366 protein-coding genes and 1 tRNA gene (1 of these 367 only partly in view) are annotated in these 461,373 nt (G+C 38.4%); 205 read left to right on the top strand and 162 right to left on the bottom strand.

All coding sequences use genetic code 11. The features are described from left to right. From BCL90_RS09650 to BCL90_RS09640, 3 genes are all read right to left on the bottom strand, one after another. Window positions 1-1,803 carry the 5' portion of a bifunctional aconitate hydratase 2/2-methylisocitrate dehydratase gene (locus BCL90_RS09650; RefSeq protein WP_121284582.1) on the bottom strand. The gene continues 963 nt to the left of window position 1, outside the view, so the window shows 1,803 of its 2,766 coding nt (coding positions 1-1,803); the start codon lies at window positions 1,801-1,803; the stop codon falls past the left edge of the window. 333 nt (window positions 1,804-2,136) lie between these two features. Continuing rightward, the gene (locus BCL90_RS09645) at window positions 2,137-2,766 is read right to left on the bottom strand and encodes a hypothetical protein (protein ID WP_121283803.1); all 630 of its coding nucleotides are present in this window, start codon (window positions 2,764-2,766) and stop codon (window positions 2,137-2,139) included. A gap of 165 nt (window positions 2,767-2,931) precedes the next feature. After that, complete coding sequence (locus BCL90_RS09640) at window positions 2,932-3,609, bottom strand: polysaccharide deacetylase family protein (RefSeq protein WP_121283802.1); 678 nt, start codon at window positions 3,607-3,609, stop codon at window positions 2,932-2,934. A 19-nt stretch (window positions 3,610-3,628) separates the two neighbouring features. Between BCL90_RS09640 and BCL90_RS09635 the strand changes: the two genes are divergently transcribed. The 4 genes from BCL90_RS09635 to BCL90_RS09615 all read left to right on the top strand — a co-directional run bounded on the left by BCL90_RS09635 (window position 3,629) and on the right by BCL90_RS09615 (window position 8,665). Next, a complete protein-coding gene (locus BCL90_RS09635; protein ID WP_121283801.1) occupies window positions 3,629-5,029 on the top strand; it encodes a TolC family protein in 1,401 nt (466 codons plus the stop codon). A 101-nt stretch (window positions 5,030-5,130) separates the two neighbouring features. Next, on the top strand, window positions 5,131-6,471 hold the full coding sequence (locus BCL90_RS09630; protein ID WP_121283800.1) for an efflux RND transporter periplasmic adaptor subunit: 1,341 nt from the start codon (window positions 5,131-5,133) through the stop codon (window positions 6,469-6,471). A 174-nt stretch (window positions 6,472-6,645) separates the two neighbouring features. Further along, window positions 6,646-7,644 (top strand): NAD(P)H-dependent glycerol-3-phosphate dehydrogenase, encoded by a 999-nt coding sequence (locus tag BCL90_RS09625; RefSeq protein WP_244095002.1) that lies wholly within the window; start codon window positions 6,646-6,648, stop codon window positions 7,642-7,644. A gap of 676 nt (window positions 7,645-8,320) precedes the next feature. Further along, a complete protein-coding gene (locus BCL90_RS09615; RefSeq protein WP_121283797.1) occupies window positions 8,321-8,665 on the top strand; it encodes a hypothetical protein in 345 nt (114 codons plus the stop codon). Between the two features lie 198 nt (window positions 8,666-8,863). Here BCL90_RS09615 and rimO read toward each other — a convergent pair whose 3' ends face one another. From rimO to rpmB, 8 genes are all read right to left on the bottom strand, one after another. Continuing rightward, window positions 8,864-10,195 (bottom strand): 30S ribosomal protein S12 methylthiotransferase RimO, encoded by a 1,332-nt coding sequence (gene rimO / locus BCL90_RS09610; RefSeq protein WP_121283796.1) that lies wholly within the window; start codon window positions 10,193-10,195, stop codon window positions 8,864-8,866. A gap of 90 nt (window positions 10,196-10,285) precedes the next feature. Continuing rightward, window positions 10,286-10,660 (bottom strand): GxxExxY protein, encoded by a 375-nt coding sequence (locus tag BCL90_RS09605; protein ID WP_121283795.1) that lies wholly within the window; start codon window positions 10,658-10,660, stop codon window positions 10,286-10,288. A gap of 76 nt (window positions 10,661-10,736) precedes the next feature. Next, window positions 10,737-11,699, bottom strand: coding sequence for a signal recognition particle-docking protein FtsY (gene ftsY, locus BCL90_RS09600; protein ID WP_121283794.1), 963 nt, complete (start codon window positions 11,697-11,699; stop codon window positions 10,737-10,739). Window positions 11,700-11,702: 3 nt separating this feature from the next. Continuing rightward, window positions 11,703-12,116: a type II toxin-antitoxin system VapC family toxin gene (locus BCL90_RS09595; protein WP_121283793.1), complete on the bottom strand. Its 414-nt coding sequence runs from the start codon at window positions 12,114-12,116 to the stop codon at window positions 11,703-11,705. Then, on the bottom strand, window positions 12,117-12,344 hold the full coding sequence (locus BCL90_RS09590) for a hypothetical protein (RefSeq protein WP_121283792.1): 228 nt from the start codon (window positions 12,342-12,344) through the stop codon (window positions 12,117-12,119). Between the two features lie 119 nt (window positions 12,345-12,463). Further along, window positions 12,464-12,619 carry a DUF4295 domain-containing protein gene (locus BCL90_RS09585; protein ID WP_010599808.1) on the bottom strand — a complete coding sequence of 52 codons (156 nt, stop codon included), beginning with the start codon at window positions 12,617-12,619 and terminating at the stop codon, window positions 12,464-12,466. 97 nt (window positions 12,620-12,716) lie between these two features. Then, window positions 12,717-12,899: a 50S ribosomal protein L33 gene (gene rpmG, locus BCL90_RS09580; protein ID WP_010599807.1), complete on the bottom strand. Its 183-nt coding sequence runs from the start codon at window positions 12,897-12,899 to the stop codon at window positions 12,717-12,719. Window positions 12,900-12,943: 44 nt separating this feature from the next. Further along, window positions 12,944-13,177, bottom strand: a complete 234-nt coding sequence (gene rpmB, locus BCL90_RS09575; protein WP_025145121.1) for a 50S ribosomal protein L28 — start codon at window positions 13,175-13,177, stop codon at window positions 12,944-12,946. A gap of 301 nt (window positions 13,178-13,478) precedes the next feature. On the opposite strand from rpmB, the gene acs reads away from it, so the two are divergent. Together acs and BCL90_RS09565 are read left to right on the top strand one after the other, a co-directional pair. Beyond that, complete coding sequence (gene acs, locus BCL90_RS09570; RefSeq protein ID WP_121283791.1) at window positions 13,479-15,374, top strand: acetate--CoA ligase; 1,896 nt, start codon at window positions 13,479-13,481, stop codon at window positions 15,372-15,374. Between the two features lie 369 nt (window positions 15,375-15,743). Next, on the top strand, window positions 15,744-16,940 hold the full coding sequence (locus tag BCL90_RS09565) for a M10 family metallopeptidase domain-containing protein (RefSeq protein WP_121283790.1): 1,197 nt from the start codon (window positions 15,744-15,746) through the stop codon (window positions 16,938-16,940). Window positions 16,941-17,111: 171 nt separating this feature from the next. On the opposite strand, the gene BCL90_RS09560 is transcribed toward BCL90_RS09565, so the two are convergent. Continuing rightward, window positions 17,112-18,491 (bottom strand): RagB/SusD family nutrient uptake outer membrane protein, encoded by a 1,380-nt coding sequence (locus tag BCL90_RS09560; protein WP_208529791.1) that lies wholly within the window; start codon window positions 18,489-18,491, stop codon window positions 17,112-17,114. A 16-nt stretch (window positions 18,492-18,507) separates the two neighbouring features. Continuing rightward, window positions 18,508-21,594: a SusC/RagA family TonB-linked outer membrane protein gene (locus BCL90_RS09555; protein ID WP_121283789.1), complete on the bottom strand. Its 3,087-nt coding sequence runs from the start codon at window positions 21,592-21,594 to the stop codon at window positions 18,508-18,510. Window positions 21,595-21,792: 198 nt separating this feature from the next. On the opposite strand from BCL90_RS09555, the gene BCL90_RS09550 reads away from it, so the two are divergent. Then, window positions 21,793-21,978 (top strand): CsbD family protein, encoded by a 186-nt coding sequence (locus BCL90_RS09550; RefSeq protein ID WP_121283788.1) that lies wholly within the window; start codon window positions 21,793-21,795, stop codon window positions 21,976-21,978. 66 nt (window positions 21,979-22,044) lie between these two features. After that, window positions 22,045-23,094: a glycoside hydrolase family 130 protein gene (locus BCL90_RS09545; RefSeq protein ID WP_121283787.1), complete on the top strand. Its 1,050-nt coding sequence runs from the start codon at window positions 22,045-22,047 to the stop codon at window positions 23,092-23,094. 370 nt (window positions 23,095-23,464) lie between these two features. Here BCL90_RS09545 and BCL90_RS09535 read toward each other — a convergent pair whose 3' ends face one another. Then, the gene (locus BCL90_RS09535; protein WP_121284580.1) at window positions 23,465-26,398 is read right to left on the bottom strand and encodes a M16 family metallopeptidase; all 2,934 of its coding nucleotides are present in this window, start codon (window positions 26,396-26,398) and stop codon (window positions 23,465-23,467) included. A gap of 221 nt (window positions 26,399-26,619) precedes the next feature. On the opposite strand from BCL90_RS09535, the gene surE reads away from it, so the two are divergent. The 21 genes from surE to BCL90_RS09430 all read left to right on the top strand — a co-directional run bounded on the left by surE (window position 26,620) and on the right by BCL90_RS09430 (window position 60,571). Further along, window positions 26,620-27,459, top strand: coding sequence for a 5'/3'-nucleotidase SurE (surE, locus tag BCL90_RS09530; protein WP_121283785.1), 840 nt, complete (start codon window positions 26,620-26,622; stop codon window positions 27,457-27,459). Between the two features lie 12 nt (window positions 27,460-27,471). Further along, window positions 27,472-27,744: a stationary phase survival protein SurE gene (locus BCL90_RS09525; RefSeq protein WP_121283784.1), complete on the top strand. Its 273-nt coding sequence runs from the start codon at window positions 27,472-27,474 to the stop codon at window positions 27,742-27,744. A gap of 148 nt (window positions 27,745-27,892) precedes the next feature. Then, complete coding sequence (gene lpxB, locus BCL90_RS09520) at window positions 27,893-28,999, top strand: lipid-A-disaccharide synthase (protein WP_121283783.1); 1,107 nt, start codon at window positions 27,893-27,895, stop codon at window positions 28,997-28,999. A gap of 82 nt (window positions 29,000-29,081) precedes the next feature. Then, entirely contained in the window at window positions 29,082-30,251 is a 1,170-nt protein-coding gene (locus BCL90_RS09515; RefSeq protein WP_121283782.1) for a hypothetical protein, read from the top strand. Window positions 30,252-30,514: 263 nt separating this feature from the next. Beyond that, complete coding sequence (locus BCL90_RS09510; protein ID WP_121283781.1) at window positions 30,515-33,739, top strand: SusC/RagA family TonB-linked outer membrane protein; 3,225 nt, start codon at window positions 30,515-30,517, stop codon at window positions 33,737-33,739. 11 nt (window positions 33,740-33,750) lie between these two features. Then, window positions 33,751-35,403: a RagB/SusD family nutrient uptake outer membrane protein gene (locus BCL90_RS09505; RefSeq protein WP_121283780.1), complete on the top strand. Its 1,653-nt coding sequence runs from the start codon at window positions 33,751-33,753 to the stop codon at window positions 35,401-35,403. A gap of 198 nt (window positions 35,404-35,601) precedes the next feature. After that, window positions 35,602-36,606 (top strand): LacI family DNA-binding transcriptional regulator, encoded by a 1,005-nt coding sequence (locus BCL90_RS09500; protein WP_121283779.1) that lies wholly within the window; start codon window positions 35,602-35,604, stop codon window positions 36,604-36,606. A gap of 198 nt (window positions 36,607-36,804) precedes the next feature. Then, window positions 36,805-39,249: a glutaminase family protein gene (locus BCL90_RS09495; RefSeq protein WP_121283778.1), complete on the top strand. Its 2,445-nt coding sequence runs from the start codon at window positions 36,805-36,807 to the stop codon at window positions 39,247-39,249. Window positions 39,250-39,353: 104 nt separating this feature from the next. Beyond that, window positions 39,354-41,621, top strand: a complete 2,268-nt coding sequence (locus BCL90_RS09490) for a GH92 family glycosyl hydrolase (RefSeq protein WP_121283777.1) — start codon at window positions 39,354-39,356, stop codon at window positions 41,619-41,621. A gap of 69 nt (window positions 41,622-41,690) precedes the next feature. After that, window positions 41,691-42,566, top strand: coding sequence for an ROK family protein (locus tag BCL90_RS09485; RefSeq protein ID WP_121283776.1), 876 nt, complete (start codon window positions 41,691-41,693; stop codon window positions 42,564-42,566). Between the two features lie 680 nt (window positions 42,567-43,246). Then, window positions 43,247-43,807: a discoidin domain-containing protein gene (locus BCL90_RS09480; protein WP_121283775.1), complete on the top strand. Its 561-nt coding sequence runs from the start codon at window positions 43,247-43,249 to the stop codon at window positions 43,805-43,807. Window positions 43,808-43,934: 127 nt separating this feature from the next. Then, window positions 43,935-47,138, top strand: coding sequence for a SusC/RagA family TonB-linked outer membrane protein (locus BCL90_RS09475; RefSeq protein ID WP_244095003.1), 3,204 nt, complete (start codon window positions 43,935-43,937; stop codon window positions 47,136-47,138). A gap of 10 nt (window positions 47,139-47,148) precedes the next feature. Then, a complete protein-coding gene (locus BCL90_RS09470; protein ID WP_121283773.1) occupies window positions 47,149-48,981 on the top strand; it encodes a RagB/SusD family nutrient uptake outer membrane protein in 1,833 nt (610 codons plus the stop codon). A 58-nt stretch (window positions 48,982-49,039) separates the two neighbouring features. Further along, entirely contained in the window at window positions 49,040-50,011 is a 972-nt protein-coding gene (locus tag BCL90_RS09465; protein ID WP_121283772.1) for a hypothetical protein, read from the top strand. Between the two features lie 72 nt (window positions 50,012-50,083). Beyond that, window positions 50,084-51,064, top strand: a complete 981-nt coding sequence (locus tag BCL90_RS09460) for a basic secretory protein-like protein (RefSeq protein WP_121284579.1) — start codon at window positions 50,084-50,086, stop codon at window positions 51,062-51,064. A 477-nt stretch (window positions 51,065-51,541) separates the two neighbouring features. After that, the gene (locus tag BCL90_RS09455; RefSeq protein WP_121283771.1) at window positions 51,542-52,213 is read left to right on the top strand and encodes a basic secretory protein-like protein; all 672 of its coding nucleotides are present in this window, start codon (window positions 51,542-51,544) and stop codon (window positions 52,211-52,213) included. A gap of 40 nt (window positions 52,214-52,253) precedes the next feature. Then, the gene (locus BCL90_RS09450) at window positions 52,254-54,542 is read left to right on the top strand and encodes a GH92 family glycosyl hydrolase (protein WP_121283770.1); all 2,289 of its coding nucleotides are present in this window, start codon (window positions 52,254-52,256) and stop codon (window positions 54,540-54,542) included. A 141-nt stretch (window positions 54,543-54,683) separates the two neighbouring features. Next, window positions 54,684-56,093, top strand: coding sequence for a 3-keto-disaccharide hydrolase (locus tag BCL90_RS09445; RefSeq protein ID WP_121283769.1), 1,410 nt, complete (start codon window positions 54,684-54,686; stop codon window positions 56,091-56,093). Window positions 56,094-56,104: 11 nt separating this feature from the next. Further along, window positions 56,105-58,066, top strand: a complete 1,962-nt coding sequence (locus tag BCL90_RS09440; protein ID WP_121283768.1) for a c-type cytochrome — start codon at window positions 56,105-56,107, stop codon at window positions 58,064-58,066. A 976-nt stretch (window positions 58,067-59,042) separates the two neighbouring features. Beyond that, entirely contained in the window at window positions 59,043-59,732 is a 690-nt protein-coding gene (rpiA, locus tag BCL90_RS09435) for a ribose-5-phosphate isomerase RpiA (RefSeq protein ID WP_121283767.1), read from the top strand. Between the two features lie 449 nt (window positions 59,733-60,181). Next, window positions 60,182-60,571 carry a LiaF transmembrane domain-containing protein gene (locus BCL90_RS09430; RefSeq protein WP_121283766.1) on the top strand — a complete coding sequence of 130 codons (390 nt, stop codon included), beginning with the start codon at window positions 60,182-60,184 and terminating at the stop codon, window positions 60,569-60,571. 287 nt (window positions 60,572-60,858) lie between these two features. Here BCL90_RS09430 and BCL90_RS26230 read toward each other — a convergent pair whose 3' ends face one another. Then, on the bottom strand, window positions 60,859-61,164 hold the full coding sequence (locus BCL90_RS26230) for a hypothetical protein (RefSeq protein WP_208529792.1): 306 nt from the start codon (window positions 61,162-61,164) through the stop codon (window positions 60,859-60,861). On the opposite strand from BCL90_RS26230, the gene BCL90_RS26225 reads away from it, so the two are divergent. From BCL90_RS26225 to BCL90_RS09410, 3 genes are all read left to right on the top strand, one after another. Continuing rightward, on the top strand, window positions 61,124-61,360 hold the full coding sequence (locus BCL90_RS26225) for a DoxX family protein (protein ID WP_121283765.1): 237 nt from the start codon (window positions 61,124-61,126) through the stop codon (window positions 61,358-61,360). The two genes, BCL90_RS26230 and BCL90_RS26225, sit on opposite strands and share 41 nt — an antisense overlap. Window positions 61,361-61,514: 154 nt before the next feature. Continuing rightward, the gene (locus BCL90_RS09415; protein WP_121283764.1) at window positions 61,515-62,834 is read left to right on the top strand and encodes an alpha/beta hydrolase; all 1,320 of its coding nucleotides are present in this window, start codon (window positions 61,515-61,517) and stop codon (window positions 62,832-62,834) included. Window positions 62,835-62,994: 160 nt separating this feature from the next. Beyond that, window positions 62,995-63,963 carry a YihY/virulence factor BrkB family protein gene (locus BCL90_RS09410; protein WP_121283763.1) on the top strand — a complete coding sequence of 323 codons (969 nt, stop codon included), beginning with the start codon at window positions 62,995-62,997 and terminating at the stop codon, window positions 63,961-63,963. Window position 63,964: 1 nt separating this feature from the next. Here the strand turns inward: BCL90_RS09410 and BCL90_RS09405 are convergent, their stop codons facing one another. From BCL90_RS09405 to BCL90_RS09350, 11 genes are all read right to left on the bottom strand, one after another. Further along, window positions 63,965-64,387, bottom strand: a complete 423-nt coding sequence (locus BCL90_RS09405) for a secondary thiamine-phosphate synthase enzyme YjbQ (RefSeq protein ID WP_121283762.1) — start codon at window positions 64,385-64,387, stop codon at window positions 63,965-63,967. 146 nt (window positions 64,388-64,533) lie between these two features. Next, on the bottom strand, window positions 64,534-65,568 hold the full coding sequence (locus BCL90_RS09400) for a DUF2157 domain-containing protein (protein ID WP_121283761.1): 1,035 nt from the start codon (window positions 65,566-65,568) through the stop codon (window positions 64,534-64,536). Window positions 65,569-65,705: 137 nt separating this feature from the next. Further along, window positions 65,706-67,919 carry a cation:proton antiporter domain-containing protein gene (locus tag BCL90_RS09395; RefSeq protein ID WP_121283760.1) on the bottom strand — a complete coding sequence of 738 codons (2,214 nt, stop codon included), beginning with the start codon at window positions 67,917-67,919 and terminating at the stop codon, window positions 65,706-65,708. Between the two features lie 688 nt (window positions 67,920-68,607). Further along, the gene (locus BCL90_RS09385) at window positions 68,608-69,594 is read right to left on the bottom strand and encodes a bifunctional riboflavin kinase/FAD synthetase (RefSeq protein WP_121283758.1); all 987 of its coding nucleotides are present in this window, start codon (window positions 69,592-69,594) and stop codon (window positions 68,608-68,610) included. Window positions 69,595-69,741: 147 nt separating this feature from the next. Beyond that, a complete protein-coding gene (locus BCL90_RS09380; RefSeq protein ID WP_121283757.1) occupies window positions 69,742-70,602 on the bottom strand; it encodes a YitT family protein in 861 nt (286 codons plus the stop codon). Then, window positions 70,599-71,330 (bottom strand): tRNA pseudouridine(55) synthase TruB, encoded by a 732-nt coding sequence (gene truB, locus BCL90_RS09375; protein WP_121283756.1) that lies wholly within the window; start codon window positions 71,328-71,330, stop codon window positions 70,599-70,601. Before truB ends, BCL90_RS09380 begins: the two co-directional genes overlap by 4 nt. Before the next feature lie 26 nt (window positions 71,331-71,356). Continuing rightward, window positions 71,357-72,151 (bottom strand): undecaprenyl-diphosphate phosphatase, encoded by a 795-nt coding sequence (locus tag BCL90_RS09370; protein WP_121283755.1) that lies wholly within the window; start codon window positions 72,149-72,151, stop codon window positions 71,357-71,359. 18 nt (window positions 72,152-72,169) lie between these two features. After that, the gene (locus BCL90_RS09365; RefSeq protein ID WP_121283754.1) at window positions 72,170-72,556 is read right to left on the bottom strand and encodes a type II toxin-antitoxin system VapC family toxin; all 387 of its coding nucleotides are present in this window, start codon (window positions 72,554-72,556) and stop codon (window positions 72,170-72,172) included. Beyond that, window positions 72,556-72,759, bottom strand: coding sequence for a type II toxin-antitoxin system VapB family antitoxin (gene vapB / locus BCL90_RS09360; protein ID WP_029275802.1), 204 nt, complete (start codon window positions 72,757-72,759; stop codon window positions 72,556-72,558). The genes BCL90_RS09365 and vapB (BCL90_RS09360) overlap by 1 nt, the downstream gene beginning before the upstream one ends. 39 nt (window positions 72,760-72,798) lie before the next feature. Beyond that, on the bottom strand, window positions 72,799-73,026 hold the full coding sequence (locus tag BCL90_RS09355) for a DUF3098 domain-containing protein (RefSeq protein WP_121283753.1): 228 nt from the start codon (window positions 73,024-73,026) through the stop codon (window positions 72,799-72,801). After that, complete coding sequence (locus BCL90_RS09350) at window positions 73,026-73,904, bottom strand: cell division protein FtsX (protein WP_121284578.1); 879 nt, start codon at window positions 73,902-73,904, stop codon at window positions 73,026-73,028. The genes BCL90_RS09355 and BCL90_RS09350 overlap by 1 nt, the downstream gene beginning before the upstream one ends. Window positions 73,905-74,104: 200 nt before the next feature. Here BCL90_RS09350 and BCL90_RS09345 point away from each other — a divergent pair, with 200 nt between their 5' ends. Further along, complete coding sequence (locus BCL90_RS09345) at window positions 74,105-74,512, top strand: hypothetical protein (RefSeq protein WP_134380468.1); 408 nt, start codon at window positions 74,105-74,107, stop codon at window positions 74,510-74,512. A gap of 221 nt (window positions 74,513-74,733) precedes the next feature. On the opposite strand, the gene BCL90_RS25645 is transcribed toward BCL90_RS09345, so the two are convergent. Next, entirely contained in the window at window positions 74,734-74,904 is a 171-nt protein-coding gene (locus tag BCL90_RS25645; protein WP_165902650.1) for a hypothetical protein, read from the bottom strand. Window positions 74,905-75,133: 229 nt separating this feature from the next. Between BCL90_RS25645 and BCL90_RS09335 the strand changes: the two genes are divergently transcribed. Then, the gene (locus BCL90_RS09335) at window positions 75,134-78,037 is read left to right on the top strand and encodes a leucine--tRNA ligase (protein WP_121283750.1); all 2,904 of its coding nucleotides are present in this window, start codon (window positions 75,134-75,136) and stop codon (window positions 78,035-78,037) included. 202 nt (window positions 78,038-78,239) lie between these two features. On the opposite strand, the gene BCL90_RS09330 is transcribed toward BCL90_RS09335, so the two are convergent. Further along, window positions 78,240-79,544: a DEAD/DEAH box helicase gene (locus BCL90_RS09330; protein WP_121283749.1), complete on the bottom strand. Its 1,305-nt coding sequence runs from the start codon at window positions 79,542-79,544 to the stop codon at window positions 78,240-78,242. A 638-nt stretch (window positions 79,545-80,182) separates the two neighbouring features. On the opposite strand from BCL90_RS09330, the gene BCL90_RS09325 reads away from it, so the two are divergent. Further along, complete coding sequence (locus BCL90_RS09325) at window positions 80,183-83,338, top strand: SusC/RagA family TonB-linked outer membrane protein (protein ID WP_244214190.1); 3,156 nt, start codon at window positions 80,183-80,185, stop codon at window positions 83,336-83,338. 15 nt (window positions 83,339-83,353) lie between these two features. After that, a complete protein-coding gene (locus BCL90_RS09320; protein WP_121283747.1) occupies window positions 83,354-85,066 on the top strand; it encodes a RagB/SusD family nutrient uptake outer membrane protein in 1,713 nt (570 codons plus the stop codon). Window positions 85,067-85,536: 470 nt separating this feature from the next. On the opposite strand, the gene BCL90_RS09315 is transcribed toward BCL90_RS09320, so the two are convergent. Both BCL90_RS09315 and BCL90_RS09310 read right to left on the bottom strand, forming a co-directional pair. After that, on the bottom strand, window positions 85,537-86,871 hold the full coding sequence (locus BCL90_RS09315) for an MFS transporter (RefSeq protein ID WP_121283746.1): 1,335 nt from the start codon (window positions 86,869-86,871) through the stop codon (window positions 85,537-85,539). A gap of 189 nt (window positions 86,872-87,060) precedes the next feature. After that, window positions 87,061-88,398: an APC family permease gene (locus tag BCL90_RS09310; protein WP_121283745.1), complete on the bottom strand. Its 1,338-nt coding sequence runs from the start codon at window positions 88,396-88,398 to the stop codon at window positions 87,061-87,063. A gap of 404 nt (window positions 88,399-88,802) precedes the next feature. On the opposite strand from BCL90_RS09310, the gene BCL90_RS09305 reads away from it, so the two are divergent. Then, window positions 88,803-90,674, top strand: coding sequence for a DNA topoisomerase IV subunit B (locus BCL90_RS09305; RefSeq protein WP_121283744.1), 1,872 nt, complete (start codon window positions 88,803-88,805; stop codon window positions 90,672-90,674). A gap of 190 nt (window positions 90,675-90,864) precedes the next feature. Here BCL90_RS09305 and BCL90_RS09300 read toward each other — a convergent pair whose 3' ends face one another. From BCL90_RS09300 to BCL90_RS09290, 3 genes are read right to left on the bottom strand one after another with little or no spacing between them, the layout of a single operon-like run. Next, window positions 90,865-91,887 (bottom strand): YihY/virulence factor BrkB family protein, encoded by a 1,023-nt coding sequence (locus BCL90_RS09300; protein ID WP_121283743.1) that lies wholly within the window; start codon window positions 91,885-91,887, stop codon window positions 90,865-90,867. Between the two features lie 7 nt (window positions 91,888-91,894). Beyond that, window positions 91,895-94,210 carry a translocation and assembly module lipoprotein TamL gene (tamL, locus tag BCL90_RS09295; protein WP_121283742.1) on the bottom strand — a complete coding sequence of 772 codons (2,316 nt, stop codon included), beginning with the start codon at window positions 94,208-94,210 and terminating at the stop codon, window positions 91,895-91,897. Next, window positions 94,194-99,185: a translocation/assembly module TamB domain-containing protein gene (locus BCL90_RS09290; RefSeq protein ID WP_121284577.1), complete on the bottom strand. Its 4,992-nt coding sequence runs from the start codon at window positions 99,183-99,185 to the stop codon at window positions 94,194-94,196. Before BCL90_RS09290 ends, tamL begins: the two co-directional genes overlap by 17 nt. Window positions 99,186-99,333: 148 nt before the next feature. On the opposite strand from BCL90_RS09290, the gene BCL90_RS09285 reads away from it, so the two are divergent. From BCL90_RS09285 to BCL90_RS09265, 5 genes are all read left to right on the top strand, one after another. Next, window positions 99,334-99,822: a cytidine deaminase gene (locus tag BCL90_RS09285; RefSeq protein WP_121283741.1), complete on the top strand. Its 489-nt coding sequence runs from the start codon at window positions 99,334-99,336 to the stop codon at window positions 99,820-99,822. A 212-nt stretch (window positions 99,823-100,034) separates the two neighbouring features. After that, complete coding sequence (locus BCL90_RS09280; RefSeq protein WP_121283740.1) at window positions 100,035-101,720, top strand: PNGase F N-terminal domain-containing protein; 1,686 nt, start codon at window positions 100,035-100,037, stop codon at window positions 101,718-101,720. Between the two features lie 448 nt (window positions 101,721-102,168). Continuing rightward, window positions 102,169-105,066, top strand: coding sequence for a DNA gyrase/topoisomerase IV subunit A (locus tag BCL90_RS09275; protein ID WP_121283739.1), 2,898 nt, complete (start codon window positions 102,169-102,171; stop codon window positions 105,064-105,066). Between the two features lie 356 nt (window positions 105,067-105,422). After that, window positions 105,423-106,082, top strand: coding sequence for a nicotinamide riboside transporter PnuC (pnuC, locus tag BCL90_RS09270; RefSeq protein ID WP_121283738.1), 660 nt, complete (start codon window positions 105,423-105,425; stop codon window positions 106,080-106,082). Between the two features lie 22 nt (window positions 106,083-106,104). After that, a complete protein-coding gene (locus BCL90_RS09265) occupies window positions 106,105-107,193 on the top strand; it encodes an acyl-CoA dehydrogenase family protein (protein WP_121283737.1) in 1,089 nt (362 codons plus the stop codon). Here the strand turns inward: BCL90_RS09265 and msrA are convergent, their stop codons facing one another. The 7 genes from msrA to BCL90_RS09230 form a co-directional block, all read right to left on the bottom strand. After that, window positions 107,194-107,736: a peptide-methionine (S)-S-oxide reductase MsrA gene (msrA, locus tag BCL90_RS09260; protein WP_121283736.1), complete on the bottom strand. Its 543-nt coding sequence runs from the start codon at window positions 107,734-107,736 to the stop codon at window positions 107,194-107,196. It lies immediately after the preceding gene. Between the two features lie 207 nt (window positions 107,737-107,943). After that, on the bottom strand, window positions 107,944-108,993 hold the full coding sequence (locus BCL90_RS09255; RefSeq protein ID WP_121283735.1) for a hypothetical protein: 1,050 nt from the start codon (window positions 108,991-108,993) through the stop codon (window positions 107,944-107,946). 90 nt (window positions 108,994-109,083) lie between these two features. Continuing rightward, entirely contained in the window at window positions 109,084-109,965 is an 882-nt protein-coding gene (locus tag BCL90_RS09250; protein ID WP_121283734.1) for a class I SAM-dependent methyltransferase, read from the bottom strand. After that, entirely contained in the window at window positions 109,962-110,351 is a 390-nt protein-coding gene (locus BCL90_RS09245) for a type II toxin-antitoxin system VapC family toxin (protein ID WP_121283733.1), read from the bottom strand. Before BCL90_RS09245 ends, BCL90_RS09250 begins: the two co-directional genes overlap by 4 nt. Next, window positions 110,351-110,596 carry a type II toxin-antitoxin system VapB family antitoxin gene (gene vapB, locus BCL90_RS09240; RefSeq protein WP_121283732.1) on the bottom strand — a complete coding sequence of 82 codons (246 nt, stop codon included), beginning with the start codon at window positions 110,594-110,596 and terminating at the stop codon, window positions 110,351-110,353. Before vapB (BCL90_RS09240) ends, BCL90_RS09245 begins: the two co-directional genes overlap by 1 nt. A gap of 24 nt (window positions 110,597-110,620) precedes the next feature. Then, window positions 110,621-111,373 (bottom strand): ABC transporter ATP-binding protein, encoded by a 753-nt coding sequence (locus BCL90_RS09235; RefSeq protein WP_086547603.1) that lies wholly within the window; start codon window positions 111,371-111,373, stop codon window positions 110,621-110,623. Continuing rightward, window positions 111,373-112,107 carry an MlaE family ABC transporter permease gene (locus BCL90_RS09230; protein WP_121283731.1) on the bottom strand — a complete coding sequence of 245 codons (735 nt, stop codon included), beginning with the start codon at window positions 112,105-112,107 and terminating at the stop codon, window positions 111,373-111,375. The genes BCL90_RS09235 and BCL90_RS09230 overlap by 1 nt, the downstream gene beginning before the upstream one ends. Before the next feature lie 146 nt (window positions 112,108-112,253). Between BCL90_RS09230 and BCL90_RS09225 the strand changes: the two genes are divergently transcribed. From BCL90_RS09225 to BCL90_RS09195, 7 genes are all read left to right on the top strand, one after another. Beyond that, window positions 112,254-112,943 carry an SDR family oxidoreductase gene (locus BCL90_RS09225; protein WP_121283730.1) on the top strand — a complete coding sequence of 230 codons (690 nt, stop codon included), beginning with the start codon at window positions 112,254-112,256 and terminating at the stop codon, window positions 112,941-112,943. 20 nt (window positions 112,944-112,963) lie between these two features. Then, window positions 112,964-113,659 carry a PspC domain-containing protein gene (locus BCL90_RS09220; protein WP_166792121.1) on the top strand — a complete coding sequence of 232 codons (696 nt, stop codon included), beginning with the start codon at window positions 112,964-112,966 and terminating at the stop codon, window positions 113,657-113,659. 5 nt (window positions 113,660-113,664) lie between these two features. Then, on the top strand, window positions 113,665-114,639 hold the full coding sequence (locus BCL90_RS09215) for a LiaF transmembrane domain-containing protein (RefSeq protein ID WP_121283728.1): 975 nt from the start codon (window positions 113,665-113,667) through the stop codon (window positions 114,637-114,639). A 212-nt stretch (window positions 114,640-114,851) separates the two neighbouring features. Next, the gene (locus BCL90_RS09210) at window positions 114,852-115,472 is read left to right on the top strand and encodes an RDD family protein (protein WP_121283727.1); all 621 of its coding nucleotides are present in this window, start codon (window positions 114,852-114,854) and stop codon (window positions 115,470-115,472) included. A 277-nt stretch (window positions 115,473-115,749) separates the two neighbouring features. Then, window positions 115,750-117,099 carry an alpha/beta fold hydrolase gene (locus tag BCL90_RS09205; protein ID WP_121283726.1) on the top strand — a complete coding sequence of 450 codons (1,350 nt, stop codon included), beginning with the start codon at window positions 115,750-115,752 and terminating at the stop codon, window positions 117,097-117,099. 97 nt (window positions 117,100-117,196) lie between these two features. Next, the gene (ispG, locus tag BCL90_RS09200; RefSeq protein ID WP_121283725.1) at window positions 117,197-119,155 is read left to right on the top strand and encodes a (E)-4-hydroxy-3-methylbut-2-enyl-diphosphate synthase; all 1,959 of its coding nucleotides are present in this window, start codon (window positions 117,197-117,199) and stop codon (window positions 119,153-119,155) included. A gap of 313 nt (window positions 119,156-119,468) precedes the next feature. Further along, window positions 119,469-120,743, top strand: coding sequence for a mechanosensitive ion channel family protein (locus BCL90_RS09195; protein ID WP_121283724.1), 1,275 nt, complete (start codon window positions 119,469-119,471; stop codon window positions 120,741-120,743). A gap of 12 nt (window positions 120,744-120,755) precedes the next feature. On the opposite strand, the gene BCL90_RS09190 is transcribed toward BCL90_RS09195, so the two are convergent. The 3 genes from BCL90_RS09190 to BCL90_RS09180 form a co-directional block, all read right to left on the bottom strand. Then, entirely contained in the window at window positions 120,756-121,097 is a 342-nt protein-coding gene (locus BCL90_RS09190) for a UPF0158 family protein (RefSeq protein WP_262707551.1), read from the bottom strand. 108 nt (window positions 121,098-121,205) lie between these two features. Beyond that, window positions 121,206-122,033, bottom strand: a complete 828-nt coding sequence (locus BCL90_RS09185; protein ID WP_121283722.1) for an alpha/beta hydrolase family protein — start codon at window positions 122,031-122,033, stop codon at window positions 121,206-121,208. Between the two features lie 270 nt (window positions 122,034-122,303). Next, the gene (locus tag BCL90_RS09180; RefSeq protein WP_121283721.1) at window positions 122,304-122,690 is read right to left on the bottom strand and encodes a DoxX family protein; all 387 of its coding nucleotides are present in this window, start codon (window positions 122,688-122,690) and stop codon (window positions 122,304-122,306) included. Window positions 122,691-122,825: 135 nt separating this feature from the next. Here BCL90_RS09180 and hemA point away from each other — a divergent pair, with 135 nt between their 5' ends. The 15 genes from hemA to BCL90_RS09110 all read left to right on the top strand — a co-directional run bounded on the left by hemA (window position 122,826) and on the right by BCL90_RS09110 (window position 138,069). Continuing rightward, window positions 122,826-124,052 carry a glutamyl-tRNA reductase gene (gene hemA / locus BCL90_RS09175; RefSeq protein ID WP_121283720.1) on the top strand — a complete coding sequence of 409 codons (1,227 nt, stop codon included), beginning with the start codon at window positions 122,826-122,828 and terminating at the stop codon, window positions 124,050-124,052. 359 nt (window positions 124,053-124,411) lie between these two features. After that, on the top strand, window positions 124,412-125,992 hold the full coding sequence (hemC, locus tag BCL90_RS09170) for a hydroxymethylbilane synthase (protein WP_208529793.1): 1,581 nt from the start codon (window positions 124,412-124,414) through the stop codon (window positions 125,990-125,992). Between the two features lie 209 nt (window positions 125,993-126,201). Continuing rightward, complete coding sequence (hemB, locus tag BCL90_RS09165; protein ID WP_121283718.1) at window positions 126,202-127,170, top strand: porphobilinogen synthase; 969 nt, start codon at window positions 126,202-126,204, stop codon at window positions 127,168-127,170. Between the two features lie 97 nt (window positions 127,171-127,267). Continuing rightward, window positions 127,268-128,638, top strand: a complete 1,371-nt coding sequence (gene hemL / locus BCL90_RS09160) for a glutamate-1-semialdehyde 2,1-aminomutase (protein ID WP_121283717.1) — start codon at window positions 127,268-127,270, stop codon at window positions 128,636-128,638. A gap of 114 nt (window positions 128,639-128,752) precedes the next feature. Then, window positions 128,753-129,619, top strand: coding sequence for a sensor histidine kinase (locus BCL90_RS09155; protein ID WP_121283716.1), 867 nt, complete (start codon window positions 128,753-128,755; stop codon window positions 129,617-129,619). Between the two features lie 8 nt (window positions 129,620-129,627). Next, window positions 129,628-130,332 carry a response regulator transcription factor gene (locus tag BCL90_RS09150; protein WP_025146905.1) on the top strand — a complete coding sequence of 235 codons (705 nt, stop codon included), beginning with the start codon at window positions 129,628-129,630 and terminating at the stop codon, window positions 130,330-130,332. Beyond that, window positions 130,332-130,847, top strand: coding sequence for a hypothetical protein (locus BCL90_RS09145; RefSeq protein ID WP_121283715.1), 516 nt, complete (start codon window positions 130,332-130,334; stop codon window positions 130,845-130,847). The genes BCL90_RS09150 and BCL90_RS09145 overlap by 1 nt, the downstream gene beginning before the upstream one ends. A 204-nt stretch (window positions 130,848-131,051) precedes the next feature. After that, the gene (hemE, locus tag BCL90_RS09140) at window positions 131,052-132,077 is read left to right on the top strand and encodes a uroporphyrinogen decarboxylase (protein ID WP_121283714.1); all 1,026 of its coding nucleotides are present in this window, start codon (window positions 131,052-131,054) and stop codon (window positions 132,075-132,077) included. An 89-nt stretch (window positions 132,078-132,166) separates the two neighbouring features. Then, on the top strand, window positions 132,167-132,313 hold the full coding sequence (locus BCL90_RS25635; RefSeq protein WP_165902760.1) for a hypothetical protein: 147 nt from the start codon (window positions 132,167-132,169) through the stop codon (window positions 132,311-132,313). A 14-nt stretch (window positions 132,314-132,327) separates the two neighbouring features. Then, window positions 132,328-132,888: a CopD family protein gene (locus BCL90_RS09135; protein ID WP_121283713.1), complete on the top strand. Its 561-nt coding sequence runs from the start codon at window positions 132,328-132,330 to the stop codon at window positions 132,886-132,888. 190 nt (window positions 132,889-133,078) lie between these two features. After that, on the top strand, window positions 133,079-134,236 hold the full coding sequence (locus BCL90_RS09130; protein ID WP_121283712.1) for a hypothetical protein: 1,158 nt from the start codon (window positions 133,079-133,081) through the stop codon (window positions 134,234-134,236). 477 nt (window positions 134,237-134,713) lie between these two features. Continuing rightward, the gene (locus tag BCL90_RS09125; protein ID WP_121283711.1) at window positions 134,714-135,283 is read left to right on the top strand and encodes an RNA polymerase sigma factor; all 570 of its coding nucleotides are present in this window, start codon (window positions 134,714-134,716) and stop codon (window positions 135,281-135,283) included. Beyond that, entirely contained in the window at window positions 135,264-136,019 is a 756-nt protein-coding gene (locus BCL90_RS09120) for a hypothetical protein (protein ID WP_121283710.1), read from the top strand. Before BCL90_RS09125 ends, BCL90_RS09120 begins: the two co-directional genes overlap by 20 nt. Before the next feature lie 84 nt (window positions 136,020-136,103). After that, a complete protein-coding gene (locus tag BCL90_RS09115) occupies window positions 136,104-136,901 on the top strand; it encodes an outer membrane beta-barrel protein (protein ID WP_121283709.1) in 798 nt (265 codons plus the stop codon). A gap of 175 nt (window positions 136,902-137,076) precedes the next feature. After that, window positions 137,077-138,069: an ABC transporter ATP-binding protein gene (locus BCL90_RS09110; protein ID WP_121283708.1), complete on the top strand. Its 993-nt coding sequence runs from the start codon at window positions 137,077-137,079 to the stop codon at window positions 138,067-138,069. Between the two features lie 13 nt (window positions 138,070-138,082). Here BCL90_RS09110 and BCL90_RS09105 read toward each other — a convergent pair whose 3' ends face one another. Next, entirely contained in the window at window positions 138,083-138,496 is a 414-nt protein-coding gene (locus BCL90_RS09105) for a hypothetical protein (RefSeq protein WP_121283707.1), read from the bottom strand. A gap of 136 nt (window positions 138,497-138,632) precedes the next feature. Between BCL90_RS09105 and BCL90_RS09100 the strand changes: the two genes are divergently transcribed. After that, window positions 138,633-139,193 (top strand): DUF4230 domain-containing protein, encoded by a 561-nt coding sequence (locus BCL90_RS09100; RefSeq protein ID WP_121283706.1) that lies wholly within the window; start codon window positions 138,633-138,635, stop codon window positions 139,191-139,193. 177 nt (window positions 139,194-139,370) lie between these two features. Here the strand turns inward: BCL90_RS09100 and BCL90_RS09095 are convergent, their stop codons facing one another. The 19 genes from BCL90_RS09095 to atpD all read right to left on the bottom strand — a co-directional run bounded on the left by BCL90_RS09095 (window position 139,371) and on the right by atpD (window position 159,894). Continuing rightward, window positions 139,371-139,721, bottom strand: coding sequence for a cupin domain-containing protein (locus tag BCL90_RS09095; RefSeq protein WP_121283705.1), 351 nt, complete (start codon window positions 139,719-139,721; stop codon window positions 139,371-139,373). A gap of 137 nt (window positions 139,722-139,858) precedes the next feature. Then, the gene (ilvA, locus tag BCL90_RS09090) at window positions 139,859-141,109 is read right to left on the bottom strand and encodes a threonine ammonia-lyase IlvA (RefSeq protein WP_121283704.1); all 1,251 of its coding nucleotides are present in this window, start codon (window positions 141,107-141,109) and stop codon (window positions 139,859-139,861) included. Window positions 141,110-141,465: 356 nt separating this feature from the next. After that, window positions 141,466-142,626, bottom strand: coding sequence for a 2-isopropylmalate synthase (locus BCL90_RS09085; protein WP_121283703.1), 1,161 nt, complete (start codon window positions 142,624-142,626; stop codon window positions 141,466-141,468). 10 nt (window positions 142,627-142,636) lie between these two features. Then, entirely contained in the window at window positions 142,637-143,728 is a 1,092-nt protein-coding gene (gene leuB, locus BCL90_RS09080) for a 3-isopropylmalate dehydrogenase (RefSeq protein WP_121284576.1), read from the bottom strand. Between the two features lie 141 nt (window positions 143,729-143,869). Then, a complete protein-coding gene (locus BCL90_RS09075) occupies window positions 143,870-145,333 on the bottom strand; it encodes an ATP-binding cassette domain-containing protein (RefSeq protein ID WP_121283702.1) in 1,464 nt (487 codons plus the stop codon). Between the two features lie 112 nt (window positions 145,334-145,445). Next, entirely contained in the window at window positions 145,446-146,033 is a 588-nt protein-coding gene (gene leuD, locus BCL90_RS09070) for a 3-isopropylmalate dehydratase small subunit (RefSeq protein ID WP_121283701.1), read from the bottom strand. Window positions 146,034-146,111: 78 nt separating this feature from the next. Beyond that, a complete protein-coding gene (locus tag BCL90_RS09065; protein ID WP_121283700.1) occupies window positions 146,112-146,405 on the bottom strand; it encodes an antibiotic biosynthesis monooxygenase family protein in 294 nt (97 codons plus the stop codon). Window positions 146,406-146,488: 83 nt separating this feature from the next. Then, complete coding sequence (gene leuC, locus BCL90_RS09060; RefSeq protein WP_121283699.1) at window positions 146,489-147,895, bottom strand: 3-isopropylmalate dehydratase large subunit; 1,407 nt, start codon at window positions 147,893-147,895, stop codon at window positions 146,489-146,491. 60 nt (window positions 147,896-147,955) lie between these two features. Then, window positions 147,956-149,437, bottom strand: a complete 1,482-nt coding sequence (ilvC, locus tag BCL90_RS09055) for a ketol-acid reductoisomerase (protein ID WP_121283698.1) — start codon at window positions 149,435-149,437, stop codon at window positions 147,956-147,958. A 196-nt stretch (window positions 149,438-149,633) separates the two neighbouring features. Then, window positions 149,634-150,095 (bottom strand): DinB family protein, encoded by a 462-nt coding sequence (locus BCL90_RS09050; RefSeq protein WP_121283697.1) that lies wholly within the window; start codon window positions 150,093-150,095, stop codon window positions 149,634-149,636. Continuing rightward, a complete protein-coding gene (locus BCL90_RS09045; protein WP_090499005.1) occupies window positions 150,092-150,490 on the bottom strand; it encodes a glyoxalase superfamily protein in 399 nt (132 codons plus the stop codon). The genes BCL90_RS09050 and BCL90_RS09045 overlap by 4 nt, the downstream gene beginning before the upstream one ends. 98 nt (window positions 150,491-150,588) lie before the next feature. Further along, entirely contained in the window at window positions 150,589-151,227 is a 639-nt protein-coding gene (gene ilvN / locus BCL90_RS09040; protein ID WP_121283696.1) for an acetolactate synthase small subunit, read from the bottom strand. 128 nt (window positions 151,228-151,355) lie between these two features. Continuing rightward, a complete protein-coding gene (gene ilvB, locus BCL90_RS09035) occupies window positions 151,356-153,107 on the bottom strand; it encodes a biosynthetic-type acetolactate synthase large subunit (RefSeq protein ID WP_121283695.1) in 1,752 nt (583 codons plus the stop codon). Between the two features lie 21 nt (window positions 153,108-153,128). Then, window positions 153,129-153,719: an ORF6N domain-containing protein gene (locus BCL90_RS09030; protein ID WP_121283694.1), complete on the bottom strand. Its 591-nt coding sequence runs from the start codon at window positions 153,717-153,719 to the stop codon at window positions 153,129-153,131. A 46-nt stretch (window positions 153,720-153,765) separates the two neighbouring features. Then, complete coding sequence (gene ilvD / locus BCL90_RS09025) at window positions 153,766-155,448, bottom strand: dihydroxy-acid dehydratase (RefSeq protein WP_121283693.1); 1,683 nt, start codon at window positions 155,446-155,448, stop codon at window positions 153,766-153,768. Window positions 155,449-155,680: 232 nt separating this feature from the next. After that, window positions 155,681-156,259, bottom strand: coding sequence for an O-methyltransferase (locus BCL90_RS09020; protein ID WP_121283692.1), 579 nt, complete (start codon window positions 156,257-156,259; stop codon window positions 155,681-155,683). A 117-nt stretch (window positions 156,260-156,376) separates the two neighbouring features. After that, window positions 156,377-157,267: a branched-chain-amino-acid transaminase gene (gene ilvE, locus BCL90_RS09015; RefSeq protein WP_121283691.1), complete on the bottom strand. Its 891-nt coding sequence runs from the start codon at window positions 157,265-157,267 to the stop codon at window positions 156,377-156,379. Between the two features lie 793 nt (window positions 157,268-158,060). Further along, window positions 158,061-158,306 carry an ATP synthase F1 subunit epsilon gene (gene atpC / locus BCL90_RS09010; RefSeq protein ID WP_025145830.1) on the bottom strand — a complete coding sequence of 82 codons (246 nt, stop codon included), beginning with the start codon at window positions 158,304-158,306 and terminating at the stop codon, window positions 158,061-158,063. An 85-nt stretch (window positions 158,307-158,391) separates the two neighbouring features. Further along, complete coding sequence (gene atpD / locus BCL90_RS09005) at window positions 158,392-159,894, bottom strand: F0F1 ATP synthase subunit beta (RefSeq protein WP_116251722.1); 1,503 nt, start codon at window positions 159,892-159,894, stop codon at window positions 158,392-158,394. Window positions 159,895-160,055: 161 nt separating this feature from the next. Between atpD and BCL90_RS09000 the strand changes: the two genes are divergently transcribed. The 3 genes from BCL90_RS09000 (at window position 160,056) to BCL90_RS08990 (ending at window position 161,704) form a co-directional block, all read left to right on the top strand. Beyond that, a complete protein-coding gene (locus BCL90_RS09000) occupies window positions 160,056-160,964 on the top strand; it encodes an SDR family oxidoreductase (RefSeq protein ID WP_121283690.1) in 909 nt (302 codons plus the stop codon). 102 nt (window positions 160,965-161,066) lie between these two features. Then, window positions 161,067-161,531, top strand: a complete 465-nt coding sequence (locus BCL90_RS08995) for a redoxin domain-containing protein (RefSeq protein ID WP_121283689.1) — start codon at window positions 161,067-161,069, stop codon at window positions 161,529-161,531. A gap of 99 nt (window positions 161,532-161,630) precedes the next feature. Then, a tRNA-Arg gene (locus tag BCL90_RS08990) sits at window positions 161,631-161,704 on the top strand. 424 nt (window positions 161,705-162,128) lie between these two features. On the opposite strand, the gene BCL90_RS08985 is transcribed toward BCL90_RS08990, so the two are convergent. Continuing rightward, window positions 162,129-162,503, bottom strand: a complete 375-nt coding sequence (locus BCL90_RS08985) for a chorismate mutase (protein ID WP_121283688.1) — start codon at window positions 162,501-162,503, stop codon at window positions 162,129-162,131. Window positions 162,504-163,279: 776 nt separating this feature from the next. Between BCL90_RS08985 and BCL90_RS08980 the strand changes: the two genes are divergently transcribed. From BCL90_RS08980 to BCL90_RS08940, 9 genes are all read left to right on the top strand, one after another. Next, the gene (locus tag BCL90_RS08980; protein WP_121283687.1) at window positions 163,280-164,572 is read left to right on the top strand and encodes a C10 family peptidase; all 1,293 of its coding nucleotides are present in this window, start codon (window positions 163,280-163,282) and stop codon (window positions 164,570-164,572) included. A 22-nt stretch (window positions 164,573-164,594) separates the two neighbouring features. Further along, a complete protein-coding gene (locus BCL90_RS08975) occupies window positions 164,595-165,134 on the top strand; it encodes a hypothetical protein (protein WP_121283686.1) in 540 nt (179 codons plus the stop codon). A 361-nt stretch (window positions 165,135-165,495) separates the two neighbouring features. Next, window positions 165,496-166,074 (top strand): RNA polymerase sigma factor, encoded by a 579-nt coding sequence (locus tag BCL90_RS08970; RefSeq protein WP_121283685.1) that lies wholly within the window; start codon window positions 165,496-165,498, stop codon window positions 166,072-166,074. Window positions 166,075-166,175: 101 nt separating this feature from the next. Continuing rightward, window positions 166,176-167,360, top strand: a complete 1,185-nt coding sequence (locus tag BCL90_RS08965; protein WP_121283684.1) for a FecR family protein — start codon at window positions 166,176-166,178, stop codon at window positions 167,358-167,360. 238 nt (window positions 167,361-167,598) lie between these two features. After that, entirely contained in the window at window positions 167,599-171,105 is a 3,507-nt protein-coding gene (locus BCL90_RS08960; RefSeq protein WP_208647483.1) for a SusC/RagA family TonB-linked outer membrane protein, read from the top strand. Window positions 171,106-171,110: 5 nt separating this feature from the next. Then, entirely contained in the window at window positions 171,111-172,481 is a 1,371-nt protein-coding gene (locus tag BCL90_RS08955) for a RagB/SusD family nutrient uptake outer membrane protein (protein WP_121283682.1), read from the top strand. 11 nt (window positions 172,482-172,492) lie between these two features. Next, window positions 172,493-174,484, top strand: a complete 1,992-nt coding sequence (locus tag BCL90_RS08950; protein ID WP_121283681.1) for a TlpA family protein disulfide reductase — start codon at window positions 172,493-172,495, stop codon at window positions 174,482-174,484. Window positions 174,485-174,488: 4 nt separating this feature from the next. After that, a complete protein-coding gene (locus tag BCL90_RS08945; protein WP_121283680.1) occupies window positions 174,489-176,120 on the top strand; it encodes a S41 family peptidase in 1,632 nt (543 codons plus the stop codon). A gap of 10 nt (window positions 176,121-176,130) precedes the next feature. Continuing rightward, window positions 176,131-177,279: an AhpC/TSA family protein gene (locus BCL90_RS08940; protein WP_121283679.1), complete on the top strand. Its 1,149-nt coding sequence runs from the start codon at window positions 176,131-176,133 to the stop codon at window positions 177,277-177,279. Window positions 177,280-177,408: 129 nt separating this feature from the next. Here BCL90_RS08940 and BCL90_RS08935 read toward each other — a convergent pair whose 3' ends face one another. The 6 genes from BCL90_RS08935 to BCL90_RS08910 all read right to left on the bottom strand — a co-directional run bounded on the left by BCL90_RS08935 (window position 177,409) and on the right by BCL90_RS08910 (window position 183,766). Then, window positions 177,409-178,653: an arsenic transporter gene (locus tag BCL90_RS08935; RefSeq protein WP_121283678.1), complete on the bottom strand. Its 1,245-nt coding sequence runs from the start codon at window positions 178,651-178,653 to the stop codon at window positions 177,409-177,411. 128 nt (window positions 178,654-178,781) lie between these two features. Further along, window positions 178,782-179,999, bottom strand: a complete 1,218-nt coding sequence (locus BCL90_RS08930) for an MFS transporter (RefSeq protein WP_121283677.1) — start codon at window positions 179,997-179,999, stop codon at window positions 178,782-178,784. A gap of 163 nt (window positions 180,000-180,162) precedes the next feature. Further along, entirely contained in the window at window positions 180,163-181,497 is a 1,335-nt protein-coding gene (locus BCL90_RS08925) for a sensor histidine kinase (RefSeq protein ID WP_121283676.1), read from the bottom strand. After that, window positions 181,498-182,181, bottom strand: coding sequence for a response regulator transcription factor (locus BCL90_RS08920; RefSeq protein WP_121283675.1), 684 nt, complete (start codon window positions 182,179-182,181; stop codon window positions 181,498-181,500). Beyond that, window positions 182,178-182,906, bottom strand: coding sequence for a hypothetical protein (locus BCL90_RS08915; RefSeq protein WP_147438312.1), 729 nt, complete (start codon window positions 182,904-182,906; stop codon window positions 182,178-182,180). The genes BCL90_RS08920 and BCL90_RS08915 overlap by 4 nt, the downstream gene beginning before the upstream one ends. A gap of 125 nt (window positions 182,907-183,031) precedes the next feature. Then, window positions 183,032-183,766, bottom strand: coding sequence for an OB-fold nucleic acid binding domain-containing protein (locus BCL90_RS08910; RefSeq protein WP_134380474.1), 735 nt, complete (start codon window positions 183,764-183,766; stop codon window positions 183,032-183,034). A gap of 567 nt (window positions 183,767-184,333) precedes the next feature. Between BCL90_RS08910 and BCL90_RS08905 the strand changes: the two genes are divergently transcribed. The 12 genes from BCL90_RS08905 (at window position 184,334) to BCL90_RS08850 (ending at window position 204,220) form a co-directional block, all read left to right on the top strand. After that, window positions 184,334-187,321 carry a SusC/RagA family TonB-linked outer membrane protein gene (locus BCL90_RS08905; RefSeq protein ID WP_121284575.1) on the top strand — a complete coding sequence of 996 codons (2,988 nt, stop codon included), beginning with the start codon at window positions 184,334-184,336 and terminating at the stop codon, window positions 187,319-187,321. 11 nt (window positions 187,322-187,332) lie between these two features. Beyond that, window positions 187,333-188,922 carry a RagB/SusD family nutrient uptake outer membrane protein gene (locus BCL90_RS08900; RefSeq protein WP_121283672.1) on the top strand — a complete coding sequence of 530 codons (1,590 nt, stop codon included), beginning with the start codon at window positions 187,333-187,335 and terminating at the stop codon, window positions 188,920-188,922. A gap of 10 nt (window positions 188,923-188,932) precedes the next feature. Continuing rightward, window positions 188,933-189,997 (top strand): phosphatidylinositol-specific phospholipase C1-like protein, encoded by a 1,065-nt coding sequence (locus BCL90_RS08895; protein ID WP_121283671.1) that lies wholly within the window; start codon window positions 188,933-188,935, stop codon window positions 189,995-189,997. Window positions 189,998-190,004: 7 nt separating this feature from the next. Then, a complete protein-coding gene (locus BCL90_RS08890) occupies window positions 190,005-191,408 on the top strand; it encodes an alkaline phosphatase (protein ID WP_121284574.1) in 1,404 nt (467 codons plus the stop codon). Between the two features lie 176 nt (window positions 191,409-191,584). Further along, a complete protein-coding gene (locus BCL90_RS08885) occupies window positions 191,585-192,757 on the top strand; it encodes a CehA/McbA family metallohydrolase (protein ID WP_121283670.1) in 1,173 nt (390 codons plus the stop codon). Between the two features lie 536 nt (window positions 192,758-193,293). Further along, window positions 193,294-193,878, top strand: a complete 585-nt coding sequence (locus BCL90_RS08880) for an RNA polymerase sigma-70 factor (protein WP_166792123.1) — start codon at window positions 193,294-193,296, stop codon at window positions 193,876-193,878. A 115-nt stretch (window positions 193,879-193,993) separates the two neighbouring features. Beyond that, complete coding sequence (locus tag BCL90_RS08875) at window positions 193,994-195,157, top strand: FecR family protein (RefSeq protein ID WP_121283668.1); 1,164 nt, start codon at window positions 193,994-193,996, stop codon at window positions 195,155-195,157. A gap of 202 nt (window positions 195,158-195,359) precedes the next feature. Further along, the gene (locus BCL90_RS08870) at window positions 195,360-198,833 is read left to right on the top strand and encodes a SusC/RagA family TonB-linked outer membrane protein (protein WP_244095005.1); all 3,474 of its coding nucleotides are present in this window, start codon (window positions 195,360-195,362) and stop codon (window positions 198,831-198,833) included. Window positions 198,834-198,856: 23 nt separating this feature from the next. Beyond that, a complete protein-coding gene (locus tag BCL90_RS08865; protein ID WP_121283667.1) occupies window positions 198,857-200,434 on the top strand; it encodes a RagB/SusD family nutrient uptake outer membrane protein in 1,578 nt (525 codons plus the stop codon). A gap of 6 nt (window positions 200,435-200,440) precedes the next feature. Then, the gene (locus BCL90_RS08860) at window positions 200,441-201,553 is read left to right on the top strand and encodes an IPT/TIG domain-containing protein (protein ID WP_121283666.1); all 1,113 of its coding nucleotides are present in this window, start codon (window positions 200,441-200,443) and stop codon (window positions 201,551-201,553) included. A 356-nt stretch (window positions 201,554-201,909) separates the two neighbouring features. Then, a complete protein-coding gene (locus tag BCL90_RS08855; RefSeq protein WP_121283665.1) occupies window positions 201,910-202,458 on the top strand; it encodes a carbohydrate binding domain-containing protein in 549 nt (182 codons plus the stop codon). After that, the gene (locus tag BCL90_RS08850) at window positions 202,442-204,220 is read left to right on the top strand and encodes a glycoside hydrolase family 9 protein (protein ID WP_208529794.1); all 1,779 of its coding nucleotides are present in this window, start codon (window positions 202,442-202,444) and stop codon (window positions 204,218-204,220) included. Before BCL90_RS08855 ends, BCL90_RS08850 begins: the two co-directional genes overlap by 17 nt. A 291-nt stretch (window positions 204,221-204,511) precedes the next feature. On the opposite strand, the gene BCL90_RS08845 is transcribed toward BCL90_RS08850, so the two are convergent. Together BCL90_RS08845 and BCL90_RS08840 are read right to left on the bottom strand one after the other, a co-directional pair. After that, window positions 204,512-205,861, bottom strand: a complete 1,350-nt coding sequence (locus tag BCL90_RS08845) for a paraquat-inducible protein A (RefSeq protein ID WP_121283664.1) — start codon at window positions 205,859-205,861, stop codon at window positions 204,512-204,514. A 12-nt stretch (window positions 205,862-205,873) separates the two neighbouring features. Further along, on the bottom strand, window positions 205,874-207,196 hold the full coding sequence (locus BCL90_RS08840; protein WP_244095006.1) for a paraquat-inducible protein A: 1,323 nt from the start codon (window positions 207,194-207,196) through the stop codon (window positions 205,874-205,876). Between the two features lie 593 nt (window positions 207,197-207,789). Here BCL90_RS08840 and BCL90_RS08835 point away from each other — a divergent pair. From BCL90_RS08835 to BCL90_RS08825, 3 genes are all read left to right on the top strand, one after another. After that, window positions 207,790-209,343, top strand: coding sequence for a PAS domain-containing sensor histidine kinase (locus BCL90_RS08835; RefSeq protein WP_244095007.1), 1,554 nt, complete (start codon window positions 207,790-207,792; stop codon window positions 209,341-209,343). After that, on the top strand, window positions 209,336-209,698 hold the full coding sequence (locus BCL90_RS08830) for a response regulator (protein WP_121283663.1): 363 nt from the start codon (window positions 209,336-209,338) through the stop codon (window positions 209,696-209,698). The genes BCL90_RS08835 and BCL90_RS08830 overlap by 8 nt, the downstream gene beginning before the upstream one ends. Before the next feature lie 610 nt (window positions 209,699-210,308). Continuing rightward, on the top strand, window positions 210,309-210,917 hold the full coding sequence (locus tag BCL90_RS08825) for a hypothetical protein (protein WP_121283662.1): 609 nt from the start codon (window positions 210,309-210,311) through the stop codon (window positions 210,915-210,917). Here BCL90_RS08825 and BCL90_RS08820 read toward each other — a convergent pair. Both BCL90_RS08820 and BCL90_RS08815 read right to left on the bottom strand, forming a co-directional pair. Further along, window positions 210,914-211,387: an ankyrin repeat domain-containing protein gene (locus BCL90_RS08820; RefSeq protein ID WP_121283661.1), complete on the bottom strand. Its 474-nt coding sequence runs from the start codon at window positions 211,385-211,387 to the stop codon at window positions 210,914-210,916. The genes BCL90_RS08825 and BCL90_RS08820 overlap by 4 nt on opposite strands. A 365-nt stretch (window positions 211,388-211,752) precedes the next feature. After that, window positions 211,753-212,310 carry a YciE/YciF ferroxidase family protein gene (locus BCL90_RS08815; protein WP_121283660.1) on the bottom strand — a complete coding sequence of 186 codons (558 nt, stop codon included), beginning with the start codon at window positions 212,308-212,310 and terminating at the stop codon, window positions 211,753-211,755. Between the two features lie 351 nt (window positions 212,311-212,661). On the opposite strand from BCL90_RS08815, the gene BCL90_RS08810 reads away from it, so the two are divergent. The 9 genes from BCL90_RS08810 (at window position 212,662) to obgE (ending at window position 226,493) form a co-directional block, all read left to right on the top strand. Then, window positions 212,662-213,216: a YciE/YciF ferroxidase family protein gene (locus tag BCL90_RS08810; RefSeq protein ID WP_121283659.1), complete on the top strand. Its 555-nt coding sequence runs from the start codon at window positions 212,662-212,664 to the stop codon at window positions 213,214-213,216. Between the two features lie 13 nt (window positions 213,217-213,229). After that, complete coding sequence (locus BCL90_RS08805) at window positions 213,230-215,422, top strand: catalase (protein WP_121284569.1); 2,193 nt, start codon at window positions 213,230-213,232, stop codon at window positions 215,420-215,422. A 259-nt stretch (window positions 215,423-215,681) separates the two neighbouring features. After that, on the top strand, window positions 215,682-215,873 hold the full coding sequence (locus BCL90_RS08800) for a hypothetical protein (protein WP_121283658.1): 192 nt from the start codon (window positions 215,682-215,684) through the stop codon (window positions 215,871-215,873). A 194-nt stretch (window positions 215,874-216,067) separates the two neighbouring features. Continuing rightward, window positions 216,068-217,927, top strand: coding sequence for a malto-oligosyltrehalose trehalohydrolase (gene treZ / locus BCL90_RS08795; protein WP_121283657.1), 1,860 nt, complete (start codon window positions 216,068-216,070; stop codon window positions 217,925-217,927). Then, on the top strand, window positions 217,920-221,972 hold the full coding sequence (gene treY, locus BCL90_RS08790) for a malto-oligosyltrehalose synthase (protein WP_121283656.1): 4,053 nt from the start codon (window positions 217,920-217,922) through the stop codon (window positions 221,970-221,972). Before treZ ends, treY begins: the two co-directional genes overlap by 8 nt. Window positions 221,973-222,228: 256 nt before the next feature. Next, complete coding sequence (locus BCL90_RS08785) at window positions 222,229-223,386, top strand: zinc-dependent alcohol dehydrogenase (protein ID WP_121283655.1); 1,158 nt, start codon at window positions 222,229-222,231, stop codon at window positions 223,384-223,386. A 279-nt stretch (window positions 223,387-223,665) separates the two neighbouring features. Continuing rightward, window positions 223,666-224,217: a DUF4142 domain-containing protein gene (locus BCL90_RS08780; RefSeq protein ID WP_121283654.1), complete on the top strand. Its 552-nt coding sequence runs from the start codon at window positions 223,666-223,668 to the stop codon at window positions 224,215-224,217. A 549-nt stretch (window positions 224,218-224,766) separates the two neighbouring features. After that, on the top strand, window positions 224,767-225,342 hold the full coding sequence (locus BCL90_RS08775; protein WP_121283653.1) for an adenylate kinase: 576 nt from the start codon (window positions 224,767-224,769) through the stop codon (window positions 225,340-225,342). 155 nt (window positions 225,343-225,497) lie between these two features. Continuing rightward, window positions 225,498-226,493 carry a GTPase ObgE gene (gene obgE, locus BCL90_RS08770; RefSeq protein ID WP_029277724.1) on the top strand — a complete coding sequence of 332 codons (996 nt, stop codon included), beginning with the start codon at window positions 225,498-225,500 and terminating at the stop codon, window positions 226,491-226,493. A gap of 73 nt (window positions 226,494-226,566) precedes the next feature. Here the strand turns inward: obgE and BCL90_RS08765 are convergent, their stop codons facing one another. Both BCL90_RS08765 and BCL90_RS08760 read right to left on the bottom strand, forming a co-directional pair. After that, window positions 226,567-227,316 carry a YdcF family protein gene (locus tag BCL90_RS08765; protein ID WP_121283652.1) on the bottom strand — a complete coding sequence of 250 codons (750 nt, stop codon included), beginning with the start codon at window positions 227,314-227,316 and terminating at the stop codon, window positions 226,567-226,569. Window positions 227,317-227,417: 101 nt separating this feature from the next. Then, window positions 227,418-227,783 (bottom strand): YtxH domain-containing protein, encoded by a 366-nt coding sequence (locus tag BCL90_RS08760; RefSeq protein WP_121284568.1) that lies wholly within the window; start codon window positions 227,781-227,783, stop codon window positions 227,418-227,420. Between the two features lie 239 nt (window positions 227,784-228,022). On the opposite strand from BCL90_RS08760, the gene BCL90_RS08755 reads away from it, so the two are divergent. Further along, window positions 228,023-228,403 carry an OsmC family protein gene (locus tag BCL90_RS08755; protein ID WP_121283651.1) on the top strand — a complete coding sequence of 127 codons (381 nt, stop codon included), beginning with the start codon at window positions 228,023-228,025 and terminating at the stop codon, window positions 228,401-228,403. 454 nt (window positions 228,404-228,857) lie between these two features. Further along, window positions 228,858-229,334, top strand: a complete 477-nt coding sequence (locus BCL90_RS08750; protein WP_121283650.1) for an acyl-CoA thioesterase — start codon at window positions 228,858-228,860, stop codon at window positions 229,332-229,334. Between the two features lie 124 nt (window positions 229,335-229,458). On the opposite strand, the gene BCL90_RS08745 is transcribed toward BCL90_RS08750, so the two are convergent. The 3 genes from BCL90_RS08745 to BCL90_RS08740 all read right to left on the bottom strand — a co-directional run bounded on the left by BCL90_RS08745 (window position 229,459) and on the right by BCL90_RS08740 (window position 232,691). Continuing rightward, a complete protein-coding gene (locus tag BCL90_RS08745; protein WP_121283649.1) occupies window positions 229,459-231,210 on the bottom strand; it encodes a HAMP domain-containing sensor histidine kinase in 1,752 nt (583 codons plus the stop codon). A gap of 577 nt (window positions 231,211-231,787) precedes the next feature. Then, complete coding sequence (locus BCL90_RS25405) at window positions 231,788-232,012, bottom strand: hypothetical protein (RefSeq protein ID WP_134380477.1); 225 nt, start codon at window positions 232,010-232,012, stop codon at window positions 231,788-231,790. A gap of 157 nt (window positions 232,013-232,169) precedes the next feature. Next, on the bottom strand, window positions 232,170-232,691 hold the full coding sequence (locus BCL90_RS08740; RefSeq protein WP_121283648.1) for an NADPH-dependent FMN reductase: 522 nt from the start codon (window positions 232,689-232,691) through the stop codon (window positions 232,170-232,172). A gap of 180 nt (window positions 232,692-232,871) precedes the next feature. On the opposite strand from BCL90_RS08740, the gene BCL90_RS08735 reads away from it, so the two are divergent. From BCL90_RS08735 to BCL90_RS08680, 12 genes are all read left to right on the top strand, one after another. Beyond that, complete coding sequence (locus BCL90_RS08735) at window positions 232,872-233,675, top strand: ParA family protein (protein WP_055912555.1); 804 nt, start codon at window positions 232,872-232,874, stop codon at window positions 233,673-233,675. 7 nt (window positions 233,676-233,682) lie between these two features. Next, window positions 233,683-234,591, top strand: a complete 909-nt coding sequence (locus BCL90_RS08730; protein WP_121283647.1) for a ParB/RepB/Spo0J family partition protein — start codon at window positions 233,683-233,685, stop codon at window positions 234,589-234,591. Next, on the top strand, window positions 234,591-235,316 hold the full coding sequence (locus BCL90_RS08725; protein ID WP_121283646.1) for a DUF5683 domain-containing protein: 726 nt from the start codon (window positions 234,591-234,593) through the stop codon (window positions 235,314-235,316). The genes BCL90_RS08730 and BCL90_RS08725 overlap by 1 nt, the downstream gene beginning before the upstream one ends. A gap of 119 nt (window positions 235,317-235,435) precedes the next feature. Beyond that, complete coding sequence (dapB, locus tag BCL90_RS08720; protein ID WP_121283645.1) at window positions 235,436-236,170, top strand: 4-hydroxy-tetrahydrodipicolinate reductase; 735 nt, start codon at window positions 235,436-235,438, stop codon at window positions 236,168-236,170. A 132-nt stretch (window positions 236,171-236,302) separates the two neighbouring features. Beyond that, entirely contained in the window at window positions 236,303-237,496 is a 1,194-nt protein-coding gene (gene lepB / locus BCL90_RS08715) for a signal peptidase I (RefSeq protein WP_121283644.1), read from the top strand. 350 nt (window positions 237,497-237,846) lie between these two features. Next, window positions 237,847-241,161: a SusC/RagA family TonB-linked outer membrane protein gene (locus tag BCL90_RS08710; RefSeq protein ID WP_208529795.1), complete on the top strand. Its 3,315-nt coding sequence runs from the start codon at window positions 237,847-237,849 to the stop codon at window positions 241,159-241,161. A 26-nt stretch (window positions 241,162-241,187) separates the two neighbouring features. Then, window positions 241,188-242,906: a SusD/RagB family nutrient-binding outer membrane lipoprotein gene (locus BCL90_RS08705; protein ID WP_121283643.1), complete on the top strand. Its 1,719-nt coding sequence runs from the start codon at window positions 241,188-241,190 to the stop codon at window positions 242,904-242,906. Between the two features lie 59 nt (window positions 242,907-242,965). Then, window positions 242,966-243,544, top strand: coding sequence for a redoxin domain-containing protein (locus BCL90_RS08700; protein ID WP_121283642.1), 579 nt, complete (start codon window positions 242,966-242,968; stop codon window positions 243,542-243,544). Window positions 243,545-243,875: 331 nt separating this feature from the next. Continuing rightward, window positions 243,876-244,877, top strand: a complete 1,002-nt coding sequence (locus BCL90_RS08695) for a cytochrome c (RefSeq protein ID WP_208529796.1) — start codon at window positions 243,876-243,878, stop codon at window positions 244,875-244,877. 336 nt (window positions 244,878-245,213) lie between these two features. Further along, window positions 245,214-246,401: an ROK family protein gene (locus BCL90_RS08690; protein ID WP_121283640.1), complete on the top strand. Its 1,188-nt coding sequence runs from the start codon at window positions 245,214-245,216 to the stop codon at window positions 246,399-246,401. Between the two features lie 356 nt (window positions 246,402-246,757). Beyond that, window positions 246,758-248,182, top strand: coding sequence for an alpha-L-fucosidase (locus BCL90_RS08685; protein WP_121284566.1), 1,425 nt, complete (start codon window positions 246,758-246,760; stop codon window positions 248,180-248,182). Between the two features lie 2 nt (window positions 248,183-248,184). After that, complete coding sequence (locus BCL90_RS08680) at window positions 248,185-250,857, top strand: glycoside hydrolase family 3 C-terminal domain-containing protein (RefSeq protein ID WP_121283639.1); 2,673 nt, start codon at window positions 248,185-248,187, stop codon at window positions 250,855-250,857. A gap of 807 nt (window positions 250,858-251,664) precedes the next feature. On the opposite strand, the gene BCL90_RS08675 is transcribed toward BCL90_RS08680, so the two are convergent. From BCL90_RS08675 to BCL90_RS08645, 8 genes are all read right to left on the bottom strand, one after another. Further along, entirely contained in the window at window positions 251,665-252,750 is a 1,086-nt protein-coding gene (locus BCL90_RS08675) for an Ldh family oxidoreductase (RefSeq protein ID WP_121283638.1), read from the bottom strand. Window positions 252,751-252,810: 60 nt separating this feature from the next. Beyond that, window positions 252,811-254,397, bottom strand: coding sequence for a bacillithiol biosynthesis cysteine-adding enzyme BshC (gene bshC / locus BCL90_RS08670; RefSeq protein ID WP_121283637.1), 1,587 nt, complete (start codon window positions 254,395-254,397; stop codon window positions 252,811-252,813). Window positions 254,398-254,783: 386 nt separating this feature from the next. Further along, window positions 254,784-255,560: a restriction endonuclease gene (locus BCL90_RS08665; protein WP_121283636.1), complete on the bottom strand. Its 777-nt coding sequence runs from the start codon at window positions 255,558-255,560 to the stop codon at window positions 254,784-254,786. Between the two features lie 159 nt (window positions 255,561-255,719). Continuing rightward, the gene (locus BCL90_RS25630; RefSeq protein ID WP_166792124.1) at window positions 255,720-255,875 is read right to left on the bottom strand and encodes a hypothetical protein; all 156 of its coding nucleotides are present in this window, start codon (window positions 255,873-255,875) and stop codon (window positions 255,720-255,722) included. Between the two features lie 167 nt (window positions 255,876-256,042). Further along, on the bottom strand, window positions 256,043-256,423 hold the full coding sequence (locus tag BCL90_RS08660; protein WP_208529797.1) for a hypothetical protein: 381 nt from the start codon (window positions 256,421-256,423) through the stop codon (window positions 256,043-256,045). A gap of 285 nt (window positions 256,424-256,708) precedes the next feature. Then, on the bottom strand, window positions 256,709-258,619 hold the full coding sequence (locus tag BCL90_RS08655; protein ID WP_121283635.1) for a DEAD/DEAH box helicase: 1,911 nt from the start codon (window positions 258,617-258,619) through the stop codon (window positions 256,709-256,711). 325 nt (window positions 258,620-258,944) lie between these two features. After that, window positions 258,945-259,799: a carboxylesterase family protein gene (locus tag BCL90_RS08650; protein WP_121283634.1), complete on the bottom strand. Its 855-nt coding sequence runs from the start codon at window positions 259,797-259,799 to the stop codon at window positions 258,945-258,947. 35 nt (window positions 259,800-259,834) lie between these two features. Continuing rightward, window positions 259,835-260,302 carry a DUF4293 domain-containing protein gene (locus tag BCL90_RS08645; protein ID WP_121283633.1) on the bottom strand — a complete coding sequence of 156 codons (468 nt, stop codon included), beginning with the start codon at window positions 260,300-260,302 and terminating at the stop codon, window positions 259,835-259,837. A gap of 172 nt (window positions 260,303-260,474) precedes the next feature. Here BCL90_RS08645 and truA point away from each other — a divergent pair, with 172 nt between their 5' ends. The 5 genes from truA (at window position 260,475) to rlmF (ending at window position 266,898) form a co-directional block, all read left to right on the top strand. Further along, window positions 260,475-261,257: a tRNA pseudouridine(38-40) synthase TruA gene (truA, locus tag BCL90_RS08640; RefSeq protein WP_244095008.1), complete on the top strand. Its 783-nt coding sequence runs from the start codon at window positions 260,475-260,477 to the stop codon at window positions 261,255-261,257. A gap of 122 nt (window positions 261,258-261,379) precedes the next feature. After that, window positions 261,380-263,149: an ABC transporter ATP-binding protein gene (locus BCL90_RS08635; RefSeq protein ID WP_121283631.1), complete on the top strand. Its 1,770-nt coding sequence runs from the start codon at window positions 261,380-261,382 to the stop codon at window positions 263,147-263,149. A 57-nt stretch (window positions 263,150-263,206) separates the two neighbouring features. Further along, window positions 263,207-264,232, top strand: coding sequence for an isoaspartyl peptidase/L-asparaginase family protein (locus BCL90_RS08630; protein ID WP_121283630.1), 1,026 nt, complete (start codon window positions 263,207-263,209; stop codon window positions 264,230-264,232). Window positions 264,233-264,295: 63 nt separating this feature from the next. Continuing rightward, window positions 264,296-265,582 carry a C4-dicarboxylate transporter DctA gene (gene dctA, locus BCL90_RS08625; protein WP_121283629.1) on the top strand — a complete coding sequence of 429 codons (1,287 nt, stop codon included), beginning with the start codon at window positions 264,296-264,298 and terminating at the stop codon, window positions 265,580-265,582. A gap of 299 nt (window positions 265,583-265,881) precedes the next feature. Next, on the top strand, window positions 265,882-266,898 hold the full coding sequence (gene rlmF, locus BCL90_RS08615) for a 23S rRNA (adenine(1618)-N(6))-methyltransferase RlmF (RefSeq protein ID WP_121283627.1): 1,017 nt from the start codon (window positions 265,882-265,884) through the stop codon (window positions 266,896-266,898). Between the two features lie 385 nt (window positions 266,899-267,283). Here rlmF and BCL90_RS08610 read toward each other — a convergent pair whose 3' ends face one another. Next, a complete protein-coding gene (locus tag BCL90_RS08610) occupies window positions 267,284-267,709 on the bottom strand; it encodes a cupin domain-containing protein (RefSeq protein WP_121283626.1) in 426 nt (141 codons plus the stop codon). 533 nt (window positions 267,710-268,242) lie between these two features. Here BCL90_RS08610 and sucD point away from each other — a divergent pair. From sucD to fabG, 11 genes are all read left to right on the top strand, one after another. Then, a complete protein-coding gene (gene sucD / locus BCL90_RS08605) occupies window positions 268,243-269,115 on the top strand; it encodes a succinate--CoA ligase subunit alpha (protein WP_121283625.1) in 873 nt (290 codons plus the stop codon). Window positions 269,116-269,463: 348 nt separating this feature from the next. Beyond that, window positions 269,464-269,967 (top strand): methionine-R-sulfoxide reductase, encoded by a 504-nt coding sequence (locus BCL90_RS08600; RefSeq protein WP_121283624.1) that lies wholly within the window; start codon window positions 269,464-269,466, stop codon window positions 269,965-269,967. 144 nt (window positions 269,968-270,111) lie between these two features. Then, complete coding sequence (locus BCL90_RS08595; protein ID WP_121283623.1) at window positions 270,112-270,492, top strand: septal ring lytic transglycosylase RlpA family protein; 381 nt, start codon at window positions 270,112-270,114, stop codon at window positions 270,490-270,492. A 1,278-nt stretch (window positions 270,493-271,770) separates the two neighbouring features. Beyond that, the gene (locus BCL90_RS08590; protein WP_121283622.1) at window positions 271,771-272,742 is read left to right on the top strand and encodes a ribonucleoside-diphosphate reductase small subunit; all 972 of its coding nucleotides are present in this window, start codon (window positions 271,771-271,773) and stop codon (window positions 272,740-272,742) included. A 146-nt stretch (window positions 272,743-272,888) separates the two neighbouring features. Beyond that, window positions 272,889-275,273: a ribonucleoside-diphosphate reductase subunit alpha gene (locus BCL90_RS08585; RefSeq protein WP_121283621.1), complete on the top strand. Its 2,385-nt coding sequence runs from the start codon at window positions 272,889-272,891 to the stop codon at window positions 275,271-275,273. Between the two features lie 174 nt (window positions 275,274-275,447). Continuing rightward, complete coding sequence (locus BCL90_RS08580; RefSeq protein ID WP_083505315.1) at window positions 275,448-275,669, top strand: cysteine-rich CWC family protein; 222 nt, start codon at window positions 275,448-275,450, stop codon at window positions 275,667-275,669. Window positions 275,670-276,217: 548 nt separating this feature from the next. Then, the gene (locus BCL90_RS08575) at window positions 276,218-278,176 is read left to right on the top strand and encodes an SPFH domain-containing protein (protein WP_121283620.1); all 1,959 of its coding nucleotides are present in this window, start codon (window positions 276,218-276,220) and stop codon (window positions 278,174-278,176) included. A gap of 417 nt (window positions 278,177-278,593) precedes the next feature. After that, window positions 278,594-279,469 (top strand): carbon-nitrogen hydrolase, encoded by an 876-nt coding sequence (locus BCL90_RS08570; RefSeq protein ID WP_121283619.1) that lies wholly within the window; start codon window positions 278,594-278,596, stop codon window positions 279,467-279,469. Window positions 279,470-279,644: 175 nt separating this feature from the next. After that, window positions 279,645-280,721 carry an agmatine deiminase family protein gene (locus BCL90_RS08565; protein WP_121283618.1) on the top strand — a complete coding sequence of 359 codons (1,077 nt, stop codon included), beginning with the start codon at window positions 279,645-279,647 and terminating at the stop codon, window positions 280,719-280,721. Between the two features lie 9 nt (window positions 280,722-280,730). Then, the gene (locus BCL90_RS08560) at window positions 280,731-281,099 is read left to right on the top strand and encodes a VOC family protein (protein WP_121283617.1); all 369 of its coding nucleotides are present in this window, start codon (window positions 280,731-280,733) and stop codon (window positions 281,097-281,099) included. Between the two features lie 64 nt (window positions 281,100-281,163). Next, window positions 281,164-281,907, top strand: coding sequence for a 3-oxoacyl-[acyl-carrier-protein] reductase (fabG, locus tag BCL90_RS08555; RefSeq protein ID WP_121283616.1), 744 nt, complete (start codon window positions 281,164-281,166; stop codon window positions 281,905-281,907). A 110-nt stretch (window positions 281,908-282,017) separates the two neighbouring features. Here fabG and BCL90_RS08550 read toward each other — a convergent pair whose 3' ends face one another. Further along, window positions 282,018-282,752, bottom strand: a complete 735-nt coding sequence (locus tag BCL90_RS08550; protein WP_121283615.1) for a L,D-transpeptidase family protein — start codon at window positions 282,750-282,752, stop codon at window positions 282,018-282,020. Between the two features lie 205 nt (window positions 282,753-282,957). Here BCL90_RS08550 and BCL90_RS08545 point away from each other — a divergent pair, with 205 nt between their 5' ends. Continuing rightward, window positions 282,958-285,042 (top strand): hypothetical protein, encoded by a 2,085-nt coding sequence (locus tag BCL90_RS08545; protein ID WP_121283614.1) that lies wholly within the window; start codon window positions 282,958-282,960, stop codon window positions 285,040-285,042. A 127-nt stretch (window positions 285,043-285,169) separates the two neighbouring features. Continuing rightward, complete coding sequence (locus BCL90_RS08540; protein ID WP_121283613.1) at window positions 285,170-285,718, top strand: REP-associated tyrosine transposase; 549 nt, start codon at window positions 285,170-285,172, stop codon at window positions 285,716-285,718. 129 nt (window positions 285,719-285,847) lie between these two features. On the opposite strand, the gene BCL90_RS08535 is transcribed toward BCL90_RS08540, so the two are convergent. The 5 genes from BCL90_RS08535 to BCL90_RS08510 form a co-directional block, all read right to left on the bottom strand. Next, window positions 285,848-286,462, bottom strand: coding sequence for a trimeric intracellular cation channel family protein (locus BCL90_RS08535; RefSeq protein ID WP_121283612.1), 615 nt, complete (start codon window positions 286,460-286,462; stop codon window positions 285,848-285,850). Between the two features lie 94 nt (window positions 286,463-286,556). Then, window positions 286,557-286,856: an FtsB family cell division protein gene (locus tag BCL90_RS08530; protein ID WP_029286805.1), complete on the bottom strand. Its 300-nt coding sequence runs from the start codon at window positions 286,854-286,856 to the stop codon at window positions 286,557-286,559. Window positions 286,857-287,077: 221 nt separating this feature from the next. Continuing rightward, entirely contained in the window at window positions 287,078-288,373 is a 1,296-nt protein-coding gene (eno, locus tag BCL90_RS08525) for a phosphopyruvate hydratase (protein WP_025145766.1), read from the bottom strand. Between the two features lie 707 nt (window positions 288,374-289,080). Continuing rightward, complete coding sequence (locus tag BCL90_RS08515; protein ID WP_121284565.1) at window positions 289,081-289,929, bottom strand: DUF2911 domain-containing protein; 849 nt, start codon at window positions 289,927-289,929, stop codon at window positions 289,081-289,083. Window positions 289,930-290,001: 72 nt separating this feature from the next. Next, complete coding sequence (locus BCL90_RS08510) at window positions 290,002-290,511, bottom strand: GNAT family N-acetyltransferase (protein ID WP_121283610.1); 510 nt, start codon at window positions 290,509-290,511, stop codon at window positions 290,002-290,004. Between the two features lie 75 nt (window positions 290,512-290,586). Here BCL90_RS08510 and BCL90_RS08505 point away from each other — a divergent pair, with 75 nt between their 5' ends. Both BCL90_RS08505 and BCL90_RS08500 read left to right on the top strand, forming a co-directional pair. Then, on the top strand, window positions 290,587-291,219 hold the full coding sequence (locus BCL90_RS08505; protein WP_121283609.1) for an ABC transporter ATP-binding protein: 633 nt from the start codon (window positions 290,587-290,589) through the stop codon (window positions 291,217-291,219). Then, on the top strand, window positions 291,219-292,349 hold the full coding sequence (locus tag BCL90_RS08500) for a hypothetical protein (RefSeq protein ID WP_121283608.1): 1,131 nt from the start codon (window positions 291,219-291,221) through the stop codon (window positions 292,347-292,349). The genes BCL90_RS08505 and BCL90_RS08500 overlap by 1 nt, the downstream gene beginning before the upstream one ends. A gap of 160 nt (window positions 292,350-292,509) precedes the next feature. Here the strand turns inward: BCL90_RS08500 and BCL90_RS08495 are convergent, their stop codons facing one another. The 20 genes from BCL90_RS08495 to BCL90_RS08400 form a co-directional block, all read right to left on the bottom strand. Then, complete coding sequence (locus BCL90_RS08495; protein ID WP_121283607.1) at window positions 292,510-292,869, bottom strand: hypothetical protein; 360 nt, start codon at window positions 292,867-292,869, stop codon at window positions 292,510-292,512. A gap of 16 nt (window positions 292,870-292,885) precedes the next feature. Continuing rightward, on the bottom strand, window positions 292,886-294,292 hold the full coding sequence (gene dacB / locus BCL90_RS08490; RefSeq protein ID WP_121283606.1) for a D-alanyl-D-alanine carboxypeptidase/D-alanyl-D-alanine endopeptidase: 1,407 nt from the start codon (window positions 294,290-294,292) through the stop codon (window positions 292,886-292,888). A 19-nt stretch (window positions 294,293-294,311) separates the two neighbouring features. After that, entirely contained in the window at window positions 294,312-295,436 is a 1,125-nt protein-coding gene (locus BCL90_RS08485) for an ATP-binding protein (RefSeq protein WP_121283605.1), read from the bottom strand. A gap of 142 nt (window positions 295,437-295,578) precedes the next feature. Continuing rightward, window positions 295,579-296,181 (bottom strand): CDP-alcohol phosphatidyltransferase family protein, encoded by a 603-nt coding sequence (locus BCL90_RS08480; RefSeq protein ID WP_121283604.1) that lies wholly within the window; start codon window positions 296,179-296,181, stop codon window positions 295,579-295,581. A gap of 59 nt (window positions 296,182-296,240) precedes the next feature. Further along, entirely contained in the window at window positions 296,241-297,230 is a 990-nt protein-coding gene (locus tag BCL90_RS08475) for an aspartate-semialdehyde dehydrogenase (protein ID WP_121283603.1), read from the bottom strand. 710 nt (window positions 297,231-297,940) lie between these two features. Continuing rightward, on the bottom strand, window positions 297,941-298,810 hold the full coding sequence (locus tag BCL90_RS08470) for a sugar phosphate isomerase/epimerase family protein (RefSeq protein ID WP_121283602.1): 870 nt from the start codon (window positions 298,808-298,810) through the stop codon (window positions 297,941-297,943). A gap of 11 nt (window positions 298,811-298,821) precedes the next feature. Further along, window positions 298,822-299,694, bottom strand: coding sequence for a sugar phosphate isomerase/epimerase family protein (locus BCL90_RS08465; protein WP_121283601.1), 873 nt, complete (start codon window positions 299,692-299,694; stop codon window positions 298,822-298,824). Between the two features lie 10 nt (window positions 299,695-299,704). Then, window positions 299,705-300,595 carry a hydroxypyruvate isomerase family protein gene (locus BCL90_RS08460; RefSeq protein WP_121284564.1) on the bottom strand — a complete coding sequence of 297 codons (891 nt, stop codon included), beginning with the start codon at window positions 300,593-300,595 and terminating at the stop codon, window positions 299,705-299,707. A 1-nt stretch (window position 300,596) separates the two neighbouring features. Next, the gene (locus tag BCL90_RS08455; protein ID WP_121283600.1) at window positions 300,597-301,835 is read right to left on the bottom strand and encodes a nucleoside permease; all 1,239 of its coding nucleotides are present in this window, start codon (window positions 301,833-301,835) and stop codon (window positions 300,597-300,599) included. Between the two features lie 153 nt (window positions 301,836-301,988). Further along, window positions 301,989-302,669, bottom strand: coding sequence for a 3-keto-disaccharide hydrolase (locus BCL90_RS08450; RefSeq protein ID WP_121283599.1), 681 nt, complete (start codon window positions 302,667-302,669; stop codon window positions 301,989-301,991). A 51-nt stretch (window positions 302,670-302,720) separates the two neighbouring features. Then, complete coding sequence (locus BCL90_RS08445) at window positions 302,721-304,178, bottom strand: Gfo/Idh/MocA family protein (RefSeq protein ID WP_121283598.1); 1,458 nt, start codon at window positions 304,176-304,178, stop codon at window positions 302,721-302,723. Window positions 304,179-304,210: 32 nt separating this feature from the next. Beyond that, the gene (locus tag BCL90_RS08440; RefSeq protein WP_121283597.1) at window positions 304,211-304,597 is read right to left on the bottom strand and encodes a c-type cytochrome; all 387 of its coding nucleotides are present in this window, start codon (window positions 304,595-304,597) and stop codon (window positions 304,211-304,213) included. 94 nt (window positions 304,598-304,691) lie between these two features. Continuing rightward, window positions 304,692-305,744 (bottom strand): sugar phosphate isomerase/epimerase family protein, encoded by a 1,053-nt coding sequence (locus tag BCL90_RS08435; protein WP_121283596.1) that lies wholly within the window; start codon window positions 305,742-305,744, stop codon window positions 304,692-304,694. A 9-nt stretch (window positions 305,745-305,753) separates the two neighbouring features. Next, complete coding sequence (locus BCL90_RS08430) at window positions 305,754-306,911, bottom strand: Gfo/Idh/MocA family protein (RefSeq protein WP_121283595.1); 1,158 nt, start codon at window positions 306,909-306,911, stop codon at window positions 305,754-305,756. A gap of 84 nt (window positions 306,912-306,995) precedes the next feature. Then, the gene (locus BCL90_RS08425; RefSeq protein WP_208529798.1) at window positions 306,996-308,696 is read right to left on the bottom strand and encodes a GMC oxidoreductase; all 1,701 of its coding nucleotides are present in this window, start codon (window positions 308,694-308,696) and stop codon (window positions 306,996-306,998) included. Between the two features lie 25 nt (window positions 308,697-308,721). After that, entirely contained in the window at window positions 308,722-309,306 is a 585-nt protein-coding gene (locus BCL90_RS08420; protein ID WP_121283593.1) for a gluconate 2-dehydrogenase subunit 3 family protein, read from the bottom strand. Window positions 309,307-309,583: 277 nt separating this feature from the next. Next, a complete protein-coding gene (locus tag BCL90_RS08415) occupies window positions 309,584-310,489 on the bottom strand; it encodes a sugar phosphate isomerase/epimerase family protein (RefSeq protein ID WP_121283592.1) in 906 nt (301 codons plus the stop codon). A gap of 47 nt (window positions 310,490-310,536) precedes the next feature. Continuing rightward, window positions 310,537-313,467 carry a TonB-dependent receptor domain-containing protein gene (locus BCL90_RS08410; RefSeq protein WP_121283591.1) on the bottom strand — a complete coding sequence of 977 codons (2,931 nt, stop codon included), beginning with the start codon at window positions 313,465-313,467 and terminating at the stop codon, window positions 310,537-310,539. Window positions 313,468-313,662: 195 nt separating this feature from the next. Next, a complete protein-coding gene (locus tag BCL90_RS08405; RefSeq protein WP_121283590.1) occupies window positions 313,663-314,685 on the bottom strand; it encodes a FecR family protein in 1,023 nt (340 codons plus the stop codon). A 105-nt stretch (window positions 314,686-314,790) separates the two neighbouring features. Then, window positions 314,791-315,351, bottom strand: a complete 561-nt coding sequence (locus BCL90_RS08400) for an RNA polymerase sigma-70 factor (protein ID WP_121283589.1) — start codon at window positions 315,349-315,351, stop codon at window positions 314,791-314,793. Between the two features lie 294 nt (window positions 315,352-315,645). Between BCL90_RS08400 and BCL90_RS08395 the strand changes: the two genes are divergently transcribed. Both BCL90_RS08395 and BCL90_RS08390 read left to right on the top strand, forming a co-directional pair. Further along, a complete protein-coding gene (locus BCL90_RS08395; RefSeq protein WP_121283588.1) occupies window positions 315,646-316,590 on the top strand; it encodes an NAD-dependent epimerase/dehydratase family protein in 945 nt (314 codons plus the stop codon). A 101-nt stretch (window positions 316,591-316,691) separates the two neighbouring features. Then, window positions 316,692-317,420, top strand: coding sequence for a YebC/PmpR family DNA-binding transcriptional regulator (locus tag BCL90_RS08390; RefSeq protein WP_029274031.1), 729 nt, complete (start codon window positions 316,692-316,694; stop codon window positions 317,418-317,420). 110 nt (window positions 317,421-317,530) lie between these two features. Here BCL90_RS08390 and BCL90_RS08385 read toward each other — a convergent pair whose 3' ends face one another. The 10 genes from BCL90_RS08385 to BCL90_RS08340 form a co-directional block, all read right to left on the bottom strand. Next, complete coding sequence (locus tag BCL90_RS08385) at window positions 317,531-318,313, bottom strand: carboxylesterase family protein (protein WP_121283587.1); 783 nt, start codon at window positions 318,311-318,313, stop codon at window positions 317,531-317,533. Between the two features lie 204 nt (window positions 318,314-318,517). Continuing rightward, the gene (bglX, locus tag BCL90_RS08380) at window positions 318,518-320,815 is read right to left on the bottom strand and encodes a beta-glucosidase BglX (RefSeq protein ID WP_121283586.1); all 2,298 of its coding nucleotides are present in this window, start codon (window positions 320,813-320,815) and stop codon (window positions 318,518-318,520) included. Window positions 320,816-320,969: 154 nt separating this feature from the next. Continuing rightward, window positions 320,970-322,724 (bottom strand): discoidin domain-containing protein, encoded by a 1,755-nt coding sequence (locus BCL90_RS08375; RefSeq protein WP_208529799.1) that lies wholly within the window; start codon window positions 322,722-322,724, stop codon window positions 320,970-320,972. A gap of 15 nt (window positions 322,725-322,739) precedes the next feature. Then, on the bottom strand, window positions 322,740-323,150 hold the full coding sequence (locus BCL90_RS08370; protein ID WP_134380480.1) for a hypothetical protein: 411 nt from the start codon (window positions 323,148-323,150) through the stop codon (window positions 322,740-322,742). A 58-nt stretch (window positions 323,151-323,208) separates the two neighbouring features. Then, window positions 323,209-324,582 carry a glucoamylase family protein gene (locus BCL90_RS08365; RefSeq protein ID WP_121283584.1) on the bottom strand — a complete coding sequence of 458 codons (1,374 nt, stop codon included), beginning with the start codon at window positions 324,580-324,582 and terminating at the stop codon, window positions 323,209-323,211. Window positions 324,583-324,644: 62 nt separating this feature from the next. Beyond that, window positions 324,645-326,117 (bottom strand): RagB/SusD family nutrient uptake outer membrane protein, encoded by a 1,473-nt coding sequence (locus tag BCL90_RS08360; RefSeq protein ID WP_244095010.1) that lies wholly within the window; start codon window positions 326,115-326,117, stop codon window positions 324,645-324,647. Window positions 326,118-326,128: 11 nt separating this feature from the next. Then, window positions 326,129-329,140 (bottom strand): SusC/RagA family TonB-linked outer membrane protein, encoded by a 3,012-nt coding sequence (locus BCL90_RS08355; protein ID WP_121283583.1) that lies wholly within the window; start codon window positions 329,138-329,140, stop codon window positions 326,129-326,131. A 364-nt stretch (window positions 329,141-329,504) separates the two neighbouring features. Beyond that, window positions 329,505-332,384, bottom strand: coding sequence for a ligand-binding sensor domain-containing protein (locus BCL90_RS08350; RefSeq protein ID WP_121284561.1), 2,880 nt, complete (start codon window positions 332,382-332,384; stop codon window positions 329,505-329,507). 247 nt (window positions 332,385-332,631) lie between these two features. Beyond that, window positions 332,632-333,567, bottom strand: a complete 936-nt coding sequence (trhO, locus tag BCL90_RS08345) for an oxygen-dependent tRNA uridine(34) hydroxylase TrhO (RefSeq protein WP_121283582.1) — start codon at window positions 333,565-333,567, stop codon at window positions 332,632-332,634. 136 nt (window positions 333,568-333,703) lie between these two features. Continuing rightward, the gene (locus BCL90_RS08340; RefSeq protein ID WP_121283581.1) at window positions 333,704-336,151 is read right to left on the bottom strand and encodes a DUF5686 and carboxypeptidase regulatory-like domain-containing protein; all 2,448 of its coding nucleotides are present in this window, start codon (window positions 336,149-336,151) and stop codon (window positions 333,704-333,706) included. 251 nt (window positions 336,152-336,402) lie between these two features. On the opposite strand from BCL90_RS08340, the gene kbl reads away from it, so the two are divergent. The 4 genes from kbl to BCL90_RS08320 all read left to right on the top strand — a co-directional run bounded on the left by kbl (window position 336,403) and on the right by BCL90_RS08320 (window position 339,766). Further along, window positions 336,403-337,590 (top strand): glycine C-acetyltransferase, encoded by a 1,188-nt coding sequence (kbl, locus tag BCL90_RS08335; protein WP_121284560.1) that lies wholly within the window; start codon window positions 336,403-336,405, stop codon window positions 337,588-337,590. A 148-nt stretch (window positions 337,591-337,738) separates the two neighbouring features. Further along, window positions 337,739-338,779 (top strand): phenylalanine--tRNA ligase subunit alpha, encoded by a 1,041-nt coding sequence (gene pheS / locus BCL90_RS08330; protein ID WP_121283580.1) that lies wholly within the window; start codon window positions 337,739-337,741, stop codon window positions 338,777-338,779. Beyond that, window positions 338,779-339,189 (top strand): Rieske (2Fe-2S) protein, encoded by a 411-nt coding sequence (locus tag BCL90_RS08325; RefSeq protein ID WP_121283579.1) that lies wholly within the window; start codon window positions 338,779-338,781, stop codon window positions 339,187-339,189. The genes pheS and BCL90_RS08325 overlap by 1 nt, the downstream gene beginning before the upstream one ends. A gap of 1 nt (window position 339,190) precedes the next feature. Next, window positions 339,191-339,766, top strand: coding sequence for a TetR/AcrR family transcriptional regulator (locus tag BCL90_RS08320; protein ID WP_121283578.1), 576 nt, complete (start codon window positions 339,191-339,193; stop codon window positions 339,764-339,766). Window positions 339,767-340,048: 282 nt separating this feature from the next. Here the strand turns inward: BCL90_RS08320 and BCL90_RS08315 are convergent, their stop codons facing one another. The 5 genes from BCL90_RS08315 to carA form a co-directional block, all read right to left on the bottom strand. Continuing rightward, entirely contained in the window at window positions 340,049-340,732 is a 684-nt protein-coding gene (locus BCL90_RS08315; RefSeq protein WP_121283577.1) for an XAC2610-related protein, read from the bottom strand. 55 nt (window positions 340,733-340,787) lie between these two features. Further along, window positions 340,788-341,744: a Fic family protein gene (locus tag BCL90_RS08310; protein ID WP_121283576.1), complete on the bottom strand. Its 957-nt coding sequence runs from the start codon at window positions 341,742-341,744 to the stop codon at window positions 340,788-340,790. Between the two features lie 114 nt (window positions 341,745-341,858). After that, complete coding sequence (locus BCL90_RS08305) at window positions 341,859-342,935, bottom strand: ABC transporter permease (RefSeq protein ID WP_121283575.1); 1,077 nt, start codon at window positions 342,933-342,935, stop codon at window positions 341,859-341,861. A gap of 177 nt (window positions 342,936-343,112) precedes the next feature. Then, entirely contained in the window at window positions 343,113-343,877 is a 765-nt protein-coding gene (locus tag BCL90_RS08300; RefSeq protein WP_121283574.1) for an ABC transporter ATP-binding protein, read from the bottom strand. A 213-nt stretch (window positions 343,878-344,090) separates the two neighbouring features. Further along, window positions 344,091-345,203, bottom strand: a complete 1,113-nt coding sequence (carA, locus tag BCL90_RS08295; RefSeq protein WP_121283573.1) for a glutamine-hydrolyzing carbamoyl-phosphate synthase small subunit — start codon at window positions 345,201-345,203, stop codon at window positions 344,091-344,093. Window positions 345,204-345,516: 313 nt separating this feature from the next. Between carA and panB the strand changes: the two genes are divergently transcribed. The 3 genes from panB to BCL90_RS08280 all read left to right on the top strand — a co-directional run bounded on the left by panB (window position 345,517) and on the right by BCL90_RS08280 (window position 347,708). Beyond that, entirely contained in the window at window positions 345,517-346,332 is an 816-nt protein-coding gene (panB, locus tag BCL90_RS08290) for a 3-methyl-2-oxobutanoate hydroxymethyltransferase (RefSeq protein ID WP_121283572.1), read from the top strand. Between the two features lie 149 nt (window positions 346,333-346,481). Beyond that, the gene (locus BCL90_RS08285; RefSeq protein WP_086547465.1) at window positions 346,482-347,168 is read left to right on the top strand and encodes an RluA family pseudouridine synthase; all 687 of its coding nucleotides are present in this window, start codon (window positions 346,482-346,484) and stop codon (window positions 347,166-347,168) included. Between the two features lie 111 nt (window positions 347,169-347,279). Beyond that, window positions 347,280-347,708 (top strand): hypothetical protein, encoded by a 429-nt coding sequence (locus BCL90_RS08280; protein ID WP_121283571.1) that lies wholly within the window; start codon window positions 347,280-347,282, stop codon window positions 347,706-347,708. Window positions 347,709-347,832: 124 nt separating this feature from the next. Here the strand turns inward: BCL90_RS08280 and BCL90_RS08275 are convergent, their stop codons facing one another. The 13 genes from BCL90_RS08275 to BCL90_RS08215 form a co-directional block, all read right to left on the bottom strand. Continuing rightward, complete coding sequence (locus BCL90_RS08275) at window positions 347,833-348,306, bottom strand: hypothetical protein (protein ID WP_134380483.1); 474 nt, start codon at window positions 348,304-348,306, stop codon at window positions 347,833-347,835. A gap of 144 nt (window positions 348,307-348,450) precedes the next feature. After that, a complete protein-coding gene (locus tag BCL90_RS08270) occupies window positions 348,451-349,761 on the bottom strand; it encodes a sensor histidine kinase (RefSeq protein ID WP_121283569.1) in 1,311 nt (436 codons plus the stop codon). Between the two features lie 109 nt (window positions 349,762-349,870). Next, window positions 349,871-350,548: a response regulator transcription factor gene (locus BCL90_RS08265; protein WP_121283568.1), complete on the bottom strand. Its 678-nt coding sequence runs from the start codon at window positions 350,546-350,548 to the stop codon at window positions 349,871-349,873. A gap of 53 nt (window positions 350,549-350,601) precedes the next feature. Then, window positions 350,602-351,792 (bottom strand): aspartate aminotransferase family protein, encoded by a 1,191-nt coding sequence (locus BCL90_RS08260; RefSeq protein ID WP_166792125.1) that lies wholly within the window; start codon window positions 351,790-351,792, stop codon window positions 350,602-350,604. Window positions 351,793-351,861: 69 nt separating this feature from the next. After that, on the bottom strand, window positions 351,862-352,302 hold the full coding sequence (locus BCL90_RS08255; RefSeq protein ID WP_121283567.1) for a hypothetical protein: 441 nt from the start codon (window positions 352,300-352,302) through the stop codon (window positions 351,862-351,864). 7 nt (window positions 352,303-352,309) lie between these two features. Next, on the bottom strand, window positions 352,310-352,963 hold the full coding sequence (locus tag BCL90_RS08250; protein ID WP_121283566.1) for a hypothetical protein: 654 nt from the start codon (window positions 352,961-352,963) through the stop codon (window positions 352,310-352,312). A 33-nt stretch (window positions 352,964-352,996) separates the two neighbouring features. Next, entirely contained in the window at window positions 352,997-353,557 is a 561-nt protein-coding gene (locus tag BCL90_RS08245; protein ID WP_121283565.1) for an RNA polymerase sigma factor, read from the bottom strand. 86 nt (window positions 353,558-353,643) lie between these two features. Then, window positions 353,644-354,600: a transketolase family protein gene (locus BCL90_RS08240; protein ID WP_029274068.1), complete on the bottom strand. Its 957-nt coding sequence runs from the start codon at window positions 354,598-354,600 to the stop codon at window positions 353,644-353,646. A 72-nt stretch (window positions 354,601-354,672) separates the two neighbouring features. Beyond that, window positions 354,673-355,518 (bottom strand): transketolase, encoded by an 846-nt coding sequence (locus tag BCL90_RS08235; protein ID WP_121283564.1) that lies wholly within the window; start codon window positions 355,516-355,518, stop codon window positions 354,673-354,675. Between the two features lie 57 nt (window positions 355,519-355,575). After that, window positions 355,576-356,040: a thioredoxin-dependent thiol peroxidase gene (gene bcp, locus BCL90_RS08230; RefSeq protein WP_121283563.1), complete on the bottom strand. Its 465-nt coding sequence runs from the start codon at window positions 356,038-356,040 to the stop codon at window positions 355,576-355,578. Window positions 356,041-356,244: 204 nt separating this feature from the next. Continuing rightward, complete coding sequence (locus BCL90_RS08225; protein WP_121283562.1) at window positions 356,245-357,978, bottom strand: M23 family metallopeptidase; 1,734 nt, start codon at window positions 357,976-357,978, stop codon at window positions 356,245-356,247. Window positions 357,979-357,981: 3 nt separating this feature from the next. Beyond that, the gene (locus BCL90_RS08220; protein WP_121283561.1) at window positions 357,982-358,593 is read right to left on the bottom strand and encodes a fumarylacetoacetate hydrolase family protein; all 612 of its coding nucleotides are present in this window, start codon (window positions 358,591-358,593) and stop codon (window positions 357,982-357,984) included. A 75-nt stretch (window positions 358,594-358,668) separates the two neighbouring features. Continuing rightward, window positions 358,669-359,199 (bottom strand): T9SS type A sorting domain-containing protein, encoded by a 531-nt coding sequence (locus BCL90_RS08215; protein WP_121283560.1) that lies wholly within the window; start codon window positions 359,197-359,199, stop codon window positions 358,669-358,671. Window positions 359,200-359,379: 180 nt separating this feature from the next. On the opposite strand from BCL90_RS08215, the gene BCL90_RS08210 reads away from it, so the two are divergent. After that, window positions 359,380-361,338 carry a KUP/HAK/KT family potassium transporter gene (locus BCL90_RS08210; RefSeq protein ID WP_121283559.1) on the top strand — a complete coding sequence of 653 codons (1,959 nt, stop codon included), beginning with the start codon at window positions 359,380-359,382 and terminating at the stop codon, window positions 361,336-361,338. 4 nt (window positions 361,339-361,342) lie between these two features. Beyond that, the gene (locus BCL90_RS25625; protein ID WP_165902738.1) at window positions 361,343-361,495 is read left to right on the top strand and encodes a hypothetical protein; all 153 of its coding nucleotides are present in this window, start codon (window positions 361,343-361,345) and stop codon (window positions 361,493-361,495) included. Window positions 361,496-361,533: 38 nt separating this feature from the next. Here BCL90_RS25625 and BCL90_RS08205 read toward each other — a convergent pair whose 3' ends face one another. Next, the gene (locus BCL90_RS08205) at window positions 361,534-362,088 is read right to left on the bottom strand and encodes a transposase (RefSeq protein ID WP_121283558.1); all 555 of its coding nucleotides are present in this window, start codon (window positions 362,086-362,088) and stop codon (window positions 361,534-361,536) included. Window positions 362,089-362,091: 3 nt separating this feature from the next. Further along, complete coding sequence (locus BCL90_RS08200; protein ID WP_121283557.1) at window positions 362,092-364,041, bottom strand: amino acid permease; 1,950 nt, start codon at window positions 364,039-364,041, stop codon at window positions 362,092-362,094. 291 nt (window positions 364,042-364,332) lie between these two features. Between BCL90_RS08200 and BCL90_RS08195 the strand changes: the two genes are divergently transcribed. Then, window positions 364,333-365,550 (top strand): MFS transporter, encoded by a 1,218-nt coding sequence (locus tag BCL90_RS08195; protein ID WP_121283556.1) that lies wholly within the window; start codon window positions 364,333-364,335, stop codon window positions 365,548-365,550. A 4-nt stretch (window positions 365,551-365,554) separates the two neighbouring features. Here BCL90_RS08195 and BCL90_RS08190 read toward each other — a convergent pair whose 3' ends face one another. From BCL90_RS08190 to yihA, 4 genes are all read right to left on the bottom strand, one after another. After that, window positions 365,555-367,981: an outer membrane beta-barrel family protein gene (locus BCL90_RS08190; RefSeq protein WP_121283555.1), complete on the bottom strand. Its 2,427-nt coding sequence runs from the start codon at window positions 367,979-367,981 to the stop codon at window positions 365,555-365,557. A gap of 980 nt (window positions 367,982-368,961) precedes the next feature. Continuing rightward, on the bottom strand, window positions 368,962-370,668 hold the full coding sequence (locus BCL90_RS08185) for a M3 family oligoendopeptidase (protein ID WP_121283554.1): 1,707 nt from the start codon (window positions 370,666-370,668) through the stop codon (window positions 368,962-368,964). 92 nt (window positions 370,669-370,760) lie between these two features. Then, window positions 370,761-371,618 (bottom strand): UbiA-like polyprenyltransferase, encoded by an 858-nt coding sequence (locus BCL90_RS08180; RefSeq protein WP_121283553.1) that lies wholly within the window; start codon window positions 371,616-371,618, stop codon window positions 370,761-370,763. Between the two features lie 235 nt (window positions 371,619-371,853). Beyond that, window positions 371,854-372,477, bottom strand: a complete 624-nt coding sequence (yihA, locus tag BCL90_RS08175; protein WP_121283552.1) for a ribosome biogenesis GTP-binding protein YihA/YsxC — start codon at window positions 372,475-372,477, stop codon at window positions 371,854-371,856. Between the two features lie 165 nt (window positions 372,478-372,642). Between yihA and ubiE the strand changes: the two genes are divergently transcribed. The 14 genes from ubiE to BCL90_RS08100 all read left to right on the top strand — a co-directional run bounded on the left by ubiE (window position 372,643) and on the right by BCL90_RS08100 (window position 387,244). Next, the gene (ubiE, locus tag BCL90_RS08170) at window positions 372,643-373,374 is read left to right on the top strand and encodes a bifunctional demethylmenaquinone methyltransferase/2-methoxy-6-polyprenyl-1,4-benzoquinol methylase UbiE (RefSeq protein WP_208529801.1); all 732 of its coding nucleotides are present in this window, start codon (window positions 372,643-372,645) and stop codon (window positions 373,372-373,374) included. Continuing rightward, window positions 373,371-374,138: a type IX secretion/gliding motility protein PorT/SprT gene (gene porT / locus BCL90_RS08165; RefSeq protein WP_121283551.1), complete on the top strand. Its 768-nt coding sequence runs from the start codon at window positions 373,371-373,373 to the stop codon at window positions 374,136-374,138. The genes ubiE and porT overlap by 4 nt, the downstream gene beginning before the upstream one ends. A gap of 89 nt (window positions 374,139-374,227) precedes the next feature. Then, window positions 374,228-374,986 carry an SDR family oxidoreductase gene (locus tag BCL90_RS08160; RefSeq protein WP_121283550.1) on the top strand — a complete coding sequence of 253 codons (759 nt, stop codon included), beginning with the start codon at window positions 374,228-374,230 and terminating at the stop codon, window positions 374,984-374,986. A 62-nt stretch (window positions 374,987-375,048) separates the two neighbouring features. Continuing rightward, the gene (locus BCL90_RS08155; protein WP_121283549.1) at window positions 375,049-375,495 is read left to right on the top strand and encodes a GatB/YqeY domain-containing protein; all 447 of its coding nucleotides are present in this window, start codon (window positions 375,049-375,051) and stop codon (window positions 375,493-375,495) included. Between the two features lie 210 nt (window positions 375,496-375,705). After that, window positions 375,706-376,470 carry an alpha/beta fold hydrolase gene (locus tag BCL90_RS08150; protein ID WP_121283548.1) on the top strand — a complete coding sequence of 255 codons (765 nt, stop codon included), beginning with the start codon at window positions 375,706-375,708 and terminating at the stop codon, window positions 376,468-376,470. After that, window positions 376,471-377,133: a CBS domain-containing protein gene (locus BCL90_RS08145; protein ID WP_121283547.1), complete on the top strand. Its 663-nt coding sequence runs from the start codon at window positions 376,471-376,473 to the stop codon at window positions 377,131-377,133. Window positions 377,134-377,142: 9 nt separating this feature from the next. After that, entirely contained in the window at window positions 377,143-378,024 is an 882-nt protein-coding gene (locus BCL90_RS08140; RefSeq protein ID WP_121283546.1) for an NAD kinase, read from the top strand. Window positions 378,025-378,026: 2 nt separating this feature from the next. Beyond that, window positions 378,027-378,839 carry a type IX secretion system protein PorG gene (porG, locus tag BCL90_RS08135; protein ID WP_121283545.1) on the top strand — a complete coding sequence of 271 codons (813 nt, stop codon included), beginning with the start codon at window positions 378,027-378,029 and terminating at the stop codon, window positions 378,837-378,839. Window positions 378,840-378,858: 19 nt separating this feature from the next. Further along, window positions 378,859-379,599 (top strand): isoprenyl transferase, encoded by a 741-nt coding sequence (locus tag BCL90_RS08130; protein WP_121283544.1) that lies wholly within the window; start codon window positions 378,859-378,861, stop codon window positions 379,597-379,599. Between the two features lie 149 nt (window positions 379,600-379,748). Next, on the top strand, window positions 379,749-382,292 hold the full coding sequence (bamA, locus tag BCL90_RS08125; RefSeq protein WP_121283543.1) for an outer membrane protein assembly factor BamA: 2,544 nt from the start codon (window positions 379,749-379,751) through the stop codon (window positions 382,290-382,292). A 99-nt stretch (window positions 382,293-382,391) separates the two neighbouring features. Continuing rightward, entirely contained in the window at window positions 382,392-382,922 is a 531-nt protein-coding gene (locus BCL90_RS08120) for an OmpH family outer membrane protein (RefSeq protein ID WP_121283542.1), read from the top strand. A 63-nt stretch (window positions 382,923-382,985) separates the two neighbouring features. Beyond that, window positions 382,986-383,564, top strand: a complete 579-nt coding sequence (locus BCL90_RS08115) for an OmpH family outer membrane protein (RefSeq protein ID WP_121283541.1) — start codon at window positions 382,986-382,988, stop codon at window positions 383,562-383,564. A gap of 243 nt (window positions 383,565-383,807) precedes the next feature. Continuing rightward, entirely contained in the window at window positions 383,808-384,623 is an 816-nt protein-coding gene (gene murI, locus BCL90_RS08110; protein ID WP_121283540.1) for a glutamate racemase, read from the top strand. Between the two features lie 719 nt (window positions 384,624-385,342). Then, window positions 385,343-387,244, top strand: coding sequence for an amidophosphoribosyltransferase (locus tag BCL90_RS08100; protein WP_121283539.1), 1,902 nt, complete (start codon window positions 385,343-385,345; stop codon window positions 387,242-387,244). A gap of 866 nt (window positions 387,245-388,110) precedes the next feature. Here the strand turns inward: BCL90_RS08100 and BCL90_RS08095 are convergent. Next, window positions 388,111-388,737 carry a LysE family translocator gene (locus tag BCL90_RS08095; RefSeq protein ID WP_121283538.1) on the bottom strand — a complete coding sequence of 209 codons (627 nt, stop codon included), beginning with the start codon at window positions 388,735-388,737 and terminating at the stop codon, window positions 388,111-388,113. A 143-nt stretch (window positions 388,738-388,880) separates the two neighbouring features. On the opposite strand from BCL90_RS08095, the gene BCL90_RS08090 reads away from it, so the two are divergent. The 7 genes from BCL90_RS08090 to BCL90_RS08060 all read left to right on the top strand — a co-directional run bounded on the left by BCL90_RS08090 (window position 388,881) and on the right by BCL90_RS08060 (window position 395,844). Then, window positions 388,881-390,317, top strand: coding sequence for an MFS transporter (locus tag BCL90_RS08090; RefSeq protein WP_121283537.1), 1,437 nt, complete (start codon window positions 388,881-388,883; stop codon window positions 390,315-390,317). Window positions 390,318-390,380: 63 nt separating this feature from the next. After that, the gene (locus tag BCL90_RS08085; protein WP_121283536.1) at window positions 390,381-390,839 is read left to right on the top strand and encodes a deoxycytidylate deaminase; all 459 of its coding nucleotides are present in this window, start codon (window positions 390,381-390,383) and stop codon (window positions 390,837-390,839) included. Window positions 390,840-390,982: 143 nt separating this feature from the next. Continuing rightward, the gene (locus BCL90_RS08080; RefSeq protein WP_166792126.1) at window positions 390,983-391,219 is read left to right on the top strand and encodes a type II toxin-antitoxin system Phd/YefM family antitoxin; all 237 of its coding nucleotides are present in this window, start codon (window positions 390,983-390,985) and stop codon (window positions 391,217-391,219) included. Beyond that, window positions 391,216-391,614 (top strand): type II toxin-antitoxin system VapC family toxin, encoded by a 399-nt coding sequence (locus BCL90_RS08075; protein ID WP_121283535.1) that lies wholly within the window; start codon window positions 391,216-391,218, stop codon window positions 391,612-391,614. Before BCL90_RS08080 ends, BCL90_RS08075 begins: the two co-directional genes overlap by 4 nt. 184 nt (window positions 391,615-391,798) lie before the next feature. Continuing rightward, entirely contained in the window at window positions 391,799-393,328 is a 1,530-nt protein-coding gene (gene guaA, locus BCL90_RS08070; RefSeq protein WP_121283534.1) for a glutamine-hydrolyzing GMP synthase, read from the top strand. 104 nt (window positions 393,329-393,432) lie between these two features. Beyond that, window positions 393,433-394,644 carry a type 1 periplasmic-binding domain-containing protein gene (locus tag BCL90_RS08065; RefSeq protein WP_121283533.1) on the top strand — a complete coding sequence of 404 codons (1,212 nt, stop codon included), beginning with the start codon at window positions 393,433-393,435 and terminating at the stop codon, window positions 394,642-394,644. 30 nt (window positions 394,645-394,674) lie between these two features. Further along, window positions 394,675-395,844 (top strand): RsmB/NOP family class I SAM-dependent RNA methyltransferase, encoded by a 1,170-nt coding sequence (locus BCL90_RS08060; protein WP_121283532.1) that lies wholly within the window; start codon window positions 394,675-394,677, stop codon window positions 395,842-395,844. A 657-nt stretch (window positions 395,845-396,501) separates the two neighbouring features. On the opposite strand, the gene BCL90_RS25400 is transcribed toward BCL90_RS08060, so the two are convergent. From BCL90_RS25400 to BCL90_RS08040, 5 genes are all read right to left on the bottom strand, one after another. Then, on the bottom strand, window positions 396,502-396,747 hold the full coding sequence (locus tag BCL90_RS25400) for a hypothetical protein (RefSeq protein ID WP_134380486.1): 246 nt from the start codon (window positions 396,745-396,747) through the stop codon (window positions 396,502-396,504). 58 nt (window positions 396,748-396,805) lie between these two features. Continuing rightward, a complete protein-coding gene (locus BCL90_RS08055) occupies window positions 396,806-397,372 on the bottom strand; it encodes a MarC family protein (RefSeq protein ID WP_121284556.1) in 567 nt (188 codons plus the stop codon). Between the two features lie 79 nt (window positions 397,373-397,451). After that, window positions 397,452-398,801: a porin gene (locus BCL90_RS08050; RefSeq protein WP_244095012.1), complete on the bottom strand. Its 1,350-nt coding sequence runs from the start codon at window positions 398,799-398,801 to the stop codon at window positions 397,452-397,454. 80 nt (window positions 398,802-398,881) lie between these two features. Further along, window positions 398,882-400,357 (bottom strand): amino acid permease, encoded by a 1,476-nt coding sequence (locus BCL90_RS08045; protein ID WP_121283530.1) that lies wholly within the window; start codon window positions 400,355-400,357, stop codon window positions 398,882-398,884. Between the two features lie 115 nt (window positions 400,358-400,472). Further along, on the bottom strand, window positions 400,473-402,719 hold the full coding sequence (locus BCL90_RS08040; protein WP_121283529.1) for a sodium-translocating pyrophosphatase: 2,247 nt from the start codon (window positions 402,717-402,719) through the stop codon (window positions 400,473-400,475). A 390-nt stretch (window positions 402,720-403,109) separates the two neighbouring features. On the opposite strand from BCL90_RS08040, the gene BCL90_RS08035 reads away from it, so the two are divergent. The 14 genes from BCL90_RS08035 to BCL90_RS07970 all read left to right on the top strand — a co-directional run bounded on the left by BCL90_RS08035 (window position 403,110) and on the right by BCL90_RS07970 (window position 418,520). Further along, the gene (locus tag BCL90_RS08035) at window positions 403,110-404,552 is read left to right on the top strand and encodes an APC family permease (RefSeq protein ID WP_121283528.1); all 1,443 of its coding nucleotides are present in this window, start codon (window positions 403,110-403,112) and stop codon (window positions 404,550-404,552) included. A 1,732-nt stretch (window positions 404,553-406,284) separates the two neighbouring features. Continuing rightward, on the top strand, window positions 406,285-406,680 hold the full coding sequence (gene tssD / locus BCL90_RS08030) for a type VI secretion system tube protein TssD (protein WP_121283527.1): 396 nt from the start codon (window positions 406,285-406,287) through the stop codon (window positions 406,678-406,680). A gap of 281 nt (window positions 406,681-406,961) precedes the next feature. Then, window positions 406,962-407,357, top strand: coding sequence for a type VI secretion system tube protein TssD (tssD, locus tag BCL90_RS08025; RefSeq protein WP_025145659.1), 396 nt, complete (start codon window positions 406,962-406,964; stop codon window positions 407,355-407,357). Window positions 407,358-407,485: 128 nt separating this feature from the next. After that, a complete protein-coding gene (locus tag BCL90_RS08020) occupies window positions 407,486-408,031 on the top strand; it encodes a hypothetical protein (RefSeq protein ID WP_121283526.1) in 546 nt (181 codons plus the stop codon). A gap of 1 nt (window position 408,032) precedes the next feature. Further along, window positions 408,033-408,617 carry a T6SS effector amidase Tae4 family protein gene (locus BCL90_RS08015; RefSeq protein ID WP_121283525.1) on the top strand — a complete coding sequence of 195 codons (585 nt, stop codon included), beginning with the start codon at window positions 408,033-408,035 and terminating at the stop codon, window positions 408,615-408,617. A 21-nt stretch (window positions 408,618-408,638) separates the two neighbouring features. Continuing rightward, on the top strand, window positions 408,639-410,432 hold the full coding sequence (locus tag BCL90_RS08010; RefSeq protein ID WP_121283524.1) for a type VI secretion system Vgr family protein: 1,794 nt from the start codon (window positions 408,639-408,641) through the stop codon (window positions 410,430-410,432). A gap of 5 nt (window positions 410,433-410,437) precedes the next feature. Continuing rightward, on the top strand, window positions 410,438-411,433 hold the full coding sequence (locus BCL90_RS08005) for a hypothetical protein (RefSeq protein ID WP_121283523.1): 996 nt from the start codon (window positions 410,438-410,440) through the stop codon (window positions 411,431-411,433). Beyond that, window positions 411,408-412,622: a PAAR-like protein gene (locus BCL90_RS08000; protein WP_121283522.1), complete on the top strand. Its 1,215-nt coding sequence runs from the start codon at window positions 411,408-411,410 to the stop codon at window positions 412,620-412,622. Before BCL90_RS08005 ends, BCL90_RS08000 begins: the two co-directional genes overlap by 26 nt. A 94-nt stretch (window positions 412,623-412,716) precedes the next feature. Then, a complete protein-coding gene (locus BCL90_RS07995) occupies window positions 412,717-413,187 on the top strand; it encodes a hypothetical protein (RefSeq protein ID WP_134380489.1) in 471 nt (156 codons plus the stop codon). 261 nt (window positions 413,188-413,448) lie between these two features. Next, entirely contained in the window at window positions 413,449-413,952 is a 504-nt protein-coding gene (locus BCL90_RS07990; RefSeq protein WP_121283520.1) for a tetratricopeptide repeat protein, read from the top strand. A 129-nt stretch (window positions 413,953-414,081) separates the two neighbouring features. Continuing rightward, window positions 414,082-415,029 carry a TIGR01212 family radical SAM protein gene (locus BCL90_RS07985; protein WP_121283519.1) on the top strand — a complete coding sequence of 316 codons (948 nt, stop codon included), beginning with the start codon at window positions 414,082-414,084 and terminating at the stop codon, window positions 415,027-415,029. Window positions 415,030-415,375: 346 nt separating this feature from the next. Beyond that, window positions 415,376-416,782, top strand: a complete 1,407-nt coding sequence (locus BCL90_RS07980) for an ammonium transporter (RefSeq protein WP_121283518.1) — start codon at window positions 415,376-415,378, stop codon at window positions 416,780-416,782. Window positions 416,783-416,818: 36 nt separating this feature from the next. Next, on the top strand, window positions 416,819-417,844 hold the full coding sequence (locus tag BCL90_RS07975; protein WP_121283517.1) for a porin: 1,026 nt from the start codon (window positions 416,819-416,821) through the stop codon (window positions 417,842-417,844). 97 nt (window positions 417,845-417,941) lie between these two features. Further along, entirely contained in the window at window positions 417,942-418,520 is a 579-nt protein-coding gene (locus tag BCL90_RS07970; RefSeq protein WP_121283516.1) for a DUF4468 domain-containing protein, read from the top strand. Window positions 418,521-418,530: 10 nt separating this feature from the next. Here BCL90_RS07970 and BCL90_RS07965 read toward each other — a convergent pair whose 3' ends face one another. Next, a complete protein-coding gene (locus BCL90_RS07965) occupies window positions 418,531-418,998 on the bottom strand; it encodes an SRPBCC family protein (protein WP_121283515.1) in 468 nt (155 codons plus the stop codon). Between the two features lie 640 nt (window positions 418,999-419,638). Then, window positions 419,639-420,112, bottom strand: coding sequence for a ribonuclease H-like YkuK family protein (locus tag BCL90_RS07955; protein ID WP_121283513.1), 474 nt, complete (start codon window positions 420,110-420,112; stop codon window positions 419,639-419,641). A gap of 213 nt (window positions 420,113-420,325) precedes the next feature. On the opposite strand from BCL90_RS07955, the gene BCL90_RS07950 reads away from it, so the two are divergent. The 7 genes from BCL90_RS07950 to BCL90_RS07920 all read left to right on the top strand — a co-directional run bounded on the left by BCL90_RS07950 (window position 420,326) and on the right by BCL90_RS07920 (window position 427,017). Next, the gene (locus BCL90_RS07950) at window positions 420,326-420,544 is read left to right on the top strand and encodes a hypothetical protein (protein ID WP_121283512.1); all 219 of its coding nucleotides are present in this window, start codon (window positions 420,326-420,328) and stop codon (window positions 420,542-420,544) included. 50 nt (window positions 420,545-420,594) lie between these two features. Next, window positions 420,595-421,899, top strand: a complete 1,305-nt coding sequence (locus BCL90_RS07945; protein WP_121283511.1) for a DEAD/DEAH box helicase — start codon at window positions 420,595-420,597, stop codon at window positions 421,897-421,899. 100 nt (window positions 421,900-421,999) lie between these two features. Beyond that, window positions 422,000-422,233, top strand: coding sequence for a DUF1456 family protein (locus BCL90_RS07940; RefSeq protein ID WP_029274124.1), 234 nt, complete (start codon window positions 422,000-422,002; stop codon window positions 422,231-422,233). Then, on the top strand, window positions 422,217-424,907 hold the full coding sequence (locus tag BCL90_RS07935; protein WP_121283510.1) for a TonB-dependent receptor: 2,691 nt from the start codon (window positions 422,217-422,219) through the stop codon (window positions 424,905-424,907). Before BCL90_RS07940 ends, BCL90_RS07935 begins: the two co-directional genes overlap by 17 nt. A gap of 56 nt (window positions 424,908-424,963) precedes the next feature. Next, window positions 424,964-425,698 (top strand): GDSL-type esterase/lipase family protein, encoded by a 735-nt coding sequence (locus BCL90_RS07930; protein ID WP_121283509.1) that lies wholly within the window; start codon window positions 424,964-424,966, stop codon window positions 425,696-425,698. 566 nt (window positions 425,699-426,264) lie between these two features. Continuing rightward, a complete protein-coding gene (locus BCL90_RS07925) occupies window positions 426,265-426,612 on the top strand; it encodes a hypothetical protein (RefSeq protein WP_121283508.1) in 348 nt (115 codons plus the stop codon). An 18-nt stretch (window positions 426,613-426,630) separates the two neighbouring features. Further along, the gene (locus BCL90_RS07920; protein ID WP_121283507.1) at window positions 426,631-427,017 is read left to right on the top strand and encodes a hypothetical protein; all 387 of its coding nucleotides are present in this window, start codon (window positions 426,631-426,633) and stop codon (window positions 427,015-427,017) included. Window positions 427,018-427,228: 211 nt separating this feature from the next. Here the strand turns inward: BCL90_RS07920 and ettA are convergent, their stop codons facing one another. Beyond that, the gene (gene ettA, locus BCL90_RS07915; protein WP_121283506.1) at window positions 427,229-428,908 is read right to left on the bottom strand and encodes an energy-dependent translational throttle protein EttA; all 1,680 of its coding nucleotides are present in this window, start codon (window positions 428,906-428,908) and stop codon (window positions 427,229-427,231) included. 772 nt (window positions 428,909-429,680) lie between these two features. On the opposite strand from ettA, the gene BCL90_RS07910 reads away from it, so the two are divergent. The 9 genes from BCL90_RS07910 to BCL90_RS07870 all read left to right on the top strand — a co-directional run bounded on the left by BCL90_RS07910 (window position 429,681) and on the right by BCL90_RS07870 (window position 446,162). Next, entirely contained in the window at window positions 429,681-432,932 is a 3,252-nt protein-coding gene (locus BCL90_RS07910; protein WP_166792127.1) for a SusC/RagA family TonB-linked outer membrane protein, read from the top strand. Between the two features lie 16 nt (window positions 432,933-432,948). After that, window positions 432,949-434,922, top strand: coding sequence for a RagB/SusD family nutrient uptake outer membrane protein (locus tag BCL90_RS07905; protein ID WP_121283505.1), 1,974 nt, complete (start codon window positions 432,949-432,951; stop codon window positions 434,920-434,922). A 24-nt stretch (window positions 434,923-434,946) separates the two neighbouring features. Next, window positions 434,947-436,149, top strand: coding sequence for a DUF5000 domain-containing lipoprotein (locus BCL90_RS07900; RefSeq protein ID WP_121283504.1), 1,203 nt, complete (start codon window positions 434,947-434,949; stop codon window positions 436,147-436,149). A 29-nt stretch (window positions 436,150-436,178) separates the two neighbouring features. After that, window positions 436,179-437,390: a DUF4998 domain-containing protein gene (locus BCL90_RS07895; RefSeq protein ID WP_166792128.1), complete on the top strand. Its 1,212-nt coding sequence runs from the start codon at window positions 436,179-436,181 to the stop codon at window positions 437,388-437,390. Window positions 437,391-437,641: 251 nt separating this feature from the next. Further along, window positions 437,642-438,880, top strand: coding sequence for a hypothetical protein (locus BCL90_RS07890; RefSeq protein WP_134380492.1), 1,239 nt, complete (start codon window positions 437,642-437,644; stop codon window positions 438,878-438,880). Between the two features lie 598 nt (window positions 438,881-439,478). After that, window positions 439,479-439,988, top strand: a complete 510-nt coding sequence (locus BCL90_RS07885; RefSeq protein WP_121283501.1) for a hypothetical protein — start codon at window positions 439,479-439,481, stop codon at window positions 439,986-439,988. Between the two features lie 76 nt (window positions 439,989-440,064). Further along, window positions 440,065-443,220, top strand: a complete 3,156-nt coding sequence (locus BCL90_RS07880; protein WP_121283500.1) for a hypothetical protein — start codon at window positions 440,065-440,067, stop codon at window positions 443,218-443,220. Between the two features lie 38 nt (window positions 443,221-443,258). Then, window positions 443,259-445,079, top strand: coding sequence for a clostripain-related cysteine peptidase (locus BCL90_RS07875; RefSeq protein WP_166792129.1), 1,821 nt, complete (start codon window positions 443,259-443,261; stop codon window positions 445,077-445,079). 105 nt (window positions 445,080-445,184) lie between these two features. Beyond that, window positions 445,185-446,162: a methyltransferase domain-containing protein gene (locus BCL90_RS07870; protein WP_121283498.1), complete on the top strand. Its 978-nt coding sequence runs from the start codon at window positions 445,185-445,187 to the stop codon at window positions 446,160-446,162. Between the two features lie 70 nt (window positions 446,163-446,232). On the opposite strand, the gene BCL90_RS07865 is transcribed toward BCL90_RS07870, so the two are convergent. From BCL90_RS07865 to BCL90_RS07845, 5 genes are all read right to left on the bottom strand, one after another. After that, the gene (locus BCL90_RS07865; protein WP_121283497.1) at window positions 446,233-447,129 is read right to left on the bottom strand and encodes a hypothetical protein; all 897 of its coding nucleotides are present in this window, start codon (window positions 447,127-447,129) and stop codon (window positions 446,233-446,235) included. 15 nt (window positions 447,130-447,144) lie between these two features. Beyond that, window positions 447,145-447,714, bottom strand: coding sequence for a glycoside hydrolase family 108 protein (locus BCL90_RS07860; protein WP_121283496.1), 570 nt, complete (start codon window positions 447,712-447,714; stop codon window positions 447,145-447,147). Window positions 447,715-448,009: 295 nt separating this feature from the next. Further along, window positions 448,010-449,023 (bottom strand): phytanoyl-CoA dioxygenase family protein, encoded by a 1,014-nt coding sequence (locus BCL90_RS07855; RefSeq protein ID WP_121283495.1) that lies wholly within the window; start codon window positions 449,021-449,023, stop codon window positions 448,010-448,012. Window positions 449,024-449,025: 2 nt separating this feature from the next. Continuing rightward, a complete protein-coding gene (locus BCL90_RS07850) occupies window positions 449,026-450,222 on the bottom strand; it encodes an aspartyl/asparaginyl beta-hydroxylase domain-containing protein (RefSeq protein WP_121283494.1) in 1,197 nt (398 codons plus the stop codon). Beyond that, a complete protein-coding gene (locus BCL90_RS07845) occupies window positions 450,206-451,909 on the bottom strand; it encodes a carbamoyltransferase family protein (RefSeq protein WP_121283493.1) in 1,704 nt (567 codons plus the stop codon). The genes BCL90_RS07850 and BCL90_RS07845 overlap by 17 nt, the downstream gene beginning before the upstream one ends. Before the next feature lie 199 nt (window positions 451,910-452,108). Between BCL90_RS07845 and BCL90_RS07840 the strand changes: the two genes are divergently transcribed. The 7 genes from BCL90_RS07840 to BCL90_RS25620 all read left to right on the top strand — a co-directional run. Further along, complete coding sequence (locus tag BCL90_RS07840; RefSeq protein ID WP_121283492.1) at window positions 452,109-452,825, top strand: Fe2+-dependent dioxygenase; 717 nt, start codon at window positions 452,109-452,111, stop codon at window positions 452,823-452,825. A 9-nt stretch (window positions 452,826-452,834) separates the two neighbouring features. Continuing rightward, window positions 452,835-453,959 (top strand): ABC transporter substrate-binding protein, encoded by a 1,125-nt coding sequence (locus BCL90_RS07835; RefSeq protein ID WP_121283491.1) that lies wholly within the window; start codon window positions 452,835-452,837, stop codon window positions 453,957-453,959. A gap of 1 nt (window position 453,960) precedes the next feature. Continuing rightward, on the top strand, window positions 453,961-454,899 hold the full coding sequence (locus BCL90_RS07830; protein ID WP_121283490.1) for a formyltransferase family protein: 939 nt from the start codon (window positions 453,961-453,963) through the stop codon (window positions 454,897-454,899). A gap of 6 nt (window positions 454,900-454,905) precedes the next feature. Further along, window positions 454,906-455,517, top strand: a complete 612-nt coding sequence (locus BCL90_RS07825) for a phage tail protein (protein ID WP_121283489.1) — start codon at window positions 454,906-454,908, stop codon at window positions 455,515-455,517. 24 nt (window positions 455,518-455,541) lie between these two features. Continuing rightward, entirely contained in the window at window positions 455,542-456,159 is a 618-nt protein-coding gene (locus tag BCL90_RS07820; RefSeq protein WP_208529803.1) for a phage tail protein, read from the top strand. Between the two features lie 31 nt (window positions 456,160-456,190). Continuing rightward, complete coding sequence (locus BCL90_RS07815) at window positions 456,191-456,811, top strand: phage tail protein (protein WP_121283487.1); 621 nt, start codon at window positions 456,191-456,193, stop codon at window positions 456,809-456,811. A 105-nt stretch (window positions 456,812-456,916) separates the two neighbouring features. Next, window positions 456,917-461,373: beta strand repeat-containing protein (locus BCL90_RS25620; protein WP_167467748.1), on the top strand; the 4,457-nt coding region annotated here is incomplete at its 3' end.

Here is a 461,373-nt window from a genome sequence, read left to right as displayed (position 1 = left end):
TTCACCATCAAACTGCTGCAGCATTTGTAATTGCGTCGCATGAACTACATCACGGAAATCCATGTGTTGTTTCATTTCACCTTTGAAGGTTACTTTTACTGACTCCGGAATTGGCATAGAAGCCTCACCTGTTGCCAATGCTAATGCTACTGTACCAGAATCTGCGCCGAATGCCACACCTTTAGACATACGGGTATGCGAGTCGCCACCGATGATGATTGCCCACTCATCAATGGTAATATCGTTTAATACTTTGTGAATAACATCGGTCATCGAATGATATTCCCCTTTAGGGTCGCGGGCAGTAATTACCCCGAAATCATTCATAAACTTCATCAGTTTAGGGATATTTGCCTGTGCTTTTTTGTCCCAAACAGATGCCGTATGGCAACCCGATTGATATGCGCCATCAACAATTGGAGAAATCACTGTAGCAGCCATTGCCTCTAATTCCTGAGCCGTCATTAAACCGGTAGTATCTTGCGAACCTACGATGTTTACTTCAACACGAACATCAGAACCGGCATGTAAAACTTTGCCTTGTGTTAAACCTACAGCATTTCTGTTAAATATTTTCTCTACAGCAGTTAAACCTTGCCCTTCTACAGATACCTCTTTCGCCGGAGCAAATACTGCTGAAACTTCAATGCCTAATGTTTTAGCTGCAAAAGTTTGGATTTTTTTACCAAAAACAATGGCATAAGAACCGCCAGCTTTGATAAATTCCATCTTTTGTGGTGTCAGCGCTTTTGAAATGTCGATCAACTCCTGATCTCCATTATATAATTTTTTGGTTCTGGTATTAATGGTAAGTACCGTGCCCGTTTCTATGGAGTAAACCTGCTCTAAAATTGGCTCGTCATTTTCGTTACGGATAACATTGCCATTCTCATCGGTTTTCTTTACCCAGTTTTTAAGGTCGATACCAATACCACCAGTTACATCAACTGTGGTTAAAAAAATTGGAGAAATACCATTGGTACCACCTACAATTGGCGCGATATTTACAAATGGGATATAAGGGCTGGATCTTTTGCCCGTCCACAGTGCCACATTGTTTACACCCGACATCCGCGAGGAACCTACACCCATGGTGCCTTTTTCAGCTACCAGCATTACACTTTTATCAGGGTGTTCTGCCTGCAATGCTTTAATTTCCTCTTGTGCCTCTGGCGTAATCATACATTTACCATGCAATTCACGATCTGAGCGGGAGTGTGCCTGGTTACCTGGTGACAATAAATCTGTAGAAATATCGCCAATACCAGCAATAAAAGTAACCACTTTAATTTCTTCTGCTACTTCAGGAAGTTTAGTGAAGAATTCAGCCCTGGCATAACTTTCTAATATTTCTTTAGCAATGGCATTGCCATTGTTGTAAGCTTCTTTTAAACGATCGGTATCGGCATCGTACAAGTAAACTTGTGTTTTAAGTACATCAGCGGCTTTATGGGCTTTATCACCATTGTCGGCTAAAGCAATGTCTAATAGTACTTTGATAGAAGATCCACCCTTCATGTGCGATAACAATTCGAAAGCAAAGTCAGGTGTTATTTCTGCAACGATAGTTCCGCCTAAAATAATTTCTTTTAAAAACTCTGCTTTTACACCAGCTGCTCCGGTAGTGCCCGGCAAGGTGTTGTATATGAAAAAATTAACAGCATCTGCCCTGTTAAAATTATTTACATTTTTGATTTGATCAATGATTTCACTTAATAATTCAGCGCCATCAATAGGTTTAGGGTGAAGACCTTGTGCTTTTCTCTCTTCAATCTCCTGGATATAATCGTTATAAATACTCATCTTGGATAGTTTATTCTTTTTGTGATCAGGTTGTGCAATAAAATGTACACCCACTTTTTACAAAAAAAAAGAATACTGCTTTTGTATATTAATTTGCGTTTATTGAGCCAATAGGGCACAATTTTTTGGTTAAAACAAAAATAGCAAAAAACAACCCTTAAATGTAATTTAGGCAGGCGATTGAGTAATTTGGAATTATTCTAAACAACTGCCAAAGGTGTAAATGATAGGCTTTAAAAGCATATTAAATATGAAAACAGAACGTGGATTGATGCTTTTGAATCGCCTGATATTTCCGATAAAAGTAAAGGTTTATCACAGAGCGCTGAATCATTAATCTAAACAGATATTGTTATCAATGTTATAATAAAAACCTAAACTTTTAGCTTTTATATCCCCTGCAATATCAATACTTACCCGATATGGTTCTGTTTTTACCGGGCATTTGTAAAATTTTGTCAAATAAAATTCAAATCCTTTTTTGGTTTTTTTGTAAGATCCACCAATATCCCGGGTGTAGTCAACCTCTAAATTATCGAGTTCGGCGAGTAATAAAGCTTCTTCGAGATTATCTATTTTTCCGATAAATCTGATCAACTGCGTTTTGTTTGTAACCAATTTCACGCTATCGTTTTCAATGTAGGCGATATAAAAATAACCTTCCCACATTTTGAATAAAAATCCTGAATTTGGTTGGTCAAACTTTATATTCATAAAATAAGAAATGTTTCCATGCCCTGTTATAATCTCAGTTTCTGGATGAATTTTGCCACTAAAATCCTGCCGGATGCAGGCCCAGTATTGATAATCTTTGTCCGGTCGTATCCCCTTGATCAGGTTCTCTGTCGAATTTAAACCGGGAGGGATTATTTCAAAACCCTGTTCAATACGAGTATTGCAGGCTATCAGAACCAGGGAAAAAATCAGTAGATAATATTTTATCTTCAGGAGGCCGTTTAGCATATCAGTTTTCAACTGATGATGAAAAAGAACTGATTATTCCATAAGCGTTCATTAACGGACATATTTGTACGATTTTGAACACTTATTTATTTTATAATATGTTAATTCGTTAATATTCAGTTTGTTGATGTGTGTTGTGGGCCTTGGCATAAGATTAGCTTAAGGCTAAAGCGTTGAAAACGTAAAACCTTTTTCAGTAAAATAAGCCAATACTTTGGGAAGTGCGTAAGATAAACGGTCAAATGCTTTTAAACTATCATGAAATACAATTATAGAACCATTTTCGGTATGTTTAATCACATTTTGATAACATTTTTCGGGTGAGAGTTTAGTGTCGAAATCGCCGCTAAGTACATCCCACATTACGATTTTGAGATTTGAGATTTGAGATTTGAGATTTGAGTCAGCTTGTGGATTTTGGGATATTGACTCCGGACTCCGGACTTTGGACTTCAGGCTCAGAATCTGACTTTTCTTGATCCTCCCGTAAGGTGGGCGGAAAAGCTCAGTTTTCGTAAGTTCCTGGCATTTTATTGTGTTTTGAAGGTAGGTTTCATCATCGGTTTTCCAGCCTTTTAAATGATTGAAAGTATGGTTGCCAATGGCATGTCCGTCGGTTTTGACGCGTTCAAAAACTTCGGGGTGTTTAACAATATTATCACCGATGCAAAAAAATGTAGCTTTAGCATTGAAGACTTTTAAAGTTTTTAATACAAAATCTGTAACATTGGCTATGGGTCCATCGTCAAAGGTCAGATAAATAACTTTTTCGGTGCGGGATTTATTCCATAACAGTGATGGATAATACCATTTTAGCAGAAGCGGTGATTTGATCAGGTACATTTAAGTTCAAAGTTAGTAAATGCCTGAACAGATTGAAATTATTAAAGTTGTTTATATAGATTTGAAACAAATTATGAAGATGTTTACCAAGAATAAGTTAATTACCGGATCTGCGTTATTAGTGGCATTAAGTTTTAATCAGCAAATTAAGGCTCAGGAAGTGATCAGCATTCAACAAGCGGTCGAAAACACATTAAAAAACAATCTAAACATCAAACAAGCCGCATTTAATGCCGCGCTTAGCGAAGAAAATGTACGCCAGTCTAAAAATGCTTTATTGCCTACTGTAAATGGTTCTGTTAACCAATCTATGCAGTGGGGAAGGAGCCAGGTAACATCAGGGTTATTTCTAAATACACAAAATTATACCTTAAACCCTAATGTATCTGCGAATGTGCAGGTATTTGGAGGTGGTGCTCAACTGAATCAGATCAGACAGAATAAGTTATTGCTGGCCGTAGATCAAACCAATGTAGACAAAGTAAAAAATGATCTTATTCTGCAGGTGGTAACCGCTTATCTGCAGGTTTTAAATAACCAGGACCAGGTTAAAGCTACGCAGCAACAATTAGACGTAGCTAATTCTACTTTAAAAAGAGAACAGGCCCTTTTGGATGTTGGTAATAAAACTTTAGCCGATATTTCGCAGGCCAAATCGCAGGCTGCAACCGCTGAACTTAATCTAACCAATGCGCAGAATCAGTTGACAATATCCTATTTAACTTTAGGACAATTAATGGAAATTCAGCCGCCAATGACATTTAAGGTACAGCCGCCATTGGTTAACGAATTGAATAACATTCAGAATAATTATGTGCCAAGTGATATTTACAGCCAGGCTTTAAATACTTTTCCCGATATCAAATTGGCAAGTTTAAATACAAAAGCAGCTGAAAAAGCAATTGATGTAGCCAAAGGTAGTTATTACCCTAAAGTTACTTTTGGAGGAGGTTTAGGATCTTTCTATCAGTACCAGTTTGCTTTCCCTGGAAACAGTCCATTTTTTAGTCAACTGTCTGACAACTTCGGTAAATCAATTAATATGGGTATTTCAATTCCTATTTTTAATGGTTTTACCACCAGGTCGACCGTAAGAAAGGCTAAAATAGTATTCGAGCAGCGCAAAACAGATGAGCAAATCTCTAAAAACAACCTGATCAAAGTAATCAATCAGGCTGTTGCCGATTTAAATGCCGCACAAAGCAGGTATTCTTCTACCCAAAATGCTTTTCAGGCACAAAAAGATGCCTTTTATGTTATCGAGCAACGTTATGCTGTTGGTTTAGTAAACTCTTTAGATTACAGTACAGCACAAACCAATAAAAATAAAGCAGAAATAGATTTTATCTTAGCAAAATACGATTTATTGTTCCGTGCCAAAGTAATTGATTACTATTTGGGCAAACAAATTGTTTTTTAAGAAAAAAACTAAAGCTGGAAGTACTAATGCAGTTCAACATTAATAGCTTTTAACTTTCAAACATTACAACTTTAATACAAACAAACGAAATACAATAAATTATGAAACTGAAGCATGTTATTATTACCATAGTTGCTATTGTAGCTTTTCTAGCTATACTTGCGCTAACTGGAGTTATCGGGGGTAATAAAACCGAAAAAGTAACTACAGAAAAAGCATCAGATAAAACTGTTGTGGAAACCGTAACCGCAAGTGGTAAAATACAGCCAGAAACAGAAGTCAAATTAAGTTCTGAGGTATCGGGAGAGGTGGTAGAATTAAAAGTGAAAGAGGGCGATATTGTTAAAGCCGGTCAATTACTTTGTAAAGTGCGTCCGGATGTTTTACAATCGGGATACGAAAGAACAGTAGCTAGTTTTAATGCACAAAAAGCAAGTGTAGCTGCAGCGCAACAACAGCTTGCCCAAAATCAGGCTAATTTTGTGAATGCTGAAGCTACCTACAAACGTAATGTTGAGCTTTTTAATAAAAAAGTAATTTCAGCTTCAGAGTTCGATTCGGCTAAAGCGGCGTTTTTAACCGCTAAAGCAAATTTGGCCAGTGCAAAAGAAAATGTTACCGGCGCCAAATTTACTTTAGAGCAAACTGGTGCAAATGTTAAAGAAGCGGGTGCTAACTTAGCTAAAACCACTATATATGCACCCGTTGATGGTGTGGTTTCTAAATTATCAATTGAGCTTGGCGACCGTATTTTGGGAACTTCGCAAATGGCAGGTACCGAGATTATGCGTATTTCTAATCTTTCATCTATGGAAGTTAATGTTGATGTAAACGAGAACGACATTACCCGCGTTAAAGTTGGCGATAAAGCTTCGATTGAGGTTGACGCATTTTCTGATAAGAAATTCAGAGGTGTGGTTACCGAAATTGCTAGTTCATCAACAGCAGTGGGTACTGCAGTATCAACCTCAGTAGATCAGGTAACCAATTTTTCTGTAAAAATCAGGATTACCGAAGAAATGGAAGGCAAACAACAATCTATTTTCCGTCCGGGCATGTCGGCAACGGTTGATATTGAAAGCGAATCGTTAACCGGATTGGCTATTCCAATCCAGGCGGTGTTTACTGATAATGCAAAATCGGGTGGTAGCAACAATACCCAGGGCAACCAGGAAAATACCGATAAACAGAAATCGAAACTTACCGACAAAAAGGTAAAGCAATATGTTTACACTTACGATGCTAAAAGTAAAAAAGTTAAAAAAACAGAGGTGACAACGGGTATCCAGAACGATCAGTTCATTATTGTAAAATCGGGTGTTAAAGCCGCAGATGAAGTTGTAACTGGTCCTTATTCTGCCATTCAGAACAAATTGAAAGACGGTATGGTTGTAGAAAAAACAGCTAAAGACCAATTGTTTAGCAAAGACGGAAAGAAGTAGTTTATAAATAATAGCAAGAAATAGTAACTTGCGTTGTTTAAGGTGTATTCCTAAGGTTTAGGGTGTAAGATTTAAGGTATAGTGCATTAAGCCTAACCTTAAGCCTTACACCTTTTGCCTTATATCTTTTGAAAAAGAGTTTTACACCTTTTACCTTAAACCTTTTATATAATCATGGTACCTAAAATAGCAATGATAGGGGGCGGAAGCTGGGCTACTGCCATCGTAAAAATGCTTGCAGATAATTTGTCTGAGAAAGAGATTTTTTGGTGGATGCGTAACGAAACAGCCATTGAACACATTAAAAAATTTAAACACAATCCTCACTACCTCAGTTCTGTTGAGCTAAAGCTCAATCAGGACAATATCTCGTCTGATATCAGTTCGATTATAAAATCAGCTGATTTTGTTATTTTAAATGTTCCTGCAGCTTTTTTAAAGGAAACACTGTCTGCTATAACTCCTGAAGATTTAAGAGGTAAGAAAATAGTATCTGCCATTAAGGGAATCGTACCCGAAGATAACCTGATTATCGGCGAATTTTTGAACGAAAAATACAACATCCCTTATCACGATATTCTTGTGGTAAGTGGCCCCTGCCATGCCGAAGAAGTAGCTTTCGAGAAACTTTCTTACCTAACCATTGCCTGTACCGATGTTGATAAAGCGTCCGCATTTGCCTCGATTTTAAATACACGCTACATTAAAACTAATGTTTCTGACGATATTTTCGGTACAGAATACGCTGCGGTTTTAAAGAATATTTACGCCGTAGCAAGTGGCATTTGCCATGGCATAGGTTATGGCGATAACTTTCAGGCCGTGCTCATTAGCAACGCCATACGGGAAATCGAACGTTTTGTAGATTTGGTTCATCCCATTGATCGAGATATTAAAGAATCAGCCTATCTGGGCGATTTGCTCGTAACGGCCTATTCACAGTTCAGCCGCAACCGTACTTTTGGGAACATGGTGGGCAAGGGATATACCGTAAAATCGGCACAGTTAGAAATGAATATGGTAGCCGAAGGTTATTATGCCGCAAAATGTATGCACATCAAAAACCAGGAGTATAATGTAGACATGCCTATCTGTAAGGCTGTGTATAGCATTATTTATGAGAAACGATCGCCACAGATAGAAATGAAGCTATTGGCGGAGAAATTAAACTAAAATTAGCGTAGGTCAATAATTATAGTGATTTTGATTCTTTTGTAAAGCAGGTTTTGTACCCGTCGGTTAGGGCAGTCCTTCTTTCCGCTATTATCTTTTTGTGAGAGCTTAGTGGAAACATTCTTGTTTGTGTGCCAAAAAGGATAACCGCTGCAATAAGGTTTATTTAACAGAGGACAGTGTAAGGAACAATTAACGCTTTGCCTGTTATAGACGTTTCGTATTTTCTTCTTTGCAGTAAAAGTGTTTTATAGCCCCGGGCGCAGCGGCATCCCTGAAGCGAAGCGGAGGGATATAGCGAAGCACGGGAACAAACCTTAATAAATGCCACTGCACTTGCGCTTCAAAAACAAATCTTTATTTTTTATTGAAAAGCAGGCTCATTGCTTTTCGGTTAGTGCAGTCCTTCTTTTCGCTACTATCTTTTTGTGAGGGTTTAGTGGAAACATTCTTGTTTGTGCACCAAAAAGTATAGCCGCTGCAATAAGGTTTATTTAACAAGACGTAGTATAAGGAACAACCAAACTGATTACCCTGCACTTTAAAAAACATCCTGAAAATTACGTTTCCTAATCTCAAAAAATCCTGTAATAACATTTATTAATAAATACTTTGCTATCAAACAAAAGAGGTGGCGAACTGTTATCATTATCAGTTAAATAAAAATATAGCTGTCATGAAAAAGAAATTAGTAATGGGTTTATTATCAATGGCCTTAATTGGCGGTGTAACCCTTAGTGTGAGCGCACAGGAAAAGAAAAAAACTGAGGTAGGTAAAGCAATAGATCATACCGGAAAAGCAATCGGTAAAGGTGCTAAATCGGTAGGGAATAAAACTGCTGAAGTAGCGGTAAAAGGTAGTTCGAAAGTTGCTGATAAAACCTGGAAAGGCAAAATGGCACCAGATGGTTCTGATGTTTATATCAATGCAAAAAATGAGAAATACTATGTAAACTCAAAAGGAGCTAAAATCTGGTTAAAACCTAGTCAGATTAAGACCAGACCAGCATCAAAAAACTAAGTAAAATGCACTATATCATAAAATAAGTTTTCCTAAAAGTTTGTCAACCTTAGGCTCAATTTGTATTGAGCTTGGATAGGGGAAACATCGAAATGCCTTAAATAATATATGGCACTTCCTAAAAGGTATGATTATAGTCTTAAAACAAAAAATCCCAAGAGGCTTACTCTTGGGATTTTTAATTGATTAAGTTTTTTATTAAACGATTTTTCCGTATAAATCGAAATCTTCTGCTCTGTCAACTTTTACATTAACAAAACTTCCATTAGCAGCGTAACCTGTTGCAGCGTCGATTAAAACTTCATTGTCAACTTCAGGCGAATCAAACTCAGTTCTACCTACAAAAAAATCACCTTCTTTTTTATCAATTAGCACTTTGAAGGTTTTGCCTACTTTTTCCTGGTTGATATCAAACGAAATGCCTTGTTGTATTTCCATGATATCATCAACACGTTGTTGTTTAACTTCATCAGGGATATCATCAACCAAACTATGGGCATGTGTTTTTTCTTCATGCGAGTAGGTAAAGCAGCCTAAACGATCGAATTTGGTTTCGGCAACCCATTCCTTCATTTCTTCAAAATCATATTCAGTTTCGCCAGGATAACCACAGATTAAAGTGGTACGCATAGCAATATTCGGAACTTTATCTCTAATCTGGTTAACAAGATCGATGGTTTTCTGTTTAGTGGTACCGCGACGCATCGATTTTAGCATGTTATCGGTAATGTGCTGTAGTGGCATATCCAGATAGTTGCAGATGTTGTCGCGCTCATTCATGGCGTCTAAAATTTCCATTGGGAAACCAGAAGGGTAGGCGTATTGCAAACGGATCCATTCGATTCCGGGAACATCCGACAGGCGACGCATCAGCTCGTCTAATTTACGTACGCCGTAAAGGTCTAATCCGTAATAAGTAAGGTCCTGAGCAATTAAAATCAGTTCTTTGGTGCCGTTTTTGGCCAGTATTTTAGCTTCGTTAACCAGTTCTTCCATCGGCTTGCTCATGTGCTTGCCACGCATTAAAGGAATGGCGCAGAAAGAGCAGGGACGGTTACAGCCTTCGGCAATTTTGAAATAAGCAAAATGAGAAGGAGTGGTTAATAAACGCTCGCCAATCAGCTCGTGTTTATAGTTAGCGCCTAACTCATGTAATATATTCTGCAGGTCGTTAGTGCCGAAAAAGGCATCCACGTTGGTAATTTCCGATTCCAGTTCGGGTTTATAACGCTCAGAAAGGCAGCCTGTAACTACAACCTTACCAATTTTACCAGCTTCTTTAAGTTCGCTGAACTGAAGGATGGTATCAATTGATTCCTGTTTAGCATTGTCGATAAAACCGCAGGTATTAATTACAACGATATCATCTTTACCCATCTTGTCTGATTCGTGTACAACATTTAAGTTGTTGCCACGCAACTGTCCCATCAACACTTCCGAATCGTATATGTTTTTAGAACAACCTAATGTAATTACATTAATTTTAGGCTGTTTAACTGCGCTTTTACTTCTTACTATTTTGGTATTCATATTGTGTATGATTCCACCGATTATTAACGATTTCGGTGATTAATCTTATGATTGGATTAATAGATTAAGGTTTTTATGCCTATTGTGCTGCTAAATAGATAAGCGTTTTACCTCACAGCTTGTGTTTCCAAAGTTAATCAATAATCCGGTTTTAATTTTGCTCGCTTTTAAGTATGATATAAGTTGACTTTGAAATAACTTAGGTTGATATCCTGTAACCGATTTTAATTCTACAATTACTTTATTTTCAACAAAAAGATCACATCTGAATTTTCCTATTACAATGTTTTCAAATACAACACTGAATTCTTTTTCTGCCGTGTAATTTAAACCTGCCTGTTGAAGTTTAATTTTTAGCGCATTAACGTATATTTTCTCCAGAAATCCCGGACCTAACTGATTATGAACTTCATAACAACAGCCTATAATGGTTTGTGTTAAGGTGTCTTTTTCATATTCGATCATATATAAATCTATATAAAATCTGTGAAATCCACTAATCGGCGTAATCACTTAAATCGGTGAAATCAACCACGAAGTGTTATTTAAATAAACTATTCACAAACTCTTTCTTATCAAAAAGCTGTAAATCGCCTATTTTTTCTCCTACACCGATATATTTAACAGGAATTCTGAATTGATCAGAAATTCCGATTACTACACCGCCTTTTGCCGTTCCGTCTAATTTTGTAATGGCTAATGCATTCACATCAGTAGCTTCGGTAAACTGTTTGCATTGTTCAAAGGCATTTTGTCCGGTCGAGGCATCTAATACCAGTAAAATTTCGTGCGGTGCACCTGGTACTACCTTTTGCATTACCTGTTTAATTTTACCCAGCTCGTTCATTAAGCCGATTTTATTGTGTAAACGGCCAGCGGTATCGATAATTACGACATCTTCGTTACTGGCAACGGCCGATTGTAAAGTGTCAAAAGCCACTGAAGCAGGATCAGATCCCATAGCCTGTGCCACCACCCTTACGCCAACGCGTTCGCCCCAAAGTTTAATCTGTTCAACGGCCGCAGCCCTAAAGGTATCGGCAGCACCTAATACTACTTTTAGCCCCGATTCTTTAAGTTTATGCGACAGCTTCCCAATGGTGGTGGTTTTGCCCACACCATTTACGCCAACCACCATAATTACATAAGGTTTATGGTCGCCATATTCGAACTGACGGAAATCGTTACTGTTGTTTTCAGATAAAAGCAACTGGATCTCATCACGTAGAATAAAGTTGAGTTCAGAGGTGTTAAGATATTTATCTTTGGCAACACGCTCTTCGATCCGTTTGATAATTTTTAAGGTGGTACTTACGCCTACATCAGAAGTTACCAGAACTTCTTCCAGATTATCGAGCACTTCATCATCAACAGAAGATTTTCCTGCTACAGCTTTGGTAATTTTATTAAAGAAACCGTCTTTAGTTTTCTCTAAACCTTTATCCAGTGCTTCCTGAGCTTCAGGTGCAGTTTCTTTCTTTTTGAAAAAATCGAATAAACCCATTAGTTATTTGTATGTTTTTTTTAGGAAATCGGTAGGTGTTTGTGCAGGTATTTTACCGCCTTTGAAATCTTTTGTATTTCTGGTTATAATAAGATCAATCTGATTTAGTTCTGCAGCAGCATTTTGTACTGCATCCTCAAAATCTGAAAAATTAGAATGGATTGCGAAGATGATTGTATCTTTATTAATGCCAAGAATATTTATCGTACTTATAAGCGTAAGAAGAATATCTATTGTTTTAGCGTGACCTATGTTTTTTTTGCAGATGTAATATATATCAGTAAAAGTTGAAGCCAAAATGAATCCATTTATATTTGTGTCATCAATTTTGGTCAGAGCCTTGAAAGAATCATCAAAAAAAGGATGCCTTTTAAGACTTATATCTATAAAAATATTAGTGTCAAATAGAATATTCATTTACTTATGCTTGTCCATAAGATAGTCGTATTTAGCTGTATCCGGATCAATCCCTTCCAAGACTCCGGAAAATTTTTCAAGAAAATCTTTCATCTTCTTTTTTGGTGCATTTTGAATTACTTCATCCAAAATAATCACCTCAACTTCTTTGTTTTTTATATCAAATCCGTCAGGAACAACAATAGTTCCGTTTTCAGAAACTTTTGCTTTAAACTTATACGCTTCCATGGTTATGCTTTTTTCAAAGATAATCAATTATTTCCTAAGGTAAATTTCACTAACAAAAAAAGCCCTTCCGGTTAAAACGGAACGGCCTTTAATATTTTTAATATTAAAAAATATTAACCTTATTTAGATGCAATAGCATCTTTTACGTGGTCGTTGTGTACGATAAGTTCTTTGAATGAGTAAGCACCAGTTTTTGGTGATTTTACCATTGTAATTACTTTCGAATATTCTTTACCTGTACCTGTTTTAAGGGTTGCAACTACTTTCTTTGCCATGTTCTTATAATTTTAATTATTAGATTTGAGATATCAGACATTAGATTTGAGACTTGCAAATGCATTAGTCTTTAAGCTTTGGTCTTTTATTCTTAACCTATTTAATTTCTTTATGTACGGTTACTTTTCTCAATACCGGATTGAATTTTTTCAATTCTAATCTTTCAGTAGTGTTTTTACGGTTTTTGGTAGAAATATATCTAGACATACCTGGCATGCCACTTTCTTTATGTTCAGTACATTCTAAAATAACCTGAACTCTGTTACCTTTTTTTGCCATTTTAATATAAATTGAAAACTGTTAATCTCAACAGTTAATGTTTTTTACAAAAATCCTTTTTTTACGAAACGGTTAATTGCTTCGCTAATGCCCACTTTATTGATGGTTTTAATCGCTGAAGTAGAAACTTTCAACGTAATCCAACGGTTTTCTTCAGGAATATAAAATTTCTGAAGTTGTAGGTTTGGGTAAAATTTGCGTTTGGTTTTAACGTTTGAGTGAGAAACGTTGTTACCTACCATTGCTTTTTTTCCTGTTAAATCACAAACTCTTGACATGACTTGTAAATATAGTTGTTAATATCGTCCGCTTAATTTTTTTAAGAGTGTGCAAATATCTGAATAATAATTGTAAACAGCAATAGCCTAGCTAATTATTTTTATAATTATTCTTCAATAAGTGGAGAAGGTTTGTGTAATGGTTGTTAATGCCCGATATTAAAATCTTCAGATCTTACCTGGATTAAAAATAAATATTGCAAATCAAACGTTCGATATTCATTTTGATACGATTAGACTATTTCTCCTTATTATTATTTATTTAAATTAGCCCCACTAATACAATACATAAGAACGAGCAATGCAAATTACATCTTTCAAGCAATACGAAGAAGATTATAAGAAAAGCGTAGAAAACCCTGAGCAGTTTTGGGGCGAAGTGGCGCAGAACTTTCAATGGCGCAAGCCATGGTTCAAGGTATTATCCTGGAACTTTAACGAACCAAATATCAAGTGGTTTGAAGGTGCTAAACTTAATATCACCGAAAATTGTTTAGACCGGCATTTGGCTACCAATGGAGATAAACCAGCCATTGTTTGGGAACCCAATAACCCGGAAGAAGAAAGTGTTACTTATACTTATAAAATGTTGCATGAGCGTGTTTGCCGTTTTGCCAACGTTTTAAAACGTAATGGTGCCAAAAAGGGCGACCGTATTTGTATTTACATGCCAATGGTGCCGGAACTGGCTATTGCTGTTTTGGCCTGTGCCCGGATTGGTGCTGTTCACTCGGTAATTTTTGGCGGATTTTCTGCTAAATCTATCGCCGACAGGATTAACGATTCGCAGTGTAAGGTGGTTATTACGGCCGATGGTTCTTATCGTGGCAACAAGCAGATTCCTTTAAAAGATGTAATTGACGATGCCTTAATTGGTTGCCCAACCGTAGAAAAATGTATTGTATTAACCCACGTTCGTACACCTGTTTCCATGCTGAAAGGCAGGGATGTATGGTGGGAAGATGAAGTTAAACACGTAAATGATATCTGTGAAGCGGAAGAAATGGATGCAGAAGATATGTTATTCATTCTCTACACATCTGGTTCTACAGGCAAACCCAAAGGTGTGGTGCATACCTGTGGAGGTTATATGGTTTATGCGGGTTATACCTTCTCTAATGTGTTTAATTACCAGCCTGGTGAGGTTTATTTTTGTACAGCCGATATTGGCTGGATTACCGGTCACTCTTATATCATTTACGGACCGCTTTCACAAGGTGCAACTTCTGTGCTTTTCGAAGGGATCCCGACTTACCCAAGCCCATCTCGCTTTTGGGATATTGTAGAAAAACACAAAGTAAATACCTTATATACCGCGCCTACAGCCATCCGTTCTTTAATGAGTTTTGGTGAAGATCCCTTAAACGGCAAAGATCTAAGCTCAATCCGCGTTTTAGGCTCGGTAGGAGAACCCATTAATGAAGAGGCATGGCATTGGTTCGATGAGAAAATCGGTCATGGCAAAGCGCCTATTGTTGATACCTGGTGGCAGACAGAAACCGGAGGGATTATGATTTCGCCTATTGCTACCGTCACACCTACCAAACCTAGCTTTGCCACATTGCCTTTACCGGGTATTCAACCGATTTTGGTAGATGAAAACGGAAATGAAATTGAAGGAAATGGCGTAATGGGAAATCTGTGTATTAAATTCCCCTGGCCGGGCATGTTACGTACTACTTACGGCGACCACGAGCGTTGTAAACAGACTTATTTTTCTACTTACGAGAATTTATACTTTACTGGTGATGGCTGTTTGCGTGATGAAGATGGTTATTATCGGATTACCGGTCGTGTTGATGATGTATTAAACGTTTCGGGGCATAGGATTGGCACCGCTGAAGTAGAAAATGCCATTAACATGCATGCCGGGGTGGTAGAAAGTGCAGTTGTGGGTTATCCGCACGATGTAAAAGGGCAGGGGATTTATGCTTTTGTAATCTACCCGGAAATGCATAGTGAAGCAGAATTATCTAAAAAAGATATATTACAAACGGTTACCCGCGTAATTGGCGCGATTGCCAAGCCTGATAAAATATTGTTTGTTTCTGGTTTACCCAAAACACGTTCGGGAAAAATTATGCGTAGGATTCTGCGTAAAATTGCTGAAGGAGATACAGCTAATTTAGGCGATACTTCTACCTTGCTTGATCCGGGAGTGGTAGAAGAAATTATTGAAGCTGCTAAGAAGCTTTAATAATAGTTTTTATAATGAAGAAGAGGCTTCTCATAAATATAGAATTGTCATCCTGAGCTTGTCGAAGGACCTGTTTTAATGTCTTACAAGGCGTTTCGACAGGCTCAACATGACAAATTCAATTGAATTACAATTTATGAGACAGCCTCTTTCTTGTTTACATGAATTGAGGGTTTTTAATTGATACTTGAAAAGCGAAATATAGATTTGCGATGAAATCGGAATTCTGGTTTATGGTATTAGATCTTTGGTGTTATTTTTTTAATGACTTTTTTTATTTGCTGTTATGATTTTTTTTGTGTTGTAAGTTCTTGATTTGTAGTTATTTGTGTTTATATTTGTTTGGTAACACGCTAGTCTAAATTAACTATGAAGAAAAAATCTTTCTTGCTGCTTATATGCGCGGCAATTCTTTTGTATGGTTCCTGTCAAAAAGATAAAACAATTGAAAAAAAAGCAACTGAAAATGGAACTGGTGTAAAAATCGATAACGGCCCTATCATTGTGGGTGAAACTTCTCCACGATATGTTGTGTTTCCGGGTAGTAAATGGAATAAATCAAATCTTACCTATTCATTTGATAATGGCACAGCAGATATTCCAAATAACGACGAATTTCAGGCTATACGCGATGCTTTTGGTCTAATTTCTAATGTTACAAACTTGTCTTTTACAGAAGTATCAAGTGGGGGAGATATCAGAATAGGATGGTATGTGGGCAATCACGGAGACGGAGCAGGTAATGCTTTCGATGGTGCTAGTGGTGTTTTGGCACATGCCTCATACTACACTTCTAATGCTAGTCACGTTATTTTACATTTTGACGATGATGAGAATTGGTCTTTATCTCCGCTATTTGGAATTGATTTAATGAGCGTTGCTATACATGAAATTGGCCATACCTTAGGATTAGACCATAGCAACGAATCTTGTGCAACCATGAATGCTTTTTACAGTGGAACTAAAAGAAATCTAGCACAGGATGATTTGAATGGTATCAGAGCTATTTATGGAATTAAAGCCATAATAAATCGAGTAAGCTCAAATTGTAATAATTCAATATTTTCTTTAGCATCACTTGGAGACGCTACTATCAACTGGACTATTTCTAATCCAAGTATAGCGTCTGTTATTAATAACTCGAATACAAGTGCGGAAATTGCTTATAACGGTACCAATGGTCGGGCGTTTCTGATTGCAAATATTTCTCTCTCGTGTGGACAACTAATTAGAGATTCTATTGACGTTTCATATGGAGTTGTTAACACTGAAAACAGGAGTGTCTATCTTAACGATGACTGTTATTTTCCCCAAAACAGGCATACTATTATAGGGGCATATAATACAACAGACTTTAAATGGTACAGGCGTGTTTTGCCAAATGGTAGTTTTAGTTTACAACAAACTGGAGGACGTACTTATATAATAAACGGATTTGCAACGCCTAATACCTGCAAAGATTATGAAATAAAAATTGAATATACAAATCCTTGTTCAACGGTAACGCAAACCTATCTGTTCTCGGATTATATCTGTAAATGTGGTAAATTCGATACCGAAAAATAGGCTTTTACAGGTTTTAAGGTGCTGTTTTTCAGTGTATTTATTCAAATAATGATTGGAATCTCATATCGGGGGCACTGTATTGATTTTGAAGACTAAATTTAAAACTGCTGTAAATAAAAGTTTCCCAAAAAGCTTCTGGCTTTTTGGGAAACTACAAAATCAGTATATTTTTCAATAACCTGGGTTTTGAACCAGATTTTTGTTGGCATCAATCTCCCTTTGTGGAATCGGGAATACTAAGCTGGTAGAATTCCATGGTATGTTTCCAATATTTGTTTGTGTTCTTTTAGCATCGTGTAGCGAAAATCCCTCAAAAGCAAATTCAAGTTTCCTTTCATTAAGGATATCTGCTAAAGTAGCAGTAGTTGTGGTTAAGCCAACCCTATCTCTAACTGTAGTTAGATCTTGTAGTGGTGTTATACTGCCAATTGGTGCTGCAGGAGCTAAGCGTGCATTAGATTCTGCCCTGATTAAATACATTTCTGCCAGCCTAATAACCGGAACATTCCCGAATTGATTCCCGAATTTTGCCGTAAACATGTCGTCATCGTCATAAAAAGCATTAATCCTGTCATCATCTGGAGCATAAGTCTCATCAATCCAATCTTGTGATATCACGGCATCTCCACGTCCACCAAAAGTTGATGAACCATAAAACTCATTAAAACCATTAAATCCGGTAAGCGTTGTTACTTGCACAGCAAAAACATCTTCAGTAGAATTGTCTCCAGGTCTTGCGGGCCTTCCACTTTCTGGCATTTTAGGGAAAGCAGCAAGGTATGTACCTGTTAGTTGATAATTTCCAGAAGCAATTACCCGGTTTGCGGCTGACCCGGCCGCGCTGTAATTACCCATTTGTAAATAAAGTCTCGCTAGCATTGCAGCTGCTGCAGATTTAGTTGCGAAAAAACCATTAGTAGCCGGAAGTTTAGCTTCTGCATCTGTTAAATCGGTTATCGCCTGATTGTAAACGGCAGCTACAGTAGCCCTACTTACATAATTCGCTTCGCTTATGAGGTTAGTTGGAGTTAACACAATTGGTACTCCCAAATTCGTGCCTGGAGAACCATCATTGTAGGCTTTTGCAAATACCCTAACGAGTTCGAAATATGCTGACCCCCGGATAAATTTAGCTTCTCCTTCTACTCTACTCTTTTTTTCAGGTTCTACTTTATCAAGGGCAGCAATTACATTATTGGCATCATTAATTGCGGTATATCCTGCAGCCCATACGTTATCAACATAGCTATTTGTTTTTAAAAGCTTTTTATTGATGGCCTGGGTCAGTTCCTCGTAGGTTCCAAACCATTCAATAGCGTCAGTATTTGCTAAGAAATCAGTCATCAAGAGTGGACGTCCACCAAAAAAATTACGGCTACCAAGATCTGAATATGCACCAACCAGTGCACCCTCAACGTCTTTTGAAGTGATCAAAGCATTTTTTTGATCAACGGTATCAATAGGATTTATATCAAGCGGTTTTTTGCACGAAGATAAAGCCATCAAAAACATGCAAGCAAATATGATATTATTTATATATGTCTTTTTCATTTTGATTTTTTTTTAATTATAGGCCGATGTTAATACCAAATGAAATTACACGTGGTTGTGGTGCTGAGTAAAAATCTACACCTTGATTAATGTTTGTGGATTGATAATCGGCATTAACCTCTGGATCCCAGCCTTTATATCCTGTTATGGTAAGCAGATTTTGAGCCGTAGCATATAACCTTAATTTGCTTAATTTAATTTTAGTTAATATTGAAGTAGGGAAATTATAACCAAGTGTTAACGTTTTTAGCCTGACATAAGAGCCATCAGATAAATACCTGGTCGAGTTTCCAATGCCATTACCAGCAAACAAACGTGGCTCTGGAACAGATGTAATATCACCTGGTTTGTTCCAATAGCTCATTTGGTCTACAGTTTGATTATCATAGCCGTTTGAGCCATTAGCGCTCATGTACTGACCACCAGCATTAAAGATTTTATTGCCTTTTACACCTTGAAAAAATATACCTAAATCGAAATTCTTGTATGAAAAAGTGTTGTTTAAGCCGAACGTATATTTTGGATTTGGGTTGCCTGCAAAAATCCGTTGTGCATCGTTAATGTTATTTGTTGTACTTCTGTCTACATTGCCATCAACTACTGTGTTTTTATAATAAATTGCATCGCCATTAGCTGGGTTAACTCCTGCATATTCTGGGATGTAAAAAACACCAATCGGTTGCCCCGCAATCGCCGCATTTATTTCATTGCTATTTAAAATCTGTCCCCCTAAATCTGTAATCTTATTGTTGTTAATTGCTCCTGTTATTGCTGTTGACCATTTAAATGCACCTACAAAATTTTCGGTGTTAATGCCCAATTCAAATCCTGTATTTTTTAATGAACCTAAATTTTGGGTTTTGACAGAAAAACCTGTGGTTTGTGGGATCGGAACGTCCAATAATAAATCGGTAGTATTTTTTTGGTAAAAATCAAAAACTCCTGTTATTCTGTTTTTTAAGATGCCGAAGTCGAAACCAATATCGAGTTGTTTGGTTTTTTCCCATGTTAAATCCGGATTGGCTATTTGCGAAGGAATCTGCCCAGGCAAACCACCATATGCCCCTGTTCCAGCGAATAAACCACGGGCAGAATAATTACCAATTTCGGCATTACCTGTTAAACCGTAACTTGCCCTAAATTTTAATAAACTGATGGTCTCACTTTGTTTTAAGAAATCTTCTTCAGATGCAATCCAGGCCAATGAACCTGCCGGGAAATATCCATATCTATTGTTGGCTCCAAAACGTGATGAACCATCAGCCCTTACACTAAAGCCCACTAAATAACGGTCGTTGTATTTATAATTGGCCCTAAAGAAATAAGACAGAAAGCTAAAAGCACCTTCATTACTGGTTGCAATCACTTTAGTTGCAGCAGAACCTAATTTAATGTAAGAATCACTTGGGAAATCCTGTCCTTCAATGGTGCTGTATTTGGTGGTCGATTTTTGATAACTTGTACCTAAAATAACATCAAAAGCACTTTTCCCGATAGTTGTATTATAACTTAAGAAATTATTAGTATTGGCATTAATTACAAAAGTTGAAATATTTTGCCCGTATCCATTTGATGTGCCTGTATTTCTAAAAGTTAATGAACCATAATAACTTTCTTCGTTTTGATTTAAGTTGTCAATAGAAAAATCAGTGCTGAATTTTAATCCCTTAGCAAGATTTATATTCGCAAAAGCTTTGCCAATTGTTCGGTATACTGTTGCTTTATAAAAAGCATTATCTATACTGATAAATGGATTGTAGTATACCGGATAGTTTGAAGCTGCTCCAGGCAAACTTCCACTTATTAAGCCCGATCTTGGATCGATAAATGGAGTAATCGGCGAAAGTGCTACCGATTGTAGTGGACTTGAAAAGGCATTATCATTTGATAACCTGTTATTAATGCTGTTCGAGAAATTAAGGTTAACACCTACTTCTAAAAAGTCGGTTACTTTATTAGTCAGGTTTAATCGGCCGCTGTAGCGTTTATAACTGTTTCCAATCACAATTCCTTGCTGATCTAGTGCCTGCCCGCCGATGTAGAACTTAGTTTTTTCATTGCCACCTGTTAAATTAAGGTCGTATTGTTGCGTAACAGGTTTGTCTTGAAAAGAAGCAGCTTCCCAGTTCGTGTTCACCTTATAAGTTTGATAATCATTGTTGCCAGCCGAATATCGGTTCAAACGGGCTTCTACACTTTCACTGTAATCATCTAATGCTTCTTGCAACGTTGCATAATCTCCGTTAAGGAAATCCTGGTTGGCAGCGCCTTGCCCAGCTCTACGTTCTAGCTGAACATATTGCTCTGCGTTTAAAAAATCCCTATGGTTAGAAGGGGAGCTTACTCCGCCTAATGCATTAAACTGGACAAGTGTTTTGCCTGCCTTACCTTGTTTTGTTGTAATCAATACTACGCCATTTGAAGCCCTTGCACCATAAATTGCTGATGCCGATGCATCTTTTAAAACTTCAATTGATTCGATGTCATTGGTATTTATATCTGCCAAAGCACTCGTTGATGCAGTAGTACTGGAAAAATCACCAGAAGTAATCGGGATTCCGTCAACAATGTAAAGCGGCTCGCTACCTGCAGTTACTGATGCAGCACCCCTTACCCTAACGGTAATCCCCTGACCTAATTTTCCATTTTGTGCTGCAATTTGCACGCCTGCTGCCTTTCCTTGTAAGGCTTGCTCAAAACTCGTAACTGGTAAGTTCTCCAGATCTTTAGATTTAACAGAGGCTACCGATCCCGTCACATCCCGTTTATTCTGCGTACCGTATCCCACCACAACCACATCTGATAAAGTGTTGTTTTCTTCATCCAGATTTACGTTAATTTTTTGCCCGGTAATAGGCACCTCTTTGGTTTTGTAACCAATAAAGCTAAAAACAAGTGTTTTAGCATCCTCTGCTACGGTTATTTTAAAGGCTCCCGAGGCATCACTCTGCGTGCCGTTAGCTGGTGAGCCTTTTACAAATACGCTAACGCCTGGAATTGGTCCGGAGGCTGACGTAACTTTCCCGGTAATTACCTTGCCTTGTGCGAAAGCAAACGAAATTACACTGAGAGACAAAAGCATACTTAAGAGTAGTTTTTTCATCAAATTAAGGAGTTTAGTTAATAATATGAATAGTTTGTTGAAATGATTTTTTAATATACTTAAAAATATCTGTAAAACCCTGTGGAGTAAAGCAAAATCAGGCCGTTATTTGGTTTTATCAGCTCAAAGCAAAACAAAAAGAGGCGATAACTGTTCTATATTTAGAAATTAGAATATTTTATCATAAAAAATACGAGCATGGATAAGTTAGAATTAAAAGGAAAGTGGAACGAAATAAAAGGTAAGGTTAAACAAGCGTATGGAGATTTAACCGATGATGATTTAAAACATGAAGAAGGCCAGGACGATGAATTGTTAGGCAAGTTGCAACAAAAAACCGGCAAGGGAAGAGATGAACTTGTGAAATGGATTAACTCATTATAGTCACAATTCTATAAGATAAACAGGCGGTCAATTTGGCCGCCTGTTTTGCTTTAAAAAACATTTTTTATGCCCGATATTGCAAGAAGATTTTCCGAAAACCCAATTTTATGTCCAAAAGATCTAAATTCCAGTAGGGAAGGACTGGAAATCGTTTGTCTTTTAAATCCAGGGGTTTTTACATTCGGGGGTAAAACATGGCTGTTAATACGGGTTGCCGAAAGACCTGAGCAAAAACAAGGTATTATTTCTTTCCCTGTATTGAAAGATAATGGAATTGAAATTATAGCCATAGCAGAAAATCATCACGATCTGGATGCTGGCGATCCGAGGGTGATCAATTATCAGGGCGCTGATTATTTAACCACACTATCACATTTAAGGCTGGTTTGCAGTGATGATGGTGTGCATTTTTATCAACCAGCCGGTTATCCTTTATTACAAGGTGAGGGAGAAGAAGAAACTTTTGGCATTGAAGATTGCCGTGTATCCTTAATCGATAACACCTACTATTTAACCTTTACTTCGGTATCTGCGCATGGGGTAGGCGTTGGATTAAGAACCACAAAAGATTGGAAGCGTTTTGAGAAACACGGCATGATTATCCCACCTCATAATAAAGACTGCGCCATATTTGAAGAATGCGTTAACGGTAAATTTTATGCTTTACACCGGCCTAGTAGTGTGGCGCTGGGTGGTAATTATATCTGGCTGGCCGAATCTCCCGATGGAATGCATTGGGGCAAACACAGGTGTATTGTTAAAACCAGGCCTAACCACTGGGATAGTGCCCGTGTAGGCGCCGGTGCAGCACCCCTAAAAACCGCAGAAGGCTGGCTCGAAATCTACCACGGTGCAAACGATAAACATCAATATTGCCTGGGTGCTTTTTTAATGGATTTAAATGATCCATCGAAAGTACTGGCCAGAACTGAAGAACCGATTATGGTACCAACAGCAGATTACGAACTCCATGGTTTTTTTGGCGAGGTGGTGTTTACCAACGGCCACATCGTTGATGGAGATGAACTGACTATTTACTACGGAGCCGCTGATGAATTTGTTTGCGGCGCTAAATTTTCGATAAAGGAGATTTTGAGTGAGTTGAAATATGCTTAGCTGTAATTATGGATGGGGGGTATATGCTTTACAGCCCTAATAGTACCACAAATCTCGTTTTTAAACCGGATTGAAGGGAAGAACCTTTTTTGCGGCCTGGCCGTTTAGGTATTGGGCAAAAAGATCGGATCGGAAAGCCTGAAGAAATGCGAACAAACCTACGGAACACTGCTTTCCCCAACCTTTATTGATAATTAAATATTCATAGCGAAACATCTTTGAACTAGCGTTGGTATTTGGCATTTCAATTTATTTGAACGATTATCCTCTATAAAAGAACTATTTTACCTAAATAAAAAAAGCGATCCCGTTTCCGGGAATCGCTTTGATCTTTCAGCTTTAGACTTTTAGCTTTGGTCTTTCAGCTTAACTAGTATCCAAAAATCTGCTCCAGGCTCAATTTAGTTACCGGACCAAATTTGGCTAAATCGGCCATGTTGATTTTTTTCTCTGACGCAACAACACAATAGTTGTATGGCTTGCCCGAGAGGTTGCTTTGATGGAATGATTTTACATCATTAAACGTTAATGGCTTTAAGTTGGCATATTCATCAATCCTTGAGTCGTGATCGAAACCTAATTTTTTATCTGCCAGGTAGCTGTAGATAATGCCATCTTTAGTAATACGGCTGGTTTCAATACCGTTTAAGGTATTGGCTTTAGATAAGGCAAATGATTTATCAGACTCAGGTAAAGTGGTTAATAACTCATTCATACCCGCTACAGCTTCATTCATTTTGTCGGCCTGTGTGCCTACATAAGCAATAATTGTATTCTCTTTCTCTTTGGTGTTTGGAGAAGAATATACCGCAAAAGTAGAATAAGCCAATGCTTTAGATTCGCGGATGGTTTGGAATACAACCGAACCCATGCCACCACCGAAATAGTTGTTAAATAAATCAATTTTTGCAGCATTAGCCGGATCGTATAAGCCGCCATTGCGTACCCAACGGATTTCTGCCTGTACCATATCGTAATCGGCAAAGTAAACTTTGTTCGAATCGGTTTTGGTATAAACAAATTTCTTAAGCGGTGCCGCATCAGTAAATTCTTTTGCCAATGGATGTGCTTTTACAATATCAGCAGAAAATGCAGGCAATGTTTTAGGCCCGTAATACGTAATGGTGTGTTTGTAATTGGTAAGGTTGTGTAAGATGTAAATCAAATCTGCCGATTTCATGTTTTTGATCTCATCATTAGTTAATCCGTAATTAAAAGGATTATCTGTACCATACTGTGCATAACTCATTAAACCACTTAGAATTGACGATTTATTTAATTTATTGTTTTCCCTTGATTTTAACAAGCGGCCTTTTAAATCTTCTAAAGCTTTTTCGTTTGGTTTACAATGTGCTAAAAGATCTTCAAGTAAAGCCACCGCCTTATCAAAATTCTCTTGTAAACCGGTGATAGAAACGGTAGTTACATCGGTACCTACATTGATGTTATAGCTACAGGCAATATTATAGAATGCTTTGCTGATATCTTCTGCAGAATATTTATCAGTACTTAAAAAAGATAGGTATTGTGCAGCATAAGGCAGCAATTTGTAGTTATAAGAACCCATATCAAAACGGTAACCCATACGGAAAATGCCATTTTCGGTATTTTGTATGGCAATTACATCGGCAATACCTGCTTTACCAAAATTAAGGTCTTTGGTATAATCTAAAAACTTAGGTGCGATCGGTTTTACCGGAGCATCAATAATGGTTTTGGTAAATGCCGAAACTTCGTTAGCATTGGTTTTTACTGCTGTAATTGTAGGTTTTTCTACTTTAACAATGCTTTTGTCTTCGCCTTTGTGTTTTAAGATAACGGCATAGTTATTAATGAAAAACTTGTTGGCAAAATCTACAATTTCCTTTTTGGTTACTTTGGCCATTGCATCGGTTGATGCTAAGGTTTTATCCCATTCTGTGCCACGGTTCTGGATAAAGGCATTCATTGCAAAATCTGCGCGAACGTCGTTATTGTCAAAACTTTGTAGTTCGGCCAATTTAATGTTGGCAACGGTTGCTTTAATCAGGCTTTCGTCGAACTCGCCTTTTTTAAGCAATTCTACCTGCTCTAATAATAATTTTTGGGCATCTTGTAAACTTTGTCCGGCTTTCGGAGAACCAGATAAAATAAAGATTCCATAATCTTTCATGGAGTTATACCCGGCACCTGCACGCAACATTTTTTGTTGCTGGTTAATGTTGATGTCCATTAAACCCGCTTTGCCATTAGATAAAATGCTTCCAATTAAATCTAAAAGTAAACTTTGATGGGTATTTTGGGCAAAGCCCCTGTAGGCAACGTATATATTTTCGGCACTTGGACCGTAAATATCAACCGTTTGCACCTGCGTTAATGGTTTTTCTGGCGCAGGGTTGTAAAGTGCAAATGGTTTAGGAACCATGTAAGCAAAATCTTTGTCGATTTTTTTAATTAAATCATCATAATTAATATCGCCACTCATAATTAAGGCCATATTATTAGGCACATAATATTTGTTGTAATATTTTCTGATTTCGACTAAGGATGGGTTTTTCAAATGTTCAACAGTACCAATGGTGGTCTGTTGGCCGTAGTTATGTGTTGGAAACAATGCATATAACATTTTCTCATACATTTTACGACCATCGTTATCCATGCCAATGTTTTTCTCTTCGTAAACAGCTTCTAATTCGGTATGGAAGATACGGAATACAGGATTTCGGAAACGCTCAGCCTGCACAGCCAGGAATTTATCGATAGCATTTGATGGAAGGTCTTCTTCGTAAACGGTTTCTTCTACAGCGGTATGCGCGTTGGTAGCGTTACTTCCGATCGATTTCATCATTTTATCGTATTCGTTTGCGATAGAATAGTTAGAAGCTTCGCCCGATGTTTTGTCTATTTCTTTATAAATCTCCTTACGTTTGGCAGGATCGGTAGTTTTGATGTACGTTTCGTAAAGTGCTTCGATCTTGTCTAAAAGTGGTTTCTCTTTGGCATAATTTAGTGTTCCAAATTTATCTGTTCCTTTAAATAAAAGGTGTTCTAAGTAATGTGCCAAACCGGTATTGGTGCGCGGATCGGTATTACTGCCCGCTCTTACCGCCATTTTGTAGGTAATATTTGGCTCCTTGTTGTTTTGAGATAAAATTACAGTCAAACCGTTTTTTAACGTATAAAAACGTGTTTTGGTTGGATCGTTAGTTACATATCTGTAGGTAAAGCCTCCAGAAGTTCCTGTTTTCCATTGGTAGATTGTTTGCGCCTTAGCTAAAGAACCTGTAATTAGAAAACAAGCTAAAGTAAATAGTTTGAATTTCATTGTTTGGTTTTGTTTTATGATCATGAGTGCGTACCTGGTAGTTTAAGTATGATCTCAAATACAGCCTTCATTTTTAATAAGTTATTTGTTCAAATATAGATGCTTTCCGGCAGGGAAAGAAATAATTTTAATTTCTAAACTAAAAAGCCAGTAATAAATGGTTTTAGTATAAAGATGATGGTTTATTGTGCCTTGAATTTATAATCTGTATTTTTACGGGCATGACAAAGCAGGGCACAAAACCAAATATTTTAGTTGTAAATGATGATGGGATTACAGCTACGGGGATAAAAAATTTAATGCAAGTAATGCAAGAGCTCGGCAATGTGGTGGTGGTGGCACCAGATAGCCCTCAAAGTGGGATGGGCCATGCCATTACGATAGGTAAACCGATCCGTTTTGATAAGGTTGATCTTTATGCAGGCGTAGAAATGTATAAATGCAGCGGTACCCCGGTTGATTGTGTTAAAATTGCCGTAAATAAGATTTTTAAAGGTAAAAAACCTGATTTATGTGTGTCAGGAATTAACCATGGATTAAATAATTCGATTAATGTACTGTACTCGGGTACCATGTCTGCTGCGGTAGAGGGTGCGATAGAAAGAATTCCATCTATTGGTTTCTCTCTCGATGATTTTGCTGCCGATGCCAATTTCAGTTATACCAAAAAATACATTAAAAATATCTGTGAGCAGGTTTTAGCGAATGGTTTACCTGAAGGTACGCTCTTAAATGTGAATTTCCCGAAAGGCGACAACCTAAAAGGGGTTAAGATTTGCCGCCAGGCCAATGCCAAGTGGATGGAAGAATTTGATGAAAGAACAGATCCTTACAAACGCCCATATTATTGGCTAACGGGTGTTTTCGAAAATTTCGACAAGGGAGAAGATACCGATGTTTGGGCATTGGAGAACAATTATGTTTCTATTGTTCCGGTTCAGTTTGATTTAACAGCGCACCACGCCATACAAACTTTAAACAGCTGGAGTTTTATAGGTAATAACGATCCGAAAACTGCAGGCACTAAAGTTTCGGCACCCGATGGCATTAATTTAGGTTAAGCGCTTGCCATTATGATTGATCGGTTAAAAAGATTAAATAATTCGGTGTGGATAGGTTTGGGCATTGGTTTGCTTGTACCGGTAATATTTTGCTCAATTGCCTGGTACATCATTCACCATCTGGCTTCCCTGGCAAAAGCAGATTTGTTATACATTGGAGGCATTGCCATAAATGCTTATACCATGCAATACTTTTTTAAATACAACAAAGAAAATATAGGCAGGGGTATATTGGCCGCAACGTTTTTGTGTGCTTTTGTATTTTTTGCATACAAAGTTTTTTGACTAAACGCAGAAACGGAATAGATCGGTTCGTCATCCTGAATTTATTTCAGGATCCTAATGTTAGTTGCTTTAAGATTCCCGCCTGCGCGGGAATGACGATCACTTTTTATCTTGCCGTTAATGACAGATTTGCTGTAAAATTATAATTATGAAGTACTACCTCGTAGCCGGAGAAGCCTCAGGCGATTTACATGGCACCAACTTAATGAAAGCCTTAAAAGCTGAGGATAGCGAAGCGGTGTTCAGGTATTTCGGAGGCGATAAAATGCAAGCCGAAGGAGGTGAACTGGTTAAACATTATGCTGATATGGCCTTTATGGGTTTTACTGAGGTGATTTTAAATTTGCGTACCATTTTCAGAAACCTCAAAGCCTGCAAGGAAGATATCATAAAATGGAAGCCCGATGTTTTGATTTTGATCGATTTTCCGGGTTTTAACTTAAAAATTGCTGAATTTGCAAAGGCCAATGGCATAAAAGTATGTTATTACATCTCACCCAAGGTTTGGGCCTGGAACCAGAAACGGGTGCTGAAAATTAAAAAGGTTGTGGATCAGATGTTCTGTATCTTGCCCTTCGAAGTAGATTTTTACCAGGAGTGGGGAATGCAGGTAGATTACGTTGGCAACCCACTGTTAGATGAAATTGCACAGTTTACCCCGGATGTAAACTTTCGCGAAAAGCATCAATTGGGAGACCAAAAAGTTATTGCCTTGTTGCCCGGCAGTAGAAAACAGGAAATAGAACGTTTACTCCCGGTGATGTTAAGCATTACTGAAAGTTATCCCGATTGTGTATTTGCCATTGCTGCTGCACCAACCTTTACAGAAAGTTATTATCAGCAGTTTACGGGCGACAAAAAAGTTCAATTACTTTTTAACAATACCTATAATTTATTGCACCATGCCCATGCTGCAATTGTTGCTTCAGGAACGGCCACGTTAGAAACTGCTTTGTTTAAAGTGCCGCAGGTGGTGGTTTATAAAGGAGGCACAATATCAATTGCCATTGCACGGATGCTGGTGAAAATTAAGTTTATTTCACTGGTTAACCTGATCGTAAACAAAAAGATTGTTACCGAACTTATCCAGGAAGATTGTAACACTCAAAAAGTTGATGAAGAGCTTAAAATTATCATGGCAGGAGCTGGCAGGAGCGGGATGTTAAAAAATTACGATGAGTTGCTTTTACTCATGGGTAAACCTGGTGCTTCTGCAAAAACGGCCAGATTGATTGTCGGAAAGTTGAAAAAATAAGGTTTTAAGAATAAAATATACCCAATGATAGGTATTGGCTATGTTTTAAACGGGGGTTATTTTTAAATAAAAAATTAACATCATGATTAAAGCCTCAACGATTGCCCTCTTAATTGCCATTTTTTTTATTTCCAATAAATCAATTGCACAGGATAAGCCTGGATATAAGACTGTAGAATTAGATTCCGTTTTATATGATAGCCTTAGCGGAAAGATTAAATATTTTGTAGATAGAAACCGGAATAATTTCAGTTTCAATGAAGATATTGCCTCTTCTGTTTTTTTATCAAAAGCTTCGTTTATTGCGAATAAGCGATGGATGACTAAAAGTGATTTTTCTGACAGGAAAAGCTTAATTTTAGATGCTAAAATAAGCCCATACATTAATATTTCTCCGTTTAACTGGACCATAGGTTTAAATAAAAAGAAGGGCAGTTACCTCATGTTTGCGCTTTATTTCAATCCTGAATTTGAAGTCCGGATTTTTAATAATGACAAATCGGTTGGAGATAGTTCATTACCTGTGCGTACGGCATCATCCCGGCCCGGAGGTGAGTTATTCATCAGTCATAATAAACTTTACAAACAAGGCCGGAAGTATAATTTTGGCTTTTCTGTTAAAGGTTATCACCATTCTAACGGGCAGGATGGAGAAGAGTTTAATAGCACCGATAAAGCTTGGGGGAAAAAAGGATATTTTAATACCTACAACGGTAATTTTAGTGATGATTTTGTAGTCGAATTGAATGGACTCATGTTTATTAAAAATGCAGGTAATACCATCAACCAGTATTTAAAATTTGGTTATGGACAATCATCAGGATTGGCACCTGGAATGGAAAAGTATCATGTTTATGGTACTAATAAGTTTAATTTATTCTATTCTCTCAAAAGTTCGAAGAATTATAAACGCACCATTGTTGATCATGAACAAAAAAAGATATATGACATTACACGATATAATCCGATAGAAAGCTTTAGAATAGAATTTTTTGCAAGTTTTATCACCAACCAGATGAATGTTGGTCCAATTTATAATTTATCCAAAGCAACATTCCAGGATCGGATAAATTTTCATTCTACTGTGCACTACAGGGTGCGTGGCTTTAGTGCAGCCGGATTGTTTATAGAGGGTGGTTACTATGGACAAGATACATACAATGCCTATTTTCAGCGGTCAGCCTGGTTTGCAAAAGCCGGTCTTAGTTTTGGATTATTTAACTACCACAAGCGCGCTGATGATCTTAAATAATGAAAAATTTTAATTTAGTATTTAACCCAGTTTTTTAAATATTTATAAATTCCTGCACTTGTTTATTAGTAAAGTTTAGTTTTACCTGTAGCGTAACATTTTAATGTGTTTTCAATTTTTTTTAAAACAAAACCGCATTTAAGTCGTTACTAAATCGTTTTGCGGAAAACTTAATCATAACTAATTAATCTCATAGCTCTTATTAATTTGGTGAAATTTGGCCGCATTGCGTAACTAATTATAAACTAAACTAGTGAGTGCCAATGAAAAACATTTTACTCAGGACGACAGGATTTCTATGCCTTGTCCTATTGTCATGCCCCCAGTTGTTTGCGAAAATTAAGAGCGAAAAAAAGAATTTTAACCGCTATTATTTTCAGCAGGATACAACTAAAAAACAAGACACAACAAAAAAAGCCCCGGTGGCTAAACCTGCTGATTCGGTAAAGGTACCACCAAATCCGCTGGGTGGCTCACGTCCGGTTACTACGCCGGCACCAGTACCAGCTGCAACAGCGCCTGCTACACCGGCAAGCACAGCTCCTGCAGCATCAGCAGGGCAAAAAACAATCACCGGTACCGTTGTAGACGAGCAGAAAATCGGTTTACCTGGCGTTGGAATTAAGATCCAGGGCAAAACAGGTGGTACCGTAACACAGGAGAATGGCAAATTCAGTATCAATGTTACTGCCCCAACCGATGTGCTCGTATTTAGCTATATCGGTTATCAATCTAAATCTGTTCCTGCAGGGAATGGCGCCGCCCCATTAACGATCAATCTTGCACCATCAGGTGCTCAGAATTTAAGTGATGTTGTTGTGGTTGGCTATGGTACTATGAAATCTAAAGAAGTTACTTCAGCAGTAGCTCACATAGATACTGCCCAGTTTCGGCAGAGTGGCGCCCGGAGCCCACTTGATTTGATACAAGGTAAAGTTGCAGGTTTGAACATCACCCGGGCTGGGAGTTCGAACCCAAACTCAGGACCAAGTGTGCAGCTCCGTGGTGTGGTTTCAGTTGCGGGTAGTGCCAGTCCGCTTTATGTAATTGATGGGATTCCGGGCGGTAATCCGGATTTGCTTCAACAGGATGATATTTTATCTGTTGATGTATTAAAAGATGGGTCTGGAGCAGCCATTTATGGTACAAGCGCAAACGCGGGGGTAATCTTAATCACAACAAAAAAAGGCAAACCCGGACCGCCAACCTTTAATTACTCGAGCTACATTCGTAAAGAATTTATTCAAAACAGATTAGATTTTTTATCAGCAGAAGAATTTAGGGCAAAAATCAATTCAGGAGAGATTAATGCCCGTGATTACGGTGCAAGTGAAGACTTATATGGTTCACTGATCAACCGCGATAATTTATCGCAAAATCATAATCTTGCGCTATCAGGTGGTACTGATAAAACGAGCTATCGCGCGAGTTTAAACTACCGCGATTTACAAGGTATTGCTTTAGAAAACGGAAGGAAAGAATATACGGGCAGATTGAATATCAATCAAAAAGGCTTTGATGATAAATTGAATATCCAGCTAAACTTAGCTACAAATATTAATAATGCGAATTTGCTATCTAATGGAGCAACATCAGAATTTTTTAATAACGAGCTAAACAGAAGTGGTTGGGAGGAAGAGTTAGGTAAAAATCCGACTAAGCCAATTTACAATCCGGATGGTTCATATTACTACGATAATCAAAGTACAAACCAATATGCCAGATTATTTAATAACACCAGTTACCGCAAGCAGCAAACAACATCAGCAGATTTAAAAGCTGATTTTGACATTACTAAAGGATTAAAAGCAAGTGTTTTCGGATCTATGCAGCGTGACAATTATTTAGATGGTGGATATGCAACCTTAGCAAGTGAAGATTCTTTCGAGAATAGTGATTACCCTAGTGGCGGTTATGCTTTCAAAAATAATTTCCTTTCTCAGGCCTATGCCTTTGAGCCCACTTTACAATATAATACAGTTGTTGCAGATAAACATTCTTTTACTGCATTGGCAGGTTATAGTTATCGTTACAATATAGAAGAAGGTGCTAGAATGAGTACCCGAGGTTTTCTAAACGATCAGTTCAATGAAGATAACATGGGTGTTGGACAGGCATTAGCAGATGGAAAAGCGTCAATGGGCAGTTATAAAAACGACAATACGCTAATTGCATTTTTCGGAAGAGTTAACTACGCGTTTGATAATAAATATTTGTTGCAATTAATTTTGAGGCGTGAAGGTTCTTCCCGTTTCGGTGATAATAACAAATGGGGAAATTTTCCAGCAGTATCATTAGGTTGGAATGTTACCGAAGAAAAATTCATGGAAAACGTAAAGTGGGTTAATTATTTGAAATTAAGAGCAGGTTATGGTGTAACGGGTAATTCCGGTTTTGCAAATAATGCATCAAGGGTAACACTCGGTCCGGGTGGAAAATATTTATATCCTGATGGCAGTTATCGCGAAACTTATGGGCCAACACGTAACCCAAATCCATTTTTGAAATGGGAATCGAAACGTGAAACCAACATCGGGGCCGATTTTACATTGTTCAATAGCAAGTTAACAGGTTCATTGGATTTGTTTGATAGAACAACTAAGGATTTATTAGATCTTTACACTACACCTCAACCACCATATATCCAAAGCCAGATTTATGCCAACGTGGGTAATATTTCTTCAAGAGGTATCGAACTTGCTTTAAGTTATCAAGCGATCAAAACCAAGGATTTTACCTTCAGCATGGATTTTACAGGAAGTACCATTAAAAACACTTTGAATTCTTATTCGAATGATGCTTTTGCAGTTAAGTTTAAAACATTTGGTGGTATTGGTGGTGCAGGAGATTTGGGTGATGCCATTACCACTTATGAAGGGGAAGATGTAGGTATATTTTATGGAAAGCGTTTTGCCGGTTTTGATGCTGATGGAAAATGGCTTTTCTTTAATAGAAATGGACAAGCCGTTCGCAATGATCAGATCAACAATTCTAAAGATAAAAACTTAACAGATCTTGCTCCTCTGGGAAATGCCATACCTAAATATTACGCTTCATATACAGCGAATTTTACTTATAAAAACTTTGATTTTAGGGTTTTTCTAAGAGGTAAGTTTGATTATAAAATTTTAAATACTACCGCATTAACATACGGAAACCCTTTTGTTACGGGTTCTAACTATTTAAGAGATGCTTTTGGGAAGTATAGTGAAATCAACGATACTTTTATGTATTCTGACTATTACCTTGAAAACGGAACCAATGTTAAGATTGATGAGGTGACTTTAGGCTATAACTTTAAGTTAAAAACGAAGTTCATCCGTAATCTTCGGGTATATGCTACAGGTCAAAATTTAGCTACAATAACTGGTTACTCAGGTAACGATCCTGATTTCGTACAAGATACCGGCTTAGGTCCGGGTATTGATAGTCGTGGTGCTTATCCGAGTACAAGATCATTCCTTTTTGGTGTTAATGTAGGATTTTAATAAATAATAAAATGAAAAATAAATCAATCATATATACAGCCCTTGCACTAGTGGTAAGTATGGGTTCTGCCTGTACTAAATTAGATGAAAATGCATACGATGTTATCCCGGCTGATAAATTCTACTCTAATAAAAACGAAGTTGTTTCTGCTGTTTTAAGGCCATATACTCATGCGAACGCCTGGGTTACGCCATCTGGACAAGATGGATGGTGGCGATTGGCCGAACTTTCAGCTGATCAGTTGGCATGGCCAACAAAGGGGCCACATGGTGAAGACGGTGGTAAATGGAAAAGATTACATTACCATACCTGGACGGTTGATGAAGGAGGTATCAATAATGCATGGTCTCTGATGTACGGAGGGGTTGGTTTTTGTAATGATGCCATTGGAAACATCGAGAAGAGAGATATTGCGCAGATGGGCATTACCCAAGAGGAAAAGAATGGCTATGTTGCAGAACTGAAACTACTTAGGGCATTTCACTATTTAAAGTTGATGGACTTGTTCGGTAATATTCCAATTGCGACAGATCTGGTTGATCCATCAAATCCTGTATTGCCAAATACTACTGCAAGGAAAGATGTCTTTATCTTCATTGAAAAGGAAATTAAAGATAATATCAATAACGTACCTAAGCTGGCAAAATCGCAACTTGGCAGAATGAGCCAGGCAAGCGGTTACGCCATGTTGGTAGAATTGTACTTAAACGCAGAAGTATGGACAGGCACGCAACGTTGGGATGATTGCATCATGGCAGCTGATAAATTAATTAATAATGAGGCGGGTGGTCAAAATGGTAACATGGCGCTTGATCCAAATATTACAGATCAATTTAAAAACACAAATGATCAATCAAAAGAAGTTATTTTCTCAATTGCTTATGATTTTACCAGAGCTAAATTTGAACCATCGTGGACAGGCGAATTTTATCATTTTGCACAACGTGACATCTATGGCGGCGGCAGGAATGGTAACGATGGCATAGTTTTAATCCCGGGAGTTTATGAAAAATTTGAAGCTGATGATTTACGTAAAACTAGCTGGTTACTGTTTGGACCTCAGAAAAAGTTCTCTGATGGATCCGATGTTCAAGGTACAGTAGAGTATGCAGGCAAACCACTTGTATTTGTCGATAACATTCAAAGAAATTCGAAAAATTCTACCGTTAGCAATATGAGTGAGGGAGAAGAAAATAGTGGAGTACGTTTTAATAAATATAAACTGGGCAATTCTATTCCAGGAATTGTAAATGGTGTAAGAGTAGAACCTGATCCAAATTATAACAATACCGACTGGAATGTTTACCGGTTAACATGGATCTATTTTGCAAAAGCTGAAGCCATTATGCGTAAAAATGGTGGTGTTGCCAATGCAGATGCGCTTAAGCTCATCAATGATTGTAAATCTAGAGCTTATACGTCGGCAGTTTGGGCTAACAAAGCTTATACCGCAACTACCCTAACGCTTGATGAGTTATTGGAAGAACGTGGTAGAGAATTTATATTCGAAGGTTTTAGAAGGGACGATTTGATTAGGTTTGGAAAGCTTACAGCTGGAAGCTGGTGGGATCATAATCCATCCTCATCATTTAAAACATTATATCCTATACCGCAAAGGCAAAGAGATTTAAATGTTAAACTGACTCAAAACCCTGGTTATTAATTTCAATACAAAAGGCGCTTTAAACAGCGCCTTTTGTTGTTTTAAGCCTTATCATTCAGGTTGTGCCAACCATTAATAACTGTTTCTAAAACGATTAATATAAAAAATGTTAAATTGCGCTTTTAAAATTGGCAAAAATTTAAAAGCTGCAATTTTTATTTAGCTTTGAATTGATTAACACAAAAGAAATCCAACCAAATGAAATCGCTTTCTATCAAAGATATAGCCGTAAAAGCCAATGTATCCATTACCACAGTTTCATTCATTATTAACGGTAAAGCAAAAGAGAAATCGATAAGCGAAGCAGTTATAGAGAAAGTAGAAAAAATTATCGAAGAAAGTGGTTATAAACCCAATCAGATTGCAAGAAGTTTAAGAACCGGTAACTCCAATATCATCGGCCTGATTATCGAAGATATTTCCAATTCATTCTTCTCCAGGATTGCCAGGCTAATCGAAGATAAAGCTTATAAAAGAGGATATAAAATTATTTATTCCAGTACAGAAAACAGTATTGAGAAAGCGAAAGAACTGATCAACATGTTCAAATCGCGAAAAGTTGATGCTTATATCATCTCCCCTATAAAAGGAATAGAAGAAGATGTAAAAATGCTGTTAGAAGATGGCAATCCGGTAATCTTTTTTGATAGGAAACTGACTGATATCAATACCAGTTATGTAGGGGCCGATCATTTTAATGCCTCATACCAGTCAATACAGCATTTTATCGATCAAGGTAAAAAGAACATCGCCCTGGTAACTACTGATATTAACGTGGAGCAGATCATAGAACGTTATGATGGCTATAAAAAAGCATTAGAAGATCACGGAATCAAGTATGACGAGAACCTTGTTTTAAAGATCCATTTTAACCAGGAAGAAAGCGAAACCATTACTCAGATTAAGGAACTTTTCGATAATAAAAAAATTGATGCAGTATTATTTGCGACCAACTATCTGGCAATTAGTGGCTTAAAAGTATTGAAAAAGATCAATAAGACCATTGGCGACGACTTTGCTGTTATTGCATACGATGACCATGAAGCTTTCGAACTGCACACACCTGGTATTTCAGCAATTCAGCAACCCCTTGAAGAAATTGCAGAGAATGTAATTAAGCTGATTCTTAAACAATTGTCGACCAAAGCCAAACCCGAAAACCAGGAGATCATTATTCCGGCTAAATTAATTATCAGGGACTAATTTTGGTAGCTTAAATGTTACATTAAGCTATTTTAATATGACTTTTATTTCTCTAATATTGAATTAGTAAAACGTTTTACTTTAATCACTACTGAATAGTATCAATCCAGCAGTCATTTAATTTTTTTATTTCCAGAATAAGAAATTGTCTGAAAGAATTTGGTAAAACGATTTATTAATGAAACCAAATATTTAATTATGAGAAAACTTTCCTTAGTAGCACTTTGTCTTTTTTTTAATTTAATTTCAAAAGCTCAGGATAAGGCACCCGCTTATCCATTAATTACGCATGATGCCTATTTCAGCATCTGGTCTTTCGGCGATGGACTTAACCAATCGGTTACCAAACATTGGACAGGGAAGGAACAGTCTTTATTAGGTGTAATAAATGTTGATGGTAAATATTACCGGTTTCTGGGTGAAAAAAGTAAAACTTTTAAGGATATACTTCCGGCGGCTGATGCATTAAAATATCAGGCCAGTTATAGCTTTGATAAAGTTGAAGCCGGTTGGGAAAGCAGTACATACAATGATCATGACTGGAAAAAAGCCGAAGCTCCTTTTGGAGACGATAATTCTGCCAGAACAAAATGGAAGAGTGATGATCTTTACTTCAGAAGAACCTTCAATGTGGCCAAAGTATCGGCCGCAAAAAAATACCTTAAACTCAATCACGATGATAATGTAATTGTTTATTTAAATGGGAAAGTAATTTACAAAAAGAACGGATGGGTTTCTGATTATAGCTATTTACCGATTGAAGATGGCATTTTAAAAACAGGAAAAAATGTACTCGCTATCCATTGCAAAAATACGGCTGGTGGCAGGCACCTGGATGCAGGGATAGTTGAAGAAGAGGAAGATCATTTAAACATTGCTCCAGCCACTCAAACCAATGCATCCATTCAGGCAACTACAACCAAATACACTTTTAGCTGTGGCCCGGTAGAATTACAGGTCGCTTTTACCTCCCCATTATTGCTGAATGATATTAAATTAACCGCAAGGCCAATCAGTTATATTAATTACACCGTAAAATCTACTGATGCCAGGCAGCACAGCGTAGATATTTTCTTTGGGGCATCATCAAACCTGGCTGTAAATACACCAAACCAAAGCGTTTCGGCTTGGAAGAGTTCTAAAAACAAGCTCTCTATCCTAAAAACAGGAACCGTAGAGCAGCCAGTACTAAAGAAAAGGGGAGATGACCTGCGCATTGATTGGGGTTATTTGTACGTGGCCGTTCCAGCCAGGTTTAATGCTACTCAATTTATTGCTACAGAGAACGAAAGCTTAAAAAGTTTCGTTGATTCCAGATATCCAAAACAAGCACAGCTTTTAAATGCTAAAACGTTAAATTTAAGTAGCGTTATTCCTTTCGGTTCGGTTTCTGCCACACCCGTAGAAAAATATATGATGTTGGGATATGACGACCTGAAATCGGTTGAATATTTTGGCGAAAAGCTGAAGCCAGTTTGGAGACTTTCGGGTAGTCAACAATTTGAAGATCAATTGGCCGAAGCCGATGCCCAATACACTTCGTTAAAAACCAAGTGTGCCACTTTTGATGCTAAATTATACGCCGACGCAGAAAAGGCCGGTGGCAAAGCGTATGCAGATCTATGTAAACTGGCTTATCGACAGGCTATTGCAGCACACAAAATTGTATATGCACCAAATGGCGACATCCTTTTTCTATCCAAAGAAAATTTCAGTAATGGTTCTATCAATACGGTTGATGTGACTTATCCTTCAGCACCGCAATTTTTAGTGTACAATCCCGAATTGTTAAAAGGCATGCTGAATGGTATTTTTTATTATTCTGAAAGTGGAAAATGGAAGAAACCATTTGCTGCACACGATTTAGGCACTTACCCTTTAGCCAATGGCCAAACCTATGGTGAAGATATGCCGGTAGAAGAAGCAGGGAACATGATCATTTTAACCGCTGCCATTACCAGGGCAGAGGGCAATGCAAAATATGCCGAAAAACACTGGGAGGTAATGTCTGTATGGGCAAACTATCTGCTGAGAGAGGGTTTCGATCCGGCCAATCAATTATGTACTGATGATTTTGCCGGTCATCTGGCCAGAAATTCGAATTTATCGGTAAAAGCCATTGTAGCTTTAGGCGCTTATGCACAAATGGCGCAATTGTCTGGTAAAACGGATGTAGCTAATAAATACAGAACAGCTGCCTTACAAATGGCGCAAAACTGGATGAAAATGGCCGATGATGGCGATCATTATGCTTTAACCTTTAATGATAAAAATACCTGGAGCCAGAAATACAACCTCGTTTGGGATAAATTGTTAAAACTTGATCTCTTTCCTAAAGAAGTGTACAAAAAGGAGATTAACTTTTATTTAACCAAACAAAAAGAGTACGGATTACCATTAGATAGCCGCAGGACTTACACTAAATCGGATTGGATTATGTGGACTGCGACTTTGGCCGATAACGAAGCCGATTTCCAAAAATTTATAAATCCAATATATCGTTATGCTGCTGAAACAGAAAGTAAAGTGCCATTGAGCGACTGGCATGAAACTACTAATGGCCAAATGACAGGTTTCCAGGCGCGGAGTGTTGTTGGCGGTTACTTTATCAAAATGCTGGCCGACAAATGGAATATTAAATAATAACATCAATCAGCTTTTCTTGCAACCACTTACTTAAGCAGGCAAAAGCTGATTTTAAATATACAGTTGATTTGTATCGACTGAAAAGAACCAACAAACACACAATGAAACTTAAATTAATAGCATCCATTTTATGCTGCCTTGCTGCCAAAGGGTTATTGGCGCAGCACAAAGATTGGGTTCACTATGTGAACACGCTGCAAGGCACCAACTCTAAACACGAACTTACCAGAGGAAATACTTATCCAACAACAGCACTACCGTTTGGTATGCACACCTGGACTCCACAAACGGGTAGAAATGGCGATGGCTGGAAATATCAATATTTTAAAGATAAAATAAGAGGCTTTCAGCAAGCGCACCAATGCAGTTCGTGGACAAGAGATTATGCTGTATTTTCTTTAATGCCTGTGGTAGATGAACTGATTGTAAGTGAAGACAAACGCGAAACCAAATTCAGTCATCAGAACGAGATTGCTAAGCCAAACTATTATAAGGTAACATTCGAAAATGATATCACGACCGAAATTTCGCCGTCAGAACGTGGTGCACACCTCAGGTTCAGCTATCCAAAAGGCAAAAGAAGCTTTTTAATTTTAGACGGATACAACAGGTTAAGTGGTGTACAGATCTATCCCAAAGAAAATAAAATAACGGGCTGGGTAAACAATGGCGAAGGTTTTAAAAGAGGTTGGAAAAGTTATTTTGTAATTCAGTTCGATCAACCGATTAAATCTTACGGCACCTGGGAGAACAAACGTAATACCATTGCGAAAGATTCGATTTCAGCTGAAGGATTGGGTAAAGGCGCATTTGTACAGTTCGAATCGGGTACAAAGGTGCAGGTAAAAACTGCTTCATCTTACATCAGTTTGCAACAAGCCGAACTTAATTTAAAAAGAGAGTTAGGCAACGATAAGACTTTAGAAGATACCAAAGCCAATGCTGCTGCGGTATGGAATAAATCGCTGGGTAAGATCGAAGTAGAAGGCGGATCAAAAGCAGATATGCAAACTTTTTATTCCTGCTTTTTTAGGGCAAGTTTATTCTCCAGAAAGTTTTATGAAATAAACAAAGCGGGTAAACCATATTACTTTAGTCCGTATGATGGTAAAGTGCACGACGGCTATATGTTTACCGATACGGGTTTTTGGGATACCTTCCGGGCGCAGTTTCCACTAAATACACTGTTACAGCCAGAAATGCATGGTCGTTACATGCAAGCCATGCTCGATGCCTACGAACAATGCGGTTGGTTGCCCTCATGGTCATTTCCCAGTGAGGCCGGAAGTATGATTGGTAACCATGCTATTTCTTTGTTAGCCGATGCCTGGGCAAAAGGAATCAGGACATTCGATCCGAAAAAGGCTTTGGATGCCTATTACCATGAAGCAATGAACAAAGGTCCCTGGGGGGCGGCAAATGGTAGGGATGGGGTAACCGAGTATAACCAGTTAGGTTACGTTCCTTATCCAAAATATAGAGAAGCTACCGCAAAAACATTGGAATATGCTTACGATGATTATTGCGCTTACACTTTAGCCAAAATGATAGGCGATAAACATTATATGGAGGTTTTCGAGAAGCCAATGTTCAATTATAAAAATGTTTACGATCCGGCTACCCGTTTTATGAGGGGAAGGAATGCGGAAGGTAAGTGGTCGCCAAATTTCGATCCAACCGAATGGGGAGGCCCATTTACTGAAGGAAATGCCTGGCATTGGCAATGGTCGGTTTTTCAGGATACCAAAGGTTTAATTAATTTGATGGGCGGAAACAGCAATTTTATCTCAAAACTAGATTCTATTTTTAGCGAACCTAATAAAGTAAATGTAGGTTCGTACGGCGGCATGATTCATGAAATGACAGAGATGGTGATGGCCAACATGGGGCAATATGCACATGGAAATCAGCCTATCCAGCACATGGTTTATTTATACAATTATGCCAACCAACCATGGAAAGCACAATTTTATGCCCGTGAGGTGATGCATAAACTGTATGATGCAACAGAAAATGGTTATCCGGGAGACGAAGACCAGGGGCAAACCTCTTCGTGGTATGTATTAAGTGCTCTGGGCTTTTACAGCGTAACGCCAGGTACTGGTGAATATGTTTTAGGGAGCCCGATGTTTAAAAAAACAACCATCAACCTGGAAAATGGCAAAAAATTCGTTATTGAGGCACCCGCCAATAATGTTGCCCATGTTTATATAAAATCGGCAAGCTTAAATGGTAAAAATTATACTAAAAATTTTATAAACCATAGCGATTTGTTAAAAGGAGGGGTGTTAAAATTGGAGATGAATGTTAAACCTTCGTTAAATAGAGGGGTATTGGAAGAAGATAAGCCATTTTCACTCAGTAAATAGATATTGAATTACTACTTTTGGCGAATTGGTTCAGATTAATAAAGAATAGATAACAGAAATATATATAGAATGGAAAAGCCTGTTGCATTAGGTGTAGATATTGGCGGCTCGCATATTACGGCCGCATTGGTGGATTTGGAAACAAGAACTTTAGTGAAGGATTCCATCAAGCGTAGCCCTGTGGATTCGCAGGAGAGTAAAGAAGTGATTTTATCCGCATGGTGCGATATCATCAATAAGGCTTTTAAAAATATTAAAAACGGCAATAGGAATGTGGGAATAGCCATGCCAGGCCCCTTTAATTATAGTGACGGCATTTCACTAATTAAAGATCAGGATAAGTTTAAATCACTTTACCAGATCAATGTAAAAGAAGAATTGTCTGAAAGATTGGATATTCCTGCCGAGAATATCCACTTTATAAACGATGCAGCAGGTTTTTTACAAGGTGAGGTTTTTGCTGGTGCTGCCAAAGGAAATGTGAGTGTTTTGGGCTTAACGCTTGGTACCGGACTGGGCTCATCACTTTGTCTCAATTATAAAGCTTTTGATGCTGACCTCTGGAACTCCGAATTTTTAGACGGAATTGCGGAAGATTACCTTTCTACACGCTGGTTCGTAAAACGTTTTAATCAGCTTAGCGGTAAAACGGTAAATGGAGTGAAAGAACTGGTGGAAATAGTAGAAACCAATCATTTTGCAACCATGGTTTTTATGGAATTTGGTTATAACCTGGCACAGTTCCTGATTCCTATTATCAAGAAGCACAAAATAGATACTGTAATAGTTGGCGGTAATATTGCGCAATCCTTTAATGCATTTGCTCCCGAATTAATAGCAACATTAAAAGGCAATGGAATAGATACTGATATTAAGATTTCAGAATTAAAAGAACATGCGGCATTGATTGGTGCTGCAAGTTGCTGCGATTTGAGCTTAACTTAACCTGTTCTGCCAGAATATCCTAAAATTATTCTAATATAACCGCAGAATTGCAATTTTCATAATGTAATTCTGCGGTATATCTCCTCTTTTTCTTTTTTCTTAAAAAAAACAGCGCTTTTCACAAGTTTTTCTAATTATAATAGAGTCTGCTTAGGTTAATGTTTACGATTTCAAGAAGTTAACATTGATAAAAAAATAAAATAATTTTTAATTTATTAATAATATACTTATTATTGTTTAATAAAACGTTTTAGTATTTAATTTATTAGACATTTGCTTTCTTACATGAAGTGTTGATGACCAGATCAGGACTTTTTTTTATCAGGCAACACTAAAACGTTTTAGTGTTTCTTTAAACTAATTAACTATTCACATAAAAATAAAAGGAGAATCTCAATGAAGTAAAATTTACATTTTAACATTTCTCTTCCGTCTCCAACGGAAACCAAACCAAACTAAAACCCATTTTATGAAAAAAAAAATACCCGACCAGAATTGGCCATGTCTTTGGCAATACCAATGTTTTTTCTCGGTTTAAGAAGCCGGCGCATAAGGTAGGTATATGAGCTTCGGTATAATCTAACCGCTCCCTGAAATCAATTTTATACTCCTGATCATTTATTGATCTGCGATTAACTATTGCACATTTTAATAACCACCAAACTATAAATTAATCAATTATGAATCTTTTAAAAATTACCAGGAGCACTTTCGGACTCTGTATTGCCCTGGTTTTACTTTTTGGATGCGGTAAAGAAGAATACCCTTCGGTAGAGCTTTTTACCTGGAAAGCCAAAGTTGATGTAACGGCAAAAGCCGCACTTTCTGTTAACATTGAGAGTTCTGGAGGATCAGCGGGTGCAGAAGGATCTGCAAAGGTGGTTGATAACGATCCAGCCACAAAATTCCTGATCAACCCTTATCAGTCGAGCCTTTATCTCCAGTTATCTTTTGCTGCTCCTCAACAGGTTGCGTCTTACACCTTAACATCAGGTAACGATGCTCCGGGCAGAGACCCGAAAAACTGGAAATTAAGTGGTTCTTTGGATGGCACCAATTGGGTAGATCTGGATACTAGAAATGACGAAACATTTTCAGGTCGTAACATGCTGAAAACCTATAGCTTCAAAAACAAAGTTTTGTATAAGCATTACAGGTTGAGCATTACAGCAATTGGTAGCGGTTCATTATTCCAGTTGTCAGAATGGCGTGTAATCGAAGTGCCAGAGGAGCAACAGTAGCCTTCAACCTAACTTCTGTAAATAAGACACAAAGATTTATTCAGCCGGTTCAAGCGGTTAGGCAATAAATCTATTTCAACTGATCAATAGACCTATAACAGTAATCTGTTAACAACAAATGAATTTTATGATGAAAAAAAATACAAATTTAACTGGAGGCAGGCTCAGGCTTAAAGATTGTGCTTTTAAGGCTATCGCTTTTACTTTAGCTTTAAGCAGTAGTTTTTACGCAACAGCTCATGCTTCAGCGATTAATATAAACAGTTCGGTTTCAGTTAATCAAGCCAAGGCCGATATTGTGATACGTGGTATCATTAAAGATGAAACTGGTGCACCATTACCAGGCGCAGGTGTTAAAGTAAAAGGTAGTTCTACCAGTGCCGCTGCAGATGTAAACGGAGCGTTTAGCATTACCGTTCCTGATCAAAATACAGTCTTAATTATAACTTATGTTGGTTATGATACAAAAGAAATTACAGTTGGCACGCAAACCACACTGGATATCCGTTTAAAGGAAACAACTGGTTCTGACTTACAGGAAGTTGCCATTGTAGGTTTCGGTGTGCAGAAAAAGGAAAGTTTAGTAGGTGCACAGTCATCGGTAAACGTTGCAGATTTGAAACAACCGGTTTCCAGTATGAGTCAATTATTGGCAGGTCGTATCCCGGGTGTAATTAACGTATCAAGAAATGGTGAGCCAGGTGCCACCGGATCAGATATTTTCATCCGCGGTATCTCTTCATTATCATCTGGCGATAGAAGCCCACTAGTGATTATTGATGGTGTGCCTAACCGTAACTTAAACGATATCAGTGTTTACGACGTAGAAAACTTCACGGTACTAAAAGATGCGGCTGCAACAGCAGTATATGGTATCCGCGGTGCAAACGGTGTAATCTTAATCAACACCAAGCAAGGGAAAACCGGTTCACCAAGAATTAACGTAGAATACTACGAAGGGATAAGCCGTTTCACCAAAAGACCGCAATTGATTGATGGCGTAGATTACATGAACTTAGCTAACGAGGCTAAATACTCTGATTATTTGAGAGGAGGCGCTGCGGGTGCATTTACGCCGGCATATTCGATAGATGCGGTTCAAAAAACTGCTGCCGGAACCGACCCAATACTTTATCCGAATGTAAACTGGTTTGATGCCATTTATAACGATTTTGGTAGAAACAGATCAGCAACAGCCAATCTGTCCGGTGGGGTAAGCAATGCAAAATATTATGTGTCATTAGGTTATTATGGTGAAAATGGTTTGTTCAAAACAGATGAAGCTGTAAATTCTGCAGTTAAACAAAACTACAACCGCTATAACGTTAGTGCAAATTTAAACTGGGATATTACCGGTACCACCAAGTTGGATTTAGGGATCAAGGGTATTTTGGGGCAAAATAATTACCCAAGTAACTTGTTTGCACAGGACATTTTCAGTCAGGCCTTTTTAATTAACCCTACCTCTTTTCCAGTACTTTATCCAAACGGCAGTTTACCTGGTATCAGCCCGCAAGCCGATCAGCGTAACCCTTATGGTGATATTACGAGAAATGGATATAGAACCAGTTACACCAACCAGTTGTATTCAAATATCCGTTTAACACAGGACTTAAAAGAAATAACACCCGGTTTATCGGTTACAACGATGTTTTCTTTTGATGTGAATAATACCAATGGAATTAACAGGACTAAAAGAGAGAGCTTGTACAGAATTAACCCTAGCGACCCTTACCTTACTCCTGGAGATCCGAATTCAGGTTATAAATATGGTTTAATTTTACAGGGACAAGACTTTTTAAATTACAACTATGACAATGGTGGCGATAAGAAAATGTACTTTGAAGGGGCTGTTAATTATAACCGTACCTTTGGTAAACATGCTGTAAGCGGCTTATTGTTGTATAATCAAAATGATAATACCAAAGCTTCTGCACCTAACCTAACCCTTTCACTTCCTTACCGCTTACAAGGTTTAGTAAGTCGCGCTACCTATGCTTATGATAATAAGTATTTCTTTGAATTTAACATGGGCTATAATGGTTCAGAAAACTTTGCGCCAAATAAACGTTATGGATTTTTTCCGGCTGTTGGTCTGGGATGGTTGCTTTCGAGTGAGAAATTTTTTGAACCGCTTAAAAATGCTATTCAAATGGTTAAATTCCGTTATTCTGACGGTATAGTGGGTAGTGGAGGTAGTGGCAATAGTTATGCAGATAACGAAGGGCAACGTTTCTACTATTTAACTAAAGTTGGTGATGCGGGTGATTATTTTTTCGGCCAAAATGGAAATCTTGGAACAAACGGTTTAGGTGTAACGGCTTATGGTGTTGATGTAACCTGGGCTGAAACCCGTAAACAGGATTTAGGATTTGAATTAAAAACGTTGAATAACAACTTATCGTTAATCGTCGATTTTTATAAAGAAAGAAGAAAGAACCAGTTTATCAGTAGAGGTACGGTACCCAATTATATCGGTTTGGCCAATACACCAATTGGTAACCTGGGTATTGTTGATAACAAAGGTATTGATGGAACCATCCAATATGATACACAATTCGGTAAAGATTGGTCGCTTAATTTAAGGGCTAACTTTACTTACAATAAAGATAAAGTAATCGAGAACGATCAGGCACCGAAACCTTATCCTTGGATGGAGCAACGCGGTTATAATGTTTTAGCTGCAACACGTGTTGGTTATATTGCCGAAAAGTTATTCGACAGCCAGGCAGAGATCAATGCGAGTCCGACACAATTTGGTACGCTGATGCCTGGAGATATTAAGTATAAAGATTTAAATGGTGACGGTAAAATCGATTCATTTGACCAGACGATAATCGGCAGGGGTGATATTCCGAGCACAACCTATGGTTTCGGTTTCTCGTTAACTTACAAAAACTTCGATTTTGGTTTGTTCTTCCAGGGACAGGACAACGCTGATGTTATTTTAAACATTCCTTCATTTGCCAATTCGGGTGGTTTGGGTAATATGCTCGCTGTAGCCGCAGATCGCTGGACACCAACAAATCCTCGTCAGGATGCAGTTTATCCTCGTTTATCTTATGGTGGTACAAATAACAATAACTATCAATCAAGTACCTGGTGGAAACGCGATATCAGCTTCCTGAGGTTAAAAAATGCAGATTTGGGTTACACACTTAAAGATGGTATAAAATCTATTGGTGTTAAACGCTTAAGAATCTATGCAACAGGTTATAATGTGTTCACCATCAGCAAATTTAAGCTTTGGGATCCTGAGCTTGGTACTAATAACGGTACACGGTACCCATTAACCTCTAATTATTCTTTAGGTCTTACCGCTAATTTTTAAAATAAAAAGAATGAAAAAAATATTGATATATACAGTTGGCGCATTACTGATCGTTGGTAATTATGGCTGTAAGAAATTTTTAAATCAAGTACCTGATGATAGGCTAACCTTCGATCAGATGTACGAAAAAAAGTCTACTGTCGATCAGGCATTGGCAAACGTTTATTCTACACTCCCGGATCAGGATCAGGACCGCTCACCGTCAGCAATTGGAAACATAGGCCCATGGACAGCTGCTTCTGATGAGGCGGATTATACCTTGCCAAACTTTAGCGAAAACGTAAATTCGGGTGCATGGGATGCAACCAGTGGAGCAGTAAACTACCACTGGCAAAGGTTTTATCAAGGAATACAATCTGCCAGTTCTTTTATGGCGAATATTAACAGGTGTACTGATTGTAACCTTGGTGGAATTGATATTGTTAACCGTTACTACAGCGAAGCCAGGGCTTTAAGGGCCATTTATTACTATTATTTAGTGAGGCAGTATGGCCCAGTAATTCTATTGGGCAATGATCCAGTCGCATCTGATGCTCCGCTACCGGAAATCAGTAAGCCACGTAATTCAATGGATGAATGTATCGATTATATTGTAAGCGAATTAGATGCAGCAAGCTCGCGTTTACCTGCAACACCACAAGCGAGCCAGGATTATGGACATATTACTGCTTCAGTTGCTGATGCCTACAAAATAAAAGCATTATTAACCGCTGCACGTCCATTATTTAATGGAAACACCGATTATGCCAGTCTTAAAAACCAGGATGGTAAACAATTAATCAGCCAAACTGCTGATGTTGCAAAATGGACAAAAGTGGCAACTGCTGCAAAAGCATTTTTAACGAACTCGCGTTATGCAAATTATGCACTTTATAATGTTGCTGCTACCCCTGCCGGTTTGCCGGATAATGCTTTTAACAGGGCTTTCATTGCTACAAGAGATGTATTTTTGAACGGTTGGAACTCAGAAATTATTTTTGGTAGGGGAGGTGATGTTACGCTTTATCAATATTCATTGGCACCAAATCACAACGGTGCTTCCGATGGCGATAAAGGCGGATCTTTTCTGTCTCCTTCGCAACAATTGGTAGATGCTTATTTTACAGCAAATGGGTTACCAATTGAAAATGATCCGGCTTATACTGCAAATGGTACCTCGGCCTATCAGGCGCCAGATCCGAATGATCAGGACGGACCAAGGACAATCAGCAATATGTATGTTAACCGCGAGCCTCGTTTTTATGCAAATATTACCTATAGCGGCCGTAAGTGGATCAATCCATCATCAAATATTATCACAAGTTTTGAATTTAACGGTAATGCCGGCAAAAATGCTATTGCCAACAACGATTATACTAAAACAGGCTATACTTCAAGAAAGCACTTAACTGTTGCAGGTTGGACAGAGGGCAGACCTATTTTTACCATGATCAGATTAGCAGAGATTTATTTAGATTATATCGAGGCATTACAGGAGTCGAATCCTTCAGATCCTGATATCTTGATTTATTTGAACAAGATCCGTGTTAGAGCAGGTATAGCACCTTACGGAAGTGGCGCTGGTGCATTACCTGTACCAACCGATATGAGAGATGCGATCCGCAGGGAAAGACGTGTTGAATTGGCTTTCGAACTAGACCGCTATTTCTATACCAGGGAGTGGAAAATTGCAGAAACTACCGATACGCAGATCAAGGGCTTAAATATTACCCAAAATGCACCAGGATTTTTTACACCAGTGGTAACCGAAAATCGGGTTTTCCAAAAGAAACACTATTTATGGCCTATACCAAATGGCGAAATTCAAAAAGTTCCTGTAATTGTACAAAATACAGGCTGGTAAATACATATAGCACCGGGTGTTTCACCCGGTGCTTTTTTTTAACATTAATACTAGCGCTATGAAAAATATTTTATCGTTATCGGCAATTGTACTATTTGCTGTATTGGCTTGCAACAGTAAAAAAGCACCACTAGAAACCGTAAAGCCCGCGCCGTCGTTGGTAGAAAGTGTAGATCCACCAGATGCGCCACCTAAAACATGGAAGGAGCATTGGTTTGAGCATCTGCAATTGTTAAGCCGGGTTTATTATGATACCAGCGTAGTGGTTTATTACGATGGAGATGTTAAACCAACTATCGCATGGCCAAAAACATACATGGCAGAAGCCTGGAACTATACCAAAAAAACTTACGGCAAGTTTGGAGATGATAGCCGCTTATTTGTAATTTATCATGCAGGTAAATATAGCGGAGGTCATCCAGATACTTATCTAAGTGCAAATCATGATTACAGAAACGTAACCGATTGCGGTGCCAGTAGTCTCGATGCCTGGACTACCGGCATTGATAATGATATTGATTTGTCTACCCACGAAATCGGTCACATCGTTGAAGGAGCATCAAAAGGAGTAAAAGAATCGCCGGCTTTCGATATCTGGCATGATAGTAAGTGGATGGAGATTTATCAATACGATGTGTATTTAGGTTTAAACAGAACTGCCGATGCACAACGTTGGTATAATAAAATGATGACTGTTACTGACAGTTACCCTAAGGCAGGAACACAATGGTTCAAAAATTGGTTTCTTCCGATTTATGATAACTATGGTAAAGCAAAGGTTTTAAATGGCTTCTTTACCTTATTGTCTCAACAATTTCCTAAACAACAACTCACTGTACAAGATAAAAGCTATCAACAATATACCCGGAAAATGAATTTTGGTGAATTTATTCACTTTTGGAGCGGTGCAGCGCAAGCAGATTTGGCACCACTGGCATTAACGGCTTTTGGACCGAAGGACGAAAAAGGAGCAGACTGGGCCCCTATGCTGACAAAGGCTAAAACCGATTTTCCAGCCATCACATATTAAATACAATATACTATAGAAATGATTTTGCCAACAGCAAAATCATTTCTACTTTCAAAACCCACACAAAAGATCATGATTAAGAAGTTATTAATTTTCGCGTTTATATCTTTTATAAGTGCTAATACTTTCGCTCAAAATAGAGAAAGAGAGTACAAGGTCACCATTAACGATAAAGATAGCGCAACCAATGCCATTGTAGATGCTAAACTTAAGGCAGCTTTTTTTCAGGTTTACCCAGAATTTGCCCAGGCAGATGGATACCGGACCACAAGAAATGTAGTGTTAGATTTAGTAACAGAAGGAACTACAACAATACAGGCTAAAGCCGGAGAAATTAAAGTAAACAGTAAATGGGTTAAAAACAAATCACAAAAGAAAATCCAAAAGGAATTATTTACAGCACTTTCAAAAAACTGGTTTTCTTACAGTAAAGAAAAACATAAAGGTTATGAATTAACATTTATTAGTAAAGACCCGAATTTAGATCCAACAGTAAGGAAGAAGTTAATTGATACTTATTTCGAAATCTATCCAACCTTGGTTAAAACATTTAACGATAAATCTACACACGATGTGCTTTTTGTGGTAGATACAGCGTATAAAGCAGTTGCAGAAGCAAGCGGAAATAGAATTTTATTTAGTGCTGGTTACATGAAAGCACACCCAACCGATATTGATGTGGTAACACACGAAACCATGCATATTGTGCAGGGTTATGGCTATAGTGCCGGTCCGGTTTGGTTAACTGAAGGAATCGCCGATTATGTGCGCTATAAATATGGCGTAGATAATGTAGGGTCGAAATGGAGTTTGCCAGACTATAATGCAAAACAGAGTTATACCAATAGTTACCGGATTACCGCGCGCTTTTTTGCCTGGTTGGAGCAAAATGTAAAACCTGGTTTAGTCGCTGCTTTAGACCAGCAATTAAGGGCACACCAGTACAGCGAACAATCGTGGACTTCCTTAACCGGAAAAACACTAGATCAGCTTTGGGAAGATTATAGTAAAGAACCTCAAAAAGTAAGCCTTACTTATAGCAGCAAAAAGTAATTATAGAGAAGTCAAGTTTTGAATAGCACACTTGCCATAAAACTTGACTTCTCTTTAGGAGGAACATTACAAAAAAGATTTGCATAGAACGGTCGTCATCTCGATAGCTATCGGATGAAAAGCAGAAGAATGGAGATCCTTCGACTCCGCTCAGGATGACTACTTAACAAAACGATCGTCATCTCGACTGGAACGCAGTGGAATGGAGAGATCTACATAGAAAGATTTAGCTTCGCTGAGTACTCCGTGGTTTTTGACTGCGTTGCACTCCGTTCGAAATGACGACCGCTTAAAAGAAATTTACAAAGAAGCTAAGCTTTACAAGGTATGTGCAAATAAACTGACCTCCTCCAGTGCGCGTTTGTAAAAATAATCATCACTAAAGTAAAATTTTTGATCATTTACTAAAACGTTTTACATATTATATTTATTTTGCAGAACTAAACACGCTAACCAAAATAATAATAACACAGATAAATGAAAAAAACAGCTATTCTTTCGATTTTTATAATGCTTGTTTCGGCATTTTCATTTCAACTAAAGGCACAGGAAATTACTAAAAAGAACGGTTATACCTTATCGTTCGATAGTAATTTTGCGGCGCTGGATCCACAACTGAAAAAGCGCTTAATTAAGACCTTTTTTGATGTTTATCCAAAACTGGCAAAAGAATACAATCCATCAACCATAAAATTAGTAAAATTTTTTGTTGATACTGCTTATGATGGCGTTGCCGCAACCGCTGATGGAAAAGTAACCTTCAGTTCCATCTGGATGATTAAACATCCCGAAGATATTGACGTGGTTACCCACGAAGTAATGCACATTGTGCAGGATTATGGCAGGAGCGTTGGGCCAGGTTGGTTAACAGAAGGTATTGCAGATTATGCCCGCTATAAATTTGGTGTAGACAATGCAGGTGCTAAATGGTCACTTCCTGCGCTGAAACCAGATCATAGCTATACAAATAGTTACCGCATTACTGCAGGTTTTTTCGCCTGGATGGAAAAAAGCGTAAAACCAGGAATTATCAAAACCGTTGATGCTTCTTTAAGAGACCATACCTATACCAAAGATATCTGGACAAAATTAACAGGTAAAGATTTGGATGCACTTTGGGCAGATTACGTTAAAAATTCTCAAGTTTAGGAAAATAAATACAAGCATATAAAAAACACAAACACAACAAATGAAAAGATTATTTATCGCCTTATTGAGTGTCGCGGCATCAACCAGTTTCGCGCAAACAATTGGCAAAATCACAGATCCGGTAGATTGGATTAACCCATTGATGGGAACAGCTTCAAAACCAGATCTATCAAATGGAAATACTTACCCGGCAATCGGATTGCCATGGGGAATGAACATGTGGTCTCCACAAACCGGTAAAAACGGAGATGGATGGGCCTATGTTTACGATGCCGACAAAATCCGCGGCTTTAAACAAACACATCAGCCTTCGCCCTGGATGAACGATTACGGCGCTTTTTCTATCATGCCAGTTACTGGCAAATTAAGATTTACTGATGATGACCGTGCAAGTTGGTTTAGCCATAAAGCAGAGGTTTCTAAACCATATTATTACAGTGTTTATTTAGCAGATGCCGATGTAACCACCGAAATTACCCCAACAGAACGTGCTGCCCAGTTTAGGTTTACTTTCCCTAAAACCGATAGTGCTTATGTGGTAGTAGATGCGCAGAATAAAGGTTCTTACATTAAAATTATTCCTGCAGAAAGAAAAATTATCGGTTATACCACTAAATATGCCCGTGGTCCACTGCCTAAAAATTTCAAAAATTACTTCGTAATTTATTTCAATAAAGATTTCAAATTGGCTAAAACCTGGAATGATAAAAAACTTAACGATAAAGATTTAGAGTTAACTGTCGATCATGCCGGTGCCGTTATTGGTTTTGCTACACAAAAAGGCGAGCAGGTAATTGCTAAAGTAGCTTCTTCATTTATCAGTTTTGAGCAGGCCGATTTAAATCTAAAAAGAGAACTGGCTAACGATGGCTTCGATGCCACTAAAGCAAAAGGCAGAGCAATCTGGAACAAAACCTTAAGCAAAATTGCAGTTGAAGGTGGTACGATTGATCAAACCCGTACTTTCTATTCGGCAATGTACCGTACCTTATTTTTCCCGAATAAATTATACGAAATTGATGCACAAAACCAGATCGTTCACTGGAGTCCTTACAACGGTCAGGTTTTACCAGGATACATGTTCGCTGGAACAGGTTTTTGGGATACTTTTAGGGCATTATATCCTTTCTTAAACCTGGTTTATCCTTCAATTAACAAGGAAATGCAACAAGGATTAATCAACGATTACAAAGAAGGTGGTTGGTTGCCAGAGTGGAGCAGTCCGGGTTATGCAAACATTATGGTGGGTAATAACTCTGCTTCGGTAGTTTCTGATGCTTATATTAAAGGTATGCGTGGTTACGACATCGAAACGTTATGGCAGGCATTAAAACATGGTGCAAACAACGAAGGTCCGATGGAAGCCGTAGGTCGCGATGGTGTTAAATATTACAACGAATTGGGTTATGTACCTTTCGACGTGAAAAAGAATGAAAATGCAGCTAAAACCCTGGAATATTCTTATGACGATTTTACCATTTATCAACTGGGAAGAGCTTTGGGTAAACCAGCATCAGAAATCGATATTTATAAGAAAAGAGCGATGAACTACAAGAATCTTTTCGATCCGGCTTCAGGTTTAATGCGTGGCAAAAATCAGGATGGAACTTTCCAAAGCCCTTTCAGTCCATTTAAATGGGGCGGTGCGTTTACCGAAGGCAATAGCTGGCACTATACCTGGTCTGTTTTTCAGGATATAGATGGTTTGGCCAAATTAATGGGTGGACATAGTAAATTTGTAACCAAACTGGATTCAGTTTTCTCTATGCCTCCGGTATTTGATGAGAGTGCTTACGGTGGTGTAATTCACGAAATCCGCGAAATGCAGATTGCAAACATGGGCCAGTACGCACATGGTAACCAACCCATCCAGCACATGATTTACCTGTATAACTACGGTGGCGCGCCTTATAAAACGCAGTATTGGGTGAGAGAAACCATGAACAGGATGTACAAAGCTACTCCGGATGGATATTGCGGTGACGAAGATAACGGACAAACTTCAGCCTGGTATGTTTTCTCGGCAATGGGTTTTTACCCGGTAACACCAGCAGTTGATCAGTATGTTTTAGGTGCTCCTTTGTTTAAAAAGGTAACCATTACTTTAGAAAATGGTAAAACGGTTGTAATTAATGCAGCAGCCAATAGCGATAACAACCGTTATGTTCAGTCATTGCAAATGAATGGTAAACCATATTCTAAAAACTGGATCAGCCACAGTGGTTTACAAAAAGGTGCAGTATTAAATTTTAATATGACCGCAATGCCGAATAAAACCAGAGGTTCAAATCCAGCCGATTTCCCTTATTCATTATCAACAGAAAAATAGAGAAAGATAAAGACTGTATCATAAAAATAGAATTGTCATCCTGAGCCTGTCAAAAGACAGATTAGTTTACACTTTATGATACAGTCTGATTTTTAAAGTAATAATTGGCCTTAATATGGCTAAAACTAACAAACCAAATATATGAACATCAACGTCTTAAAGACGGGTTTTACAGCCATTTGCTGGCTTTTCGGAACCCTGTTGGCCTTTGGCCAGCGTATTGATCTCAAAGATCTTTCAGCCTTTAAAAATCCTTTAAATTCATGGTCATTGGGCCAAAATGTAGTGGCCGATCTAAATGCCGAAAATGTTTTAAAAACAACTAAAGGTGAAGGGATTTTGGTTAATCAATCTACCGCGAAAAAAGCCGGGTCTGATTTATACACCATAAATGAATATGGTGATGTAGCGGTAGAATTAGATTATTTAACAGCAAAAGGAACAAATTCTGGCATTTATCTTCAAGGTAATTATGAAATCCAGATTGACGATGCATGGGGATTGAAAAATGTCACATCATCAAACAATGGCGGTATTTATCAACGCTGGGACGATAGCAAACCGGAAGCCGATAAAGGATTTGGTGGTGTTGCTCCCCGTCAGAATGTAAGTAAAGCGCCAGGTTTATGGCAGCACATTAAAATTATCTTCCAGGCACCAAAATTTGATGCTTCAGGAAAAAAAACGCAAAATGCTAAAATCGTCAGTGCAGAACTAAATGGTGTACTGATTCATGAAAATGTTGAATTATTTGGTGCAACCAGAGGAGCTGCAGGACCTGAAAAAGCAAAAGGACCTTTACGCTTGCAAGGCGATCACGGTTCTGTAGCATTCAGAAATATCCAGATCAGCGAACTATCAGAAATTCCAAAACCCAGCCAGAATGGTGGGGCAGATCCAATTTACATTGAAGCAGGAAGCAACAACATGATCAGAAGTTTTGTTGATGTAGCCCCTGGAGTACGCTCTGTGCACGCTATTTCGGTAGGTGGGCCAGAGAAAGTTGCCTATAGCTACGATTTAGATAATGGTACATTATTGCAGGGATGGCACGGCGATTTTATCGATGCTACGCCAATGTGGGATGGCCGTGGAAATGGTACCTCACGTGCTTTGGGCAGTGTTACCCGTTTTACTAAAAAGCCAATTTTAGCCATTGCAAAATTAGCGGGCGATCAGGATAAATGGATTGTTGATACTACTGGTACTGGTTTCAGAACCAAGGGTTATGTAATGGATAAACAGGATCGGCCGGAGTTTAAATATATCATTAACGGAACAAATGTTACTGACGCCGTTAAAGTGATGGAAAATGGACAAGGTTTAACGAGAGAGATTGCTGTTGATAAGCCATCAAAAGACCTATATTTTTTGTTGGCAACCGCTTCCAATATTGAAGAAGTAGCCAAAGGTTTATATCTGATCGATGATAAATCTTATTATATACAACTCGCTGATGGGGCTGCTAAACCAGTAATCAGAACGGTTGATGGTTATAAAGAAATGATCGTAGCTATTGGAACTAAGTTAAATTATACCATTTTGTTTTAATTGGAATAACAATGAGAAATACATTTAAAAAATTAGCAATACTGGCATTAAGTTTTAGCTTTACTACAGTTTTTGCACAAGAAACACCTAAAGAAGAAGATTTTTTCAGGATAAATAAAGTACGTGTACCAGAAGGCCCCATTTTAGAAGTTGGTGGTCTGGTTACCTTACCAAATGGTGATTTAGGCATTTCAACCCGTAGGGGAGAAGTGTACATCGTAGAAAACCCTACAAGTGCCAAGCCTTACTGGCGCAGATTTGCTTATGGTTTGCACGAAATTTTGGGCATTGCCTATAAAAATGGTGCATTATATGTGGCACAGCGCGGCGAGTTGACCAAATTGATAGATAAAGACCAGGATGGCAAAGCCGATGTGTACGAAACCATTTATGCATGGCCTTTAAGCGGGCACTACCACGAATATAGTTTTGGACCGAAGTTAATGCCTGATGGTACTTTTATGGTTACCGGAAACGTGGCCTTTGGCGATGAAGAATGGTGGCGTGCAGAAAGCCGTGTACCCATGCGTGGTTGGGCCATGAACATTACCGAAGATGGTAAAATGAGCCCTTATGCTGCGGGTTTCCGTTCGCCAGCTGGTATTGGCAGTATTGATGGTCAGTTTTATTATACCGAAAACCAGGGCGACTGGGTAGGTTCAGGTGGTTTATGGAAAGTAAAAAAAGGTGATTTTATGGGGCACCCGGCCAGTTTAAGGTGGACAAATCTGCCTAACTCTCCAGTTAAACTGCAGTCAGATTTCTTTTACTCGCAAATAGACGAGCGTAGAACCAAAAACGAACAAGGAAGATACATTAAACCAGAGAATAGGGTAAACGAAACGTTTAAAACCTTATTCGAAATGAAGAAAGTATTCCCTGAATTACGTTTGCCATCAGTTTGGCTACCTTATGGTATTTTGGGTATCTCTTCTGCCGAACCTGTTAAGATTCCTGCAAATACATTTGGCCCGTTCGCTGGTCAGATTTTAGTTGGCGATCAGGGAATGAGTATTATTTCAAGAATTTTTATGGAGACAGTGAAGGGTGAAGAACAAGGTGCTGCTTTCCTTTTCCGTAAAGGTTTCCGTTCAGGAGTATTGAGGTTAGAGTGGGGCACTGATGGCTCACTATTTGTTGGAGAAACCAACCGTGGCTGGGGATCGGCGGGTGATGCCAACGAAGGTTTAGAAAGATTGGTGTATAACAATAAAACCCCTTTCGAAATGAAAGCTGTTAGGGCAATGCCGGATGGTTTTGAAGTGGAGTTTACTATGCCGGTTGATCGTAAATCTGCCGAAGATTTAGCTTCGTATGACGCAGAAAGCTTTATTTACAAATATCACCCTGTGTATGGTTCGCCTCCGGTAAACACCGAAAAATTAAAAATCTCTGGGGTTAAAGTTTCAGCAGATGGTTTAAAAGCCAGAATTATTGTGCAAAACCTTCGCCAATATTATATCCATACCTTAACGTTAGATGGTTTAAGGTCTCAAGATGGTTTTTATTCTTTAGTTCATCCGGTAGCTTATTATACCTTGAACCAGATTCCTGATGGAAATAAACTATCTGCGAATGAAGTAAGCACTAAAAACTCAGCAACACCGGTAAATGTTCCTGCTAAGAAAACAGCTGCACCAAAGGCAACAACTGGAAAAGCACCTGAAGCAAAAGGAACGCGTACTCCGGCTAAGCCTGTAACTGCTGCTAAGGCACCTACCTTTAAAGAGGTTGAGGGCTTGTTAACTAAAAACACTTGCCTGGCCTGCCATAATCAAACCAAAAGGCAGATAGGCCCACCCTTTGTAGAAATTGCAAAACGTAAATATTCACCGGAGAAAATATTTCAGTTGATCCACAATCCACAACCACAAAACTGGCCGGGTTATTCAACAGAAATGCCTCCAATGCCGCAGGTAACCAAAGCTGAAGCTTTAAAAATTGCAGCTTGGATAAACTCTTTAAATAAATAAGATACTTTAGTTCTTAGGAAACGGTTGGTAGAAATACCAACCGTTTTTTGTTTTATAAGAAAATGAAGTGTGTTGGTGTGGGGAGATGAGCAGAAATTTTTAATTGAAGCGTCACCCTGATCCGATAGCTATCGGATTTATTTCAGGGTCTATTAAATGAAAAGATCCTTCGACTACGCTCAGGATGACAAAATGCTTAGAAAAAGAAATGGGGATCCTATCATCGTCCTCGTTTGTAACGAGGATGTATGAGAGTGGCGATTTTATCGCCATAAAAATAGGTTTTGATCATTGTCTCCACATTACAAATGTGATTTTCGTTAATCCTTGTTACAAACGAGGACCATATAAATGAAAGTATGGGATGGACTTAAAAAAGAAATGGGGATTCCACTATTGCAGAATCCCCATCATCTAAATTAACGCTCTCATATACATAAACGCTATAAAAACGATTTATTGCATTAGCAGTAAAATTTTTTTCGTTTTTGGGATGGTTTTCATAAATCCTATTCTTACTTTATGCTATTACAGATAGGACCAACAGTATAGATAGGTATCCTGGGTACCTGCTGGCAGGTAGCATCGGCCCTGGCTTACCACAGAAAGCCCCAAAAAAGACGCTGGCTTTACCTTTTAGGTAACCAAAAGGTAACGGATAGGTAAGCCAGGGGTAACCGTGGGGTTAACCTGGTGCCTAGAAAGGGTAAATAAAGGGTAAAGAATAGGTAAACAAAAAATCTTTTGTTTTTTTAAATTATTCCTCTTTGTTGCATCGCATCGGGATTGCCATTAACGACCTTTACGATCTTTCTATATATCATCTAAAAGAAATGGGGATTCCACTATTGCAGAATCCCCATCATCTAAATTAACGCTCTCATATACATAAACGCTATTAAAACGATTTATTGCATCGAGAGTAATTTTTTTTTTCGTTTTTGCGATGTTTATCATTTAAACCTATTTTTACTTTATGGCTACTATAGATAAAATCCAACAAGATGCAGAAAAACTGGCGGCCGCCCAGGCTGCAGTAAAATTTGTTAAAGATGGCGATGTAGTAGGCCTGGGTACTGGTTCTACTACAACTTTTGCCATTAAAGAATTAGGTAAACGAGTAAAAGAAGGGCTTAAGATAAAGGCTGCTGCAAGTTCTATTCGGACACAGGAGCTTGCAGAGTCGCTAGGGATCGAAATTCTTGACCTTGGGCACTTAAGCAAAATTGATATCAGTATTGATGGAGCAGATGAATTTACAGAATCACTCGATCTGATTAAAGGCGGAGGCGGGGCACTGTTTAGAGAGAAGATAATTGCTTCACTTAGTGAAAATGCCATCATCATTACAGATGCTTCTAAAAAAGTAAAAAAGCTGGGTGCTTTTACGGTACCAGTCGAAGTAATACCATTAGCCTATCAATATGTATCCGATCAGATTAATAAACTTGGTGGAAAGGGAATATTGAGAACTATAGAAAGCCAGACATTTATTACCGACAATGGAAACCTGATTATCGATGCCGATTTTGGCCTTATTGATGATCCTGCAAAACTATCTTCTGATCTCAATCAGATTAATGGATTATTGGCACATGGCTTATTCATTAACATTACTTCAAAAGTAATCATGAGCGAAGGGGCAGATATCGTCATTTTCGAATGATAGTTGGTTCACTGGTTCATTAGGCATTGGTTTATTTGTAGATTATTAACCTGAGTTCGATTAATAATGTGCTTTAATTTGGGTTATTTGGCACCTTACATGAACGGTCGTCACCCTGAACTTGTTTCAGGGTCTTTATAGCATGGCGGTTTAATAGGAAAGATGCTGAAATAAATTCAGCATGACGAAACGGCTAGCTAATTCGTCCTAATAAATTACATTAATTTTTAAACATTAATCGAACTCTGGTTATTAAGTTTTAATTCCGTCTTCTTGGTACTCACTTGGCAAAACTGATAATTTCACCGATAATTTCTTCTTTTCTTAAATCGCCGTAAATTTTTACCGACAGTTTTATTTCACTCACCGATAAAACAAGACAACTAAGGGAAAAGCCATTCTCCAGCATTGCTATTCGTGATACATTTGAATCATAAAAACAGACAGTCATGGAAAATTTAATCAAAAAAAATCACGCAGATAAACAATTTGGTCTAGGCATTTTAATTATCGCTATTGGTTCGGTATTCTTATTAAGAAACTGGGGAATTGATGTTCCACACTGGATCTTGAAATGGCATACCATTATGTTAGGTGTCGGTTTGTGGATGGGTTATCGTAAAGATTTTAAGGGAAGCAGCTGGTTGGCATTGACGATTATTGGGGGCTTATTCACTTTTAGAGCGATAAACATATTTGATTTTGATCTGTTTAGGATTAGTATTCCAATGGCATTAATCGGATTAGGACTGTATGTAATTTTAAAACCTAAAAAAGCACAAAACTTCGATCAGTATTTTGAAAAGAAACCAGTTGATTTTACTGATAAGCAAAGCTAAAATTCTTAACTCCATCATATATCTTAAAAAGGGACATTTTTTAACAATGTCCCTTTTTTATTTGAACAAATGGGACTAAAAATGAATGATAGATTATTTAGCTTCTTTACCGTCATTTCTACTGAAGTGAAGCGGAACGGAGAAATCTGTTTCAAGAGATCCTTCGACTACGCTCAGGATGACAAACAAAAAAGAAACGGGGATTCCACCCTTAGGCAGTATCCCCGTCATCTAAATTAACGCTCTCACATACATAAACGCTGTAAATAGAATATATTGTGTACAGCTTAAATTTTTTTATTTTTTCTGTAAGTACAGTTAAACCTGCAAACAGGTACGGCTTTATGGTATTTGTTCCGGTACTCAATCGGTGTTAAACCAGTAATTTCTTGAAAACATCCTTTTAGCCCATGAAACATCATAAAAGCCAGCTGACTTTCACGGTTGATATCAATAGCGAAATATTTAGCGGCTAAAATGGCAGTATCTCTATCTGTAAGTTTTTCAACCAGATATAAAAGTAAATTCCAGTAGGAGTTTGCACCACCGCTCATCATTGTTGGCATTGCAAAACTGCTTGGGGCGGCATCCATCCTTCAAAATAAATTTAAAACTATTAAAGAATGGGTCTATGCAGGTTTTGCCATTAATTTTATTGGTGCCTTTGCTTTGGGGGCATTTGTTGGCGATGGCGTATCGCTGCTGATCCCACCACTTGTTGCTTTGGTTACTATGTTTACTCCTTACATTTTATGGAAAAAACTTGCAGCAAATGTTAAAAATAGTTAAAACTAAATGGTTAGTTTAGTTAAAGACTTTTCAGAACCAAATATTGTTAACTTTGGGTATTGCAAACAACCAAACACAACAATAAAACGATCATGATTCCAGATTTAATGTGGAATCATAATGGTTTAATCACCCTAAAAACAATATTACACGAATGAAAAAGAGCCTTTTATTCATAATCGCTTTATTATTTACCACTTCAGCATTTTCTCAAAATGTGATCCAGCTTTTCAATGGCGCAAACGACTTTTTTAAACTGTTACAGGAAGAGAAATTTAAAGATGCCCACGCTTTCTTTGATGATACTTTGAAAACGAAATTAACAGAAGAAAACTTAAAGAAACTTTGGGGAGATATCGGAACAAAATATGGAAAGGCAGAGGCTTTAGATGCCGTTCAAAGTAAAGCCCAGGGCGAGTTTTTCGCGGTAACGGTTGAAGGTAAATTTGCTAACGGCGATCAGAACTTTATTTTAGGTTTTAATAAACAACAGAAAATAGTCGGAATCTTCCTTGCCCCATCTCGAAGAGCGGTCGCCTATTTAAAACCCACTTACGTTGATACCAGTTTATACCAGGAAAAATCAGTATATATTGGACCGGCAGGAAAACAATTGGCCGCCATTATTACCACGCCAAAAAATGTCAAAAATTTCCCTGTAGTGGTTTTTGTACATGGCTCCGGCCCGGCCGATATGGATGGGACGGTTGGTGTGAATAAACCCTTTAAAGATTTAGCTGGCGGTTTAGCCTCCAAAGGCATTGCTTCTGTTCGTTATGTAAAACGGACATTAGTCTATCCGAATGAATTTAACAAGGCTTTCACTGTAAAAGAAGAGGTGCTGGATGATGCAAGCGCAGCCATTGCTTTAGCGAAAACGGTTGTTGGCGCTAATCCTAAAGCGGTTTATGTATTCGGTCATAGTTTAGGCGGAATGCTGGCACCTAAAATTGCAACACTTACACCTGATTTAGCAGGAATTGTTTTAGCAGCAGCACCTGCCAGAAAATTAACCGATATTATTGTTGATCAGAATAAATATATGTTCGATCAGGCTAATGATACAACAGCTGCCTTTAAAAAACAATTGGCAGATGCTGATGTGGAAATTAATAAAAGTAGAATTTCGCAGCTGGGAACTACCATAAAACCTGATTCTGTAATTTTAGGATTGCCTGCTAAATATTGGACAGATTTAAATACCTACAATCAGGTTGCTGTAGCTAAAAGTCTTTCGAAACCTAAAATCTACGTATTGCAAGGTGGAAATGACTTTCAGGTAGGTAAAGTAGATTTTGATTTATGGAGCGCTGCTTTGAATAAAAAGAAAAACGTGGTTCTTAAATTTTACCCTGATTTAAATCACCTGTTAAGTTCACAAACCGAAAAAGGTACCATGGCTCAATATCAGGCAGCCGTAAGCGTATCCGAAACCTTGGTTAATGATTTAGCTTCATGGATTAAGGCCAAATAAAACTAAAATGACTTATCGATAAAGAAAAAGCTCCGACTAAAACCGGAGCTTTTTTGTTGCATTTGATTTCCTGATATCCTTGCCTTCGTTAATTAATTAACAAACAATTCAAAAAATAAGCGGTTTAAGTTTAGGGCGTCTCATCTTAAATAGGTTATTTATGGCAAAGAATAAAATTACTTTAAAAGGAATATGGAGCATTTTAAAAGCATCGTTTACTGGCTTTAATGATCATAAAGTAACCAAGCTCAGCGGCTCATTAGCTTACTACACGGTGTTTTCCATGGCTCCACTACTTGTGGTTATTATTTCCTTATGCGGTATATTTTTAGGGCGGGAAATGGCTGAAGGACAGGTTTATGCCCAGCTTGAAGGGTTTTTAGGTAGAGAATCGGCCATTTCTTTACAACAATTAATTAAGAATGCGTATCTGGATGGGAAAAGCACCATCGCTTTAATTATTGGTATCATCACCCTGCTCATTGGAGCAACTACCGTTTTTGGCGATATTCAGGATTCAATTAATACCATTTGGGGCTTAAAACCAAAACCTAAAAGAGGCTGGGTAAAGATGTTACAGAACAGGTTTTTGTCTTTTTCGGTAATTATCAGTTTGGGCTTTGTACTTTTGGTTTCGCTTGCTGTAACTTCAGTCTTAGATGCTTTTAACAGCCGTTTACAGGCTCGCTTTGCCGAAGTATCTGTTATCGTATTTTACATCGTTAACCAAATTGTTACCCTGGCTGTTATTTCATTAATATTTGGCGTAATATTTAAGGTATTACCCGATGCAATTATAAAATGGCGTGATGTAATTGCCGGAGCAATAGTAACTGCTGTCCTGTTTATGATCGGCAAATTTGCCATCTCAATTTATATTGGGCAAAGCAATGTGGGAAGTACTTATGGTGCAACGGGCTCATTGGTTGTGGTGCTTTTATGGACTTATTATTCTTCTATTATTTTATATTTCGGGGCTGAGTTTACGAAGGCTTATGCTGTTGCTTTTGGCTCAGAAATTTACCCTTCTCATTATGCGGTTACCACTAAAGAAATTGAGGTAGAAATGGATGGAAAATCTATACAGGATAATCATCCTGAAATTATGGAAGAAGTGAAAAAAGAATAATTTATTCTCCCCAGGCAGTAATAATTAATCTTCTTTGTCCTCCATGGTTGCGGTGTTCGCAAAGATAAATTCCCTGCCAGGTACCAAGCGCCAATCTGCCATTTCTTATCGGGATGGTTACAGAACTACCCAAAAGTGCCGATTTTAAATGGGCAGGCATATCGTCAGATCCTTCATAGTCATGCTCATAATCGGGATCGTTTTCCTTAACCGTTTTATTAAAGAACATTTCAAAATCTATCCTAACTGTAGGATCAGCATTTTCGTTAATCGTTAGTGAAGCTGAGGTGTGCTGTATAAAAACCTGGCAAATACCAATGTTAATCTCGTCAATTTGGGGCAAGGCATCCTCAACCTCATCGGTAATGATATGGAACCCCCTTTTTCTTTCTCTCAGTGCTAAGGATTGTTGATATATTTTCATTGATTTTAATTCATTTTAAATTTTTGAAACAGATCTGAAATTTTGAAATTTTCAAATTCGTCAGACAGTGTCTGACTTTTTCAATTCATAGATCTCTCCACTACGGTCGAGATGACGATTAGTGTATTTTAATTAATCTCAGGATTCTATTTCAAAAACTCTACATTCCATATTTTCTCCGCTTTTCTGCCTATCAACCAAAACGAGGCTGCCAGGACCGAAAAAAACAAAGCTTTATGCCAACTGTCCCAGAAGTATTCAAAATAGCGTGTGTAGAGGTTAATAAAGAGAAAGGTAATGCCGAATTCGCGGGCAATTTCATCCCGGTGTTTTAAACCAAATAAAGTACTTGCTACACAAACAGCTCCTGAAATTAATGCCCAATAAAACAAGTTCAGCTGCCTAACCTTATACCATTCTTCTAAACTGGCAAAGTTGCCAAATACAGATAAGGCCCAAAGTGATACAAACAAGTAAACCATTCCTGCAATATAGGTGACCTGAAAGAAGTTTTGTGTTTTGGGGAAAGCTTTCATAATAAACGATGCTGCGGTTAATGCTGCTCCGAAAACCACGAAACGCAAAGGGTAATTCATACCAAGGAAGTAATAATTCCAACGGCTTAAATACCCAGTTTCTGTGCCAAACCAGGCACCTAAAGATATTAAAGCAAAAATCCAGATTAAACGCGAATTGAAGATATAACCTAAAGCACCATAAATAAAAACAGATATTAAAATGAGGATGGAGAAATTGCCAGATCCATTATCCAGCGCTTTTCCGAAATAAGCAATTGCATTCGCCGTGAGTAAAATTGCAGAAAACACAATCGCTTCATTGCTAAACTTTAAATGAGCCAGTTTCTTCTTACGCCTGAAACCCAAAATATAAAGCCACGCGGCCAAGCCGCCAGAAACTAAGGCAATTACAATGTTTGGTGTATTATAAACTCGTTTTAGGTAGTTTAAAATTGAATTATCAATTAATAAAGATCCAAGAGCAATAAAACCACAAGCTAAGGCTACCCAAAATGCATATTGTGCTAAACGGAGCCAATCAAAATTTTTAGCCTCATAACTTTTGCGGAGTTTATTTCCTGTTTCTTCGTTAATGATCCCATCACTTTGCCACTGCTCGATCATATCATCAAGAAATTCACTCTTTTCTCTATCGACTTTCATAGGTTAGGTTATACACGAAGATATAAAATTAGATCGTCATTGCGAGGAGGTACGACGAAGCAATCTTTTCGATTATGAGCGATCGTTGTAAGATTGCTTCGTCGGCTGAAAAAGCCTTCTCGCAATGACGATCAAAACTATATAACCTCCTTAATCTTCTTATTGTTCCCAACAATCCAAATTACATCGCCGTTGTCGAACACAAAGTCTGATGAAGGATTCAATATTCTATCAGCACCACGTTCAATACCCACAATTAGTGCCTGTGCTTTTTCGCGGATCCCTGCATTTCTGATACTCATGCCATAAACAGGCGATTCGGTATGAACAACAACCTTTTGCAAGGTCATTTCTTTATTCGGAAAATTACTTTCTTCAGCTATTTCCGGAGCATCAACTTCTAAAAGTGCTTTAACAGCTGCCAGCTGATCATCCGCTCCGATTACCAACAATTTATCGTTTGGATAAAGCCGCTCATCTCTGCCTGGTGTTGGAATGTTATTTCTTCCCCGTTCGATTAGGGCAATATTTACACCATATTTTTCCCTGATCATTAATTCGGTAAGCGTTTTTCCTACCACTTCCGATTCAGGAGAAACAGTGAGTTCTGTTAAGTGGGTATCCCAGGGTAAAATATCAGGTTTTTGATGCTCGCGGGCATTTAAATTCAACATGAAACGTCTTTCCAGTTTATCATAAAAAGACTGCAGTTTCCTGGAGAAGATAACCATGCCTAAAATAATCAGGCCTAATGCGATTACAGCTGCAATCCAGGTGTCAAAGAATTCATACATTAAAAATCCTACAAAGAAGATCCCTAAGGCTATTCTGAAAAATTCAATGGCAATTAATGGTCCCCGGGTATACTTTTTGTTTAGCCAGAGATGAGAATAGGCTGTTCGTTGGATTCTTCTGATTGATAAAGCCCATAAAAACGGCGACATTAAAATAAAGGAAACGACTACGCTGATAATAATTGAGGTTAAACTATTGGCAATATTGCTCACGATAAATGGCTGGACATATCGGTAAGCCAGAAATATGATAGCTATGATGATTACCGAGTGGATAATCGTATTAAAGATATAAGACCTTAATAAAACTTTCCAGTCGCTTAATGTGGTAATTCCTTCGGTACTGGAGCTGTACCTTTCTATACCATCTAGCCATTTTTTTGGTAAAACGCGGTTTAAATACTGGTAAAAAGGTTCAGATAGTTTAATCAGATATGGTGTGGTAAAGGTTGTAATAGCTGCCGCTGCCACAGCAATTGGGTAAAGGAAATCGCTGGTTACTTTAAGGGTTAAGCCTAATGAGGCAATGATGAATGAAAACTCACCGATTTGGGCCAAACTCATGCCTGACTGTACCGAAGTTTTTAGCGGCTGGCCAGACAATAACGCACCTAAAATGGTAAATATGATTTTCCCAAAGATAATAACCACGGTGGCCACTAAAATTGGAACCCAGTACTTAACCAGCATAGCAGGATCAATCAGCATACCAACCGAAACAAAGAAAACCGCGGCAAATAAGTCTTTTACCGATTTGGTTAAGTGTTCTATCCTTTCTGCCTGTGTAGTTTCGGCTAAGATGGAACCCATTATAAACGCACCTAAAGCAGGAGAGAAGCCAACCTTATCGGCCAATAATACCATCACCAAACACAAACCTAAAGATACCACCAACATGGTTTCATCATTCATTAATTTTTTGGTTGCTTTAAGGAATGAAGGAATCAAAAATATTCCGCCCAAAAACCAAAGCACCAAAAAGAATGCTAGTTTTAAGATAGAATACAGCATTTCTGTACCTGCCGATTGCTGACTTACCGCTAAAGTAGAAAACAACACCAATAACAAGATAGCCACCAGATCTTCAACAATTAAAACCCCGAAAACCAGACCGGCAAACTTTTTATGCTTTAGGCCAAGTTCTTCGAAGGCTTTTATGGTAATCATGGTTGAGGATATGGATAAGATTCCACCTAAAAACAGGCTATCCATATCTTTCCATCCCATTGCTTTACCAACTAAGTAACCCGCCAGAATGATAAAAAGGACTTTTACAATTGCGGTGATGGAAGCGGAACCGCCAACTTTAACCAGTTTTTTAAAGCTGAATTCTAAACCAAGGCTGAATAAAAGGAAAATTACACCAATTTCGCCCCAAATGTTAATACTCTTGGTATCGGTAACAGAGGGAAAAAAATCTAAATGAGAACCAACCAACAGGCCAGCCAATATATAGCCCAAAACGAGGGGCTGCTTAATTTTTTTAAATATAAGGGTGGTTATTCCTGCGGCAGCAAGGATTAATCCTAAATCGGCTATTAAATCGGGTAAATGCATCTATATAAAAAGATAATGGTGTTTAAATAATTTATTTCCAGATATAATTGATACCTGGCATTTTATTGAAAACCCACATTGAAGTGGTTAAAAATGAAATTACTTACCAAAAAACATGTTTTGGATAGAGCATCTTAAACAGGCACCAATAATTATGCTTTAATCTTTTGATTACAACTTTTGTACTGATGGTTTTGTTCTTGAAAAAAAGAAATAGCCAAAAAGTGATCAGAACAAAAGCACTGGAAGATATTTTTACAACAGAACTGTTAATAAAATCTTTTTGCAGGCTTTCATTATCCTGATTGAAACCAAGATTAAGGTTGATGTTTTTTTTACAGGAAAAGAAACTGATTTTAGTGTTTTTTAATGCGGCATCATTTCCTTGTTCTTGCGATGCGAAGACCGCAAAATTAATGGAGATAGATAGAAAGAAAATGATGTAAAAAAGCCTCATTGCTGCTAATATAACCAAAATAAGGCTTTTTTGAAAGGGAAATCTGATTTAAACAGACTTAAATACCCTTTTGACTTAGATTATTAAAATTGAGTTTATAAAATCACTCTCGTCCCTAGTTACCGTCATTTCGAGCGGAGTGCAACGAAGTCGAGAAATCTGTTTAGATAGATCTCTCCATTCCACTGCGTTTCAGTCGAGATGACGATCGTGTTTGATAAGCTAAAATATTTACCTGTTAAAATAATCCAGCGTCGCTTCTTTATCTTTTTGCAATTGAACGGTCAGCGCTTCTAATCCGGTAAATTTTACATCGTGACGTAAGAATTTCAAGAAATTCATCTTGATGTCCTGTCCATAAATTTCCTGGTTAAAATCGAAAATATTTACCTCAATGTTTCTGGTCATCCCATTAATGGTTGGACGCTGCCCGATGTAGGCCATGCCTTTGTAAGTCCGAAGTCCGGAGTCCGTAGTCTGAAGTCTGTTTGTTGATTCTGAATCTTCTTTAAATTCGGCACTCATTTCTACAGTAACTGCATAAATGCCATCGCCCGGAATCAGTTTATAAGTTTCTTCTACAAAGATATTAGCAGTTGGAAAACCGATTGTTCTGCCTATTTTATCGCCTTTAATTACCCTTCCAAAAATAGAAAAAGAGTAGCCGAGGTAATCATTAGCTAAACTTACATCTCCAACCAAAAGTGCCTGGCGGATTTTAGTTGAGCTTACCGCAACGTCATGGATATCCTGCTCCATAATTTCCTCCACAGTAAAGCCGTAGTGTATGCCAGCAGCTTTCAAATCGTTTAGGTTGCCCGAACGGTCTTTACCAAACCGATGGTCGTAACCAATAATAATATGTCTGGTGCCAATGTTGTTCACCAATGTGTTCTTTATATAATCTTCAGGCAGCTGATTGGAGAAATCTCTGGTAAAAGGTGTGATGATTAAATGATCTACCCCCAAACCTTTTAAAATTTCTGCTTTTTCATTAATGGTATTGATCATTTTTAGATCCTGGTTTTCAGGATCAATAATCATTCTCGGGTGTGGAAAAAAAGTTAATATTACGCTTTCTCCTTTATCGGACTTTGCTTTTTCTACCAGTTGTTTAATGATTTTTTGGTGTCCGAAATGTACACCATCAAAAGTGCCAATGGTTACAATGGCATTATCTAATTTTTTAAAATCCGAAAGGTTATGGTATATTTTCAATGGTAAAATCTATTTTATTGGTATGGGTTTGCATGAGGGATGGAAGCGGTATCCTCGTCCCGATAACTATCGGAATTTCTCGGGGATTTAGCATACAGCCCGACCCTTTGCGTAGCTTAGGGGCATGCCCAAATTCCTATTTATTTATTAATGTAAAGCATGGCGTTTCACTACCCCGCCTTTTAAGTCGGCAATTTGTTGTTGTATCACAAATGCATCCGGATCAATCTGACGAATAGCAGTTTGTAATTTGCTCATTTCTAGTTTGGTCACCACGGTAAAAATAATATCGATATCTTTCTTTTCTCCATATCCCCCCTCACCTTTATAAATGGTAACACCACGTTTCATATCGCTAATAATGAATCCTTTTATGGCTTCCTGATGTTCTGAAATAATGGTCACACCGGTGTATTGCTCTATGCCATTTACGATGAAATCGATAGTGCTGGATGCCGATAAGTATGTTAGAATGGCATAAAGCGCAGTTTCGATGTTTAAGAAATAAGCTGCGAAAGCAAAAATAATGATATTTAAAATCAGGATGATATTTCCAACAGTTAAAATGCTGTTTTTACTGATGTAAAGTGCTAAAACTTCTGTACCATCAATTACGCAGCCCCCACGCATGGCCAATCCAATTCCTCCACCTAAAAACAAACCGCCAAAAAATGCAATAAGCAATTTATCGTGTGTAATGGGCTGAAAGGGTAGGATAATTAGTGCCAGTGAAAGCGCAGCAATGGCAATAGCAGTTTTGATGGCAAAGCTTTTGCCAATTTGCCTGTAACCTAAAATTACAAATGGGATATTGATGATGGCAATGAGGTATGATAAATTCCAGCCAGTTAAGGTGCTTAACAAAAGGGAAATACCGGTAACACCACCGTCAATAAAATGGCTTGGCATTAAAAAGCTTTTTAGGCCAAAACACGCCGAAGTTACACCTGCAATAATTAAAAGAATTTCTTTTATAAGTCTGGTGTGCCTGTTTTTGATTCGGTTCATGCTTCTGTTTCAGTTTTAGCTTCTTCTTTCTTACTGCGAATATAATTAACAAGTTCTAATACCTCAAATGCATCTTTTAGTAAAAAGTTTCCGCTTCGGGTACGGGTAAGTTTAGAAAGATAAGCGCCGTTATTTAAAGTTTTACCAAAATCGGATATTAAGGAGCGGATGTAAGTGCCTTTGCTACACACAATCCTGAAATCTATTTCTGGCAGTTCGATCCGTGTTATATCAAATTCCGGAACGCTTACAAAACGTTTACGTAATTCAACTTCTTCACCTAATCTTGCTTTTACATATAAACGTTCGCCGTTTACCTTCACTGCTGAATGTGCAGGTGGATATTGTTCAATATCGCCTATAAATGGTTTGCAGGCAGCATAAATTTCTTGTTCATTAATGCGGCTGATCTCGAAAGTTTGATCAACCTCCGTTTCCATATCGAATGATGGGGTAGTAGCGCCCAAAATCATGGTACCGGTATATTCTTTCTCTTCAGCCTGAAAAGTGTCTATCTGTTTCGTTAGCTTGCCGGTGCAGATAATTAACAAACCTGTAGCAAGGGGATCTAAAGTGCCGGCATGACCAACCTTTAGTTTTAGTGGTTTTAAAGAATTACGGATTTTGCCCACCACATCAAATGAAGTCCATTTGTATGGTTTATTAATTAAAAGCAATTCGCCTTCAGCAAAATTGAAGTCTTTGAATTTAGAATTTTCGGTACTCACAAATCTTTTTTGCGCAAAGATACGGATTAGTTTATATCAATATGATATCCTGATAAGAACAATGCTAAGATGATAATTCCCAAAGCAATACGGTACCAGCCAAAAACTTTAAATCCGTGTTTGGTTAAAAAGCCGATAAATGATTTTATAGCGATTATGGCAACAATAAAGGCGACAATATTGCCAACTAATAACAGCTTAATATTTTCTGTATTTAACAAATGATATCCTTTTAAAATCTTGTATCCTGTTGCTGCACACATTGTAGGCACTGCTAAAAAGAATGAGAATTCTGCGGCCGCACTTTTTGTCAATTTTTGACTCATTCCGCCCAAAATTGTCGCGGCACTTCTACTCAGGCCAGGGAAAGCAATAGCAAGTACCTGAAAAAAACCGATCTTTAGCGCAGTTGCGTTTGTGATTTCTTTTTCACTATCAATTGTAGCGTTTTTAAACCACTTATCAACCAATAGGAGTATTATACCTCCAATTAATAAAACTGCAGAGATAAATATAGGATTACCTAAAGTATTATCGATAAAATCATTCAATAGAAAACCAAAAACTAAAGCAGGTATAACAGCAATAATTAATTTCAGATAAAACTTCCAATCAGAAAAGTTGAAGAATTTTTTCCAGTAAATTACGACTACTGCCAAGATTGCACCTAATTGAATAGCAACTTCAAAAAGTTTCACAAAGTCATCTTTACCGATTCCCATTAGTGCAGATGTTATGGCCATGTGACCTGTGCTCGATACAGGTAAAAATTCAGTTAAACCTTCAATAATTGCCAGGATAATGGCTTCAAAATAGTTCATATATCATTGATTAATGGGTTAGTCCCATTGTAATTTTACTTTATAGTTTTTTAATTTTTTGTCTCTCGATATCAGGGTTAAATTTTCTGAAATTGCTTGTGACACAATAATCCGGTCAAAAGGATCATTGTTAATAAATTCGAGGTTTAGTAATGTCGTAAGATGGGTTTCATTAATGGAGACAATCTCAATCTGGTTTCTTTCTGCAAATCTAAAAAGCTCTTCAAAACCAATTTTTAAATCGAGTTTTCCAATTTGTTTTTTGATGGCAATTTCCCAAAGAGAGGCAATGCTCAAGAAACAGGATTGATTTATGTCAGATAATTTTTTATTTATTGAAATTGGCAGTTGACTATCTCCTGCTACAAACCACAAGAAGGTATGAGTATCTAATAGATATGCCATTAAATATAATCAGCAAACATTTCTAACGGTTCATCAAAATCATCAGATAATTTGATTTTACCTTTTGCATACCCGAACTCACGTGATTTTAATTTCGGCTTGTTCTTGTGTTTTGTTTTTAAGAATTCAACAAAATCTGCAACTTCCTGCCTAAGGTTTAGGGGAAGCGAATTAATTTCGATCTGCAAATTTGTTGTTGTCATACTATAAAGTTAAAAAACACTTTACTGAATACAAAACATTTATTTTTTTAAGATGGCATAAATACCAAAAGCAAAACCTGCCAATACCACAATAGGTGCCAGTAAAGTTCTTCTGAAATCATAAATATCTCCAGTAGTACCCATCATTAATATAAAACCAACCGCTACAATTGCTATGCTGATTAACAATAATTGATAGTTTTGTTTGGTAAAAACCAATTCGCTTTTAACGTCCTTTACAACCGGACCTGTTTTTTTTTCTGCCATTATCTATAAAGATGATAAGATTTTAAACGTAAATATCTGCTTACCGCAAACCATGTACTAATGCCTGTTATAAAAATACCCACAATTAAGAGGCCTATAAATACGAAGCTAAATTCCTGATAGTTATTTAAAATAATAATTTCAGGTACCTCTTTGCGGGCATAAATTAAAGTTGCCAATAAAATTATAATGGCAATAAATGCGGCAATCAGGCCGTGCAAAGCAGCGTATAATAAGAAAGGACGTCGAATAAAATTTTTCGTTGCACCAACCAGTTGCATACTTTTAATTAAAAAGCGCTGTGAGTAGATTGCTAATCTTATCGTATTGTTAATCAAGGCGATAGAAATGATGAGTAATAATGCTGCAAAAGCTAAAATAATCAAACCGATAGTATTGATATTTTTATTTACCATATCTATTAAAGAACTTTGATAAACCACTTCTTTAACTACAGGATTTTTAGAAATACTTGTTTTTAAGGCATCTATGCTTTTATTATTCGCATACTCTGCCTTTAAATACACATCGAAGGTAGAAGTTAATGGGTTGTACCCTAAAAAGTTAACAAAATCCTCACCTAAATCCTGGGTTAAATTTCTGGCCGCAAGCTCTTTATTTACATATTGGGTTTGCTTTACGGCAGGGTTCGCATTGAGCTCTTTCTGGAAAGCCAAAACATCCGCTTCTTTTGCACCTTCATCAACAATAATGTTTAAAACGATGTTTTCTTTTACATAGTTAGATAGGTTTTTGGCATGCACAAGTACCAAACCAAGTAGCCCCAGCATTAATAAAACCAAGGCAATACTGATTATAGTGGAAATATAAACGGTTTTGGTTTTTTTAGATGCATCACTCACTTCGAATTCTTCCATGTATTTCATTTTTGTTTCTGCGAAAATATAAATTATACCTGATAAACACCAATTAATGATGGCTAAATGAATAATAACGTATGCGATTAGCTTTTAGTTTGAGGATTAAATTCCTCAGTAAATATGATTCTTTTTCGAAAGTCGGTACGAAATTTGTTAAAACGGCGTTAATTATGGATATCTTAAAACTAAATTTAACTATGAAAAGACAAATTACGATTCTAAGTTTGTTAATGCTCCTCACCTCAACCATTATTTCATGCAAAAAGGATACTACTTCTTTAAAAGCTCAAATGATGGGACGTTGGACGTTAAATAAGATTGTAACCACAGGTTATACTGACGAAAAACTTAATGGAGAGGTTGATTACGGCAAAACTACTGATTATATTGATTATAAATCAAATAATGATGACCAGGTGGAGATAAGTTTATCTGGAAACAGGACAATTGGTGAATATGTGATCATTTATTCGGATCAGTTTAGTATGAGTATTAATGATGGACTTAATTATTGTAAAATAAACAGTATTACTGCAAACAAATTAGAGTTTACTGCTAAAATTGATAAAACAAACGTGACTAAAGTATATTCTTTATCAAGATAAGATCTTAATTCCCGATTATTTGCTGCGCCATTGGTTTTAAATCAATGGCGCATTTTTTTTGTAGAGGTATATTATTGCCGTGGTGTCGGTTGTTACCAACTGACACTAAATCGCATATAAGATTCATTTTGATAGCAAGTCAGATGGTAACATCTGACTTCACCGGGATTCTAAATACAAAGAAACTTCTGCAATACTTTCTGCAACAGATTCCTTAATTGTTATTTTTCTGTTGCCCATTTCCTGATTAACTTTTTACTATGAGCACGCGCCTCATTAATAGAAAATGTTTTTTCAGGATGATGTTTTAAAGCTGCATTTTTTTGTAATTCTTGATAACTTTCTTCTGGGATGAGTACATATTTCTTATTTTCAATTGTAAGATGTGTCATAACAGTGATTTTTTGATATACGAAGATACTAAATAATAAATTATGCATTTACTTGAATTTAATTTCTTTGACGGTCAGATGGTAACATCTGACTGTACAAAAGTTGCCTGGGTTTTACCCTTAACCTCTTCTTATTCTGCATTTCTGCTGGCAAAATATTATCATGAATCTACTTTTTAAAGCCCCTTAATTTCCGTATTTTCGCCCCTTTAAAAATTTAAAACTTGCAATGGATTACCAATTCAAAGAAATAGAACAAAAGTGGCAGAAATTCTGGGCAGATCATCAAACATTTAAAGCCGAAAGTAATTCTGAAAAACCAAAATATTATGTGTTAGATATGTTTCCTTATCCATCAGGAGCAGGTCTGCACGTTGGTCACCCGCTGGGTTACATTGCATCAGATATTTTTTCGAGATACAAACGCCTTAAAGGTTTTAACGTATTGCACCCAATGGGATACGATTCTTTCGGATTGCCAGCAGAGCAATATGCAATACAGACCGGACAACGTCCGGCCATTACTACTGAAGCAAATATTGCAACTTACCGCCGTCAGTTAGATCAGATTGGTTTTTCTTTTGATTGGAGTAGAGAAGTGCGCACAAGCGAGCCTTCATATTACAAGTGGACGCAATGGATTTTTATGCAGTTGTTCAACTCCTGGTACAATATCGAAAACGACAGGGCAGAAGATATTACTACCCTGATCGAAAAATTCAATGCATCTGGTACAGCTGATGTAAAAGCCGTTTCTGATGAAGATACAAAAGAATTTTTGCCGAGCGACTGGGCAACTTTTACCGATGAAGAGAAACAGGTTGAATTGTTAAAATACCGCTTAACTTATCTTCGCGAGAGTACCGTAAACTGGTGCCCGGCTTTAGGAACCGTTTTAGCGAATGATGAAGTTAAAGATGGTTTCTCTGAGCGTGGTGGTTTTCCGGTTGAGCAAAAGAAAATGATGCAGTGGAGTATGCGGATTACAGCCTATTCAGACCGGCTTTTGCAGGGTTTAGATACGATTGATTGGCCTGAACCGATTAAAGAAATGCAACGCAACTGGATCGGTAAAAGTGTTGGGGCATCCGTTAAATTTCAGGTAGAAGGAAATGACAAACAGATTGAAGTGTTTACCACTCGTGTAGATACCATTTTTGGTGTTTCTTATCTTGTTTTGGCTCCGGAGCATGATTGGGTAGCCGAATTGACTACTCCTGGACAAAAAGAGGACATTGCAAATTATATCTCTTTAACGAAAAAGAAATCAGAATTAGACCGCATGGCGGATACTAAAACGGTATCAGGTGCTTTTACAGGGACGTATGTAATTAATCCGGTAAGTGGTGAGCGTGTGCAATTGTGGATTGCTGATTATGTATTGGCAGGTTATGGAACAGGTGCGGTAATGGGTGTGCCAAGTGGCGATCAACGCGATTGGTTATTTGCTAAACACTTTAATTTACCAATTATCCAGATTCTGGACGGACAAAAAGATATTGATGTGCAGGCTGATCCAACCAAAGAAGGAAAATACATCAACTCTGGTTTTATTAACGGTTTGACTTATAAAGAAGCAGTAGCATTCTTGAATAATTGGTTAGAGGTTGAAAAAGTTGGAAAAGCCAAAGTGAATTTCCGTCAACGCGATGCAATTTTTGGTCGCCAGCGTTATTGGGGTGAGCCAATTCCGGTTTACTTTAAAGATGGATTGCCTTATTTGGTAAAGGAAGAAGAATTGCCTTTGTTGCTTCCTGAAATTGATAAATATTTGCCTACCGAAACAGGTGAGCCGCCATTAGCCAGGGCCGAGAACTGGTTGCCAAAAGATGGCGGACATTATGAATTAAGCACCATGCCGGGTTGGGCAGGAAGCAGCTGGTACTGGTACCGTTATATGGATGCCAATAACAATAATGATTTTGCTTCAAAAGAAGCTGTCGAATACTGGAAAGATGTTGATTTATACATTGGTGGTTCTGAACATGCAACCGGTCACTTATTGTACAGCCGTTTCTGGAATAAATTTTTGAAAGATTTAGGGTATACTAAAGAAGAAGAGCCTTTCAAAAAACTGATTAACCAAGGGATGATCCAGGGGAGAAGTAATTTTGTTTATCGTGTAACAACATTCGATGAGAATGAGACCCCAAGCCATTATTATCTATCAAAAAAACAATGGAACAGATATAATGACCCTAACGAAAGTGCAGGAATGCTCTTTGAAGAGTGGGGACTTCCTATAAATAGCACTTACGCCACTTATAGCTCACCAATACATGTTGATGTAAATTTTGTGAATAACGATATTCTTGATATCAAAAAATTTAGAGAATGGAGAGCAGAGTTTAAAGAAGCTGTTTTAATTCTTGAAGATGGTTCTATCTCATATCCAACAACGGGGGAGCTGAAAGTCGCTGATTACATCTGCGGTGTTGAAGTAGAGAAAATGTCGAAAAGTTATTATAATGTGGTTAATCCCGATAATTTGATTGAACGTTACGGTGCCGATACTTTGCGGATGTACGAAATGTTCTTAGGTCCGTTAGAGCAGAGTAAGCCCTGGAACACGAATGGCATTGAAGGCGTATTTAAGTTCTTGCGTAAATTCTGGCGTTTGTTTCATAACGAAGACTGGACTTTCCATGTAAACGATAACGTACCTACAAAAGCAGAGCTGAAATCGCTGCATAAAATCATTAAAAAGGTACAGGACGATATCGAGCGTTTCTCTTTCAATACTTCTGTATCAAGTTTCATGATTGCGGTGAATGAGTTAACCGATCTTAAATGCAAAAACCGTCAGATTCTGGAAGATATGGTGATTATCCTTTCGCCTTATGCGCCACATATCTGCGAAGAACTTTGGGTACAACTGGGTAACGAAGCTGGGACTTTATCCTATACTGCTTTCCCGACATTTAAGCCTGAGTACCTGGTCGAAGATGAGTTTGCTTACCCGGTTTCTATCAATGGTAAAATGAAAATGAACCTGAATCTGAGTTTAACATTAGCTCAGCCAGAGGTAGAAAGCATTTTATTGGCCGATGAGCAATTCCTGAAATTCTTAGATGGAAAACCAACTAAAAAGATCATTTTCGTTAAAGGGAAGATTATTAATGTAGTTGTTTAGGGAGGTAGAAGGCGGAAGGTAATAGGGTGGAGGGTTTTCCTTGCGCTTGCCTAAGCTAGAAATATAAAAACCCGGGTTACGTTTTGTAATCCGGGTTTTTTGTTTGATAAAAGTATCGTCATTCTCGCAATACGTCATGCTGAATTTATTTCAGCATCTTTGCAAAATGGATTCTGAAACAAGTTCATAATGACGATCGGGATTATCTTTCTCCTCTTTTTCTGTTTCCACCAAACCTTCTGTTGTTGCTGGCATTACGTGGTTTGCCACTCATATTGCCATCGGCACTTTTTTTAGCACCGCCGCCACCACCTTTAGATTGGGCTTGTGGTTTACGTTTAACCTGGTTTTTGGCCAGCATACTTTCCCAGCTTAACGGATAAGGGTGCTCATCTACTACTGGCAACGTAATTTTAATCAGTTTCTGAATATCCAATAGGTATTCGTTTTCTTCTGCATCACAGAAAGAAATTGCAATACCGTTTGCACCAGCACGGCCGGTACGGCCAATTCTGTGAACATAAGATTCAGGAATATTCGGCAATTCGAAATTGAAAACATGTGAGAGCTGATCAATATCAATACCACGTGCAGCAATATCAGTCGCTACCAGAACGCGGATTTTACGGTCTTTAAAATCAGTTAACGCCCTCTGTCTGGCATTTTGCGATTTATTGCCATGGATCGCAGCAGCCTTAATTCCGGCATGGGCTAAGTCCTTAACAATGCGGTCTGCACCATGTTTGGTACGGGTAAAAACCAAAGCAGTTTCGATCTTTTTATCTTCTAAAAGATGGATCAATAATTTCTTTTTATCAGGCTTATCAACAAAATACACCGACTGAACGATCGTTTCAGCAGTAGAAGAAATAGGGGTAACCTCTACTTTTGTCGGACTAGATAAAATGGTATTCGCCAACTTCTGGATTTCATCTGGCATGGTTGCCGAGAAAAATAAAGTCTGACGTTTAGCTGGTAATTTAGCTACTACTTTTTTCACGTCGTGAATAAAGCCCATATCCAGCATACGATCGGCCTCATCCAGTACGAAAAGTTCAATGGTATTTAAGCTAATGAAACCCTGGTTCATTAAGTCTAATAAACGACCAGGTGTTGCCACTAAAATATCAACGCCTTTTCTTAAGGCTTCTACCTGCGAGTGTTGGTTTACACCCCCGAAAATTACAAGATGGCGTAAGTTTAAGTGACGGCCATAAGCTTTAAAACTTTCTTCAATCTGAATGGCAAGCTCGCGTGTAGGCGTTAAAATTAAAGCCTTTATGTTTTTTGTTGCTTTGGTATTGACGTGTTTTTCGTGCAGTAACTGCAACATCGGGATGGCAAAGGCGGCGGTTTTTCCGGTACCTGTTTGTGCGCAGCCTAGTAAATCTTTGCCTTTTAAGATCGTTGGAATAGATTGCTCCTGTATTGGTGTTGGTTGTGTATAACCTTCGGTCTCAAGTGCCTTTAAAATGGGCTCAATGAGGTTTAATTCTTTGAATAACATGTATTTTTCTGTGTAATATTTATCGAAGAAGCTAGAACAATCATTTGTTGAAGGACTAACTTGCGGAGAGAATATGCCATTCAGAATGGCAAGCCCTTATTCCTGCTTCAGCGGCAAAGATACAAAAAATGTATAAAGAATGTGTTTTTGATAATGTAAATCTCAATCATCACCACATCACGCATTTTTGCTTATATGACAATCTGTTTAATTGGTATTTTATAAATATATAATTGTAGTATAATTATTTTTTATATGTATATTTATTTTTATTAAAGTGTATATATTACACTAATTTATTTTTGTTTTAAAAATACCAGTATGTAGATTATAAATAAAAACAACTAATAAAACTTATCTAACCAAACTACTTATGAGAAAAAAACTACTCCCTAACGGAAGAAATCCATTCTTCCTGCATTCCTTCGTTTTTTTTAACGGCGGTAAATCCTGTGGCAAATTACTTAAATACGACTTCTTAGCAGAGACAAAAAACTGATGTTGTCTGTTTATCAGGCGTCAGAAGTATGAGTACGCATTATTAATCTAATCATTATAAACCTATGAAACAAAATCTTTTTTGTATCAAGAGGAGTTTTCTTCTCTTGTGTTTGGGGATGCTATTTGCCCTCGGTGCAATGGCCCAATCAAAAATTACTGGTAAAGTTATTGCCAGTGATGATAAACTGCCTGTGGTTGGCGCCACAATTAAAATTAAGGATGGCAGTGGTGGTACTGCTACAGATGCAAATGGTGCTTTCTCGCTAAGTGTAAAACCTACCGATGTGTTGGTTATTTCTTTTGTTGGTTATGGCAGTAAAGAAGTAACAGTGGGTACCCAAACCAACATTTCAATTGTATTACAAGCCAACAATAATAACCTTACAGAGGTTGTAGTAACTGGCTATTCTTCTCAGCGAAAGAAAGATTTAACGGGAGCTGTGGCTGTAGTAAGTATGGAACTATTAAAGGCCCAGCCGGCCGCAAGTGCTGTGGAAGCATTGCAAGGAAAAGCAACAGGAGTACAAATTGTAAATGACGGGGCTCCAGGTTCAACACCACAGATCAGAATCCGGGGTTTTAGTACCATTAATAACAACGACCCGCTCTACGTAATTGATGGCGTTCCATTTGAGGGAAAACTATCATGGCTTAACCAGAATGATATCGAAAGTATGCAAGTATTGAAAGATGCTTCTGCAGCCTCTATATACGGTTCAAGAGCAAATAATGGTGTGGTAATCATTACCACTAAAAAAGGTTTGACTGGTACTCCAAAAATTACGCTTGATTCTTATTATGGTACACAGCTGCCAAGAAAAGATAGTTTTCCAAAAATGATGAACCCCCAACAATATGCACAATATGTATTTGATGGGTATACTAATGCCGGAAAACCTATTGCAGCAGGAGATAACTATGGTTCGGGCACAGTACCGGTATTGCCTGAATATTTGGTGGCAGGTTTAAAACTTGGTCAGAATGTTACTGCTGCAGATGCAGATCCTTCCAAGTATAATTATAGCCGTGATCCAAATCTGTTTTATCAAATTACAAAAGCAAATAAGGAAGGTACCAATTGGTTTGATGAGATTACCGAAGCTGCACCTGTTCAGAATTATAATATTAGTGCGCTGGGTGGTTCAGACAATGCAACCTATTCCGTTAGTGCCGGATACTTAAACCAAAAAGGAACAATTAAATACACAGGTTTTAAACGTTACAGTTTTAGATCCAATACTGGGATATCTGCTTTTAATAAAAGGGTCCGTTTCGGAGAAAATGCACAATATAGTTACTCTGAAGGTGTCGGATTTGGCGTTAATCCGAATACTGCCGGTGGCTATCAGGATCAGGGAAGTGCTCTGGGATGGGCATACCGAATCCCAACCATTATTCCGGTTTACGACATTGCCGGAAACTTTGCCGGTAGCCGCGGCAGTCAGTTGGGAAATGCAGAGAACCCACTTGCATTTCTATTCAGGGCAAAGGATAATGTTAATAAAAACAACTTCTTTTTTGGAAATATCTTCGGTGAAGGTGATATTATTCCGGGATTGATATTAAAAACCAATTTTGGGATACGTTACGAGAACTACAATAGCTTATCTATGCGTTATCCAAATTTGGAATTCTCTGAAGGCAATAATTCAAATAATTTAAGTGAAACCCAGGGATATAATACGGAATGGACCTGGACTAATACTTTAAATTATAACAAAAAATTTGCTGAAAAACACAGTTTAAATGCGTTAATCGGTACTGAGGCAATCAGATCCAGAACCAGACAATTAACTGCAGGAAGAAATGATTTCTTTCTTTTGGGTAATCCTGACTATTATTATTTAAATACAGGTTCTTCAAACATCAGCAATGCCAGTACCGGAGGAATAGGATCACTATTTTCCGTGTTCGCAAAGCTTGATTACTCTTTTAATGATCGTTATCTCGCCAGTTTTACGATCCGTAGAGATGGTTCATCTAACTTCGGCTCTGCCAATAAGTATGGTAATTTTCCGGCAGCAAGTGCTGCTTGGAGGTTGTCTGAAGAAGAGTTTATGAAAAGTATCAAATGGATTAGCGATTTGAAACTTCGTGTTGGATACGGACAAACCGGAAACCAACGGATACCGGGATATCAATATGTCAATAGATTTCAAAGTTCTATTATTAATTCGGCTTATGCGCTTGGTGGCGGCAATGGTCTTACAACCGGAGTGCGACAAAATGCTTATCAAAACCTGGATATAAAATGGGAAACTGTAAATTCTTTAAATATTGGTCTTGATTTTACTTTATTAGGCGGAGCTGTTGACGGATCAGTAGATTGGTATAACAAGAAAACGACAGATATGCTTTACCCTGTACCTCTACCAGCTAGCATTGTAGGAATGGGAAGTTCACCTTTTGTAAATATTGGCGATATGAGTAATAAAGGGATCGAATTTAACGTCGCTTATCACTATGGAAGAAGCGATGATAGGCCTTTTAAATTTGATATCGGTGCAAATTTTTCAAAAAATAATAATAAAATTGTAAGGTTGGCACCAGGTATTCTAAATCAGGTTTATGGTAATTATAGGAGCCTACAAACCAGTATTTTACAAGAAGGCGCGCCGCTGGGTTCATTTTATGGATATCAAACTGCAGGAATTTATCAGAGTACTGCCGATATTCAGAATAATCCTTCTTATTCGGGCGCCAGGGTTGGTGGATTACGTTATCAGGATATTAATGGTGATGGTATTATTGATCCAAAAGATCGGACAATTATCGGAAGTCCACATCCAGATTTCACCTATGGGATAAATTTGAACGCATCTTACAAGAATTTTGATATTTCAGCTTTCTTATATGGTGTACAAGGAAATGATATATTTGAAGCTACGCGCTATTTTACAGATTTCCCTTCCTTTGATGGAGCAAAAAGTGTTAGATTACTTGATGCCTGGAGTCCAACCAATACATCAAGTCTGATTCCTTCTGCTTATGCAGGAGCTTCAGATCTGGAGTTTGCTTCTTCAAGTTATTACATTCAAGATGGAAGTTTTCTTAGGTTGAAAAATTTGCAAATTGGCTACTCCATCCCAACAGTTAAAGCTTTTGGGCCAAATTCAGGCATCAATAAGATTAGGCTGTATGTTAGTGCAACCAATGTATTTACCATTACTAAATACACAGGATTGGATCCTGAAATCAGTCAAATTGTAGATGGCTTCTCTGCGCCCGGAGTAGACCAGGGTGTTTATCCATCACCACGTCAGTTTTTAATCGGTATTAATGTTGGATTTTAATTAAAAGTTATCAAAATGAAACATATAAAATATATTCTTCTTTCCTTATTAATTTGCAGTACTTTTTCCTGCAAGAAAGAATTTCTAGCATTGCAACCGCAGGGTGAACTAACCGAGGAACAGTTAATGAGCCAAGAGGGGGTTGAAGGCCTTTTAATAGGTGCCTATAGCTTACTTAATGGCAATTTGGATGGAACATGGGGTAATTATGGTGCAGCACCAAGCCAGTGGTTATTTGGCGAGGTGGCATCAGATAATGCCCATAAAGGGAGTAGCACAGGAGATCAGCCACCTATGAATGCCATTGAGCAACATGCGCCAACCAGTACAAATGATAATTTATCGAATATCTGGAACAGGTGTTTCGAAGGAATTCAACGCTGTAACCGTACGCTAAAAGTCCTTGCCAGCTTACAGGCAGGTTCGGGATCGATTAAATTTGATGATGCCCGTGCAAAAGAAATTCAAGGAGAAGCCAGATTGTTACGCGGACATTATTATTTCTTTTTGGTTCGCATATTTAAAATGGTACCTTATATTACCGAGGCCAATAGTGGTACTTTTGTTCCGAATGATAAAGACATTTATCCAAATATTGTAGATGATCTTCAGTTTGCCGTTGCCAATTTAAGCACAACTAAGCCCAAAAATCAGAAGGGTAGGGTAGATAAATATGCGGCTCAGGCTTATCTTGGAAAGGTGTTTTTATATCAAAAGAAATATCCTGAAGCTTACGATTTATTGAATGCTGTAATTTTGGCAAAACCAAGCTTGGTTGATATGCCTTATACCGATAACTTTGACATTACCAAAGAAGACGGTCCAGAAACGATTATGTCTGTTCAACATTCCGTTGGAACCGACGGAACAGGCGGTGATAATGGTAATGTGGGCGATATGCTTAACTTTCCGTACGGTAATGCGCCGATTAACTGTTGTGGTTTCTTCCAGCCGACTATAGATCTGGCCAACTCGTTTAAGGTAGATGCCCTTGGTTTACCGCTATTGGATGGCAGCTATCGTACTAATCCATATAAATCTGATTATGGATTAACCGGAACGGATAAAACAAATTATGCAGTAGACAAGACCTTACCATTAGACCCGAGAATTGAATCGACAATTGGAAGACGCGGTGTTCCATATCGCGATTGGGGTTTAATGCCCGGTGATACCTGGATTCGCGACGCCAGTAACGGTGGCCCTTTTCTGGCTGTTAAGAATACCATTGATGCTGCTCAGATCTCAAGTGGAACCGCTCCCGGCACTACCAATGTAACCGGATTAAACGTAAACCTGATCCGGTTAGGTGATGTTTATTTAATGGCTGCAGAATGTGCGGTAGAAAAAGGCGATTTAGCCAGAGCTTTAATATTGGTTAATATAGTTAGAGCCCGTGCTGCTAAAATAACTCCCCGGGATATAAATGGGATTCCGGCGGCTGCCTACAAAGTTAGCCAGTACATCTCATTTCCAAATGATACCTATGCCAGAAATGCGGTACGTTTCGAACGCAGATTGGAATTGGCATTAGAAGGTCACCGTTTCTTTGATTTGGTACGTTGGGGGGTAGCCAAACAAACACTGGAAAGTTATTTTTCTTTTGAAGGTGGCTACTTTAACTACTTAAAAGGCATCACCATCGAAGCCAGGGACGATTATTTTCCTTTACCTCAGGATCAGATTGATAGAAGTAATGGTACATTAAAACAAAGCCCGGGATATTAGGATTTAGGTTATAAATGAGATACATTGGCGGAGCGATGAGCATTAGCATTGCTCTGCTCATGTATTTTAGCTATGAACATACAAAGCTTGGATGTTCATAGAGTTTCTCGTGTGGTCAAAAAACAACAAATCACTGCATTTCATTGCACTTTAGTTGGGATGACGGCACTTTAAGTAATCTTCTTGTTTTTTGGAAAGCAATTGTAGCATATCGAGTTGATATTGATTTAGGCGGATGAAACTGCTACTATCAGTAGTAAAATAAACCCGACCGCCAGCGTTATCCCGATAAGAATGGTTTAATTTACACGTTTCTTTTATCGGGATTAAGCAAAGGGCGGGGCTAAAGGAACCGAAGCACCACAGAAATTGCTTTCCATAAAAAAACTGGAAATTAGAGCAGCCATTTTTATTAAGAAACTTAAGTTATTAGATGGTTCCGATTCCCACTCAAAACGCTCAATGCCAAATTATTTCTCCTCTTTAAACCTGCTAAAAAACAATAACGCAATTAAACAGAGACCGAAACCTACAATTCCGTTCAATCGTAACCCGAAATCATTTCCCGGATCTTTGCCGTAAATGGTGAGCATGGCAAAAATAGCAATGCCTAAGGTTTGACCAAGTTTTACAAAAAGGTATTTCACTGCGAAGAACATGCCCTCATGGTTTTCTCCGGTTTCTAAGGTATCTCTTTGGGCAATGTCGGCTAAAATGGCTGTCGGTAAAATGCCAAGTGCCGCTAAAGGAAACGAAGCGGATAGTACCAGGATGTAAATCTGTGTATGTGGACCAAATGGTAATTTGCCTAAAAAGAAAATGGTGACAAAGATTAAGCACAACACGCCAAAGGCAAGCAATACAAAAGGTTTTTTGCCAATTTTAGCAGAACCAAAATTAACCAGCGGGTAAAATAGCAGGGAAGCCAAAACCATGGCGCCCATAAATTTTCCACCTTCTGATTCTGGCAGGCCCAATAAAACGGTACAGAAAAATAATAAACCGCTAGAAATAATGCTCAATGCCGTATAAAAAGCGAAATCAGATATCAGGTAATATTTAAAATTACTGTTTTTAAAGGTGCTCTTAATCGCCGGCCATAAAGGCACGTGAGTGGGTTTTGCAACCGTGAATTCTTTTTCGTTAATAAAAAAAATAGGCAATAACATCACCAATCCGGATAAAATACACAAACCCCATATCGCGATCTGGATGGCCTCGCTGCGGTTGGCTACATGAAAATGAGGCTCAACCAGATCGGCAAAATTATTGGTGCAGGCCGATAAAATGATGCCGATTACAAAACCGACCTGCTGATAACTTGATAATTTAACTTTTTGTCTTGGCGTGTTGGTTACTTCAGCCAGTAGCGCGTTATAAGGGATTATATAAGTGGTAACCGATACAAAAAACAAACAAAGTGTTATGGTTAACCACCAGGCATTGTGCAGGCTTTCTGTTTTCTGGAGCGGGTAGAATACCAGGCCACAAAATATCATTGACGGAATAATCGCCCATTTCATAAAAGGCATCCTTCGACCGTTTTTATTGGTGCTGGCATCACTTTTTGAGGCAATAAACGGATCGTAAAGGGCATCGACCAATCTTCCTGAAGCAGCAATAATAGAAAGAATATTAAACGCGCCCAATAAAACCAGTTGTGGTACCAAAGGAGGTAAGCCAGCGTTGCTTGGGGGCAGATAGAAAAAGGGGAGCATTACGATGATAATATTTGTCATCGTGCTCCAACCAATCATACCGGCCGCGTAAGCAATTTCTTGTTTTAAGGAGAGTGTTTTGTTCATTAAAATTTTATAATTAAATTTTTATTTTTTTGAAAGCAGGTTTCTGTGTTAATCGGTTAGATCAGTCTTGCTTTCCATTTTATCCCAATGAAAAATCGGGATGTTCATTCTAATCAGTTTATTTACTTTGGTTGGTCTCATGAAACCTAGCAGGTTTTTAAAAACTGCGAGGTTTGAATCATGAATAAACTATTTCTTGTTAAACCATCTGCTCACAAAATAAACTACCAGAAAGCCAACAAAAATATATAAGCCATTAAGTGCTGCATTCGGATCGTCGGCATAAATGCTAAAGGCCACGAAAGTATAAGCCGCAATAAAAATAATAGGCAATATAGGATATAAAGGAACAGTATAGATGGATTTTTTATCAAGATGTGCTGTTCTCTTTCGAAGGATGAAAATTGTGGCTGCCGAACTGGCCATACTGATGCATTCTAAGAAAATGGTATAGTTTAAAATCTTGTCGAAAGTTTTCGCAAAGAAAATAATCACCACGGCAATTAATGTAAAAACTGTTAAGCTAATGGTCATTACCTCTGTTTTTTTATTCATCCTGCTGAATATTTTTGGCAGGGCACCTTCTTCGCCCATAGCAAACATTGCCCTTGGGTTACTCAACAGGTTTACATTTATATAACCCATTACAGAAAAAAAGATAATTACAGAAAGTGCTTTAAATCCGGCAGGACCAAATATCTTCGAAGCTAATATCGCTGCTATACTTTCTGCTGATTTTAATTCTTCAAAACCAATCACCTTTACATACACATAGTTGATGGCCAGATAAAGAATTACAATAATGTTTAAGCCAATAATGATAGCACGTGGAATCACTTTTTTGGCTTCTTTAATTTCGCCACCAAAGTTGATGGTTTGTGCATAACCTGCATAAGAAAAAGAAACGGCAATTAAGCATAAACCCAAAGCTTTTCCATAATCAGACCAGGTTGGTAAAGCACCTGTTGCTGTTTTAAAAACAGGAGTTATGGTTTCGGTTTGTCCGCCAAAAAATACCGCGCAAATCAGCGTTAAAATCATTCCGATTTTAATTACAGTTAGTACATTTTGCGTTTTAGAACTCGCTTTCAAACCTAAAAGGTTAATGAAATAGAATGTTAAAATAGTAATAATGGCTATGGCGACCCGATAGGTTTCTGTTTGTTTACCAACAGGCAAAATAATTTTACTCAGGTATTCTGCACCAATAATTGAAATTGCCGCTACAGATGCTGCGCTGGAAATAATAACAATACAATTAATTGCAAAAGCGATAGAGGGATGATAGGCTGCAGAAAATATTTTATAATATCCACCTGTTACCGGAAAACGGGAACCAATTTCGGCATAGGTTAAGGCACCGCAAAAAGCCACGAAGCCACCAATAAACCAGGCCAGGTAAAATAACTCTGGAATTTGCGCTTTCGCCGCTACATTTACAGGCGTACGAAATACACCCATTCCAATAACCAGACTCACCACAATCATGGATAAATCGAATAGCGAAAGCTGCTTTTTTTGTTGCATTAAATAGGATTTTGAATAATCGGATGAAGATAGGGAAAATTGAATGATTGAGGGAGGGAATGATTGAATGAGAGAATGATTGGAGGATGGCAGAGGTAAGATGGAAAAGGGATGATGGAGAGAGCTGGTGATCGTTAATCAATGATAGCCTAAAGACCACCGACTATGGACATCTAACTTATATATAATGCCTATCATCCACCTTACCTATTCCATCACCCATGTTTATATGTGGATATTTTCTTTTGCGAGCCTCACAGAATAAATCTATTATTGTATAATAATTCTGAAGAGCGTATTTAAAAATATTTTTATTTCAATCGTCAGGGTTATTTCTACAAATTCTTCATCGCTTTGCAGACCAATAAATGCAAAGTTTTCATTGAAGAACAGATAAACACAGTATGGCAGAAGTAATTTATAACGACGACAGTATTCGTTCATTAGACTGGAAAGAGCACATCAGGCTTCGCCCGGGTATGTACATTGGTAAACTTGGCGATGGTTCTGCCCAGGATGACGGTATTTACGTTTTGCTTAAAGAAATTGTAGATAATTCTATCGATGAGTTTGTAATGGGTACCGGAAAAACCATCGAAATTACCCTTTCTGAGCAAAAGGTGAATGTGCGCGATTATGGTCGTGGTATTCCATTGGGTAAGGTAATCGATTGTGTAAGTAAAATTAATACCGGCGGTAAATACGATAGTAATGCCTTCCAAAAATCGGTAGGTTTAAATGGCGTAGGTACCAAGGCGGTTAATGCACTTTCTACCAGTTTTACTGTACAATCTTATCGTGATGGAAAAACGAAAAAGGTAGAATTTTCTAAAGGAGAAATTGTAACTGAACAACCTATTATTGATACCACTCAGCGTAATGGTACCGCCATTACTTTTTATCCGGATGAAACCATTTTCAGGAACTACCATTACATTCCTGATTTTGTAGAGAGCATGGTTTGGAACTATGTTTTCTTGAACACGGGTTTAACTGTAAATTTTAACAACCAGAAATATTTTTCGGAAAGAGGTCTGTACGATTTGCTTTCTAAGTTTAATAAGCCAGAAGAGATTCGCTACCCGATTATCCACATGATTGGACCAGATATCGAAATTGCCATGACCCACGGTCAGCAATATGGTGAAGATTACCACTCATTTGTAAACGGACAACACACTACGCAAGGTGGTACCCACCAGGCAGCGTTTAGGGCTGCTGTGGTGAAAACCGTTCGGGAGTTTTTCAAAAAAGAGTTTGATGCGGCCGATGTGCGTTCTTCTATCATCGCGGCAATTTCTGTGCGTGTACAGGAGCCGGTTTTCGAATCGCAGACCAAAACAAAACTGGGTTCGCAGAACATGGGACCAGAAGGCCCATCGGTAGCTACTTTTATTAACGATTTTGTTAAAAAAGAGCTTGATGATTATTTGCATAAAAACCCCGACGTTGCCGATGCGTTACTGAAAAGAATTATGCAGTCGGAGCGCGAACGTAAGGATATTGCAGGTATCAAGAAACTGGCAAACGACAGGGCAAAAAAAGCATCCTTACACAATAAAAAACTGCGTGATTGCAAGGTGCATTTTAATACTACGCACGAGAAACGGTATGAAACTACCTTATTCATTACTGAGGGAGATTCTGCATCGGGTTCGATCACAAAATCGCGTGATGTTGATTGCCAGGCCGTATTTAGCTTAAAGGGTAAGCCGCTTAACTGTTATGAACTTACCAAAAAAGTAGTTTACGAAAATGAAGAATTTAATCTGCTACAACACGCTTTAAATATCGAAGATGGTTTAGAAGGATTACATTATAATAATATTGTAATTGCAACTGACGCCGATGTAGATGGCATGCACATCCGTTTGTTAATGATGACTTTCTTCCTTCAGTTTTTTCCTGATCTGGTAAAAGCTGGGCATGTTTATATTTTACAAACGCCGCTTTTCAGGGTGAGGAATAAAAAGGAAACCATTTATTGTTATAGTGACGAAGAACGTAGAAACGCAATCGAAAAACTGGGTAATAAACCAGAAATTACGCGATTTAAAGGTTTGGGAGAGATTTCACCAGATGAATTTGGTTTATTTATCGGGAAAGATATCAGGTTAGATCCTGTTATTTTGAAAGACCAAACAATTAAAAGTTTGCTTGAATATTACATGGGTAAAAATACACCTGACAGGCAACAGCACATTATCCGTAACCTAAGGGTAGAGAAGGATGAAGTAACTGAAGAACCTAAAGTGATTACTGAAGAGGTAGCTTAGCAATATCCCTGGTTCGTGTCTTCACGAACCACGTTTACATTATCTAAAAAGGAAGTCAAGCTTTTAAAGCTTGACTTCCTTGGTTATAACTGTTTTCTCACCTTAAATTTCCGCATGCGCAGGAATGACGACCACATTTGGTAAGATCCTGAAACAAGTTCAGGATGACGGCTATGATCTCAAATGGTAATTATTCTTTAGGGGCATTCACCGTATCTTCCGGATGTTGCGGTGGCAATACATCTACCTTTTTCTCTATGATAGTGATTTTTGTAAATACAGCATATTTACTAGGGGAGATGCCGTTATCATATTTTTCGGCATAAGCCTGGGTAAATTCTGCCCCGAAATACAAAATGATAGAAGTGTAATAAATCCACAATAAAATAACAATGATGGAACTCGCGGCTCCAAAAGCAGAACCTGGATTACCTTTTTCGATATAAATCCCGATCAGGTATTTACCTAAACTAAAGAGAACTGCCGTAAATAAAGCACCGATTATTGCCGATTTCCAACGGATGACAACATCTGGCAATACTTTAAAAATAACGGCAAATACAGCGGTTACGGCCGCTAGTGTAATTACATTGTTTAAAATATAAATCAGAATGGCCATTGTATCGTTTGCAACGGGGATTACTTCATCTATCTTACTTTGCGAAAGTAGGTGGCCTAATTTAGAACCCAAACCTACTACTACAGTGTTAACCACTAGTGAAACAAGCAAGAGAAAGCCCATCGAAACAATTAAAGAGAAAGACAATAATCTGTTAGAAAGCATTTTTATCCAACCTTTTTTGGGCACAGCCTTTACTTTCCAGATCATATTGATGCTATCTTGTATCTCTATAAAAATAGCAGTTGAACCAATAATCAATGTACCAATCCCAATAATTAAACCAATGGTAGATTGCCCAGATTTATTGGCATGTTCTACAAAACCCTGGATTTGTGTAGCTGCCTCTTTACCAACCATCTCGGTAACCTGCCCATAAAACTGACCTCTTGTTTTTTCGTTTCTTTCGTCGCCAAAAAATAGGGTAGCGGCGGATAACATGATAATAATAAGCGGTGTAAGGGAAAAAATAGTGTAATAGGCAAGCGAAGCACTTAATTTAGTTACCCTGTCTTCTACAAAGCCTTTTCCTGCCGCAATAAAAAGATGGTAAAGCGCAATAAAGAAATTTTTGATCTTATGGAATACTTTCATTGAAGAATTAAAACGGATATCCTATCCCAATGTTATAAATTATATTCTGTTTTCGCCAATCTTTGTTTCCAAAGGCAATATCATCTAATACCCATCTTTGTCCTTCAGGTAAATACGGTTTGCGAATTGGGAAAGCTACATCTAAGCGGATCACAAAAATGCTGACATCTACACGTAAGCCTGCACCAGTACCCACAGCTAGCTCGTTAAAAGTATTTTTCAGCTTAAAGCCAGATCCAAGTCTTGCCGTTTCCGGTTTGCCAGGTTCTCCAAGATCTTCTTTCCTTAACCAGACATTTCCCGCATCTACAAACAAAGCGCCATAAAGTACACTTACTATTTTAAATCGTAGCTCTGAGTTAAGCATCAACTTAATATCACCACCCTGATCGGCAAAAATTGCATCATCTTTAACCTTAAAAGTTCCCGGACCTAAAGTTCTGGCTGGAAAAGCCCTGATGTCATTGCTACCACCAGCAAAAAACTGCCTAACAAATGGTAATGAGGTAGAGTTTCCATAGGCATAACCATAACCGAGGTTTAACCTGTTTGCCCAGATTAAATTTCTGGTAATTTTATAATAATCCCTCAAATCGGCTTCTACTCTGATAAACTGGGTTAGTGGCACATTAAAAAGTGTACGTTTCCCTTCTTCATCTTTTGGTACAAAAGTTCCCCAAACATTGCCTCCGGTTTCTAATCCTCCAAAGAAGTAGGTATTATTTCTCCGGCTATCTTCCATCTGGTTGGTATAAGTGAAGTTATAGTTACTGCCAATGATAAACTGCTTTTCTAAAGTAGTCCTCAATAAAGGATTTTGTGCATATATTCTCTCCGCAGTTGTGTCAGATGGAAAAGAAGTAGAAACATAACTGATTGATATCGGGTTGAAATTATGCTCTTTGTACAAGTTTTCTTTAAAGTTGTAACCATATTGCCCCTTAACTGCATGTAAGGTATATTCAGAGCCACGGTTGAGGATTTGATAAGAAAGCGACGTAATCGTTTTCGGGATGAAAGCGTTGGTGCTATTCGGTTTGTAAAAAGGAACAATAAACCTGGGGAAGGTTAGTTTTCCTTCAGCAGTTAACGATAAGGAGTTTTTGCCTAAAGAAGTACCTTTGGTTTGGGTTTCAAAACCACCACTAACACTCAAATCCAATTGTTCTGCATTTCTAAACAAGTTTCTGGTGGTTTGTGTTACTTTCACTTCCGAACCAACGAAGTTGTTCGATTTACTGGTTCCTACAACCGAAAAGGTCAGTGAGTTTTTCTTTAAAGGAGTTAAATAGATATTCAAATCGAGTTGATTGTTTTTGAAACTATCAACGGGTAAAAATTCAGCTCTTACGTCCTGAAAGGCACCCACATTAACCATACGGTTTAAAGATTGGTTATGGTCTTTACGGTTATAAAGTTCATTTTTTTGAAAGAATACTAAACGGTCAAAAAGTCTTGGTTTAAAGGTGTTCCGGTCATCGTATATATTGAAATCGTTATACTGAAGCGGTTTTAGTTTTCTTAATGTACTATCTCTCCTTAACGAATAATTGGGATAAATGTTAATATTTTTAATGGTATAAGGTTTTAATCCGGCATCAGGAGCAATGTCTTTAACTTTAACCGAAACATTAACCAGGTTTTTACCTATGGTACTATCTACCTGCATAATTAAATAATCGGGGCTGAAATAGAAATAACCACTTTCCTTTAAGTCGTTATCAATCCTGATCCGTTCATTTTTGTAAGTGTCGATATCGTAATAGTCGCCAACTTTTAGCAAGGTTTTGTCTTTATTGGCGTTGATGATTTTTGTGAGTGCCCCGGTATCGGGAGGGAAATTAATCTTGTTAATTTTATATCGTTGCCCGGTAACGGCAGTATAAATTGCCTTACCTTTTTTTCCTTTTACAACGGTATCGCCGGTAACGGTTGCCTGTAAATAGCCTTCACTAATAAGATAACTGGATAATACATCATTGTTGTATTTTAGCTTTACCTCGCTTAATAACACAGGAGCTTCACCTTGTCTGCGTAGCCAGTTTCTAAAACCTTTTGGCTTTTTAGGCTCACCAGCAAGATTGTAAATGCCTAGTTTAAATTTTATACCCAAAAACGACTTATTAGGGCGTGGTCTAGTTTTAGCTTCCAGGTCAGTTTTAACCTGTTTTTCATTGTCAATTTTCCCTGATGAGTCTGGATTGATTTTTACTTCAGCACCGGTATACAAAATCTGTCCTGGTTTTAACGATTTGGTACTGCTGCAAGCCGCCCAAACTAAACAGGCCAGTATAAATAAAAGCGGTCTAATTAGTTTTCTCATCTTGTGCTTTCTGTTCAATGTTTCTTATTCTTCTTATTCTTTTCTTTTGAAAAATCTCTCTAAACTTATTGTAATCTACAACCAGGGTAAAGCCTAGGCCTGTTTCAACAATCTGTCCCTGTACAATCATATCGTTCTGATTTCTGCGGTAAGCCCTTAAACGGTACCGTCCATCAGCAGAAAGCGCATATTCTACGTTTACGTTTCCGGCAATATTGGTCGATTTTTCTCCTGGCGCCTGAGGCCCCTCTAAAGCAAAAGAACTTCCTACGCTAACCGTTAATCTATCGTTTAGCAGTTTTTTAGATAGTCCAACCTCCAGATCTGTTTTTTGCTGCATCGAACCGGTTGAATAATCTTCAGATGAATTTACGCCGAAATTAAGATCAACACCCTGAATTAAATCGGAAGTTAAATTATTCAATTGCTCGGTTAACAGTCTGCTTACGCTCGAACGTGCAAGGGTAGAAACACCACCACCGCCGCCTGCCAGACTTTGAAAAGGATTATTCGCAATAAACCTGTTTAAGGCAAGTAAAGCAAGAACCTGTTTGTTTAATTCACTTTCATCGCGGTTTACATTAATTAATTTGGTATAAACCTGACCATTTAAAGCACCACGTTCATTTTCTGGCAAGTCGAGTTTAAATGAAATGGCTGGCTTTAATAATTCGCCTTTTATCATCAGATAAACCTGGAAAGGTAATTTTGTTCTGGCTTCATAAAGATCTGGCTGATTTAACAGGTCGATAGGAGCAGCATTAACTTCGTATAATGCAGTAATGTTTGCAGTTGCAGAAGTAGGTTCGCCTGTCCAGACAATGGTACTGCCTTTAACCAGTTTAAATTCCTTTTTTACAACAGCCAATGTTAAGTTATACGAACCGTCAACGATCTCGTAGCGGCCAGTCATGCTGATTTTACCACTTGGATCCATCGTTACATTTAAGTCTGCGTCGCCCCTAACTTTTAAATTATCGCCGGTAGATGCGTCTACAACCACATTAAGTTCTGCTTCAGGATCTACTTTTACAGCTGCTACAAGGTTTAAACCTTTAATAGGGGATTTACTAATGCTATCAACCTTTAAGGCTTTTTGTCCGTTAAAGGGAGGTGCATCGGCATCAATAAACTGTACTATACCCTCCTGGTCAATAATTGCCGGATCACTTGAAGGCAAAGCGAAGAAGAATTTTGTGCCCTTATTCACATTGATATTCATGTTTACATCCGGCTGGTTCAAATCTCCGCGTACTTTGATATTGCTGGTTAAAAATACTGTTCCATAAATCATATCATTATCGGCAGCGGTAGAATTGATTGCCCTGAAATTGTTCATCCGGATATCTAAACCGAATCGATAATTTTTAAAATCGGTAGTATAAACTTTTCCGTTGATAGTTGCTTTTTGATTTAATGAATCGATCAGTGTAAAGTTGTTAAAACTGATGCCCTCATCGGTAAACGATATTTTCTCATTTGGCAAACGGAAATAAGAGTTTACATAAGCCACTCTGATCCCTGCATTATTGAAAGTTAAATCACCGAGTATTTTAGGGGCCGTTAATGCGCCTTTAACAGTAAGGGCACCGGTTAAGGTACCTGTACCATTTTTAAGCTGACCTGCAGATAAACTTTCAATATTTTTCATTTCAATCTTATCGATGTTGACGGTAAGATCTAAGGCGCTTTGAGGTGCAGTATAATAAAATCCATTTACCCTCAGTTCATGTACGCCAGTTAAGGCCATATTTACCTCGAAGGCATTTTTGGTATCGTTGTTTACCGCTAAACGTAAAGTACCCAACTGATCTTTCTGATAGCGCAACTGATCGATGGTTAAATTCGCTTCAAATTTTGGTGTGCTGGCCAAATCTTTAACATTTGCGGTTCCGTTTAAACGGCCACCAACCAAAGTGGTATCGGTTTCTGCAAATTTGGTTAAGGTTTCCAATTGGAAATCTTTAAATGCTACGGTTAAAGGTGCATTTGGTTGGGTAGGGTTGCTGTTAATGGAAAGCGACTGACCGCTGTTGCTGATCTGAAACTGATTAACCAATATGCCTGAAGCGCCAAATTGAATGTAATTATCTTGCGAAACCACCCATTTTTGATAATCAAGCAATAATTTTTGAGGATCTAAAGCGAATTTAAAATCCTTATTAATCGATTTGAAAGTACCGCCGATTACATATTTGTCTTTAAGTTGCCTGTCGCGAAGGAAAATATTAACGCCTAAATTATTATTTAACGCCTCACCGCTTACTTCTGTATTAAATAGTGCGACAGACGGGCTTTGAAGGCTTTTAACCGTTAAACTATAGGCCAGTTTATTATTCTCGTTATTGATGTTTAAAACCGTGGTATCTATTTTGAAATCGCCATAAACTACCTGCGGGAAATTACCCTTGATTTGTAGGCTGTCTTTTTGTGTATCAATCAATCCGTAAAATTGAGATTGTTTAAAAACCGTTAATTCAGGCACAAAGTTCTTTAATAGTTTAGAATCATAAATCTGAACAAAAAAGCGCAAACGCTGATCCGGAACCTTTGTAACGGTTCCAAAAGCATAATATTTATTGATTTCGTTAATTATTGCACTACCCACTTTGGTCAGTTGGTATTTTCCATCAATTTTTGCTGAGAGTATTTCAGATTTGAGTGTAAGTTCGTTTTCTGTTGCGGTAGATTTTGCACGGATCGAAATCGTATCAACATTAATTCTTTGTTTATCTTTTACCAGTTGTAAACCCGTAACATCAACGGATCCATTTAAATAATCGGCATCGGCAGTGGTCAGATTTACTTTAACCACTCCTGCGGCACTTAAAACCGTAGGATTAAAGTTTAGTGCCTGAAGGTTTACCTGTTTTAAATTTAAATCGGCTTTTACTGCCGGATATTTCCCCGCCAGATTCACTTTAGCGGCTAAGTTAAAGTTGGCATTGCTATCGGGCATGCTGCTTTTAATGCTAATGTTCTGGTTGTTATAATTGCCGGCGAGGCTTAAATTGCGGTATGTATATTTATTGTAATAAGCACTTAACACTTTGGCATTAAACTTCGCATTGATTTTTTTAGGATCAAGGCCTGTACCCGCAACATTGGCCTTAACCGAAACACGGCCAAGTTTTGGCTGCATTTTTAACAGCCTGCCTACGTTGAAGTTGTTTAAACTGATATCTGCCTTGTAACTTTCTTTTCCTTTAGGGCCATTCATGCCTGCAACTATCACTGCACCACCCATATCGGTGTTGATGTTCAGATTGGTATTGAAATCAGTCATTGAGCCTTTAAAATTACCTTTCGCACCGATTACGTTAGGCAGTTCAATTGAAGGAGGAATTGATTTTTTTGGTACGGCTACCAAAATATCACCTTTGGTAACATGAAGTTTTTTAATGTTTAAATCGAGAAAGGTTTTTTTAATATCGGGCAAGCCTTTGGCATTTCCGCTGATATCAATCTGTGTATTTTTTAAGCCGCTGATCTGCAGTTTGGTGATATTCAGGTTGTTTAAATAGCCGTTAACATCGGCATTGATTTTTATTTTTTCGTTGCGGTAATTGGCGGGTATGGCAGTGCTGAAAAAGCCAGCATCTTTCAAACCAATGGTGGTGTTTTTAAGGGCAATATTCAGTTTCACGCGTTCAGGATGTTTGGTTAAATCCTCAATCGAGGTGAAATTTAACTCAGTTGCATTCTCAATTGAAGTATTTGGTGTTTTCAGTATGAAATTGCTCAGCTTGATCTGTTTATCATTATAGGCTGCGTCGCCACGTAATTCATCCAGAACAAAGCCGCTTTTCTCTTTTAGTGATCCGTTTTTAACATTTGCTTTTATACCTGCGGCGCTATAACTTACATCACTAGCCCCCAAATTAAGCTGGTTAATTTTCAGGTGGTTAAAATCCATTCCTTTAGGAGCAGGTTTAGCAGCCAGATTATCAAACTGTACATCGTTATCGGCTAAACTGATGTTTTTGATAATGAGGCCTAAAGCCGATTTTTGGGGCGCTACAGTATCTTTAACTTTCTTTAAATCGTTGCTCGGCGCTGGTTTAAATGCAAAAAGAATATTCGATTTGTTTAAATGTGCATCATCAACTGAATATTTACTATTGGTTAAATCTACTTTCAGGTTTGCCAGGCCAAGGTCGTTTACAGTGGCAATGGCTTTGGTTGTCGAGATCTGGTCGTCGTAATTTACCTTTACATTGTTAAAAACGAAGTTCTGTACCTCGATTAATGGCAATTTACCCTGTTCTTTCTCTGCACTATCTACACTATTGGTAATATGCTGAACCAATTTGACAAGAGGTTTTTGCTGTAAATAACGAAGCGAAGTATTCACCAGGCTTAACTCTTTAATTACATAATGCTGATTGGCCAGATCGAAATCTTTAATTTTTGTTTTAAAGGCACCTAAATATAATTTCACATCATTACCTGCAACATCATCGCGGTAATTGATGCCAATATCTTCAAAAGAAACTTTATCAACAGAGAATTTTAGGGTAGAAGTGGTATCTTTTTTTACTTTCTCTTCTGGTTTTTTCTGGTCGCTTGCAAAAGCATCCACCAGGAAAGAAAAGTTAAAAGTGGTGTCGGGAGTGATGCGCTTCACATTGGCGCGTACATTTTTTAGTTCAATATTATTGATCTCAACTGTGTTCTTTAACAGCTTAAATAAACTGATATCAACCGCTAGTTTTTCGGCATATAATAAAGTATCACCTTTACGGTCTTCGATGTAAAATTTGTTTAGAACCACATCTTTTGGCAATGCGATTTTAATGCTTTCTAAACTTACCTCTGTTTTGGTTTTGTTTTTCAGGTAATTTATGGCTTTGCCTTTAACAAAATTTTGAACAGCTGGAATATTTAAGGATAGCGCTATACCGACTACCAGAATGATGATGGAAGCAATTACCCACAATAGAATTTTTAGACTTTTGCGTACGTATTTATTCAATGCTAAGTGTGTTTGGTGTTTGATAAATGCTAAAAGCACGCCATTAAAATTAATTTTAAGGCCTGTTTTACTAAATAATACAAAAAATAACTTAAATTGTTCGCCCGCTATAAAAATTTAATATTGGCGGTTTACTAATTAGTTACAAATGAATTCATTAAATTTAAATATATCTTTTGAACAATACGAAAGTATTACAGAATTAACATTGGCGGATAGAACCCTTTGCGAACTTTCAGAACAGGCTTTAAATACTTCTTATTCTCCCTATTCTAAATTTAGGGTGGGTACAGCAATCCGCCTGGCCTCAGGCGAAACCGTTCTGGGCAGCAACCAGGAAAATTTAGCTTATCCATCTGGTCTTTGTGCAGAACGTGTAGCTCTTTTTACCATCGGCGCTACATACCCAAATGCAGTGATTGAAAGTATGGCTATTACTGCCCAGACTGATCATTTTGAGATTTTAAAACCTGTTACATCTTGTGGCGGCTGTTTGCAGGTGATGGCAGAGTTTGAACGTAAGCAAAATGCACCAATCGAGGTGATTTTTTATTGCTTAAACGGAGAGGTTTTAAAAGTACCGAGTGTAAAAAGTTTACTGCCTTTTTCATTTGTGGAAGATCGGTTGGAGCGATAGGCGGGGAAGTATCTCTCGGCAGGTCGTCATTGCGAGAAGGCTTTTTCAGCCGCCAAAGCAATCTTAATGCACTCGCTATAACCCATAGTTGTAAGATTGCTTCGTCGTTCCTCCTTATAATGACGGCTTTTCTATCAGAATGTAATTCTTCCTTCCAGCTCTCGACCTCCGGACCTCCGACTTTTATCCTTATATTTGGTTTTTTAACCATAATGAAACAACTCTACATCCTTATTTTCTCTGCTTTTATTTCTTTTAGTGCAAATGCGCAGGCCGTACTTAAAAATAATGCGGTTTATAAATTAGTTTACTTCCGTTCGGCTGATGGGAAGCCAAAAGAAGACCGGAATGCAACCGTAGTAGTGGCTTCAGTAAATCAGAATTTAATCAGCAATGTTGGTATTCTCGGTCATAAGGCAAAGTATCCTTACGAACAGAGTATTGTAACCAAACCTGCGCAAATTTTGTTTCAGGTTGCTGATTTAGGTATAGATAAACAGATTGCAACTGCTGATAGCCTTGCAATTGGTAAGCAAACTTTTGAGTTGAGCAATGAAACCAAAATGATTTTGGGTTATAACTGCAAAAAGGCAACTACAGTTGTTAACTCCAATCGGATAGACTTATGGTATACAACTGATGCTGGAATAAAAGCTGCGCCAACCAATTTAGGCCAGAACCTTGGTTTGGTTTTAGAGCAGGTGCGTAATGGCAATAGCTTCATAACTGCTGTAAAAATAGAAGAAGTTAAAAATTCGAAAACGGTCGATCTCCAAAAAATAAGTGCTAAGCTAACAGATGGATTAACGTATAAAGATTTGCTTTGGAAAAGCCGGTTTACCACGCTAAGTGTTTTTAATAATGAAACGATTAATTTTATAGATAAACCACAATCGAACGATTCTGTATTCCGCTTTGCAGGAGGAACAGTAATTGCAAGAAAAGTTAAATTTCCCGAATACCAGTCTAATCCTAATGTTTTTGTCGATTTAACCGAGCAATCTAACGGCGATGCTTACGATAGAACAGGGTCTGTATTTATTATCCCGACTGATAAACAAATCAGTTTAATGGATGCGCTTAAAAATTCTGTTAAAGACCTGCCTGTTTATGATAATGGCAATGGAAAGAAATACCAGGGTGTTGTAGCCACAGCAAATTATAATCCCGTTATAGAGTTAATGCGCTTTTTTACCCCTTTTGGTGTTGGTAAATACAATACTTTAAAATTAAAGGATAAAAATTGGGCGGATAAAGTTTACTACAGACAGGATGTTTCAGAATTGTTTCCGCTGGTAAATGGCAAAGAGGTCTGGATTGCAGTTTTTATTGGTAACTATGATAAAGGCGGACATAAAGTTTCTTTAAATATAACACTGCATAATGGTGGAAGACCAAAAGAAGCCAAAGAAGTGATTTTGCCTTTATTTAATTCGACCAATGTAATGGAAATGGCCGGACAAGAATATGCAACCATGTTTAGCAGCGATAAAGGATTGGAAGTTTCTTTTACCTTAACCAAAGACCTAAAAGATGCCAAACTGCGTTACATTACAACCGGCCATGGTGGCTGGGGAAATGGCGATGAGTTTGTGCCACGGAAAAACACCATCTGGCTGGATGAGAAAGAAGCATTCGCCTTTACACCATGGCGCCAGGACTGCGGTTCTTACCGCTTATCGAATCCTGCATCCGGAAATTTTGAAACAGGCCTTTCCTCGTCGGATTTAAGCCGCTCTAACTGGTGCCCGGGAACGGTTACCAATCCGGAGTGGATTAGTTTAGGAGATTTAAAGGCAGGTGTGCATACCATAAAAGTAACCATCCCGATGGGTAAGCCGGAAGGCGGCAGCTCTAGTGCCTGGAATGTTTCGGGCGTGTTGTTGGGGGGGGAGTAGTCAAATTATTTGTCATCCTGAACGCAGTGAAGGATCTTTTTCTTACTCTTATTTACCATATAAGACATTTAATATAATATAAGCTCAAATGGCCACATTTTTTGTTGCTCGGTCCTAAAAGCGCGTGGCTTGATCTTATGCATCCTGCCGCCCTAAATAGCAGCACAAAACTATTTTTCTAAACCGGATTGCAGGGGAGATCCTTTTTTGAGGCCATGAGCAGTGGGGCAGGAGGACAAAAAAGATCGCATCGAAAAGCCGGAGTAACACTTAACAAAACTTAAGGAACCTGCTTTCCAAATCAACACAAACAAATTTAGATTTCGGCAGGTGAGACACCAGCCGATAGGATGGAAAAACGAATTTTCCATCTGGAAATGTGAATAACCTCTCTTCATTCTATGCAATCATTTTTATTATATTTACGGCTGCCAATTTTTGTAGATAAATGAGTGAAGAATTAGATCAAAACGTAAACGAAGAGCACAAACATACCATAACCCCAATCAACGGTTTATACGAAAACTGGTTTCTCGATTATGCGTCTTATGTAATTCTCGACAGGGCAGTTCCACACATTAATGATGGATTAAAGCCCGTTCAACGACGCATTATGCACTCTTTGAAAGAGATGGATGATGGGCGTTTCAACAAAGCAGCCAACGTAATCGGTAACACCATGAAATATCACCCGCATGGTGATGCCTCTATTGGCGATGCGATGGTGCAGATTGGGCAAAAAGATTTATTGATTGATATGCAGGGTAACTGGGGCGATCCGGTTACCGGCGATAGTGCTGCTGCACCACGTTATATCGAGGCACGTTTATCAAAATTTGCCAACGATGTGGTGTTTAACCCAGATACTACCGAATGGCAGTTAAGTTATGATGGGCGTAACAACGAACCAATCACTTTACCGGTAAAATTCCCTTTGTTATTGGCACAAGGGGCTGAGGGTATTGCCGTGGGTTTGGCTACCAAGGTAATGCCACACAATTTTATCGAATTGCTGGATGCCTCGATAGAAGCGCTTAAAGGGGTGCGACCGAATATATTGCCCGATTTCTTTACGGGCGGTATGGCCGATTTCTCGAATTACAATGAAGGACAACGTGGAGGTAAAATCCGGGTACGTGCAAAAATAACCGAGAAGGATAAAAAAACTTTGGTGATTACCGAAGTTCCGTTCAGTACCACAACGGGTTCTGTTATCGATAGTATTTTATCGGCCAATGATAAAGGCAAAATCAAGATTAAAAAAATTGAAGATAATACGGCGGCCAATGTAGAAATTGTAGTGCACCTTGCACCAGGCATTTCGCCTGATGTTACCATTGATGCATTGTATGCCTTTACGGCTTGTGAGGTGTCGATTTCACCAAATACCTGTATTATCCAGGGTGATAAGCCACTCTTTTTGAGTGTGAACGATATCCTGATTGAAAATACCAAACACACTAAAAATTTATTAAAGAGAGAGCTGGAGATTCGCTTGCACGAGTTGCAGGAGAAAATTTTCTTTAGTTCTTTGCTTAAAATATTTATTCAGGAGGGGATGTACAAAAATCCTGAATATGAAAACTCAACCAATTTTGAAAAGGTTGTAGAAGTATTACATCTTTTATTTGAGCCATTTAAACCATCGCTTTACCGCGAAATTTTACCTGAGGATTTTAAGAAGCTGATTGATAAGCCAATGAGTAGCATCACGCGTTTTGATGTAAAAAAGGCCGATGAGCAGATGAAAAACCTGGAAGATGAGATTAAAGTAGTTAAAAACCACTTAAAACATCTTACCGATTACGCCATTGCCTGGTACCAGAAATTATTGAGTAAATATGGAAAAGGAAGGGAGCGTAAAACCGAAATCCGTTTATTCGATCGGGTAGAAGCATCGAAAGTAGCATTGGCGAACGTTAAACTGTACATGAACCGTGAGGACGGATTTATTGGATCAGGTTTGCGTAAGGATGAATTTGTGGCCGATTGTTCGGATATAGACGAGGTAATTGTTTTTCGTGAAGATGGTAAATGTATCATCACCAAGGTGGCCGATAAAACCTTTGTAGGTAAAGGTATTATTCATGCCCAGGTGTTTAAGAAAAACGACGAGCGTACTATTTACAACATGGTTTATAAAGATGGTGCCAGCGGTACATCTTATATTAAGAGGTTTGCCGTAGTTGGGGTAACACGCGATAAGGAATACGATTTAACCAAAGGATCGAAAGGTTCAAAGGTTTTATATTTTACCGCCAACCCGAATGGTGAAGCGGAAATTGTGAATGTTGCCTTGAAACCGCATTCTAAATTGCGTAAACTTCAGTTCGATCAGGATTTTGCAGAAGTGGCCATTAAAGGACGTGGATCGCAGGGGAATATCATTTCAAAATACCCGGTTAAGAAGATCACTTTGAAGAGTAAAGGCGTTTCTACCTTATCGGGTCTTAAAATCTGGTACGATGATTTATTAAAGCGCTTAAATGTTGATGGCCGTGGAAAATACCTGGGCGAATTTGATGGCGATGACCGCATTTTACAGGTACATAAAGATGGTTACTACGAGTTAAGTTCTTTCGAACTGAGCAATCACTTTGATGATGGATTAATCTTGATTCAGAAGTTTGATCCTGAACAGATTTTTGCCGCTGTTCATTTTGAAGGCAAAGCGCAGAACTATTTTATCAAACGTTTTGCATTCGAACTGCAAGCTAACGGGAGGAAAACCATTTTTATAAGCGAGGAGCAGAAATCGAAGTTGCTGTACCTTACTTCAAATCCGGCAGCGAAAATTATCGTCGATGTTTTAAAGGGCAAAACCCAGATTCCGGAAACATTGGATTTAACCTTGGCTGAATTGATTGATGTTAAAGGGTTAAAAGCAAATGGCAATCGATTATCGCCACATGATGTACAGAAAGTGGTATTAGAAGAACCTGAAGTGGCTGTTGAAGAACCTGAAGAAACCAGTGTTGAGGAAAATGAGGATGATGGCATAACGGCTAATGAGGCGGTTAGTAATGAAGAAACGGCAACTGATACTGAAGCCAATGATGCTACAATTACAGATGAAGCTGTTGCAACGCAGCCAAAGCCTAAATTTGAACGTGCAGAAACACCTGTAGTTAAAGCGGATAAGCCAGAGGTAAAAGAAAAACCTGTTGCAGTAGAAAAGCCAGTGGTAGAAAAAACAAAGCCAGCAGCCGAACCTGTTAAAAAGGAAGAAGTTAAAACCGAAGAGAAACCTGAGTTAGAAGAAAAATCTGCTAAAAAGATAGATTTCGAAATTACCAATCCGGATGATATCGATATTGATGATAAGGGGCAGTTGGGCTTGTTTTAAATAGGCTTAAGAGTTGTCAACTTTAATGGCCTGGTGGCAAGAAAGTTGACAACTCTTCGTATTTCAATCAAAACATTTCATTTTTAAAGCTATATTTGCCATGCTCAAAGGGGTGCTTTTTGATGTTGCAATTTCTGTTGCCATCAATTTGCTGAGATTATACCCATTTAGAGGTTTAAACCAAAAGGTTTAAGGTATAGGGTTTAACCTTACCCCCTATACCTCAAACCTTACACCTTCTAATGAACCTGATGCGGGTAATGCCGCCGTAGGAAGAGGTTAAAATTTACAAAACTGTTTCGCCCCGAAAACAGTAGCTAATTGTTTTTTACGGGCTGCAAAGCAAATTATTGTAAATGAATTTTCAAGATTGGTTTAAGCTTTTTCAGGAGCAGATTTTACACACCTCATTAATCGAATGGCTGGCTGTTGGTTTTGGCGTATCTGAAGTTTTATTAGCGAAGAAAAATAGTATCTGGCTTTATCCAACAGGGATCATTTCTATTTTATTGGTGATGAGCTTACTATATAAAGCGAATTTATATGCAGAAATTGTACTGAATGTTTATTATTTGGTAATGAGCGTGTATGGTTGGCTAATTTGGAAAAATCAGGAAAATCATCACCATAAGGAGGTTCTATGGTCAACAAAAAAAGAATTACTTATAGCTGTTTTAATTTCTGTAATAGGATTTGGAATTTTCTACACCGCTCTAATCAATTTGCCTGAACATTTTGTAATTGCTAAAATAGATATTTTCTTTACCAAATCGGATGTTCCAATCGCAGATGCCTTTGTTTCTGCATTTGCATGGGCAGGCATGTGGCTGTTGGCCAAACGTAAAATAGAAAACTGGATATTCCTGAATATTTCGAATATTGTTGCCATTCCGTTGCTGTTTCATAAAAAGCTTCCGCTTATGGCCTGTTTAACTACGTTTTTGTTCGTCGTAGCTATATTTGGGTTTTTTGACTGGAACAAAATCATTAAAAAAAGCAAGCTCAAGTTGGCTTAATTAGATTCTACACAAAAAAAACATGAGTGAAACATTAGCAACTACCTGGCAGGAAAAAGTAAAAGCTTATGCCGCACTTTCTGAAAAAATGGGTAAACTTCATCCCGAAATTTTAGAACTGGCTTATCAGGAAAATTGGTTTAAACTTTTTGTGCCTGAAATTTATGGAGGATCAAACAAAAAACTCCCTGAAATTTTAAGACTGGAAGAAGAATTAGCAGAAGCCGACGGAAGTTTAGGCTGGACCATTACACTTTGTGCAGGTGCAGGCTGGTTTGCAGGGTTCTTAAATCCCGAATTGGCTGCAGAGATTTTTGCTAATCCCGAAGTTTGTTTTGCCGGAAGTGGTGCTGTTGGTGGTGTGGCCATTAAAATGCAAACTGGTTATCTGCTCAATGGAAAATGGAGTTATGCCAGTGGCGCATTACACGCTACTATATTTACCGCTAACTGTATTATTAAAAACGAAAATGGTGATGACATTTTGGATGAAAACGGAGAACCAGAAATTAAGTCATTCATCCTTAAAAAAGAGGAAGTAAATATTTTACCTGGTTGGTCTTACTTTGGCTTAATAGCCACAGGGAGCCATGCTTTTGAAGTTTGCGATTTAAAAGTTGAAGAAAATCGTGCCTTTAAAATTAACCAGCAAATTGAAGTGGCCGATTCTGGCTTTGACTATCCCTTTTTGCAACTCGCAGAAACCACGTTAACGGTAAATAGTTTAGGAATGACTAATCATTTTATTAAGCTGGTAGAGCAATCATTTTATTCCCGTTCCGGGTTAGGAAGATATAGCGAAGCGCAAATTTTGTTTTTTAATAATGAACTTAACCGCTGCAAAGAAGAAGTGTTAAGCCTTCGTGCAAAATTCTATCATACTTTTGAGGAGTCCTGGAATCAGTTAATGAGTAATGGAGAAGTTACTGATGACAAACTAAGCGAGGTAAGTTCAATCAGCCGTAAATTGGCCCATGCCTGTTGGAAATCGGCAGCTACTTTATTTCCATACTGTGGCCTAGAGGCTGCAAAGAAGGAGTCAGAAATTAACAGGGTTTGGAGAGATATTCATACGGCAAGCCAACATGCTTTACTTACTTTCGAAATTTAATTATTCCAAAAGCTCTGTTTTAATTTTATCTCTAAAATCAGTAGCAAACTTATTCAGTTTTGGTTGTATTACAAATGCGCAATAAGGTTTTCCCTGGTTGTTGCTAAAATAGTTCTGATGGTAGTCTTCAGCCTCATAAAATTCGGTTGCAGGAGAAACTTCTGTGGTAATGGGCTTGTCGAAAATGTGCTGTTTGGTTAAATCTTCGATCATTTTCTCCGTCAGTTTTCTCTGATCTTCATTTTTGTAAAACACTACCGATCTGTATTGCGTACCCACATCATTACCCTGTCTATTCAGGGTTGTTGGGTTGTGGGTTTTAAAGAATACCAATAACAACTCACTAAACGAAATAACGCTTTCGTCAAACGTAATTTGAATTACTTCTGCGTGTCCGGTATTGCCATTACAAATTTCCATATAAGTAGGATGCTTTAAATCTCCCCCCATATAACCAGATGTAACCTTGCTTACGCCATTCAGTGTCTGAAAAACGGCTTCTGTACACCAAAAACAGCCTCCGCCAAATGTTGCTATTTGCATATTCTACATGTATAAAATCTGTTCCAATTTTTAGGTCGATCAAAAAAAGACATTTTTTTGAAATTAAGGATTGATCATATATCGATTATTCCTATAAGTTTTAATTAGATGGCGTCTGGACAGCACATTTATATAAATACACAACCAAATTTATCTATTTAGCGGTAAAATAAAAAAGCCTGTAATCGTAATTACAGGCTTCAATTTTTATTGATATTGGATATATATCGGTTTTGGTTTAAGCTTTAACAACTCTTCCGGAGTCATCAAACGCTTCGGGTCTTTCTTTAAATCATTTTTGTAAAATAATTTAAAGCCTGTAAACTGTACCGGCTCGCCCTGTATAAAGTGGCGATAGGTGCCTATTTTCAAATCGGGTTCGCCCCATCCATCCATATGCATTACCACCTGTACTTCTGGGCGTAATTTAATGTTAGCTGAATTGGTTACCATTTTCTTTGTAAAGCGGTGCAATACAAATACTTTTGGAGGCAAATTGTGTTTTTTAACAATATCGGCTAAGTACTGCGTTACATAATTTACATCGGCAGCATCATAAGTGCCGATTTTTCTGCCAGGTAATGAACCATCCTTCATTGAAAATTCCGGGTCGATACCTAAATGTACATAAGGCAGTTCAAGATATTTTTCGATGTGCGGTAATTCTGCTTTTATGGTACTTAAAGCCACCTGAAGATCTAAAAATACAATTGTGTTAGGTTGCATTTTGGCAATTTTTAAAACAGAATCGATCTGTTTATTACCCATCCTGTTGATATATTTTCCATCTTTCCCTGGTGTTCCACTTGCTACTGCGGCAATGTAGTGTAACCCTGGTTGTACAGGGGTAGTAGGATCAGCTTTTTCCCAATGTTTAACTTCAGCATTTAACCGTTTCCACATTTCTTTAGGCGCATACTCGCCAAGTGCCCCCATTTTTTTCGAATGCAGGTTTCCATAATAAACAACAATGCGTTTAAACGGTAAAATAGCCCCAGCTAAAGGATATGGTTGTTTTTTTACCGGCCATCTTCCGGTAGTATCTCCATTTGCCAGTTTTTTTACCAACGAATCGTAAAGCTTTGGATCAACCGGTTTCATTACGTTTACAGTTGAGTCGGTTTTCTTTTTAGTGGTATCAGATGAGAAGATTTTACCAACGCCGCCACTGCTCTTACCATCTGAATTACAGTTGGCGAATAAGCTGATTGCGGCAAAACCAAGTATTATGGTGCCTGCTAATTGAGGGAATTTCATAGAATATATTAGATAATTAAAATTTAGTCTTTTTCCGAACCGATGAAAGTAGGTCGGAAATCTGATAGTTTAAAATAAAGTAATCAACATTTACACATTACAGAATTTACCGAAAACGCCTAATGGCAATTTAATGCCTGATGTAGCCTGTAAATAAAGTTCTCCCGTCTCAAGATTTTTCACCGCAGGAAAAGAAGTACGGATTAAATTTTCAACAATTACCGAAGAAAAACCAAGGGAGTAGGTATTTAAAATTAAGAAATGTTCTTTTTCATCTAATAATTGTACTACATCCTGCATCATTTCCTGGATATGGTCTTCGAGTTTCCACTTTTCGCCATTAGGACCGTGGCCATAAGCTGGTGGATCCAGAATAATACCATTATATTTTTTGCCCCTTTTTAATTCTTTCTTTACAAATTTTAGTGCATCCTCAACCATCCAACGGGTATCTTTCAATCCTGAAAGCTCCTGGTTTTCATTTGCCCAGGTAACAACCTGTTTAATCGAATCAACATGGGTAGTTTCTGCACCTGCTGCATTGGCAATTAGTGATGCGGCACCTGTGTAGGCGAAAAGATTTAAAACTTTAGGCTGTGGTGTTTTAAATTTTTTAATAGACGAAGAGATGAAATCCCAGTTTACAGCCTGCTCAGGGAATACGCCCACGTGTTTAAAAGACGTTAAACCTAAGCGAAGTTTAATGGCCACTTCATCATTTTTATATTCTACATGCCAGCGATCAGGAATAGATTGATTTTTCTTTACCCATTCGCCCGATGTAGCCGAACGGCCTCTGAAAGTGATGTTGGCCGTTTTTTTCCAATCCTGTTCTGAGTATGTTTTTTTCCATACCGCCTGAGGTTCAGGACGGATAAGGGTTACATTTCCAAAACGTTCTAATTTTTCAAAATCCCCGCAATCAATCAGTTCATAATCTTTCCAATGGGTTGGGGCAAGTAATTGTATCATGTATTAAATAACTTTAAATTTGGGTAGCTTTTGATATATTGATCATCAGTTATCAGCGTTAAATCATTAGCTATTGCTTGTGAAATAATAAGCCTATCAAAAGGGTCTTTATGTATTAATGGTAATTTAGAATAAGTTGTAAAATCGTATTTAGATGGCTGAAGAATTTTTACCTGATACTGGTCGAGCAATTGATAAATGGAGTTTATATCATCTTTTAACTTCAGTTTTCCAATATTTAGCTTAATTGTGATTTCCCAAATGCTAACAATACTGATATGTTTCTCAGTATCAATATTGTTTATGATCTCTATAACCTTTTTTGAAATAGCATTATCTCCATTAATAAAAAATAGAAATATGTGTGTGTCTAATAAAAAACGCATTACATATAATCCTTTAGCTCATCTAATGGCTCGTTAAAGTCATCAGAAATATAAAGAATTGTACCTTTTGCAGCACCATATAAGCTTTTTGGTTCTTCGACAATATTTGTTTTTTCACTTTCCGATTTAGGAAAGCTCTTTGAATGTTTAGCTTTTAAAAAATCAATAAAATCTTCTACCTCGCTTACCATGCTTTCTGGTAAGGTTTCCAACTTATGAATGATGTTTTTCGTAGCCGCTGTCATAACTAAACAAATATAAGAATTTTCTTAAAACTTATCTTTTGCAGCTTTCATGAAGCGGCTGGCGAATACAAAATCATTTAGTTCCTTAATGTCGGTATGTGCAATTTCTTTATTACTACCTTCCCAGAATTTCTTTCCTTCGTGTAAGAATAAAATATAATCGCCGATACCCATAACCGAGTTCATATCATGTGTTACCACAATGGTTGTGGTTTTGTATTCCTCGGTAATTTCCTGGATCAATTCATCAATTACGATCGAAGTTTTTGGATCTAAACCCGAGTTAGGCTCATCACAGAACAAATATTTCGGATTCATGGAGATAGCACGTGCAATACCCACACGTTTTTTCATTCCACCAGATAATTCTGCCGGGAATAATTTGTTTTTACCTGCAAGGTTTACCCGTTCTAAACAAAAATCAACTCTTTCCAGCTTTTCTTTTCTGCTTTGATCAGTAAACATATTTAATGGAAACATGATGTTTTCTTCAACGGTCATACTATCGAACAGGGCAGAGCCTTGAAATAACATACCGATTTCTTTACGCACTTCAATACGCTGCTCGTAAGTCATTGGTGTAAAATCGCGGCCATCGTATAATACAGAGCCCGAATCTGGCTGATGTAAACCTACCATGCATTTCAGTAAGGTTGTTTTTCCTGATCCGGAACCACCAATAATTAAATTGGTTACACCTTCTTCAAACTTTCCGGAAATACCTTGCAATACATCATTTCCGGAGAAAGATTTATAAATATCTTTAATTTCGATCATTACAATAAAAGTTGAGTAACTAAATAATCGCAAACAAGAATAGAGATACAGCTAATTACAACTGCTCTGGTACTGGCCTGCGAAACTTCTAAAGCACCGCCACGAACATAAAAACCTTCATACGCCGGAACTGATGTAATGATGAATCCAAATACGAAAGCTTTTACCAGTGCTACTACGATGGTATAAGGATTAAAATCAGTGGTAATACCCTGAATGTATTCGGCAGGTGTTACCGCGCCTGACAGTGAGCCGCCCAGATAACCGCCTGTAATGCTTAGGAACATTGAAATAATAACCAGCATCGGCACCATAGTTATGCCCGAAATAATTTTAGGAAGGATAAGGTAGCCAGGTGCGTTTATACCCATGATTTCTAAAGCGTCAATCTGTTCAGTAACACGCATCGAACCAATTTCTGATGAAATGGCTGATCCTATTTTTCCTGCCAGAACAATTGCACTAATAGTTGGGCTTAACTCTAAGATACTGGAGTCACGGTTTACAGAACCGATAATGGTTTTTGGAATAAAATCACTAACCAATTGGAAAGCAATTTGTAAAGTCATTACTGCACCGATAAAAGTAGAGATAATAGCAATTAAACCTAAAGAGCCTACACCAACATAATCCATTTGTTTGGCGATTTCTTTCAGGTATATTTTCAGTTTTTCCGGCTTTCTGAATACAGACTTGAGTAGCAGGATGTATCTGCCGAAATTGGTAAAATTCATTCCGTATGTATTTGCTTAATTTAAATGATCATTTATAATACTACAAAGAAACGATAAAAAAGTTGGAGCGCTTTGCTAATTGCAAAAATATTCGTGGTTTTGAATATAAATATGGTTTTTTGTTAACAAAAATTAAACCATAAATAATGAAAGCTGTAATAACCGGAGCAACTAAAGGAATTGGTAGAGCCATTGCGACTAAATTTGCCCAGAACGGGTACGACTTAGTTTTGGTAGCAAGGGGTTTAGATGAACTATCAAGGCTTCGGGAAGACCTAACCCCTTATGGGAATGCTGTTTTTACCCATGTGGCAGATTGTTCGGTTAAAGAAGAAGTGTATGCTTTTTTTAATTCGAAAGCTATAAATTTTGATCACGTAACTGTTTTAGTAAACAACGTGGGAATCTTTTTGCCTGGCAGCATGCTTGATGAAGATGACGAAACCTTTGAAAGGCAACAGCACTTAAATACAAATGCCTGTTATTACATCAGTAAATTTTTTGGAAAAAAAATGCGTTCAGCCAAGCGAGGCCATATATTCAACATCTGTTCGGTGGCCAGTACAGTACCTGTAAAAAATGGAGGCAGTTATAGTGTAACAAAAGCAGCGATGTTAAGTCTTAATCATGTATTGCGGCAAGAGTTAGCACCTCACAAGGTTAAAGTAACTGCATTTTTGCCAGGCTCAACTAAAACTTCATCCTGGGAAGGAACAACAATTCCGGATGAAAAATTTGTTCAGCCAGAAGATATTGCAGAAACTTTGTTTACCATTTTAAACTTAAGTAAAGGGGTAAATGTAGATGAGGTTTTGATTACTCCGATTGATTTTTAAACACAAAAATGAACAACGTTATGGAAAAGAAGCTTTTTAGAAACGAACACGATAAGATGATTGCCGGTGTAGCTTCGGGACTTGCAGATTATATGCAGGTGGAGGTTACCATAATTAGGTTATTGTTTGCATTATCGGCTATATTTATGGCTGGAGGTGGCTTGGTTGCCTATATTATAATGTGGATTATTGTCCCGGTTAATAACGATCCGGCGGCAAGATTCTCGAAATTTAATGATTACTTCGGTAATAAAAACCCAAATCCACAACCATTCGGAAGTGCCGATCCCTTTGCCGGACCTGCTAATCAGGGGAATCAGAATTGGACACAACCTGTGGACGGTACACAGAAAACACCTTTCGAAACACAGCCAAATTTCGACAAATTCAATAAATCTAATGATACTGGTCGTACCATAGGCGGATTGGTGCTGCTCGTAGTAGGATGTTTTTTCCTGATGCGGGAAATGGATTTTATCCCTGATTGGTTTAGTATCCGCAACTTATTCAGGTACATGTGGCCGTTAATATTTATTGCTTTAGGTATAAGTATCATAGCCAAATCAAAAAGAAAGAACGATTGGGCGGCTTTTCAGCACCAACAGGAAGCTGAGCAACAAAAAGCAGCTGATTTTTCTGAAACCATTGTAGAAAATGAACCTGCAACACCAGTTAACAAAGATGATAATTCAACATCCGCTAACCCTCAAGTATAATTAAAATGAAATTAGATAGATTAATCTGGGGTATTATCCTGCTTTTTATTGGCGGTGTACTTCTACTCGAAAACTTTGGCGTAATCACTTTTTATTGGCGCAACGTTTGGAGCTTTTGGCCGGTATTCTTAATTATAGCAGGTTTAAATATCCTGTTTAATAAAAACAATTCGCAAACAGGCAGCATCATTTCTATTGGTGTTTTAGTGGTGGCTTTATCGTTCCTTTTTTATAAAGGACAACAGGTGCCAGAACATGGGAATTGGTGGGGACGCCATTTCAAAAAAGATATTGATGTAAATATCGATCACAATGATGATGACAACGACGATGATCAGGACACAACATCCTATCACTCCAGTTTATCTGAGCCATTTGTAGCTGCAGATAATGCCAAAAAAACGGTATTAAATATTTCAGGAGGTGGCATCTCTTTTAATCTTGATGGTGAAACAGCTGAGTTGATCAATGCAGATGTAAAGAAAAAACATGGCAACTTTTCTTTAAAGAAAGTCCTTACTGATAGTGCTACCGTGCTTACTTTCCAAATGGACGATAAAAAGAATAAATGGAATTTTGGTGATGGTGGTAACGATGTTGACTTCAAATTAAATAAAGAAGCCAACTGGGATATTTTAATGAAACTTGGTGCAGGCGAAGCAAATTTCGATTTTACTGATTATAAAGTACGTACTTTCCGTTTTGACGGTGGGGCAGCAGCTCTTGATATTACGTTTGGAGATTTGTTGCCAATAACTGATGTGATTGTAAAATCGGGTGTGGCCGATGTTAAAATCAAAGTACCTACCAACTCGGGCTGCAGGATTAAAACCAAAACAGGTTTATCGGCAAAGGACTTTGATGGATTCGAAAAACTGAGTGAGGGTGTTTATGAAACTTCGAATTACAAAACTTCCACTAAAAAAATCTTTATCAATTTAGATGGGGGATTGAGTAACTTTGAAGTAAGCAGATATTAGAAAGGTAGAAGGTTTTAAGGTAGATGGCGTAAGGCTTATACTTCGCTAACTGAAGTCTTAATAGCGCTTTGATCCTGCAATCCTAAAATCCAAACAATCTTGATCCAATCTAATGAATTCTGATATAAAGGCAGAAGGTTTTAAGGTAGAGGGTTTAAGGCTTTAGTCGGTCTAACTTTTATAAAACGCTGATCTTTAAATCTTATAATCCAATGAATCCTGATAAAGAAAAAGTATATATAGTTGTAATTAATGGTAAGCCACAAGGGCCGTATAGTTTAAACGAACTGAAAGATTTAAACATCACAGCGAATACTTTTATACGTAAACCCGGAATGGACGATTATAAAGAAGCTCATGCAATTTCCGAATTGCGTGAGCTTTTAGGTTTTAGCTATCAAAAAACTGCACCTCAATATTTCGCCGCTTTTGATCAAAGGTTATTGGCGTCAGTAATTGATCATTTTATTATTTTTGGAATATATAGCATCGTTATTTTAACGAGTTATATTTTTATTGAAGGTAAAGATCAGCGGATTATGGCTTTTCTAATCCCATTTCCATCCATATTTGTTATTAAACTCATTTATGGCAGTATTGCAGAGGCGTCAGCCAGTCAGGCCACCATTGGTAAAAAAATCCTGAATATTAAAGTAACTGATTTAGAAGGAAGCCAGATTTCTTTTGGCATTTCGCTGGTTAGAAACTTCTCTAAAATTTTATCTGTAATTCCTGTTTTTTTTGGCTATCTATATAGCTTTTTGAATAAGAAAAACCAGTGCTGGCATGATATTGCTGCCAATACTTTAGTGATAAAAGACAGGCTAATCTAAAGCCTGGCAGACTATTGCCTTAATTAAGATCATAGACCTGATGGTCGTGGAAATCCCTTTTGGGTGAGAGGATTTGTTTTTATTATCTTTTGCTGTCCTTCGACTCCGCTCTGGCTGACAGGAAAAGGATGCCGCTTCCATCCCGTTTATGAAACTTAGGTCAGTGCAATGATGCCAAACCCACCCACCGTTAAAAAATAGCCCAATTTCAATTAAAAGATGTTAAATATGAATTAAACTATTATTCTATTGATTAGTTTAGTAAAAATAATCTAATATGCTACGTATATTTCTCACCGCTGTTTTTGCTTTTTATCAATTTAGCTCTTTTTGCCAAACATCATCAGATTCGTTAAAACCTGTTAAGGATGAATATAATCTTGGGTTTGAAAAAATAATTCCTAATCCAAAGTCTTTTGTTGGGTGGAATACGGGTACAACCAAAAGTGGATATAAGGTAGAAGTCGATTCAACCCAAAAATATACGGGCAAATACTCCTTGTTGATAGAAAATATCGCCCAAGATGTAGAATCAAATTATGCCATGTCTAGCTTAATTATTCCTGCAAAATTTGATGGGAAAGAAGTAGAAATCAGATTTTATCTAAAATTAGAGCATGTTACCGGCCATGCAGATTTTCCATTTAGAATTGACAACGAGGATAATGACAAGTTACAATTTACCAATCTACTGGCGAAGAGGATATACGGAACGCAAGACTGGAAGCAATATAGCCTTAAATTGCCGCTTCAAAAAGAGGCCACAACAATTAATCTTTTTCCTTTGTTATATGGGCCAGGTAAAATGTGGATTGATGATGTTCAGGTTTTGATTGATGGTGTGGATATTAGTCAGGCTAAGATTAAGACAGATTACAACCTCAATCCGCCAAAACCCATTAATTATGGTGCCAATATTATCGCATCGGGTAGGGTGAAAGTGAAAGATGCTGAGTTATATTATGAAACTTACGGAAAAGGCGAGCCCCTATTGTTATTGCATGGAAACAGCCAATCCATCAGTGTTTTTAAAAAACAGATTAAAGCGTTCTCAAAAAAATATAAAGTTATTGCAGTAGATACCCGCGGACAAGGGAAAAGTGCCGATTTTAGTACTGGTTCGCTTTCGTACGATCTGTATGCTGAAGACATGAAAATATTACTTGATTCTCTTCATATCAATAAAACGAATATTTTAGGTTGGAGCGATGGTGGAAATACGGGATTGATTATGGCTGCTAAATACCCTAAATATGTAGATAAACTTGCTATTACTGGTGCCTGTACAAATCCAAATGATGCCGTTTCAACCAGCACATTAGAAGAAGTTCGCAAGGCTATTGAAAGCTTAAAAACGAAATTAGATGCTCAGTCAAAGTATCAGGTTAAATTATTTACCATGTTATTAACGGAACCACATCTTACGGCTTTAGATCTAAAGAAGATTAAAGCTCCGGTGTTGGTAATGGCGGGCGAAAAAGATATGATTTTAGAAAAGCACACCAGGTTTATAGCCGCTAATATTCCTAAATCGCAACTTTTTATTTTTAAGGGCGCTTCACACTATGTACCAGTAGAAAAGGTTTCCGAATTTAATACTGAGGTACTCAATTTTTTAAACCAGTAATACCTGTTACAGGTAAGAGTTTTTGACGTTGCTAACCAGCATCTTTTACAACATTCCCATATTAAAACATTCCAACAATCCTTATCTTTGCAAACAGATGGAAAATATATTGGCAAAACATGATCTGGCTGGCGGATATTGCAACAGTTTAACAGCTTATTCGAGATACTTAACCCGCGAGGTGAATATTGGTGATATTGCATTGGGTGGACATAATCCAATCCGTATCCAATCGATGACCACTACCGATACCATGGATACTCTGGGTACGGTAGAACAGACCATCCGCATGGTAGAATCGGGTTGCGAATATGTGCGTATTACTGCTCCAAGCATTAAGGAAGCCGAAAATCTTGCCAATATTAAAAAGGAACTGCGTTTCCGAGGATATAATGTTCCGCTAATTGCCGATATCCACTTTACCCCAAATGCTGCCGAAATGGCCGCCCGAATTGTAGAAAAGGTGCGTGTTAACCCTGGCAATTACGCGGACAAAAAGAAATTCGAGAATTTAGAATACACACAGGATGCTTATAATGCAGAGCTAGCCAGGATTTACAAAAAGTTTATCCCTTTAGTAAAAATCTGTAAAGAGTATGGTACGGCCATGCGCATCGGTACCAATCATGGTTCACTATCTGACAGGATTATGAGCCATTACGGTGATACCCCGAGGGGAATGGTAGAATCGGCAATGGAATTTATCCGCATGTGCGAAGACCAGAATTACTTTAACCTGGTGATCTCGATGAAAGCCAGTAATACCCAGGTGATGGTGCAGGCATACCGTTTATTGGTAGAAACCATGGCTAAGGAAGGCATGAATTATCCTTTGCATTTAGGTGTTACTGAAGCTGGTGATGGAGAAGATGGTCGCATTAAATCAGCCGTTGGTATTGGAACCTTATTGGAAGATGGATTAGGCGATACTATCCGTGTTTCCCTAACCGAAGATCCTGAATTTGAAGCACCGGTGGCTAAAGCTTTGGCAGACCGCTATGCTTTAAGGAGTCCGAAGTCTGAAGTCGGAAGTCTTGAGTCGATCACACTACGCTCAACTTACAACCCTTACGAATACAATCGCCGCATTACCACTCCGGTTCAGCACATTGGTGGTCATCACCATCCGGTTGTAATGATTGATGTTTCGAAAGAAAATTTAAAAGATCCTTACTTTTTAAGTTCGGTTGGTTATAACTATAGTGCAGGTTTAGATAAATATAACTTGGCCGATCAGGCATGCGATTTAGCTTATTTAGGAGATAATTTACCTTCTTTCTCTTTTCCGGGAAATTTAAAACAGGTTTATAATTATCAAACCTGGTTAAAATTAAAGGATAAGAACAACTGTCATCCGTTATTCTCTTTAGAAGAATTTACCAAAGCTGATCACAAAGATGATCTGTTAAGCTTTGTTGAGGTTGATGCACAACAATTTAACAATGAAATACTTGCGCAATTGGATAGCACGGTTGTTTTAATTCTAGATACTTCTGCAACACATGGCATGGCCGAGCAAAGGGCCTTTTTTGTAGCCTTGCAAGAACAAAAAAATCAGGTTCCGATAATTATTAAAAGGACTTACCAAGGTGCAGATGCTGATCATTTAATGCTTTATGCCGCTACCGATATTGGTGCTTTATTTACTGATGGTTTTGGCGACGGCATATGGATTGACGCAGAAGGACAAAATCTTTCGTTGATCAACTCGACCAGTTTCGGGATTTTACAGGCTACCCGTACAAGGATCAGTAAAACAGAATATATTTCTTGCCCAAGTTGTGGAAGAACACTTTTCGATCTACAAGAAACCACACAACTCATCCGATCGCGTACCGATCATTTAAAAGGTATCAAAATTGGTATCATGGGCTGTATTGTTAATGGCCCAGGCGAAATGGCCGATGCCGATTACGGTTATGTTGGCACCGGACCTGATAAAATTACCTTATACCGCGGTAAAGAAGTGGTAAAGAAAAATGTAACTACGGCTTATGCACTTGATGAACTGATCGATATCATCAAAGATGATGGCAACTGGGTAGAGAAGGTTTAATAATTAATACAGCGCGCCGTGGTCTGTTTCCCACAGACCACTATACTGTCATTCTGAGCGAAGCGAAGAATCTATATCCTGGTAGCACCGACTGACTTACAAACTACTGCCATTATTAATACTAGCACGGTTTAACAGCAGCAATATTCTTATTCCGTGGTCTGTGTCCCCACAGATCACAATTATAATTACTCGTTTATTTTTGGCCTGTGGGGACACAGACCGAAGATTTAGCAGATTCTTCATTGTATTCAGAATGACAAAAACCAGATCAGCATTAAATTTTATGACCAATAAATACTAAATTGCCTTGATGAATATCCCCGAGTTTCAATACCTGTTTAGTGAACTTAGAAACTTGCTCGCTGGCAAAGGCCTTGCTGGTAGCGAACTCATGTATTCTTACTTTTTTATTGGGCTGCTTGGTGTTATTTTATTTCTATACATTACTATATTTTTAACCCGACAGCTTTTTATCGGGGTGGTAAAAAGTGCAAAAACCAAATCCGATTGGCAAAATGCATTGTTCGAGTTTAGGGTTTTTAGGGCATTTGCCCTAATATTTGGCGCATACATTATTCACAATGTTGTTCCTTATCTTTTTATCGATTTTAAAAACGGGTTATTTTATGCTTTAATATTTGCTAAAATCTACATGGTTTTAGCCGTAATGTTTGCTGTAAATGCATTTCTGAATGCTTTGGTGTCCATTATGGAATCATCAAAGAAATATGCCGATAAACCCATAAGAAGTTACAAACAGGTAGCGAAAATTGTGTTTTACATTGTTGGTTTCGTGTTGATTCTAGCGATTATTCTTGGCGAATCCCCCCTGTATGTTTTTGGTGGTTTCGGTGCTGTTACCGCTGTTTTTATTCTGGTTTTCAGAGATCCTATTTTAGGTTTCGTAGCGTCTGTACAAATGAGTGCCATTGATCTGGTAAGGGTAGGCGATTGGATAACTGTAGAAAAATATGGCGCCGACGGTGAAGTAACTGAAATTAATTTAACCACTATTAAGGTGCGAAATTGGGATAAAACGGTAACCATAGTGCCGAGTTATGCCATTGTAAGTGAATCTTTTAAGAATTGGCGTGCCATGGAAGAAAGTGAGGGCAGGAGGATCAAACGACACATTAACATTAAAATTTCGAGTATTAAATTCTGCGATGAGGAACTGATCGGGAGGCTACAGAGCATCGATTTTTTAAAGGATTATCTGAAAGAAACTCAAACTTTTATTGAACGTTATAACGCCGAAAACACGGTAAATCCAAATAACTTGGTTAACGGTCGCCACATGACAAATATTGGCACTTTTAGAATTTATGCAGAAAAATATCTGGAAAGTAATCCACACATTAATACCGATTTAACCTTTATGGTACGCCAACTGCAGGCAACAGAAAACGGATTGCCTATCGAGATTTATGTTTTCTCGAAAGAAAAAGGTTTAAAACGTTTCGAAGAAGTAGCAGCCGATATCTTCGATCATTTACTGGCTGCAGTACCCTATTTTGATCTCGAAATTTTCCAAAGCCCTAGTGGTAGCGACATGCGTAATTTTGTGAGGAGAGGTGATGATTAAGTCCTCAAGTTGTTAATTACTTTCGTACTTAATGATGTAATCTACCCTGTCCTTTACATACTCAATCATTTTTTGATTTTTAAAATCAAACCACAGTTGTCGGTAATCTCCTGAATTATCTATTTCATATTTAAATTCTCTGAAAGGCTTTCTTTTATTAAGTGCCTCGATTAGTGTAACTTTTATCCGTGTATTATCAGGTAACCCGTCTGTGAAATCTTCCATAAATCTAAAAGACTCAGTCGAATCTGGTTTTTCAATTTCCTTATACTCACTTGAATTTGTTTTTAACTCTTTTATATCCTCATCCCATGCATCATTGTCGGCAGGATCAAAGCCTTCGTCGTTTGGTATAAAAATCAGTCTATTATTTTTAATGTTCCAGTGGCATACGAAACCTCAATCGATTGTATCTGCAATTTCTTTAATTTGTTCTGAGGTTAAAGCAGTCATAACATTTAATTATTCTTCCCCCAAAAATACCAAAACCTTTTCACAAACCTTAAACAAAAGCGGTGGTAAAGTTTCGCTGGTATAAGGCTGTGTTGCTCCATACACATGGTTGGCGCCTTCAATTTTGACTAGCCTGCTGCCCGGATTGGCTTCTGCCAAGGTTTGTGCGGTTTCAAAAGGAACATTTACATCATCATCGCCATGGATAATTAACCAGGGGATATTTACCCGTTTTGCTGCATCTGTAATATTTAATGCCGCTGCGTTTTCTTCCAGATCTTCTAATAAGGTTACGTTTAAAGGCATTTGCTCTTTGGTACGGGCATTGGTGACGAATATTTTGCCATTCTTTTTCCATTCTGCCTCTTGTTCCTTTTTCCAAAGGCTACTAAAATCTGCAATGGCACTCCAGGTAATCAGTTTTTTGATCCTTAAGTCGTTAGCAGCTTCGATAATTGATAGGCCACCGCCGCGGCTATGGCCGATCAGGTTTACCTTGGTGTCTTTACCGTAGGCTTTTTCGATAAAATCGAGTACCGCATTTACATCAAAAAGCTCTTTTGATACCGTATTGCTGGCAAAGGCATCCATATCGGTTACATCTTTAGGATCATCAACCAGCACACCGCTATGTGATAAATTGAACTTGATGTAACGGTAACCATTGCTGGCAAAATACTGGGCTACCAAATTATGTGCACCCCAATCTTTAAAACCTTTAAAGCCGTGTACAAAAAGTATGATGGGCGTGTTTGGGTTTTTTTCGTCAAAAGTGATATCGCCGATAATTAATTTTCCGTCTGCACCGCTAAGGCTAAAATTGCTTTGTGTAATCATAATTTAAAGGAGTTGATATAAAATATAAACTTACGAAATCTGATTTTGTTGTGTGTTTTGTATTGGCTTGATGATATTGTTGTTGTGCAGGCACTATGAAAACCGTTCATGGAATCAGAGGACAATGTTCTCTAAACCTGATAGGCGTGAAAATACTTTTTGATGTGGGTCTTCGACAGGCTTAGACTAACATTCACAAAAAGATTGTAACGAATAGCGGGACTAACACTGAAAATGAAATACAGGTTTTGCTTTTCAAAAAAGGCATAGTCAGGTTGTTTTCTTATGATAATACCATGCCCAGCCAATAAGCAACAGCTGAAAAGGCAACCTCGCCCATGCTATAAACGGCGTTATCAATATTTTACCCAACATAAAAGGTGCTTTCTGGATCATGTAGATGTGCGCAGGTATAAAGGCAATTAACATCAGGATAATCAGCACAGCGGCAAACTTTCTAGTCTTCTTAATCAATAATAAAATCCCAAAAACGATTTCTAATACTCCAGAAAAATAAATTAAAAATCCATGCGCAGGCAACCATTTTGGCATAATTACGTAATATACTGCAGTGGATAAAAAGTGATTACATCCTGCCAGAACGTAGAAAAGGGCATAAACCCAGAGAAAAATTTTATAGATTGGTCTGTTTATCATGATTGATATATGGTTTAATCTTAGGGGGTTGTTATTTAAAACCGTTCTAAATTGATGTAAATTACAGGTTAATGACAGTCACATGCCTTCACCATGTTACTTTTGTATCCCGATAATAGTTAATAACGGAAGCACTTGGAATATTTAAAAGTAATAGCTTTTACGCATCACCACATCGACCTGAAATCTTTAGGGAAATTAGTTATTTGTGATCAGAGTTTAGATAGCAGGTTGAAGAATGTTCAAGCAGAACTTCCCGTTAGTGAAATTTTCTATATCGGAACCTGTAACCGTGTGGAGTTTGTTTTTCTTACCAAAGAGAAAACTGACAAGGAATTTGTAACCAGGTTTCTTACTGTTTTAGACATGGGATTGCCTCCTGAATTTATGGAGCGTTTCCTGGATAATGTTACGGTGTACGAAAACGAAGAAGCTTTTAACCATTTGCTCAGAACATCATGTTCTTTAGAGAGTTTGGTAGTTGGCGAAAAGGAAATCCTTGCACAAATCCGTAAAGCTTACGAAAACTGCCGTGATGCTGGTTTTACCGGCGATTACATGCGTATGATTATGGATCGTGTGGTTAAAACGGCAAAGGAAGTGTATACCCATACCAATATTTCAAAAAATCCGGTTTCTGTTGTTTCATTGGCCTACCGCAAACTAAAAGAGTTAAATATGTGTGGCAACTCGCGGATCTTAATTATTGGAGCGGGCGAAACCAATCAGAATATTGCAAAATACCTCAACAAACATAAATACTCCAATTTTTCAATTTTCAACCGTACGTTTTCAAAGGCCGAATCTTTGGCCGTAGAATTAGGTGGTAAAGCTTATCCTTTGGCAGCGCTTGAAGATTTTAATGAAGGATTTGATGTGATCATTACCTGTACCGGTTCAACGGAGGCGATTATTAACGAAGCGTTGTACGCTAAGCTATTAAATGGCGATCAAGGCAAAAAGGTAATAGTAGATTTAGCCATTCCAAACGATGTTACACCTGCAGTAATCCATAACAATCCTGTACATTATATTGAGGTCGAATCGCTGAAAGAGGTGGCACGCAAAAATATCCAGGAACGTTATAATGAACTGGTGCATGCCGAAGAAATTATCAGCAATAACATTACCGAATTTTTCTCTGTTTTAAAACAGCGCCGAATCGAACTGGCAATGCAAGAAGTGCCAAGGAAGATTAAAGAAATCAAAAATACAGCCATAAATGGTGTGTTTGCAGATGAAATTGGTCAAATGGATGAAGCCTCGCGCGAAGTTTTAGAACGTGTAATGAACTACATGGAGAAAAAATACATCAGCGTTCCGATGGTAATGGCTAAAGAAATTTTGGTTAATCAATCTTAAGTTTAACCGCAAAGGTCGCTTAGGTTAGGCGCAAAGAACACCAATCTTAGTTTTTATCATTCTTCGGTTGTGTCATCCTGAATGAAATGAAGGATCTTTCTTTTACCAGGCATTTCCCGCAACGAATTTCTTATCATTATACTGGAGGATAGTGAATTCGGGTATTGTCACCTGACTTAGTCTATATAAAGAGATTAGTGTAAGATGGTAACATCTTACACCACGAATATACTGTCAATCGCGTAATGTCATAGAAATCCTTTAAATTATCTCTTCTGTAACCTCACTGTCTCATTTTTAAACAATTCATGGTATAAACCACTAATTAAATTAAATTTGCAACTCATTTAACCTTTATAGTGAAGAAATTAACCATTGGAACACGCGGTAGCGACCTGGCTTTATGGCAGGCAAATCATATAAAAAATGAATTGTCTGTAATTGGAATAGAAGCAGAAATAAAAATCATTAAAACTCAGGGCGACAAAATCCTGAATTTAAGATTAGATAAACTGGAAGGGAAAGGCTTTTTTACCAAAGAATTGGAAGAAGAGCTTTTGGGTGGAACAATTGATCTGGCTGTACATTGCCTTAAAGATTTACCAACTACACATCCCGAAGGATTAATTATTGCGGCTTTACCACCAAGAGAGGAAGCAAGTGAATATCTGTTGATTTTAAAAGATTGTGTAGATGTTTCGCAGAAGCTGTCGTTAAAAAAAGGTGCTATGGTTGGTACTTCATCTAACCGTCGCAAAGCCCAGCTACTGGGCTTACGGCCCGATTTAGAGGTTGAAGATCTCCGTGGAAATGTGCCTACCCGTATCCAAAAACTTCGTGACGAGGATTACGATGCCATTCTGATTGCAAAAGCTGGCGTTAAGCGCTTAAATCTTGATGTTACTGATTTACATGTAGAAGAATTGGAAACCACTGAGTTTATTCCTGCTCCCGCACAAGGCGCTTTGGCTATTCAGATCAGGGAAAACGATACTGAACTTTTTGATGCACTGCAAAAATTGCATGATCCGGAGACCGCGGAAACGGTAACTGTAGAACGTAAGGTTTTAAATCTTTTTGAAGGTGGCTGCCACATGCCTTTAGGCTGTTATTGCAGAAAGGAAAACGGAAAATTCGAAATTTGGACTTCAAAAGCCGAAACCGCCGACCATTTTCCTGAACGTTTGTTTTTGCGTGCAGAAAGTACCGAAGGTTTAGCCGAAAAAATTGTAAGCAAATTTAATGCAGAAAGAAAGAAGCCGGAAAAGGTTTTCATTTCACGGGAAATCGGCGAGCACAGTTATTTCCGTAGGGCATTAGAAAATAATAATATTGAAATAGAAGGACGTTCATTAATTCGGACGTTCCCGATAGTAACTGTTTTAGATCAGTTTATTTTGAAGCATGTAGACTGGGTTTTCTTCAGTAGCCGCAACAGCGTTGAATATTTTTTCAACTTAAAACCGGTACTGCCAAAGAAAACAAAGTTTGGTGTGGTGGGAAGAGGTTCAGAAGATGCCTTACGTAAATTTAATCACGTTGCTGATTTTGTTGGTGAAAGTGGCGATATTACTGAAGTAGCTGAAGATTTTGCAAAATTGGTTAGTGGTCAGCAAATATTGTTTCCAAGAGCACAGGATTCTTTGCAGTCTATTCAGAAATCATTACCAGCTGATGCTAAAATAATCGATCTGCCGATTTACGAAACAGTAATCGAAGAAGATATAGATCAGAGTTATGCCGATGTGCTGATTTTTACCAGCCCTTCAAATGTTGATGCCTATTTCGCAGATAATTTATTAGAACCAGGCCAGCAGGTAATTGCAATAGGAAACTCTACAGGTAAGAAGTTTGATGAAATGGGCGTGAAATATACTTTGCCATACTCGCCTGATGAAATTGGATTGGCTGAAGCGGTTTTTGGAATAGAAGTAAGGTAGAGGGTGGAAAGGTAGAAGGTTTTAAGATTTAAGGTAAAAGGCAGAAAGACTAAAGCGCAAAGCTGATTATCTCAGCGGAAAATCATCTGTGAAATCCAAAAATCTGTGTAATCACCCCATAAGGGAAAAATTAAAAGATATTCAGGCCTTGATACTCGATACTAAAATCTCGATACTTCAAATCCTTATACTAAATACTTGAAAAAAAAATGTTAAATCGTCCGCGAAGATTACGGAAAAATCCGTTAGTGAGAGAGATGGTAGCCGAAACAAGGTTATCGAAAGATATGTTTGTGTACCCTTATTTCGTTGTGCCGGGCAATAATGTTATTCATGCCATTGATGCAATGCCAGGTGTAAACCATTATTCGGTTGATACTTTGGTAAAAGATGTGGAAGTAGGATTGAAAAAAGGACTCAACAAAATCATGCTTTTTGGTGTTGGCGACGAAAAATCTGAAGATGCAAAATCTGCTTATCATGATCATTCTTTAGTGCCAACGGCGGTGCGCGAGTTGAAAAAACAATTCGGTGACGATTTATATGTAATTACTGATGTTTGCGTTTGTTCTTATACCAGCCATGGCCATTGTGGTATTTTAGAAAACGACTATGTTCAAAATGATAAAACAGTTGAGGTAATCGCTAAAATGGCTTTAACTCATGCCGAAGCTGGTGCTGATATGTTTGCACCATCGGATATGATGGATGGCCGGATTGAAGCTATGCGTAATCTTTTAGATGAAAACGGTTTTGTAAATGCGGCTATTATGAGTCATGCTACCAAGTTTGCTTCAGCATATTATGGCCCGTTTAGGGAGGCAGCAGATTGTGCACCAAGCAAAGGCGATAGAAAAGCTTATCAGATGGACTTCAGAAACCCGCTGGAAGCTTTAAGAGAAGCGCAGCTGGACGAACAGGAAGGCGCTGATGTGTTAATGGTGAAACCGGGTTTAGCTTATTTGGATATCATCCAAAGGTTAAAACAAGACACCAATTTACCAATTGCTGTTTACAATGTATCTGGCGAATACTCAATGGTAAAAGCAGCTGCGGAACGCGGTTGGATAGACGAACAAAAAGTAGTAATGGAAACCATGCATGCCTTTGCCCGTGCAGGTGCAAGCATTATTACCACTTACCATATTAAAGATATTTTAAATAACAATTGGATGTAATTTGAGCTGAAAGCTTAAAGCCAAAAGACCAAAGCTATTTTATAGCGCTTCACTTTTCGCTTTAAGCTTTAGTCTTTCAGCTTTTAGCTTAATAAAAATGTTAGATTCATTAAAGAAAATGTTTTCAGGCAACGAAGCCGATATTCCGGTAAATACAGGGAGTAAACCTGATATTTCTAGAGTAAAATCTGCGGAATTGTACGAGAAATCAAAAACGTATTTCCCTGGTGGGGTAAACTCTCCGGTAAGAGCTTTTAAATCTGTTTATGGTACGCCACTTTTTATCGAAAAAGGTGATGGCTGCTTTATCTGGGATGCCGACGGTAATCAGTTTATCGATTTCTGTGGTAGCTGGGGTCCACTAATTTTAGGACATAACAATCCTAAAATCCGGGAAAAAGTTACCGAGGTGATGCAGAATGGAATGAGCTTTGGTGCGCCAACGGCTTTAGAAAATGAATTGGCTGAGCTGATTATTAAAAACAACCGTTTTGTTGAAAAGATCCGCTTCACCAGTTCAGGTACCGAAGCGGTAATGTCGGCAATTCGTTTGGCACGTGGATTTACCAGTCGGGATAAGATTTTAAAATTTGAAGGTTGTTACCATGGCCATAGCGATTCGCTTTTAGTTAAAGCAGGTTCTGGTCTGGTTACTTTTGGAGAAACTTCTTCAGCAGGTGTACCAAAATCTTTTGCAGAGGAAACCATTGTGATTCCTTTAAATGATAAAACAGCTATCGAACAAGCTTTTGCGCAGTTTAAAGATCAGATTGCTGCAGTAATTATCGAAGGTATTCCGGCGAATAACGGTTTAATCATGCAAGATGAAGAATACATTCATTTTTTGCGTAAAATTTGTACCGATAATGGTTCGCTTTTAATTTTTGACGAAGTAATTACTGGTTTCAGGGTAGGTTTTGAAGGAGCAGCAGCACATTATGGTGTTACGCCTGATATTGTTACTTATGGCAAAATCATTGGAGGTGGATTACCCGTTGGGATGTATGGTGCGCGCGCTGAAATTATGGCGCATATTTCTCCTGACGGTGGTGTATACCAGGCAGGAACTTTATCTGGGAATCCTGTGGCTATGGCAGCTGGAATTGCCACTTTAACAGAATTAAATAAGTCGGGTTTTTACAAAGATCTGAATAATAAGGCACAAGAATTTGTAGCCAGTATTCAGCGATTTGCCACCGCGCGTAACTATAAATTTAAAGTATTCACCATTGGATCTATTTTCTGGTTTGCTTTTACCGATAAGGATAAAATCCAATCGGCTGATGACATCGATGCTGGAAGCATGGAGAAATTCAAAGTGATGCACCGGGAGTTATTGAATAGAGGGATTTATTTAGGTCCATCGGGATACGAAGTTGGTTTCGTATCTTCAGCACATACAAAGGTTGAATTGGAGAAAGCGAAAAGAGCTATTTTTGAAGCATTAGATTTGGTATTTAAGAAGTAGCTTTTAACCCATTATATGATACTGTGCGATGGTTAGTGGAGACACGAACCATGGAGAAAAATAATCTGTGTAATCACCCAATCTGTGTAATCAAACCGCAGGAAAAATCGATAAATGAAGAAATCTATAATTATATTTTACGCATTATTGCTTTATGCGATGATTCAACTCATTTCGTGGGGAACATTGGTGGTGCGTTTGCAACCCAGTCGCATGACGATGATTATGGGTGAAGGATCGGTATTTGTATTTTTGCTTTGTATTGGTGGCTACTTTCTCCATCAATCCTTAAAACGTGAAGATAAATTAAGAGAACAGCAACAGAACTTTTTAATGTCGATTACACACGAACTTAAATCACCTTTAGCGGCAATAAAACTTTCAATCCAAACTATTGTTAAAAGAGATTTAGATAAGGCAAGGCAAACTTCATTATTAAATAATTCGTTAAAAGATATAGAGCGTTTGGATGATCTGGTCGAAAACATGTTGTTGGCCACCAAAATCGAAAACCGATCTTACACTTTTCCGAAAGAAGAATTTAACTTTTCGGAGTTGGTATATAAAATTACCGATCGGTTACAAGTTCACTCTTGTGGCAACGAACAATTAATAAGTGCTCAAATTCAGCCAAATTTGCAGATAATGGGTGACAAATTTGCCTTATCGTCAGTTGTAACCAATTTGATCGAAAATGCAGTTAAGTATTCAAGTCCATGTGATGAGATAAATGTGCATTTAAACGAAGTTGATGGCCATATTCACTTAAGTGTTATAGATAAAGGGCCTGGTATTTCAGATGCCGAAAAAATGTTGATATTTGATAAGTTTTACCGCGTTGGTAACGAGAATGTCAGAAAAGCGAAAGGAACAGGTTTAGGCTTGTTTATTGTGAAAGAGGTTTTACAATACCATGATGCAGATATTACAGTAAAAGACAATTTGCCTCGAGGAAGTATTTTTGAAGTAACATTTAGTTAATCTCAATTATGTCACAAAAATTAAGAATTCTATTGGTAGAAGACGAGGATCACTTGTTAGATGCTATCAAATTAAACCTCGAACTTGAGGGTTATAAAGTTCACGCCGTTAAAGATGGCAAAACCGCTCTTAAAATTTTTAAAGAAGAACGCTTTAATCTAATTATTTTAGATGTAATGTTGCCTGAAATGGATGGCTTCCAGGTTTGCGAAACAATCCGTTTAGAGAATGCAGAAGTTCCGATTATGTTTTTAACAGCTAAAAACACTTCAGAAGACCGTGTTTTAGGTTTGAAAAAAGGAGCTGACGATTATTTGGTTAAACCATTTAACTTAGAAGAATTAATTCTTCGTGTGGGTATTTTGGTTAAACGCAGTTTAAAATCTGACGATTTAAAAGAATTGAATTCTTACAAAATTGGTGATAAAACGATCTATTTTAACTCTTTCGAATTGAAACATGATGATGGTACCATCACACCATTAACCAAAAAAGAAACGATGTTGTTGAAACTGTTGATCGAGCGTAAAAACGATGCAGTTTCGAGAGAGCAGATTTTAGAAACCGTTTGGAATTATGATGTTTACCCGTCAACCAGAACGATTGATAACTTCATTTTAACGTTCCGTAAGTATTTCGAACCAGATCAAAAAAATCCTGTTTATTTCCACTCTATTCGTGGTGTAGGCTATAAATTTACTGATAGTCATTAATGTACAATAATAAAGGCAGATATGCTTTAATGGCAGTTTTTGTGCTGGCTGCGTTGGTTTGTATTTTTTACAATCAATACCAGTTAGCCGCTGTCTCAGGGCTTTTATTTGCTTTTGTTGTTTGGAGCCATTTTAAGCATAGTTCAGTTTTGATGGCATCGAAACATTTCAAAAATAACGAATTCGGTAAAACCAAAGCCTTATTGGCAGAGGTGGTTAAGCCAGAGCGCTTAGCTAAAAATCGAAGGGGTTATTACGAATTTATGCAAGGCAATATGGCTTTGAAGGAAGAAGACTACGATAAGGCTGAATATCACTTTCAGTTGGCGAGTCGTTTTCCGGTGGGCGGAAAAAACGAGAAATCGTATGTGCTGATTCATTTGGCTAATCTCGCTTTGCGGAAGAAAGACAGAGAAAGGGCCGAAGCTTATACTAAATTGGCTAAGGAACTTGCCGAATCGCAACGCTCGAAAGACATTATCGTTAAGATTGAAAAAGAAATAAGCAAAATATAATAGGACTATTGTCGTTTTGAATAAACGAAGCACCAGTTTTTGATAAAAAGGTACTTCGTTTTTTTTTTATTTAATACCTTTGCCCAATTAAATTTTAAGCCATTCGTCATCCTGAATTCAGTTCAGGATCTAAAAAAAGATGCTGAAATAAATCCGATAGCTATCGGATCAGCATGACGCGTAGTGCGACACCAGATACAAATCATGAAGAATAACTTATTTTTAGACGCTGCATTTTCAAAACAAACCGAACGCCCGCCAGTGTGGATGATGCGTCAGGCAGGCCGTTTTATGCCACAATATTGGGAAATTAAAAACAAATACTCTTTTTTAGAGATGTGTAAGACTCCCGAAATTGCAGCCGACGTAACGATGTTACCTGTTGATTTATTGGGAATTGATGCCGCAATTTTATTCTGTGATATTCTGGTAACCGGAGAGGCCATGGGAGGTGATTTAAGTTTCACACAAGGTGTTGGTCCAAAGTTTGCAAACCCTGTACGTACCGCGCAGGATATCGAAAATCTAAATGTTGATTGTCTTGACGAATTGCAGTATGTAGCTGATGCCATTAAAGTGATTCAACAACGCTTAAATGGAGACATTCCTTTAATTGGCTTTGCTGGTGCACCATTTACGGTAATGAGTTATTTAATTGAAGGAGGTTCATCTAAAGATTTTAAATTAACCAAACTCTTTATACACAACCAACCAGAACTGGCGCATAAACTTTTGGCTAAAATTGCTAAAGTAACGGCCGATTATCTGAACCTTCAGATTGCTGCTGGAGTTAATGCAGTTCAGATTTTCGATAGTTGGGCGCTTGCTTTATCATGGAATGATTATCAGGAGTTTTCTCACCGTTATATCCAGGAAATTATTGCCAACTTGAATAGGAAAGATATTCCGGTAATTTCTTTTTGTAAAGGAAGTTCGGTTTTTGCACCAATTATGGCAGAGGCTAAACCAGACGTAATTTCAGTTGACTGGAATGCAGATTTATTGAACATTAAAAATGCTTTGCCAGCTGGTATTGCTGTTCAGGGAAATTTAGATCCACATATTTTATACGCAGATAAAGCAGTAATTAAAGCACAAATCCACAAGTTATTCGAACGCATGCGTGGTACTGAAGGATTTATCTTCAATTTAGGTCATGGTATTATGCCAGATATTCCTTTCGATAATGTGAAGTATGCCATTGAGGTAGTGAAGGAGTTTAGGTATTAACCCCTAAATCCCCTAAAGGGGACTTTGAACAGCGAACCCGAATTGTTATATTTGGATATATAGGGCTACTTATTCTAAAAATTTTTCTAATGAAGAAGATCGAAGTTATAGATATGTTGAAAGAGATGCCAGATGAATTTTCTGCAGATGAATTGATTGAGCGGATACTGTTGCTTCAAGAAGATGATTCTGGATTACAAAAGATTTCTGAAGAGCAGGCTGCACAGAAATTATAACTCTTTTATATTAAATGATCGAAAGCTTATTGCCATTTTACCAATATTTTAAAGCTGTACACATTGTGTTTGTAATTAGCTGGATGGCTGGTTTATTTTATATTTTAAGTCTTTTTATTTACCACACAGAAGCAAACGATAAACCTGAGCCTGAAAAAAGTATCCTCCAAAAACAGTTTGTTAAAATGGAAGCTACTTTATGGAAGATTATTGCTACCCCGGCCATGATTATTTCCGTTTTAGCGGGTGTATTTATGCTTACTTTAAATCCAGACTTGCTTCAAGCCAATTGGATGTGGGTAAAGCTAGGTTTTGTTGTTGGATTGCTCATTTATCATTTCATTTGTCAAAACATCGTTAAACAGCTTAAAAACGATCATTACAAACTAACCAGCTTTCAGTTGAGGTTGTGGCGTGAGCTGGCCACTATTTTTATGATCGCCATTGTATTTGTAGTGATCTTAAAAAGTGCAATCAACTGGATTTACGGTTTAATTGGCATTATGGGGGTTGCCATGGTCATTATGATCGCCGTTAAATTGTATAAAAACTATCGGAAAAAGCGCGGTGAATAGTCTTTTACCACAAAGACATTAGTCACAATAATGCTATCTGGTAATTATAGACGTTGTAAAAAAACTTTGTGTTCTTTGTGCCTTGGTTGTCAACCAGCCAGCAATTTTGTTTCCTTTTCGTAAACTTCATAAACTCTTCATTTAAATAAACCAAAAACTATTCTAAATTTGGGCGATAAAATCCAAGCGCATGTTTACAACCCCGGACCTGAAAAAGTCCTTACTACTGATAACTTTTCTTTTTAGTTCTTATTTTGCTTCGGCACAGTTTAATCAATCGGCCTTCGAAAACAGGATCCGTCCTGATAGCAGCTTAACCAATGAGGTTCACTTCAATTTCTACAATTTAAATTACGTCCGTAATTACGAGTATACCAACGATTTTCATGATGGCTATACTTTGTACGGAACGCAATTGCAGCCGCAGATCGTTTATTATGCACATCCAAACCTCGCCATTACTGCTGGTGCTTTTATCAGAAAAGATTTCGGGCGGAACGGAATTTCTGATGCCAAACCATTATTTAGCGTAAAATACCATAAGCGTAACCTCACCTTAATTTTTGGGAGTTTAGAAGGAAACATTCAGCATAAATATATTGAACCTTTATACGATTTCGAAAGAACATTAACTACGCCGATTGAATATGGAACACAATTATTGGTAGAACGCAAGAAATTTACTTTAGATGCCTGGATTGCCTGGCAAAAAATGATCTACAAAGGTGATCCGGCTAAAGAAGAAATTATTGGTGGTTTATCAACCGAAAGTTTTTTAATCAAAAATGATGATTGGAAGTTAAGTATTCCTGCACAGTTTTTGGCTTTCCATCAGGGCGGGCAAATTGATGTTTTAAAAGAAATCCCGATTACCACCATGTTTAATGGCGCAACAGGTATAAAGCTGCATAAAGACATTAATGCTAATATTAAACAGGTATATACCGATAACTATATTGCCGTTTACAAAGATTTCTCTCCAGATAAAAGAAGGGCTTACCAAGGTGGTTTTGGTTTATGGTTAAATGCTGGTGTAGAAAGTAAATGGGGAAGTTTGGTGGCCTCTTACTGGAAGGGCAATAATTTTATTTCAATTAAAGGTATGCCACTTTATGAATCGGTTTCAGATAACCTGTACAGTCCGGGCTTGAGACAAAGTTCAAGAAACATTGTTTCATTGCGTTATGCTTACCAAAAAGAGTTAATCCCACATTTATACCTTGATGTGCGTTTCGAACCGCATATCGATCTTGATCATACCGATAAACAACTTCAGTTTAACCACTCCTTCTTTTTGACCTATAAACAGGATTTCAAGTTGTTTAAAATGAAAAAGGATGGAATGTAAAAGGTGGGAAGGTTTAAGTTGATTAAATTCATGTCATTTCAAACCCCGTAGGTATATAAACCTGCGGGGTTTATTGTTTATAGACTTCCGAAGTTACCCCTGCGCCCAACACCTTTGAAACTTCCGAAGTTCGTGCCAACTAAACCCGATAACAGTGGAAATCCTTTTTTCTGTAGCAACCTTGAATATAACTATCATGCTGAGGCACGAAGCATCTGCAGCCGATGAAACAGATGCTTCGTGCCTCAGCATGACAGAAGTATAAAAAAGATTGCAGCGGATAGCGGGACTAACACCTCAAAAATGCTTCTGTCTTTGCTTTTCAAATCAAAAAACTATATCTTTCTTGGAAATTATTATAATCATATCTATCTGATAATCAATAACTATATTTCTGAATTTAACTTTATTTAACTTTTTTTCTCTCCTCATGCAACCATTGTTTGTAATCTGCCATCTTCTATATACAAACACACAATGAAATTGACGCGAAGCTATACGATAAACGATTTGATGGAAGGCTGCAAAGCTGGCGACCGGAAGATGCAGGAGCTGCTTTACAAGCAAACTGCATCTAAGATGTTGGCCGTTTGTATGCGCTACGCCAAAGATAAGATGGAGGCAGAAGATGTGCTGCAGATGGGATACATTAAAATTTTCCAAAAAATAAAAGAGTATAGGGGTGATGGTTCTTTTGAAGGCTGGATTAGAAGGGTGATGGTGAACACTGCGATTGAAAGTTACCGTAAAAATTTACGCAGCTTAAATGTTGTTGAAATAGATGAAGCTTATGAGCAACCGTCAACGGGATTTGATTTTGGCACTTTGGGAATGCAGGATTTGATGAAGGTGATACAAAAATTAGCTGATGGTTACCGCATGGTTTTTAACATGTACGTAATAGAAGGTTATTCGCACAAGGAAATTGGAGAAACGCTTGGGATCTCTGAAGGCGCGAGTAAATCGCAATTATCGAGAGCAAGGGCAATATTAAAAGAAGAAATTATAAAAATGGAGGGATTTGGTTATGCAACCTATACGGGATAAAGATTTTGATCAGTTATTTAAAGATGCTTTTGCTGATGCGGAAGTTACATCTTCGAGAGATTTATGGAGCAGCATTGAAAGCGAAATAACACCGAAGAAAAAAAGAATCATACCAGTTTATTGGTTATCGGCTGCAGCGGTTTTGCTTATCGCTACAATTGGAATTTTGGTTTATCAACAGCAGAATAATACTAGTGAGGGTAAACAATTAGCCAATAATACAATTGAAAAGCCTAAGCCAGTAGTGGAAACACCAGTTGTAAAAGATCAGCCACCTGTAGTAGTTGAACCGGTTAAAGATGTTGCACCAATTTTACCAGTTGAGGCTAAACCAGCAAGGGCTATTGCCAAAACAAAGGTGAAACAAGATAAACCTGCTTTAGAGCAACCGCGGATAATTACGGCCCCTGAAATGCAAAAGCAAGAAACCATTGTGGCTAAAGTTGAAGAGCCTAAAAAAGATATTAGAACTAAGATAGAAGAGGCGATTCTGCAACCCAAAGAGGAAACTGTAATAGTTGCTAATCCTACAGCCATTAAAACGGATGATCCCATTAACGAAAACGAACAGAACAATAAAGGTATCCGCAATGTTGGCGATGTGGTAAACCTGATTGTTAACAAAATGGATAAAAGAAAAGATAAGCTAATTCAGTTCCGTACTGATGATGATGACTCTTCTTTATCATCAATCAATATCGGTCCGTTTAAAATAGGTAAACGCAATAAGAAGTAAACAGTTTTTAGTTAGCAGTATCAAACATTTAAACTTTACAACATTCAATAATTCACTCATTTAATAACTCAACAACACACAGATATGAAACGTCTAATATTTACAACACTTCTGGTAAGCGGACTTGCCGGTGTTATGGCTCCAGGTGCTTTTGCACAACAAGATTCGACAAAAAGGAATAGAAGAGATTTGGATTATGGTATTGTAAAAATAACCAGGGACGACAAAGATAGCGTAAATAAACAACCAAAAAACGGACGTTTTGTAGGTGGAATTACTTTTACCAGGGTTGATTGGGGATTTTCCAGATTGATAGATAATGGAAGTTTTAATTTATCACCTAATAATGATTTTTTAGATTACAAAGGTGGAAAAACCAGCACATTCTCTTTTGATGTTTTACAGTTTGGCTACCGCTTTAATTCTAACTTTAAAGTTTATGTAGCAGGAGGATTTGATTGGACCTTAATCCGTTTAAGAAAAGATATTACTATTGCTAAAAACGCTAACGAGTTTGCTTATACCGATCAATCACCAGTACATTTCTCTAAAAACCGTTTCTCCAGCAGTTATGTACATATTCCATTAAACTTCGAATTCCGTACCAGCGAAAACAAAAACGGCAAAAGATTTTACTTGGTGTTAGGTCCTGAGGTTAGCTTTTTGCTAAATGGAAAAATTAAACAGATAAGCGAGGAACGTGGTAAAGAAAAACAATATGATAGCTACCACTTTCAATCGGTTCGTTACGGAGGTACAGTTAGATTTGGCTACGGCGGTATAGGTTTATTTACCAAATATTACTTTAACGATATGTTTACTACCTCTCAACAAGCTGGCTTAAAGAATATGAGTTTCGGGGTTACATTCGGGCTAAACTAACCCCTAAATCCCCTAAAGGCGACCAATTAATCTATTTAGATGAGATAACCTAAAAAACATAAAGTTAACACACAAATGAACAGATCCTGTTTCGGTTAGGCGAGACAGGATTTTTTGCGTAAAAACATTTCGCTTTAAGCTTTAGTCTTTCTGCTTTAAGCTTTATATTTACCGCGTGAGCAATACCCTAATCAGCGTTAAAAATTTAACCAAACAATATCAGGCAGAGCAGGCCGGTGGAATCAAAAATGTAAGTTTTGACATTAAAAGAGGTGATGTGGTTGCCATTATCGGCGAGAGCGGTAGCGGAAAGTCAACTTTATTAAAATCCATTTACGGATTGCTGAAAACCGATGAGGGTGAAATCTTTTTCGAAGATCAAAGGGTTAAAGGTCCGGATGAACAACTGATTCCCGGCCACAAGCAGATGAAAATGGTTACGCAGGATTTTTCGCTGAATATTTATGCGAAAGTTTACGATAATATTGCCTCACAGCTATCGAATACCAATCTGAAAACCAAGGCCGAAAAAACTTTGGCTATCATGGAACATCTGCGGATTCTTCCATTACAGAACAAAAAAATAATAGAGCTTAGTGGCGGCGAGCAGCAGCGCGTGGCCATTGCAAAGGCAATGGTTGCCGATACGCAGGTTTTACTATTAGACGAACCCTTTAGCCAGGTTGATGCCTTGCTTAAAAACCAGCTAAGGGCTGATATAAAACGCGTTGCAGCAGAAACTGGCGTAACAGTTATTCTTGTCTCTCACGACCCTGCTGATGGTTTATTTCTTGCCGACCAATTACTCATTTTGCGAAACGGCGAACTTTTGCAAACAGGTAGGCCTATAGATATTTATCAAAATCCAAAACACATTTACACTGCTCAGATTTTAGGTAATGCAGTTGTTTTGTCTCGTGGGGATGCAGAGAAAATAGGCTTAAAAACTTTTGCAGGAAATGTGGTTTTTTATCCTGAATGGGCAGAAATTAGCAATAATTGGAGCAGCAGACGTTTTGAAGTAAAAGATGTTTACTATAAAGGATTTTATGACGAATTGCTCTTAGAAAGAAATGGCGTTAGCGTTCGGGCCTTACAGTTGAACAGGGGAGAGCATAAAAAAAACGACCACGTTCAGTTGAACATCAGTCGTTTTTTGGAGTTTTAAGGGCTTTTAGAATTTAATTTCCAGCGTAATCTGATGGAATGATCACAACTTTTACTAGAGTATTATAATTCGGTGGCACTGTGGCTGTTAAATTATTGGTATCCTGAACATCAAACCTTAAGCCTCCATTAGAAACTTTATAGCTAAAAGCATTATAGTTGAATGTATAAGGTAATTGAATATCACCATTTGGATCACTAGGGTGCTCAAAATAGACTAGAACACCTTCGTCATCTAAGGTTACGCCATCAATGGCGGCTAACGGCTTACTTACAGAATAACTCCCATTGGCGTTGCGCACCCATTCATTTGAGTTAATAGTGAAATTATAAGTTTTAGCTCTTAATTCTTGATAGACAGTTTCTTTTTTGCAAGAAGCCAGACCTAGTGTGGCAATGCAAAGCATTAAGATGGTAAATTTTTTCATGTTGATTAGTTTTTATTTGTGTGTGTGATATTGGTATTACAAATCTGCTGCCAAAAAAATAGAATTGAAGATTTATGGATTAATTATTGTGCAACAGATTAAATACACAAATGTTAGTACCCTATTTTTTTAAAATATGAAGCTCTTTTTTCGCCTCTTACCCTGGTTAATTTTAATTGTTGCAGGATACTTATTTATCTCCAAAAAGTTTAGTATCAATACCTCTGTAGAAAGCAAACACCAGCTTCTGGTAGAGAAAATTGAGGCTATTGGTAAATTAGAGCTGGTAAGGTATCAGATCAGCGATGTTCTTGAACATAAGAATAAAACAGATTTTTTACCCGAAGCCAGTGTTTTATTGATCGTTAAAGCCGAAGCAGTAGGCTGTATCGACCTTACCAAAATTACCCGCGAAGATATTGATATTGATGCGGACACTGCTGTAGTAAATTTACCACAGCCCGAAATCTGTTATGTAAAAATCGACCATAAAAACTCCCGTGTTTATGATACGAAAATGGCTTTCTTCCGCGAAGCTGGTTTAGTAGATGAAGCGTATAAAGCAGCCGAAAGACAAATTACTGCAGAAGTTAAAAAATCGAGCATTTTAGCACAAACTAAAACCAATGCGACAACCGTGCTTAAGCCAATTATTGAAGGATTGGGTTATAAAAATGTGAGGTTTACTTTTGAGTAGGGTTTAAGGTGTAAGGTTGAGGGTGTAAGGTTCCTAGCGATCTTCACACCTAATGTCGTCATCTCGACCGGAACGCAGTAGAGCGGAGAGATCTACCTCGAGATGGGTTTAGCTTTTGCTGAGCACTCCGTGGTTCTCAATTTCGTTGTACTCCACTCGAAATGACGATCACCGGTCTTACTTCAAAAAATCTTCCCGATGCGGATTAAAAATATCAACCAATAACCCAGCTTCTAAACAAACTACACCATGAAAAATATTTGATGGGGCAAAGAAAACATCCCCTTCATTTAAGATCTTCTTATCATCCCCCATACTAACTTCAAAACTTCCTTTGGCAACATAACTCATTTGAAGATGAGGATGATTGTGAATGGTACCAATGGCATCTTTTTCAAATTCTACTTTAACCAACATCAGGTTGTCATCGTAAGCCATAATTTTGCGTTTAACGCCTGCTCCTAAATCTTCCCAATTGATATCGCTATCCGAAATTAATGCTTTGTTGCTTAAGTCGTTGAAGTTCATTTTTTCTATTTTTTGCGTTAAAAAAAAATCGTCATCTCGACTGGAACGCAGTAGAATGGAGAGATCTATGCTTGATAGATTTCTCGACTTCGTTGCACTCCGCTCGAAATGACGGAAATATCTATACGGTAAAAGCTTTAAACCAAATACTCAAACAAAGTCTGGTCCTGGTTTAGCTCAATAATTTCAAATTTAAAATCTTTCATACGCTGCAACAAGCTGGCATAATCGTTTTTGTTAGAAAGTTCGATGCCCACCAATGCAGGACCGTTTTCCTTATTCGTTTTTTTAATAAACTCGAAACGGGTAATATCATCCTGCGGACCCAAAACCTCGTTTACAAATAATTTTAAAGCGCCTGGTCTTTGTGGGAAACGTACAATGAAATAATGTTTTAGCCCTTCGAAAAGTAAAGATTTCTCTTTAATCTCCTGCATGCGCTCTATGTCGTTGTTTCCGCCACTAACAATACAAACTACTGTTTTGCCAGCAATCTGATCTCTCAGTTGATCTAATGCTGCTATAGATAGTGCGCCAGCCGGTTCTACCACAATGGCGTCTTCGTTATACAGCTTTAAAATGGTTGTGCAGATTTTCCCCTCAGGGATTAAATGCATCTGATCAAGAAGTTCCTTGCAATACTCGTAAGTAATGTGGCCAATTCTTTTTACAGCGGCACCATCCACAAAGCGGTCTATTTCGTCTAAAGTATAAGGGCCGCCGTGTTCCATGGCGGTAACCATTGATGGTGCACCCAGTGGCTCAACGCCAACCAGTTTTACATCAGGTTTTACGGTTTTCATGTAGGCACTCACGCCAGAGGCCAAACCGCCACCGCCAACAGGCATCACCAAAATGTCTAAATCTGGCAGGTCTTCATAAATTTCTACACCAACCGTTGCCTGTCCTTCAATTACTTTTTCATCATCGAAAGGTGGAATAAAAGTGGCCGATTTATCGGCACTATAGGCCAATGCTTCTTTTAAACAATCGTCGAAAGTATCGCCAACTAAAATGACTTCTACGCTGTCGCCACCAAACATATAAGTCTGTTTAACTTTTTGTTTCGGGGTAATTTCTGGCATAAAAATAACGCCTTTGATACCGAGTTTTTTGCATGAATAAGCTACGCCCTGTGCATGATTGCCCGCACTTGCACAAACAACACCGTTAACTAACGATTCTTGAGGTAGTGAACTGATTTTATTGTAAGCACCGCGCAATTTATAAGAACGCACGATCTGCAAATCTTCTCTTTTTAAATAAATGTTTGCGTTGTAGTGAGAAGAAAGGCCGGCATTAAACTCAAGTGGGGTACGTTTTACCACGCCTTTGAGCCTTTCTGATGCAGATTTAAAATCCAGTGTATGTGGTGTTGTAGTATTCATTGTTGTAGTATCAGGTATAGAGAGAATCAAGTATCAAGACCAATATTCTCTTGTGTTTTTTGTAAAGCAGGGTTTGGTGCTTTTCGGTTATTGCAGTCCTGCTATTCGTTCCAATCTTTTTAAAACTACTGTAATGCTGAGGAACGAAGAATCTGTTTCATCGGTTGCAGATGCTTCGTGCCTCAGCATGACATTGTATCCAGGGTTGCTGCAATTAAAAAGTATTTCCACTACTATCAGGTTTAGGGAAGCGGAGTCGGTGCGTCAAACTGGAACGCCACCCGCTTAACGCTAAACCCTGAGCCTTTAGGCCGTTCGCTAGTCGCTTTTAGCTTTAGTCTTTAACCTTTCAGCTTTTACGCTAAATGCAAAGCAACCAATTGATTCAGATCGTAATCGTTAATGCCCTGTTTGCTATCAGCCAAAACTAAAAACTGTTTGTAAACAATATCTAAATGATCTTTTTCTAATTTATGACCTAAACGGTCTAAATGATGTTTTAAAGCATGGCGACCACTTCTTGCCGTTAATACAATGGTAGCATCAGGGAAACCAACATCTTCAGGTTTAATAATTTCGTAGTTCTCGCGGTTTTTCAAGAAACCATCCTGGTGGATACCCGAACTGTGCGAAAATGCGTTTCCACCAACAATTGCTTTGTTCGGTTGTACCGGCATGTTCATTTGGTTTCTTATCATGTGGCTCATTTCGTAGAAACGTGTCGCATCAATCTGGGTATTTAAACCTAAAATTTTGTGCGTTTTCAAAATCATCACGACTTCTTCCATAGAAGTATTGCCTGCACGCTCTCCGATGCCGTTGATAGTACATTCTACCTGGCGGGCACCATTCTGTAAGCCTGCGATAGAATTGGCTGTAGCTAAGCCTAAATCGTTGTGGCAATGCACAGAGATAATGGCTTTATCTATATTTTTTACGTTTTCTTTTAAATAAAGGATTTTAGAACCGTATTGGTCTGGCAAGCAATAACCGTTGGTATCCGGAATATTAACCACAGTTGCACCCGCAGCAATAACTGCTTCAACCATTTTGGCTAAAAATTCAATGTCGGCACGGCCGGCATCCTCTGCGTAGAATTCAACATCCTCCACAAATTTTTTCGAATACCTTACAGCTTCCACGGCGCGTTCTAAAATTTCTTCGCGGGTACTGTTAAATTTATGCTTAATGTGGAAATCAGATGAACCGATCCCAGTGTGGATCCGCGGTCTTTTTGCATAACGCAAAGCATCTGCGGCAACATCAATATCGTTTTTGTTTGCACGGGTTAAGGCACAGATAATCGGGTTGGTAACCGCTTTTGATAATTCGATTACGCTGTTAAAATCTCCTGGACTAGATACCGGAAAACCTGCTTCAATTACATCAACTCCTAAAAGCTCAAGTGATTTTGCGATTTCTACTTTTTGGTTTGTATCTAACTGGCAGCCTGGAACCTGCTCTCCGTCACGCAATGTCGTGTCGAAAATATAAACTTTGTTTGGGTCGTGAATCATAATATTAAGGTTAGGAGGTGATTAATTTTTGTGATAAGAATTTAATAACCAATTTGCCCATTTCGGCTGTGCCCAAAACTTTGAAACGGTTTGTGTTTTGATCGGCAATATCATGGGTTCTGAAACCTTCTTTCAATACCTGATCGATGGTATCAACCAATAATTTGGCTTCTTCCTTAAGTCCGAAACCAATTTCCAACATTAAGGCTGCCGATAGGATAGAGGCCAACGGATTAGCTAAATCTTTACCTGCAATATCATGCGCCGAACCGTGGATCGGCTCAAAGAAACCTGTACTTTCGCCAACAGATGCCGAAGCCAGCATACCCATTGAGCCCGCAATCTGTGAAGCTTCATCTGTTAAAATATCCCCAAATAAATTAGCCGTTAAAACCACGTCGAATTTTTTAGGATTTTTGATTAACTGCATGGCTGCATTGTCGATAAACATGTGCTCAGTTTCTACATCAGGGTATTGTTTTGCAATTTCCTGAACGGTTTCGCGCCATAAGCGTGAGCTTTCTAAAACGTTTGCTTTATCCACCGAACACAATCTTTTGTTGCGTTGTTGCGCAGCCTGGTAAGCTTTATGTGCAATCCGTTCTACTTCATAACGGTGATAAATCATAAGGTCAGAAGCCGTATTGCGATCTTCAGATCGTGTTTTTTCTCCGAAATAAACATCTCCTGTCAATTCGCGGAAGAACAAAATATCTGTTCCTCTTAAAATTTCTGGTTTAATGCTCGATGCCTGAAGAAGTTCGTCAAATAGTAATATCGGGCGGAGGTTGGCAAATAAACCAAGTTCTTTACGGATTTTTAAAAGGCCTTGTTCAGGTCTAACTTTTAAACTTGGGTCATTATCATATTTGGCGTGACCAATTGCTCCGAAAAGGATCGCATCGCTTTTTCTTGCTTTTTCTAAAGTTTCATCCGGCAAAGGCTCGCCAGTAACTTCAATAGCCGCATGGCCCATTAAAGCTTCGTCAAACGTAAATTCGTGGCCAAAAATCTCAGCAATTTTTTCTAATGCTGTTTTTCCCCAAGTGGTTACTTCGGGTCCGATACCGTCTCCAGGTATTACTAAAATGTTCTTCTTCATTATTGACTCCTCTTTTGCTGTTGCCGTTTTTACCACAGATTTTTACCGATAAATACAGAATTATTTCTGCTACGCTTCGTGGCTTCACGAATCATTAGATTTTATCTGTGTTCATCCTTTTTATCTGTGGTTAATTTTGCATCAGCTTAATATTTCTGTGTTTAAACTTTCGACGACTTTTACTTCGCCTTTTTCTAACAATATTCTTTTTTCTATGCAGGTTGGCAGCTGCGATTCAAAATGGCCAACATAAATTAAGGTCATCCCGTTGCTGCATAATTCATCAACCAATTGGTTAAAATGTTTCGTTTGCTGTTGGTCTAAGCCCTGGCAAGGTTCATCCAGAATTAATAATTCCGGATTTTTTATAATTGTCCGTGCTAGCAACACTAATCGCTGTTTACCGAGTGGAAGCGCGGTTAATAATTCATTTTTATTTTCGGTAAGTCCAAAGTATTCTACCAGTTCATCAACCTGTATGCTTTTGGTATAGGGCAATTGTTGGAACAAACCTACGGTATCATAAAAACCAGAAGCGATACTTTGCCAAACGGTGGCGGTTGGATCGAAATACCAGTGAAACTCGGGTGATATTAAGCCGATATGCTGTTTAATATCCCATATACTTTCGCCGCTTCCACGCCTGTTGCCAAATAAATAAAGCTCGTTGGCATAAGATTGTGGATGATCACCATTCACTAAACTCAGTAATGTCGATTTTCCTGAACCGTTATGTCCTTGCAAAAGCCATTTTTCTCCGGCCTTAACTTCCCAGTTGATATTTTTTAAAACCTGCTTTTCACCATAGCTAATGTTTACATTAACCATTTTTACAATATCTTCAGAACTGTAAACAGGAGATTCTTTTAAGAAATCTGGAATTTCTCTTAAATGGATTTCGGTAGCTGAACTTTCTAAAGCATCTACTTTAACTAATTGGCCATCTCTTATTTCGGCAAATGAAGTTATACAGGTTGGTAATTCAATATCGTTGCAAATTAAAATCAGTTGCGTACCTTCTTCGGCAACCTGATCCAGTAAAATGTTCAGGTTTTTGCGCGAAGCAGAATCTAAACCAGTATAGGGCTGATCGATAATCAACAACTGGGGTTTTAACCAGAGCGCCTTTACCAGTTGCAATTTTTTGTGTTCGCCGCTGGATAATTCTATTAATTGTGAACTGGCAAATGTTGCAAAAGCCAAAGCTTCTAATATCGGTTCAACCTGATCGAAATGAAGTCCTTTTTCTTTACCATAACCAACCAGTTCGGCATGAACAGTTAAGGTTTCTTTAGCCTGCTGACTAGTGTAACGTTGTTGGTAATAAAAATTGGCAACACCTTCTAAGTTTTTAAACTGATACCAGCTTTCTACAAATAAGGTTTCAGCAGGTAATAGACTTTCGCGGTCAAAATAAATTTTTACATCTCCAGGTGCACTTTGTAAGCCAGCAATGATTTTAGCTAAAGAGGTTTTTCCGCTTCCACTAATTCCACCCAATACCCAATTTTCGCCTGGATTAATGGTCCAATTCAAATCCCTTAGCACAGCTTTTTGCTGAAACTTTAAGCTTAAATTTTGGACGTCGACGAAATGCTCTGTCATGTTTTTTATTTTTCACCACCTGAAACACCTAAGCGGATCCTAGTGTAGTAAATGTTAGTGTTTTTTTAGTCTTTCTACTTTAGTCTTTTAGCTTTTCAAGCCTTCTGCTTTTCTACCCTCGGCCTTCTTCAAATTCTTTAATTAATTGTTTTTGGTTTAAGATGAAATCAATATCGTCATAACCGTTGATCAGGCATGATTTTTTGTAAGGATTGATCTCAAAAGATTCCTGAGCTCCGGTTTCTACAATGGTCACGGTTTGATTTTCTAAATCAACTGCTAAAGCTGATTTTGGATTGCTGTCAACCGCTTTGAAAATCTGCGCCAAAAATTCTTCACTTACCTGAATAGGCAATAAACCGTTGTTTAATGCATTACCTTTAAAAATATCGGCAAAGAAACTGCTGATTACTACATCAAAACCTGCATCCTGAATGGCCCAGGCGGCGTGCTCGCGACTGCTGCCACAACCGAAATTTTTTCCGGCAACTAAAACCTGACCACTATAGGTTGGGTTGTTCATTACAAATTCTGGCTTTGGTGTATTATCGCCGTTATAACGCCAATCGCGGAATAGGTTCTCACCGAAACCTTCGCGTGTAGTTGCTTTTAGAAACCTTGCCGGGATAATCTGATCGGTATCAATGTTCTCTATGTTTAAAGGCACTACTGCCGATGTTAATTTTGTGAATTTTTTCATTTTTTAATGATGATTACACAGATTTAAATGATTTCACCGATTGGGGTGATTTCATTGATTTAATATTTATTATAACCTTCAGTCTTCCACCTTGGTAAAGTGTTCAACTGTTGGGAAAGGATTATAAAAGTGATGTAATAACTTTTTCCAATCCTGGTATTCTGCCGATCCTCTGAAACCTTCGGTATGCGCCTCCAGTGTTTTCCAGTTTACCAGCAGGATATATTTATCTTCTACCTCTACACATTTTTGAAGCTGGTGCGAAATGTAACCTTCCATTGAGGAAATGATTTTTTGCGCTTCGCTAAAAGCTTTTTCAAAATCAGCCGATAATCCGGCTTTTACATTTAATATGGCAACTTCTAGTATCATATATTTTGAAAGTTGTCATTCTGAGGAACGAAGAATCTGTTTCTTAGCTTGCAGATGCTTCCTTCGTCAGCATGACAGTTATTTTACGCCTTCTCCAACAAATTCCTTACATCAGTAATTTTTCCGGTTACAGCTGCTGCTGCTGCGGTAAGTGGACTGGCCAATAAGGTTCGTGCATTTTGTCCTTGTCTACCCTCAAAGTTTCTGTTCGATGTAGATACACAGTATTTACCTGCCGGGATTTTATCTTCGTTCATCCCTAAGCATGCACTACAACCTGGTTCGCGTAACTGGAAACCAGCGGCTTCGAAAATCCTATCTAAACCTTCGTTTTTAGCTTGTTGTTCTACTTGTTTTGAACCTGGAACAATCCAAACCGTAACATTATCAGCTTTGCGTTTATCTTTAACAAAATCAGCAACTTCACGTAAATCTTCAATGCGGGAGTTAGTACAGCTTCCGATGAATACATAATCAACCGGTTTTCCGATCAAAGAAGAGTCGTCATCAAAACCCATATAATCCAGTGCTTTCTGGTACGAAAGTTTTTCTTTTTCTGGCTGTGCACCAGTTGCTGGAATATGTTCCTGAATACCCATGCCCATTCCAGGGTTTGTACCGTAGGTAATCATAGGTGCAATATCTGCTGCATCGAAAGTTAAAACACTATCGAATTTTGCATCAGCATCGCTATATAGTGTCTCCCAATATGCTAAAGCTTTATCCCACTCTTCGCCGGCAGGAGCAAACTCTCTTCCTTTAATGTAATCGAAAGTGGTTTGGTCGGGTGCAATTAATCCACCACGTGCCCCCATTTCAATACTCATATTACAGATGGTCATTCGGGCTTCCATACTTAAAGCCTCGATTGCCGAACCTGCATATTCAATAAAATAACCTGTACCGCCCGCTGCAGAGATTTTGGCGATAATGTATAAGATAATATCTTTTGCGCCAACACCATTTCCAAGTTCGCCGTTTACCTCAATTTTCATGGTTTTAGGTTTCGACTGCAGTAAACATTGCGTTGCAAAAACCTGCTCTACCTGCGAAGTGCCTATGCCAAATGCAATAGCGCCAAAAGCACCATGGGTAGAGGTATGGCTATCGCCGCAAACCATCGTTTTACCCGGTAAAGTAATACCCAACTCAGGCCCGATAACATGCACAATGCCTTGAAAAGGATGACCTAAACCATATAGTTCTACACCGAATTCTGCACAGTTTTTGGTTAACATATCTACCTGATAGCGCGAAAGCTCTTCTTTGATTGGTAATAACTGATTTAAGGTAGGTACATTATGATCGGCAGTTGCTACCGTCTGCTTTGGCCGGAAAACAGGTAAGCCTCTTTTGCGTAAGCCATCAAATGCCTGCGGAGAGGTTACCTCGTGTATTAAGTGTGTATCAATGTATAAAATATCAGGAAATCCTTCTTCACTTTTTACAACGTGAGCATCCCAAATTTTTTCTACTAATGTTTTTGACATCTTTTTATATAATTATTTAAACCTCGCAGGTTTTTAAAACCTGCGAGGTTTGTAAGTTTACTATGCTGTTTTAATCGCCTTCATTGCAGTCATTGCTTTACGCAACGTTGCGCCAATCTGCTCTACTTCGTGTGAACGGATAGCTTCGTTAACATCAATTAATTTTCTGTTATCAACCGCGCCATCTTTACCTTCGTTAAAGTTTTTACCAACTAAATCAGTATCTACTTTTTTCATGAAATCGCCTAAAAGTGGTTTACAAGCCTGATCGAACAAATAACAACCGTATTCGGCAGTATCAGAAATTACACGATTCATTTCGAACAACTTTTTACGTGCAATGGTATTTGCGATTAATGGTGTTTCGTGCAATGACTCATAGTAAGCAGATTCTGGTTTGATACCTGCCTGTACCATAGTTTCGAAAGCCAATTCAACCCCGGCACGTACGAAAGCAACCATTAAAGTATAGTTATCAAAATATTCCTGCTCACCGATTTTAACATCGCCAGCAGGAGTTTTTTCAAAAGCTGTTTCGCCGGTTTCAGCTCTCCATTTTAATAGATTTTTATCACCATTTGCCCAATCTTCCATCATGGTGCGGCTAAATTCGCCACTCATAATATCATCTTGATGTTTTTGGAACAATGGACGCATAATGTCTTTCAATTCTTCCGAAATTTCGAAAGCTTTGATTTTGGCTACATTGCTTAACCTGTCCATCATGGCAGTAATACCACCTTGTTTTAAGGCTTCAGTAATAACCTCAACACCATATTGCACCAATTTAGAGGCATAACCTGCATCGATTCCTTTTTCAACCATTTTATCAAATGATAAGATAGAGCCAGTTTGCAATAAACCACAAAGGATAGTTTGCTCGCCCATTAAATCTGATTTTACTTCAGCCACGAAAGATGATTTTAATACACCAGCCCTGTGACCGCCTGTACCTACGCAATAAGCTTTAGCCTGTGCCAATCCTTTACCTTGAGGGTCGTTTTCAGGGTGAACAGCAATTAAGGTAGGAACACCAAAACCACGAACATACTCTGCTCTAACTTCACTACCCGGGCATTTAGGTGCAACCATAATTACGGTTAAATCTTTACGGATCTGCATACCTTCTTCCACGATATTGAAACCGTGAGAATATAATAAAGTAGCACCTTCTTTCATTAAAGGCATAATTGCATTTACAACAGTAGTATGTTGTTTGTCTGGAGTAAGGTTAATTACTATATCTGCATTTGGAATCAGTTCTTCATAAGTGCCAACGGTGAAATTATTTTCAGTTGCATTTTTCCACGAATCGCGTTTGCCTTCAATTGCTTCCTTACGTAAAGTGTAGCTTACATCTAAACCACTATCTCTTAAATTTAAACCTTGGTTTAAGCCTTGTGCGCCACAACCAACAATTACCAGTTTTTTTCCTTTTAATGCGCTAACTCCATCTAAAAATTCAGAACTGTCCATGAAGTCGCAAACACCTAATTGGTTTAATTTTTCTCTAAGAGGTAATGTGTTAAAATAATTTGCCATTGTTTTTATTGGTTAATTTCTATTTAATTATCGTTATATATTCTTTTTTTCCTTCGGGTTGATTACACAGATACAGTGATTTCACCGATTTTTATCCATTTTCCATCTCACCTTCCAATTTTTTCCTTCGGATTGATTACACAGATGGTTTGATTACACAGATTTTTTATCCATTTTCCATCTGACATCTTCCATTTTACATATACTTTTTCAGTGCCGATGCGTAACCGCAATGCATGTTATCATGACCAATGGTTGTAATCAATACCTCTTCTATACTGTTCAATTGCACGCCATAAGTTGCAGTTATAAAAGGAGTGATGCTTGAAAATTTTCCATTTGAATAATCTTCTTTTATTTTTTCAATGCTCTCTATTGCGATGACCTTCAATTCTGCTACTTCTTCTTCTGTTACGGTGTAAGATGGCTTTGTATCCTTTTTGTAATACTCGTTAAATTTTACCGATGTAGCATCTTGCAATACACCTGTACGAACATAACAAAGCGTTTGTGTACTCACTACAATATGACCAAAGTTCCAGATGATGTTGTTGCTAAAACCATCGGGAATTTTATTCAATTCTTCGATTGTTAAGCCATCTATTAACTTAATAAATGCCTTACGTGAGTTTATTATGAAATCAAATACTTCGTTCATATTTTTTCTTTAATCTCTGTATTTTCAGCTTCGTTTCGCTCTTCGTTAAAAGTAATCTGGTTAAAGAACGGGTCGTTTACGGTTACTGCCCAGGTTCCATGAAAAGTTTCCTCTAAGCCTGGTCTGTTATATTTGTAATTCTTTGCTGTTATTTCTTTATGGAATTCCTTTAAACCTACACAATCAACATAAACGTGCGCACCAGGGGCGCTATCTCCATGGTGTTCGCTTAAATGAAGTTCAAGACCGTTCAATGAAACCTGGATATAAACCGGGGAATTCTTTTCCAAGGGGTATTCCCAGTCTATTTTAAATCCAAGCCAGTTTACATAAAACTCGATTGCTTTATCGTAATCGAATATTCTTAAAATCGGTATGGTTTTATTGCATTTCATATTAAAGTTGTTTTAACCGCAAAGGGCACTAAGGTTTTCGCAGTGATCATTAAGCATGATGCTTTTTACCTTCAACCTTTCTGCCCTCTGCCTTTATACTACATCGTAAAAATTTTCTCTCCTTTTTCTAAAAATTCATTTTCTACCAATTCTTCACCAGGTTCGAAAGCTTCAAATTCCTTTAGTTTTTCGTGGAAACCGGCACTATCTTTAATAATGGCTACTCTTGCAGATCTAACAAATTCAATTAATTCGTAAGGTTCTAAAGCTTTCACCAAAGCATCAGTTTCTTCACGGTGACCGGTTACTGCAAAAACAGTATAATCTTTACGGATTACTACTGCACTTGCCCCGTATTGACGTAATAAACGCTCTACAGTTACTTTTTCTGCAATTTCATCTGTAGAAACCTTGTAAAGTGCCAGTTCTTGCCAGATAATTTCGTCGTTGGTATTAAAGTAAACTTTTAACACCTCGATCTGCTTTTCTATTTGTCGGGCCAGCTTTCTCACTACTTCGTAACCTTCCTGGATAACGATATTGAAACGGTGTATTCCTTCAATTTCTGATGCGGAACTGTTTAAACTTTCGATATTGATTTTTCTTTTTGAGAAGATAATCGCAATCCTGTTTAATAAACCAATGCGGTTCTCGGCATAAACCGTGATGGTGTATTCCTGCTTTCCGTCTAAATCGGCTTTATCTATTTTATGTTCTATTGTATTTTCAGTACTCATGATAATTTCTTATTTACCTATTCGTCATTCGACCTTGTAGAGAAATCTTTAAATGTTGTTAAAGAAAGATCTCTCCGTTTCGCTGCGCTACAGTCGAGATGACGATTACGCTAGCTTTACCTTTATGCTTATTTCAATCTGATTTCGCTTACACTCATTCCTTGCGGAACCATTGGGAACACGTTGTTTTCTCTACCAACCATTACTTCCAATAGGTAAGAACCTTCATGGTTGATCATGGTTTCTAATGCCTGTCTTAAGTTTGCACGTTCATCAACTTTGCTTGCTTCGATATAATACGATTTTGCTAAAGCAACAAAGTCAGGGCTGGTGATATTAACAAAAGAATAACGTTTATCATGAAATAACTGTTGCCATTGGCGAACCATACCTAAAAAGCGGTTGTTCAGAATCAGGATTTTTACGGCTGCACCAAACTGCATAATGGTACCCAGTTCCTGAGGCGTCATCTGGAAACCTCCATCACCAATAATGGCAATAACGGTTTTATCAGGAGCACCATATTTAGCACCAATTGCGGCCGGTAAACCAAAGCCCATCGTACCTAAACCACCAGAAGTAATATTGCTGCGGGTATTGTTGAATTTAGCATAGCGACAAGCTACCATTTGATGCTGACCAACATCGGTAACGATAACAGCATCTCCACCACAGATTTCGTTAATATTGCGCAATACTTCGCCCATGGTCATATCATCACTTGTTGGATAAAGCTCTGGAGTAATGACCTGGTCTATTTCCTGTTGATTATAATCTCTGAACTTCGCCAACCAATCTTCGTGTTTATTTTCGTTAACCAAATTGGTTAATAGTGGCAAAGTTTCTTTACAATCGCCCCAAACACCAACTTCAGCTTTAACATTTTTATCGATTTCAGCAGGGTCGATATCCAAATGTACTACTTTGGCTTGTTTGGCATATTTATCTAAACGGCCAGTCACGCGGTCATCAAAACGCATACCGATGGCAATTAGCACATCACATTCGTTCGTTAACACGTTTGGTCCATAATTGCCGTGCATGCCCAACATACCTACATTTAGTGGATGTGAAGTTGGGATAGCACCTTCGCCCATGATGGTCCATGCAGCAGGAATTCCTGATTTATTGATAAAAGCCTTGAATTCTTCTTCGGCTCTACCTAAAATAACACCTTGTCCAAAAAGGATGAACGGTTTTTTTGCTGAATTGATTAATTCGGCTGCTTGTTCTATATATTCAACCCTAACTTTTGGTTTCGGGCGATAAGAGCGGATGTGGTTGCATTTTACATATTCAGGAAATTCCTCCAGTTGTAACTGCGCATTTTTGGTAATGTCGATTAAAACAGGACCCGGTCTGCCACTTTTAGCAATGTAAAAAGCTTTGGCTAATACCTCCTGAATTTCTTTTGCATCGGTAACCTGGTAATTCCATTTGGTAACCGGAGTAGTAATGTTAATTACATCCGTTTCCTGGAAAGCATCCGTTCCCAATAGGTGAGCGAAAACCTGCCCGGTAATACAAACTAATGGCGTACTGTCAATTTGTGCATCTGCTAAACCAGTAACCAGGTTGGTTGCGCCTGGTCCGCTGGTTGCGAAACAAACCCCAACTTTGCCACTTGCTCTGGCAAAACCCTGAGCAGCATGGATACCACCTTGCTCATGGCGGACTAAGATATGTTCTAATTTATCGGCATAATCATAAAGAGCATCATAAATCGGCATGATAGCTCCTCCCGGATATCCGAAAATGGTGGTAACACCTTCTTCAATTAATCCATTCAACAAAACTTGCGAGCCTGTTCCTTTAAATAAGGTTTTTGAGGTTTCTGCTTTTGCCTCGGTTTGTTGTATTGTATCTTGTGCAGTTTCCATAGTTATGTTTTTGCGGTTCTACTATTCTTTAATTTTAAACCCAATTCTTTGTCTGTCGTTCCATTTTAATTGAGCAATTTTCTCGTCTATTAAATTTTCCATGGCATCATAAAGCTCGTTGAGCTGAACATCATGTTCACCAATCCGTTCTTTAATTTCTGTTAGCTGTTCATTAAGGTTACTTTGCTTCAGTAAAATTTTCCTAACATCAATAAAAGCCCTCATAATGGCAATGTTCATGTTAATGGCTTTGTCGCTATTTACAACGCCGCTTAACATGGCCACACCCTGCTCGGTAAAAGCGTATGGCAGCTTTCTTGTACCGCCCCAACTTGAAGTCACAAATTGTGACATCAAGTTGGGCTGATCCTTTATCACAATTTGTGATGAAGCAACCTCATTAATCGCTTCAGTCTGAAATTTTATATTTTCAAACTCTGCAGAAGTTAACTGAAACATAAAATCTTCGGGAAAACGCTTTATATTTCGTTTAACCGCTTGATTTAATACCCTTGTTTCAACTTCATAAAGCGATGCCAAATCAAAATCGAGCATAACTCTTTCTCCCCGGATTTCATAAATCCTATTCTGAATACTTTTAATTATTTGCATAATCTGTTTTTTAGTAATCAATTAATCCAGGGATGATTTTTTGATTTTAATATTCATCAGTTACGCAACCACTCGCTGCGTCTGAAACTGTTTTAGCATATTTATATAAAACACCTTTTGTTACTTTTAATGCTGGCTGAACGTAGTTTTTTCTCCGCTCGGCAATCACTTCTTCACTGACTTGCAGGCTGATGATATTGTTTACCGCATCAATCAAAATCCTGTCTTCGTCTTCTACCAGACCGATTAAACCACCTTTGTAAGATTCTGGAGTGATGTGACCAACCACGAAACCATGTGTACCACCAGAGAAGCGACCATCGGTAATTAAAGCTACCGATTTGCCTAAGCCGGCACCGATAATAGCTGAAGTTGGTTTTAACATCTCTGGCATACCAGGTGCACCAACAGGACCTGAGTTCTTAATCACGATAACATCACCCGGTTGAACACGGCCGCTCGAAATGCCGGCGATTAAATCGTGTTCACCATCAAATACACGTGCAGGACCTTCAAATTTTTCGCCTTCTTTACCGCTGATTTTTGCTACAGAACCCTTTTCAGCAAGGTTTCCATAAAGAATCTGTAAGTGACCAGTTGCTTTTATAGGTTCGCTTAATTTTTGAACAATTTTCTGATCGTAATCCATAATCGATTTCACATCAGCTAAATTCTCAGCCATCGTTTTCCCGGTTACGGTTAAGCAATCTCCATGCAACAAGCCTTCATTTAATAAATATTTTAGTACGGCAGGGATACCACCATATTGGTGTAAATCCTGCATTAAATATTTTCCACTAGGTTTAAAATCGGCAAGTACCGGAGTTACATCACTCATTTTCTGGAAATCATCCTGCGTAATTTCTACGCCGATGGCTTTACCCATAGCGATAAAGTGCAAAACAGCATTGGTACTACCACCTAATACAATGATGGAACGGATTGCATTTTCGAATGCTTTTCGCGTCATGATATCTGATGGTTTAATATCTTTTTCCAGTAAAACCTTAATGTATTTACCGGCATCTAAACATTCTTGTTTTTTCTCCGGGCTAATGGCTGGATTCGAAGATGAATAAGGTAAACTCATACCCAAAGCTTCAATTGCTGATGCCATAGTATTTGCGGTATACATACCGCCACATGCCCCGGCACCAGGACAAGTGTGTTTAATAATGCCCTGATAATCTTCTTCTGAAAGATTACCGCAGATTTTTTGACCTAACGCCTCGAATGCAGAAACAATATTCAATTCTTCTCCTTTATAATGGCCTGGGGCAATTGTGCCACCATAAACCATAATCGAAGGACGGTCTAAACGTGCCATAGCCATGATGGCACCAGGCATATTTTTATCACAGCCGGGAATGGAGATAATGCCATCATAATATTGGCCGCCGCAAATGGTTTCGATACTATCAGCAATTACGTCACGGCTAACCAATGAGTAACGCATACCATCTGTACCGTTGCTCATCCCATCACTTACGCCAATGGTATTAAAAACCAAGCCCACTAAATCATTTTTCCAGACCCCAGCTTTGACATCTTTTGCAAGGTCGTTTAAGTGCATGTTGCAGGTGTTACCATCGTAGCCCATACTTGCAATACCGACCTGTGCTTTAGCCATATCAGCATCGGTTAAACCGATTCCGTAAAGCATTGCCTGTGCAGCAGGTTGTGTTGGATCTTGTGTAAATGTTTTACTGTACTTGTTTAATTCGCTCATTGTTTAAAATGTATATTCTGGTTCTGTTAGTTATAATATTTTGAGGCAAAAAAAAACCGCCTCTTTTTGGAGGCGGTTTCGATAGGGTATATTTTATATTATACGCAACGATTTCCACCTCTCTTTTGAGAAATGACAATAATTAGGTTGCTAATAATGTTTGTGCTTAAATTCATGAATCACAAACATACTAACTTATTATAAATGCAAAGAACTATTTTAATGTATTTCTCTATTTTTTTACTCCGATTACAATTCCTGTAGCCCAAACCTGTTTGGTTAAATGCAAATCATCACGCGATTCTAAATCTTTAACCAATTTAATCGCTTTATCCTGATGACCTTCAGGCCAATTAGCTTGAGGCAGCATATCATCAATGATGTAAAGTCCGCCGGTGTTAAGCATGGATAGTGCCTCGTCTAAAAGCAAATATTTTCCATGCCAGGTATCAGCAAATATGTAATCGAATTTTTTGTTTTTATTCTTTTCAATCCACTCCGCGCCGTCAGTTTCAACTAATGTTAAGCGTTCATCTCCGCTAAGAAAATCTTTCGCAATCGCTAAAAATTTAGCATCATTATCGATCGAAGTCAAAGTACTGTGTTCATCCAGGCCATCCAATATCCACGAGGTCGATAAACCAGTTCCGGTTCCAAGCTCCAGAAATTTGCCTGAAGGTTTAGTTGCAGCAAGTGTTTTAAGCAAAGAGCAGGTTAACACGTCCGATGCCATATCAAAACCCGAAGCCTTTGTAGCCGTATCTATTTGCTGGTAAGCTTTTGGATAATTTTGATTGATTTCTTCAGTCATCTGTTTAATTGCTCGTTGTTATTTCAATTTCTTTTGGCTCATAGTTAATGGTCTTTTGGTTAATAGCATGTATGCTAATCTGCTATGATCCATTTTACTATAGACTATCAACCCATTTTAAATGATCACTTCGTAATTCACTTTTTCAAGCACCAGGTTTTTATAGGCACGTTGTATGGTATAACCAATAGATTCCCGCCATAGTGGGCGATAAACAATATCATCGATGGAGGCAATGCCGGCTATCTCGGTGGCTGTTCCGCATAAGAAAGCGCCATCGGCATTTTTAAGGTCTTCTATGGTTAGTTTTTTCTCAGTACATTCTATATCCAAAACATTACAAAGTTCCTTTACAGTTGCACGTGTAATGCCTGGTAAAATGTTCCCTACAGATGGGGTATATAATTTTCCATCTTTTTCCAGAAAGATATTTGCTCCAGATGCTTCGGCAACAAAGCCATGCATATCTAAAAGTAAAGCTTCGTCGTAACCTTTAATGTTTGCTGCTGTAGTTGCTAAAATAGAATTGACATAGTTTCCACTCAATTTCGCTTCCATTGGAGTCGATTTTGGGTTTGGCCTCTCGTAATCAGAAATAGTTAAATTTAACAATTTGTTGCCCGAATAAGCATCCCATTCCCATGCACATATTAAGATCGAGACTCCGCTTGGCTCGTTTAATTTCATGTTCGGGTGGCAAAATACCAAGGGGCGGATATAAGCATCTTTCAGTTTGTTCAGCTGAAGTAGTTTATAGGTTGCAGCAATTAATTCTTGTTTATCCCATGGGAAAGGAATGTTTGCCAACTGGCAAGAACGCTCTAAGCGGTCGAAATGGGCAGCAGCTTTGAAAATGCGGTTACCATTATGTGTTTTATAGGCTCTAATACCCTCGAAAGCAGCATAGCCATAGTGTAGCGACTGTCCGTAAAGGTCAGTACTGCTATTTACAGCCTTTTCAAACTGTCCGTCAAGGTAAATAATCGTATTAGAATTATAGTATTTCATCTGTTTATTCCTATTGTTTTTTTAACCTATTGCATGAATGGGTCATGATACTGTGTTTTGTTATTTAAAAAAAGCGTCCCGTTTGTATCGGGACGCTTTAGGTATATTTAGTTTTTTTAAATCTATTTAAAAGCTGCCCATTTTCTTACTCCATAAAATGTTTAGGAGTAGGAGGTTAAGTAAAATGACAGGTAACAACGCTACATTACCAGCTGCTTTTGCTGTAATAGAGGTAGAAAATATGTTGTGCTGAATTGCCATTATTATCTTATTATTTATAAAAACCAATTTAGTTTTTGGTTCATTAATATGCAAGAGAAATCAGAAAAAAGTTAAATAGGAATATTATTCTGTTTTTTTGTTAAAAATCAGAATAATATTTTTAATGAGGGTTGAATTAGTTATTTAATGCCGATAGCTATAGACCATATATCAAAACGGTATATGGTCTATTTGTTATGCTTGCATTATAAATATTCTATTTTTCTGCCTAAAATGCCTAGACACGCGCTAAAAATTGAAAATTTGAACAGATTTTTTGTGAGAAAATGTAAAGAAAAATTAGTGTTTAAACATAGACCCTGAAATAAATTACCTTCGGTGAGCTCGCTTAAGGCTCGGTTTACTTCGTGGCTTCCGCTTCGCTACAGTTCAGGGTGAAGGATCGATTTAAACAATCTTTAAATATTTTTAAAGTTTAATTCTGGTTATAATTGTTTTGAAATACCAAATTAAACAAAAAGCCTTCTGATTTTAAAATCAGAAGGCCTTATAAATGAGTTAATTATTTTGCTTAAGCGATACCTTCAGCTAAAACCACAATTTTGTTGTGAATAGCTTCAACTACGCCACCTTTAATAAAAAAGCGCTGTTCATCAGCTTTGTTTGCTTTTATAATAACTTCTCCATCTTCTAAAGTAGAGATGATGGCTGCATGGTCTTTTAAAATCTGAAAAGAACCTAAAGTACCAGGAACCGTAACTGCTGTTACTTCACCTTCGAAAACTTTTTTATCTGGAGTTAATATTTCTAAATTCATGTTTTTGGATTTGAGTATCAAGTAAGTAGAACCAAGTATCAAGACTGTGTTTGCTATCTTGATACTTGATGCTCAAATCTCAATACTAGTTCGCTTCTGCTAATAATTTTTTACCTTTTTCGATTGCATCTTCAATGCTACCAACCAAGTTAAATGCAGCTTCAGGGTACTCATCAACTTCACCATCCATGATCATGTTAAATCCTTTGATGGTGTCTTTAATGTCAACCAATACACCTTTTAAGCCTGTAAATTGCTCAGCTACGTGGAAAGGTTGAGATAAGAAACGCTGAACACGACGTGCTCTTGATACGACTAATTTATCTTCTTCAGATAATTCGTCCATACCTAAGATCGCGATGATATCCTGTAATTCTTTATAACGTTGTAAAGTTTCTTTAACACGTTGTGCAGTGTTATAGTGCTCATCACCTAAAACTGCTGGTGAAAGGATACGTGAAGTAGAATCCAATGGATCTACCGCTGGGTAAATACCTAACTCGGCAATTTTACGCGAAAGTACTGTAGTAGCATCTAAGTGGGCAAAAGTAGTTGCCGGAGCCGGGTCAGTTAAATCATCTGCAGGTACATATACCGCTTGTACTGATGTAATTGATCCACGTTTTGTTGAAGTAATACGCTCTTGCATTAAACCCATCTCAGTTGCCAATGTTGGTTGGTAACCTACGGCTGATGGCATACGACCTAATAAAGCCGATACCTCTGAACCTGCCTGTGTAAAACGGAAGATATTATCAACGAAGAAAAGGATATCTTTTCCAGCGCCTTCGCCGTCACCATCACGGAAATATTCTGCAACAGTTAATCCTGATAATGCTACACGTGCACGTGCACCAGGAGGCTCGTTCATCTGACCGAAAACCAATGTCGCTTTAGATTCTTTTAATTTTTCAGTATCAACAGCTTTCAAATCCCATCCACCTTTTTCCATTGAGTGTAAGAATTCGTCACCATAGTTGATTACACCTGATTCGATAAACTCACGAAGTAAATCGTTACCCTCACGAGTACGCTCACCAACACCTGCGAATACTGATAAACCAGCATAAGCTTTCGCGATGTTGTTAACCAACTCCATAATCAATACTGTTTTACCTACACCAGCACCACCGAACAAACCGATTTTACCGCCTTTAGCATAAGGCTCTAATAAATCGATTACTTTGATACCTGTAAAAAGTACTTCAGTTTCAGTAGATAAATCTTCGAACTTAGGAGGGGTAGCGTGGATAGGACGACCATCAGTTTTATCAACAGCTGTAATACCGTCAATCGCTTCACCAACTACATTAAATAAACGACCTTTAATTTGATCGCCTACTGGCATCTTAATTGCTGAACCAGTATCAAGAACCTTCATTCCACGAACTAAACCATCTGTAGAGTCCATTGAAATTGCACGTACACGGTCTTCACCTAAGTGCTGTTGAACTTCTAAAACAATTTTTTGTCCATTTTCTTTCGTTATCTCTAACGCATCAAAAATTTTAGGTAGATGGGCATCATCAGCAAAGCTAACGTCAACCACTGGGCCGATAATTTGTGCTATTTTTCCTAAGTTAGGCATATCTGTTGTGAGTAAATTTATTACAGTCAATGAATTAAAGCTGTTTATAGGGGCTCCAATTCGGTTGGCAAAGTTAAGTTATTCTTGCTGAATTTTAAATATATATTATAAAATTTTTTAACATGACTTTAATAGATAATTTAGAGGTCTAAATAGGGGATATGAAAACCATTTTAACAACCGGTAGCAATGGTCTTTTGGGACAGAAAATTACAGAAAAAGTGTTGCTTGAGGGGCGGGTAAATCTGATAGCTACATCGGTAGGGGTAAACCGTTATCCTGTTAAAGAAGGATATGAGTATGCAGAAATGGATATCTTAAATCCTGAACAGGTGAAAGAGGTTATTGAAAAATATCGTCCTGACGCAGTTATACATACTGCTGCAATGACTAATGTAGATACCTGTGAGGCAAATAAAGAGCTTTGCCATCGGTTAAATGTTGATGCAGTTGGAACCTTGTTATCTATGTGTGAGGAAAAAAATATCCAGTTGATTCATTTGAGTACCGATTTTGTTTTTGACGGACTAGACGGGCCTTATAAAGAGCAAGATGCTGTAAATCCAGTCAGTTATTATGGCAAATCAAAGGTGCTGGCTGAAGAACTCATCAAAAATTCAAATGCAAATTGCGCTATTTTAAGAACAATATTAGTATACGGAATCAGCAATGATATGAGCCGGAGTAATATTGTGCTTTGGGCTAAGGGAGCCTTAGAAAAAGCATCACCCATAAATGTGGTGAACGACCAATGGCGTATGCCAACCTTGGCTGAAGATCTGGCCGAGGCCTGCCTGTTGGCTGTTGAACAAGATGCTAAGGGGATTTACCACATATCGGGTAAAGATTACATGAGCATTGCCGATTTAGTGCGGAAAGTTGCCGACTATTGGAAACTGGATGACTCGTTTATTAATGAAATAAGTTCGGCAAGTTTAAACCAAGCCGCTAAACGGCCTGTAAAAACAGGATTTGTGCTGGATAAGGCTATTAAAGATTTAGGATACAATCCGCATTCTTTTGAAGAAGGATTGTTAATTTTGGAGCAGCAAATGGATAAAGCAAATTAGTTCATTTGTCATTTGTTCATTAGGCTGATGTAACACGAATGAACAAATGTCTAATGAACAACTGAACCAATTAATATATTTAACCTATAAAAAAAAGTACAAATGGCATTACAAGTTGGCGATACCGCCCCTGATTTTAAATTATACAGTTCTGATTTAACAGAGATTTCTCTTTCTGGCTTTAAAGGCAAAAAAGTAATTATTCACTTTTTTCCAATGGCCTTTACCGGAACATGTACTGAGCAATTATGTACCATGCGCGATAATTTCAGTTATTATGAAGGAATAGATGCACAGGTAATCGGAATATCTGTTGATTCTCCTTTCTCTTTGAGTAAATTTAAAGAAGTACAAAGTTACCAGTTTCCATTATTGTCTGATTTTAACAAGGAAGTATCGGCAGCGTATGGTGCATTTTACGATGAATTTGTCTTCGGATTAAAAGGTGTTTCGAAAAGAGCGGCATTTGTGATCGATGAAGAAGGAAAAATTGCTTATGCTGAAGTTTTGGAAAATGCAAAGGATTTGCCTGATTTTAAAGCAATTAGTGGCGTATTAGGAGCATAGCACAAATTTTGCAAAGAATTATTTTAAGTTTTTTTTAAATTTTAATTGGAAATTAAAATATCAAATTATACCTTTGCAGTCCGTTAACGATACGGAAACGCATTTGTAGCTCAATTGGATAGAGCATCTCACTACGGATGAGAAGGTTTGGGGTTCGAATCCCTACAAGTGCACTAAAAGGGAGAATTGAAAAATTCTCCCTTTTTTTGTTTATATTTTTTTTATAAACACTTCATTTTCAATTAATTAAAGAATTAAAGTCTAGTGTTACAGGTGTTGGATAAATGACATTTCATAGTAGAGATTTGAGTCGAACAGATCTATAAACTCTCTTTTTTCCATGGTGTCCGATTTATTGTAAATGTACTTAACTTCTGAAAGAAGTTCCATTCGTCGATACGGGATACTGAATGCTTAGTTAGAGGTATTGCGAAGCCTTAGCACAGCGGTTTCTAATACATAGTTTTTTTTGTAACCGTTAAACCATCAGCGGTAGTGTCTGAATGTAGGATGGTTTAAACTGGGAACTCCTGAGGTACAAACTATGATATTCAATAAAATCATTGATTTTATTGAATATCATGAAGCTGAATGAGCTTATTGTCCGGAATGGCTTGATTTTATTTCCTCTTCTTTTCTTAAACTTTCTTTATGAATGGCATTGAAAACTTCAGTTACAAAATCCGGCGATAAATCACGCTTTTTACCCGCTGCTATATTTTTATCCAGCACCTGCTGAAAACGTGCGGCCTGTAGGGGTGGGATGTGGTTCTTTGCTTTATAAATCCCTATTTCTTTCACTACAAGTTCGCGCTGCCCTAATAATTCAATGAGTTGCTGATCTAAGGAATCTATTTTCTTTCTATTACTTTCCAATGGGTTCATGGTAGAGGATGGAGAAGTTGATTGTGCAAACAAGCGGTCGCTGCCAATGATGAGTAAGGTAACGAGTAAAAATTTTTGAAGTTTCATAACCCATTAACGTCAATTGAAATGTAATTGATATTAAAAGTGTCTTTATTATTTATAGAAAACTGATTAATAATGCATTTTAATATTAAATAAAGAATGGCTTTACAATGATTTAACGTTAACGATAAATTTTCATTTGTTAAGGTACTTATATCAATAGTATATCTATATTCTTATTTTACTGTCCTGGGAGGTAGTATGTTTGCATAACAGTTCTCTAATGCCGAATAAACCCTAAACAAAATTGATTGCCGTTTCGCATAAATGCACTAAATGTAAGAATCCTTAAACTTATAGGCTGAAAAGAGGATTTCTTTTCAGTATTCACTTTTATTCCGGTAAGGCGGTTTAAATGTTTACTGTTGCTTCAATAAGTTATATAGCTATGAAGCTTTTTTGACGGACTTAAGCAATCTGGACATCGGCAGATTCTTTGCCTGCTCTGTAAATAGATATTAACAAAGTCGACCTGGTTATCTACCGAAGCGACTCTAAAAGGATCAATTGATGAGAAAATCAGTTTGGAAAGATTCATAATTTCCTAAAGAATCACAGCCAGATTTATCATGAAAAACCACCGAAAGTGGGGAAGAACTACTTTTAGCGAAATCCGCAAATAGCAATGCGTTTTTCTTTTTAGAGAATTTAACGGCAATGATCTATAGATATGTAGATAAGTTTTCTGAGAAATTACTATTTCTCAAATTAATAACCGTATACTTAGGGTACTTAAATCTAACGATTTAATTTACTATCAACTCTAAATTAATTTATCAATGAAAAAAAAATCCGAATCATTTCGTATAACACGAAAATTTAAGCTTTTCAGTTATTCGCTGCTTGTTGGCTCAGCAACTTTTTTATTTTCCTGCTCCAAGGATGGTAGTGAACTATCAAATCACGATGTGCCTGATACAAATTTTGTTAGTAAGACAGATGCTAAAGACTTTGCTATCAATAGGGTTGTATTCAATAAATCCAACTCTGCAAAACTGATGAGTAAATCTACTGATCGCAATTCAGATTCTCATCAAACTCTGGATATTGTGGAAGTTGGTGATCAAAAACCTTCCTACTACATCATTAACTACTCGAATGGAGGCTTTGTAATTATCTCTGGCGATAAACGTTTAGACCCTGTTCTTGCATTTTCTGAAACGAGTAATTTCAATTTGAATTCATCGGCTACTCCCTCAGGTTTAATTGCCTGGCTTAGCAATATGGATGAGAGGATCAAGAATCTGAGAAAAGGTATAACTACAATAGATAAAAAAGTGGCCAAAATGGGCCAGCTGATGTGGAAAAAAAATGAAGTAATGGGTTTTAATCCAGATCCTGATCCGAGTCAGTTTGCAAATTGCACGCAAGAAGGAATGTATAGTTCTGAATCAACCTACAAAGGACCTTACCTCAGCACAACTTGGGGCCAAACTGGTGGGTATAATGATAACTCTCCAAATATAGGTTGTGGCAACGGTCAGCTTCCTCCAACAGGGTGTGTAGCAACTTCAATGGCTCAAATAATGCGTTATTATCAAAAACCGAGTACTTACAATTGGTCAAGCATGGCAAATAACTTCCCGACTTCTGAAACGGCAAGACTTATGAGGGATGCTGGTAACTCTGTTAATATGGATTACGGTTGTTTGGGATCAAGCGCAGTAACATCAAAAACAGCTAATGCCTTTATAAATACTTTTGGTTATGCTTCAGCACAATTTCAAGATTATAATTATAATGTGGTAGTAGCCGAAATTAATGGTCAACACCCTGTTATTTTAAGTGGGGGCAAAAACGATGGCTGGTGGATTTTTGGAAGTTATGCCGATGGACATGCATGGGTTTGTGATGGATTATTAGAAATGAAAAATTACCAGTGTACTAAAACCTATACTCCTTTCTCATCAACTCCAATACTGATGAAACAAGAACGTTCAACATATTTATATTTACATATGAATTGGGGATGGCAAGGTCAATATGATGGATATTATGCCTTTAATAATTTTAATCCTGATTCATACACATTTAACTATAAGCGTGGAATGGTTACAAACATACGTCCATGAATTAAATTTAAATCACATTAATATGATGCAGCAAAATCTATTATTTGCAGTTATGATTTTATGCACAATAGGTTGTAAGAAATCTAATCCAAGTGGGGGCGTGCTAGTGGATTTAACTAATATTATTCGTATAGTAAACAAGAACGGACAAAATTTACTTGACCCCTCTACCCCAGGCAGTTTTAAAAAAGATGATATTAAAATATACTATTTGGTAAACGGACAAAAAACCGAAATTTTTGACAGTAAATTAGACGCTCCAAGACAATTTACTACCTTTCGTGTTAAGGAAGATTACAAGATGTATCCAAATGAATATATGATGCAAATTTATTCAAATAGTAAGGGAGTTATTGATCAAAATGGCAATGAAATTGCAACAACTTATATTGAATGGAATAATGCGAATACGGATGTTATAATTACTCAATTAAGACGATCTGGGGCATCTGTCTCTATTGATAAGGTTTGGTGCAACGGTGTTGTTAAATGGGATATAGCGTCAACGCCAATAATTGAAGATACCAGCTTTCCAGGCAGATTTTTTCAAATCATAAAATAATTATTAAAAGCATATATTAAGAAGTCCTACCAATGATAATTGGTGGGCTTGTTTTTTTTTGATGTATCTGAATGACACCCTTTGCTTAGAAAAGTAAGCATAACCTTCTGTCGTTATCGAACTATGCAAATGTCCTTTCAACCACCCACCTTTTGTGGGTAGGCTTAAATCCTGTTTTTTTATCACCAGAACGCATCACTACCTAATAACAATTTTATTTATCTATTTTTAACAGGCTCTTAAAAATTATTGGAAAATACTGCTAAAAGCAGTATCCTTTTTTATTTGATCTGGGGATTATTCTAAATGTGCTTTTTACCCATTTCTGTTTACAATAAATAAGTTCTATTTTTACTCATCAATGGACCAGGACTATGCCACATATGATGACGACAAGTTACTTTCGCTATTAATAGATCGGGATAACAGGGCTTTTTCAGAAATTTATAACAGATACTGGCCGTTATTGTACAAACACGCTCTGCGGATGCTCAAAGAAGGGAACGAAAGTGAGGATGTAGTCCAGGAGGTATTTACAAAGTTGTGGCAAAAAGCACCTCAATTGCCATCCGATACTTCAATTGGTGCCTATCTTTATGTTTCCACCAGGAATGCAATTTTGAATTTTTTTAGTAAAAATCAAGTGCATCATGCTTATTTAACAGACCTTGGTCAATTTTTGGATCAGGCGCAGGAAATCACCGATCATCTCATTAGAGGACGCATTTTAACCAAACTAATTGAAGAGGAAATTGAAAAACTGCCTCCACGAATGCGCGAGGTTTTTGAGCTAAAACGAAAACAAAATCTTTCCTATAAAGAAATTGCGGGCATTATGGATATTTCTGAGCTTACTGTTAAAACGCAAATGAACAAAGCTATTTCTACATTGCGAACCAAATTTGGTAGTCATTTACCCTCTTTCTTTATCTCATTATAGCGCTGTTTTCAATAAATTAATAAAAAAGTAACTTTTTTTTAATATTGGATACAACATTGCCTTGAGCTAGCTGTCATACTATTATACTACCTGTAATAAACATGAACAAACAAACTATAAGTGGATTTATCAGAGACTATCTTGATAATAAACTTACAGCAAAACAAAATGCCCGGCTTGAAACCTGGTATTTGTTAAAAGCTGAAGAAAATAAATCTGTTGATCCACCACCAATAGAATATGAAAAGTTACAAGCCAAAATCTGGGCCAAAATTCTTTCCGATGTTTCACAAGCTGCACCGGAATTGCCAAAGGTTCAAAAGTTAAACCGTTCATATAAAAGAATAATTTCAATAGGAATTGCCGCAAGCATATTATTGATCGCTGGAATAGGTTACCTGATGCTTAAGAATAACAGTACCAATCATGATCGGTTTGTTATTGCAAAAAAATATGACCTGCCTGCTGGTACTGATAAGGCAATATTAACTTTATCTGATGGTAGGGTAATTGATTTAAATAAGGATGCTGTTGGCAAAATTGCAACCGAAGCTGGAATTGAAATTACAAAATCTTCAGATGGAACTTTGGTTTACAAGGCTTTAAATACAAAAGATAAAAGTGTTGGGTTTAATACCATTACTACACCCATTGGCGGACAATATACTATTATCCTGCCTGATGGGTCAAAAGTTTGGCTAAATTCAGGATCATCTTTGAAATATCCGACAACTTTTGCGGCAAGTGGAAGAAATGTAATCTTAACTGGCGAGGGATATTTTGAAGTTACGCATATAGAGGGAACTAATGGGAGAGTGCCTTTCTCGGTATCAGTGATTAAAAACAATGCTCAATCAGAAAAGGTACAAGTGCTGGGAACGCATTTCAATATCAATGCCTATGCGGATGAGCCTTTTATTAAAACTACTTTACTTAAAGGAAGCGTAAGTGTTGCTTTAAATGATAATAAAACGACATTGCTCAAACCGGGTCAACTGGCAAAGCTGAGTAATCAAAATATACAGGTACAAGAGGCCGATACTGAAATGGCGGTTGCCTGGAAAAATGGAGCGTTTGTATTTAGAGAAGATTTACGCAGCGCTATGAGAAAGATAGCCCGATGGTATGATGTAGAAATAGTTTATGAAGAAACTGCACCAGAAAATTTAATGCTGGGCGGTTGGATGTCCAGAGGCACAAATATTTCAGAAGTGCTCAACCATATTCAGTTAACAGGAAAAGTACACTTTAAACTTGAAGGAAGGAGGGTAATCGTTTCTAAATAAATTAAAAACGATTCCAAAAAAACCAGAAGTGCTTGGCGGCACCCCTGGATAATTGGTAGTCGACAATAATTAATCAACTAATAATCGCATAAGGTCCTGATTTCGAAGCCCGGGCCGAATGCAATAACCAAACAAACAAATGTATAAAAATTTTACTTCACTCGGATTGCTTAACCGGCAGTTCCGAAAACTGCTACTCGTTATGCGACTAACTGCTGCGATTCTTCTTTTAACGTTGATGCAAATCAGTGCATCAACAATGGCACAAAAAGTTTCCATTGTTGAAAAAAATGCGCCATTGGAACGCGTGCTGAAAGAGATACGTAAACAGAGTGGTTACGACATTATTTATGACCTCAATATTATTCTGGATGCTAAGCCTGTTTCCATCAATGTAAATCAGGTTAATGTATTCGAGGCTATTCAAAAATCATTAAATAACCAGGCCCTTTCTTTTTCGCTGGATGGTAAAACCATTGTAATTAAAGAAAAAAGTGTAACTGATAAGCTGGTTGATATTATAAAGGTCATTGATGTAAAGGTTTCGGTAAGGGATTCTTCAGGCAGACCACTTCCGGGAGCCAATGTGTACAACAAAACAATCAATAAGATGTACACTACCGACAAAAACGGAGACTTAGTGATTAATGATGTGCCTGCCAATGGTTATGTTCTGCAAATTAGTTATCTGGGCTTTAAGGGCGAGGAGATTTTCGTTGACCGGAAGACGATTACTTATTATATCACACTCAGACAGTCTACAGCTGCGCTGGAAGAAGTATCGGTGGTTTCAAACGGTTATCAAAAAATAAGCAAGGAGCGTGCTGCAGGCGCTTATGCAGTTATTACCGGTAAAGAATTGGCAGCCAACCCGGCAGTAAACATTCTTGAGCGGTTAGAGGGGCAGGTAGCGGGCGTGAAGTTCGATATCAAAGGCAATAGTGTACAAATTAGGGGGGTAAATAATTATGCAGGTGGCGGTGGCCTTCCGCTCATCGTAGTGGATGGATTTCCTTTAATGAATTCCAGTGATGCCGCAACCCTCACCAAACAGGTAGCCGGCAATACTTTTGGTAATTCAGTGATCAGTAGTATCAATATGGCTGATATTGAGCAGATCACCTTCCTTAAAGATGCTTCAGCTTCATCTATATGGGGTTCAAGAGCTGCAAATGGTGTAATTGTTATAGAAACTAAGAAAGGAAAAAAAATAGCCCCTTCGCTGAACGTTGGTTATGTTTTCGGCATTTCAAAAAATCCATCTATTGCTGATTTACACTGGATGAACAGCGCACAATACATCAATTTAGAGCAGGAAATGGTGGATAAAGGACTACTTGTAGACCCTGCTTCGGCAGCACCAGGCAATGAATTTTTTACCCCTAATAGTAGTGAAGCAACGGAATGGATGTTCAGGGTAAAAAGGGGGACAGCGACTGTAGCACAGCGCGATGCTGCATTGGCCCAAATTGCATCGAGAGATGGTATGAAACAGATCGAAGATAACTTACTGCAAAATGCAGTTAATCATCAGTATAATCTATCTTATTCAGGCGGATCGGAATCGAGTACCTACTACATATCCGGAAACTATACTAAAGATGTACCGGTTTTTAAAAGCAATTATGGCGAAAATGCCTTTGTAAATGCAAATACCTCAACCGATTTGTTTAACAAAAAAGTAACCCTGAGGGCTTTATTTAATTATCAGTACTCTAAATCGCAATATAATGCAGCTGCAACAAATGCGCTATCAGTAAGTACTACAGCATTACGCCCGTATGATTTATTGCAGGACGCAAATGGCAATAGTATTGGCAGAAATATCATCTTTACCGATGCTTTTGCAAATAAATTGGTGGGGCAGGGTTATTTGCCATTTACTTACAACACATTAGATGAGTTAAATTATTCAAATTCCATTTCAAAAAATAACGTGCTGAGGTTGAGTGCCGGGCTGAACGGAAAGATTGCTAAATGGTTAAATGCAGATGTTTCCATTATCAATCAACGCCAGTTTGGTAGTAGTTATACACTTGATGATTTGAATGGTTATGCAGGCAGGATACTTACAAATACTTATACCGTGCTTACCAATGGTCGGGCAATAGCGCCGTCATTTGCAGGCGGGCGCTACATCACCTATGGAACCACATCATCAGAAACTACAGTCAGGGGTCAGTTAAATTCGGATTTTAATATTGCTGGTAAGCATCAGTTTAATATTATTGCCGGAGCTGAAATCCGGGAAACCAATTCGGATAATACCTCTGAAACCAGGTACGGATTTAATTCGGATACGCGTACAATTGCAACCATTAACCCTACCCAACAGTATCCGACCATGTTTGGCTACACCCAATCCCTGGGTGCTAATTTAAGTAATCTGATTGCTTACCGTAAGCGATATTTATCGTATTATAGTAATGCATCATACAGTTATCAGGATAAATATTTTGTTACAGGTAGTGTGCGGCTTGATGATGCTACATTGCTCGGAATTGACAGACGTAAAAGAGCAGTGCCATTTTGGTCAGTTGGTTTAAGGTGGAATGCAAACAAAGAAGAATTTTTACAGAATACAGAATGGCTGAACGCCTTTAGCATTCGCGCAACCCTGGGAACGGCTGGTGTAGCGCCTCTAACTGGTACAAATGTACCGCTGATAAGCATATCAGGTAGTGATGGCAGAACCAACCAGCCAATAGCCAGTATCGATAATCCGGCCAATTCTAATCTGGGTTGGGAAACCACCAAAATGGCCAACCTTGGTATTGATTTTGGGTTTTTTAAAGGCAGGTTAAATGGAAGTTTTGATGTGTACGGTAAAAGAACAAAAGATATTGCAATAGCCTTTGCCTTCAACCCGACATACGGCTGGTCGAGCCTCAATTTCAATAGCGGAACGTTAACTGGCGGCGGCTATGAATTTACTTTGAACGGTGAGATCATCAGATCCGGAAAATTCAGCTGGAAATCAATATTGAATTTTGGCTATAACACCAATAAGGTTACTGATCAACGACTTGTTAATAATGCAAGTAATATCGCAGGTACAGCAGCAATAATTGAAGGAATGCCTTTAGGGGCAACATACGTTTACCGCTGGGCAGGACTTGACAGTAAAGGACAATCTCAGATCTATGATCGCAACAATAGCATCATCAGCAATACCACCAACCTGACCAATGCATTTACGAAAGATGATTTAGTTTATGCCGGTAGACGCTATGCGCCTTATACGGCCGGTTTCAATCATAACTTCAGTTACGGACAGTTGGAGTTGGGCGTGAGGTTTACAGGCTATTTCGGACACATTTTCTTGAAAAATGCGGTAACGAACTATCCAACAAGTGCAGATTTTGCCTATAACGGCGTTTTGGGAAGACAGGGCGAACTGGATAATCGATGGAGAAAACCAGGTGATGAATCCAATCCTGATGCTATTCCAGGGATAACAGGCGTGAACTTTAACAGCATCAACCGCTACCGTTTTTCAGATGCATTGGTACGAAATGCGGATAACATCCGTTTACAACAGATTTCTCTTGCTTATATTGTTCCGCAGCGCTTTCTGCCCCGTAACTTTGTGAAATCTTTGTCACTATCGGCAAATGTGCGGAACCTGGGAATTGTCTGGCGCGCAAACAAAGATGGTATCGATCCTGAATTTATCAATACAGGAAATTTTGGTAGCGTAACACCTACGCCAAGTTATGTTTTTGGAATTAACGCAACGCTATAATCAACATGAAAAATAGATATTCAATTATATTGTTTGCCTTAGCAATTACTTTGGCAAGCTGCAGAAAATATGTGGAGATTGATCAGCTTTCAATCAGAACATTGAAATATACCTCCGATTTCAGGAGTACCATGAACAATAATGGTGTTCTGGAAGGAACTTATTCTTATCAAATTCTATCAGGGGATGACATAGACATCACGGATGCAACAAGGCAGAATTCGCTTGGGGACATTTTAGGCAATGTATACACCTGGGCACCTAAATATACCTCCGAAAGCCAAAGCGATGCCGATTGGGATAAGCAGTATAGAACCATTTATGTATGCAACCAGGTATTAGATGGTGTTTTAACATCGCAGGATGGAACGGAGGCAGAAAAGCAGCGGATTTATGCAGAGGCCCTGGTACACCGGGCTTATGCCTATCTGGTATTGGTGAATACGTACGGCAAGCAGTATAACGCGGCCACCGCATCAACTGACTTAGGCGTTCCGCTGCTTACGACACCAAATTTATACACGAAACTCAACAGAGCCCCTGTCGCCGATGTTTATAAGCAAATATTAAATGATTTGAGGACTTCCATAAGTCGTTTGCCTTCGGTTGCGGAGTATAATGTACGCCCGGCAAAAGTATCAAGCTATGCTATATTTGCCAAAACGTATCTAAACATGCGCGATTTTAACAATGCAGCATTGTATGCAGATAGCGCCCTGACTTTGCAAAGTGGCTTGCTCGACTTGAAAACCTACGAAAATGCACCCGGAACCATTCCGGTAAGATTGTTAAACCCTGAGATCCTATTTTCCAAAATTTCAGGCGTGGTCTATACCGCTACTTCCCTAAGTAGTGATTTACTGACTTCATTAGGAACAACAGACCTGCGTTATAAGTTGTTTTCAGATGTTAGAAGCAAGTTCGGCAACCAGTTTAGCGCTTCTTTCACCGGAAGGGCATCCACCAAATACCTGATTAATGAATTTGTAATTAACAATGGCCCGACTGTGCCTGAGATGATGCTGATTAAAGCAGAGTGTCTGGCCAGGGGCGGAAAAACTGACGATGCAATGCAAATCGTAAACAATCTAAGGATCAAACGATTTACAACTGCCAATTATGTTCCGTTAACTGCAGCAAATGCGAGTGATGCACTTCGCATAGTTGTTGAAGAGAAAAGAAGAGAGTTTTTTGGAACAGGTATGCGCTGGTTTGACCAGAAACGTTTGAATCTTGACAATGATTTCGCCGTAACAAAAAATCGCAGTTTCAAAGGTGTTAATTATACTTTACAACCCAACAGTAACCTTTACTTATATCCTATCGGAGATAAATACATTCTTCTGAACCCCGAATTGCAACAAAATCCTAGATAGAAAATAAATCCATGAAAAAACATTTTTTTAGAAAATGTATGCTACTGCTTTGCCCGTTTTTCGGGCAGCAGTTAGCTGCACAAACGGTAACCTGGCAGCCCGAAATACTAAAGCAAAACCAGAAAATCAGCTTTCAATACCAGCCGAAAGGTGGCGATCTCGAATTTAGTGACGGGCCTAAAGCACTCGCGGCAGTATACAGCGGTAGCAAATGGAATACTGTCCCGGTTCAGTTAGAGAAAAAGAACGACGTATGGAACGGGAGTTATCAACTTCCGGAAAATGCCGTATTAATTGCTTTAAAATTTTATCAGGGTGATGACCTTCAGAATCCTGAAGCGCTTGACAATCAAAATGGCAAAGGTTATTACCACCAGGTTGTGGATGCTAAGGGGAAAATAGTTTCGGGTAGCTACCTGGTAGAGGCCAGTTTCAAGGCAGGTGCAACCGGCGATTGGACAATGAACAGCTTTGTTAGTCCTTCCAAGGCTCAAAAGATGATTGATTCTTTGCTTCAAAAGGAAGAAAAGCTTTCTAAGCGTATACCAAGAACACTTTTGTTCAATTATCTTGACCTTAAGCAGCTCACCATGCCTGCTTCTGAGTTCAGCGCAATGGCTGATAATCTGTTAAAAAGCGAGCTGAAAAATGGAAATCTTAACGAGCAGTTTTTGGCGCAGGCACAACGCTATTACGAAAAGTTAAAAAATAAAAGTGGTTCGGCTACAGTAGAATCAATTATTTTCAAAGATTATCCTAAAAGCAGCACAGCCAGGTTTTTAGCTTTCAGAAAATATACGGAGGGAAAATACGGAAAGGATTTCGAAACAGGTGCCGAAGAATTTATCAAGGCCTTTCCATATTTGGAATGGAAGAAATCATCGAACAATCAGGCATTTGTTTACTATACAATATACAGAAATTTGGCAACACAATACTTTGAAGACGGGCAAAATGAAAAATTTTTAGGACTCTTTAAGGATATTGATTTTAAAACTGCCAACGAAATCTACCGCTGGAATATAACGCGAAATCAAATGGCGGGAAAAAGCGATCGGAAATTACTTTATAAAGATAGCCAGATAATTATCCCCTACCTGCTGGAAAGACAAAAGGATAAATCCTATTTAGCCGATTTTGATAACGATGCAGAAAAGGCTCAGCAAAATGCAGATAATCAGACGGATGATCGCCTTTTTACGCACATCTCCCTTGCAAATTCGGAGGGTGACTATGCCGGGGCAAACCAGTATTTCAAATATTTATCGAAAAAAGGAGCTTTCGGAAATGCTGACTTAAATGAAATGCATGTTAATGTTTTGGAAAAATTGAACGATACCAAAGCAATTAAACCACTACTGGAATCTAGTGTTGCCGCTAATGCAGTAACGCCGGTTATGTTTACCAAACTTAAGGAACTCTATAAAAGCGAACATGGCGGTAAGGAAGAGGGTTATGAACAGTACCTTGCTGGTTTAACCCCATCAGACAAGAAAAATGAAATGAGGACGCATGTAATGGCGAATATGGTTAACTACCCGCTTACGCCATTTAGTTTAGAAAATGCCGACGGTAAAATGGTTAATTCTAAAGATTGGGCAGACCAGATTGTGGTGATCGACTTCTGGGCAACATGGTGCAGACCATGCATTGAGGCTTTCCCGGGTATGCAACTTCTGGTTGACCAGTATGCTAAAGATCCGAAGGTTGCCGTATATATGATTGGTACCATGCAGTTTGGCGATTACAAAACAAAATCCGTGAAGTATGTACTGGATAATCATTACCGTTTTAATCTTTTACATGATGCTGTGGGGCCAAAAGGAGAGCAGGATCAGGTTTTTAGAAGCCTGACACCATTGTTTAAGTCATCGGCGATTCCACGTAAAATCATTATCAAAAATGGCGTTGTTCGATACAGTTCAGAGGGTTATTCAGGTAGTCCGAGCCAGTTAAGAGATGAGTTATCAATGGCTATAGAAATATTAAGAGCAGAGAAATAATAAAATGAAGAGAGCGAAAATATTATGGAGCATACTTGTGCTATTGATTAGCTATAGTGCCCACGCGCAAATGAATCCGAAAATTAAATTGCAGGATGCACTTAAACTTATTCAGGATAATTATGTAGATCCCGTAAATGATGAGCAGGTTGTTGATGCGGCCATTAAAGCGATGTTAAGCAGCCTTGATCCGCATTCCAGTTATATTAGCCGCGAAGAAATCGAAGCCATGAATGAGCAAATGACCGGCAGTTTTGCAGGCATCGGTATCTCATTTGCAATGGTGGCTGACAGTACCTTTATAACGGGTATCAATCCTGACGGGCCGGCAGCAAGGGCAGGTTTGCAGGTAGGCGACCGGATTAGTACGGTTGATGGAGCATCTATTTTTGGTAAAGGTTTAAAAAACCAGGATGTGATGCGACTACTGCGGGGCGAAAAAGGGAAGGCTGTTAAGTTAGGCATTATGCGCAAGTTGCAAACCGCACCGCTCGAATTTAATGTGATGAGGGAACTGATCGCTGATCTCTCCATCAATACCAGTTACATGGTAAGCAAAAATGTAGGCTACATTTCGTTAGCTATTTTCAGCCAGTCAACCAGAAGGGAAATGGATGCAGCACTGAAGAAGTTAAAAGCTTTGGGCATGACTAAATTAATCCTGGATTTACAATCCAATGGCGGCGGACTTGTTGAAGCTGCTATCGGCGTAGCTGATGAATTCCTTCCGAAGGAGAAACTGGTTTTCTATTCAGTAACCAACTCCGGTGTAAAAGATAATTATATGACTGGTGGTTTTGGCCAGTTTATGACAGGCGATTTAGTGGTGTTGATCGATGAGTCAACTGCTTCATCAAGCGAAATATTAACAGGTGCTCTACAGGATTGGGATAGGGCAGTGGTCATTGGCAGAAGAAGCTTTGGTAAAGGCATCATGCAAAAAGGTCTTGAATTGAGCGATGGTTCAGTAATCAAATTGACAGCAGCACGCTACTACACGCCATCTGGCAGATCGATTCAAAAACCCTATGCAAAAGGTAAAACGGATTACTTTGAAGATTTTAACCGGCGCATGGCTTCTGGTGAACTTACAGAAGGAGGACATGTGAACTTTCCGGATTCTTTAAAACACACAACCCTCCTGAATAAAAGAACGGTTTATGGCGGTGGCGGGATTATGCCAGATAAGTTCATACCAATTGATACGGCAATTTACAGCGCATGGTTAAATAAATTGATGAACAGTGGGCGTGTAACCCAGGCGGCTTTCAATTATGTACAACAAAACCGAAAAAGCTTAACAGACAAATATGCTGACTTTGATGCTTTTGATCATTCCTTTAGCATAGATGAGCAAATGATTGATCAGATCATGACCAGCGCGATTAAGCAGGGACTTAAACTGCCACCGGTAAAGGATAAGGTAGCGAGAAAAACCATTGCTGTAGAATTAAAGGCAGAAATGGCCGATATGCTCTACTTAGGTAAAGGCTATGCACTTCGCGTTCGAAATGCAGCGAGTACGGCTTTTAGTACAGCATTAGATATCCTAAATAACCAAAAGATTTATAACCAGTTCCTGGAAGCTAAACCTTCTAAAAATACAACCGCTCCATCCAAAATCACGAAAAAATAATCTATAAACCATGAAAAAAACATTATTGGCAGCAACATTAGTGATCAGTGCTTTAGTTGCCTCTGCACAAACAGGCTATGTGATCAAAGGCCAGATCGGCAAACTGGGCAAACCAGCAAAAGCCTTTCTCTTAACTAAACTGGAAGGGAAGGAAAAACTTGATTCAGTAGAACTGGTTAACGGAGCTTTCACATTTAAAGGTTCAGTTCCATCACCAATGGAGGCTACGCTTCGTTTGAAACACGACAAATCCATCGATACACCCGGACGACGCATTAAAATTGATGGCATGGCAATCATTCTAGGAAACGAGAATATCACCATTACCGGAAAAGATTCCATTAAAACCGCTACAATCAAAGGTTCTACTTTAACTGATGAAAGCAACAGAGTGGATGCCTTTTTAGGCCCTATTTATGGGAAACTGAAAGCTCTTGATAAAGAATTTGCTGATCAACCAGAAGCTAAAAAACAGGATAAAACCTATATCATGGACCTGGAAAAAAGAGCAAAAGTGATAGAGAAAGAGATTTTTGATGCCAAAATTAATTATGTGAAGCAAAATCCTAATAAGTATATGGCTTTGATGGCGCTTAATTCAACCTTAGGTCCGGGTTTCGATGCCATAGAGATGGAGAAAATCTTTGCCAATATTTCTCCGGAACTGAAGTCTTCTTTTTTTGGAAAGCAAGTTGCTGAGCGTATTGCTCACTTTAAAAAAACACAGGAAGGCGTAGACGCGCAAGATTTTACCCAGCCCGATGTAGACGGTAAAATGGTTAAACTTTCTGATTATAAAGGAAAATATGTGCTGGTCGACTTCTGGGCATCATGGTGTGCACCATGCCGGAGAGAAAATCCAAATCTTGTTAAGATTTACGAACAATATAAATCAAAAGGATTTGAAATTTTAGGCGTATCAATGGATAAGGCTGCTGATAAAGCAAAATGGCTTAAAGCCATCGCTGATGATAAACTGACCTGGAAACAGGTTGGAGATTTAAAAGGCTGGGAAAACGATGCGGCGGCTAAATATGATGTTAAAGCTATCCCTATGAATTTTTTAATCGATCCAAAAGGAAAAATTATTGCCAAAGATCTTCGCGGCCCTGTACTGGAAGCGAAAATAAAAGAGATTTATGAAAATAAGTCTAAGTAGTACAAGTTTTTTTAGTTAATGATGACTAATGCAGGTTGATGGATGTCGCCTGCATTTTTTGTATCGTTTGTTTTGGGCATATCAATTGACTATAGGATTAAAGTCATATAGTGGCAAATACCTAACAGATCAAATCCATAAGGATAGTATAGCAACTATCAAGGCTGCAGTCATAATTACGCTTCCTAATTTTAAAAATGTCCAGGCACTTACTTCTTGCCCCTCCCGTCTTAAAGCCACCAGCCATAATATAGTAGCTAGTGAACCTGTTATGGAGAGGTTGGGGCCGAGGTCTATGCCAATCAGCACCGCGCTTTTAACCATATCTGGTGTATGTGTACTTTGCAGCACATTTCCTGCTATTAAACCGGCCGGCAAATTATTCATTAAATTGCAGGCTACAGCGGTCACAGTACCACTAAGCCACACAGCTGCCGTCTCAGATCGTGCTATCGCATCATTTAACATTGCACTTAAATGTTGGGTCATCCCGGTTTTATTTAACGCTTCTACTACAACAAATAAACCTGCTACCAACGGAAGTACTGCCCAGGATATCCCCTTAATAACATTGACCGGGTTTTTTCTTGCTCTGGCCAATACAATTGCGCTGGTGGTGATGCCGGTGATTAATGTAGGCAATCCAAGTTGAATGTTCCAGGCAGAAGCAGCCAGCAAAACAGCAGCAGTTCCACAGATTCCAATTAAAGCCGTTTTACCACCAGGGCTTAGTTGAGGCAGGCTAATATCAATTCTGATTTTCTGTTTAAAACAGTCGCGCTGAGAGAATCGGAGCATAAAATAGGTAACGGTAATGGCGCATATAGAGGGGATCAGGAACAAACTTAGCCAATGCATTAAGGATGGCATCTGTTTGCCATAAATGACCAGATTTGCAGGATTTGAAATGGGCAGCATAAAAGAAGCTGCATTAGCAATAAAAGCACAGATCAATAAATACGGCAGTGGTTTTTCTACTTTAGCTGCTTTAACTGCAGCGGCCACAGCTGGCGTTAGTACAACAGCTGTGGCATCATTGGAAAGAAATGTGGTTACAATAACACCAACAAGATAAATCAGCAAAAACAACTTTCCAGAAGATCCCCTGGCCCTTAATGTGGCATGGGCAGCCAGCCAATCGAACAGTTTTTCCTCCCGGGCTGTTTCTGCCAGCAACATCATGCCCGTCAGGAATAAATAAACATCTAAACCTTTTGCTACCCCATAAAAGGCATCAGAAGGGGTAATCAGCTGAAATAATAATAATAAGGCAGCGCCACTTATGGCGTATACTGCTTCTGTAACTTTAAAAGGCCTGATGATCACACCTGCTATTGCCAGGAAGGAAATGATCCAGATTAGGATGTTAGTCATATTTTTTTATAGCGCTAAGATATTGGTTTTTGCATTGCAGTTAGGGTCAAGCTGTGTATTCATGATTCCATTTTTTGGCCAGGTGCCGGGTTATTTATTATTCGCTATCTAGTGAGAATTAATATGGGTTAGCAGGCATCCTTAATTGTTTTTGCAAATATGATCCACAATAGAATGGAACCATTGGCAAACGCACCAAGGATGATAAAGGTAGTATTATAACCTATTCCCTGTGCTATCCAGCCTCCAATTGCCGGGCTAAATGAAGCACCTAATCCCTGTATGGTCATCACTGCGCCCTGTCCAATATTTACACGCCCCGTGCCATTCAATATATGAGCAACCAATCCGGGAACGGCAACACTTTGCAGGCCGGCTCCAATTCCGTCTAAAATTTGTACAGGATAGATTCCTACATGACTGTGCATATAAGCGGCAAATAAACCACGGATAGGTAAAGACAGGAAAGAGATGAATAACACCAGCCAGTAGCCTTTTTTATCTGCCATCTTTATGGCTAGTAACGAGGTACCGATCATAACCAGTTGCGCGATAATAATCGTCATAGCCACAAACATAGAAGCATTACCATGCCCATTAGCGGCAGCGGCGAGACCATAAAGTGGCAGCATAGCGCCGTTCCCCAAATGAAAAAATGCTAATGCGCCTGCAAGGACTAATAATGATTTGCACTGAAATAATACTTTAAATCCACTCGCCTTCTCATTTTTATCTCCCTCTTTCATGCCTCTTGCTACATGATCATCAATGGATTTGGCAGGAATCAATAACACTGAAATAATAGACAGTACGCCAAAAAAAGCAGCCAGAAGAAATATTGCAGTTATGCCGAATTTATAACCCAGGTAACCAGAAAGCGCAGAACCGACCACATTGCCTGCATGATTAAATGCCTGGTTATACCCGTTTTGCTTGTTAAAGCCTTTTTGCTTCATTATGCCCAGCGTGATTCCGATTATAGCCGGACCAATAGCCGATCCGGCAATAGCTGTTGCCACCTGCGAAATGCTAACCAGCCAAAACTCCTGGGTGAATAAGATTATCGCCGAGGCCAATATGGTGAAGATGGCTGAGATAACCACATAAAACCGCTTCCTTTTGGTGGCATCGATTAGTGCACCCGCCGGAATAGTCATAATCATTCCAGCCACTCCTCCAATGGTCATAACTGAACCAATCAATCCGCTTTTCCAGCCATGCGCTAAAAGAAATATTCCTAAAAATGGCCCGATTCCAGCCTGGAGATCAGCCATGAAAAAATTAAGAGATTGTAATGGCCAGATTACCCTCTTATCTGCTGCACCTGTTGATACTTGTTTGCTCATACGGTTTCCTTAACATTTTGGGCATCATTATGTTTAAACCATTAACAGGAATGATTTACAGTAATCTATTGTAATTCAGTATATTGTGTTCTTGTTTGATGAGATTAATTTTTCTTCATATTAAAAAGTGGTGCGAGATCACGTTTTAGATCAATACTGAGTGCTATGCGCTAATTGGCAAGTTTACTATGGCTTCAAAGGAAAAGTTGCTGCTTTCCAGGTGGAAATTTCCATGATGTAATTGCGTGATCTCATTAACCAGCCAAAGACCAATGCCTGCACCATTTGAGTCTATAGCTTCTCTATGGAAGGCATTTTGGAGATTTTCAGTCGGGAAACTTTCTTCGTTAATCGTATTTTTAAAGCTTATGGCGATATGATCCTTTAATGTAGACTGCTGAACAGAACATCTGATGGTGGTACCTGGGACAGCATATTTAACTGCATTTTCCACGAGGTTCATCAGTAAGATATTCAGTTTATCATCATCGGCAGCGATTAAAAATGTCTCTGCATCTTTATCAAAGTCAATCGTTGAGTTTAATCCTTTTTGTTGCAGAAATGGTTGGAACCTGTGAAATAATCGAAGTATAACCAACGAAAGATCTATTTGTTGCTTATGTAAGGTAATACCACTACTTTTTAACTGACTTACCAGCAAGAATTCCTGTACCACCTGTTGCAGCCTGTTAATTTCAGCAAGCTGACTTTTCATCAGGTTTGATAACTCGGGCGCTAATACCGGTTTAGATAGGTGGACTTCTATTTCGGCACGCATAATGGCCAGCGGTGTCTTTAATTCATGTGAAGCAGAGGCAAAAAAGTTTTGTTGTTGCTGTAACGATTCATCGATCCTCACTAACATCATATTTATGGTTTCTGTTAATTCCTGCAATTCATCATTCGTTTTCTTAACCGGAATTACATCCCTGAGTTTATGCGCATTGATAAGCTTGGCGGCTTTAATGATACGCTGCACGGGCTGTAATAAATAAAAAGATAAAATATAGGCAATTAAACCTGCAAGCAAAACACTCAACAGGCTACAGGCAAAAAGCAGTAAAAGCAAGTATTGTAAATTATTATTTAATTGCTCTGCACTGCGTACAAGCATTAATTCGGCGGGGTTATCTTCATTACTGCTGATTACGTAGGCAACCCTCATTCCCAAGGTATCGGTTACGCCCGTCTTTGTAGGTGTGCGGATATTTTTAATGATCCCCGGCGACTGAAAAACTGTTATGGGCTTTCCTGCTGAATGGTATAATACCCTGATGGAAGTATTGTTATCAGGCAGAGGAATAATTGCCGGTAATACTTCGGTTTTATCCAAAAGTGTTTGGGCCCTGGCTATTAAATAGGCATCATTATCGGATATCATCAGCATACTGATCTTCCGGTAACAGTAAAGGTTGAAGGAGAAACTCAACAAAATAAAGATCAGGCTAAATGCTGCCGTTATTTTTAATTTGATACCGAACTGAAGCTTTCCTGTCATTTAGCCTTGTTTTACATCGCCTTTCAGTACATAACCCCGCCCAACAACCGTGTGGATCAATTCTTCATCATAACCTCTATCCATTTTTTTCCGAAGCTGATAAAGGTGTACTTCTATTACATTGCTGCCGGGATCGAAGTTTATGTCCCATACTTTTTCGAGAATCTGTGATTTTGTTACTACGTTGTTCTGATTGGCGAGCAGGAACTCCAGCAAAGCAAATTCACGATTACTTAATATTACTGGCTTACCGGCCCGGCTAACTTCTCTTGTTAGCAGGTCTACCTTGAGATCCGAAACCTGTAATTTGAGTGAACCCTGTGCTAAAGACCGGCGTTGTACTGAACGTACCCTGGCTAACAATTCATCAAGCTCAAATGGCTTTTTAAGGTAATCAATAGCGCCATGATCAAGCCCGTTTATCACGTGCTCTGTATCGTTTAATGCACTTATTATAATCACCTGCGTTTGGTTATTAAAACTGCGCAGGTTTTTTAAAACTTCCAACCCATTAAGTGTGGGTAACATCATATCCAATAAGATAAGATCATAATTGCCAACCATAGCCGTTTCCAAGCCTTTATTACCATCGGCAACCTGATCACAGATGTGACCGGCCTGCGTAAGGGCGTCAGCAATAAATCCTGCTAACTTTAACTCATCTTCTATTAATAATATTTTCATCTTACCAGGAATGTTTTGTTATCTATCGTAATGCTAAGCACAATGTATACTTTATCATGATTTATATTAATAAAACCCTGGTCATCCTGACGCCTCACCGCTACAAGATGAAATATGTCGCTTTCTTTGATGAGGTGTGCGATATCATCAACCAGCCCTGGCTTAAAGTGAAATAAAAGGTTATTCTTTCTCAGGGCCACAATACCACCATATTGATCTGTGATCAAAACAGGTTTCTCCAGTTTAAATTTTTCTGTTTGCTGATTTGGAACATCCGGAGGCGGGGGTAAATCCTCAAGGGTCTGACTAATGCCCGTTCTATTATTTTTAATGGCTATTAATTGGTAACCAACTACTTTATCGCTCGGGTTTAAACCATAAGTTACCGTAACCAATTCTCCTATGGTACCAATCCTGGTTACCCATGCTGCTGTATGTGGCCGAAAATCAATAGTGATTGAACCAGCCTTTTCGGTTTTTAGTTCCAGTGAATTGATATCTAAATGAGGATTGTTTTTATACCTGGTAACGATTCCGGTAATTATCCGTTGTTTTTGTAGGCGTTCCATCGGTGGCCTGTCAAGTTGTATTGGAGCTTTCGGTAATAAAGGCACAGGAGGTTTTATTAATAACCAGATAATAACCAATAGTAAAATAATGATCACGACCAGCAGGGGGCGGTAATTTTTCATCGTTAATGGCTCTACGTCATTATCTTGCTCCATTTTCATACAATCTGCAAAATACCATTATATTTTATCAGTTAACAGCGAAGCAGCCAATTAGTTCATACGCATCAACAATTAATTTAAGATTGGGAGAGCGAAATAGCTCTCCCAATCTAACCAGATTATCTCAACAAATAAGTCTGTCCATTGATCTCAATGGTTTCCGGGTGAATGATGGTTGGGGCACCGGTTTCTAATGCTACCCCTGACGGTGGTATTTCTTTAATGCCGGTTACCTTTACTTTATCTCCAGCTTTTAGTAAAGATTGTAACTGTTCAATTGCAGGCGGAGGTAAATCTACCTGGATCTTATTATCCAGATTAAGTCCGCGGATTGCACCTCCCTGGTCACGCTTAAAATCACTGATTTTTCCTGTAAAGGTTCCAGGCTGTGCATTAACCGGTATAACAGGAGCAGTTGGCGGGGTATCTACTATTTGCGTTCCATCAACCAGCAAACTTGCCATTTGGAATACATTTACACCATCTGGTCCATTATCTGTAAAGCCTTTTACAGTTACTGATTTACCTTTCGCTGCTGCACTCATCAATTGTTTACCTAGTTGTTCGGGAAATCTGACTGTAATTACCTGACTGCCATTTTGCAAGGTGAAACTATTATAGATATACCTGTCATTCGTTTGATAGGCAATAACCTTTCCGTTCAGCGAAGTTAAAACTTTTAAAGCACCGCCTTCCAAACCGCCTCTGTTTCGTCCGGGACGAGGAAGCATTTCTCCAGGCCCTCCTGCCGGTGGTGTCGGAGGGTTATCATTTGGGCGTACCTGCGCTAGTGTTACTATACTCATCAGCGCGAAACAAGCAGTTATTGCTGTTTTTTTGATTTGACTTTTCATATGCTCTTTTTTTTGATTTTCAATAATTTTATGATTCAAAACTACGCTTGCGATCTGAAGAGGGTATGAAAAGCGAATTAAATTTAATTCATTTGATTGTTTGATTATCCTCACAGTTTTAAAATGCGATCGTTGCCCTGAACTGTAGCGAAGCGGAAAACTATTGAATAAACCGAGCCTTAAGCGAACTCACCGAAGGTAATTTATTTCAGGGCTTAATAGTAGATCCACAACGTTAAGTTCTCCGGGAGTACAAACTTAGGAAGAACGATATTAGTGTCAGATGGAAACATCTGACACCACGAATAATCTTAATCAAAATGACCTCAATATTTTGATTTGCAAATGATTGTTAAGCTTCATGTTAAATTAAAAAGTTTAACATGAAGTTTGACGGCTGTTTTCTTAACATTCCAATGCTTTTCCTTCCCGAATTTAACAATTCAGTATTTTTTACATCATAAATTCCTAACCAACCAAGCTCATCTTTGTAGCAAATTAGTCATTGGGTTTTGGCCAAATGAGTTGCCGTTCTGGCTAATGCAAACAAACTATAAAATATCATTCATGAAAAAAATTTACAAACTGATTTACTTTACTGAAGTACGCAGGCTGCAGGGTGTATTAATTATGCTAATGCTTTTCTCCATAAATGTAATGGCGCAAAATACCCGGAGCATCAGCGGTAGAGTTGTTGATGAAACAAACCAGCCGATTCCTGGTGTAACAGTAAGAATAAAAGGTTCAACAGGCGGAACTTCTACAGATCCTGATGGAAACTATACCCTATCGGTAAAATCATCAAACGTTTTAGTTTTTTCCATGTTGGGTAGCATCTCAAAGGAAGTGCCTGTTGACAATCAAACGCGGATTAATGTAACGCTTATGCCAGACAATCAAACTTTGAAAGATGTTGTGGTAATCGGTTATGGTACAGCGAATAAAAAAGATGTAACCGGTTCAGTAACCTCCATTAAGTCTGAAGAATTTAATCAGGGGGTTATGGTAAACCCTGCACAACTTTTACAAGGTAAAGTTGCTGGTTTAAATGTAACCAAAAGTGGCGATCCAAACGCTAAGCCTTCAACAATATTACGCGGCCCATCTACTTTAAGAGAAGGTGCTGCGCAGGAACCATTTTATGTTATTGATGGTGTGCCGGGTGCTTCTATTGATTTGCTTGCACCTTCTGATATTGAGAATATCGATATCCTTAAAGATGCTTCTTCCACGGCTATTTATGGCTCAAGGGCTGCAAATGGTGTTATCATCGTAACAACTAAAAGATCTAAAAGCGGGCAAGCCCGTTTATCATACAGCGGATATGCTGCAGTAGAAAAGGTATCGAAAAAGTATGATATGCTTTCGGCACCTGAGTTAAGACAATATCTTGTTGATAATAAGCAGACTTTAAATCCTGTTGATGATGACGGTTCTGACACTAACTGGCAATCGTTGCTTGAGAGAACAGGTTATTCGCAGAACCATAACCTTTCTTACGGCGGTGCAGCCCAATCTGCAGATTATGGTGCAAGTGTAAATTACTTAGACAATAAAGGGATTTTAAAAAATACATCACTTAAAAGAACCATAGTAAGAGGTTATCTTAACCAAAAATTTTTTAATGATCGTTTAAAACTTGGTTTAACCATCACCAATAGCAATTCAAAAAGCTCAGATATTAATCAATCACAGGCTTTACCAAATATGCTTTTCTTTTTACCAACAGTTAGTCCCTTTAATACAGACGGTACTTACAAAGAAAACTATAACCGTATAGGAAGTGGTACAAGAAATCCTTTATCGATTGTAGACAATAACATTTTTGACAACCTAAACAATAAAACCCTAATTAACGGGATGGCGCAGGTGAATATTCTTGATGGCTTGCGGTTTACAGCCAGTATCTCTTCGCAACGGGACCAGAACAGTTACAGCAGTTACCTAAATAGCCAATCTGGTTTAGCCAGAGGCGTTAACGGACAAGCGCAAAAAATTGATATTTTAAATAAAAGCCAGGTATTGGAAAGCTATTTTAACTATGATAAAACCTTTGGCAAACACAGTTTAAAATTACTTGGCGGTTATTCATGGCAGGAAGACAGAACCAATGATGGTTTTGGTATAAGAACGCAAAATTTTTCAAATGATAATTTAAGTTATAATAATCTATTTCTTTCTAACCCGAGCTTATTATCACAAATAGCCTTCAATGATGCGCCTATATCAACTTTAAGGTTGATTTCATATTACGGTAGGGTTCAGTACAACTATAATGAAAAGTATCTTTTTCAAGCATCATTGAGAAATGATGGTTCTTCAGCTTTTGGTAAGAATAACCGTTGGGGTTTATTCCCTGCAGTATCTGCCGGATGGAGAATTATTGGTGAAGATTTTATGCAGGCAGTTCCTGTAATCAGCGACTTAAAACTACGTGCAGGTTATGGTGTTTCGGGTAACAGTTTAGGCTTTGATGCTTTCTCTTCATTATTAATTTATGGAACACTTTCGGGAAGCAACAAGTTTTTAAACAATGGTAACATCAGCAATGCAATTGGTCCGGTAAGAAATCCAAACCCAGATTTGAAATGGGAAAGTACTGCAACCACCAACATCGGTTTAGATTTTGGTTTATTTAAAGACAGAATTACAGGTTCAGTTGATTTTTATGTGAAGAAAACTTCTGATTTAATTTACGATCGTTACGAAGTTTCTACAACACAATTTTTCTTGCCAACCATTACAGCCAATGTAGGTAAAATCAAAAATACTGGTGTTGAGTTTTCATTAAATGCTGTAGCGGTTAAAACTAATAATTTTAAGTGGACAACTTCTCCAAATATCGCACACAACAAAAACGTAGTTGAAACCTTATCTGATGATTTCTATAAAATCGACTTGATCAGAACAGCATCGCTGGGTGGTCAAGGTCAGTCTGGAAATTTCAGTCAAATCATACAACCAGGTTATGCTTTGGGTACTTTTAACTTATGGAATTATGCAGGTAAAAATGCGGCTGGTGTAAGTACTTTTATTAATGCTGCTGGCCAAACCATTGCCACGCAACCATTAACAACCGATGCCAAAATTGCAGGCGATGCACAACCAAAATTAATTTACGGCTGGGCAAATAGTTTCAATTACAAAAACTGGGATTTGAACTTCCTTGTTCGAGGCGTATTGGGCAATAAAATTTTAAATGCAACCAAAGCATCACTAAATAATCCTGCTGGCGCTAAGAACCAGAACATTCCTCGTTTTACTTTGGGCGAATCTTTTAACGACAATATTGCCTATTTAATATCTGATCGTTTTATAGAAAGTGGTTCTTACCTACGTTTAGACAATGCAACGCTAGGTTACACCATCAGACCAAAAACGACATCTATTAAGGCCATCAGGTTATATGTAACCGCAAACAATTTATTTGTGATTACAAACTACACTGGTATCGACCCTGAAATCAACATTGGAGGTTTAACGCCAGGTATCGATAACAATAATTATTATCCAAAAACAAGAACATTCAGCTTTGGTGTAACTGCATCATTCTAAAAAACACAAAAATGAAAAAGTTTATAATCTTATTTAATATTCTGGCTTGTCTGATGGTATTGGAATCATGTAGCAAGTTAGATGTCGATGTAGAATCTCAGTATGTAAAGGAAAATTTTCCCGTTACAAATGCGGATTATTCGGCACTTTTCGGTACCATGTATTCTAACTTATCATCACAGTACGGTGTGCCATACTGGAGAATGCAGGAGCTTTCTACTGATGCAGCTATCCTGCCTGCACGTGATGGGAATTTTGATGATGGGGGCCAGTACCGCCAGTTGCATTACCATACCTGGACTATTGATCACCCAAATGTTAGAGATATCTGGCAGTGGGGCTTCGGCGGCATTAACAATTGCAACCGCTTAATTAATCTTACAACCGAATCAGTTGCATCTGATGCTTCAAAAGCAAGCAGTCTGGCGGAAGTCAGGGCAATGCGGGCCTTGTATTACTACTTTATGATGGATTTGTATGGTAATGTGCCAATTATTGATACATTCCCTGTAAGCACCCTTCCTGGAAACCAGACCAGGGATAAGGTATTTGAATTTATAGAAAAAGAACTTTTAGCTGTTGTTGCGCAATTACCGGTAAAAGATAACACCAACCGGATTTTGGTTTATGGCAGGCCAACACAGGCCATGGCTTACGCCTTACTGGAAAAAATGTATTTAAACGCAGAAGTATATACCGGCAAGCCAAGGTATGCAGATGCGGTTACCATGGCCGATAACATTTTGAAAAACAGCAATTATAGTCTGGATGCAAAATATAGCGATATTTTCGATGTAAATAACGGCCCGCAGATTAACGAAACCATTTTTGCAATTCCTTATGATCAGCAAATTCCTGGTAATCAAATTACAAGGTTTGGTTTTTACCCTGCTTTAGCAGCATCTTACGGAATAAATGTTGGTTTTAGTATTTCAATGAGTACTACGCCAGAATATTACAACCGCTTCAATTTAACAAACGATATTCGCAACAGCTTCTGGTTAATTGGTAAACAATATGCACCAGATGCCAACCGTAAGCCAGATTTAACCAAGCCAATTTTTGTTGCAGGAACAACAACGCAAATTGAGATTACCCCTGACCTTATTTTAAAACCAGGTAAGCCAATGGATTTAGGTAATACGGTTGCTGATCAGGCAAAAGGTGTCCGCTCAGTAAAATACTGGCCAGATCCAAATGCCATTCAGGCCACCAGGTTAAACGGAAACGATATGCCGGTTTTACGTCTTGCCGATGTAATGTTAATGAAAGCCGAAGCCATATTAAGAGGCGCAACAGCAACTACCGTTAATAGTGAGTTACAAACGCCTTTAGTTTTAATTAACAAAATAAGAAGCCGTGCCGGCGCAGAAAGCGCAACAACGGTTACTTTGAGTACTTTACTCGATGAACGCGCACGTGAATTTAGCTGGGAGGCCTGGAGAAGAAACGATCTGATCCGTTTTGGCCAGTTCGAAACAGAATACCCTTTACCAAATGATGTTTTAAAAATGAATAAAGATATTACCAGGAGAATCTATCCGATCCCGGTAAATGAGCTAAAGCTGAACGCAAATTTAAAACAGAACCCTGGTTACTAAAATTAAAAATATGAGACTGATTACCTGTTTTGGTTTATTGCTGGTGCTACCTGCAATCGCCTTAGTTACTAAAAAGGAAGATTTACCGATAAATCAAATACAGGTTATCGGCTCGCATAATAGTTATAAGCAGGCCATTAATCCCGCGCTGTTCAATGTTATAAAATCACAGGATTCGGCAGCTGCCAACAGTCTGGATTATGAACATATCCCTATGCCCGAGCAATTGGATATGGGTTTAAGAAATCTCGAAATTGATGTTTACGCTGATGAGAAAGGTGGTAAATATGCCCATCCCAGAGGTTTTGAACAGGTAAAGGGGCAACCTGCATTCGATAAAGACGGTGAAATGAATAAACCCGGATTCAAGGTATTCCATGTTCCGGATTTAGATTTCAGGTCGTCGGCACTAACTTTTGTGATTGCATTACAGCAATTAAAGAAATGGTCGGATGCTAATCCAAACCACACACCGGTTTTTATCACTTTAGAAGCTAAAGATGACTCGATAAAGCGTAAAGGATTTACGCAACCTGAGGCTTTTACAAGTAAAACTTTTGATGAACTGGATGCTGTGATTATTCAAAATTTAGGGAAAGAGCATATTTTAAGTCCGGATGATGTGAGAGGCAAGTATAAAACTTTGGAAGAGGCTGTGCTGGCCAAAAACTGGCCGAAGCTTAGTCAGGCGAAAGGTAAATTCCTTTTCGTTCTGGATGCAAAAGACAGAAAACGCACTACCTACATTCAAGGTCATCCTTCACTTAAAGGCCGTGTATTATTTGCAAATGCAGAACCGGGAACGCCTGAGGCGGGCTTTATGATTCGAAATAATCCTAAAGATGAGCAAATTCCTGAATTGGTAAAGAAAGGTTACCTCATCAGAACAAGGGCAGATGCAGATACCAAGGAAGCCAGAAAAAACGATTGGAGCGATTTCGAAGCTGCCTGTAAATCTGGCGCTCAGATTATTACAACAGATTATTACAAAAAGAGTACGCACTTTAAATCAGATTATGCCATCAGTTTTGCTGATGGAAAATACTTTAGAGCGAACCCTTTATTTAAAAAGTAAGTTAGATATGAACAGAAGATCGTTATTAAAAGGAGGTTTATTAACCGGTTTAGGTTTGCCTTTTGTGGGTATGAAAGATGTAATAGCTTCGCCGGTAGTTGGGCGTAAAAAGGCGAAAAACATCATTATGATGGTGAGTGATGGGATGAGTATCGGAACGTTGAATATGGCAGATATCTATTCCAACCGCATATTTGGCAAAAGCAGTAAGTGGTTGGGACTTTATAGAGATAATAAGGCCGTAAGAGCACTAATGGATACCGCTTCTGCGAGTTCTTTGGTTACCGATTCTGCTGCGGCAAGTTCATCCTGGGGTGGAGGCATGCGTGTTAGAAACGGATCACTAAACGTTGGCATGAAAGGAGAAAAGCCTCAGCCGATTCTTCAAAAGTTTAAAGAAAAAGGTAAAAAGGTAGGTTGTGTAACCACTGTGCCGATTACGCATGCAACTCCTGCAGGTTTTTGTGTAAATATTGATAACCGCGGCGGGCAGGATATTATTGCAGAAATGTATTTAGGCCTGAAATTCGATGTGATGATGGGTGGCGGGCATAAATATTTCGGGGAAAAAAGGGCAGGCGGAAACCTGATTCCTAAATATTTAACGCAGGGTTATAAAGTTGCTGAAAACAGAACGGAAATGTTAGCCCTGGATAAATCAAAACCTGTATTGGGCTTGTTTGCAGAAGATGGCATGCCTTACGAGGTCGACCGTTTGCACGACCAGGAACTCATAAAATCGACACCAACACTGGCAGAGATGACCATGAAAGCAATCGAACTGATGAAAGACCATAAAGATGGTTTTGCATTACAGGTTGAAGGTGGTAAAGTGGATTGGGCTGCACATTCAAATGATTTGAGCGGTTTAATTTTCGATCAGCTTGCTTTTGATGAAGCTGTTGGAAAAGTAATAGAATTTGCCGAAAAAGATGGTGAAACCTTAGTGATCATCACCACAGATCATGGCAATTCGAACCCTGGTTTATTTTATGCTGATGAAGCCAACAAAAAGTTCGATAGCCTGCAAAACTTCAAACGCAGTAATACCTGGCTTTTGGCTCAGCTTAATCAATCATTTAGCGAACAAAAAATAATTGATCTGATCAAAGAAAATCAAGGTTTTGAAATGAAATCAGAAGATGTTAAATCTTTATTGGTGCACTTTAAGGATATTGTTCCGGGGCAGCTTTACAACGAATCAAACCTGCCGTTTTACGAGTATGGCAAAATTTTAGGCAAATACACCGATGTCCAATGGGCGGGTATGAACCATACCGGAGATTATGTTGAGCTAACGATGTTTGGTCCGGGATCTGAAAATTTAAAACCTTTTGTTAAAAATTACGAGCTGCATAATTTCATGCTTAAAGCTGCAGAAATGCCTGAAGCATTTTTAGTAAAAGCTTAATCACACGGCAAACAAATAATCAGGAGGCTGTCTCCTAAATACGAAATGTCATCCTGAGCCTGTCGAAGGACTTTAAAAAAATTGTTTAACGCGTTTCGACGGGCTCAACGTGACAAAACTAAAACCAGTTGATTTATGATACAGCCTCTTTTTTAATTCTATCTTTAAAGCACATTATGACTATTCAATCAAAATATTTTCGTTTTTTAATTTGCCTTATTTTAACGCTCAATGCTGGCTATCTCCAGGCACAGGAAACTGCTAATCCTCCGGCAATAATAAACACATCCGGAGTTTGGTTAAAGGGCGATTTGCATGTGCATTCGAGGCATAGTACAGAATCATCTAACAATTCGATAGCGAAAATTATTAATTTTTCAAAGTCAGTTGGTATGGATTATCTGGCCATAACCGACCATGATAATCATGTTAATGGCGATGTTGCGCACCATACCTGGGCCGATCCGGAATTTAAATCAGATACATTGCTTTTGCTTTATGGTGCCGAATGGACAACAACCAGGGGACATGGGAATGTGTTTTCTGATAAGCCGTATGACCATAAGAGATTGTATGATATCAGGGATGCCCGGGACATCAATATTGAAAAAGTGAAGAAATCATTAGGGATCCATTTGTCGGCAAATCATCCCAGTGGAAAAGATAATTTTGGCTTTTCTTACGATTTGGTTAAATCTATCGAGGTTTGGAATTCGGCTGTTTGGCCTAAGAATGCCAATGCAATAATGATTTGGGATGACATGCTTTCTTCGGGCAGGATGATGACAGGCAGAGGTGGAAGCGATACCCATCATGGTGTGCCTACTGCAACTGAAAAACCTAGTGCAAATACATATCAGGCGGAATTTAATTATGTAGGTACACCAACAACCTGGGTTTTTGCAAAACAACGTAGCCTTACAGCAATTATAGATGCTTTAGATCATGGAAAAGCTGCTGTAAGTTCCAATCCTTTCGCGCCAAGAGTTGAGTTTTATGCTGATTATAAAGGCAATGGTAAGTTTGAAATGATGATGGGCGATAATGCGGTTTCAAAGGGTAAACCTATAAAGTTTCAGGTGCAATTGATTGGCAATAAATTACCTAAAGAGCAATATACTGTTACTGTAATCAAGAATGGAGCAAAGCTGAACAGCTTTCAGGTTAGCGGTGAAGTTCCTGCTTTTCAGTTTACCGATACACCAGATTTAAAGGGTCGCACCTATTACCGTGTTACACTAGAAGGTAAAAATACTGATTACCCACAAGTACCAAAGTCTGCCGGGTTAAGCGAAAAAATGGTGGCGCTATCCAATCCAATCTACTTTAATTTTGATCCTAAATTTTAATTAGCGCCAGTGTCAGATACCTAATAAATTTCGTCATTGCGAGGAGGAACGACGAAGCAATCTTTCATGCTAGCGATCCTTGTGCTAAAGATTGCTTCCTGAAATCAGGGCAGACTTTCTGCTGAAAAGTATTCTCGCAATTGACGATTTCTCAAGGATATCCATAACGTTAAGTTCTCCAGCAGTACAAATTGCGGGAGAATTATCCCATTGTCAGATGGAAACATCTGACACCACGAATAATTGACAGAGTCTGGAATTCCATCCAGTCTATAAAATGATCGTCATCTCCTGTAGCGCAGCGAAATGGAGAGATCTATCAGGACAGATTTAGCTATGCTGAGACAAACGTGGTTCTCAGGATTAAAATTCTATATTTATAACACAGCCTCCATTTTTTTTAGCATCAGAATTATAGATTAGATTTTTAGAATCATCAAAGCAAAATGCCATAAATATCAGCATTTTAATATATCGCCAGGTCTGGCTTTATGTTCGTAGTTTTGGATTCAATTTTTTTTATAATTTTACTGGCTATGAGCAACCAACATAATCATACTGATGAAGAACTGATCGTAATGTTGAGGGAGAACGAAGTGGTTGCTTTCAAGAAAATTTATACTAAGTATTGGTATGAATTATATTTAATTACCAATAAAAGATTAAGGTCTAAAGAAGCTGCAGAAGAGATTATCCAGAATTTCTTCACAACATTCTGGATCAATCGGGAAAAAATAAAAATCACAGGGTCTTTAAAGGCTTATCTCCATTCGGCTATCCGCTATTCAATTATTGATTATCTGGCTAAGGAGGCTACCCGGAACAATTACCTCGAACTGCTTTCATTTAGTTATCAGGAGGCTACGAATACCACCGAAGAAACCATATTTATAAAAGAGTTGGAAAACGGAATCAACGGAGTGATTTCGAAGTTACCTGCAAAATGCAGAAAGGTGTTTGAACTCAGCAGGAAGGAGCATAAATCTAATAAGGAAATTGCCGAATTACTGGGACTGTCTGAAAAGACTGTTGAAAACCATATTACCAATGCCTTAAAGCACTTTAGGGTACATTATAAGGTGATTTTGATTGCTTCTGGTTTTGCCTGGTTACTCCGTTAAATACAGTCGCCCGTACATCAGGGATGCATTTTAAATTTTTTTTATTTTTTTTTGGGGGCTAGGGGCAGGCTATCCGACTATACTATTAACGAACCAAATATAACTACGTATCAACATGGGCAGATCAATAGCCGTTTCCCTACTTAAAAAATATCTTTCTGGTGATTGTACTGTTAGTGAGATAAAAGAAGTAGATCAATGGTTTGATAGTATGGATGAGGTGCCTGAAGATCTTGCAGGCCTTTCTGATGATCAGCGTAAGTTCGTGGAAGATAAAATTTTTGAACGCATTCTGCTCAATATCGAAGCTAAAAGTCAGCAAAAGATCATATCAGTTCCTAAAAAATCAATACGTATTAATACAGTATTTTGGGCGGCGGCATCACTTGTTGTGGTTCTGGGTGCGGTGCTGACCTGGAGATATAGTTCGCAGCTGCACCTGCAAAATCAAACTGCGAAATTACATCAATCCATTCATATAAAACCAGGTGGCAATAGGGCGGTTTTGACATTAGACGATGGATCATCAGTGGTATTAACCGAAGCCAAAATAGGTGCACTGGCCGACCAGCAAAATGTTAGTGTTGTAAAAACAGCTGAAGGCGAACTCAGCTATAAAATGCATACCGGATCTGCATCTTCAAAAATAAGCTTTAATAAGATTGCTACGCCGCTTGGTGGGAAATATAGTGTGGTTTTGCCTGATGGAAGTAAAGCCTGGTTAAACGCGAAATCAAGCTTACGGTTCCCAACTGCTTTTACTGGCGCTGAAAGGGTTGTACAGATGACAGGCGAAGTATATTTCGAAGTAGCTAAGAATCCCAAACAACCGTTTAAGGTACAATCGGGTGGAACAGAAATTAGGGTACTGGGTACTCATTTTAACGTAATGGCTTATGGCGATGAGGCCGGGCAGAAAACAACGTTAATTGAAGGCAGCATCCATTTATCATCTGGTAAATTTTCACAGCTGTTGAAGCCCGGACAACAAGCCCTGGTAAATCCCTTTGGCATAAACGTGAATAACAATTGCGATCTGGAAGCTGTAATGGCCTGGAGAAACGATCTTTTCATCTTTAAGGATATGGAGATCAAAGAAATTGCCAGGCAGTTGGTTCGATGGTATGATATTCAGGTTGTATTTAGAGGAACACCTTCCAAAATATCTTATACGGGAACAATATCTAAAGATGTAGAACTTTCAGAGTTGTTAAATATGCTTCAATTCACAGGATTAAAATATGAATTGAACGGACGCGTGCTAACTATAATCGATTAAAGAGATTTAATCGGCAGAAAATAGATTTTAACCAAATAAATATTCAAACATGAGAAACTACTACAACACTGTATAATGTAAAGGCGTAACCATGCTTTTTAAGAAAAAACCGGATAGTGTTCGCAGCACATCCGGTTATTGTAAAGGTTACTTACAATCCGATTTAGACAACATTATAATTTAACCAAAACTCCATAAAGATATGAATTTATTTTTTAGGATCAGGCAGGTATTGCGCCGTGATTCTTACCAAATCTTGTTAACAATGAGACTCGTAGTGCTTTTTTTTACGCTTACCCTTATGCAGGTTAGCGCTAGCAGCTTCAGTCAGAATCTAACGCTTAAACAGAATAATTCTGACATCATTTCCATCTTAAAGCAAATCGAAAAACAGAGTGGTTACCACTTGCTTTTCAGACGTGCTGATATAGATGATAAGTATAAAATAAACCTTAACGTAACCGACATGCCTATTGAGCAGGTAATGGGCGTAGTGTTGAAAAATACCAACCTCGATTTCAAAATCATCAAAAAAACAATTATTCTTAAAAAGAATAGCTATTCGCCATTTACAACTATCTCCGTTCGGGATATAGAGATTTCTGGTACTGTGAGTGATGAAAAGGGAGTAACACTTCCCGGGGTAGCCGTTAATGTGAAGGGTACCAAACAATCAACCATGACAGATATTAATGGTAAATACAAGATTTCGCTGCCTGCCGGATCAACCACCCTCGTATTTTCTTTTGTTGGGATGGAATCCCAGGAGATTAGTCCGGGCAATAGTCGCGTACTGAATGTGGTACTTAAGGCACAGACTACATCACTTTCTGATGTAGTGGTAATTGGTTACGGAGATCAAAAACGTACCGATCTTAATGGATCTATTTCGTCTGTAAAAGCTGCCGATATTGCCAATGTGCCTCAAGTCAGTATCGATCAGATGCTGCAAGGCAGGGCTTCAGGACTTACCATTACGCAAAACTCTGGTGCACCCGGTAGCAATACATCTGTACGTGTACGTGGAGTAACCTCTTTAAGTGGTAGTAATGAGCCTTTATATGTGATAGATGGTGTGCCAATTTCAGGCGATGCGGGCAATCAGAGTACCAGCGGAAGATCTCCTTTACAGGCTTCATCTTCTAATGCCAATTCGCAGACTACTGTAAGTCCGTTATCTTTGATCAATCCAAATGACATTGAGTCGATTGATGTACTAAAAGATGCATCTGCAACAGCAATATACGGAAACCGGGCTTCGAACGGGGTAATTATCATCACTACCAAAAGGGGGAGGAACGGTAATTCTTCGATAAATTATGATGGTTATTACGGTTTCCAGCGTGTGGCAAGGTATCTGGATGTAATGAATCTTCGCCAGTATGCAGCACTTCAAAACTCACTAGGTGATATTTACGGTACCGGAAGAAGAGTTGAGTTTGCAGATCCTTCAGTATTGGGAGAGGGTACCAACTGGCAAAAGGAAATATTTACAACTGCTCCACAGCAGAGTCATCAGGTAGCTGTTTCTGGCGGTAAAGAAGGATTAAACTACTACATTTCTGGTGGATACCTTGGACAAGACGGTACAGTTATCGGTTCGGATTTTAGACGCTATAGTCTTCGGATAAATGCTGATGCCCAGGTGAAGGAATGGTTTAAACTTGGAATTACCTTAACCGGAAGCCGGTCTGCAGAAAATGTAGTGACCAGTGATAATAACGGGGTTATTTACAATGCTTTACTGCAGGCTCCTGATTTAGCTGTAACTAACCTTGATGGTTCGTATACTGGTCCTTCTGTATTTGACCCACTTGCTGCCGCTGCTGCATTAAATCCGGTGGCCCAGGCCCAGCAAATCAAAAATAAATTGAACAGGAGTAACATTAATACCAATATTTATAATGAAATTAAGTTTATCAAATCATTATCCCTGAGATCAGAACTTGGAGGTGATTTTAATTTCTCCGATAATAATGTCTTTACGCCAAGCTATTCTTGGGGCCGTTTTACCAATCCTACTGCATCTTTGAAGGAAAGGTATCAGCAAAGTACCTTTTTGATCTGGAAAGAATATTTTAATTATAACCAGACTTTTGGTCAAAAGCATAACATTAGTGCAATTCTGGGTTACGAGGTTCAACAGTCAAACTGGAGAGGGATTGAGGGAACACGCCAGGGGTTTTATAGTAACGACGTGCAATCGTTGAATTTAGGTCAGGCCATAACGGCTACCAATGATGAATATATTGGTACGCAACGCCAGGAATCAATTTATGCGCGTGCCATTTATACCTATAACTCCAGATATAACCTTACTTCTACAATCAGGAGAGACAAGACTTCTAAGTTTGCCGAAGGTTCTCAGTCAGGTTATTTCCCATCATTTGCTGCTTCATGGAAATTGTCTGAAGAACCATTTATGCAGGGGATTAATAAGGTAGTAAGCGGGCTTAAGATCCGTTTGGGTTACGGACAGGTGGGTAACCAGGATGTTCCCAATTATTTATACAGTTCTTTGTTAAGGTCTTCACAAACAGGTTTAGGTACAGGTTTTCTTGCCGGACGGATTGATAACAAATTATTGAAATGGCAAACCTCTATCCAATACAATGCTGGAGTGGATATGCGCTTTTTAAATGGTAAGATTAGTACGAGTATAGATGTTTATAAGAAAACATCAAAAGATTTCTTATTTCAGCTTACCCTTCCTGCCTATTTGGTAGGTGGTCCTGATTATTTAGGAGGTATTAACCCTCCGTATGTAAATCTTGGAAAGATTGAAAATGTAGGCTTTGATTTGAGCATTAACTCACACAATATTGATAACACAAATTTTAAGTGGAATACAAGTGTAGTTCTTTCGCATTATAATAATGAGGTTAAAGAGCTTGGTAATGGCCTTACCGAACTCTTCGGAACGGTAACCAATGCTTATCTGCAATCTCCGGTTACCCGTACAGTAGTGGGAGGATCTGTAGGTGAATTTTATGGTTATAAAGTAAAGGGAATATTTAAAACAGCAGCGCAACTTCAATCTGCTCCGGTTCAATTCGGGCGTACTATTGCCAATAACAGCAGTAGCACCTGGCTGGGCGATGTGCAATATGAAGATGTAAATGGCGATGGCGTAATTAATGAGAAAGACCGTACAGCTATCGGAAATCCAAATCCTAAATTCACCTATGGCATTACCAATACTTTTAGTTATAAAGCTTTTGATTTTACCTTATTCCTGAACGGATCTTACGGTTCAAAAATTATGAATTTGTTAAACAATACCATGGGTAACCTGGCGGCTGTATATCAAAATCAATACGCGGCATATAGTGATTTCTGGTCACCGCAAAATCCTGATTCGAATATTCCTGCACCTAAAATCGGTATTGATAATCCCAATCTGTTTGTATCTGACCGTTATGTGGAAAGTGGATCTTTTTTACGCATACAGAACGTGAGTCTTGGTTATAGGGTACCTGCTTCATGGATTAGAAAATATAAGTTCTCTAATTTAAAAGTTTACTCAAGCGTACAAAACCTTTACACATTTACAAAATATAAGGGCTACGATCCGGAAATCGGAGCGATGAATCAGAGTGCCATTTTAAATAATATCGACCTGGGAAGATATCCAATTGCCAGGACCATCACTTTTGGAATAAATGCACAATTTTAGTGACCTACAATTATTTAAACAAAATGAAATCATATTTAATATACAGCTTTATTTTTATAGCCATTGTTAGCACTGGCTGTAAAAAAGACTTTTTTAATATTCCTCCACAAGATGCACTTAGTGCTGATAATTTTTATCAAAACACCGAACAGGTTCAGGCCAGTACCATTGCCTTGTACAACTCTCCGTGGTTTGATTGGAATGCCAAAGCTTCCTGGTGTATTTCTGAATTATTAAGTGGCAATGCACACACTTATTCTCCTGATGTGATCAATTTTGGAAATTTTTCTGTAACAGGAGATAATACTCAATTGGCATCTGCCTGGAATTCTCTATACAGTGTAGTTGCCCAATCTAATGCCTTGATTAATAATTTGAAAGCAAAAGTACCAGCCAGTGTGCCGGCGCCAATAGTGAATAATGCAATTGGCGAAGCCAGATTTATGCGGGCTATGGCCTATTTTTATCTGGTAAGAACATGGGGAAATGTGCCGATTATAGAAAATAGCCTGGATCATGTGAGCAATTATCAGATTAATACCAATCCTGTGACTGATGTTTATAAGTTCATTATAAATGATCTCAAATTTGCTGAAGAGAATTGTGATAAAATGATCAGAACAGGTTCTGTTTCTCAGGGTAAAGTATCCAGCGGATCAGCGTCTGCATTATTATCTAAGGTTTATTTATACATGCGTGACTATTCGAATGCCCGGATAAAAGCTGAACAGGTGATCAACAGTGGCGAATTTAAATTGTATGGAGTAGATATTTCCGGCAAAACTTACGCCGACTTGTTTAAAACTGCCAATAATAATAACGAAGAGAGTATTGCCGCTATTCAATGGTTGGGTGGATCTTCGTATGGCCATGGTAATGCACTCCAATCTTTTCTTGCATATAACTCTGAAATTACGGGTACAGGAGACGGTTACGGAAGCGTTACGCCTTCTATCGATTTGCTTACCGCTTTCGAGGCAGGCGATTTAAGGAAAAAGCCAACGGTAATGACGCAGGGAGATGTTTATCCTGAGATTAACCAGGCCAAAGGTGGCTACACTTTACCTGCCGGAGCGGTAGCTCAAGGCATGCCAGCTTTTATTAAAAAATATGTAGTAGGAACACCTGCAGATAATGGCGGTAAAGGTGCATCATTTTCGGCAGGCAATAATACTTACCTGATGCGTTATGCTGATGTATTGTTAATCGAAGCAGAGGCAGTTCTTGCAGGTGCTGACCGTACTGCTGATGATGCGGCGCTGATACCTTTTAACAAAATCAGAAAAAGGGCCGGACTCATTCCTAAAACCTCCATCACTATCCAGGATATTTACCAGGAACGTCGTATGGAATTTGTATTTGAGGCTGATTATTGGTTTGACCTGGGGCGGTTAGATGGTTTTAATGTTACTTCGCATCCTAAAGCAATTGCAATTATTGCCAATCAGGAAAGAGGAATTTACAGCAACACTACACCCGTTGTAATCTGGGGGCAAAAATATACCCCAGCTGATGCAAATTTTCGTTTGCCTTATCCTACAACAGAAACCATCCTAAATCCAAAATTATTATTGGCTCCGGTGCCTTACAATTTTAAATAAGCTATTATGAAAACGTTATATAAAAATACTATAGCCCTTTATCTGATTGGCATCTGCTGCATGCTGATTTTTGCTACCTCCTGCAAAAAAGACAAAGAAGGACAGGGCGCACCAAGCATTACCAGGATTCGTACTTTAGTAAGACCGGGAGATAGTAACCTTACCCCGCTGGATTCAACAGTTACTTCCGGCGATGTTGGTGTTACTTATGTTATAGAAGGGGCAAATTTGAAATCGACCAACAAAGTCGATTTCAATGGGACATCAGCCGATCTTAATACCGCCCTTTTCAGTGATAACAGCATTGTGGTGACGATTCCGACAACCGCTACATGGATCAATCAAACAGGGAAATTAACACTAAGCAATTCGTTCGGTACCACTTCCTTTAATTTTAGTATTAAACAACCTGCCCCGGCGATTAGTGATTTGAGTCAATTTGCGGGTAATCCCGGCGACGTAATTACCATTACAGGCTTGCGTTTTGATCAGGTATCAAGTGTTAAGTTTGGTGCAACAGAAGCTAAGGTAATCTCTTCAACCAGCATTGAGCTGAAGGTAACAGTACCAACAGGGGCACTGGGTGCAGTAAGTGTTACTACTCCAGGGGGTACGGGCACTGGTCCATACGTATCCTACGATGGCGTTGTGGTTCCAATATTACTGCCATTTGGATTCAGCCATTTATTTTATGATGATCAAATAACAGCTGGTTACGATTTCAACTTCGGAGGTGCTAACGCTGACGTAAATAGTACCGAGATGGTAAAACGTGGTACCCATTCAATCAAACTTACCTATACCGGAAATTACGCAGGATATGCAGTAGGCAGTAATAACGCTGTTGATCTAAGTGACAAAACCTATCTTAAGTTTTCTATTTATGGCACAGCGGGTACTGAAGGTAAAGTTGTAAAGGTTGCCTTAAATGATTTTGACAACCGTAATGTAAGTGTTGTACTGCATGCTGGCAAGTGGACAAATTATGTGGTTCCATTGGATCGTTTTCAGAATGCCAGTCAGCCAGGCAAACCTGCAAGTCTAAGTTGGATCGGGTTTCAGGAATTGAGTGGCAACGCACCGGAAACGATTTACCTGGATGATATTGGAGTGTACTAATTGAAGGAATATTTTAGTTTAATGAGGTTGTATCATAAATAAGTTGCTATAATTTCGTCTAAAAATTTAAGGAAATAGCTCCCTTAAGTTATCGTCATTTCGAGCGGAGTGCAACGCAGCCGAGAAATCTGCTTGGATAGATCTCTCCATTTCGCTGCGCTTCAGTCGAGATGACGACACTTTTTATTTGAAGTCTGTCAATGGTAGCGGAGTGCAGCGCAGCCGAGAAATCTGCTTGGATAGATCTCTCCATTTCGCTGCGCTTCAGTCGAGATGACGATCCTTTTTATTTGAAATCTGTCAATGGTAAGGGGATACAACCTCTTCCAGATTTATAATTTTAAAATAATTGATTAATGAAATTGATAAAATATATGCTAGCAGGCATGATGATGCTGGCAGCCAGTACTCATGCTTTGGCACAAAAAAACCAGGTGGTTAATGGTGGCTTCGAAAATGAGTTGGATGGGTGGGTTGATTACTCGGCAAAAGTAACTCCTTACATGTATAGCTCTGGGAAAATGAGTAGTGCTATATTTTCTTCAGATTCTTCTAAATGGACTGGTATGCATCAGGTTGTTCCTTTGCCTAAAAATACCCAGTATATACTCATGAGTGCGAAGATTAAAGCAGATGCAGTAAGTACCGGAACAAAATCCTGGAATGGGGCATTATTTCTTTTCGAAACCCTTAACAAACAGGGTGCTAAAATAGGCGAAGGAATCAACATTGCTTCAGTTACAGGAGATCAAGATTGGAAGTTATATGAAAAAGCATATATTATTCCATCGGGTGTTACGCAAATAAAATTGTTATTTGCACTGGGTTATGTAACCGGCACCATGTTCATCGATGAGGTAAGTTTGAAAGTGATTACGCAATCTGAGTTTGAAAAATATTTGTAATATGATGAATGGCATGGTATACAGGCGGTTTTTAATGTTGTTATTGCTGGTTACAACTGCGGCTACTGCTCAACAAACAGCGCTCCCGGAGATTGTTCTAAACCAGTCTGGTTATTATCCAAAGCTGGAGAAAAGTGCAGTTGTACTCCAGGCGGTTTCAGGGAATAGTTTCGAGTTGTTGTCTATGCCAGACCGAAAGTCTGTGTACACAGGTGTATTATCTGAACCAAAAGCTACCGGCTACTCGAAAATTAAAACCAGAATAGCAGATTTTAGTGCTTTCGACCAACCTGGCCAATATATAATCCGTATTCCCGGAGTTTCTGACTCTCCTGTTTTTAAGATTGGAGATGGTGTGCACCACGATTTGGCTGTGGCTGCATTAAAAGCATTCTATTATCAGCGTGCTTCATCTGCGCTGGATGTGAGCTATGCAGGGAAATGGAATCGCGTTGCCGGGCATCCTGATACTTCAGTCTATATTCATCCCTCGGCCGCTTCTAAAAACCGGAAGGCCGATAGCAAAATTAATGTTACTGGCGGATGGTATGATGCCGGAGATTACAATAAATATGTTGTTAATAGTGGGATCTCTACCTCAACCTTGTTTTCTGCTTATGAAGATTTTACTGCATATTTTCTTGGCCAGGAGGTAAATATTCCCCATGCGAAAAACAAAGTTCCGGATATATTAACAGAGGCCGTTTACAATTTGCGATGGATGCTCAAAATGCAGGATCCTGCTGATGGTGGAGTTTATCATAAATGTACCAACCTGGATTTCGACGCAATGGTGATGCCAGATAAGGCCATATCAAAACGATATGTGGTGGCAAAAGGTACTGCTGCCACATTAAATTTAGTCGCTGTTGCCGCACAAGCTTATCGCATTTTTAAACACTTTCCCGAACAATATCCCGGGCTGGCAGATAGTTGCCTGTTAGCCGCTAAGAAGGCCTGGAGCTGGTCATTAAATAATCCGAACGTGGTTTACGATCAGGATCTGCTCAATAAGATGTCAGACTTAAAAGTAAGCACGGGCACCTATGGCGATAAGGACTTAGAAGATGAATGGACCTGGGCCTCAGCAGAACTATTAGCCTCAACCGGAGAACAGGCCTATTTTGATGCTTTTTTTGCCCGTTTAAATGCTCCGGTAAGCCTACCCAGCTGGAGTAATGTAGGCATACTGGGATATTATACATTGATTAGATGCGAGGGGCAGCTTCCAGAGCGTTATAAAAGTGTAACCAGTATTTTGAAGAAGAAAATACTTACACTTGCTGATCGCTACTTAGCTGCTTTTAACACAGGCCCATATCATACCGTAATTGGCGCCTCGCTTTACGACTTTGCATGGGGGAGTAATTCTTCAGCTATGAATCAAAGCATACTACTGATTAATACCTATTTATTTTCCAAAAAGGATGCTTATCTCAATGCTGCGGTTAGTAATCTGGATTATATACTGGGTAAAAACGCAACTAGTTATTCTTTTGTAACGGGTATAGGGTACAAATCACCGCTGCACCCGCATCATCGCCTTTCATTTGCAGATGGTATTGCCGAACCTATTCCGGGCATGCTGGTTGGAGGGCCTAACCGGGAAAAACAAGATGGAATAAAATATGATTCCGAACCGGAAACGTCATACCTGGATGATGCCAACTCTTATGCAAGTAATGAAATTGCCATCAATTGGAATGCCCCATTGGTATATGTAGCAAATGCAATGGAGTATCTTGAAAAAGGAAAAAAATAAGAATCAGAAGACTGCTAAGTAAAAATCGGGCGTCATTTCGATCCGATGGCTATCGGATGAAGCATAGCGAAACGGAGAAATCTTTGAATGATGTAAAAAGATTTCTCCACTGCGGTCGAAATGACGATTTATCTTAATCTGTAAGCGATTTGGTATTTTTGACTAGATCAGTTTGAGGGTAGTTAGCTGGCGGTAATCAGTGGAATACTGAATGAAATGTGCTTTCCGAAATTCACTAATATCGGTCAAAAAATTTTTGTTATGCCTATTCATTTTACCTTAAAATCTCTGCTAATTGCAGGGGCCATTTTGCTCATCTATGCGTTTGAGAATGGAAGATAAGATGATATTATAAGCTACATAAGCAACAAATATGAAGAAGCCCAACTGTAGTGCTGAGTTGTTTATGGTAACTACTTTTAAGGCCTCAGTATCGATATTAAGCCCTGATAACTGGCTTTTTAATATCCCGTTGAGACCAATATAGGTCATTGCTATCCCGACTACCATAACGTCAGCCATATCCCATTTGCCGAGATCAAATGCCAGAAAACGGATGAATTTCGAGTTGCCCAGTAATTCAGTACAAGATACCTGCAGCCCACGGGCAATAAGACGTAACAGCGGCAATATCACCACAAAGAGCATCAGCAGTATGCCAACCAATACCGCATCTGGTTTAGGCTGTTCTATCAATGTACCAATAATACCCAGTATACTCTGACTTTGGAAAAAGAGCACCTGGTTGGTGAAAACAAGTTTTTCTCCAAGCAGTGCAAATTCAAGGGTATGAATTCTGGCATCTACTTCAATAATAGGTGAAGATACACCTACAGCAAGTAAAATAAAGGCAAAAAGCAATGAGATCACAAAAAGGGTAACCTCACTATCTACCCGCCTGCGTAACATTAGCCAGAGCAGTAGGGCAATAATGATGCAAGCGGTCATACCTATTGCATATTGATAGCTTAACCCTTTAATCTGCTTAAGTTTAGAATTTACAACTTTGTCAAAAGCAGTTGCATTGTTTACTTTATATTTTTGATAAATGTTATGTTCTACCGACGAGATGGTTTGATCGCTCAGGTCGTAAGTTTGTGCTTCCAGTTCATTAAGTTTTCCCACTGCTACAGATTTTAACTTTTTCAGGCTTTTAGGACTGGTTACTTTGGTAACGATGGTACGGGAGAAAGATGGGACCAGCGCATGAATCTCTTTTACATCTACAAAAGTATTGAAAGCAAGTTTTTTGAGTTTCGCTCCAAGCCCTTTCTGAGGCCTAGTAAATTCTGCCACAGCTTTATTAACCATACCGTGCAACTGTTTTTCAACTTCTTGCTGCATATCAGCTTTCTGGCTTTTATTGAGGTTAAAGCCCTTTACCCGGCGATCAACCACTGCTGATATTTTATCTCCCCAACGGTCAACCGAAAATATACCAAAAGTGATATTGTTCGAAAGACTATAATCTTCCTTAATGTGTTTCCGCTCGTAGGCAAGTGCACGGAAGCGGTATCCACAGTATGCTGCTGCCACTAACAACAGCGAAAGCGCCGCAATCAGGATAAAAGATGCTGATCCGGATCGATTTTGCTTAACCTGCTGAGGAGTACTGATGTTATCTTTTTGCAATTCGCTCATTTATTTTCGGATTTAATGCACGTCGTGCGGAGTAATTGATTTAAGAATTGTCGAAAGGATCAATCCGTAAAGTACAAAACAGATAAAAATAATGTAGCCCGGTTGCAGGGCAGTGTTATTGGTTGTAAGGATAGTAAGCGAATCATTATTGATATTTAATGCACGCAACTGGTTTTCAAGAAGTCCGTTAAGGCCAATGTATGCCATTAAAATAGCAATTACAATCACATCTGCCATGCTCCATTTTCCTGATTGAAAAGCAAAATACCGGATGATCCCGTTTTCTGCCCATCGCTTGCCACCAAGTAGGTGCACACCTGTTGAAGTTAGCTTAACTACCGGGAACAGGATACTGAAAGCCAGGATCAATACACCAACCAGAACAGAATCTATAGCCGATTGGCTGATCAGTACCCGAACGACATCCAAAATACTCTTGCTCTGGAAAAAGAGTACCTGGTCGCTAAAAACTACGTGTTCTCCAAGTAAAACAAAATCTAGAGAGCGGATCCTGGCATCAACCTCAATCATAGATGCAGTTAGGCCTACAGCTAAAAGGATGAAGGCGAAAAGTAACGACATAATGAAAAGCGTGGTATGTAAATCCCTGCGTTTGCGTAAGAACCACCAGAATGCAAGGACTACAATTACACAGCTTAACATGCCAAAACAGTAGTAGTAGGTTTGTTGCCGAATGCTGCTTAATGTACTGATGAGCTTTTGGTTTAGCTGTTGATTAGAAGACACGTTATACTGGTGGTAAATTTTTTTCAGTATGGCATTATTGGCAACAAATGCTGTATCCTGACTTTCCTCTCTGGCTATTTCATTAAACTCGCCCAAAGCCATTCGGCCAAGTTGCTTTTTATTTTTTGGATTATCTATTTCCGCAATAATTTTTCTGGCAAATGCAGGTACCTGCGCACGAATGCTATCTGAATTGACAAAATTTTTGATGGCAAATTTTTGGATCTTGCCACTGATGGTTTTCTTTGGTTTGTTTACCAGGGCTTCTGCTTTATCAATAAGTGCCAGTAATACCTGCTCAACTTCACCCTGTAGTATCTTTTTTTGTTTGCTGGTTATTTTAAGACTGGAAACCTGGTGGTGAACAATGTCGGCTACCTTATCTTTCCACTGTTGTACAGAAAACAGCCCATAGGTAATGTTATTTACCCTGGAATAATCATGTTTAATCTGTTCCTGTTTTTTCGATAATTCATGCAGCCTGAAACCGAAAAAGCCTTCTGCCACAAGCAGTACGGCTAATGCAAGGATCAGCAAAATGCGGTAAATAAGCTTTCCTTTTGCAGGTTTGTTGATTATTTTTTCCAATCTGTGCGTTAAAATAGTGATTACATCTCCCCGAAAGGAACTATTTGCAGATAAACATTAATTTTTGGAAAAATGTTTTAGCCCTTTTTAAGCCAGCATAAAAAGATTATTTATGGCTAACTATATGGATTTCAGTTTTGCAGGGCAGGCTACCAGGTCAATGTCATTAAGGAAGGGATAAATCATAAAAAGATGTCCGCGGTGTTTAACTTAGGCTGCCGGGATTACCGGCAGCCGGATCGATTTTCAACTAACCGATTTTATAGTCATTTTTAGGTAGATGTGGCTTTTTAACAGATGTAGTTTTTGAATTGTTTTGAAAAAGTTATTTTAGCAGGGAGTTTAGAATTAATTGCATTTCAGATTGCTGCAAAACCAAGCGGTTACAGCAGAAAATATCTTGTTTTGTCTATTTTATCCCACAGAGATTAAATTAAATAGTCGTCCATGTTTTAGCAATATCACCGCATTTTAGTTGTGAAGAAAAAAACAAAATATCGCTTAATGGGTTATAAGATGAATTTAATTCATTAAGCGTGATTAAATCACTATTTAAAATATAAGTCAGATACTCACATTTTTATACTGATCAATTGGAAACATCAAATAATAGAAAATTCGAACTTTCAGGAAATGCAGGCGCATCTAATTTCCAGCTGATGACCATGGCATTAGATGCCTCTATTTCTGGCATTATTATAACCGATCATACCCAGCCAGACAACCCAATTATCTATTGCAATAAAGCCTTTGAAAATATTACAGGATATTCCAGGAAGGAGATTATAGGTCATAACTGCAGGTTTCTGCAGGCGCAAGACCGAAACCAAAAAGAAAGGGCGATTTTAGCCAAGAGTATTATTGAGGGTGAAGAATGCCGGGTAGAAATCAGGAACTATAAAAAGAATGGCGACCTGTTCTGGAACGAACTCTATATGTCGCCGGTTAAAAATCAGGAAGGCGAGGTTACCCATTTTATAGGTGTTCAGAATGATATAACTTCGAGAAAGAATTCGGAGGAAGATCTGAGACAGCAGAAATTGGTAATGGAAAAGAGGATCAAGGAACGCACAAAGGAACTTCATGAAAGTGAAGCATTCCTTTCGAGTATTATTGAAACAGTACGCGAGGGGCTTTTAGTGCTCGATCCTGATTTTAATGTATTGAGTGCAAACTATCATTTTCTGAGAACTTTTAAGGTAAGTAAGGAAGAAACGGTAGGTCGTCAGTTATATGATTTAGGTAACCATCAGTGGGATATTCCAAAACTCCGCGATTTGCTCGTTAAAATCCTGCCAACCAACAATCCTGTTGTTGATTTTGAGGTTGAGCATGATTTTCCACACATTGGGAGGAAATTAATGCTCCTGAATGCATACCGGGTAGAATTTGAGGGACAATTTAAAGACCAGATCCTGCTGGCTATTGAAGATATTACCGAAAGGCGTGAGGTAGAAATCAGGAAAGATGATTTTTTATCTATCGCCAGTCACGAACTTCGCACACCGCTAACGACTATTAAAGGTTATGTGCAGCTGCTGGAACGCGCTATGCCAGAAAATGCCGGTGAAAAATTTTTGTCGACTTTTCGGAAAGTATCTGTGTATGTAGAACGGTTAAACTCGCTAATTAGTGAGCTGCTCGATGTTTCGCGTATTCAAAGTGGTAATATGGAACTGCACATGGCAAAATTCGATTTTGACAGCATGATTGCAGAAGCCGTTGACGGTATGCGTGCTACGGTTCCCAGGCATCAAATTGTACTGAATGGCCAGACTGGTGCGGAGGTAATGGCTGATGAGTCGCACATAGCTCAGGTAGTAAGCAACCTTTTGTCAAATGCTATTAAATATGCGCCTGATTCTGATAAAATTGAAGTGAATATCGCCAATGTAAGTGATTATGTAAAGGTATCAGTAAGGGATTTTGGCCTGGGAATGAGTCCTGAAGACAGGAAAAAGGTTTTTGATCGGTTTTACCGCGGAGTAGAAATCCAAAAGAAATTTCCAGGGATGGGAATAGGTCTCTATATCTGCGACCAGATCATCAAAAACCATAACGGCACCCTGTGGGTAGAGAGCGAAATAGGCAAAGGCTCTATATTTAGTTTTACATTACCTAAGGCAGGAAAGGAACCGAATGGATAAAAAGAAAATCATAATCTGCGATGATGATGAAGGGATTATTGATGTGTTGGAAATGATTCTGGAGGAAGTAGGACATACGGTCATTTCGGTTAACGATAGTTTAAAAGTGCAGTCGGTTATAGATAAGGAACAACCAGATTTATTGATCCTTGACTTGTGGATGCCCAGACTTTCAGGGCAGGAGGTACTGAGGCAATTAAGAAACCATTCAGGTCATGATAACCTGCAGGTTATTGTAATTTCAGCCAGCAGGGATGGAGAACAGATTGCAAATGATGCAGGTGCAAATCAATTTATTGCCAAGCCTTTCGATTTAAACAATATTTTAGATTCGGTTAATGCCCTGCTAAATTAGAAGAGATTAGCATTGTTTTGGTTTTATATTATTCTGGTTTGCAAAGTAAATTCTGCGGTATTTATAGGATGATAATAGAATTAATCTTTTCACAAGTATATATAAAGTGAGGAGCTTGAAATCCTCAACTATTGTTTAACATAATCCGGAGTACGTTTTCCCTTTTTTTATTTGAATGATTCTCTCCCCGATCATCATATTCAATTTATTTCAGCTGTGAGGTTTCGTCATTGCGAGAAGGCTTTTCAGCCGACGAAGCAATCTTAATGCGTACGCTGTTAGCGATCGTTGTAAGATTGCTTCGTGCCTTGCAATGAGGACTTTTCTATTAAAATCAGCCAGTGAAAACGGAATTATATGCCCCTGGTTCGTTTTTCCACGAACCAATAGCTTTTCCTATAAACTTTAAGAACTCCGGACTAATTATTCCGGCTCTTATCACCATCAAAGATCTGCTGCATTAGCTTACCCCAGGCGAAAGGATTAAGTAGCGGATTGGTTTGAACCATGTTTCTTGTAATTTTTTGGCTATTACACACCTGGGTTTATCATGTTTTTAATAAATAATCAAACTATGCGCAAGAACGCATGGTTCTAAAGAGAAAAGACAATGAAAAAGCTAAAGAACAATCTGGTACCCGAACAGGTTATCGGAAGCCAGATGGATGTGGTTGAAGAACGTAAATTGAACAGCCTTATTCAGGCTCAGGAATTTTTCTCAGCAGCTGCAAAACGATTACTCTTAGTGAATGAATGGGGGAAAATCTCTGGGCTTTCAGACTTTAAAATTTTTGCGCCTGATGGAACAGAAGCTATTCGATCAGCCCAGAAAGGGGATTTTATCAGAATAGATATCCCTGGACCCGGGCCATTATCGGGAGGTGGGTTTGATTGGGTGAAGATTGAAGAAATCGGAAACGAACATGACGGTGATCAGGAGATGATCAGTATGCGTGTCAGGCCATGTCCTTCGCCATTTAATCAAGAAGAACAGACTGCTCATTTTTTAAAAGACCATGCCACTTCTACCTTTACTATCCGCAGAGATAGAATTACGGTATGGGCAGAAGAACATGGCAGGAACGAGCAGGCGAATACCGATGAGGGAAATTTGATCGATAGGGCACGAAACCTCATTGTTGGTTTTAGTGCCAAATTGGGTTTGTCCTATCCTCAATGGAAACTGTTGGTAAAAGGACTGCTTGATGGCAGACCTTAATGTTGTAAAATTGCGAGTCCTTCTTCATTGCCCTGCATGGCTGCAAGCTCTGCGGCACGCTGTCCGCGGATATCGGTAAGCGAAGGATCTGCACCATTTTCAAGTAAGAGTTTCAGCAGGTCGTTCCTGCCAAACATGGCTGCAAACATAAGCGCGGTTCCGCCATTTCCATGTTGGAGATCTAATTTTGCACCCCTTGTAATCAGGAGTTCTGCAATCGGCAGGTAACCTTTAAAGCAAACACCCATCAGCGCGGTATTGCCGCCATAATCTGCAGCATCTATATCTGCTCCTGCATCTAAGAGGATCTCTGCACTTGATAAACGATTATTATAACAGGCGATGATTAACGGGGTATAACCTTTCTCATCTCTGGCATTAACGTTGGCTCCCCTTTTGATCAGCTCTTTTAATACTTCGGTTTCTCCCTGTCTTGCTGCGGGTATAATCAATAAGTCTAAATTTTCCATGTAAACATAACTGTACTTGTAGAAAAAAGGTTTTTATACTTACAGTTTAAATCACGCCAAGATGAAGATTTTGAAATAAATCCCAACACAAGGATCGTCCTCTCGACTGGAGTGCAACGAAATGGAGAGATCTTGAAGCAAATTATTGAAAAGAAGTTTAAAATATTTCTCCAATGATTTTTATGGAATAACTAAAATTCAGGATAATACGGTGTAGAAATACGCTGTCATTCTGAATGTAATGAAGATCTTTCTCTTGTTGGTTGTAATTTCAATCGGCTATTTTGAACAGCATTTTGAATGCTGTATTTCTTTGTTATTGATTTGAATAAAGTACAAAAAAAAAGCTCCGAAGAGCCTTTTTTTTATTCTGTTACCGCTTCCGCATTGACTGCATTAACCGCTATTTCCGTCAGGGCTACATCTGTTGCCTTTTCATTTTCGAGCGTTTGCGTAAGGAGTTCAGCTACATCGTTGTGGCCAATATTCTCAGCAAATACCCTTAAAGTTCCGTAGGTTGCAATTTCATAATGCTCAACTTTTTGAGCAGCCAGGATAAGCCCTGCATCGCGGATCATGGTACCTTTATCAGTATCAGCGATAATTCCGTCAGCTTCTTCCAGTAAACCAGCCATGGCATCACATTTTTTTGCAGTCGCTTTTTCTCCTAAAAGACTAAATACTTCTTCGAGGGTACTGATATGTTGCTCTGTTTCCTGGGTATGCTTTTCAAAAGCGGCTGCCAGTTCCGGACTTGTAGCGGCCTTCTTCATTTTAGGCAATGCTTTAGCAAGATGCTTTTCTGCCCAATAAATATCTTTTAACTCATCTACAAAAAAATCATGGAATTCTGAATTCTCAATTTTTCCTGTTTTACCTGTAGGTTTCGCGGTTTTCTTTGCCGGTGTTTTTGTAGTTGCCATAATTATATTTTTAATAGGTTCTTTATTATAGAACAGGATAAAATTGTGGAAGGTTTTGAGTTTTTTACTTGTTTGTATTTTTCGATACTAAAACCTTTTATTATTTCTTTCTGACCAACGGAGTTCCTCTAAAATTTTTCATTAAAATTGGACTCATCACTAAATTTTAATGAAGCTCACGGTATCAGCTCGGTAGGTATTTCCCAGTTTTTGAAGTGAAGGTTAGGCGGGTAGCTATCTTTTATTAAAACACGTATTAAAACGCGGATAAATTTCGGAAACTAAATAGCAAAATATAGGGTTCTAATAGATAATGGTCAACGACGAAACATCTTAAACATAAAATATACCATGAAAAAACAAGACAGCGGCAGTAAACCAAAACTTAGCGCTAAAGATACGGTAGCGGCTTCTCCGGCCTTGAAAGAGCTCTTTAAAGATGGAATAAGTGATCTTTATTGGGCTGAGAATCATTTGGTTAAGAATTTACCTAAAATGATTTCTAGTGCAACATCACCAGTGCTCAAAGGCGCAATTGAATCACATCTCACTGAAACTAAAGGGCATGTGGCCAGACTTGAAAAGGTATTTGAACTCCTTGGCGAAAAACCCATAGCAAAAAAATGTGATGCGATGGAAGGATTGAGTAAAGAGGGGGAAAGTATCATTGAAGAAACAGAGGCTGGAACAGCGACCCGGGATGTGGGCATTATATTAGCCAGCCAAAAAGTAGAGCATTATGAAATTGCGTCTTACAGCGGGCTTTTCCAATTGGCAACAACATTGGGTTTAACAGAAATTGCAGATTTACTTGAACAGACACTTGCAGAAGAAAAACTTGCCGATGTAAAGCTTAATGATATTGCTCAGAATGAAATTAACTATAAAGCAGCTGAAGAGGCTTAAGAAAGGGGAAAAAATGGCAAAAAAAACAACAGTAAAAGATACCAGTCCGATAAAACAGGACAATGATAAAACAGCAAAACTTGAGGTCTTTGTTGCAGATTCTACCGGTAAAAAACTCACCACCAATCATGGTGTCAAAATAAACGACGACCAGAATTCGCTTAAAGCCGGCGATCGTGGTGCAACATTGTTAGAAGATTTTATATTACGGGAAAAGATTACCCATTTCGACCATGAGCGGATACCCGAGCGTGTTGTACATGCCAGGGGTTCCGGAGCGCATGGCGTATTCAAGGTTTATGAGGATATGTCTGACATTACAAGGGCAGCTTTCCTTTGTGATCCGGGTGTGGAGACGCCTGTTTTTGTTAGGTTTTCAACTGTAGCAGGATCAAGAGGTTCTACCGATCTTGCCCGTGATGTTCGTGGTTTTGCGGTAAAGTTTTATACTCAGGAAGGTAATTTTGACCTTGTAGGTAACAATATGCCTGTATTTTTTATTCAGGATGCAGTTAAATTCCCTGATTTAGTGCATGCTGTAAAACCCGAGCCAGACAATGAAATGCCCCAGGCTGCATCAGCACATGATACTTTTTGGGATTTCATTTCCTTTATGCCCGAATCTGCCCACATGATTATGTGGCTGATGAGCGATAGGGCCATTCCTAGGAGTTACCGGATGATGGAAGGTTTTGGGGTACATACTTTCCGCTTTGTTAATGCATCGGGGGTGGCAAGTTTTGTGAAATTTCACTGGAAACCACTGCTGGGCGTACATTCTGTTGCATGGGATGAAGCGCAGAATATTTCTGGAAAGGATCCTGACTTTCACAGAAGGGATCTTTGGGATGCGATAGAAGCAGGTGCTTTTCCGGAGTGGGAACTTGGTGTTCAGATTGTTGCAGAAGAAGATGAATTTAAGTTTGGCTTTGATTTATTAGACCCAACTAAATTAATCCCTGAAGAGCTGGTTCCGGTGCAACGCATTGGTAAAATGACTTTAAACCGCAATCCAGATAATTTTTTTGCAGAAACTGAACAGGTTGCTTTTCATGTTGGGCATGTTGTTCCGGGAATAGATTTTACCAACGACCCGCTTTTACAGGGAAGGCTGTTTTCTTATACCGATACGCAACTGATTAGACTAGGCGGACCAAATTTTCACGAGATTCCGATTAACAGACCTGTTGTGCCTGTAAATAATAACCAGCGCGACGGCTATATGCGCCAAACCATAAACCGCGGGAAGACCAGTTATGGTCCTAATGGAATAGCTGCAAATGATCCACAACAGGCTACAGCTGCAGATGGCGGTTTTGTAAGTTATAACGAACGTATTGATGCGAAGAAGATCCGTGCAAGAAGCAGGAGTTTTTTCGATCACTTTTCGCAGGCGAGGTTATTTTTTAACAGTCAGTCTGATGCCGAAAAAAACCACCTTACAGATGCCTTAAGCTTTGAGCTGGGCAAGGTAAAAACGGTTGCGGTAAGGGAACGCATGCTTGGCTTACTCAACCATGTTGATAAAGGGCTTGCAGCAGCAGTAGCTTATGCCCTTGGGCTTCACGTTCCTGTTATTCCTTTGGAAGAATTAAATGGCAGTGTGCCGGCAGATGCTGATCCTGCTGATTATAGTCCCGAACAGAAAGAAGGGGAGCTTGCAAAATCGGAGGCATTAAGTATGTCTGGAACGCTTAAGGATAGCATTGCTACCAGAAAAATAGCCATCCTTGCAGCAGATGGGGTAGATGGTAAGTCGCTCAGTCAAGTAAAGGATGCGCTTATTGCTCAAGGTGCAGTTGTGCACATTATAGCGCCAAAACTAGGTGCTATTCTTTCACAGGAAGATCAGCAGATCAATGTAGATGAGAGTTTCTTTACGGCTGCCTCGGTACTTTACGATGCTGTTTATCTTCCGGGAGGAACGAACAGTTCTGCTACATTAGAAGCAGAAGCTAATGCGGTACATTTTCTGAACGAGGCCTTTAAGCATTGTAAGGCAATAGCTGCCGATGCAACAGCAATACAAGTTTTGGAGGCTACCTATTTCTATAAAAAACTTCCGGATGAATATTCGCAGGAAACTGTTCTGCGTGAAGGGATAATGGTTTCAGACGATCTTTCTTCCTTAGTAGAACTGTTTATCAGGATGATTGCCCAGCACAGATTTTGGGACCGGGAAGTGCCGAGAAAAATTCCGGCATAGTATGCCGTTTAATTTTAGGACAATATAATTTAAACATCATTTCAACCAGGTAATTATTCAGCCTGGTTGTTTTTTTTAAAATAAAACCAAACTGCAAAAGGTTTTACTGGTTCTATAATAGCGAGGCATTTTATTCCTGTCCCGTGATGATGCAGCGCGTTTGCAGAGTACTTATACCCTTTGCGGGTAAGTACATAACATATTACATATAAGGGTAGAATTCATCTGCCCGCTAATATCATTTAACAACTTTAAAACTATGGAAAATAAAAAAACAGATATCGAAACGCAGAATGAGGATAAAATAGGGGTTATCCCGGTTTCGCAGATAGAGGGGAGTGATGCCGATACTACTCAACAGGATGATAATGCTGCAGATAAACTGGCTGAACAGGCCGCGAAGTCTGATTCGGATATTGATGAGCAGACTGGTAAAAGCAATACTGACTAAACAGACTATTAATTTATAATGGCTTAATTAACCTGGAAAATTCGTCGTCATCGACCGGAGCAACGCGGAGTGGAGAGATCTTTGGACCTGCAGATGAAGTTTTAGATGGTTTAGTTTTCTTGAACTTTGGGAATGAGCTTGCTGCCTCCAAAACTATTGGCTTATGTTTTTTGTTTTTTTTCTAAAGTGCTTTAATGGAAATCGATATACGAAAGAGAAATATTGGATTAAATTTTAATGAAAACGGGGAAGCTGAAATCAGGCTTTGGGCGCCGTTAGCCGCACAGGTTTCTGTTTTAAAAGTAAATGACAAACTTACTTTAGCGCTGGTTGATGAGGGTTATGGTTACTGGCATTTGCAAACAGACCAGCTCAGAGCACATGATCAATATGCCTTTAAAATTAATCCTTTAACCGGTGGAGAAACACTTGATCGGGCAGACCCAGCTTCTTTATTTCAGAAAGAAGGATCTCAAGGGTGCTCTACGGCATTTGATGTAAATGCTTTTCAATGGACGGATGCTGACTGGAAAGGAGTAGACCTGAATGATCTCGTTATCTATGAGCTCCACACCGGAACCTTTACACCAGACGGAGATTTTGCCTCAATTGAAACTAAACTCGATTATCTGATTGAGCTTGGCATTACAGGTATAGAGATTATGCCGGTTGCACAATTTTCGGGCAACAGAAACTGGGGGTACGATGGCGTATTTCCCTTTGCTGTGCAAAATAGTTATGGCGGACCACTGGCCCTACAGCATTTGGTTAATGCCTGTCATGCTAAAGGTTTGGCCGTAATTTTAGACGTTGTTTATAACCACGTAGGACCTGAAGGGAACTACTTTTCCGATTTTGGTGAATATTTTACCGATAAATACCATACCCCCTGGGGAAAGGCCATTAATTTTGATGATGCAGGCTGCGATGCGGTGCGTAATTTCTTTATTGAAAATGCCTTAATGTGGTTCAGGGATTTTCATATCGATGCCCTTAGATTGGATGCGGTACATGCAATTAAAGATTTCAGCACCGTTCATATTCTGGCGGAGATTAAAACGCATACCGAAAAACTTTCTCAATTTACAGGCAGGGCATACCGATTGATCGTTGAACTTGATTTAAATGATGAATGTTATATCCGGCATCAAAGCCAATATGGCTATGGAATGGATGCCCAGTGGGTCGATGAGTTTCATCATGCACTCCGGGTTTGTGCCGGGCAGACAAAAGACGGATATTATTCAGATTTTAATGGCGTAATAGATCTCGCCAAATCCTATCGGGATGCTTATGTGTACACCGGACAGTATTCTACACATCGGCAGTGCAAATTTGGAATGCCTGTACAACAGGCTTCAGGTGCTAAATTTGTTGTTTTTTCACAAAACCACGATCAGGTGGGTAACCGTATGCTGGGCGAAAGAAGTAGTACCCTGGTTAGTTTTGAAATGTTAAAGGTGATGGCTGCGGCAGTCTTTTGCAGTCCGTTTTTACCCCTAATATTTATGGGCGAAGAATGGGCAGAAACCAATCCTTTCCAGTTTTTTGTGAGCCATAGTGATGAGGAGCTGGTAGAGGCAGTAAGGAAAGGAAGAAAGTCAGAATTTGCAGCTTTCCACAATAATGGAGATACACCTGACCCCCAGGCAGTCTCTACTTTCGAACGTTCTAAACTCGACTGGGAAAAAATAACTGAATCAAACCACCAGATCATGCTCAGTTATTATAAAACTTTGATCGCATTGCGGAAACAACACACCGTAATCGCTAACCTGGATCGGAAAAGTGTACATGCGGAAGCCTTTTCTGAAAAAAACTGCCTGGTGGTAAAACGCTGGAAAGGTAGCGAAGAAATCATTGCCTTTTTCAATTTTTCTAAACAAACACAAACCCTATCCATTGATCCGGCATTTCAACATGCCCCGGTGCTGTTAGATTCTGCTTTAATAAAGTGGAACGGTCCAAGCCAGGAATCAAACAATATATCTGCTGAAGGCCAGATTACTTTATTTTCCGAATCAATTCTTATTCTTTACAAAACAGATGTATAAACCAACTTCTACCTATCGGATCCAGTTTCATAAAAATTTTAACCTCAAATCTCTGGATCAGATCATTCCTTATCTGATAGAGCTGGGGATCGGCACAATATACGCTTCACCAATTTTTGAGGCTATGCCCGGAAGCACACACGGTTATGACGTGGTAAATCCCCTGAAGATAAATCCAAAGATCGGTACCGAGGCCGAATTGATTAAAGTTTCTAAAAAGTTAAAAGCTGCTGGCATCAGCTGGCTCCAGGATATTGTTCCCAACCATATGGCTTTTCATCCAGATAATATGTGGTTAATGGATATACTGGAAAAAGGAAATGAATCTGATTTTGTACATTTTTTTGATATTGATCTGCAAAAAGGAGATGGACGTTTGATGGTTCCTTTTTTAGGTGAGGATCTTGAAGTAGCAATTGCAGAGCAGAAATTAAAGGTACTCGAGATTAAAGGCAAATACTACTTAAGTTACGGCGATTCCAATTGGCCGGTAAATGCGGAAACAGCCAGTACCATTTCAAAACAGAACCTTAATAAAATAAATACCGATCCTACTGCTTTAACAAGGATCGCCCAAAGTCAGCATTATCGCTTGTGCAACTGGCAGGAAACCGATTATAATATTAACTACCGCAGGTTTTTTACTGTCAACGCTCTGGTCTGCCTCAATATGCAACATCAGGAAACATTCGATCTTTATCACCGTTACATTTTTGAATTGATTGATAAAGGCATTTTCCAGGGTTTGCGGATTGATCATGTTGATGGCTTATCTGATCCTAAGGAATATTTGCAACGGCTTAGAAAAGCTGTAGGCAAAGACATTTATATCGTTGTAGAAAAAATCCTCGAAAACGGTGAAGAATTACCTAAAAACTGGAAAGTGCAGGGAAGTACCGGCTACGATTTTTTGGCAATGGTAAACAACCTTTTTACAAATAAAGAAGCAGAAAAGCCCTTTAATAAACTTTATCAGGAAGTAACGGGTAAAAAACTCGATCCATCCAGTCTGATTTACGAAAAGAAAAGTAACATCTTGTTTAAGCACATGCAGGGCGAACTTGATAATTTGTTTGAACTCTTTTTGGCACTTCAACTGGCAGATTTTTCGATCGTTAAGCAAGCTGATCTTAAAAGGGCGCTTGCTGAAATGCTTATCGCCATGCCTGTGTACCGGTATTATAACTATCGCTTCCCACTTACGGAGGCCCAAGCGCTTCATATTCAAGAACTGCTTACACCCATTCTCCATCATAAAAAGCTGGCTAAAGCAGGAGAATTCTTGAACAAAGTCTTTCTTGAAACTCCAAAGCAGGCAAACGCCTCCTACAACAAAAAGTTGAGTCATTTTTTTCAGCGTTGTATGCAGTTTACAGGTCCGCTAATGGCCAAAGGGGTAGAGGATACTGCCATGTTTACCTATAACCGTTTTATAGGCCATGCCGAAGTAGGCGATGCGCCTGATGCTTTTGGAATGGCAGTGCCTGAATTTCATAATGAAATGCATAAACGCCAACAAGACTGGCCATTTAGCATCAATGGAAGTTCCACCCACGATACCAAAAAAGGGGAAGATGTTAGGGCAAGATTAAATGTCCTTAGCGATCTTCCTGATGAGTGGTCTCAATTGGTGCAGCAACTAAAAAAAACTTTCGAATCCTTAAAAAAACAGCATGCGTCTTTTAAGCTATTACATGATAATGATGTTTATTTAGTCCTGCAGACCATTATTGGCGCTTTGCCCTTTCGTGAAGATGATGATCATGAAATCGAAAACCGTTTGGCACAGTTTATTGTAAAAGCGTTACGGGAATCGAAAAAGCGATCAGACTGGGCAAATCCAGATGAAAATTACGAGGAAAAACTCACCAAATTTTCGCAGGCTATTTTAACTGAAAAGCAGGAGAGCAATAGTTTAATCAGAAATTTTTTAAAACACATCTCCGATTTTGCAGTCATCAATAGTTTAGCCCAGCTTGCCCTGAAATTCACTTGTCCGGGCATTCCGGATATCTATCAGGGAACTGAATTATGGGATTTAAGTCTTGTTGACCCCGATAACAGAAGGCCCGTTAATTATGAGGATAGGACGGATCTGATGGCAGCATTTGATGTGCCTGCTAATTTTAAAAAGCTTTGGGAAGACAGGTTTTCGGGAAAGATTAAAATGTGGCTAACTAAAACTTTGCTAAAGATCAGAAAATCTGAGGCCGAAGTTTTTGAACGTGGAGCCTACCTTCCTTTGCAGGTTCAGGGTAAATATAGCCAGCATATTTGTGCTTTTGCAAGGCAATATAAACAACAATGGCTAATTACCGTCGTTCCTTTGGGTTTTGCTAAATGCTGTAAAAATCAAAATGTAGCAGCTGATAATTTTGATTGGAAAGATACCCAGGTATTGTTGCCAAATGAGGCACCTCTTGGGTGGCAAAACCTGCTGACGGGGAAAAAAGAGTACAAAGATCCCCTAAACGAAGGTATCCTGATCAGCCAATTGTTTAACCACATTCAGTTGGCGGTAATTAAGTTAATTCCAGATAATAATCCGCGTTCTGCTGGTGTACTTATGCACATCAGTGCTTTGCCATCCCGTTTTGGCATTGGCGATTTAGGCCCCGGCGCCTATAATTTTGTAGATTTTCTTGCTGCATCACGTCAGCGATACTGGCAGGTTTTACCGATTAATCCAACTAAAAAAGAAACTGGGTATTCGCCCTATTCCAGCAACTCTTCCATGGCCGGAAATATGATGCTGATCAGTCCTGAATGCTTATTTGAACAATCGCTTTTAAGCGAAAGCGATCTCAATGCCTGTATGTTACCAGAAGAAGGGCCTGTAGATTTCGAAAAAGTAGAAGAAATGAAACAGCGAATTTTAAATAAGGCCTATCAATCGTTTAAAATTAGTGGTGACGAAAGCCTGGTAAATAAATTTAATCTGTTTTGCGAAAATGAGCAAAGTTGGTTAGCTGATTTTTCGCTTTATACTTGCATAAAGCAATATTTTAAGGGTAAAGAATGGTTTAACTGGCCAGAAAAATTTAAATTAAAGGATGCCGAAACCATCATTGAATTTGAAAAAAGCAATCAGTCTGAAATTGAAGAAATAAAATGGAACCAGTTTGTTTTTTATCACCAATGGTACAGGTTAAAAGAATATGCAAATGCGAAAGGCATAGGCCTGATTGGGGATCTCCCATTTTACCTCGATTATGATTCCGTTGAAATATGGGCGCAGCGTGAAAATTTTCTACTGGATAAAAACGGAAACAGAACGGAGGTTGCTGCGGTTCCTCCTGATTATTTTAATGAAAAAGGGCAACTCTGGGGCATGCCGATATACAACTGGGAAAAGATGAAAGCGGATGATTTTAAATGGTGGGAAAACCGGTTAAAGAAAAACCAACAGTTGTACAATCTCCTCCGTTTAGATCATTTTAGGGCCTTTTCTAATTATTGGCAGGTTAAGGCCAGTAATGAAGATGCCGTAGATGGTACATGGAAGCCTGGAGCTGGTGCCATATTTTTTAAAACAATGGAAAGGAAATTGGGCAAACTCCCTTTTATTGCCGAAGACCTCGGTGAAATTTCAGCGGATGTGGAACAGTTGAGAAGACAGTTTCGATTGCCGGGCATGAAAGTATTGCAATTTGCTTTTGGCGACGATTTAGCCGGATCGGTGCATATTCCACATCTATTCGATTCGGCAAATTTTATTGTTTATACCGGAACGCATGATAATAATACAACCCTGGGCTGGTTTAAAAATGAAACAGATGCAAACCTTAGAAAACGGCTTTCGAAGTATGTAGGTGCAGCGGTTAATGAAAAAAATATCAATGTCATCCTGATCAGGCTCTGTTATGCTTCAATTGCCAAAATTGCCATTATCCCCATGCAGGATATTCTGCAATTAGACGAAACTGCGAGGATGAATATACCTGGTAAGGCAACAGGGAATTGGACCTGGAGGGCAAATAAGCAATTTATAGATAAGAAAACCATAGACTGGCTGAAAGCAGAAGCCGAACTTTATGGGCGCTAAAAGCTTCAGAAAAAGTTGATCCATTCAGTTAGTGTGATCAATTTATTGCGTAAAAGCATTCTTAGTAACTACTATTTAATTTGTTACTTATAGCCAATCAAACCAGAATAAGCATGGTGAGGGTGATTTATTAAACCAGATTGAATGTTTTTAAAAATGAAAATTACCTAAACCATAGCTGATTTTTCATTGTTGATTATTTAACACCACCGGTGATTTACCAAGGTTTAAACATCAATATCTTAAAATCAATACTATGAAAGCAGCAGTATTTCACAAACCTGGCGATATCCGGGTAGACAATGTTCCCGATCCGGAAATTCTGGATCCAAGGGATGTAATTCTGAAAGTCACCTCAACTGCCATTTGCGGTTCCGATCTCCACATCTTAAGCGGTGCAGTTCCACAAAAAGAACCGTTGGTTATGGGGCATGAATTTATGGGGATTGTAGAAGAAGTTGGTGCTTCCATTACCAATCTTAAGCGGGGCGACCGTGTAGTGGTTCCTTTTCCCATTTCTTGCGGTAAATGTTTTTTTTGTACACATGAGGCATCTCCGGCATGCGAAAATTCGAATTTTAAAAACTATGGCCCTAATGGGGATCTGATGAGCCAAAAAGGCGGCGCATTATTTGGCTATACCGATCTGTATGGCGGATATTCGGGCGGCCAGGCACAATATGTACGGGTACCTTATGCAGATATTAGTCCGCGGATTGTTCCGGCACATTTAAGTGATGAGCAGGCACTTTTTCTGACCGATATTTTTCCTACAGGCTGGTCGGCTATTGACTGGGCACAGCTTAAAGGAGGAGAGGTGGTGGCCATTTTTGGATCAGGGCCTGTGGGTTTAATGGCCCAGAAAGCAGCGTGGATTAATGGAGCGAGCCGGGTAATTGCGATCGATCCGCTTGACTACAGATTGGAAAAGGCAAAAGCTGTAAACAATGTCGACATCCTCAATCCACATAAAGTTGATGTTGTAGCAGCCATCAGGGAAATGACTGGTGGACGGGGAGCCGATGTATGTGTTGATGCAGTTGGCTTTGAACCTGAACGCAGCTTTATAGATAAGGTTAAGGCAACGATAAATTTTGAAAAAGGATCAATCAAAGTCCTTGAGATGTGTTTTGAGGCTGTCCGAAGGATGGGAACCGTATCTATTATGGGCGTTTATGGATCTCCTTATGATAATTTTCCGCTTTTTAGGATATTCGATAAAGGTATTACCATTAAGCAGGGGCAGGCACCGGTACTCAACTATATTGATAAGCTGATCGGGCTTGTAGATGAGGGTAAAGTAGTGCTGGATGATATTATAACCCATACACTTCCCCTTGAAGATGCCGCACGTGGCTATAAAATTTTTGATGAGAAGGAAGAAGACTGCGTTAAGGTCGTTCTAAAGCCCTAATTTATAATGAAACCTGAAGCTGTATCATAAAATAGAATTATTACCCTGAGTGAACTTGTACTGAGCGTAGTCGAAGTGAAAGGACCTGTTTTAGGTGACTTACAAGGCGTTTTGACAGGCTCAATATGACAAATTAGATTGAATTACAATTTATGATACAGCCTCATTTTTTATCCTCTTTTAAACCATTCCTTTTTTATTCTGCTGCTGTTGTTAACTGCTCTTCTCAGTATACTGCAAATCAGCTAATAAAAAGGCTTTTCGAACAAATAGAGAACCATGGAGATTCGACTTGCTTTTTGTACCCATCTTTTTTTTTCGCGACACTTCAAGCCGATAGGGTATGGATTTGTTTTTTGCTGGTTGTTGTGTACATCCTGTCATAAGGAAGATACAGGAGCATATATGGTCACATCGGAAGACTTCTATGAAGTGGCTGTGCCTGAGCACAACTATCAGGAGCTTCTGAATGTGGAACTTTTGAAAGTAACAGCTGATCCGCGTTTTCCTGCACTTGCAAAAAAGAGGGTAGAGCTTTTAAAAAAATACATTCTGGAGTTGAATTTACTGTTAGGAATAACTGGATCTGATTATTCCATTGCTATCAGTGATCAAAACCGTGAAAGGCTTTTAGAATTAAAAAAACTGACAGGAGATAGCTTTAAGAAGGAACTGGTTCGGCTAACTGTTGAATCGGATCAGCAGCTTATCGGATTTCACGTAAATGCGATTTCTTCAGAAGGGGCAAAAGATCCTGCATTAAGGGAGTGGGCCAGACAAAAACTTCCGGTGCTCACCGGGAACCTCTCAGAGGTTCAGGCACTCCATTAGATTGGATAGTTACTCATTGAACTGTAATAGGCAACGAGGCAGAGATTGATCAAAAATTGAATTTATGACCAATTGTTTAAATGAAATCGGTTAAATTTTGCCTTAAAAAAATATCTTAAATGATGTTATTGGCTATTTGGTTTCTACTATTTATAAGCCCTGTAAGTTCACTTAAATTTAGGATGCATTGATTGGGATTGTCTTTTTTATATTGATGGGTTCATATAACTGCGAAATTGTTTCAAACATTTAAATTCTTTATGGAAATTTAAAAAGAATCTTTTGGTTATGTGACTTAGTATTTGAGGGAAATTCGGTCAAATATAAAAATGGTATAAGATTCTTCTTAGAATAAGGTAAATGTCATTAAAATAGCGCTTTTCTAAATAAATTATCAATTTTAAATGGCATCTAAATTAATAATTATATATTTGCAGCCTTGAAAGTAAGCAATGTCTAGGCCTATTATTTAGTGATTTGAATATTACTTATAACTGAGCCATAGGAATAAGGCTTTTTTAATTTTTGAAGATAACCTAAACAACTTGAATGCTTAATTTAGTTCTCTTTGGCCCTCCAGGGGCGGGTAAAGGCACCCAATCTGAAAAACTGATTGCAAAATATCAGTTGGTACACGTTTCAACAGGCGATCTTTTTAGAGCACACGTTAAAGGAGAAACCGAATTAGGAAAAAAAGTGAGTCAATTGTTAGCTGACGGAGAATTGGTTCCTGATGCCATTACAATTGCCATGCTTGAAGAAGAGGTAGATAAAAATCCTGATGCTAAGGGATTTGTGTTTGATGGATTTCCGCGTACCGTTCCGCAAGCAATTGAGCTTGATTTATTTTTAGAGCGTAAAGGCAGTAAAATTGCTGGTGTTATTGCTTTAGATGTTGATCAGGACGAGTTAACAAAACGTATTGCTGAGCGTCATAAAACCAGTGGTCGTCCAGATGATGATGCTGAAAAACTGAAAAAGCGAATTTCAGAATACTTTGACAAAACGATCCATGTATTGCCTTATTACGAGGAGCAGGGAAAGTTGAATAAAGTAAATGGAATTGGTGAAATAGAAACAGTTTATAATGATCTTTGCGCTGTAATTGATCAGTATAAAGTATAAAGTTCAGATAGCAGTATAAAGGAAAGGCGTTAATTAATTCCCGATCCGTTATTCAAAACATAAAAGGAGTTATAATGTTAAAACGTTATAACTCTTTAATTTTAAAGACGTTGTCATTTCAACGTTTCAATAATAAAACATTTCAATATTAAAATATGTCACAGGGTTCGAATTTCGTAGATTATGTAAAAATTTGTTGCCGTTCTGGTAAAGGTGGGGCAGGTTCGGCACATTTACATCGTGATATTTTAACGTCAATGGGTGGCCCTGACGGTGGTGATGGCGGTCGTGGCGGCCACATTATCGTTAAAGGCAGTATTCATATCTGGACATTGTTGCATCTTAAATACCGTAAGCATATCATCGCAGAAGATGGTGGTGCTGGTGGTAGTTCCCATAAATTCGGTAAACAAGGTAAGGATGAAATCTTAGAGGTTCCGCTTGGTACCATTGCCAAAGATGCTGAAACCGGAGAAATCCTTTTCGAAATAACCAAAGATGGCGAAACTAAGATTTTAACAGCTGGTGGCCGTGGAGGTTTGGGTAATGCGCATTTTAAAAATTCTGTTCAGCAAACACCACGTTTTGCACAACCAGGTGAGCAGGGACAGGAGGTTTGGAACATTTTAGAATTAAAAGTTTTAGCCGATGTTGGCCTGGTTGGTTTTCCAAATGCAGGAAAATCAACTTTACTTTCTGTGGTTTCGGCGGCTAAGCCAGAAATAGCCGATTATCCTTTTACTACCATTGTTCCTAATTTAGGTATTGTAAGTTACAGAGGTGGAAAATCTTTTGTAATGGCCGATATTCCTGGAATTATCGAAGGTGCATCAAAGGGTAAAGGTTTAGGATACCGTTTCCTGCGTCATATAGAACGAAATTCGGTGCTGTTGTTCATGGTTCCGGCTGATACAAGCCGTTCTATCAAAGAAGAATATGAAATCCTTAAAAGTGAGCTGGAGTCTTACAATCCTGAATTAATGCAAAAGCCACACGTTTTAGCCATTACCAAATCGGATATGTTAGATGAAGAACTGATGGAAGAAATGAAACAGGATTTGCCAAATATCCCATCGATATTTATCTCATCAGTAGCTGAAAAGAATATTTTAGAGCTGAAAGATATGCTTTGGAAAGCGATTGAAGGATAAGGCAGTTCATTAGTTCAATGGTCAGTTGTTCATTAATTTCTACTGCTGACTAATGACTTTACTATTAACAAAACTAGGCTCTAAAACTGTCTACCGCTAATCCAATCCATTCTTTAAATAACAACTCCCATGTTGTTAAAGCAGTAGCGTTTGGAATAATTAAATTGTCCAATTCAAATTCGGTATTTCCCATAAAATTGGTCGGATAATATTCAATATTACGCTTGGCTTGTTTATCAAAAATTAGTTTTGCCCTTGGGATGTGCCATGCACTGGTAATTACCAGAATTTTAGCATTTGGGTTGTTTTTAGTAATGAGCGCCATGCTGTACCTGGCATTTTCGACGGTATTTCTGCTTCGCTTTTCAATCAGGATTGCAGTATCGGGAATGCCGATCAGTTTTAAGTATTTAAAGGCTAAATCAGCTTCTTTTACTTGTGAGTCTATTATATTGGCGTTTCCGCCACTAATTAATATCTGCTTAATATATCCTTTTTTATAAAGTGCAATTGCCTGGAACAATCTATCTCCTGCCCCATTAAAAGCAATTTCATTATTTCGCTTATTTAAACCCGAGAAACCTCCCAGTACGATGCCAACATCGTATTTTTGGGATTTTGGATAGTCGCCTGATACGTAAGCGTTTACTATTTTGCCAGCAATAAAACCATTGGAGAAAAAGAAAAAGATAATCAAGGTATATAATAAATACCTTTTCCTTTGTTTAGGTTGCTTAGATGCAACTGCAAAAATCAAAAGCACAAAAATCCAAACTATCGGTTTAATGAGGAAAAGCAGAATCTTCGAGAGGATAAAAATCATATGGAGATATTATCCCGTAAAACTAAGAAATTGTTTATAGGTAAAAAGGATTGCATGGATTAATTAATCCATGCAAATGATACATTGATCTCTTTATATTGTTATCCTTGTCCTTCCTCTACCTGACCATTTTCATGGGCATTTTCCAGAATCTCTTTCACATCTGATTTACGTTTTTTAGCAACAGTGTGCTTAAAATGAGGCACTTCATGCTCAACAATGTCTTCTTCAATGGCTTCTACACCAAAAACTTTCTCTTTTAACAGGTTATATTTGTCTTGGAAGCCATAACGCAGGTTTTTGGCCCCGCCAACAATTTTTCCACGCGTGCCTGCACCGCTATCCGGAGCAAATAAAATACTAATTACTGCGCCAGCTGCTAAACCAGCCACTAAGGCAAGGGCTATTTTTGCACTGTTATCCGTTTCGTGCTTTAAATATTTTCCGATTAACTTTCTGTATTTCATATAGTAGTGTTTTTTAAAAGCAACAATTAGCACGTTATAATGTTTCATGTTTTTTGAATTGGAATTAGCATCTTTCTTAACATACAACAACAAGGAGTAACTCCTGATTGAAATTAAGAATTATTGCGAATGACGGGATTGCCCCTGCTGTAAATTCCAACATCTGTTAAAAAAAAGACCAGACTTTTACTTAAGTTTAAAGTTAAAGCACAATATTTGAAATACTAAAATCAATTTACATGGTAAAAGCAACAATAAATCAAGAACATTATGCCTGTTCGGTAACCAATGGTTCTCATGATATTATAGTAGACGAACCTTTAGAGTTAGGAGGAACACACAAAGGTTTTGCCCCGAAAGGATTATTAATGGCCTCTTTAGCTTCGTGTGTAGCCATCACCTTAAGGATGTATGCCGATAGAAAAGAATGGCCAATTGATAAAATCGAGGTGGAAGTAAACATTGATACCGAAAACGGCGAAACGATATTTCTGGAAGAAATTACCTGTACCGGTGTGCTTAACGAAGAACAGAAAATCAGACTGGAAGAAATTGCAACAAAATGCCCCGTCAGTAAAATCCTTGCCGCTGGTCATGAAATCAGATCGAAAGTGCTTTAAGGTACGATGGTGCAAAACTCCTTTACACATTCATAAAAAGCTTTAATACCTTTGTAATCCACAGTGCTCGCTGCGGTAAATAATGTATGCCTACCGAAATAAAATGTTCCAATTGTGCCCATTTTTTTTAGATGGATGAAGCCATGGCCGAAGATTATAAGAAAGAGTTACGTGAGGAGGCGGCTGTGGTGTCAGCTGTTACCAACTGACACTTAAGGATTCCGACCTTCAGGATGGTGGCTGCCAGTAGGATTATTACACGTAGATTTTACTGATAACCAAAAAACAATCAATTTGCGGTAATCATCTTAATCTGCGGGACTATTTTTTGTATTTTGCAGTTTATTGTGCCGGGTCACCTTAACAGATCATAACAGCTGACCGCAGAAAAATATCTTATTTTATAATATCTTAGCAAATACATTAAAAAAGCAAATTTAACAGCATTATTACCATGGCCAGAACCAAAAACCACATCGAACTTCAATTTTTAAGCGAACCCTCTGATGTTAACTATGGAGGTAAAGTGCATGGTGGGATGATGATGAAGTGGATTGATCAGGCTGCTTTTGCCTGTGCCTTGCAGTGGAGCCAAACCTATTGTGTAACGGTTTATGTTGGCGGAATCAGGTTTTTTCACCCGGTTCATATCGGGCATTTGGTTAAAATGGAGGCACGCATTATTTATACCGGTAAAACCAGTATGCATATTGCCGTTGATGCTTTTTCTAAACCAGTAGGTCAAACCGATTTTGTGAAGAATACCCACTGTATTATTGTTTTTGTTGCAGTAGATGACAATGGGCAGCCGAAGGCAATTCCGGCTTTTAAACCCAAAACCGAGAAAGAAATTGCCATGCATGGTTATGCCATTAAATTAATGGAATTGCGTAAAAGTATTGATAAGGAAATGGAGCCGTATATTGTGTAGCGCAGGGCGTGTTGCGTTCAGCGATGCCGTTTTCCACTATCCATTTTTTATCTTATTTCTTCCATTTTGCCTCTGCGACACTTTGCGTAAACTTAGCGCCCTTTGCGGTTAAAAAGAACAGAATCTACTCTACAACCGGTAAACTAAAACAAAACTTGCTGCCCTCACCAATGGCACTTATCACCCATATTTTTCCGTTTTCGGCTTCGATAAAATCTTTAGAAATGGCAAGCCCCAATCCGGAACCCGATTTATTCTGACCATCTGTTGGTACCTGGAAATACCTGTCGAATAGTCTTTTTTGGTATTTTTCGTCAATGCCTTTTCCAAAATCACGGACAGAGAATTCAATAAAATTGTCTTTTTGAAACACATCAATAATTACCTTCGATTTTTCTGAACTGTATCGCAATGCATTAGATAAAAAGTTAACCATTACCCAGGCCGTTTTCTGAATATCGGCATTTACATTTGGTAAGTTTTGGTCGCAGTTAAGCACCAGTTGAATCAATTTCTGTTCAGCCTGGAATTTAACAGCATCAATAGCATAACTCACAATTTCTTCAGGTTTGGTTACGGCAAATGTGAGTTTTAAATTACCTGTTTCTACCTGCGAGAGGTCCAGCAGTTCGCTGGTAATTTTTAACAATCTGTCGCTATCCTCTTTAATGTGGTTAAGTAACTCGTGCTGCTCTTCGTTCATCATGCCCACGCGCTCATCGTTGAGCAATTTCAAACTCATTTTAATCGATGAAAGCGGTGTTTTCAGCTCATGCGAAACGGTTGCAATAAAATTTGTCTTGGCTTCATCAAGCTCTTTAAACTGCGTAATATTTTTTAAGGTGTAAACGCTTCCTGCAGATTTAGATGAAGCAATTAATGTGCTATTGTCTTGCTCTTCATAATTTGGGATGATGATTTCGCGATTTTCCAGCAGGAAATAAGATTCTTTATCATCAGTATAAATTTTTAAGGTATTATCGTTGGTCTCAGGTTTAATAATCCGTTTAAGCAACTCATTTTTTTGTATCAGTTCGGCTACATTTTGACCAATAACCTTGTCTTCATCCAGACTCATCAGTTTTGCGGCCAGATGGTTTAAAAAAAGCACTTCACCCTTCTCATTTAAGCCGATAATGGCATCCTGCATTTGTGCAATAATGGCTTCGATGCGCGACTTTTCGGATTTGATTTTAGATAAGTTACTGTTTTCCCATTCATTTAATTTAACCACCATTCCGTTAAAGGAGTTTGCCAGTTCTGTAAATTCATCTTCGTTTTCGAAATGCAAACGCTGTTTATAATTTTTACGACTGATTTGCTTAATTGCTGCACTAAACTCGGCAAGTGGATTGGCTACAAAACCCGGGAAATTGACAATAAATGTAAAGAGGATGATAAAACTCAGCGTCGCGGCGATCATAATATAGAGGTTTGCCCTTGATGCGGTTTCGTTAGCCAACTCATTTTTATCGTAAATGGCCTTCAAATTTACCTGTTCAATATTTTGTAGTGCAACGCGTAAATTTTTAATGCTATTTTCTTTGATGGTTAACGATTGCGGACTGGTTAATAAGTTAAAAGCCGCTTCTAATTTCTGGAAAGCCACTTTTTCGCCATGTTCGGTAATGTTTAATCCTTCGTTTTGCAAGTTTTCCTTAAATACAGCCAGTTGAGTGCTGCTTAATGGAAGTCGGTTCTGATCGATTACATTCCGCATAGCGGCAACATATTTCAACGATTTATAGTTGTCTTTAAGAATTACCTTCGATTTATTGGAAAGCTCGTTTAAGAAAAAGAGCGCAATTAATCCGAATGATAAAACGATTATAAAGAGAAACCCGAATCCGAGGCGAAGCTTGGTTTTTATTTTCATCTGTTTTTATTTTTTAAATGGTGATCAAGCTATCATGATTTACTTATTTATTGTGAAATTTTGCAAATCATTGATGGTTTCATTGTGTTGTAGTTAACCGCAAAGGGCTAAGAAATTTTCGCTATTAACGTAAGGCAATTTCACTCTTTTTTGTGTAAAAATAGGTTATAATTAAATCTGTTTCCTGATTAACTAAGTTATATAACAAATGTTAAATAAATAGCATCTGTTTAGCCTGTAGTCAATAGCTATGCCAGTATATTGTCTTGTTGTTTAAGTTGTTGTATTTTAGGTTTATAGGGCGTTTTTGTGGTTGTTTAAAGCAAAAAAACCTTTTCATTTTGGAAGGGTTTTTATCAAAATGAAATTTTACTTTTGAAAGTTCAAAGTACTGTTTTTTGTTCCTAAACCTGATTAAAGTGGTAGCTGGCGGCTTCACGCCGACACTACAAACGGAGCAGGACTGACACTCCTATGAAAATGCAGGCTGGGCTTTCCGAAAGAAGATTAAACTATTGTTTTTTGGAAAGCAGGTTAAGTAGCATTTAGGTTGGTGTAGTTCCCGCTGTCCGCTTTACTACGTGCCGCTTTCATCGGGTTTAGGTGGTATGGCGAGTAATAATATTTGGAGTTGCATGGTGCTGAAATAATGCGCCATTACATTATTCTTTGGGTCTTCCAGCACTGTTCTTTGTTTATAAACCTGATCGTAGCGAACACGGAGTGCAACGGAGTAAAGCGAAGAGCAGGGAGAAATGTTCCTATGAAACACAGGTTTGGCTTTCCAAAAGCAAAAAAACATTAGATCTGAATTTTGTTTTTTAGGAAAGCAGGTTTGGAAGCATTTAGGTTGGTGTAGTTCCCGCTGTCCGCTTTACTGCGTGCCGCTTCCATCAGGTTTAGGTGGCACGGCTGGTAATAAGATTTAAGGCTGCAAGGCGCATAAAAATGAATAAAGACTAGAATTTGATAAACTTCTCTATCTGCTCGTTGGTAAACTTAATCGTATCTGGTTGGCTTAAGTTGCCTTCTGTATCTAATTCGGTTTTTATATTCGGAATGTGTAAACGTAAGGGTAAAACATGCAGGTTAATATAGTGGCAAACGCCTGTAAAATGATCTACACCACGTATATTGCCATATTTGCCCGATGAAATGCCCACTAATGCTGCTTTTTTATCGTAAAAACTATCAGGGAAATTAGAGGCATCTATTAATACTTTTAATACTCCCGGGTAACTGCCATTATACTCTGGCATGATGAACAAAAACTTTTCGGTTTGGTAAATCATGTTCTGGATTTCCTGAAAAGCTTCCGATCGTTTGCCATACATATCCGTGTTCAAAACATCTATAGGCAAGTGCTCCAGGCTGAACAGATTGGCATCGGCACCTTTTTCTTTTAGTTGCTTCTGGTAATATTTGGCAACTTTTAGCGTATTGCTATTGGGCCTGTTGGTAGCGGCTATAATTGTGATCATGGATAATTGTTAATAAGATGTGTAAAACCCAAACAAGCTTCTTGCTAAAATTGCCATATAGTTTGTATCTTAGCTGATTGTGAAAAAGGCCGTAAACAACGCAAAAATAGAACTTTTTGCCAATTAAAACGCATAAATAACACAGCCCAAATAAACGTTAAGTAAATTTCGGATACATAGATGAGCAAAATTATTGCATTAGCAAATCAAAAAGGTGGCGTTGGTAAAACAACTTCATCTATAAACCTGGCTGCGAGTTTAGCCGTACTAGAATATAAAACTTTACTGGTAGATGCTGATCCTCAGGCAAATTCAACTTCAGGTATCGGTTTCGATCCCCGGAATATTAAAGACAGTATTTATGAGTGTATCATTAATGATATTGACCCGTTACAGGCCATCCAAAAAACAGATACACCAAATTTAGATTTACTGCCTGCCCACATTGATCTGGTTGGTGCGGAAATCGAGATGATTAACCTCAACAACCGCGAGTATAAAATGAAAGCGGTTTTGGAGAAAATCAAAGATCAGTATGATTTCATTATCATCGATTGTTCTCCATCCTTAGGTTTAATTACCATCAATGCTTTAACAGCAGCTGATTCGGTTATTATTCCTGTTCAGTGCGAGTATTTTGCGTTAGAAGGATTGGGGAAATTACTAAATACCATAAAAATCGTTCAGAACCGTTTAAACCCTGATCTGGAGATTGAGGGTATTTTATTAACCATGTACGATGTGCGTTTGCGTTTATCGAACCAGGTGGTAGAAGAGGTGAGAACGCATTTTCATGAATTGGTTTTCGATACCATTATTCAGCGCAATACACGTTTAAGTGAAGCACCTAGTTATGGCGTTTCGGTCATTATGCACGATGCAAATTGCAAAGGTGCCATTAACTACCTTAACCTTGCCCGCGAAATTGTGAAGAAAAACGGTCTTTTAAAGGAAGAAGAAAACATAGGAACAGCAACTTTATAAATTATAGATGACATCTTTTCAGCGAAAAACAGGTTTAGGAAGAGGGTTAAGTGCGCTTTTAGATGATAGCGAATCTGCTCATCCGCCGAAACAGCAGGTAAATGCTGTGAGCGAAACCGAGCAGATTGGTAATATCAGTCATGTAAGTTTAACTGAAGTTGAAACCAATCCATACCAGCCCCGTACCGAATTTGACCAGGTAGCATTAAATGAGCTTGCCGATTCGATCAAGATACAGGGTTTAATACAACCCATTACGGTTAGAAAACTTGGCGCAAACAAATACCAGCTCATTTCAGGTGAGCGTAGGTTCAGGGCGTCAAAACTAGCTGGTTTAACACAGATTCCTGCTTACATCCGCAGTGCCAACGATCAACAGATGTTGGAAATGGCCCTGATCGAAAATATTCAGCGCGAAAATTTAAATGCCATTGAAGTAGCATTAAGTTTTCAACGGATGATAGATGAGGTGGGGTTAAAACAAGAACAATTAGGCGAACGTGTAGGTAAAAACCGTACCACGGTGACTAATTACCTGCGTTTGTTAAAACTTCCTCCTGCTATTCAGGCTTCCATCCGCGATCAGAAAATTAGCATGGGGCATGCAAGGGCCTTAATTAATGTTGATGGTGTGGACAAACAGTTGTTTATTCACCAGGAAATTTTAGAAAAAGGCTTATCCGTACGTAAAGTAGAAGAGCTTGTACGTAATCTGCAGCACATACCTTTAAAAGCCGGCGAAAAATCGAAAGAAAAAGCTGTTTCTTTTCAATATCAAAAATTACAGGACGATCTCGCTTCTAAATTTGCTACCCGAGTAAAGTTAAAAGTAACTCAGAATGGTAAAGGAGCGATAGAAATTCCTTTTATGAGCGATGATGACTTAAACCGAATTCTAGAGTTATTAGACTGGTAATGCAAAAGACTAAACTTTTCATACTGGTTGCTGCATTTACATTTTTCCTTGTAAACTTAGCCTCGGCACAGGTTAAGGATACGTTGTTAAAACCTGCAGATACCTCGAAAATTAAATTATCTAAGTCTTTAGATACTGCGGCTAAAAAACCGATGACGAGAAAGGATTCGATGAAAGCCAAGTATGTTAATCCGGGTAAAGTTGCCGGTAGAAAAGCTGTTTTCAGATCGATGATTATACCAGGTTGGGGGCAATTGTATAATATGCAATTGCTAAACGATGGTTATGGTACAAGAGCAGGAAAAAGTCAGTTTTTTCAAAAGCTGTATACCGGCGGCAAAATTGCGGCTATTTATGGTGGGATAACCGTGCTTACCATGTCGTACATCGAAAGTAGCAAACAATATGATTTATCGCTAACAGAATTACAATATCGCGACGCGAATAACGGTCAGCCTGATCCTAACGGTCCTTTTGGTAGCCGTTATTCTACAACAGGCATCACCCAGCGTAAAGATACGTATAGGAGGAATAAACAGATTGTCTTGTTCTCTTACGGTTTGGTTTATTTTGCCAATATAGTAGATGCCTATGTTGCAGCCCGTTTGCATTTCTTCAATATTGACGATAACCTTTCTTTTAAGGTAATGCCATCGATGATTAATACCAATTCGGTATATGGTTTAAATGCAACGCCTGCACTAAAATTATCGTTAACATTTTAAAGCCGAAACCATCGTGAAAATCAATAAAAGGATATTACATTTGAAATTGTGATGATGTGGCAATTAGCTGTTAGGGATAAGGATAAAAAATAAGAACAGAAACTGAAAATAACATAAAGATGAAAATTGCGCTTTTGGGATATGGTAAAATGGGGCAGATTATCGAAAAATTTGCGGTGGAACGTGGCCACGAAATTGTTTTAAAAATAACGATCGATAACCAGGAAGATTTAACCAGACAAAATTTAAAATCAGCTGATGTGGCTATAGATTTTAGTACGCCTGATTCGGTTTTAAAAAATATTGACGCCTGTTTTGATGCCAATGTACCAATAGTTGTGGGTACAACCGGCTGGTATGGCAAACTCCAGGAAGTAAAAAACGATTGCAGCAATAGTAACAATACATTGCTCTACGGGTCTAACTTTAGTATTGGCGTAAACTTATTCTTTAAGCTTAATCAAACTTTGGCAAAGCTGATGAATAACTATCCTGCCTACGAAGTTCAGGTTGAAGAAATACACCATACCCAAAAACTGGATGCGCCAAGTGGTACAGCCATTACGCTTGCAGAAGGGATTGTAGATAACCTGGAAAGAAAACAAGAGTGGTTAAACGAAGTGGTAGGAACTGACGTAGAATTGTTTCCCAAAGCAGAACAATTGTTGATAGAATCGCACAGGATAGAAAATATTCCTGGTACACATACTGTAATTTACAGTAGCGAAGTGGATGAAATAGAAATTAAACACACTGCGCATAATAGGGCTGGTTTTGCTTTAGGTGCTGTGGTAGCAGCAGAGTGGCTGAAAGATAAAAAAGGATTTTTTAATATTACTGATATTTTTGAATAAAGTTGAAAGCGTAAAGCTGAAAGACCAAAGCATAATATAGTCTGTGAAATCACTCAATCTGTGAAATCACACCAAAGGATTACAGATAACAGGTAGCCGATTAAATAAATCGCGAAACCAAAAATAAGATATATGAATTATAAATTCTGGCAACGAAAAAAAGATGCCCCAAAGAAGAAAAAAACTAAAACCCGCGAGTGGGTTGATGCAATTGTTTTTGCAGTAGTGGCTGCAACCATCATCCGCGTATTTTTTATAGAGGCTTATACCATTCCGTCCGGTTCGATGGAGAGATCTTTGCTTATCGGCGATTTCCTTTTTGTGAGTAAAGTGAATTACGGTGCTCGCATCCCGATGACCCCGGTTGCTTTTCCTTTCGCGCATCATACGATGCCTTTAACCACTTCCACCAAAGCTTATTGGGATGGTGTGCAGTGGAAATATCACCGTTTGCCAGGTTTATCTAAAATTAAAAGAAACGATGTAGTGGTATTTAACTTTCCTGAAGGAGATACGGTTGCAGTAGAAAACCAGGCAGAAAGTTATTACGCTTTGGTGCGTAGTATGGGCCGCGAACAGGTGAGGAGCACCTACACAATAGTAGATCGTCCGGTAGATAAACGCGAGAATTTTATTAAGAGGTGTATTGGTATTCCGGGCGATGTAATTTCGATGAGCAATGGTGTTGCCAATGTAAATGGCAAAAATGAGCCTTTAAAGAACACAGGTATGATGCCTTATCGCATCGAGTTTAAAACCATGGACTTTAATTATGCAGCGCTTGATGAATTTAACTTAAATTTAGGTGGTGCACCTGCTATTGCAGATAAGACATACATTTTAGATGCTTCACCAGAAATTGTGGAAAAACTGAAAGCTTTTGATTTTGTGAAATCAGTGACCTTAAGTCCCGATCCTGCCGGAGCCGTTCCGGGTGGCGTTTTTCCAAACGATCCAAACAGGGTTTGGAACAGGGATAACTTTGGTCCTGTTAAAATCCCTTCAAAAGGATGGACCGTGAAAATCGACAGCAATACCATGCCTCTGTATTATAGGGCAATCAGAACTTACGAAGGAAACAAAGTAGAGCAAAAGGCAGGTGTTTGGTATATTAACGATAAGGTTGCCACTACCTATACTTTTAAAATGGATTACTATTGGATGATGGGCGATAACCGCCACAATTCGGCCGATTCGCGTTATTGGGGTTTTGTACCCGAAGATCATATTGTTGGTAAGGCCTTATTTGTTTGGATGAGCTGGGATAGTACTGCATCTTTCCTACATAAAATAAGATGGAGCAGGTTGTTTATGGGAATTCATTAATAAAATATAATTTTTTTAGAAAAAGCTTGCTTTATGCAGGCTTTTTTTTTGCTAAAATTATCTTTTTAAAAAAATTAAAAAGAATAACGCCGTTTTATGTTTTTTTATTAAGTTTGTTATAACTAATCAAACACCAATAATTTATGAATCCCATTATCCAATATAACCATCTGGTATTATAGGAATACCATCAAGCGGAAATCACTTTAATGATCTTATTGCGTTTTAAATCGATTTATCATGAAAATCGAAAATTATTTATGCTATCCAATTTTATTATATCATATTAAATCGTTCAAATTCAAAAAACCAACAAACCCAAACAATTTTATTTAACTAATCTTTTAAACATGAAGAAAATGTACTTTAAATGTTTGAGTGTGCTTTTGCTTACGTTTCTTGCAATTGCAGCTCATGCACAAACTATTATTACGGGAACCGTGAAGGATTCGTCTGGGCCACTGCCAGGGGCGAACGTTTCTGTAAAGGGTACTCAAAAAGCCACACAAACTGATGGAAACGGTAAATTTAGCATCAGCGCTTCGAGTAATGAAACACTTGTTTTCTCTGCTGTAGGTTTCTTACGCCAAGAAATACTGGTTGGTAGTAACAAAAATTTTAATATTTCATTAAAAGAAGATTCAAAATCACTTGAGGAGGTTACAGTAACAACAGGTTTTGGCGTAAAACAACAAACCAGAAAGTTAAGTTATTCAATCCAGGAAGTGAAAGGTGAAGATCTGGTAAGGGCTAACGAGCAGAATATTGTAAATGCTTTGCAAGGTAAGGTTGCTGGTGTGATGATTAATCAGGGCTCTGGTGGCCCTCAATCTTCTTCAAGGATCAGAATCAGGGGTAACTCCTCTTTAAGTCCAAATACACAGCCATTGGTTGTTATTGATGGAGTTCTTATTCAGCCAGGTGTTACGGGTGCAGATTCTTATGGAAACGCACCTCAGGATTTTGGTAATATTATGAAAAACCTTAATGCTGATGATTATGAAAGTATCACTGTTTTGAAAGGTGCAGCAGCAAGCTCACTATATGGCTCAAGGGCTCAAAATGGAGTGCTTTTAATTACCTCTAAGAAAGGTAAAGGCGGCCAAGGTTTAGGTATTTCATTCTCACATACTCAAACCATTGAACAAGCTTACAGAACAATGGATTTACAGAACGAATTTGGTGCAGGTATTAATCCAACTTTTACAAAAGATGCATCAGGTACTCCTGCAGTAGATGGACCTAATTATTTTTGGAGCTTTGGACCTCGGTTTGATGGTAGCCTGGTGAAGGATATTGATGGCAGAATGATCAATTGGAATGCTCAGCCTAATAACCTGTTGGATGCTTATAAATTAGGTAACTATAGCAATTCAAATTTGGCGTTTCAGGGTGGAGATGAAAATGGAACATTCAGGTTGTCTTATTCAAAGTTATATAGCACGGGTATTCTTCCAAACAATAAATTTGATCGTGATGCAATCGATTTTAGGGGATCACGTAAATTTGGTAAAATCTTCGAAATTAACGCTGGTGTTAACTATACAATCAGCAATAGTTATAACCCAGTAAGTCAGTCGAATAATGACAATCCTTTGTTCGCACTTGTATATGGTACTCCAAGAAGTTATGATACCAATTATTGGAAAGATCATTATCTAGATCCGGTTAGAGGTGGACAATTATCTGGTAATGATGATCCTTATGGCTTATCTGGTTTATGGTTTGGCATCTACGAAAAAAATGTTAGGCAACGCGAAAACGTTTTCAGGGGAAATGTAGATGTTAAAGCTAATATTACACCATGGTTAAATGCATTAGTGAGAGGAACTTTAAACCAGGTTAACACAAATGGGGAAACAAAAAATATAGGTAACGGTGTTGGTTTTACTGGTGGTGAATATGCACTAAGTCAATCAAATCAAAAAAGTAGTAGACTACAGTTCTTATTAAACGGTAATAAGAAATTTGGTCAGGATTTTGATTTCAACATGAGTATCGGCGCTGAAACAGCCAGAGACTTTGGAAATAAGTATACTAAAACGAGAACCGACGGCGGTTTAAAGGATCCTGGAAAATTCTTTTTGGGTAATTCTGTAAATAATACGATTGTAGAAAATAGCACAGATGGTAGCCAAAGAACGGATGCAGTATATGCTTATGGCGATCTGACCTATAAAAATATGCTTACCTTAAACTTCAGCGCAAGAAACGATTGGTCATCTACATTAACTTATCCTGACGGCCATGGTGACTACAGTTATACTTATCCTTCAGTGGGTTTAGCCTATGTATTCTCTGAATCATTAAAGAATAAACCTGCTTTTGATTTCCTTTCTTATGGTAAATTAAGGGCCAATTTTGGTTATACAGGTATGGGAACATCGCCATTTACAACCAGTGCAGGTAAATATCAGTTTTTGGGTACTTACACTGATGAGACTGGAAAACAGATGCCTAGATATGGTTACCCAGATTATACTTTGGGAAATCAGGACCTAAAAAATGAATTAACAAAAGAATTTGAATTGGGTACTGAATTGAGGTTTTTTAATGATCGTTTAGGCGTTGATTTTTCATTCTATAAAAAGAATACAACAAATCAAATTTTGTCTTTAGCATTACCTATTGAATCAGGTGTTCAAAAGAAATTATTTAACGCAGGTAATATCCAAAATAAGGGTATCGAAATTTTATTAACGGGTGTGCCGATCAGAACTAAGGAGTTTGAGTGGACTTCTACCATCAATTTTGCAAGAAATAAAAATAAAATTATTTCACTTGCACCTGGCGTAGATTCATACACTTTAGGTTATGCTTTTGGTGCTGATATGACCTCTGTTGCAGTTGCTGGTCAAGAGTATGGTAGCATTTACACTGGTTACGGTTATGCTACTTATCAAGCCACAGATGCACAGGGCAATAACATCGATGATCCTAACAATGGTCAAAAATTGTTAAAAGCCAATGGTAGTTATTTCAGAAGTAGCGATGCGGGGCAGGGTAATAAAAACTTAGGTAGTATGATGGAGAAATTTAATGCAAGTTCTATTAACAACATCCGTTATAAGAATTTTAATTTGGGTTTCCAGATCGATGCTAAAGTGGGTGGTTTATTGGCTTCGGGTACTCATCAATATGGAACCAATTTTGGTGCATTCGAAAGTACTTTGTTTGGCCGTTCTGCTGATTTTGGTGGATTACCAAGAAAAGATGCTCAAGGCAATGTTATTGCCAATGATGGTGTTATTCCAGAAGGGGTTTTTGCTAAAGGAACTCTATTAAATAATGTTAACGTTGGTGGTTTAACATTCCAACAGGCGGTAGATAAAGGATTAGTACAACCGGTTAGTGCGAGGATTTATTATGCCAGACTAACCCAATGGTCTACTGGTATCAGGGAATACTCCACTTTCGAAAATAGCTGGGTTGCGCTAAGAGAAGTTTCGTTAGGTTATACTGTGCCAAAAAGAATTACCGATAAAATTAATTTCAAACAGGTTAATCTTGGCGTAACGGCAAGGAACTTATTCTATATCTATAATAGCCTGCCTGACCATTTAAATCCTGAAGGTTTATTTAGTAATAGTGCCGGTTCTTTCGCCGAATATGGTGGTATGCCGTATGTACGTACATTTGCTTTCTCAGTAAGAGCAGCCTTATAGTAATTTACAGTTAAAGAAATTAAAGAATGAAAACGACAAATAAGATAGCCCTCTTGCTAGTAGCTTTGGTAGGGATTTCAATATCATCATGTAAAAAAGATCAGTTTGTAGAACTGAACACTGATCCATTAAAACTGGATGTGATTACTCCAGAACAGCAGTTTATGAACTCCATTGCGAACATGAATGCTGATCGATTTGAGTGGTACTATGATAATTTTAGGGCCATTATGCCGTGGATGCAAATGACGACCCCTTTAAATGGAAATAGTGTTACTTTTATATCCGATGCCGCAAACTTAAGGAATGTTAGATATGGCACTTTTTATCCAAGAGTAGGAGGTAACTTGGCGGATATGGAACAGCTGATTAAAAAATTACCAGCTGATGAACAGGCTAAAAGAGTATACCAAACAGAAATCGCACGAATTGTTAAAGCATACTATGCTTTTTATGTATCTGATGTAACTGGTAGCATTCCATATACTGAAGCCAACATGGTGAGATATGGGGGGACAGAAACTCCAAAGTATGATACACAACAAGCTTTATTCGATTTATTGGATGCCCAGCTTAAAAATTCGGTAACGGTGCTAAGTACACCACAATCGGTTGGACAGACTTCATTAGGTACAAATGATTTGTTTTATCAGGGTGCTGTTGACAAATGGATTAAAGTAGCCAACTCTACACGCTTACGTATGGCTATGAGATTAATGAAAAGAGATGCAGCTAAAATGAAAACAAAAGTTTTAGAAATCCTTGCCGCGCCGGGTGGTTTAATTAATAGTGCAGCCGATAGTTGGGTTTTTAAGGCCAATGCAACTTATGCTGATGGAGGCGATTGGTCTGCGGCAAATTTAAGGGCTCCAAAACAAGTGGTAGATTTTATGTACACCAATTCAGATCCTCGGATCCGTTTCTTTTACCAGGAAAACTTATTTAGCCAGGAAAATTTCGATGCAGCAAAAGCCCAAAATAAAATTCCTGCTAATGCTGTTTTTGATACCAGAAGATTTTATGGTGTTCCTTCAAGCCCTGATGTTTCATCAAGTCCGGCATTTGCAAACTTCTTTAATAACATCACTATTTCGGTAGTAAGCAATACCGGTCAAAATGTAAATCAAACTATGGATTCTTTATCTTTGCTTCAGCCAAGGCTATTTGCTGCCGGTGAAAACGGAGGTACAGGAATAAATATGTTTCCATTAATTACATATGCTGATGTTTGTTTCATGCGTGCAGAATTAGCTGCTAGAACTGTTACAACAGAATCGGCCGAAGACTGGTATAATAAAGGAGTTGCAGCTTCAATATCTTTTTATGATGATCTGGCCAATAAGGCAAAAATCGTGGATAGAGGTGGCAATTTAAGCTATGTTCCGCTAACAGCTACCGAAATTTCGAATTATATGGCTAAAGCTGACATTAAATATGACGCAGCTAAAGGATTAGATCAGATTATTGGTCAAGCTTATTTAGACTTCTTTAAACAGCCTAATGAAGCTTGGGCTATTTATAAAAGAACAGGTATGCCTAATTCAACTACGGTACTCAAATTAGAGAAAATAATAGCTAGTGGAACAGAACAGGTTATTCCAAGAAGAGCAAGTTTGCCATTCCCTGCACCAACCAATTTAAACTATCAGAATATTGTTGATGCTTACAAATTGATGCAGGCTGATCCCGATTTCGGTCAAGGACCAAGCGATATCACCGGAAGAGTTTGGTGGGACAAAAAATAAAAATTTATTTATATAAATTAACGGAACTCCTAATGTAATTTAGGAGTTCTTTTTGTATTATGAAATTACTTATAACCTTAGCTTTTATAATTTTTTGTGTTCAAACAAATTCTTTTGGGCAGGTTGCCTTACCCAATAAATTGCTTTGGGAGCAAATTAATACTAGCAGTATTGTTGATGTAAACGGTAAAAAGGCGGTTGTATTAAAAAAGAATACTGCATTTATATTTATCTCGCCAGAATGCCCTCTCTGCAAAAATTACATGCTTACATTAAATGAACTAGCTAAAAAATATCCTCAGGTTAATGTTGTTGGAGTTGTGCCCGGAAAAAGTTATACGCTACCAGATATCAGGCAATTTGCTGATGACTATAAAGCTGTCTTTGATATTTATTTAGATAAGAATAAAACATTAACAAAAGTTTTGAAGGCCAAAGTTACGCCGGAAGCAATTGTGATAGATGAAAGGGGAAACATGAGGTATAAAGGCTTAATAGACAACTGGCAGGCAAAACTTGGTGTGAAAAGAAAAGTCATTACAGACCATTATTTAGATGATGTCCTTAACCAAATAAATACACCGAGTTATAAATATATGGAAACTGCTCCTGTAGGCTGCCTTATCAACGATCTTTAGTATGTTTAATAAAATTATTATTGTCTTATTATTTTGCTGTTATTTTAAAAATTCATACAGTCAAAAAGTTGCTTACCATGAGCACATTGCGCCAATAATCCGTAGTAAATGCGCGCCTTGTCACCGTCCGGGAGAGGCCGGTCCATTTTCATTATTAACCTATGCTGATGTTGCCAAAAGAACTTCATTTATAAGAGATGTTGTGTCTTCAGGGTTTATGCCTCCCTGGAAGCCCGATAATCACTACCGTTTGTTTGCGAATGACCGGTCTTTAACTGACAGCGAAAAGAAAACCATTATAAGCTGGATAGATAATAAGGCTCCGGAAGGAGTGAGTAAAAATAGCGAAGCAGAAACCAACAAGCTTATCTCAGGAACTCAATACTCAAGAAAACCTGACATTACATTGAAAGTTAAAAAAGCATTTGTTGTTAAGGGAGATAATGAAGAAAGATTCATTGTATTTAAAATTCCATTCGAAATGACCGCTGCAAAAAATGTTGCGGCAATGGAATTTGTTTCTGCCAATAAGAAAATCATCCACCATGCTAACTTTGCTATACATCCGGTGGCTGATAATATAGATATTAATCAGGCTGCAGATTTTGTAAATCTAACCGACGATTCTAGAATTAATTACGATCAATATTTGCTGTTTAAAAAAGAAATGACCTACTATGGTGGTTGGATACCCGGCACCTCCTTTGAGTCTTATCCTGCCGATTTAGGTTGGGTTATGCCAAAGAGAGGAGTTGTTTTACTAACTGTTCATTATGCCCCCCTTGCTAAAGATGAGGAAGATATATCAGGTATAAATCTTTTTTTTAAAGAAACGCCAATTAAGCGGGTAGTAAATGTAGTGAGTTTAGGGTCTGGTGGAGTTGGGGAAAGTTCTATCGACCCTTATTTTATGATCCAGGCCGATTCTGTAAAAAAATTTAATCTTAAAATTTTAACTCCTCAGGATCAGTCTTTGTTGTATATATGGCCCCATATGCATTTGTTAGGTAAAAGCTTTAAATCTTATGCTGTTACGGCTGCTGGTGATACCATTAAACTGATATCCATCCCTTCCTGGGATTTTAGATGGCAAGAAATATATCGATTTAATAAGTTAATTAAAGTTCCTAAAGGATCGGTACTTACCATAGAAGGTACATATGATAATACAAAGGATAATCCAAGTAATCCCAATAACCCTCCAAAAATGGTATTTTCTGCAAACGACATGAAATCTACAGACGAAATGCTTACTATGTTACTGATATTTCTAAAATATGAAGAAGGTGATGAAAATAAAAGCCTTGATATTTTAGAAAGCCAAAAAAAATAATTAGAAGGAAACTTCAAATGGCAATAGCTTTATTGCAAAAAAAGACAAGTACAAATAAAACTAGCCTTCTGATCTATTATTAAGCATAAATATGTTTTTTTAGTTAAATTTCTGTTATCTGTAAAAATGTATGGAATGCCTCTTTAAAGCATGATCAAATTGATACTTGTAAATGATGATCAGTTATTTATGCTATTGTACTTTAAATTATCTTAAAAACCGGCAATCAACTTTCATATTTTTTTAGTTTAAAAGATTTAATCTATCTTTTTAATTTTTTTAAAAAGATTGCTTTTCTTTTCTTTTTTTTATAGGTTTATAAACCAAATCAAAGAAATGTCAGCAACTACTAAGAAAGCGCAACGATTAAGGGCCGACATCATCAAGCTGCTTTATTATGAAAAAAAATCATCGCTCACCGATTTAAGTAAACGTACCAAAAAAAGCTTGCCTTTAATTACTTCTACTGTAAATACTTTAATAGAAGATGGATTAATAATAGAGCAGGGATTGGCACCATCTACCGGAGGCCGTCGCCCTTTAAATTTTTTATTAAATCCCGATTACAAAAGGTACATCATAGCCGTGGCCATGGATCAGTTAACTAGTCAGTTAACTATATACGATCTGTCCAATAACCAGATTTTGCCAACGCAGCTAATCGATTTAGATATGACCGAGCGTAAAAGTGCCGATACTTTAATTGAATTTATTGACCGTTGCATCAAGAAATCAACAATCGATAAAGAAAATTTATTGGGAATTGGTATTGGTATGCCGGGTTTTGTGAATGCAGAAAAGGGAATGAACTATTCCTTTATGCAAATTGAAAACGATATAAGCCTGCAAGATTATCTCGCTAAAAAATTAAGTTTACCTGTTTATATAGAGAACGACTCGAGTTTGATTGCCTTAGCTGAATTAAATTTTGGTGAAGCAAGAAATTTAAAAGATGTACTAGTTGTTAACATTGGCTGGGGTACAGGTTTGGGGATGATTATTAATGGCAAACTATACCGGGGTAGTAGTGGTTACGCCGGCGAATTTAGCCATATCCCTTTATCTAATTCAAATACCTTATGCTCTTGTGGTAAGCGAGGATGCCTTGAAGTTGAAACCTCTCTTTTGGTGATGGTTCAAAAGGCAGAATCAGCGGTAAAAAATGGAGAAGAAACGAGCTTGAAAGCCCTTTTTAATGACAAAAGTAAAAGTCATGTAGATCATTTTTTAAATGCAGTTGTAAAACAAGATCCTGTAGCCATTTCTATATTAGCTGATGCCGCATTTCAGATAGGTAAAGGATTAGCCACTTTAATCCATATTATGAATCCGGAACGGATTGTATTAAGTGGCCGTGGTGCAAAAGCAGGGAAAATGCTGCTCCCTCCCATACAACAGGCTATTAACGAGTTTTGTATACCAAGAGTGGCCGAACAGACGGAAATTAAGTTATCTACATTAACCGATGAGGCTGAACTATTGGCAGCAGCTAGCTTGATGGTAGAAAATAGCTTATTTGAATAATTAAAACCAAGCAAACAAATGATATCTTTAACTAACTCCCGAGATTATGAGCCAATAAAAAAAGAATAATTAAACCAAATTTGAATCATCTCTTAACTAACAATAACCTAAACAAATTATGAAAAAAATGTACTTAAAGTGCTTAAGTTACTTATGCATCTACCATCTGCAACAGATTACCATTTCCTGACGATGAAAAAACCAATAATGCGACAATTTTTCTGCTGTTGGTGGCAATGTAGGTTCAGAAGTTCAGATTCAAAAGAAAGTTTTTGGATGCCTTATTTGCATAGCTAGCTATTTGATTACACACAATGTCCCGGCCAATTTTTGTTAGGGATTTTTACAACCTCATTATGAAACTAAAAATTTACTTTCTTTTTTGTTTTGTGCTGTTTGCGGTGAATTCGTTTGCCCAGCAGAACGACATTATGCCTCAATCTGAGATTTATGAATGGCCACAAGATGAGGCAGTAAAAAAGAAACTCGATACCTGGCAAGACCAAAAGTTTGGAATGATTATTCACTGGGGGCTTTACGTTGTTCCAGGGATTATAGAATCCTGGTCCATCTGCTCTGAAGACTGGATCGAAAGGGATAGCACTATTAAATACGAAGATTATAAAAAATGGTATTGGGGCCAGAGCGAAAAATTTAACCCAACAAAATTCAATCCTGAGCAATGGGCAAAGGCAGGTAAGGATGCTGGAATGAAATACCTGGTTTTTACCACCAAACATCACGATGGCTTCGCTATGTTTGATACCAAAGAAAGCGATTTCAGCATTGCAAAAGGTCCATTTGCCAACAACCCTAAAAAAGATGTTGCTAAATATGTATTCGATGCTTTCCGTAAGGAAAATTTTATGATCGGTGCTTATTTTTCTAAGCCTGACTGGCATTCTCAATACTATTGGTGGGACAAATACGCTACTGCAGATAGAAATAACAATTACGATATCAGAAAAAATCCGTGGCGTTGGAATATGTTCAAAAGTTATACCCAAAACCAGATTGGCGAGTTGATGAACAATTACGGAAGCATTGATATTTTATGGTTAGATGGTGGCTGGGTTCGTCCAAGGGCTAGTGTAAACAAAGAAGTGCTTTCCTGGGGGGCGCCAATTCCGGAATGGAGTCAGGATATTGATATGCCTAAGATTGCCGCTGATGCCAGAAAAGTACAGCCTGGTTTAATTGTGGTGGATAGAACGGTACATGGCCAGTTTGAAAACTACCAAACCCCTGAACAGAAAATCCCTGAAAAGCAATTGGATTACCCATGGGAAAGTTGCATGACCTTGGGGGGCGCCTGGGGTTTTGTACCCAACGATCAATATAAATCGGCAGGAGAAGTGGTTCATAAATTGGTAGAAATTGTGGCCAAAGGCGGAAGTTTACTTTTAGGTATTGGGCCAAAAGCTGATGGAACGCTGCCTGATAATGTGATTACCAGATTAGAGGAAATTGGGAAGTGGACCAGCAAAAACGGCGTAGCCATATACGGAACAAGGATTACCAAAAACTACCATGATGGACAGAACTGGTTTACGCAAAGTAAAGATGGTAAAACTATTTACGGCATCAGTTTAATTAACAATACGACAAACAAGGAAATTTCATGGCAAGGAAGTATGCCTAAAAAAGGAAGTCTCATTACCATTTTAGGTACCAACCAAAAGGTAAAATGGACATTGAAAGACGGTAAGGTACACTTCAATTTCCCTAAAACAGAGGAGAAAATAGCTTTGACTTTTTCTTTTACACCCGAAACTAATTAGCAATGCCGAAATCAATAAAATACTTATACTTATTGCCCACACTTTTTTTCTCTTGCGGCCTTTTTGCTCAGGTTAAAAAAGGGCAGGTTTTACCTTATAAAAATCCAAAATTAGGTATCGATTTAAGGGTAAGAGACCTGATTTCGAGAATGACACCTGAAGAGAAATTCTGGCAGTTGTTTATGATTCCAGGCGATGTAACCGAAAAGAACAAAGATCAGTTTAAGCAGGGTATTTTTGGTTTGCAGGTAAGTGCAGCTGCACAAGGAAGTGGTAATGCACAACAGATGTTGACTTACAATACCTCCGAAGACGGACTTTCTTTGGCTAAAAAGGTAAATAAGATTCAAAAATACTTTATTGAGGAAACCCGTTTGGGCATTCCAATCATTCCATTTGATGAGGCTTTACACGGTTTGGTTAGGCAAGGTGCTACGGCCTTCCCGCAATCAATTGGTTTGGCTGCAAGTTTCGATACGACTTTAGTGGCCAAAATCGGTACCGCTATTGCAAATGAGGCTAGGGCACGTGGCTTGAGAGATCTTTTGGCGCCTGTAATCAATATGGCAACAGATGTAAGATGGGGCAGGGTAGAAGAAACTTATGGAGAAGATCCATATTTAACAATTGTGCTGGGACATGCTTTTATGAATGCCATAGAAAGGCAGAATATCATTGTTACACCAAAGCATCTTATTGCCAATGTAGGCGATGGTGGACGCGATAGTTATCCTATTGAAATGGATAAACACTTTTTAGAAGAAATCCACTTTCCAGCATTTAAAGACGGAGTTAAAAATGTGGGTATACGTTCAATAATGACTTCCTATAATAGTGTTTTTGGTACGCCTGCAACTTCTAATAAATGGTTGCTTACCACGAAACTGAAAACGGAATGGGGCTTTAAGGGCTTCGTGATTTCTGATGCAGGTGCAGTTGGAGGTGCCAATGTTTTACATTTTACGGCCAAAGATTATAAAGATGCCACAGCACAATCAATTAACGCAGGTCTTGATGTAATCTTCCAGGTAGATTATAACCATTACAAACTTTTTCTACCTGCATTTTTAGATGGTAGCATTCCAAAATCGAGAATAGATGATGCATTGTCAAGGGTTCTGAAAGCTAAATTTGAGCTGGGTCTGTTTGAGCATCCTTACGTGGATGAAAGTATTGCTGAAAAGATGTTAAGCGATCAAAGTAATCGTAATCTGGCCAAAGAAGCGGCTTTAAAATCTTTTGTATTGCTAAAAAATGATAACAATACACTTCCGTTAAAAAGTGCAAAACAGATCCTACTGGTAGGCGAAGACGCCATTGAAGCCAGATTAGGTGGCTATAGCGGTACTGGAAACAATAAGATAAATATATTGGACGGCTTAAAAAACGCAGTAGCCAATAACGTTAAGGTTAATTATGTAAAAGGCAGTAGCCGGGAACTGCAGTCTTATATTCCTATAGATAGCCAGTTTCTTTCTGTCAATCAGAAAGCTGGATTAATGGGAAGTTATTATAAAGGGCTTCACTTCTCCGGGAAACCCGTTAAAGAAGTAAATGATAAGGCAGTTAATTTCAGTTGGACATTATACCCACCAGATGACCAGCTTCAAGTGGATGATTATTCCGTGAGTTGGGCCGGTAAAATTAAGGTGCCGCAGAATGCTGATGTTAATATCGGATTAGAGGGGAACGATGGTTACCGATTATATTTGGAAGACCAATTGATGATTGATAACTGGGACAAAAAGTCTTTCAGTACCAAGACAGTTCCGTTTCATTTCGGGAAAAATAAGGAGTATGCCATTAAGGTTGAATTTTTTGAACCTAAAGGCAATGGTAAAATCAAACTGATTTGGGATTATAATATCAGGAAATCAAACGAAATAGCCGACGCAGTCGCTGAGGCAAAAAATAACGATGCAATTGTATTCGTTGCAGGTATAAAAGAAGGAGAATTTTTGGATCGGGCAATGTTAAATTTGCCAGGCAACCAGGAGTTGTTACTGGAAGAACTCGCAAAAACCGGGAAGCCTATTGTTGTGGTATTAACCGGCGGAAGTGCTATCAATATGCAACCCTGGTTAAATAAAGTAAATGCAGTTTTAAACGTGTGGTACCCAGGCGAAGCAGGGGGAGCTGCCGTTGCCGATATCTTGCTCGGAAAAGCAAATCCATCAGGTAAACTTCCAATTACTTACCCGATTGACGAATCGCAGTTGCCTTTGGTTTACAACCACAAACCCACTGGAAGAGGCGATGATTATAACAACTTAAGTGGCGAACCACTTTTTCCATTTGGATATGGATTAAGTTATACCAATTTTTCTTACAACAATTTAAAGTTTAACCACAAAAGTATTACTAAAAATGAAACCGCTACTGTAAGCTTCGAACTTAAAAATACTGGCAATTACGATGGTGAAGAAGTAGTGCAGTTGTACATGAGACCTTTGTTAAGCAAATTGGCTCAACCTGTCCTTGCACTGAGGGCTTTCCAGAGGATACATTTAAAGGTTGGTGAAACAAAGATAGTTTCATTTAAGCTAGATAAAGAGGTGTTGCAAACACTCAATATTAATAACGTATGGGAAGTAGCTCCTGGGGAATACAGAATTATGATTGGATCATCAAGTAAGGCACTTTATTTAAAAGATAACTTAACCGTTAAGCCTTAAAAAATACCTTCTACAGTTTGGTATAAACGATATCATTAATAGTTGCCGCAGATTCTGGTTAAATCTGCGGCTTTTTTGTTTTTCGTCATTCCTATATGCGCTTTCTAACGTATTATGTTTAAGATTTTGCATCCTGCAAAACTCATTGAGCTAAGATGTCTAAGGTAGTCGTAAAAATTAAAGACTATGCAGGTTAATTAACCACCTTAGACACCTAAGAACATCTAATTCATTAAATAATCCTTTAGGCTTTCACACCATATAACGACATGTAAGCTTATATGGTTCTTAAATGTCTTATATGGTCAAAAAAATAACACTAAATATCAGTTGTTTACATAAACGTCATTATAAGGAGGAACGACGAAGCAATCCTACAACTTTCGCTACTAGCGAGCGCATTAAGATTATTCATCTGTGCAGTTGTTTTTAAAGGCATTTATGAGCTCGCTTTGTTCGGTTATCTTCGTGCCTCGCAATGACGACTTTTCTATTGAAATCTGTCGTTCGTAATTTATTTCAGGATCTAATATCAAAGCTGTAAAATGAATGATAAATTCGATTGGATGTTTTTTGCCACGGAAACACGGAAAACACGAAATTTCCATGCGGTCGTCATCTTGAGGGGTAATTTATTGTATAATAATCAATATGAATGACGGATTTTTTAGCAAATTATAGGCTGTGAGGAATCGTCATTCCCAACTTGATTGGGAATCGTAATGCAGGCGCTTTAAGATTCCCGCCTGCGCGAGAATGACGATCAGTCTATTGGCGTTTGTCATCCTGAGCGTAGTCGAAGGATCTTTAACCTAACTCAGCTATCCCCAATTTCAAAGCAAGTTCATTCAGATCCTTTACCACAACATCGATTAATGGAATACCACTGATCTTCCTTTCCTGCTCAAATTCATGCTCCGGTTCGCCTGGGATGATTACCTTTTTATCAGGATCTATTGTTTTTGCGCTTTTAAAGCGATCTATCCAATTATCTAAATGATCTTTGAAGTCTGCGGCTGGTCTAAAACCATCTACACGCATAGCGCCTAAAAAGTGACCAAGTCCTTCGCCAACCGGATTTGCCGATGGCTCTAGAAAAGCCACAAAAGGCGGCACCCAAGGGCCGTAATTTGCGCCGGATAACACTGCTGATAAAATGTCGACAGTAGCACTTAACCCATAGCCTTTATGGCTGCCGTGATCTTTATCGCTTCCCAAAGGCAAAAGCGAACCGCCGTTTTTTAATTCGTTAGGATCGGTAGAGTGTTCACCGCTTTTATCCTGAACCCAGCCATCAGGAATGCTTTTATTTGCTCTTTGAGCAATTTCTAACTTTCCATTAGCAGCAGCGGCGGTGGCCATATCCACAACTACGGGCGGATATTTTCCTGCCGGGAAAGCATAACACATGGGATTGGTACCCAATAAACGTTCATTGGCATAAGTAGGTGCAACCAAGGGGCTGGCATTGGTCATACTGATGCCGATCATATCTTTTTCTACCGCCATTAAAGCATGATAACCGGCAATTCCAAAATGATTGGAGTTTTTAACTGAAACCCATCCGCTACCATATTTTTCAGCTTTTTCGATGGCGACCTTCATTGCGAAAGGTGCAACCACTAAGCCTAAACCTGCATCGCCGTCTATAGTGGCAGTAGTTGGTGTTTCATGTACGATTTTAATATCAGGCGTGGCGTTGATCCTTTGCTTTTCCCAAAGACGTACGTAGCCACTTAATCGCGCAACGCCGTGCGAGTCGATCCCCCTTAAGTCTGAGCGAATCAATACATCGGTTGCTAAATCGGCATGCTCATCAGAACAGCCCATTTTTTTAAAAACATTATAAGTAAAAGCCCTAAGGTTCGTTTCGGTAAAAGTAATGAAGGTCATGTTAGTATTAAGTGTCAAGATTTGATCCCCGGACTTCGGACTCCCGACTCCGGACTACATTTACGGTAATAAAACAGTGAAATCGCCACCCAATGGTTCGAAGTTTTCTATGCAGGATGAAAGAAAATCTTCTCCGTAATTGACATACATGGGCGCTATATTCAAAGTACGCTCCTGTAAACTTCCATTAGGGAAAAGCCTTTTTTTGACATTATCAATTTGTAATAACGCCATTTCATGTTTCCTTTTTTCTGCCCTGAAAAGTTTTTTTTCAAGGTTGGCCAATAAGTGATTGGCCCGCTGTTTTGCCGTATCAGTTGATACAGAAAGCGTTTTGTCTATTTTATAGGCATTTAGCTTAATCTGATCGAAAATGCTGTTAATGGCCCTGGTTTCATCGGCTAAACTCAATTGAGCGGTGGTATTCCGCTTTACCCAAATGTTTTTTAGTTCTTCAACCGGCAGGAAAATGTCTTCCAAAGAAAAACCTAGATGGTATAAATTCTGGGCACTGCGTTTATCTATCAGTAAAGCCGAATTACGCAATAGTAAAACCGGGAAATCGACCTTGTAGAAATCGAAATTTGCTTTTAATTGCATCCAGTAAGCTACCTCTGCACCACCACCTATATAAGCGATATTAGGTAAAATAACCTCCTGGTACATTGGCCGCATCACTACATTCGGACTAAAACGTTCAGGATGCGATTCGATTTCAGCTTTTAGTGTTTCTTCTGTAAAACTGATATCGGTATGGTTTACAATATATTTTCCTTTTTCAAAGATCAAACGCTCGCGTAAATTATCTATAAGGTAAAAGAAATTAATGTCGCGGCCGTTAACCTGGGTTTTATAGCCAAATTCTTCCAGGCTTTTCGAACTTTCGTCGATGTTTTTAGCACTATTGTGTTGGATAATATCTTCGGTAATGATATTGGCAAATTGTTTTTTTAATTGCGCATCATCTGCGTTCACGATCACAAGGCCATATTTCTCGAATAAATTATTGACCAAAAATCTGGTTGCATCGGCTAAATTATCGTGTTGCAAATAGGCCTGTTCTACCAATTTGGCAATCCGTTTTCCATTTTTGGAAATGCCTAAGTAACCTTTGTATGCCGTTACCGCAGCAGCAACGGTTTTGGTGCTTAATCTTCCGGTGGCACCGTTGGTCTGTTGTATCCAGCTGATGTTCTTTTCATCAACACTTACATGGTTAATTTCATCAAAATCGTGATCTTCAGTTGCCATCCAATAAACCGGAACAAAGTTTTTATCCGGATGGGCCATTTTTAACTCAATGGCTAAATTTATGGTGGTTACAATTTTATAAATAAAATAAAGCGGTCCGGTAAATAAGTTTAACTGGTGACCGGTAGTTACCGTAAAAGTATTATCTAAACCCAAAAGTTCGATATTTTTCGTAACCGATTTATTCGGTTGTAAATGCAGGTATTGATCTTGCAAAACCTGCACTAAGGTAGTCCGGTCTCCAGGGAAATTTCTATGCTCAATTGCGCTGGCTAAACCGGCCATATCGGGACGGTAACTGTAAAAAGCTTTAAGCTGCTCTTCGTCGTTAATATAATCTAGAACCAGTTTTGAAAATGAACCAGTTTCCTGATAGGAAATGTATTTTGCCTGCATAATGAGCGAAAGTAGTGCAATTTAAGGATAAATATAAAGCTACATAACTATTTTACAATTGTTAAATAATTAATAGGCACTTTCTACGGTTCCAGTTTTAGGACAAAATTGGATGTCGAAGTTTGGCTTTATTAATGATATTGATTAAAGGTATATGTTCCCATTGGGAAGTAAATAATGTCCCAAAAATTGTGACTGTCTTAGTAGAGTATCTGTGAAAATTGCCGATAATGAAAAACGGTCTTATACTTGTCGGGATTAAAATTGCATCAGTTGAAATCTCATACAAAAAGCAGAATAGAATTACAGATGCTCAATTTATTTCTTCAAGGTAGCTCCAATTTGCATAAAACAGATATTGGATTTTCGCTTTTCTTTGGGTAATATTAAAGAGAAAAGTCTATTTGCTTTCCATAGTAATATTGTTTCTGAAGTTCGTCATTTGAAATTTCAAAAGCAAAAAAGTCTGTTGCCTTAATCGTATTTCTGTCTTTTAGGCAGATCATAATGCGGATATTCATAAGTTTGGTGGTAATAATAAATTTTCTTAATGCAAATTGAGGCAGGCCTCTAACCGCATATTTTGCTATACCATTTTTATTTAAAATTTCAAGCATTGATTCCGCATGACGTCTTGAGAAGTAAATAGGAATATGTAGGAATGGTCTGCTTGTAGCATAATAAGAGCCTGTAACTCTATTTTTATCATTTATTTCCATAATTGCCCAAAATGGTTCTCCTATATAGGATTCTTCGGGTAAAGCAACCGTTTTTATTCTATCAGCAAACATTTGAGCAAATGTTGGCAGGTCGTCATTATCCATTAAAATAAGTCCGTGTTTTTTACCATACTCTTTTGCCCCCGACTGAAACCCATTTTTAGAAATAAAAATGCCTACAATATTTCTAAAATTATTAAGCGTATCGACAAAAACTTGTATTTCTGATCTTTCAATGGGGCGGTTAGTATTTTTACACTCTATCCCTACCTGATGTATAATGCCTGATTTATCAAATTCGTAAAATAAGTCAAATTCATGCATTTCTCCACTGAGTCCTTGTAGTTTATGCCTTTCCTTGATTTCAATGCCTTCATCTTTTATGTTTAAAATATGAAAAAAAATATACCTGATGTATTCTTCAAATTCTTTTCCAATATTCATATTGCATTTAAGGTTTAATACTTGTTCTTGATTTTAAAATTGCCTAATATATGGCCAATAAAGTAACGGCCAATACTCCGGAGTTTAGCGATGGTAGCTTTTTGAGATAAACCTTTATGCAATTTGGGACATCATAGAAGATTTTTGCCAAACCTCTTTTTAGCGGTTCGTGCTATTACCCATATAAGGCTTAGAATTCGTCCTTACATTAGTCGTTACAGATTTTTTTTTACGTGCTTTTAGAAAATCGCTAAATTCTTTTTCTTCTTTTTCTGTCAAAGTTTCGTTTACGAATACAAAGTCTTTGTCGTCCATCTTTTTGAAATTTATCATAACTTAAAATCTTTAAAATATCTCTTAGCCAAAGTAAATGCTTCTTTAGTATCGATAAACATTCTGTTCCCACCATAAATCTTGGCACCCAATGTCTCCTGGTAATGGGAAACAAGTTGGGTTTTGGCTACAAAGGAAACAATTCCGTCTTAATTTAGTTGGAATGCAGTTTTACAGCAAAAGGCAATTAGATTTCCAGCAACCCCTTTATAAAGCTTGTTTTTTCCCTTGTTGAATTTTGCACTCTCAATTATGTTCATAAAAATGTGGTCGTCTTTGTCGGTAAAGCTTATAAGTCCCTGGATTATAGCTAAATTGTTAACTGTTGTCAATTTGGAAACTTGCTTAGTTTCATCCTTTAACTCATTTTGCCAGTCAAATACCCACTCGCTCTTCTTAATAATTTTGGTATCAAATGCCGTCAATTTTATAATTGATGTATCAAACACTTCGCCTGAAATTGCGTTTTCAATAGAATTTGTAAGCTTGTCAATTACAAAATCAAATTCGGTAGTCTGCTGCTCTTTCAATACACTAATTTACGAAAAATTAAGGCTTTAATCAAATGCTATTGTATTTTGCTTAGGGTATACCTTTGTTGTGTGTATGTGATACATGACTGCCAACGGTTGTCGCTTGGCTGTAGTCGGGGAATAGAATTCTTTAACACTTATAAAATATAAAAGTTAAAATCTTTTAAATAAAAATTATTTTGGGTCTGGTTTAAAACTAACAATTCGATTCTTAAGGATTCTAAACAAAAAAACCGGCCTCGAATAAACAAGACCGGTTTGTAAAATATTTGGTTTAGTGATTTACCATTTTTTTCTGCGTTCGCCGCTTCCGCCTTCACGACTTCCACCTTCTCTACGTCCGCTACCACCAGTGTTTCCACCTTTTTCGTCACGACTACGACCAGAGAAATCTCTGAAACCGCCACCGCTGTTTCCGCCTTCACGTCTTCCGCTACCGCCAGATTTTCTATCACCTCCGCCACGGTAACCACCGCCACCGCCGCTTCTGCGTTCTCCTCCGAAACCGCCGCCGCCGCTACGTCTTTCACCGCCACCGCGTCTTTCACCAGCGCCTTCACCACGACCACCATCTCCGCTTTTCTCGATACGTACCTGACGACCGTTAAACTCAACAGATTTAAAACCTTCAAATACGGTATCAGCAACAGCATCTTCCACTTCAAAGAAAGAGAAAACACCTTTTAAATCGATTTTACCAACGCTTTTGCCACCAATTTTACCATTGTTACAGATAAAAGATAACATATCGCCGCGGGTAAATTCATCTACTGAACCTAAGTTGATAAATAAACGGGTGTAACCTTCGCTACCACGTCCGCGTCTTTCGCCACGTTCACCTCTTTCGCCACGATCGTCACCAACCGCTGCATTTAAATCAGGTGCTTTAGAATAGTAATCTAAGAAACGGTTAAATTCTAATGAAGCAAAACGTTTGATTACATCCTCTTTAGATAAATCTTTAAATTCATCCATTATACGAGGAATGTATTGATCAATTTGCTCTACATTAACCTCTACATTGTGTACTTTATGTACCAGAGAGAATAATTGTTTTTCACAAACGTCAAATCCTGTAGGTAACTCAGCTTTGGTAAATTGTTTACCAATGATGCGTTCCAGCTGACGGATTTTTCCAACTTCTTTAGAGTTGATGATACAGATTGAAATACCTGTTTTACCAGCACGGCCAGTACGGCCAGAACGGTGGGTATAACTTTCAATTTCATCAGGTAAAGAGTAGTTAATTACGTGTGTTACGTTGTTAACGTCGATACCACGTGCTGCAACATCAGTAGCAATTAACAACTGCATGTTACGTTCGCGGAAACGTTGCATTACCTTATCACGTTGTTGTTGCGATAAATCGCCGTGTAAAGCATCAGCATTGTAGCCATCTTTGATTAAGTGCTCTGCAACATCTTGCGTATCCAATTTGGTTTTACAAAATACTACGGCAAAAATTTCAGGGTTGAAATCTACAATACGTTTTAAGGCAGCATATTTATCGCGTGCACGAACAATGTAATATTCGTGTTCGATGTTTACGTTACCTGTATTTTTTGTGCCCATGGTTAATTCAACAGGATTATCCATATAGTTTTTAGCTATACGGCGAACTTCTGCAGGCATGGTAGCCGAGAATAACCAGGTTTTTTTGTCATCAGGAGTAGTTGATAAAATGTCGTTAATGTCGTCCTGGAAACCCATGTTCAACATCTCGTCAGCTTCATCAAGCACAACATATTTAACGTTTGAAAAATCAATCGCCTTACGGCCAATGATATCCAACATACGGCCGGGCGTGGCCACTACGATCTGAATTCCCTGACGGATTTCGCGTAGTTGTTGCATAATGTTCGCGCCACCGTAAACGGCAACAACGTGGGCATTAGCAATGTTTTTAGAAAAGTTTTTAAGGTCGTTAGCGATTTGCAAGCATAACTCACGGGTAGGGCATAAAATCAATGCCTGTGGTTTGTTAACTTTAAAATCGATTAGTTCTAACAGCGGCAAACCAAATGCGGCTGTTTTTCCTGTTCCTGTTTGGGCCAAACCAACAAAATCATTAGTGCCTTCTAACAGTACAGGAATACTTTGCTCCTGAATAGGTGTTGGAGTTTCAAATCCAAGATCCTTTACGGCATTAACGACGTCATCACTTATCCCCAATAATTGAAATGGGTTTGTCATTCGTCTTTTTATTTTTAATTGAGCCGCAAAGGTACGGTTAATATTTTGTATTTTACAGATAATCAGGTAAATAGTTTTTTAAGCTAAATATTTGAAAATAAGGAAGTAAGAGGGGGTGTGAAATGGATGATGGAAAATGAGGAATGGAGGAGGCTTAAATGGAGGTCTTGATTGCAATGGGGGAATTTGCTTTTTGTTTGGAAAGCAGCAGTAACAGGCTTTCGGTTACGGCAGTCCCGTTTTCTGTTTCAATCTTTTTCAAACCTTTCAGGTTTATCAAAAGTATTTTCACTCCAACCGGGTTTAGGTGTCGGGGCAATAGTAGCTATTTACGTTTATTTTTAAATAACCAATTGGGTAGCTCGTCCGTTAAAATTGCTGGAGCAAAAATATCGTTATGGGCCAGATTGTCGAATTCCCAAAATCTGGTTTTGTTTTTATAGCTTACCTCTTCAAAGAATTGCTTGTCGCTATTGAAAGGGTTTTCGGTATCTATATTGCCATGGATCAGCCAGATTGGAATGTTTGCAAGTACATTTACCTGGTTAAATTGAGGTATGCCAGAAATACTGACCCCTGCGGCAAATACATCTGGTTTTAATGCTAAAGCATTAATCACCGAAGATGCACCCATCGAAAAACCGATGAGGTAAATTCTTTTCTCATCAATGTTTAAAGTGTTTTTTAAGCTGTCGATCAGCTGTAAGGCAGTTGTTAAACAGGGTTGTGGTACCGAAGTCAATACATTTCTGCTTCGATCTAACACATAATTCGACGAACGTGAAGGGAATTGTGGTGCCAAAATAAAAGCAGGATATTTCGCCTGTATTTCGTCGCTTGCAAATAGTTTTGCCAAAATACCCAACTGACTGGTATTATCATTTCCAACTGCGTTTGATCCATGAAACACAATCACCAATGGAAGTTTGCCTTTGGTGTTATTGGGTTTTAATAATCGGTATACAATTGCGGTATTGGCTGTGCCTTTGAATGATGCTTTGGCAAAAACATTGGTATTTAAACCTTTGATCTCTGCTATTCTTTGTTTGAGATAGCTTGAATCAGCAGTTTTATCGATTTTGGTTTTTCCGAAAGTGTTAATACGCTTGCTGCAAGATAAGATTCCGAAAATCAAAACCAACGAAAAAGTATAAACGGTATGATTTAACTTAATTTGCATGTTCGTTAGCTGATTTTTCTGCTGAAATTAAAGAATTATCGCAACCTTTCTGCCGAACGGATTAATCTTTCATCTTTATTGATGCCGAAAATGCCCAATACTACAAATAGGATAGCTAGAGCAGGCAAATAGGCGCCAACACCAAAACTTGCACCTTCAATGCCGCCAGGAAGTTTTTGTGCATAAACACTGCACCAGAAAGCAAAACCGATAATTAATATGATCGAAACAATTGCGAAACGTTTCTGAAAGCTACGTTTTCTGAAGTTGAAAATATTTACAAAACAGATAATAGCAATGGCAATATTGGTAATTAACAGGGGTAAAAAGGAGAGTATTTTAAAAGGAGAACCTGCTTTTCCTGCAATAATCTGAAATAAACCACTCGAATATACTGCTGATTCTGTTCCCGCTATTTCTTTGCTTGCAATGGGTAAAAACAGCATTAAAATCAAGGTTAAAGCCGCTAAAAAAAACCAGATTGATTGTATTCTTTGTATCATGAATGTAAAATATATAGCAACAAATCTAGGCTTTTTTGAGAAAAGAAAGAAAGATTAAAGTTCCCGGATGGGAGTATAACTTGATAAGCTGCATTAATTGCTGTTTAGAATGAAAATTTTATGCTGAACGCTAATCGCTCAACGCCAAACGCCCTACTCAACACTTTGCCTTTTGCCTGTTAAACTGTACTTTTGCATCGCTTTGAGTAAAAAAAGGTATTTCATCCAAATCGCTTACGATGGCAGCTTGTATCATGGCTGGCAAACACAACCTAATGCAATCACCGTTCAGGAATTGTTAGATAAGGCGATGTCTGTTTTCTTTAGGCAGCCTATCGAAACTTTGGGTTGCGGTAGAACCGACGCTGGGGTACATGCAACTGATTTTTATGCCCATTTTGATGTTGAAGGTGTAGAAGAGGCTAAGGTTTTAAGCGCAGTAACCGGTATTAATGCCATGCTGCCCTATCAAATTGCAGCAAAACAAATTATTCCGGTGCATGATGATGCCCATGCCCGCTTTGATGCAACCGCCCGCGCTTACAAATATTACATTCACTTTGAAAAAAATCCTTTCAAACTTAACCGGTCATGGTTGGTTAAAGATAAACTGGATGTTGATGCAATGAATGAGGCGGCGGTACTTTTATTAAATTATACCGATTTTTCGTGTTTTAGTAAGTCGAATACCCAAACTTTTACAAACAACTGTAAAATAACTAAAGCTGTTTTCGAAGTAAAGGAAGATGGACTGGTTTTTACCATTCAGGCCGACCGTTTTTTACGCAATATGGTAAGGGCCATTATGGGTACTTTGGTACAGATCGGTAAAAAGGAAATAAATTTAACGGATTTTAAAGCAATAATAGAAAGTAAAAACCGCAGTAAGGCCGGTCAATCGGTACCTGCCTGTGGTTTGTACTTAGTGAAGATAGAATACCCTTATATAGGGTAGAAGGCGGAAGGTGTAGCGGCCGCCATAGAAAACGTGAAATTACAACAAAAAGATAGTATAATTTAAATTTTTAAGACGGTGTAAGGCCTTATACCCTAAACCTTACACCTTAAACCATAAGCATGGCAGTTACAGGCGACGTATATAACACCGGATTACTGAAGCGTATTTTTCAATACGTTAAGCCTTATCGTGCCGTTTTTGTATGGTCGGTTATTTTAACCATTCTGCTTGCGGCTATTTCTCCGGTACGTCCGTTTTTAATTAAGTATACCCTCGATCATTATATTTTAGCAGGTAATTATTCTGGTTTGGTAAATATGACCATGCTGATGATCTTTATGTTGATTTTACAGACTTTGATCCAGTATAACCATACACTTTTAACCAATACACTAGGTCAGTCGGTTATCCGCGATCTTAGGATCAATGTTTTTAATCACATTACCAAACTCCGTCTAAAATTCTTCGATAAAACACCCATCGGACAATTAATTACCAGAACGGTTTCAGACCTGGAAACCATTGCAGATATCTTTTCTGAAGGTTTAATTTCCATGATCGGCGACAGTTTGCAGGTGGTGGTAATTGTATGCGTAATGTTATACACAGACTGGGAGTTGAGTTTAGTGGTGCTATTGCCCATCCCATTGTTAATCATGGCTACCCGCAAATTTCAGAAAGCGATTAAAGTGGCCTTTCAGGAAATCAGGAATGAGGTATCGAACCTGAATACATTTTTGCAGGAACACATTACAGGCGTTTCTATTGTGCAATACTTTGCGAGAGAAAAACAGGAGTACAGAAAATTTTACGCCATTAATAAGCGCTACCGCGATGCCAATATCCGTTCTAACTGGTATTACTCTATCTTTTTTCCGGTTGTTGAGTTAATTTCGGCTATGTCGTTGGGTTTATTGGTGTGGTATGGCGCTAAAAGCATTCTTTCCAAACCACTGGATGTAACGCCTGGAACCATTACACAGTTTATTATTTACCTGGGTATGGTGTTTACGCCAATCCGCCAACTGGCAGATAAGTTTAATACGCTGCAGATGGGAATGGTAGGCGCCGAACGTGTTTTTAAAGTTTTAGACACTGATGAAACTACGCCAAATAATGGTACGCAAAAGCCAGCCAAATTAGATGGAAATATCAAGTTCGAAAAGGTTTGGTTTGCCTATAACGATGAGAACTACGTATTGAAAGACCTTACATTCGAAGTGAAGGCTGGCGAAACCGTAGCCTTAGTAGGTGCTACAGGTGCGGGTAAATCTTCTACTATTAATATCCTGAACCGTTTTTACGAGATGAAAAAAGGAGATATTACTGTAGATAACATTCATATTGAAGATTTTGAGCTGGATTACTTAAGAAGCAATATTGCCACTGTACTTCAGGATGTTTTTTTGTTTTCGGACACCATTTTAAACAACATTACACTCAATAATGCTGAAATTACCATCGAAGAAGTGGTAAATGCTGCCAAAAAAGTTGGTGCACATGATTTTATCGAACGTTTACCGGGTGGCTATCAGTATAATGTGATGGAAAGAGGGGCTACACTTTCTGCAGGGCAGGCACAGTTGATTTCGTTTATCCGTGCACTGGTGCACAATCCTGCTATTTTGGTGTTAGATGAGGCTACCTCTTCAGTTGATACTGAAACGGAATTATTGATCCAGAAAGCCATTGATAATTTAATGGAAGGTAGAACTTCTATCGTAATCGCCCACCGTTTATCCACCATTCAAAAGGCCGATCAGATTATTGTGCTCGATAAAGGTGAGATTAAAGAAAAAGGCACGCATCAGCAGCTGTTAAAATTAAATGGTTACTATAAAAAGCTTTACGATCTGCAGTTCTCATCCAAAGGGATAGCTAAAGTTTAAACGTATTTATTTTCAAGGATTTTCTTAATTTAACGGCTTCTTAAACCCAATAGGAAGATGAAACGGTTAAAATTACTTGCCTTATTCTTGTTTTCGGCTTTAGCCTTGCAGGTTTCTGCACAGCAGAAAAAATACGTAATGGTGATTCATGGTGGTGCCGGCACTATTCTCAAAAGAAATATGAGTCCCGAAAAAGAGGCTGCTTATATTGCTGCCTTAACAAAAGCATTAAATGCGGGTTATGCAGAAATTAAAGCAGGTAAATCAAGCCTTGATGCTGTTGAAGCAACCATTCATGTTTTAGAAAACGATCCTCATTTCAATGCCGGTAAAGGTGCTGTTTTTACGCATGATGGCAAAAATGAGCTTGATGCTGCCATAATGGACGGAAAAACTTTAATGGCAGGCTCGGTTGCTGGAGTAACTACAATAAAAAATCCAATTTCTGCTGCCAGAGCCGTGATGGAAAAATCAGAACACGTAATGATGGTTGGCGCAGGTGCCGATCAATTTGCAAAAGAAGCCGGATTGGAAATTGTTGATCCTAAATATTTCTGGACTAAAGAACGCTGGGATGGCTTACAACAGGCTATTAAAGAAGATTCTACCAAAGCGGTGTTAGATCATGGAAGTAAGAAATCAGAGTTATTTGGAAGTAAAAACCACGATTACAAATTCGGTACCGTGGGTTGTGTAGCGTTAGATAAAGCAGGCAACTTAGCTGCCGGAACTTCAACAGGAGGTATGACAAACAAAAAATACGGACGGGTGGGCGATGCACCGATTATTGGGGCAGGTACTTACTGCAATAATGAAACAGCAGGTATTTCCTGTACCGGTTGGGGCGAGTTTTATGTCCGCAATGTGGTGGCCAAGACGATTTCCGATTTAATGGAATATAAGGGATTATCTGTTGCAGAGGCATCGAAAATTGCTTTAGATAAAGTAGGTAAAATGGGAGGCGACGGTGGTTTAATTGCATTAGATAAAAAAGGAAATATGACTATGCCCTTTAATACCGAGGGAATGTACAGAGGCGCAATTACTGCCGACGGGAAAATTGAAGTCAGTATTTATAAATAAAATTATTTTAAAATTACGCTGTTCAATATTCAATAGCAAGCCAAAACACCTAAAAAAATAAAGATGACATTTATAGAATTTGTAAAGAAAATATTCTCCAATTTAACCTTTCAGGTTTTAATTGCCATCATCATTGGGATAAGTGTTGGTACTTATTTTCCTGGTTTTGCGCCAACTGCAAAATTAATCAGTGAAGGTTTTATTAACCTGATTAGCATGTTAATTGCACCAATTATATTCTTTACCATTGTTTTAGGAATCGCACACATGGGCGATATGAAAAAAGTAGGTAGGGTAGGTGGCAAAGCACTGTTGTATTTCGAAATTGTAAGCACAGTAGCGATTGCAATTGGCTTATTGGTGGCCAATGTTTTAAAGCCAGGTGTCGGAATGATCACTAAGGCTGGCGATGCTACGAAAATTGTAGGTTATGCCGAGAAGGCTAAAGATATGAACTGGGCAGAATTCTTTCTGCATATTATCCCGCATAATGTGATTGCCGCTTTTGCTGAAGGAAACATTTTACAGATTTTGCTATTTGCCATTCTTTTTGGTTATGGTTTGAACAAACTGGGCGGAGAGGGAGCTAGCGTTTTAAATGCCTTCGATAAAATATCGAAAGTGCTCTTCAAAATCATGAAGGTGATTATGCGTTTAGCACCAATTGGTGCTTTCGGCGGAATGGCTTTCAGCATCGGTACCCATGGCCTGGAAAGTTTAGTGGGCATGGCCAAACTAATGGGCTCAGTTTATTTAACCTGCATCCTGTTCATTTTTATTGTTTTAAACGGAATTTGCCGTTACTATAAATTTAGTCTTTGGCAATACCTGAAATATATCCGTCAGGAAATTTTAATCGTGCTGGGTACTTCTTCTTCCGAATCGGCCTTGCCAAGTATGATGCAGAAAATGGAAGCTATTGGTTGCGATAAATCGGTTGTTGGTTTGGTTATTCCTACCGGCTATTCTTTTAATCTTGATGGAACGGCAATTTATCTGGCGATGGCTGTTATATTTCTTTGTCAGGTTTTTCATGTAGATTTAACATTAGGACAGCAAATTACCGTTTTAGGCGTGCTCATGGTTACTTCGAAAGGTGCTGCGGGCGTAACCGGAAGTGGTTTTATCGTTTTGGTATCAACTTTAACTGCGTTAAAAATTATGCCGATTGAACATATTTCCATATTAATCGGTGTAGATCGTTTTATGAGCGAGGCCAGGGCTATAACCAATGTAATCGGAAATGGCGTGGCTACTATCGTAATTGCTAAGAGCGAAAACCAGTTTGACCAGGAGAAATATTTGAAAGCGATTCAACCTGCAACGATAGAAAAAGCAGAGGAGGGATAGTTTGGAGTCGAGCGTTTGGCGTAAGGCGTTCAGGGAGTCGAAAGCAAATGGTTAGTTTGGAGTTATCCTCTCGAAGTCTCACCTGATCCTACTAGCTATCGGATTCATTTCTGGTCTTAATAGCAGGAAAGATGCTGAACTAAATTCAGCATGACGATTCTCTTGATCTCTTGTAATTAAAGCCATGTTTTTAGGTGCATTAGAAAGCCTTCTGCCCTCAACCTTCACACCTTCAACCTTTTTTATGTATCTTTGCAGTAGAAACATGCACACAGCTTGTTTAATTAATCCATAGCACATTGGCTCAAGAAGAACAAAATAACCGCAAAGAAAAAAGCGAGTTACACCCACGTAACAAACACCGTTCGCGTTACAATTTCAAACAACTTATTGCAACTTCAAAAGAATTAAGACGTTTCGTTTTTAAAAATGAACATAACGACGATTCTATCGATTTTGCAGATCAAAATGCCGTTAAAGCACTAAACAGGGCTTTGTTGAAATATTTTTATGATATCCAGCAATGGGATATTCCTCAGGATTTCCTTTGTCCACCTATTCCGGGCAGGGCAGATTATATCCATTATGTAGCCGATCTTTTGGGATCGAGTAATAAAGGGAAAAATCCAAAAGGCGCTAAAATTAATGTACTCGATATCGGCGTAGGTGCAAACTGTATTTACCCGATTATTGGTCACCAGGAATATGGCTGGAGCTTTGTAGGTTCAGAAATAGATCCACTTTCGGTTGATTCGGCAAGACGTATCATTGAAGCTAACAAACCCCTGCAGGGAGCTGTAGAAATTCGTCAGCAATCATCAAAACTGGGTATTTTCAGAGGGATTGTGGGTAGAACAGAGCGTTTCGATGCCGTGGTTTGTAATCCGCCGTTTCATTCTTCACTAAAAGAAGCTGAGCAAGGCACCCGTCAGAAATGGCGTAACCTGGGTGGTAACGAAAAAGAAGTAAAACATGTATTAAACTTTGGTGGGAATAAGGCCGAACTTTGGTGCCCTGGTGGCGAGCGCGCTTTTGTAGAGCAGATGATTATTCAGAGCGAGCAGATCAAAAATCAGGTGTTATGGTTTACATCATTGGTGTCAAAAAGTGCCAATTTGAAAAGTATCTATAGCACATTGGTTAAAGCAAATGCTTTTGAAGTAACCACTGTTCAAATGAGCCAGGGACAAAAAATAAGCCGCTTTGTAGCCTGGACTTTCCATGATGAAGCTGCACAGGCAGAGTGGGTAAAAGGATGGAAAACTGAAGCGAAACCAAAGACAGATAAGCCCAAAGCTGAAGGCAAAAGTCTTTAGTTTGGTAAATAGTAAAGCAAAGCCGGATTAACGATTAAAGTTGGTCCGGCTTTTCGTTTGTATCTTTTTTAGGGATTGTTTCTGGATTTAATTATTCTTTGTCTACTCGTCACCCTGAATTTATTTCAGGGTCTGTTTTGAACTTCGTTAGTCGGAATTTGCAATTCCGATTCGAGAACTAAGGATTTGCAATCCTTTAGGTAAAATGATGAGCCAACAATTGCTGTGTTTTTTGAGGACAGATTTCATTAATGACAGACGTTGTTGAATAGTAACGACACCCACAAGTATAGAAGTCTTTAACGCAAGTAAGAAACTCAGAACTGTACTGCCAACTGAGAATTGTTAACTAATCTTCTTTTAATCCTGCTTTACCCGCATATCATCATTTCTTCTCATAAACAATCAGAATAGTCAAAACATTACCTGCATTTGGGGCAATACCATGCGAACTGCCCGGGCGGGTTAAAATAGCATCACCTGGTTTAACTGCAAAGGTTTTTCCGTTCATCTGCATGGTTCCGTTTCCACTGATCACATAATAAATCTCATCTTCTTTCTGCAAATGGTAACCAATGGAAGAGCCTGGCTTCAGAATCCTTTTGCGGAATGCTGTTTTGAGGCTTTTTGCCTCCCCGAAAAAGTTAAAGCCGATGGTTTTACCTCCACCATTATGTGTTCCTGGTTCTTCTTTGGCTACTTCAACATCGTTTTGGAGGATATATTTAGTGGTATCGCCATTTTGTGCAGATGCTTTAAACGAAATGAAGATTGCAGTAATAACGATTAAAACTAATATGGATTTTCTCATCTTGATATTATTTAGCTTTTTGCTTTGGTCTTTCAGCTTTAAAGGTAAATATAGGCGTTTTGCATGGATGTTGCCACAGGCACCAGCACTTTATTGCTAAACCCGATCACAGTGGTTCCGATTCTTCATCGGAAAGAACGGAGAGCGGGACTGAAGCCTTCCAAAAGAACTGAACTGTTCATTTTCTAATCCTAAGCGATAATATTTTTTGAAAATGAGCGGTCTGTAGTACTTGGCCTTTGAAGCCCTGCCATTCGCTTTACTCCGTTACACTTCGTGTTCGCTGCTGTCAGGTTTATAGCCGAAGGGCCTGCTCCAGGTATGGGGCCTAAAATTATGTGGAGCACTATGCATTACAATAGTCAATTATCGCTTTTAGCTTTAGTCTTTCCGCTTTGGTCTTTCGTATATCAGACTAAAGCTGCCATAAAGCATTTCCTTACATTTTCCTGAAAAAACGGACTAAATAATATGGTTTTAGATTTGAATTCCAGTTCAATAATATTAGCTTTGCACAAAAAAAATATTGATACATGAGCGTTTTAGTAAATAAAGATTCTAAGGTTATCGTTCAGGGTTTTACCGGAAACGAAGGAACTTACCACGCTGAGCAGATGCTGGCCTATGGTACAAACGTAGTTGGTGGTGTAACACCTGGCAAAGGTGGGCAATTGCATTTAGAAAAGCCTGTTTTTAATACTGTTAAAGATGCCGTTGATCAAACGGGTGCAAATGTATCTATCATTTTTGTGCCACCAGCTTTTGCTGCTGATGCAATTATGGAAGCTGCCGAAGGTGGTATTAAAGTTATTGTTTGTATTACTGAAGGTATCCCAACTAAGGATATGATTCAGGTTAAAGAATATATTGCTGATCGCGATGTTACGCTTATCGGCCCTAACTGCCCGGGTGTAATTACTGCTGATGAAGCTAAAATTGGTATTATGCCAGGTTTTATCTTCAAAAAAGGTCATGTAGGTGTGGTTTCTAAATCAGGAACTTTAACTTATGAGGCGGTAGATCAGGTTGTTAAAGCTGGTTTAGGTATTACAACAGCTATCGGTATTGGTGGTGACCCAATTATTGGAACACCAACTGTAGAAGCAGTTAAATTATTAATGAACGATCCTGAAACTCATGGTATCATCATGATTGGTGAAATTGGTGGTGGAATGGAAGCAGAAGCTGCCCATTGGATCAAAGAACATGGTACTAAACCTGTTGTTGGTTTCATCGCTGGTCAAACTGCGCCTCCGGGACGTAGAATGGGCCATGCTGGTGCTATTGTTGGCGGTGCTGATGATACTGCAGCTGCTAAAATGAAAATCATGCGTGAGTGTGGTATCCGTGTTGTAGAAAGCCCTGCAGAAATCGGTGCTGCAATGGCAGAAGAATTAGCAAAATAAGATTTAAAAATCTCTTTATAGAAAAGCGTTTCGATTAAGTTCGGGACGCTTTTTTTGTTTTTTTACCGCAAAGTTCGCGAAGAATGCGTTCGACCACTAAGGCGCAAAGCACACAAAGTTGGGCTTTATTCTTGTTTTTTATTTTCGTCATTCCTGCGCAGGCAGGAATCTTTAATGCCTTTGGTTAAGCTTAACTTTGGGTTAAAACCACTTCACTTTGTATCCTTCTCCTCCAGGAGAGGGACAGCACAAAGACAATACTCGTCAAACTTTGTCAGGGTGAGGTAAACACTACTACATTCTCTCAAACCAGCAAACCAAAGCAGAATCTATAGCGTATATTGAAGTATGAAAACGATGTTAAATAAACTATTTTTGCTTTCTGCTGTTGTTTTAATAACAAGTCTTTCTGCTTGTGCCCAAAAGCAAGATAAGAAAGCTGTAAAACAATCTACGGAAACAGAACAAATCATACCAAAGAAGAAAATGAACTGGAATCCATTAACACCCGAAGAAGAAAGAGTAATTGTAAATAAAGGTACAGAATACCCTGGTACAGGTAAATACGAGCATACAACAGATAAAGGAACTTACACGTGTAAACGTTGTAATGCGGCCTTATATCGTTCAGAAAGTAAGTTTGATGCACATTGTGGCTGGCCTGCTTTCGATGACGAAATTAAAGGTGCTGTAAAGCGTATTCCTGATGCTGATGGTTCCCGTACAGAAATAGTTTGTGCCAATTGTGGTGCGCATCTTGGTCACGTATTTTTAGGCGAAGGATTTACCAATAAAGACACCCGTCATTGTGTAAATTCCATCTCCATGAATTTCGTGCCGGATCAAAAATAAGGTGGATGTAGAAGGGTTAGGTAGAGGCGTATGGCGACAAGCTGTACGCCTTTTTTGATGCACAAAACCAGGTAGTTTTTCCACAAATTATTGATTATAAACTAAATGCTTATATTTGCAGGCTCGATAAAGAAAATTTAGCCTATGAAGTATCTGCTGTTATTAAGTTTTTGTTTCCTGTTTTTACAAGGTAAAGCACAAGATTCTGGTTCATCAAACGAACCTGATAGTATCAAAAAAACAGTTCTCGCTACTTATTATCACAGAAAATTTGAAGGCCGCCGCACCACCAGTGGCGCCAAATACAGGGCAAAAAAACTAACGGCTGCCCACCGTACCCTGCCATTCGGAACCATGATTACAGTAACCAATCCTGATAACGGAAAATCGGTAGTAGTAAAGGTAAATGACCGTGGTCCTTTCTCGAAAAGATTGGCCATAGATTTGTCTGAACGTGCTGCCAAACAGATTGGTATCTATCGCAAAGGCATCGCTAAAGTAAGCCTCAGTTATACAGTTGAGTAATACTCCTTTTAGCTCTTTTTAGGGCTCAAAATACCCCTCAAATTTAAGTTGTTAACAATTATTTTGGCTTACTAAGCGCTTGAAAAGAAACTATTAGCTTTTTTTTCGCTTGAAAATGATATTTGGCTGATCGTTTTTCCCCAGTAATTGAACTGGGTGTTAACAACTTTGGTACACTAAAAGGGGCTACCGTATATATCTTTGTTATAACAAAAAAGCACCTAATAGGTGCTTTTAATTTCTTTAACAATAATAAGCCTAAACAAGTTCACCAGCAAGTGCCTTGGTAAAGCAAATAGAAACATTAAACTTGCAAGTTTAATGGTACATCCTCAAGATGGCATTCTTGGGGATTTTTTATTGGTGTAAACATAGCTAAAAACTTTGCAAAGTTATTTCGAAAGTTTTTAACAAATTTCACAAATTCGTATGTTTTTAGGGAGTATAAAAACGTTTTTTTTATGTTTTATTTTTAATAATATGTCTTATTTTTATTTAAATAGGGTTTTTGAACTCGGGATGTTGAAATTGATAATGAGCTCAGAAATTCACATTTTATAATATTTAAGCTAAATATGTTGAATCGCTGACTTAAAATTATCTTTATAACTTTCCTAGTTAATGCTATAATAATGAATGTTATCTTTTACTTAATCGGTGTAAATGATTTAACAAGATCATGAAAAACTTATAAGGAATATATTATTTAGCGTAAAAGACTTACTTTACTTTTTATAGATATATAAAAACTTGAAGCTGAGAATATGAATCTATCTATTATAGTGATAAAAATATAAGTAATGAAGTTTTATTTCTATGGTTGAGAATACTCCTTTTAGCTCTATTTTACTCTGGTTATATCCTTCAAATTTAAGTTATTAACACTCATTTTGGTTTGCTAAACCCTTGAAAAGAAACGATTAGCTTTTTTTTCGCTTGAAAATGATATTTGGCTGATCGTTTTTCCCCAACAATTGGGTGGGGTGTTAACAACTTTGGTACACTAAAAAGGGCCGCCGTATATATATTTGTTACAACAAAGTTCTTTAACTTCTTGCGCTTGAAAACAAATATAAAAGCTTAGTTTTTAGTAATTTAGACGTACATCACTCTGGTTGAAATTTTAAATTTTCCTAACTAAAATCTCAGTTGTTTGTCAGGCAATAGGGTTAGCACTTTCACAACAGCGTTTTGATAAAAGACATTACAATCATCATATAAAATTGATGAATGCGTGTCTTTGTCGGCTCTGTTAAATAGAATTAAAAATATCAGCGTATGGAACAGGAATTATTACTACAAGAAAACAAAGACAGATTTGTGCTTTTGCCGATTAAGTATCCGGCAATATGGGAAATGTATAAAAAGACCGAAGCTAGTTTTTGGACGGCAGAAGAGATTGATCTTTCTGACGACCAGAAACACTGGGACAATTTAAATGATGGCGAAAGACATTTTATTTCGCACATCCTTGCTTTCTTTTCTGCTAGTGATGGTATCGTGAACGAAAATCTTGCTGTAAACTTCATGAGTGAGGTTCAATTGCCGGAAGCACGTTGTTTTTATGGTTTCCAGATTATGATGGAAAACATCCATGCTGAAACCTACGCCCTGTTAATCGATACTTATATTAAAGATCCTGAAGAAAAAGACCGTTTGTTCCATGCTATTGATACCGTACCTGCGGTAAAAAGAAAAGCAGAATGGGCTTTACGCTGGATCGAAAACGGAACTTTTGCCGAACGTTTGGTGGCTTTTGCTGCGGTTGAAGGTATTTTCTTCAGCGGAAGTTTCTGTTCTATCTTCTGGTTGAAGAAACGTGGCTTAATGCCGGGATTAACTTTCAGTAATGAATTAATCTCAAGAGATGAAGGTTCTCACTGCGAATTTGCATGCTTGTTGTACAGCATGTTGAGCAATAAACTCAGCGAAGAACAAGTGCATGGCATTATCAGCGATGCGGTAGAAATTGAAAAAGAATTTATTACTGATGCATTGCCAGTTGCTTTAATTGGGATGAATGCAAAATTAATGAGTCAATATATCGAATTTGTGGCCGACAGATGGTTACAGGAGCTGGGTTACAAAAAAATCTACCATGCAACCAATCCATTCGATTTTATGGAAATGATTTCATTACAGGGTAAAACCAACTTCTTCGAAAAACGTGTAGGCGATTATCAGAAAAGTGGCGTATTAACCTCTGCTGATAATAATAAACAAGCGTTTTCATTAGACGAAGACTTTTAAGGTAGAGGGTTAAAAGGTAGAAAGTTTTAATCTTGATACCTGATACTCACTACTTGATACTAATAAATAACAAAAATATAAAGCGATCATTAAGTCTTGATACTTAATACTCGCTACTAAATATTAACTAAAAAATCTCATAAAATATGTTCGTACTAAAAAGAGATGGCCGCAAAGAAGCGGTGCAATTTGACAAAATCACAGCCCGCATTCAAAAGTTGTGCTATAGTTTAAATTCAGACCTTGTAGACCCGATTGATGTAGCCAAAAAGGTAATCGAAGGTTTATATGATGGAGTAACCACCTCTGAACTGGATAACCTTGCTGCAGAAACTGCTGCATCGTTAACTACAAAGCACCCTGATTATGCGCTGCTGGCATCGCGTATTGCGGTTTCAAACCTGCATAAAAACACCACTAAATCATTCTCGGGTACGATGAAAATGTTGTACGAATATTTCGACCCGAAAGCGCAGAAAGCTGCACCTCTGATCGCTGATGATGTTTATGAGATTATTGAAAAAAACAAAGATATTTTAGATAGCTCTATCATTTATGACCGCGATTTCGGTTTCGATTATTTCGGTTTTAAAACGTTGGAAAAATCTTACCTTTTAAAAGTTAATGGTCAGATTGTAGAGCGCCCGCAACATTTGTTTATGCGTGTTTCTGTTGGTATCCACAAAGAAGATATCGAAAGTGCCATCAAAACTTATAACTTAATGAGCGAGCGTTGGTTTACACATGCTACGCCAACTTTGTTCAATGCCGCTACACCAAAACCTCAAATGTCGTCATGTTTCTTGTTAACCATGCAGGATGACAGCATCGAAGGTATTTACGATACATTAAAACAAACCGCTAAAATTTCGCAAAGTGCAGGTGGTATCGGTTTAAGCATCCATAACATCCGCGCAACAGGTTCGTACATTGGTGGTACAAACGGTACAAGTAACGGTATCATCCCAATGTTACGTGTATTTAACGATACTGCCCGTTATGTAGATCAGGGTGGAGGTAAACGTAAAGGTGCTTTCGCAATCTATCTAGAGCCTTGGCATGCTGATGTTTTCGAATTCTTAGACTTACGTAAAAACCATGGTAAAGAAGAAATGCGTGCGCGCGATTTGTTCTATGCCCTTTGGATTAACGATTTGTTTATGCAACGCGTTAAAGATAATGGCGATTGGACATTATTCTGTCCACATGAAGCACCAGGTTTGGCAGATTGTTTCGGCGCTGAATTCGAAGCTTTGTATACTAAATACGAAGCTGAAAAACGTGGACGTAAAACGGTTAAAGCTCAGGAACTTTGGTTTGCCATCTTAGATTCTCAGATTGAAACCGGTACGCCATACATGTTGTTTAAAGATGCAGCAAATAGTAAATCTAATCAGCAGAATTTAGGAACCATTAAAAGTTCTAACCTGTGTACTGAAATTATTGAGTATACTTCTAAAGATGAAGTTGCCGTTTGTAACTTAGCTTCTTTGGCATTGCCTCGTTTCGTAATTAACGGTGCTTTCGATCACCAAAAATTATACGATGTAACTTATCAGGCTACTTTAAATCTGAACAAAATCATCGATCATAACTATTATCCTGTACAGGAAGCAGAAAATTCAAACATGCGTCACCGTCCGGTTGGTTTAGGTGTACAAGGTTTGGCTGATGCCTTTATCTTAATGCGTTTACCTTTCGAAAGTGATGAGGCTAAACGGCTAAACAAAGACATTTTCGAAACTATTTATTTCGCTTCAATGACAGCTTCACATGATTTAGCTGTGAAAAATGGTCCTTACCAAACTTTTAAAGGTTCTCCGTTATCAAAAGGTAAATTCCAGTTCGATTTATGGAATGTAACACCAGATAGCGGCCGTTGGGATTGGGATGCATTACGCAAAAAAGTAGTGAAAGATGGTGTGTACAACTCATTATTGGTTGCGCCAATGCCAACTGCCTCTACTTCGCAGATTTTGGGTAACAACGAATGTTTCGAGCCATATACCTCTAACATTTATACCCGTCGTGTATTAAGTGGAGAGTTCGTGGTGGTAAACAAACACTTGTTGAAAGATTTAGTAGCATTAGGTTTGTGGAACAACGATATGAAAAACCAGATCATATTGGCTAACGGTTCAATCCAGGCTATTGATACGATTCCTGATTACATTAAAGAATTGTACAAAACCGTTTGGGAAATTAAGATGCGTAACATCATCGATATGGCTGCCGACCGTGGTGCTTATATCTGTCAATCGCAATCGTTAAACTTGTTCGTAAATGCACCAAATACTTCAAAATTAACTTCAATGCACTTTTATGCATGGGAGAAAGGTTTAAAAACCGGTATGTATTACCTGCGTACACAAGCAGCTTCGCAAGCGGTTAAATTTACAGTAGAAAACCAGGGCGGTAAAGCAATTGAAGCAGTTATTCCTGCTGAAATGACACAAGATCAGGTAGCAGAAGAAATCGTTGACGGACCAGTTTGTTCAATGGAAGAAGGCTGTATCAGCTGCTCTGGCTAGTCTCGCGCAATCGTCATGCTGAATTTAGTTCAGCATCTGTAGGACATAAATCCTGAAACAAGTTCAGGATGACGAATCTAATAATATCGTAAGGTTTTGGGCAAACGCTCAAAACCTTATTTTTTGTCCTTACTTTTGTATCATAATAGGTTTCACCTTAAACCTTACCCCCTTATGCCTTCAACCTTGAAACATAGCAAACACGAAATCATTCCTTGCGAGCGATGTAACAGTGCTATTGAGTGCAAGGCAAATTCATATACCAAGTGCCAGTGCAGTGTGGTGCAGCTCAGCATTAACGAAGTACAATATATCTCCGAACTGTATGATGGCTGTCTGTGTGCGAAATGCTTATTCGAATTGCAACAGGAGTATAGAGAAGAGATTGGCGTGTAACAATTGTGATTTTCGTATCTTTTTCGTTAAAATCATTTGAAAATCAGGTTCCTGTACTTTTGGGTTGGTTCTGGTCCCGCTTTTCCTTCTGCCGATTGAAGAAATCGGCATTCGTGCAATCGGGTTTAGTTAACCTGGGTTCTGCTCTTTTTTGGAAACACATTTATCTCAGGTCGCTTATATTAAATAAATCACTAAAATTGATTTATTGGTGTATCTCAATTCGGACAGTTGTATAGGTCTTAAAAAGGACATATTTTTCTTATTAATTGTAATTTATACAATTAAAATTCCTACAGGTATCAATCAAAACCTAAAAGGTTAGTTTTTGGCCTTTATAAGCGTTCAGTCAGGGTATTCTCCAAAATGTCATCTGTAGGTGGAATTTCGCTTTTGCTAGATCCTAAGTCATTTTTGAGGCCTTAAATTCAATGAAAAATAGTTTGAAAATAAGTGTTAAAAATGGTAACAAAGCACGCCGTTTGATATCTATATCGTGCTTGATAAATGGTTTATCAGGTTAAAAAAAAGAAAAAAATTATAACATTATGGAAGCGCTCATTTCTAATTACTGGTGGGTTTTAGTGGCACTGTTGTGCATCGTTTTATACAAATATATTTTACGTTTCTTATTCGGGATGGTCATCGTACCTGAAGACAGAATCGGGTTGATTACCAAAAAATTCGTGCTCTTTGGCTCTGATCGGGAATTACCCGATGGGCGCATCATCGCGGTTAAAGGAGAAGCTGGTTTCCAGGGAAAAACACTGGCGCCAGGATTGTATTTCGGAATGTGGTTCTGGCAGTACAGCGTAACGATGGAACAGTTTACCATCATTCCTGAAGGAAAAATCGGACTGATTATGGCCAAAGATGGTTCGGAAATCCCAACGGGAAATATCCTCGGGCAGCGGGTAGAATCTGATAATTTTCAGGATGCCGTGAAATTTCTTGATAATGGTGGTCAGCGAGGTAGGCAGACCTCTTATATTACTTCAGGTTCTTATCGTATCAATACCATGTTGTTTCAGGTTTCGGTAACCGATATGATCCGGATCCAGGAAAGCATGGTAGGGATTGTGACCACGCTGGATGGTTTACCGATTGAAGCCAATCAGATCGCGGGTAAACTTGTTGATGGGCACAATAATTTTCAGGATTTTGATGCCTTTATAAAACAAGGCGGTAACCGTGGGTTGCAGCCTCAGGTAATCCTGGCAGGATCTTACAACCTTAATCCATGGGCAATCCAGTTGGAGGAAATCCCTATGACCGAAATTGCAATCGGTTATGTTGGCGTCGTGATCTCATTTATTGGTACCGATGGAAATGACTTAACTGGTGCTGATTTTAAACATGGCAACATTGTTGGTAAAGGCTCGAAAGGCGTTTGGTTAGAGCCACTTGGTCCTGGTAAATATCCGATTAACAAATACATTATGAAGGTAGAGTTGGTACCCACAACCAATTTGGTGTTAAACTGGGCATCTGCACGGAGTGAGGCGCATAATCTGGACAAAAACCTCTCAACCATTACCGTACGTTCTAAAGATGGTTTCCCTTTCAATTTGGATGTAGCGCAGATTATCCACGTACCTACTACAGAAGCACCAAAGGTAATTGCCCGTTTTGGAAACATGGTTAACCTGGTTTCGCAGGTTTTAGAACCCACAATTGGTAACTATTTCCGTAACTCGGCACAGGGGAGTGATGTAATTGCTTTCTTAAGTACCCGAAAAGAGCGCCAAGAATCGGCAAAAGAACATATCCGTAAGGTGCTTGACGAATATAACGTAAATGCGGTTGATACGCTGATCGGTGACATTGTTCCGCCAGAATCGTTAATGAAAACTTTAACCGACCGTAAAATTGCGGAAGAGCAAAAAGTGACTTATGAAACCCAGAAACAGGCACAGGAAACACGTCAGGGGATGGAGAAAGAAACTGCCATCGCAGATATGCAGAAAGATATCGTAAAGGCACAACAAAGTGTAGAGATTGCCGAACGTACCGCCAGTGCAACCGTAAAAAAATCGGAAGGTGATGCCGCTGGTGTAAAACTCGCAGTAGGAGCAGAAGCCGAGGCTACAAAAATGAGGGCACATGCTGAAGCAGAAGCAACCAAAGCAAGAGCACAAGCCGATTCGGAAGCGATTAAGTTACGTGCATCAGCAGAGGCAGAGCAGATTTCGTTAACCGGTAGTGCCGAAGCAGGTAAAATTCTGGCCGTAGGTAAATCAACCGCCGAAGCTTACGAACTTGCTGTTAAAGCTTTGGGTGGCGAAAACTTTACCCGTTATAAAATTACCGAAGAATTATCAAAAGGTAATGTGAAACTGATCCCTGATGTACTGATTGGCGGTAATCATGGAGGATCAGCTATGGATGGCTTATTAGGCTTAAAACTGATGGAATTAATGGATCCTCAGGCACGTAAAGAAGTGGTAGCGGTTGCAGAAATTGTAGAAACTAAAGCTAAACCTAAAAAGGATAATATCAACCCTTAATCTGGTTAATCAGATTGGAAAGCCTCGATGGAATCGGGGCTTTTTCTTTTTATTAGTTAATGATCCTGGTTGGTGCTTTGTCGGTTGGTGGGTTATCGTTAATGGTTGCAATAACCATGCTATCTAAACGGGATAGAAATGGCAGCCTCCGATTTAAGCACTTATCTTTGTTGTTTTATGGCGTGCTTGCTTGTTTCACAGGTTTCATCGGAGCTATAATGTATAGCCCGACTGACAAACGTTTGAAATGCTGCATTTGCTTTTCCTAGAAATAGAAAAACAATTACATAATTATGCCGTTCTACTTTTAAACAAAATAGTAACTTTGCAACCTAATTTAGAATGACTGAATTTTTAATGATTGAATGATGTGAAATTCACTCATTCTACCATTCTCTCATCCAATAATTTTAAGAAATGAAGAAAGTAAAAGTTGGCTTAGTGCAAATGAGTTGTACTAAAGATAAGCAAGAAAATTTAGATAAAGCGATTGCGAAAGTAAGGGAAGCGGCTGCAAAAGGGGCACAGATTGTGTGTTTGCAGGAGCTTTTTACTTCTTTATATTTCTGCGATGTTGAAGATTACGACAATTTTGACCTGGCAGAAGCTATTCCTGGTCCTTCTACGGATGCATTGCAGGTTGTAGCCAAAGAATTGGGTGTGGTAATTATCGCTTCATTGTTTGAGAAACGTGCCGAAGGTTTGTATCACAATACCACCGCCGTTTTAGATGCTGATGGTTCATATTTAGGTAAATATCGCAAAATGCATATTCCTGATGATCCTGCTTTCTACGAAAAATTTTACTTTACCCCAGGCGATTTAGGCTATAAGGTTTTCGAAACCAAATTTGCTAAAATCGGTATCCTGATCTGTTGGGATCAATGGTATCCTGAAGCTTCGCGTATTACAGCCTTAATGGGTGCCGATATCATGTTCTATCCAACTGCAATTGGCTGGGCTACTGATCAGGATGAAGAAACCAATCAAGATCAATACAATGCCTGGCAAACCATTCAACGCTCACATGCAGTGGCGAACGGTGTACCGGTGGTAAGTGTAAACCGTGTTGGTTTTGAGCAAGATGGCGCTATGAAATTCTGGGGCGGAAGTTTTGCTACAAATGCACAGGGCAAATTGCTCTACTTAGGCTCGCACGATCACGAAGAAACCGAAGTGGTAGAATTAGATTTATCAGAGTCTGATTTCTTCCGGAAACACTGGCCTTTTTTAAGAGATAGAAGAATTGATTCTTACCAACCGATTACGAAAAGGTATATTGATGGGGATTAAGCGGAAAGGTTAAAGACCAAAGCTTAAAGCGAAAAACTATGGATGATAGTTTATTTTATTTAATAGATCTCTCCATTGCGCTGCGCTTCATCCGATAGCTATCGGATCGAGATGACGACCATCCAAATCCATGGTTCGTGTCCTCACGGACCATTCATTTATAAATTAAAATTAGATGTCAAACTTTCCTCCAAGAAAAGATTTAAATATCAATCAGTTCGATTATTCTCCAAAGAAGCAAGGTTATGCTTTCCCTGCCGAATGGGCTAAACATGAGGCAACCTGGTTAAGCTGGCCACATAAAGAAGCCTCTTGGCCAGATAAAATCGAGACTATTTACGAACCATATTGCCAATTTATCAAAGCTGTTGCCGAAGGCGAAAAAGTGCGTATTAATGTTAAGGATGAAGAAATGAAAGCTTTTGCCATTTCAGAATTGACAAAAGTAGATGCCGATTTAAGCCAGATCGAATTTTATTTCAATGAAACCAATGATGCCTGGTGCCGCGATCACGGTCCAGCATTTTTGCTAAAAGGAAATGAAAAGGCTGTTGTAGATTGGGGTTACAATGCCTGGGGCGGAAAATATCCTCCATTTGACCTGGATGATGTAATTCCGACAAAGATTGCCAAACATTTCAATCTCCCTTTATTTACTCCAGATATTGTAATGGAAGGAGGTTCGGTAGAGTTTAACGGCGCAGGTACGGTTTTAACCACCACAGCTTGTTTGTTGAATGAAAACCGCAATCCGCATTTAACCAAAGAGCAGATCGAAAAGTATTTGCTTGAATATTATGGACAGGACCAGGTTTTATGGTTAGGCGATGGAATTGTAGGTGATGATACCGATGGCCATATTGATGATATTACTCGATTTGTGAACGAGGATACGGTTTTAACGGTTGTAGAAAGCAATCCGCTTGATGAAAATTATATCTTATTACAAGAGAATCTGGAGGCCTTAAAAGCCATGAAGCTGAAAGATGGCAGACCATTGAACATTGTTGAATTGCCGATGCCATCACCAGTAATTTACGATGATACACGTTTGCCTGCATCTTATGCGAACTTTTACATTGCTAATGTTGCGGTGATTGTGCCAATTTTTGATGATGTAAATGACCAGAAAGCTTTAGATATTATCCAGGGCTGTTTCCCTGATCGCAAAGTGATTGGAATCAACTCAGTCGATATTATTTGGGGATTGGGAAGTTTTCATTGTTTAAGTCAGCAGGAACCAGCGTTATAATTTATTGATATGAAACTGAGCAGAATAATTTTATTTGGTAATGATATTGGTGCCCTAAAGGTCTTTTATCAGTCTATTTTTAATTTTTCGTTAATAGAAGAAATTGAAAACGAGTGGCTGGTTTTTAACGCGGGAGTCATCGAAATTGCTTTTCATCGGATTGGGGAATCATTCAGAAATGAGGACTCTTTTCGTGCAGAAAGTAATGTGAAACTAGTTTTTAGTATTGAAGAAGATATTGAAGAGGTTCGAAAACGACTTATAGAAAGAGGTGCAAAAATGAAAGATATCAAATCTTTTGAAGGCATTGATTTTCTTTTTTGCGATGGGGAGGACATAGAGGGGAACATTTTTCAGCTTAGCCAGAAAAAAGCATAATCTTTTATTGCTATAAATTATAACTTTACAACATTAAAATATTTCAACTTTACAACATTTCATAATGAAATTATTAGAAGGAAAAACAGCATTAATTACAGGCGCATCTAAAGGAATCGGCCGGAAAATAGCAGAGAAATTTGCCGAACAGGGCGCTAATGTAGCTTTTACATATTTATCATCAGTAGAAAAAGGTGAGGCTTTAGAGCAGGAATTACAAAGCTTCGGAACAAAGATTAAAGGTTACCGTTCTGATGCTTCTAAATTTGCTGAAGCTGAACAATTGATCAATGATATCGTAGCCGAATTTGGTACTATTGATATCGTAGTGAATAATGCGGGCATTACTAAGGATGGTTTATTGATGCGCATGAGCGAAGAAAACTGGGATGATGTGATTAATATCAACTTAAAATCAATCTTCAACGTAACCAAGGCCGCTTCTAAAATAATGATGAAAGCCCGTAAAGGTGTTTTTATCAATATGGGTTCTATTGTGGGTACTACAGGTAATGCCGGACAAGCTAATTACGCTGCATCAAAAGCAGGTATCATCGGTTTTACCAAATCAATTGCTAAAGAATTAGGTTCTAGAAATATCCGGGCCAACGTGGTTGCACCAGGATTTATCCGTACCGAAATGACAGATATTCTTGATCCGAAAGTAGTTGAAGGTTGGGAAAAAGATATTCCGTTAAAACGTGCCGGAGAGACTGAAGATATTGCAAATGTTTGCGTGTTCCTGGCTTCAGATATGAGTGCTTATGTAACTGGCCAAACTTTATCTGTTTGCGGCGGGATGCTGTAGGGAGGTAGAAGGTATGAAGGTTTAAGGTGGAGGGTTTCCTCCAGTTTTATATAAATATAGAGAAGTCAGGTTTTAATGGTCATTGTGCTATGGAAAACCTGACTTCTTTGTTATTTTACAATATACTTCCCTTTAGCTTCACTCACATTCAGCTGGGTTTTATTCTTTTCAAAAGCTGAATATCCTGCTTGTAATGATTTCCATAAATTTGCCTGCGCTGGAAATTGAGCAACGTATTTTTTCATATTTCCTTCCGTCATTTTGAAAGGATAGATGTTAACAGGAATCTTTTCCTGACCAGCATTTCTGGCTTCAACTCCCAAAACATATACTTCTTTAATTTTTTCATCTGTTAAAGGAATGCAACCAACGGTAACACAATTGCCGTGGATATAGATATCACTTCCAGGTTTTCTATTTTTTCCCGTTCGTGCATAATCTACAGTATTTGGATAATTCACGCCCAAGGAAAGATGGAAATTGCTCATCGGGTTAAAAACATTAATGTAATAAAAACCTTCTGGCGTTTGTCCATCGCCTTCAACCACTTTCGGGCCAATGGTGCCAGAATGCGCACAAAAATCATAAGTTCTGAACAAAGAATAGGTTCTAGCCGAATTATTCTTTAACCACACTTCAAGTTTGCCTTCCGTTTTATAAGCATTGATCACCATGGAGAATTTATCTCCATAACCACCGGCCTGAACAAATTTTCTCAATGTTTCCCATTTTTCGCTGTATGCTTTCTCTACTCTTTCAAATTTGATTTGAGTGGCTTTAAAATTATTTTGGGCATTCACCATAAGGCTTAGAGATAGCAGAAATGTTAGACAGATTATTTTCATAAGGATTGATTTTGTTAAAACTAACGAATTTATCTTTTTTAACCGCAAAGGCCGCTGAGATTTCCTTATTACGATGGCGCAAAGGTCGCTAAGCTTAAAAAATGAAGGGTGCACATTATCTTTGCGATACTTTGCGTAAATTCTTTGCGCACTTTGCGGTTAATAACCTTGAAAATTTCCTCAAAATTACCATCTTTATAAAAGTATGAACAGTTTTTTTTCAGGTACATCTATTTTGTTTTTTCTCGGTTGCCTGGCGCTGGGCTTATTCTACGCCTGGTTGTTGTATCGCGGCAACAAAAATTTAGATAAAAAACTTCAGTATGGTTTAACAGCATTGCGGATTATCGCAGTAACCACCATTGCATGGTTAATATTTGCTCCCCTCATCAAAACATTAAATTATACATTAGATAAACCGGTAATTATTATCGGACAAGATAATTCTCTTTCTATTGGTCAGGTTAAGGCAACAGGTTTCGACCAAAAATTATACGAACAACATCTTAAAGCTTTACAAGATAAACTATCAGACAAATACGAGGTGAAAACGCTTCACTTTGGCGATCAGGTAGCCGATGGTTTCGATTTTAAAAATCAGGGTAAATTAACCGATGCTTCCGCTTTTTTTAAGAAAGTTAGAGACGAATACACCAACAGAAATGTTGGTGCGATAATTTTAGCCACTGATGGTATTTTCAATCACGGTGGAAATCCGCTTTACAGCATCAATCAGATCAATGCGCCGATTTATACCATTGCCCTGGGAGATAGTATCCCGAAGCGGGATGTGCTGATTTCGAATGTGAATTACAGTAACATTGTATACCTGGATGATGATTTCACGATCGAAGTTCAGGTTCAGGCCTTTCAAAGCAATGGCGAAAATACGCCTTTAACTGTTAGTCAGAATGGAGCAAAGATTGAAGAGCAAAACATACCGATTAGTGGCAATTCTTTTGTTAAAACGGTTCCTGTTAAAATCCATGCCGGTAAAATTGGTGTGCAGAAATACACTATTCAATTGGGTGCGTTAAAAAATGAAATCACTACACGAAATAACGTTCAGACCTTTTATGTGGAGGTGATTGACGGCAGACAGAAAGTATTGCTTGCAGCGGTTGCACCACATCCCGATTTGGGCGTGTTAAAAGAAGCTATTTCACTCAATAAACATTACGAAGCTAAACTTGCCCTGGCCGATGATTTAAACGCAACAGATCCATCCAAATTCGATTTAATCATCTTATATCAATTGCCCGATGTCCAAAACATTTCATCCATCTTTTTAAAGAAATTAGCTGGTTTGAAGAAGCCTGTCTGGTATATTTTGGGTGCACAGAGCAATGTAAATGCTTTTAATCAAATTCAAAATCAGGTCAACTTAGGCGCTGCTAATGGTTCTATTCAGGAAGTGTATGCTGATTTTGCCAATGGTTTTACCAGTTTTAATCTAACTGAAGAAGATAAAAAACAGTTTTCAACTTTCGATCCTTTGCTTGGTCCCTTTGGAAGGTTGACCGTAAACGCAGGGGCAACACCCGTTTTCAATCAGCGTATTGGCAAAGTGAGTACCCAGCTACCATTATTGTTCTTTGCAAATGAAAATGGCTTAAAGGCAGGTTATCTGATGGGAGAGGGGCTATGGCGCTGGAAACTTTCAGAGGCTGAAAATGAAAGTAATCAATCGGTTTTAAATGATCTGATTTCAAAAACGGTTCAGTACCTGTCTGTAAAAGATGATAAACGAAGATTTAAGGTTTTTACCTCTAAATCGGCTTACGATGAAAATGAATCGATCCAGTTTAATGGCACGCTTTATAATGATAATTATCAACCTGTTAATGAGCCGGAAGTTAAACTTTTGGTAAAAAATGAAGCTGGAAAAGTATTTAACTATATCTTCTCTAAAACAGAAAATGGCTATCAATTAGATGCAGGAACCATGGCCGCTGGCAATTATTCTTACCTGGCTAATGCAGAACTGGGAGGAAAGAAATTCACCGCTTCGGGCAGTTTCTATGTAAATGCACTGATTGCAGAATACCAACAGACAACTGCCAATCACCAGCTTTTAAATACGATGTCTAAACAAAGCAATGGCAAGTTGTTTATGCCCGAAAACCTGCTTAAAATAGCTGACGAGATTGCTAAAAACGAGAACATTAAAACCATCAGTTACGAAGATCGCAAGTACGATGAACTAATTAGTATGAAATGGTTATTTGGCTTAGTGCTGATCTTATTGAGTACAGAGTGGTTTTTAAGGAAAAGAAATGGAGAGCTTTAGTTGATGTGCAGTCAGATGTTACCATCTGACTGGTAGATTGTTTTTTTGCAAATAATGATGATATTCAATTAATTCGAAACGTGTCAGATGGAACATCTGACACCACGATACAAAAAGTACAATAATTATGGGGTTAAGAAACAGAAGCTCATTTCTGGATAAAAAGTGTTTTTTTGTTACCACCAGTTGTTACAAACATTTAAAACTACTTGAAAGTGATTCGTGCAAATTGATAATTGCCAATAGTTTAAATTTTGTCACTTTAAAATATAAGATTTCAATTCTTGGCTATGTGATTATGCCTAACCATTTCCATGTTTTGTTCCATTTTAATGATGAAAATAAATTGTCGGATACTATGCGTGATCTGAAAAAGTTTTGCGCTTTTGAAATAAGAAAATATCTTGAATACAATAAAAGCCCACTACTAAATTTGATAAGAGTTGAAAATGATAAACAGGTTTTTAAAATTTGGGAAGATAGATTTGATGATGTTTGGATTGGAAGTAAAGAGCTTCTCGAAATTAAATTAGAGTATATTCATCAAAATCCATTACAATCTCATTGGAATTTTAATGAGTATCCTGAAGATTATAAGTACAGTAGTGCTGCGTTTTATTTAGGTAATTTAGAGAATGCTATTAACATCACCGATTATAGAGATATTTTTGATTGATAGTCCTGGGTGGTGGATGTGCAGTCAGATGTTACCATCTGACTGATAGATATCTTCTTGTAAATAATTGAAGGTGTTTTAACTTTGATAGTGTCAGATGGTAACATCTGACACCACGGAAAAACTAACCTAGTGCCATTCATCCCTATACACGAACTTGGGCATGTGCCATTCGAAACGGATGGAAAGTAAGCGTAATGCTAATCCAATAGCAGCAGCCGAAATGGTCGCCAACATCTCACTTCCATGAAAATGTTCTATGCCGATATAAATGGCGCCGGTAACTATCGCTGCACTGGCATAAATTTCTTTTCTAAAGAGAAATGGAACTTCGTTACAAAGTACATCACGAAGTACCCCACCGGCACAACCGGTAATCATTCCGCTAAACAGTACAATTAAATAAGGCAAATGGATTTGCTGCGCTACCTGACAACCAATGATAGTAAATACCACTAAACCCAAAGCATCAAGGTAAAGAAAAAGCTTTTTGAGTTTAGTCATAATAGAGGCGATAAATGCCGCCAGTAAAGCCGCTACCGCTGTAATCACTAAATATTCCGGATGTTCTACCCAGCTCATTGGGTAATGGCCAAATAATACATTTCTAACCGTTCCACCGCCCAATGCCGTAACCCAGGCAATAATACAAACACCAACCCAGTCCATATCACGTCTGCCAGCAGATAGTGCTGCAGTCATGGCTTCGGCAGTTATGGCGATAATGTAAAGAATGTGGAGCATTAGAAGGGTTAATTGTATAAGTTGTTTAAACTAGTTAACCGTAACTTGAATTGTTGAATGGCTAAATTGCCAACTGAAAACTGCAAACTAAAAACTAATCCTTTTTCTCTTCCCGGATAATTACGAAAACATCTTCATTATCTTTTTTCATGAAGTATTTTTCGCGGGCAAATTTTTCAGCTGTATTCAGGTTGGTATTCAGTTCATTCAGATCTTTTTTAACCTGGGCGGTTTCTTTCTCGAAATATTCTTTTTCTTCCTGCAGTTTATTGGCCTGACTGCGGTACTCGTACTGCGACATCATATCGTTTTTGTCGAAAAATAGCATCCACATCGCAAAAGCGACAGTAGCAAGGAAATATTTATTGCGGAAAAGATCTATTAAACGTTTCATAGTTTGAGATATGAGTATTGAGATATGTGATTTGAGATAATGAACATAACTCAGAACAAATATAGTATTAAAATAAAAACATCCTAAGATTTAAAATCTCAGGATGTTTTGCAAATAAGTTTTTCAACTTGTTAACAATAATAGAATTGTCATGTTGAGTCTGTCGAAACACCTATCAAAAAGTTCTTCGACAAGCTCAGAATGACAAATATAGATTGAAATTATTTTTTAGCGTATTTGAATTTTGAACCGATGAAACGTGCGTTTTCACCTAATTCTTCTTCGATGCGTAATAATTGATTGTATTTTGCAATCCTGTCTGAACGTGATGCAGAACCAGTTTTAATCTGTCCGCAGTTTAATGCAACAGCTAAATCAGCAATGGTAACATCTTCAGTTTCGCCAGAACGGTGACTCATTACCGAAGTATAACCACTGTTTTGCGCTAAAGTTACTGCATTGATGGTTTCAGTTAAAGAACCGATCTGGTTTACTTTTACCAGGATTGAGTTAGCAGTAGCCTCGTCGATACCACGTTGTAAACGCGTAACGTTGGTTACAAATAAATCATCACCTACCAATTGAACATGGTCTCCAATTTTATCGGTTAAGCTTTTCCAGCCAGTCCAGTCGTTTTCGTCCATACCATCTTCGATAGAGATAATCGGATATTTTGCAGAAAGATCAGCTAAATATTGTGCCTGCTCTTCGCTTGAACGAATTACACCAGTAGCACCTTCAAATTTAGTATAATCATATTTACCATCTTTGTAGAACTCAGATGATGCACAATCTAAAGCTAAACAGATTTGAGAACCTGGTTTGTAACCTGCCGTTTCAATTGCTTTTAATACCGTTTCAATTGCATCTTCAGTACCGTCGAAAGTTGGTGCAAAACCACCTTCATCACCTACTGCAGTAGATAAACCTCTGTCGTGAAGAATTTTTTTCAAGCTATGGAAAACTTCAGTTCCCCAACGTAAAGCCTCAGAGAAAGAAGGAGCGCCAACCGGCATAATCATAAATTCCTGGAAAGCGATAGGTGCATCAGAGTGAGAACCTCCGTTAATGATGTTCATCATCGGAATTGGTAAAGTGTTTGCGTTAACACCACCAATGTAACGGTATAATGGTTGACCGATTTCATCAGCAGCAGCTTTAGCAGCAGCCAAAGAAACACCTAAAATAGCATTAGCACCTAAGTTACCTTTGTTTTCGGTACCATCCAGGTCTAACATGATTTTATCAATTGTATTTTGCTCAAAAACATCAATACCTCTTAATGCATCAGCAATTTTAGTATTTACATTTTCTACAGCTTTTAAAACTCCTTTACCTAAATATGTAGATTTATCACCATCACGTAATTCAACAGCCTCATATTGTCCAGTAGATGCACCGCTTGGTACAGCAGCGCGGCCAAAAGCGCCTGCCTCTGTTACTACTTCTACTTCTACTGTTGGATTGCCTCTCGAATCGAGAATCTGTCTGGCATGGACATTAACGATTATGCTCATTTTTATTTGATTTTTTATTGATTTTTTAACCTGCTTAGTGTATAAAGTACAATTACTAAGCGCAACATCAAAGTTAGTATAATTTTTAAATAAATAAAGCGTTTTGAGGCTTAATGTTATGATAGTTGTCTGAGTTAATAGATGGTTAATTTTAAGTTAATATTGGCCGTCAAACTCATGATCCTTATAGCGTGGGCCATTCATGCTTTTTTGAAAAGCAAACGCAGTATTTTACTTCGGTTGGGGTTGGTCCCGCTTTCCATTACAAGTCCTCGCTCGTTGTGGGCTTTCCATTTCAATCGGGTTTAAATTACTTAGGTTCGGTAATTTATAGGGAAAACCACACTTAATTAATGTCTGGTTACACAATGTTACTATTAGTTTTTTTACTAGTAGTGTTTTGACTTTAAGTATTTTATCTGTAGTTCGGGTTTTCGCCCAACTAGGCCAAAGTACCATATCTCCGTTCTGCTTAAATCCGGCCTAACAAGTTTTTCGGGTAACACCGACCTAGCCAGCCTACTCGCTTCCAAAGAAAAATTTTCAGCCGGCGTTTTTTGGTTCTTTTTGACGCCAAAAAGAAGGAGCCCATCGGCGGCGGCGAGCCGAGGCAAGACCGTGCTGATGGGTAAAATGATTAATCGAATATGTCACTCATATCGATTGTATCTATCGGTCGGTGAGACACCGACCGAAATAGAATCTATTTATTTTTTAGCTTCAGCCAAAAGTTCAGAATTGAGGCGTACATATTCATCAACCTTTTGAGCTGTTGCAACGTCGATACCTTGTTGTGCAGTAGTTGCTGCACCTGCTTTATCCCCCATTTTTAATTGGATACGGCCTTTCCATAGTTTAAACCAGGGTGCTTTTGGATCTGATTTTTCTGCTTCCGTCATCCATGCTAAAGCTTGTTTTAAATCTTTTCCATGTTGAAAATAATACTGTGCAGCCGCAAAATATGGTTTCTTTTCACCTTTCATCGCTTCAGCAATATTGGCCATTACTTTTTCATCAATAGAAGTTGTAATATTAACGCTATAGGCACTATTCTCCCACATCATGTTTAGAGTTGTAGAAGTTTCGCTAACTGCCGAGAATTGCATGGTTAAAGTTTCTACTTTATTTTTTAAAGCTATAGTTTTTACTTTTACACGAAGCACATCATCACTTTCCTTATATTCGTATGCTCCCCATTGATCGGCAATTTTGCTAAAAATAATGGTCCATTCGTTTTTACCCGGAATACTGAACAGGCCATATTCTCCTGCGGGTAAATCCTTGCCTTCAATTTTAACCGCATCGGTAAATTTAATGCGTGTTGCTGCATTTGCACCGTTGCGCCAAACTGCGCCCATAGGCTCCATTCCGCCAAAAATTTTGCGGCCTTTAACATTGGGACGAGAATAGCTTAAAGTTATTTTGCCTAATCCAAAATCCTGGATGATGGTTTGACCACTACTGGCTTGTGGAAATTTTACTTCCTGGGCACCTGCAAAATCTGCTGCACCCAAAAGTGCTACAAACAGCACTATTGATTTGATCGATAATTTCATTACTTTGTTGTTTTTGGTTTGTGCGAATTTACGCAATAAGCTTCGGGTTTAGCAAAAGTTTTAATGCAGCATTTAGATCAATTGATTTTTCCTGAAACCAAAAATCAGCTCATCAAAATATTCTCCATTTTTAAAAATGGTACCTTTTAATTCTGCTTCGAAAATAAAGCCCGATTTCTTTAAAACCTGCTGCGAAGCCAGGTTGGTATGTGTTGTTCTTGCGAAAATTCTTTCAATATCGAAGGTGTCAAAACCGTATTTCAACATTTCTTGCACGGCAAGCGCAACAATGCCTTTGCCCCAATGTTCCTCACCAATCCAATAACCCATTTCTGCACTTTTGCTGTAAATGTCTGTGAGCTGGTGCACCCCGATCGATCCAATTACTTCACCGTTTAATACAATGGCTTTGATCTGTAGCGGGGAGTGACTTAAAGCCAACTGGATAAAAGCCTCTCCATCTTTTTTCTCATATGGGAAAGGGAATTTATTGGTCAGGTATTTAGAGATGTTAAAATTATTGGCGTGTTTAGCCAGATTTTCGATATCACTTGGTTGGTAAGGGCGTAAAATTAATTGCATTAGTTTAAAATTTTGTCGGGATGAGATAAGGCTGTAACTTTTTAATAAACATGAAGTCAGAAATGAAATATTTTTATGTTACACTTCAGTCAATTTGAAAAATCCTATTTCGATCATCTTGTTTTAAAGATAGATAATATTAAGCTTCCTGAGGGCATTTTTTGGATAAAAGGAAGCAATGGTACCGGAAAAAGTACTTTTTTGAAAGCAATTGCAGGGATATTATCTTTTAAAGGCGACATTGCAATGGGCACTGTTTATTTAAAAAATCATGGTGTTTCCTACAGAAAACTGGTCAATTTTGCAGCTGCCGAGCCATTATTTCCCGAATTTTTAAGCGGAACGGAGATGATTACTCTTTTTGCAAAAGCGAAGGGTGCTGGAGCTGGTCAGGCAGAAATCCTGGTTGCAGAAATGGGGATGCAGGGCTATATCAACAATCCTTTAGGTTCCTATTCCAGTGGTATGCTCAAAAAACTTTCGCTGGTATTGGCTTTCCTGGGGAAACCAAAATTGATTTTGTTGGATGAACCTTTAAATACGATCGATGCCGAATCTCTTGAAATATTATTCCGTTGGATCAACGAAAAACATAAGAAAGAAAAGATCAGTTTTCTTTTATCATCTCATCAACCTTTAGATGAGTTAAAACTACCCGGACTTAAACAGATTAATATTGTGGATAAAAAATTAACCCTGAACTTTTAATGTTTTCACTTTCGAACCCTGTTTTAAGAAAAATATTTGTTGATGGATTTTACCGGACCCATGCAGGTATGCTGGTATTCGTTTTCGTGATTTTGATCAGTTATTGTTTGTTCATCAATACTTTGGGTACGGTTATGCCTGATCAGATCGATTTTTGGCAGTTTTTCTTTACCATTAGTTTGGTGAGCAATCCGTTGATTATGGTCTTTTATCTTGTTGCAAGTTCATTATATGCTTATAAAAGCTTAAAATATGTTCTAACCCAGCTTGTTTTGCCACAACAGGAATTTTTGTATTACAGTTTTACTTCATCTTCAAAAAAACAACAGTTTCTTTACTGGTTTATGGTGTTGGCTTATATATTTATTCCGGTATGGTGTTATACTTTATATGCCATTATTATTGGGATCGTATTTGGTTATTACTTAATTTCTATCGGAATTCTGCTCTTTCAGCTGCTGTTGATTATCGCTGTTGCTTGTATCATTCTAAAAGAAAATAATCGTTTAGTTGAAGCTAATAAACCTACCTGGTTAATCCGGATAAGTAGGCAATGGAATAAACCTGTTTTTTTATTGTATAGCTTTCAGGTTTTTAACCGGTCTAAACTGGCTTATTTATTAACCAAACTGCTTTCGTGGGTGTTAATTTCGAGCGTTTTTATGCTTTTCTCCGATATTAAAGATAATTCGAAGCTATTAATGCTCATTACTTCCTGCATTGTTGTAGCGCATATAGTACTAATCTATCAGGAAAGGACTTTTAATGACCGGTATTTATCTTTTTTGCCCAATTTTCCTTTTAGTAAGGTCAGGGTATTTTTCAGCTTCTGCCTAAATTATCTCATTTTATTATTACCCGAGATATGTTGGATGACTACCCGTTTTGGACTGATAACTTCATTCGAACTAGCTGCATTTGCTTTTTCCGCTATCCTTTTATTTAGAAGTTTGCTTTTGCTGAATGGGATTCAGGTTAAAGGATTTTTGATTGGCGTTTTTGGCCTGTTTTTGCTTTTTTATGTGTGTATTATGTTTGGCTTAGGCTTAGTGCTCATTCCTATAAATATGATTGTAGCTTGGGGTGTGTTTAGAAGGAACTATTTGAATGATAATTACATTGGTGTCTGAAATGGTCGTCATCTCGACTGAAGCGCAGCGAAATGGAGAGATCTATTGAGACAGATTTTGCTTCGCAGAGCCTTCGGGTTCTCGACTGCGTTGCACCCCGCTCGAAATGACGACTTTTCTATGAAAATCCAATAGTAATCCTAGCCAAAATCTTTCTTTACTAAATATTCGAAAACAAAAAGTTTAACCTGGCAAGCTCTGTTTTGATCTGGTTCATACCGATTAAACCACCCGACATGCCGCTAGACTGCTGAAAAATATTTACCGTAAGTTCATTTTCAGTACTTTGTGACATGGTTACACTAAATTTAAAATAGGTAGCAAATGCACCTAATAAAAGCCTTTTGATTCGGCTTCCTTTCTCTAAAATTAAATTGCCAAATTGATCATTAGTTACCTGATATCCCTGTTGTTCCATCAGTTCGGTAACTTTTTTAGTCATTTCTTCTATCGAAACATCCTTGTACAGGTTAGAGATAAGTCCATCAACAGTTTGAAGGTTTTTTACAAAAAGCGTCATAGTATTTAAATAAGGTTTATTTTAATTCATCTAATACCTTAAACAACTTTTTGTTGATACTGTTTCCGCTATAATTATTAATATTGATCACCACCACATATTTGTTACCGGCCGCATCCGTATGGTAACCTGCAAAGGCCGAAACATCGTTTATGGTTCCGCTTTTAATTTTCATGCCATTGTATTCTGGCAGTGCTTTATAATAATAAGGGAACCAGTTTTCTTTCTGGACCTGAAAAAGCACACTCGCCATTGCCGAAGTTGTAATTCGGTCGCCTGGTGAGAGTCCGCTGCCGTCGATAATATTCAATGCTGTTCTATCAATACCTTTATCAGCCCAAAAGTTGACTTCAGTTTCAACGCCTTTACTTGTTGTACCTGCTTTGCCTGATTTTATTGCAATGGTTTTTAAAAGTGACTCGCCATATAGGTTAATACTTTTCTTTAAAAACCAATAGGTGATCTCACTTAAGTTAGGCGAACTGATGGTGCTTATTTTTTGCGTAACCGAAGGAATGACCTGATTGTTCAAGGTCATTAACCTTGCCGTTGTGGCCTGCTGATCGGTCGAAATTTCCAATCTCTTCAAAGTATCCTGTAAACGGTAGGCGCAATCAAAAGCAGGGTCGGGGAGGGCTACAGAAATGCCTTTTTTGGTAATGCCCATTCCCCAGCTTCCACGGAGGTAGGCAACGTTACTGTAAGGTGGAAGAAAAGCATAACTTCTATCGCCCGTACCAGGTGCACCGGTTTTGAGTTCATTTACCAACTGTACATAGGGTGTAGCCGGAACAGTTTTTACAATTTTCACTTCATCTGCTGTGCTGCTCCCTGGCTTTAAATGGATATCGAACTGATTTTCACGCCAGGCTAAACCCGAAGTGCCAGCGCCATAATAATTACCGATATCCTGCCAAACCCAACCTTCAGGTGTGGTTTGTGTGCCAAAAATACGGTCGTCACCGATTACCGCGCCTTCAATTTTTTTTATGCCTGCGGCTTTTATGGCCGCGACCCATAGCGTTAGAACAGTATTTTCTTTGTTTTGATAGCGCCACGAACCCAAAGTAGGGTCGCCGCTACCGATAATGATGAGGTTTCCTTTTAAAATTCCGTCTGTAGTAATGGTTCCGGTATAGGCCAAGGTAGTCTGAAACTGAAAATCTTTTCCTAAAATGCTGAAAGCAGTAGCGGCAGTAATGGTTTTTAGTGTTGAAGCGGTAGCCAAACCAATCTGCTCATTTTTAGCATAAAGCGTTTTACCGGTATTTGCATCCAAAATACAAAGAGAGACAAGGGCATGTTTTGCCTGCTCATCGTTTAATAAATTATTAAAAGCTTTTTCGATGTTTTGGATCCTGTTTTGAGCGTTTGCTGCGATTGTTAAGCACAGCGATAGGAACAATATTTTGAGAAATTTCATTTTTTTGCAGGCGATTATTTTATACCAGGAAACTGGTATAGTTAGCTTTATTTATAACGTATGTTTCATTGGTGGGGTATGCGTCTAAAAAAGTTGAAGGAAACTTTACTTTTTTATGCTCATTCCATTTAATCTCTATGGCATTTATTTTTCCATCAATTTCTTCTATTAAATCAATTTCCTGTTGCTGAAAACTGCGCCAAAAATAATATTTGGCGTGCTTTCTTTTATTATTACTGGCCTTTATGTATTCGGATACAATATAATTTTCGAACAACTGACCCGCATCCTGACGTAAGCCGAGCATGCCAAAATTTTCGATTACCGCATTTCGGATTCCTGTATCATAGAAGTATATCTTTTTGCTCTTTTTAATTTCGTTCCGCAGGTTACTGCTGTAAGCACCTAGCCTAAATACAACGAAACATTGTTCTAATAGATCGATGTAACGCTCAACAGTGAGTTTATCGGCCTCAATCATTTGGCCAAGTTCAGTATAAGAAACCTCATTCCCTATTTGTAGGGCCAATGCCTGTACCAGTTTTTCGAGCTGTAAAGGTTTTCGGATGCCCGTAAGTGATAAGATATCTTTAAAAAGATAACTGTTTGCCAAATTTAATAACAACTCTTTTTCTTCACCAGGATAATTGATCGCATCGGGGTAAGTACCATAAATTAATCTTTTTTCTAAAGCCTGTTCTTCAATAAGCACATTAGTGTCTTCAACAAGTTCTGCAACTGAAAAAGGGAAGAGGTGATATTCGAATTTTCTGCCTGTCAGCGATTCTTTTATGCCAAGAGCCAGATCTAATGATGAAGAACCGGTAACCAATAACTGAACATCAGTAAAATTATCAACGATCAGTTTTAACGTTAAGCCAATATTAGTAACTCGTTGTGCCTCGTCGATAAAAATGATTTTGTTAGCACCGATAATTGATTTTAACCGCTCAATACTGATGTCGGTTAATGTGGTACGTACATTAGCTTCGTCACAGTTTAGGAAAACAAAGGACAATTCTGTTTTTTTTACGAGTTGCTTTAACATAGTAGTTTTACCCACTTGTCTTGCACCAGTAACAATAATAGCTTTTTGTTTAAAAAATTTCGATTCTATATGGTTTTGTAGATTTCTGATAATCATCTTACAAATTTTGATTATCTCAAATATAGCAAAATCTTAAGTCTAATCACTAAATTATATGTAATTTAGTGATTACGATCTCTTTTTTATATATAATTTAGTGATTATGATCGCTAAATTATATGTTTTTAAATTTCTCACTTTACCCGTTGAATAATTTGTTGCGCTTAATTTCCTTTCCCTGCCTCAATCTCACCGCATGATAAATGGTGGGTACATCATTTGTCCATTTTTTGAGGGTGAAAACAATGGCAAGTATTTCTAACCGGGTGGCCAGGCCGAGCCAAAGGCAAATTTCAAAGAGCACGACCGATTCGCAATGCACCATAATTTCGACCAAGGTGGCGAATATGGTTAGCGTCCAGATTTTTGCGCCGATAGAATGGGTGGCAATTTCTTTTTTGAATTTAATATAGCTTAATGCATAAGTTGAGGCTTCAAAAGCACCAAGGACAATTAATTTGACCAGGTTAGTTTTAAAGAAATCAGGACATTGGATGTAAGTGGCAACTGCTACTGAAATAAAAAATACCTGATCAATACCAGAGTCCAGCCGCCTTAACTTTTCGGAAGAGATATTGAGTTTACGGGCAATAATTCCATCAAAAACATCGGTTAGCAAACCAATGGATAATAGGGTGATGGCTAAAAAGGAATAATGGCTAACGTGAAAAACACTTAACAGAATGATTCCAAAACCGATAAGCAGTCTGGAGTATATTAAAGCAATCGGAATATGTTTCATGGTTGGAGCGCATAAAAAAGCCCCGAATAAATCGAGGCTTTTCTTAAGTTATTTATTGATTAAACCAATTCTTTCTGAATCAGGTATTCGGCAATCTGAACAGCATTGGTTGCGGCACCTTTGCGTAAGTTATCGGCAACAATCCAAAGGTTTAAAGCTTTAGGAGCTGACTCATCTCTACGGATACGGCCTACAAAAACCTCATCTTTTTCATGTGCATCTTTCGGCATTGGGTATTTTAAGTTGGCTACATCATCAACAACGATTATGCCTGGTGATTTTTCTAAAATGCTACGCACTTCGGCTAAATCGAAATCATTTTCGAACTCGATATTTACTGATTCTGAGTGACCACCCATTACCGGGATACGAACAGTTGTAGCGGTAACTTTGATGTTATCATCGCTCATGATTTTATTCGTTTCCTTAACCATTTTCATTTCTTCTTTGGTATATCCGTTTTCCAGGAAAACATCAATATGGGGAAGAACATTTAAGTCGATTTCATAAGGGTAAGCTTTCGGGCCATCAATGCCTTTACGCTCGTTCATTAATTGCTCAACCGCTTTAACACCTGTACCGGTAACCGATTGATAGGTAGAAACCACCACACGTTTAATTTTGTATTTATCGTGCAAAGGTTTTAAAACCACCACCATCTGGATGGTAGAACAGTTTGGGTTAGCGATAATTTTGTTATCGATAGAAAGTTCGTGTGCATTAACTTCCGGTACAATTAATTTAATTGCAGGATCCATTCTCCAGGCAGAAGAGTTATCGATAACGGTTGTTCCGGCTTCTTTAAACCGAGGTGCATGTTCTAATGAAGTATTTCCGCCTGCTGAAAACAAAGCGATATCTGGTTTCATGCTGATTGCAGTATCCATGCTAACAATTGGGAACTTCTTACCCTTAAAAGTAATTTCCTTACCAACACTCTTTTCTGATGCTACGGGAATCAACTCTGTTAAAGGGAAATTTCTTTCCTCCAATACTTTTAACATGACAGTGCCAACCAATCCGGTTGCACCTACTACTGCTACTTTCATTTTAATTTTTTTTATATTATTAATTATTTGATATGAATTCAAATATGCTAAAAATTAAGCTGATATCCCTATTGTTGCCAATTAAATTTGCTTTTAATGTTTGAAATTTTTGGTTTTCGATAGAAAATATGGTTGGAGAATAAAGTATGAGCACAGACTTCCGAAGTTTCGCCGGGGTTGGGCAAGGAAGCAATGTCATTACGTTAAGTCCTCGGTTTAAGTAGGCATAATTTAACCACAGATAAAAAGGATGCACACAGATATAAAAATCCGTGTTTATCTGTGCACATCTGTGGTTAAAAACCTTAACTTAATGACATGGGTAGTGGGCAACTTCGGAAGTCAATGGATGTTTTTTATTTTGGAAAGCAGGTTTTAGTGCATATCGGTTACGACAGTCCTGCTATCACTATAATCTTTTTAAACAACAACTGTCATGCTGAGGCACGAAGCATCTGTTTCATCGGTTGCAGACAACAAGATTTATAGGCATAGCAATTAAAAAGTATTGCCGTTCTATCAGGTTTAGATAAACAGAGACAATTCTCCTAATGATAGTGAAATCTTTTAATGAGGTTTGGGTTGTTAACGAAAGGAGAAGATTTGATTTACGAAGATAGATCTCTCCATTTCGCTACGCTTCAGTCGAGAGGACGACAAGCGTGTGTTAAACCCCGCAGATTTTAAAAACCTGCGGGGCTCGGATAAATCTAAATCAAATTGGCTTTGATATAATCGCAGCTTGTTTTGATCGAGCCAATTGGATCTGGCTGGTAATTGGTTTCGTGCTCTACAAAGAAATGTTGCATGCCTGAAAGTTTTGCCTGGGCAAAAATGCTTTTAAAATCAATTGATCCTTTACCTACCTCTGTATTTAATTCAGGTTTGGCTTTGTCCATATCCTTTACGTGCCACATTGGGAAACGGCCAGGGTATTTTTTAAATAATGCTAATGGATCATTACCTGAGCGTACTACCCAGTATAAATCCATTTCGAAATTGACTAAATTTTTGTCTGTCTCGCTCAGGTATATATCATAGCCTGTGGTATCACCCAAATTTTTAAACTCAAAATCATGGTTGTGGTAGGCGAATTTTAATCCCGAAGCTTTAGCAATTTCAGCTACCTTGTTAAAATCACTAGCGGTTTTTTTAAAACCATCAGCACCTTTGCTCATATCAACGTGTGCGCCGGCAATTGTGAAATATTTGCCACCAATTGCAGCTGATGATTCGATATCTGCTTTTAATCTATCGGTATTTCCTGTTTTTACAAAATCATCCATCTGGTAATGACCACTTGGTGCTTTTAAGCCATTCGCATCAAGTAAGGCTTTAAATTCTTTAGGCGTCAAGCCCCAAAATTTTCCATTGGCAAAACCATAGGTTTCAACTTCTTTGTATCCGGCCTTTGCTACTTTTTCGATAACGCCTTTTACATCTTTTGGCAACTCATCGCGTAGGGTGTACAATTGCAGACCAACATTTTTACTTGCTTTATCAAAAGCAAATGATGGAATTAATAATGCCGCTCCGGCAGCTAATCCTGCTTGCTTTAAGAATGTCCTTCTTGAATTCATTGCCTAATAGATTAAATAATTTCTTTTTTAATGAATGCACAACTTGCTGCAACAGATGCCATTGGATTTGGTTTGTAGTTGGTTTCGTGCTCTACGAAGAAATGTTTCATGCCAGAAAGTTTTGCCTGGGCAAAAATCGGTTTGAAGTTGATAGAACCCGTTCCCACTTCAGCATTTAAGGCTGGATTGGCTTTATCCATATCTTTAACATGCCACATGGTAAAACGGCCCGGATTTTCTTTGAATAATTTAATCGGATCGTTACCTGAGCGTACTACCCAGTATAAATCAAGTTCGAAATCAACCAATTTTTTATCTGTTCCCTTCAACAGGATTTCGTAACCGGTAGTATTACCTTGTTTTTCGAATTCGAAGTTGTGGTTATGATAAGCTAATCTGATGCCAGCTGCTTTTGTTAATTTTCCAGCTTCGTTAATCCTGGCTGCGATTTTCTTATAGTCATCAGCATTTTTTCTGATGCTTTCGTCTAACCATGGAATGGTTACATATTCGCTCTTAAGTACTTTTGCTGCTGCAATTGCCGCTTTAAGTTCTGTAGTATTTCCATCAGTCAGATAAGTGCCCAAACCGTAATGGCCGCTTGGTGCTTTTAAGCCATTTGCATCCAATAACGCTTTAAATTCTTTAGGCGTTAATCCCCAAAATTGATCTTTTATAGAAAAACCATAGGTTTCAACTTCTTTGAAGCCAGCTTTTGCCACTTTGGCAATGGTTCCCTTTACATCTTTAGGCAATTCGTCTCTTAAAGAATATAATTGTAAGCCTACTGCTTTTTTATCGGCAGCAAAAGCGAACGATGGAGCCAAAAGTGCTGCCGCTGCAGCCATACTACTATTGAGTATAAAACTTCTTCTTGATATCATAGGTATATTTTTAAATGTCGCAAATTGAGATCGCCTTTTTTAAGGAGGCCATTTTATCAGCATTTTTGGGTATAAATTCTTGTGCAACGAAACCTTTAAAGCCGGTTTCGGCAATGGCTTTCATTATGGCAGGGTAATACAGTTCCTGTGTATCATCAATTTCGTTTCTGCCCGGAACACCAGCAGTGTGGTAGTGGGCAATGTACTGATGGTAATCTCTGATGTTCCTGATCACATCACCCTCATCAATCTGCATATGGTAAATATCATATAACAACTTGAAGTTTTCAGATCCTAAGCGTTTGCAAAGTTCAGCTCCCCATGATGTTCTATCGCATTGGTAATCTTTATGGTTAACCTTGCTGTTTAACAACTCCATTACCAATACCACATTGTGCTTTTCGGCCAATGGGATTAACTGTTTTAATCCTTTAACGCAATTGTTCCAGCCTGTTTCGTCATCTTTGCCACGACGGTTTCCACTAAAGCAAATCAGGTTTTTATAACCAGCTTCTGCAACAAGCGGAATCATTGCGGTATAATTTTGAATTAATTTTTCGTGGAATTTTTCGTCGTTAAAACCATCTACCAGATTAATTTCGGCACCATTGCACATGGTCGATTCTAAACCGTGTTTTTTTAAGGTAGGCCAATCTTGCGGACCCACCAGATCAATCCCTTTAATACCTATTTTTTTTGCCTCAATGCAAAGTGCTTCTACATCAAAACTACTAAAACACCAGCGACATACGGCATGGTTGATATTTCCTTTTAGCCTAAGTGGCTCGTTTGATTCTGGTTTGTCCATTGCTAATGCTGAAAATCCTGAAGAAACACCAATTGCAGCAGTTCCTGCGATGATGTTCTTTAAAGCATTTCTTCTATTTACGTTTGATGCCATGTTAAACTGCTTTAGCTTCTGTTTCAGATTTAGTTTTATCATTGAACAGTAAGGCGAATAATAAGAAAACTGCAGCTGCAATTCCTGCTGGTATAATCCAAACCATTTTCCAATCGGTTACCTCTCCGGTTTTATACATATCTGTAATTAATCCCGCAACCCTAAAGCCGATCAACATACCTACGCCATAAGTTGCTAGGGTAATAATACCCTGCGCTGCGCTTTTAAATTTTTCTCCCGCTTTTGAGTTGGTATAAATCTGACCGGAAACAAAAAAGAAATCGTAGCAAACGCCATGTAGCGCAATTCCTATAATCAGCATAAAGCTTAAGTTGCCAGCATTACCATAAGCAAACAGTACATAACGTACCGCCCATGCCAGCATACCGACTATAATTGTTTTCTTAAAGCCGTATTTTGAAAAGAAAACAGGAATAGCTAATAAAAATAATGCTTCAGAAACCTGACCAATGGCCATTTTACCTGTTGGATTGGAAACTTTGATATCAGCCAGGAAAAGGCCTGCATTTTGATAATAAAAGGCTAATGGGATACAGATCAGGATAGAAGAAATAAAGAAAACAGCAAAGTTTTTATCTTTTAATAATTTCAATGCGTCCAATCCTAAAATGTCGCGTAGTTTTATTTTTTCATCTTTGGCAACCTTTGGAGGAGTTGCAGGCAAAGTAAAACTAAATAATCCCAATACCAAAGAGGCGATGCCAGCCATTAAAAAGGTACTTTTCAATAATCCTGCCTGAATTCCTTCCGGAGAATCCCAATGGAAGGCAAAACTGATCAATAAACCAGCGATTATCCAGCCGATTGTACCGAATACCCTGATGTTTGCGAATTCTTTTTCGGCATCTTTCATTTGGTTAAAAGAAACCGAATTTACCAATGCAAGGGTTGGCATGAACAAAATCATGTAAGCTAAAACGTAAGGGTAGAAAACACTTACATCAGGCGCACTATACATCTGGTACATTAAAATAGCACCAATGATATGCAGAACACCTAAAATTCTTTCAGCGTTAAAATACCTGTCGGCGATAAGGCCAATTATAAATGGAGCAATAATAGCGCCCCAGGATTGTGTTGAAAATACGGAACCAATTTCGGAATTGGTTGCCTTTAGGTTATTGTTTAAGAAAGCTCCTAAAGTTACAAACCATGCGCCCCAGATAAAAAATTCAAGGAACATCATGGCAGAAAGTTTAAAGCGAGTAGTGCTATTCATTTGGCTAGTAATTATGTAAAATGGTTAAGGTAAGAGGGATGATGGAAACGTATCCCAGTAACTCATCTTACAATTTTATAATATTTTAACTGGATTTAGTAAGAGGGATTTTGTCATTCACATTATACATTTCCTCTCTTACATTTTCCATTTTTATAGTTCTTTTATAGAGATGTTTTTGTACCAAACTTCATCTCCGTGATCTTGCAGGGCAATTTTACCGGTTTTAAAGGTTCCCCAGTTTTCCCATGTTGCAAATTTACTGCCTGCAACAATTTTTTTCCAGTTATCATCCCAAAGGGTGGTTTTTACTACTTCAACACCATTTAAAATTAAAGTTAATTTACCCTTTTTGCTAATGATCTCTGCTTTGTTCCATTCGCCAACTGCTTTAACCGGTTCTGATGAACTTTTTACCAGGTCGTACAAATCACCAGCACGGTGTTTAGTAATTTTTCCATCCGGGTGGCCATCGTTATCAATAACCTGCATTTCTAAACCTGTAGAATAGGTAGCATGGTATTTAGGTTCTTCATGAACATAAAAAATCAGACCGCTATTTGCTTTTGGAGCCACTTTCCATTCATATTTTAAATGGAAGTCGCCATATTCTTTGTCTGTAACTAAATCGCCACCGCCATCAGCGCCTTTTTTAGCTAAATCTAAGTGCAATGCACCATCCTGAACTTGCCAACCACTACCAACAGTAGTTTTGTTGTAGGTATGCCAGCCTGTTGTAGTTTTACCATCGAACAGTGGTTTAAAGCCTTTTTGTGCTTTTGATATTTGCGTAACTGCTAATATGATAAAAGCAGAAAGAAAGATTTTTTTCATTTTTTTTGAATAAAACCTCGCAGGTTTTTTTACCTGCGAGGTTTGTGATAATTAAAGAGTTAAATTGTTCCAGCCTTTACGGTATTCGCGTTTTACAAACTGGTTGGCTTCATCAAAATTGGTCACTTTCATGTTATCATTATCCCATAACATTTTGGTGTACCTGCCTGGATAAGTAATCTTATCATTTACCGTTTTTTGGATATCGAAACTTCTGATTGCCAGGTTGGCCATCAATAAAGCTTCTGTTAACGGACCTGCAATTTCAAAAGGCGAGCTCACTTCCTGTTTGCCATAACCGGCAATTGCTGCTTCAACCCACTGTTTGTAGTGCCCGTTTGCACCATCTGGTACGCGTGCATATTTTGGTGCAACTTTAATGTCTTTGTTTTTACTTAAAGGCAATAATTTTGGATTCGCACTATACGTTTCCGACATCATTTTACCTTTTGTTCCAATAAACAGGGTACCGTTACCGCCATCACCAAAAGTTTCGTTTGCTTCTAATTCTTCCGGGCGTTCTGGCTGGATACCACCATCCATCCAATGTAAAGTAACATCACCTTTGGTTTTATTCGTTTTCGGGAATTTTAAGGTAACATGACTTGATGGAGGACAGCTTTCAGGGAAATAACCGCGCTTAAATTCATCAACATAAACAGAACCCACACTTGCTTCAACTTCTTTAGCATATTTTAAATTTAATACACTAAACGGAGCTTCAATTAAGTGGCAACCCATATCGCCCAAAGCACCGGTTCCGTAATCCCACCAGCCACGCCAGTTAAATGGAACCAATTTATCAACATAATCCTTTTCAGGAGCCGTTCCCAGCCATAAATTCCAGTCTAATTCTTTAGGGATTTCTGCTTTTTTGCTCGGCCAGGGAATACCTTGAGGCCAAACCGGGCGGTTAGTCCAGGCATAAACCGTATGTACGTCGCCGATTAAACCAGCTTCGTACCATTCTTTCATCTGGCGCGGACCGTCGTTTGATGCGCCTTGATTACCCATTTGGGTAACCACTTTATATTTTTTTGCAGCTGCGGTTAGAATCCGCGCTTCATAAATATCGTGTGTTAAAGGTTTTTGAACGTAAACATGTTTGCCCAACTGCATTGCTGCTAAAGCCTGGATGGCATGGTTATGGTCTGGAGTAGAAACAGAGACAGCGTCGAAGTTTTTATGTTCTTTATCCAACATCTCGCGCCAATCTTTATAATATTTTGCTTTAGGGAAAGCTTTTACACTATTGGCTGCACGGCGATCGTCTACATCACACAGAAAAGCGATATCTGCTTTTCCACTTTTGTAAAACATATCTAAATCGCTTTGACCTTTTCCGCCAACACCAATGCCGGCAACTAATAAGCGATCGCTCGGTGCTAAATAACCTGTTCCGCCCAAAACATGGCGTGGAACGATCATAAAGGCTGCTGCAGCGATTGCTGAAGTTTTAATAAAATCACGACGGTTACTCGTGTTTTTATTTTCTTGCTCTGTTTTCATATTTAGTAAATCGATTTGCTAACGGAATTCGACTATTTTTTCTTTAAAGATAAAATATACTTTACCATTAATTTTGCGTCGTCTTTTTTAAGAGTAGCATGAGCGGTCATTGGCATATTGCCCCAAACCCCGGTTCCACCTTTAATAATCTTATCCGCTAACATATTGATGTTTTTTTCTGTAGCAGGATATTTTTTTGCGATCTCTACGTAAGCAGGGCCAATAATTTTGTTGGTCTTGTTGTGGCAACCTAGACAATCTGATTTATTGATCAGTTTTTCACCTGGATTTGATTGAAAAGTAGCATGATTTGTTGTTGTTGCCGTTGCAACCACGGTTTTCTCTTTCGCTAAATCGGCTTTTGAAAACGACGCCATAAAAATGACTACAGCGCCTAAAATTAAAAATGTTTTTTTCATGTTGTGTGTGTTTTATTGCATTCAAATTTGCATAGGCGTTAATATTTTATTCGTTGTTGCCTATGCAGGTTTCGTGTTGTGTGTGTTGTTATTCTTATAATCCTAATATTCTTTTATTGAAAGCGCTGTCACTACCTGATGCCGCAAAATCATCAAATGCTTTATCAGTTACGTTAATGATATTTTTTTTGATAAACTCTGCGCCTTCGCGGGCACCATCTTGCTGGTTTTTAATACAGCATTCCCATTCCATAACGGCCCAACCTTTAAAATCATATTGGGCTAATTTACTAAAAATGGTTTTAAAATCAACTTGTCCATCACCAGGTGAGCGGTAACGTCCGGCTCGGTTTGCCCAACTCTGGTATCCACCAAAAGTACCTTGTTTGCCTGTAGGGTTAAATTCTGCATCTTTTACATGGAAGGCTTTGATGCGTTCGTGGTAAAAATCGATGTATTGAATGTAATCCAATTGTTGCAACACAAAGTGAGATGGATCATACAATAAGCATGCCCGAGGATGATTATTTACCGCAGCGAGGAACATTTCATAAGTTTCGCCATCAAATAAATCTTCTCCAGGGTGTATTTCGTAGCAAACATCAACCCCACATTGGTCAAATTCGTTTAAGATCGGTGTCCAGCGTTTTGCCAATTCAGCGAAACCTTCTTCAACCAATCCAGCCGGACGTTGTGGCCAAGGGTGGAAATACTGCCACAATAATGAACCGCTAAAAGTAGCATGTGCATTTAAGCCCAGATTTTGTGATGCTTTGGCAGCATATTTCATCTGCTGTACTGCCCATTCTGTCCTGGCTTTTGGATTTTTGTGTACTTCTTTTGGTGCAAAAGCATCAAACAAGTCATCGTAAGCAGGGTGAACTGCCACCAATTGTCCTTGTAAGTGTGTAGAAAGTTCAGTAATTTCTAAACCATAAGTTGCAATTTTGCCTTTTAATTCATCAGCATAGGTTTTGCTTTCTGCCGCTTGTTTAAGATCAATAAAACGAGCATCAAGTGTTGGCATCTGGATGCCTTTGAATCCTAAATCTGCAGCCCATTTGCAAATGCTGTCAAGTGAATTGAACGGAGCTTCGTCGCTTATAAATTGTGCTAAAAATACTGCTGGTCCTTTTATCGTTGTCATGCCGGGTTATTATATTTTATAGTCGAACCATTTTTGATCTGATTGGCCTGAAGCCACCACATTTTCGATAAATGCCATTCCTCTGACTCCATCTGAAGTGCCAGGGAAATCAAGCATTTCTGCTGTAGGTTGTTCATTATTTAATTTTGCATTTACAGTAAGTGCAAAGTTTTTATAAATGTTGGCAAATGCTTCTAAATAACCTTCAGGGTGACCGCCTGGAGTACGGGTATTGTGTTTCGCAAAACTACCCATATAGCCGTTACCTGTTCTGTAAATCTGGGCAGGCGCATTTAACCACCTTACAATTAGTGTATTTGGTTCCATCTGGTGCCATTCTAAGCCACCTTTTTCACCATAAACCCTGATTTTTAGTGCATTTTCCTCGCCAGCAGCAATTTGTGAGGCCACCAATACGCCGTTAGCTCCATTATCAAACTTCAACAATACGTTACCGTCATCATCAATGGCTCTTCCAGGCACTACAATATTTAAATCAGCACAAATTTTAGTGATTTTTAATCCCGAAATGTATTCGGCAAGGTGCGCTGCATGTGTACCTATATCGCCCATGCAACCGCTTTTTCCGGTTTTAGATGGGTCGGTACGCCAGGCTGCTTGTGCATTGCCTTCGCGCTCAGAAAGTGTACTTAACCAACCCTGAGGGTATTCTACAATAATTTTACGGATGGCACCCAATTCGCCTTCGTTTACCATTTGTTTGGCCTGCTTAACCATCGGATATCCAGAGTAAGTATGTGTTAAACAAAGAGTTAGTCCGGTTTCTTCTACTTTAGCCTGCAGCTGTTTAGCTTCTTCTAAAGTCAAAGTCATCGGTTTTTCAATCACGACGTTAAAGCCTTTATCCAGGGCCATCATTGCAGGAGCAAAGTGGGCAAAGTTTGGAGTAACAATGGTCACAAAATCAATTCTTTCGTCTGCTGGCAATTCACTTTCTTTGGTCAGCATTTCTTCGTAATTAGTGTAGATCCTGTTATCGGGAAGAAAAAGTATTTTTCCAGATTCGTATCCAATTTCAGGATTTACACTTAAAGCTCCGGCAGATAATTCGATCAGGCCGTCCATATTGGCAGCTAAACGGTGTACGGCACCGATAAAGGCGTCTTTTCCGCCGCCTATCATGCCCATTCTTAATTTTCTTTTCATTTTTCAGGTATGGGGTAAAGGCTAAAGGTTTAAGGCATAGAGACACTAAGTCCTACACCTTAAACCTTTTTACCTTAAACCTTTCTAGATATTCTTTTTCTTTAATTCTTTTACTGCATAATCTGCAGCGCGCGCAGTTAATGCCATAAATGTTAATGAAGGATTTTGGCACGCAATTGATGGCATACAAGATCCGTCAGTTACGAAAACGTTATTTACTTCGTGCATCTGGTTCCATTTGTTCAATACCGAAGTTTTTGGATCGTTACCCATCCTCGCTGTTCCCTGTTCATGAATAGCCATACCTGGATAACAGCCACCGTCGTAGGTTTTAACATTTTTCATACCTGATGCTTCTAACATTTCAGCCGCATCATTCATCATATCCACACGCATCTTTTTCTCGTTTTCCTTGTATTCGCAATCAATGGCCAATACAGGTTGACCCCATTTATCTTTTTTGGTTTTATCTATATAAACCCTGTTTTCGTAGTAAGGCAACATTTCTCCAAAACCACCTAAGCCCATGGTCCACTTACCTGGTTTGGTCATTTTTTCTTTAAGTCCTGAACCAAATGAAAGTTCTGCAACATCATCTTGCCAGTTTGATCGGCTTGCACCACCCTGATAACCGAAACCACGTAGGTAATCACGTTTGTCGTTACCAACATTCTGATATCTAGGTACATAAATCCCGTTTGCACGGCGTCCATAGGTGTATTTATCATCAAAACCTTCCGCTTCTCCAGATGCTCCGCAACGGAAATGATGATCCATTAGGTTATGACCTAACTGACCACTTCCATTACCTAATCCATTTGGATGGGCTTCGGATGTTGAGTTTAACAGCACGAATGTAGAACCTAATGTAGAACCGTTAACAAAAACGATTTTTGCATAAAATTCCATTGTTTTATTAGTTTCGGCATCGATTACCATTACACCTTTTGCCTTTTTGGTATCTTTATCGTAAATGATATGATTTACGATGGAGTATGGTCTAACCGTTAATCTTTTTGTTGCCATTGCCGCAGGTAGGGTAGAAGACTGCGTACTGAAATATGCACCAAAGGGACAACCACGGCTACATAAATTTCTATACTGGCAATTGCCACGGCCTTTGTGCGGAACAGTAAGATTGGCAACCCGGCCAATCATGATGATACGTTCTTTTTTATAATGTTCTTCAACGCGGGCCTTTACCGATTTTTCGACAATGTTTAAATCCATTGGGGGTAAGAACTCGCCATCCGGGCAGGTAGGCCAGTTTTCTTTAGAACCACTGATGCCAGCAAATCGTTCTGCATAATCGTACCAGGGAGAAAGTTCGGCGTACCGGATTGGCCAGTCATTTCCGTGACCATCTTTTTTGTTATCCTCAAAGTTATGATCGCTAAAACGGTAACTCTGGCGGCCCCACATTAACGATTTTCCACCAACGTGGAAACCGCGGTACCAATCGAAACGTTTATCTTCGGTATAAGGGCATTCTAGGTCGTTTACCCACCATTTTTCGTTTGCTTCCTGGTAAGGGTAATCTCTTTTTTGTACCGGGTGGGTACGTTTTTGCTCTTCGGTAAGTTTACCGGCATGTTTAAAATCCCATGGATTTTTCATTGCCGTTTCGTAACCGGTGATGTGCTCGATGTTCATTCCCCTTTCGAGCATCAATACGCGCAATCCCTTCTCAGTAAGTTCTTTTGCAGCCCAGCCGCCACTAATCCCCGATCCTATCACGATAGCATCGTAAGTATTTTCTGCTTTTAAATTGGTATTTAAATTCATGATGTTTTGTAGTTGTTGTTAGAAATTAGGTTGCCCAGGATCTTTGTCCAGGTTTTAAAGGCGCATTGCCATCATATCGGCCCGGAATAAGGACATATTCCCTCGCTTTGGTACAACCAATTTCTGAAGAATAGTAACCGAGTAAGGTTAAATCTCTTGCAGTGATAAAAAAGTAAGCTAAATCTTTGTTCTCTTCTGATTTGCCATCTTTTTGTGCAAGTGCGATTGCTCTCAAATCGATCATTAACTTTTTGCGGTCTGCTGGTGTTAAAGTGACATAGCTTTTTCCGAAATCTTTCATTGATTTTGCCTGAAGATCTTTAAAGCCTTGTGCAAAGGAGGTTTGCATGGTGGCAGGGTAACAATCTTTCATCATCATTGGAATAAACTTACCTAAACCTGCGGCTTTGGCACCTGCAGATGATTTGGTTGTCGGAACAATAACATCAGCAAATTCTGCAAAGATCTTTTCGTCTTCAAGTGAATAGCTTACGAAGTTTTTTTCATTTTCGGGGAGTGTAAAACTTTCAAATAACACGCCCATTGTACTTGCTGAGATTGCTCCTCCCAGCAAAAATGCAACGTTTTTGAGTGCTTCTCTTCTGTGCATCGTCTTTATGATTTTATATTTTGGTTATTTATGTGTTCAATTAGTAATATTAGAAAAAATATAGCGTAAACAATAAATTTTTAAGTTAAATTATCAGTTGGCAATAGGATTGTTACTGTGTAGAATTATTCCAAATAATAATATTTTTGCAGCTTATTTGCTGTTTAAACCATGTTTTTATCTCAAATTTACTTGGTGTAAAAAATACATTTAGTATAGGCTTACATATTATTTACTAATATATTCAAAAACATAGATTTTTAAGGATAAAATTGGACTAAAGCAGATTTTTTTTAATGTAATTATAACTTTCAGTAATGCTCTCGTAGGGTTCCTTTTTAATGATGTCCTGTTCAGTAAAAATATAATCTACACCAGCCAATTTTGATGCGGCAAAAATGCTTTTGAAATCGATCCTGCCAGACCCCACTTCTACGAAAACGGCTTTATCTGCTTTGTCCATATCCTTAACATGAAACATTTTATAACGGCCCGGATTTTTCTTGAACATATCAACCGGGTTTAAACCTGCATTTACTGCCCAAAAGATATCGAGTTCAAAACCTACCATATTGGCGTCGGTTTCTGTAAGCAAGGTTTCGTAACCTGTAACCCCATTTCCCTGATCTTTAAATTCGAAGTTATGGTTGTGGTAGGCCAATTTTAAGCCTGATTTTTGGCAAAGTTCGGCTGCCTGGTTAAATTTTGCAGCCATGCGTTTATAATCGTCCAATGTTCCATTGGCCCTGATATCGGTCGGTAAGGCAGGGATAACAAAATATTTCTGGTTAACAGTGGCTGCGGTTTCGATGTGCGATTTTAATACTTTATCGTCGCCAGAGGATAAAAACTCCGTTACGTTATAATGTCCGCTGGGAGAGGAGAGGCCGTTGGCTTTTAATAATGCATTGAAATCTTTGGCTTCCAGTCCCCAGAACCCTTTTACTTCATATTTACCCGGATAGCCGTAATAGGTTTCAACTTGCTTATAGCCGATTTTAGCTACCTGTTCAATAGTGGCCTTTACATCTGCCGTTAATTGTTCGCGTAGGGTGAAAAGACCAATTCCGATTTTTGAAACCTTCGCTGATTGTGCTAAAGCTGTTGTAATAACGGATGGACTTAAAAAAGCTGCTGCCCCGGCAAAGCTTACTTTTTGTAAAAATGATCTTCTTGTTGTCATGATGTTTTAGAATAAAAAAACCGGAGCTTGAACTCCGGTTTTATTTGTTAGAATGAATAAGCTAATGATCCCCAGAAGGTACGTTGAAGTAAAGTTCTGCCAATCATTAATTGACCAGGGGTTACGGTTGAGAAATCTCTGAACTGATCTCCACGAACATCGCCCTCTGTCAGCACTTTTGCATTTAACAGGTTGTCTGCCCAGAATCTTATTGAAATCTTTTTAGTAAAGTTATAACCTGCACCAGCTTTCATTACCACATAGGATGGAAGTTCGTAACTGCCACTAGGGGAGGTAAAGCGACTGCCAACATAATTAGCTGCTATGTACAGGTTAAAGTTTTTATAGTCATAGTTGGCACCAAGTTCAGTATTGAGTACAGGAACACGTTCGGTTCTATTGCCTGTGAAACTGTAAATTCTGTTTCCAAATTCTGCCGCAACAGCAGCGTTGCCACTTGTGTTTGCTTCGTAATCGGTGTATTTAGAGTCTTGCAGTGTTCCGGTTAAACGCAAGCTTAGTGGCTTGCCAATTTTGTACGAAACTTCATATTCGGCACTCCAGGTACGTGTAGACCCAAAGGCTACCAATGCCTGTAAACCCGAGGCAACTGTTGGAACATTAATCGTTAACGATGTGTTTTTAATTGCAGAATAACTTCCTGATGCAAAAATAGCCAGGTTGTTTTTGGCATATTTAAAACCTACTTCACCCAAATAAACCGGACGTTTTTTAATGTTTGCTGCGTTATAGGCGGATGCATTATAATCGCCAATGTTTGGTGCATTGTAAGCTTTTGTAGCCCTTGCAAAAATGCTTGAAGTGGTGTTTATTTTGTAGTTTGCACCTACTGAAGCTGCCCAATTGGTTAAGGTTTCGTTATAGTGTGTGTAGCCTAAAATTGTAGGGGTTGCACTCGCAGTCGTATTTACTGATCCATCTGCATTTTGTGCATAATAAGGTCGGTCGCCTTTAACATTCTGATTGTCAATTCTGGCACCAATATCTAAACGCCATTTTTCGGATATTGTAATCTCGTCTCCTGCATAAACTGAAAGGGTTCTGGTATCACCAATAAAAGTGTTTTTAGTTTGGATCGTGCGCTCTGCTGCTGTTGGCGATTGTAATAAAATGCTTGGGTGTTCTTTAAATTCAGTAAGTGAACGGAAAGCATAACGTAAATCATCCCGGTTATACTGGTGGATACCCAATCCAATGCTAAGACTGTGGTTTTTTATTTTCTTTCTTAAATCCAGATAATCAACAATCTGAACATCGCTATTAATTTGTCCTTGTGCATTAGAGGTAATTACGTAATCTCCCGCTACGAAAGGAGCTACTGAACCGCCAGGGTAATAATAAGGTGTTGCTGCTGTTCTAGCTACAATTCCTGCAGGGGCAGTATAGGTAGAGTTGGTATGGGTATTTTGATAACGGAAATTGTTAACAATCTGCCAGCCATTATCTGTTAGGTAGTTGAATTGGAAACCTCCCGACCCTAATTTGGTATGGATTCCATCTGTTAAACTAAAATTATGGCTTCCTGCTGCCGGATCGTTATAACTCCATTCTGTTTGAGTTGGCGTAATTGATTGCGTTGCCATATTGTAATCGCGGTAAGTAGTTGGTCTTCCGGTACCATCGTAAGGGTAATAACTGGTTAGTAAGAACTGAACTTTATCATTCAGGTATTTACCATACACCCTGAAAAAGCCTTTATTGTTTTTGAAATTAAACGTCATGTTGCCTTTAATCTGTCCACCTTGGTTGGCCGGATTAAAGCCCTGATCTACCACACCATTATCGGTACGGTAAAAACCACCGATATTGTATTTGATCTGGTTGTTTATTTTTCCTCCGGTATTCCCATCAAAACGGTATAAGCCTTGTGAAAAACCTGTGGTAAATTTAAACTGGCCATATTGTTTATCGGCGCCCACGTAACTGATGTTGTTTACTACAGCACCTGGCGTATTGGCTTGAATAATTGAGGCATTTCCCCCTCTAATTGCTTCGATGTTCTGAATGGTTAAATCTGTTTTATAATACTGATCTATAGATGGGTTGGTATTGAAACCTGTAGGTAAAAGCGGTAAACCATCTTCTTGTATGCCTAAGAAAATATAACCGCCCTGTTGTGGAAAGCCCCTTACCCAAACGTTGCCTGGGCCATCGCCACCCGTACTTTCTACGGTTAAACCTGGTATGGCTTTTAATAAATCGGTGCTGTTTAATGGCGCCCTGTTGGTGATATCTTTATTACTCACTGAGGTTAAGGCCACACTGCTTTCTAATTTTTTCTTTGGATTACCACCGGTTACCATTACACTTTCCAATTGTAGATTATCTTCTGATAGGCTGATGCTCAGGTTTTCATCGGCATTGCCGGGAGACAGGTTAACTTCTTTAGATATGAAACCTACATATCTCACCACCAATACGCGACTGTCAACAGTTAGGCCTTTTAAAGCAAAAGCACCATTTTCGTCGGTGGTGGTTCCGATTGATTTTCCTTTTACGGTAACCGAAACGCCTGGAATAGGATTACCTTTGCTATCGGTTACTTTTCCGGTTACAATGCCTTCGAAAGCTTTTAAAAGTTCGAGGTTGTTATTGGCGGGAATAGAATAGAGCAAAATCTGATCTTTAACTATCCTATATCCCACGTCATAACGTTTTAGCGAATTCTCAAGAAAGTATTTAAGCTTTTGATTGACCACATTAATAGAAACTTTACGGTTGGAGTTTATTAATTGCGGACTGTAAACAAATTTAACATTGGCTAAGTGTTCTGTTTTTTCAATAATGGTTTTAATATCTGTTTGATCGGCTTTGATCGAAATTGATTTATTCAGAAAATCCTGGGCGTCGACATTTTTGGCAAAAGCACCACAAGTAAAAATTATTATTGCAAGTATTTGGTAAATCGAAACTCTCATTGCATATATCGCCAGCGAAATAAGTTGATTTTTTTTCATAAATTTGGTTATTGTTCATTAAATGATTGGATTTATTGGACATAGAAATACCATGAATACATTTCTGATGTATTTAACTCGCCGGCAATGCCCCACATTGTCGGCTTTGTTTTTTAGAAAAATATTATGGAAAATGGAGCCGCGGCTATGGGCTGTTGGTGTTGTGGTTTTTCTTCATCATGTTTATATATTTGGTTAGTTTTTATTGGAAACCACAATGCTGGTTCCCTGGATGTAATATTTGCTTGAAATGGTTCCGCAGATCAGGTCGAGCTGCTCATATAGCCCTTTTTTGCTTAAATCTCCGGTAAAAGTATAGGCCGAAATCTGCTCATTGTCAGATTTTATCTCTATCCCATAAGCTGCAGATAAGGTTTTGAAAATTTCTTTAATGCTTTCTTCTTTAAAATTGTAGCTTAAACTTGTGGGTATGTTATAGGCTTCTGCCAACGGAATAGGCTTGTTTACTAATGTTTTATTCAATTTATGGTGGGCAAAAATGCCCTTTTGGTTTGGTGTTAGCAGAATTGGTTTAGCCAGTTTTTCTTTATAGAAAGTGAAGAGTGAGCTTTTCTGATTTTCGGCTACCTGAACTTTTCCTGTTCTTACCGCAACCTGAGCCGGAAGTTTATCTGTTGATGATTTTACCCAGAAGCTGGTACCCAAAACACGAATAACCAATTTTTGATTGTACACATAAAACGGGCGCTTAGGATTTTTACTTACCGAGAAAAATGCACTTCCTTTTAAATAAACCGTTCTTTTGTTAGCTGCAAAAACCTTCGGATAAATAATGTTCGCCTGTGGTTTAAGTGTTACTGTACTTTCATCACTGAGTGATACCACCAGGCTGCTATCACTCTCATTCGTTTTGCTGATTAAGTTTAAGCCTTCATTTTCATCGATAAAAGATTGCTCAGCGTGGTTGTAACTGCTTAAATATAAACCGGCAATAAAAAACGCAATGATAATAGATGCTGCAATAGCAAATTTTGGCCAAAGCCTTTTAACCTTAAGCGCTGATGTAGGTTTGCTTTCAATGTTATTGATGTTAAGCCAGGTATTCACCTGCATTTCTTCGAGTGCAGGTGAGGATAAATCTTTAAAATTCTGGTTATTTAAGTTATGATACCATTTGTCTACCCAAAGCTTTTCAGCTTCAGTACAATTTCCGTTTTCATAACGGCTTAGTAAATCGTAAAATGATTTCTGGTTCATAAAAAAGATATTTGGCCTTATATTATACAAGTAACACAACTGCAGCTAAACCCTAAAGCTGTGCGTGATAAAAATGAAAATAAACTTTAAAAGTCTGATAATCAGTTATAAAAAGATATAAAAATTTTTGATGTATTCTTTTATCCTCTTAATAGATTGGGTGATATGGTATTCTACCGTCTTTTCGGAGATGTTTAAACCAGTAGAAATATCTTTGGTAGATTGGTGTTGATAACGGCTCATTCTGAAGATCTCCTGTGTTTTTTCGGGTAGCGAATTAATGCCTTTTTCGATAATGGAAGAAAGATCATGAAGATCGACCAGATTCGCGGTATCCTGATGGTTTTCTGAATAGGTCAGGGTTTGGTACTCCATGTATTTATTCTGCATCACCAGGCTCCTGATGTGGTTGATTACACTTAACTTCAATGCACCGAACAAATAGGCCTGGAGATTACTGATCTGTGCTTCCTGCCGTTTTTCCCAAAGAGAGATGAAGATATTCTGTACCAGTTCTTCAGCGATTACCTTATCGCCTGTTTTTTTGTAGGCTGCTAATAATAGCTCATTACTATAGGTGAAATATATTTTTTCGTAAGCCTGCTTATCGCCCAGCTTTAGGCGATTCATTAAATCTTTAGATTTTTCAGGCTCTGGGTGAGTCATTTATTATTTGGTTATTCGATAAGCGTGTAGTAAATGTATAAAATAATGTTGAAAGTTTCAGTCGGTAGTTCACAGGTTTCAGTTGTCAGTTTACAGTTCACAATTTAACAATTAATCCATGCTCAACGTTTTTCAGTTGGCAATTTGCAGTTAACAATTTAGCAATCCAACAGTTAATAAACCTGGTCTGCAATTAACCAGTTCAAACAATTAACCGATTAACCCCTTCTTATCTATAAATATTTTATTGCCTTTTATCTCATTTTTTTACCTTTGCTCAATCTCAAAAAAAATATGCACGAAAAAATTGTTGTTTTAGGCTCTAACGGGCAAATTGGTACCGAGTTGGTAACCATGTTACGTAAAATATATGGTGATGATCATGTTGTTGCGTGCGATATACGCAGGCCGGATTATGATATCAAAAACTCTGCACCGTTTGAATTTGTGAATGTACTGGATAAAGAAATGATCAATGGCATTTTCCATAAGTACAGACCAACACAGGTTTACCTCTTAGCAGCTTTATTATCAGCTACAGGTGAGCAAAATCCAAAGCTGGCATGGGATTTAAATATGAACGGTTTATTGAATGTTTTAGATTTAGCTTTAGAATATAAAACAGCAAAAGTATATTGGCCGAGTTCTATTGCGGTATTTGGACCAAATTCGCCAAAAGATAATACTTCACAATATTGTGTAATGGATCCAAACACCGTTTATGGAATCAGCAAGTTAGCAGGTGAGCGCTGGTGCGAATATTACAATCAAAAATATGGTTTGGATGTGCGTAGTATCCGTTATCCGGGATTAATTAGCTGGAAAGCTGCTCCGGGTGGTGGTACAACAGATTATGCGATCCACATTTTCCACGATGCATTGAAAAAGGGCAGTTACCAGAGTTTCTTAAATGCGGAAACAGAATTACCTATGATGTATATGGATGATGCTATCCGCGGAACAATTGAACTGATGGATGCACCTGCAGATCAGATTTCGGTGCGTAGCAGTTATAATTTTGGTGGGGTAAGTTTTACGCCAGAGGTTTTGGCAGCAGAAATCAGAAAACATATTCCGGATTTTACGCTAACTTACAGCGCTAACGATCCCCGTCAGCAAATTGCAAATAGCTGGCCACGTTCTATTGATGATAATTACGCAGCAAAAGACTGGGGATGGAAACCAGAGTTCGATTTATCGAAACTGACAACTGACATGTTAAATAATTTAAAAAAATAAGTAGAGAGGTTGAAGGTGTAGGGTATAAGGCATAAGGTTTAACACATCGCCTTGATACTCGATTCTCCATACTCGATACTAAAATACTTCATACTCAAAAAATGGGAAGAGCATTCGAATTTAGAAAAGAGAGAAAATTTAAGCGTTGGGCCAAAATGGCGGTTCAGTTTACGCGTATTGGTAAAGATATCGTAATGGCGGTTAAGGAATCTGGACCTCATCCGGAAACCAATTCCCGTTTACGTACAGCAATGCAAAATGCAAAAGCGGTAAACATGCCTAAAGATAGGGTAGAGGCAGCAATTAAGCGTGCATCTGATAAATCGATGGCCAATTACGAGGAAATTGTATACGAAGGTTATGCGCCACATGGTGTTGCCGTTTTAATTGAAACAGCTACCGACAATACCAATCGTACCGTAGCAAACGTTCGTAGTTATTTTAACAAAACTGACGGCTCTTTGGGCAAAACCGGATCATTAGACTTTGTTTTTAACCGCAAATCTGTTTTCCGATTTGTACCTGCTGAAGGTTTAGACCTAGAAGAATTAGAATTCGAACTAATTGATGCTGGTTTAGAAGAACTTTATGTTGAGGCTGATGAAGAAGGGAATGATATTGCGGTAGCACAGGGTGCATTTGAAAACTTCGGTTCTTTACAAAAAGCTTTAGAAGAGAAAGGCATCGAGTTAAAAAGTTCAAAATTAGAGCGCATTGCTTTATCTCACCATGAGGTAACAGAAGAGCAGGCTGCTGATGTATTAAAATTGATTGATAAATTAGAGGAAGATGATGATGTGCAGGCGGTTTACCACAATATGGCTGAGTAATATCAATTAGAATATGTACAGAAAAGGTCCCGGTTTTATATCGGGACCTTTTTTGGTTTTGTGGTGTTTAGACCTCGCAGGTTTTTAAAACCTGCGAGGTTTAATTTAACCTACTTTCTCTTATGTGAAAACAACCAGGGCAATAATTCCGGTTCGGCAAAGGCACTGTCCCAGCTGTTGTGGTTTGCGTTAGGGTAAAGCGTAAATTTCACCTCGTCGCCAACCGTTTTTAAACGTTCAGCAATGGCAATTGAGAATGCCGGATCAACAATGTCATCTTTAGCACCATGAAAGATCCACAATGGTGTTTTCTGGTATTTTTTAATGTTATTGGTATTATCGCCACCACAAATGGCGATGGCTGCGGCAAATTTACGACGTTCTCTCCTTAACAGCTCGTACGTACCCATTGCACCCATTGATAAGCCTCCAACATAAACCTGGTTTTTATTTACAAAAGGTTTTTTTAGAAAATCTTTAACCATTCCCTGCAGCGCATGCATTACTTTGGTGGGTTTACCGCCTTCAACAAAACTGATTTTTCTTTTACCTTTGGCATCTTGACCAAAATTAGCATTGGCCCAAAAATCATTCTGTGGACATTGAGGAAAAACTACAATGGCGGGGAAGTTCTTGCGGACATCATTTTTTAAAAACAATTTACCACCGTGCACCAGTTGACTGGCATTATCGTTACCTCTTTCTCCACTTCCGTGCAAAATGAAAACGATAGGATATTTTTGTTCGGGATTAAAATTTTCCGGAAATAAAATCCTGTAGTATATAGAATCCTTTCCCTTAATAAAGCTTCCCCTGTCATATTTTTTTAAGTCCTGAGCGTTTAAAAAGAGTACAGAAAAAAGAAAGCAAATGGTTAGAATAATCTTTTTCATCTGTTTTATTTATTAATTAGTTATTTATTGTTTTGTCTGGTATTACTGAGCTCGCAAGTTCGATTTGTTTATTGTGGTGATGAAGTTCTCATCACTTGTTTTTATAGGGTGTGATTGGTAACTCATGATAATTTCATTCAACAAAAATAGAAAACCCTGGCTACTTTACAATAGCTCAGGGTTTATAACCAAACCTAATTGTCTTTATTTCAACGTAAAAGATGCTTCTTTTACATCGCGTGAATTTGTACCAATAAATACCTTGAAATCACCTGGTTCTGCAACGAATTTAAACGCAGAATTGTAAAATTTAAGGTCGTTCTCAGTTATATTGAAAGTAACGGTTTTACTTTCTCCGGCTTTTAAATTAATTTTTTGGAAACCTTTTAGTTCTTTAACCGGACGGGTTATACTTCCAACAAGATCCTGAATGTACAATTGAACAACTTCTTTGCCATCATATTTGCCTGTATTGCTTAAAGTAACCGATGCCGTGATCGATTTTCCTTTAGTTAAGGTATTTGAACTCAATTTAACATCGCTATAGCTAAATGTAGTATAACTTAAGCCAAAACCGAATGGATATAAAGGATCGTTGCTTACATCTAAATAATTGGAACGGAATTTTTCGAACCATTTACCCTCTGCCAACGGTCGGCCAGTGTTTTTATGTGCATAATATAATGGTACCTGACCTACATTTTGAGGGAAGGTTGCACTCAGTTTACCCGATGGATTAACATCGCCAAAAAGTACATCAGCAATTGCATTTCCTGCTTCACTACCTGGGAACCATACATTTAAAATTGCAGGGATATTTTGCTGTTCCCAATTCAATGCCAATGGACGGCCTGTAAACAGTACCAATACTACTGGTTTACCTGTTTTAGCCAAAGCTTTTAAAAGGTTTTTCTGTGTTTCAGGAATCTGGATGTCGGTTACACTACTACTTTCGCCAGTAAATTCAGAACCTTCGCCAATAGTAGCCACAATAACGTCTGATTTTTTCGCCACTTCTAAAGCTTCTTTAATCATTTCAGCTTCGGTACGTGGATCACGTTTGTATGTTGGGTTGTGGATGTTTACATAACGCTGCTCCATAGCAGAATCTGCCAGGAAATTGGCACCGCGAGCGGTTAATATTTTTGCATCATTTCCCAAGGCATTTTTTAAACCTTGAAGTACTGTTACCGACTTGTCAAAAAGGGCAGCAACACTCCAGGTGCCGTACATATTGGCTGTATTATCTGCCAACGGGCCGATTAAGCCAATAGTACCTGATTTTTTTAATGGAAGCAGGTTGTTGTTATTTTTCAACAGCACAAAACTTTCTGTTGCAACTTCGCGTGCCACCTGGCGGTTAGCCGGACTAAAAACCTCTTTTTCTGCTCTTTCCGCATTACAAAATTTATAAGGATCGGTAAATAAACCCAATTTGTATTTTGCCTGAAGTACTAATCTACAGGCCCTGTCGATCTGAGCAATACCTACTTTTTTCTCAGCTAAAGATTTTTTTAAAGTACTCAAAAAACCTTCACCCACCATATCCATATCAACTCCTGCATTTAAAGCCAGGGCAGAAACAGTTTGTAAATCGCCCATGCCATGCGCAATCATTTCTGGAATACCGGTATAATCGGTTACCACAAAGCCTTTAAAGCCCCATTGGTTACGCAAAACATCCGTCATCAACCATTTGCTTCCTGTAGCTGGAATGCCATCAACTTCGTTAAAAGAAGCCATAATGCTGGCTGCTCCTGCATCAACAGCGGCTTTGTATGGCGGGAAATATTCGTTGTACATACGTACTTTGCTCATGTCGGTTGTATTGTAGTCTCTACCTGCTTCAGCTGCTCCGTAAAGTGCATAATGTTTTACACAGGCTAAAATTTCGTTATTGGCTTGGAGTTTTCCCTGATAGCCTTTTACCATTGCTGCGGCAATTTGCGAGCCTAAATAAGCATCTTCTCCGCTGCCTTCAGAAATGCGGCCCCAGCGTGGATCTCTCGAAATGTCGACCATAGGAGAGAATGTCCAGTTGATACCACTTGCACTCGCTTCTATGGCAGCTATACGGGCTGATTTTTGCACGGTTGCCATATCCCAGATACAGCTAACGCCTAAAGGAATTGGGAAAACGGTATTGTATCCATGGATAACATCCATTCCGAAAAGCAATGGAATTTTCATACGGCTGTTTTCCACCGCTATTTTTTGAACCGCTTTGATCTTATCTACTCCTTTAATGTTGAATAAACCACCAACTTGTCCGGCTTTAATTTTTTTAGAAATGTCGCTGCTGTTGGCCTGTCCCGTTGTAATATCGCCAGAACTTGGCAAATTCAGCTGGCCAATTTTTTCATCAACAGTCATTTTCGCCATCAGGTTGCTGATGAAGGTGTTCATCTTTGCCTCTTCTGCAGAAACAGGCTTTTTGGTCTGTGCCGATCCGTTCAGTACAAACAGGGTTAAAAAAACAACCAGGATATTCGCTCTCTTCATTATATATGTGTTTTATTCTTTATTAATCAACTTTTAGCTGGCGCTCGTTTCCAGCGAGAGCCTAATTAGCTTTACGATTTTATCGTGTTTTCATTAATCGCTTAAAGCGATTCTCTATTTTCACACGCCTTACAAACGAGCGTGATCATTTATTTTAATCAACTTTCTTTACCTCGGTTTTTGCCGATACACCATTCTCATTTATCGCTTCGATAGAAAAATAATAAGCTTTCTGGCTGTCCATTGCTTTAAACCAGTATTCGTTAAAATCGTGGATCATGATGCAGTTGTACAGTTTATCAGGTGCGGTACCGTAATAAAGGTTATAGGCAAAGGCATTATCAACAGGTTCCCATTTAATGTAGGCACTGCGTTTGTCTTTTTCTGTCCTTAAAACGATCAGATTTTTCACTTTTGTCGGTTTCTCACCGTTTCCATTTCCGAAAACACGTAAACCACTAATGGCAAATTTTCCGGTAGGTATATGGATATTTACCATTTTAATGAACCTTGTTTTTATTGGTTTCCGGAGTTCAATGTAATCATGCGGAACGTCTGTTTTATTCTGGCTTTTATCAACCAAGACGCTCCACTTTTTGCCATCTGTTGAGGATAGGATTTTATATTGATGGTAAATTCCGGTCTGTTTTCCTAAAAATTCCGCATCCTGATCGGCATAATTAATCTGGATGGCATTAACGGTGGCAAGGCTACCCAGATCAGTCTGGATCCATTCGCCATTATTGGCTGTTTTGGCACTCCAGTAGGTTTTAATGCTTTCATCAACCGCATTGTTGGCATTAAAACTTCCTAAAGTAGACGAAACAGTTACTGGTTTTTTATAATTAATGAGCATCCAGCCAGGTCCAGCAGGACCGCCTTCTTTTCTTTCAGCAGGTAAATAAAGTGGATAATCGCCAAAGGCAGTATTCGTCCACATTACATCGTCTTGATCAAAACCAGTAGGCCAGATCCCCATTCGGCGTTCCCAGGTATTTTTTACACAGATAATGCTGGTAGAAATGTGCCAGTAATTTTTGCTATTGTCCTGAAAGGTTGCGCCATGACCTGCGCCACGTGAAAATCCTCCGCCTTTATAACTTAAGGGATCAGATTGCGGGGTGAATGGGCTATCATAAAACAAAGGTTTGGTTCCAACAACTACTCCGTCAGAATAACCACTAAACTCGGTTCCGGGCGCCCCGTATTGAAAATAATATTTACCGTTGTGTTTCGTCATCCAGGCACCTTCGGCAAAAGGATCAAGAAATGTATTGTCCATATATTCGCCAAAACGCTGCCATCCATATCGCCAGCTTTCAAGCAGGTACATTGGTGTGCGGGTGCCTTTTGGTTGAAAAGTTTTACGATCTAATTCTACACCGTACATGGGGTAGTTATTGCTGCTTCCGTTGTACATATAAAACTTGCCATCATCATCGGTAAAAAAAGATGGGTCCCAGCCACCAATTTCTAAAGAATCAACCAATGGAAACCATTTATTTCCTTTGGGGTCAGTACTGCCCCATAAGGTGAAGTTTTTGGTATAAGTACTACCAAAAACCACCATGGTATCGCCAATAATGCCTACACCAGGTGCACAGAGTTCGTCTTTGGTTTTATTCCATGGGCGAAGAAACTTTCTTTCATGGAATTTCCAGTTCAGCATATCGGCGCTGTGCCAGTAACCCCATTGGTTCGTACTGAACAGGTAAAAATCACCTTTATAATTTACGATTACCGGATCGGCAGTGGCACGGTGTTTTCCCCATTCGGTAAAAGATTCGAAAGGCGTATAACCATAATCTACGTTGATGGGGTTGCAATAGGTTTTTTGCTGTGCAGAAGCTGTAAACTTACCGCAGAGCAGGGTTATTATTAAAAATATTTTGAATAAATGTTTAGCCATTAGGTAAAGGGGTAGTTAAAAGATTTTAATCTGGGCACAGCTTTGGCAGCCAAGTGCCATTCCGCTTGCACTCAATCCTGTAACATTAGATTTGTGTTCCCAGTAAATCCACATGTTGTGGGCACCGCCTGTTGAGGTTAAGCCGACAGTATAAATGTCAGAACCCTCAGGGATTTGTCCTAAAATAACTCCGTTTGGTGTATTTGGTGGGATGAAAAAATAATAAGCACCTCCACTTGTCGTGTTTTGAAGTGTTACATGTACGCCATCGCTGGTCGAATTTGTAGCCGTTACGTTTACCGTATTAAATTTTGCTTTCTTATTGTTTTTTGTTGCCGCCACTTTGTGCTTTGGGAGTGTTGTGAAACTTGAATTCACAAACGTGATCCCAATCATTGTGATTAGTATTAAAATTACTCTTTTCATGGTTCTGTAGATTTAATTTAAAATATATAGTGGCTAAACATTTATATACAACTCAATATTATGGCTGAAACTGGAAATCCAGTTTCTTTAAACCATTTTGAACATCTTTATTTCCCATAAATAGCTTCCAAAGCAGTCCTGATCTATAGTTTTCGATCATCACTACCATTGGACCCTGATCAATGCCCAGGTATCTTTTAGGATACCAGTTATCTGTTTCTGAAAAGGCATCATAAAAGCCGTATTTGCCCCAAACTTTGTCGCCTAAATTTTCATAAAGGTGTCTGATTACCTTCATCGATTCTTTTGGGGTATATGGGATAGATGATATGGCTGCGGTTGGAGAAATTACACCGTAATCTTCCTGTAAGCTATGAGCGGCATAACCTTTAACCGAGTAACTTGCTGTTAAACCCCAGCTATTTTCGCCATAACCTTTAAATTTCTTTGGATTGGCTACACAGTAATCGTGTATGGCCAGTGTTTGGTTTACGTTGTTTTGCCAATAATCGGCATAACGGTCTTTTAATCCCTTAGGATTTAGACCTAAATAGGAATAATGCGCCCAAAATAGAGGACCCACTGAATTTTTTGCACCCTGATAATCTAATGGAATATGATGTCCATAAAGGTCGAAATTTGCCTTAATTGCACCACCTCTTGCCCAGCCTTCGTGATAAACTTCTGCAGGTATGGTATGGGTAGGGGAGGAAGCTGCTATTACGTACATGATTAAACATTCGTTATAGCCTTGTACCGGAAAGTTCATTTCCCAGTTGTACTCTGGCGACCAATGCCAGTACAATACGTTTTGTCCGTTGCGGAACCAATTAAAATCGATACCCTTCCAAAGGTCATCGGCTTTTTTTGCCAATGCTTTTTCGGGTTCAGAACCATTTTTATAATATTCGTTGATACAGATCAGCGCCTGCGCAACAAATGAAGTCTCCACTAAATCACCTCCATTGTCTTTTTGTCCGAATGGACGTACTTTGCCTGTTTCACCATTTATCCAGTGCGGCCATGCGCCATGGAATCGATCGGCTTTGGATAGGAAATCCAATATTTTATTCAAACGGTCTAATCCTTCTTTTTTGGTTACATAGTTCCTGTCAATCCCACTTAAAATGGCCATTAAACCAAAACCTGTTGCACCTGTAGCTACTGTGTTTTTATCATTTTCCGGATAAATATTATCTACATGGAAACGCTCTCTGCCCGCGCCAGAGGTTGGTTCGGCACCATCCCAAAAGTATTGGAAGGTCTGTTTTTGCACGAGATCTAATAATTCTATATCGGAAAGGTTTTTTTTAATCGTTAAATCAGGAACATCAGTTGTGTTTTTGCTTTTATTACAGGCTGCAAAGAGCAAAAAAGGACACAAGATTGTTATCAGTAGGCAAGTAATTTTGCTTGGGATAATGTTTAGCATAGTATTAGGGTAAGGAAGAAAAGGTTGCCAGCATTTGCTGACAACCTTTATCAAAAGATGTATTAGTAACCAGGGTTTTGTTTTAACAGATTTCCACTTAACTCAATCTCGTTTTGAGGGATTGGCCAAACTTCATTTTTGTTAGCTTTCCAACCTTTAGGGCCAAAAACTGTTGCTGCTCTTCCCTGACGTATAACATCAAAGTAACGGTCATTTTCCATTGCAAGTTCTACTTGTCTTTCTTTCCAGATCGCTTGGCGTAATGCATCCTTATCTGTGGTGGTAACATCTGGTAGAATGTTATTATTTCCACCTCTTGCACGTGCACGAACCCTGTTTAGTGAAGTTAATGCTTGTGAGGTGTTGCCTTGTTCATTGGCAGCTTCTGCATTCATTAAAAGAATGTCTGCAAACCTTAATACCCTGAAATTTTGCTGAGCACCTTCGTTAAATCCAGATACCCGCGTTGCAAATGGAACATACGATTTTTGATTGTATCTTTCGTTTGGTACAGTGGTAGGGACTAAATCGCCCTGAGGGGTAGTTTCTCCTTTAAATAAAATCGTTGCATCTCTGCGTGGATCTCCTGGTTCAAAAGCATTTGCTAGTGCCTCAGATGGCGTATTGAAACCCCATCCCATAACTCCGGCTACACCCTGAACCTGGCTATATTGAGAATTTGAAGCATCTGGATTACTCTGTAATAATTCTGCCTGAACTTCAAATAAAGACTCAATATTGTTTTCATTTTGTGTTCTGAAACCTTTCTCAAAATCTGGAAACAAATCATATCCTAAGCCCATAACCTGGTTGGTCAGTGCAAGTACATCTGCCCATTTGTTTTGATACATGGCAACTTTAGCTTTCATGCCAAGTGCTGCGCCTTTTGTAGCTCTCCCTAAATCTGCAGAACCGTATGATTGTGGTAATACAGCAGCGGCTTCTGTTAGGTCTTTTTCAATTTGAGCATACACGGCAGCTTTCTCAGCCTGTGGGATATTAAATTCTGTATTTTCTTTAGGCACTGTTAGTCTTAAAGGAACTCTTCCGTAAGCTCTTACAAGTCTAAAATAAGAATATGCCCTAATAAATTTTGCTTCAGCTAAATATCTGGCTTTAAGTGAGGCATCCATATTGATATTTGGTACATTATCCAATACCTGGTTACAAAGATTAATGTTTTGATATTGACCTGTCCAGAAATCCTGTAATGTGCCATGTGTAGCGGTAACAGTAAACTGATCATACAGATTGAAAAAAGTTGCATCTGTAGGTGTACTCCCTTTATCAGCTTCGTCAGAACCGGTACTTTCTATAGCAATTGCATTAAAGGCTACATTGTTCCAGCTACGTAAATTAGCATAAATTGCATTTACGCCTTTTAAGGCATCATCCTGGTTTTGCCAAAACGTAGCAGAAGGCTGTTGACCTTGAGGGGGAACATTTAAAAATTCCTTTTTACATGATGCTGTAAAGAGCATTGCGCCAAGGGCGGCTGCAATTACGCATGATTGTATATTTATATTTTTTTTCATTTTGATGTCGATTAGAAAGTTACGTTAACGCCGAAATTATATGTTGCGAATAATGGATAAACGTTAGTATCTATTCCTGCATTTGTAGGTGTTCCACCAACTTCAGGGCTAAAGCCTTTGTATCCGAAGATGTTAAGTGCATTTTGGGCATTTACAAATACTCTTAAGCGCTGCATTTTCATTTTACTGCTTATGGCGTTTGGTAATGTATAACCTAGTTGGATATTTCTTAACCGGATATAGTCACCTTTTTCTACATAAAAAGAATTTGGTGCATTATTTAATCCGCCAGCTAAATCGGCAGATGGGTATGTATTAGATGTTCCAGCACCCGTCCAACGGTTGTTGATAAAATCTTTCGTAAAGTTCTCATTACCGAAACGGTTACCCAAATTCGCGTTATATACACTAACATCAGCAACGCCTTGAATATCTAATGTTAAATCGAAATTTTTATAGGCAAAATTAGTGTTCACACCATAAGTAAATTTAGGATTTGGATTTCCAAGTACTACCCTGTCTCTTAAATCGATCACTCCATCGCCATTAATATCAGCGTATTTAAAATCGCCTCTTTTAAAACCTGGCCAAGCTGCAGCTTCAGCATCTGTTTGAAAAACTCCTTCAACCTGATAACCATAAAACTCACCAATCGGACGATTATTCACTGTTCTGGTTGATAAGTATCCGCTGGTTAATCCTGCGCCGCCTCTGTAAATTGGATTTGCTCCAGATGTTACATTGATCACTTTGTTTTCGTTCATGCCAACATTTCCACTGATGGAATAAGTAAACCCGCCGTCAGTTTTATCAGCCCAAGTTGCAGAAAATTCGAAGCCTCGGTTTTGAATATCTGCCTGATTTGCAACAAGAGTTGGGGTTTTAGCACCTGTACTTCCTAATATTGGAATATCAAATATTGATTGCTCAGTTTTTCTGTTATAATAATCTGTTTCGATAGTTAATCTGTTATTAAGAAAACCCATCTCTAAGCCAATATCCGTACCTGCACTTCTTTCCCAATATAATGTTGGTGGAACAAATGAATCAATACTGGCACCGGTATAAGGACTGCCATTAAAAAAGGCAATAAATCCAGGATCCTGATTTACTCTTAATACTGTAGGGTTAATTGGAACACCAGCATTTCCTACTTTACCCCAGCTTCCTCTAAGTTTTAAATTGCTGAATATTTTTTGATCTTTCATGAATTCCTCATTACTTATCACCCATCCTGCACCAATAGAAGGGAAATTCCCCCATAAATTATTCGTACCATAAAACTGTGATGCACCATCTCTTCTTATTGAGGCATTTAATAAATACCTGTTTTTATAAGAATAATTTACTCTTCCAAAGTATGAAGCAAAGGTTGATAATTCACCTAGATCTGTAACGTTTCTGGTAGACGCGTCACCAAGTGCTAAATACAAATCTCCTTCTGATGAATATGGAACGTTTAATGCATCTGCATTGATCGTATACATTTTATTACGCTGGGCAGTTTGTCCTACCAGCACTGTTAAACTGTGGTCGTTCCACTTTTTATCATAAGTTAAAGTGTTTTCTATGATCCAGTTTCTGTTTTCAATACGATCAATATCCAATTTACTATTGGTATTTTGTTGCGTATTACTTGCTTTGTATACCGGAATATAACCTCGAACTTCGTCCTGACTAAAATCACCACCAAAGCTTGTTTTAAATGTGAAGTCTTTCAGGAACTTCAACTCTGCAAATATATTTCCGGTAACCTTGTATTTTGTGGTTTGCTGATTAAAGAAATCCAAAGTAGCTTGAGGGTTCATGTTACTGCCATTACCCAAGTTATACGCATTAGGATCGCCATAAGTTCCATCAGCATTAAATACCGGAACAACAGGAGAGGCAGCATACAAGGCTCTGAAGATAGTTGATGGTGCATCTTTAGACCTGCTTGAAGCTGCTGTTACATTATATCCGATTTTTAATGGTTTGAAAATCTGGAAGTCGTTTGATAATCGGGCTGTATATCTTTTATAATTGTTGTTTTTAACAATTCCATCCTGATCCAAATAACCTAAAGATAGGTTATAAGTAGATTTTTCACTTCCACCGCTAACAGAAAGTTGGTGATTGGTAATCAAAGCATCTCTTAAAACTACATCATACCAGTTGGTTCCTTCTCCAAGGTTGGTGTTTGAAAATAATGGGGCAACTGCAGGAGTTTGAAGTGCATAGGCCTCGTTTACTGCAGTAGCATATTCTGAAGCATTTGCCATCTCAACCTTATTAGTCACCTTCTGAAAACCCACGGTACCATTATAATTGATTACTGCATCACCTTTTTTACCTTTATTTGTTGTTACCAGAACTACGCCATTGGCAGCCCTGATACCATAAATAGATTGAGCAGAGGCATCTTTTAAAATACTAATATTGGCAATGTCAGAAGGATTTAAAAAGTTAATATCATCATACCACACACCGTCTACTACATATAATGGTACTGTTTTACCATAAATGGTACCGGTACCTCTAATGGTGATGGTAGGTGAACCTCCTGGCGTACCAGTATTGGTAATAGAAACACCTGCTACTTTACCTTGCAAAGCACCGACAGGATTTGTTGAGATCTGTTTTGAAATATCCTCGCCCTTAACACTGGCTACAGATCCAGTAACATCAATTTTTCTCTGCGTACCGTAACCTACAACTACAACCTGCTCTAATTGCTGTGTTGATGAGGCTAATGATACATTAATAGTGGTTTGACTATTTACAGCCTGCTCAAGCGCTGTGTAGCCTACAAAGTTAAATACTAATGTGGCATTCGCCGGTGCGCTAATGGAGTAGCCACCGTTCACGTCTGTTTGCGTGCCGGTTTGTGTGCCCTTAACTAATATAGTTACGCCAGGTAAAGGTGTTTTGTCACCCCCATCAATTACCTTACCTTTTATGGTAATGTTTTGCGCAAATGCTACGTTAATTGTTAGCAAACAAAGTGCAGCGAGAACAGAAATTCTTGTAAAGATTCTTTTCATGCTTTATTATAAATTTAGTTTAATTGTTAGTTAAATGTGAGGTTGTTTTTGCTGATGTGCAAGTGTTTTTACCTCTACATTAATACATCATACAGGTTTGTGGGGTATCTCAATTCATTAAACCAAATGCGATTTTAGGCTAAAAACGCATTTTTTTGGATTTTAACATAATATTAACATACACACAAGTGTACAATTAACACTAAGTATTTTGTGGGGTTTAAAAATTGCGTATGAGAGGTAATGATGTAGTGGTTATTTAATGATATAAAAGAAAAAACTTCAAAACCATTTTTTATGCAAACGTTTCCCAACGATAGTTATTGAAGATTTTTGATTTTAAAATCTGTTTCTTGATGTCACATTAAAGTTCCATCAAAAATTCAGTTAAATTTTTATCATGAGGTACTTCGAGCTTCTTACGGAGGCGGTACCTTCGGATCTCTACCCCACGTAAACTGATATTCAATAACGACGACATTTCTTTACTACTCATGTTCATCCTCAGATAGGCGCATAGCTTTAAATCGTTAGGAACAAGATCAGGATGCTGTGCTTTTAATTTCTTGAAGAAACTTTCATGCGCCTCGTTAAAGCTATTTTCGAATAAGTGCCAATCGCGCTCGTCGTTCATGCCATCATTGATTACTTTCTGAATTTTGCGGGTTTGATCGTCAGAAAGTTTCTTGCCATTTTCATCCTTTAACTTAGTGATCTCGTCGCTCAATTTTTGGAGCAGCTCATTTTTATAGACTAATGTCATGGCAGAATTGGCCAGTTCCCTGTTTTTTGAAGCCAGTTCTGCCTGCAGTTTTTCTGTTTGAAGTTTGATGATCTGTTTCTCATTGGTTTCTGCTTCCTGCCTTAATATTTCTTCCTGCTCGGCCTGCAAGCGATCGCTTATTTTCTGACTATCCCTTTGCAGCTTCCTTTCATAAATTTTCTTCCCCATAATCAATACGATTACAAATAGGATGGCATAAAGCAGTATGGCCCAGTTATTCAGGTACCAAGGGCGCAAAATGGTAAACTTATAAACGGTTTCTTCACTCACCGTACTGTCATCTATCTTTGCCCTAACCTTGAAAACATAGTTTCCAGCACTTAAATTGGTGAAATCTTTTTGGGTGGCATAAGTCCAGTCAGACCAGGTACGGGAGTAACCTTCAAGATAAATCTGGTATTTAACCTTTGCCTGGCGGTAATAGGGCAATGCATAAGAAATTCGAATGTTATTTCTGCTATTTTGAATTTCTGTTGTTTCAGCATTATTTCCGGCCTCGCTAATGAGCGAAAATTTATCGGTAATATCTTCTACACGCCTGATCAAAACGGCAGGAAGTTTTTGTTTCTGCTGGTTGAGTTGCGCAGTTGGGTTATAAATTACGAAGCCATCATCTACACTGATCAGGTAAATCGCGTTGCTGATGCGGCTGATGTTTTCATAATATTGTACCATGCGGCCATCCAGAATACTGAATTGATTGGAATCGATTTCTACCTTGCCTGGCTCACTAAAATTAACCAAAGCCGTTTTGCCATGGTTGATAAACCAATATTTTTTGCCGCCAGCATTGATAATTTTATTGGACGATTGAAATGACCCGAGCTCTTTATTCAATGCTGCGTACTTGGTAAATTTATCACTTAACTCATCATAAGTATAAAAACCCGCATCAGAAGAAAAGATAATTTTGTTTTCTAAATTGAATATATTGATGTTGTAATTGCCAGGCAGGCCATTCTTTTCGTCGAAATATTTAACACTGGTTGCGTTGCTGTAATTTTGGCTTAAACTCAATTTGTATAAACCCTTATAGGCATGTGCTACCCAGATATCACCTTTATTATCTTGCTCTACGTATCTGGATGGCGCATCAAATCCTGTAATCTTTGTTACAAATTTTAATCCCGAACCTGGAGATTCTGTAAAGAGCGAAAGTCCGGTATAAGTCCCTTGAACGAGGTAATTTGGGTTGGAGTTTAGCTTTTTGATTGTCCATCCACCAGCAGATCTGGATAACCAGTTAATTTGATCACCATTTACTTTGAATGTACCGCTATTGTGCCCACAGATCAGTTCATTATCAATAATAGTCAGTTCCCAAACTTGTCCCTGCGAATTTGGGATCAACCTAAAATTAAAGGGCAGGAGATTATCAGGCGACCACTCACTGTAAAATAAACCCTGATTGGTGCCAAGGTAAATTTTGTTGTTAAAAATAATGCTGGAGTATACCGTTCCAAACTGACCGGTTTTATCAAAATAGAAATATAAGGGAGAGTTGAGTTCTATCCGGTCGATTCCATTGTCAAGCCCGGTCCAGAGGTTTTGTTCATTATCAGCGTATAAACTTAAAACCGTGTTGTTTTGTAAACCGCTCGATTTGTTGATCCGCTGTACCACCCTTCCATTTTCATCGATAATAATTAATCCGTTGAGGATGGTGCCATAAGCGAAATATTTGCCGAGTAAACTTACTCCGTTATTAAGCTGATAGGTTTTTAAATAGCTATTGGCTGAAGTGTTTAAGGGCGCAAAATCTTTCCCGTTGTAAGTAAACAAACCGTTTTTACTGGTGCCGATAATAAGACCATCAGTTTTATAGGGAAGGATGGACAGAATGCCCTCTTTACCCAGCTTTTCGCTATTCGGAATGTGGATTAATTTATTGCCAACCAGTTCGAATAAACCTTTTTCAAGCACTTCAATAAGATACTTATTACGTACTTTATGTAAAAACAAAAAAGAAGATGGCGATTTTACCACTTCGATTTTATTGTTTTTATAAATAAATATTTTGGAGAAAGACTGAAAGATGACACGGTCCTGATCAACATAAATTTTCCATACCTCGTCATTTATTTTAATGCCTTTTGGCAATAAATTGATAAGCGAGTTGTAGCCTAATTTATTGTTTTTAATCGCCCAGAAACCAAATTCACCAAAACTGCCTGTGTAAATTCTTCCTTTGTTATCTGTAGCTACTGATCTTACAATCTGTCGGTTTGGCAACTGGTATTTCTGCCAGTAACGGCCATCGAAAGTTAACAATCCTTCCGCATTGCCGAAGTACATCACTCCATTTTTATCTTTTGCTATACTCCAGTTCTGGTTCCCTGATGAATAAACAGCTTTAGGATAATTTTCGATATAGGGTACACCAATGCTTTTAATTTCTGATGCATAGGCGCTTATAGTAAAACAGGAAAGCAGTAATAAAAAACGGAAATAGTTTAGCATAAAATGGTTACTCGATAAAGCCATTATTACACAAAGTAAGTGAAAAATTGTTTAATATAGGCGGGCAGAGGTAGATGTAAAGAAATCAGACGCGAAAAAGATCGTAATTTCAATAGTTCCTAAAATTGCCGTCATTTCGAGCGGAGTGCAACGAAGTCGAGAAATCTATCTCAATAGATCTCTCCATTTCACTGCGTTTCATCCGATAGCTATCGGATCGAGATGACGATCTTTCTGTTTAATTTCTTTACCCTTTCACCGCTACAGGCTGCGGAACCTTCACATAATAACCTGTACCATCATAAGGACGTTTACGTGGGTTCGTAGTGCATGCTGTTGAGCAACAGCCCTGAAGTTCGTTACCGCATTCATCGCATTGGGTAATGTGCTCGTTACACTCAGGATTAGCACAGTTGATCATTTTTGGTGTGGTTTTACCACAGTTATAACAAACCGAAACAATGGTAGGGTTTACTTCGTTTACGTCAACAGCGATACGGTTGTCGAAAACATAACATTTGCCTTCAAAATCCTTTCCGCCGGCTTCCTTACCATATTTAATAATACCACCATGCAACTGATATACATCGTTAAAGCCATGGTGCAACAATAGGGCAGAAGCTTTTTCGCATTTAATGCCTCCGGTACAATAGGTTAATATTTTTTTGTCTTTATATTGGGCAAGCTGGTTAATCTGCTCAGGGAAATCGCGGAAATTCTCAATATCCAACGTTACCGCATTCTTAAACTTACCAAGGTTATGTTCATAATTAGAACGCACATCAAGGATAATTACATCCTCATCATCTTTCATTTTCATGAAATCTACCGGCTCTAAATGTTTACCCGTTTGTTTGTTCGGATCAATAATCGAAGTATCCCTTAAACCAGAATGTACAATTTCCGATTTGTAACGGCAGTGCATTTTCAGGAAAGAAGGTTCCTCAACGTTATCGATTTTAAATTCAGTTTTGGCAAATCTTTCATCAGCATGTATAGCTTCCATATAGGCCTTACAGGCTTCAGCAGTACCAGAAACGGTCCCGTTTAAACCTTCGTCGGCAACAATAATACGCCCAACTAAATCTAACGATTTACAAAATTTAAGATGATCGGCAGCAAATTGTTCTGCCTCCGCTATGTAACTATAGCAATAGTAAAGTAGTGTCTGATATTTTTTCATAACGCTGTTGATACCGTTGCAAACGGCGTTTAAAGCGGTGCAAAGATAAGGGAATTATGTAAGATGTAAAAATGGAAAATGTAAGATGGATGTGTGTTGCCTGCCATCATCCATCTTACATCAAACATCTTCCATTCTAGAAGCCGTAAGATATCCTAAATCCTTGCGTTAACTTGGTTGCGCCATCGTAAGCGAAGCCATAACTTGCCCGCAATACCAGACGTTGAATACCGAAGTAGAATTCCTTATAATTTCTTTTTTCAGGAGAAGATAAATAACCTCCACCGATAAATTCTTCTAGCTTTGCTTTACGCAACAATGGAATTTTATTCATAAAGAAACCCGCAAAATTATGCTCTAAATGGGCTTCAAAATATTGTTGGTTAGTACTGAACTGATAAAAATCTAAATATTGAAATTTCCTTAAATTGGGAGGGAAGATGGTGGAGATGTTACCTGCGAAATGTTTAAAATCAGGATAATACATGTTTTTGTTGTTCAGGAACTTGCCTACACCTGCCAGAAATGAGGTGTAACCCCACAATCCCAATCCAATCCTGTCCTGAGAAACCTCAAGCTTCACGAAATCGTAATCAACATCGCTGTTTAATACACCATTAAATCCTTTTTTATATAATACCGTAATTTTAGGAAATTTTGATTCCGTGTAAAACTTACCATCCGGACGGGTAATGTATTTCTGCCCGAAAGTATAGGTTAAACTTGCCGTTGCGCTGAAAGCGTTATAGGTTGGGAAAAGCGGTGTGTCTTCGGTCGGGTTAAAAGGGTTGTTTGAAGTAAATTCACGCTCTTTCGCATCTATAAATTTAAAGGTTGAGTTATTGGTGAGGCTTTTATTCCGGTTGTAATCTACAGCCACACTTCCCTGCAGGCCAGAGGCCAGTTCGCGGGTGGTATTGATATTTATAAAACTCTTTTCGTAAAACTTGGCGAAGTTTTTCTCATAAAATAACGAATTGATCGTGTTACCCAGCTGTGTCATTGAGCCTAAATTATTCAAATCAAAGATGCCGTTTCCGAAAGATGCACCTACACTTGCTCTCTTGAGCGGATTGTAGTAATAACTTCCTGTTAAACTTCCGGTAAGTTTTTGGTTGGCAAAACCATACCGCAATTCAGGTCGAATAGAATAAGATCTTCTATTCTCAAAATCCTTTCTGTAGGTCACACCGTATTTTATGGCAAATCCTTCTACAGTATTGTAGAATATAGCTTTTAATACGGGGTCGAATTGCCAATATTCCTTGTCATACCGATCATTAATACTTACTCCCCTGAGCAAAAGCTTACCAATACCAAATTTATTATTCTCTCTTTCAAGAGAATCAAGATATTTTTTTGATTCTTTTAGCTTCGCTATACTGTCTTTTTTTACATAATTGATTTTTTCATCTTCCGTTAAAGGGATAGGCCTGTTATTTTTCCAGTAAACGGAATCTTTTTTGTTAACCATTTCAGTAACTTTTAAGATTTCTCCACTGAAAAAGTTTTTTGGGAATTTAGGGTCCAGATTATAATTGCTATAAATCCCCACATAATAACCAGCTATTTTAAATCCTAGCACATTACCTGCAAATTGAAAATTAATAGCAGTAGGCATGTAAACCTCATTAACCTTGGTAAACTGCTGGCTGATGTTCAGTGTATCGATAAAGTTGATCCCTGCGTTTTTGGTGAGGTATACATCTGTGTTGTAAATTCTCCAGCTATCGTCAATAATATAGATAATCCCTCTAAAAACAGGGTCGTTTTCACGGCGGGGAATCACTTCTATTTTATGGATGATTTCTCCGTTTTCCTTGCTTTCGCCCAGTAATTTATATTTATAATAGAAGAGCGCATTGTCTGCAATTGGTGAAATATATCCTCTTGAACTTAATTTATTTTCGAGCAGGTAGTTATCGTAAAAATTGATGATCAGATCAGATGCCTTGTTAAAACTGAATGAGTTGTTCCTACCCGCAACTTTTGAGGAGATCATTTCTTCATGCACATCATTTGGCCGTCTGAAATTAAACTTGCTCTGCGATTCTGACAGGTATATAATGCCTTTCCGGTTGGTATCCAGCTCTAAAATTTTCTGTATATCCTGTCCGAAGAATTTTTTCGGTGCACCCTTTAATCTTTGCACTCCTTTAATGTAAACATCACAACTAAATGTTTTCACTTCATTTAAATGTGCTTTTCGCTCTTTAATGGCTTTACGGATGATGGAGTAGGCAGGATCTTCGGCATTGGCCCTGATGTTAACATTTTCCAAAGTATAACTTTCTGCCGTTAGTGCTACATTAAGCACAAGATCTGCCGATGCATTTACAATATGCTCTTGCTGTTTGTAACCTACAGCTCTAAAACTTAAGGTATGCTCACCGTTTTTCAGCTTAATCGAATATTTTCCGTCAATATTTGCAGAGGTTCCCGTAGTGGTGCTTTTTAAATAAACCGATGCAAATGGAACAGGTTGTCCGTTCGTATCTTTAACTATGCCAGTAACTGTAAAATGTTGTGCAAATACAAAATTGGTGAGGCCGCAAAAAAATAGGAGCGCGCAAATTCTTATCATACGTTAGATTAGTAAGCTATAAAGATCGAATAACTTTAAGACTATATACACATAGGTGTATGTTAAAGTTTGTTAAGATCGAAAAAAATAATCTGGAAAGGCGGATTTTAGAAATAAATATTACACAAGTGCATAGATCGTCTAATCAGTCAAAACTTTTGTCCGCAAAATGTAGGTATAAAATTGCCTTTTTGGGTCGGAAAAGACTTTTTTTTATAACTTTGGCATCAAATCAACCATATAAAAAGGCCATGTATAAAACATTACAACCTGTTCTGCAAAAAGAACTTGAAGAAATCGAAAACGCTGGATTATTTAAACGCGAACGTATTATTATTACACCTCAGGGTGCTGACATTAAAGTAAGTGGCGGTGCTGAAGTAGTTAACTTTTGTGCAAATAATTATTTAGGCCTTTCTTCTCACCCAAAGGTGATAGAAGCAGCTAAAAAAGCAATCGATGATCATGGCTATGGAATGTCTTCAGTGCGTTTTATCTGCGGAACGCAAGATGTGCACAAAGAGCTGGAAGCTAAAATTTCCAAATTTTTAGGTACTGAAGATACCATTTTATATGCTGCTGCATTTGATGCAAACGGAGGAGTTTTTGAACCTTTGTTCAATGCGGAAGATGCCATTATTTCTGATGAGTTAAACCATGCATCCATTATAGATGGGGTGCGTTTGTGTAAAGCACAGCGTTTCCGTTATAAAAATGCCGATATGGAAGATCTGGAAAAACAATTAATCGCTGCCAAAGATTGCAGACACAGGATTATTGTTACCGATGGAGCTTTCTCGATGGACGGATCAGTTGCTCCATTAGATAAAATCGCAGACCTAGCAGATAAATATGAGGCATTGATCATGATTGATGAGTCGCACTGTACAGGTTTTATTGGTAAAAACGGCCGCGGAACACACGAGCATTTCAATGTGATGGACCGTATTGATATTATCACTGGTACTTTAGGTAAAGCTTTAGGTGGTGCATCAGGTGGTTTTACTTCAGGCAAGAAAGAAATTATCGACATGTTACGTCAGCGCTCACGTCCTTATTTGTTCTCTAATACCTTGGCGCCAGCAATTGCAGGGGCATCAATTGCGGTATTGGATATGTTGAGCGAAACCACCTCATTAAGAGATAAATTAGAAAGCAATACTCAATATTTCCGTGAGAAAATGACCGAAGCCGGTTTTGATATTAAACCAGGTTTTCATCCTATTGTTCCGGTAATGTTATATGATGCTAAAATTGCGCAACAATTTGCTGCTAAAATGTTGGAAGAAGGCATTTATGTAATTGGTTTCTTTTACCCGGTGGTTCCTCAGGGTAAAGCGAGAATCCGTGTACAGTTATCAGCCGGGCACGAGCAACATCACTTAGATAAAGCCATAGCTGCGTTTACCAAAGTAGGTAAAGAATTAGGCGTAATTTAAAACTTATAGAACTACTATAATTACAAAAGCCGCTTTAAGCGGCTTTTATGCTTTGTGGGTTCATTTTCTTTTATAAGGATATTGTAAACAGATTATTTGAACCCACTTACCTTAAAATTATTAGATAATTTGCTGTATATTTGGAGCCATGTTACAGGACAAAATAACACAATATACCGATAAAATTAATGCTTTCGTAACTGAAAAAGCAGACGAGTTAGAGCAATTCCGTATTAAATATTTAGGAAGCAAAGGCATCATAAAAGAGATTTTTGACGAATTCAAATCTGTTTCTGTTGAAGAAAAAAGATCATTGGGTAAGGTTTTAAACGAATTTAAACAACTTGCAGAATCAAAATACCAAACTTTAAAAGAATCAACCGAAAGCACTGATACTAAAAGTGAAAATTCACAATTGGATTTAACTCTGCCTGGCGAAGGTTTCGAGATTGGTTCACGCCATCCTTTAGCCTTGGTACGGAGAGAAATTGTAGAGATTTTTGCCAAACTTGGTTTTACGGTAGCAGAGGGGCCTGAAATTGAAGATGATTGGCATAATTTCTCGGCACTAAACTTCCCTGAAGAGCATCCTGCAAGAGATATGCAAGATACTTTCTTTATTAAAAAAGGTGGAGAGAAAGGCGATATTGCTTTACGTACGCATACATCTTCGGTACAGGTACGCATGATGGAGCAAGGCCAGCCACCATTCAGGGCAATTATGCCAGGCCGTGTTTACCGTAACGAAGCTATTTCTGCCCGTGCACACTGTTTCTTCCATCAGGTGGAAGGTTTGTATGTTGATGAAAATGTATCCTTTGCCGATTTAAAACAGACTTTGTTTTATTTTGTTCAGGAATTATATGGAGAAGGTACAAAAGTACGTTTCCGCCCTTCATATTTCCCTTTTACCGAACCATCTGCAGAAATGGATATTTCTTGTACCATTTGTAAAGGTGCTGGTTGCCAGTTTTGTAAATACAGCGGTTGGGTAGAAATTTTGGGTTGTGGTATGGTAGATCCAAATGTTTTGGAAAACTGTGGAATTGATTCAAAAAAATACAGTGGCTTTGCATTCGGAATGGGAATAGAACGTATTGCCAATCTGAAATATGTAATTAAAGATTTGCGCTTATTCTCTGAGAACGATGCACGTTTCTTAAAGCAATTTAAATCGGCTTTAATTTAATGATGAAATATCTGTACGGTATATTGTTTGTACTGCTAATGGCTACAGGTTGCGGTAAAGATGGAGGTTACATTCCTGATGTGCCTGTTAATTATAATGTAACGATAACTGAATTTAGCTTAAAAGCAGTAAATAATGTCCTGGTAGTTTCAAACAACGGAGTAGGTGGATTACTGATTGTAAAAACACCACTTGGAGGATATGTGGCCTTCGATCGCTGCAGTACCGTAAATCCCGAGAAGATCTGCAAGGTAGCGCCCGATGATAGTGGTGTAACAGCAACCGACCCTTGTTCCGGAGCTAAATTTTCACTGCTTGATGGAAGTCCACAAAAAGCGCCCGCCGAAAGAAGTCTAAAAGCCTATAATATTTCTTTGCAAGGCAACACATTATTACACGTAAGCAATTAAAATGGAAGCTGAAAAAATAAAAGAAACAGTTAAAAAGGCTGCCAAAGAACTATTTAGAAAATATGGTTATCATAAAACCAGTGTAAACGAAATTGCAAAAAAGGCCCGTATCGCTAAAGCAACGATTTACAAATATTTTGAGAGCAAAGAGCAGGTTTTAGATAGTATCCTGATGGATTACCTGGATCAGAATCTTTACGAAATATTGCACAATAAATTAAGTTACGCATCAGAAGAAGAGCACTTAAAAGCACTGGTGATGAAAACAAGCCGCTTATCATTTACCGCATGTAATGAGTTTATCGGCTGGGATTTTGTTCGTGAAAATGCGAATTCGCAGGAGTTTTTAAAACATTTATCAGATCAGCTTGAGGCCTTACTTTTAGCCGCTTATCTGCAATTGGATAACTTTAAGAATAATCCGGCAAGAAGAGAAGGACTGGCCTTTCTGCTAAAAGCAAGTAAAAGTATCGTGTTTTCATTTGCATTTACTTCAGTTAGCGATTCAGATGTGCGTAAGAACTTTGTAAGTTTCCAGAAAGAAATATTGCCATTTTTGGTAAAAGCAGCACTTTAAAGTATTTAGTTATACAAGGCGATCGTCATGCTGAATTTATTTCAGCATCTTTCCTGCAATATACGCTGAAATGAACGCAATCTGGTCTTAGCATCCCGCTAAGACCCTAAACAATAAACTTATTGGTATATCGTAGCTAGATGCTACCACTAGAAAAACTTTATGATCCAACCTCATTTTTCCTACAATAGACCCTGAAATAAATCCGATAGCTATCGGATCAGGGTGACGATACCCAGAAATCCGTGTTTATCTGTGTGCATCTGTGGTTGAAAATTCGACTTATTGATTATAATAATCTTTCATTTTAAATTTTTGCACGGTTCTTTTTATTTTGCCGTCAACAATTTTCTGAGTAATCACAGTAACAATATCGGCAATGCTCGAATCTTCAATTACCGATGAGTCTTCGTATGGTACGTTTTTAGTGTCAAATTTGTAGTTGATGGTTTTATCAAAACAACAACCATCTTTTTGATGAATAGCAATTTGCTTTGTTTTTTTATCAATATCAAACATGCCCAGGTTTTCGCTTGCCAGTTTGGTAAGTTCATTGCTCAACAGAAATTTGTTTTCTTTTGAGGTTAAATAAACCTGGTATGACGGGCTGGCATAAGAGCCGTTATTGCCATTTCTGATGGCAAGATCTTCAAGGCCGTCAAAATTAAAATCGCCAAAAATTAAAGGGGTTTGATATTTGCCAAGTTCCAGCCACCCGAGTTTAGCATTCTGTGTTTCGGTTAAACCAAACTCCAGACCATCTGAATGAAAAGTATCTATTTCACGGTCTGTCACCTTATCATAAACAATTACAGTGGCTTTTCCACCACAAGCATTCCCTTCACATTTATCAACAAAAATTTTAGCCTTGTATTGGTCAGAACTGTTGTTTGCCAGGAATTTAAACTGTGCTCTCGAAGTATTGGCAATCAATAAAATACTGCAAAAGATGATCAAACTTTTCATTAAAAATTTTTCCGTAAAATTACAGCAATATCATTCACTGAAAAGTTAAAAAAGGTTAACGTTTTCTCTTGCGTGTTTTGATATAGCTTTGTACTGCAGATTTTGTGGTAAGCCAATCTCTGCCTTCTTTATAGGCATCTATTTTGCCTTGCCTTGCCAATAGGCTCACATACTCCTGGCCATAAGGAACATCAGGTTCTGAGACAATTTGTGATATAGGTTCGTAATCCCCATAATTGTTTCCGGGTAAGGCATTTATGTAGATATTTAACGAACGCTCTAAGGCCTGGAGCATCAATAAACAAAGTTTATGGTAATTGCCCTTGTTAGCCTGATTAAGTGCTTCGTAGTATTTCTTTCTGTCGTTTTTGAGGATGATAGCAGGAGGGAAGCCATTTCGCATAAGTAGTAAATTCATCGCAAGCCTTACGGTACGTCCATTTCCATCAAAAAAAGGATGAATCCAAACCAATTTATGGTGGAAAATAGTAGACAATACAATATCATTTAACCCCAGTGGATTATCGTTAATAAAAGTGATCAGTTGATCTAATAAATCGGAAACCTTATTTGCATTGGGGGGTGTAAAGTTTGCGCCTACAATACGTACTCCGCCATTTCTTAAACGACCCGCATAATCATCTTCAATGCTTCGCAATACCAAGCCGTGCAGGGATAGGATATCGATGCTTCTTAAGGTGTAGTTTTTATTGACTAAGGTATATAAGTAATCAATGGCTTTTTCGTGGTTATAGGCTTCGAAATGCTCCCTAAGTGATTTTCCTTTTACGGTCATGCCTTCCTGTAAAACCATTTGGGTTTCTTTCAGGCTTAAGGTGTTTCCTTCTATACTGTTTGAGTTGTAAGTCCACTCCAGCGTGAGGTCTTCTTTAATACGGTGTAGGGCGCTATTAGGCAATGGCCTTGAAGTTTCTAACCTGGCCTTTTTTTCGTATAACCTTTCTATTTGCGGTAATAGCTCTTCTAAATCGCTTAAATCAAAATCCCACATACCCAAAGTTAATAATTATCGGTTAGACTTAAAAATAAACTTATCCGATATTAATATATTATTCAAAAAAAAATGATAACGTTACGTTATCATTTTAAAATGTGTTTAAGGTACTTATTCCCACTTAAATACTTTTACCGCTACGGCATAAATGCCAATACCCCAAAGCAATAAGATCATAATCTGGAATTTTACATCCCATAAGCCTAAGCCTTCAAAAGCTACTTTGCGCATGGCGTCGTTTAAATATGTAAGTGGTAAGGCCCGGCTAATCGGCTGTAACCAACTTGGAAAAGCCTCGATGGAAAAGAATGTTCCCGACAATAAAAACTGTGGGAGGGTAATAATATTTGATATTGGAGGTACCATACTTTCGCTTTTGGCAATGCCCGAAATAATAAAGCCAAAGCCCATAAATACGATTATACCCATTGTGGCCAGTATAAGCATATTGACGACCGTGAGTGCACCATGTACCAAGGTAAAGCCAAAGAAGAAATGGCCAATTAAAATGATAAATAATGCACCAATTAAGGCAAATCCAATACGGGCAATTCCTTCGCCTATGACAATGCTCGAACGCCTTACGGGAGTTGCGAAAAAACGCTTGATTACCAGGGTTTGGCGCAGACTTAAGAATACGAATGCTGTTCCGAAAACGCCTGTGCTTAATAGCGAAAAGCCCAACTGACCTGGAAGAATAAAATCAATGGTTTTATACTCACGGCCAGTAATCGTGCTTTCTTTTATTTCTGCTACCGTTGGTTTTAAGGTTTTATCGTAAAAAATATTGTTTAAAACCGATTTTAAAATCCCGCCTTTATCTCTTGATGCAGAGGTATAAACCACATTAACCGAATAGGCGGCAGAATTTACTTTTCTATGTACATCAATCATGGCGTCGACATTGCCCTTTTCAAGTAATTTATCAAATTCGGCATTTGATTTATCTTTGACCAGGCGGATCATTCCTGTTTTTTTCAACATGCCCATTATCGGGTTATTTACATCAGAGCCTGGTGTTACCCCAACATCGATACGGGTTCCGCCACCGCCCAAAAAGCCAAAAACAAGGATAAATATCAAAGGAAAAGCAAGTGTAAATACCACTGCCGATGGACTCCGCATAATCGACCGGAAACTTGCTTTGGCAAGGGCCAGGGTTGCTGTAAGGTTATTGTATTTTTTCATTTACTATTTGATTAATAGTTGTGCTGTTTTATGTTCTTAAACCCGATTGTAGTGTAAATCCTTTTTGTTTTAGATGCTTTTATTACCTATGTATAAGATTTACAAAAAGATTGTAGCGAAAAGCGGGAGTAACGTTAATTGTAATGCTGCCTTTGCTTTTCAAAAAAAGAATTTAAATTATTCTCTCCATTCCTGACCTGTAAGATTAATGAAAACATCTTCCAGATTGGCCTTTTTAACCTCTTTTTTGCGCTCAAAACCACTGTTTACTAATTGGTCTATTAAATTATCAGGCGTATCCAGAGCGATAATTTGTCCGCGTTCTACAAAAGCAACGCGATCGCAAAGCTGTTCAGCCTCATCCATATAGTGTGTGGTAATAACTACGGTTGTTCCTGCATCGCGGATTTCTTTAATCAGATCCCAAAGATTCCTGCGGGCCTGTGGATCCAGGCCTGTTGTAGGCTCATCCAAAAAAATAATCTTTGGTTGATTGATGAGCGTTGTAGCGATAGAGAAACGCTGCTTTTGTCCGCCTGAAAGTGCTTTGTATTTGGCTTTAGCCTTATCCTGGAGATTCACTTTCTCCAGCATTTCCATGGGTTTAATGTTGGCGCCATATAACCCTGCAAAAAGTTCAATCAGTTCAATCAGGTTTAGATTTGGATAATAACCAGCTGCCTGTAATTGTACACCAATAATCTGTTTAATATCCTGCGGCTGTTTATCAACAGAAAAACCATCAACAATAATTTCACCCGATGTTTTAGCTCTCAATGTTTCGATAATTTCGAGGGTAGTGGTTTTTCCAGCGCCATTAGGGCCAAGCAGACCGAAAATCTCATGCTCATACACCTCAAAACTAAGCCCTTGAACGGCCACGAAATCATCGTATTTTTTTACCAGGTCTTTAACACTGATAATGGCTTTTTTTGTTTCCATGTTGCGAATGTAAGCAGCTTTAAATGAATAGGAAATGAATTTTAATGCAGTTAACAGAAAATGTCGGTAAAATGATGTTTTAAGCAGGCGAAAAGGGGTTATAAAAGAAATCTGCGGATCGGCAGCTTATTTTTGCCGCAAATCCGCAGATCTTATTATTGTATTTTGACCTTTAACCTTTGGTCTTTAAGCTTTAGTTTTTCTACCTCAAACTTACCAAACCAGCTCACCTTTCATTACTTCAACGAAATCATCGAATAAGTAACGTGAATCGTGTGGACCTGGAGAAGATTCCGGGTGATATTGAACCGAGAATGCTTTTTTACCTTTCACACGGATTCCCTCGATTGATTTATCATTCAGGTTAACGTGTGTAATTTCTACTTTATCAGAGTTTCTAACCTCATCTGGAATTACACCAAAACCATGGTTCTGTGAAGTAACCTCGCAGTGGTTTTTGATAATGTTTTTAACAGGGTGGTTTAATCCACGGTGACCATTAAACATTTTCATGGTACCAATACCGTTAGCTTCGGCCAATAACTGGTGACCTAGGCAAATACCGAACAATGGTTTATCTTCTGCTAATATATCTTTAATGGTTTCTACCGCATAAGGCATTACCGATGGATCGCCAGGACCGTTGGAAATAAAATAACCATCAGGACCGAATTTTTCCATTTCGGCAAAAGTGGTTTTAGCAGGGAAAACCTGAACGTAGATATCACGGTTTTCGAAACTGCGTAAAATGTTTTTCTTGATACCCAAATCAAGGGCAGCCACTTTTAGGCTTGCCTCAGGGTTACCATAAAAATATGGTTCGCTTGTACTTACTTTAGAAGAAAGCTCTAAACCTTCCATTGATGGTACTTCAGCCAGCTTTTGTTTTAATTCTTCCAGGTCGGTAATTTCAGATGAAATGATCGCATTCATAGCGCCTTTATCTCTAATATGACGAACCAACGCACGTGTATCGATATCAGAAATGGCAACCAGGTTATCATTTTGGAAATAATCCTGGATAGATTCTGTTGCTTCTTTACGGCTATAAACGATATTGTAATTTTTGCAGACTAAACCGGCAATTTTGATCGAACCCGATTCGATTTCATCTTTATGGATACCATAATTACCAATATGTGCATTGGTGGTAACCATTATCTGTCCAAAATAACTTGGATCGGTGAAAATTTCCTGGTAACCTGTCATCCCGGTATTAAAACAAATTTCGCCAGTAGTAGTTCCAATTTTTCCGGCCGCTTTGCCGTAAAAAACTGTGCCATCGGCCAGTAATAAAATCGCAGGTAACTTGGTGTAGTTAGTCATGGTGATTACAATATGGATTTTGATTTAAAAAAGAGTTGAAAAAAGAATGGCTTTCGGCATTAAAGCCGTATTTGCAGGGTGCAAAAAAAGATGAATATATCCCTTCCATTTCGGGGTACAAAGATAGGGTTTAAGATCGGAAATGTAAAGAGAAAAGTGAAATAAGATTGAAGCTAAAAGCAGAAAGACTAAAGTAGTGAAGCATGATTTAAATGAAAATGATTTTTGCCTTAGATAGCTTTGGTCTTTTACCTTTAGTCTTTCAGCTTAATTAAAGAAAAAACAATACTTTTGACAACACAAAACAAATCCCATGTCGGTACATAAAGAAATCAAACGCATCACTACGCACATTTTACAGGAAATGAAACAACGTGGTGAAAAAATATCGATGTTAACAGCCTACGATTATTCGATGGCGACCATCCTTGACGATGCAGGATTAGACGTTTTATTGGTTGGCGATTCTGCTTCGAATGTAATGGCTGGTCATGAGACAACTTTGCCCATAACCCTGGATCAGATGATTTATCATGCTGCATCTGTAATCAGGGCCGTAAAACGTGCTTTTGTGGTAGTTGATTTGCCTTTCGGCTCCTATCAGGGAAACTCAAAGGAAGCTTTGAATTCAGCGATAAGGATTATGAAAGAATCAGGGGCCCACGGTGTTAAATTAGAGGGCGGTGAAGAAATTATTGAATCTGTTCAACGCATCATTACAGCAGGAATTCCTGTAATGGGCCACCTGGGTTTAACACCGCAATCAATTTACAAATTTGGAACCTATACCGTTCGTGCAAAAGAAGAGGAAGAAGCAAATAAGTTAAAAACAGATGTTTTGGCCTTACAGGCTGCTGGTTGTTTTGCAATCGTATTAGAAAAAATTCCTGCTGCCCTTGGCAAAGAAGTTACAGAAAGTCTGAATATTCCAACTATTGGTATTGGTGCCGGAGCAAACTGTGATGGACAGGTTTTGGTAGTAAATGATATGATTGGTTTAACCAAAGGATTTAAACCACGCTTTTTACGCCAGTATATCAACCTGTATGATGAAATTTTGGGTGCGGCGCAATCTTATATCCGTGATGTGAAAGGAAACGATTTCCCGAACGAGAAAGAACAGTATTAAGTTTGGAGGTGGGCATTTTGAGTTTGGAGTTTTTTCAAGCACAGATAAACTATCCAACTTTAACAACTAACAAATTAACCAATAGAATTCGCAATAGAAGATTTGCTTTGTCAAATGAACTAATGACGAACGAACCAATAAACTAACCGATGCCAATTACCGATAACGACATCCTTTTTGAAGACAACCATTTAATCGCCATTAATAAGAGGGCAGGTGATATTGTACAGGTTGATGAAACTGGCGATGAACCTTTGGATGAGCAGGTAAAAAAGTATATCGCTAAAAAGTACAATAAGCCAAATGGTGCTTTTTTGGGGGTGGTACACCGTTTAGACCGGCCGGTGAGTGGTGTAATTCTATTTGCCAAAACCAGTAAGGCTTTAGAACGGATGAATGCTGTTTTCAAAAATAGGGAAGTAAAGAAAACCTATTGGGCAGTGGTGAAGAACAAGCCAGAGAAAGAGTCGGCTACTTTGGTGCATTGGCTGGTTAAAAATCCACAGAAAAATGTGGTTTCTTATTATAACACGGAAGTTACCGGCAGTCAGCGGGCTGAGCTTTCTTATAAAGTGAAAGCCAAGGTAGGCGATTATTACCTGCTGGAAGTTGATCCTTTAACAGGCCGCTCACACCAGATCAGGGTTCAGCTCTCATCAATGGGCTGTCCGATTATGGGCGATAATAAATATGGTTATCCACGTGGAAGCAGAAAAGGAAGTATTTGCCTACATGCCCGTCGCCTACAGTTTATACACCCGGTAAAAAAAGAACCCGTAAACATATTCGCCAAACTACCTGTTGATGGTTTTTGGGAACGTTTTGAAGATTTATAAGTAGTAATCACTATACATTAAGTATTAAAGGAGATCCGGTTGAGTATTTAACCGGATTTTTTATGATTTGGCACAGTATTTAGACATCTTCGGGCTAAAAACAAATCAACAATGAAAAACACCATTTTATCTCTTGCAGCAGTTGGCCTGTTGGCTACCACATTAGTTTCTTGCGACAGCACAAAAAAAACAGAAACGACCAAAGATTCGAGCAAAATTGCCGTAAACGGAGATACTGTTACCAAAGTTACCACTACCACCACTGAAACCATTAAAACAAACGTTCCCACTTTCTCAAGTGAAGAAGTAAACAAAGGTTTGGCTGAATACAGCAAATTAAAAGACGAATATGTTGCAGCTGTGAAAAGTAAAAATGCTGCAGAAATTAAAACCATAAGCGATAAATACACGGCATGGGCAAATCAGGCAACAGGATGGGCCAGTAAATTAAAGCCAGACGAAATACAAAAGTATTCTGATTATATGCTTAAATTAACTGAAGAGTGGAGTGCGGCGGCTAAGGATGCTGTGAGTAAATAGTGAATAAAAGCTAAGAAAGGTCGTCATTTCGACTGAAGCGCAGCGAAATGGAGAAATCTTTAAACTGTGAAAGATTTCTCCACTGCGGTCGAAATGACGATTTATGAATTGAGATGACGATGTATTATTTACAATTAATTTTGTCAAAAGTCATCGATCCATCAAACTTTAGTTTGCTTAGATCTTTGAACTTGGTCTCCCCTTTTACTTCCTGTACATCGCCAAATCCCTCTGCTAGCTGATCGCCCTTTTTCAAAAAAGCCACTTCCCTGGTTGATGTTTTGCCTTCAGACTGAAAAGTATAGTTTGCAATTATGGTATCGCCTTTAACAACCCCGGCTATAGTGCCTGCATTTTTATCTTTTTCGTATAAATTATAGCCCAAAGTGCCTGTTAACTTATTGTCAATTGTCTTCAGCGTTAGGGTAGCGGTATCACGGTTTTTAATGTACTGATAACATTGAGTAGAATCGGTTGTTGCCGCTGCATTGGTTACTATAGTAGAATCTATTTTGGCTTGTGTTTTCTTTGCCGTTCCGCCCTGGCAAGATGCCATGAATAAAGTGGCGGCTCCAATTATTGGGATGATGTTTTTCATTAAGATGTTTTTTTTGCTTATCGGATTGATTTTAGTAGTAAGCAAAGGCCTTGCCAAAAATATCACCCTTCCCGTCTTTCATATCCTGACCTGTTTGATTATAAGCGTGTATTTACAGAAGGGGTAATAGCATTATCTGCAGCATCATTTTGAAAAAGATAAGGAAATATTCGTTCCTTTATGTTCTTCAGATTTGATATCAACATCTATTTTATGGAATCTGGCGATACTTTGCACAATGGCCAACCCCAAACCAAAGCCATTTTCTTCGCTATTTCCTCTTTTAAAACGATCAAAAGCATTTTCTACCAACGCTGGGCTCATCCCTGATCCGGTATCGCTGATCGTGAGGATATATTGTTCATCTTCGGTTTTGTCAGTTATGGCAATAACTCCGCTATCAACATTGTATTTAATTGCATTATTGATGATGTTGATTAAAAGGGTGTGTATCAGTGCTTTGTTTCCTGTAAAATGAAAGTCTTTTGAAAGGTTGGCACTATAACTGATGTTTTTATCAGCTATCCGATCTTCAAGATCTTCGTATATATCATCGATTTCCTGTTGGAGGCTAATTTCTTCTGTTTTTAGGTACTGGTTGTTTTCAACTTTCGAAATGAGTAACAAACTATTGATAATTACCTTTAAGCGGTTAAGGGTTTTTAATGAGGCGTATATTTTATTTTCGTGCCCTACTGGAATATCCGGGGTGTTGAGCATATTTTCAAACCGAGTACTTAAAATAGAAATAGGAGTAAGCAGTTCATGCGAAACATTGGCGATAAACTGCTTTTCTAAAGCGAAAAGTGTATTTATTTTACGCATTAAAGAGTTTATGCTATTGTCTAGGATTTTAAAATCACTGGTACTGGTAGGTATATTCTGGTAATTATAATGAGTGGGATCATCAACCAGGTTGATTTTTTTATCAATAATGCGGTAAAATGGTTTGAGCAGAAAGTTAGAGAAGGTAAAGTCGGCCACCAGGGTAATTAACAATGCAGCAACGAGTACAATCAGCATATAAAAACGGATCGAATTTTTAATAGATTGAAGCGCTGTCATTGTTTCCCCAATCTCTAAGTTGTACCAGTTTGTATGGTAAGAGAACTTGTAGTTTAAAATACGGTATACTTCAATGTCGCCCTCTATCTCTCTTTTTTCGGTAAATACCTTTGAAGTAGAATCTTTTTGATTGTCGGGTATATCCGTTAACACAATAAATTCTTCCTTTAAAATATTGTAGTCGGTAAATGATTGTTCTTTATTTAAAAGGCTGTCGATCTCATTATTATTTAAATTTTTGATGATTTTGTTCTTCTTTTTGATTAAACGGTTGTCTAGCTGGTTATAAGCAAGTCTGTCTAATGAGAATAAAATGATAGCACCTAATATCAAGATGATAGCAATTTTGGTTACTGCATTATATAAAGAAAACTTAACCTGTAACTTCATTTAGATGGATGATGTTTTATGTAAGATGGATGAGGGTTCATTTATCGTTGGATTAATTGTTTAAATCGGTTAATCGACGCTAAGCGCCAAACGCCCAACCCTAAACGCACTAGCAATTAATCCTATATCCTATACTTCTTACCGTTTCAAACCAATCTATCGGACTAATCCCCGAAAGTTTTTTTCGCAGGTTTTTAACATGAACATCAACAAAGTTTGAATCTGAATTGACTTCTAAAATATCACCCCAAACATGTTCAGTTAAACTCATTCTTGATACCACGCGATTTTTGTTCAACACCAGATAGTTAAATATCTCGAACTCCTTTTTGGTCAGGTTTAATCTTTCATCACCAAAAGAAACGGTTCTATTTTGGATATTGAGCATGAAATCGTGAACGTTTACCTCGTTTTTCTCTAACTTATGTTTTCTACGCGTAATAGCGTGCATTCGCGCTAATAGTTCGTTTAGTGAAAATGGCTTTGGTAAATAATCATCTGCGCCTTCGTCAAGGCCTTTTATACGATCATCAACCGCACTACGGGCAGTTAAGATAATTACAGCGTCATCACGGTCTTTCATGGCTTTTAACTGTTTTAAAATTTCAAAACCATCACCATCTGGTAAGCCCAGGTCTAATAAAATAAAATCGTAATTATTTACAAATATCTTTTCTTCAGCAGAAGATTTTTTCCAGGCGTGCTCTACAATAAATCCCTCTTTACTTAAGAATTCATCCATTTCAAGCGCCAGGCTTTTTTCATCTTCAACGATTAATACATTCATTTCAGCTAACAGTTAGTAGTTTTGTTTTTCAGCATTTTATTATGCGCTATACTTTACCCTGCAACTAAGTTAATGTTTTTTAAGATGGTCTTGCAAGCTTCTTCAATTTCTTCTTTAGTAATAATTAGCGGAGGAGCTATCCGCATAGAATTGCTGCAATGTAAAAACCAGTCTGACAATACGCCATCTAAAATACAGGCATCAATGATTTTTTTATTGATCTCGAAATTCTCAAACTCCACCGCAAGCATTAAACCTTTGCCCCTGATTTCTTTAATGGCAGGATGTTTTAAAAGCTGTTTAAACAACTGACCTTTTTCTTCAACTTCATCAACGATGTGACTATCAACTAGGGTACGTAAAGTAGCCAACCCGGCAGCGCAGCAAACCGGATGACCGCCAAAGGTAGTCATGTGACCTAAAATTGGGGTATGTGATAATACAGACATAATCTCCAGTGAACTGATAAAGGCGCCGATTGGCATTCCGCCTCCAATTCCCTTGGCCAACAGCAACACATCTGGCACCACATTATAGTGCTGAAAGGCAAACATTTTACCGCTGCGGCCAAAACCTGATTGTATTTCATCGAAAATTAATAATGTGCCTGTTGCTGTGCATTTTGCTCTTAAAGCCTGCATATACTGTAAATCAGCAACCCTTATTCCGGCTTCGCCTTGTATAGGCTCAATAAAAACAGCAGCAATTTCTTTAGTGATTTTTTCGAGATCAGCAAGGTTGTTATGCTCAATAAAACTTACATGTGGCAAGAAAGGGCCGTATCCAGAAGAATAAAAATCACTTTCCATTAAACTTTCTGCGCCTTGCGTACTGCCATGATAAGCATTTTTGCAGGCAATAAATCCTTTCCGGCCGGTATAACGTTTAGCAAGTTTCATGGCACCTTCCACAGCCTCGGTTCCAGAGTTTAAAAAGTAGGTACAGCTTAGGCTTTCGGGTAAAATTTCGGCAAGTGCTTTGGCAAAATTTACCTGAGGCGTTTGTACATATTCGCCATAAACCATGAGGTGCATATAGGTTTCTGCCTGATCCTGAATGGCCTTCACTACCGCAGGATGGCAATGACCAACATTACTTACACCGATACCGGCAATAAGATCGATGTGTTTTTTGTTCTGCGCATCGTAAATGTAGATTCCTTTTGCCCTTACAAATTCGAGCATAAGCGGCTCTGGAGAGGTTTGTGCATTGTGTTGTAAAAACAACTGACGTTGGGTAAGCATAGCACAAAAGTACGGAAATGAAAGAGTGCTTTAAAACAAAAAGACCTACATTGCTGTAAGTCTTTTTCTTTATTGCTTTTGGCCGCCTTTAAATCGGTTGAGTAACTCGCGTTTAAAACCTTCCTGGGTCCGGTAAAACTTCCCGACAATTTTTATTGGCAATACCGATTTAAGTTTGTTGTAATATTTTTTATCGAGATTAAGATCTCTTTGTTTAAAATCAAATTCGCTGGTAATTAAGCCCTGTACCTGTGCATCGGTTAAATTATCTATTTCATCCACTTTTCTGAAAGAGATCATTTTTTGCATGCGTTCTTTGCGCAGGGCATTTTGTTCTGCCTGCATACTATTATAAATTGGCCAGAAAATCTTAGCCTCTTGAGGAGATAAATCCAGTTTTTGAGTGAAAAAAGCTATTTTAAGTGATTCTATTTCTTCTCCCCTTAGCCTTTGTGCAAGTAAGGAAGATGGAAATAAAAATATCAAAGCAACAAAAAGTAAATTCTTCATTTCTGTATTAATTATTTAGTTCCTGAGATAAATCACTTGACGAGAAGTTACTCAGGATGTAGTTTTCCATTTCTGTATCTGACGCAGAAGTAGTTTTTATATTAGATGATGTAATGTTTTGTGTTTCTAAATGATCTATGATCGTGCTTTCGTCAATATCATATAACATTTGTTCATTTACTGTTTCGGCAGATTGTACTTGCTGAACGGTATTGGTGCTGTTCTGGTAAAAATAAATGCTAAATGAAGCCATTAATAAGAAACAGGCCGCACTTGCATATTTAACGATGTTTCTTCGCCATAAAGGAATAACTTTAGCCTCCTTTTTAGGTTCCGATGCTGCAATCCTATCGGTAACTCTACTTTGTAGTTTGTCGAAATAATTTTCAGGTACTGTAAAGCTATTTTCTGCCTTAGGCATTTCAGACAGGGCAATCCGGGTTTGTATTTGTTCCGTTAAATTTTCAAAATAATGCGACGGAACTTCAAAATTGTTTTTACTGGTTTTCTGTTTCAATCCATCCAGGAATACGGCAGAAAAAATGGCCTCATCACTATTTTCGAAATATCCATCAGGAACGGAGAAAGGATTACGTTTCCCCATAGCTGCAAGTGCAGGAGCCTCGTTCATCCAATCGTTATTTTCTCTATTTTCGTTCATCACAGATATATGATACAATTAAAGTGAAAAGGTTTAATAGTCTACTTCATCATTTGTAATAAAAGCTTCAATTTTTTTTGCAGCAATGTGAAATGACGCTTTTAGTGCGCCAACCGAGGTTCCCAGTACCTCCGAAATCTCTTCATATTTCATATCATCAAAATATTTCATATTAAAGACAATCCGTTGTTTTTCGGGTAAGGTGAGAATTGCTTTTTGCAACTTTAGCTCAAGCTTATCGCCATTAAAATATGATGATGCCACCAGATTATCGGCAAGTTCGGACGATACCTCATCCAAAGGTGTATTGTTGCGCTGCTTTTGTTTATTTAAGAAGGTAATCGATTCGTTGGTGGCAATACGGTAAATCCACGTATAGAGCTGAGAATCGCTTCTAAATTTATCGAGATTTTTCCAGACTTTAACAAATACTTCCTGCAAAAGATCATCGCAGTCATCATGGTTTAAAACCAGTCTGCGGATGTGCCAGTATATTTTTTGCTGGTATTTTTTTAGTAACAGGTTAAAGGCTTCATTACGCGTATGCTCGACAGCAAACATGGCAAGAATTTCTGAATCTTCAACTTGTTTCATTGTATTTTTAGATGTGAGATACGAGATAAGAGATGTGAGATTCACTTAGACGCAATGTCTCAAATCTCACATCTCATTTCTCACATCTATTTTTTTCTGCCAATTACTTTTTGAACCGCTTCAACAATGTTTACAGCATCTAAGCCATATTTAGACATTAATTGATCTGGAGTTCCGCTTTCGCCAAAAGTATCATTAGTGGCTACAAACTCTTGTGGAGTTGGTAATTCTGTAGTTAACAAACGTGCTACGCTTTCGCCCAGGCCGCCAAATTTATTGTGCTCTTCGCAGGTAACCACGCATCCGGTTTTTTTAACAGATTTTAAAATGGCTTCATCATCCAAAGGTTTAATGGTATGGATGTTAATAATTTCGGCATCTATGCCCAATTCAGCTAATTTCTCACCAGCTTCAATCGCTTTCCAAACCATATGGCCTGTAGCAATAATAGTAACATCTGTTCCTTCGTTAACCATCCATGCTTTACCGATCTCAAATTTTTGATCTGGATCTGTAAACACTGGAATTACCGGACGACCAAAACGTAAATAAACCGGACCTTCGTATTCTGCAATGGCCATAGTTGCTGCTTTAGTCTGATTGTAATCGCAAGGATTGATTACAACCATTCCCGGCAACATTTTCATTAAGCCTATATCTTCTAAAATTTGGTGGGTTGCACCATCTTCGCCTAAGGTTAAACCTGCGTGAGATGCACAGATTTTAACGTTTTTATTAGAATAAGCTACCGATTGGCGTATCTGATCGTAAACACGACCTGTAGAGAAATTGGCAAAAGTACCTGTAAATGGAATTTTACCGCCAATTGTCATACCTGCTGCAATACCGATCATGTTTGCTTCTGCAATACCAACCTGTGTAAAACGCTCCGGAAAATCTTTAATAAAAGCATCCATTTTAAGCGATCCAACTAAATCGGCACATAAGGCAACCACATTTTCGTTTTTCTTTCCGGCTTCATGTAAGCCAGCTCCAAAACCCGAACGTGTATCTTTTTTTTCTGTATATGTATATTTTTTCATTGTTTTTTAGATATGAGATTTTAGACATTAGACATGAGACTCACATCTCATATCTGTTGTCTCCAATCTAATTTAGTAATCCCCTAAAGTTTCTGGTAATTGCGCTAATGCAACTGCTAATTGCTCATCATTCGGAGCAGTACCATGCCATTTGTGTGAACCCACCATATAATCTACACCGGCACCCATCTGTGTGCTCATTAAATTCATGATCGGTTTACCTTTTCCGGTTAAGGTTTTAGCATAATGTAAACCTTCAACTATAGCTTGCATATCATTACCGTCAGTATTGATTACGTGCCATCCGAAAGCTTCGAATTTAGCTTGTAAATCATCTAAGGCAAGAACTTTACTCGTAGGGCCATCAATCTGCTGTCCGTTATAATCAACCGATGCAATTAAATGGTCAACTTTATTGAAAGGGGCGAACATTGCTGCTTCCCAGTTTTGTCCTTCCTGTAATTCTCCATCACCCAATAAGGCAAAAACATGAGATTTATCGCCATTTAACTTTTTAGCCAGCGCTGCACCAATGGCAACTGATAAGCCCTGGCCTAATGAGCCTGAAGCAATACGGATACCTGGTAAATGCTCGTGGGTAGTCGGGTGACCTTGTAATCTAGAGTCAAGTTTACGGAAAGTTGCCAGTTCGCTTTTATCGAAATAACCAGCATGAGCCAGTGTACTGTACCAAACCGGAGAAATATGTCCATTCGAAAGGAAGAATAAATCTTCGCCCGCGCCTTCCATTGTGAAATCTGTCTTGTGGTTCAACACTTCAAAATATAAAGCGGTAAAAAAATCAGCGCATCCAAGCGAAGCACCTGGGTGGCCAGATTGGCATCCATGAACCATTCTTACGATATCTCTTCTGATTTGAGAGGCAATATCTTCTAGCTCTTTAATTGTATGTTTCATTAAAATAAGAGGTTGTTGTTACATAGCAAAGTTAATATTTTAACCGCTATATCATAATTAGTTATTGATTAAATTGAGTACTTGTTGTGTTGAGTTTTTGGTGTCAACTTTTTTGATGATATGGCTAATTTTGCCATCGCCATCTATAATGAAAGTAGTGCGAACCGTGCCCATGTATTTTTTACCATACATGTTTTTTTCTGCCCAAACTCCGTAGTCATTTACAATTTTCTGATCGGTATCGGCCAGTAGGGTAAATGGTAAATTGTGTTTGGTTACAAATTTTTGGTGCGATTTTTCATCGTCGACGCTAACGCCTAAAACTACAATGCCTTGGGCCTGTAAACCCTGGTAGTTATCTCTGAAATCGCAAGCTTCGGCGGTACAACCAGGAGTATCATCTTTTGGGTAAAAATAAAGTACAACTGTTTTGCCTTTATAATCGCTTAGCGAAACTTCAGTTCCATTTTGATCTTTTGATGTAATTGCCGGTGCCTGATCACCTTCTTTTAACTCTGCCATATTTATAATGATTGAATTTGAATGCTTTAATGATGGAGTATAATTAAACGACTAAATTTTGAATGATAGCATGTTTAATTCATGCTTGCAATTTAAACAGTTTATGCTATTATACTGTTGGATATATATTAAAAGATGACATTTCTTGGTTTAATTTGTGAAAAGTTGGTATCGTATGGTCACTAAATCCAATATATCTTATCCCTATCTAATAAATGTTACCTTGTATTTTCGGGTATTCTCTTTCATATCTGCCACAACCAGTTCAAGTGTATGTTTTCCGGAAGCCGTTCTTTCATCGAAACTGTGCCATAAGGTTGCCGTTTTGGTATCGAATTCCATCAATGCCCATTTACCATCGATATAGCCATTAAAACTTTTTATTCCGGATAGGTTATCGCTGATCTTGAAAAATATTTTAGATAAACCAGCCATGTTTTTTCCTTCTGAGATATTTACTGGTATTATCCTCGGCGCAATGGTATCGATTGCAATATAAAAGCTGCCAAAGTTTTTTGGCGTAGCCTTGACATAACCATTTTCGAAAAATCCGCCTTGCGATGAGCCATTTGAGTTTACAATCAAAGCTTTGTTTTTTAAGTTCTCCGGAAGATTATCTGCCTTAATCGAAATATTGAAACCAATATGTAATGGGGTATACCTATTGTGAACCTGATGTACAGCCGACCATGCATTTCCCGTTGGTTTGGGCAGCTTTTTATAAGTGAAATTTAAATCGCTGTACAATGTACCTTGCGGGAAAACTACCTTAATATCGTCGGTATTAAATTCATTCACCTTATTATACGGAAAAATTATTCCAGGGGGGGTAACCGGCGCTGCATTAGGTGCTGAACCCGCATTTACCGTGAAAGGCAAAACAGATGAATTTCCTTTCGAATCGGTGATGATGTAGCGAAGCTGATGTGTGGCGCCATCGTTAAAATTAATTCGGCCATTATTGATTAAACCGCTATAAATTTTTAATGGGTTGCCAGGCTCAACAAAACTTTTCTGGATACTTCTTTTGGTATTTAGGTAGGTAGGATAATCGATATGAGAATTAATTGCTTTACTATCTTCGAAAGCAAAACGTTCAAGTGCAGAAGTATATACTTTTTTGCCATCTACTTCGAGCTGAATAGAATATACACCATTGGTGCCCGATAAGCCATTATGCCGATCGGTTACTACGATACCGAAACCAACCTCGCCGGTTAAACTAATTGGGGCAGCGGTTTTATAAATGCCATTTGCTCCGCTAAAGCCAATGGCCTGTTTTGGTGTATTTTCGTTAAAGGTTTTGCCATTTAAACGGTATACATACAATCCATGTATAACAGGCGGAATATTATCCGGAATGATGATCCCGAAAAATTGCGGATTTATGGTTTCTTCAGTTTTGGTATCTCTGATTTCGAAATGCAAATGCGGTCCGCCTGAACTGCCACGGTTACCAGACCAGGCAATAATTTCGCCTTTATGTACCGGGATTAATGTAGCATCAGGAAATTCATCAATCTCAAACGATTTTTTTTCATATTCAAGATTTTTAACAATCGTAGCAATTTTTGGAGCGAAACGCTGTAAGTGGCCGTAAACAGTAGTAAACCCATTAGGGTGATTAATGTACAAGGCCTGTCCGAAACCACTGTTTTGGACTCTTAACCTCGAAATGTAACCATCGGCTACTGCATAAACAGGATAACCTTCGCGCTGATTGGTTCTGAAATCGATTCCGGAATGAAAGTGATTGCCTCTGATTTCGCCGAATGAACCCGCCAGGGCAGGAGGACTGATATCTAAAGGTTGTCTGAAATCTGTAATCGGGTATTTATTCGTACTATAAATCTGTTGCGCCTGAACTAAGGTCGAAGCAAATAAAAGACAAATTGAAATGGAAAATTTAAACTTATTTTGGATCGGGTTTTTAATCATTCGTTACTTTACATCAAAATTTAAAAGTTGTTTTCCTTCTAACCAGGCTTCCAGTTTATCGCCTTTATTTATTTTTCCAACGCCCTGAGGTGTGCCGGTAAAAATTAAGTCTCCCTTTTTTAAAGTAATATATTGCGAAACAAAGCTGATTATCTTCTCGAACGAGAATAACAAATCTTTAGTATGGCCAACCTGGCGGCTTTCGCCATTTATCTTTAACTCAAAATTTAAATTGTAAAGGTCTTCGTAATCACTTTTAGGCTGAAAAATACTGATCGGTGCAGAGTGATCAAAAGCTTTGGCCAACTCCCAGGGTAATCCCTTCTCTTTATGTTTGCTCTGGATATCTCGTGCAGTGAAATCGATTCCTAATCCAACTTCATCAAAATAGTTAGCAGCAAATTTCTCGGCAATATGTTTCCCTTCCTTGCAGATTTTTAATACCACTTCCAGCTCGTAGTGAATATCATCAGAAAAATCGGGCAGGTAAAAAGGTTTATTATCTTTTAAAACAGCTGTATCAGGTTTAAGGAAAATTACTGGTGTGGTTGGAACTGGATTGTTCAGTTCTTTTGCGTGTTCGGCATAATTTCTGCCAATGGCGATGATCTTCATTCTTAAGAATATGAAATATGATAAAATAGACAGGAATTAATTCCGCATCAATCAAAAATAGAAAAGAAAATGGTGTTATAAAACTGAGATCCGTTTTACCTGGCTTTCTGAGCCTGCAATAACCCTTAAAAAGTAGATGCCTGGGTTAATTCTGTTAGGAACGACAAAATTTTTATTATGCTCGCCGGCATTTAAACGTTCGTTCAAAAGTGTTGCTACTTCATTCCCCAATAAATCGATAATTTTGATCGTTGTTTGGGTGCCATCTTTTCCAATAGATAAAATAATATTTACCTGATCTTCTACCGGATTAGGATATATTTTTAAAATACTTAACAATTTATCTTTTGCTACAACTGTTGCATTTTTAGGAACAGTAGAAGAAGTATTGAACATTCCGGAGCCACCAACTGTCATGTAAAACGGCTTGTAGGGTGTAATATTGGCTTTGATTTCAGGAATTCGGCTTATTTTTTTTGTTCTGTTTTTTAAGCTGATGTGAATGCTATCACTCTGTTGCGACCAGGAATTTAAGCTGCATAACAAAACAATGCACAATGTGCAGGCGAGTTTTGTGAGTAACGTTATCCTAGTGTAGAGTTTCATCAAATTGGTATAGCAAATGTATTAATTTAAAACAAAGAAATTAAACATTTTGTTTAAAACCCATAATTTAACACAATTTAACAATAAAATTTAATTTTCATAGTGTTGAAAATACACAATAATTTGGTTGTTAAATTGTTATAGTTAGTTTACTTTTGCCGCACTTAAATAATCAACGAAGTGTCAAATCATAAAAATGTCAATGCGTTAACCGCCGGCGGTGTTCTAATTAGTTTAGGAATTGTATTTGGTGACATTGGTACATCACCCTTGTATACCTTAAATGCAATTTTTACTACAATTTTAGGGGGAAAGCAAGATATCAATCCAACAAACGTTTTAGGCGTTTTATCTTGTATTATTTGGACATTAACCTTGCAAACCACCATTAAGTATGTTATTATCACCCTTAGGGCCGATAATAAAGGGGAAGGTGGTATTTTCTCTTTATTTTCCCTGGTGCGCAAAAAGGCTAAATGGTTGGTGGTACCAGCCGTTGTAGGTGGCTGTGCACTACTTGCAGATGGTATTATCACACCTAGTATTACGGTTACATCAGCCATTGAAGGGCTTACCAGTAAATTTGATGTACCGGTTATTCCAATTGTAATCACCATTTTAACCATCCTGTTTATTATCCAGCAGTTCGGTACCAATATGGTAGGCAAGCTGTTTGGTCCGGTAATGTTTGTTTGGTTTGCTGTACTAGGTGTTTTGGGCGTGTCTTTTATTATTAAAGATTTCAGCATCCTTAAAGCATTTAACCCTTACTATGCCATTCATTTATTGGTGACCAACAAACTGGCATTTTTAATTCTGGGTGGTGTGTTTTTATGTACAACCGGGGCAGAGGCTTTATATTCTGACTTAGGTCACTGCGGCAGAAATAACATTAGAATCAGTTGGATTTTTGTTAAATTAACCCTTATCCTAAATTATTTGGGACAGGGTGTCTGGATTTTGCAGAATAGCGGCAGTTATGTTCCAGGGGCAAAAATGAACCCATTTTTCCAGATCGTTCCAGATCAGTTTCAAATTCCAATGGTTATACTCGCTACTATGGCGGCAGTAATTGCCAGTCAGGCTTTAATTAGTGGCTCGTTTACCTTAATTGCGGAGGCAGTACGCTTAAACCTTTGGCCAAAAATTAAAATTGTCTATCCATCAGTTTCTAAAGGCCAGTTATATGTTCCTTCTATTAACTGGATGTTGTGGATTGGTTGCTGCGGTATTGTATTCCTGTTTCAAAAAGCAGAGAGAATGGACGCGGCTTATGGTTTATCTATAACCATCGCTATGTTAATGACCACCATCCTTGTGAGTTTTTATTTGAGAAGCAGGCGTTTTCCGAGATATCTGATCGCTTTATTCTTTTTTACCTATGTCATTATTGAGGGTACATTTTTGATCAGTAATTTAACTAAATTCTTACATGGCGGTTGGGTAACCGTATTAATCGGTTCCTTCTTATTTACGGTGATGTGGAGTTGGTTTGTAGCCCGGAAAATCAAAAACCGCTTTGTTAAATATGTAGAAATTGAGGATTATTATGAGATTTTAACTGAACTGAGCAGCGATGAATCGGTTCCGAAATACTCTTCTCAGTTGGTTTATTTAACCAGTGCCAACTTTAAAACGGAGATCGAATCCAAAATTATCTATTCCATTATTCAAAAAGAGCCAAAACGCGCTGACGTATATTGGCTGGTACACGTTGACGTAATGGATGAGCCATATACTTTAGATTATAAAGTTGAATTCTTAATTCCGGGTAAATTAATCAGGATCGACTTTAGGTTAGGTTTCAGGATTGAGCAACGTGTAAATTTACTATACCGTAAAGTGGTTGAAGAATTAGTGAAAAATGGAGAGATCGATATTACCAGCCAGTACACCTCATTAAACAAACATAAAATTGCAGGCGATTTCAGGTTTGTGCTGTTGGAAAAACATTTATCTAAGTTTACCAAGTTAAGTTTCTACGAGAGACAGATTATGGATTACTATTTTATCCTTAAAAAACTGAGTTTGTCTGAGGAGCGAAGTTTTGGTTTGGATAGCAGTTATGTTGATGTAGAGAAGGTGCCTTTGATTTTCGTTACGCCTGATGATATTGAATTACACAGACTCCCGGTTTAATTAAATGAGGACTGCGATTTTAATTTTGGGTACCGTGCTATTTATAGCAGGTCCTGCAGCCAAAATATACCATCTTGATCATGCGAATAACTACATGATCGCATCTGGATTAGGCCTCGTGATGATTACCGCAATGGCATTTATCAAGAAAAAATAAATACGATCCTCTTTCTACTCAAGAAAGGGGGTTTTTGTTTATAAATGGAATTTATCCTCGTTCCATTTGCCGGGATTATTGATGATGTAATTTGAAATGTTCTGATATGCTCTTTCATCACGAATGATGTGTTCGTAATAATTACGCTGCCAGAGCTTTCCCATTGTTTTATTATGCGATTTGAACAACTGCAGACATGCATTTGAAACAATTGATTTGTAAGCTCCAACAATGTCAGCAATTGTCGGGGCGCCCCTTGCGGTCGCCATTTTTATTTTGTCTTCTTCTTGGGCGACCGTAAGGGTCGCCCCAACAGTAGTTTGATCTGATAAGACGATGATGCCATGCATATGATTCGGCATGATCTGAAAAACATCAAGTTCAAAATTCGGAAATCTCTCCGCTAAATTAACCCATTCGTTATAAGCGATAGTTCCAGACTGATTTAAGATCATTTCATCACCTGAAACTTTTCCAAATCTATTGATTCTATCTTCACAGCAGATCGTGATGAAATATGCCCCTGCTTTTGAATAGTCGTAACCCTTTAATCTGATCGATCTTCGATGATGTATTAAAGGATTGTATTTCATTAACTAAACCTCTGGATTTGCCAGTTTACTATGTCTGTAACCATAGGCAAAATAAACCACCAAACCGACTACCAGCCAGATGCCGAAACCGATCCAGTTTGAAATTCCAAGTTCGCACATCATATATAAGCAACTAATCAATCCCAAAACAGGAATTAATGATAGGTTTTTGGTAATGCAATAGTAGGTGATGACCACACAAATAATCAAGAAAATCCACATTGGGATTTTGTGCTTAAATAAACCCCAGCCACTTTCGTATTTTTTCTCTACAGGTATTTTTGAGGCTGCAATAAACTGCTCGTAACGATCAGCAGGTAATGCACTTAGATAAGATTCTGCATCTACTTTTTCTGTCAGTAGAATTTGTGGTGCAGCATTTTTAACAATTTCCTCTTTAACAATTTTTAGTTCATCGCCACTTAGAGAAGTAACAAAAGTTACGGTTTGAATGGTTTTAGGCGAATTTAAAAAGAATGCCTTAGTTTCTTTCCCATACTTTGTGAATGCAAAAATTATGGTCGCGATTAAAACAACAGGAACAATAAATTTACTGTTTACATAAGGTATTTTGAATTTTCCACGCTGAACATCAGGCCTATTCTGTAATACTAAAACCCCTGCACAAACCAATACGAAAGCGAAAAGTGTTCCAATAGAACAAAGATCGGTAACGATGGTCAGGTTCATAAACAATGATGGTACAGCAACCACAAAACCTACCACAATAGTTGCAAATGAAGGTGTTTTGTATTTCGGGTGAATTTTAGAAAAAGATTTTGGTAATAACCCGTCTCTGCTCATGCTCATCCAGATCCGTGGTTGACCCATCTGAAAAACCAAAAGTACACTTGCCATGGCAAATACCGCACTTACGGCAATAATACCGCTCATTAATTTTAAGTTAATCTGATCAAAAACAAATGCTAAGGGATCGCCAACGGCTAAAGTGTCTGATTTAACAATACCAGTTAAAACCAAGGCAATTGCCACATAAAGGATGGTACAGATAATAATGGCCCACATCATTCCACGGGGTAAATCGCGTTGTGGGTTTTTACATTCTTCGGCAGTTGTAGAAATGGCATCGAAACCGATATAAGCAAAAAACACTGCCGAAACGCCCTTTAGAACTCCTGCAACACCATTAGGCGCAAATGGATCCCAGTTTTTTGTATCTACATAAAATATACCTACTGCCAATACCAAAAGAATTACGGCAAGCTTAACCACAACCATGGCATTGCTGGCATTGCGACTCTCTTTCATGCCACGATAAATTAACCAGGTAATTAAAATAATGATGCCTAAGGCAGGGATATCTGCAACGATGTGAAAACTACCGATTTTTGGAGCGGTGAGCCATGCATTATTCGCTAAAGCTGTAGCCGGATCTAAATCTGCCAGGTTTTTGCCGGCGGCCAATAGTGCTTCAGCATGTTTATGTCCGTTATAAGCGCTTAAATAGTCCATTGTCATCCAATCGGGTACATGGATGCCATCTATGCCGAGCGGCGGTATTTTTATGGTAGAAAGTAGTCCGGTAAAGTAATCAGACCAGGATATCGCCACAGTAATATTACCGATGGAATACTCCATAATGAGCGACCATCCGATAATCCAGGCCACCAATTCTCCGAAGGCCACATAAGAATAAGTGTAGGCACTACCAGAAACAGGTACCATTGAAGCAAACTCTGCGTAAGCAAAAGCTGCAAAACTACAGGCTACCGCTGTAAAAATAAATAAAAAGATTACCGCCGGACCGCCGTCTGCACTTGCTTTGCCAATCGTACTAAAAATTCCTGCTCCAATAATTGCTGCAATTCCAAAAGCTGTTAAATCGCGTACACCGAGTGTTTTATGTAATGTATTTTCGTGGTCGCCATAGCCGTTTGCCGCATCTTTTAATATCTTGGAAATAGATTTCTTTCTGAATAGCTTTTCGAACATCTTTTGTTTGCTTGTTTCCTCAAACTTATAAAAAGTTTGGTTAAAAACGTTTAAAGCAGGATATAATTTTCAATACACTAAGTTCCTACATTAAAATGACGTCTTAAAAAGTGGTATTTATTAGATTAAAGTAAAAATTTGTAATTATTTGCCATGAATAATCCTTTGTTTGATTTGCATAATTTTAGGGCGGGTGAAAGTCTTATTTTTGCAGTCAATAATCAATCAGATAACTAAGAACGCGGAAATAGATGTTTGATTGGAATATTTATATGCGATTATAGTACCAATATGAATTCAAATACAGCACAAATAAAATACATTAAGGAACGTCACCAGGGTTTAGCTACTTTACTGGCCTTTGCCTTAATTCCATTGTCAGGTTTTGCTACCGATATTTACATCCCCTCGTTACCAACTATGGCAGGCGAAATGCAGGTAAGCAGTGTTCAGGTTCAACTTACATTAAGTATTTTTTTAATTAGCTATGGTGTTTCGCAACTTTTTATCGGGAGCGTGCTCGATAGCTTTGGCAGGTATAAGATCTGCCTGTATGCGTTATTGATTTTTGCAGCGGCAAGTATTGTTATTGCCACAACCCATAACATTTATCTCATTTATGTAATGCGCGTTATCCACGGACTTACTGTAGGTGCAATTGTGGTGGCTAAAAGGGCATACTTTGTCGATCTCTTCGAAGGCGATCAGTTAAAAAACTACCTCAGTCTGTTTTCTATCATCTGGTCTACCGGACCAATTGTAGCACCTTTTATTGGTGGTTACTTGCAAACAGCATTTGGCTGGGAATCTAATTTCTATTTCTTAGCTGGTTTTGCACTTGTTTTTGCGGTTCTGGAGTTGTTGTTTAGTGGCGAAACACTAAAGCACTTTACCGCTTTTCAACTGAAAAAAATCACCGGTATTTATATCGAAATGATCAAAACAACAAGTTTTACACTGGGTATCGTGATGTTGGGTTTAGCCTATTGTATGGTGATGGTTTACAACATGACCGGTCCGTTTATTATTGAGCACCACTTTAATTTTTCGCCGGTTATTGCAGGTTATAGTTCCTTATTTTTAGGTTTTGCGTGGATGGTTGGTGGTTTTATTGGCAAGGCCACCATTAATAAACCTTTTTTTAAACGATTAATGATCAATTCGTTGTTTCAGGTAGCTTTTGTAGTCCTGATGATTGTAAGCTTAAATTTTGTTTCTAATATCTGGTCGTTAATTTTCTTTGCTTTTTTGATCCATGTCGGAGCAGGCTTTACCTTTAATAATTACTTTACTTTCTGTCTGAGCAAATTCCCGAAAAATGCAGGCATTGCAGGCGGCTTAACAGGAGGGATTACCTATGTAATTGTTTCATTTTTGAGTTATGGTATCGTAAACCTGATTCCTGCTAAAGATGAACGTAACTTGAGCTACAGTTATCTGATCATGATCCTAATATCGGTTTTAGTGATGTTTATTATTCTGAGGATTCGAAAAAAAGATGAAGTGTAATTTATTATTTGATCCGGCCTTGCTCATCAGTTACGCTGGTTTTTCGCTCTCGGGTACCTTTAATACTGCTGCTGCCAAAAATGTAATTTAAACTGAGTCTGTAAACCCTGCTTTCTTGTTTTTGCGTGAGGTTATAATCTAAACCTGAAAGTGCGCTGCTGATTCTTGCTTTTCTGGTATCGAAAACATCATTGGCCGCAAGTTTAACGTTGAGTTTTTTATTGAGGAATGATTTTTTGATTCCAAAATCCACTCCATAATAGGGCTTAATGGCATAAGTGCCATAAATCTGCGAAGAGGCATATTCTGCTGAAAGTTCTGCTGATGTTGACGGGCTTAGGCTAAAAGTGTGACTGCTATTGATCATAAAATTCACTTTCTTTCTGTCATATACAACATCACCTAAATTTGCGGTTTTGATCTGGTTATAGGTGCTGGTAAGTGTATTGTCCATGCTCCAGAATTTGGTAATGGTTGTAGGATAGCCGATTGTTAAATCGTAAGCGTATTGTTTATCGAGGTTTTGCACGGTTTGGTACAGTGTTTTCTTCTCATGATCTGGCAGTAAAACGTCAATAATTAAGTCGTTGGTGATGCTGTATCCCAATGAAATATTTAATGTTTTTTTATAATTGTAAGCCAGTTGAAAAGAATTGGTATACTGCGGGTTAAGAAAGGGATTTCCCTGACTAAAAGTATATAAATCAACAAAATAAACAAAAGGGTTAAGTGATTTATAATCAGGTCGATCTATCCTTCTGCTGTATGAAAACCCGATTTCATGATTAGTATTTAGGCTTTGGTTGATGTTAAAACTTGGAAAAAAATCAAAATAACTGCGTTTTACAATCTTATTGTCGTTAATCGAATTTCCTTTTGAGTTGGTTTGTTCCGTTCGTAAACCAATTTCAACACTGGTTGATTTAAATTCATGCTTTAGGGTTGCATAAGCGGCATTGATGTTTTCGTCGTAAATAAAGCGGTTACTTCTGCCTGCATCATTCTTCCAATCTGTTCCAATCAGGTTTTCGAATTGAAAATCATTATCTGTACTCACCCAGCTACTTTTTAAGCCGGCATCTAATTTAGTTTTCGCGCTGATTGGAAGTACATAGTCAATTTTTGCAGCCTTGATTTTAATAAAAGATGGGGTAGCATTTCTAAAGATGGCCGGCGATTTATAGTTCAGGCCATTTTGATCTAAAAAGGAATTTTGATAAATGGTATTTTCCTCACTGTGGTATTTGGCATAATCTAAATCGATAGAAAATTCCTGACCTAATGTATCCATAACACTTTTGTAATTGAGGTTGTAAGCCTGATTGCGGTATTTATTCTTTGCGGGGTTATCAGCAACAATAGAGGAATCAACCTTCGTAAAACTTTGCCCAATAGCGGTAAGGCCATTAGATGCATCTTGACCATTGTTAAAATAACCTGTAGCGAGGAAACCTAAAGTGTTTTTATCGTTGATGAAATAATCAATCCCGGCTTTGTAATTGTTGTTATGTGTGGATCTGGTCTGTGTATTCAATTGATGGAAATAGGTATTTTGATCGCTGCCATTTACTACCCTCAAAATGTCCAGGTTTTCGGTGGCTTTATTGTTGTTATTGGCAAAGCTGCCAAAAATATTAAAGTTTTTGTTTCGATGGTTAATGGATATCCCGGCATCGCTTTTTGGATTCTTGCCATATCCGAAACCTAAGTCAACATTTCCATTGGTACCGTAACTGGCGTTCTTTTTTAACCGAATATTGAGTAGCCCCGCGTTTCCTTCAGCATCGTATTTAGAAGAAGGACTGGTAATCAGTTCGATCGTTTTTATTTCGTTACTATTTAACGATCTTAACCTTGTAGCCAACTGTTCGGCAGATAAATAGGTCGATTTTCCATCAATAAGCACATTGACGCCAGATCTGCCTCTGATACTGATTATCCCATCCTGATTAACCGTTACACCAGGCATTTTAGCAAGCACTTCGAGGGCAGTATTTCCGGTCGAAACTATACTGTTCTCTACGTTCATCACCGTTTTATCATTATGGCGTTTTATTAGAGGCTTGCGGCCAGCAATAACAACACTTTCCAGTTCATTTATATCCGCTTGTAACGTAAAGCTTAAATTGATATCGGTTTTGTCTGGCGCTAACTCTACAGTTTCTAAAAGTGTTTTATAACCAAGTGATTTAACTTCTACTGTACACTTACCCGGTGGGAAATTATCCAATGTAAAATTTCCTTGTTCGTTAGTGGTCACGGTTTTGATAAAGGAAGAGTCTGTTGCACTTTTAAATGTGATCGTAGCTAAAATTTTTGTGTTGTTTTTAGAGGCAACTGTTCCTGTAACATGGTTTTTTATGGTTTGGGCATAAAGCAGATTGACACAAAATAAAGCAAGTATCGTGAAGAAGGGAGCGAATATTTTCATTGTTAATTAGGACCTGATGGTTAGTTTTTCCTTTTATCTGATTAGGAATTAAACAAAACTAGATCATTAGTTGCATTAATTGGTAGATTTTAACAATGTTTAACCCAATTAACATTTTTTTACATACTTAATTTCCGTGCCTTCTGTGTTTCCGTGACAAAAAACGCTTAGCAAGATGTTAATGCCATTTGACAGAATTAAACTCAAGTCTTAGCGAGATGCTAAGACCAGATAAGAGGAATCGTCATTGCAAGAAGGCTTTTTTTTAGCAGACAAAGCAATCTTACAACTATCGCTGGTAGCGAGCGCTTTAAGATTATTCATTTTTGCAGTTGCTTTTAAAGGCATTCATGAGCTCACTTCGTTCGGTTATCTTCGTGCCTCGCAATGACGATCTTTCTATTGGGGCTGTCAACGGTAGCGGAGTCGAAGCGTCTATTGCAAAATCTGTTTTTATGTTTCCCTGGAAAGAACTAAGACGCTAGGACCAGATAAGATGCTTTTATGGTGATTGGAATAAAGATTCTTTTTTGAAGAGCAGTGTCTGTATTTCATGGCAAGGGTTCCATCCTGCTGTACGCTACAATCCTTTTGGGAAATAGTTGATAAAAATAATTTATCCAATACCCAAAAGGGATTTTCACTTCCATCAGGTCTGTTATTTTAGTACAGCAGATAAAACATCGGTTTGATTATCGGAAAAAACGTGAAATTAAGTGCTGGTTCCGCATTCTTGCTTAGTTCCGTGTCCTCTGTGTTTCCGTGGCAAAAATGCTTAGTGAGATGCTAAGGCTAATTGATGCCCCATGATAAAGAATTAAACTTCAGTCTTAGCGAGACGCTAAGACCAGAACTAATATTAATCTGTGTTCATCATTTTTATCTGTGGTTATAAAAACAAAAAAGTCGTGGCAAAATGCCACGACCCTTATTATATTCCTATTGAGGGGTAAAAGCCTTCTACCTCAAAACCTTCTGCCTTATCCCAGTTTTTCCAGTTCTGTTTTTACAAAACTTGCCAGTTCTTTTACATATTCTGCGCTGAAATCAAATTTGATGCCTGCAGTTTCATAGATCTCGTTAATTGGTTTAGTGTAACCTAAAGCAAGTGCAGCCAAATATTGTTCTAAAGCCTTTTCCGGATTTTCTTTATAATTTTTCCAAACGGCGATGGCGCCTAACTGGGCAATTGCATATTCGATATAATAAAAGGGAACTTCGAATAAATGCAGTTGTTTTTGCCAGCCATTTCCAAACTGCTGTTCTAAATCCGTCCAATCGGCAAAGCCTGCGCCAAAACGGTTAAAAATCTGTTTAAAGGTTTCTTCACGGTCAGCCGCGGTATGGTTCGGGTTGGTGTAAATCCAATGTTGAAACTGATCAATTACTGCAACCCAGGGCAATGTTTTCAAAACATCGGCCAGCTGTTCTTTTTTAGCACGGTTTAAGTCTTCTTCGTTGTCGAAATAAACATCCCAATTATCCATAGAAATCAACTCCATACTCATCGATGCCAGTTCAGCCACCTCAGATGGACAATGTTTAAAGTCGTTTAACTCTAAATTTGCCGTTAAAAAGGTATGAATCGCATGCCCTCCTTCGTGAACCATTGTAGTTAAATCGCGCAGCGAATTTGCCGAATTCATGAAGATAAACGGTGCCCCGGTTTCTGCTAAAGGATAGTTATAACCACCAGGTGCCTTGCCTTTTCTGCTCTCCACATCAAAAAGGTTATTCTCCTTCATGGTTGCCAATTTTGAACCTAATTTTTCATCAATGGCATTAAAACAGGCAATACTTTTATCAATCAGTTCTCCGCCGTTGTTAAAAGGTTTCAACGCTGGTTTGCCACTGATGCTCACTTCTAAATCCCATGGCTTTAGTACTTCCAGACCTAAAGCCTCACGGCGTTTTTCAGCCTGTTCTTTTAAAATCGGAACAATTTCCTTTTCAATTGCGTTGGCAAAATCGTAACAGTCTTGCGGGCTATAATCAAAACGGCCTAAAGCCTGGAACATATAATCGCGATAGTTTTCAAAGCCAGCATTTAAAGCTACCTGATTGCGTAGCTTAATCAGCTCATCAAATAAAATGTTTAAGTCATCTTTATCAACCAAACGGCGTTGTTGAATGGTTTTCCAGGCATTTTCGCGTACCTCGCGGTTTAAATCTTTAATAAAGATGGAGGCTTGCTCCAGGGTATATTCCTGCCCATTAAGCTCAACGCTCATGGCGCCTGTAGTGCTCTGGTATTTCTGTTGTTTTACCTGAAGTTCAGTGAAGAGTTCAATGTTTTCGTCGCGGTAAAGTTCAAGGGCTTTTTTAATGGCGCGACTGTACACGAAATATTTTTCTTTGTCCAAATCATCCATAAATGGACTTTCGACAAATTTTTTGTTCAATTCGTTGGCTAAAGGAGAAATTTTTGGCTCTATTTCGGTCGCAAAATATTGAAAGTTTTTAACCAATTCTTCATTTGCAGTATCGCAGCTCATTCTGATATATCTCCAGGCAAAGTCTTCTTCCAGGGCAGCTTCAAGTTCCGAACGGTCTTTTAACCATTGTTTTAACTCAGCGGCGCTGCTTATTTCGCGGTTTTGCAGTTCAGTAAAAAGTGGTTCCAGATTTTCCCAGGTAATGTTTAGTTCCTGTGGGATATATGTTCTGATTTTCTTAGTTATCATCATAGTTAATTATTGAATTAGAGCATGATTGAAGGAGTGAATGGTTTATGGCGCAATGTTATTTTCTCTCATTCAAAATTCAATCATTTACTCAATTATTTATGTCTTAAATACGCATCTATTAAAAAGCATACTGCAAATACCACCGATGCATAACCATTTAAGGTTTGAAATGCCCTGTTTACTTTGCTGATATCATTTGGTTTTACCAACAAGTGCTGATAAATCAGCATTGAACAGAAAAACACAATACCTATATAATATACCCAGCTAAAGGATGTAAAAAACACAGGCAAAATAACACAGGTGGCAGAAAATATATGCAATAACACCGAAACGTTCAAAGCATTTTTAATGCCAATTGCTGATGGGATGGAATGTAATTTTTCTTCACGATCAAATTCTTCGTCCTGTAACGCATATATAATATCAAATCCACTTACCCAGAATAATACGGTTAAGGAGTAGAGTACAGGTACTAAGGCGAAATGTCCGGTTACGGCAATATAAGCACCAATAGGGGCAAGCGCCAGGCCTAAGCCCAATACCAAATGGCAAAGCGCAGTAAAACGTTTGGTGTAGCTGTAAAACAAAACCACGAACAAAGCCACTGGCGATAAATAGAAACAAAGCGGATTAATAAAATAGGTGGTAATGGCGAAAAGTACACAATTGGCGATAACAAAAATCAATGCTTCATTTGCTGAAACTTTACCTGCAGGGATATCGCGCATTTTAGTACGCGGGTTCTTTGCATCAATGTTTCTATCCAGATACCGGTTAAAAGCCATGGCCGAGTTTCTGGCAAAAACCATGCAGAGCAAAACTAAAATGAGTTTATACCATGAAAATGGATTTTCTGTTGTGGTTACGCCCAAAAAGAAACCAATCATGGCAAATGGAAGCGCAAAAACGGAGTGAGCGAATAATACGAGTGAAAAGTATTTTTTCATTATTGGAAAGGGTTAACTGTATAAATCGGTTAACTGATTAATTTGTTATTTTGGCTAATGGTTAAATCGTTTGAATGTAACGGTTAACAGTTCATGGTTAAATGGTTCATAGCTTATATGGTTTAAAAAATCATCCGTTAATTCAAGCTCGAGACATGCTATTGGCCACTAAACTTAGGCTATCGGCTATGAACTATCAAACCATTGACCAATGAACTAATGACTAATGAACCATTTAAAACTTCTTATAATCTGTTGGTACAACAAAATCTTTATTCACCTCATAAATGAAATTTAAAACTTCATCTTTGCCAGTCCCTTTTTCGGCAGAACTGATAAAAGTGGCTGGAATCTCTTCGAAAAATTCGCCTAATTTTTTCTTAAAGGCAGCTACATTTTTCTGTGTGGTAGTCATCCCTTGTTTGTCAGCTTTGGTAAAAATTAGCGAAAACGGGATCTGTTTTTCACCTAACCAATAGCAAAATTCAATATCAATGCCCTGAGGTTCTAAACGGCTGTCTATCAGTACAAAAACACATTGTAAACTTTCTCTTTTGGTGATATAAGCACGGATAAATTTTTCCCATTTCTCTCTGCTGGTTTTAGAAACCTTGGCATAACCATAACCCGGTAAATCGACAATGTACCAGGCCTCGTTAATTAAAAAGTGGTTAATCAACTGTGTTTTTCCAGGACGTTGAGACGTTTTAGCTAATCCATGCTGATTAACCAGCATATTGATTAATGAAGATTTACCCACGTTAGAGCGACCAATAAATGCATATTCGGGCATAGTTGGTACCGGTAGTGCCGAAATCTGGGTGTTGCTGCAAACAAATGTTGCCGTTTTGATAATCATGGTGCAAAGGTAGGGTTTTGAGTCCGAAGTCGGAAGTCGGAAGTCTAAAGTACAAATCGATAATTTTTTAAACATGATTTTTGACATTACACTGAATACTTTGCACCAAAGACTTCGGACTCCGGACTAAAGACTCCCGACTTTTCTCTATCTTTGCTCCATATCATGAATCAGAATATTACTCCATACCAGGTAGAAGATGCAACTAAAAAAGAGCAGGTTGCAACCATGTTTAACAACATTTCTGGCACTTACGATTTTTTAAATCATTTCCTATCTTTAGGGATTGATGTATTATGGCGTAAAAAAGCCATTAAAGAATTGGTTTCCATCCAACCCAGGATTATGCTTGATGTAGCTACTGGAACTGGCGATTTTGCTTTTGAAGCCATTAAAAAGCTTCATCCGGAAAAGGTAACTGGTGTTGATATTTCTGAAGGCATGCTCGATGTGGCTAAAAAGAAGATCAACGAGCGCAGCTTAAATGAAGTTTTTACCGTTCAGGTAGGCGATTCTGAAGGCCTGCATTTCGAAAATGATACGTTTGATGCCATTACCTGCGCCTATGGTGTGCGTAATTTCGAAAATCTCGAAAAAGGATTGACTGATATGTACAGGGTATTAAAGCCTGACGGAAAAATGGTGATACTGGAGTTTTCAAAACCAAAGGTTTTCCCGGTAAAACAATTGTATAGTTTTTATTTTAAACAGGTATTGCCTTTATTTGGAAAACTTTTTTCTAAAGACCATCGAGCCTACACTTATTTGCCCGAATCGGTAGCCGCTTTTCCAGATGGGGAAGATTTTACCAGCCTGATGGAAAAAGTTGGGTTTAAAAGTACCAAACAAAGAATTTTAACGTTTGGAATAAGTTCGATATATGTAGGAACCAAATGATCAGAAAATTAAGCCTCATTCTTTCATTTTTTATGGTTTCTGCAACCACCTTTGCTCAAAATTGGGGTGGCGGAATAGATGATGAAGATTGGAGCTTTGGTTTTAATTTTCAGTATATCTCATCCGAATACAAAATCCTTAAAAAGCCAAATTGGAGATCTCCTTTTTATGAGGTGCCAGCTTCGTTTGATCCATCTTACGATCCAAGTTCAGGCGTTCCGCTCACTTCAACACTAAATTCTATTTCCAGCCCACCATCTCAGGGTTTTGGATTGGGTTTTGTAATGAATAGAATGATCTCTGATAACTTCGATATCAGGGCAACGCCTTCGCTAATTTTTAGCGATAGGGTAGTAGCTTACGAGTATGAGCCAATGGCGACATTCCAAACGGTGGAAGAAAAGAAAGTTCAGGCTACGATGTTCGAATTTCCATTAGGCATAAAGGTAAAATCGAACCGGCTGAACAATTTCAGGGTATATTGGTTGGGTGGTGCTAAATATTCTATAGATATAGCTTCGAAAAAGAAAACCTTCGATGAAGGCGAAGCGGCCGTAAAGAAATTTTTAAAAAATAAAAGAAATTACCTGTCGTACGAAACAGGTATTGGTTTCGATATTTATTTCGAGTATTTTAAAATGTCGCCCGAAATAAAACTTTCGTATTCGGCCAACGATTTGCTTCAGCACGACAATACCGTTTATGCCAACCCGATAGATAAGTTGAAATTACGTCAATTAACATTCAGTTTGATTTTTCAATAGCCCTGCAATTCAAAAAAACTTACCTTTGCTGATACAGGTAAATCAAGAATGTTATCTTAAAGGATTACCCAGACTTAAAATTCATAAAAATGTCTAAAATCGCATTAATTACAGGTGCAACTTCTGGTATTGGCGAAGCTTGTGCACATATATTCGCTCAACAAGGTTATAACCTGGTATTATTGGCCCGCAGAGAAGATCGCCTGGCTAAAATTGCACACCATTTAGAAGACAAATATGCCATTACGATTAAACAGGTTTTGGCAGATGTGCGCGATAAAGAAAATCTTACCACTGCTTTAGAAGTTTTGCCGGCAGAATGGAAAAAGGTTGATGTTTTGATCAACAATGCAGGTTTAAGTCAGGGTTTAGATCCCATTGATAAAGGTGATACCAACGATTGGGACACCATGATTGATACCAATGTAAAAGGCTTGCTTTATGTAACCAAAATTGTTTCCAACTGGATGATCCCAAATCAATCGGGTCATATTATTAATATCGGTTCTATTGCCGGGAAAGAAGTTTATCCAAATGGAAACGTATATTGTGCAAGTAAACATGCTGTAGATGCTTTGAGTAAAGGCATGCGCATCGATTTATTGCCTTATGGTATTAAGGTTACCGAAATTAATCCGGGCATGGTAGAAACAGAATTTTCGGTGGTACGTTTTAAAGGTGATGAAGACCGGGCGAAAAAGGTGTACGAAAACCTGGAGCCGCTAATTGCCGGCGATATTGCCGATGCCATTTGGTATGTTGTGAGCCGGCCAAAGCATGTTAACATTAACGATATGCTGATTATGCCAACCGCACAGGCTACCGCAACGATTATAAATAGAGTATAAGTTTTCAGTTGGCAATTTGCAGTTAACAATTTAGCAATCCAGCAATTAAACAATTAAAAGAAATGATATCAACTACAATAGATCAGGAAATAAAAAAAGCCATGTTGGCTAAAAACAGTGCACAGTTAAGAGGTTTAAGAGCTATAAAAGCAGCTTTACTTTTAGCTAAAACAGAGAAAGGATCTTCAGAAGAAATTACGGAAGAAACTGAACTAAAAATTCTTCAGAAACTGATTAAACAACGCCGCGAATCTGCTGACATTTATAAGCAACAAAATCGCGAAGATTTGTATCAGGTAGAAGAAGAAGAAATTGAAGTGATTAACCAGTTTTTACCAAAACAGCTGGATAGGGCAGAGGTTGCTGTAATTATCGAAACAGTAATAAAACAATCTGGTGCTACATCGGTTAAGGATATGGGTAAGGTAATGGGTATGGCAAATAAAGAACTTGCAGGTAAGGCTGACGGTAAATTAATTGCGGAAATTGTTAAAGAAAAACTAGCTTAATTTAAAGCTAAAAGCAGAAAGACCAAAGCTGGAAGCTTATTATAAAATATGTATCTTGATACTTGTTTCTCGATACTTAATACTTGTTTCCCGATACCTAAAAATAGGTTTTTATACCGTTTTCGATTTTATTTCAGAAAAATGGCATATAAATGCATAAATTTAATTTTACTCTACTAACTTAGTAGCACAATACCATCTAAAATAGATATGACTTACCCGATAATAGAAGAAGACGGATTTAAATACATTGAAGCCGGAACAGGCGAGACATTGGTATTGCTACACGGCCTGATGGGCGAACTAAGCAATTGGGAACTGGTTATCGAACAATTTAAAGATCGCTATCGTGTAATTATTCCAATTTTACCAATTTACGACCTCCCTATTTTAACATTGGGCGTAAAAGCATTGTCGAGATATCTTCATCGTTTTTTAAAATATAAAAATTTAAACCAGGTAGTGCTTGTTGGTAATTCGCTTGGCGGCCATGTTGGTCTGGTATTTACCGTTGCACATCAGGAATTTGTTAAAGCGCTGGTACTTACAGGTAGTTCTGGTTTATATGAAAATGCTTTTGGAGGATCTTTCCCGCGTAGGGAGAGCTACGATTATATTAAAGAAAAGGTAGAATTTACTTTTTACGATCCGGCAACGGCAACTAAAGAACTGGTAGATGATGTTTTTAAAACGGTTAACGATAGATCAAGGGTTATTCGTATTTTAACCATGGCAAAATCGGCAATACGCCATAATATGTCTAAAGACCTTTCGAAGATTACTATACCGGTTTCCTTAATATGGGGCAAAAACGATAAGGTTACTCCGCCGGAAGTGGCAGAAGAATTCCACCAGTTATTGCCAAACTCAGAATTAAACTGGGTTGAAAAATGTGGGCATGCGCCTATGATGGAACACCCACAGGTATTTAACGCTTATTTAGAAAAATTTTTAGATAGAATATTGTTGAAATAAATGTTTGCAGCAGAAATCATATCAGATTCAATTCCATCACTAAGAACCGATGATACGGTGCAGAGAGCTTTAGATCGCATGAACGATTTTAAACTGAAGCATTTGCCGGTTGTTAATGAGGTAACTTTATTGGGTTTGGTTTCTGAAGATGATTTATTAAATATTGATAATCACGATACACTTTTAAGCGATAGCGCTGTAAACACGCTTAATGTTTTTGTGTTGAGTAATGCGCATACCTATGATGTAATCAGGTTATTTAGCCAGTTAAAATTAACCGTTATTCCGGTTCTGGATCAACAGAAAAATTATGCTGGTTTAATTCCGATCAGTAATATGGTAAATGCTGTTGCCGAACAGTATGCCGTAAATGAACCTGGCGGAATTATCGTTTTGGAGATTAGTAACCGTGATAATTCTCTGGCGCATATTGCACAGATTGTTGAAGCCGATAATGCACAGGTACTCTCTTCTTATGTAAATTCTTTCGAAGATTCCACACGCCTGGAAGTAACGCTCAAAGTAAATAAAACAGAAATCACTTCATTGGTAGCCTCTTTCGAAAGATATGATTATCTGGTTAAAGAGGTTTACAATAATACCCAGATTGATGATGGATCGCAGGAGCGTTACGATTCTTTCATGAACTATTTAAATGTATAAACCTGCTTTATGAGGATTGCAATTTACGGCAGAGATTTTAATGATACGGTTTTGCCCTATGTACAAGAGGTTTTTAATCATTTAGCTGAACACCATATTCAGCCTGTTTTATATTCTAAATTTAAAACATCCCTTCATGGTAAAATTAAATTGCCATCAAATACCGTTATTTTTCATAACCATACCGAACTCAAAGACCATGCTGATGTATTGTTGAGCTTAGGTGGAGATGGTACTTTACTCGATACCTTATCTTTGATCCGCAATTCGGGCATCCCCGTAATCGGGATTAACTTTGGCCGCCTGGGCTTTCTGGCCAGTATTAACAAAAACGAAATCGGATCAGCACTCAATGCGCTGATCAATAAAGAATATACCTTAGATTCCAGGTCACTTTTAACCTTAGAATCCGATAATCGTTTATTTGGTGAAGAAAACTTTGCGTTAAACGATATTACCATTCACCGTCGCGATAATTCGGCTATGATGATTATCCACGCTTCAATGAATAACGAGTTTATCAACTCTTATTGGGCCGACGGATTAATTATAGCTACCCCAACAGGCTCTACAGCATACTCTTTAAGCTGTGGTGGCCCAATCATTTATCCCGATTCTGAAAATTTTGTAATTACACCCATTGCACCGCATAACTTAAATGTAAGGCCGGTGGTTGTACCAGATGATAATAAACTCTCTTTTGAGGTAGAAGCACGCGAATCGAAATTTTTGGTTTCGTGCGATAGCCGAACCGTCACCGTAGAGCGTTCAGTAAAAATTAGCATAAAAAAGGCAGATTTCTGTGTAAATCTTATCCGCCTTAATAATGAAACCTATTTAAACACGTTAAGGAATAAATTATTATGGGGCATTGATACCCGTAACTACTAAGTATGGCGCCAGGCAAACAGCTATTAATTATCCTCTTTCTCATCTTTAGCTGGGAGTTCGTTCATGCACAGCGTGAAGTGATTGGTCAACCTTCCTGGGAAGTTGGGGGCATGGCTGGTGGCGCCGGTTATATGGGCGATCTTAATCAGGAGAATCCATTATATATCAGTGGTTTGTCTGGCGGATTATATGTAAAGCGCAATTTTAACCAATACCTGGGTGTCCGTTTAAATTATACTTTCGGGCAGATAAAAGCTGATGATTCCTATTCCAGCAACGAGCAGTTCCGCGAAAGAAACCTGCGTTTTAAAACATCACTGAACGAACTTAGCGGCCTGATCGATTTTAATTTTTTTAATTTTAGCATTGGTGGCGGAACACGTCAATTTACGCCGTACCTGTTTACGGGAGTGGGTTTACTGATGTTTAAACCGACTGTAAAAGTTAATGGCGAAAGGTACAGATTAGATAAACTAAAAACTGAAGGCCAGGAAAAAGACTATAATAACAAAGTTTTAACCATTCCGTATGGTGTGGGATTAAGATACAATTACAAAGGTACCTGGAGCGTTTTTACCGAATTGGGTTATAGAACACCGACTACCGATTATATTGATGATGTAAGTGGCCGTTATCCGGTTAACCCTGTGCTTGTTGGAGATGGCCCAAGCCAGGTTGATTTATCCGATCCTTCACGCTATCATATTGGACATTCGGGAACCCAAAGAGGCGATTTTCGAAAAAGGGACACTTATCTATTTGTTAGTGTTGGCATATCTTTTACCTTTGTATCCTCAAAATGCTATTCCTTTTAAGCTGATTTTGACATAATTAATGGGATTTAAAGAACAAATAGACTATAGCCGCCTGCCAAAGCACATTGCCGTAATCATGGATGGTAACGGAAGATGGGCAAAAGGCCAGGGCAAAATCCGGGTTTTCGGACATGAACAAGGTGTACTTTCTGTAAAAGATATTGTAGAAGGTTGTGTTGAGGTGGGTATTGAATACCTTACTTTATATGCTTTTTCTACTGAAAACTGGAACAGGCCTAAAGAAGAAGTAGATGCTTTGATGCAGATTCTGATTTCTACCATCAATAAAGAAACCGAAACACTTAATAAAAACAATATTAAGCTGAATGCCATTGGCAATATTGAATCTTTACCACAGGAGTGTATAGATGATTTAAAGGAAGCCATGGAAAAAACAGCCCATAACGAAAAATGTACCTTAACACTGGCACTAAGTTATAGTGCGAAATGGGAGATTTTAGAGGCCGCTAAAAAAATTGCATCAGCTGTAAAAGACAATGCCATTTCTTTGGATGATGTTAATGAAGAACTGTTTTCATCGAAACTAACAACTGTAAACATGCCCGATCCTGAACTCATGATCAGGACCAGTGGCGAACACCGTATCAGCAATTACCTGCTTTGGCAAATGGCTTATACCGAGTTTTATTTTACTGATGTTTTATGGCCGGATTTCAGAAGTGAAGATCTTTTCGAGGCCATTGTAGACTATCAAAAACGCGAACGCCGTTTTGGTAAAATTAGCGAGCAATTAAACTAATTTTTCTTTTAACACTTTTTAACAAGCGTTTAAGCTAACTTAGCACCACTTTTATACGATAAATGAAACCATAATAAGGGAACAGCGTAAAGAAATTCTGCTTTATAAAATACCGTTACCTTTTGGTCATTACTGAACAACTAATTTTAATGAAAAGAATATTTCAAGTTTTAATTCTACTAGTTTTAGCCGCTCCGGCCTTCGCTCAAGTACGTCCACAAGGTCAGGCTCCGGTAACCCCTTCTTTAAAGGTTGGTGGCTTAGATCTCGATTATTTTAGTCCAAAAGAATACATTATTGGAGGCACAACGGTAACCGGAACCCAATATTTAGATAAAGAAGTATTAATTACCTTGTCTAAATTAACTAAAGGCGATAAAATCGTTCTTCCCGGAGAAGCAACTTCTGATGCAATTAAAACGTTATGGGCGCAGGGTTTGTTTGATGATGTTAAACTTAACATCACAAAATTTGTTCAGGATTCTGTTTATTTTGAAATTGAAGTAGTGGAACGCCCACGCTTAAGTTCTATAGATTTAAAAGGTATTCGTAAATCTGAAAAAACTGCTATCCAGGAAAAGTTAAATGATAAAACGGGTAAAATCGTAAACGATAACTTATACAATACCACATCGGCCATTGTTAAAAAATATTTATTAGATAAAGGCTTCTTCTTTACCAAGATCGATTACAAAACGCGTAAAGATCCGAATGCAGAAAATAGTGTGGTATTAGAAGCATATATTGATAAAGGTCATCGCGTTAAAGTACAACATATCGATTTTACGGGAAATAAAGATTTCAAATCAGCAAAACTGAGAAAATACCTTAAAAACCCTAAACAGTTTGCGTGGTGGCGTTTTTGGGGCTCTGGAAAATTCGCAAAAGAAAAATACGAAGAGAACAAAGTTAAAATGATTGCTAAAATGCACGAGAAAGGTTATCGTGATGCGGAATTATTAAAAGATACCATTTACCAGTATAATAAGAAAAAAGTTAATATCAGAATGGACCTTTACGAAGGTAAAAAGTATTATTTTGGTAATATTACCTGGGCAGGTAATGCCATTTATCCGGATAGTATTTTGAAAAAAGTATTAACCATTGAAAAAGGTGATGTTTTTAGCGAAGAAAAATTAAATAAAAAATTAAATGGCGGTGGCGAAAACGGTGGCGACATTAACAGTATGTATACCGACAATGGATATTTAACTTTTAATATCGATCCGGTACAGACCAAAATTTATGGCGATACTGTTGATGTGGAATTACGCATGTACGAAGGACCGCAATATACCAACAACCGCATTACTATAAAAGGGAACACCATTACAAATGATAAGGTTGTTTTACGTGAGATCCGTACCAAACCGGGACAGAAATTTAACAAAAGTGATTTAATCCGTACCATTCGCGAAATTGGTCAGTTAGGTAACTTCGACGAGTCTAAAACGGTACCTACACCTCGCCCTAACCCGGCAGATGGTACTGTAGATATTGAATATGCAGTAGAAGAGAAACCTTCAGATCAAATAGAATTATCAGGTGGTTTTGGTGGTGGCCGTATTATTGGTACATTAGGTTTAACTTTCAATAACTTTTCATTACGTAACTTATTTAATTTAAAAGCTTATAAACCATTGCCAAAAGGTGATGGACAGAAATTAAGCTTACGTGGACAAACCAACGGTAAATATTACCAATCGTATAGCTTCTCATTCTCACAACCTTGGTTTGGTGGCGAGAAACCGGTAAGCTTTGGCGTGAGTGCATTTACCTCATTACAATCTAACGGCATCAGCAGCAGTGATCCGCTATTTCAAAAAATCCGTTTAAACGGGGTAACTGTTAGTTTAGGTAGAAGATTAAACTGGCCGGATAACTACTTCCAGTTAACCCACGCAGTGAGTTTACAACAGTATATCTTAAATAACTATACAGGTTATTTATTTAGCTCAGGTACATCTTATAACTTAAGTTTATCACAAGAAATCAGCCGCGATTCAAGAGATTCGCCAATCTTCCCTAAATCGGGATCATTTATCCGTTTCACTGTTCAGGCAACGCCACCATATTCACTGTTTAATAAAGTGAACTATGCAACGGCATCTGATAAAGAAAAATACCGTTTTACCGAATACCATAAATGGAAATTCGATTCGCAATGGTACCAACGTGTTGCAGGTAACCTGGTTGTTAAGGCGCAGGCACAATTCGGTTTCTTAGGGCAATATAGCCAGGCAGTAGGTCAATCCGCATTTGAGCGTTTCAAATTGGGTGGTGATGGTATGCAGGGATTCGATTTCTTACAGGGATCTGAACTGATCGCCATGCGTGGTTATGCAAACAATACCGTTATTCCAAATGGTTCTGATCCAAGAATTGCGCAACAATCTGGTAGCCCTATTTATACGAAATATGTACTAGAGGCGCGTTATCCGGTTATAGCAAGTCAGCAAGCTACAGCCTTTGTTTTAGCCTTTGCAGAAGCCGGTAATACCTGGAACAGGTTTGGTGATTTTAATCCTTTTAATGTGAGAAGATCAGTTGGTGTAGGTGCACGTATCTTCTTACCTATATTTGGTTTATTGGGTATTGATTACGGACATGCATTCGACAGGATCCCGGGAGTAGCTGATGGTGGTAAGCAAAACTTCACTTTCAGTATCGCACAACAATTAGGTGGATTTTAATTGATAAAGAGTAAAAATTTAACTAATTATGCAATAAATCATTGCAATAGGAGTTTAAAGAAAGCTTAGGTTATTATTATATCATTAACACACACACAAATGAAGAAGTATCTTTTTATCGCATTCCTGCTTTGCACTTCTTTTGGTGCTTTTGCACAGAAGTTTGCTTATGTAGACACGGAGTATATTTTGAAACATTTACCAGAATATAAATCGGCACTCAGTCAGTTAGATGTAGCATCTAAACAATGGCAACAACAGGTTGATCAGAATTTTTCTGAAATTGACAGGATGTACAAGGCTTATCAGGCAGACCAGGTTTTGTTAACTGATGATATGCGCAAAAGACGTGAAAACGAAATCATAGAAAAAGAAAAACAGGCCAAAGAATTTCAACGTTCTAAGTTTGGACCCGATGGAGATCTTTTTCAAAGCAGGGTGAAATTAATTAAGCCTATTCAGGATAAAGTAGCCGAGGCTATTAAACAGATTGCAAAATCCAAATATTTAGACTTCATTTTTGACAAGAGCAGTGAAGCAACAATGATGATTTATGCAAGTAGCAGTTACGACGTTAGTAATGATGTAATTGTAAAATTAGGTTATAAACCAGGGACTGTAAATAATTAGTATATTCGCCCCTGATTTTTTGAAGGAAAACAATTAGAAAAAAATAAAAAGTAAAATAAAACGATGAGAAAGTTAATTAACGTATTCTTTGTAGCAGCAGGGTTATTGTTTACAGCGAATATGGCAAGTGCACAACAAAAATTGGGTCACATTAATTCAGAGGAGGTTTTTGCAAATTTGCCTGAAGCTAAAGCAGCTCAAACTACTTTAGAAACCTTAGGTAAACAAAAACAAGCCGATATCGATGCAATGATCAAAGAATATCAAAGCAAAATGTCTGCTGCAGAAGCTAAACAAAAAACTTTAAGTGAAGCTAACAAAGAATCAGTAGGTAAAGAATTACAAGCTGCAGGTCAGGAATTACAGGATTTAGAAAAACGCATTACTGATGCGCGTACTAAAGCTTCACAAGATATAGGCACCAAACAAGGTGAATTATTCCAACCTATCCAGGCTAAAGTTGCAACTGCAATTTCTGCTGTAGCTAAAGAAAAAGGTTTAGCTTACGTTTTCGATATCGCAAACGGACAAGGTGGTAACAATTTAGTTTTCTGGGAAGGTGGTGATGATATTACTGCTTCAGTAAAAACTAAATTAGGAATCACTGCAACTGCAGCAAAACCAGCGGCACCTAAAAAATAGTCACGAGTGGTGAGTTCGGAGTCGAGAGTCTCCCTACCATTTCAAGATATAAGGCGGAATTAAGTTTAACTTAGTTCCGCTTTTTTTGTTTTTAGGATTTTCCTCATGCTGATCCGATAACTATCGGATTTATTTCAGCATCTTTGATGGCTGACTTCAGCGCAGCAGATCCTGAAACAAGTTCAGGATGACGACCGTTTTAAAGATATAACTTTTCAATATTTAGCAATAACTTCCAACACAATGCAGGCTTCGCCAATAGGTATTTTCGATTCAGGTTATGGTGGTTTAACGGTATTCCGTTCTATTGCCGATAAATTGCCCGATTATAATTATATCTATTTAGGCGATAATGCCCGCTCGCCTTACGGCGATCATTCTTTCGAGACCATTTATAAATATACCTTAGAATGCGTAGAATGGCTTTTTGCTAAAGGATGCCATTTGGTGATCCTGGCCTGTAATACGGCATCAGCAAAAGCGCTCAGAACAATCCAGCAGATCGATCTTCCTGCTAGGTATCCGGATAGAAGGGTATTGGGCGTAATCAGGCCTACGGCAGAGGTTATTGATGGATATACGATCACGAAACAAGTTGGGGTAATGGGAACCAGGGGAACGGTTAATTCTCAATCTTATCTTTTGGAGATCAATAAATTTTTTCCTGAGATTAAGGTTTACCAGCAAAGCTGTCCAATGTGGGTTCCGCTGATCGAAAACAACGAACACTTAGAGCCGGGAGCAGATTTTTTTATCAATGAATATTGCGATCAGTTATTGAGCCAATCGGCAGCTATTGATTGTGTATTATTGGCTTGTACACACTATCCTTTATTAATGCCTAAACTGAAAAAAGTATTTCCGGGTCATATAAGCGTTTTAACGCAAGGTGAGATTGTAGCCAGCAGTTTAGTTGATTATTTGAAACGACATCCTGAGATCGAAGAAAAATTAGCTAAAGGGAACGAAAGACATTTCTATACCAGCGGTGATCCTGCGGCTTTTGATGAACACGCCTCTATTTTTTTTGGAGAAGCGCTGAAATCAAATAAGATGTGATGGATATGGATTGTTGAATTGCCAGATTGTTTGATTGTTGACGGCCAATCGCCAGCTGGCATCGGTTAACTGTCAAATGCAAATTGTTAACTCTCAACAGATGTCTGGTTAGCACTGTTCACTAAGATGAAATATTAACGGATTGAGAATGTTCTTTGGGCAAGCCTATTCGCTTTGGAACCAGAAAAGAATGTATTTTAAGACTATGCTTGAACAGGTGTGCTTCGTACTTGCTGGCGGGCAGCATCGGCCCTGACTCACTAAGGAAAGCCCTTAATCAGACCCTGGCTTTACCTTTTAGGTAACCAAAAGGTAAAGAATAGGTAACCAAAGGGTAACCCTGGGGTTAACTTGGTGTACAGAAAGGGTAAACAACAGGTAAAGAAAGGGTAAACAATTTTTTGTTTGTCTTGTCTGAATGTCGTTTAATTTCCTCCAAACTTCTAACTCAACACTCCAGGCTAATTACTGTAGCAATTGCGCTACCCTGGTCAGTACTGTAGGAGAAGATAATGCTTCTGAAAAGGCAACAACTGCATCTTTTTCTGCTATACTTAATTTTAACCCTTTTAATAACTTATCGTTTTAAATTATTTTAATACTTCTAAATAACAGTTAAGTTGTATGATTCCAAATTAACCCCGTTGTGACAAAAGAAAACATTTTTGTTTAGGTTGTAATGGTTTAAAAGGATAACTTTGCGGCTTCAAACCCACACAATGAGTGATCAGATAAAACACGAATGCGGAATCGCTTTTATTCGCCTGTTAAAACCACTTTCTTACTACCAGCAAAAGTACGGTACAGCACTTTACGGCCTTAACAAATTATACCTTTTAATGGAAAAACAGCATAACCGGGGCCAGGATGGCGCAGGTATTGCCACCATTAAACTGGATATGAAACCGGGCAGTAGGTACATTAGCCGATACCGGAGCATGGCATCTAATGCGGTAGCAGATATCTTCGAATATGTACAGAACAAATTTGTCGATATCCAGGAAAACACGCCTGAATTAATGCAGGATACAGAATGGCTCAAAAACAACGTAAGCTTTATCGGCGAGGTGTTAATGGGCCATTTGCGTTATGGTACGCATGGTAAAAACAGCATCGAAAATTGCCACCCTTTTTTAAGGCAAAACAACTGGATGACACGTAACCTGGTAATTGCAGGTAACTTCAACATGACGAATGTTGATGAGTTATTGGAGCAATTGTACGAGTTAGGTCAGCATCCAAAAGAAAAAGCAGATACCGTAACGGTATTGGAAAAAATCGGTCACTTTTTAGATGATGAAAACCAGGAGCTTTTCGATCAGTATAAAAAAGAAGGGCATGATAACGTTGCAATCACACACAAAATATCTGATAATTTAGATATCGCGAATATTCTTCGCCGCTCGGCCAAAACCTGGGATGGAGGTTATTCGATCTGTGGTATGGTGGGTAACGGCGATTCATTCATTATGCGCGACCCTGCAGGCATCCGTCCGGCTTATTACTATTATGACGATGAGATTGTGGTAGCGGCTTCGGAAAGACCAGCTTTACAAACCGCATTCAATATCCAGTTTAAAGATGTTAAAGAGATCGATCCGGGTCATGCTTTAATCATCAAGAAAAACGGCGAGGTAAGCATGGAGCAATTCCGTGAGCCTACTGAAAGGTTATCTTGCTCGTTTGAGCGTATCTATTTCTCAAAAGGAAGTGATGTTGAAATTTACCGTGAGCGGAAACAGCTTGGCCGTTTATTGAGTGATAAAATTCTTCAGGCGGTTAATTACGATTTAAAAAATACAGTATTCTCATTTATTCCAAATACGGCAGAAGTGGCGTTTTTCGGAATGGTTGATGGTGTTCAGCAATACGTACGCAGGCACCAGAAAGATATCCTGTTACATAAAAAGGAAACACTTACAGATCAGCAGCTTGAAGACCTGTTGTCTTTAGCACCACGTGTAGAAAAACTTGCGGTTAAGGATGTAAAGCTAAGAACATTCATTACCCAGGATGCTGACCGGAGTGAAATGGTGGCGCACGTTTACGATACTACTTATGGTATTATCAATAACCACCAGGATACTTTAGTTGCGTTGGATGATTCTATCGTTCGTGGTACTACCTTAAAGCAGAGTATCATTAAAATTGTGGACCGTTTACACCCTAAAAAAATCATTATTGTTTCTTCTGCACCTCAGATCCGTTACCCTGATTGTTATGGTATCGATATGAGCAGAATGGGACAGTTCGTGGCTTTCGATGCGGCAATCCAGTTGCTTACCGAGCGTGGGATGTGGCAGGTGATCGAAGATGTTTACACTAAATGTAAAGCTTCGTTATTTTTACCTAAAGAGGAAATTGTAAACCACGTTAAGGAAATTTATAAACCCTTTACTCCTGAAGAAATTTCAGCTAAAATTGCACAGATTATTACCCCAAAAGGTACTGTTGCTGAGGTTGAAGTGATTTACCAAAGTTTAGAGAACCTGCATGAAGCTTGTCCGAAAAACAAAGGTGACTGGTATTTCTCAGGAAATTACCCTACACCAGGTGGTAATAAAGTGGTTAATAAAGCTTTTGTGAACTGGAAAGAAGGAAATAATCAAAGGGCTTATTAGCCCCTAAATCCCATAAAGGGAACAAGAATAACAAATAGCTCATAGTAATATGGGCTATTTTTTTGCGCTCATTATTATTGCATTATTTTAGCGGTTCGTGAGGGCACGAACCACGGCGCGGGAGGAAATCGTCATCTCTACCGAAGCAACGCGTAGCGGAGAGATCTTTAGACTATATTAAAAGATCTCTCCACTACGGTCGAGACGACGATACTTCGCGACTATTTAGGTTTTTACCACTGCATTTTCCTACCTAAACCTGACATTCGCGGAAAGCCCGGAGGCAAATTCTTCATTTGCTGAGGACTTGCAGCATTGGCAGGACTGACGCTTAATAGTAGCAATACAACTGCTTTTCAAAACTTTTAACCGTAAGGCACAATCGCTGATGTTGGAGGGCGAAGGTTGATGATTTTAGTAGTTTGTGAGGACACGAACCACGGCGGCAGGAGTGATGCTTAATAGTAGCAATACAACTGCTTTTCAAAACTTTTAACCATAAGGCACAATCGCTGATGTTGGAGGGCGAAGGTTGATGATTTTAGCGGTTCGTGAGGACACGAACCACGGCGGGAGGAAATCGTCATCTCAACCGGAGCAGAGCGTAGTGGAGAGATCTTTAGACTATATTAAAAGATCTCTCCGCTACGGTCGAGATGACGATACTTCGCGACTATTTAGATTTTTACTACTGCATTTTCCTACCTAAACCTGACATTCGCGGAAAGCCCGGAGGCAAATTCTTCATTTGCCGAGGACTTGCAGCATTGGCAGGACTAACAATAATAGTGGTACTGAACCTGCTTTTCTAAAAATGTTTGACCACCTAAGGCATTTAAGCGCATCTAAGCTGAGTATGTAATATATTATGCGTAAAACTTCAGATAAGTTTTAACGATCAGCCAAACGGCAAAGAAGATAATGACCACACCTGCAATTTTATTTAATTTTTTTAATGCGTCTTCTTTGATTTTATAACGGAGTTTACTGGAATAGAAACTCTTTGCGCCATCAATACTGAGTTGTGTGGCCATGGCAATAAAAAAGCAGACTAATTTCTCATTCAGCATGTTGTTGAGCTTAACGGAGATAATGCCGCTCACAATAATCCAGAACATGAGGGTGGAAGGCGTGAGGATGCACATTAAAAAACCTTTAAGCACATAACCTCTTTTACTCACTTTTTGTAGTGTGGTGCTATCGTAATGTACGGTGATCTTAGAAACCAGGTAATAAATGCCAACTGCAAGTAAAAATATACCGCCGATACTGCCAACGTATTTGTCAAATTCGGCTTTATAATCGACAAACTGGCTACCAAAAAGAACCAGGCCAATTAAGACCACATCGCTAATAATTACACCAACGGCTAAAGAGAAACCAGCTTTGAAGCCCCTTTCTATGCTCGTTTTAATCATTGCAAAAAAAACCGGCCCTGTTAAAAACGACGAAATAATCCCTGCTCCTATACCTAGTAATATGGCTTCAAACATGCATTGTGTTGTTTAGAATATGCGAATATGCAACTTTATACCTAAACATTTAACATTTATTTTTGTTGCATAGGTTGCATAAAAAATACTGGTTATTAGTTTTTTTTATTTATGTTTAGCCCCATTAAAACTAGATTTATAATATGAATTCAGAACAAACGCAAACCAAGTGGGCGCAATTTATTCCACTGGTCACTGTATTCTTCTTTTGGGGCTTTGTTGCCGCCAGTAATGACATTCTCATCCCGGTATTTAAAAAGGCTTTTGATTTATCGCAGGCCGAAAGCCAATTGGTTTCATTGGCATTTTACATTGCCTATACAGTGGGCGCCTTAATATATAATGGTATTTCTGTTATCATGGGGCAAGATATAGTAAACAAATTGGGCTACAAAAATTCGCTGGCACTAGGTTTGGTTATTTCTGCACTTGGAACCTTATTATTTTATCCTGCAGCAAATCTGCATTCATTTCCTTTAATGCTTTCTGGTTTATTTATTGTAGCATTAGGTTTCTCCTTACAGCAAACTGTTGCGAATCCGTTAGCTATTGCATTAGGACCAATTAAAACAGGCTCGCAACGCTTAACACTTGCCGGTGGTATTAATAACTTTGGTACAACCATTGGACCACTGATTGTAAGTTTCGCCATTTTTGGTTCTGCTGCAAATGCAAATACGAACATCAGTGTAGAAAGTGTTAAAATTCCTTATTTAATATTGGGAGTAGCTTTTATTGCAGTGGCAATTTTCTTAAAAATGTCATCGTTGCCTGATAGACCTGCTTTGGTTGAAGCGTCAGCAGATGATACTAAATCGATTAAGGGATCAGCTTTGCAATATCCACAATTGGTTTTGGGCATGATTGCTATTTTTGTTTACGTAGGTGTTGAGGTATCAACCGCAAGTAATTTGCCTGCTTACATGGAAAAAGATCTTGGTTTTGCCATTAAAGATATTGCTCCTTATATCTCTTTATATTGGGCAAGTATGATGATTGGACGTTGGACAGGTGCTGTTGAAGCATTTACCGATAACGTAAGCACGCAAAAAGTGTTAAGGTTTATTGCACCTTATTTGGCATTTGGTATCTTTTTAGCCGTAAATGCTATTGCGAAACATGACCTGGCTCCTTTTTATATATACGGCTTAATTATCTTAGTATTAATTGCTGCAGATATGGCAAGTAAGGGTAATCCGGCACGTATGTTACTCATCTTTTCGGCAATAGGTATTACTGCGTTGTTAATCGGAATGTTTACTAAAGGCATGGTAAGTGTTTATGCCATTACCAGTGTAGGTTTATTCTGTAGCACTTTATGGCCTTGTATTTTTACCTTGGCAGTAAGCGGTTTAGGTAAACACACCAGTCAGGGAAGTAGCTTCCTGATTATGATGATTATGGGCGGTGGTATCATTAGCTGGGCACAGGGTGCAGTATCAGAGTTTACAGGTATTCAACACAGTTACATCGTAGGGATCATCTGTTTTGCTTACCTGGCATTTTATGCCTGGAAAGTGGCATCGATATTAAGAGCACAAGGGATTAACTTCGACCAGAAAATTTCTGGCGGACATTAATTTTTAATAAAGTAATTTTGCAGCCACAGAGATTAATTTCTTTGTGGCTTTTTTAATTTCTATATGGCAGATAAACCAAGTTTCGATTCGATATTTATGAACCTTGCCACCGATTTGGCAGCCCGTTCGCATTGTGTACGTGCGCATGTTGGTGCAGTGTTAACAAAAGATACCCGCATTATTTCTATTGGCTATAACGGGCCACCAGCCGGTACGCACAATTGTGATGAGGAATGGCCAGAGCATGGTTGCGCACGCGATAGTAAGGGGAGCTGCTCTTTAGCCCTGCATGCAGAAGAAAATGCGATACTTTATGCCTCAAAAAATGGATCGAAAATAGAAGGATGTACTTTATACACTACTTTATCGCCTTGTATTGCCTGCGCCCGGCTAATTTTATCATCTGGTATTAAACTGGTATATTATTCTAAATCTTATGCGGCTTACAAAGGTTTGCCAAGCGATGAAGGTGTTGACTTTTTGAGGAAGTTTGGGGTAGAGGTAATTTTGATCGAATCTTAGAGGTTCACTGGTTCATTTGTCATTGGTTCATTTGTGACGGCAGGTCGTACATTGACTTATAAAGCTTATATCTAAAACATAGTGCAGTTTCATCTTGACAACTTGACAAGTTTTGTTTATATTTGATTACAAAATATTTAACTATGAAAACAATGTCGGTTGGAGAATTTAAAGCTCACTTTTCTGAAGTACTTGAAGATGTTAAGGCGGGTATTGGCATTGCAGTAACTTATGGGAGAAAAAAAGAGGTTATTGGCTATTTTCTGCCAGAATCTGGCAAAAGCAAAAATAAAAGGAAATTAGGCCCGTTGGAAGGTAAAGCTCAAGTGATTTTTAATGATGATTTTGCAATGACAGATGAAGAGCTTTTGGGATTATGATTTATTTATTAGATACACATGTGTTTTTGTGGACAATAATTGATACAAAGAGACTTTCAGAAAAAGCACTTTCTGTTATTGAAAATAGCGAGAATACGATTTTTGTAAGTGCGATTAGTCTTTGGGAAATATCGCTTAAATATGCTTTGGGTAAACTCAATCTTATTGGTTTAGAACCTAACGAATTGATTGGTCAGGCAAAGGCTTTGGGATTTGAGTTGATACCAATTTTGCCAGAATCAGCAGCAAGTCACTATAAATTAAACGCAGACTGGCACAGAGACCCTTTTGATAGGATGTTAATATGGCAAGCTATTCAAAAAAATATAATCTTAATTAGTAAAGATGAAAATATCAATAAATACCAATCTGTAGGTTTAAAGGTTGTTTGGTGATTATTGTTTCAATGGTTCATTTATTATTAGTTCATTAGTACCTGCAAGTTGTATACAGGTTAACCGGTTAATTGTTTAAATCGCTTAATTGACTTCAGACTCCGGACTACCGACTCCGGACTTTTTCCTTCAAAAATCTCAAATCTCCCCTCTCAAATCTCATATCTAATTGGTACCTTTGCGGATGCAAGAAAAAATCATTATCGTCGATTTTGGTTCGCAATTTACACAACTCATCGCTCGTAGGGTTCGCGAACTAAATATTTACTGTGAAATATATCCATACAACAATCTTCCTGAGATTACCGAGGACGTAAAAGGTGTTATCTTTTCAGGTAGCCCATACTCTGTTCGCCAGGAAGATGCACCTCAAATTGATTTATCAAAATACCATTTAAAATATCCTTTATTGGCAGTTTGTTATGGTGCACAATATATTGCCCAACATTCTGGTGGTGCAGTTCAGCCATCTTCAACACGCGAGTATGGCCGTGCTAACCTGAATTTTGTAAACCAGGAGAATAAACTATTCAAAGGCATCAACATCGGTTCACAAGTTTGGATGAGCCATGGCGATACCATTACCGATATTCCTGAAAATTTTGAACTGATTGCCAGTACAGACAGTGTAAAGGTAGCGGCTTATCACATTAAGGATTCTGATACTTATGCCATCCAGTTTCACCCTGAAGTAACGCATAGTATTGATGGGAAAATCCTTTTAGAGAACTTCCTGGTTGATATTTGCGGATGTAGCCAGGACTGGACTTCTGCTGCATTTGTTGAAACCACAATTGCCGATATTAAAGCTACTGTAGGTAATGATAAAGTTGTTCTGGCGCTTTCAGGTGGTGTTGACAGCAGTGTTGCTGCGGTACTTTTACATAAAGCCATTGGTACAAACCTACACTGTATATTTGTTGATAATGGTTTATTGCGTAAAAACGAATATGAAAGTGTTTTAGAGCAGTATAAAGATTTCGGACTAAACATTAAAGGGGTTGATGCAAAGGATAAGTTCCTGGGACAGTTGGCTGGAGTAGAAGATCCGGAAACAAAACGTAAAATCATTGGTCGTGTGTTTATCGAAGTTTTCGACGAAGAATCTCATCTGATTCAGGATGTGAAGTGGTTGGCACAAGGTACAATTTACCCGGACATTATTGAGTCAGTTTCGGTTAAAGGGCCATCAGCAACCATTAAATCGCACCATAATGTAGGCGGTTTGCCGGATTTTATGAAACTAAAAGTAGTTGAGCCTCTTAAAACCTTATTTAAAGATGAAGTAAGAAGAGTAGGTACTGCTTTAGGCTTAGAATCGTTTATTTTAGGTCGTCACCCATTTCCAGGACCAGGCTTAGGTATCCGCATTATTGGAGAGGTTACTCCTGAAAAAGTAGCCATTTTGCAAGATGCCGATAAAATTTATATCGATAATTTAAAAGAAGCAGGTTTATACGATCAGGTATGGCAGGCCGGAGCCATCTTTTTACCCGTAAGATCGGTAGGGGTGATGGGCGATGAACGCACCTACGAAAATGTAATTGCATTGAGAGCGGTTGAATCGCTTGATGGTATGACCGCAGATTGGTGCCATTTACCTTACCCGGTACTGGCTAAAATTTCTAACGAAATTATCAATAAAGTTAAAGGGATTAATAGAGTGGTATATGATATCAGTTCTAAACCACCTGCAACGATAGAGTGGGAATAATTCAGTTGTGAGTTTTCAGTTTGGAGTCCAAACTGCATAAAATAAATGTGATGCTAGCAAGGTGGAATAAACTTTGCTAGCATATTTTGTTAAAAACGATAGGTATGAATTTCAAGAAGGTTTATGGATTGCTGGTTTTGTTTACGATAGTTTTGGGTGCATGTTCGCCTAAAATCAGGACACCCAAGCCCGAAAAGAGTAAACCGGATGAAAAAGAGAAACCTGCAGATAAAAAGCCTGTCAAAAAGTTTTCACAGGCAAGTGTTTCCCTGCTTGTTCCCTTTAAATTAAACGAGCTGAAATTAAAAACAGCCACAAAAGCCGATATCGAGAAATACGCGATGCCTATCGATTTTTATCAGGGCTTTAAACTGGGGTTGGATTCTGCCGCGGCCCTGGGTTTAAATTTTAAACTAAATGTTTTCGATACAGAGGATGACAATGCACATATATCCCTTTTGTACAGAAATGAGCGTTTTAAACAAAGCAATTTAATCATTGGTCCTGTTTTTCCTGAAGGATTAAAGTTTATCTCCAATTACGCCAAAGAAAATAATGCAATCATTGTATCTCCATTGGCCGCCTCCGAACCTGCTGAATTTAACAATCCAAATCTGGTGTCGATTGTAAATAATATTGGCTTACATGGTAAAAAGATTGCAACCTATCTGGCTAAAAATTACAATCCCGCTAATACGATAGTGGTATTGATTAATCCTAAAAAAACGGAAGACGAGCAATTTGCAGCACCAATAAGGAACTATCTTCAAACCAATACCAAATTTATGGTGCAGGAGTATGCTTCGGTTTATACCTTTGAAACAAGGATGATCAAAGGCAAACAATATGCCGTGGTGATTACCTCATCCGACCGTGCTTTTGTACTCCCTACTATCGAAAAACTGTATAAATTAAAACATCTTGCGGCAGGTGGATATAACATCTCGCTTTTTGGGCACCCGAACTGGGTTAAACAGAATTACCCTACCGATAAACTGCAGGATCTGAATGCGATCATCAGCTCGTCCTATAAAATAGACTATAAAAATAGTTCCGTAGTAACCTTTATCAAGAAATACCGTTATAGATATGGTTTTGAGCCAGGAGAATATGCTTTTAAAGGATTCGATGTTGGCTATTATTTTGGCAAACTACTGGTAACTTACGGCGAAGATTATAGAGATTATATTGTAAAGGATAGGTACAGAGGGCTGCATAATAATTTTTCATTTATCCATGACGAAAAATTAGGCTATATTAACACCAGTTTAATGCTGTTGAAGTTTAAAAACTTTGCTTTAAGCCCAGTTGAGTAATCTATCATTTTCTTCCATTTTAATTATTGCATGAGAGCAGATCATCAGTTAAGAGCCTTTGAACAGATTTTAAATAGTTATGATGGAAGTTTGCCTTTACATCGTTTTCTTCCCGCTTATTTTAAACAGCATAAGCAAATGGGTTCGTCAGACAGGAGATGGGCTACCCGGCATATTTATAGCTTTTTTAGATTAGGAAAAGCTTTACCAACGCTTCCTCAGGAAGTCCGTTTGAGTGTTGCAGATTTTCTGTGTCACGATACTTTAAGCTTGCTGGTGGAGAAGAATTTACCAGATTTAAAGGAAAATATCACTTTGTCGCTTGAGGAAAAATTAACGCTAATTAAAGTTAAATATCCCGATTTTAATCCGGAAGACGTTTATCCTTTCCATACAGCACTTTCTGGCGACATTGATAAAGAAGCATTTTTTACCTCGTTCTTTAAACAGCCCGATCTTTTTATCCGGGTGAAAGCTGAAGATGCTGCGGCAATTAGCTCTAAATTGGAAGGTGAAAATATTGTGGTTAAAGCGATTACTGATACCGCCCTGGCTTTACCCAATGGAACCAAGCTTGAAACCCTTTTAAATGAGGGAAGTTATCAGGTTCAGGATTTATCCTCACAACACACTGGCTTATATTTTAAGCCTGATAAATGGGACAAATGGTGGGATTGCTGTGCCGCATCGGGCGGCAAAACCCTGCTGTTGCATAGTTTGGAGCCTGTGATCGAGCTTTTGGTTTCTGATCTGAGAGAAAGTATATTATTAAACCTGGATGAACGTTTCCGCTTGGCTGGCATTAAAAAATACCATAAAAAAGAACTGGATCTTTTGCAGAACAATGATCAGGTTTTGCACCATTATCAGTTTGACGGAATTATTTTAGACGCGCCTTGTACAGGTTCAGGAACCTGGGGAAGAACACCAGAAATGCTTACTTTTTTCGAAGAACGTAAAATCAATCAGTTTGCAACCATCCAAAAGGGCATTGTACAGAACGTGGTAAAATACTTAAAACCAGGTAAACCTTTAATTTATATCACCTGTTCTGCTTTTGCACAAGAGAATGAAGCTGTTGTGCAGCATATACTCGATACACTTCCATTAGAATTGGAAAAGATGGAACTGATAAAAGGTTACGAAAATAATGCTGATACGATGTTTGTGGCAAGGTTGATTAAGAGGGGCCAGGATTAGAAGATTTTGGGATTTCATGATCGATAGTTTTAGCTCTGACCACCATTCCTGCGCAGGCCTATCATGCAGACACATCTACATTGGCTGCATTTGTTTTTTATAGCACATATTCCTAAGGCGATCGTCATGCTGAATTTATTTCAGCATCTTTACTGCCATTAACTGGTCCTCATTCCTTAAGAAGCAATAGTTTTGGGGATAAATGTTGATTTTTTCCGCTCTTTGCCGCGGGGCATTGTACTTTGGAGCGCCAAAGTACCCAAAGCGCTTTGTCAATCCAGCAATGTGGCTTCTCACCGCCCACGCTCATCAAAAAAAAGTGGCACTTCGTTTTGTGTTCAATTTATATTAAATTTTGAATTCAATGCTAATGAACACAAAACCACTGCGTTTCAGGTTTGGCAATGCTATTTGGGCTATTGTGCACCTGTTTTTTTGATTCTCCCGCCACTTGGGATTGACGGCGTCCTTCGGTAAAGACTGTGGTTTATTAAAGGCAGCTAGCATGATGCCCAACCAAACCATTATTAAAAAAGAGGTGTCCACACGATAGGCGCAGGCCGGAATCCTAATGCTTTAAGATTTCCAATCAACCCGATAGCTATCGGGTTGGAAATGACGAATCTATTAAGAAAATAGAAATCGATTCAATATATACTACGTATGTTCAAACCAGGATCTGAAATTCCTTTTGACGTATTTCACCGCCTCTACTAAAACGGCAATGGCTCCAATAATTAAGGTATATTCTTCAAAGCTGTTCATGATGTAAGCTTTAATATTTAGATGAATATATGGAATTATTGTTACAGATTGATTGGAAGGATTGTCATTTAATAGAGTGATCGTCATTTCGACCGTAGTGGAGAAATCTTTAAACTTAGAATTTAAAGATTTCTCCATTTCGCTGCCAATGAAGAATTGGCAGGCTTCAGTCGAAATAACGATCTAGCCGGACCTGCTAAAGCCCTGTATTATTCCTGAACAATTTAATCGCAATGGCCAATAAAATTACCCCAAAAGCCTTACGTAAGATGTTTAAGCCTGATTTTCCGAAAAGTTTTTCCAGTCTGTTGGTGTTCTTCAGCACGAAATAGACAAACAACATGTTGAGTATAATGCCCACCAGTATATTTTGAGTATGGTATTCTGTTTTTAACGAAAGTAGGGTAGTCATTGTTCCGGCTCCGGCAATTAAAGGAAAAGCCAATGGAACGATGGACACCGTTTCGGGTGCTTCTTCTTTAAAAATGGTTAACCCCAATACCATTTCCATGGCGATAAAAAAGATAACGAATGAGCCTGCAATAGCGAAAGATTCTACATCTAATCCAATTACTTTTAATAGCGATTCGCCAACAAATAAAAAAATGATCATTAAACCTGCTGCCACCAGCGATGCTTTTTCCGATTCGATATGTCCTGCTTTTCTACGTAATTCGATTACAACGGGAATGGCACCCAAAATATCAATAATAGCGAAGAGCACCATCGTTGTGGATAGGATCTGGCTTAAGTTGAACGTCATAAAATCGAATTTCATAGCAGCGCAATTTTAAGCAAAGGTAACGCAATTTGTATCAATTTCTCAATTGTACCATTATTTATTAGAAATAGAACTGTGTTCTTAACGTAAGCACATTATCTTTTCTATCAGCAGTATACCCCTGAATCTGGGTCGATTCGTTTTTAATGATATCATAATAAAGCACTGCTTTAAAATGTGGGTTAAAGTGGTGTAAAAAACCAAAGCCAAAAGTATCAAAACGAACATCGGCAGGAGATAGCCCCTGGTCGCTGGAAATATCAAGTCCTTTTACTTTTGCATTCGGATCGTATCGATCATACTTTAAAATAAGCTGGTTGTCGGTACTGCTTAAAGTTTGTACAAACGTAAGGTATGCACCATTAAAAGTTCTGGTATAATAGGGTAGTGCTACCGATTTACTATCAACAGGATAAGAGCCCGGTGTGGTTGAGGTTGTTGATGTGCCTGTTTGTAAGCCTGATATTACTTCTGCCCTCAGCTCAGATTTCCAGCTCTTGGTTGTTGTGGCCAGCTGAATATCGGCACCATAATATCTCCGTGGGGCAACCTTGTTGATGGTATTGGCCGACGAATCCTTCATCATTCTCCATTGGTCGTTGATTCTGTCCATCTTATAACTTACGGGCAAGCGGTGATTTAGCCCGCCTTGTAGCGTGCTTATACCGCCCGCAATGGTAAATTTATTAAATGCATAAGTTTTATGGCTTAACCTGAAAATGAAATCTTTACTGTTGTCAAATTCTCCAGGCCCGGCTAAGCCCTGGCCGTTGTAAATGCCAAAATCGAATACAAAGTTTTTAAGTCTGGCATCTTTCCACCGAGGGTTTAAGGTAAAAGTAACCCCAAGATCGCGTTCTGTTTTCATTAAAATTTGCGACATCCGTCCGCGCTCCGGTGCTTCCCTGACTGAAGACGATAACTGCAGTTCATTTCCAAACGGACGGCCCGAAAGGCCAAGTGTTACTGCCAGTATCTTCCATTTGTTTTCGTAATAACGTCCCCAAAAATCGCGGATGGCCACACCTTGTTCCGTACCGTCAAACTGGAGTACAAAATAGGTAGAAGGACTCCCATCTTCTGTGAGCATCATATAGTCGGCTCTTAAGCGACCTCTTCTCAATCTGAACCGGTTGTTGGTAAATTCGCCAAAATTCCCTCCCTGGTATTCTGCCTGTGTACCATTTGATTGCGCAAGCTGAAATTGTGGCTGTAAATATCCACTGAACGATAATGAGCCATATTTTTTTGATATAATAAGCAAATGGTTTACCGTTGTAGAATCCATTACATCGTTAATTGTTCTTTGTGCATAGCCTAATGTGGATATGAATAGTAAAACAACAGTTAAAGAGAAATAAACGCTCTTAATTTTAGCAGAATTGCGGTACATCTTATCAATTTTCTGCAAAGGTAGTTTTTTAACAATTATTTAACATAAAAAAAGCCCCGACTTTAAATCGGGGCTTTAATTTTTTTGAGAAATATAGCTTATTTAGCATCTTTCAAATGTGAATTCTTTTTACTGTATCCGAAGTAAATGATAAAGCCTAAAGCTAACCAGCCAAATAATCTTAACCAGTTTGTCCAGCCTAAACCAAGAATCATTAAGCCACAGGCAACCACACCAAGAATTGGAATTAGTGGTACCCAAGGTGTTCTAAACTGACGAGGAAGATCGGGGTCGGTTTTTCTTAAGATGATTACCGCTACACAAACCAACATAAAGGCAAATAAAGTACCAATACTGGTCATATCGCCCACTACATCACCTGGGATAAATGCAGCAAATAAGCCTACAATTACCAGGATCACTAAATTTGCTTTATAAGGTGTTTTAAATTTAGGGTGCAATTCGCTGAACATTTTTGGTAATAAACCATCTTTACTCATCGAATAGAATACACGGCTTTGGCCTAATAACATTACCAGGATTACAGAAGAGAAACCTGCTAAGATAGCTACGGTAACCAATTTAGCTAACCAGCTATAGCCTGTCATATATTCGCTGATTGCAGCTACAACTGATGCCTCACCACCTTTGGTTCTGAAGAACTCAACCGGAGCGATACCTGTTAAAACGTGTGCAAATAAGATGTATAAAACAGTACATACTGCTAATGAACCTAAGATACCGATTGGCATTGCGGTTTTAGGGTTTTTAGTCTCCTGCGCTGCGGTACTTACTGCATCAAAGCCGATAAATGCAAAAAATACTGTTCCTGCAGCACCGATAACTCCCCAGAAACCACCAAAACTATGGCTGATACCGGCATGATCAACATAAGTAGTCGCTTCTGGAATATATGGATGGTGGTTTGCTTCGTGTATAAAGCCCCAACCCAATATAATGATCAGGATAACGATACCTACTTTTGTGATTACGATTATTCCGTTTACAAAAGCTGATTCTGAAGTTCCTTTAATTAAAAGTAAACTCAATAAGGCTACAATAAATAATGCAGGAAGATTAATTATACCATTTACGGTTCCATCAGGGTGCGATTGGAAAGGCGAGTGGCACCACTCATACGGTATGGGCGAAGTATGCAATACCTCTACCAGTAATTTATTTAAGTATTCGCTCCAGGCAATACCTACTGTTGCAGCTCCAACGGCATATTCCAACACCAAATCCCAGCCAATTACCCAGGCCATAAGCTCGCCCATGGTGGCATAAGTGTAAGTGTAAGCACTACCTGAAATCGGAATAGATGATGATAATTCTGCGTAGCATAAACCGGCTAATGCACAACCTATTGCAGCAATAATAAAGCCGATGGTAACAGATGGCCCGGCGTTTTGTGCAGCAGCAGCTGCTGTTCTAACAAATAGACCAGCACCAATAATTGCGCCCACACCCAATGCCACTAATGCACCGGCGCTAAGTGTACGCTTTAAGCCTTTGGCTGAATCTCCTGCTTCTTCTAGCAGCAAATGCATTGGCTTCTTAGTAAATAAACCCATATTTTAGTTTTTGTTTAGATTATTTCAGCTCCAAACCTAAATAAAAATTACGAAAATGTAAAAGGGATTTAAGTTAAAAATCCCTTTTATGCTTTTTCTATCCAGGTTTTTACAACTAATGCGCTAAAGTATCGGTTGTATTGATTAAAGTATCGGTTTTTGTGTTGCCCAAACCATCGGTTTTTTGCTCAATTCTGATTTCTTTACGAACTTCTGTACGGTGTTCGCCTGCAATTGCCTTAACTGCGATGTAAGGAGCAATAACTAGTGAAACGATAGACATTAATTTGATCAAAATGTTCATCGAAGGGCCTGAAGTATCTTTAAAAGGATCACCAACAGTATCTCCGGTTACAGAAGCTTTATGTGGTTCTGATTTTTTATAGTGCATTTCACCATTAATCATTACACCTTGTTCGAAAGATTTTTTAGCATTATCCCATGCACCGCCGGCATTGCTCTGGAAAATTCCCATCAATACACCAGTTACGGTAACACCGGCCAATAAACCGCCTAAAACTTCTGGTCCAAAGGTAAAGCCCACAATTACGGGGGTTATTAAAGCAATAGCACCAGGCATCATCATTTCACGGATAGAGGCCTTGGTAGAAATGGCCACACACTTTTCGTATTCGGGTTTTGCTTTGTATTCCATAATACCGGGGATTTCCCTAAACTGGCGACGCACTTCCTGCACCATATCCATCGCGGCTTTACCAACCGCCTGAATACATAAAGCAGAGAAAATAAAAGGGATCATTCCGCCAACAAATAAACCTGCCAGAACAGGTGCTTTATAGATGTCTATCGCGGTAATGCCTGCAATACCAACAAAGGCAGCAAATAAAGCCAGAGAGGTTAACGCAGCTGACGCAATAGCAAAACCTTTTCCTGTTGCTGCGGTGGTGTTACCTACTGCATCTAAATTATCGGTACGCTCGCGCACTTCAGGAGGGAGCTGGCTCATTTCGGCAATACCACCTGCATTATCCGCAATCGGTCCGAAAGCATCTATTGCCAACTGCATGGCTGTGGTTGCCATCATACCCGCTGCGGCAATAGCCACGCCATACAAACCGGCGAAATGATAGGAAGCCATAATTCCACCTGCCAATACCAGGATAGGGATCACGGTAGATTTCATCCCAACTGCTAAACCTGCAATAATATTGGTGGCATGCCCGGTTGAGGATTGTTGGATAATTGAATTTACAGGTCCTTTGCCCATTGCGGTGAAATATTCGGTTACGATACTCATAATCGTACCCACTACCAAACCCACCATAATGGCATAAAACACATTGATGCTCGAGAATTCATATCCACGAAGTTTAAGCGTTTCAGGCAGCATCCATTTCACAATAAAGAATGAAGCTACGGCTGTAATCACAATTGACGACCAGTTACCCAGGTTCAACGCATTTTGAACATTTGATTTTTCATCTTTAATGGTGACAAACCAGGTTCCGATGATCGAAAATATAATGCCCATTCCACAGATTACCATGGGTAGAAGGATAGGAGACATTCCTCCAAAATTATCTTTTACATCAATCTCCTGCCCTAAAACCATTGTAGCCAGAATAGTGGCTACATACGAGCCGAATAAGTCGGCACCCATACCGGCAACATCACCCACGTTATCGCCCACGTTATCGGCAATGGTAGCAGGGTTGCGCACATCATCTTCAGGAATTCCGGCCTCAACTTTTCCCACCAAATCGGCACCAACATCAGCGGCTTTGGTATAGATACCACCGCCAACACGGGCAAATAAGGCAATAGATTCGGCACCCAAAGAAAACCCGGTTAAAACTTCTATTGCAGTTTTCATTTCAGTACTGTTAACCGAAACAACGTTGAAATGCTTAAGAAATATAATAAACAAACCACCTAAACCTAAAACGGCTAGTCCGGCAACACCCAAACCCATTACCGTACCTCCGGTAAATGATACTTTTAAGGCTTGTTTTAAACTCGTTCTGGCGGCCTGAGTGGTTCGTACATTGGCTTTAGTGGCCGATTTCATACCGATATAACCTGCTGTTGCAGAAAATACTGCTCCAATTAGGAAAGAGATGGAGATAATCCAGCTCGAATGCATCGGAATACCATTTATTTCAGTAATGGTTCCTGAATAGGCCAGGAGTGCAGCGGTAAAAACAGCGAAAATGCTCAATACCCTCCATTCAGCTTTTAAAAAGGCCATAGCGCCATCGGCTATGTAGCCCGCAAGTTCCTGCATGTTTTGATCACCCGCATCCTGCTTGTTTACCCAGGCGCTTTTAATCATCATAACTATAATCCCAACAAGGCCCAGCGCCGGGATACAGTAAATTAAATTGTTTTGTAAAAATTCCATAGTTAATAATTGGTTTTTATATTTGGTTAGTTGTTTATTTAGTTCAATGGTTCATTAGTCATTAGTTCAATGGTCATTGCTGATTGGTTATTGATACCTGGTCATTTTGTAATTGGGTCAACTGGTTAACTGTTTAAATCGGTTAATTGTCTCCAAACGCCCAATGCTAAACCCCAAACTGCTTAACTGGTTAATCGACGCTAGTCGCCAACGCCTCTCGCTAAGCGCTCTGCTCCAAACTCTTCGCTAGCAACACTCTAGCAAGATAACAAAATATTTTTGTGGTTAAAATTTTACAGCACCTGCGAATAAAATTTTGTCATCATAAAATAATATCCTACAATTTCTTTTTTTTAAATAAATTAGCGACAAACTAAACCAGACTAAAAAATGAAAATTGAAAAAGAAGATGGACCTTCCAGAAGAAAGTTAAGCCTTTTTGATGCCACAATGTTGGTAATGGGCTCAATGATCGGAAGCGGTATCTTTATTGTTAGTGCCGATATCATGAGGAACTTAGGTTCTGGTTATTGGCTAATTGTAGTCTGGATAATCACCGGCGTAATGACCGTTGCAGCTGCAATTTCTTATGGAGAACTTTCTTCTATGTTTCCAAAGGCGGGTGGGCAATACACCTATCTGAAAGAGATTTTTGGTAAAATGATGGGGTTTCTTTATGGTTGGGGCTTGTTTACTGTAATCCAAACCGGAACTATAGCGGCTGTTGCTGTTGCTTTTGGTAAATTTACGGCTTACCTCATCCCTGCATTAAATGATGCTGCTCCAATTTTCCAAAGCGGCGGTTATAAAATTACCTGGATTCAGATTTTGGCTATCGGAGTAATTTTGCTTTTAACTTATATCAATACAAAAGGTGTTGAGGGCGGCAAAATTTTGCAAAATATTTTTACAGGTTCTAAAATTGTCGCTTTAATTGGCTTGATTATTTTAGGCTTTCTTTTGGTGAAAAACAGTTTTTGGACAGGAAACATGAGCTTTGGCTGGGGCGCTTTCAATAATCTTAAAACAGATCCCAGCGGCAATTTTCTGAAATCGGGATGGGAATCTATCTCCGGAATGGCCATAATGGGCGGAATTGCAGCTGCAATGGTAGGTTCTGTATTTTCGAGCGTTGCCTGGGAAAACGTAACTTTTGTTTCAGGAGAAATCGAAAACCCTAAAAAAAATGTAGTGCGTTCTATGGTTTTGGGCACCTCAGCGGTAATGATTCTTTATTTATTGGTTAATTTTATCTATCTCAATACCTTAAACCGGGATAGTATTGCTTTTGCCTTAAATGATCGGGTTGCTGTTGCAGCCTCAGAACAAATTTTTGGTAGTGGGGTTGGCACAATCATAATTGCTTTGCTGGTAATGATTTCTACTTTCGGCTGTGTTAATGGAATCGTATTGGCAGGGGCAAGGGTGTTTCAAACCATGGCAAAAGACGGCATGTTTTTTAAGGCAGCACTTAAGAACAATAAAAACGGCGTTCCTGAAAGATCACTTTGGATGCAGGGCATTTGGGCATCTGCCTTATGTTTGAGTGGGCAATATGGTAATCTTTTAGATATGATCTCCTTTGTTATTGTGCTCTTTTATATGATTACTGTTTTTGGTGTGATTTATCTAAGAATAAAACAACCTGGTTTAGAAAGACCTTACAAAACCTGGTTATATCCGGTTACGCCAATAATTTATTTATTAATCGGTGCAGCATTTTGCATTTTGCTTTTAATTTATAAACAACAATATACCTGGCCGGGACTAATAATTGTTTTGCTGGGTGTGCCTGTTTACTTTTTGATTAATAAAAAAGAACAACAGGAGTAGTTGTCTCATAAATATAGAATTGTCATCCTGAGGGATAATTTATTTTATAAAAATCAATATAAATGACAATATTAATCTATGCGTAAAAATCCCTTTAGTTACCGTCATTTCGAGCGGAGTGCAACGCAGTCGAGAAATCTAACTAAATAGATCTCTCCATTTCGCTGCGCTACAGTCGAGATGACGACCTTTCTATTGAAGTCTGTCAACGGTAGTTTGTCGAAGGACGTTTTTTAAATGTGTTACAAGGCGTTTCGACACTTCGTCAAGCTCAGTATAGGCTGAGCTCAACGTGACAATTCGATTGAATACAATTTATGATACAGCCTCTACACATTAAAGGATAATTGCTTGTCAACCAACTTTTAGGTCTCAAATCTCATATCTAGCCTCACCAGCCTCATTTTTACACTTTGAAAATCAGGGTTCTGTTTCAATTGGTTCCGAAAGTCCCGTTATCCGCTTTACTCACCCGATAGAAAAAATCGGCTTCGTGTTCGCTGCTACCGGGTTTAGTTAACTTAAAGCTGTGCATTAAACTCAATTTCTAAACCCGACATAGCGGATACCGGCCATGCGCCTAAGGCCTGCAGGCGTATGAGCATGTGGCGGGACTGACACAAAAAAGAATTACAGGCTTTGCTTTTCTAAAAAAGAGAACTCAATTTTTAAACTCTGAAAGTAGCAGGGTATTTTCCCTAAATCCTAAATCCTAAAACATATGCTTAATCTTACCGCTCAAGATCCAGCCTCTAAAAACTCATTTTGAAAATCAGGGTTCTGTTTCAATTGGTTCCGAAAGTCCCGTTATACGCTTTACTCACCCGATAGAAAAAAATCGGGTTCGTGTTCGCTGCTACCGGGTTTAGTTAACTTTAAGCTGTGCATTAAACTAACTTTTCTAAACCCGATACAGCGGATACCGGCCATGCGCCTAAGGCCTGCAGGCGTATGAGTATATGGCGGGAATGACATAAAAAAGAACTACAGGCTTTGCTTTTCTAAAAAAGAGAACTCAATTTTTAAACTCTGAAAGTAGCAGGGTGTTTTCCCTAAATCCTAAATCCTAAATCCTAAATCCTAAATCCTAAAACATATGCTTAATCTTACCGCTCAAGATCCAGCCGCTAAAAACTCATTTTGAAAATCAGGGTTCTGTTTCAATCGGTTCCGAAAGTCCCGTTATACGCTTTACTCACCCGATAGAAAAAAATCGGGTTCGTGTTCGCTGCTACCGGGTTTAGTTAACTTAAAGCTGTGCATTAAACTCAATTTCTAAACCCGACATAGCGGATACCGGCCATGCGCCTAAGGCCTGCAGGCGTATGAGTATATGGCGGGACTGACACAAAAAAGAATTACAGGCTTTGCTTTTCTAAAAAAATGAATGAACTAAATTTTCAAACGCTTAGAAAAAATCAAAGCTTATTCGCTGCTATGGGGTTTAGTTAACACCTGCCGCCTAAATTTTGTATATATTTTTATACTTATTTTTTACATCATTGTATGCCTGTAACTTCATTATAGATGATTTTTCCACATTTATTAAAAACCTAAAATGTTAGTTCTAGTATGGTTTTAAGCAGGTTTTTATGTAATTTTCGTTTTTTTATTTAAGAGTTATTGGTTGTTAATCAATAGTATAGTGTATTTGTTGGCCTGATATTTGGTTTAGGGAAAGTGGTAGCTGCAGCAACCTTAACCAAATTTTTAACCTTTAAATTTTAAACTTATGGCTTTCAAAGCTAGATTAAACTTTTCGGGCAAGGAGTACGATGTACTTCACTGTGCCTATGCATTAAACCGTGATGTAGATGCTAAAGGAAGACCTTCTTCCGGAGTTTACGGCGGTACCATCGATATTGAGATCGAATCAACTGAAGATACCTCAATAATCGAGGCGATGGTAAACAACCAGTACAAACCTATTACAGGAACCCTTCTGATCAAGAAAACAGAGGAAGATGCCAAAATGAAAGAAGTTAACTTCGAAGACGGTTACATTGTTAAATATTCCGAAGGAATCAACATTGTTGGCGATCACCCGATGACGCTCAAGTTCCAGATTTCAGCCCGCAAGCTTAAATTAGGAAGCGCCGAGCATGTTAACGATTGGCCAAAAGCCTAGAGAAAGGTTGAGGGTAGAAAGGCTGAAGGTGTAAGGTTTAAAACGCCAACCGCCACACGTCAAGCCCAATGCTTAGTTAGGTAGAAGGTGTAAGGTTTAGGGTTTAAGGCATTTAAATGCCAACCTCCATGCGCCAAGCCCCATGCTTAGTTAGGTTGAGGGTAGAAAGGCTGAAGGTGTAAGGTTTAAAACGCCTAACACTAAGCACCATGCTCTTCGCTCCACGCTAACCGCCAACCGCAATTCATTTCATTTTTCAAAAACATTTAAATTTTACTACAATGGCATTCAAAACCCGTTTAAACTTAGGATCAAAAGAATTTGATGTACTACAGTGCAGCTTTTCATTAAATAGAGATGTTGATGCAAAAGGCCGTCCATCGTCAGGTGTTTATGGTGGTACCATCCACATCGAAATCGAATCAACTGAAGATACTTCAGTAATTGAATCAATGGTTAACAACCAGTACAAGCCGCTTTCCGGAACATTGGTCTTCAAAAAAGGCGAAGAAGATTCAAAAATGAAGGAACTGTCTTTCGAAGATGGTTACATCATCCAGTATAACGAAGGTATTGCGGTAAACGACAATACCCCGATGACTTTAAGCTTCGTAGTATCTGCCCGTAAACTAAAACTCGGCAATGCAGAACACGAAAACGATTGGCCAAAAGCATAGTATTTGTATAGGTTGGGTAATAGCTAACAAGCTAATGCCCAGCCTGATTTTATACTACGCTCACAAAAAGAAGGGAAATAAAACCAAAACACCTTCTTAACCATTAGAAATTTTTAAATAACCTCTTCATGCAAAACAGACTTATTTCTGGAACAGGTAAAGTTGAATCGGCATATAACAGAAAATATGCCTGCATCATACTATTAACATTTTTATGTATTGCTTTTGCGGCATGTAAGCAAAATAAAAGCAAAAATCTTTCATCTACCGTTGTTATTAAAGATTCATCGTCAATAGTAGATAAAAATCTGCCGTTGGCAGAAGAAAAATATCAGGATCCACCAAAATCATTAATACAGAATCTTAAACAGCAAGCCTTGCACATCGTTTTGGTAAATGTAACCACGGTCGATTCTGTTTACAATTCGGAAAAGATTTTTAGCGCTAAAATATTGAAATCTTTTAAAGGCAGGCTAAAAGCCGGAGATAGCCTAAAATATATGGCCATGAACGATATGAAATACGTTAAACACCCAAACGATACCTTGATAGTTTTTCTTGACAAATCTAAATCACCTGTTTCATCAGGAGATAAAGATGTGTTTCTCTACGCATTGGAAAATGCATCATTCATTGGCAACAAATACCTTGATTCACTTTTGACCAGAAAATAATATGCCACTTTCTTTGCCAGCTTTTAACGATTTAAGAACCAATTACCCTACAACAAGTAGCGACCTGGTTAAAGCAACTATTGGTGGTGCTGTTAATGCAGCCTACATTACCAATACCTGTGTGGTTAGAATGAGCAGGGCATTTAATTATTTGAGTGTTGATAATAATATTTTCACCCTAAATACCCCAAGCTGGAAATATACCACAAAACAAGCATTTCAGGCCCAGGAAAAAGTAAAGGTACATGCAATTCCTAAACGGTATGCGTTTACCAAGAAATTCGAAACTATTGCAGGCGCCGATCAAAAACGCTATTGCTTCCGTGTGTCCGAATTTTTCGATTATCTGAACCATAAATACAATAAAAGTAACCACTCACTTATTTTAAAATCAGGCAAATTTTTTGCGCAGTCAGAGATACGCGATTTTACAGATAAGATTAGCAACAAAACCGGCATTATATGTTTTAAAACCAAATTTAGTGATGCAACAGGCCACTTTACCTTATGGGATGGTTATAAATGTTTGTATCAGGATTATTTTCTGGACCCCCGGACCTCAGAAATATACCTTTGGGAATGTTAATGCAATATTAAAATAACTACTATGGAAAATAAATTAATCTCCGAAATCAATATAGAAGACAAAGCCATTCTTCATTTTGCCTCCTTTTCCCTACAGCAAGCTTTTAATGATCACCATTATTTCGAGCTGCGGTTTAATCACGATCAAATGGGTGCACCCGGATTGGTCAGTTTAGACGACAGTCGAGATTTTGTAGGTAAAACCTTAACCGCTTCTTTTGGCTACACGCCAGAAAAAATGCAGCACTTTGCCGGCCTGGTTACCCGGGTTGAATTGGCACAAAGCCACGGCTATCACGGTGTTTTAATTGTAAGTGGCTATAGTCCAACTGTATTGATAGACCGTGGACCTGATTTAGGATCCTATTTGGATAAAGATTTAGATACCATAGTAAAACTGGCTACCAAAGATACCCCGGCAAATGACCTGACTATAGTAGCCAATGCCTCAAGAAAATCGCCCATCGATTATCTGATCCAGTACCGCGAAAGCGATTTCGATTTTCTCAACCGTTTATCTGGCGAGTACCACGAATGGTTTTTTTACGATGGTAAACAACTCAACTTTGGTAAACCCGATGAGCAAAAAGAAGTGGCCTTATTTTATGGCCGCGATGTGCAAAACTTGCAATACGCCATGGAAGTTTCGCCGATAAAATATAAACGTTTTGCTTATAACCCTAAGCAGGATGAAATGCTGCATAGCGAGAGTACAGGGAAAGCAGACGGAAATCCAGATTTGGCGCATGCCATTAACGCCTCTAATTCGATGTACAGCAAAACCTTTAACCAGCCTTCATTAATCAGGGTTGACAATAGTAGCGACATTAAAAGCCATGTAGAAAACGAAGAAAAGGCCCACATCAGCGAATTGCTTAAAGTTAATGCCAGTGGTGACAATGCCGAACTTGGTATTGGTACCCTTGCCGAAATTATGATGAGCCTGCGTAAAGAACTTAGCTTCTCTACAGAAAGTCTGGGTAAATTCCTGATCACCAAAATCAAACATGATATAGATGGAACCGGCAAATACCACAATACCTTTGAAGGTGTAGTGGCTACAACCGAGCGTTTGATGGTAAGAAATTACGAAAAACCACATTCCGATATGCAGCTGGCCGATGTGATTGATAATGATGATCCACAGGGGCAGGGCCGGATTAAGGTTAAATTTAAGTGGGAATGCCAAACCAACGACCCAACTGAATGGTTAAGGGTTGTTAGCCCCAATGCCGGAAGTGGCGATACAGGGAAAAACAGGGGTTTCCATGTCATCCCTGAAAAGGGCGATCAGGTGGTCGTTGCTTTTGAAGAGGGCAACGTGGCCAGGCCTGTAGTAATGGGTAGCGTGTACCATGGCAAAAGTGGTGATAGCAGTGGATTCAAGAATAGCAACATTAAAGGCATGACTTCAAGAAAGGGAAGTGCACTTACCTTTGATGATTTGGGACATCATCTTGAGCTAGGAACTAACAAGAACAATTTCGTGAAGATTGAAAATGGTCCGGGATTGATTACGGCAGAATCTACCGAAACAATTGTACTAAAAACGGGTCTGAGTAGTATTACATTGGCAAACGATGGTACGATTACTTTAATAGGAAAAGATATAAACATTATTGGGAGCAATTCAATTAACGTAAATGCAGATTGTCAAGGATTAAAGTTGGCCAAGGGAGAAGCTCCGCCTGCACCGGGAACTAATGTTAATATCGGCAAAAAAGGAACTACAACCGTAAATACAGGGGCGAGCACAATTTTAACCGATGCAAAGGGAGAACACACTTTAAATGGCAAAAATGTAAATATTAACTAAGTATTATGAACGAAGAAAATAAATCAGTAGACTATAAGAGATGGAGTTTATTGTCTGATGATAATGAGCCAAATGTTAAAGAAGAAGTTATTGATGCACCTCAGACAAATATATTACATGATTTGGCATTCAAGAAATCTAATGCAAGCAGGATTTATAGAAGTGAATCCTTGTCTCTAATGCGTATTGATGATATTATCGTGAGTAAGTCATCTACCATGACAGATTTTAAACTAACAGTGCAGGATGCAGGGGCACATTCGGTTGTTAAAATCGAAATTCTAAAAAGCCATTTGGATAATAATATTGAAGAGCTAAATAGCTTTAATGACTTACTGTATAAAATAGCATCTGTTAAAGACAATATTGTTTTAAAATTAGATATATATGGCTCAATACAAAATTTACTAAATAGGGAAGAACTTAAAGAAAAATGGTTAGCTGTACGTTCTGATCTACTAAATGATAGAAAGTTTTTAATGTTTAAGCCAGAAGAGCAAGAATTAATTCTTAAAGGTGGTGATGATGAATATTTAAGTGATTTTGATTTGGTTGAATTTTTAAATAGGGGGTATACAATTTATGTAATGATGTTTATTGGTTATTGGAAAGAATATAAGGCAAAGCAAACATATTCGCTAAACAGGAAATTTAAAAACTCAACCTTATTTAAAGATCAAATTATTCCATTAGATTTTGAAGTGAAACTTAAGCGTTACCACAATGAAACAGGCGTAAGCGAATTAGAGATGCAAGGAATTGAACCTGATGATATTAATATAGATAACTTAAGAAAAGTCTACAAAGAAGCTTATCCTTTTGCAAAATTTGATATGGAAGAATATAGCTACGATTTCGAGGCAACTTATGATATTGAAAATGAAAGCGGATTAGTGAAAAAAATGAATGCAACTGTTTTTGAAAAAGCTGGTAGTATAGAGATGTTCATGGATTGTAACATTAAAGAACTTAAAGATGAAAAAAGCAATATTGCCGAGTAAGGTATATTTGGTTTGCAGTAGCGGCATGATGAAATCTGAATTGGTTGTGTTTAGTCAGGGAACTGTGTACAATGATAAAAAAAACCGATTGATAGCAACAAAAGAAGATCGGTTTGGTGATTTCATGTGTAAGTACGCTTTAATTCTTGGTGCACTGGTTGCTGGTGCACTGGTTGCATCAGGTGGAAGTTTAGCTGCTATTTTATTCACGGTTATGATTGCAACAGGTATTAGTTTAAGTATGTGTGCTATTGTTAATCTATTTAATGGCGGTGGATGGAAAAAAATACACCCAAAAGTTTATGTAGAAAAGAAAAATGTACTTACTGATAAATCCTATTTCAGTTGTCCAATTGGTGGTACAATTATCCCTATTTACGATAAGAATATAGCTTCTCAACAAGCAGAAATTTTTAGGAATAAAGCGACAACAGAAATAGCAATGTCTTTTATAGGTGGATGGATGCTTGGTGGTTATGGTGCTTATTGCGTTTCCGCACAAGTTGGGTTTGGGGGTTATATGGCAGGTATGACTTCTGGATATTTCTTGAATGTTGGCGTTAACATTCTCCAAGATGAAATTAAGAATCAAGTAAATGGAGAAATGACAGATAGTCAAAAAGATAGTCCTCTTTTTAATGAAGGTATTTATGGCGCACCAAATGATTTAGGTTATTATGCCCCAAAAATGAGCGGTGATGAAAATTCTGTAAAAACTGGAGTAGAAGCAAGGGGAATTCATGATAATAGGGAAGAAATTATTAGAAAAGGCACGGAAAATGCTCAAAAACAACGTGTTAATCCAAATGCAGGTCCATTAAATAATCCTTACAATAAAAATAAGTTTAATGCTAGAGAAAAAGAAATTAGGAAGCAGTACGGCAAACATAATTACAGACGTAGTGAGGAATGGAAAAGCATGCAAAGAGAAAAAGCATCATTTAATAGGGGATTGGGGCAAAAAGAGTTAACCTCACGTCACACCAAAAATTTAAGGGATGGAGGAAAAGGATTTATAAATGGATTTGACCCTAGATCATCTGCTGGGCAACTTTTTTGGGCTGGGACGATTTTCGAGACTGTAAGTAACATAGTTATTGAGCAGGATCAACGGGCTTTGTTAGATGCTGCTGCAAATCCGGAAGCGATTGCTAAACAGAAATTAGGTGTATTTGCTAAAAAAGCTTAAAAAAGATAGTATGTTCAAAAATCTTTGGATCACAAATAAAATTTTATTCTTTAGTATTCTATTAACATCGATATTATTTTTTAAGGTGTTAGTTATGAGTGTTATAACTTATCAGGAATTAACATTAAACAGAGGGGTGGTAAGTGAAATTAGGTTAGATAAAGAAGGAAGAAGAACATATTTGCGTTTTAGATTACAATCTCATAATGATCTATTCTATCAGGTATATAGAGGGAAATTCTTTGATGTCAATTTAAATAAGTTGCAGAAGTTGGATACAATTTCATTTTATACGGCAGATGAGAAATTTTCTCCACCTCCATTAATTAATAAGTCTAATCAAAGAGGATTTTACTATTATCCAATTTTTAATATCAATAATCAAAAGAGCATTTTGGATATTTTTCTGTATGAATACACAAGAACATCAATTTCAAACACGATTATGTTGATTGCTATTATTTCGTGTATTGTCTGCCTGTTTCCTATTTTAATGATTACAAAATGGCCGAATAAAATTTTAATACTAATCATCGAATTAAGTTTTATTTGGCTAATGGTTTAGCGTGATAAAACAGAATAAACGTCTTTATTATATAACAGACCATCGGCCAAATGCATTAGAAAAATAGCTCAAATAATTTCTTATATTATTAATAACCAAACTTTATATCTAGCCATACCCTTGGTATTAACATTTGTTTTTTGTGCTGATGAGTTTAAAAAAAGACTATAGATATATAAATAATTTGCATAAAAAATTATCAAATGCTTCTTATGTATTAATCGGAATATTTATTTTACTAATTACTATTTATTAACCGCTATGGAAAAAAAACAACCTTTGAGAGGTAATAAGCTGATCATATTTGGTATCTTGTTTACAGCATTCATGCTATTTGTTGGCTATAAGATTTTATTCAATTCTAATGACGAAACAAATATAACGGCGATAAATCAAAAATTGAAATCAGGTAAAGGAATAGAACAGTTTGATAAGGGGCTTGAGTATTATGATCAAAAAAAATATACTGAAGCCAGTAAATATTTTGAGGAATCAATAAACAATGGTTTTCCAGTAGCACATGCTTTATTAGGGGAATGTAAATTGCACCTTAATGATTTAAAGTCAGCCCAATATCATCTGCTACAAGCTTTAGCAGTAGAAAATGGTGAAAATGAATTAGCGGGATATTATTCGGGAGTAGAATATAATCTCGGCATGGTTTATTATATGCAGAAAGATACCAAAAATGCAATAATACATTTGCAAAAGGCAAATCAGCTCGGAAATAAAGATGCAAACACATATCTATCTAAAATAAGATAAGTTTAGTCAGCTTTAAATTTACAGGGCTATTCGTTAATAGCCGCTAAATGTTTGCCCAATCTCACATCTCATGTCTAATCTCTCAAATCTCATCTTACCTCTCAAACAAAAAGCGTATTTTTGCAGCAAATGGGAACACTCGTAGATTCAGGTATAAAGGGATATAAAAATTACGGCACGCATTTGCGCGAAAAGTATAAGGGGCAACGTGTATTTAAAGTAATTGTAGATGGTGGATTTACCTGTCCAAACCGGGATGGGAGCAAAGGTTTTGGTGGATGTACGTATTGTAATGTAGATTCTTTTACACCCGAACCATCGCGTAAAAATCCAAATATTAAAGATCAGCTCGAAGAGGGCATGTTGAGGGCGAAAACATCTTATAAAGCTGATAAGTATATTGTTTACTTTCAGCCCAATACCAATACTTATGCGCCGGTGCATTATTTAAAGATGATGTACGATGAAGCGCTATCGGTTAATACAGAAGATATTGTTGGTTTTGCAGTGGGTACACGCCCTGATTGCATTGATGCCGAAAAGGTTGCGCTACTGGAAAGTTATACCGATCGTTTTGATGTAGATTTAGAGATGGGGATGGAATCCATTTATGATGAAACCCTTGATCAGATCAACAGAGGTTGCAGTCATGGTGAATTTGTTGCTGCAGTAGAACTTTTAAAAGACAGTAAACTCGATCTCTGTGTGCATACCATTTTTGGCTTCCCCTGGGAAACCAGAGAGCAAATGCATGGTTATATCCACGAAATTAACCGTTTCCCGCAAATCAAGTTTGTGAAATTTCACCACCTCCATGTGGTAGAGGGTTCGATAATGGGGTCTAAATATAAAAAAGAGCCTTTTAAATTGTTTTCGCTTGAAGAGTATACTGATTTACTTTGTGAGTTAATTCCTTTATTGCGTCCGGATATTGTGATTCAGCGGCTTTTTGGTATTTCAGATTGGGATTTGTTGATTGCGCCTAACTGGGGGCTTAATAAATCGGCAATTCAGACCTATATGGATAAAGAAATTGAAAAAAGAGGAGTTGTGCAGGGGTCTGCTTATTTTTCTTAGAAATTTAAATTATTCTGTTATTTTTTTAAAAACCTATGGATTTTCATGGGTTTTTTGTTTTTTGTTAATTTTTTTGATCTGTTTTTTTAAAATTTTAGCTAAAATAGTGTAAATAGTAGTTAATATGTGATTTTGTTTTTATCAAAAACTTGTATTAAAATAACCTGTATTTTTTGTTATTTTTATTTTTATGGTTAGTTTTTGTTTTGTTTTGCAAAAATTAATCGTTTTTATTAAAATATTTAGATTAAATGGTGTAAAAAATGCAATATGTTGTATTTTTATAAAAATAAATCAAGCATATTTAAATTATTTAAACGTTTCAAACAAATTAAGCTAAAAAACTATGGGTAAATTCTCCTTTAAACAGTTCGCGCCTTTTGCGATCTTGATGATTGTCGCAATTTTCGCTCTATTTATTCCACTTCTTCCTAATTTTGATGAAGGTAAGTATAGTGGACCAGACATTGCTTTTATATTAATCGCAGCTGCACTAGTGTTTTTAATGACTCCAGGCCTTGCATTCTTTTATGGTGGAATGGTTCATCGTAAAAATGTATTGTCTACCATGATTAAAAGTGTGGTAGCGGCAGGAGTAATCACAGTTTTATGGACAGTTGTAGGTTTTAGTTTAGCTTTTGGTGATACCATTGGCGGTTTTATTGGAAACCCTTCCACATTCCTGTTCTTTAAAGGTGTAAATTCCGGAGCACCACATCTTCAGGGAGGAGCAGACTTAACTATTCCGCTTTCTTTGTTTGCTGTGTTTCAATTAATGTTTGCCATCATTACACCAGGTTTGGTAGTTGGAGCCGTTGCTGAGCGTATCCGTTTTACTTCCTATATTTTATTTATTGTTTTATTCGCCATATTTGTTTACTCACCGTTAGCACACTGGACATGGCATCCACAAGGTTTCTTGTTTAAAATGGGCGTGTTAGACTTTGCTGGTGGTACTGTAGTGCACATTTCCGCAGGTATGGCCGCTTTAGCTGGTGCATTGGTTTTAAAACGTAGAAAATCTCACTTAGAGCATAAAGAAGTTCCGCCGGCTAATATCCCTTATGTATTAATTGGTACAGGTTTATTATGGTTTGGTTGGTTCGGTTTTAACGCCGGTTCTGCATTAAGCGCAGGTAGTTTAGCTGTTTCTGCATTTTTAACTACAAATACCGCTGCTGGTGCCGCTGGTTTATCGTGGATGTTCTTCGATGTAGCAAGAGGTAAAAAACCTTCAGTATTGGGTTTTTGTATCGGTGCGGTAGTTGGTTTAGTAGCCATTACACCAGGTGCAGGTTTTGTAAGTATCTCATCAAGTATATTTATTGGTGCTATTGCCGCAGTAATCTCCAATCTTGTGGTTTCATGGAAACAAAAAACCAGTTTAGATGATACATTGGATGTTTTCCCTTGCCACGGTGTAGGTGGTATCGTTGGGATGTTGTTAACGGGTGTTTTTGCTACAAAAACGGTAAATGCTGCGGGTGCTGATGGTTTGTTTTATGGCAATCCGGCTTTCTTTATCACACAATTAAAAGGTGCGGTGATTGTAATCATATTCAGTTTTGTTGTATCATTCGTAATTTTCAAATTCGTAAATCTGATCAATCCAATCAGGGTTTCTGAAGAAGAAGAAGAGCTAGGTCTTGATGCTTCTCAACATGATGAGAAATACTCTCAAGGTACTTTACTGGTAGAGGAGAGAGCGATCTATATCGAAAAAAACAGTCCGCTAACAGAACCAATTTCTTAAGGATTTTATATATCTAAACTCAAAACAAGCTCAAACATGAAGAAACTTTTAACCGCTATTTTTGCAATGGCCAGCACTACGTGTGCCCTGGCGCAAGAGACCACAACATCACCACTTGAAATTTCAGGGTCGGTAGATACGTACTTTAAATATGATTTTGCTAAAAATCCATTAAATGGAAAAACATCTTTTGTAACGGATCACAACTCGGTATCATTAGGTATGATTGATATTGCCCTAAAGAAAAAAACAGGTAAAGCTTCATTTGTTGGAGAACTTTCTTTTGGCCCGAGAGGACAATCGCAATCTATTCCTGATGCGGCAGCTGGAGGTTCGTCTTTTAATATTCAAAACTTATATGTTAACTACGATTTTACCGATCAGTTTAGTATGACAGCAGGTTACATGGGTACATTCATTGGATATGAGGTAATCTCACCGGTTGGAAACTTTAACTATTCTACTTCATACCTGTTTACCAATGGTCCTTTCCAGAATGCGGGGATTAAAGCCACTTATAAATTCAGCGATAAAGTAAGTTTAATGGCTGGTTTATTTAACGATTGGAACGTTTACTCAGCTTCGAGAGGTGTTTCGGCTATTGGTGGCCAGTTAATGGTTGCTCCTGTTGAAGGCTGGACAGCTTATATCAATGCTTTATCTGGCGCTGGTTTTGGCGGATACGGAACTATTGTAGATTTAACTACTTCGTATCAAATTACGGAGAAATTTAAATTGGGTTTAAATGCCGCTAATTATGATATCAAAGATAGTTCGGTACCAGGAAGTTACGCAGGTGCAGCGCTATATCCTCAATTTGCTGTATTGGATGCGGTAACTTTAGGTTTAAGAGGTGAGTACTTTAAATTTAAAGCCGCGGGTGCAGTTCCGGCTACTGCTTTTACTGCAGTAACACTTACAGCAAACATTAAATCTGGTGGTTTAACATTTATCCCAGAAGTAAGATTAGACCATAACAGTGATAAACCTTTCTTTAACAAGAGTGGTGCTTTAGCTCCAAACGGTGGCCAGTTCTCTTTGGCAGCAGTTTACGCTTTTTAAGGAAATAAAAATATTAATATAAGGCCGTTCCGATGTAAAATCGGGACGGCTTTTTCTTACCTTTAAATATTTAGATTTGTCTATTAACCGATTTCAAATGAAACACCTTCTTTTTATTACTCTTGCTTTTCTTTCCGTTCAATTATCCGCACAGCAGAAACAGTTTTCTAAAGATGATAACGGTAAATTTATCTATTATAAGGTGGTAGATTCGCAAGCGGTAAGCAAAGATACTTTACTGCAAAGGTCTAAATCTTTTGTTAATGTGGCTTATAAAAAATCGATGACACAAGAAACTGTTACCGATTCTTCTGTTCTGGCGAAAGGAACTCTGGTGATCGATAAAACAATTTTAGTGGCTGGCCATCCAAGCGGAGAGGTAAGTTATAATTTTGTTTTTGAGGCACGTAATGGCAAATACAGGTTTTGGTTAACCGATCTGCTGTTTATCCCATACCAGCGCGACCGTTACGGGAATTTTGTAGCCACTACTAAAATTGGAGTGCCTTTAGAGCGTACACCAGGTAAACTTAATGCTGGTGCATGGAAAGATATTTTAAATAGCGCCTATAACAAAATAGAAAAATTCGGTGATGACTTTAAGAAGTATTTAGCAACCAGTAAAGTAGAGAAAACCAGGAAGAAAACTGAAACCATTTCTACCAAAAAATGGTAAAAGCTTTGAGTTAAAACTTACCGAAAAGTTCTTCAACTTTCTGATAACGGAACTTAAAAATCCCGTTGATTTTATTATTCACAATTATCGCATTTGCGATGCTGCCAATTGGTCCCCAACCTATGCTATAGTGTAACGTATCGTGCATTAAAACGCCTCCGTCTATTTTTTCGAAATGGTGTTGATGGTGCCAGAAAGCAAATGGGCCGAAACGCTGCTCGTCTATAAAATATTCTTTATCCTTAACATGGGTAATTTCGGTTACCCAGCTTAACTTAATTCCAAAAAGAGGAGAGACCTTATAAGTAATAATTAAACCCGGATACATTTTGGTGTTGGCCATATTTGGCGAGGTAACATCAAAAGTCATGTCTTTTGGGGTAATTTCTGCCAGATTTAAGGGTGAAGAGAAAAAGTCCCATGCAGTATCTAAATCTATTGGAAGTTTCTGCGTAAATTCTAATCTATAAGTTTTCAAGTGCTTGTTTTAAATTACAACAACAAAGATGCGGTTTTGTTGGGTTTAACCGCAAAGTTTGCAAAGGGAAACAAAAAGATCGCAGAGTTAGGCGCTATAGATTCGTTACTCCAGCCCTGGTAGCAAGAAGAAAACAAAAAATAGCGTTATCCTAAGTCGGTCAAAGGAAAAGTTACTTTTATTTCGACTATAAAAGGTCTTCGACAGGCTATCATTGACGTGGTTTAACAAGTTGTTATTAATCAGTATTTTAATCATTTTAGCATTTCTGCCCAGCTAGGCCATAGCACGGTACTCCCGTTCTACTTAAATCCGGCCTAACAAATTTTTCGGGCTGCACTGTTCTGGCCGAACAACTGGCTTCAAAAGAAAAATTTTCAGCCGGTGTTTTTTGTTTCTTTTTGACACCAAAAAGAAAGAGCCCTTCGGCGGCGGCGAGCCGAGGCAAGATCGAGGCGTATGGCAAAAGACATCAATTGTACGTCACTCATATTGATTTTAAACAATTAATTAATCCTCAGACTGAAAACAACTTATTTTTGGCTTAACAATGTTGGGAATAAAGGCAATAGGCTTAGTATCTCCGAAACAGAACTTCCGGACTAAACCATCATCCCTTTTCCATCCCACATCTTCCGTCCTAATGCACCATTTTATCTGCACAGGTAGAGCTTGCAAATGCTTCCGGTTTAGCTTTAAAAATAAAACCCATGCTTAAAATATAACCCATGGCATCATTTAGTGCTTTGTTGGATTTAAATAACGGACTTGTATTGATATCGGCATGTACTTCTAAAGCCACATCATAAATGTCAAGTAAATCGCAAATGGAATAAGCGGTTTCGATAGATTTCTGTACTTCCATTAACATTCTTTCTTTGATGCTAACCTGCTGCGTACTCTTTTCCTGATGGATGTACATAAAACCGCCATGATGTTCTCTTAAGAGCACAATCACAGTTGCAAAATCGGTTACTGCACCTTTTACCTGCGAATCGGTACCGATGCAAACTTTAAGTTTAAAGCCGTTTTCACTTTCTCTGATAATCGCATTTTCTACTTCTTCCAGGATTGAAGATTGAATAATTTCACCACTAAATTTTTTCCACGTCATACATTGTATTTTTTGAGGTTAACGAATGGCAATCAGGTTTTTATAAAAATAAGCGCTAAAAATTAAATATATGTTAAGCCAGGATTGTTTATTTGCTAACAAAAAGTTAGTTATCAACAAGTTAATCATAATAGTTTGAATGAACTTCTAATTTATTGAAACAAATTATTATTCGGACCGTTAATATTTGTACATTCATTAAAATTCTTAATTATGAGAGCAGAATTAATTCAAGAGCTCCAGTTATTACAAAATAGCAGAGCTAATAAATTTGTAGATGAACTGGCAGACAAAATCTTATCTTCGGTTGATGCCGTTAATGAAAAGGTAATATCTTCTATGTCTAAACGCGGCAGCATGTTAATATTGCTTGACAAAAGACTTAACTTCTCTACTCTTCGGAAGCTGCGGAGCAGATTTTTAAAATCCTAACTAAGGCTACCGTTTTCGCCCTGAAGAGAAATGATTACCTTTATGGCGGAATGATGGAAAATGCCTTAAAAAAATTAAACATTTCTGCACTTAATGAGATGCAGGAGTCTTCTGTAAAAGCAGCTAAGACCGGTAAAGATGTAATATTAATAGCGCCAACGGGTTCGGGGAAAACGTTGGCCTTTTTATTGCCATTGCTTTCCAATTTAAAAACTGGAGTTAAAGGCGTACAGGCTTTGGTTCTGGTTCCTTCAAGAGAACTTGCACTTCAAATTGAGCAGGTTTTTAAACAAATGGGCACTTCGTTTAAGGTAAACTGCTGTTATGGAGGTCATGCGGTAAGGATAGAAAAAAATAACCTCGCACACCCACCAGCCGTCCTGATTGGAACACCTGGCAGGATCGCTTACCATTTGGAGCATCAGAACTTTGACGAGTCTTTTATAGAAACCTTAGTTTTAGATGAATTTGATAAAGCATTGGAGTTTGGCTTTGAAAATGATATGTCTTATATCATTGGCTCGCTGCTTTCTTTAAAACAGCGTATACTTACATCTGCCACTAAAATGGAAGAAATTCCGGCTTTTGTAAAGTTAAATGCACCTGTTGAAGTTGATTATTCAAAAAATATAGAAGCAAAACCAGATCTAAAGCTCAAAAAAATAACAGTACCTGCAGCCGATAAGTTAGATTACCTATTCAGATTACTGAGCAAAATAGGCAGTAAAAATACATTGGTATTCTGTAACCACAGGGAAACGGTAGATCGGATAAGTGATTTATTGTTTGAAAATGGTTTAGGACACGATGTTTTTCATGGTGGAATGGAGCAATTTGATCGCGAAAAAGCCTTGCTTAAATTTAGAAATGGTAGCCATAGGATTTTAATTACAACAGATCTGGCTGCACGTGGTCTTGATATCCCGGAAGTGGAACATATTGTACACTATCAATTGCCCTATACCGAAGATGCCTATATTCACCGCAATGGTCGCACGGCGCGCATGCATGCAAAAGGAACTGCCTATGCCATTTTAACCAGCGAAGAAAACTACAAATACCTGCCCGATGATATTGAGGAGGAAGTTTTGGAAGACCGGTATGTTTTACCACAGGAGAGTGATTGGGTAACCTTATATCTGGCACATGGTAAGAAAGATAAAATTAATAAAATTGACATTGTGGGCCTGTTTTTACAAAAAGGAGAATTGGCAAAGGATGATTTAGGACTGATAGAAGTTAAAGATACAACCAGTTATGTGGCTGTAAAACGAAGTAAGATAACCCAATTGTTAAAAAAACTAAACGGCGAAAAAATTAAAGGAAAGAAACTTAAATTAGAGATAGCGAGTTAGAAGATGAGTCCGGGAGTCGGCAGTCTGGATAGCTAAATCAAAAATTTTAAGCATTTTGCAACATTAAAACATTCCAACATTATAATACTTACCATTAGCAATGAGCAATAACGATATATTAAAAAAACTTAGAGTAGCCTTATCATTAAAAACAGAAGATATTATTACTATCTGCGATTTGGTGGGGTTTAAAGTGACAAAGGCTGAGCTGGGTGATATTTTCAGAAACGAAGATCACGAGAATTTTAAACCTTGCGGCGATCAGATTCTGCGCAATTTTTTAAATGGTCTTGTAATTTATAAAAGAGGTCCGAGGGATGAGAAAAAGCAATAATTTATGCTTTTTATTATTTTTTATACTGATCACATTTTCCTTTAACGCTCTCGCTCAGTCTCAGTTTAAAATAAGTGGTAATGTAATCGATTCTCTAAAGAAGCCTGTTGAAGGCGTAAATATCCGATTGATTACTGATCAGGATACCCTCCGCTCAAATTCTGATGCGAAGGGAAACTTTACATTTGCAAAAGTAACCCGAAATAAGTTCTATCTTTCCGTCACTGCATTAGGCTACAAACCTTATACATCACTCTACGAAATCGAATCTTCCAAAAAAAGTTCCGATCTGGATCCGATTATGCTCAAAATGGAAAGTATCCGCCTTGATGATGTGGAGGTTAAAGTAAAAGTAGACCCCATTAAAATTAAAAAAGATACTATAGAATACAACGCAGGAGCTTATACCATTAGGGAAAACGACAAGGTAGAAGATCTTTTAAAGCAGTTACAGGGCATTGAGGTTGATGATAAAGGTGCTGTAACGGCAATGGGAAAAAAAATGACCAAGCTGCGGGTTAACGGCGAAGATTTTTTTACCAGCAATGTAGAAGATTATATCAGGCAGTTGCCGGCAGATATCATTGCCAAACTGCAGGTAATTGATGATTATGGTGATGAAGCTAATTTTACCGGGATCAAAACCGGTACACCTCAAAAAATGCTGAACCTGGTTACCAAACCTGGTATGGATAAGGGTGTTTTTGGGGGGATGAATGTGAATTCTGCCACCAATAATGCGCATAATTTGGTAACCAAAGGCAGTATATGGAAAAAAACAAAACAGATTGGTTTTGGTGGCCGTTTTGGTACGACCAATAATGAGTTTGCCAAATCGAATAATGAAGCCTTAAATGGTAATATCAGAGATAAAATTTCGAAAGAATTTAGTATTAATGGCAGTTACGATTTCAGTAACGGAACCAATAAATCTATTCAGAGTAATTACCTTGAGACATTTAATCCGCAGGGAACCATCAACGACTTAAGGGAAAGTGCCAATAATTCCAGATCGCTGACCAATAACATTAACCTGGGTTTAAACGGCGCTACAAAAAAGAATTATTTCAATGCTTCCTTAGCGGGCTCTTTGGCCGATACCAGGAATGAGGCTTTTTCTACCTCTAATAAAACAGGCTATATCAAGCAGGACCTTATTTCCAACTCAGGTTCCCGAAATAGCAATCCAAATCTTAACGGTAGCATCAATTGGTCGCGGCGTTTAGCTAATAACAAGCGTTCGCTTTCCATGGGTTTCAATTTTGGCAGCAATAGTGGAAATAGCAACAGTACCATTAACGATATCATCCGTTATTACAACGAAACCACTAATGTACTGGTTAAAGATTCGTTATTAAACCGTTTGGTGGATAACAATACTGCAAATTCGAACTTCGGCGGAAATATCCAGTTTTCAAACTCCTTAAAAAAGGCAAATGATACCAGTGGATATAGTTTTATCAACTTTTCCTACCGTTTCTCAGTAAGCAGAAGCCGCAACCTGCAAACTACAACGGTGACCAATCCTTTGGGAAATCGATTTGTGGTCGATTCGCTGGGACAGGATTACGTATCCAATTTCATTAACCAGAACTTCAGCATCGGTTACAATACCAATAGCAACAGGATCAGCTATAATTTTGGGCTAAATTTTTCGCCGAGTATCATCATTGGAAAGTACCAGAATACAGGGCAGGAACTTAAAAACTATCAGTTAAATTTTTCTCCTTCGGCCAATTTAAGCTATCAGATTAAAGATAACGGAAACCTGAGTTTTGGTTACAATGGCTATACCACTTCACCCGATTTTAACAAACTGCAACCTATAAGGAATAATAATGATGTGCAGAACCTGATTATCGGTAACCCGGATCTTAAAGCAACATCGAGTCATACGGCTGATTTTAGCTATAATAAATTTGGGCTTAAATCAGGCTTGAGCATTATGGCTGGTTTATCGGGTAGCTTTGCTATCAACAGTGTGGTGAGCAATACGGTCTTTCTTCGGGATACGCTAAACAGTTTAAAACAGCAAACCACTTATGAGAATGTGAACGGCATTTATAATATCGGCGCTAATTACTCCGTAAACAAAAGGATACTGGACAATAAACTTTCCCTATCCATAAACGGGAATATTGCCTACAGCCACAATGTTTTTTACACCGATAATGTACTTAACCGCAGTAGTGGCATTAATGTTTCTAATGCTTTTAAATTTAACCTCAACCAGGAAAAATATGCTTTCAATACCAGTGCATCTTATAGTTTCAGTTCCAATACCTATTCTGTAATGAACCAGAATATCAAAAATGTGCAGGTTGTGGCCTTGAGTGGAAGTGCAAGCTGGATTCCCGGTAAACGCTTTAGGGTAAATGCATCGGCTTCTAAAAGTTTAAATTTTGGATATAGTTTATATGCCGGAAATCCTTTATTGGTAAATATGGGATTGAATACTTCTTTTCTGAAAGGCAATAATTTACTTTTCTCTGTCCAGGCAAACGATTTATTTAATCAAGGTGCACTATTCAGCACAAGCATTACGAACAATTCCATTTCTGAGAACAGAACAAGGTTTATCAGCCGTTTTATACAGGCAACATTAAGTTATAACCTTAGCCGGTTTGGGGGTAAAAAAGGCAGATTGAACAGTAACATTAATACTGAAGAATAAATAGTTAAATCCAGATTATTTAGTTTAGTGTTTCGTTATATTTTGCAATTTACCTTATGAATAAAATCCTGCTTTTTATTTTACTGATTTCTGGCCATGCTTTATTCGCACAGGATGAGAAAGTAGATTCGTTAAACAATAAACCCAAAAAAGAAAATTTTGCCGACGATTGGGCAGCGTTAACGAAGTATCAGAAAGAAAATGAGCTTTTACCACCACCAACCAGAAAAGAAAAAAGGGTTGTTTTTTTAGGGAGTTCGATATTCGAATTCTGGAAACAGAAAAATCCTGAATATTTTAGCCGGAATACTTATGTGGATAGGGGAATAAGTGGGCAGATTTCGCCGCAACTGCTGATCCGTTTTCGGCAGGATGTGATTAACCTTAAGCCAAAAGCGGTGATTATTTTGGCTGGTAGTAATGACATTGCAGGCAATACAGGCCATGTGACTATAGATAAGATTATGGATAATATTAAATCGATGGCAGAACTGGCAAGATTACACCGTATTAAGGTAATACTTTGTAAATATTTGCCTGTTTATGAATATCCATGGAATAAGCAGATTAAGGCAGCCGATATCATCGTTGATTTAAACGAAAAGATTGAGACCTATGCCAAAGAGAGAAATTATACCATTTTAGATTATTGGACACCATTGGTTGATGAAAGAAAGGGACAGCGTGCCGAATTGACGGTTGATGGGGTTCATCCTAACCTCGCCGGTTATAAAATAATGGAAGGGGTAACGGATGTGGCGATTAAAAAAGCTTTGAAAAATAGACACTAGAAGTTCATTGGTTCATCAGTCATTAGTTTATTGGTTAGCGTTTTGTAGAAGCCTGACTACCGTAAAACTGAACCAACTTTCCTGTTTATGTCATTCTGAATGCAGTGAAGAATCTTCTGGTAAAGTTGAAATCTATAGTAAAAGTTCCTTCATTGTATCTGATAGCTGTCAAATCCAGGGCAAGTCGTCTCGACCAGAGCGCAGCGAAACGGAAAGATCTGCCTGGATAGATTTAGCTTCGCTGAGCACTCCGCTCGAAATGACGATAGCTTGAGGGAGCAACTGCGTAAATAAAATTACCTTTCCTTTGCTGTCGTTCTGAACGCAGTGAAGAATCTTTAATAAATCGGAAACTAATAAAATCCTTAATTGCCATTCGTAATGACATGCGACTTTGTTTTTAATTAATTTTCAGTAATATTTGAAAGTTTAATAAATTTAATTTACTTTTACATCGTGAAAGAGAAAATGAGATAAAAAGATTTATATAATGCCTTAGAACAGGCTTATTTTTTTAATCTATATTTTCAATTTTTACTGAAAGTTAAATAATTAAATTGTTGGTTATGGACTACAATATACTCGGATATGCCATCTTTATAACGGTTATCGTATTCATCATCGTAGTGGTAGGGAAGATATGTTACCGCAATGGAAATATCTTCGTAGCCGAACTCATTCCTGATCACCTGGATCTCTGTCAACAGATTAATAAGTCACTATTGGTCTCTTATTACCTGGTCAATATTGGCTATTGTGCCATGACATTGGTAGGCTGGGAGACAATTCTTTCATCGCAGCAGCTCGTAGAAGTGATGGCGTTAAAAGTGGCGACTATTGTTTGCATCCTGTCGATTCTTCATTATTTAAATATCTATTTGCTTACCAAAACCATTCATAAATTAATAAAATAACAACTTAAACTTTTCATTATGGAAACGACAAAAATTTTAATCGGCTATGCATTTTATTTACCAATTGCACTTTTTTTGACTTTTTATGTTTCAAAAACGCTTTTCAAAAACAGTAAGATATATATGTTGGATATTTTTAAGGGAAGGGAAGAGATTGCCAACGCAACGAACAAACTTTTTGAAACGGGTTTTTACCTGCTCAATATCGGTTTCGCACTCCTCATTATGAAGATTACCATCAGTGCAAACGATTACCGCAGTCTGGTTGAAGCGCTAAGTTCTAAAATAGGTGGCTTTGCCATTTACCTGGGCATTATGCTATTTATCAACCTGTATTTCTTTTTCAGGGGCAAACGCAAAGCGAAAGAAAACCAAAGGCTAAATCCTTTTCAGCCATCTATATAATGGTATGCATAAAAGAAGTCAAGTTTTAAAAACTTGACTTCTTTGAGAACAGTAACACATTTAAATAATTGAAACTTTAGATGCGATTAAGTTATATCTATGCTAATTTATTTTCAATCTCTAAGAATATTTCCAGTCAGAAACAATTAATAGTTTTTTATTAACGCAATCATCTCAAACAAAAAAGTCCCGATTTTATCGGGACTTTATATTAATCTAATTTTTTGTATCTGATTCGTTTTGGGGTAACATCACCCAGGCGTTTCTTGCGGTTTTCCTCGTAATCTGAGTAGTTACCTTCGAAGAAATAAACTTCAGAGTTACCTTCGAAAGCAAGAATGTGTGTACAGATCCTATCCAGGAACCACCTGTCGTGACTGATCACCACAGCACAGCCTCCAAAGTTTTCTAAAGCTTCTTCCAGTGCACGTAAAGTATTTACGTCGATATCATTGGTTGGTTCATCCAGTAGCAATACATTGGCTCCTTTTTTTAAGGTAATGGCCAGGTGCACGCGGTTACGCTCACCACCCGATAGAATACCAACTTTTTTCTGTTGATCGCCACCATTAAAGTTGAACTTTGAAACATAAGCACGTCCGTTAACGGCTTTAGTACCCAATTGTATATTGTCTAATCCATCGGTAATGTTTTCATATACCGTTTTATCGGCATCTAAATCATTGTGCATCTGATCTACATAACCCAGTTCAACCGTTTCGCCTACGCGGAAAGTACCAGCGTCTGCTTCTTCCTGTCCGGTAATTAAACGAAATAAAGTGGTTTTACCTGCACCATTGGGGCCAATAATCCCAACAATACCTGCGGGAGGAAGGGAGAAGTTTAAATTATCGAATAATACTTTGTCGCCATAAGATTTGGTAACGTTTGTGGCTTCAATAACCACATTCCCTAAACGTGGGCCTGCAGGGATGAACAGTTCTAATTTATCTTCTCTTTCTTTGCCATCTTCTGAAGCTAATTTATCATAGTTGGCTAAACGGGCTTTAGATTTTGCATGACGTGCTTTTGGAGCCATGCGTACCCATTCCAACTCACGTTCTAATGTTTTCTGGCGTTTGCTTTCTGTTTTCTCTTCTTGTGATAAACGCTTTGCTTTCTGATCTAACCAGCTGCTGTAATTTCCTTTCCAGGGAATGCCTTCGCCGCGGTCTAACTCTAAAATCCATCCGGCAACGTTATCCAGGAAGTACCTATCGTGGGTAACTGCAATAACGGTTCCTTCGTAATTTTGTAAGAATTGTTCTAACCAATCGATACTTTCAGCATCCAAGTGGTTGGTAGGCTCATCCAATAATAATACGTCAGGATGTTGAAGCAATAAACGGCACATGGCCACCCGGCGGCGCTCCCCACCTGATAATACACCAATTTTAGTATCCGGATCAGGACAACGTAAGGCATCCATGGCCCTTTCTAATTTCGAATCAATTTCCCAGGCACCTAGGGAATCGATTTTATCCTGAAGTTCACCCTGTCTGGCCATTAACTTATCCATTTTATCTGGATCAGAATAGTTTTCTTCCAAACCAAAGGCCTCATTCACTTCTTCGTATTCTTTTAAAATGGCAGTAACTTCGGCAACGCCTTCTTCAACCACCTCGCGAACAGTTTTTTCCGGGTCTAAGATTGGCTCCTGCGCTAAATAACCCACCGAATAACCAGGTGAGAAAACCACTTCGCCCTGGTAAGATTTATCTAAACCGGCAATGATTTTTAAAAGAGATGACTTACCAGAACCATTTAAACCGATAACTCCGATTTTGGCTCCGTAAAAGAAAGAAAGGTAAATATTTTTTAAAACCTGTTTTTGTGGAGGGTAAATTTTATTTACTCCTGCCATTGAAAAGATTATTTTCTCGTCAGACATGTTAGCTTCTTATTTTAGAATGTTTAAAGGCAATTTTGTTTCGAAACGGGGACTTTTTATAAAAAAAAAACTGCTTTTTAAAATTCGCCCAAGTTTCCGGAAGCGGCAATGCCAAGACCGGGTACAAAGATAGAAACAACAAGCCCATTACAAAATGGTTTGTTAAGTATATCCTAAATTTGATGATGGATGGGGCACATTTTATTTAGTAATATCGAAGTGAAGAGCTGGTATCTGTGTAGTTTCTTTTAATTAAGTTTTGCTAATTTAAAGGTAATCATCTGAAAGACCTGTAGCTAAGCTATCGAGGAACCGATTTAAGCAACAAATCATTTCTGTATCCTTCAAAACCTCATTCTTCAGTAATCTTATTCTTTGCGAAAAAATTAAGAGTCAGTCCAACGTTTTAATTTTATAATATTCACTTAATAAGGCATTTGATAGTCCTTTTGTATTAATTTGGCCCCTTAAATTTACCATATTGCCCCTCACTCGGGTAGGGATTTTAGTAGTTAATTTGTTATAACCAAATATAACAATGAAGATATGAAGAAAAACAAACTATCCTAAACATTCGAATAACACCTATTTATAGTTATCTATATATAGATGATTTTGCCTAATTATCATTAAGCTTTTTCAGTAACTAGAAAAGCTTTCAGCTGAGTTTTGCAAAGTAAGCATGTCTGCCATCATAAGGAAATGACCGTATGATGATTGGTAGGCTCATGAATAAACTAATCAACAAACTATAACAAACTAAAATCAAACAATGAGAAAAATCTACAAAAAGAAGGCTCAAAATTCGGGCTGTTTATTTTTCCGTGGAAGCGTATTCCGAACGCTTGTGGGCATAATGATGTTCATGGGCTTTTGTTTTTCTGCTTCTGCACAAAGTGAAGTAACTGTTAAGGGGCTAGTGAAGGATACTGTAGGCGGTTTACCCGGGGCAAACGTTAAGGTATCCGGAACAATTCGTGGAATATCCACGGATGACCAGGGGAGGTACACTATTAAATTACCGAGATCAGGTAAATTGCTTTTTAGCCTGGTGGGTTATAAACCACAAACTAAAACAGTTGCAGATTATGAAAAATCAGCTGATGGAACCTATGTGATTAATATTGTACTTAAATCAGATGCGAATTCACTTGAAGAGGTCGCAGTAGTAGGTTATGGAACACAGAAAAAAGCAAGTTTGATAAGTTCCATTACTACAATCAATCCAAAAGAATTAAAGGGACCAACCAGTAACTTAACTACCATGTTAGCTGGTCGGGTAGCGGGTATGGTTGCTTTCCAAAGAAGCGGAGAGCCAGGATCAGATAACGCTTCTTTTTTCATTAGAGGTTTGGGTACATTCGGTGCCGGCAAACAAGACCCTTTGATTTTGATTGACGGCGCGGAATCAACTCAAAACGACTTAGCCCGTTTACAACCGGATGATGTGGCTACATTCAGTGTGTTGAAAGATGCTGCGGCTTCTGCTGTATATGGCGCCAGGGGTGCTAATGGCGTACTGTTAATCACAACTAAAAGAGGTCAGGCCGGAGAAACTCAGTTTAGCTTCCGGGCAGAGAATTCTGTTTCAGGTAACACCCGAAACTTTAAATTTGCAGATAACGTGACTTATATGAACCTGGCAAATGAAGGTGCATTAACACGTAACAGGCTATCTCAATTACCATACCAGCGGAATAAGATAGATGCTACTGCCGCTGGAGAGAACGAGCTTTTATACCCAAACAATAACTGGATTGATCAGCTAATTAAAAAATATACACTCAACCAAAGATTTAATTTAAACATCACCGGTGGTGGTTCTAAAGTTGTTTATTATCTATCTGGTACTTATAATATTGATAATGGTGTATTGAAGGTAGATGACGTAAATAATTTTAATAGTAATATTAAGCTGAAAAATTATGCTGTTCGTTCTAACGTAACTATTAATTTAACTAACACTACTACTGCCGATATATTAGTATCTGGTCAATTTGATGATTATACGGGGCCTGTAGGTGGTGGTGGACTCGCATTTAACAGGGCATTGTGGTCTAATCCTGTAGCCTTTCCAGCTGTTTATCCATCAAGTTATCAATCTTATGCCAAACACCCGTTATTTGGTAATGTAATTTCGCCTAACGGAAATCTTTATATGAACCCTTACGCAGAAATGGTAAGAGGTTATCAGGATCGGAATTCTTCTACATTACAGACACAAATCGAAATAAAGCAAGATTTGAAAGACCTTACTCCCGGCTTGAACGTTCGCTTTATGACTTATGCGCGTAGGTACTCTTATTTTGATGTTTCAAGAAGATACAATCCTTTTTACTATTCTTCAACAGCACAACCTGATGGTAGTGTATCACTAAGTTTATTGAATGGCGGAAATACTTCATTAGTCAGGCCTCTCGGAACCGAATATCTTGATTATTCACAAGGTTCAAAGGACTTGAATTCTATATTTTATGCTGAACTAGCGACCAATTATGCAAGAACTTTTGGAAAACATGATGTAAGCTCCATGTTAATTACGACCATGAGAAACTTTCTGTCGGGTAATGCCGGGGATTTACAATCATCTTTGCCTTCACGTAATCAAGGTGTAGCCGGACGTGTTAACTATACATACGATAGTAAATATCTTGCAGAATTTAACTTTGGTTATAATGGAACTGAACGCTTCGCCCCTAATAATCGTTTTGGGTTTTTTCCTTCGTTCGGTTTAGGTTATTTCATTTCAAATGCTGAGTTCTTTAAACCACTTGAAAAGGTGATTACATCAGCAAAAATCAGAGGTACGTATGGATTTTCCGGTAATGATATAATAGGGACGTCTACTGATAGATTCTTTTATCTTTCATCAGTACAAATGGAGAATGGCGGCTATGGTGCACAATTTGGTGAAGACGGAGCTTACTACAGACCTGGTATCTCGGTTTCAAGATATCCAAATAACTTAATTACATGGGAACGCTCTAAACAGCTTAATCTTGCTATGGATTTGACCTTGTTCAGAGACTTAAACTTTACTGTTGAGGTTTATAAACAAACCCGCTCCAACATCTTAACCTCACGTACATTTATCCCAAGTACGATGGGATTACAGGCCAATATTCGTGCTAATACGAACAAAATGGAAAGTAGAGGTATGGATTTCAATACTAATTATAACAAAACATTTGGTAATGGAATATCTTTACAATTGAGAGGAAACTTTACATACGCGGCAAGTAAGGTGCTAATTGCTGATGAACCTAGTTACGATAGCAATGAAGCCTACCGCTATATTGCTGGTAACTCTGCTGCGCAATCATACGGGTTAATTGCAGAAAGGTTATTTATTGATGATCAGGAAGCAAAAAATTCACCCGTACAGCTAGGGGGAGTGCCGGGGTTAACTTATGGTGGCGGAGATATCAAATACCGGGACGTGAACGGCGATGGTTTAGTAACGGATGCTGACCGGGTGCCTATAGGCTTACCTACGGCTCCTGAAATTATCTATGGCTTTGGCGGCACAATCGGCTATAAAGGATTCGATATTTCAGTATTCTTACAGGGATCAGCGCGTTCATCATTCTTTATCAATCCATATAATATCACTCCATTTGTATTAGGGCGGGAAATGATCAATAATCAATTTACTGACAATGCCAATGCGATACAAACTGGTTTGCTAAAAGCAATTGCAGATAGTCATTGGTCTGAACAAAATCGCGATACCTATGCGTTATGGCCACGTTTAAGTAGTACGTATGTTCAAAATAATTTACCTACATCTACATGGTGGATGCGAAATGGTAGCTTTTTAAGATTAAAAAGTGCAGAGATAGGTTATAATCTTCCAACTAAGCTGCAACAGAAATTGGGTATTAAGACAACAAGACTTTATTTAAGTGCTACTAACCTGGCAGTTTTAAGTGCTTATAAATTATGGGATCCAGAAATGGGAGGTAATGGAATTGGTTATCCACTACAAGTAGTTTATAATGTAGGTCTAAGTTTAAAATTTTAGGATGATTTGTAGAATTATGAAAAATAAAAATATTTTAATCCAAACAAACAATAAACTCAGTGCTATACGGTACGGTGCCATCGCATTTTTGCTTATGTTATCGTTGGCATCGTGTAAAAAATATCTGGATATTGTTCCGGATAACGTAGCGACATTAGACAATGCTTTTAGCTTAAGAAACGAAGCAGAAAAGTATTTGTTTACCTGCTATTCCTTCATGCCTTCGAACGGAAATCCCTTAGCCAACATGGGATATATGACTGGTGATGAAATATGGACGTCCTTAGATGAACGTGAATTTATCTCTGAAGGCTGGAGAATAGCCAGAGGAAATCAGAATGCGGCTAATCCGTTATTTAATTCATGGAGTGATGGTGATAGGTCACTATCGAAAAATTATTGGCAAGCCATTAGAAATTGTAATATCTTTTTGGAAAATGTTTCAGATGAAACAAAGATTCCGGATTTACAATTAGATGAACGCAAACGCTGGATTGCTGAAGTTAAGTTTTTGAAAGCCTATTATAATTTTCTACTGATGAGAATGTATGGCCCAATACCAATTGTAGATACAAATCTTCCAATCAGTGCTTCTGAAGATGAGGTGAAGGTTAAGCGTATGCCTTTTGATGATTGTGTTAATTACGTTGTTGGTCTGTTGGATCAGGCTACTCCGGATTTACCTCAACGTATAAGGGATAAAACGCTCGAATTAGGTCGTATTACACAGCCAATAGCTTTAGCTATTAAGGCAAAAGTGCTACTAACAGCAGCGAGTCCGTTATTTAATGGAAATTCAGATTACTCGGGCTTCAAAGATAAAGATGGGATAGCACTATTTAATACCACTTATGACGCCAATAAATGGAAAAAAGCAGCTGATGCTGCAAAAGCTGCCATTGATGCCTCAGAAGCTGCAGGTTTCAAACTATATACTTTCCCTGGCACAACAGCGATGAAAATTTCTGACTCTACTAAAAGGCAATTAACTATAAAAGGAGCGCTCACAGAACGTTTTGGACTGAACTCTGAAACGGTATGGGGTAATCCGAATAGTACAACAGGCTTTTTACAAGGAGTTGCAATGCCACGCTTAGATGGTGCAAATCCTGTTCCGGTTGGCCAGGCCAGACAGCAACTTGCTCCTCCGATTAAAATAGCAGAGATGTTTTACAGTAAAAATGGTGTTCCTATAAATGAAGATAAGACCCTTGATTTTACCAATCGCTATTCGTTGAGAAAAGCAGTTAAGGCTGAACGATTTTATATAAAAGAAGGTTATACTACTGCGAGGCTAAATTTCGATAGGGAACCGCGTTTTTATGCTGATTTGGCCTTTGATGGCAGTACTTTCTTTAAGTATGATAGTCCAGGTAATACAGATGAAGGCACCTATACTGTAGAAGCTAAATCTAATCAAATTTCAGGAGCTAATAACTTTGGCTGGTATAATGAAACAGGTTATTTTGTTAAAAAGGTTGTTGATTGGAACATGGCTCATTCTGAGAATAATGTAACATACAGATCCTATGCATGGCCTGAACTTAGATTAGCGGATCTATACTTAATGTACGCTGAAGCCTTAAATGAGAGTTTAGGTTCTCCTTCTCAGGAAGTTTTTGATTATATCAACAGAATTCGTTCCAGGGCAGGTTTGCTATCTGTAGAGGTATCATGGTCGAACTACTCTACGAGTCCAGCAAAATATACTACAAAAGATGGTATGCGTCAAATCATTCAACAAGAACGGATGATCGAAATGGCCTTCGAGGGAAGTCGCTACTGGGATATTAAACGTTGGAAGAGAGCCGCTGAGCTCTTTAATCAGCCAATTACAGGCTGGAGTATTTATCAACCTACATCAGAAGAATATTATCGTGTCAGAACAATATTTAATCAGAATTTTATATCGCCCAGAGATTATTTGTGGCCTATAAGAACGTATGATTTAACAGTTAATAGAAAATTGGTTCAAAATCCTGGATGGTAATAAACGATAATTAAAATTATAAAAATGAAAGCATTAAATAAATTACTATTTGTTTTTATTAGTGGTATCTCCTTAATGTATTCTTGCAAGCAAGATGAATTAATACCACTTGAAAATAACACAACACCTCCAGGTCAGGTAAGCAGTGTGACTGTAGAAAGTGGACCCGGTAACGCCAAATTATCGTATAAATTGCCTTCAGATAAAGATTTGCTTTATGTGAAAGCAATATATAGTCTCAAGAATGGTCAACAGATGGAAGTAAAGTCCTCATACTACAATAATTCTTTGCTTGTTGAGGGGTTTGGAGATACAGATTTTCATGAGATCAAATTATATGCAGTAAATCGGAGTGAGGTTGCCTCCGATCCTGTAGTAGTTAAAATTAAACCTTTAGAAAATCCAATCTGGGGGGTTTTTAGAAGTTTAAATGTTCTTCCTGATTTTGCAGGTTTGAATTTTCAGGCAACAAATCCTGCCAAAGCCGATCTTTCCATTGAAGTATTGCGATTTCAGGATGGTAAATATGTTGGCGATCCAAAAAATAACATTTATACCTCCGCAATTGATATTGATAAGTCGATCAGAGGTTTAGATACTACTTCGCAGAAATTTGCAGTTACGATAAGAGATAGGTGGTTGAATTATACAGATACCTTGTATACTACTTTAAAGCCATTGTATGAATCCCTTTTAGCTAAGAATTTATATAGAGCAGTCAACCTGCCTACTGATGTTGGACAACAGTATACTGCAACTGGCTTAGCAAAAATGTGGGATGGTGATATCATCAACTGGCCAAATGTTTCATTAACCAGTACAGGTACATTAACTCCTCAGTGGGTAACTTTTGATTTAGGTCAGTCTGCGATTATGAGCCGTATCGTGATCTGGAATTATCCTGAATATTTGAATGCAGGAAGAACGTACTATTATGGAGGGAATATTAAAAAGTTTGAAATTTGGGGAAGTGATAACCCACCAGGTGATGGTAGTTACAATAACTGGACCCTATTAGGTACTTTCGATTCTGCAAAACCTTCGGGAAGTGCGTATGGTGTGCAAACAGCAGAAGACTATGCTTTCGCTAATGCAGGCATTAGTTATACATTCCCTGCAGGTAATGTGAAGAAGGTTCGCTATATACGCATAAAGTCCATCAGTAATTGGCAGGGTACTACATTTATGAGTATTGCAGAATTACAATGTTACGGAGATCCGAGGTAAGGTTAAATTCATCAATAAAAAGAATAAACATGTTTAACAAAATAAAACTGATGAGACTTACAGCCCTATTTGCAGTTGTAAGTATTTTCGCAGCCTGTACTAAAGCTGACGATTATAAGAAGTATGTAGCTGGAGGAGAAATTTCATATCCTGGAAAAATTGATTCTGTTAAAATTAGCTCTGGAAATAATAGAGTGCAACTGAAGGCATTATTTCTTGCTGATCCTAAAGTAGTTTTGTGTAAAGTTTTTTGGAATAATTTCAAAGACTCTTTGTCTATCCCGGTAGTTAAGAAAAATACAGTTGACAGCTTAACTATTTTTGTTCCAAATGTAGCAGAGGGTTTGCAAAGTTTTACCATTTATACTTATGATAAGGATGGAAATCGTTCGATTCCTGTGAATAAAACTGGTATGTCTTATGGAGATCGTTACAAAGCATCCCTAAGTAACAGAGGGATAAGTCTGGCACAAACAGGTTCTGATGGAGTAACAAAAATTGATTGGCTTGGAATGGATAGGTTAACCGGGGTATTTGCTACAGAAGTACAATATACAAATAACAGTAATCAAACAGTTACCATAAAGGTGCCTATTGATGCTACCAGTACTGTATTAGCGAATTTCAAAACTAGTTCAAGTATGAAATATAGAACATTATTTCTGCCTGATACGAGTTGTGTAGATACTTTTAAAACAGACTTCGTTGATAGGTATATTCCACGCTATGTTGAACAAGATGTAACATCAACTTATCTAAAAAACGCGGGCCCGTTTAACAGGGATACCTGGGACGGATCAAGATGGGGTACACTAGCCGACTGGATCAGTAATGCTGGCGCTAAAAATATCAACAGTAATCGTTATGGCGGTTATGAATTGCGCAGTGGTGTGGGCGTATTGTCATTTGAATCTGGTTGGGGAATTACTACGCCTGTTACCAATGGATTGATTTATCAAACAATTACACTTCCGGCTGGCACTTACAGCTTCCGTTTAAATGGAATAGATCAAAACAGTGGAGGCTCAAGATTTATCTCTGTTGCTGCCGGAAACACGCTCCCGAATGTTGCTGACATCACTTCAGCATCGATAGCTTTCGCAAATATCTCAGATGGAAAGTTAGATTTTACGCTTACACAGCAAACTACTGTTTCAATAGGTTTTGCCGTTTCAATAGCAAACACAGGTCAATATATTAAAGTTGGCAGTGTTGGCTTATTTAAACAGGTTTACCTGTAAGTATAACCAGCAGACTTCCGAAGAAGTCTGCTGGTTATTTAATATTATATTAATGTCTCTTAGTTATCAGGAATGCATCTAATTTCCTGATATACTTTTATCGTGTTCGCTTTCTACTGATCATATCCTTCGCTAAATACAGCAGAGCGATAATTTCTAATTAGGTTCATCTGACATTAATTATTTAACTATCCTGGATAATCTATTTCTGTTAAGGTTGTCTTAATTATTAATATTAATAACGTGTATTTATGAAGACTCAATCAAAAAAACATCTTATTGTAGCATGTTTAATGTTTGCGATGTTCGGCGGATGTAAAAAGGGTGAAAACGCACCAGAAACATCGGGAACAAAAACCGAAGCTAATGCTCAGGTTGCAAGTTTAACTACTACTGCATTTACTAACATTACAACCACTGGTGCAATGAGCGGAGGAATCATCACCGATAAGGGAAGTTCTGCTGTTACCGACCAGGGGATTTGCTGGAGTACATCACCTAAACCAACTATTGAGGGCAAAAAGGTTGGAGTTGTTAGCATTAATGGTGCAGGTGTTTTTGCAAGTCAGCTCACGGGCCTAGCCGCTTCAACCAAATATTACGTAAGGGCCTTTGTCGTAAATAAAGCAGGTATAGCTTATGGCAATGAAATTGAACTAACCACGGCCAGTATCGCCAGTGCCACATTTGGTTTTTCGCCCATGTATATTATAGGTTCAACCGTAGCAGCAGCAGATATTGAAGTGTTAACAGATGGTGGTGATGCAGTAACAGAACGAGGAATTGTTTATGCTTCTTCACCTAATCCGACAATCAGTAACAGCAAAGTGAAGCATAATAATGCCGGACTTGGTAAATTTAGGGTGAGCTTAAAAGACCTTAGCCCAAAAACAACCTATTATGCAAGGGCCTATGCCATTAATGCTAAAGGGACAAGTTATAGTAATGACGTTACCTTTAAAACTATTGCAAAAGGTAACTTCACCTATACCTTTAACAAATCTCAAAACCCTGGCGCAGAAGAACTCGCTGCATACGGCAGGCTACAGGTTGCTATTGATAGTGCAGTCTGGTATTTCAATAACTATACTTCTGTTACTAAACATGTATATCTTAATTATGTTGATGGTGTACCAACAGCCGATGCCAACAATCAGGGTTGGATGCGGTTTGGAACCAATTCTTCCTATCAGAATCTCAGAACAATGCTTCATGAAGTTTCGCACACTTTAGGCACCGGAACTTCTTCGTGGTGGAGCAGTACGCTTGTTAACGGTAAACTGCAGGCACCAAGTGTAACTGCAATATTGAGGTTGATCACAAATGACAATACCGCCCAAATTAGTGGTGATAGCCAACATTACTGGCCTTATGGCCTTAATCAGAATTCAGAGGTTACTTCAAGCTGGGATTTTACCTATACCTGTTTAATTATCGAAGCCATGCGGAAAGATGGTTTAACGCAATTCAGCGGTGCCTATACACCATGATGACTACATTGGATGTAATGGCTTAGCTGCCAATTTTCATCTTCTTCCGGGTGCTGTTTTAATATTATTTTTTGCTCAGTATGTTTATTTGGAATGATAAAAATATTATATTCGTGAATCAGTGAATTGCTAATGATGCAATAACTGTTCAGAATTATCCCACGGTAATTCTGAAGGAACAATCCGGATATGCAACGCTCTCAAGTCACAACTCTTTCTCGTTGCAGCTGTATTGTCTAAAGACCAATCTTTTTGTTAGCCATAAAGTGGCTGATGTTTAGTTGTGTCTAAAAAATGGATTTAACGACCATAGATATAGTTGATATGCAAAAAACAATAATCCCAATGTGTGCTTTGAGAAGCTTAGCCCAATACAGGCTAAATTGTAAGCCAACTTTTGCAGGTTCATATTTTTGTTTTAACTGTAGCGCTATTAATTATTGAAAACATTAATGGTTGGTGGTTGATGCCTTAAGCAAGCTACACCGATCTGCTAAATAATCTTATCATAACCAAAAGTGGAGACCAGAGACCACAGCGCAAACGGGGCATCATCCGAAAAGCCATAAGAGTAGGGAAAATTAACAAATTTTAAAAAATGAGTGTAATGAGTCTTCAATTGGGCATACAGTTCCAATTACTTAAAACGAAATTAGTAGCAGTTTATGAGAAAACAGGAGAGAAATCTGCTTTTCTTTTAGCGCCTATGGATATCAAGGACGTTAAAAGCGTTAGCTTAAAAGAAATGATGGATGATTTTAAAGCAGCTTTTATCAATGACGATAACGCAAAGCAAATAGAAGACAGCCTTACCGCTATAAGTAACGAATCTAAAGAAGGAAGTAAATTTAATTTAGAAAACTTAACATTCACATTAAAAACAGCTTATATCTATAAAAATGGAGATGATACGGAATATGCCTTTGCCGTTGAGGTGGATTGTGGAAGTGCCATTCCTGATTTAGGATTCGTGAAAATTGAGAAATTGTCGTTTAAAATCTGGAATACCAAAAAGAATGTGATATTGCAGCAACTAAATTTAGATACCATTGAAAGTTTAGTTAAGAAACTTGATGCACCTGAAAAAAAAATAGCTGAAGCAAAATAATATTAAATGATAAGTATCAGCTAAGTTGATCTATATCTTTTAAGCACAGTCGCAAGAGCATAATTTTTGATTTCAAATGAGTAACCATACCAACTTCGCTTTTTCTGCTACCGGGAAGATTTTTGAGTTAGATGCATCAGTAACCATTATTGTAAGGAACAATGAAAAATTGATTTTAGGAGAGCTTGACACCAGTCGGGCTGAAATCAAAGATTTATTAAATAACAATGAATTAGGTGTTAATGGACTGTCTAGCCAATTTACGCTGTTTAATAACTTACCCGGGACTTTTAAAGCACAGGTGCTTAAATCTGCCGATATCTGGTCTGTGGTGATTCTGTATAATAAAAATATATCAGGTGGTAAAGCTTCGCTTTATACCAATGTGGTTGTGCTTGCGGATGTTAAACAGTTGTCTTTAAGCATAGATACCACTTTTTTTCGGGATGGAAATGTATTAGAGCAGTTCATTTACGACACAATGACTTTTTTTAGTATAAAAAAAGTAGCATTAATCGTTAGAAACAAAGCCTCCCTTGCCATCAACCAATATTTGAAGCGAAATGCGTCGGATCATTTTCCCGAAATGGTCCTATCAGATCGCTATGGTAATTACCAATTGGTTGCCAACTCATTATTTGATTTGAAAAATAGTGAAAGTGCATTTGGAAAGGGGCTTTATCAATTAATTGGTCTGGATCATATCGATCTGATTATAGGAGCAGCACTGAACGCTTCAAAATTTGAAGCGATGCTCATCAGCGCCGATATCAAAAAGGATGGTTATGAGATTGAAAATTTATACTTCGGGATTAAAAAGGATTATGGTTTCTACTTAGAAGCAGGAGGGAAGCTCAATTTTCCTTTAAAAGACGATGTGTTAACCTTTATTCTTGCCGGAAACCTATCCGTCTCCTCATTTACCTTGTCTGCTTCTTCAAACTATAGGATACCATTAAACACCAGGATCAGCCTGAGCGATTTAGGCTTGATGATTGGTGTGGGGGCCACAGGGCTTACTTTTGGGATGACTGGTCGGGTAACGACCAATAATATTTCTATTTTTGCAGGGTTTATTGTTAGCCAGGCTAATATCGGGCTAATTACCGCGGCAATCACCTCTACCAAGGGAAGGACTTCCCTAAAGGACATTATTGTAGATATTGCGGAAGTTGATTTTCCTGGCATAGAATTCCTTGATGTGGTGGCTTTAGCCGATTTTGAAATCAATAATGCTAAAATGCCCCAATGGGAGTATCCATCTCATCCGGATAAGGCCAATAAAGCGGAAATCCTGAAGAACTTTAATTCAAGCCTGCCCACTGAACTCGCCATACCTGGCGCAGAAAATCTTCAGGTTTCTGCGTTGGGAACCAGCCGTCAATCTATCTTTACCGATACTTCAACCATGCGGCATTATCGTGTCGACTCATCCGGAGCCATTTCTTTAAACTGCCAGTTGTTTATATGTTCTCAGCCTACCAAAATAGGAAACTATCAGATGAATGTCGGTTTTTTTCTGTGCGGCACCATCGAAATCTTTAATGTAAAAGCCAGAGGGCTTTTTCTTATAGAGCCTGGTAATGCTATCCTGGCATTGATTGAAATTTCAAAAATTGAGATCAAGGGAATATTCGAATTGACAAGATCCCGAAAGGCCATGCCTATGGAACCTGTAGAAGGAGGTTTGGCTGGCGCTTTAATAAAGGCAGATGCTCAAGGCCCTGTACTGTATTTAAACATCAACCGTGCATCAAAAAAACTCGAATTCTATTTAAGTGCTTATGTTAATATCTTAAATATCTTTCAATTAGATGCTTTGATGCTTCTTAAAGACAGAAAGATATACATTGATCTTGAACTGCAATATGTTGGCTTTAAAATTTTATTTCATCTGGAGGGAAACTATGCAGATTTTTCGAGCAGTGGGTTTAGTTCACGTTTGGTATTCGATACCAGTGGATTTATCAAACTTTTGGAAGAAGCGCAGAATGCCGTGCGTGATGCGGCCAGGAGCGTTCAAAACTCTATAGAAAATGCAACCCGGAAATTGACCGAAGCGCAACAGCAGATTTTAAATTTGAGTAATACGATCAATGAATATAACGATTACATCCGGGGTTATATTGATAGAAGAGAAGATGCTTCCTGGTGGCGCCTGGATGATAAAATTTATTATTCAGCTCAGATTTTATATTATGAAACTTTAAAGGTGGGTGTTAATGTGGCTATTGGCGTAGCCTATGGTGCTTTGGAAATAGCAAAGGCCGCACTAACCCTTGGAGGAAAGGTCGCATCAGGAGCCTTAGAGGCAGTAGCTAATATATTAAGCGCCATTACCAGGTTACTCTGGATCAAATCGTTTGTATTAAGTATGGAATTTACGTCTAATGCCAGGAAAATAGAAGCGGAACTTGAGTTAACTGTTTTTGGAAATGATATCAAGTTAAAAGGTTCGTTAGATGTGGATAAAGCGATGAATGATATTGGTGCTTTGATCACCGGTTTTGTGAAGGATAAATTATCAGCTAAAACGAAGGAAGTGACCTCAAATATCAATAACGGTATTTTTAGAACTTTAAGTTCAGAAACGGATTATAATTTATTAACGCCTAAGTTGCAAAGCATTGCGCAAAATAAAAAAGACTATTACGACTTGCTGGAATTTCATGAAATGATAGAAGATTTCTTGTTCGAATCGAATAAGAAATACCTGGATGAATATGAAAAACAACCTGATGATTGGCAACAAAACACTTGCGAAATAGAAGAGGTGAAACTCAAGAATGAAGTGATACAGCGCCAATGTGTGGAAGCCTTTGATGATGAGTTTGTAAGTTCATTGGATGATGTAATTACATTGGTACGCGATAACCAGGCCAGGGCAAACATTTCAAGTGAAATGGACCAGCAGATGACCGATCTCTTAGACCTTGTTAGGGAAATTAACGATCAGAAAACAGTTGCAAGAAGTTTAAGAAGCGAAAGACGTTCTTTGTTTTTAAGAGTGGATGACGTTATTGAAGACAATAATAAAGTTAAAAGATCATTTAAGGCCAACAGCGATTTTAGTATAGATCAAGCCAATGAGAATTATGCAGATGGATTATCAGAATTGTTAAAGAAAACATTTCCGGATAATACGAATGAATATGGTGAGGAATTTAAAGATGCTGTGGCCGCAGCCATTTATCAATTTAGAAATCCTCCACAAGTTAATCCAAGAAGATAATGGGTTTCATTAGAAAAAGTCGCCATTTACTATTAATATTGGCTGCACTAATATTTTACGCTGGTACAAGCCATGCTCAAAACCTGGAGCCTAAACGCAGTTTTGTACTGCTGATCTATATGAATGGATCTGACCTGGAAAGTAAACATCAGTTGGCGAGTGAAGACATTAATGAAATTACTCATTCCTATAAAAACGTTGATGATAATTTTGCAACAGTGATTTTGCATGGCGGGACTAAAAAATGGCATCTTTCTGCGCCGATTTCCAGTGATAGCCTTACCTATAGCAAGGTTACTAAAGACGGTTTTGAAAAAGTAAAAGTTACGGCAAACAAAAGTATAGGAAACCCATCAACCCTGGTTGATTTTATCGCTTATAGTAAAAAGAACTTTCCGGCAGAAAGATACGGTTTGATTTTTTGGAATCACGGACGAGGTAGTGTACACGGTTTTGGATATGATGAATTATTTCCTGAAGATATTTCCCTGTCGCTGCGTGAAATGGGAGAGGCTTTTGCTGATTTGAAACGTAGCCAGAATGATTTGAACCTGGATTTTATAGGTTTTGATGCCTGTTTAATGGCAACCATTGAAACCGCCACTGTACTGGCGCCCTATGCTGAATACATGGTGGCCTCACAAGAGCTCGAACCTGGTAACGGTTGGAATTATCAATATATCATCAACTCCTTATCTACCAATCCAAACCTAAAAACAGCTCAACTTCTGGAGGGAATTGCAAAATCGTATATTGATACTTATTCGTCTCAACCCTATCTCCAGGCAACATTGTCTGTAATAGCGCTTAATAAAGTAGATGCTTTAAATATAAGTGTAGGAAAATTAATCAGTAACATTTCTGCAAATCTAAATTCAACGTACCCCGCAAAGGAAGCTTTTAAACAGAAGTCAAATTACCGGGCCAAGTCCAAATCATTCGGATTGCCGTCTTTTTCGTTCGCGGCTGAAGATATGATTGATATTTTTAGCTTTTTTAAGATAGCAGCTAAAAGTACAGACACATTGTTTAGTGATTTCGAGAAAAAGATGCGGGATGCAGTTTTATTCAATGTTTATTCAAAAAATTTAGATAAAGATGCCATTTCGGGGCTTTCGGTATATTTTCCTTATTACAATAGAAAAACGGCCAGTCAATTAAATGATTATTTGAAAACGCCTTTCAGTACAGCGTTTGAAAAATTTATCGAAAATTATGTAGCTGAATTAATTGGGGGCGGTGCTGATAGCGTTTTTGTTAGTGATTCGGGAAGAAAGTTAAATGCTGCCATGTTGGTTAACACCAATAAGATTTACTTAAATATCAGAAAATTAATAGGAGATCATACGCTGGTGTCGTATGGATTGGATGCCTATGATACAAATGTTGATCACCGTGGATATATCACCTTATATGGGGGTAATGAAAAATGGGATTCCAGGTGGATCAGCATTAACGATATCAATGTTTGTGTATTTATGGGGCTTTCCAATCAATCAGGTGTATCTTACAATGTACCTGTGCTTTGGAATGGAAAACAAGCAGAACTGATTATAAAATATTTTAATGTTGATGGGGAAAATTTGGCTAAAGTGATCGGATTTCGGGAGATCTCTGCTGATGGCATTACCGATAAGATTAAAGACCTGCAAGCTCATGATGAAATTGTTTTTCTGGGTCAAAATGCCCTGGATGAATCAATGAGTATTGAATTGGGCAAACTTACTATTATTGATCCCTCCGCTTTAGATATCAAACTTTTAAGGCTACCAAAAGGAAATTATCAGGTAGGATTTTGTATGGTTGATTTCTACGGAAATAAACACTATACCAAATTCGAAGATTATATAATAAATTAAAATGCCGTATTTAATACGCTCAAATAAATTAATAATTAAGGATCAATCTGAGCTAAATTTAATCTTTTAGTTTGGTATTACTTTTAGCATTAGGTATAAATATACGTGGAATTAACGACTCAACAACGCAACGAAAGCATTTCTGCCGCAACTAATGCCTTACTTTTTGAAGAGGACTATTTGCATATTAAAAATGCGATAGATCAGCTCCATTTGCTTTTTGCTGGTACAACAGGGGTAAATGCAGGTGATATTACGGATAAAGATATTGATCTGCCAAGTGGTAAGGCGGTTTCAACCATAAAGGCAGCCCATTGCCTGATGGAGATTGATCGGACGCGTAAATTTTTAAGAGGTATATATCAGGCCATCTGCCAGTTTTTAAGTGAACGGCCAAATCAGACAGTTAATATACTTTATGCAGGATGTGGCCCTTACGCTACTTTGCTTACACCATTAACAACACTTTTTACCGCACAGCAGGTGAGGTTTATCCTGCTGGACGTTAATGCTGAGTCACTTGATGCTGCACGCTTATTATACAGCCAATTGGGTGTACTTGATTATGTAATGGATTTTGTTTGTACTGATGCAACACGTTATCAAATTCCTGAAGATGTGAAGTTTGATATAGTTATTTCAGAAACGATGCTTAATGCGTTAAGAAAGGAGCCCCAGCTGGCGATTATGAATAATCTTATTCCTCAACTAAATCCACAAGCTATTTTCATTCCGGAAAACATAACCGTTGAAGCTGTATTAACCCGATGGGAAGAAGAATACAACCATTTTACAATACCGGATTATCAGCCCAAAAGGATAAAAGCAGGATTGGTGTATAGTACCAGTCGGGAATTCCAGCTTCCGCAGCCAGTGGTTTTACAGGTACCTGCTTCTGAAACCCATAACCGACTTGATTTATTTACCGAAATAACGGTATTCGGTAAAGAGGTATTGACAACTTACAATTGCAGTCTAACGATGCCATTAGCCGTGTGTAAGTTAGAAAACGAGAAACAGGATATAACAGTAACATTTCAATATGTAATGTCTGATAAGCCTGGCTTCACCTGTACATTTTAAAAAAAAAAGCATTTTCAAAAGAAAAGCGCCAGAATAACCTGCCGCTTTCTTTGTTATGCCATAGCTTATTTTAGGGAGTAGTTGTATTATCATTATTTGGGAAAGATGTTACTTCACCTGTAGCAATTGCCGGATTGGCTATAGTAGAAGTAACTGTTGCAGGCTGTGCGGAATTAGCGGTGGCAGGGGCTGTCTGTTGAACTGTAGTCATATCTTGTTGCGGTATTGGTCCTGTACCGGATAATCCGCCATTAGAAGCAGCAGGATCAATTGAAGGGCCATTCTCCTGTGTTTTTAAAGTTAAATAAGCAGCACTGCTTATACCGGTAAGCCATAAAAGTGTCTGACTTAATTCGGGTAAAGCACAACCTGTTTTTATGCTGTATACTTTATTCAGAAAAATTATAACAGCAATTACAGTCCAGATCACCTTCTGGAAACGGTGTACACTTATACCGTTATTATCTGAAAGAATATCAATGAAAAAACCTTCTGAAGGGCTGTTCTGATGCCTGAAGCGGCCATCTTGTATTTCCCGCTTATCGATTATAGTACCTCCGGCTGCCACACCGGCACTTATTCCCATTAGAATCAAAGCCGTTTCATTTAATCCCGTATCATTGCAATTACCCATGCAAAGTTGTAGATAGATGTAACTGCATGATATGACTACTGTCCATACACCTAATTGTACTCTCGAAAGACTAAACGGATTGGTACTTTTAAAGATCCGCAATCGTTTTTGCTTTTTTATTTTTGCAGCATTGGCATCAAAGAGAGGCTCATCATTCACTTCATCACGGAGCATATTTGAAAATAAAGCTAAAGCAATAAAAATCAGGATTATTCCTGATATGGTAATGATTGCCAATGTTTTATGGAGGTCGTAAGAATGACTATTTCCTTTACAACCAGTAATTAGCCCTGTAGCGATCAGGGCCAATATCAGTCTTGAAATTCTTTTCATAATATTCAGACTATATTAGGACAAAGCCGGATTAAATGGTGTTAAACGGCTAAACCACGAACGCTCAAACTGTGCCTGAGAAGGGTTATTTGCGATAATGGCCAGGTAACGCTGTTTCCTGATTTGAATCACCTGGTTATACAGTGCTTCCTGCCCGATACCGTTGGCTGCAGCAAGGGTTTGCGGCCCAACCACACCATCTACGGTAAGCTTACCTGGGCTGATATTGTTTACGGCCTGTTGCAGGAAACGGGAGGCTGTACCAACGCCCATATTTACAGCGGTATCAAATAGCTGATTGGCCAGCTGTTGCCCGTTTAATTGATCCAGGCCAATAGTATCCCAGAAATTTTGTTTGTAAAAAGCCTGTACCTGATTTTGTACCTCACTATTGGCTGCAAGCGTGGCATTGATATTTTGCGGATGTGTTGAAACTGCTTGATTTACCGCAGGCCAGCCCACCCAGTTTGGCCAGAAATTTTTTGCGATGCCAGCGTAGGTTTCACCTCCGCTATCATTGGGATTATTAGCATAACCGCCTTCGTTACCCATTGTAATTTTAAATGCCGGATTGAAAATTGCCATATTTAGATATAATTAAGTTTTTAACTTGTTGTACCCATACGTCAATGCTTCATATACCATAAATGCATTACGATAAATGATCGAAAAATTTAGATTGTTGAGTGCATTAACGTCCTGTTCTTTAATAATTTCTGACAGATGAGTCAGTCTTTGTTATTCAAACCAGGTTATATCAAATATAGCTTTTCATTTTCATTTAAAAGCAAAATGAAAAGATAAATTAATGTAATAAAATTTTCAGCAGTAAGAAGAAACAATGCGTCTGATTTTGCTTGTTTGCAATGTTGGCAGAAACCTATAACCAGCGTTTCTGCTGGCTTATATCTGCAGGCTGATAATTAATATATTGCACAAACCGTGGTTTTAATGAAGTATTTGGGCTGCTGCCATGGGGCAAAGCCTGCTGCCAGATAATAAAATCTCCTGCTTCTGCAGCAATAGGTAAACTGCCAAGTGCATGCAGGTTTTCTGTTCTTGGTTCGGTGCCAGCAGGAAGGGAGCGGAGCCATTCTGATATGCGATTGTGAAACCCGGGAACCAGGGTAAAGGCACCCTGGTTAGGAGCGGTATCTGCAAGGTACAGCAAGCCCTGCAGGTTGAATGGAATAGGAAGGTCGAGACTGCAATCCCAATGTAAATCAGGCCCGGGAAATTTCCATTGATCAGTCTCTGGTGGGTTAAAGCCTACGCGGTCTGTTGTTACCCAGATATCGGTACGCTGCCATAGCTGTTCATAAGCCATTCTGATTCGTTCTGATTGCCTGTTTTTTTTTAATAACGGGTGCTGAAACAATTGTATCATTATTCCTTGCCTTGAAGTATGTGGTCCATACCAGGTTTCGGGGTCGTTGAGTTTTATTTTCAGAAAATCACAAATCACGTCAACAGTTTCCTGGCAATCTTCTTTTGGAACAGCACTTTTCAGGATTAAATAGCCGTTTTGCTCCCAAAAAGTAAGCTCTTCATTACTGAGAACCGATGAAATAGTCTGGGTAAATTCAGGTAACTTATGAAGCAAATTATTAAACTTATTAACTTGTTCTCCGGGCGGCATACCCGATGTAAGCAAGATCCAGTGTTCAAATTCCTCAAATGAAGGCGCATGCTGAAAAAGGTAGGTGAGTGTTTGCTCAATGCCAAGACCCAATACACTCAGTAAAGTTTTATCCAGTTGCCATTCTTTTTTCCAAAGTTCATCATCAAACTGGTTGACTCTTCTAAGCATTACTTTGCTCCAAAAACGCTTCAGGTGCATCAGGCCCGAAGTGCTGAGTGCTGTTGATTGTGGTAAAGTAAAATCTGATGTCATCTTTATTTCTCCGCTTTATGGTTGATATACATATTTTGTTTACATGTCCAGTTCTTCATTTGCGGGAAAGACAGACTACCTTCCTGGCCTGAAGGATAGGTCATTCCATTCCATTGCAATAAAGGAACGCCGAAAAAATGGCCCTGGGTAAAGTTGTCCACAAGGCTTTGCCCTCCACCCTTGTATCCTTTATCGTGAAATACGATATGAGGGTCAATATCCAAATGTACAGATGCAGCATACGACCAGGCTATTGCCATCATCTCGCCGCCGTTATTGAGGTCGTTGTTTGGTAGCGAATCGCTCATATCCATGCGTATTTCAGCCGGCATACAGGCCAGGTGTCCAGCTTCATGTAAAATATCGCCGGGATACAACAGCTTTTCAGTGTCAACAATCAATACGCCATCTCTTAGTTTAAGACCAGGTAAAAAGGTATCTTCATTTATTTTTTCCAGTTGGTACTGTAAACCGATCTCTGAAATAAAGTCAAGAAGTTTAGCAATTAACTGATTATTGTTTAATTCCTTTTCCATTTGATCGGCCAGATGAATTGAATGTGTTGTATTTGCCATTCTCAGGCTTTCAATTACTTGCTGTGAGGTTTCCGGATCTTTTTTCAAAAAGACTGTTTTTTTTCTGCCTTCAGTAATCAGTTTGGTAAGCCAATCGTTTACCTTACAGTCAATAACCAGGTGTATCCGGTCAGCAATACCATTATTTGCTACACGGTGTTTTATGTTCGCGTTAATGTACCAGCAGTCGCCTTCGTTCATCATAATGCGCTCTTCATCTACATAAAACTCAACACCTGGATTAGTGAATATGGGCACATGCAAACGTGCTTCTCCATGTTCAAAGGACAGTTCAATATCTCTGTGTGCTTTAATGACCGATCCTGCGCGAAGATTTAACAGCCGCACAGAAAGTTTTTCACAGTCAAGTTTCTCTAAAAAACGGCAGGTTTCAGGTAGTTTATTTAACAGCGCTGTATTTTCAAAATTTTTGTGATTAAAAAGATCGGCAAAAGGATTATCGCTGTTTCCACCGGGGGTACGCAAAGGCAAAACATGCCAGTTACCTGTATAATCGGCAGTATTGTAATGCGGCATCCAATTATTGCCGGTTAATAAATCGTTCAATTCATGTTGGAGCAAATGAACGTCAATGTTGAGGTTTAATTTAGAGAAGCAAATCATGATACTTGCAAATTATGAAATTATTTAATACCAATACATCTATTGCGCCGGATAAAAAAAGCGATAAAGCTTCGGCAGGCGTTTCCACTATAGGCATTCCTTTGCGATTGAGAGATGTGTTTAATAAAACGCCGATGCCTGTTTTTGCTTCAAAATCTCCAATGAGCTGATAGAAATCAGGATTGAAAGTGCTGGTTACGGTTTGTACCCGGCAGGTACCGTCTTGATGAACAATACCTTCGAGCTGGTTTTTCCATTCAGGCTTTATCTCATCAATCAATATCATGTATGGGCTTTCCCACCCATGAATAAAGTATTTTTGTACATCTTCAATTCTAACTGACGGAGCAAAAGGCCTGAAATCTTCCCTGAACTTTATTTTGCTGTTAATGTGGTTTTTTATATCCTTAATACGCGGATCTGCCAATATGCTCCGGTGGCCTAATGCTCTCGGTCCGAATTCGGCCCCACCCTGAAACCAGCCTACCACTTTGCCAAGCGCAAGTTCGGCAGCTGTAAGCGAAACAAAATCTGGTGTTTGCCTGATCAAAAATGCCGGATTATCATTAATTCCGGCATCTGCTATGGCTCGTTCCACGTCATCATTGGCGTATTCACGTCCGAAAAAAACGTGATCAGGAATGGTTGCTTTTGGCTGTCCCAGAATCTTGTGCCAGCCATAATAGGCACAGCCAATAGCTAGTCCGTTGTCTCCCGCCGCGGGCTGGGTGTATAGATTTTTTACAATGCCCGAACGGCGTAATTTATAATTGGCCACAGCATTTAAGGCCACTCCACCGGCATAAGCGAAATTGGCATGCGGCTGAAGTTTAGACCGTTCCTGAAAGAGATAAATGATTGCCTTTTCAGTTTCGTCCTGTACCCAGCGTGCAATGTCGGCATAGTGGGTAAAATCTTTTTTAAAAGCATCATATCCTGATGAAGGCTTGTTGAAATACAAATCAACATTTTCGTAAAGTACTTCTATTAACCCATTCTCCAGCTTAAATAGTGGTGGTTTCCCATTTATAACGCCGTAGGGCGCCAGGCCCATCAGTTTCCCAACATCATTCAGGTTGCCAAAACAATAATGACTGGCTGCATGATAAAGTCCGCCTATGGAATGATAATTGGTTGGTAGTTTTAATGAAGCCGTGTTCTGATATAATTTAACCTCTGAAAAATCTTTAAACAGCGGAGTTAAATCTTTCCCGTCGAAATAATAAAAGCTGTCTTTTTCACAATACATGCCACTACTAAATAGATAGGGTGGAACCTTTGTGTCTTCAAGATCTAAACACTGGTTGTAAGGGCTGCCCGCACCATCAACTACCATTACATTACATTCTTTGAACGGCGACATGCCTACTGCGCTCCAGGCATGTGCCAGATGATGGGATAGGGTGATCACAGGTATTTGAATATGTTTATCGAAATACCGGCGTCCGGCATATTGGCTTGGTGAGATGTTATTTTCAAAGTTTGAGGCTTGCACAATTAATGCTAAATCACTGGCCTTAATCCCTGCAAAATCAAGGCAATACTGGACGGTATCAAAATCGTTACCTCCGTCATGTTTAATCCTGCTAAGCCTTTCTTTCTCAATAGCAACTATGATTTTGCCATTTTTTAATAAAGCTGTTGATCCATCATGTGATAGGCCTGTTCCCAGAATATAGGTGTCCATTGGTACTTATTGTAATTAAATGTGGGTAATCTCAGCATAAACATATAAATAATTTTGAAATCTGAGCTTATGCGTCTATTTAAGTAGATAAATTGTTTTAATAAAGTTGTTGATAATTGTCAAATTATTTTTGATAAATAGGATATTAAAATATAAAAGTTATTGATAGCTTTACACTTATCCTAATTAGCTACTCTTAATGGACTCTCAACCTACAAACGCACATGTAAATAATATTTGTATTTTAAATAATACGTATTTGCATATTCCAGATTTGCTTAGCGAAACTGAAGTTCACGATATTCGTTTTCTTTTTAAATCCGGAGCATTTGATGATGGCAGGTTAACGGCATATAGTGCTGCAAAAGAAGTAAAAAGCAACTTGCAGCTTAATCCTCAAACACAGGAGCACGTAGCCATTCAACAAAATATTTTAGCTGCACTCAACCGCAATACCTTATTCAGAAATGCGGTCTTACCACACAGTATTCATCCCTTTGTTATCAGTAATTATAAGCCAGGCATGCACTATGGCTGGCATGTGGATAGTCCGGTTATGGGCAATATGATTCGCACTGATGTCGCCCTAACCATTTTTTTGAATGATCCCGAAGAATATGATGGAGGTGAACTGGAACTCCAGACTGCTAATGGCAATATATTATATAAGCTAAATAAAGGTGACGCTATTTGCTATCCATGCACGCAGGTTCATCGCGTACGGGAAGTTACCCGGGGAGAGCGAAACGTTGCGGTAAGCTGGGTGCAGTCACTCGTTAAAGAAACAGTATACAGAAAAATGTTATTTGAAATTTTTCAGGTCACTGAAAATCTCCGTAGCAAAGCACTGGTTGAAGAAGAATATCTTGTATTACAGCAACACTATAGTAATCTGTTGCGCATGTGGGCAAATTAATTAGAATTAATGACAACTAAAAAATTAACGGTGGGCGTTTTGCTTTCCAATTCAAGTATCCTGCCTATGGCTAAGCACTTTAGTACAGGGTTAAAAAATGGACTTAAGGAGCTAAACCAGGAGGTTGAGTTAGAAATTGTGCCCGAATTTATCGGACAAGGTTCCCGTGAACTAGCTGAGGCCGCACTTACCAAACTGGTTAGTTTTGATGATGCCGACGTAATTACCGGAATAGTTTCCAATAAGGTAGGTATTGATCTTTCAGAAAAGATAGCAAATATTAAACGGCCTTTCATCATGAATAACATTGGTGAGCATTTGCCAGATCCTGAAAAGTTTAACGATTACATGTTCCTTAATTCCATTCATACCTGGCAGCAGTTATGGTCCATTGGCCAATGGGGAGTTCAGACTTTTGGTAAAAAAGGAATGTATGTATCTGGTTTGTACGACTGTGGATATTCATTTCAAAGCATGTTAAGTGCTGGTATGGAATCGGCAGCTGGTGGGGTAACTATGCCATTTGCTATTGCGCCGACACCAAACCCCAAAGAAACAGGCGATATTGCTGCTGTATTTGAGCATATACACATTTACAAACCTGATTTTATACTGGCTACTTTTTGCGGAAAAGAAGCTGAAATTTTCTTAACACAATATGTGGAGCAGGGTTTGCATAAAACAACTCCGCTACTTGGTTTGCCGTTTCTGCTGGAGCCATTTACAACAGCTGAGCCAGTTGAAGTTTATACTACATTATCGTTAAACTGTGAATTAAAACAGGAGCAGCTTGATGAGGTAAGTCAGGTAATGGCAAATCCTTTTACGCAGTTTGGCTTTGAAACAGGTCTGCTAATTGCCCAGGCGGTTAAAGACCAGGGCGGAAAATCTTTACAAAAAGCCCTTGCCGAAGCTGCCATTGAAACAGCACGTGGACGTGTTGAAATTGAACCCCGCTCAAATGCGATGCAAAGTAGGGTTTACCTGGTCAAAAATACTTTTAGCGGAATTAAAGATGAAATATCCCGGCAGCTGATTAGTGAACTGGAGACGATTAATATTAATCATGAAGATGTACAGCGGATCAACAGCCAAACCTCTTCCTTTTGGATGAACCCTTATCTAGGCATATAATATGAAAATAGCGGTTATTTGCAACTCAGATTCGCTCGCATTTCCAACTGTCCAGGCATTAGCTGCCCAGGGGCTTTTAGGTGGTGTGGCTATACTGAAGCGAAGCAGCAAAATATTGCTGGGACCGCTGCTGGCTATGGGCTTGTCTACCGATCAGGTATTGCAGTTGAATAAAATATCGTGGCAACAGGAAATGCAAAAGTGGCTAACAGCATCAGATGTGGATGCGGTTTGGGTATTTGGTTTTCCCTGGTTAATTCCTGATGATATGCTTCAAATGGTACGTAATGGTTATTTCAATTTTCATTTTGGTGAATTACCAAAGTATAGTGGAGCTGATCCGATATTCTGGCAACTCAGAAACAATGAACGCTTTGCTAGCCTCACTGTACATCAAATGACGGCAGATATAGATGCAGGTCCGGTTTTGTGGTCAAAGCAGCTACCCATTATAAAAGGTGAAAATTATGGGTTGCTTTGCCAGCGTTTAGGCTTTATGGCCGTAGATGCACTACCTGCCCTGGTGAATAACAGTAATCATCTGCCTGTTATAAATGAAAATAATGAAGATATGGCGAGGTATGAAAAAAGACCCGGTCACCGGGAGCTTGCGATCAATTGGAAACAGCACTCTGCAGACGAAATAGAATGTCTGATTAATGCAGCCAATCCAAAATATGATGGTGCTACAGCCTGGATTAAAAATGCTGAAATACGAATCCTGGAAGTTTCACCGGCAGAGATTCAGTTGCCGGAAGGGGCGAAGCCAGAGCCGGGCACAATAGTTTATGCCGATGCAATTTATGGATTGATTGTGGCATGCCTGGAAAATCGTTTTTTAAAAATCAATATTTTGCACATGCGCGAGGGCTATTTTTCAGGAAGTAAGCTCTTTCAGATGGGGATACAAACAGGAGAAAAATTTATAAACCTAAATTAATATTATATGGAAGGAACAATTGCTGAAGTCCGGATTTTTGCCGGCGATTTTGCGCCTAGAGGCTGGGCGCTTTGCCAGGGGCAGCTGTTAAACGTTAGCACTAACCAGGCTGTTTATGCCTTAGTAGGTACGTTTTACGGCGGAGACGGGCGTACCACTTTCGGATTGCCTGATTTGCGAAGCAGAACAGTAATAGGTCTAGGAGCAGGTGCAAATTTGTCTGTTTATACAACACCAGGGCAAAAAATAGGCGTAGAAACGGTACCACTTACCGTAAATCAAATACCTGCGCATACGCATACCGCCATAGTTACACCTGCAACGGGTAATGGTATCGGTAATGCTACATTCTATGCCAACCCAGGCGGAGGTACGCAAGAGAATGGGCTAGATGCTTTTATCAGCAAGGAGGAAGCCGCTCAAATGGCCAGTTTCGCTACCGGCGGTACTTTGAGTGCTTTACATAATAGCTCTTTAGAGGTTACAAATGTTAACATTCCCAATCCGACTGTTGCATTACAACCCGCAGGAGCCAGTGCCGGGCATAATAACATCATGCCAAGCATTGCACTCAATTACATTATCTGTATACAAGGATATTTTCCATCAAGAAATTAATTACTAAACCTTAATAAAATAATTATGGAAGGAACAGTTGGCGAAATCCGTGCATTTGCAGGCACTTTCGCACCAAGAACCTGGATGTTTTGCCAAGGGCAACAAATGTCCTTATCTCAATATCAAGTTTTATATGCAATCATCGGTACCATTTATGGTGGAGACGGTGTGAATACTTTCAATTTACCCAACATTGCCAGCCGTATAGTAGTAGGAGCAGGCCAGGGCGTTGCCCTTAGCGCTTATCAATTAGGACAGGTAAACGGACAGGAAGGTCATACTTTGACTTCAATGGAGCTGCCAGCCCATACGCACCAAATTACCCCTACTTACAGTACCACTGCAGCATCAGTAAATATTTCATTAAATGCAGTCGCTGCTCCTGGTCCTGAAAATAGTCCGGTGGGTAATTATCTGGCACAAGACTCAACGAATATTGACAATGTTTATGCAAATCCGGCTAATTCTCCAAATCTGGTTAACCTGAATAGCAATGCTGCACAGGTTAGCAATCTCTCACCGCCAATACCAAAAGTAACCATCGGTGCAGCAGGTGGTAGCTTGCCACACAATAATATACAACCGGTACTGGCTGTAAACTACATCATTTGTATAGAAGGACTTTTCCCTTCAAGAAACTAAATAAATTGATTCATACTAAATTTTATCAAAAATGGAAGGAACTATAGGAGAAGTAAGGATGTTCGCCGGAACGTTTGTACCGATGAACTGGTCTGCATGTAGTGGCCAAACTTTAGCAATACGTGCGTACACCACCCTTTATGCTATAATTGGTACTAATTATGGAGGCGATGGTACAAACACATTTAAATTGCCTGATTTACAGGGAAGAACTATTGTAGGTACAGGTCAGGGGGCTGGGCTTTCAGCATACAGCATAGGTGACACAAACGGCACAGAATCAGTAACAATCGGTCTGCCGGAAATGTCAGCTCATATACATAATTTAGCATATATACCTGCAGCAGGTACAGCAACTGTAACCGTTAAAGCATCTGCTGACCAATATGATGAGCCCAGCCCTACAGGCAATCTTTTAGGTGCGCCAATTTCATCGGGGGAAATGTTATATGGCGTACCACAAGCGCCGGCACAACAAGCGCCAATGGCTAATGGCACGCTGAGTATACAAAGTGTAACCGGGCCGCAGTTAACCAACATGGCTATTGCAGCTTCTGGCTCAGCAACACCTGCCGTCCATGAGAACAGGCAACCCTCAATGGCCCTTTATTATGTGATTTGTATACAAGGACTTTTTCCTTCAAGAGACTAAAAACCAGCTTATCCACAATCATTTATCAGTATAACCGGTAAACTTCAATCCCGGTTATACTTTTTATTTCTACTGCAAGTATTGAAGATTTAGAAAAGTAATTATATGAGGAAATTTTACAAAAAAGTATTTCATTTTTTATTCATTATCCCGGTGCTTTTAATCAGTGTATTAAGTGCCAGGGCCGCTTTATCTAAAGGGGATCTTGCGGTAATTGGAATGAACGGTGACGTAGATGCCGGAACAACCATACGTAGTTTTGCGGTAGTGGCACTTAATACTATTGCTGCGAATGAGGTGATTTATATTACCGACCGCGGATGGGTAAATACCTATGGCTCAACTGCAGGACATTTTGTAGGTGTAACAACAACAAATGAGGGAACTTTGCAATGGCAGCCTTCAGTAGCAATATCAGCAGGTACGGTGATTATTTTCAAGATTGACTTAGCTAACAGGCAAGTATTGGGAACAAAAGGGGATGGCAGTTCGCTTCCAGCAGATTTTTCTATACTTTCGAACTCGTGGACTAACACTACTCTTTCTGCCAACCCATGGAATCCAGCAACGGGTGATCAGTTATTAATCTACCAGGGAAGTGAAAGCAGTCCTTCATTTATTTTTGCTTTTAATAATCTCAGATTAAATGTTGCTGTTGGGACTTCTTCAAACGGATGGCATATAAATCCCAACAGTGTTGAGCCCACTAATCAGCTTCCAGCTTATAGCGAATTACCATCTGATCTAGGTACAAGTTATTCTACTGCCTTTTTTACGAGTACAGCTAATTCACGTTATCCCAATGTAAAATATAATCCTACCTTATCAAGTGGGTCAAAAGCCACTATTTTAGCGGATATTACCAATACGGCAAATTGGGTCAATACAACTTCATCTGGTACACCGTATAACTTTAGTCTGGGTTTTAGCTCTAGTAATATAAAACAATTTAACCTGAGCAGTTCTACAGCACCAACTGTTACTGCCTCCAGGATAAGCATTAGCGGTGCAAGTGGCACAGGTGGTGCATTTAAGATAGGAGATGTGGTAACCGGAACCTGGGACAATACAGCCAGCGGCGATAATAATTCGGGCCTTACTGCCGTAACAATGGATTTTAGCCAGTTCGGTGGTGGTGCTGCAGTTTCAGCTACCGACAATAGCGGCACCTGGACAGCAACCTATACAATTGCAGCCGGTACCATTGATGCTACAAACAGAAATATTTCAATAACCGCAACAAATTCAGTAGGGCCTACAACTACGGCCGATGATGCTAATGCTACCGTTGATAATCAGGCGGCATCAGTAGTGATTACGAGCACTGCCGGTGCATCCGGGGGATCGACCAGTACTTCGCCAATTCCATTTACAGTTACTTTTTCGGAGACTGTAACCGGTTTTGTAGCAGGAGATATTATACCAGGAAATGCCACCATCAGTGGTTTTTCAGGAAGCGGAACAACTTATACTTTTAATGCCACGCCAACAGCCAATGGTGCCGTAACGATAAATGTTGCGGCCAATATAGCACAGGATGATGCAGGCAATGGCAACACAGCTGCAAGTCAGTTTTCTATTACCTATGGACAGGCCGTCGCCGCACCAACGGTAACGGCTTTGAGCCCAACCAGTGGCCCGACCAGTGGAGGCACTAGCGTGACCATTACTGGCACCGACTTCAGCGGGGCGACCGCGGTGACCTTTGGCGCTACGGCAGCTACAGGCTTCACCGTTAACTCGGCAACACAGATCACGGCGACCTCACCGGCAGGAACAGGCACCGTTGATGTCCGCATCACTACAACAGGGGGCACCAGTGCGACCAGTGCCAGCGACCAGTTTACCTATGTCGCTGCACCAACTGTAACGGCTTTGAGCCCAATCAGTGGCCCGACCAGCGGAGGCACTAGCGTGACCATTACCGGAACCAACTTCAGCGGTGCGACCGCGGTGACCTTTGGTGCTACGGCGGCTACGGGCTTCACCGTTAACTCGGCAACACAGATCACGGCGACCGCACCGGCAGGAACAGGCACCGTTGATGTCCGCATCACTACAACAGGGGGCACCAGTGCGACCAGTGCCAGCGACCAGTTTACCTATATCGCCGCACCAACGGTAACGGCTTTGAGCCCAACCAGCGGCCCGACCAGCGGAGGCACTAGCGTGACCATTACCGGCACCAACTTCAGCGGGACTACTGCGGTGACCTTTGGTGCTACGTCGGCTACAGGCTTCACCGTTAACTCGGCAACACAGATCACGGCGACCTCACCGGCAGGAACAGGCACCGTTGATGTCCGCATCACTACAACAGGGGGCACCAGCGCGACCAGTTCCAGCGACCAGTTTACCTATGTCGCCGCACCAACGGTAACGGCTTTGAGTCCAACCAGTGGCCCGACCAGCGGAGGCACTAGCGTAACCATTACCGGCACCAACTTCAGCGGGGCGACCGCGGTGACCTTTGGCGCTACGGCGGCTACAGGCTTTACCGTTAACTCGGCAACACAGATCACGGCGACCGCACCGGCAGGAACAGGCACGGTTGATGTCCGCGTCACTACAACAGGGGGCACCAGTGCGACCAGTGCCAGCGACCAGTTTACATATGTACAGTCAGCAACAGCCACACCGGTAGTAGCCAGCCCTTCCAATGGCAGTTTAATCACTACGACCGCCCCAGATTATACAGGTACTGCAACAGCGGGGGCAACCGTTACGGTTTATGTAGATGGAGCATCTTTAGGTACCACAACAGCAACTGGCGGGAACTGGTCACTCACACAGCCGGCAGCATTGGCGCAAGGTTCGCATACGGTTTATGCGACTGCACAGGAAACTGGTAATGCAGTAAGCGCAAACAGTACCACCAATACTTTTACGGTTGACTCACAGCGTCCATCCGTTGCGATTACGAGTACTGCAGGTGCTACTGGCGGATCGACCAGTACTTCGCCAATTCCATTTACAGTTACTTTTTCGGAGACCGTAACCGGTTTTGTAGCGGGAGATATTACACCAGGAAATGCCACCATCAGTGGTTTTTCAGGAAGTGGAACAACTTATACTTTTAATGCCACGCCAACAGCCAATGGTGCAGTAACTATTAGTATCGCAGCTAACGTAGCACTGGATGCAGCAGGCAATGGCAACACAGCTGCCAGTCAGTTTTCTATTACCTACGGACAGACAGTAACAGCAACTCCAACAGTAGCCAACCCTGCCAATGGCAGTTTAATCACTACAACTGCCCCAACTTATACAGGTACTGCAACGGCAGATGCAACCGTTACGGTTTATGTAGATGGAGCCTCTTTAGGTACTACAACAGCAACTGGTGGGAACTGGTCACTCACGCAGCCTGCAGTACTGGCACAAGGTTCGCATACGGTTTATGCGACTGCACAGGAAACTGGTAATGCAGTAAGTGCAAACAGTACCACCAATACTTTTACGGTTGACTCGCAGCGTCCATCCGTTGCGATTACGAGCACTGCAGGTGCATCTGGCGGATCGACCAGTACTTCGCCAATTCCATTTACAGTTACTTTTTCGGAGACCGTAACCGGTTTTGTAGCGGGAGATATTACACCAGGAAATGCCACCATCAGTGGTTTTTCAGGAAGTGGAACAACTTATACTTTTAATGCCACGCCAACAGCCAATGGTGCAGTAACTATTAGTATCGCAGCTAACGTAGCACTGGATGCAGCAGGCAATGGCAACACAGCTGCCAGTCAGTTTTCCATTACCTACACTCAGGCATCTCAAATTACCGCTTCAGCCGGGACTTTTCCATCAGCGTTAAGTACAATTTATGGAACCGCATCAACATCAACTAGTGTAAACGTATCAGCTACAGGATTAACTGCCGGTATTACAGCTACTCCATCATCAACAGCTAATTTTGAAGTAAGTGCTGATGGTACAAATTTTGGTACTTCTGCTATCATCGGTACTTCGGGTACGGTATCGGGTACGGTTTATGTAAGATTAACAGCAACTGCTGCTGCTAATACAAATATTACAGGGAATATAACATTAACCAGTACGGGCACTAACAGTCCAGTTATCACTATACCAACCAGTACTGTTGCGCAAAGAGTTATTACAGTAACGGCCGCAGCAAAAAGCAAAACTTATGGCGATGCAGATCCTGCACTGACTTATACCTCTGCACCTGCATTGGTAACAGGCGATAGCTTCAGCGGAAGCCTGACCAGGTTGCCTGGAGAAAATGTAGGTACGTATGCCATCAACCAGGGAACACTTGCTTTGAGCAGCAACTATACCTTAACTTATGTTGGTGCTGATTTAACAATCGGTGCGAAAACAATAACAGTAACGGCCGCAGCGAAAAGCAAAACTTATGGCGATGCAGATCCTGCACTGACTTATACCTCTGCACCTTCACTGGTAACAGGGGATAGCTTCAGCGGAAGCCTGACCAGGTTGCCTGGAGAAAATGTGGGTACCTATGCAATCAACCAGGGTACATTAGCCTTGAACAGCAATTATACCTTGACGTATGTTGGTGCTGATTTAACGATCGGTGC

The sequence above is a fragment of the Pedobacter alluvionis genome (assembly GCF_003664035.1).
Classification (GTDB): Bacteria; Bacteroidota; Bacteroidia; order Sphingobacteriales; family Sphingobacteriaceae; genus Pedobacter; species Pedobacter alluvionis.
This window is presented reverse-complemented; position numbering and strand designations above follow the sequence as displayed.

Bases quoted from the DNA above. Each gene is read 5' to 3' on its own strand.
- BCL90_RS09645 (WP_121283803.1), bottom strand. From the start codon at position 2,766: ATGCTAAACGGCCTCCTGAAGATAAAATATTATCTACTGATTTTTTCC.
- BCL90_RS09640 (WP_121283802.1), bottom strand. From the start codon at position 3,609: ATGTACCTGATCAAATCACCGCTTCTGCTAAAATGGTATTATCCATCA.
- BCL90_RS09635 (WP_121283801.1), top strand. From the start codon at position 3,629: ATGCCTGAACAGATTGAAATTATTAAAGTTGTTTATATAGATTTGAAA.
- BCL90_RS09630 (WP_121283800.1), top strand. From the start codon at position 5,131: ATGAAACTGAAGCATGTTATTATTACCATAGTTGCTATTGTAGCTTTT.
- BCL90_RS09625 (WP_244095002.1), top strand. From the start codon at position 6,646: ATGGTACCTAAAATAGCAATGATAGGGGGCGGAAGCTGGGCTACTGCC.
- BCL90_RS09615 (WP_121283797.1), top strand. From the start codon at position 8,321: ATGAAAAAGAAATTAGTAATGGGTTTATTATCAATGGCCTTAATTGGC.
- rimO (WP_121283796.1), bottom strand. From the start codon at position 10,195: ATGAATACCAAAATAGTAAGAAGTAAAAGCGCAGTTAAACAGCCTAAA.
- BCL90_RS09605 (WP_121283795.1), bottom strand. From the start codon at position 10,660: ATGATCGAATATGAAAAAGACACCTTAACACAAACCATTATAGGCTGT.
- ftsY (WP_121283794.1), bottom strand. From the start codon at position 11,699: ATGGGTTTATTCGATTTTTTCAAAAAGAAAGAAACTGCACCTGAAGCT.
- BCL90_RS09595 (WP_121283793.1), bottom strand. From the start codon at position 12,116: ATGAATATTCTATTTGACACTAATATTTTTATAGATATAAGTCTTAAA.
- BCL90_RS09590 (WP_121283792.1), bottom strand. From the start codon at position 12,344: ATGGAAGCGTATAAGTTTAAAGCAAAAGTTTCTGAAAACGGAACTATT.
- BCL90_RS09585 (WP_010599808.1), bottom strand. From the start codon at position 12,619: ATGGCAAAGAAAGTAGTTGCAACCCTTAAAACAGGTACAGGTAAAGAA.
- rpmG (WP_010599807.1), bottom strand. From the start codon at position 12,899: ATGGCAAAAAAAGGTAACAGAGTTCAGGTTATTTTAGAATGTACTGAA.
- rpmB (WP_025145121.1), bottom strand. From the start codon at position 13,177: ATGTCAAGAGTTTGTGATTTAACAGGAAAAAAAGCAATGGTAGGTAAC.
- acs (WP_121283791.1), top strand. From the start codon at position 13,479: ATGCAAATTACATCTTTCAAGCAATACGAAGAAGATTATAAGAAAAGC.
- BCL90_RS09565 (WP_121283790.1), top strand. From the start codon at position 15,744: ATGAAGAAAAAATCTTTCTTGCTGCTTATATGCGCGGCAATTCTTTTG.
- BCL90_RS09560 (WP_208529791.1), bottom strand. From the start codon at position 18,491: ATGAAAAAGACATATATAAATAATATCATATTTGCTTGCATGTTTTTG.
- BCL90_RS09555 (WP_121283789.1), bottom strand. From the start codon at position 21,594: ATGAAAAAACTACTCTTAAGTATGCTTTTGTCTCTCAGTGTAATTTCG.
- BCL90_RS09550 (WP_121283788.1), top strand. From the start codon at position 21,793: ATGGATAAGTTAGAATTAAAAGGAAAGTGGAACGAAATAAAAGGTAAG.
- BCL90_RS09545 (WP_121283787.1), top strand. From the start codon at position 22,045: ATGCCCGATATTGCAAGAAGATTTTCCGAAAACCCAATTTTATGTCCA.
- BCL90_RS09535 (WP_121284580.1), bottom strand. From the start codon at position 26,398: ATGAAATTCAAACTATTTACTTTAGCTTGTTTTCTAATTACAGGTTCT.
- surE (WP_121283785.1), top strand. From the start codon at position 26,620: ATGACAAAGCAGGGCACAAAACCAAATATTTTAGTTGTAAATGATGAT.
- BCL90_RS09525 (WP_121283784.1), top strand. From the start codon at position 27,472: ATGATTGATCGGTTAAAAAGATTAAATAATTCGGTGTGGATAGGTTTG.
- lpxB (WP_121283783.1), top strand. From the start codon at position 27,893: ATGAAGTACTACCTCGTAGCCGGAGAAGCCTCAGGCGATTTACATGGC.
- BCL90_RS09515 (WP_121283782.1), top strand. From the start codon at position 29,082: ATGATTAAAGCCTCAACGATTGCCCTCTTAATTGCCATTTTTTTTATT.
- BCL90_RS09510 (WP_121283781.1), top strand. From the start codon at position 30,515: ATGAAAAACATTTTACTCAGGACGACAGGATTTCTATGCCTTGTCCTA.
- BCL90_RS09505 (WP_121283780.1), top strand. From the start codon at position 33,751: ATGAAAAATAAATCAATCATATATACAGCCCTTGCACTAGTGGTAAGT.
- BCL90_RS09500 (WP_121283779.1), top strand. From the start codon at position 35,602: ATGAAATCGCTTTCTATCAAAGATATAGCCGTAAAAGCCAATGTATCC.
- BCL90_RS09495 (WP_121283778.1), top strand. From the start codon at position 36,805: ATGAGAAAACTTTCCTTAGTAGCACTTTGTCTTTTTTTTAATTTAATT.
- BCL90_RS09490 (WP_121283777.1), top strand. From the start codon at position 39,354: ATGAAACTTAAATTAATAGCATCCATTTTATGCTGCCTTGCTGCCAAA.
- BCL90_RS09485 (WP_121283776.1), top strand. From the start codon at position 41,691: ATGGAAAAGCCTGTTGCATTAGGTGTAGATATTGGCGGCTCGCATATT.
- BCL90_RS09480 (WP_121283775.1), top strand. From the start codon at position 43,247: ATGAATCTTTTAAAAATTACCAGGAGCACTTTCGGACTCTGTATTGCC.
- BCL90_RS09475 (WP_244095003.1), top strand. From the start codon at position 43,935: ATGATGAAAAAAAATACAAATTTAACTGGAGGCAGGCTCAGGCTTAAA.
- BCL90_RS09470 (WP_121283773.1), top strand. From the start codon at position 47,149: ATGAAAAAAATATTGATATATACAGTTGGCGCATTACTGATCGTTGGT.
- BCL90_RS09465 (WP_121283772.1), top strand. From the start codon at position 49,040: ATGAAAAATATTTTATCGTTATCGGCAATTGTACTATTTGCTGTATTG.
- BCL90_RS09460 (WP_121284579.1), top strand. From the start codon at position 50,084: ATGATTAAGAAGTTATTAATTTTCGCGTTTATATCTTTTATAAGTGCT.
- BCL90_RS09455 (WP_121283771.1), top strand. From the start codon at position 51,542: ATGAAAAAAACAGCTATTCTTTCGATTTTTATAATGCTTGTTTCGGCA.
- BCL90_RS09450 (WP_121283770.1), top strand. From the start codon at position 52,254: ATGAAAAGATTATTTATCGCCTTATTGAGTGTCGCGGCATCAACCAGT.
- BCL90_RS09445 (WP_121283769.1), top strand. From the start codon at position 54,684: ATGAACATCAACGTCTTAAAGACGGGTTTTACAGCCATTTGCTGGCTT.
- BCL90_RS09440 (WP_121283768.1), top strand. From the start codon at position 56,105: ATGAGAAATACATTTAAAAAATTAGCAATACTGGCATTAAGTTTTAGC.
- rpiA (WP_121283767.1), top strand. From the start codon at position 59,043: ATGGCTACTATAGATAAAATCCAACAAGATGCAGAAAAACTGGCGGCC.
- BCL90_RS09430 (WP_121283766.1), top strand. From the start codon at position 60,182: ATGGAAAATTTAATCAAAAAAAATCACGCAGATAAACAATTTGGTCTA.
- BCL90_RS26230 (WP_208529792.1), bottom strand. From the start codon at position 61,164: ATGGATGCCGCCCCAAGCAGTTTTGCAATGCCAACAATGATGAGCGGT.
- BCL90_RS09415 (WP_121283764.1), top strand. From the start codon at position 61,515: ATGAAAAAGAGCCTTTTATTCATAATCGCTTTATTATTTACCACTTCA.
- BCL90_RS09410 (WP_121283763.1), top strand. From the start codon at position 62,995: ATGGCAAAGAATAAAATTACTTTAAAAGGAATATGGAGCATTTTAAAA.
- BCL90_RS09405 (WP_121283762.1), bottom strand. From the start codon at position 64,387: ATGAAAATATATCAACAATCCTTAGCACTGAGAGAAAGAAAAAGGGGG.
- BCL90_RS09400 (WP_121283761.1), bottom strand. From the start codon at position 65,568: ATGAAAGTCGATAGAGAAAAGAGTGAATTTCTTGATGATATGATCGAG.
- BCL90_RS09395 (WP_121283760.1), bottom strand. From the start codon at position 67,919: ATGCATTTACCCGATTTAATAGCCGATTTAGGATTAATCCTTGCTGCC.
- BCL90_RS09380 (WP_121283757.1), bottom strand. From the start codon at position 70,602: ATGAACCGAATCAAAAACAGGCACACCAGACTTATAAAAGAAATTCTT.
- BCL90_RS09370 (WP_121283755.1), bottom strand. From the start codon at position 72,151: ATGAACTATTTTGAAGCCATTATCCTGGCAATTATTGAAGGTTTAACT.
- BCL90_RS09365 (WP_121283754.1), bottom strand. From the start codon at position 72,556: ATGGCATATCTATTAGATACTCATACCTTCTTGTGGTTTGTAGCAGGA.
- vapB (WP_029275802.1), bottom strand. From the start codon at position 72,759: ATGACAACAACAAATTTGCAGATCGAAATTAATTCGCTTCCCCTAAAC.
- BCL90_RS09355 (WP_121283753.1), bottom strand. From the start codon at position 73,026: ATGGCAGAAAAAAAAACAGGTCCGGTTGTAAAGGACGTTAAAAGCGAA.
- BCL90_RS09350 (WP_121284578.1), bottom strand. From the start codon at position 73,904: ATGGAAGAATTCGAAGTGAGTGATGCATCTAAAAAAACCAAAACCGTT.
- BCL90_RS09345 (WP_134380468.1), top strand. From the start codon at position 74,105: ATGAAAAGACAAATTACGATTCTAAGTTTGTTAATGCTCCTCACCTCA.
- BCL90_RS25645 (WP_165902650.1), bottom strand. From the start codon at position 74,904: ATGACACATCTTACAATTGAAAATAAGAAATATGTACTCATCCCAGAA.
- BCL90_RS09335 (WP_121283750.1), top strand. From the start codon at position 75,134: ATGGATTACCAATTCAAAGAAATAGAACAAAAGTGGCAGAAATTCTGG.
- BCL90_RS09330 (WP_121283749.1), bottom strand. From the start codon at position 79,544: ATGTTATTCAAAGAATTAAACCTCATTGAGCCCATTTTAAAGGCACTT.
- BCL90_RS09325 (WP_244214190.1), top strand. From the start codon at position 80,183: ATGGCCCAATCAAAAATTACTGGTAAAGTTATTGCCAGTGATGATAAA.
- BCL90_RS09320 (WP_121283747.1), top strand. From the start codon at position 83,354: ATGAAACATATAAAATATATTCTTCTTTCCTTATTAATTTGCAGTACT.
- BCL90_RS09315 (WP_121283746.1), bottom strand. From the start codon at position 86,871: ATGAACAAAACACTCTCCTTAAAACAAGAAATTGCTTACGCGGCCGGT.
- BCL90_RS09310 (WP_121283745.1), bottom strand. From the start codon at position 88,398: ATGCAACAAAAAAAGCAGCTTTCGCTATTCGATTTATCCATGATTGTG.
- BCL90_RS09305 (WP_121283744.1), top strand. From the start codon at position 88,803: ATGGCAGAAGTAATTTATAACGACGACAGTATTCGTTCATTAGACTGG.
- BCL90_RS09300 (WP_121283743.1), bottom strand. From the start codon at position 91,887: ATGAAAGTATTCCATAAGATCAAAAATTTCTTTATTGCGCTTTACCAT.
- tamL (WP_121283742.1), bottom strand. From the start codon at position 94,210: ATGAGAAAACTAATTAGACCGCTTTTATTTATACTGGCCTGTTTAGTT.
- BCL90_RS09285 (WP_121283741.1), top strand. From the start codon at position 99,334: ATGAATTCATTAAATTTAAATATATCTTTTGAACAATACGAAAGTATT.
- BCL90_RS09280 (WP_121283740.1), top strand. From the start codon at position 100,035: ATGAAACAACTCTACATCCTTATTTTCTCTGCTTTTATTTCTTTTAGT.
- BCL90_RS09275 (WP_121283739.1), top strand. From the start codon at position 102,169: ATGAGTGAAGAATTAGATCAAAACGTAAACGAAGAGCACAAACATACC.
- pnuC (WP_121283738.1), top strand. From the start codon at position 105,423: ATGAATTTTCAAGATTGGTTTAAGCTTTTTCAGGAGCAGATTTTACAC.
- BCL90_RS09265 (WP_121283737.1), top strand. From the start codon at position 106,105: ATGAGTGAAACATTAGCAACTACCTGGCAGGAAAAAGTAAAAGCTTAT.
- msrA (WP_121283736.1), bottom strand. From the start codon at position 107,736: ATGCAAATAGCAACATTTGGCGGAGGCTGTTTTTGGTGTACAGAAGCC.
- BCL90_RS09255 (WP_121283735.1), bottom strand. From the start codon at position 108,993: ATGAAATTCCCTCAATTAGCAGGCACCATAATACTTGGTTTTGCCGCA.
- BCL90_RS09250 (WP_121283734.1), bottom strand. From the start codon at position 109,965: ATGATACAATTACTTGCCCCAACCCATTGGAAAGATTATGAACTGATT.
- BCL90_RS09245 (WP_121283733.1), bottom strand. From the start codon at position 110,351: ATGCGTTTTTTATTAGACACACACATATTTCTATTTTTTATTAATGGA.
- vapB (WP_121283732.1), bottom strand. From the start codon at position 110,596: ATGACAGCGGCTACGAAAAACATCATTCATAAGTTGGAAACCTTACCA.
- BCL90_RS09235 (WP_086547603.1), bottom strand. From the start codon at position 111,373: ATGATCGAAATTAAAGATATTTATAAATCTTTCTCCGGAAATGATGTA.
- BCL90_RS09230 (WP_121283731.1), bottom strand. From the start codon at position 112,107: ATGAATTTTACCAATTTCGGCAGATACATCCTGCTACTCAAGTCTGTA.
- BCL90_RS09225 (WP_121283730.1), top strand. From the start codon at position 112,254: ATGAAAGCTGTAATAACCGGAGCAACTAAAGGAATTGGTAGAGCCATT.
- BCL90_RS09220 (WP_166792121.1), top strand. From the start codon at position 112,964: ATGGAAAAGAAGCTTTTTAGAAACGAACACGATAAGATGATTGCCGGT.
- BCL90_RS09215 (WP_121283728.1), top strand. From the start codon at position 113,665: ATGAAATTAGATAGATTAATCTGGGGTATTATCCTGCTTTTTATTGGC.
- BCL90_RS09210 (WP_121283727.1), top strand. From the start codon at position 114,852: ATGAATCCTGATAAAGAAAAAGTATATATAGTTGTAATTAATGGTAAG.
- BCL90_RS09205 (WP_121283726.1), top strand. From the start codon at position 115,750: ATGCTACGTATATTTCTCACCGCTGTTTTTGCTTTTTATCAATTTAGC.
- ispG (WP_121283725.1), top strand. From the start codon at position 117,197: ATGGAAAATATATTGGCAAAACATGATCTGGCTGGCGGATATTGCAAC.
- BCL90_RS09195 (WP_121283724.1), top strand. From the start codon at position 119,469: ATGAATATCCCCGAGTTTCAATACCTGTTTAGTGAACTTAGAAACTTG.
- BCL90_RS09185 (WP_121283722.1), bottom strand. From the start codon at position 122,033: ATGATTACACAAAGCAATTTTAGCCTTAGCGGTGCAGACGGAAAATTA.
- BCL90_RS09180 (WP_121283721.1), bottom strand. From the start codon at position 122,690: ATGATAAACAGACCAATCTATAAAATTTTTCTCTGGGTTTATGCCCTT.
- hemB (WP_121283718.1), top strand. From the start codon at position 126,202: ATGTTAAATCGTCCGCGAAGATTACGGAAAAATCCGTTAGTGAGAGAG.
- hemL (WP_121283717.1), top strand. From the start codon at position 127,268: ATGTTAGATTCATTAAAGAAAATGTTTTCAGGCAACGAAGCCGATATT.
- BCL90_RS09155 (WP_121283716.1), top strand. From the start codon at position 128,753: ATGAAGAAATCTATAATTATATTTTACGCATTATTGCTTTATGCGATG.
- BCL90_RS09150 (WP_025146905.1), top strand. From the start codon at position 129,628: ATGTCACAAAAATTAAGAATTCTATTGGTAGAAGACGAGGATCACTTG.
- BCL90_RS09145 (WP_121283715.1), top strand. From the start codon at position 130,332: ATGTACAATAATAAAGGCAGATATGCTTTAATGGCAGTTTTTGTGCTG.
- hemE (WP_121283714.1), top strand. From the start codon at position 131,052: ATGAAGAATAACTTATTTTTAGACGCTGCATTTTCAAAACAAACCGAA.
- BCL90_RS25635 (WP_165902760.1), top strand. From the start codon at position 132,167: ATGAAGAAGATCGAAGTTATAGATATGTTGAAAGAGATGCCAGATGAA.
- BCL90_RS09135 (WP_121283713.1), top strand. From the start codon at position 132,328: ATGATCGAAAGCTTATTGCCATTTTACCAATATTTTAAAGCTGTACAC.
- BCL90_RS09130 (WP_121283712.1), top strand. From the start codon at position 133,079: ATGTTTACAACCCCGGACCTGAAAAAGTCCTTACTACTGATAACTTTT.
- BCL90_RS09125 (WP_121283711.1), top strand. From the start codon at position 134,714: ATGAAATTGACGCGAAGCTATACGATAAACGATTTGATGGAAGGCTGC.
- BCL90_RS09120 (WP_121283710.1), top strand. From the start codon at position 135,264: ATGCAACCTATACGGGATAAAGATTTTGATCAGTTATTTAAAGATGCT.
- BCL90_RS09115 (WP_121283709.1), top strand. From the start codon at position 136,104: ATGAAACGTCTAATATTTACAACACTTCTGGTAAGCGGACTTGCCGGT.
- BCL90_RS09105 (WP_121283707.1), bottom strand. From the start codon at position 138,496: ATGAAAAAATTTACCATCTTAATGCTTTGCATTGCCACACTAGGTCTG.
- BCL90_RS09100 (WP_121283706.1), top strand. From the start codon at position 138,633: ATGAAGCTCTTTTTTCGCCTCTTACCCTGGTTAATTTTAATTGTTGCA.
- BCL90_RS09095 (WP_121283705.1), bottom strand. From the start codon at position 139,721: ATGAACTTCAACGACTTAAGCAACAAAGCATTAATTTCGGATAGCGAT.
- ilvA (WP_121283704.1), bottom strand. From the start codon at position 141,109: ATGAATACTACAACACCACATACACTGGATTTTAAATCTGCATCAGAA.
- BCL90_RS09085 (WP_121283703.1), bottom strand. From the start codon at position 142,626: ATGATTCACGACCCAAACAAAGTTTATATTTTCGACACGACATTGCGT.
- leuB (WP_121284576.1), bottom strand. From the start codon at position 143,728: ATGAAGAAGAACATTTTAGTAATACCTGGAGACGGTATCGGACCCGAA.
- BCL90_RS09075 (WP_121283702.1), bottom strand. From the start codon at position 145,333: ATGACAGAGCATTTCGTCGACGTCCAAAATTTAAGCTTAAAGTTTCAG.
- leuD (WP_121283701.1), bottom strand. From the start codon at position 146,033: ATGAAAAAATTCACAAAATTAACATCGGCAGTAGTGCCTTTAAACATA.
- BCL90_RS09065 (WP_121283700.1), bottom strand. From the start codon at position 146,405: ATGATACTAGAAGTTGCCATATTAAATGTAAAAGCCGGATTATCGGCT.
- leuC (WP_121283699.1), bottom strand. From the start codon at position 147,895: ATGTCAAAAACATTAGTAGAAAAAATTTGGGATGCTCACGTTGTAAAA.
- ilvC (WP_121283698.1), bottom strand. From the start codon at position 149,437: ATGGCAAATTATTTTAACACATTACCTCTTAGAGAAAAATTAAACCAA.
- BCL90_RS09050 (WP_121283697.1), bottom strand. From the start codon at position 150,095: ATGAACGAAGTATTTGATTTCATAATAAACTCACGTAAGGCATTTATT.
- BCL90_RS09045 (WP_090499005.1), bottom strand. From the start codon at position 150,490: ATGAAATGCAATAAAACCATACCGATTTTAAGAATATTCGATTACGAT.
- ilvN (WP_121283696.1), bottom strand. From the start codon at position 151,227: ATGAGTACTGAAAATACAATAGAACATAAAATAGATAAAGCCGATTTA.
- ilvB (WP_121283695.1), bottom strand. From the start codon at position 153,107: ATGGAAACTGCACAAGATACAATACAACAAACCGAGGCAAAAGCAGAA.
- BCL90_RS09030 (WP_121283694.1), bottom strand. From the start codon at position 153,719: ATGCAAATAATTAAAAGTATTCAGAATAGGATTTATGAAATCCGGGGA.
- ilvD (WP_121283693.1), bottom strand. From the start codon at position 155,448: ATGAGCGAATTAAACAAGTACAGTAAAACATTTACACAAGATCCAACA.
- BCL90_RS09020 (WP_121283692.1), bottom strand. From the start codon at position 156,259: ATGACTGAAGAAATCAATCAAAATTATCCAAAAGCTTACCAGCAAATA.
- ilvE (WP_121283691.1), bottom strand. From the start codon at position 157,267: ATGAAATACTATAATTCTAATACGATTATTTACCTTGACGGACAGTTT.
- atpC (WP_025145830.1), bottom strand. From the start codon at position 158,306: ATGAATTTAGAAATATTAACTCCAGATAAAAAAGTTTTCGAAGGTGAA.
- atpD (WP_116251722.1), bottom strand. From the start codon at position 159,894: ATGCCTAACTTAGGAAAAATAGCACAAATTATCGGCCCAGTGGTTGAC.
- BCL90_RS09000 (WP_121283690.1), top strand. From the start codon at position 160,056: ATGAAAACCATTTTAACAACCGGTAGCAATGGTCTTTTGGGACAGAAA.
- BCL90_RS08995 (WP_121283689.1), top strand. From the start codon at position 161,067: ATGGCATTACAAGTTGGCGATACCGCCCCTGATTTTAAATTATACAGT.
- BCL90_RS08985 (WP_121283688.1), bottom strand. From the start codon at position 162,503: ATGAAACTTCAAAAATTTTTACTCGTTACCTTACTCATCATTGGCAGC.
- BCL90_RS08980 (WP_121283687.1), top strand. From the start codon at position 163,280: ATGAAAAAAAAATCCGAATCATTTCGTATAACACGAAAATTTAAGCTT.
- BCL90_RS08975 (WP_121283686.1), top strand. From the start codon at position 164,595: ATGATGCAGCAAAATCTATTATTTGCAGTTATGATTTTATGCACAATA.
- BCL90_RS08970 (WP_121283685.1), top strand. From the start codon at position 165,496: ATGGACCAGGACTATGCCACATATGATGACGACAAGTTACTTTCGCTA.
- BCL90_RS08965 (WP_121283684.1), top strand. From the start codon at position 166,176: ATGAACAAACAAACTATAAGTGGATTTATCAGAGACTATCTTGATAAT.
- BCL90_RS08960 (WP_208647483.1), top strand. From the start codon at position 167,599: ATGCAAATCAGTGCATCAACAATGGCACAAAAAGTTTCCATTGTTGAA.
- BCL90_RS08955 (WP_121283682.1), top strand. From the start codon at position 171,111: ATGAAAAATAGATATTCAATTATATTGTTTGCCTTAGCAATTACTTTG.
- BCL90_RS08950 (WP_121283681.1), top strand. From the start codon at position 172,493: ATGAAAAAACATTTTTTTAGAAAATGTATGCTACTGCTTTGCCCGTTT.
- BCL90_RS08945 (WP_121283680.1), top strand. From the start codon at position 174,489: ATGAAGAGAGCGAAAATATTATGGAGCATACTTGTGCTATTGATTAGC.
- BCL90_RS08940 (WP_121283679.1), top strand. From the start codon at position 176,131: ATGAAAAAAACATTATTGGCAGCAACATTAGTGATCAGTGCTTTAGTT.
- BCL90_RS08935 (WP_121283678.1), bottom strand. From the start codon at position 178,653: ATGACTAACATCCTAATCTGGATCATTTCCTTCCTGGCAATAGCAGGT.
- BCL90_RS08930 (WP_121283677.1), bottom strand. From the start codon at position 179,999: ATGAGCAAACAAGTATCAACAGGTGCAGCAGATAAGAGGGTAATCTGG.
- BCL90_RS08925 (WP_121283676.1), bottom strand. From the start codon at position 181,497: ATGACAGGAAAGCTTCAGTTCGGTATCAAATTAAAAATAACGGCAGCA.
- BCL90_RS08920 (WP_121283675.1), bottom strand. From the start codon at position 182,181: ATGAAAATATTATTAATAGAAGATGAGTTAAAGTTAGCAGGATTTATT.
- BCL90_RS08915 (WP_147438312.1), bottom strand. From the start codon at position 182,906: ATGGAGCAAGATAATGACGTAGAGCCATTAACGATGAAAAATTACCGC.
- BCL90_RS08910 (WP_134380474.1), bottom strand. From the start codon at position 183,766: ATGAAAAGTCAAATCAAAAAAACAGCAATAACTGCTTGTTTCGCGCTG.
- BCL90_RS08905 (WP_121284575.1), top strand. From the start codon at position 184,334: ATGAAAAAAATTTACAAACTGATTTACTTTACTGAAGTACGCAGGCTG.
- BCL90_RS08900 (WP_121283672.1), top strand. From the start codon at position 187,333: ATGAAAAAGTTTATAATCTTATTTAATATTCTGGCTTGTCTGATGGTA.
- BCL90_RS08895 (WP_121283671.1), top strand. From the start codon at position 188,933: ATGAGACTGATTACCTGTTTTGGTTTATTGCTGGTGCTACCTGCAATC.
- BCL90_RS08890 (WP_121284574.1), top strand. From the start codon at position 190,005: ATGAACAGAAGATCGTTATTAAAAGGAGGTTTATTAACCGGTTTAGGT.
- BCL90_RS08885 (WP_121283670.1), top strand. From the start codon at position 191,585: ATGACTATTCAATCAAAATATTTTCGTTTTTTAATTTGCCTTATTTTA.
- BCL90_RS08880 (WP_166792123.1), top strand. From the start codon at position 193,294: ATGAGCAACCAACATAATCATACTGATGAAGAACTGATCGTAATGTTG.
- BCL90_RS08875 (WP_121283668.1), top strand. From the start codon at position 193,994: ATGGGCAGATCAATAGCCGTTTCCCTACTTAAAAAATATCTTTCTGGT.
- BCL90_RS08870 (WP_244095005.1), top strand. From the start codon at position 195,360: ATGAATTTATTTTTTAGGATCAGGCAGGTATTGCGCCGTGATTCTTAC.
- BCL90_RS08865 (WP_121283667.1), top strand. From the start codon at position 198,857: ATGAAATCATATTTAATATACAGCTTTATTTTTATAGCCATTGTTAGC.
- BCL90_RS08860 (WP_121283666.1), top strand. From the start codon at position 200,441: ATGAAAACGTTATATAAAAATACTATAGCCCTTTATCTGATTGGCATC.
- BCL90_RS08855 (WP_121283665.1), top strand. From the start codon at position 201,910: ATGAAATTGATAAAATATATGCTAGCAGGCATGATGATGCTGGCAGCC.
- BCL90_RS08845 (WP_121283664.1), bottom strand. From the start codon at position 205,861: ATGAGCGAATTGCAAAAAGATAACATCAGTACTCCTCAGCAGGTTAAG.
- BCL90_RS08830 (WP_121283663.1), top strand. From the start codon at position 209,336: ATGGATAAAAAGAAAATCATAATCTGCGATGATGATGAAGGGATTATT.
- BCL90_RS08825 (WP_121283662.1), top strand. From the start codon at position 210,309: ATGAAAAAGCTAAAGAACAATCTGGTACCCGAACAGGTTATCGGAAGC.
- BCL90_RS08820 (WP_121283661.1), bottom strand. From the start codon at position 211,387: ATGGAAAATTTAGACTTATTGATTATACCCGCAGCAAGACAGGGAGAA.
- BCL90_RS08815 (WP_121283660.1), bottom strand. From the start codon at position 212,310: ATGGCAACTACAAAAACACCGGCAAAGAAAACCGCGAAACCTACAGGT.
- BCL90_RS08810 (WP_121283659.1), top strand. From the start codon at position 212,662: ATGAAAAAACAAGACAGCGGCAGTAAACCAAAACTTAGCGCTAAAGAT.
- BCL90_RS08805 (WP_121284569.1), top strand. From the start codon at position 213,230: ATGGCAAAAAAAACAACAGTAAAAGATACCAGTCCGATAAAACAGGAC.
- BCL90_RS08800 (WP_121283658.1), top strand. From the start codon at position 215,682: ATGGAAAATAAAAAAACAGATATCGAAACGCAGAATGAGGATAAAATA.
- treZ (WP_121283657.1), top strand. From the start codon at position 216,068: ATGGAAATCGATATACGAAAGAGAAATATTGGATTAAATTTTAATGAA.
- treY (WP_121283656.1), top strand. From the start codon at position 217,920: ATGTATAAACCAACTTCTACCTATCGGATCCAGTTTCATAAAAATTTT.
- BCL90_RS08785 (WP_121283655.1), top strand. From the start codon at position 222,229: ATGAAAGCAGCAGTATTTCACAAACCTGGCGATATCCGGGTAGACAAT.
- BCL90_RS08780 (WP_121283654.1), top strand. From the start codon at position 223,666: ATGGAGATTCGACTTGCTTTTTGTACCCATCTTTTTTTTTCGCGACAC.
- BCL90_RS08775 (WP_121283653.1), top strand. From the start codon at position 224,767: ATGCTTAATTTAGTTCTCTTTGGCCCTCCAGGGGCGGGTAAAGGCACC.
- obgE (WP_029277724.1), top strand. From the start codon at position 225,498: ATGTCACAGGGTTCGAATTTCGTAGATTATGTAAAAATTTGTTGCCGT.
- BCL90_RS08765 (WP_121283652.1), bottom strand. From the start codon at position 227,316: ATGATTTTTATCCTCTCGAAGATTCTGCTTTTCCTCATTAAACCGATA.
- BCL90_RS08760 (WP_121284568.1), bottom strand. From the start codon at position 227,783: ATGAAATACAGAAAGTTAATCGGAAAATATTTAAAGCACGAAACGGAT.
- BCL90_RS08755 (WP_121283651.1), top strand. From the start codon at position 228,023: ATGGTAAAAGCAACAATAAATCAAGAACATTATGCCTGTTCGGTAACC.
- BCL90_RS08750 (WP_121283650.1), top strand. From the start codon at position 228,858: ATGGCCAGAACCAAAAACCACATCGAACTTCAATTTTTAAGCGAACCC.
- BCL90_RS08745 (WP_121283649.1), bottom strand. From the start codon at position 231,210: ATGAAAATAAAAACCAAGCTTCGCCTCGGATTCGGGTTTCTCTTTATA.
- BCL90_RS25405 (WP_134380477.1), bottom strand. From the start codon at position 232,012: ATGTTTTTTTGCTTTTGGAAAGCCAAACCTGTGTTTCATAGGAACATT.
- BCL90_RS08740 (WP_121283648.1), bottom strand. From the start codon at position 232,691: ATGATCACAATTATAGCCGCTACCAACAGGCCCAATAGCAATACGCTA.
- BCL90_RS08735 (WP_055912555.1), top strand. From the start codon at position 232,872: ATGAGCAAAATTATTGCATTAGCAAATCAAAAAGGTGGCGTTGGTAAA.
- BCL90_RS08730 (WP_121283647.1), top strand. From the start codon at position 233,683: ATGACATCTTTTCAGCGAAAAACAGGTTTAGGAAGAGGGTTAAGTGCG.
- BCL90_RS08725 (WP_121283646.1), top strand. From the start codon at position 234,591: ATGCAAAAGACTAAACTTTTCATACTGGTTGCTGCATTTACATTTTTC.
- dapB (WP_121283645.1), top strand. From the start codon at position 235,436: ATGAAAATTGCGCTTTTGGGATATGGTAAAATGGGGCAGATTATCGAA.
- lepB (WP_121283644.1), top strand. From the start codon at position 236,303: ATGAATTATAAATTCTGGCAACGAAAAAAAGATGCCCCAAAGAAGAAA.
- BCL90_RS08710 (WP_208529795.1), top strand. From the start codon at position 237,847: ATGAAGAAAATGTACTTTAAATGTTTGAGTGTGCTTTTGCTTACGTTT.
- BCL90_RS08705 (WP_121283643.1), top strand. From the start codon at position 241,188: ATGAAAACGACAAATAAGATAGCCCTCTTGCTAGTAGCTTTGGTAGGG.
- BCL90_RS08700 (WP_121283642.1), top strand. From the start codon at position 242,966: ATGAAATTACTTATAACCTTAGCTTTTATAATTTTTTGTGTTCAAACA.
- BCL90_RS08690 (WP_121283640.1), top strand. From the start codon at position 245,214: ATGTCAGCAACTACTAAGAAAGCGCAACGATTAAGGGCCGACATCATC.
- BCL90_RS08685 (WP_121284566.1), top strand. From the start codon at position 246,758: ATGAAACTAAAAATTTACTTTCTTTTTTGTTTTGTGCTGTTTGCGGTG.
- BCL90_RS08680 (WP_121283639.1), top strand. From the start codon at position 248,185: ATGCCGAAATCAATAAAATACTTATACTTATTGCCCACACTTTTTTTC.
- BCL90_RS08675 (WP_121283638.1), bottom strand. From the start codon at position 252,750: ATGACCTTCATTACTTTTACCGAAACGAACCTTAGGGCTTTTACTTAT.
- bshC (WP_121283637.1), bottom strand. From the start codon at position 254,397: ATGCAGGCAAAATACATTTCCTATCAGGAAACTGGTTCATTTTCAAAA.
- BCL90_RS08665 (WP_121283636.1), bottom strand. From the start codon at position 255,560: ATGAATATTGGAAAAGAATTTGAAGAATACATCAGGTATATTTTTTTT.
- BCL90_RS25630 (WP_166792124.1), bottom strand. From the start codon at position 255,875: ATGGACGACAAAGACTTTGTATTCGTAAACGAAACTTTGACAGAAAAA.
- BCL90_RS08655 (WP_121283635.1), bottom strand. From the start codon at position 258,619: ATGACAAACCCATTTCAATTATTGGGGATAAGTGATGACGTCGTTAAT.
- BCL90_RS08650 (WP_121283634.1), bottom strand. From the start codon at position 259,799: ATGCAAATTAAGTTAAATCATACCGTTTATACTTTTTCGTTGGTTTTG.
- BCL90_RS08645 (WP_121283633.1), bottom strand. From the start codon at position 260,302: ATGATACAAAGAATACAATCAATCTGGTTTTTTTTAGCGGCTTTAACC.
- BCL90_RS08635 (WP_121283631.1), top strand. From the start codon at position 261,380: ATGGCAGTTACAGGCGACGTATATAACACCGGATTACTGAAGCGTATT.
- BCL90_RS08630 (WP_121283630.1), top strand. From the start codon at position 263,207: ATGAAACGGTTAAAATTACTTGCCTTATTCTTGTTTTCGGCTTTAGCC.
- dctA (WP_121283629.1), top strand. From the start codon at position 264,296: ATGACATTTATAGAATTTGTAAAGAAAATATTCTCCAATTTAACCTTT.
- BCL90_RS08610 (WP_121283626.1), bottom strand. From the start codon at position 267,709: ATGAGAAAATCCATATTAGTTTTAATCGTTATTACTGCAATCTTCATT.
- sucD (WP_121283625.1), top strand. From the start codon at position 268,243: ATGAGCGTTTTAGTAAATAAAGATTCTAAGGTTATCGTTCAGGGTTTT.
- BCL90_RS08600 (WP_121283624.1), top strand. From the start codon at position 269,464: ATGAAAACGATGTTAAATAAACTATTTTTGCTTTCTGCTGTTGTTTTA.
- BCL90_RS08595 (WP_121283623.1), top strand. From the start codon at position 270,112: ATGAAGTATCTGCTGTTATTAAGTTTTTGTTTCCTGTTTTTACAAGGT.
- BCL90_RS08590 (WP_121283622.1), top strand. From the start codon at position 271,771: ATGGAACAGGAATTATTACTACAAGAAAACAAAGACAGATTTGTGCTT.
- BCL90_RS08585 (WP_121283621.1), top strand. From the start codon at position 272,889: ATGTTCGTACTAAAAAGAGATGGCCGCAAAGAAGCGGTGCAATTTGAC.
- BCL90_RS08580 (WP_083505315.1), top strand. From the start codon at position 275,448: ATGCCTTCAACCTTGAAACATAGCAAACACGAAATCATTCCTTGCGAG.
- BCL90_RS08575 (WP_121283620.1), top strand. From the start codon at position 276,218: ATGGAAGCGCTCATTTCTAATTACTGGTGGGTTTTAGTGGCACTGTTG.
- BCL90_RS08570 (WP_121283619.1), top strand. From the start codon at position 278,594: ATGAAGAAAGTAAAAGTTGGCTTAGTGCAAATGAGTTGTACTAAAGAT.
- BCL90_RS08565 (WP_121283618.1), top strand. From the start codon at position 279,645: ATGTCAAACTTTCCTCCAAGAAAAGATTTAAATATCAATCAGTTCGAT.
- BCL90_RS08560 (WP_121283617.1), top strand. From the start codon at position 280,731: ATGAAACTGAGCAGAATAATTTTATTTGGTAATGATATTGGTGCCCTA.
- fabG (WP_121283616.1), top strand. From the start codon at position 281,164: ATGAAATTATTAGAAGGAAAAACAGCATTAATTACAGGCGCATCTAAA.
- BCL90_RS08550 (WP_121283615.1), bottom strand. From the start codon at position 282,752: ATGAAAATAATCTGTCTAACATTTCTGCTATCTCTAAGCCTTATGGTG.
- BCL90_RS08545 (WP_121283614.1), top strand. From the start codon at position 282,958: ATGAACAGTTTTTTTTCAGGTACATCTATTTTGTTTTTTCTCGGTTGC.
- BCL90_RS08540 (WP_121283613.1), top strand. From the start codon at position 285,170: ATGGGGTTAAGAAACAGAAGCTCATTTCTGGATAAAAAGTGTTTTTTT.
- BCL90_RS08535 (WP_121283612.1), bottom strand. From the start codon at position 286,462: ATGCTCCACATTCTTTACATTATCGCCATAACTGCCGAAGCCATGACT.
- BCL90_RS08530 (WP_029286805.1), bottom strand. From the start codon at position 286,856: ATGAAACGTTTAATAGATCTTTTCCGCAATAAATATTTCCTTGCTACT.
- eno (WP_025145766.1), bottom strand. From the start codon at position 288,373: ATGAGCATAATCGTTAATGTCCATGCCAGACAGATTCTCGATTCGAGA.
- BCL90_RS08515 (WP_121284565.1), bottom strand. From the start codon at position 289,929: ATGAAATTATCGATCAAATCAATAGTGCTGTTTGTAGCACTTTTGGGT.
- BCL90_RS08510 (WP_121283610.1), bottom strand. From the start codon at position 290,511: ATGCAATTAATTTTACGCCCTTACCAACCAAGTGATATCGAAAATCTG.
- BCL90_RS08505 (WP_121283609.1), top strand. From the start codon at position 290,587: ATGTTACACTTCAGTCAATTTGAAAAATCCTATTTCGATCATCTTGTT.
- BCL90_RS08500 (WP_121283608.1), top strand. From the start codon at position 291,219: ATGTTTTCACTTTCGAACCCTGTTTTAAGAAAAATATTTGTTGATGGA.
- BCL90_RS08495 (WP_121283607.1), bottom strand. From the start codon at position 292,869: ATGACGCTTTTTGTAAAAAACCTTCAAACTGTTGATGGACTTATCTCT.
- dacB (WP_121283606.1), bottom strand. From the start codon at position 294,292: ATGAAATTTCTCAAAATATTGTTCCTATCGCTGTGCTTAACAATCGCA.
- BCL90_RS08485 (WP_121283605.1), bottom strand. From the start codon at position 295,436: ATGATTATCAGAAATCTACAAAACCATATAGAATCGAAATTTTTTAAA.
- BCL90_RS08480 (WP_121283604.1), bottom strand. From the start codon at position 296,181: ATGAAACATATTCCGATTGCTTTAATATACTCCAGACTGCTTATCGGT.
- BCL90_RS08475 (WP_121283603.1), bottom strand. From the start codon at position 297,230: ATGAAAGTAGCAGTAGTAGGTGCAACCGGATTGGTTGGCACTGTCATG.
- BCL90_RS08470 (WP_121283602.1), bottom strand. From the start codon at position 298,810: ATGAATTCAAGAAGGACATTCTTAAAGCAAGCAGGATTAGCTGCCGGA.
- BCL90_RS08465 (WP_121283601.1), bottom strand. From the start codon at position 299,694: ATGATATCAAGAAGAAGTTTTATACTCAATAGTAGTATGGCTGCAGCG.
- BCL90_RS08460 (WP_121284564.1), bottom strand. From the start codon at position 300,595: ATGGCATCAAACGTAAATAGAAGAAATGCTTTAAAGAACATCATCGCA.
- BCL90_RS08455 (WP_121283600.1), bottom strand. From the start codon at position 301,835: ATGAATAGCACTACTCGCTTTAAACTTTCTGCCATGATGTTCCTTGAA.
- BCL90_RS08450 (WP_121283599.1), bottom strand. From the start codon at position 302,669: ATGAAAAAAATCTTTCTTTCTGCTTTTATCATATTAGCAGTTACGCAA.
- BCL90_RS08445 (WP_121283598.1), bottom strand. From the start codon at position 304,178: ATGAAAACAGAGCAAGAAAATAAAAACACGAGTAACCGTCGTGATTTT.
- BCL90_RS08440 (WP_121283597.1), bottom strand. From the start codon at position 304,597: ATGAAAAAAACATTTTTAATTTTAGGCGCTGTAGTCATTTTTATGGCG.
- BCL90_RS08435 (WP_121283596.1), bottom strand. From the start codon at position 305,744: ATGACAACGATAAAAGGACCAGCAGTATTTTTAGCACAATTTATAAGC.
- BCL90_RS08430 (WP_121283595.1), bottom strand. From the start codon at position 306,911: ATGAAAAGAAAATTAAGAATGGGCATGATAGGCGGCGGAAAAGACGCC.
- BCL90_RS08425 (WP_208529798.1), bottom strand. From the start codon at position 308,696: ATGAATTTAAATACCAATTTAAAAGCAGAAAATACTTACGATGCTATC.
- BCL90_RS08420 (WP_121283593.1), bottom strand. From the start codon at position 309,306: ATGCACAGAAGAGAAGCACTCAAAAACGTTGCATTTTTGCTGGGAGGA.
- BCL90_RS08415 (WP_121283592.1), bottom strand. From the start codon at position 310,489: ATGACAACAAGAAGATCATTTTTACAAAAAGTAAGCTTTGCCGGGGCA.
- BCL90_RS08410 (WP_121283591.1), bottom strand. From the start codon at position 313,467: ATGAAAAAAAATCAACTTATTTCGCTGGCGATATATGCAATGAGAGTT.
- BCL90_RS08405 (WP_121283590.1), bottom strand. From the start codon at position 314,685: ATGAACCAGAAATCATTTTACGATTTACTAAGCCGTTATGAAAACGGA.
- BCL90_RS08400 (WP_121283589.1), bottom strand. From the start codon at position 315,351: ATGACTCACCCAGAGCCTGAAAAATCTAAAGATTTAATGAATCGCCTA.
- BCL90_RS08395 (WP_121283588.1), top strand. From the start codon at position 315,646: ATGCACGAAAAAATTGTTGTTTTAGGCTCTAACGGGCAAATTGGTACC.
- BCL90_RS08390 (WP_029274031.1), top strand. From the start codon at position 316,692: ATGGGAAGAGCATTCGAATTTAGAAAAGAGAGAAAATTTAAGCGTTGG.
- BCL90_RS08385 (WP_121283587.1), bottom strand. From the start codon at position 318,313: ATGAAAAAGATTATTCTAACCATTTGCTTTCTTTTTTCTGTACTCTTT.
- bglX (WP_121283586.1), bottom strand. From the start codon at position 320,815: ATGAAGAGAGCGAATATCCTGGTTGTTTTTTTAACCCTGTTTGTACTG.
- BCL90_RS08375 (WP_208529799.1), bottom strand. From the start codon at position 322,724: ATGGCTAAACATTTATTCAAAATATTTTTAATAATAACCCTGCTCTGC.
- BCL90_RS08370 (WP_134380480.1), bottom strand. From the start codon at position 323,150: ATGAAAAGAGTAATTTTAATACTAATCACAATGATTGGGATCACGTTT.
- BCL90_RS08365 (WP_121283584.1), bottom strand. From the start codon at position 324,582: ATGCTAAACATTATCCCAAGCAAAATTACTTGCCTACTGATAACAATC.
- BCL90_RS08360 (WP_244095010.1), bottom strand. From the start codon at position 326,117: ATGAAAAAAAATATAAATATACAATCATGCGTAATTGCAGCCGCCCTT.
- BCL90_RS08355 (WP_121283583.1), bottom strand. From the start codon at position 329,140: ATGAAAAGAATCTTTACAAGAATTTCTGTTCTCGCTGCACTTTGTTTG.
- BCL90_RS08350 (WP_121284561.1), bottom strand. From the start codon at position 332,384: ATGCTAAACTATTTCCGTTTTTTATTACTGCTTTCCTGTTTTACTATA.
- trhO (WP_121283582.1), bottom strand. From the start codon at position 333,567: ATGAAAAAATATCAGACACTACTTTACTATTGCTATAGTTACATAGCG.
- BCL90_RS08340 (WP_121283581.1), bottom strand. From the start codon at position 336,151: ATGATAAGAATTTGCGCGCTCCTATTTTTTTGCGGCCTCACCAATTTT.
- kbl (WP_121284560.1), top strand. From the start codon at position 336,403: ATGTATAAAACATTACAACCTGTTCTGCAAAAAGAACTTGAAGAAATC.
- pheS (WP_121283580.1), top strand. From the start codon at position 337,739: ATGTTACAGGACAAAATAACACAATATACCGATAAAATTAATGCTTTC.
- BCL90_RS08325 (WP_121283579.1), top strand. From the start codon at position 338,779: ATGATGAAATATCTGTACGGTATATTGTTTGTACTGCTAATGGCTACA.
- BCL90_RS08320 (WP_121283578.1), top strand. From the start codon at position 339,191: ATGGAAGCTGAAAAAATAAAAGAAACAGTTAAAAAGGCTGCCAAAGAA.
- BCL90_RS08315 (WP_121283577.1), bottom strand. From the start codon at position 340,732: ATGAAAAGTTTGATCATCTTTTGCAGTATTTTATTGATTGCCAATACT.
- BCL90_RS08310 (WP_121283576.1), bottom strand. From the start codon at position 341,744: ATGTGGGATTTTGATTTAAGCGATTTAGAAGAGCTATTACCGCAAATA.
- BCL90_RS08305 (WP_121283575.1), bottom strand. From the start codon at position 342,935: ATGAAAAAATACAATAACCTTACAGCAACCCTGGCCCTTGCCAAAGCA.
- BCL90_RS08300 (WP_121283574.1), bottom strand. From the start codon at position 343,877: ATGGAAACAAAAAAAGCCATTATCAGTGTTAAAGACCTGGTAAAAAAA.
- carA (WP_121283573.1), bottom strand. From the start codon at position 345,203: ATGACTAACTACACCAAGTTACCTGCGATTTTATTACTGGCCGATGGC.
- panB (WP_121283572.1), top strand. From the start codon at position 345,517: ATGTCGGTACATAAAGAAATCAAACGCATCACTACGCACATTTTACAG.
- BCL90_RS08285 (WP_086547465.1), top strand. From the start codon at position 346,482: ATGCCAATTACCGATAACGACATCCTTTTTGAAGACAACCATTTAATC.
- BCL90_RS08280 (WP_121283571.1), top strand. From the start codon at position 347,280: ATGAAAAACACCATTTTATCTCTTGCAGCAGTTGGCCTGTTGGCTACC.
- BCL90_RS08275 (WP_134380483.1), bottom strand. From the start codon at position 348,306: ATGAAAAACATCATCCCAATAATTGGAGCCGCCACTTTATTCATGGCA.
- BCL90_RS08270 (WP_121283569.1), bottom strand. From the start codon at position 349,761: ATGAAGTTACAGGTTAAGTTTTCTTTATATAATGCAGTAACCAAAATT.
- BCL90_RS08265 (WP_121283568.1), bottom strand. From the start codon at position 350,548: ATGAATGTATTAATCGTTGAAGATGAAAAAAGCCTGGCGCTTGAAATG.
- BCL90_RS08260 (WP_166792125.1), bottom strand. From the start codon at position 351,792: ATGCTTACCCAACGTCAGTTGTTTTTACAACACAATGCACAAACCTCT.
- BCL90_RS08255 (WP_121283567.1), bottom strand. From the start codon at position 352,302: ATGAAGAATTTACTTTTTGTTGCTTTGATATTTTTATTTCCATCTTCC.
- BCL90_RS08250 (WP_121283566.1), bottom strand. From the start codon at position 352,963: ATGAACGAAAATAGAGAAAATAACGATTGGATGAACGAGGCTCCTGCA.
- BCL90_RS08245 (WP_121283565.1), bottom strand. From the start codon at position 353,557: ATGAAACAAGTTGAAGATTCAGAAATTCTTGCCATGTTTGCTGTCGAG.
- BCL90_RS08240 (WP_029274068.1), bottom strand. From the start codon at position 354,600: ATGAAAAAATATACATATACAGAAAAAAAAGATACACGTTCGGGTTTT.
- BCL90_RS08235 (WP_121283564.1), bottom strand. From the start codon at position 355,518: ATGAAACATACAATTAAAGAGCTAGAAGATATTGCCTCTCAAATCAGA.
- bcp (WP_121283563.1), bottom strand. From the start codon at position 356,040: ATGGCAGAGTTAAAAGAAGGTGATCAGGCACCGGCAATTACATCAAAA.
- BCL90_RS08225 (WP_121283562.1), bottom strand. From the start codon at position 357,978: ATGATTAAAAACCCGATCCAAAATAAGTTTAAATTTTCCATTTCAATT.
- BCL90_RS08220 (WP_121283561.1), bottom strand. From the start codon at position 358,593: ATGAAGATCATCGCCATTGGCAGAAATTATGCCGAACACGCAAAAGAA.
- BCL90_RS08215 (WP_121283560.1), bottom strand. From the start codon at position 359,199: ATGAAACTCTACACTAGGATAACGTTACTCACAAAACTCGCCTGCACA.
- BCL90_RS25625 (WP_165902738.1), top strand. From the start codon at position 361,343: ATGAGGACTGCGATTTTAATTTTGGGTACCGTGCTATTTATAGCAGGT.
- BCL90_RS08205 (WP_121283558.1), bottom strand. From the start codon at position 362,088: ATGAAATACAATCCTTTAATACATCATCGAAGATCGATCAGATTAAAG.
- BCL90_RS08200 (WP_121283557.1), bottom strand. From the start codon at position 364,041: ATGTTCGAAAAGCTATTCAGAAAGAAATCTATTTCCAAGATATTAAAA.
- BCL90_RS08195 (WP_121283556.1), top strand. From the start codon at position 364,333: ATGAATTCAAATACAGCACAAATAAAATACATTAAGGAACGTCACCAG.
- BCL90_RS08190 (WP_121283555.1), bottom strand. From the start codon at position 367,981: ATGAAAATATTCGCTCCCTTCTTCACGATACTTGCTTTATTTTGTGTC.
- BCL90_RS08185 (WP_121283554.1), bottom strand. From the start codon at position 370,668: ATGATGATAACTAAGAAAATCAGAACATATATCCCACAGGAACTAAAC.
- BCL90_RS08180 (WP_121283553.1), bottom strand. From the start codon at position 371,618: ATGAAAAAATACTTTTCACTCGTATTATTCGCTCACTCCGTTTTTGCG.
- yihA (WP_121283552.1), bottom strand. From the start codon at position 372,477: ATGATTATCAAAACGGCAACATTTGTTTGCAGCAACACCCAGATTTCG.
- ubiE (WP_208529801.1), top strand. From the start codon at position 372,643: ATGAATCAGAATATTACTCCATACCAGGTAGAAGATGCAACTAAAAAA.
- porT (WP_121283551.1), top strand. From the start codon at position 373,371: ATGATCAGAAAATTAAGCCTCATTCTTTCATTTTTTATGGTTTCTGCA.
- BCL90_RS08160 (WP_121283550.1), top strand. From the start codon at position 374,228: ATGTCTAAAATCGCATTAATTACAGGTGCAACTTCTGGTATTGGCGAA.
- BCL90_RS08155 (WP_121283549.1), top strand. From the start codon at position 375,049: ATGATATCAACTACAATAGATCAGGAAATAAAAAAAGCCATGTTGGCT.
- BCL90_RS08150 (WP_121283548.1), top strand. From the start codon at position 375,706: ATGACTTACCCGATAATAGAAGAAGACGGATTTAAATACATTGAAGCC.
- BCL90_RS08145 (WP_121283547.1), top strand. From the start codon at position 376,471: ATGTTTGCAGCAGAAATCATATCAGATTCAATTCCATCACTAAGAACC.
- BCL90_RS08140 (WP_121283546.1), top strand. From the start codon at position 377,143: ATGAGGATTGCAATTTACGGCAGAGATTTTAATGATACGGTTTTGCCC.
- porG (WP_121283545.1), top strand. From the start codon at position 378,027: ATGGCGCCAGGCAAACAGCTATTAATTATCCTCTTTCTCATCTTTAGC.
- BCL90_RS08130 (WP_121283544.1), top strand. From the start codon at position 378,859: ATGGGATTTAAAGAACAAATAGACTATAGCCGCCTGCCAAAGCACATT.
- bamA (WP_121283543.1), top strand. From the start codon at position 379,749: ATGAAAAGAATATTTCAAGTTTTAATTCTACTAGTTTTAGCCGCTCCG.
- BCL90_RS08120 (WP_121283542.1), top strand. From the start codon at position 382,392: ATGAAGAAGTATCTTTTTATCGCATTCCTGCTTTGCACTTCTTTTGGT.
- BCL90_RS08115 (WP_121283541.1), top strand. From the start codon at position 382,986: ATGAGAAAGTTAATTAACGTATTCTTTGTAGCAGCAGGGTTATTGTTT.
- murI (WP_121283540.1), top strand. From the start codon at position 383,808: ATGCAGGCTTCGCCAATAGGTATTTTCGATTCAGGTTATGGTGGTTTA.
- BCL90_RS08100 (WP_121283539.1), top strand. From the start codon at position 385,343: ATGAGTGATCAGATAAAACACGAATGCGGAATCGCTTTTATTCGCCTG.
- BCL90_RS08095 (WP_121283538.1), bottom strand. From the start codon at position 388,737: ATGTTTGAAGCCATATTACTAGGTATAGGAGCAGGGATTATTTCGTCG.
- BCL90_RS08090 (WP_121283537.1), top strand. From the start codon at position 388,881: ATGAATTCAGAACAAACGCAAACCAAGTGGGCGCAATTTATTCCACTG.
- BCL90_RS08085 (WP_121283536.1), top strand. From the start codon at position 390,381: ATGGCAGATAAACCAAGTTTCGATTCGATATTTATGAACCTTGCCACC.
- BCL90_RS08080 (WP_166792126.1), top strand. From the start codon at position 390,983: ATGAAAACAATGTCGGTTGGAGAATTTAAAGCTCACTTTTCTGAAGTA.
- BCL90_RS08075 (WP_121283535.1), top strand. From the start codon at position 391,216: ATGATTTATTTATTAGATACACATGTGTTTTTGTGGACAATAATTGAT.
- guaA (WP_121283534.1), top strand. From the start codon at position 391,799: ATGCAAGAAAAAATCATTATCGTCGATTTTGGTTCGCAATTTACACAA.
- BCL90_RS08065 (WP_121283533.1), top strand. From the start codon at position 393,433: ATGAATTTCAAGAAGGTTTATGGATTGCTGGTTTTGTTTACGATAGTT.
- BCL90_RS08060 (WP_121283532.1), top strand. From the start codon at position 394,675: ATGAGAGCAGATCATCAGTTAAGAGCCTTTGAACAGATTTTAAATAGT.
- BCL90_RS25400 (WP_134380486.1), bottom strand. From the start codon at position 396,747: ATGGAGAAATCTTTAAATTCTAAGTTTAAAGATTTCTCCACTACGGTC.
- BCL90_RS08055 (WP_121284556.1), bottom strand. From the start codon at position 397,372: ATGACGTTCAACTTAAGCCAGATCCTATCCACAACGATGGTGCTCTTC.
- BCL90_RS08045 (WP_121283530.1), bottom strand. From the start codon at position 400,357: ATGGGTTTATTTACTAAGAAGCCAATGCATTTGCTGCTAGAAGAAGCA.
- BCL90_RS08040 (WP_121283529.1), bottom strand. From the start codon at position 402,719: ATGGAATTTTTACAAAACAATTTAATTTACTGTATCCCGGCGCTGGGC.
- BCL90_RS08035 (WP_121283528.1), top strand. From the start codon at position 403,110: ATGAAAATTGAAAAAGAAGATGGACCTTCCAGAAGAAAGTTAAGCCTT.
- tssD (WP_121283527.1), top strand. From the start codon at position 406,285: ATGGCTTTCAAAGCTAGATTAAACTTTTCGGGCAAGGAGTACGATGTA.
- tssD (WP_025145659.1), top strand. From the start codon at position 406,962: ATGGCATTCAAAACCCGTTTAAACTTAGGATCAAAAGAATTTGATGTA.
- BCL90_RS08020 (WP_121283526.1), top strand. From the start codon at position 407,486: ATGCAAAACAGACTTATTTCTGGAACAGGTAAAGTTGAATCGGCATAT.
- BCL90_RS08015 (WP_121283525.1), top strand. From the start codon at position 408,033: ATGCCACTTTCTTTGCCAGCTTTTAACGATTTAAGAACCAATTACCCT.
- BCL90_RS08010 (WP_121283524.1), top strand. From the start codon at position 408,639: ATGGAAAATAAATTAATCTCCGAAATCAATATAGAAGACAAAGCCATT.
- BCL90_RS08005 (WP_121283523.1), top strand. From the start codon at position 410,438: ATGAACGAAGAAAATAAATCAGTAGACTATAAGAGATGGAGTTTATTG.
- BCL90_RS08000 (WP_121283522.1), top strand. From the start codon at position 411,408: ATGAAAAAAGCAATATTGCCGAGTAAGGTATATTTGGTTTGCAGTAGC.
- BCL90_RS07995 (WP_134380489.1), top strand. From the start codon at position 412,717: ATGAGTGTTATAACTTATCAGGAATTAACATTAAACAGAGGGGTGGTA.
- BCL90_RS07990 (WP_121283520.1), top strand. From the start codon at position 413,449: ATGGAAAAAAAACAACCTTTGAGAGGTAATAAGCTGATCATATTTGGT.
- BCL90_RS07985 (WP_121283519.1), top strand. From the start codon at position 414,082: ATGGGAACACTCGTAGATTCAGGTATAAAGGGATATAAAAATTACGGC.
- BCL90_RS07980 (WP_121283518.1), top strand. From the start codon at position 415,376: ATGGGTAAATTCTCCTTTAAACAGTTCGCGCCTTTTGCGATCTTGATG.
- BCL90_RS07975 (WP_121283517.1), top strand. From the start codon at position 416,819: ATGAAGAAACTTTTAACCGCTATTTTTGCAATGGCCAGCACTACGTGT.
- BCL90_RS07970 (WP_121283516.1), top strand. From the start codon at position 417,942: ATGAAACACCTTCTTTTTATTACTCTTGCTTTTCTTTCCGTTCAATTA.
- BCL90_RS07955 (WP_121283513.1), bottom strand. From the start codon at position 420,112: ATGACGTGGAAAAAATTTAGTGGTGAAATTATTCAATCTTCAATCCTG.
- BCL90_RS07950 (WP_121283512.1), top strand. From the start codon at position 420,326: ATGAGAGCAGAATTAATTCAAGAGCTCCAGTTATTACAAAATAGCAGA.
- BCL90_RS07945 (WP_121283511.1), top strand. From the start codon at position 420,595: ATGATGGAAAATGCCTTAAAAAAATTAAACATTTCTGCACTTAATGAG.
- BCL90_RS07940 (WP_029274124.1), top strand. From the start codon at position 422,000: ATGAGCAATAACGATATATTAAAAAAACTTAGAGTAGCCTTATCATTA.
- BCL90_RS07935 (WP_121283510.1), top strand. From the start codon at position 422,217: ATGAGAAAAAGCAATAATTTATGCTTTTTATTATTTTTTATACTGATC.
- BCL90_RS07930 (WP_121283509.1), top strand. From the start codon at position 424,964: ATGAATAAAATCCTGCTTTTTATTTTACTGATTTCTGGCCATGCTTTA.
- BCL90_RS07925 (WP_121283508.1), top strand. From the start codon at position 426,265: ATGGACTACAATATACTCGGATATGCCATCTTTATAACGGTTATCGTA.
- BCL90_RS07920 (WP_121283507.1), top strand. From the start codon at position 426,631: ATGGAAACGACAAAAATTTTAATCGGCTATGCATTTTATTTACCAATT.
- ettA (WP_121283506.1), bottom strand. From the start codon at position 428,908: ATGTCTGACGAGAAAATAATCTTTTCAATGGCAGGAGTAAATAAAATT.
- BCL90_RS07910 (WP_166792127.1), top strand. From the start codon at position 429,681: ATGAGAAAAATCTACAAAAAGAAGGCTCAAAATTCGGGCTGTTTATTT.
- BCL90_RS07905 (WP_121283505.1), top strand. From the start codon at position 432,949: ATGAAAAATAAAAATATTTTAATCCAAACAAACAATAAACTCAGTGCT.
- BCL90_RS07900 (WP_121283504.1), top strand. From the start codon at position 434,947: ATGAAAGCATTAAATAAATTACTATTTGTTTTTATTAGTGGTATCTCC.
- BCL90_RS07895 (WP_166792128.1), top strand. From the start codon at position 436,179: ATGTTTAACAAAATAAAACTGATGAGACTTACAGCCCTATTTGCAGTT.
- BCL90_RS07890 (WP_134380492.1), top strand. From the start codon at position 437,642: ATGAAGACTCAATCAAAAAAACATCTTATTGTAGCATGTTTAATGTTT.
- BCL90_RS07885 (WP_121283501.1), top strand. From the start codon at position 439,479: ATGAGTGTAATGAGTCTTCAATTGGGCATACAGTTCCAATTACTTAAA.
- BCL90_RS07880 (WP_121283500.1), top strand. From the start codon at position 440,065: ATGAGTAACCATACCAACTTCGCTTTTTCTGCTACCGGGAAGATTTTT.
- BCL90_RS07865 (WP_121283497.1), bottom strand. From the start codon at position 447,129: ATGAAAAGAATTTCAAGACTGATATTGGCCCTGATCGCTACAGGGCTA.
- BCL90_RS07860 (WP_121283496.1), bottom strand. From the start codon at position 447,714: ATGGCAATTTTCAATCCGGCATTTAAAATTACAATGGGTAACGAAGGC.
- BCL90_RS07855 (WP_121283495.1), bottom strand. From the start codon at position 449,023: ATGACATCAGATTTTACTTTACCACAATCAACAGCACTCAGCACTTCG.
- BCL90_RS07850 (WP_121283494.1), bottom strand. From the start codon at position 450,222: ATGATTTGCTTCTCTAAATTAAACCTCAACATTGACGTTCATTTGCTC.
- BCL90_RS07845 (WP_121283493.1), bottom strand. From the start codon at position 451,909: ATGGACACCTATATTCTGGGAACAGGCCTATCACATGATGGATCAACA.
- BCL90_RS07840 (WP_121283492.1), top strand. From the start codon at position 452,109: ATGGACTCTCAACCTACAAACGCACATGTAAATAATATTTGTATTTTA.
- BCL90_RS07835 (WP_121283491.1), top strand. From the start codon at position 452,835: ATGACAACTAAAAAATTAACGGTGGGCGTTTTGCTTTCCAATTCAAGT.
- BCL90_RS07830 (WP_121283490.1), top strand. From the start codon at position 453,961: ATGAAAATAGCGGTTATTTGCAACTCAGATTCGCTCGCATTTCCAACT.
- BCL90_RS07825 (WP_121283489.1), top strand. From the start codon at position 454,906: ATGGAAGGAACAATTGCTGAAGTCCGGATTTTTGCCGGCGATTTTGCG.
- BCL90_RS07820 (WP_208529803.1), top strand. From the start codon at position 455,542: ATGGAAGGAACAGTTGGCGAAATCCGTGCATTTGCAGGCACTTTCGCA.
- BCL90_RS07815 (WP_121283487.1), top strand. From the start codon at position 456,191: ATGGAAGGAACTATAGGAGAAGTAAGGATGTTCGCCGGAACGTTTGTA.